General features: G+C 63.7%; 429 protein-coding genes, 3 tRNA genes, 6 pseudogenes and 1 riboswitch (1 of these 439 cut by a window edge). Of the genes and pseudogenes, 205 read left to right on the top strand and 233 right to left on the bottom strand.

Going from position 1 to position 456,502, the window contains the following annotated elements; all coding sequences use genetic code 11:
• Positions 1–435, top strand: partial view of a LacI family DNA-binding transcriptional regulator gene (locus FJ543_RS16105; RefSeq protein ID WP_181173985.1) — the 3' portion only. 690 nt of this gene lie to the left of the window's left edge; 435 of the gene's 1,125 nt are visible here — the last part of the coding sequence; the start codon falls outside the window, past its left edge; its stop codon occupies positions 433–435.
• Between the two features lie 109 nt (positions 436–544).
• Complete coding sequence (locus tag FJ543_RS16100; RefSeq protein ID WP_140875891.1) at positions 545–1,345, top strand: class I SAM-dependent methyltransferase; 801 nt, start codon at positions 545–547, stop codon at positions 1,343–1,345.
• 33 nt (positions 1,346–1,378) lie between these two features.
• On the opposite strand, the gene FJ543_RS16095 is transcribed toward FJ543_RS16100, so the two are convergent.
• The 6 genes from FJ543_RS16095 to FJ543_RS16070 form a co-directional block, all read right to left on the bottom strand.
• Positions 1,379–1,864: an SRPBCC family protein gene (locus FJ543_RS16095; RefSeq protein ID WP_140875889.1), complete on the bottom strand. Its 486-nt coding sequence runs from the start codon at positions 1,862–1,864 to the stop codon at positions 1,379–1,381.
• A gap of 2 nt (positions 1,865–1,866) precedes the next feature.
• Positions 1,867–2,178 carry a metalloregulator ArsR/SmtB family transcription factor gene (locus FJ543_RS16090; RefSeq protein ID WP_015314540.1) on the bottom strand — a complete coding sequence of 104 codons (312 nt, stop codon included), beginning with the start codon at positions 2,176–2,178 and terminating at the stop codon, positions 1,867–1,869.
• Between the two features lie 161 nt (positions 2,179–2,339).
• Positions 2,340–3,098 (bottom strand): SDR family NAD(P)-dependent oxidoreductase, encoded by a 759-nt coding sequence (locus tag FJ543_RS16085; RefSeq protein WP_140615345.1) that lies wholly within the window; start codon positions 3,096–3,098, stop codon positions 2,340–2,342.
• 92 nt (positions 3,099–3,190) lie between these two features.
• A tRNA-Arg gene (locus FJ543_RS16080) sits at positions 3,191–3,267 on the bottom strand.
• 230 nt (positions 3,268–3,497) lie between these two features.
• Complete coding sequence (locus FJ543_RS16075; protein WP_015314520.1) at positions 3,498–4,421, bottom strand: DUF1003 domain-containing protein; 924 nt, start codon at positions 4,419–4,421, stop codon at positions 3,498–3,500.
• A gap of 254 nt (positions 4,422–4,675) precedes the next feature.
• Positions 4,676–5,569 carry a D-alanyl-D-alanine carboxypeptidase family protein gene (locus tag FJ543_RS16070; protein ID WP_041163258.1) on the bottom strand — a complete coding sequence of 298 codons (894 nt, stop codon included), beginning with the start codon at positions 5,567–5,569 and terminating at the stop codon, positions 4,676–4,678.
• Positions 5,570–5,828: 259 nt separating this feature from the next.
• Here FJ543_RS16070 and FJ543_RS16065 point away from each other — a divergent pair, with 259 nt between their 5' ends.
• The 4 genes from FJ543_RS16065 to FJ543_RS16050 all read left to right on the top strand — a co-directional run bounded on the left by FJ543_RS16065 (position 5,829) and on the right by FJ543_RS16050 (position 10,049).
• Positions 5,829–7,640, top strand: coding sequence for a hypothetical protein (locus FJ543_RS16065; protein WP_015314518.1), 1,812 nt, complete (start codon positions 5,829–5,831; stop codon positions 7,638–7,640).
• 117 nt (positions 7,641–7,757) lie between these two features.
• Positions 7,758–8,852, top strand: a complete 1,095-nt coding sequence (locus tag FJ543_RS16060; RefSeq protein WP_140875887.1) for a hypothetical protein — start codon at positions 7,758–7,760, stop codon at positions 8,850–8,852.
• 137 nt (positions 8,853–8,989) lie between these two features.
• Entirely contained in the window at positions 8,990–9,610 is a 621-nt protein-coding gene (locus FJ543_RS16055; RefSeq protein WP_140615341.1) for a nucleoside triphosphate hydrolase, read from the top strand.
• Between the two features lie 85 nt (positions 9,611–9,695).
• Entirely contained in the window at positions 9,696–10,049 is a 354-nt protein-coding gene (locus FJ543_RS16050; protein WP_140875885.1) for a hypothetical protein, read from the top strand.
• A gap of 26 nt (positions 10,050–10,075) precedes the next feature.
• Here FJ543_RS16050 and FJ543_RS16045 read toward each other — a convergent pair whose 3' ends face one another.
• The 3 genes from FJ543_RS16045 to FJ543_RS16035 form a co-directional block, all read right to left on the bottom strand.
• On the bottom strand, positions 10,076–10,780 hold the full coding sequence (locus FJ543_RS16045) for a glutathione S-transferase N-terminal domain-containing protein (protein WP_140615337.1): 705 nt from the start codon (positions 10,778–10,780) through the stop codon (positions 10,076–10,078).
• A 200-nt stretch (positions 10,781–10,980) separates the two neighbouring features.
• Positions 10,981–12,189 carry a beta-ketoacyl-[acyl-carrier-protein] synthase family protein gene (locus tag FJ543_RS16040; RefSeq protein WP_015314513.1) on the bottom strand — a complete coding sequence of 403 codons (1,209 nt, stop codon included), beginning with the start codon at positions 12,187–12,189 and terminating at the stop codon, positions 10,981–10,983.
• A gap of 4 nt (positions 12,190–12,193) precedes the next feature.
• Complete coding sequence (locus tag FJ543_RS16035; protein ID WP_015314512.1) at positions 12,194–12,448, bottom strand: acyl carrier protein; 255 nt, start codon at positions 12,446–12,448, stop codon at positions 12,194–12,196.
• A 202-nt stretch (positions 12,449–12,650) separates the two neighbouring features.
• On the opposite strand from FJ543_RS16035, the gene FJ543_RS16030 reads away from it, so the two are divergent.
• From FJ543_RS16030 to FJ543_RS16010, 5 genes are read left to right on the top strand one after another with little or no spacing between them, the layout of a single operon-like run.
• The gene (locus FJ543_RS16030) at positions 12,651–13,493 is read left to right on the top strand and encodes an urease accessory protein UreD (RefSeq protein WP_140875883.1); all 843 of its coding nucleotides are present in this window, start codon (positions 12,651–12,653) and stop codon (positions 13,491–13,493) included.
• A gap of 28 nt (positions 13,494–13,521) precedes the next feature.
• Positions 13,522–13,824 carry an urease subunit gamma gene (locus FJ543_RS16025; protein ID WP_140875881.1) on the top strand — a complete coding sequence of 101 codons (303 nt, stop codon included), beginning with the start codon at positions 13,522–13,524 and terminating at the stop codon, positions 13,822–13,824.
• 10 nt (positions 13,825–13,834) lie between these two features.
• Positions 13,835–14,089, top strand: a complete 255-nt coding sequence (locus FJ543_RS16020; protein ID WP_023781864.1) for a DUF1272 domain-containing protein — start codon at positions 13,835–13,837, stop codon at positions 14,087–14,089.
• Between the two features lie 25 nt (positions 14,090–14,114).
• Entirely contained in the window at positions 14,115–14,702 is a 588-nt protein-coding gene (locus FJ543_RS16015) for a HupE/UreJ family protein (RefSeq protein ID WP_140875879.1), read from the top strand.
• 6 nt (positions 14,703–14,708) lie between these two features.
• Positions 14,709–15,014, top strand: coding sequence for an urease subunit beta (locus FJ543_RS16010; protein ID WP_015314507.1), 306 nt, complete (start codon positions 14,709–14,711; stop codon positions 15,012–15,014).
• 53 nt (positions 15,015–15,067) lie between these two features.
• Here the strand turns inward: FJ543_RS16010 and FJ543_RS16005 are convergent, their stop codons facing one another.
• The gene (locus tag FJ543_RS16005) at positions 15,068–15,574 is read right to left on the bottom strand and encodes a hypothetical protein (RefSeq protein WP_140660195.1); all 507 of its coding nucleotides are present in this window, start codon (positions 15,572–15,574) and stop codon (positions 15,068–15,070) included.
• Between the two features lie 114 nt (positions 15,575–15,688).
• Positions 15,689–16,066 carry a hypothetical protein gene (locus FJ543_RS16000; protein WP_140711788.1) on the bottom strand — a complete coding sequence of 126 codons (378 nt, stop codon included), beginning with the start codon at positions 16,064–16,066 and terminating at the stop codon, positions 15,689–15,691.
• Positions 16,067–16,230: 164 nt separating this feature from the next.
• On the opposite strand from FJ543_RS16000, the gene ureC reads away from it, so the two are divergent.
• From ureC to FJ543_RS15955, 9 genes are all read left to right on the top strand, one after another.
• Positions 16,231–17,946 carry an urease subunit alpha gene (gene ureC, locus FJ543_RS15995; RefSeq protein WP_181172871.1) on the top strand — a complete coding sequence of 572 codons (1,716 nt, stop codon included), beginning with the start codon at positions 16,231–16,233 and terminating at the stop codon, positions 17,944–17,946.
• 158 nt (positions 17,947–18,104) lie between these two features.
• Positions 18,105–18,593: a DUF29 domain-containing protein gene (locus FJ543_RS15990; protein WP_140660193.1), complete on the top strand. Its 489-nt coding sequence runs from the start codon at positions 18,105–18,107 to the stop codon at positions 18,591–18,593.
• Positions 18,594–18,648: 55 nt separating this feature from the next.
• Positions 18,649–19,242 carry a hypothetical protein gene (locus FJ543_RS15985; RefSeq protein ID WP_140660192.1) on the top strand — a complete coding sequence of 198 codons (594 nt, stop codon included), beginning with the start codon at positions 18,649–18,651 and terminating at the stop codon, positions 19,240–19,242.
• 45 nt (positions 19,243–19,287) lie between these two features.
• The gene (locus FJ543_RS15980) at positions 19,288–19,923 is read left to right on the top strand and encodes a glutathione S-transferase family protein (RefSeq protein WP_140615321.1); all 636 of its coding nucleotides are present in this window, start codon (positions 19,288–19,290) and stop codon (positions 19,921–19,923) included.
• Between the two features lie 70 nt (positions 19,924–19,993).
• A complete protein-coding gene (ureE, locus tag FJ543_RS15975; RefSeq protein ID WP_140660191.1) occupies positions 19,994–20,554 on the top strand; it encodes an urease accessory protein UreE in 561 nt (186 codons plus the stop codon).
• Positions 20,547–21,218, top strand: coding sequence for an urease accessory protein UreF (locus tag FJ543_RS15970; protein WP_015314499.1), 672 nt, complete (start codon positions 20,547–20,549; stop codon positions 21,216–21,218). The genes ureE and FJ543_RS15970 overlap by 8 nt, the downstream gene beginning before the upstream one ends.
• Complete coding sequence (locus FJ543_RS15965; RefSeq protein ID WP_140615316.1) at positions 21,215–21,655, top strand: DUF3995 domain-containing protein; 441 nt, start codon at positions 21,215–21,217, stop codon at positions 21,653–21,655. The genes FJ543_RS15970 and FJ543_RS15965 overlap by 4 nt, the downstream gene beginning before the upstream one ends.
• Complete coding sequence (gene ureG / locus FJ543_RS15960; protein ID WP_015314497.1) at positions 21,652–22,293, top strand: urease accessory protein UreG; 642 nt, start codon at positions 21,652–21,654, stop codon at positions 22,291–22,293. Before FJ543_RS15965 ends, ureG begins: the two co-directional genes overlap by 4 nt.
• Before the next feature lie 80 nt (positions 22,294–22,373).
• Positions 22,374–23,141: a class II aldolase and adducin N-terminal domain-containing protein gene (locus tag FJ543_RS15955; RefSeq protein ID WP_015314496.1), complete on the top strand. Its 768-nt coding sequence runs from the start codon at positions 22,374–22,376 to the stop codon at positions 23,139–23,141.
• Between the two features lie 3 nt (positions 23,142–23,144).
• Here FJ543_RS15955 and FJ543_RS15950 read toward each other — a convergent pair whose 3' ends face one another.
• Positions 23,145–23,777: an HAD family phosphatase gene (locus FJ543_RS15950; protein WP_015314495.1), complete on the bottom strand. Its 633-nt coding sequence runs from the start codon at positions 23,775–23,777 to the stop codon at positions 23,145–23,147.
• A 242-nt stretch (positions 23,778–24,019) separates the two neighbouring features.
• Between FJ543_RS15950 and FJ543_RS15945 the strand changes: the two genes are divergently transcribed.
• Complete coding sequence (locus FJ543_RS15945) at positions 24,020–24,979, top strand: sugar-binding transcriptional regulator (protein ID WP_140615310.1); 960 nt, start codon at positions 24,020–24,022, stop codon at positions 24,977–24,979.
• A gap of 25 nt (positions 24,980–25,004) precedes the next feature.
• On the opposite strand, the gene FJ543_RS15940 is transcribed toward FJ543_RS15945, so the two are convergent.
• Complete coding sequence (locus FJ543_RS15940; RefSeq protein WP_015314493.1) at positions 25,005–25,190, bottom strand: hypothetical protein; 186 nt, start codon at positions 25,188–25,190, stop codon at positions 25,005–25,007.
• A gap of 110 nt (positions 25,191–25,300) precedes the next feature.
• Here FJ543_RS15940 and gcvA (FJ543_RS15935) point away from each other — a divergent pair, with 110 nt between their 5' ends.
• From gcvA (FJ543_RS15935) to FJ543_RS15895, 9 genes are all read left to right on the top strand, one after another.
• Positions 25,301–26,206: a transcriptional regulator GcvA gene (gene gcvA, locus FJ543_RS15935; RefSeq protein ID WP_015314492.1), complete on the top strand. Its 906-nt coding sequence runs from the start codon at positions 25,301–25,303 to the stop codon at positions 26,204–26,206.
• 236 nt (positions 26,207–26,442) lie between these two features.
• A complete protein-coding gene (locus FJ543_RS15930) occupies positions 26,443–27,753 on the top strand; it encodes a sugar ABC transporter substrate-binding protein (RefSeq protein WP_015314491.1) in 1,311 nt (436 codons plus the stop codon).
• Between the two features lie 124 nt (positions 27,754–27,877).
• The gene (locus tag FJ543_RS15925; protein WP_015314490.1) at positions 27,878–28,750 is read left to right on the top strand and encodes a sugar ABC transporter permease; all 873 of its coding nucleotides are present in this window, start codon (positions 27,878–27,880) and stop codon (positions 28,748–28,750) included.
• Between the two features lie 11 nt (positions 28,751–28,761).
• Positions 28,762–29,586 carry a carbohydrate ABC transporter permease gene (locus FJ543_RS15920; protein ID WP_015314489.1) on the top strand — a complete coding sequence of 275 codons (825 nt, stop codon included), beginning with the start codon at positions 28,762–28,764 and terminating at the stop codon, positions 29,584–29,586.
• A gap of 50 nt (positions 29,587–29,636) precedes the next feature.
• A complete protein-coding gene (locus FJ543_RS15915; RefSeq protein WP_140875877.1) occupies positions 29,637–30,641 on the top strand; it encodes an ABC transporter ATP-binding protein in 1,005 nt (334 codons plus the stop codon).
• A gap of 38 nt (positions 30,642–30,679) precedes the next feature.
• On the top strand, positions 30,680–31,450 hold the full coding sequence (locus FJ543_RS15910; protein WP_140875875.1) for an L-iditol 2-dehydrogenase: 771 nt from the start codon (positions 30,680–30,682) through the stop codon (positions 31,448–31,450).
• 164 nt (positions 31,451–31,614) lie between these two features.
• Positions 31,615–33,093, top strand: coding sequence for a mannitol dehydrogenase family protein (locus FJ543_RS15905; protein ID WP_140875873.1), 1,479 nt, complete (start codon positions 31,615–31,617; stop codon positions 33,091–33,093).
• 15 nt (positions 33,094–33,108) lie between these two features.
• Positions 33,109–33,792 (top strand): HAD-IA family hydrolase, encoded by a 684-nt coding sequence (locus FJ543_RS15900; protein WP_015314485.1) that lies wholly within the window; start codon positions 33,109–33,111, stop codon positions 33,790–33,792.
• Positions 33,789–35,375 (top strand): FGGY-family carbohydrate kinase, encoded by a 1,587-nt coding sequence (locus FJ543_RS15895; protein WP_015314484.1) that lies wholly within the window; start codon positions 33,789–33,791, stop codon positions 35,373–35,375. Before FJ543_RS15900 ends, FJ543_RS15895 begins: the two co-directional genes overlap by 4 nt.
• Positions 35,376–35,386: 11 nt before the next feature.
• On the opposite strand, the gene ugpC (FJ543_RS15890) is transcribed toward FJ543_RS15895, so the two are convergent.
• The 6 genes from ugpC (FJ543_RS15890) to FJ543_RS15865 all read right to left on the bottom strand — a co-directional run bounded on the left by ugpC (FJ543_RS15890) (position 35,387) and on the right by FJ543_RS15865 (position 41,762).
• Positions 35,387–36,472, bottom strand: a complete 1,086-nt coding sequence (ugpC, locus tag FJ543_RS15890) for a sn-glycerol-3-phosphate ABC transporter ATP-binding protein UgpC (RefSeq protein ID WP_140875871.1) — start codon at positions 36,470–36,472, stop codon at positions 35,387–35,389.
• Positions 36,473–36,474: 2 nt separating this feature from the next.
• Complete coding sequence (locus tag FJ543_RS15885; RefSeq protein ID WP_015314482.1) at positions 36,475–37,521, bottom strand: NAD(P)-dependent alcohol dehydrogenase; 1,047 nt, start codon at positions 37,519–37,521, stop codon at positions 36,475–36,477.
• Positions 37,522–37,536: 15 nt separating this feature from the next.
• Entirely contained in the window at positions 37,537–38,349 is an 813-nt protein-coding gene (locus FJ543_RS15880; protein ID WP_015314481.1) for a carbohydrate ABC transporter permease, read from the bottom strand.
• The gene (locus FJ543_RS15875; protein ID WP_015314480.1) at positions 38,346–39,212 is read right to left on the bottom strand and encodes a sugar ABC transporter permease; all 867 of its coding nucleotides are present in this window, start codon (positions 39,210–39,212) and stop codon (positions 38,346–38,348) included. The genes FJ543_RS15880 and FJ543_RS15875 overlap by 4 nt, the downstream gene beginning before the upstream one ends.
• A gap of 118 nt (positions 39,213–39,330) precedes the next feature.
• Positions 39,331–40,602: an extracellular solute-binding protein gene (locus tag FJ543_RS15870; protein WP_140875869.1), complete on the bottom strand. Its 1,272-nt coding sequence runs from the start codon at positions 40,600–40,602 to the stop codon at positions 39,331–39,333.
• A gap of 242 nt (positions 40,603–40,844) precedes the next feature.
• A complete protein-coding gene (locus FJ543_RS15865; protein WP_140875867.1) occupies positions 40,845–41,762 on the bottom strand; it encodes an AraC family transcriptional regulator in 918 nt (305 codons plus the stop codon).
• 241 nt (positions 41,763–42,003) lie between these two features.
• Here FJ543_RS15865 and FJ543_RS15860 point away from each other — a divergent pair, with 241 nt between their 5' ends.
• A complete protein-coding gene (locus tag FJ543_RS15860; RefSeq protein WP_015314477.1) occupies positions 42,004–43,407 on the top strand; it encodes an MATE family efflux transporter in 1,404 nt (467 codons plus the stop codon).
• Positions 43,408–43,581: 174 nt separating this feature from the next.
• Positions 43,582–44,499: an NADP-dependent oxidoreductase gene (locus FJ543_RS15855; RefSeq protein ID WP_015314476.1), complete on the top strand. Its 918-nt coding sequence runs from the start codon at positions 43,582–43,584 to the stop codon at positions 44,497–44,499.
• A gap of 148 nt (positions 44,500–44,647) precedes the next feature.
• Here the strand turns inward: FJ543_RS15855 and FJ543_RS15850 are convergent, their stop codons facing one another.
• From FJ543_RS15850 to speB, 4 genes are all read right to left on the bottom strand, one after another.
• Positions 44,648–45,295, bottom strand: coding sequence for an amino acid ABC transporter permease (locus tag FJ543_RS15850; RefSeq protein WP_015314475.1), 648 nt, complete (start codon positions 45,293–45,295; stop codon positions 44,648–44,650).
• The gene (locus FJ543_RS15845) at positions 45,292–45,948 is read right to left on the bottom strand and encodes an amino acid ABC transporter permease (RefSeq protein ID WP_015314474.1); all 657 of its coding nucleotides are present in this window, start codon (positions 45,946–45,948) and stop codon (positions 45,292–45,294) included. Before FJ543_RS15845 ends, FJ543_RS15850 begins: the two co-directional genes overlap by 4 nt.
• 6 nt (positions 45,949–45,954) lie before the next feature.
• Positions 45,955–46,752: a transporter substrate-binding domain-containing protein gene (locus FJ543_RS15840; protein ID WP_140875865.1), complete on the bottom strand. Its 798-nt coding sequence runs from the start codon at positions 46,750–46,752 to the stop codon at positions 45,955–45,957.
• 74 nt (positions 46,753–46,826) lie between these two features.
• The gene (gene speB / locus FJ543_RS15835; RefSeq protein WP_140711757.1) at positions 46,827–47,888 is read right to left on the bottom strand and encodes an agmatinase; all 1,062 of its coding nucleotides are present in this window, start codon (positions 47,886–47,888) and stop codon (positions 46,827–46,829) included.
• Positions 47,889–48,098: 210 nt separating this feature from the next.
• On the opposite strand from speB, the gene gcvA (FJ543_RS15830) reads away from it, so the two are divergent.
• From gcvA (FJ543_RS15830) to FJ543_RS15790, 8 genes are all read left to right on the top strand, one after another.
• A complete protein-coding gene (gene gcvA / locus FJ543_RS15830) occupies positions 48,099–49,070 on the top strand; it encodes a transcriptional regulator GcvA (protein ID WP_140875863.1) in 972 nt (323 codons plus the stop codon).
• A gap of 118 nt (positions 49,071–49,188) precedes the next feature.
• A complete protein-coding gene (gene pncB, locus FJ543_RS15825) occupies positions 49,189–50,493 on the top strand; it encodes a nicotinate phosphoribosyltransferase (protein ID WP_015314470.1) in 1,305 nt (434 codons plus the stop codon).
• 14 nt (positions 50,494–50,507) lie between these two features.
• Positions 50,508–51,941, top strand: coding sequence for a hypothetical protein (locus FJ543_RS15820; protein WP_140875861.1), 1,434 nt, complete (start codon positions 50,508–50,510; stop codon positions 51,939–51,941).
• A gap of 158 nt (positions 51,942–52,099) precedes the next feature.
• The gene (locus FJ543_RS15815; RefSeq protein WP_140615274.1) at positions 52,100–53,404 is read left to right on the top strand and encodes an ABC transporter substrate-binding protein; all 1,305 of its coding nucleotides are present in this window, start codon (positions 52,100–52,102) and stop codon (positions 53,402–53,404) included.
• Positions 53,405–53,621: 217 nt separating this feature from the next.
• A complete protein-coding gene (locus FJ543_RS15805) occupies positions 53,622–54,503 on the top strand; it encodes a branched-chain amino acid ABC transporter permease (RefSeq protein ID WP_140615272.1) in 882 nt (293 codons plus the stop codon).
• On the top strand, positions 54,500–55,462 hold the full coding sequence (locus FJ543_RS15800) for a branched-chain amino acid ABC transporter permease (protein ID WP_140711747.1): 963 nt from the start codon (positions 54,500–54,502) through the stop codon (positions 55,460–55,462). The genes FJ543_RS15805 and FJ543_RS15800 overlap by 4 nt, the downstream gene beginning before the upstream one ends.
• Positions 55,459–56,184: an ABC transporter ATP-binding protein gene (locus FJ543_RS15795; protein WP_140875860.1), complete on the top strand. Its 726-nt coding sequence runs from the start codon at positions 55,459–55,461 to the stop codon at positions 56,182–56,184. Before FJ543_RS15800 ends, FJ543_RS15795 begins: the two co-directional genes overlap by 4 nt.
• The gene (locus tag FJ543_RS15790) at positions 56,181–56,903 is read left to right on the top strand and encodes an ABC transporter ATP-binding protein (protein ID WP_140875858.1); all 723 of its coding nucleotides are present in this window, start codon (positions 56,181–56,183) and stop codon (positions 56,901–56,903) included. Before FJ543_RS15795 ends, FJ543_RS15790 begins: the two co-directional genes overlap by 4 nt.
• On the opposite strand, the gene FJ543_RS15785 is transcribed toward FJ543_RS15790, so the two are convergent.
• Both FJ543_RS15785 and pncA read right to left on the bottom strand, forming a co-directional pair.
• The gene (locus tag FJ543_RS15785; protein ID WP_181173997.1) at positions 56,904–58,286 is read right to left on the bottom strand and encodes a sodium:proton antiporter; all 1,383 of its coding nucleotides are present in this window, start codon (positions 58,284–58,286) and stop codon (positions 56,904–56,906) included.
• A 66-nt stretch (positions 58,287–58,352) separates the two neighbouring features.
• A complete protein-coding gene (pncA, locus tag FJ543_RS15780) occupies positions 58,353–58,967 on the bottom strand; it encodes a bifunctional nicotinamidase/pyrazinamidase (protein WP_140824212.1) in 615 nt (204 codons plus the stop codon).
• Positions 58,968–59,292: 325 nt separating this feature from the next.
• Here pncA and FJ543_RS15775 point away from each other — a divergent pair, with 325 nt between their 5' ends.
• From FJ543_RS15775 to FJ543_RS15750, 6 genes are read left to right on the top strand one after another with little or no spacing between them, the layout of a single operon-like run.
• On the top strand, positions 59,293–60,147 hold the full coding sequence (locus tag FJ543_RS15775) for a xanthine dehydrogenase family protein subunit M (protein WP_140876190.1): 855 nt from the start codon (positions 59,293–59,295) through the stop codon (positions 60,145–60,147).
• A complete protein-coding gene (locus FJ543_RS15770; RefSeq protein WP_140875854.1) occupies positions 60,144–62,897 on the top strand; it encodes a molybdopterin-dependent oxidoreductase in 2,754 nt (917 codons plus the stop codon). The genes FJ543_RS15775 and FJ543_RS15770 overlap by 4 nt, the downstream gene beginning before the upstream one ends.
• Positions 62,894–64,435: a 6-hydroxynicotinate reductase gene (locus tag FJ543_RS15765; protein ID WP_140875852.1), complete on the top strand. Its 1,542-nt coding sequence runs from the start codon at positions 62,894–62,896 to the stop codon at positions 64,433–64,435. The genes FJ543_RS15770 and FJ543_RS15765 overlap by 4 nt, the downstream gene beginning before the upstream one ends.
• Complete coding sequence (locus FJ543_RS15760; protein ID WP_140875850.1) at positions 64,435–65,319, top strand: UPF0280 family protein; 885 nt, start codon at positions 64,435–64,437, stop codon at positions 65,317–65,319. The genes FJ543_RS15765 and FJ543_RS15760 overlap by 1 nt, the downstream gene beginning before the upstream one ends.
• The gene (locus FJ543_RS15755; protein ID WP_140875848.1) at positions 65,312–65,896 is read left to right on the top strand and encodes an amino acid synthesis family protein; all 585 of its coding nucleotides are present in this window, start codon (positions 65,312–65,314) and stop codon (positions 65,894–65,896) included. Before FJ543_RS15760 ends, FJ543_RS15755 begins: the two co-directional genes overlap by 8 nt.
• Positions 65,893–66,354, top strand: coding sequence for a MarR family transcriptional regulator (locus FJ543_RS15750; protein ID WP_140875846.1), 462 nt, complete (start codon positions 65,893–65,895; stop codon positions 66,352–66,354). The genes FJ543_RS15755 and FJ543_RS15750 overlap by 4 nt, the downstream gene beginning before the upstream one ends.
• A 116-nt stretch (positions 66,355–66,470) precedes the next feature.
• Here FJ543_RS15750 and FJ543_RS15745 read toward each other — a convergent pair whose 3' ends face one another.
• The 3 genes from FJ543_RS15745 to FJ543_RS15735 are packed head-to-tail and all read right to left on the bottom strand — an operon-like array spanning position 66,471 to position 70,332.
• Positions 66,471–67,439 (bottom strand): substrate-binding domain-containing protein, encoded by a 969-nt coding sequence (locus FJ543_RS15745; protein WP_015314453.1) that lies wholly within the window; start codon positions 67,437–67,439, stop codon positions 66,471–66,473.
• Positions 67,436–68,749, bottom strand: a complete 1,314-nt coding sequence (locus FJ543_RS15740) for an ABC transporter permease (RefSeq protein WP_140660159.1) — start codon at positions 68,747–68,749, stop codon at positions 67,436–67,438. The genes FJ543_RS15745 and FJ543_RS15740 overlap by 4 nt, the downstream gene beginning before the upstream one ends.
• Complete coding sequence (locus FJ543_RS15735; RefSeq protein WP_140875844.1) at positions 68,746–70,332, bottom strand: sugar ABC transporter ATP-binding protein; 1,587 nt, start codon at positions 70,330–70,332, stop codon at positions 68,746–68,748. The genes FJ543_RS15740 and FJ543_RS15735 overlap by 4 nt, the downstream gene beginning before the upstream one ends.
• 221 nt (positions 70,333–70,553) lie before the next feature.
• Here FJ543_RS15735 and FJ543_RS15730 point away from each other — a divergent pair, with 221 nt between their 5' ends.
• Positions 70,554–71,573, top strand: a complete 1,020-nt coding sequence (locus tag FJ543_RS15730) for a LacI family DNA-binding transcriptional regulator (RefSeq protein WP_140875842.1) — start codon at positions 70,554–70,556, stop codon at positions 71,571–71,573.
• Between the two features lie 47 nt (positions 71,574–71,620).
• On the opposite strand, the gene FJ543_RS15725 is transcribed toward FJ543_RS15730, so the two are convergent.
• The 5 genes from FJ543_RS15725 to FJ543_RS15700 form a co-directional block, all read right to left on the bottom strand.
• Positions 71,621–72,415 (bottom strand): inositol monophosphatase family protein, encoded by a 795-nt coding sequence (locus FJ543_RS15725; protein ID WP_140875840.1) that lies wholly within the window; start codon positions 72,413–72,415, stop codon positions 71,621–71,623.
• A gap of 77 nt (positions 72,416–72,492) precedes the next feature.
• Positions 72,493–73,494 (bottom strand): LLM class flavin-dependent oxidoreductase, encoded by a 1,002-nt coding sequence (locus FJ543_RS15720; protein ID WP_140719225.1) that lies wholly within the window; start codon positions 73,492–73,494, stop codon positions 72,493–72,495.
• A complete protein-coding gene (locus tag FJ543_RS15715) occupies positions 73,491–74,324 on the bottom strand; it encodes an arylamine N-acetyltransferase (protein WP_140719223.1) in 834 nt (277 codons plus the stop codon). Before FJ543_RS15715 ends, FJ543_RS15720 begins: the two co-directional genes overlap by 4 nt.
• Before the next feature lie 70 nt (positions 74,325–74,394).
• Positions 74,395–75,564, bottom strand: a complete 1,170-nt coding sequence (locus tag FJ543_RS15710; RefSeq protein ID WP_015314446.1) for an AI-2E family transporter — start codon at positions 75,562–75,564, stop codon at positions 74,395–74,397.
• Between the two features lie 395 nt (positions 75,565–75,959).
• The gene (locus FJ543_RS15700; RefSeq protein ID WP_015314445.1) at positions 75,960–77,021 is read right to left on the bottom strand and encodes an LLM class flavin-dependent oxidoreductase; all 1,062 of its coding nucleotides are present in this window, start codon (positions 77,019–77,021) and stop codon (positions 75,960–75,962) included.
• Positions 77,022–77,360: 339 nt separating this feature from the next.
• Between FJ543_RS15700 and FJ543_RS15695 the strand changes: the two genes are divergently transcribed.
• Complete coding sequence (locus tag FJ543_RS15695; protein WP_015314444.1) at positions 77,361–77,789, top strand: DUF6481 family protein; 429 nt, start codon at positions 77,361–77,363, stop codon at positions 77,787–77,789.
• Between the two features lie 156 nt (positions 77,790–77,945).
• On the opposite strand, the gene sugE is transcribed toward FJ543_RS15695, so the two are convergent.
• Both sugE and FJ543_RS32195 read right to left on the bottom strand, forming a co-directional pair.
• Positions 77,946–78,260, bottom strand: a complete 315-nt coding sequence (sugE, locus tag FJ543_RS15690) for a quaternary ammonium compound efflux SMR transporter SugE (protein ID WP_140789954.1) — start codon at positions 78,258–78,260, stop codon at positions 77,946–77,948.
• A gap of 198 nt (positions 78,261–78,458) precedes the next feature.
• The gene (locus FJ543_RS32195; protein ID WP_015314442.1) at positions 78,459–78,584 is read right to left on the bottom strand and encodes a hypothetical protein; all 126 of its coding nucleotides are present in this window, start codon (positions 78,582–78,584) and stop codon (positions 78,459–78,461) included.
• Positions 78,585–78,795: 211 nt separating this feature from the next.
• Here FJ543_RS32195 and FJ543_RS15680 point away from each other — a divergent pair, with 211 nt between their 5' ends.
• The 3 genes from FJ543_RS15680 to FJ543_RS15670 all read left to right on the top strand — a co-directional run bounded on the left by FJ543_RS15680 (position 78,796) and on the right by FJ543_RS15670 (position 81,209).
• Positions 78,796–79,605: a transglutaminase family protein gene (locus FJ543_RS15680; protein ID WP_015314441.1), complete on the top strand. Its 810-nt coding sequence runs from the start codon at positions 78,796–78,798 to the stop codon at positions 79,603–79,605.
• Positions 79,606–79,723: 118 nt separating this feature from the next.
• A complete protein-coding gene (locus tag FJ543_RS15675; protein WP_140875838.1) occupies positions 79,724–80,677 on the top strand; it encodes a cation diffusion facilitator family transporter in 954 nt (317 codons plus the stop codon).
• 127 nt (positions 80,678–80,804) lie between these two features.
• Positions 80,805–81,209, top strand: a complete 405-nt coding sequence (locus FJ543_RS15670) for a GFA family protein (protein WP_140875836.1) — start codon at positions 80,805–80,807, stop codon at positions 81,207–81,209.
• Positions 81,210–81,212: 3 nt separating this feature from the next.
• On the opposite strand, the gene FJ543_RS15665 is transcribed toward FJ543_RS15670, so the two are convergent.
• A complete protein-coding gene (locus tag FJ543_RS15665; RefSeq protein WP_140789946.1) occupies positions 81,213–82,469 on the bottom strand; it encodes a DNA recombination protein RmuC in 1,257 nt (418 codons plus the stop codon).
• A gap of 103 nt (positions 82,470–82,572) precedes the next feature.
• On the opposite strand from FJ543_RS15665, the gene def reads away from it, so the two are divergent.
• From def to truA, 4 genes are read left to right on the top strand one after another with little or no spacing between them, the layout of a single operon-like run.
• The gene (gene def / locus FJ543_RS15660) at positions 82,573–83,103 is read left to right on the top strand and encodes a peptide deformylase (RefSeq protein ID WP_140711713.1); all 531 of its coding nucleotides are present in this window, start codon (positions 82,573–82,575) and stop codon (positions 83,101–83,103) included.
• Positions 83,104–83,107: 4 nt separating this feature from the next.
• Complete coding sequence (fmt, locus tag FJ543_RS15655; RefSeq protein WP_140875834.1) at positions 83,108–84,061, top strand: methionyl-tRNA formyltransferase; 954 nt, start codon at positions 83,108–83,110, stop codon at positions 84,059–84,061.
• Complete coding sequence (locus tag FJ543_RS15650) at positions 84,058–84,564, top strand: N-acetyltransferase (protein WP_140875832.1); 507 nt, start codon at positions 84,058–84,060, stop codon at positions 84,562–84,564. Before fmt ends, FJ543_RS15650 begins: the two co-directional genes overlap by 4 nt.
• A 23-nt stretch (positions 84,565–84,587) precedes the next feature.
• Complete coding sequence (truA, locus tag FJ543_RS15645; protein ID WP_140875830.1) at positions 84,588–85,340, top strand: tRNA pseudouridine(38-40) synthase TruA; 753 nt, start codon at positions 84,588–84,590, stop codon at positions 85,338–85,340.
• Between the two features lie 31 nt (positions 85,341–85,371).
• Here truA and FJ543_RS15640 read toward each other — a convergent pair whose 3' ends face one another.
• Together FJ543_RS15640 and dapE are read right to left on the bottom strand one after the other, a co-directional pair.
• Positions 85,372–86,004, bottom strand: a complete 633-nt coding sequence (locus FJ543_RS15640) for a transporter (protein WP_140875828.1) — start codon at positions 86,002–86,004, stop codon at positions 85,372–85,374.
• A gap of 5 nt (positions 86,005–86,009) precedes the next feature.
• Positions 86,010–87,203, bottom strand: a complete 1,194-nt coding sequence (gene dapE, locus FJ543_RS15635; RefSeq protein ID WP_140875826.1) for a succinyl-diaminopimelate desuccinylase — start codon at positions 87,201–87,203, stop codon at positions 86,010–86,012.
• A gap of 125 nt (positions 87,204–87,328) precedes the next feature.
• On the opposite strand from dapE, the gene FJ543_RS15630 reads away from it, so the two are divergent.
• Positions 87,329–88,372 carry a 2-dehydropantoate 2-reductase gene (locus tag FJ543_RS15630; protein ID WP_140875824.1) on the top strand — a complete coding sequence of 348 codons (1,044 nt, stop codon included), beginning with the start codon at positions 87,329–87,331 and terminating at the stop codon, positions 88,370–88,372.
• Here FJ543_RS15630 and FJ543_RS15625 read toward each other — a convergent pair.
• The 4 genes from FJ543_RS15625 to dapD all read right to left on the bottom strand — a co-directional run bounded on the left by FJ543_RS15625 (position 88,272) and on the right by dapD (position 90,782).
• On the bottom strand, positions 88,272–89,048 hold the full coding sequence (locus tag FJ543_RS15625) for a hypothetical protein (RefSeq protein ID WP_140875822.1): 777 nt from the start codon (positions 89,046–89,048) through the stop codon (positions 88,272–88,274). The two genes, FJ543_RS15630 and FJ543_RS15625, sit on opposite strands and share 101 nt — an antisense overlap.
• Positions 89,049–89,117: 69 nt before the next feature.
• Positions 89,118–89,501: a DUF805 domain-containing protein gene (locus FJ543_RS15620; protein WP_027143826.1), complete on the bottom strand. Its 384-nt coding sequence runs from the start codon at positions 89,499–89,501 to the stop codon at positions 89,118–89,120.
• Positions 89,494–89,856: a DUF805 domain-containing protein gene (locus FJ543_RS15615; protein ID WP_140789931.1), complete on the bottom strand. Its 363-nt coding sequence runs from the start codon at positions 89,854–89,856 to the stop codon at positions 89,494–89,496. The genes FJ543_RS15620 and FJ543_RS15615 overlap by 8 nt, the downstream gene beginning before the upstream one ends.
• A 71-nt stretch (positions 89,857–89,927) precedes the next feature.
• Positions 89,928–90,782, bottom strand: coding sequence for a 2,3,4,5-tetrahydropyridine-2,6-dicarboxylate N-succinyltransferase (gene dapD / locus FJ543_RS15610; protein WP_015314427.1), 855 nt, complete (start codon positions 90,780–90,782; stop codon positions 89,928–89,930).
• Positions 90,783–90,924: 142 nt separating this feature from the next.
• On the opposite strand from dapD, the gene FJ543_RS15605 reads away from it, so the two are divergent.
• Complete coding sequence (locus tag FJ543_RS15605; protein ID WP_015314426.1) at positions 90,925–91,773, top strand: LOG family protein; 849 nt, start codon at positions 90,925–90,927, stop codon at positions 91,771–91,773.
• Between the two features lie 91 nt (positions 91,774–91,864).
• On the opposite strand, the gene FJ543_RS15600 is transcribed toward FJ543_RS15605, so the two are convergent.
• Positions 91,865–92,569 carry a pyrimidine 5'-nucleotidase gene (locus tag FJ543_RS15600; RefSeq protein WP_015314425.1) on the bottom strand — a complete coding sequence of 235 codons (705 nt, stop codon included), beginning with the start codon at positions 92,567–92,569 and terminating at the stop codon, positions 91,865–91,867.
• A gap of 163 nt (positions 92,570–92,732) precedes the next feature.
• Between FJ543_RS15600 and FJ543_RS15595 the strand changes: the two genes are divergently transcribed.
• The 3 genes from FJ543_RS15595 to FJ543_RS15585 all read left to right on the top strand — a co-directional run bounded on the left by FJ543_RS15595 (position 92,733) and on the right by FJ543_RS15585 (position 95,299).
• Entirely contained in the window at positions 92,733–93,494 is a 762-nt protein-coding gene (locus FJ543_RS15595) for a GGDEF domain-containing protein (protein WP_140876188.1), read from the top strand.
• 183 nt (positions 93,495–93,677) lie between these two features.
• Positions 93,678–93,863, top strand: a complete 186-nt coding sequence (locus FJ543_RS15590; RefSeq protein ID WP_140789929.1) for a hypothetical protein — start codon at positions 93,678–93,680, stop codon at positions 93,861–93,863.
• Positions 93,860–95,299, top strand: a complete 1,440-nt coding sequence (locus FJ543_RS15585; protein WP_140875820.1) for a GMC family oxidoreductase — start codon at positions 93,860–93,862, stop codon at positions 95,297–95,299. Before FJ543_RS15590 ends, FJ543_RS15585 begins: the two co-directional genes overlap by 4 nt.
• Before the next feature lie 227 nt (positions 95,300–95,526).
• Here FJ543_RS15585 and FJ543_RS15575 read toward each other — a convergent pair whose 3' ends face one another.
• From FJ543_RS15575 to FJ543_RS15565, 3 genes are all read right to left on the bottom strand, one after another.
• The gene (locus tag FJ543_RS15575; RefSeq protein ID WP_015314419.1) at positions 95,527–96,495 is read right to left on the bottom strand and encodes an amino acid ABC transporter permease; all 969 of its coding nucleotides are present in this window, start codon (positions 96,493–96,495) and stop codon (positions 95,527–95,529) included.
• A complete protein-coding gene (locus FJ543_RS15570) occupies positions 96,492–97,796 on the bottom strand; it encodes an FAD-binding oxidoreductase (protein WP_140875818.1) in 1,305 nt (434 codons plus the stop codon). Before FJ543_RS15570 ends, FJ543_RS15575 begins: the two co-directional genes overlap by 4 nt.
• 79 nt (positions 97,797–97,875) lie before the next feature.
• On the bottom strand, positions 97,876–98,640 hold the full coding sequence (locus tag FJ543_RS15565; RefSeq protein WP_083883137.1) for a transporter substrate-binding domain-containing protein: 765 nt from the start codon (positions 98,638–98,640) through the stop codon (positions 97,876–97,878).
• A 422-nt stretch (positions 98,641–99,062) separates the two neighbouring features.
• On the opposite strand from FJ543_RS15565, the gene FJ543_RS15560 reads away from it, so the two are divergent.
• The gene (locus tag FJ543_RS15560; RefSeq protein ID WP_224525312.1) at positions 99,063–99,509 is read left to right on the top strand and encodes an Lrp/AsnC family transcriptional regulator; all 447 of its coding nucleotides are present in this window, start codon (positions 99,063–99,065) and stop codon (positions 99,507–99,509) included.
• A 135-nt stretch (positions 99,510–99,644) separates the two neighbouring features.
• Here the strand turns inward: FJ543_RS15560 and FJ543_RS15555 are convergent, their stop codons facing one another.
• Positions 99,645–100,277, bottom strand: a complete 633-nt coding sequence (locus FJ543_RS15555; RefSeq protein WP_140875816.1) for a TetR/AcrR family transcriptional regulator — start codon at positions 100,275–100,277, stop codon at positions 99,645–99,647.
• Between the two features lie 104 nt (positions 100,278–100,381).
• Between FJ543_RS15555 and FJ543_RS15550 the strand changes: the two genes are divergently transcribed.
• Positions 100,382–100,786 (top strand): VOC family protein, encoded by a 405-nt coding sequence (locus tag FJ543_RS15550; protein ID WP_015314414.1) that lies wholly within the window; start codon positions 100,382–100,384, stop codon positions 100,784–100,786.
• A gap of 66 nt (positions 100,787–100,852) precedes the next feature.
• On the opposite strand, the gene phhA is transcribed toward FJ543_RS15550, so the two are convergent.
• Complete coding sequence (gene phhA / locus FJ543_RS15545; protein ID WP_140615206.1) at positions 100,853–101,689, bottom strand: phenylalanine 4-monooxygenase; 837 nt, start codon at positions 101,687–101,689, stop codon at positions 100,853–100,855.
• Positions 101,690–101,823: 134 nt separating this feature from the next.
• On the opposite strand from phhA, the gene FJ543_RS15540 reads away from it, so the two are divergent.
• Both FJ543_RS15540 and bchE read left to right on the top strand, forming a co-directional pair.
• Positions 101,824–102,300 (top strand): Lrp/AsnC family transcriptional regulator, encoded by a 477-nt coding sequence (locus tag FJ543_RS15540; RefSeq protein ID WP_015314412.1) that lies wholly within the window; start codon positions 101,824–101,826, stop codon positions 102,298–102,300.
• Positions 102,301–102,410: 110 nt separating this feature from the next.
• Positions 102,411–103,976 carry a magnesium-protoporphyrin IX monomethyl ester anaerobic oxidative cyclase gene (bchE, locus tag FJ543_RS15535; protein ID WP_140875814.1) on the top strand — a complete coding sequence of 522 codons (1,566 nt, stop codon included), beginning with the start codon at positions 102,411–102,413 and terminating at the stop codon, positions 103,974–103,976.
• An 8-nt stretch (positions 103,977–103,984) separates the two neighbouring features.
• On the opposite strand, the gene argB is transcribed toward bchE, so the two are convergent.
• The 3 genes from argB to FJ543_RS15520 form a co-directional block, all read right to left on the bottom strand.
• Positions 103,985–104,878 (bottom strand): acetylglutamate kinase, encoded by an 894-nt coding sequence (gene argB / locus FJ543_RS15530; protein ID WP_023772298.1) that lies wholly within the window; start codon positions 104,876–104,878, stop codon positions 103,985–103,987.
• A 155-nt stretch (positions 104,879–105,033) separates the two neighbouring features.
• Entirely contained in the window at positions 105,034–106,533 is a 1,500-nt protein-coding gene (locus tag FJ543_RS15525; protein ID WP_140789911.1) for an amidase, read from the bottom strand.
• A 100-nt stretch (positions 106,534–106,633) separates the two neighbouring features.
• Positions 106,634–107,065: an SgcJ/EcaC family oxidoreductase gene (locus FJ543_RS15520; RefSeq protein WP_015314408.1), complete on the bottom strand. Its 432-nt coding sequence runs from the start codon at positions 107,063–107,065 to the stop codon at positions 106,634–106,636.
• A 181-nt stretch (positions 107,066–107,246) separates the two neighbouring features.
• Here FJ543_RS15520 and FJ543_RS15515 point away from each other — a divergent pair, with 181 nt between their 5' ends.
• The 4 genes from FJ543_RS15515 (at position 107,247) to msrB (ending at position 110,013) form a co-directional block, all read left to right on the top strand.
• Positions 107,247–107,786, top strand: coding sequence for a sigma-70 family RNA polymerase sigma factor (locus tag FJ543_RS15515; protein ID WP_140615195.1), 540 nt, complete (start codon positions 107,247–107,249; stop codon positions 107,784–107,786).
• On the top strand, positions 107,783–108,505 hold the full coding sequence (locus FJ543_RS15510) for an anti-sigma factor (RefSeq protein WP_140876186.1): 723 nt from the start codon (positions 107,783–107,785) through the stop codon (positions 108,503–108,505). Before FJ543_RS15515 ends, FJ543_RS15510 begins: the two co-directional genes overlap by 4 nt.
• A 221-nt stretch (positions 108,506–108,726) precedes the next feature.
• The gene (locus FJ543_RS15505; RefSeq protein ID WP_140719176.1) at positions 108,727–109,284 is read left to right on the top strand and encodes a fasciclin domain-containing protein; all 558 of its coding nucleotides are present in this window, start codon (positions 108,727–108,729) and stop codon (positions 109,282–109,284) included.
• Between the two features lie 225 nt (positions 109,285–109,509).
• On the top strand, positions 109,510–110,013 hold the full coding sequence (msrB, locus tag FJ543_RS15500) for a peptide-methionine (R)-S-oxide reductase MsrB (protein ID WP_015314404.1): 504 nt from the start codon (positions 109,510–109,512) through the stop codon (positions 110,011–110,013).
• Positions 110,014–110,131: 118 nt separating this feature from the next.
• Here msrB and FJ543_RS15495 read toward each other — a convergent pair whose 3' ends face one another.
• The gene (locus tag FJ543_RS15495; RefSeq protein WP_246678833.1) at positions 110,132–111,688 is read right to left on the bottom strand and encodes a DHA2 family efflux MFS transporter permease subunit; all 1,557 of its coding nucleotides are present in this window, start codon (positions 111,686–111,688) and stop codon (positions 110,132–110,134) included.
• 124 nt (positions 111,689–111,812) lie between these two features.
• Positions 111,813–113,000, bottom strand: coding sequence for an HlyD family secretion protein (locus FJ543_RS15490; RefSeq protein WP_015314402.1), 1,188 nt, complete (start codon positions 112,998–113,000; stop codon positions 111,813–111,815).
• 127 nt (positions 113,001–113,127) lie between these two features.
• Here FJ543_RS15490 and FJ543_RS15485 point away from each other — a divergent pair, with 127 nt between their 5' ends.
• Positions 113,128–113,862 (top strand): TetR/AcrR family transcriptional regulator, encoded by a 735-nt coding sequence (locus tag FJ543_RS15485; protein ID WP_140615188.1) that lies wholly within the window; start codon positions 113,128–113,130, stop codon positions 113,860–113,862.
• 95 nt (positions 113,863–113,957) lie between these two features.
• On the opposite strand, the gene yihA is transcribed toward FJ543_RS15485, so the two are convergent.
• From yihA to FJ543_RS15470, 3 genes are all read right to left on the bottom strand, one after another.
• Positions 113,958–114,617: a ribosome biogenesis GTP-binding protein YihA/YsxC gene (gene yihA / locus FJ543_RS15480; RefSeq protein WP_015314400.1), complete on the bottom strand. Its 660-nt coding sequence runs from the start codon at positions 114,615–114,617 to the stop codon at positions 113,958–113,960.
• Positions 114,614–115,252: a CatB-related O-acetyltransferase gene (locus FJ543_RS15475; RefSeq protein WP_181173996.1), complete on the bottom strand. Its 639-nt coding sequence runs from the start codon at positions 115,250–115,252 to the stop codon at positions 114,614–114,616. The genes yihA and FJ543_RS15475 overlap by 4 nt, the downstream gene beginning before the upstream one ends.
• 122 nt (positions 115,253–115,374) lie before the next feature.
• Positions 115,375–115,749, bottom strand: a complete 375-nt coding sequence (locus FJ543_RS15470; RefSeq protein ID WP_246678828.1) for a hypothetical protein — start codon at positions 115,747–115,749, stop codon at positions 115,375–115,377.
• A gap of 116 nt (positions 115,750–115,865) precedes the next feature.
• Between FJ543_RS15470 and FJ543_RS15465 the strand changes: the two genes are divergently transcribed.
• The 3 genes from FJ543_RS15465 to FJ543_RS15455 are packed head-to-tail and all read left to right on the top strand — an operon-like array spanning position 115,866 to position 119,159.
• Positions 115,866–116,330, top strand: a complete 465-nt coding sequence (locus FJ543_RS15465; RefSeq protein WP_140660130.1) for a MarR family transcriptional regulator — start codon at positions 115,866–115,868, stop codon at positions 116,328–116,330.
• The gene (locus FJ543_RS15460; protein WP_140875810.1) at positions 116,323–117,615 is read left to right on the top strand and encodes an HlyD family secretion protein; all 1,293 of its coding nucleotides are present in this window, start codon (positions 116,323–116,325) and stop codon (positions 117,613–117,615) included. Before FJ543_RS15465 ends, FJ543_RS15460 begins: the two co-directional genes overlap by 8 nt.
• On the top strand, positions 117,612–119,159 hold the full coding sequence (locus FJ543_RS15455) for a DHA2 family efflux MFS transporter permease subunit (RefSeq protein WP_140660128.1): 1,548 nt from the start codon (positions 117,612–117,614) through the stop codon (positions 119,157–119,159). The genes FJ543_RS15460 and FJ543_RS15455 overlap by 4 nt, the downstream gene beginning before the upstream one ends.
• 207 nt (positions 119,160–119,366) lie before the next feature.
• Here FJ543_RS15455 and FJ543_RS15450 read toward each other — a convergent pair whose 3' ends face one another.
• The 6 genes from FJ543_RS15450 to rpmH form a co-directional block, all read right to left on the bottom strand.
• Entirely contained in the window at positions 119,367–119,927 is a 561-nt protein-coding gene (locus tag FJ543_RS15450; protein ID WP_140875808.1) for a fasciclin domain-containing protein, read from the bottom strand.
• Between the two features lie 212 nt (positions 119,928–120,139).
• On the bottom strand, positions 120,140–122,110 hold the full coding sequence (locus tag FJ543_RS15445) for a protein-L-isoaspartate(D-aspartate) O-methyltransferase (protein ID WP_140875806.1): 1,971 nt from the start codon (positions 122,108–122,110) through the stop codon (positions 120,140–120,142).
• Between the two features lie 139 nt (positions 122,111–122,249).
• Positions 122,250–122,468 (bottom strand): hypothetical protein, encoded by a 219-nt coding sequence (locus tag FJ543_RS15440; protein WP_015314392.1) that lies wholly within the window; start codon positions 122,466–122,468, stop codon positions 122,250–122,252.
• 373 nt (positions 122,469–122,841) lie between these two features.
• Complete coding sequence (gene yidC, locus FJ543_RS15435; RefSeq protein ID WP_015314391.1) at positions 122,842–124,662, bottom strand: membrane protein insertase YidC; 1,821 nt, start codon at positions 124,660–124,662, stop codon at positions 122,842–122,844.
• 14 nt (positions 124,663–124,676) lie between these two features.
• Positions 124,677–125,030 carry a ribonuclease P protein component gene (rnpA, locus tag FJ543_RS15430; RefSeq protein ID WP_015314390.1) on the bottom strand — a complete coding sequence of 118 codons (354 nt, stop codon included), beginning with the start codon at positions 125,028–125,030 and terminating at the stop codon, positions 124,677–124,679.
• A 14-nt stretch (positions 125,031–125,044) separates the two neighbouring features.
• Entirely contained in the window at positions 125,045–125,179 is a 135-nt protein-coding gene (gene rpmH / locus FJ543_RS15425) for a 50S ribosomal protein L34 (protein WP_008833937.1), read from the bottom strand.
• A gap of 277 nt (positions 125,180–125,456) precedes the next feature.
• Between rpmH and FJ543_RS15420 the strand changes: the two genes are divergently transcribed.
• Positions 125,457–126,944, top strand: coding sequence for a HAMP domain-containing sensor histidine kinase (locus FJ543_RS15420; protein WP_140875804.1), 1,488 nt, complete (start codon positions 125,457–125,459; stop codon positions 126,942–126,944).
• 258 nt (positions 126,945–127,202) lie between these two features.
• Positions 127,203–127,279: transfer RNA gene (locus FJ543_RS15415), tRNA-Arg, on the top strand.
• A gap of 77 nt (positions 127,280–127,356) precedes the next feature.
• Here the strand turns inward: FJ543_RS15415 and FJ543_RS15410 are convergent.
• From FJ543_RS15410 to FJ543_RS15390, 5 genes are all read right to left on the bottom strand, one after another.
• Positions 127,357–129,015 (bottom strand): FAD-binding dehydrogenase, encoded by a 1,659-nt coding sequence (locus FJ543_RS15410; RefSeq protein WP_140824183.1) that lies wholly within the window; start codon positions 129,013–129,015, stop codon positions 127,357–127,359.
• 39 nt (positions 129,016–129,054) lie between these two features.
• Complete coding sequence (locus FJ543_RS15405; protein ID WP_140875802.1) at positions 129,055–130,041, bottom strand: Gfo/Idh/MocA family oxidoreductase; 987 nt, start codon at positions 130,039–130,041, stop codon at positions 129,055–129,057.
• Between the two features lie 124 nt (positions 130,042–130,165).
• Positions 130,166–130,741, bottom strand: coding sequence for a YceI family protein (locus FJ543_RS15400; protein ID WP_140615166.1), 576 nt, complete (start codon positions 130,739–130,741; stop codon positions 130,166–130,168).
• A gap of 69 nt (positions 130,742–130,810) precedes the next feature.
• The gene (locus tag FJ543_RS15395) at positions 130,811–131,383 is read right to left on the bottom strand and encodes a cytochrome b (RefSeq protein ID WP_140615164.1); all 573 of its coding nucleotides are present in this window, start codon (positions 131,381–131,383) and stop codon (positions 130,811–130,813) included.
• A 59-nt stretch (positions 131,384–131,442) separates the two neighbouring features.
• The gene (locus FJ543_RS15390) at positions 131,443–132,333 is read right to left on the bottom strand and encodes a LysR family transcriptional regulator (protein WP_140615162.1); all 891 of its coding nucleotides are present in this window, start codon (positions 132,331–132,333) and stop codon (positions 131,443–131,445) included.
• A gap of 96 nt (positions 132,334–132,429) precedes the next feature.
• Here FJ543_RS15390 and FJ543_RS15385 point away from each other — a divergent pair, with 96 nt between their 5' ends.
• A complete protein-coding gene (locus FJ543_RS15385; protein WP_140875800.1) occupies positions 132,430–133,425 on the top strand; it encodes an aldo/keto reductase in 996 nt (331 codons plus the stop codon).
• A gap of 252 nt (positions 133,426–133,677) precedes the next feature.
• On the opposite strand, the gene FJ543_RS15380 is transcribed toward FJ543_RS15385, so the two are convergent.
• The 7 genes from FJ543_RS15380 to infC form a co-directional block, all read right to left on the bottom strand.
• Positions 133,678–134,280 carry a nucleotidyltransferase family protein gene (locus FJ543_RS15380; protein WP_140875798.1) on the bottom strand — a complete coding sequence of 201 codons (603 nt, stop codon included), beginning with the start codon at positions 134,278–134,280 and terminating at the stop codon, positions 133,678–133,680.
• 38 nt (positions 134,281–134,318) lie between these two features.
• Positions 134,319–136,727, bottom strand: a complete 2,409-nt coding sequence (gene pheT / locus FJ543_RS15375; RefSeq protein ID WP_140875796.1) for a phenylalanine--tRNA ligase subunit beta — start codon at positions 136,725–136,727, stop codon at positions 134,319–134,321.
• Positions 136,728–136,770: 43 nt separating this feature from the next.
• Positions 136,771–137,823 carry a phenylalanine--tRNA ligase subunit alpha gene (pheS, locus tag FJ543_RS15370; RefSeq protein ID WP_224525363.1) on the bottom strand — a complete coding sequence of 351 codons (1,053 nt, stop codon included), beginning with the start codon at positions 137,821–137,823 and terminating at the stop codon, positions 136,771–136,773.
• 299 nt (positions 137,824–138,122) lie between these two features.
• Positions 138,123–138,524 carry a 50S ribosomal protein L20 gene (rplT, locus tag FJ543_RS15365; protein ID WP_006201247.1) on the bottom strand — a complete coding sequence of 134 codons (402 nt, stop codon included), beginning with the start codon at positions 138,522–138,524 and terminating at the stop codon, positions 138,123–138,125.
• 87 nt (positions 138,525–138,611) lie between these two features.
• Entirely contained in the window at positions 138,612–138,815 is a 204-nt protein-coding gene (gene rpmI, locus FJ543_RS15360) for a 50S ribosomal protein L35 (RefSeq protein ID WP_006201248.1), read from the bottom strand.
• Positions 138,816–139,000: 185 nt separating this feature from the next.
• Positions 139,001–139,648, bottom strand: coding sequence for an isoprenylcysteine carboxylmethyltransferase family protein (locus FJ543_RS15355; RefSeq protein WP_140875794.1), 648 nt, complete (start codon positions 139,646–139,648; stop codon positions 139,001–139,003).
• A gap of 162 nt (positions 139,649–139,810) precedes the next feature.
• Positions 139,811–140,347 (bottom strand): translation initiation factor IF-3, encoded by a 537-nt coding sequence (infC, locus tag FJ543_RS15350; RefSeq protein ID WP_023772325.1) that lies wholly within the window; start codon positions 140,345–140,347, stop codon positions 139,811–139,813.
• Between the two features lie 222 nt (positions 140,348–140,569).
• Here infC and FJ543_RS15345 point away from each other — a divergent pair, with 222 nt between their 5' ends.
• The 4 genes from FJ543_RS15345 to FJ543_RS15330 all read left to right on the top strand — a co-directional run bounded on the left by FJ543_RS15345 (position 140,570) and on the right by FJ543_RS15330 (position 143,958).
• On the top strand, positions 140,570–141,355 hold the full coding sequence (locus FJ543_RS15345; RefSeq protein WP_140719148.1) for an alpha/beta hydrolase: 786 nt from the start codon (positions 140,570–140,572) through the stop codon (positions 141,353–141,355).
• Between the two features lie 2 nt (positions 141,356–141,357).
• The gene (locus tag FJ543_RS15340) at positions 141,358–142,500 is read left to right on the top strand and encodes a benzoate/H(+) symporter BenE family transporter (RefSeq protein ID WP_140876183.1); all 1,143 of its coding nucleotides are present in this window, start codon (positions 141,358–141,360) and stop codon (positions 142,498–142,500) included.
• A gap of 117 nt (positions 142,501–142,617) precedes the next feature.
• Positions 142,618–143,100 (top strand): DUF2852 domain-containing protein, encoded by a 483-nt coding sequence (locus tag FJ543_RS15335; RefSeq protein WP_127873324.1) that lies wholly within the window; start codon positions 142,618–142,620, stop codon positions 143,098–143,100.
• Between the two features lie 99 nt (positions 143,101–143,199).
• Positions 143,200–143,958, top strand: a complete 759-nt coding sequence (locus tag FJ543_RS15330) for a M48 family metallopeptidase (protein ID WP_140711652.1) — start codon at positions 143,200–143,202, stop codon at positions 143,956–143,958.
• A 6-nt stretch (positions 143,959–143,964) separates the two neighbouring features.
• Here the strand turns inward: FJ543_RS15330 and FJ543_RS15325 are convergent, their stop codons facing one another.
• Positions 143,965–144,183 (bottom strand): hypothetical protein, encoded by a 219-nt coding sequence (locus tag FJ543_RS15325; protein ID WP_041163587.1) that lies wholly within the window; start codon positions 144,181–144,183, stop codon positions 143,965–143,967.
• A 111-nt stretch (positions 144,184–144,294) separates the two neighbouring features.
• Between FJ543_RS15325 and FJ543_RS15320 the strand changes: the two genes are divergently transcribed.
• The 5 genes from FJ543_RS15320 (at position 144,295) to FJ543_RS15300 (ending at position 149,660) form a co-directional block, all read left to right on the top strand.
• Positions 144,295–144,954 (top strand): phosphoribosylanthranilate isomerase, encoded by a 660-nt coding sequence (locus FJ543_RS15320; RefSeq protein WP_140876182.1) that lies wholly within the window; start codon positions 144,295–144,297, stop codon positions 144,952–144,954.
• An 89-nt stretch (positions 144,955–145,043) separates the two neighbouring features.
• Complete coding sequence (trpB, locus tag FJ543_RS15315; RefSeq protein WP_015314371.1) at positions 145,044–146,294, top strand: tryptophan synthase subunit beta; 1,251 nt, start codon at positions 145,044–145,046, stop codon at positions 146,292–146,294.
• Between the two features lie 60 nt (positions 146,295–146,354).
• A complete protein-coding gene (trpA, locus tag FJ543_RS15310) occupies positions 146,355–147,194 on the top strand; it encodes a tryptophan synthase subunit alpha (RefSeq protein WP_140875792.1) in 840 nt (279 codons plus the stop codon).
• A 48-nt stretch (positions 147,195–147,242) separates the two neighbouring features.
• A complete protein-coding gene (gene accD, locus FJ543_RS15305) occupies positions 147,243–148,169 on the top strand; it encodes an acetyl-CoA carboxylase, carboxyltransferase subunit beta (RefSeq protein WP_015314369.1) in 927 nt (308 codons plus the stop codon).
• A 165-nt stretch (positions 148,170–148,334) separates the two neighbouring features.
• Positions 148,335–149,660, top strand: a complete 1,326-nt coding sequence (locus FJ543_RS15300) for a folylpolyglutamate synthase/dihydrofolate synthase family protein (RefSeq protein WP_140875790.1) — start codon at positions 148,335–148,337, stop codon at positions 149,658–149,660.
• Positions 149,661–149,852: 192 nt separating this feature from the next.
• On the opposite strand, the gene FJ543_RS15295 is transcribed toward FJ543_RS15300, so the two are convergent.
• The 13 genes from FJ543_RS15295 to FJ543_RS15230 all read right to left on the bottom strand — a co-directional run bounded on the left by FJ543_RS15295 (position 149,853) and on the right by FJ543_RS15230 (position 167,764).
• Entirely contained in the window at positions 149,853–150,134 is a 282-nt protein-coding gene (locus FJ543_RS15295; RefSeq protein ID WP_015314367.1) for a cupin domain-containing protein, read from the bottom strand.
• Between the two features lie 132 nt (positions 150,135–150,266).
• Positions 150,267–150,590, bottom strand: a complete 324-nt coding sequence (gene trxA / locus FJ543_RS15290) for a thioredoxin (RefSeq protein ID WP_015314366.1) — start codon at positions 150,588–150,590, stop codon at positions 150,267–150,269.
• Between the two features lie 74 nt (positions 150,591–150,664).
• Positions 150,665–154,171, bottom strand: coding sequence for a double-strand break repair helicase AddA (gene addA / locus FJ543_RS15285; RefSeq protein WP_140875788.1), 3,507 nt, complete (start codon positions 154,169–154,171; stop codon positions 150,665–150,667).
• A complete protein-coding gene (gene addB, locus FJ543_RS15280; RefSeq protein ID WP_140875786.1) occupies positions 154,168–157,302 on the bottom strand; it encodes a double-strand break repair protein AddB in 3,135 nt (1,044 codons plus the stop codon). The genes addA and addB overlap by 4 nt, the downstream gene beginning before the upstream one ends.
• On the bottom strand, positions 157,299–158,027 hold the full coding sequence (locus FJ543_RS15275; RefSeq protein WP_015314363.1) for a nucleotidyltransferase family protein: 729 nt from the start codon (positions 158,025–158,027) through the stop codon (positions 157,299–157,301). The genes addB and FJ543_RS15275 overlap by 4 nt, the downstream gene beginning before the upstream one ends.
• Complete coding sequence (gene tsaE / locus FJ543_RS15270; RefSeq protein ID WP_140875784.1) at positions 158,024–159,535, bottom strand: tRNA (adenosine(37)-N6)-threonylcarbamoyltransferase complex ATPase subunit type 1 TsaE; 1,512 nt, start codon at positions 159,533–159,535, stop codon at positions 158,024–158,026. The genes FJ543_RS15275 and tsaE overlap by 4 nt, the downstream gene beginning before the upstream one ends.
• 8 nt (positions 159,536–159,543) lie before the next feature.
• Positions 159,544–162,084, bottom strand: coding sequence for an ATP-binding protein (locus FJ543_RS15265; RefSeq protein WP_140875782.1), 2,541 nt, complete (start codon positions 162,082–162,084; stop codon positions 159,544–159,546).
• 188 nt (positions 162,085–162,272) lie between these two features.
• Positions 162,273–163,673, bottom strand: a complete 1,401-nt coding sequence (ahcY, locus tag FJ543_RS15260; RefSeq protein ID WP_140875780.1) for an adenosylhomocysteinase — start codon at positions 163,671–163,673, stop codon at positions 162,273–162,275.
• 191 nt (positions 163,674–163,864) lie between these two features.
• Entirely contained in the window at positions 163,865–164,161 is a 297-nt protein-coding gene (locus FJ543_RS15255; protein ID WP_015314359.1) for an HPr family phosphocarrier protein, read from the bottom strand.
• Positions 164,158–164,559, bottom strand: a complete 402-nt coding sequence (locus FJ543_RS15250) for a PTS sugar transporter subunit IIA (RefSeq protein ID WP_010912939.1) — start codon at positions 164,557–164,559, stop codon at positions 164,158–164,160. The genes FJ543_RS15255 and FJ543_RS15250 overlap by 4 nt, the downstream gene beginning before the upstream one ends.
• A 164-nt stretch (positions 164,560–164,723) precedes the next feature.
• Positions 164,724–165,170 (bottom strand): HPr kinase/phosphorylase, encoded by a 447-nt coding sequence (locus tag FJ543_RS15240; protein ID WP_140875778.1) that lies wholly within the window; start codon positions 165,168–165,170, stop codon positions 164,724–164,726.
• A 24-nt stretch (positions 165,171–165,194) separates the two neighbouring features.
• Positions 165,195–166,979, bottom strand: a complete 1,785-nt coding sequence (locus FJ543_RS15235; protein WP_140875776.1) for a sensor histidine kinase — start codon at positions 166,977–166,979, stop codon at positions 165,195–165,197.
• An 83-nt stretch (positions 166,980–167,062) separates the two neighbouring features.
• Complete coding sequence (locus FJ543_RS15230) at positions 167,063–167,764, bottom strand: response regulator transcription factor (protein ID WP_010912942.1); 702 nt, start codon at positions 167,762–167,764, stop codon at positions 167,063–167,065.
• A gap of 344 nt (positions 167,765–168,108) precedes the next feature.
• On the opposite strand from FJ543_RS15230, the gene FJ543_RS15225 reads away from it, so the two are divergent.
• The gene (locus FJ543_RS15225; protein WP_140875774.1) at positions 168,109–169,719 is read left to right on the top strand and encodes a phosphoenolpyruvate carboxykinase; all 1,611 of its coding nucleotides are present in this window, start codon (positions 168,109–168,111) and stop codon (positions 169,717–169,719) included.
• A 22-nt stretch (positions 169,720–169,741) separates the two neighbouring features.
• Here the strand turns inward: FJ543_RS15225 and FJ543_RS15220 are convergent, their stop codons facing one another.
• Positions 169,742–170,569 (bottom strand): oxidoreductase, encoded by an 828-nt coding sequence (locus FJ543_RS15220; protein WP_140875773.1) that lies wholly within the window; start codon positions 170,567–170,569, stop codon positions 169,742–169,744.
• Between the two features lie 80 nt (positions 170,570–170,649).
• On the opposite strand from FJ543_RS15220, the gene FJ543_RS15215 reads away from it, so the two are divergent.
• From FJ543_RS15215 to lysM, 3 genes are all read left to right on the top strand, one after another.
• Positions 170,650–171,576, top strand: a complete 927-nt coding sequence (locus FJ543_RS15215) for an AraC family transcriptional regulator (RefSeq protein ID WP_140875771.1) — start codon at positions 170,650–170,652, stop codon at positions 171,574–171,576.
• An 81-nt stretch (positions 171,577–171,657) separates the two neighbouring features.
• On the top strand, positions 171,658–172,095 hold the full coding sequence (gene arfB / locus FJ543_RS15210; protein ID WP_140615117.1) for an alternative ribosome rescue aminoacyl-tRNA hydrolase ArfB: 438 nt from the start codon (positions 171,658–171,660) through the stop codon (positions 172,093–172,095).
• Between the two features lie 91 nt (positions 172,096–172,186).
• Positions 172,187–172,657: a peptidoglycan-binding protein LysM gene (gene lysM, locus FJ543_RS15205; protein WP_140875769.1), complete on the top strand. Its 471-nt coding sequence runs from the start codon at positions 172,187–172,189 to the stop codon at positions 172,655–172,657.
• Positions 172,658–172,727: 70 nt separating this feature from the next.
• On the opposite strand, the gene FJ543_RS15200 is transcribed toward lysM, so the two are convergent.
• Entirely contained in the window at positions 172,728–174,926 is a 2,199-nt protein-coding gene (locus tag FJ543_RS15200) for a TonB-dependent siderophore receptor (RefSeq protein ID WP_140875767.1), read from the bottom strand.
• Between the two features lie 237 nt (positions 174,927–175,163).
• Here FJ543_RS15200 and FJ543_RS15195 point away from each other — a divergent pair, with 237 nt between their 5' ends.
• Complete coding sequence (locus FJ543_RS15195) at positions 175,164–175,793, top strand: alpha-ketoglutarate-dependent dioxygenase AlkB (protein WP_015314350.1); 630 nt, start codon at positions 175,164–175,166, stop codon at positions 175,791–175,793.
• A 59-nt stretch (positions 175,794–175,852) separates the two neighbouring features.
• Here the strand turns inward: FJ543_RS15195 and FJ543_RS15190 are convergent, their stop codons facing one another.
• The 7 genes from FJ543_RS15190 to FJ543_RS15160 form a co-directional block, all read right to left on the bottom strand.
• The gene (locus tag FJ543_RS15190; RefSeq protein ID WP_140875766.1) at positions 175,853–177,337 is read right to left on the bottom strand and encodes a nucleotidyltransferase family protein; all 1,485 of its coding nucleotides are present in this window, start codon (positions 177,335–177,337) and stop codon (positions 175,853–175,855) included.
• Entirely contained in the window at positions 177,337–178,014 is a 678-nt protein-coding gene (locus tag FJ543_RS15185; RefSeq protein WP_140615109.1) for a glycosyltransferase family A protein, read from the bottom strand. Before FJ543_RS15185 ends, FJ543_RS15190 begins: the two co-directional genes overlap by 1 nt.
• 1 nt (position 178,015) lies before the next feature.
• Entirely contained in the window at positions 178,016–178,768 is a 753-nt protein-coding gene (locus FJ543_RS15180) for a glycosyltransferase family A protein (protein ID WP_140615108.1), read from the bottom strand.
• Positions 178,765–179,814, bottom strand: coding sequence for a serine kinase (locus FJ543_RS15175; RefSeq protein WP_140615106.1), 1,050 nt, complete (start codon positions 179,812–179,814; stop codon positions 178,765–178,767). The genes FJ543_RS15180 and FJ543_RS15175 overlap by 4 nt, the downstream gene beginning before the upstream one ends.
• A 32-nt stretch (positions 179,815–179,846) precedes the next feature.
• Entirely contained in the window at positions 179,847–180,278 is a 432-nt protein-coding gene (locus tag FJ543_RS15170; protein WP_140615104.1) for a PqqD family peptide modification chaperone, read from the bottom strand.
• A gap of 141 nt (positions 180,279–180,419) precedes the next feature.
• Complete coding sequence (locus tag FJ543_RS15165) at positions 180,420–181,520, bottom strand: hybrid-cluster NAD(P)-dependent oxidoreductase (RefSeq protein ID WP_140615102.1); 1,101 nt, start codon at positions 181,518–181,520, stop codon at positions 180,420–180,422.
• Between the two features lie 77 nt (positions 181,521–181,597).
• Positions 181,598–182,845, bottom strand: coding sequence for an aromatic ring-hydroxylating dioxygenase subunit alpha (locus FJ543_RS15160; protein ID WP_140615100.1), 1,248 nt, complete (start codon positions 182,843–182,845; stop codon positions 181,598–181,600).
• Positions 182,846–182,956: 111 nt separating this feature from the next.
• Positions 182,957–183,159: riboswitch (cobalamin riboswitch) on the bottom strand.
• 492 nt (positions 183,160–183,651) lie between these two features.
• On the opposite strand from FJ543_RS15160, the gene FJ543_RS15155 reads away from it, so the two are divergent.
• The 3 genes from FJ543_RS15155 to FJ543_RS15145 all read left to right on the top strand — a co-directional run bounded on the left by FJ543_RS15155 (position 183,652) and on the right by FJ543_RS15145 (position 184,447).
• Positions 183,652–183,852 carry a DUF680 domain-containing protein gene (locus FJ543_RS15155; protein ID WP_015314343.1) on the top strand — a complete coding sequence of 67 codons (201 nt, stop codon included), beginning with the start codon at positions 183,652–183,654 and terminating at the stop codon, positions 183,850–183,852.
• 69 nt (positions 183,853–183,921) lie between these two features.
• Positions 183,922–184,128 (top strand): DUF680 domain-containing protein, encoded by a 207-nt coding sequence (locus FJ543_RS15150; protein ID WP_015314342.1) that lies wholly within the window; start codon positions 183,922–183,924, stop codon positions 184,126–184,128.
• 70 nt (positions 184,129–184,198) lie between these two features.
• Positions 184,199–184,447: a DUF680 domain-containing protein gene (locus FJ543_RS15145; protein WP_015314341.1), complete on the top strand. Its 249-nt coding sequence runs from the start codon at positions 184,199–184,201 to the stop codon at positions 184,445–184,447.
• A gap of 73 nt (positions 184,448–184,520) precedes the next feature.
• Here the strand turns inward: FJ543_RS15145 and ugpC (FJ543_RS15140) are convergent, their stop codons facing one another.
• The 5 genes from ugpC (FJ543_RS15140) to FJ543_RS15120 form a co-directional block, all read right to left on the bottom strand.
• A complete protein-coding gene (gene ugpC / locus FJ543_RS15140; protein WP_140615098.1) occupies positions 184,521–185,633 on the bottom strand; it encodes a sn-glycerol-3-phosphate ABC transporter ATP-binding protein UgpC in 1,113 nt (370 codons plus the stop codon).
• 29 nt (positions 185,634–185,662) lie between these two features.
• Positions 185,663–187,327, bottom strand: a complete 1,665-nt coding sequence (locus tag FJ543_RS15135; RefSeq protein WP_140615096.1) for an alpha-glucosidase — start codon at positions 187,325–187,327, stop codon at positions 185,663–185,665.
• A gap of 4 nt (positions 187,328–187,331) precedes the next feature.
• Positions 187,332–188,486 carry a carbohydrate ABC transporter permease gene (locus tag FJ543_RS15130; protein ID WP_140615094.1) on the bottom strand — a complete coding sequence of 385 codons (1,155 nt, stop codon included), beginning with the start codon at positions 188,484–188,486 and terminating at the stop codon, positions 187,332–187,334.
• A gap of 1 nt (position 188,487) precedes the next feature.
• A complete protein-coding gene (locus tag FJ543_RS15125; RefSeq protein WP_140615092.1) occupies positions 188,488–189,501 on the bottom strand; it encodes a sugar ABC transporter permease in 1,014 nt (337 codons plus the stop codon).
• A 173-nt stretch (positions 189,502–189,674) separates the two neighbouring features.
• Positions 189,675–191,030, bottom strand: coding sequence for an ABC transporter substrate-binding protein (locus FJ543_RS15120; protein WP_140615090.1), 1,356 nt, complete (start codon positions 191,028–191,030; stop codon positions 189,675–189,677).
• 363 nt (positions 191,031–191,393) lie between these two features.
• Here FJ543_RS15120 and FJ543_RS15115 point away from each other — a divergent pair, with 363 nt between their 5' ends.
• The gene (locus tag FJ543_RS15115; RefSeq protein WP_140788564.1) at positions 191,394–192,416 is read left to right on the top strand and encodes a substrate-binding domain-containing protein; all 1,023 of its coding nucleotides are present in this window, start codon (positions 191,394–191,396) and stop codon (positions 192,414–192,416) included.
• Positions 192,417–192,474: 58 nt separating this feature from the next.
• Here the strand turns inward: FJ543_RS15115 and FJ543_RS15110 are convergent, their stop codons facing one another.
• Positions 192,475–193,383, bottom strand: a complete 909-nt coding sequence (locus FJ543_RS15110; RefSeq protein WP_140875765.1) for a LysR family transcriptional regulator — start codon at positions 193,381–193,383, stop codon at positions 192,475–192,477.
• Positions 193,384–193,482: 99 nt separating this feature from the next.
• Here FJ543_RS15110 and FJ543_RS15105 point away from each other — a divergent pair, with 99 nt between their 5' ends.
• Positions 193,483–194,016: a hypothetical protein gene (locus FJ543_RS15105; RefSeq protein ID WP_140875764.1), complete on the top strand. Its 534-nt coding sequence runs from the start codon at positions 193,483–193,485 to the stop codon at positions 194,014–194,016.
• Here the strand turns inward: FJ543_RS15105 and FJ543_RS15100 are convergent.
• From FJ543_RS15100 to puuE, 16 genes and pseudogenes are all read right to left on the bottom strand, one after another.
• Entirely contained in the window at positions 193,988–195,427 is a 1,440-nt protein-coding gene (locus FJ543_RS15100; protein ID WP_140875763.1) for a S8 family serine peptidase, read from the bottom strand. The genes FJ543_RS15105 and FJ543_RS15100 overlap by 29 nt on opposite strands.
• The gene (locus FJ543_RS15095; RefSeq protein WP_140875762.1) at positions 195,417–196,085 is read right to left on the bottom strand and encodes an anti-sigma factor; all 669 of its coding nucleotides are present in this window, start codon (positions 196,083–196,085) and stop codon (positions 195,417–195,419) included. The genes FJ543_RS15100 and FJ543_RS15095 overlap by 11 nt, the downstream gene beginning before the upstream one ends.
• Positions 196,082–196,648 carry a sigma-70 family RNA polymerase sigma factor gene (locus FJ543_RS15090; protein ID WP_023772366.1) on the bottom strand — a complete coding sequence of 189 codons (567 nt, stop codon included), beginning with the start codon at positions 196,646–196,648 and terminating at the stop codon, positions 196,082–196,084. Before FJ543_RS15090 ends, FJ543_RS15095 begins: the two co-directional genes overlap by 4 nt.
• A 180-nt stretch (positions 196,649–196,828) precedes the next feature.
• Positions 196,829–197,668, bottom strand: coding sequence for an alkaline phosphatase family protein (locus FJ543_RS15085; RefSeq protein ID WP_140875761.1), 840 nt, complete (start codon positions 197,666–197,668; stop codon positions 196,829–196,831).
• 83 nt (positions 197,669–197,751) lie between these two features.
• A complete protein-coding gene (locus FJ543_RS15080) occupies positions 197,752–199,338 on the bottom strand; it encodes an ABC transporter substrate-binding protein (RefSeq protein WP_140875760.1) in 1,587 nt (528 codons plus the stop codon).
• Positions 199,339–199,559: 221 nt separating this feature from the next.
• Complete coding sequence (locus FJ543_RS15075; protein WP_140615074.1) at positions 199,560–201,218, bottom strand: ABC transporter ATP-binding protein; 1,659 nt, start codon at positions 201,216–201,218, stop codon at positions 199,560–199,562.
• Positions 201,215–202,039: an ABC transporter permease gene (locus FJ543_RS15070; RefSeq protein ID WP_140821691.1), complete on the bottom strand. Its 825-nt coding sequence runs from the start codon at positions 202,037–202,039 to the stop codon at positions 201,215–201,217. The genes FJ543_RS15075 and FJ543_RS15070 overlap by 4 nt, the downstream gene beginning before the upstream one ends.
• Before the next feature lie 10 nt (positions 202,040–202,049).
• The gene (locus FJ543_RS15065; protein ID WP_140875759.1) at positions 202,050–203,009 is read right to left on the bottom strand and encodes an ABC transporter permease; all 960 of its coding nucleotides are present in this window, start codon (positions 203,007–203,009) and stop codon (positions 202,050–202,052) included.
• A 16-nt stretch (positions 203,010–203,025) separates the two neighbouring features.
• Positions 203,026–204,612, bottom strand: coding sequence for an ABC transporter substrate-binding protein (locus FJ543_RS15060; protein WP_140875758.1), 1,587 nt, complete (start codon positions 204,610–204,612; stop codon positions 203,026–203,028).
• 154 nt (positions 204,613–204,766) lie between these two features.
• Positions 204,767–206,752: a CocE/NonD family hydrolase gene (locus FJ543_RS15055; RefSeq protein ID WP_140875757.1), complete on the bottom strand. Its 1,986-nt coding sequence runs from the start codon at positions 206,750–206,752 to the stop codon at positions 204,767–204,769.
• Between the two features lie 81 nt (positions 206,753–206,833).
• Positions 206,834–207,190 (bottom strand): type II toxin-antitoxin system MqsA family antitoxin, encoded by a 357-nt coding sequence (locus FJ543_RS15050; protein WP_246677675.1) that lies wholly within the window; start codon positions 207,188–207,190, stop codon positions 206,834–206,836.
• 65 nt (positions 207,191–207,255) lie between these two features.
• Positions 207,256–207,537: pseudogene (locus FJ543_RS15045) on the bottom strand (type II toxin-antitoxin system MqsR family toxin); the annotation flags it as partial.
• A 79-nt stretch (positions 207,538–207,616) separates the two neighbouring features.
• Positions 207,617–208,210, bottom strand: a complete 594-nt coding sequence (locus FJ543_RS15040; protein ID WP_140875754.1) for a nucleoside deaminase — start codon at positions 208,208–208,210, stop codon at positions 207,617–207,619.
• Complete coding sequence (locus FJ543_RS15035) at positions 208,210–208,713, bottom strand: ureidoglycolate lyase (RefSeq protein ID WP_140723432.1); 504 nt, start codon at positions 208,711–208,713, stop codon at positions 208,210–208,212. Before FJ543_RS15035 ends, FJ543_RS15040 begins: the two co-directional genes overlap by 1 nt.
• Positions 208,710–209,573, bottom strand: a complete 864-nt coding sequence (locus FJ543_RS15030; protein WP_140875753.1) for a bifunctional allantoicase/(S)-ureidoglycine aminohydrolase — start codon at positions 209,571–209,573, stop codon at positions 208,710–208,712. Before FJ543_RS15030 ends, FJ543_RS15035 begins: the two co-directional genes overlap by 4 nt.
• A gap of 10 nt (positions 209,574–209,583) precedes the next feature.
• Positions 209,584–211,002 (bottom strand): allantoinase PuuE, encoded by a 1,419-nt coding sequence (gene puuE, locus FJ543_RS15025; RefSeq protein ID WP_140875752.1) that lies wholly within the window; start codon positions 211,000–211,002, stop codon positions 209,584–209,586.
• A gap of 204 nt (positions 211,003–211,206) precedes the next feature.
• Between puuE and uraH the strand changes: the two genes are divergently transcribed.
• The 4 genes from uraH (at position 211,207) to xdhC (ending at position 216,497) form a co-directional block, all read left to right on the top strand.
• On the top strand, positions 211,207–211,581 hold the full coding sequence (gene uraH / locus FJ543_RS15020) for a hydroxyisourate hydrolase (protein ID WP_015314318.1): 375 nt from the start codon (positions 211,207–211,209) through the stop codon (positions 211,579–211,581).
• Positions 211,582–211,584: 3 nt separating this feature from the next.
• Complete coding sequence (xdhA, locus tag FJ543_RS15015) at positions 211,585–213,066, top strand: xanthine dehydrogenase small subunit (protein WP_015314317.1); 1,482 nt, start codon at positions 211,585–211,587, stop codon at positions 213,064–213,066.
• Complete coding sequence (gene xdhB, locus FJ543_RS15010; protein ID WP_015314316.1) at positions 213,066–215,429, top strand: xanthine dehydrogenase molybdopterin binding subunit; 2,364 nt, start codon at positions 213,066–213,068, stop codon at positions 215,427–215,429. Before xdhA ends, xdhB begins: the two co-directional genes overlap by 1 nt.
• A 63-nt stretch (positions 215,430–215,492) precedes the next feature.
• A complete protein-coding gene (xdhC, locus tag FJ543_RS15005) occupies positions 215,493–216,497 on the top strand; it encodes a xanthine dehydrogenase accessory protein XdhC (RefSeq protein WP_140875750.1) in 1,005 nt (334 codons plus the stop codon).
• Positions 216,498–216,550: 53 nt separating this feature from the next.
• Here xdhC and FJ543_RS31835 read toward each other — a convergent pair.
• Positions 216,551–216,790: pseudogene (locus tag FJ543_RS31835) on the bottom strand (nitrilotriacetate monooxygenase); the annotation flags it as partial.
• Between the two features lie 156 nt (positions 216,791–216,946).
• Positions 216,947–217,867 (bottom strand): LysR family transcriptional regulator, encoded by a 921-nt coding sequence (locus tag FJ543_RS14995; RefSeq protein WP_140615052.1) that lies wholly within the window; start codon positions 217,865–217,867, stop codon positions 216,947–216,949.
• A gap of 132 nt (positions 217,868–217,999) precedes the next feature.
• On the opposite strand from FJ543_RS14995, the gene FJ543_RS14990 reads away from it, so the two are divergent.
• From FJ543_RS14990 to FJ543_RS14970, 4 genes are all read left to right on the top strand, one after another.
• Positions 218,000–219,217: a urate hydroxylase PuuD gene (locus tag FJ543_RS14990; protein ID WP_015314311.1), complete on the top strand. Its 1,218-nt coding sequence runs from the start codon at positions 218,000–218,002 to the stop codon at positions 219,215–219,217.
• A 2-nt stretch (positions 219,218–219,219) separates the two neighbouring features.
• Positions 219,220–220,533 carry a guanine deaminase gene (guaD, locus tag FJ543_RS14985; RefSeq protein WP_015314310.1) on the top strand — a complete coding sequence of 438 codons (1,314 nt, stop codon included), beginning with the start codon at positions 219,220–219,222 and terminating at the stop codon, positions 220,531–220,533.
• A 76-nt stretch (positions 220,534–220,609) separates the two neighbouring features.
• Entirely contained in the window at positions 220,610–221,116 is a 507-nt protein-coding gene (locus FJ543_RS14980) for a heme-degrading domain-containing protein (RefSeq protein ID WP_015314309.1), read from the top strand.
• Between the two features lie 181 nt (positions 221,117–221,297).
• On the top strand, positions 221,298–222,563 hold the full coding sequence (locus FJ543_RS14970) for a glycerate kinase (RefSeq protein WP_140875746.1): 1,266 nt from the start codon (positions 221,298–221,300) through the stop codon (positions 222,561–222,563).
• A 9-nt stretch (positions 222,564–222,572) separates the two neighbouring features.
• Here FJ543_RS14970 and FJ543_RS14965 read toward each other — a convergent pair whose 3' ends face one another.
• The 4 genes from FJ543_RS14965 to FJ543_RS14950 form a co-directional block, all read right to left on the bottom strand.
• Entirely contained in the window at positions 222,573–224,042 is a 1,470-nt protein-coding gene (locus FJ543_RS14965) for a UdgX family uracil-DNA binding protein (protein WP_140875744.1), read from the bottom strand.
• A 2-nt stretch (positions 224,043–224,044) separates the two neighbouring features.
• Positions 224,045–225,280: a putative DNA modification/repair radical SAM protein gene (locus tag FJ543_RS14960; RefSeq protein WP_140875742.1), complete on the bottom strand. Its 1,236-nt coding sequence runs from the start codon at positions 225,278–225,280 to the stop codon at positions 224,045–224,047.
• An 84-nt stretch (positions 225,281–225,364) separates the two neighbouring features.
• On the bottom strand, positions 225,365–226,750 hold the full coding sequence (locus FJ543_RS14955; RefSeq protein ID WP_140615036.1) for a glutamine synthetase family protein: 1,386 nt from the start codon (positions 226,748–226,750) through the stop codon (positions 225,365–225,367).
• Between the two features lie 32 nt (positions 226,751–226,782).
• Positions 226,783–228,162, bottom strand: coding sequence for an aspartate aminotransferase family protein (locus tag FJ543_RS14950; protein WP_140875740.1), 1,380 nt, complete (start codon positions 228,160–228,162; stop codon positions 226,783–226,785).
• Between the two features lie 157 nt (positions 228,163–228,319).
• Here FJ543_RS14950 and FJ543_RS14945 point away from each other — a divergent pair, with 157 nt between their 5' ends.
• Complete coding sequence (locus tag FJ543_RS14945) at positions 228,320–228,772, top strand: hypothetical protein (protein ID WP_015314303.1); 453 nt, start codon at positions 228,320–228,322, stop codon at positions 228,770–228,772.
• A gap of 13 nt (positions 228,773–228,785) precedes the next feature.
• On the opposite strand, the gene FJ543_RS14940 is transcribed toward FJ543_RS14945, so the two are convergent.
• The 4 genes from FJ543_RS14940 to FJ543_RS14925 form a co-directional block, all read right to left on the bottom strand.
• Positions 228,786–229,760, bottom strand: a complete 975-nt coding sequence (locus tag FJ543_RS14940) for a WD40 repeat domain-containing protein (RefSeq protein ID WP_015314302.1) — start codon at positions 229,758–229,760, stop codon at positions 228,786–228,788.
• Positions 229,761–229,861: 101 nt separating this feature from the next.
• Positions 229,862–230,389: a hypothetical protein gene (locus FJ543_RS14935; RefSeq protein WP_015314301.1), complete on the bottom strand. Its 528-nt coding sequence runs from the start codon at positions 230,387–230,389 to the stop codon at positions 229,862–229,864.
• The gene (locus tag FJ543_RS14930; protein WP_015314300.1) at positions 230,386–230,664 is read right to left on the bottom strand and encodes a DUF1778 domain-containing protein; all 279 of its coding nucleotides are present in this window, start codon (positions 230,662–230,664) and stop codon (positions 230,386–230,388) included. The genes FJ543_RS14935 and FJ543_RS14930 overlap by 4 nt, the downstream gene beginning before the upstream one ends.
• Before the next feature lie 78 nt (positions 230,665–230,742).
• Positions 230,743–231,801, bottom strand: a complete 1,059-nt coding sequence (locus FJ543_RS14925; protein ID WP_140723405.1) for a GTP-binding protein — start codon at positions 231,799–231,801, stop codon at positions 230,743–230,745.
• Between the two features lie 135 nt (positions 231,802–231,936).
• Between FJ543_RS14925 and FJ543_RS14920 the strand changes: the two genes are divergently transcribed.
• Positions 231,937–232,221 carry a hypothetical protein gene (locus FJ543_RS14920; RefSeq protein ID WP_140615028.1) on the top strand — a complete coding sequence of 95 codons (285 nt, stop codon included), beginning with the start codon at positions 231,937–231,939 and terminating at the stop codon, positions 232,219–232,221.
• A gap of 2 nt (positions 232,222–232,223) precedes the next feature.
• Positions 232,224–232,694: a MarR family transcriptional regulator gene (locus tag FJ543_RS14915; RefSeq protein WP_015314298.1), complete on the top strand. Its 471-nt coding sequence runs from the start codon at positions 232,224–232,226 to the stop codon at positions 232,692–232,694.
• 12 nt (positions 232,695–232,706) lie between these two features.
• Here FJ543_RS14915 and FJ543_RS14910 read toward each other — a convergent pair.
• A pseudogene (locus FJ543_RS14910) lies at positions 232,707–233,574 on the bottom strand (AraC family transcriptional regulator).
• A 53-nt stretch (positions 233,575–233,627) separates the two neighbouring features.
• On the opposite strand from FJ543_RS14910, the gene FJ543_RS14905 reads away from it, so the two are divergent.
• The 5 genes from FJ543_RS14905 (at position 233,628) to FJ543_RS14885 (ending at position 237,667) form a co-directional block, all read left to right on the top strand.
• Positions 233,628–234,035, top strand: coding sequence for a DUF2000 family protein (locus FJ543_RS14905; RefSeq protein WP_140788603.1), 408 nt, complete (start codon positions 233,628–233,630; stop codon positions 234,033–234,035).
• Positions 234,036–234,172: 137 nt separating this feature from the next.
• Complete coding sequence (locus FJ543_RS14900; protein ID WP_140875739.1) at positions 234,173–235,114, top strand: DMT family transporter; 942 nt, start codon at positions 234,173–234,175, stop codon at positions 235,112–235,114.
• Positions 235,115–235,180: 66 nt separating this feature from the next.
• Positions 235,181–236,203, top strand: coding sequence for a LacI family DNA-binding transcriptional regulator (locus FJ543_RS14895; RefSeq protein ID WP_140788605.1), 1,023 nt, complete (start codon positions 235,181–235,183; stop codon positions 236,201–236,203).
• A complete protein-coding gene (locus tag FJ543_RS14890; RefSeq protein WP_140875737.1) occupies positions 236,200–237,183 on the top strand; it encodes a 2-hydroxyacid dehydrogenase in 984 nt (327 codons plus the stop codon). The genes FJ543_RS14895 and FJ543_RS14890 overlap by 4 nt, the downstream gene beginning before the upstream one ends.
• Before the next feature lie 79 nt (positions 237,184–237,262).
• On the top strand, positions 237,263–237,667 hold the full coding sequence (locus FJ543_RS14885) for a hypothetical protein (protein WP_181173983.1): 405 nt from the start codon (positions 237,263–237,265) through the stop codon (positions 237,665–237,667).
• Here FJ543_RS14885 and FJ543_RS14880 read toward each other — a convergent pair whose 3' ends face one another.
• Positions 237,668–238,459, bottom strand: a complete 792-nt coding sequence (locus FJ543_RS14880; RefSeq protein ID WP_224622904.1) for a gamma-glutamyl-gamma-aminobutyrate hydrolase family protein — start codon at positions 238,457–238,459, stop codon at positions 237,668–237,670.
• A gap of 245 nt (positions 238,460–238,704) precedes the next feature.
• Here FJ543_RS14880 and FJ543_RS14875 point away from each other — a divergent pair, with 245 nt between their 5' ends.
• Positions 238,705–239,814: a TRAP transporter substrate-binding protein gene (locus FJ543_RS14875; RefSeq protein ID WP_027142806.1), complete on the top strand. Its 1,110-nt coding sequence runs from the start codon at positions 238,705–238,707 to the stop codon at positions 239,812–239,814.
• A 104-nt stretch (positions 239,815–239,918) separates the two neighbouring features.
• Here the strand turns inward: FJ543_RS14875 and FJ543_RS14870 are convergent, their stop codons facing one another.
• From FJ543_RS14870 to FJ543_RS14855, 4 genes are all read right to left on the bottom strand, one after another.
• On the bottom strand, positions 239,919–240,947 hold the full coding sequence (locus FJ543_RS14870; protein WP_140788613.1) for a zinc-dependent alcohol dehydrogenase family protein: 1,029 nt from the start codon (positions 240,945–240,947) through the stop codon (positions 239,919–239,921).
• A gap of 13 nt (positions 240,948–240,960) precedes the next feature.
• Positions 240,961–242,748, bottom strand: coding sequence for a TRAP transporter large permease subunit (locus FJ543_RS14865; RefSeq protein WP_140876180.1), 1,788 nt, complete (start codon positions 242,746–242,748; stop codon positions 240,961–240,963).
• The gene (locus FJ543_RS14860) at positions 242,748–243,332 is read right to left on the bottom strand and encodes a TRAP transporter small permease subunit (RefSeq protein WP_015314287.1); all 585 of its coding nucleotides are present in this window, start codon (positions 243,330–243,332) and stop codon (positions 242,748–242,750) included. Before FJ543_RS14860 ends, FJ543_RS14865 begins: the two co-directional genes overlap by 1 nt.
• 181 nt (positions 243,333–243,513) lie before the next feature.
• On the bottom strand, positions 243,514–244,419 hold the full coding sequence (locus tag FJ543_RS14855) for a branched-chain amino acid ABC transporter permease (RefSeq protein ID WP_140660062.1): 906 nt from the start codon (positions 244,417–244,419) through the stop codon (positions 243,514–243,516).
• 142 nt (positions 244,420–244,561) lie between these two features.
• On the opposite strand from FJ543_RS14855, the gene FJ543_RS14850 reads away from it, so the two are divergent.
• The 10 genes from FJ543_RS14850 (at position 244,562) to FJ543_RS14805 (ending at position 256,883) form a co-directional block, all read left to right on the top strand.
• Positions 244,562–245,170: a CGNR zinc finger domain-containing protein gene (locus tag FJ543_RS14850; RefSeq protein WP_140660061.1), complete on the top strand. Its 609-nt coding sequence runs from the start codon at positions 244,562–244,564 to the stop codon at positions 245,168–245,170.
• A complete protein-coding gene (locus FJ543_RS14845; RefSeq protein WP_224682979.1) occupies positions 245,163–245,696 on the top strand; it encodes a hypothetical protein in 534 nt (177 codons plus the stop codon). Before FJ543_RS14850 ends, FJ543_RS14845 begins: the two co-directional genes overlap by 8 nt.
• Positions 245,697–245,913: 217 nt before the next feature.
• The gene (locus FJ543_RS14840) at positions 245,914–249,408 is read left to right on the top strand and encodes an indolepyruvate ferredoxin oxidoreductase family protein (RefSeq protein ID WP_140714342.1); all 3,495 of its coding nucleotides are present in this window, start codon (positions 245,914–245,916) and stop codon (positions 249,406–249,408) included.
• Between the two features lie 138 nt (positions 249,409–249,546).
• Complete coding sequence (locus FJ543_RS14835; RefSeq protein ID WP_015314282.1) at positions 249,547–251,862, top strand: EAL domain-containing protein; 2,316 nt, start codon at positions 249,547–249,549, stop codon at positions 251,860–251,862.
• 393 nt (positions 251,863–252,255) lie between these two features.
• On the top strand, positions 252,256–253,017 hold the full coding sequence (locus tag FJ543_RS14830; protein WP_140660059.1) for an acyl-homoserine-lactone synthase: 762 nt from the start codon (positions 252,256–252,258) through the stop codon (positions 253,015–253,017).
• 143 nt (positions 253,018–253,160) lie between these two features.
• Positions 253,161–253,310: a DUF3096 domain-containing protein gene (locus FJ543_RS14825; RefSeq protein WP_015314280.1), complete on the top strand. Its 150-nt coding sequence runs from the start codon at positions 253,161–253,163 to the stop codon at positions 253,308–253,310.
• Positions 253,311–253,472: 162 nt separating this feature from the next.
• Positions 253,473–253,697 carry an aa3-type cytochrome c oxidase subunit IV gene (locus tag FJ543_RS14820; RefSeq protein WP_015314279.1) on the top strand — a complete coding sequence of 75 codons (225 nt, stop codon included), beginning with the start codon at positions 253,473–253,475 and terminating at the stop codon, positions 253,695–253,697.
• Positions 253,698–253,784: 87 nt separating this feature from the next.
• A complete protein-coding gene (locus FJ543_RS14815; protein ID WP_140714340.1) occupies positions 253,785–255,059 on the top strand; it encodes a Re/Si-specific NAD(P)(+) transhydrogenase subunit alpha in 1,275 nt (424 codons plus the stop codon).
• Positions 255,056–255,484 carry a proton-translocating transhydrogenase family protein gene (locus tag FJ543_RS14810; protein WP_174361964.1) on the top strand — a complete coding sequence of 143 codons (429 nt, stop codon included), beginning with the start codon at positions 255,056–255,058 and terminating at the stop codon, positions 255,482–255,484. The genes FJ543_RS14815 and FJ543_RS14810 overlap by 4 nt, the downstream gene beginning before the upstream one ends.
• Before the next feature lies 1 nt (position 255,485).
• Complete coding sequence (locus FJ543_RS14805) at positions 255,486–256,883, top strand: NAD(P)(+) transhydrogenase (Re/Si-specific) subunit beta (protein ID WP_140714339.1); 1,398 nt, start codon at positions 255,486–255,488, stop codon at positions 256,881–256,883.
• 74 nt (positions 256,884–256,957) lie between these two features.
• On the opposite strand, the gene FJ543_RS14800 is transcribed toward FJ543_RS14805, so the two are convergent.
• From FJ543_RS14800 to FJ543_RS14785, 3 genes are all read right to left on the bottom strand, one after another.
• A complete protein-coding gene (locus FJ543_RS14800; protein WP_015314275.1) occupies positions 256,958–257,875 on the bottom strand; it encodes a membrane protein in 918 nt (305 codons plus the stop codon).
• A gap of 216 nt (positions 257,876–258,091) precedes the next feature.
• Positions 258,092–260,563 (bottom strand): DNA topoisomerase (ATP-hydrolyzing) subunit B, encoded by a 2,472-nt coding sequence (gene gyrB / locus FJ543_RS14795; protein ID WP_140875733.1) that lies wholly within the window; start codon positions 260,561–260,563, stop codon positions 258,092–258,094.
• A 498-nt stretch (positions 260,564–261,061) separates the two neighbouring features.
• Positions 261,062–261,631: an NADPH-dependent FMN reductase gene (locus FJ543_RS14785; RefSeq protein ID WP_140875731.1), complete on the bottom strand. Its 570-nt coding sequence runs from the start codon at positions 261,629–261,631 to the stop codon at positions 261,062–261,064.
• Between the two features lie 212 nt (positions 261,632–261,843).
• Between FJ543_RS14785 and FJ543_RS14780 the strand changes: the two genes are divergently transcribed.
• The gene (locus FJ543_RS14780; RefSeq protein ID WP_140875729.1) at positions 261,844–263,217 is read left to right on the top strand and encodes a cytochrome P450; all 1,374 of its coding nucleotides are present in this window, start codon (positions 261,844–261,846) and stop codon (positions 263,215–263,217) included.
• Positions 263,218–263,230: 13 nt separating this feature from the next.
• Here FJ543_RS14780 and FJ543_RS14775 read toward each other — a convergent pair whose 3' ends face one another.
• Positions 263,231–264,208: a complex I NDUFA9 subunit family protein gene (locus tag FJ543_RS14775; RefSeq protein WP_140875727.1), complete on the bottom strand. Its 978-nt coding sequence runs from the start codon at positions 264,206–264,208 to the stop codon at positions 263,231–263,233.
• A 268-nt stretch (positions 264,209–264,476) separates the two neighbouring features.
• Positions 264,477–264,758 carry a hypothetical protein gene (locus FJ543_RS14770; RefSeq protein ID WP_015314270.1) on the bottom strand — a complete coding sequence of 94 codons (282 nt, stop codon included), beginning with the start codon at positions 264,756–264,758 and terminating at the stop codon, positions 264,477–264,479.
• On the opposite strand from FJ543_RS14770, the gene FJ543_RS14765 reads away from it, so the two are divergent.
• Entirely contained in the window at positions 264,757–264,978 is a 222-nt protein-coding gene (locus FJ543_RS14765; RefSeq protein ID WP_140875725.1) for a hypothetical protein, read from the top strand. The genes FJ543_RS14770 and FJ543_RS14765 overlap by 2 nt on opposite strands.
• 22 nt (positions 264,979–265,000) lie before the next feature.
• Here FJ543_RS14765 and FJ543_RS14760 read toward each other — a convergent pair whose 3' ends face one another.
• The 5 genes from FJ543_RS14760 to FJ543_RS14740 form a co-directional block, all read right to left on the bottom strand.
• Positions 265,001–266,002 (bottom strand): Ldh family oxidoreductase, encoded by a 1,002-nt coding sequence (locus FJ543_RS14760; RefSeq protein ID WP_140875723.1) that lies wholly within the window; start codon positions 266,000–266,002, stop codon positions 265,001–265,003.
• A gap of 106 nt (positions 266,003–266,108) precedes the next feature.
• A complete protein-coding gene (locus tag FJ543_RS14755; protein ID WP_140723354.1) occupies positions 266,109–266,918 on the bottom strand; it encodes an ABC transporter permease in 810 nt (269 codons plus the stop codon).
• Positions 266,918–267,583 (bottom strand): ABC transporter permease, encoded by a 666-nt coding sequence (locus FJ543_RS14750; RefSeq protein WP_041163582.1) that lies wholly within the window; start codon positions 267,581–267,583, stop codon positions 266,918–266,920. The genes FJ543_RS14755 and FJ543_RS14750 overlap by 1 nt, the downstream gene beginning before the upstream one ends.
• A 204-nt stretch (positions 267,584–267,787) precedes the next feature.
• A complete protein-coding gene (locus FJ543_RS14745; RefSeq protein ID WP_135883722.1) occupies positions 267,788–268,585 on the bottom strand; it encodes a transporter substrate-binding domain-containing protein in 798 nt (265 codons plus the stop codon).
• 55 nt (positions 268,586–268,640) lie between these two features.
• Positions 268,641–269,456 (bottom strand): ABC transporter ATP-binding protein, encoded by an 816-nt coding sequence (locus FJ543_RS14740; protein WP_015314265.1) that lies wholly within the window; start codon positions 269,454–269,456, stop codon positions 268,641–268,643.
• A gap of 214 nt (positions 269,457–269,670) precedes the next feature.
• On the opposite strand from FJ543_RS14740, the gene FJ543_RS14735 reads away from it, so the two are divergent.
• From FJ543_RS14735 to FJ543_RS14715, 4 genes are all read left to right on the top strand, one after another.
• A complete protein-coding gene (locus FJ543_RS14735) occupies positions 269,671–270,543 on the top strand; it encodes a dimethylarginine dimethylaminohydrolase family protein (RefSeq protein WP_140875721.1) in 873 nt (290 codons plus the stop codon).
• A complete protein-coding gene (locus FJ543_RS14730; protein ID WP_140875719.1) occupies positions 270,513–271,184 on the top strand; it encodes a TetR family transcriptional regulator C-terminal domain-containing protein in 672 nt (223 codons plus the stop codon). Before FJ543_RS14735 ends, FJ543_RS14730 begins: the two co-directional genes overlap by 31 nt.
• Positions 271,185–271,263: 79 nt before the next feature.
• Entirely contained in the window at positions 271,264–272,844 is a 1,581-nt protein-coding gene (locus tag FJ543_RS14720; protein ID WP_140875715.1) for a 5-guanidino-2-oxopentanoate decarboxylase, read from the top strand.
• Between the two features lie 232 nt (positions 272,845–273,076).
• Complete coding sequence (locus FJ543_RS14715) at positions 273,077–273,784, top strand: SDR family NAD(P)-dependent oxidoreductase (RefSeq protein WP_140614983.1); 708 nt, start codon at positions 273,077–273,079, stop codon at positions 273,782–273,784.
• Here the strand turns inward: FJ543_RS14715 and FJ543_RS14710 are convergent.
• From FJ543_RS14710 to aroA, 4 genes are all read right to left on the bottom strand, one after another.
• Entirely contained in the window at positions 273,769–275,637 is a 1,869-nt protein-coding gene (locus FJ543_RS14710) for a hypothetical protein (protein ID WP_140875713.1), read from the bottom strand. The two genes, FJ543_RS14715 and FJ543_RS14710, sit on opposite strands and share 16 nt — an antisense overlap.
• 130 nt (positions 275,638–275,767) lie before the next feature.
• Complete coding sequence (rpsA, locus tag FJ543_RS14705) at positions 275,768–277,465, bottom strand: 30S ribosomal protein S1 (protein ID WP_015314259.1); 1,698 nt, start codon at positions 277,463–277,465, stop codon at positions 275,768–275,770.
• A gap of 206 nt (positions 277,466–277,671) precedes the next feature.
• Complete coding sequence (cmk, locus tag FJ543_RS14700; protein WP_140614979.1) at positions 277,672–278,322, bottom strand: (d)CMP kinase; 651 nt, start codon at positions 278,320–278,322, stop codon at positions 277,672–277,674.
• A 146-nt stretch (positions 278,323–278,468) separates the two neighbouring features.
• Positions 278,469–279,830 carry a 3-phosphoshikimate 1-carboxyvinyltransferase gene (gene aroA / locus FJ543_RS14695; protein WP_140821633.1) on the bottom strand — a complete coding sequence of 454 codons (1,362 nt, stop codon included), beginning with the start codon at positions 279,828–279,830 and terminating at the stop codon, positions 278,469–278,471.
• 206 nt (positions 279,831–280,036) lie between these two features.
• On the opposite strand from aroA, the gene FJ543_RS14690 reads away from it, so the two are divergent.
• The gene (locus FJ543_RS14690; RefSeq protein ID WP_015314256.1) at positions 280,037–280,426 is read left to right on the top strand and encodes a TIGR02300 family protein; all 390 of its coding nucleotides are present in this window, start codon (positions 280,037–280,039) and stop codon (positions 280,424–280,426) included.
• Positions 280,427–280,599: 173 nt separating this feature from the next.
• Positions 280,600–280,675, top strand: a tRNA-Ala gene (locus FJ543_RS14685).
• Between the two features lie 84 nt (positions 280,676–280,759).
• Here FJ543_RS14685 and FJ543_RS14680 read toward each other — a convergent pair.
• The 4 genes from FJ543_RS14680 to FJ543_RS14665 form a co-directional block, all read right to left on the bottom strand.
• Positions 280,760–280,987 (bottom strand): hypothetical protein, encoded by a 228-nt coding sequence (locus tag FJ543_RS14680; RefSeq protein ID WP_015314255.1) that lies wholly within the window; start codon positions 280,985–280,987, stop codon positions 280,760–280,762.
• 9 nt (positions 280,988–280,996) lie between these two features.
• Positions 280,997–281,242, bottom strand: coding sequence for a hypothetical protein (locus tag FJ543_RS14675; protein ID WP_015314254.1), 246 nt, complete (start codon positions 281,240–281,242; stop codon positions 280,997–280,999).
• Between the two features lie 83 nt (positions 281,243–281,325).
• The gene (locus tag FJ543_RS14670; protein ID WP_140723333.1) at positions 281,326–282,027 is read right to left on the bottom strand and encodes a Crp/Fnr family transcriptional regulator; all 702 of its coding nucleotides are present in this window, start codon (positions 282,025–282,027) and stop codon (positions 281,326–281,328) included.
• 191 nt (positions 282,028–282,218) lie between these two features.
• The gene (locus FJ543_RS14665) at positions 282,219–282,893 is read right to left on the bottom strand and encodes a GntR family transcriptional regulator (protein ID WP_140875712.1); all 675 of its coding nucleotides are present in this window, start codon (positions 282,891–282,893) and stop codon (positions 282,219–282,221) included.
• A gap of 393 nt (positions 282,894–283,286) precedes the next feature.
• Between FJ543_RS14665 and ssuD the strand changes: the two genes are divergently transcribed.
• From ssuD to FJ543_RS14615, 10 genes are all read left to right on the top strand, one after another.
• On the top strand, positions 283,287–284,459 hold the full coding sequence (gene ssuD, locus FJ543_RS14660; protein ID WP_140875710.1) for an FMNH2-dependent alkanesulfonate monooxygenase: 1,173 nt from the start codon (positions 283,287–283,289) through the stop codon (positions 284,457–284,459).
• Positions 284,456–285,913, top strand: coding sequence for an FAD/NAD(P)-binding protein (locus tag FJ543_RS14655; RefSeq protein WP_140875708.1), 1,458 nt, complete (start codon positions 284,456–284,458; stop codon positions 285,911–285,913). The genes ssuD and FJ543_RS14655 overlap by 4 nt, the downstream gene beginning before the upstream one ends.
• 160 nt (positions 285,914–286,073) lie before the next feature.
• A complete protein-coding gene (gene sfnG, locus FJ543_RS14650) occupies positions 286,074–287,177 on the top strand; it encodes a dimethylsulfone monooxygenase SfnG (RefSeq protein ID WP_140875706.1) in 1,104 nt (367 codons plus the stop codon).
• Between the two features lie 124 nt (positions 287,178–287,301).
• The gene (locus tag FJ543_RS14645; RefSeq protein ID WP_140875704.1) at positions 287,302–288,228 is read left to right on the top strand and encodes an ABC transporter ATP-binding protein; all 927 of its coding nucleotides are present in this window, start codon (positions 287,302–287,304) and stop codon (positions 288,226–288,228) included.
• Entirely contained in the window at positions 288,225–289,124 is a 900-nt protein-coding gene (locus tag FJ543_RS14640) for a branched-chain amino acid ABC transporter permease (RefSeq protein WP_015314248.1), read from the top strand. Before FJ543_RS14645 ends, FJ543_RS14640 begins: the two co-directional genes overlap by 4 nt.
• Before the next feature lie 3 nt (positions 289,125–289,127).
• A complete protein-coding gene (locus FJ543_RS14635) occupies positions 289,128–290,168 on the top strand; it encodes a branched-chain amino acid ABC transporter permease (RefSeq protein WP_140875702.1) in 1,041 nt (346 codons plus the stop codon).
• A gap of 78 nt (positions 290,169–290,246) precedes the next feature.
• Positions 290,247–291,584 (top strand): ABC transporter substrate-binding protein, encoded by a 1,338-nt coding sequence (locus tag FJ543_RS14630; RefSeq protein WP_140875700.1) that lies wholly within the window; start codon positions 290,247–290,249, stop codon positions 291,582–291,584.
• 67 nt (positions 291,585–291,651) lie between these two features.
• Complete coding sequence (locus FJ543_RS14625; protein ID WP_140875698.1) at positions 291,652–292,443, top strand: ABC transporter ATP-binding protein; 792 nt, start codon at positions 291,652–291,654, stop codon at positions 292,441–292,443.
• Between the two features lie 24 nt (positions 292,444–292,467).
• Positions 292,468–293,715: an SfnB family sulfur acquisition oxidoreductase gene (locus FJ543_RS14620; RefSeq protein ID WP_140875696.1), complete on the top strand. Its 1,248-nt coding sequence runs from the start codon at positions 292,468–292,470 to the stop codon at positions 293,713–293,715.
• Positions 293,716–293,882: 167 nt separating this feature from the next.
• The gene (locus FJ543_RS14615) at positions 293,883–294,368 is read left to right on the top strand and encodes a hypothetical protein (RefSeq protein WP_015314243.1); all 486 of its coding nucleotides are present in this window, start codon (positions 293,883–293,885) and stop codon (positions 294,366–294,368) included.
• A gap of 81 nt (positions 294,369–294,449) precedes the next feature.
• Here the strand turns inward: FJ543_RS14615 and FJ543_RS14610 are convergent, their stop codons facing one another.
• Positions 294,450–295,109, bottom strand: a complete 660-nt coding sequence (locus FJ543_RS14610) for a TetR/AcrR family transcriptional regulator (protein ID WP_181173982.1) — start codon at positions 295,107–295,109, stop codon at positions 294,450–294,452.
• Positions 295,110–295,383: 274 nt separating this feature from the next.
• Between FJ543_RS14610 and FJ543_RS14605 the strand changes: the two genes are divergently transcribed.
• Positions 295,384–296,823: an aldehyde dehydrogenase family protein gene (locus FJ543_RS14605; RefSeq protein ID WP_140660037.1), complete on the top strand. Its 1,440-nt coding sequence runs from the start codon at positions 295,384–295,386 to the stop codon at positions 296,821–296,823.
• A 64-nt stretch (positions 296,824–296,887) separates the two neighbouring features.
• The gene (locus FJ543_RS14600; protein ID WP_140875692.1) at positions 296,888–297,463 is read left to right on the top strand and encodes a DUF1349 domain-containing protein; all 576 of its coding nucleotides are present in this window, start codon (positions 296,888–296,890) and stop codon (positions 297,461–297,463) included.
• A gap of 153 nt (positions 297,464–297,616) precedes the next feature.
• Here the strand turns inward: FJ543_RS14600 and FJ543_RS14595 are convergent, their stop codons facing one another.
• The 5 genes from FJ543_RS14595 to FJ543_RS14575 all read right to left on the bottom strand — a co-directional run bounded on the left by FJ543_RS14595 (position 297,617) and on the right by FJ543_RS14575 (position 304,229).
• Positions 297,617–298,876 (bottom strand): glycosyltransferase family 4 protein, encoded by a 1,260-nt coding sequence (locus tag FJ543_RS14595; protein ID WP_224622927.1) that lies wholly within the window; start codon positions 298,874–298,876, stop codon positions 297,617–297,619.
• Positions 298,877–299,081: 205 nt separating this feature from the next.
• Positions 299,082–300,611: a mercuric reductase gene (locus FJ543_RS14590; RefSeq protein ID WP_140875690.1), complete on the bottom strand. Its 1,530-nt coding sequence runs from the start codon at positions 300,609–300,611 to the stop codon at positions 299,082–299,084.
• Positions 300,601–301,941 (bottom strand): glucoamylase family protein, encoded by a 1,341-nt coding sequence (locus FJ543_RS14585; RefSeq protein ID WP_140875688.1) that lies wholly within the window; start codon positions 301,939–301,941, stop codon positions 300,601–300,603. Before FJ543_RS14585 ends, FJ543_RS14590 begins: the two co-directional genes overlap by 11 nt.
• Positions 301,934–303,373: a glycosyl hydrolase gene (locus FJ543_RS14580; protein WP_224622929.1), complete on the bottom strand. Its 1,440-nt coding sequence runs from the start codon at positions 303,371–303,373 to the stop codon at positions 301,934–301,936. The genes FJ543_RS14585 and FJ543_RS14580 overlap by 8 nt, the downstream gene beginning before the upstream one ends.
• A 103-nt stretch (positions 303,374–303,476) precedes the next feature.
• On the bottom strand, positions 303,477–304,229 hold the full coding sequence (locus tag FJ543_RS14575) for an SDR family NAD(P)-dependent oxidoreductase (RefSeq protein WP_140660034.1): 753 nt from the start codon (positions 304,227–304,229) through the stop codon (positions 303,477–303,479).
• Between the two features lie 462 nt (positions 304,230–304,691).
• Here FJ543_RS14575 and FJ543_RS14570 point away from each other — a divergent pair, with 462 nt between their 5' ends.
• On the top strand, positions 304,692–305,990 hold the full coding sequence (locus FJ543_RS14570; protein WP_140875684.1) for an O-antigen ligase: 1,299 nt from the start codon (positions 304,692–304,694) through the stop codon (positions 305,988–305,990).
• Positions 305,991–306,178: 188 nt separating this feature from the next.
• Here FJ543_RS14570 and FJ543_RS14565 read toward each other — a convergent pair whose 3' ends face one another.
• On the bottom strand, positions 306,179–307,435 hold the full coding sequence (locus FJ543_RS14565; RefSeq protein ID WP_181173994.1) for a polysaccharide biosynthesis/export family protein: 1,257 nt from the start codon (positions 307,433–307,435) through the stop codon (positions 306,179–306,181).
• A gap of 85 nt (positions 307,436–307,520) precedes the next feature.
• The gene (locus tag FJ543_RS14560; protein ID WP_015314232.1) at positions 307,521–308,198 is read right to left on the bottom strand and encodes a sugar transferase; all 678 of its coding nucleotides are present in this window, start codon (positions 308,196–308,198) and stop codon (positions 307,521–307,523) included.
• A 599-nt stretch (positions 308,199–308,797) separates the two neighbouring features.
• On the opposite strand from FJ543_RS14560, the gene FJ543_RS14555 reads away from it, so the two are divergent.
• On the top strand, positions 308,798–309,073 hold the full coding sequence (locus FJ543_RS14555) for a hypothetical protein (protein ID WP_015314231.1): 276 nt from the start codon (positions 308,798–308,800) through the stop codon (positions 309,071–309,073).
• 21 nt (positions 309,074–309,094) lie between these two features.
• Here FJ543_RS14555 and FJ543_RS14550 read toward each other — a convergent pair whose 3' ends face one another.
• The 6 genes from FJ543_RS14550 to FJ543_RS14525 all read right to left on the bottom strand — a co-directional run bounded on the left by FJ543_RS14550 (position 309,095) and on the right by FJ543_RS14525 (position 314,914).
• Positions 309,095–310,939: an ABC transporter ATP-binding protein gene (locus tag FJ543_RS14550; RefSeq protein WP_140875680.1), complete on the bottom strand. Its 1,845-nt coding sequence runs from the start codon at positions 310,937–310,939 to the stop codon at positions 309,095–309,097.
• Positions 310,932–311,909, bottom strand: a complete 978-nt coding sequence (locus FJ543_RS14545; RefSeq protein ID WP_140875678.1) for a serine kinase — start codon at positions 311,907–311,909, stop codon at positions 310,932–310,934. The genes FJ543_RS14550 and FJ543_RS14545 overlap by 8 nt, the downstream gene beginning before the upstream one ends.
• Positions 311,906–313,828: a lasso peptide isopeptide bond-forming cyclase gene (locus FJ543_RS14540; RefSeq protein WP_140875677.1), complete on the bottom strand. Its 1,923-nt coding sequence runs from the start codon at positions 313,826–313,828 to the stop codon at positions 311,906–311,908. The genes FJ543_RS14545 and FJ543_RS14540 overlap by 4 nt, the downstream gene beginning before the upstream one ends.
• On the bottom strand, positions 313,825–314,217 hold the full coding sequence (locus FJ543_RS14535) for a lasso peptide biosynthesis B2 protein (protein ID WP_224584338.1): 393 nt from the start codon (positions 314,215–314,217) through the stop codon (positions 313,825–313,827). Before FJ543_RS14535 ends, FJ543_RS14540 begins: the two co-directional genes overlap by 4 nt.
• Before the next feature lie 109 nt (positions 314,218–314,326).
• Positions 314,327–314,626: a PqqD family protein gene (locus FJ543_RS14530; RefSeq protein ID WP_015314226.1), complete on the bottom strand. Its 300-nt coding sequence runs from the start codon at positions 314,624–314,626 to the stop codon at positions 314,327–314,329.
• 135 nt (positions 314,627–314,761) lie between these two features.
• Positions 314,762–314,914 (bottom strand): lasso peptide, encoded by a 153-nt coding sequence (locus FJ543_RS14525; protein WP_015314225.1) that lies wholly within the window; start codon positions 314,912–314,914, stop codon positions 314,762–314,764.
• Between the two features lie 506 nt (positions 314,915–315,420).
• On the opposite strand from FJ543_RS14525, the gene FJ543_RS14520 reads away from it, so the two are divergent.
• The 8 genes from FJ543_RS14520 to FJ543_RS14485 all read left to right on the top strand — a co-directional run bounded on the left by FJ543_RS14520 (position 315,421) and on the right by FJ543_RS14485 (position 323,851).
• Positions 315,421–316,551 carry a nucleotidyltransferase family protein gene (locus FJ543_RS14520; protein WP_140614938.1) on the top strand — a complete coding sequence of 377 codons (1,131 nt, stop codon included), beginning with the start codon at positions 315,421–315,423 and terminating at the stop codon, positions 316,549–316,551.
• A gap of 64 nt (positions 316,552–316,615) precedes the next feature.
• Positions 316,616–317,638 (top strand): glycosyltransferase family 2 protein, encoded by a 1,023-nt coding sequence (locus FJ543_RS14515; RefSeq protein WP_015314223.1) that lies wholly within the window; start codon positions 316,616–316,618, stop codon positions 317,636–317,638.
• A gap of 291 nt (positions 317,639–317,929) precedes the next feature.
• Entirely contained in the window at positions 317,930–318,331 is a 402-nt protein-coding gene (locus tag FJ543_RS14510; RefSeq protein WP_015314222.1) for a hypothetical protein, read from the top strand.
• A gap of 144 nt (positions 318,332–318,475) precedes the next feature.
• Positions 318,476–319,342 carry a family 16 glycosylhydrolase gene (locus FJ543_RS14505; RefSeq protein WP_140875674.1) on the top strand — a complete coding sequence of 289 codons (867 nt, stop codon included), beginning with the start codon at positions 318,476–318,478 and terminating at the stop codon, positions 319,340–319,342.
• A gap of 50 nt (positions 319,343–319,392) precedes the next feature.
• Positions 319,393–320,724, top strand: coding sequence for a UDP-glucose/GDP-mannose dehydrogenase family protein (locus tag FJ543_RS14500; protein WP_015314220.1), 1,332 nt, complete (start codon positions 319,393–319,395; stop codon positions 320,722–320,724).
• Between the two features lie 65 nt (positions 320,725–320,789).
• Entirely contained in the window at positions 320,790–322,232 is a 1,443-nt protein-coding gene (locus tag FJ543_RS14495; protein WP_140723282.1) for a GMC family oxidoreductase, read from the top strand.
• 22 nt (positions 322,233–322,254) lie between these two features.
• Positions 322,255–322,704 carry a hypothetical protein gene (locus FJ543_RS14490; protein WP_015314218.1) on the top strand — a complete coding sequence of 150 codons (450 nt, stop codon included), beginning with the start codon at positions 322,255–322,257 and terminating at the stop codon, positions 322,702–322,704.
• A gap of 67 nt (positions 322,705–322,771) precedes the next feature.
• Positions 322,772–323,851, top strand: a complete 1,080-nt coding sequence (locus FJ543_RS14485; RefSeq protein ID WP_140821600.1) for a glycosyltransferase — start codon at positions 322,772–322,774, stop codon at positions 323,849–323,851.
• 27 nt (positions 323,852–323,878) lie between these two features.
• Here FJ543_RS14485 and FJ543_RS14480 read toward each other — a convergent pair whose 3' ends face one another.
• Positions 323,879–324,901, bottom strand: a complete 1,023-nt coding sequence (locus FJ543_RS14480) for a phosphoribosyltransferase family protein (RefSeq protein ID WP_015314216.1) — start codon at positions 324,899–324,901, stop codon at positions 323,879–323,881.
• 54 nt (positions 324,902–324,955) lie between these two features.
• Positions 324,956–326,452 carry a lipopolysaccharide biosynthesis protein gene (locus tag FJ543_RS14475; RefSeq protein ID WP_140614933.1) on the bottom strand — a complete coding sequence of 499 codons (1,497 nt, stop codon included), beginning with the start codon at positions 326,450–326,452 and terminating at the stop codon, positions 324,956–324,958.
• A gap of 185 nt (positions 326,453–326,637) precedes the next feature.
• On the opposite strand from FJ543_RS14475, the gene FJ543_RS14470 reads away from it, so the two are divergent.
• The 6 genes from FJ543_RS14470 to FJ543_RS14445 all read left to right on the top strand — a co-directional run bounded on the left by FJ543_RS14470 (position 326,638) and on the right by FJ543_RS14445 (position 334,227).
• On the top strand, positions 326,638–327,810 hold the full coding sequence (locus tag FJ543_RS14470; protein WP_140791611.1) for a glycosyltransferase family 4 protein: 1,173 nt from the start codon (positions 326,638–326,640) through the stop codon (positions 327,808–327,810).
• Between the two features lie 15 nt (positions 327,811–327,825).
• Positions 327,826–328,815 carry a glycosyltransferase family 2 protein gene (locus tag FJ543_RS14465; protein ID WP_140791613.1) on the top strand — a complete coding sequence of 330 codons (990 nt, stop codon included), beginning with the start codon at positions 327,826–327,828 and terminating at the stop codon, positions 328,813–328,815.
• Positions 328,815–329,765: a glycosyltransferase family 2 protein gene (locus tag FJ543_RS14460; RefSeq protein ID WP_140875672.1), complete on the top strand. Its 951-nt coding sequence runs from the start codon at positions 328,815–328,817 to the stop codon at positions 329,763–329,765. Before FJ543_RS14465 ends, FJ543_RS14460 begins: the two co-directional genes overlap by 1 nt.
• On the top strand, positions 329,755–330,723 hold the full coding sequence (locus tag FJ543_RS14455) for a glycosyltransferase family 2 protein (RefSeq protein WP_140875670.1): 969 nt from the start codon (positions 329,755–329,757) through the stop codon (positions 330,721–330,723). Before FJ543_RS14460 ends, FJ543_RS14455 begins: the two co-directional genes overlap by 11 nt.
• Positions 330,724–330,797: 74 nt before the next feature.
• A complete protein-coding gene (locus tag FJ543_RS14450) occupies positions 330,798–331,694 on the top strand; it encodes a UTP--glucose-1-phosphate uridylyltransferase (RefSeq protein ID WP_023772481.1) in 897 nt (298 codons plus the stop codon).
• 148 nt (positions 331,695–331,842) lie between these two features.
• Positions 331,843–334,227 (top strand): polysaccharide biosynthesis tyrosine autokinase, encoded by a 2,385-nt coding sequence (locus tag FJ543_RS14445; RefSeq protein WP_140614928.1) that lies wholly within the window; start codon positions 331,843–331,845, stop codon positions 334,225–334,227.
• A gap of 129 nt (positions 334,228–334,356) precedes the next feature.
• Here FJ543_RS14445 and FJ543_RS14440 read toward each other — a convergent pair whose 3' ends face one another.
• Both FJ543_RS14440 and FJ543_RS14435 read right to left on the bottom strand, forming a co-directional pair.
• Positions 334,357–335,439, bottom strand: coding sequence for an acyltransferase (locus tag FJ543_RS14440; protein WP_140875668.1), 1,083 nt, complete (start codon positions 335,437–335,439; stop codon positions 334,357–334,359).
• 145 nt (positions 335,440–335,584) lie between these two features.
• A complete protein-coding gene (locus FJ543_RS14435) occupies positions 335,585–337,492 on the bottom strand; it encodes a propionyl-CoA synthetase (RefSeq protein WP_140875666.1) in 1,908 nt (635 codons plus the stop codon).
• A gap of 761 nt (positions 337,493–338,253) precedes the next feature.
• Between FJ543_RS14435 and FJ543_RS14430 the strand changes: the two genes are divergently transcribed.
• Genes FJ543_RS14430 through FJ543_RS14420 form a run of 3 tightly spaced genes read left to right on the top strand, consistent with a single transcriptional unit; the run spans position 338,254 to position 339,976 of the window.
• Complete coding sequence (locus tag FJ543_RS14430) at positions 338,254–338,556, top strand: PqqD family protein (protein ID WP_140660516.1); 303 nt, start codon at positions 338,254–338,256, stop codon at positions 338,554–338,556.
• Positions 338,556–338,993 carry a lasso peptide biosynthesis B2 protein gene (locus FJ543_RS14425; RefSeq protein WP_140614927.1) on the top strand — a complete coding sequence of 146 codons (438 nt, stop codon included), beginning with the start codon at positions 338,556–338,558 and terminating at the stop codon, positions 338,991–338,993. The genes FJ543_RS14430 and FJ543_RS14425 overlap by 1 nt, the downstream gene beginning before the upstream one ends.
• On the top strand, positions 338,990–339,976 hold the full coding sequence (locus FJ543_RS14420) for a serine kinase (RefSeq protein WP_140875664.1): 987 nt from the start codon (positions 338,990–338,992) through the stop codon (positions 339,974–339,976). Before FJ543_RS14425 ends, FJ543_RS14420 begins: the two co-directional genes overlap by 4 nt.
• 8 nt (positions 339,977–339,984) lie before the next feature.
• Here FJ543_RS14420 and FJ543_RS14415 read toward each other — a convergent pair whose 3' ends face one another.
• The 15 genes from FJ543_RS14415 to FJ543_RS14345 form a co-directional block, all read right to left on the bottom strand.
• Positions 339,985–341,007, bottom strand: coding sequence for a nucleotidyltransferase family protein (locus tag FJ543_RS14415; RefSeq protein ID WP_181173981.1), 1,023 nt, complete (start codon positions 341,005–341,007; stop codon positions 339,985–339,987).
• Between the two features lie 70 nt (positions 341,008–341,077).
• The gene (gene dhaK / locus FJ543_RS14410) at positions 341,078–342,064 is read right to left on the bottom strand and encodes a dihydroxyacetone kinase subunit DhaK (RefSeq protein WP_140875663.1); all 987 of its coding nucleotides are present in this window, start codon (positions 342,062–342,064) and stop codon (positions 341,078–341,080) included.
• A 38-nt stretch (positions 342,065–342,102) separates the two neighbouring features.
• Complete coding sequence (locus tag FJ543_RS14405; protein ID WP_140660519.1) at positions 342,103–342,525, bottom strand: hypothetical protein; 423 nt, start codon at positions 342,523–342,525, stop codon at positions 342,103–342,105.
• 2 nt (positions 342,526–342,527) lie between these two features.
• Positions 342,528–344,102 (bottom strand): phosphoenolpyruvate--protein phosphotransferase, encoded by a 1,575-nt coding sequence (gene ptsP, locus FJ543_RS14400; RefSeq protein WP_140875661.1) that lies wholly within the window; start codon positions 344,100–344,102, stop codon positions 342,528–342,530.
• 41 nt (positions 344,103–344,143) lie between these two features.
• Positions 344,144–344,446 (bottom strand): HPr family phosphocarrier protein, encoded by a 303-nt coding sequence (locus FJ543_RS14395; protein ID WP_015314199.1) that lies wholly within the window; start codon positions 344,444–344,446, stop codon positions 344,144–344,146.
• 21 nt (positions 344,447–344,467) lie between these two features.
• The gene (gene dhaM / locus FJ543_RS14390; RefSeq protein WP_015314198.1) at positions 344,468–344,857 is read right to left on the bottom strand and encodes a dihydroxyacetone kinase phosphoryl donor subunit DhaM; all 390 of its coding nucleotides are present in this window, start codon (positions 344,855–344,857) and stop codon (positions 344,468–344,470) included.
• Entirely contained in the window at positions 344,854–345,456 is a 603-nt protein-coding gene (gene dhaL / locus FJ543_RS14385) for a dihydroxyacetone kinase subunit DhaL (RefSeq protein ID WP_041163578.1), read from the bottom strand. Before dhaL ends, dhaM begins: the two co-directional genes overlap by 4 nt.
• A 72-nt stretch (positions 345,457–345,528) precedes the next feature.
• A complete protein-coding gene (locus FJ543_RS14380; protein WP_140875660.1) occupies positions 345,529–347,172 on the bottom strand; it encodes a dihydroxyacetone kinase subunit DhaK in 1,644 nt (547 codons plus the stop codon).
• A gap of 70 nt (positions 347,173–347,242) precedes the next feature.
• Positions 347,243–348,256: an ABC transporter ATP-binding protein gene (locus FJ543_RS14375; RefSeq protein ID WP_140723247.1), complete on the bottom strand. Its 1,014-nt coding sequence runs from the start codon at positions 348,254–348,256 to the stop codon at positions 347,243–347,245.
• Positions 348,249–349,361: an ABC transporter ATP-binding protein gene (locus FJ543_RS14370; RefSeq protein ID WP_140875658.1), complete on the bottom strand. Its 1,113-nt coding sequence runs from the start codon at positions 349,359–349,361 to the stop codon at positions 348,249–348,251. Before FJ543_RS14370 ends, FJ543_RS14375 begins: the two co-directional genes overlap by 8 nt.
• A 2-nt stretch (positions 349,362–349,363) precedes the next feature.
• Complete coding sequence (locus FJ543_RS14365) at positions 349,364–349,567, bottom strand: hypothetical protein (RefSeq protein ID WP_140660525.1); 204 nt, start codon at positions 349,565–349,567, stop codon at positions 349,364–349,366.
• A gap of 217 nt (positions 349,568–349,784) precedes the next feature.
• Positions 349,785–350,735, bottom strand: a complete 951-nt coding sequence (locus FJ543_RS14360) for a carbohydrate ABC transporter permease (RefSeq protein ID WP_140660526.1) — start codon at positions 350,733–350,735, stop codon at positions 349,785–349,787.
• The gene (locus tag FJ543_RS14355; RefSeq protein ID WP_041163577.1) at positions 350,732–351,679 is read right to left on the bottom strand and encodes a sugar ABC transporter permease; all 948 of its coding nucleotides are present in this window, start codon (positions 351,677–351,679) and stop codon (positions 350,732–350,734) included. The genes FJ543_RS14360 and FJ543_RS14355 overlap by 4 nt, the downstream gene beginning before the upstream one ends.
• A gap of 123 nt (positions 351,680–351,802) precedes the next feature.
• Entirely contained in the window at positions 351,803–353,134 is a 1,332-nt protein-coding gene (locus FJ543_RS14350; protein ID WP_023772503.1) for an ABC transporter substrate-binding protein, read from the bottom strand.
• A gap of 261 nt (positions 353,135–353,395) precedes the next feature.
• Positions 353,396–354,085: a PIG-L deacetylase family protein gene (locus tag FJ543_RS14345; RefSeq protein WP_140875656.1), complete on the bottom strand. Its 690-nt coding sequence runs from the start codon at positions 354,083–354,085 to the stop codon at positions 353,396–353,398.
• 24 nt (positions 354,086–354,109) lie between these two features.
• Between FJ543_RS14345 and FJ543_RS14340 the strand changes: the two genes are divergently transcribed.
• The 5 genes from FJ543_RS14340 to nhaA all read left to right on the top strand — a co-directional run bounded on the left by FJ543_RS14340 (position 354,110) and on the right by nhaA (position 360,929).
• Positions 354,110–355,000 carry a DMT family transporter gene (locus FJ543_RS14340; protein WP_140875654.1) on the top strand — a complete coding sequence of 297 codons (891 nt, stop codon included), beginning with the start codon at positions 354,110–354,112 and terminating at the stop codon, positions 354,998–355,000.
• Positions 355,001–355,056: 56 nt separating this feature from the next.
• Positions 355,057–357,519, top strand: a complete 2,463-nt coding sequence (gene hrpB, locus FJ543_RS14335; RefSeq protein ID WP_140875653.1) for an ATP-dependent helicase HrpB — start codon at positions 355,057–355,059, stop codon at positions 357,517–357,519.
• 26 nt (positions 357,520–357,545) lie between these two features.
• On the top strand, positions 357,546–358,877 hold the full coding sequence (locus FJ543_RS14330; RefSeq protein ID WP_015314186.1) for an ActS/PrrB/RegB family redox-sensitive histidine kinase: 1,332 nt from the start codon (positions 357,546–357,548) through the stop codon (positions 358,875–358,877).
• Positions 358,878–358,941: 64 nt separating this feature from the next.
• The gene (locus FJ543_RS14325) at positions 358,942–359,505 is read left to right on the top strand and encodes an ActR/PrrA/RegA family redox response regulator transcription factor (protein WP_015314185.1); all 564 of its coding nucleotides are present in this window, start codon (positions 358,942–358,944) and stop codon (positions 359,503–359,505) included.
• Positions 359,506–359,735: 230 nt separating this feature from the next.
• Positions 359,736–360,929, top strand: a complete 1,194-nt coding sequence (nhaA, locus tag FJ543_RS14320) for a Na+/H+ antiporter NhaA (protein ID WP_140821574.1) — start codon at positions 359,736–359,738, stop codon at positions 360,927–360,929.
• A gap of 47 nt (positions 360,930–360,976) precedes the next feature.
• On the opposite strand, the gene FJ543_RS14315 is transcribed toward nhaA, so the two are convergent.
• The 3 genes from FJ543_RS14315 to cueR form a co-directional block, all read right to left on the bottom strand.
• The gene (locus FJ543_RS14315; RefSeq protein ID WP_015314183.1) at positions 360,977–361,477 is read right to left on the bottom strand and encodes an MmcB family DNA repair protein; all 501 of its coding nucleotides are present in this window, start codon (positions 361,475–361,477) and stop codon (positions 360,977–360,979) included.
• Positions 361,478–361,812: 335 nt separating this feature from the next.
• Entirely contained in the window at positions 361,813–362,283 is a 471-nt protein-coding gene (locus FJ543_RS14310; RefSeq protein ID WP_140723228.1) for a nucleoside deaminase, read from the bottom strand.
• A gap of 108 nt (positions 362,284–362,391) precedes the next feature.
• Entirely contained in the window at positions 362,392–362,877 is a 486-nt protein-coding gene (gene cueR, locus FJ543_RS14305) for a Cu(I)-responsive transcriptional regulator (protein ID WP_015314177.1), read from the bottom strand.
• 225 nt (positions 362,878–363,102) lie between these two features.
• Between cueR and FJ543_RS14300 the strand changes: the two genes are divergently transcribed.
• Positions 363,103–363,720, top strand: coding sequence for a L,D-transpeptidase (locus FJ543_RS14300; RefSeq protein WP_140614905.1), 618 nt, complete (start codon positions 363,103–363,105; stop codon positions 363,718–363,720).
• Positions 363,721–363,879: 159 nt separating this feature from the next.
• Here the strand turns inward: FJ543_RS14300 and FJ543_RS14295 are convergent, their stop codons facing one another.
• The 7 genes from FJ543_RS14295 to FJ543_RS14265 all read right to left on the bottom strand — a co-directional run bounded on the left by FJ543_RS14295 (position 363,880) and on the right by FJ543_RS14265 (position 373,032).
• Positions 363,880–364,449, bottom strand: coding sequence for a NifU family protein (locus FJ543_RS14295; RefSeq protein WP_015314175.1), 570 nt, complete (start codon positions 364,447–364,449; stop codon positions 363,880–363,882).
• 276 nt (positions 364,450–364,725) lie between these two features.
• Positions 364,726–365,217: a universal stress protein gene (locus FJ543_RS14290; protein WP_010913128.1), complete on the bottom strand. Its 492-nt coding sequence runs from the start codon at positions 365,215–365,217 to the stop codon at positions 364,726–364,728.
• A gap of 92 nt (positions 365,218–365,309) precedes the next feature.
• Entirely contained in the window at positions 365,310–366,377 is a 1,068-nt protein-coding gene (gene trpS / locus FJ543_RS14285) for a tryptophan--tRNA ligase (RefSeq protein WP_015314174.1), read from the bottom strand.
• Between the two features lie 172 nt (positions 366,378–366,549).
• On the bottom strand, positions 366,550–368,157 hold the full coding sequence (gene murJ, locus FJ543_RS14280; RefSeq protein WP_140875651.1) for a murein biosynthesis integral membrane protein MurJ: 1,608 nt from the start codon (positions 368,155–368,157) through the stop codon (positions 366,550–366,552).
• Positions 368,158–368,203: 46 nt separating this feature from the next.
• Positions 368,204–371,005 (bottom strand): [protein-PII] uridylyltransferase, encoded by a 2,802-nt coding sequence (locus FJ543_RS14275; protein ID WP_140821556.1) that lies wholly within the window; start codon positions 371,003–371,005, stop codon positions 368,204–368,206.
• Between the two features lie 89 nt (positions 371,006–371,094).
• Entirely contained in the window at positions 371,095–371,898 is an 804-nt protein-coding gene (locus FJ543_RS14270; protein ID WP_140875650.1) for a glycosyltransferase family 25 protein, read from the bottom strand.
• Between the two features lie 321 nt (positions 371,899–372,219).
• On the bottom strand, positions 372,220–373,032 hold the full coding sequence (locus FJ543_RS14265) for a glycosyltransferase family 25 protein (RefSeq protein WP_140875648.1): 813 nt from the start codon (positions 373,030–373,032) through the stop codon (positions 372,220–372,222).
• 201 nt (positions 373,033–373,233) lie between these two features.
• Between FJ543_RS14265 and FJ543_RS14260 the strand changes: the two genes are divergently transcribed.
• From FJ543_RS14260 to FJ543_RS14250, 3 genes are all read left to right on the top strand, one after another.
• A complete protein-coding gene (locus FJ543_RS14260) occupies positions 373,234–375,747 on the top strand; it encodes a heavy metal translocating P-type ATPase (RefSeq protein WP_140875646.1) in 2,514 nt (837 codons plus the stop codon).
• A gap of 43 nt (positions 375,748–375,790) precedes the next feature.
• Positions 375,791–376,183 carry a DUF305 domain-containing protein gene (locus FJ543_RS14255; RefSeq protein ID WP_140614900.1) on the top strand — a complete coding sequence of 131 codons (393 nt, stop codon included), beginning with the start codon at positions 375,791–375,793 and terminating at the stop codon, positions 376,181–376,183.
• A gap of 97 nt (positions 376,184–376,280) precedes the next feature.
• The gene (locus tag FJ543_RS14250) at positions 376,281–377,126 is read left to right on the top strand and encodes an aldo/keto reductase (protein ID WP_140875644.1); all 846 of its coding nucleotides are present in this window, start codon (positions 376,281–376,283) and stop codon (positions 377,124–377,126) included.
• On the opposite strand, the gene mutS is transcribed toward FJ543_RS14250, so the two are convergent.
• Complete coding sequence (gene mutS, locus FJ543_RS14245; RefSeq protein ID WP_015314166.1) at positions 377,127–379,859, bottom strand: DNA mismatch repair protein MutS; 2,733 nt, start codon at positions 379,857–379,859, stop codon at positions 377,127–377,129.
• 160 nt (positions 379,860–380,019) lie between these two features.
• Between mutS and FJ543_RS14240 the strand changes: the two genes are divergently transcribed.
• Positions 380,020–381,213, top strand: a complete 1,194-nt coding sequence (locus FJ543_RS14240) for a glycosyltransferase (RefSeq protein ID WP_140875642.1) — start codon at positions 380,020–380,022, stop codon at positions 381,211–381,213.
• A gap of 132 nt (positions 381,214–381,345) precedes the next feature.
• The gene (locus tag FJ543_RS14235) at positions 381,346–383,625 is read left to right on the top strand and encodes an NADP-dependent malic enzyme (RefSeq protein WP_140875640.1); all 2,280 of its coding nucleotides are present in this window, start codon (positions 381,346–381,348) and stop codon (positions 383,623–383,625) included.
• Here FJ543_RS14235 and FJ543_RS14230 read toward each other — a convergent pair.
• On the bottom strand, positions 383,607–383,867 hold the full coding sequence (locus FJ543_RS14230) for a hypothetical protein (RefSeq protein ID WP_224622938.1): 261 nt from the start codon (positions 383,865–383,867) through the stop codon (positions 383,607–383,609). The genes FJ543_RS14235 and FJ543_RS14230 overlap by 19 nt on opposite strands.
• 32 nt (positions 383,868–383,899) lie before the next feature.
• Here FJ543_RS14230 and FJ543_RS31830 point away from each other — a divergent pair.
• Positions 383,900–384,087: pseudogene (locus FJ543_RS31830) on the top strand (arginase family protein); the annotation flags it as partial.
• Between the two features lie 13 nt (positions 384,088–384,100).
• On the opposite strand, the gene FJ543_RS14220 reads toward FJ543_RS31830, so the two are convergent.
• Positions 384,101–384,829, bottom strand: coding sequence for an antitoxin Xre/MbcA/ParS toxin-binding domain-containing protein (locus FJ543_RS14220; protein ID WP_140875637.1), 729 nt, complete (start codon positions 384,827–384,829; stop codon positions 384,101–384,103).
• 271 nt (positions 384,830–385,100) lie between these two features.
• Positions 385,101–386,093: an adenosine kinase gene (locus tag FJ543_RS14215; RefSeq protein WP_140660544.1), complete on the bottom strand. Its 993-nt coding sequence runs from the start codon at positions 386,091–386,093 to the stop codon at positions 385,101–385,103.
• A gap of 199 nt (positions 386,094–386,292) precedes the next feature.
• Between FJ543_RS14215 and FJ543_RS14210 the strand changes: the two genes are divergently transcribed.
• Together FJ543_RS14210 and FJ543_RS14205 are read left to right on the top strand one after the other, a co-directional pair.
• Positions 386,293–387,195 carry an EamA family transporter gene (locus FJ543_RS14210; protein ID WP_140614894.1) on the top strand — a complete coding sequence of 301 codons (903 nt, stop codon included), beginning with the start codon at positions 386,293–386,295 and terminating at the stop codon, positions 387,193–387,195.
• A gap of 120 nt (positions 387,196–387,315) precedes the next feature.
• Entirely contained in the window at positions 387,316–388,026 is a 711-nt protein-coding gene (locus FJ543_RS14205) for a sulfate transporter family protein (protein ID WP_140875635.1), read from the top strand.
• A 6-nt stretch (positions 388,027–388,032) separates the two neighbouring features.
• Here the strand turns inward: FJ543_RS14205 and FJ543_RS14200 are convergent, their stop codons facing one another.
• From FJ543_RS14200 to FJ543_RS14180, 5 genes are all read right to left on the bottom strand, one after another.
• A complete protein-coding gene (locus tag FJ543_RS14200) occupies positions 388,033–389,031 on the bottom strand; it encodes a proline racemase family protein (protein WP_140875633.1) in 999 nt (332 codons plus the stop codon).
• Positions 389,032–389,046: 15 nt separating this feature from the next.
• The gene (locus FJ543_RS14195; protein ID WP_140614891.1) at positions 389,047–389,850 is read right to left on the bottom strand and encodes an oxaloacetate decarboxylase; all 804 of its coding nucleotides are present in this window, start codon (positions 389,848–389,850) and stop codon (positions 389,047–389,049) included.
• 339 nt (positions 389,851–390,189) lie between these two features.
• Positions 390,190–390,861 carry an HAD family phosphatase gene (locus FJ543_RS14190; RefSeq protein WP_140875631.1) on the bottom strand — a complete coding sequence of 224 codons (672 nt, stop codon included), beginning with the start codon at positions 390,859–390,861 and terminating at the stop codon, positions 390,190–390,192.
• 54 nt (positions 390,862–390,915) lie between these two features.
• A complete protein-coding gene (gene dut, locus FJ543_RS14185; RefSeq protein WP_140723192.1) occupies positions 390,916–391,401 on the bottom strand; it encodes a dUTP diphosphatase in 486 nt (161 codons plus the stop codon).
• Positions 391,402–391,486: 85 nt separating this feature from the next.
• Entirely contained in the window at positions 391,487–391,957 is a 471-nt protein-coding gene (locus tag FJ543_RS14180; RefSeq protein WP_023772539.1) for an Lrp/AsnC family transcriptional regulator, read from the bottom strand.
• 115 nt (positions 391,958–392,072) lie between these two features.
• Between FJ543_RS14180 and FJ543_RS14175 the strand changes: the two genes are divergently transcribed.
• From FJ543_RS14175 to FJ543_RS31450, 3 genes are all read left to right on the top strand, one after another.
• Positions 392,073–392,321 carry a DUF6356 family protein gene (locus FJ543_RS14175; RefSeq protein ID WP_015314154.1) on the top strand — a complete coding sequence of 83 codons (249 nt, stop codon included), beginning with the start codon at positions 392,073–392,075 and terminating at the stop codon, positions 392,319–392,321.
• Positions 392,322–392,336: 15 nt separating this feature from the next.
• Complete coding sequence (locus tag FJ543_RS14170) at positions 392,337–393,137, top strand: class II glutamine amidotransferase (protein ID WP_140875629.1); 801 nt, start codon at positions 392,337–392,339, stop codon at positions 393,135–393,137.
• 198 nt (positions 393,138–393,335) lie between these two features.
• On the top strand, positions 393,336–393,476 hold the full coding sequence (locus FJ543_RS31450; protein WP_157163613.1) for a hypothetical protein: 141 nt from the start codon (positions 393,336–393,338) through the stop codon (positions 393,474–393,476).
• Here FJ543_RS31450 and FJ543_RS14165 read toward each other — a convergent pair.
• Positions 393,470–394,543: an FAD-binding oxidoreductase gene (locus FJ543_RS14165; protein WP_140875627.1), complete on the bottom strand. Its 1,074-nt coding sequence runs from the start codon at positions 394,541–394,543 to the stop codon at positions 393,470–393,472. The genes FJ543_RS31450 and FJ543_RS14165 overlap by 7 nt on opposite strands.
• Positions 394,544–394,642: 99 nt before the next feature.
• On the opposite strand from FJ543_RS14165, the pseudogene FJ543_RS14160 reads away from it, so the two are divergent.
• Positions 394,643–394,765: pseudogene (locus tag FJ543_RS14160) on the top strand (alpha/beta fold hydrolase); the annotation flags it as partial.
• Positions 394,766–394,925: 160 nt separating this feature from the next.
• Positions 394,926–396,518: a peptide chain release factor 3 gene (locus FJ543_RS14155; RefSeq protein WP_140614886.1), complete on the top strand. Its 1,593-nt coding sequence runs from the start codon at positions 394,926–394,928 to the stop codon at positions 396,516–396,518.
• A 102-nt stretch (positions 396,519–396,620) separates the two neighbouring features.
• On the opposite strand, the gene FJ543_RS14150 is transcribed toward FJ543_RS14155, so the two are convergent.
• Positions 396,621–397,091, bottom strand: coding sequence for a VOC family protein (locus FJ543_RS14150; RefSeq protein ID WP_015314150.1), 471 nt, complete (start codon positions 397,089–397,091; stop codon positions 396,621–396,623).
• Between the two features lie 267 nt (positions 397,092–397,358).
• On the opposite strand from FJ543_RS14150, the gene ilvD reads away from it, so the two are divergent.
• Positions 397,359–399,203: a dihydroxy-acid dehydratase gene (gene ilvD / locus FJ543_RS14145; RefSeq protein ID WP_140875625.1), complete on the top strand. Its 1,845-nt coding sequence runs from the start codon at positions 397,359–397,361 to the stop codon at positions 399,201–399,203.
• Between the two features lie 75 nt (positions 399,204–399,278).
• On the opposite strand, the gene FJ543_RS14140 is transcribed toward ilvD, so the two are convergent.
• Positions 399,279–401,033: an ABC transporter ATP-binding protein gene (locus FJ543_RS14140; protein WP_140714208.1), complete on the bottom strand. Its 1,755-nt coding sequence runs from the start codon at positions 401,031–401,033 to the stop codon at positions 399,279–399,281.
• A gap of 151 nt (positions 401,034–401,184) precedes the next feature.
• On the opposite strand from FJ543_RS14140, the gene FJ543_RS14135 reads away from it, so the two are divergent.
• Positions 401,185–402,465, top strand: a complete 1,281-nt coding sequence (locus FJ543_RS14135) for an amidohydrolase family protein (RefSeq protein ID WP_140875623.1) — start codon at positions 401,185–401,187, stop codon at positions 402,463–402,465.
• Between the two features lie 108 nt (positions 402,466–402,573).
• On the top strand, positions 402,574–403,497 hold the full coding sequence (locus FJ543_RS14130; protein ID WP_140875621.1) for a DMT family transporter: 924 nt from the start codon (positions 402,574–402,576) through the stop codon (positions 403,495–403,497).
• A gap of 17 nt (positions 403,498–403,514) precedes the next feature.
• Here the strand turns inward: FJ543_RS14130 and FJ543_RS14125 are convergent, their stop codons facing one another.
• Positions 403,515–404,417: a phosphotransferase family protein gene (locus FJ543_RS14125; RefSeq protein WP_140875619.1), complete on the bottom strand. Its 903-nt coding sequence runs from the start codon at positions 404,415–404,417 to the stop codon at positions 403,515–403,517.
• A gap of 92 nt (positions 404,418–404,509) precedes the next feature.
• Here FJ543_RS14125 and FJ543_RS14120 point away from each other — a divergent pair, with 92 nt between their 5' ends.
• The gene (locus FJ543_RS14120; RefSeq protein WP_140614880.1) at positions 404,510–405,142 is read left to right on the top strand and encodes a class I SAM-dependent methyltransferase; all 633 of its coding nucleotides are present in this window, start codon (positions 404,510–404,512) and stop codon (positions 405,140–405,142) included.
• On the opposite strand, the gene FJ543_RS14115 is transcribed toward FJ543_RS14120, so the two are convergent.
• Positions 405,139–407,592 (bottom strand): FAD-dependent oxidoreductase, encoded by a 2,454-nt coding sequence (locus tag FJ543_RS14115; RefSeq protein WP_140875617.1) that lies wholly within the window; start codon positions 407,590–407,592, stop codon positions 405,139–405,141. The two genes, FJ543_RS14120 and FJ543_RS14115, sit on opposite strands and share 4 nt — an antisense overlap.
• The gene (locus FJ543_RS14110) at positions 407,589–408,476 is read right to left on the bottom strand and encodes a phosphotransferase family protein (protein ID WP_140614878.1); all 888 of its coding nucleotides are present in this window, start codon (positions 408,474–408,476) and stop codon (positions 407,589–407,591) included. The genes FJ543_RS14115 and FJ543_RS14110 overlap by 4 nt, the downstream gene beginning before the upstream one ends.
• 414 nt (positions 408,477–408,890) lie before the next feature.
• Here FJ543_RS14110 and FJ543_RS14105 point away from each other — a divergent pair, with 414 nt between their 5' ends.
• Positions 408,891–409,658: a DeoR/GlpR family DNA-binding transcription regulator gene (locus FJ543_RS14105; protein ID WP_015314141.1), complete on the top strand. Its 768-nt coding sequence runs from the start codon at positions 408,891–408,893 to the stop codon at positions 409,656–409,658.
• On the opposite strand, the gene FJ543_RS14100 is transcribed toward FJ543_RS14105, so the two are convergent.
• From FJ543_RS14100 to FJ543_RS14085, 4 genes are all read right to left on the bottom strand, one after another.
• Complete coding sequence (locus FJ543_RS14100) at positions 409,655–410,554, bottom strand: NAD(P)/FAD-dependent oxidoreductase (RefSeq protein ID WP_140723157.1); 900 nt, start codon at positions 410,552–410,554, stop codon at positions 409,655–409,657. The two genes, FJ543_RS14105 and FJ543_RS14100, sit on opposite strands and share 4 nt — an antisense overlap.
• Positions 410,544–410,993 (bottom strand): Rrf2 family transcriptional regulator, encoded by a 450-nt coding sequence (locus FJ543_RS14095; RefSeq protein ID WP_140660563.1) that lies wholly within the window; start codon positions 410,991–410,993, stop codon positions 410,544–410,546. The genes FJ543_RS14100 and FJ543_RS14095 overlap by 11 nt, the downstream gene beginning before the upstream one ends.
• A 69-nt stretch (positions 410,994–411,062) precedes the next feature.
• Positions 411,063–412,424 carry a HAMP domain-containing sensor histidine kinase gene (locus tag FJ543_RS14090; protein WP_140875615.1) on the bottom strand — a complete coding sequence of 454 codons (1,362 nt, stop codon included), beginning with the start codon at positions 412,422–412,424 and terminating at the stop codon, positions 411,063–411,065.
• A 10-nt stretch (positions 412,425–412,434) separates the two neighbouring features.
• Positions 412,435–413,109 (bottom strand): response regulator transcription factor, encoded by a 675-nt coding sequence (locus FJ543_RS14085; RefSeq protein WP_140660565.1) that lies wholly within the window; start codon positions 413,107–413,109, stop codon positions 412,435–412,437.
• 298 nt (positions 413,110–413,407) lie between these two features.
• On the opposite strand from FJ543_RS14085, the gene FJ543_RS14080 reads away from it, so the two are divergent.
• The 3 genes from FJ543_RS14080 to FJ543_RS14070 all read left to right on the top strand — a co-directional run bounded on the left by FJ543_RS14080 (position 413,408) and on the right by FJ543_RS14070 (position 415,606).
• The gene (locus FJ543_RS14080; RefSeq protein WP_140875613.1) at positions 413,408–414,007 is read left to right on the top strand and encodes an rRNA adenine N-6-methyltransferase family protein; all 600 of its coding nucleotides are present in this window, start codon (positions 413,408–413,410) and stop codon (positions 414,005–414,007) included.
• A complete protein-coding gene (locus FJ543_RS14075) occupies positions 414,004–414,621 on the top strand; it encodes a DedA family protein (RefSeq protein ID WP_140875611.1) in 618 nt (205 codons plus the stop codon). Before FJ543_RS14080 ends, FJ543_RS14075 begins: the two co-directional genes overlap by 4 nt.
• 79 nt (positions 414,622–414,700) lie before the next feature.
• Positions 414,701–415,606 carry a LysR substrate-binding domain-containing protein gene (locus tag FJ543_RS14070; RefSeq protein ID WP_015314134.1) on the top strand — a complete coding sequence of 302 codons (906 nt, stop codon included), beginning with the start codon at positions 414,701–414,703 and terminating at the stop codon, positions 415,604–415,606.
• On the opposite strand, the gene FJ543_RS14065 is transcribed toward FJ543_RS14070, so the two are convergent.
• Positions 415,603–416,094, bottom strand: a complete 492-nt coding sequence (locus FJ543_RS14065; RefSeq protein WP_140875609.1) for a helix-turn-helix domain-containing protein — start codon at positions 416,092–416,094, stop codon at positions 415,603–415,605. The genes FJ543_RS14070 and FJ543_RS14065 overlap by 4 nt on opposite strands.
• A 76-nt stretch (positions 416,095–416,170) precedes the next feature.
• On the opposite strand from FJ543_RS14065, the gene FJ543_RS14060 reads away from it, so the two are divergent.
• The 6 genes from FJ543_RS14060 to FJ543_RS14035 all read left to right on the top strand — a co-directional run bounded on the left by FJ543_RS14060 (position 416,171) and on the right by FJ543_RS14035 (position 422,869).
• Positions 416,171–417,016, top strand: coding sequence for a class I SAM-dependent methyltransferase (locus tag FJ543_RS14060; RefSeq protein WP_140875607.1), 846 nt, complete (start codon positions 416,171–416,173; stop codon positions 417,014–417,016).
• 207 nt (positions 417,017–417,223) lie between these two features.
• Positions 417,224–418,378: an ABC transporter substrate-binding protein gene (locus FJ543_RS14055; RefSeq protein WP_015314131.1), complete on the top strand. Its 1,155-nt coding sequence runs from the start codon at positions 417,224–417,226 to the stop codon at positions 418,376–418,378.
• Positions 418,379–418,569: 191 nt separating this feature from the next.
• On the top strand, positions 418,570–419,568 hold the full coding sequence (locus tag FJ543_RS14050) for an ABC transporter ATP-binding protein (RefSeq protein WP_140875605.1): 999 nt from the start codon (positions 418,570–418,572) through the stop codon (positions 419,566–419,568).
• 14 nt (positions 419,569–419,582) lie between these two features.
• Positions 419,583–420,533: an ABC transporter permease gene (locus tag FJ543_RS14045; RefSeq protein WP_181172927.1), complete on the top strand. Its 951-nt coding sequence runs from the start codon at positions 419,583–419,585 to the stop codon at positions 420,531–420,533.
• A complete protein-coding gene (locus FJ543_RS14040; protein ID WP_140723137.1) occupies positions 420,523–421,338 on the top strand; it encodes an ABC transporter permease in 816 nt (271 codons plus the stop codon). The genes FJ543_RS14045 and FJ543_RS14040 overlap by 11 nt, the downstream gene beginning before the upstream one ends.
• 103 nt (positions 421,339–421,441) lie before the next feature.
• On the top strand, positions 421,442–422,869 hold the full coding sequence (locus FJ543_RS14035; protein ID WP_140875603.1) for a gamma-aminobutyraldehyde dehydrogenase: 1,428 nt from the start codon (positions 421,442–421,444) through the stop codon (positions 422,867–422,869).
• 179 nt (positions 422,870–423,048) lie between these two features.
• Here the strand turns inward: FJ543_RS14035 and FJ543_RS14030 are convergent, their stop codons facing one another.
• The 11 genes from FJ543_RS14030 to FJ543_RS13980 all read right to left on the bottom strand — a co-directional run bounded on the left by FJ543_RS14030 (position 423,049) and on the right by FJ543_RS13980 (position 433,731).
• Positions 423,049–423,363, bottom strand: a complete 315-nt coding sequence (locus tag FJ543_RS14030) for a hypothetical protein (protein ID WP_015314126.1) — start codon at positions 423,361–423,363, stop codon at positions 423,049–423,051.
• 43 nt (positions 423,364–423,406) lie between these two features.
• Positions 423,407–423,769, bottom strand: a complete 363-nt coding sequence (locus tag FJ543_RS14025; protein WP_015314125.1) for a nuclear transport factor 2 family protein — start codon at positions 423,767–423,769, stop codon at positions 423,407–423,409.
• An 82-nt stretch (positions 423,770–423,851) separates the two neighbouring features.
• Positions 423,852–424,331 (bottom strand): carboxymuconolactone decarboxylase family protein, encoded by a 480-nt coding sequence (locus FJ543_RS14020; RefSeq protein WP_140660571.1) that lies wholly within the window; start codon positions 424,329–424,331, stop codon positions 423,852–423,854.
• 109 nt (positions 424,332–424,440) lie between these two features.
• Positions 424,441–425,994 carry an alpha/beta fold hydrolase gene (locus FJ543_RS14015; RefSeq protein ID WP_140875601.1) on the bottom strand — a complete coding sequence of 518 codons (1,554 nt, stop codon included), beginning with the start codon at positions 425,992–425,994 and terminating at the stop codon, positions 424,441–424,443.
• Between the two features lie 110 nt (positions 425,995–426,104).
• Entirely contained in the window at positions 426,105–426,416 is a 312-nt protein-coding gene (locus FJ543_RS14010) for a formate dehydrogenase subunit delta (protein WP_015314122.1), read from the bottom strand.
• On the bottom strand, positions 426,406–427,236 hold the full coding sequence (gene fdhD / locus FJ543_RS14005; protein ID WP_140875599.1) for a formate dehydrogenase accessory sulfurtransferase FdhD: 831 nt from the start codon (positions 427,234–427,236) through the stop codon (positions 426,406–426,408). Before fdhD ends, FJ543_RS14010 begins: the two co-directional genes overlap by 11 nt.
• A gap of 2 nt (positions 427,237–427,238) precedes the next feature.
• Positions 427,239–430,151, bottom strand: coding sequence for a formate dehydrogenase subunit alpha (gene fdhF, locus FJ543_RS14000; protein ID WP_015314120.1), 2,913 nt, complete (start codon positions 430,149–430,151; stop codon positions 427,239–427,241).
• Positions 430,152–430,161: 10 nt separating this feature from the next.
• A complete protein-coding gene (locus FJ543_RS13995) occupies positions 430,162–431,718 on the bottom strand; it encodes an NADH-quinone oxidoreductase subunit NuoF (RefSeq protein ID WP_140875597.1) in 1,557 nt (518 codons plus the stop codon).
• Positions 431,715–432,194, bottom strand: coding sequence for a formate dehydrogenase subunit gamma (locus FJ543_RS13990; protein WP_140660574.1), 480 nt, complete (start codon positions 432,192–432,194; stop codon positions 431,715–431,717). The genes FJ543_RS13995 and FJ543_RS13990 overlap by 4 nt, the downstream gene beginning before the upstream one ends.
• 134 nt (positions 432,195–432,328) lie before the next feature.
• Positions 432,329–433,228, bottom strand: coding sequence for a LysR family transcriptional regulator (locus tag FJ543_RS13985; protein ID WP_140875595.1), 900 nt, complete (start codon positions 433,226–433,228; stop codon positions 432,329–432,331).
• A 146-nt stretch (positions 433,229–433,374) separates the two neighbouring features.
• Positions 433,375–433,731 carry a VOC family protein gene (locus FJ543_RS13980; RefSeq protein WP_140875593.1) on the bottom strand — a complete coding sequence of 119 codons (357 nt, stop codon included), beginning with the start codon at positions 433,729–433,731 and terminating at the stop codon, positions 433,375–433,377.
• 146 nt (positions 433,732–433,877) lie between these two features.
• Between FJ543_RS13980 and FJ543_RS13975 the strand changes: the two genes are divergently transcribed.
• Positions 433,878–435,056, top strand: coding sequence for an Mrp/NBP35 family ATP-binding protein (locus tag FJ543_RS13975; protein WP_140875591.1), 1,179 nt, complete (start codon positions 433,878–433,880; stop codon positions 435,054–435,056).
• A gap of 18 nt (positions 435,057–435,074) precedes the next feature.
• On the opposite strand, the gene FJ543_RS13970 is transcribed toward FJ543_RS13975, so the two are convergent.
• A complete protein-coding gene (locus FJ543_RS13970) occupies positions 435,075–435,524 on the bottom strand; it encodes a carbon monoxide dehydrogenase subunit G (protein ID WP_015314114.1) in 450 nt (149 codons plus the stop codon).
• Between the two features lie 151 nt (positions 435,525–435,675).
• On the opposite strand from FJ543_RS13970, the gene FJ543_RS13965 reads away from it, so the two are divergent.
• The 4 genes from FJ543_RS13965 (at position 435,676) to FJ543_RS13950 (ending at position 440,482) form a co-directional block, all read left to right on the top strand.
• Complete coding sequence (locus FJ543_RS13965) at positions 435,676–437,481, top strand: IlvD/Edd family dehydratase (RefSeq protein WP_140875590.1); 1,806 nt, start codon at positions 435,676–435,678, stop codon at positions 437,479–437,481.
• 228 nt (positions 437,482–437,709) lie between these two features.
• Entirely contained in the window at positions 437,710–438,528 is an 819-nt protein-coding gene (locus FJ543_RS13960) for a chromate resistance protein ChrB domain-containing protein (RefSeq protein ID WP_140875588.1), read from the top strand.
• Positions 438,525–439,916 carry a chromate efflux transporter gene (gene chrA / locus FJ543_RS13955; RefSeq protein ID WP_140875586.1) on the top strand — a complete coding sequence of 464 codons (1,392 nt, stop codon included), beginning with the start codon at positions 438,525–438,527 and terminating at the stop codon, positions 439,914–439,916. Before FJ543_RS13960 ends, chrA begins: the two co-directional genes overlap by 4 nt.
• A 167-nt stretch (positions 439,917–440,083) precedes the next feature.
• Positions 440,084–440,482, top strand: a complete 399-nt coding sequence (locus tag FJ543_RS13950) for a hypothetical protein (protein ID WP_015314110.1) — start codon at positions 440,084–440,086, stop codon at positions 440,480–440,482.
• Positions 440,483–440,520: 38 nt separating this feature from the next.
• Here FJ543_RS13950 and FJ543_RS13945 read toward each other — a convergent pair whose 3' ends face one another.
• The 3 genes from FJ543_RS13945 to FJ543_RS13935 form a co-directional block, all read right to left on the bottom strand.
• Positions 440,521–441,750 carry an aromatic ring-hydroxylating dioxygenase subunit alpha gene (locus tag FJ543_RS13945; RefSeq protein WP_140875584.1) on the bottom strand — a complete coding sequence of 410 codons (1,230 nt, stop codon included), beginning with the start codon at positions 441,748–441,750 and terminating at the stop codon, positions 440,521–440,523.
• A gap of 57 nt (positions 441,751–441,807) precedes the next feature.
• Entirely contained in the window at positions 441,808–443,391 is a 1,584-nt protein-coding gene (locus tag FJ543_RS13940; RefSeq protein WP_140875582.1) for a trimethylamine methyltransferase family protein, read from the bottom strand.
• Between the two features lie 191 nt (positions 443,392–443,582).
• Complete coding sequence (locus tag FJ543_RS13935) at positions 443,583–445,076, bottom strand: PLP-dependent aminotransferase family protein (RefSeq protein ID WP_015314107.1); 1,494 nt, start codon at positions 445,074–445,076, stop codon at positions 443,583–443,585.
• Positions 445,077–445,380: 304 nt separating this feature from the next.
• Between FJ543_RS13935 and pgi the strand changes: the two genes are divergently transcribed.
• Together pgi and FJ543_RS13925 are read left to right on the top strand one after the other, a co-directional pair.
• A complete protein-coding gene (gene pgi, locus FJ543_RS13930; protein WP_181173980.1) occupies positions 445,381–447,057 on the top strand; it encodes a glucose-6-phosphate isomerase in 1,677 nt (558 codons plus the stop codon).
• A gap of 5 nt (positions 447,058–447,062) precedes the next feature.
• Entirely contained in the window at positions 447,063–447,785 is a 723-nt protein-coding gene (locus tag FJ543_RS13925) for an HAD family hydrolase (protein ID WP_015314105.1), read from the top strand.
• On the opposite strand, the pseudogene FJ543_RS13920 reads toward FJ543_RS13925, so the two are convergent.
• A pseudogene (locus tag FJ543_RS13920) lies at positions 447,769–448,420 on the bottom strand (methyltransferase). The gene FJ543_RS13925 and the pseudogene FJ543_RS13920 overlap by 17 nt on opposite strands.
• Before the next feature lie 71 nt (positions 448,421–448,491).
• A complete protein-coding gene (locus tag FJ543_RS13915) occupies positions 448,492–450,516 on the bottom strand; it encodes a long-chain fatty acid--CoA ligase (RefSeq protein ID WP_015314103.1) in 2,025 nt (674 codons plus the stop codon).
• 466 nt (positions 450,517–450,982) lie between these two features.
• Between FJ543_RS13915 and FJ543_RS13910 the strand changes: the two genes are divergently transcribed.
• The 5 genes from FJ543_RS13910 to FJ543_RS13890 all read left to right on the top strand — a co-directional run bounded on the left by FJ543_RS13910 (position 450,983) and on the right by FJ543_RS13890 (position 456,245).
• Entirely contained in the window at positions 450,983–452,575 is a 1,593-nt protein-coding gene (locus tag FJ543_RS13910) for an ABC transporter substrate-binding protein (RefSeq protein WP_015314102.1), read from the top strand.
• A 50-nt stretch (positions 452,576–452,625) separates the two neighbouring features.
• Positions 452,626–453,633, top strand: coding sequence for an ABC transporter permease subunit (locus tag FJ543_RS13905; protein ID WP_015314101.1), 1,008 nt, complete (start codon positions 452,626–452,628; stop codon positions 453,631–453,633).
• A 70-nt stretch (positions 453,634–453,703) separates the two neighbouring features.
• Positions 453,704–454,558, top strand: coding sequence for an ABC transporter permease subunit (locus tag FJ543_RS13900; protein ID WP_174361976.1), 855 nt, complete (start codon positions 453,704–453,706; stop codon positions 454,556–454,558).
• Between the two features lie 2 nt (positions 454,559–454,560).
• Positions 454,561–455,415: an ABC transporter ATP-binding protein gene (locus FJ543_RS13895; protein ID WP_140875580.1), complete on the top strand. Its 855-nt coding sequence runs from the start codon at positions 454,561–454,563 to the stop codon at positions 455,413–455,415.
• Positions 455,415–456,245 (top strand): dipeptide ABC transporter ATP-binding protein, encoded by an 831-nt coding sequence (locus FJ543_RS13890; protein WP_140714153.1) that lies wholly within the window; start codon positions 455,415–455,417, stop codon positions 456,243–456,245. Before FJ543_RS13895 ends, FJ543_RS13890 begins: the two co-directional genes overlap by 1 nt.
• Positions 456,246–456,502: the final 257 nt, after the last annotated feature.

Here is a 456,502-nt window from a genome sequence, read left to right as displayed (position 1 = left end):
GACCGGCTGAAAGGCTACCGCCGCGCACTCGCCACCGCCGACATCCCCTTCGACCCCGAACTGGTGGTCGAGGGCGACTGGTCGGCCAGCGCCGGCTACGCCGCGACAGTGAAGCTCTTGGCCCTGAAGGACCGCCCGACCGCGATCTTCTGCCAGAACGACCGCACCGCGATCGGCTGCTACGAAGCCCTGAAGGAAGCCGGCCTGCACATTCCCGCCGACATCTCGGTCGTTGGCTATGACGACGAGGAAATCGCCCGGCATTTGTTCCCGCCGCTGACGACGTCGATCCTTCCGCACATGGCCATGGGCCAATGGGCGATCGAGCAGCTGGAAGCGCCTGCGATAGTGGGGCGGGGGCGATATCCAATCACCAAGCTGGAATGCCCGCTGGTGGAGCGCGAGAGCGTGGCGGCATTCAAGGGTGTCGCATAAGAGCCGGACTTTTCCTCCCGCACTCGGAGGCAGGCGTCCGCCGTGCTCCCCTGCCTTGGCTTCATCCTGATAGAGGTCTAGCCTGCGCCCGCAGCCAAGGGAGGGGCATATGACGTCGAGTTTCACCGTTCATGACGCGTCCGGCTATGAGCAACTGATGGGCCGCTGGAGCCGAAAGCTCGCGCCCAGCTTCATCGGCTTCGCCGGGCTCGCCCCCAGCGAAAAGATCCTCGACGTCGGCTGCGGCACCGGCAGCCTGGCGTTCGAACTGGCGAAATCCGCCGACCTCGCGGCGATCGCGGCCATCGACTTTTCGCCTGTTTTGGTCGAGGCCGCAAAGCGACGCAACACCGATCCGCGCATCGAGATATCGCAGGCCGACGCCACCGCCTTGCCGTTCGCCGACAATGCGTTCGACCGCGCGTTGGCGCTGCTGGTGCTTCACTTCGTGCCGGAAGCCGGCAAGGCGGTTGCCGAAATGCGCCGGGTGACGCGGCCGGGCGGCGTGGTCGCGGCCGTGGTGTGGGACCATCTCGGCGGCATGGCGGGCATGCGCATGATGATCGACACGGTCGCCGCGCTCAGCGAGAGCGGGCGCCAGCTGCGCGGCCGCTATTGCTTCCAGCCGATGATGCAGCCCGGCGAAATGAAGCGGACCTTCATCGAGCAGGGGCTGGCCGACGTGACCGAAACCGAGCTGATGATCCGCATGGATTACCAGGACTTCGCCGATTACTGGGCGCCGATTTCAGCCGGCGAGGGCCCGCTCGGCAAATACGTGACCACGCTGGAGGCAGCCGAGCGCGAGCGCACCGAGGCTGCCGTCCGCGATGCCTATCAGGCCGGGCGACCGGACGGCCCGAGGTCGTTCGCCAATGTCGCCTGGGCGTGCAGGGGCGTGGCGCCCTGACCACCCAGGCGGCGAAGCGCCTTTGAACCGCGATCAGGCCTGCCGAGCAACCAGATCGGCATAGCGCTGCAGGTAAAGCGGCCAGCCCTGATCGCCGGCGACGCTGTCGCGCACACCTTCCCAGCCCTGGCCATGGCGCTCCAGGTTGCGGTGCTCGATCTCGACGCGGGTACGCCCAGCCGTTTCGGCGGTGAACCGCACTTCCCACTCGCTGGTCTTGGCCGGATCGGTCTCGATGCGCCATTGCGGGCTGATGTCCCAGCTCAGGAGCACGCGGTTGGGGGGCTCATAGGCCAGCACGCGCGCCCAGCGGCACTTGCTGCCGTCGACGCCGCGGTCATAGACGTGGCCGCCGACGCGAGGCTCGAACACCGTCTCGGCGATCTGGGCTGCAAGCAGGTTATGCTCGGGCGGTTTGAAACTGCCGAAATCCTCGGTGAAGACCTTGAAGGCGCGCTCGATCGGCGCTTCGACGACGACGGATTGTTTCACGGAGGCGATGGGGATCTGGGTGTTCATGGTCACTCCTCTGGTGGGGTCTCGACGGCCAGCTTGTAGGCCGCGAGCGTCTTGCTCCAGAACCGGTCGAGCCAGGCGCGCATCTGGCCCAGCCCGTGCGGATCGATGTGGTAGACGTTGCTGGCGCCCTTCGGCTCCGCGCGCACCAGCCGCGAGTCGCGAAGCACCTTGAGATGCTGCGACACCGCGGACTGCGACACGCTGACCTGCCGCGTGACCTCCGCCACCGAGCGCGGACGCTCCGCGATCAGCTCGAAAATCTGCCTTCGGGTCGGATCGCCCAGGGCGGCAAGCTGTGCGCTATCAACAGTCATGACTTATGATTAGTGCAGGCTGATGGTTGAGTCAAGTGACGGTGCCAGCGGCCAGGTGGCGGCGGGGAAATTTCTAACGAGAATAGAGGTTACACTTCATTACGGTGGAAGGAGTTGCGCCAAGGTGGAAATCCGCCAAGGCATGAGACTGGCCGCGCCGTCTATCCCTTGCGTTCTTCAAGGCTGTTGCCGCCATCGACCACCAGCAAGGCGCCGTTGATATAGCTGGCGCTCTCGGAAGCCAGGAACACGACCGCCGCCGCGACCTCGTCGGGCCGGCCGGCGCGGCCCGGCGGCGCATGCAGGGCCGCCATCCGCTCCGCCTCGCTCGACGCGCCGGTTTCGATCCAGCCGGGCGCGACGGCATTGGCGGTGACCCCGTGGCGCGCCGCTTCCAGCGCCAATGTCCGGGTCAGGCCGACCATGCCGGCCTTCGCCGCGGAATAGGCGGCGGTGCCCTGGTAGGATACCAGCGGCCCGGTCACCGACGCGACGTTGACGATGCGCCCATACCCCGTTTCGACCATCGCCGGCAGAAACGCCCTGGTGACGAGAAACGCGGTCTTCAGGCTGGTCTCGATGCCCCGGTCCCACTCGGCCTCGCTCATCGCCAGGAACGTCTTGTCCACGGACGGCGACGCCAGCGATCCCATGCCGGCATTGTTGACCAGGATATCGACAGCGCCGACCTCGGCCCGCAGCCGCTCCACCTCCGTCGCGATGGTAAGATCGGCGACTGCAGCCGTGGCATCGACGCCATCGCCGCGAAGCTCGCCAGCGCGCTCCAGCACCCGCGCGCTGGCGCCGGTCAGGAAAACCGCATGCCCGGCCCGGCCAAACTGCCGCGCAATGGCAAAGCCGATGCCGTCGGCAGCGCCGGCGCCGGTGATCAGGACACGCCTGGTGGTGGTTGTGGCCAAGTCTGGCTCCAAAACCCGTTCGGGTCAGAAGTGTTACCCATGTCTCCGGTATAAACCGTAACCTATGTGTCCGGAACGGACCCTTGGAAGCATGGCGCACCCGACAGGATTCGAACCTGTGACCTCTGCCTTCGGAGGGCAGCGCTCTATCCAGCTGAGCTACGGGTGCTTTCAAGGCGAAGAGCCCGGAAAACGAACCAGCCGGCCGAACCGGCAAGTCACGGCTTCTTAGCGGAAGCGCGCGCGGGCTTCAACGGGCAATTGGCGGCGTTGCGAACTTGGCTTGATGCGTCTGGGCCTCGCGTACGGCATCCTGCTCTTCGCAGGCTCAGGGCGTTCGAAGCTCGAAAGGCCAAGCAGTTGGCTTTTCGTCCGCTACACGGACCACTCCTCACCCCTTCACTGCTCTACCGGGCTCTTCACCGGCCGCCGCCCGCGCACCGCCCGCTTTGCCTTCTTGGCGCTCGCCAGCTCATGCATGGCATCGAGCTGCATCTGCTGCATCTCGGCCAGCCGCGTCCATTGCCGCGAGATGAGGTAGTCGAGCTTTTCGTGCAGGTGGCGGACTTCCAGTTCGGCCTTGAGGTTGACGCGGTAGTCGTTGAAGGAGCGCAGCCGATCCTTGGCCTCCGTCCGTCTCTGGCTCATCATGATGATCGGCGCCTGGACGGCGGCGATGCAGGAGAGCAGCAGGTTGAGCAGGATGAAGGGGTAGGGGTCGAAGGCGCCCGCCATGCCCGCGATCAGGTTGATGCCGATCCACACCAGGAGCACACTGGCGAACGAGATCAGGAACCACCAGCTGCCGCCGAATGCGGCCATGTTGTCGGAAACGCGGTCGGCGAAGGAGCGGTGCTCCTCGAATTCTTCTTCACTGTTCTCCGAGATCGTGTCCTGCCGGGCGATCGATTCCACCACCTGGCGGTCGAGCTCGGAGAATTCGCCGTGCTCCTGCTGTAAGAGCTCCTCCATGTAGCGCATGCGGTAGCGGCCGAGCTCCTCGCGGCTGATGCGCGCGCCCTTGGGCAGGTCGGGGTGGTCCGAATGAATGCGGTCGGCGAGGCTCGGGCGCAGCGTGTCGATGCGCACAAGGTCGCGCTTGCGGAATTTGCGGCCCGAGATCGCCGATGGCTTTTTCTTCGGCTTCAGCCGTGATGCGCCGGGGCCTGACGGTTCGGAGTCCGGCACTTCGGGCGTGTCGAAATGCTCGTCGGAAACCTCGTGCAAATCCTCTTGCGTGGTCGGCGCCTCGAAATACTCGCCGCCGCTGTCGTTCTCATTGTCGGCCGACTTCTGCTCGGATGCCTTGGGAACGGTGCTCATGATGGGCTCCTGCGCTGTAAGTTAGGATACGCTGAGGCGACGGCGCTTATCCACTGTCGGATTTCGCAGCCTATGCCACGTCTTCCGCACGATTGCGTGACAGTCGCAAGATGGTAGCCGGCTGTGAGGTTTTTACAGTGACCAAGGCACGACTTGGGTCGGCGTCCGCCCAAGGGCGGACCGTGTCTTCACCGTTCATCGTTCAAAAAGCCAGGCAAGTGGCTTTTTGTCCGCTGCGCGGATCACGCCTCACTTCACTGCTGTTCGGCGAACATCAGCCTGGTCTTGGTGTCGGCCATGGTGGGCGACAGGCTGCGCTGGATCAGCGCTTCGACATGGTCGTTGCGCTGGCGGGCACTGTCGGCGCCCATCACCACCACGATCAGCTGGCGGCCGTCGGCATCGTAGGAGGTGACGATGTTGAAGCCGGAAGCCCTGATATAGCCTGTCTTGATGCCGTTCACGCCGCGCACGCGGCCGAGCATGTCATTATGTCCGCGCACCAGCCGGCCGCGAAACATGAAGTCGCTTTCGGAGAAATAATGGAAGTGCTGCGGGAAGCGCCGCTGCAGCGACATGCCGAGCACCGCCATGTCGTGGGCGGTCGTCATCTGGCCGTCGTCGGGCAGGCCCGATGCGTTGCGGAAGGTGGTGCTGCTCATGCCGAGCTGGCGCGCCTTGGATGTCATCATGGCGGCGAACTGGTCTTCAGAGCCGCCGAGATATTCGCCCACCGCCACCGCCACGTCATTGGCCGATTTGACGACGATGGCGCGGATGGCGGAATCGACATCGATCGTCTCCCCGCGCCGGAAACGCATCTTGGTTGGCGGCTGCGAGGCGGCGTGGTCGGAAACCGGGATCTGCGTTTCCTTGGTGACGCGGCCGGTCTCCATCGCCTCGAACAGCAGATAGAGCGTCATCATCTTGGTCAGCGAGGCCGGATAACGCTGCGCCGTCGAATTGACCTCGAACAGCTGCTTGCCGCTCTTTCCGTCGACGACGATGGCCGCGTATTTCTGCGGCGGCGCCGGCACGGCCAGAACGCTGTCGGGCGGGGCCGTGGTCGAGCAGCCGGCCGTCAGGGCCGCCAGGGCCAGGACAGCCAGGATTTTCTGGAAGAGCGGAAAGAGACGCGGCAAGGACAAGGGCTGGACTGTTCTGGCGATGCTGTTGCTGAGATAAGGCGAAGCTAACGTAACGCGGCGGGTGCGTCCATTTGGTTAATGCCGGTTAGCCCCGGGAATGTCGAGTGCCGGCGCGACCTGTTTCCCCACCCGCCAGAGGCCAGGGAGAGGAACCAAGCCTTGCCACCGCCCCGAAATCGCCCGTTTCCTGTCTTTCCTTGCCAAAGCCGCGTTTCCCGTGGGAAGGAGCGTGGCATCTGGCGGCAGGGGGGCTCGCAAAATGGCTGACATTGGGGCTGGCGCCGCGCCGTCATTGATCAGGGCGTCGCTCAGCCGCACCGGCAAATGGGCCGGCAGCATCGCCTTCATCGGCGGCGCCGTTTCCGACATCCTCAACCCGCTGGCGCCGTTCGCCGCCTATATCGCGCTGGCTGCCTCGATCGCGGCCGTCATCATCGCCATTGCCATCGTGCTCAGGCTCGTGCTGGCGGCCAAGGCGCTGCCGGCGCTGGTGTTCGCCACCAGTGCGGCGGCGGTTGCCGGCGGCGTCTACGCCGTGCAGAAGGAGACCAATTCGCAGAACGGCATCATCGCCAGCCTGGTGCCGGCGATCGCCCAACTGCAGCAGTCGATTGGCATCGTCGCCGAAAAGGTGGCCAGGATCGAGCAGACGGTCACGCAAACCCAGAAGACCGTCGAAGAGGTCAAGAAATCGACCGACACGGTTGCCCAGAAAACCGATCAGATCGCCTCCGCCCAGCAGCAGCAAGCGGCCCAAGGCGCCGCGACGCAAAGGACCGTCGAAGCGGTCAAGCAAACCACCGAGACACTCGTGGGCGGCCAGCAGCAGCAAGTGGCCCAGGCCGAAAAGCTTCAGGCGACGACTGAGCAGATCGCCGCCTCGATCGACACGATAGCCAAGGGGTTTGCCACCTTGGCCGCGCAAGGCGGCGCCATCGCCGAGCCGAAGCGGCCGGACGAGTTCTACCACAATGCCCGCGTCTACGAGCTCTCGGGCGACATGCTCAACGCGCGGCGCTCCTACCTCGCCTTTGCCGGCTTCGATGTCGACGCCATCGACCCCTATACGCGCTTTGCCACACTTCTGCGGGTCCAGGATGGCAAGGCCGGCGCCCGCGAGGTGTTCGGCCAGCTCGCGGAGAAAGCCAAGGCGCCATCGATCAAGCTCGTCCACCTGCTGCAGTTCGACGATACGCAGCGGCTCGACAAGCTCAACGCCTTCATCGCCGCCAATCCGGACTATGCGCCCGCCTATTTCCTGTTGGCGCAGGAGTTCTCGGAGGATCGGCTCGGCAGCCAGACGCTGGCCGATAAGCGCAGCGAAGCCCAGGCGCTGACCAAGTTCGTCTCTTACGAGAAGGATGGCGGGCTGCTCGGATATTTCGTCGACCAGACCCAGCTTGCCGACTGGCTGGACCGCGGCCGCAGCCGGCTGGCGGCCCTTGGCGACGTGCTCGACCCCGCCCGCTTCGCGCCGTCGCTGACGCCGATGCGTTCCAACCAGGGCTGGTCGATGACCATTTCGCTGCCCGAGCCGGCGACCGCGATATCCTGGCGTCTTGGCGGCACCGGCCCCTTCACCGACACCGGCTTGCTGGCGCTCAACGACCAGCGAACCGGCAAGCCGATGCCCAATCCGAGCTTCGAATTGCCCGACAGCACGGCGCAGACCACGATCGCGATCAAATACCTCGACATCAGGGGGCGCGAGACCGGCCCGTTCGACATAGACTTCGACCCGGATGCCGCCCTGCAACAGGGCAACAAGCAGATCCTCGACCAGTTCTGGACGTCATGGATCGCCTTCGACGCCAGCGGCAATCATGGGCTGGTCTATTTCACGCAGATGCTGTCCTACCGCTGCGCCATCAAGGAAGTGCATTACAGCCTGAATGGTGCCGCGCTCGACAAGACCCTTCCCATGCCGCCCTGCAATGCCAGGGATCCCTACGCCATCCCCGATGATTTCCAGCCCTATTTCAAGGTCGTCGAAAGCGTGACCTCGATGTCGGTGCAGGTGACCTATACCGACGGGACGAAATCGCCGGTGCGGGACTACAAGCGGCAATAGAGCTCGCATTTTCCGACGACGGCGAGCGCAAAACCGATGCAAAATACGCGCCCGCGCGCTTGCGCGGTGCGCCGAACGGGTTCTTCTTGGCACCCTTCGGATTCGGGTGAGAGAGCCATGGATACAGTCACGATCAACGCCAAGGGCATTTCGGTTTCGCTCGACCTCACAGTCGGCCACATCGCCGACATGATCATCGAGAGCGGCGCGCGCCGGTTGAAGCCGCTGCACCGCGCACCCTGGATCGACGCGGGCGAGACGCTGCCTCCGGACCTGCCGCGAGGCACCGTCAGGCTCTCCGGCGACTTTCTGTGCGCGCCGTTTTCGCGCAGCGATGTCGAGGAGGCGCCGCTGCATGGCTGGCCGGCCAACAGCGCCTGGGATGTGGTCGACAGCGGCGCCACGGATGGTGGCTGGCGCGCGGTCTTCCGGCTGCGCCACAAGGTGATGGGCGCCAGCGTCGACAAGATTTTCACGCTGCGCGACGACCATCCTTTTCTCTACCAGGAACATGTGTTTTCCGGCGGGTCCGGCGCGATCTCGGTTGCCCATCACCCGATGACGGTAATGAAAGGCGGCGGCAGGCTGGCTTTCTCGCCGAAGCGGTTTGCCGCCACGCCAGCCGATCCGCTGGAGCCGGACCCCGTGCGCGGTCGCTTCATGCTGGCCTACCCCGGTCGGTCGTCGGACCTCGGGCATTTCCCTGCTGCCGGCGGCGGCACGCTCGATCTGACGGATTACCGCATGGATGACCGGCGCGAGGATTTCCTCACCCTGGTCGAGGCCGACCATGGCGGGCCGGGCTGGACCGCGCTGGCGCGCCAGGCCGAGGACGATTTGGTGCTGGTGCTGAAGAACCCGGCCGAACTGCCTGTTACCATGCTTTGGTTCAGCAATGGCGGGCGCGACTACGCGCCGTGGAGCGGCCGCCATCTCGGCGTGCTCGGCATCGAGGATGGGCGCACCGCGGTCGGCCACGCCGCCTCGCTGGGCGACAACTGGCTGAAGCGCGAGGGCGTGGCGACCGCGTTCGCGCTCGGCCAGGATCGCGTCTCGTTCCGCCATGTCATCGGTGCGTTGCCTCTGTCGGGTGGCGGGCCTCCGCGCGCGATCACCACGGCGGGTGGCCGCCTGCGGTTGGCTGGCGCCGCGGTATCGGAGGTCCCGTTCGATAGCGAATTTCTGCGTATCGGCCAGCCAGCGGCATGCTGAAGACAAAGCCGTAACGGACTAATCGCAGTCGCCACTGCTGACTCCACAACCGGTCGCTCTAAATCGTGCAAATCGCGGTTTGAAATTTCAAGCGACCGCCGACAAGATGCGTCCAAATCCGCGGAAGGAGCCGAAAAATGTCCGAAATCGCCCACCTCGCCGCCACCATCTTCAAGCGCGCCGGCAAGGCAAATCGCTTCATCGTCGCCATTGCCGGGCCGCCGGGCGCCGGCAAGTCGACACTGTCGGCAAGCCTGCATGACCTTTTGCCGGAAGGCGCGGTGGAGGTCGTGCCCATGGACGGCTTCCACTATGACGACATCGTGCTCGAGCGGCGCGGTCTGCGGGCGCGAAAGGGCGCGCCCGACACGTTCGACTTTGGCGGCTTCGAGACGCTTTTGAAGCGCATCCGCGCCGGCGAGGCCGAGATTGCCATTCCGGTGTTTGACCGCGGCATGGAATTGTCGCGCGCCGCCGCGGCGATTGTCGGCGCCGAGACCAAGTTCATCCTGGTGGAAGGCAATTACCTGCTGCTCGACGAGGAGCCGTGGTCGCGCCTGGCGCCGCTGTTCGATTTCTCGATCTTCGTCGACGTGCCGCGCAACGAGCTCGAACGCCGCCTGATGGAACGCTGGCACGAGCATGGACGTTCCGAGGCGGATGCGCGCGCCTGGATCGCCTCCAACGACATGCCCAACATCGAACGCGTGCTTGCGCGGCGCCGGGCGGCCGACCTGGTCTTTGGTCAACCCGGTTAATTTTCAGTATTTTTCGGCGGGAACCTTAAGACTTACAACGCGTTATCCCGATCAGGCAATCATGCCAGAAGAGGGATTCCGTCCGATGGCAGCAAACACAAAAAAGCCCGCCAGGGGCAAGTCAGCACAACCGAGGGCGCAGTCGACGGCCGGGGCTGGCCCGGCGATCGCCCAGCGCTCCAAGGATGCGAAGGCCTTCGGCAAGGCGGCGCCGAAAAAAGTCGTGCCAGGGTCGAAAGCGACCACGCCGAAAGCGGCCGCCAAGCCCGCCCAGGCGAAGAAGCCGGCCCCAGCCGGCGGCTCGAAAGCAGGCGGCGGCTCGAAGGTTCGCGCCGCGGCCAATGTCGCCGCTGGCGCGGTCGTGGCCACGGCGCGTGGCGTGGCATCCCTTGCCGCCTCCGTGGTCGGCAGGGGCGGACCCAAGGCGAAAGCAAAGTAGGCCGCTCTTCCCGTGGGCTGACGGGTTCAGCCTCGCGCCGGAATGGTCAGGCCTTTCTGCACCGCCGGCCGCGCCAGGCCTCGCTCCAGCCAGGCTGCCAGATTGGCGAAATCGTCGAAGCCGACCAGATCGCGGGCTTCGTAGAAGCCGATCAGGTTGCGCACCCAGCCGAGCAGCGAGATGTCGGCGATGGTGTAGTCATTGTCCATGATCCACTTGCGGCCCTTCAGCCTGACGTCGAGAACGCCGAGCAGGCGGCGCGATTCGTCGCGGTAGCGCTCCAGCGGCCGCTTGTCGGCGATCTCGCGGCCGGCGAATTTGTGGAAGAACCCGACCTGGCCGAACATCGGCCCAATCGCCGCCATCTGGAAGAAGACCCACTGGATCGTCTCGTAGCGCCGCGCCGCGTCGACAGGCATGAGCAGGCCGGTCTTTTCCGCCAGGTAGAGCAGGATCGCGCCGGATTCGAACAGGCCGATCGGCGCACCGTCCGGTCCGTCGGGATCGATGATCGCCGGGATCTTGCCGTTGGGATTGAGCGACAGGAATTCCGGGGTCCAGCTCTCGTTCTTGCCGATGTTGATCAGGTGCGGCTCATAGGGCAGGCCGATTTCCTCCAGCGCGATCGAGATCTTCACGCCGTTCGGCGTCGTTGCCGAATAGAGCTGGATCTGGTCCGGATGCTTAGCCGGCCAGCGGCTTGCGATCGGAAAGGCGGACAGGTCGGCCATCGGGAACTCCTGAGCGGGGGGATGCGCACCAAGCGGCGCGATATTGGCGGGTCGGCCAAGAATTAGGGCTGCGGCGAGGCCGGATCAATATGGCGGCGCCGCTTTCACCACGCACGGACAGTCACCCAATTCGGATCGCGCGAACGGTGGTGACCGCGCGGCCAGGTGGTGACCGCCCGGCCGGTGGTAACCGCCCGGGGTCAGATTGCCTTGAAGGCCAGCACGGCATTGGTGCCGCCAAAGGCAAAGCCATTGCTGATGGCGGCGCGCACCTTGCGCTCGCGCGCGACATTCGGCGTGACGTCGAGATCGCAGTCGGGATCGGCCTCGCGGTAATTCGCCGTTGGCGGCACGACGCCTTCGCGGATCGCCATGACGCAGGCGATCATCTCCAGCCCGCCCGAAGCGCCGAGGCAATGCGCGTGCATCGACTTGGTCGAGGAGACGGATAGCGCGCGCGCATGGTCGCCGAAGACGCGCTTGATCGCGAGGGTTTCGATCTGGTCGTTGGCCTTGGTGCCGGTGCCGTGCGCGTTTAGGTAGTCGATATCCTCTGGATTGAGCCCGGCATCCGCCAGGCAGAAGCGCATCGCCGCTTCCGGCCCCTCGACGGTCGGCGCGACGATATCGGAGGCATCGGCTGAAAGGCCGGCGCCGGCGATTTCAGCCAAAATGGTGGCGCCGCGTGCCATCGCATGGTCGTAGCTTTCCAGAACCGCCATGCCGGCGCCTTCGCCCAGCACCAGCCCCTGGCGGTCGGCCGAGAACGGCCTGCATGTGTCGGGCGAAAGCACACGCAGCGCCTCCCAGCCCTTCAGCACGCCCCACACGAGCGGCGCATCGGTGCCCCCGGCCACCATCACGTCGGCGCGCCCGAGCCTGATCTGGTCGACCGCCGATGCGATGGCATGATTGGCCGACGAACAGGCCGAAGTGACGCCGAACACCGGTCCGCGCAAACCCAGATGCATGCTGACCTGACCGGCGGCGGCGCCCGGCATCACTCTTGGAACGGTGAAGATACCGGCGCGATTCTTGCCCTCGAGCAGGATGGCGCGATAATTCTCCTCGACGGTCTCGAAGCCGCAGACGCCAACACCGACAATGGTTCCCATCCGATAGGTGTTGTCCGCATGCGGGACCAATCCGGACTGCCGCATGGCTTCTTTCGCCGCGAGCACCGCCAGCAGGCTGAAGCGATCCATCGACACCAGTTGCTTGCGCTCGATGCCGTGATCCGGCAGGGCTTTGATCTCGCAGCCGGTCTTGACCTTCAGGTCGTGCAGGAAGGGGTTGTCGATCGGGCCAATCGCCGACCGGCCGGCCCGCATCTCGGCCCAGATTGCCTGCGCATCGGTGCCCAATCCGCACAGTCCACCGATGCCGGTAATGACGACGCGCTTCAGCATTCGGTCAGGCTTTTTTCGCGATCAGCGCGCGAACGGCCTCGACCATGTCGCCGACGTTCTTCAGGTTGCTCCAGGCATCGACCGTGTTCATCTCGATCTCGATGCCATATTGCTCCTCGAGGTCGAAGATGATCTCGGTCAGCTCCAGCGAATGGATGCCGAGCGCCGTCAATTCGGTTGTGGTGGTGATTTCCTCGCCGCCCGGCTCGGCATGGGCCTTGATCTTCTCGATGATGTCCGCTGCCAGCTGGTCAGCCATTCGGTTTCTTCCCCACTGTGTCGTTTCCCGACGCCAACTGAACGGCGCCTTCTTGTCCTCGATATCAGGCCGCGATCTTCGCCTTATCCCTCCGCCAAGCGTCGCCTGACCGTACCAAGGTGGTTCCCTCTATAGAAACGGAAACGCCATCAAGCAACAAGCTATATGTCGACAAAAGCGCCACAGTGCTTAACCTGACGGCGTGGATACGATCGAAAATACCAGGTTTTCAGGTCAGCTGGCCCAGCGCGCGGCGGGCAAGGCGCGGCTAGGTTGCGCCAGCATTGACGGCCGCACGCGGCTGCGGCGCCTCTATCAGGACGGCTCCGCCAAGATAAGGCTGCCGTATGTTTCGGCCGGCCCGCTGGAGGCCGTCCTGATCAACACCGCCGGCGGGCTGACCGGCGGCGACCGCCTCGGCTGGGATGTCGATGTCGGCCCGCATGCCAGCGCGGGGATAACGACCCAGGCCTGCGAAAAAGTCTATCGCGCCGCATCGGACCATGCCGAAGTCCGGGTCAGGCTGACCGTCGGAGAGAACGGCAGCATCGCCTGGCTGCCGCAGGAAACCATCGTCTTCGATCGCGCCGCGTTTGTCCGTACGTTGGACGTCGAGCTTGCCGCGGGGGCCGAGGCGCTGGTGCTGGAAGCGGCCGTCTTCGGCCGCCTGGCCATGGGCGAACGTGCCACACAGGGCACTTTTCGCGACCGCTGGCGTATCCGCAGGGAAGGAACCCTCATCCACGCCGAGGATTTCCGCATCGGACCTGATATCGCCGAAATCATGGCCCGTCCGGCGATAGCAAATGACGCGATCGCCGTGGCTACGCTGCTGCTGGTGTCGCCGCGCGCGGAAGCCCTGCTCGATCAGGCCAGGGAGATCATTGGCGACCGGGGCGGCGCCAGCGTCTGGACCGTGAAGACATCTGGCAAGCTTCTTGCGAGGCTTTACGCCGGGGACGGCTACCAGCTGCGCCAGCGGCTGGTCCCGCTCGTCGGATTGCTCAACGGAAAAGCGGGGCTGCCCAAATTATGGTCACTGTGACTGTGTCCGCATCATTTCAGGAAGACGCATGAACCTGACGCCAAGGGAAAAGGACAAGCTGCTGGTCGCCATGGCGGCGATCGTGGCGCGCAAGCGGCTGGAGCGCGGCGTCAAGCTCAATCATCCGGAAGCGATCGCGCTGATCACCGATTTCGTCGTCGAGGGCGCCCGCGATGGCCGCCCGGTGGCCGAGCTGATGGAGGCCGGCGCCCATGTGGTCAGCCGCGCTCAGGTGATGGAAGGCATCGCCGAGATGATCCATGACGTACAGGTGGAAGCGACCTTTCCCGACGGCACCAAGCTGGTGACCGTGCACGAACCGATCCGGTGAGGAGACAGACATGCTTGAACTGCGCCCGAACTGTGAATGCTGTGACAAGGATCTGCCGCCGGAAGCGACGGATGCGCGGATCTGCACCTTCGAGTGCACCTTCTGCGCCGGCTGCGTCGAAAACGTGCTTGGCGGCGTCTGCCCGAACTGCGGCGGCAATTTTACGGCCCGGCCGATCCGCCCCGCCGCTATGCTGAAGAAATATCCGGCTTCGACCAAACGCGTGCTCAAGGCCGAGGGCTGCGGCCCCCGCAAGGCCGCCTGACACCGCAAAACGAAAGGCAAGTTAAATGATCCCTGTCAAACGCCTGTGCCTCTCGGCGATCCTGCTCGTGGCGGCGGCGATGCCTGCCTACGCCCATGTCGGCACCGGCACGACCTCCTCCGCCATGGCCGGCTTCACGCATCCGCTGTCGGGCCTCGACCACATGACGGCGATGCTCGCCGTCGGTCTGTGGGCGGCCCTCAAGGGCGGCAAGGCGATCTGGGTCTGGCCGGCGGCGTTCGTCGGCGTCATGCTGGGTGGCGCGGCCCTGGGCATGGCCCATGTGCCGCTGCCCTTCGTCGAGCCGGGTATACTGGCCTCCGTTGTGGCGCTCGGCCTGCTGGTGGCGCTGGCGGTCGATCTGCCTGTTTCGGCCGGTGTCGCCATCATCGGCCTGTTCGCGCTGTTGCACGGCCATGCCCATGGCACGGAAGTGCCGGAAAATGCCGGCGGCCTCGACTATATGGCCGGTTTTGCCGTAGCCACCGTGCTGCTCCATGCCATCGGCATCGCCGTCGGGCTTGGCCTCGGTATGAGGTCCCGCGGCGTGGCTCGCATCACGGGCGCCGCCTGCGCGGCGATCGGCATCGGCCTCGCCTTCGGCGTCGTGTGAGGACCCATGATCCCAGGCGAAATCATCCCCGTTCAAGGCGACATCGAGCTCAACAAGGGTCTGCCGACCGTCATCCTGAAAGTGGCCAACAGTGGGGACCGACCGGTCCAGGTCGGCAGCCACTATCATTTCTACGAAACCAATGAGGCGCTGAAATTCGATCGTGAACGGGCGCGCGGCATGCGCCTCGACATCGCCGCCGGCACCGCAACGCGCTTCGAGCCGGGGCAGGAACGGGACGTCACGCTGGTGCCGCTTGGCGGCAAGCGTGAAATCCATGGCTTCCAGCAGAAGGTGATGGGCAAGCTGTGAGGGCTTCTTATGCGTGGCCGGCAAGGCCAGCGCGCGCAAGCGCTGCGTGGGGCTCAGCCCGAGGGCTTGGCGGCCGCATAGATGACGATCTTTCCCGGATCGTCGAACTCCACGGCGAGAACGTCCTGTGCAAGGACGCGCCGCGAATCGAGGGCATTGAAAAGCAGGGCGTTGGCCTCGATCTCCTTGCGCAGCTCAGTGACATCGTCCTGATGCTGCCGAACCTTGTTCTCGATGGCTGGCGGCGGGCCGCCTTCGCTGCGCGCCGCGTCGGTGAGGAACACGATATCGACCTTGTCGAGCTTGGACGTCTTGCGCACCGTGCTGATGTTTTCGCGCGTGCGGTCGATCGCCGAACTGACTTTTCCGATTTCAGCGGTCGTCTTGGCCTCTTCCTGGTTAACTTGCGATCCGACGATGCGGTCGACGGTCTCGGGACTTTCCAGGCCCTGCGCGTTGAGCGCCGCCCGCGGGACACTCGCCGCCAGAAACGCAGCCGCGGCAATGACATGCAACCATCGCGCATGGCATCGGGGATCGGGCAGGGTGGTGAGGGTCATCGTTCGCTTTCGCAGTTTGCTTCAAGGCCTTTGAAACGAAACGTCCCCAGCCCTGTCACGGTTCCCTCTCCGGTTCGGTGGGCGGACCGGATACCGGCCCGCCGCGCCGGTTCGTCAGCTGGCTTTCTTGGTGATCAGGGTCAGCGCGCCGTTCGGCTCCATGCTGGCCGCGACCACCTGGGCCGACGTCATGCCCTTGGCCTGGAGGGCGGATTTCACCTTGGGGGTGGCATCGATCGAACTGCGCAATTTCTGCAGGCCGGCATCGCCACGCTGGGCAATGACCTGGTTGACCTGCGTCTGGGTGTCCTTCGGCAACTCGCTGATGTCGATCACGTTGACGCTCTGGATCGCCGGCGCGGCCTGCTGACCGCTGGGCGCGGCTGGAGCCGGCGTAGTCGGGGCGGGCTGTTGCGCGGGCTGCTGCTGGGCGCTGGCGGCACCCGCCAGCATCAGGCTGGCGGCGGCTGCAAGAATTGTCGTTTTGCGCATGGATTTTCCTTCCATCGATTTGGCAAACGGTCGTTTTGGGGTGACCCTTCAACCTCAACCGCCAAATGGGTCCGGAAGGTGTCGCCCAGCGGGTCATTGCGTGACCATTGGAGGGCGGCAATGTGCAGCCCGGCTTCACCAACACCGCATTTCGGGAGCAACCGCTGATGGCCAGACTAACGCGTGCCGCCTACGCCCAGATGTATGGCCCGACGGTCGGCGACAAGGTGCGGCTTGCCGACACCGGACTCTTCATCGAGGTCGAGAAGGATTTCACCATCCATGGCGAGGAGGTGAAATTCGGCGGCGGCAAGGTCATTCGTGACGGCATGGGTCAGGGCCAGGTTTCCCGTGCCCAAGGTGCGGTCGACACCGTCATCACCAATGCGCTGGTGATCGATGCCAGCGCCGGCATCTTCAAGGCCGATATAGGTTTGAGGGATGGCCGCATCGCGGCCGTCGGCAAGGCCGGCAATCCGGATACGCAGGACGGCGTCACCATCATCATCGGCCCCGGCACGGAAATTATCGCCGGCGAGGGCAAGATCCTGACCCCGGGCGGCTTCGACGCGCATATCCACTTCATCTGCCCGCAGCAGATCGAGGAAGCGCTGATGTCGGGCATCACCACCATGCTCGGCGGCGGGACCGGTCCGGCGCATGGCACGCTGGCCACGACCTGCACACCGGGGCCGTGGCACATGGCACGCATGATCCAGTCCTTCGACGCCTTCCCGATGAATATCGGCCTGTCGGGCAAGGGCAATGCCTCGCTGCCGGCCGCGCTCGAGGAGATGGTGCTGGGCGGCGCCTGCTCGCTCAAGCTGCACGAGGACTGGGGCACGACGCCGGCGGCGATCGACTGCTGCCTGTCGGTGGCCGACGATTACGATGTCCAGGTGATGATCCACACCGACACGCTCAACGAGAGCGGCTTTGTCGAGAACACGGTGGCGGCGATCAAGGGCCGCACCATCCATGCCTTCCACACCGAGGGCGCCGGTGGCGGCCATGCGCCCGATATCATCAAGGTCTGCGGCCTGCCCAACGTCATCCCGTCCTCGACAAACCCGACGCGGCCTTACACGGTCAACACGCTCGCCGAGCATCTCGACATGCTGATGGTCTGCCACCATCTGTCGCCGTCGATCCCCGAGGACATCGCCTTTGCCGAAAGCCGCATCCGCAAGGAGACCATCGCGGCCGAGGACATCCTGCACGACATCGGCGCCTTCTCGATCATCTCGTCGGACAGCCAGGCCATGGGCCGCGTCGGCGAGGTGGCGATCCGCACGTGGCAGACGGCCGACAAGATGAAGCGCCAGCGCGGGTCATTGCCGCAGGAGACGGGCGACAACGACAATTTCCGCGTCCGCCGCTACATCGCCAAATACACCATCAATCCGGCCATCGCGCATGGCCTGTCGAAGGACATCGGCTCGATCGCGGTCGGCAAACGCGCCGATCTGGTGCTGTGGAACCCGGCCTTCTTCGGCGTCAAGCCAGACATGGTGCTGATCGGCGGCATGATCGCGGCCGCCCCGATGGGTGACCCCAACGCCTCGATCCCGACGCCGCAGCCGATGCACTACCGGCCGATGTTCGGCGCCTATGGCAAAGCCCGGACCAATTCGTCGGTGACCTTCGTTTCGAAGGCCGCGCTCGAGTCCGGTTTGCACGGCCGGCTCGGCGTCGACAAGCAGTTCGTCGCCGTCGAAAACACGCGCGGCGGCATCGGCAAGCACTCGATGGTGCTCAACGACGCCACGCCGCATATCGAGGTCGATCCGGAAACCTACGAAGTTCGCGCCGATGGCGAACTCTTGACCTGCGAGCCAGCGACCGTGCTGCCGATGGCGCAAAGGTACTTTCTGTTTTGAGACGTTCCGCTGAAATTCATGAATGGGCAATGAACTGCCATGAAAGCGCATGCGCTTCGTCAACTGCGGCAGCGGAATGTTGCGCCGAAGGGTTCGGATAAGGGTCTACCTTTTCCATCTGGCTTGGAAATTACGTGCTTTGAGAGCAATATCACTAAATGAACAAGATTTTTCGAAAACAGCAATTGACGCCCTATGAGGCCGATTATGCTCAGTGGTGCGCCGAGCAAGGCGCGCTGTTGCGCGAAGGTCGCCTCTCAGACCTCGATCGCGATAACCTGGCGGAGGAGATCGAGAGCTTGGGGCGGAGCGACAAAAGAGAAATTGCGAGTAGACTTGGCACCTTGCTCCTGCATTTGCTCAAATGGGAATTTCAGGCCGAAAGGCGCAAAGCTGGATGGTTGCTGACCATCCGCGAGCAGCGATTTCAGATCGAAGATCTGCTCGATGAAAGCCCTAGCTTGAAAGCCTATCCGGGACGGCGGCTCGGACGAGAATTCAAAATAGCGAGATTGAAGGCGGCGGACGAGACCGGCCTGAGGGAGGGCAATTTCCCCGCGGACTGTCCGTATTCGATCAGGGAAATTCTCGACCATGACTATTTTCCCGGCACGCCGTGGTCATCGGATCAGCTTATTCGCGAATAGCACCACGTGGTCCGCTAGAGCTTTTTCATAGCATCGAGAGCATTATTAGCTATCTATGGACCAGCAAATAGCCTCCGCCCACGACATTTTCCCGCATATTCGCATCGTCATGGGCATGGTGATCGGGCTTGGCGTCGCGCGCCTGCTGTCGGGGGTGGCGCGCATTGTCCAGCATCCCGGCCAATACCGGCTCTACACGGTGCATCTGGCCTGGGTCGCCTCGGTGCTGTTGATGCTGGTGCATTTCTGGTGGTGGGAGTTCGGCCTCTACACCATCGAAACATGGACCTTCGGCAAGTACCTGTTCATCATTTTCTACGCGATCACCCTGTTCCTGCTCTGCGCGCTGCTGTTTCCGGATTCGATGCTGGACTACACCAGCTACGAGGATTTCTTCTATTCGCGCCGCGCCTGGTTCTTCGGCCTGCTGGCGGCGACCTACCTGCTCGACGTGGTCGACACTTTGCTGAAGGGGCCTGAGCATTTCGCCCGCTTCGGCAGCGAGTATCTGTTCCGCACGCCGGTCTTCGTCGTGCTGTGCGTCGTCGCGATCCTGGTGCGCGACCGCCGGTTCCACATCGCCTTCGTCGCGGCGGCGCTGATCTACCAGATATCGTTCATCCTGCGGCTCTTCGACACGATCGTATGACGGCCGCGGATGCACTAGGCTGCTCGGGAAAGGCAGGGTTCAACGATGTACAAGGCCGTCGGATCGCGCGGATCCCGGGTCAGTCGCGTCCTCTGGATGCTGGAGGAACTCGGCCAGCCCTATGAGTTCGTCGAGGTCAAGCTGCGCTCGCCCGAAGCCTATGCGCTCAATCCGTCGGGCAAGGTGCCGATCCTCATAGACGGTGAATTGACGGTGACGGATTCGGCGGCGATCTGCGTCTATCTCGCCGACAAGCACGCCGATAAAGGTATGGGCGCCAATCCCGGTCTCGCTGGCCGCGCCGAAATGGATTCCTGGATGCATTTTGCCCAGAGCGAGTTCGAGGCGCCGCTGTGGAACAAATTGCGCCACCGTTTCCTCCTGCCCAGGGAGGTGCGGGTCGATGTCGGTCCTGCCGCGGCCTTTGACTTCGCCACGGAGGTCAAGGCGCTGGAGCGCCGGCTCGGCGACAAGCCGTTCGCGCTCGGCGACCGGTTTTCCGCCGTCGACGTGCTGCTCGGCGACATGGGCGGCTGGGCGCGTGCCGGCCGTTTCCCGATCGACTCCGAGCGCGTCAATAGCTATTTCGATCGCCTTCTGGCGCGGCCGGCCCGGACCCGGGCGCAAGCCAATGCATCGGCCCGAAAATCGGAATCGATTTTCGGAAAGCACGATGCATAGGTTCAAACGTGTTAGAGCGTCCTTTGCACGTCTAAGGGGACGCGCGGCGCTCTGATGGAGGTTCCATGAAATGAAGCTCAACCTCAACACCGACTTCACCAAATTCCCGCGCGCCGTCTCCGTATTGCCCGCCGGCACGGCCGCAACCACCGCGCCGTCCGGCCGTGCCGTTCTCGCCCATGACGAGCGGCATCTGCGCCGCCGCGCCATCGAACTTGCCGACGGCAGCAAGGTGCTGGTCGACCTGCCCGAGCCTGTCGCTCTGAACGATGGCGACCGGCTGGTGCTGGAGGATGGCGGCCATATCGAGATCATCGCGGCGCCCGAAGAGGTCTATGACATCCGCGCCCGCGACGCCGTGCATCTCGCCGAACTCGCCTGGCATATCGGCAACCGCCATCTCGCCGCCGGCATCGAGGCGCACCGTATCCTCATCCTGCGCGACCACGTCATCAAGGCGATGCTGGAGGGGCTAGGCGCCACGGTGCGCGACGTCTCCCAGCCGTTCAAGCCGGTGCGCGGCGCCTATTCCGGCGGGCATGATCACGGCCATGCGCATGCGCACAGCCATAGCGAAGCGCATGCGCACAGCCACGCGCATTCGCACGATCACCACCATGATCATGACTGACCAGCCGTCCGGCATCGCCCTGCTACGGCTGATGGCGTGGCTGTCGCCGGCCTTTCCGGTCGGCGGCTTTGCCTACAGCCATGGCCTCGAGCGCGCGGTGCAAGATGGGCTGGTGACCAATGCCGCCGGCCTTGCCGGCTGGCTGGAGGCGCTGGTCGAGATGGGCTCGGGCTGGAACGATGCCGTGCTGTTCGCCGAAAGCTGGCGCCGCGCCCGTGAAGGTGGCGATCTGGCCGAGGTTGTCGCACTGGCCGAGGCACTGGCCGGCTCGCGCGAACGCCACGCCGAGACCATGCTGCAAGGCGCGGCCTTCCTCAAAGCAGCCGCCGCCTGGCCCACTGCCGTGCTGGAGCGCTTGCCGGCCGATTGCGCCTATTGCGTGGCCGTCGGAGCCGTGGCCGGCGGCAATGGCATCGCGCTTGAGGACGCGCTGTGCGCCTTCGCGCAAGCCTTCTTCTCCAACCTCGTCCAGGCCGCGATCCGGCTCGGCATGATCGGCCAGAACGAGGCGACGACGCTGCTCGCGGGTTTCGAGCCGCTGGCGCTCTCGACCGCTGCCCGCGCGTCCCGCTCGACATTGGACGACCTCGGCGGCTGCGCCTTCGTCTCCGACGTCATGGCCATGAAGCACGAAACCCAGTATTCGCGATTGTTCCGCTCATGATCCTCCTCGCCTTCGTCCTCTCCTTCGTCCTGCTGCTGATCACGGCACTGCATGTCTATTGGGGCATAGGCGGCGTCTGGCCGGGCAGGGACGCGGCGTCCTGCGCCCACGCTGTCGTCGGCTTTCGCGGCGTCAACGAAATGCCGACGCCGTTCGCCAGTTTCGCCGTTGCCGCCTGCCTCGGCCTGGCAACGCTGTGGCCGCTGGCGCTCATCGGTTTCTTTGCCTCGCCGTTTCCCAAGCAGGGCCTCGCGGCTACCGCGATGCTGATCGGACTGGTGTTCCTGGGGCGCGGCATTGCCGGTTTCACGCCCTGGTGGCGCCGGCTGGCGCCGCAACAGCCTTTCGCTCGGCTCGATTCCAGTTTCTATTCGCCGCTCTGCCTGTTGATCGGGCTCGGCTTCGCAGTCCTTGCCATCACGGAGTTTCCGACATGACACAACCCAACGGCCCCCTTCGTATCGGCATTGGCGGCCCCGTGGGTTCCGGCAAGACGACGCTCACCGAAAAACTCTGCAAGGCGCTGCGCGACGAGTTCTCCATCGCCGTCGTCACCAACGACATCTACACCAGAGAGGACGCCATGATGCTGGCCCGGCTGCAGGCGCTGCCGGAGGACCGCATCGTCGGCGTCGAGACCGGCGGCTGCCCGCACACCGCCATCCGTGAGGATGCCTCGATCAATCTGCAGGCGATCGCCGAGCTCAACCGCAAATTTCCCGACCTCGACATCATCTTCATCGAATCCGGTGGCGACAACCTTGCCGCCACTTTCTCGCCGGACCTTGCGGATCTCACGCTCTACGTTATCTCGGTGTGCCAGGGCGAAGAAATTCCGCGCAAAGGCGGCCCGGCGATCACGCGGTCCGATTTCCTGGTCATCAACAAAAGCGATCTTGCGCCCTATGTGAACGTCAATCTCGACGTCATGGAGAGCGACGCCGGCCGCATGCGCGGCAAGCGGCCGTTCGGCTTCACCGATCTTTCGCGCGGCAAGGGCCTGCGGGAGGTAATCGATTTCATCATCGAGCACGGCGGACTGCGAACCGTTGGCGCCGCAAGCACCGCGGCATAACTGGCCTTCTGCACCAAGCGAAAGCGGTTGCGGGCACCAGCGGCGCGCGGCATTCTGGGCCAAACCGGAGGATATTTTCGATGAGCATCGCCCGCCTGCAGAAGGAAACGCTCACCAACCTGCCCTTCTACGAAGAGCGCGTCGATCTCGCCTGCGCCTTCCGCTGGACGGCGCGGCTCAACATGCATGAGGCGGTGGCCAACCATTTCTCGCTGGCGGTCAACGACGACGGCACCAGGTTCCTGATGAACCCGAACCAGGTGCATTTCTCGCGCATCAAGGCCAGCGACCTGATCGAGATCGACGCCAACGACCCCGAGACGCTTTCCGGGCCGAATGCACCCGACCCCACGGCATGGGGCCTGCACGGCGCCGTCCATCGCAACGTGCCGCACGCGCGCTGCGTCATGCACGTCCATTCGATCCACGCCACCGTGCTGGCCTCGCTTGCCGACTCGACGCTGCCGCCGATCGACCAGAATTCGGCGATGTTCTTCAACCGTCACGTCGTCGACGCCCATTATGGCGGACTGGCCTTCGAGGAAGAGGGCGAGCGCTGCTCGCAGCTTCTCGCCGACCCCAAGGTCAAGGTGATGGTGATGGGCAACCATGGCGTGCTGGTCATCGGCGACACCGTCGCCGACGCCTTCAACCGCATGTTCTATTTCGAGCGTGCCGCCGAGACCTACATCAAGGCCCTGTGGACGGGCCGGCCGCTGCGCACCCTGTCCGACGCGATCGCCGAGAAGGCGGCGAGCGAGATGGACAACTATCCCGGCCAGGCCGAACGTCATCTCGCCGAGTTGAAGGCGATCCTCGACGAGCAGGAGCCGGTGTACCGGAACTGAACGCTACAGTCCGAGCTGAGCCCGCAATTCCCCGGCGCTGTTGATGACAATGGCGCCGGGCGGTCCTTCCATCGGCTTTTCAGGCCAGAAGATCGTCTTCATTCCCGCCGCCAGGCCCGCCATGGCGCCCGGCCAGCTGTCGTCGACCGCGACGGCGTGCGCGGGATCGACGTCTGCCAGATAGGCGGCGCGAAGGAAAGGCTCCGCGTGCGGCTTGCCTTCCCGCACATCGTTGCGGCTGATCGTCTTCATGCCGGGGTAGGTCAGCCCGACCATATGCAGATTGGCGTCGACGATCATCCGATCCGAGTTTGAGACCACCGCCTGCTGCACGCCGAGCGCGCGCAACTCCTTGAAGATCTCGATGGCGCCTGGGCGCGGCTTCAGCCCCTCGACCAGCGGCAGGTAATGCTCATATTTGTGAACGATCCATTCGTCGAAGGGCAGTTGCAGCCCGAACTCGTCGCGCATCATTTCGTAGACCGGCCACGCGGCGACGCCGAGCACGCGTTCGTGCAGATCGGCCGGAGGCGTGAGGCCGGCATTGCGCATCGCTGCGATGAGGGCTGCCTCATGCAGCGGTTCGCTGTCGACCAGCGTCCCGTCCATGTCCCAGAAAACCGCCTTCGGTGTCATGCAGCGCTCCTTTTTTCGATCCCTTAAAGGGTTTGCGCCGCGAGATAAACCTTTGGCGGCCATTGAACATGCCTTCAGACGGAGAAACGGAGCTGTGGCGCTTTCTCCGATAGGATGTCGGCGGAGAAATCACCGCTGCTTCGGCGCAAGCATTTGCTCTTGAGATTGACAATTGCGCAGGCGGTCATTCCCTGCGAAAATGATACGACCGCCTGATGATCGGCGGTTTGGGGAGGCAGGACGTGAATACCCGGCAGGATGGCGGCAGCAACAGGCTGGACGACGCGGCGCGCGCCGGCTGGCTCTATTATGTTGCCGGCAACACACAGGACCAGATCGCCGCCACGCTCGGCATATCGAGGCAGACGGCGCAGCGTCTGGTGTCGCTGGCGGTGTCGGAAGGCCTGATCAAGGTCCGCGTCGATCATCCGATCGCCAACTGCCTGGATCTCGCCGCGCGGCTGAAATCGCGCTTTGCGCTCGACCTGGTCGAGGTGGTGCCGAGCGATCCCAATTCATCTTCCACGACCATCGGCATCGCCGAAGCGGCGGCCGCTGAGATCGAGCGGCGGCTGCGGTCGCCGACGCCGATCGTCATGGGCATCGGCACCGGACGGACGCTGAAGGCGGCGATCGAACAATTGCCGCCGATGGAATGCCCGCAGCACAAGGTGGTGTCCTTGACCGGCAACATCTCGCCGGACGGGTCCGCTGCCTTCTACAACGTCATCTTCACCATGGCCGACAGGGTCAAGGCGCGGTCCTTCCCGATGCCGCTGCCGGTCATCGCCTCTTCGCCGCAGGAGCGCGAGATGCTGCTCAACCAGCCGATGATCCAGCCGACACTGGTGCTTGCGGCGGAGGCCGACGTCACCTTCATCGGTATCGGCGACCTCGGCCCGAAGGCGCCGCTCTACGAGGATGGCTTCATTTCCGAAAGCGAACTGAAAGCCTTGCAGAAGGCCGGCGGCGTCGCTGAAATCGTTGGCTGGGTGTTCGACCGCGAGGGCCGCATGATCGACGGCATCACCAATGACCGGGTGTCGTCGGCGGCGCTGCCGTCGCGCGAGAAGTCGCTGGTGATCGCGCTCGCCATGGGGGAGCGCAAGCTGCCCGGCATCCTGGCGGCGGTCAACCGACGGCTGGTCAACGGGCTCATCACCGACGAGCGGACGGCGGCCGCCCTGCTAGCCAGTATCTGACGGCTTCGCGATAAAGCCAGCAAGGCTATTGGTGCCGGCCGAAAGGGTCGTTGCCATCGAGGAAACCGAGGTCGCGCTGCAGATGCGGCGACAGGTCCCTGACGTCGAGATGCGCCCTTTTTCGGGTCGCGAACCAGCCGAATCCGTCCGCAAGCCACGAAATCCAGCGATGATCGGGGGCGGGAGTGCATTTTTGCTGCGCCATGGTCATGATCGTCAACCTTCGTTATCCTGAACCCGAATGACGGGTTGAGGATGAATGTCGGCCTTGCCGGCCGCTTTTGCCAATCGAACGTCGATAACGATCCATAAGGAGGCTTTATGCCTGATCTCAGCGCGCCGCAGGTTTCGCAGCTGCCGCCGTTACAGGCGATCCGGGTGTTCGAGGCGGTGGCGCGGCATCTTTCCTTCACCAAGGCCGCCGGCGAACTCGCCATGACGCAAGCGGCGGTCAGCTATCAAATCAAGGTGCTGGAGGAGCGCGTCGGCGCTCCGCTGTTCCTGCGCCGGCCGCGGCAGATCGAACTGACCGAAGCCGGCCAGCGCCTGGCGCCGGCGGTCAGCGAGGCCTTTGCCATTCTTAGCCAGGCCTATGCCGCCGCGCGTGGCGGGGCGGACGGGTTGTTGTGCGTCACCACGGTGCTGACCTTTGCCTCGAACTGGCTGGCGCACCATCTGGGCGCATTCCAGATCGCGCATCCCTCCCTTGCCGTGCGGCTCGATACGTCGAGCCGGCTGACGGATTTCGCGCGCGAGGATGTCGACCTCGCCATCCGTTCGGGCGGCGGCAAATGGCCGGGGCTGGAAGCCCACAAGCTGCTCGATGCCGATTTCACGCCCATGCTGAGCCCGAAGCTCGCTGCGAGCATCGGCGGCATCAACGAACCGGCCGACCTGCTCAAGCTGCCGATCCTCGATCCCAGCGATATCTGGTGGACGCAATGGTTCGAGGCCGCCGGCGTGCACAGCCACGACCTTGCCAGGCGGCCCGGCAGCAGCATGGGCGCGCAGGCCTATGAAGCCAACGCGGCCATATCGGGCCATGGCGTGGCGATCCTGACCCGGGCGCTGTTCAAGGCCGAACTCGCCGACGGCCGGCTGATCCAGCCATTCGACCTGGTCGGCGACGACGGGCACGCCTACTGGCTGGTCTACCCCGAGGCGCGCCGCAACGTGCCCAAGATCCGCGCCTTCCGCGACTGGCTGCTGGCCGAGATCGCCTGCTGACCGGCACATAAGCCGACGTCAGACCGGGGCAACAAACCACATCCCGTTCGAGAGGCTTTGGCCCCGCCGCCTGGACTCCAGACGGCGGCAATCCGAGCCCTGTCGCCGAACCTCCGTCCCATTCGCCGGTCGTGTGCTGCGCTGCAGCATCGAATCCGGCTTGACATAATTAAGACTAAGTGAGTAATTGCTCACAACCAAGGCAAATGCTCAACTTGGTTTATGGGAGGAATTTGATGAAACTTCGCACGCTCACCCTGGGCTTGTTGTCGGCCAGCACGCTTGCGTTCGCCGCACACGCCGAATCCATCACCATCGCCACCGTCAACAATGGCGATATGGTCCGCATGCAGAAGCTGACCGACGACTTCACCAAGGCTAACCCCGACATCCAGCTCAACTGGGTCACGCTCGAAGAGAACGTGCTGCGCGAGCGCGTCACCACCGACATCGCCACCAAGGGTGGCCAATATGACGTGATGACCATCGGCACCTACGAGGTTCCGATCTGGGCCAAGCAGAGCTGGCTCCTGCCGCTCGACAAGCTCGGCGACGACTATGACGCCAAGGACATCATCCCGGCCATCGCCGGCGGCCTTTCGGTCGATGGCAAGCTCTATGCCGCGCCCTTCTACGGCGAGAGCTCCTTCGTCATGTACCGCAAGGACCTGATGGAAAAGGCTGGGCTGAAAATGCCCGACGCCCCGACCTGGGATTTCATCAAGCAGGCGGCCGACAAGATGACCGACCGCGCCAATGGCGTGAACGGCGTCTGCCTGCGCGGCAAGGCCGGCTGGGGCGAGAACATGGCTTTCCTGACCGCCATGTCGAACTCCTTCGGCGCCCGCTGGTTCGACGAGAACTGGAAGCCGCAGTTCGACCAGCCGGAATGGAAGAAGACGCTGCAGTTCTATGTCGACCTGATGAAGGCCGACGGTCCCGAGGGCGCCTCGTCCAACGGCTTCAACGAGAACCTGGCGCTCTTCCAGCAGGGCAAGTGCGGCATGTGGATCGACGCCACCGTCGCCGCCTCCTTCGTCTCCGACCCGAAGAACTCCACCGTCGCCGACAAGGTCGGCTATGCCCTCGCGCCGGATAATGGCTTGGGCAAGCGCGGCAACTGGCTATGGGCGTGGTCGCTGGCCATTCCGGCCGGCACGCAGAAGGCCGACGCCGCCGAGAAGTTCGTCTCCTGGGCGACCAGCAAGCACTATGCCGAGCTCGTCGCGTCGAAGGAAGGCTGGGCAAACGTGCCTCCGGGCACGCGTTCCTCGCTCTACGCCAACCCCGAGTACCAGAAGGCGGCTCCGTTCGCCAAGATGACGCTGGACTCCATCAATGCCGCCGACCCGACGCATCCGACCGTCAAGCCGGTGCCTTATGTCGGCGTGCAGTTCGTCGCCATCCCTGAATTCCAGGGGCTTGGCACCACCGTCGGCCAGCTCTTCTCGGCGGCTCTTGCCGGCCAGTCGAGCGTCGACGATGCGCTGAAGCAGGCCCAGGACGCCTCCACCGCGGCGATGACCGAGGGCGGCTACATCAAGTAAGGCTCCTCCCGGTGCCGAACGCCGGTCACCTCCTCGACCGGCACCGGCCGCCCGAAACCCAGTTCGGGCGGCCGCCTTTCCAGAGCCTGTGAAAATTCAGCCTGATCCTTGAAGGGTGACCGTCATGGCTACTCAGCAGACCCGTTCGCTTGCCCGATTCATGATGGCGCCTTCCGTGGTGCTGCTGTTCGTCTGGATGATCGTGCCGCTGGTCATCACGATCTGGTTCTCCTTCCAGCAGTACAATCCGCTCAACCCGATGCGCGACGGGTTCGTCGGCTTATCCAATTACGCGCTGTTCTATTCCAATCCGGCCTTCCTGCAGTCGATCCTCAACACGCTTGTCCTGGTGGTCAGCGTGCTGCTGATCACGGTGATCGGCGGCATCCTGCTGGCGCTGCTCATCGATCAGCCGATGTGGGGACAAGGGATCGTGCGCATCCTCGTCATTTCGCCGTTCTTCGTCATGCCGCCGGTGGCCGCATTGGTGTGGAAGAACATGATCATGCACCCGCAATATGGCGTGTTCGCCGACATAGCGCGCTTCTTCGGGGCACAGCCGATCGACTGGTTCGGCCAGCATCCGATGACGGCGATCATCATCATCGTTGCCTGGCAGTGGCTGCCGTTCGCGACATTGATCCTCCTGACCGCGCTGCAGTCGCTCGACGGCGAGCAGAAGGAAGCCGCCGAGATGGACGGGGCTGGCTTCATCAGCCGCTTCATCTATCTGACGCTGCCGCACATGTCGCGCGCGATCACCGTCGTCATCCTGATCCAGACGATCTTCCTGCTCTCGGTCTATGCCGAGATCCTGGTCACCACCAATGGCGGCCCTGGATACGCCTCCACCAACCTGCCCTTCCTCGTCTACCAGAAGGCGTTGCTGGAATTCAAAATCGGCCAGGCATCCGCGGGCGGTGTGATCGCCGTCATTCTCGCCAACATCGTCGCCTTCTTCGCCATGCGCGCCGTCGGCAAGAACCTGGACAAGTAAGGGAGGTCAAGATGGCACGCTCAGTCACCACCCAGCACAAGACAATCGCGACAATTGCCGCCTGGACCGTCGCGCTGCTGATCTTCTTTCCGATCCTCTATACGATCATCACCTCGTTCAAGTCGGAACAGGAGGCAATCCAGGGCTTCAACCTGATCCCATCCGGGACTTTCGAGAGCTATGCCGAGGTTCAGGCGCAGAGCGGCTACTTCAAGTTCTTCCTGAACTCGGTGCTGCTGTCCGTCGGCTCGACCATCCTGGCGCTGTTGGTCGCCATTCCGGCGGCTTGGTCGATGGCGTTTTCGCCGACCAAGCGGACCAAGGACATATTGATGTGGATGCTGTCCACCAAGATGATGCCGGCGGTCGCCGTGCTGTTCCCGATCTACCTGATCTTCCGCAATCTCGGCCTGCTCGACTCGCGCATCGGCCTGATGATCATGCTGATGCTGATCAACCTGCCGATCGTGGTGTGGATGCTCTACACCTACTTCCGCGAAATCCCGGGCGAAATCCTGGAAGCCTCGCGTATGGACGGCGCATCCTTGTGGGGTGAAATCTGGTACGTGCTGACGCCGATGGCGGTGCCGGGCATTGCCTCGACCATGCTGCTCAACATCATCCTGGCCTGGAACGAGGCGTTCTGGACGATCCGGCTGACCACCACCGAAGCCGCCCCGCTCACCGCCTTCATCAGCTCCTTCTCCAGCCCGCAAGGCCTGTTCTGGGCCAAGCTTTCGGCCGCCTCGACCCTCGCCATCGCGCCGATCCTGATCATGGGCTGGTTCAGCCAGAAGCAGCTGGTGCGCGGCCTGACATTTGGCGCGGTGAAGTGACGGAAATTGCCTGAAGCAATCGGCGAAAAACAGCCCTCGGGGAGGAAACCATGGGAAACATCACGCTCAAGAACGTCTCCAAGTCCTTTGGTTCGACGTCCATCATCCCCGGCCTCGACCTGGTGATCGAAAACGGCGAGTTCGTCGTCTTCGTCGGCCCGTCGGGTTGCGGCAAGTCCACGCTGCTCAGGCTGATCGCTGGCCTTGAGGACACCAGCGGCGGCATCATCAACATCGATGGCCGCGACGTCACCGGCGAGGCGCCGGCCAAGCGCAAGCTTGCCATGGTGTTCCAGTCCTACGCGCTCTACCCGCATATGACGGTGGCCAAGAACATCGCTTTCCCGCTGAAGATGGCGGGCGAGGACCAGGCGACCATCGACAGGAAGGTGAAGGACGCGGCGCGCGTGCTCAACCTTACCAACTACCTCGAACGCCGCCCCGGCCAGCTCTCCGGCGGCCAGCGCCAGCGCGTCGCCATCGGCCGCGCCATTGTGCGCCAGCCCTCGGCCTTCCTGTTCGACGAACCGCTGTCCAACCTCGACGCGGCACTGCGCGGCACCATGCGGCTGGAGATCAGCGAACTGCACCATCAGCTGAAAACCACGATGATCTACGTCACCCACGATCAGGTCGAGGCGATGACCATGGCTGACAAGATCGTCGTGCTCAACGCCGGCAATATCGAGCAGGTTGGCTCGCCGATGGAACTCTACAAGACGCCGAAGAACCTGTTCGTCGCCGGCTTCATCGGCTCGCCCAAGATGAACCTGATCGAAGGCGCGCCGGCTGGCAAATACACCGCCAAGACCATCGGCATCCGGCCCGAACATATGCAGATATCGACCACGGCGGGCGACTGGAAGGCGACGGTCGGCGTGGCCGAGCATCTGGGCTCCGACACGTTCCTGCACGTTCAAGCCGACGGCGTCGGGCCGCTGACGGTGCGCGCCGACGGCGAACTGGCGGTCCGCCATGGCGACACGATCTATCTCACCCCTGACAAGGCCAAGCTGCATCGCTTCGGCGCTGACGGCAAGGCGATGGCCCAGTGAGGGTGGGCCAGTGAGGATGGGCCGGTGAGGATGGGACAGTGAGGCTGCAAGGCAAATCGGCGCTGGTCACGGGATCGGCGCGAGGCATCGGCAGGGTTTTCGCCGAAGCCTATGTGCGCGAGGGCGCCACTGTCGCGATCGCCGATATCAACCTTGAAGCAGCGCAGAAGACGGCCGCCGCGATCGGCGACAACGCCTATGCCGTGAAACTCGACGTCACCGACCAGGCATCCATCGATGCGGCGGTGAAGGCGGTGGAGGACAAGGCGGGCGGTCTCGACATCCTGATCAACAACGCCGCTTTGTTCGACCTGGCCCCGATCGTGGAGATATCTCGGGCGAGCTATGAAAAGCTTTTCTCCGTCAATGTCGCGGGCACGCTGTTCATGCTGCAGGCAGCCGCCCGGTCGATGATCGCGCGGGGCAAGGGCGGCAGGATCATCAACATGGCAAGCCAGGCCGGGCGTCGCGGCGAGCCGCTGGTCGCGGTCTATTGCGCCACCAAGGCCGCGGTCATCTCGCTGACCCAGTCGGCCGGGCTCGATCTGATCAAGCACCGCATCAACGTCAACGGCATCGCGCCCGGCGTCGTCGACAGCGACATGTGGGACGAGGTCGATGCCTTGTTCGCCAAATACGAGAACCGGCCGAAGGGCGAGAAAAAGCGGCTGGTCGGCGAAGGCGTGCCTTACGGCCGCATGGGCAAGCCGGAAGACCTCGCCGGCATGGCCGTGTTCCTCGCCAGTGACGAGGCCGAATACATCGTCGCCCAGACCTACAATGTCGATGGCGGCCAATGGATGAGTTGAAAAGAACGATTTGAGGGGGACGGCGCCTCTTTCTTTCCTCCGGAGAAGGTGCCGCGGGGGCGGGTGAGGGGCCGCATGCTGGAACACCAGGTGCGGCCCCTCATCCTCGCCCTCCCGAAGGAGGCGAAACAGTCGGGCGGCAAATCGGCCAAAGGGTAAAGCAGATGACCGTGAAACTTTCTTCCTCGAGCCTCGTCAGGCTTCCGCCCAAGGTCGCAGGTCCGAACTATGACCGCTCGGCGCTGAAAGCCGGCATCGTGCATTTTGGTGTCGGCAATTTTCACCGCTCGCACCAGGCCGTCTATCTCGACGACCTGTTCGGTCAGGGCATCGGTCATGATTGGGCGCTTGTCGGCGCCGGCGTGTTCGATGGCGAGAAGATCGGCCGCGGCAAGCTTGAAGAGCAGGATTGGCTGACCACAGTGGTCGAGCAGGACGAGGGCCATATGAGCGCCCGCGTCACCGGTGCGATGATCGATTTCCTGATGCCGGGCGATGCCGCCGCCATCATCGATCGGCTGGCCGATCCGGCGATCAGGATCGTTTCGCTGACCATCACCGAAGGCGGCTATTTCATCGACCCGGCCTCCGGCGTCTTCAACCCGACCCATCCCGACATCGTCGCCGACGCGCAGCCGGGCGCCACACCGAAGACTGTGTTCGGCATTATCCTGGCCGGGCTGGTGCGACGCCGCGAGGATGGTATCGTGCCGTTCACCGTGATGTCCTGCGACAACATTCCCCACAACGGCCATGTCACGTCGGATGGTGTTATCGGCCTTGCCCGCCTGATCGACGAGGATCTGGCGAGCTGGGTCAGCGAGACGGTCGCCTTCCCGAACGCCATGGTCGACCGCATCACGCCGGCCACCAGCGACCGCGAGCGCAAGATCCTCGCCGACGATTTTGGCATCGAGGACAACTGGCCGGTGTTCTGCGAGCCGTTCCGGCAATGGGTGCTGGAAGACCATTTCACCGATGGCCGCCCGGCGCTGGAAAAGGTCGGCGTGCAGTTCGTCAAGGACGTCGCCCCTTATGAACTGATGAAGATCCGCATCCTCAATGGCGGCCACGCCACCATCGCCTATCCGGCCGGGCTGATGGACATCCACTTCGTGCATGAAGCGATGCAGGAGCCGCTGGTGCGCGGATTCCTCGACAAGCTCGAGCACGACGAGATCATCCCGACGGTGCCGCCGGTGCCGGACACGGTGCTGGAAGACTATTACCAGCTCATCGAGAAGCGCTTCTCCAATCCCAAGATCGGCGACACGGTGCGCCGGCTCTGCCTCGACGGGTCCAATCGCCAGCCGAAATTCATCATCCCGACCATCGCCGACCGGCTGAAGACCGGCAAAGGCGTTGCTGGACTGGCGCTGGAATCGGCCCTTTGGTGCCGCTACTGCTTCGGCGCGACGGACAGCGGCGCCGTCATCGAGCCCAACGACCCGAGCTGGGACCGGCTGAAGGCAACGGCAAAGGCGGCAAAGGACGCGCCCGCCGCGTGGCTTGCGATGGACGATATCTATGGCGACGTCGGCCGCGCCGCCGCCTTCGTCGAGGCCTTCGCCCACGCGCTCAACGTGCTCTGGGCCAATGGCACGCGCGCCACGCTGACGCGCTACCTCGCCGGCAAGCTCTGAGAGCCAGCCGGCATCATGACGCCTGAACTGGTCATCTTCGACTGCGACGGCGTGCTGGTCGATAGCGAGGCGCTCTCCGTCTCGGCGCTGCTCGGCATGATCGAACTTGCCGGCGGCAGTCTTGGCGAGGACGCTGCCTACGAGCATTTCCTCGGCAAGAGCATGAAAAGCGTGCGCGAGATCCTCAGCCGCGACTTCGGCCTGGAGATCACCGACCAGCATCTCACCGCCATGCGCGTCGACCTCATGCGAAAGTTCCGCGAGGAGCTGATGCCGATCCCCGGCGTCAAGGAGATGCTGCCGAAGCTCGGCCTGCCGTACTGCGTCGCCTCTTCCGGCACGCTAGAACGCATTCGTTACGCGCTCGACGTCACCGGTCTGCTGACGCTGATGGAGCCGCATCTGTTCAGCGCGGCCATGGTTGCCAAGGGAAAGCCGGCGCCCGACCTTTTCCTCCACGCCGCCGCCACCATGCGAGCCCATCCGCGCAGGTGTCTCGTCATCGAGGACAGCCCGGCCGGTGTCGCCGCCGCACGCGCGGCAGGCATGCGCGTCCTTGCCTTTACCGGCGGCGCGCACGCTGGCAATCCGGCATTGAAAGCGCGGCTTGCGTCGACCGAACCGGACTTTATATTCGCTGACATGCTGCAATTGCCCGATCTGATTGCAGGCCTGGGAGCGAGAGTTAGAGCATCTTGACGAAACAGTTTGTCTGCGCGGTCGATGTCGGCACCGGGAGCGCTCGCGCGGGCATTCTCGACGCCAGTGGCACCTTGCTCGGCCGTGCCGAGCGGCCGATCGCCATGAACCAGCCGAAGCCGGATCATGCCGAGCACGATTCGCGCGATATCTGGTCCGCCGTCTGCACCGCCGTGCGTGCCGCGCGGGAAAAGGCCGGCGTCGCCGCCGGGGATATCGCCGGCATCTCCTTCGATGCCACCTGTTCTCTGGTCGTGCGGGACAGGCAAGGCGGCCAGCTCAGTGTGTCGACCACCGGCGACAAGCGCTGGGACACCATTGTCTGGCTCGATCACCGCGCCATCGCCGAAGCCGACGAATGCACGGCGAGCGGCCACGAGGTGCTGAATTATATCGGCGGCGTCATGTCGCCCGAGATGGCGACGCCGAAGCTGATGTGGCTGAAGCGTAATCTACCGAAGACATGGAATGAAGCCGGCTACCTGTTCGACCTGGCCGATTTCCTGACCTGGCAGGCAACGGGCTCGCTGGCCCGCTCGCAATGCACACTGACAGCGAAATGGACTTATCTGGCGCACCAGGACAGCGCATGGCAGCGCGATTTCTTCGAACTCGTCGGCCTCGACGATCTTTTTGACCATGGCAATCTGCCCGAAAAGGCAAGCCCGGTTGGCGCCGATATCGGTCCGTTGACGGCGCAGGCAGCGGCGGAACTCGGCTTGACCGAAAACTGCCGCGTCGGCGCAGGCGTCATCGATGCCTATGCCGGGGCGCTTGGCGTGCTCGGCGGTTTTGCCGGCGACGACCAGAATATCGGCCGCCATCTGGCGCTGATCGCCGGCACGTCCTCCTGCGTCATGGCGATGTCGCCCGACCCGCAGCCTTTCGCCGGCGTCTGGGGCCCTTACTACGGCGCCGCGCTGCCGAAGCTGTGGCTATCGGAAGGCGGCCAGTCGGCGACCGGGGCGCTGCTCGACCACATCATCCGCTGGCACGGCGCCGGCGGCGAGCCGAACGCGGCCATGCATGCCAGGATTGCCGGGCGCGTCGCCGAACTGCGCGCCGCCGAGGGCGAGAACCTTGCCGCGCGGCTGCATGTGCTGCCGGATTTCCACGGCAACCGCTCGCCGCTGGCCGACCCGCACGCCGTCGGCGTCGTCAGCGGTTTGACGCTGGATTCGTCGTTCGACAGCCTGTGCAAGCTCTACTGGCGCACCGCCGTCGGCATCGCGCTCGGCGTGCGCCATGTGCTGGAGGCGCTGAATGAGAACGGCTACCTGATCGACACGCTGCACGTCACCGGCGGCCACACCAAGAACCCGCTCTTGATGGAGCTCTATGCCGACGCCACCGGCTGTACGGTGGTCGAGCCGCTGGCCGACGAGGCGGTTCTGCTCGGCACCGGCATGGTGGCGGCGACCGCTGCCGGGCTGTTCCCCGATCTCAACGCCGCCTGCCTTGCCATGCAGCAGGGCGGCAAGGCACGCGCCGCCAACCCGGCGGCCGGCGCCCGCTTCGATCGCGACTACCGCATTTTCCTGGAAATGCACCGGCAGCGGCAGGTGCTCGACGCCATCCGGTAGGTTTTGTCGCTCTACTGCTTGCGCAGGGACGCGCCCGATGTCGCGTCGAACAGGTGGATCGCTTCCTCCTCGAACGTATAGCGGACGGGCGCATGCAGCACCGGGCATTCGCGTGCCGGAACCAGTGCGCTGAGCTCCTTGCCGCCGGAGCCGAAGGTCACCAGCGCGTCATTGCCATGGAATTCGATGAGATCGGCGGTGCCTTGCAATATGCCGGCGGCGCCGGCGCCGGCCGTCTTCAGGTCCGGCGGGCGGATGCCCAGCACGGCGCGATCGCCCGGCTGGACATGAAAACCCGCCCCGTCCATCGAAAGCACCGTTCCGGCGCCGGTCAGCGTCCAGCCGTTGCCGGCTCGGGCGACCGTCACATCGACAAAATTCATGTTCGGCGTGCCGATGAAGCCGGCCACGAAAATATTGCCCGGCCGCCGGTAGATTTCCGCCGGCGAGCCGATCTGCTCGATGACGCCGTCCTTGAGCAGCACGATTCGGTCGGCGAGCGTCATCGCCTCCAGCTGGTCATGGGTGACATAGACGGTGGTGGTCTTCAACGACTGGTGCAGCCGCGCGATCTCGACGCGCATATGGTTGCGCAATTTGGCGTCGAGATTGGACAACGGCTCGTCGAACAGGAACACCTTGGGCGTCTTGATCATGGCCCGGGCGATCGCCACGCGCTGCTGCTGGCCGCCGGAAAGTTCGGCCGGTTTGCGGCCGAGATAGGGGTCGAGCCCCAGCGTCCCCGACACCGCTTCGACCCGCTTGCGGATCTCGGCCGCCGGCACCTTCTGGCGCCGCAGCCCGAAGGCGATGTTGTCGAAGATCGTCATGTGCGGATAGAGCGCGTAGTTCTGGAACACCATGGCGATGCCGCGATCCCCCGGATCGAGGTCGTTGACCACCTTGCCGCCGATCGAGACCTCGCCGCCGCTGATGTCCTCCAACCCCGCCAGCATCCTGAGCAAGGTCGACTTGCCGCAGCCGGACGGGCCTAGGAACACGACGAATTCGTGCTCTTCAATGCTGAGGTTGAGATCGCGGATGACCGTGGTGGAGCCATAGGCCTTGTCGACGTGGGAGCAAACGATCGCGGACATGGTCAGCCCTTTTCGCCTGTAAGCAGGATCTGCAGCTTGACGTCCTGCGGGTTGCCTTCGGCGGCCCGTTCGAACGCCTTGATGCTGTCGGCGAAATCATAGGTGCCGGTGATCAGCGGCTTGAGGTCGACCTTGCCGGAGGCGATGAGCTGCAGGGCGCGGTCGAAAATGTTGGCATAGCGGAACACCGTCTCGATGCGCACTTCCTTCGAGATCGCCGCCGGTACGTTGAGGGCCACCGGCTCCACCGGCAGCCCGACCAACACCGCCGCGCCACCTGGCCGCACGACATCGAACAGGTCGGCGAAGGCCTTGGGGCTGCCGCTCGCCTCGAAGACGATGTCGGCGCCCCAATTGTCGGTGGCCGCCGCGACGACGTCGACCAGCGACTGTTCGCCGATATTGACCGGCACGATGCCGGCATATTGCGCGGCGATCGTCAGCTTGGGCGCGGAAAAATCGGAAATCAGCACTTTCGAACAGCCGCCGGCAAGGGCAGCAAGCGCGATCATGATGCCGATCGGGCCGCAGCCGACGACGACGGCGACATCGCCTGGAACGATGCGGGCACGACTAGCCGCCTGCATGCCGATGGCGAAGGGCTCGACCATGGCGCCCTCGGCGAAGGAGACATTGTCGGGCAGCCTGTAGGTGAAAGCCGCCGGGTGCACGGCATAGGGAGCAAGGATGCCATGCACCGGCGGCGTCGCCCAGAAAGTGACGTCCGGGTCGACATTGTAGATGCCGAGTTTTGTCGCGCGCGACGACAGGTTCGGCACGCCGGGCTCCATGCAGACGCGGTCGCCGACTTTCAAACTCCTGACATTGACGCCGACCTCGACGATTGTGCCGGCGGCCTCGTGGCCGAGCACCATCGGCGCCCGCACGACATAGCTGCCGATGGCGCCATGGGTGTAATAGTGCACGTCGCTGCCGCAGACGCCGACCGTGTGGATGGCGATCCTGACGTCGTCGGGTCCGACATCGAGCGGCAACGCGATCTCGCGCAGCGACAGTTCGCCTTTTTTTTCAAGTACCAAAGCCCGCATCGGGTCGTCCTCACTTCAAGTCTTTTTTTGCCGGAAAACGGAATTCAGGAAACCGCTGAGCACGCCGAGGAAAAGCAGCGGCGGCAGCGACAGGAGCACGACCGAGGCGTTCAAAATCCCCCACGGCACATTCATGCCTTGCTGAGAGAGTTCGGAGGCGACGATCGGCAAGGTCTTGGCATTGGAACTCGACAGCATCAGCGCGATCAGGAACTCGTTCCAGACCAGCACGAAGCTGAAGGCAATCGCGCCGATCAGCGAACGGGCAGCCACGGGCAGCGCGATCCGCCAGAACACCGCGTAAGCGCCGTAACCGTCAACGAAGGCGGCTTCCTCGACTTCCTTCGGCACGGCCTGGAAGGCTGGAATGGCCAGCCACATGATCACCGAGATGGTCAGCAGGGAGTAGGTGACGATCAAAGCCGGCAAAGTGTCGTAGAGGCCGAGTTGCAACCAGATCACCATCAGCGGGATCGCCACCGCCACCGGCGGCAGGAAACGCAGCGACAGCACGAAGAACTGGATGTCGCCGGCCCAGCGGTTGGGATAGCGCGCCACCGCGTAGGCCGCGGGCAGGCCAAGCACGACGCCGATCAGCACGGCCGAGCCGCAGGCGATGACCGAATTGTAGAGGCCGGTGATGACGCTGTCGCGGCCAAGGATATAGCTGATATTGGCAAGCGTCGGCGTGAACACGAGGCGGGGAACGCGGGTGATGATGTCGACGCTGTTCTTCAGCGAATTGAGCGCCGTCCACAGCAGCGGGAATACCGCGAGGAAGCCGGCGAAGGCCAGGACGGCCTTGGCGATGATGCGGCCGGGCCTCATGCCTGCACCCGCTTCCACAGCATCGTGAAGGTGATGACGGTGGCGATCATCATCAGCACGGCCATCGCCGAGGCGTAGGAGACCTTGCCGGACTCGATGAAGCCTTGCGAGAAGGCGTACATGTCGAGCGTTTCGGTTGCCACGCCCGGCCCGCCGCGGGTCATCACATAGATCAGGTCGAAGGAGCGCAGCGACTCGATCATCTTGACGAACATCAGGCTGATCAGCGGCGCCTTCAGCATCGGCAAGGTGACGTAGGCGTGGATCTGCCAGCGCCGGGCGTGGTCGAGTCGGGCCGCCTCGATCGGCTGCGGCGGCAACGTCTCCAGCAGCTTGAGCACGATGACGGCGAAGAATAGGCCCCACTGCCAGACATCGACCGAGGCGACGGCGAACAGCGCCGTCGAAGGCTTGGACAGCGGATCAAAGATCAGCCCGCCGGTGAGCAGCCGGTAGGGGTAGGTGGCGATGCCGTAGAGTGGATGATAGGCGAACTTCCAGACGAAGGCCGCCGAGACGCGCGGCAGCAGCACCGGGATGATGAACAGCAGGCAGTAGAGATTGCGCAGGCGCGGCGAGGCGGCCTCGAACATCAGCACGCCGAGCCCGATCGCCACCACCATCGTTGCCACGACGGTGACCACCTCCCACTTCACTGACACCCAGACGGCGTTGAGGAAGCGGCGGTCGGAGAATAGATCCAAAAAGTTCGAGAACCAGACCCAGGAATAGGCCGTCGAGCTCAGCTCGCGGTTCTGCAGGGCGATGATGATCGCGTAAAGCGTCGGCACCATCGACAGGATCAGCAGAATGACCAGCGTCGGCACGACAAAGGTGACCGGCAGGGATGAACGTCGAGGCATTGGTCTCAGGCCTTGCTGTGTCTCTGATATCTGGACATGACGGGCAGGCCCTCCTGCGACGCACAGGTTCCGGCGGTCCCGAGACTGCCGCGAACCGCGCGCCGCAAGAGGGAGGGACCTACTTCTTCACCAGCTCATTGGCATAGGCCTCGAGCTCGTTGAGGCTGCCCTTGACGTCGGTGCGCGTGCCGGCAATCAATTCCTCGAGGATGATGCCCCAGCGGTCGCCGAGATCCGGCCAGCGTGGATCCTGCCAGAAGTTCACCGCCGTCACCTTGCCTGTTTCGGCAAGCGCCTGGCCGAGATCGGCGCCGTAGATGTCGGCGAACTCCTTGCTGGCCAGGATGCTGGTGCGGTTCAGCTCACCGAACTGGTGGGCGTCGAGCCGGCGCTTCTCGTTTTCCTTCGACGTTGCCCAGGCGATGAACAGGCCGGCGCATTTCTTCGAAGCGTCGTCGGCATTGGCCTTCGCCGCGATGGCGAGGCCATGGCCGTAACCGCCGCCGGGAAGTGGCGAGGGCGGCGGCAGGAAGCCGATCTTGCCGACCACTTGCGAGGTTTTCGGATCGACCGCCATGCCCGAAAGCGGCGTCGATTCGACCAGGATCGCGACCTGGCCCGACAGGAAGGCGCCGGTCGATTCGTCCCAGCTGCCGGTCTGCGTGCCGGGTGCCGAATCCTTGAACAGCTTCAGATAGGTCTCGGTTGCCTTGACCGCGGCCTCCGAATTGAAGGCCGGCTTGTCGCCGTCGAACCACTTGCCGCCATAGGCCTTGAAGAACGGCATCCAGCGCCAGACATTTGCGCCCGACCCGCGGGCGCCGCGCAACGCGATGCCATACATGCCCTTGTCGGCATTGGTCAGCTTCGGCACGTCGGCGATCAGCTCGTCCAGCGTCTTGGGCGGCTGGATGCCGGCGGCCTCCAGCACGTCCTTGCGGTAGACCATCAGGTCGCCGCCGCCGGTCAGCGGCGCGAACCAGACCTTGCCGTCATAGGTCGCGACCTTCTGGCGGCCTGGGTCGAAGTCGGCATAGTCGTAGTCGGCCGGATAAAAATCGGTCAGCGGCACGATCCACTTCGACGAGGCGAAAAGCGCCACATTCGCTTCATCGACATAGTAGACGTTGTAGTTGCCGACGGTGGACGCGTCCGCGCGCGACTTGGCGCGGCGATCGTTCTCGTTGAGATAATCGATCTTGAAGCTCGCGCCGGAGAGCTTCTCGAACTCGGCCTTTGAGTCCTCCAGAAGCGTCACGCCGTCGCGTGGCTGCGCCAGCACCTTGACCGGTGCCGAACAGACCGGCGCCTGCGCCAGGGCTAGGGTTGAAACGGTAGCGGAAAGCACGAAAACTGCGCCAAGGCTGGCAGCGAGCCGAACTGGTCTCATGATCTTTTTCTCCTCCAGGAATACGTCGCAGGAAACGCAGGTCCTCGGGTTGCGCGATCCTCACCATCGCCCGAACGACATGCCACCCATCGCCAAAATGCGCAGTTGTGAGGGGTCAAGCTAGAAGCCCCGTTGCAGCAGACCTGTACTTTTATGCATTGTGCAGCGCAAAAAACGGCACCCACATAGGGGACGCGTCACACGAGTATCGATCTGGTCCAAAATGGTGATTCAGGATGCGCTTATGCGCGCATCGCCAGACGCTGCCGCGACAGCTTGCGATAGGATGACGGCGTCATCTTGTGCTTGCGCAGGAACGCGCGGTTGAAGTTGGATATGTTCATGTAGCCGACCTGGAAACAGATGTCGGTGATCGGCACATCGGTATCAGCCAGGAGCTTGCACGCCTGCCACAGCCTGAGCTTGGCAAGATGGTCGCTGAAGGAATTGCCGGTGTTCTTCTGGAAGAACCGCGAGAAGGTGCTTTCGCTCATGCCGGCCAGCTCGGCCACGTCAGGCAGCTTCAGATCCTCCGCGAAATGCTGGAACAGATAGGTCAGCGTGCGCTGGATGATGTCGAGCGAGGCGGCATCGAGAACCGGCTGGAAGTTCGGTGATGACAACAGCTCATACTCATCGGTCCGGGCCAGCAGGTCGACCAGTTCGAGGAACAGGCAGAACCGGGCCAGCCCATGCACCGTACCCATCCGCTCCATCAGCGCGGCGCCTTCAAGCGCGGTCCCGCCGTGGAAGACCATGCCGCGCAGCGACCGTTCCAGGAACGGCTCCAGTTCGCGCAATTCCGGCAGCATGTCAGCCGATCCTCGCAGCCGCTCGGCATCGAATTGCAGCACGATGTCGCGACCCTCGATCAACTCGCCTGGCTGCTCCGCGGTGACCCAGTCATGCGGCAGGCCACCACCGACGATGGTGAGGTAGCCCGGCCCGAACTCGCCAATATGGTCGCCGACCAGGACCACGCCGGAGGATTTCCGCAGCAGGTGGATCTCGTATTCCGGATGGAAGTTCCAGACGTTGCGCTCCCAGGGATAGTCGTCCAGCCGCCACAGGAAACTGTCGCTCGCCTCGGTGACGATATGCTCGAAGGAAGGCGCCGTGCGCGGGATCGCCGCCGTGTTCTTTCTGCGTCTGAACGCCATCCTGCCTCCCATATTCGCCCGCCGCCGACGTTTTAATCCGGAGCAGTCCGGGCCGGCAAGGGAACGAGGCGACGCCTCCCGGCAATGGCGCTGGCTCAATCTGTTCTCGCGCCCCTCCCTTGCCTTCATGTCGCATTTCGTTCAAGAGACGGCGCAAACGCCGCGAAACCGAAGGTTTTGCCGTTTGCAATGCGGCTTCCGGCTCTTTGCCGACGCGCCGCAACCTTGAAAGAGCAGGACAATGTCCGCGATCGAAGCCGGCGCTCGCGCGCCGGAAAATCTTTGGCGTCAGGAAATCAGGGCGACGCTGGCGCTGGCCTGGCCGATGGTGCTGACCAATCTCGGCCAGACGGCGATGACCGCCACCGACGTCATGATGATGGGCCGCCTCGGCGCGGACACGCTGGCCAGCGGCGCGCTCGGCGCCAACCTGTATTTCATGCCGCTGATCTTCGGCCTCGGCCTGATGCTGGCGACCTCGCCGATGATCGCGACCGAGCTTGGCCGCCGCCGCTATTCCGTACGTGACCTGCGCCGCACCGTGCGCCAGGGCCTGTGGTTGGCGATCCTGATCTCGGTCCCGATCTGGCTCGTGCTGTGGCACGGCGAGGCCATCCTGCTGGCCATGGGCCAAGAGCCGGCGCTGGCGCGCCAGGCCGGCATTTACCTGCGCTGGCTGGAGTGGGCGGTGCTGCCCTTCTACGGCTACATCGTGCTGCGCTCGTTCATCTCGGCGCTGGAGCGGCCGGGCTGGGCGCTGGTCATCGTCTTCGTCGCCGTGGCCTTCAACGTGTTCGCCAACTGGGTGTTCATGTTCGGCAATCTCGGTGTTCCGGCCATGGGCATCGCCGGCTCGGGCCTTGCGACCTCGCTGTCCTCAACGCTGATGTTCGCCGGCATGGCTGTCGTGGTGATGTGGGAGAAAAAATTCCGGCGCTATCACCTGTTCGGCCGCTTCTGGCGATCCGACTGGCCGCGCTTCAAGGGCCTGCTGCGGCTCGGTCTGCCGATCGCCGGCATCCTTGCCTTCGAGGTGACGATCTTCAATGCCGCCGCCCTGCTGATGGGCCTGATCGACGCGGATTCGCTGGCCGCGCACGCCATCGCCATCCAGATCGCCTCGATTTCCTTCATGGTGCCGCTCGGCCTCAACCAAGCGGTGACGGTGCGGGTCGGGCTTGCCCATGGCGCCGGCAATCCCGAAGGTGTGTCGCGTGCCGGCTGGACCGCCTTCGTCATCGGCGTTTCCTTCATGGCGCTGATGGGGCTGGTGATGGTGCTTTGGCCGCATCTCCTGATCAGCGCCTTCATCGACCTTGGCAATCCCGCCAATGCCAGGGTGATCGCGCTAGCCGGTTCGTTCCTGGTTTTCGCTGCCCTGTTCCAGGTCTTCGACGGCGCGCAGGCGGTTGCCGCCGGCATGCTGCGCGGCCTGCACGACACCAAGGTCCCGATGATCTATGCCGCGATCGGCTATTGGGGTGTCGGCCTGCCGCTCGGCGTGCTGCTCGCCTTCCATTTCGCCTTCCACGGCGTCGGCATCTGGATCGGCCTGTCTTCGGGGCTGGCCGTGGTAGCAGCGCTGCTTCTGGCCCGCTGGCTGCGCCGCGACCGCATCGTGCCGTCAGGCGCGTTCGGACATTGAACCCGGTGGCCGGTTGCCAGCCTTCCGGCATGTCCTAACATTGCCGCCCATTAAAACGACGCCTTCAGACCGGACCACGGACGCCCGCTAAGAGAAGGCCCTGGCATAAGATATTGAACGGTTCCCAAGCGGCAAACGTTTCCACCAAGAGACAAATGACCGAGGAGAATTATCATGAAGGCAATTGTGGTGACGGACCAGGCTGCGGGAACGGCCGGGATGAAGCTGGTGGAGCGGCCTGAGCCGCAGCCAGCGATAAACGATGTCGTCGTTCAGGTTCATGCTTCGGGATTCGTCCCGACCGAGCTGGCATGGCCCTCGACCTGGACCGACCGCCGCGGCCTTGACCGAACACCGTCGATCCTTGGGCACGAGCTGGCCGGAGTTGTCATCGCACTCGGGTACGGCACAACGGGACTGTCGGTAGGTCAGAGAGTATTCGGCCTCGCCGACTGGCATCGCGACGGCACGCTCGCGGAGTATGTAGCCATGGAAGCACGCAACCTCGCGCCGCTGCCGGGCGACGTCGACTTCACGGTGGGCGCAAGCCTGCCGATCTCGGGTCTCACCGCGTGGCAGGGACTCTTCCAGCATGGCCGCCTTCAGGCGGGGCAGAGCGTCCTCGCGCACGGTGCGGCCGGCGCGGTCGGGTCGATGGTGACGCAACTTGCACGAGAGGCGGGCGCCTACGTCATCGGCACCGGACGCGCCGCCGACCGTCAGACGGTGCTCGACTTTGGCGCGAATGAGTTCGTCGACCTCGAAAACGACGCCCTCGAAGACGTGGGCGAAGTCGCTCTCGTGTTCGATGTGATCGGCGGGGAAATCGGGAAGCGGTCCGCCGGCCTGATTCGAGCCGGAGGAACACTGGTGTCCGTCGTCGGATCGACAGAGGCGCGGCCTGCCGACGGCCTGGCGGTTGACTTCGTTGTCGAGTCCGATCGTGCCCAGCTGAGCGAGATCGTCCAGCGGGTGCGGGACGGACGACTGCGGACGAACATCGGCAACGTTTCGACCCTCAACGATGCCGTCGCCGCCTTCAACCCTACCGGGCGACGCACTGGGAAGACGATCATCCGCGTTCGTCCGTGAGGATTTGGAAACGGCGAGGGGCAAGGGTCCTCTTCGGTCGAAAGCTGAGCATCCAACAGATCAAATGACCTTCAAGAGGCGTTCGAACGCCAGGCACCGGGAGTTTGCGGCCGCCGTCGATGTTGGCCAGCGCAACACGCCGTCGGACTCAGCGCACCGGAGCCCGCTTCTCGAGCCGTCGCGCATACTGCGTCAGCGGGAAGCATAGGGCGAAGAAGATCAGCGCCACCAGCCCATAGACCTTGAACGGCTCGAAGGTGGCGTTGTTGATGGCGTTGGAGGTTCGCACCAGCTCCTCGAAGCCGATGATCGAGGTCAGCGCGGTTGACTTGATCAGCTGCACCAGGAAACCGACCGTCGGCGCGCGGGTGATCGCAAACGCCTGCGGCAGGATGATCAGCCTGAGCTCCTGCAGATAGTGAAGGCCGAGGCTGGCGCCGGCATCCCATTGGCCTAATGGCAGCGCATCGACGCCGGAGCGCCAGATTTCGGCCAGATAGGCGCTGGCGAAGAAGGTGAGGCCGAGCACCGCCGCCGTCCACGGCTCGATGCGCAGGCCAAGCATCGGCAGGCCGAAGAACATCAGGAACAGCTGCATCAAGAGCGGCGTCCCCTGGAACAAGGCGATGTAGCCGGAGGCAACGCGCCGGCTCCACTTGTTTTTGGCGATCCTCAGGAACAGCACCGCCATTCCGACCACCGCGCCGCCGACGAACGCGGCCAGCGACAAAAGCACCGTCCAGCGCGCGGCAAGCAGAAGGTTGCGCACAATGTCCCAGAGGGTGAATTCGATCATGACACGCCAGCTCCGAGCGCGCGGCGGCCGCCTGCAACCAGCAGCCGCCGCAAGGCCATCGACATCAAGAGATAGACCAGCGTGACGACGAAATACGTCTCGAAAGAACGGAAAGTGCGCGCCTGCAGCATGTCGGCCTCATAGGTCAGCTCGCGCACCGCGATCTGCGACACCACGGCTGATTCCAGCATCATGATGACGATCTGGCTGGTCAGCGCGGGATAGATGATCTTGAGCGCCTGCGGCAGCACGATCTTGATGAACACCTGGCGCGGCCTCAGCCCAAGCGCCAGGGCCGCTTCTGTCTGCCCGTGCGGCACCGCGTCAAGGCCGGCGCCGACGATCTCGATCGTGTAGGCGGCCATGTTGAGCGTCATCGCCAGCATGGCGGCCAGGATCGGATCGAGCCTGATGCCGAGGCTAGGCAGGCCGAAGAAGATGAAGAACAGCTGCACCAGGAACGGCGTGTTGCGCATCACCTCGACATACCAGCCGATGGCCCGGCGCAGCAGCGCGGGGCCGCTTCGCCGCCCGGCGGCACCGAGGATGCTGAGCAGCGTGCCCGCAAGCGTGGTGACGGCGATCAAAAGGATCGTCGTCGCCGCGCCGTGCGCGATGTCGGCCACGGCACCTGGAAGCCAGCCGAAGGCCACGGCAACTCAATCCTTGAGGTTGTCGGGATTGAGCGGCGTCTTCAGCCAGGCCTTCGAGCTTTCGTCAAGCTTGCCGTCGGCCAGCATCTTGGCAATGGCGTCGTTGACCGCCTTCTTGAGGGCATCCTCATGCTTGTTGAGGCCGATATGCGAAGGCGAGGTCAGAAGCTGAAACTTCTGCTCCGGCTTCAGCGCATCCTGCTTGGCCAGCACCTGCGCGCCGACATCGTTGCCGACGACCATCAATTGGGTCTGGCCTGAGATGAAGGCCTGGATCACTGAATTGTAGTTGTCGAAACGCTTGATGTCCGCCGAGGCCGGTGCTGCTTCGGTGAGCGAGGTGTCTTCCAGCGTGCCGCGATTGACGGCGATCGACTTGCCGCCGAGATCTTCCTTGCCTTTGACTGGCATTGCCGCCGGACCGATCACCGCGATGTAATAGGGCGCGTAGGCAGCGGCGAAGTCGATGACCTGCTCGCGCTCTTTCGAGTAGCCGACGCTCATCAGGATGTCGACGCGATGGTCGTTCAAATAGGGGATGCGGTTCTGGCCGGTGACGGCAACGGTGTTGAGCTTCACCTTGAGCGTGTCGGCGATGTACTGCGCCACATCCATGTCATAGCCCTTGAGGCTCATGTCGGCGCTGGCCGAGGAGAAAGGCGGGAAGTCGGCGAAGACGCCGACATTGATGGTGCCGGCCTTGGTGATGTCGGCCAGCGCGTCGGCATTGGCGGCTTGCGTGGCGAAGCCGGCTAACCCCACGAGCAGAACGGCGGCGATGGATGTTTTGCGGTGGATTGTCATTGTCATTCCCCTTCTGGAAGCTTTTGATTGTTTGGGTCGGCCGCCGGCTCCAGTGCGGCGGCCGCCTTTCTCTGTCAGGCCCCCTTGCCTGATACTGCCGGGCTGAACACCATCAGGCTCAGGATCTCGAACAGCACCTGCGCGCCGGCGTGCGCCGTGTTGGTGGTGGCGTCATATTGCGGCGCCACCTCGACGACATCTCCACCGACAATGTTGAGACCCTTGAGGCCGCGCAGCAGTTCGAGCACTTCGCGCGTCGTCAGCCCGCCGACTTCCGGCGTGCCGGTGCCCGGTGCGAAGGCGGGATCGACGCTGTCGATGTCGAAGGACACATAGGTCGGGCCGTCACCGACTATTCTGCGCGCCTTCTCGATGATGGCGGGAATGCCGAGACCGGTCACTTCCTCGGCATGGACCACGGTCATCCCGGACTCGTAGGTGAATTCCCACAGATATTCGGCCGAGCCGCGGATGCCGATCTGGATGGTGCGCGTCGGATCGAGCACGCCGTCCAGCACCGCGTTGCGGAACGGACCCCCATGGTGGAATTTGGTCAGGTCGAACAGGCCGCTGGTGTCGCAATGGGCGTCGATGTGGATCAGGCCGACCGGCGCCTTCTTGCCGACCGCCTTCAGGATCGGGTGGGTGATCGAATGGTCGCCGCCGACCGACAACGGGATGACCCCGGCGTCGACGATCTGGTTGATGCGCCGCTCGATATCCTCGTGGCTGGTCTCCAGCCGGTAGCGGCTCTGGAACGGAACGTCGCCGATGTCGGCGACCCTGAGTTCATGCGTCGGCGCGCATTCCAGCACATGATTGTAGGGGCCGATGCGCTCGATCGCCCGCAAGGCGCGCGGCCCGAAGCGCGAGCCCGGCCGGTTGGTGACGCCGAGATCCATCGGCACGCCTGTTATCGCCACCTGCAGGTCGCCGAAGTCCGGATTGTCCGCTGCGATTTCGCGGTAGGGCGCGGCAAGGAAGGTCGGGATGCCGGAATAGGGCGCCAGCCGCGTGCCGCTCTTGGAAAAGATCTTGTCGGCGACCTTGCGGAATTTCGGGTCGAACATCTCGCCGCCATGGCTCTCGCCATATTTGCGACGCAGCGCATCGAGCTTGCCGCGATCATATCCCATATCCGCTCCTCCTCGGCTGATGCAGTGGTGCCGGCGGTGACCTCGGGCGAACCGACCGTCATCCGGCCGGGCCGTTGTCCGGCTGGCAGTCTGCAGATTTCACGTCTTGATGTTGTTCCGGATCAAAGTGTCCGGCAGCCGCTTTGAAAAAGCAATTGATATTGTTAGGGTGTTTCCTGTGAGAAAATCTCACAATAAAGCCGAGCATCCATGGCCAAGCGCCTGCCACCTCTCAACCCGCTGCGCGCCTTCGAGGCCACGGCCCGCCATGCCTCGCTGACCAAGGCGGCGAGCGAACTGAATGTCACGCACGGCGCCGTCAGCCACCAGATCAAGGCGCTGGAGCAATCGCTTGGCGTCAAGCTGTTCGAGCGCGTCGGCCAGCGGGTCAAGCTGACCCCGCATGGCGCCGAACTTTTGCCGGCGGTATCGGTCGCCTTCGACGGCATCGCCGCCGCCACCCAACGGCTGACGCGGCCGGCAAGCAGCGGCGCGCTGTCGGTGTCCTGCGTGCCTGCGTTGCTGCTCTTGTGGATGACGCCGAGGCTGGGCAGCTTCACCGCGCAATATCCCGACATCCAGCTGAAGCTCATTCCCTCCAACGATCCCAGGGATATCCGGGCGCCGCATATCGATGTCTGCGTGCATTATGGCGATGGCAGCTGGGCCGATTGCTGGATGCGCAAATGGTCGGGCCTGGAGCTGTTCCCGGTGGTCAGCCCGACGCTGATCAACAACCGGCCGATCCGCAATGTTCGCGACCTCGCCGACCATGTCTTGCTGCATGGCGACGATGGCCGCGAGTGGCACACCTGGCTGGCCGCCGCCGACGCGCTGGACCTGGAGCGCGGCCGGCGCCATCATCTCGGCGATGCACGCATGACGGCGGAAGCCGCCGTCCATGGCCACGGCGTGGCGCTGGGCGACTCGGTGACGGCAAGCGCCCTGCTGGCCAGGGGCATGCTGGTCGCGCCGTTCAGCCTGTCGGTGCCGGCGGTCGACGATTTCTATGTCGTTTGCCGCAATGAAATGCGGGCGACGCCGATCGTGCAGGTGTTCATCGACTGGCTGTTTGCCGAGAAGGCCGGGGATGACGGCCGCGCCGACGCCCCGGTTGCGGGCCGCCTCGTCACCCGCCGCAAACGTCCCGCGCTCAAGGTGATGGGCGGCAAACCCACATAGCCGCATGCAGGGCTTTCTTTTTGTCGGGCCAGCCTGAAAGCGGGCAGCGTTTTTGCCAATTCGATGCTATGAGGCCTGTCGCGATTGTGGGTGGCAGGCAGCGAAGGCGGCAGCAAGCATGGCAAAGACCGATATTGCGCGGCGTGTCTATAACCACACCTGGAAGCTCGACCCGATCGTGCGCAGCCTGCTCGATACGGATTTCTACAAGCTTTTGATGCTGCAGATGATCTGGGGCATGTACCCCAAGGTCGACACCACCTTCTCGCTGATCAATCGGACGACTTCGGTCCGCCTCGCCGACGAGATCGATGAAGGCGAGCTGCGCGAACAACTCGACCATGCCCGCACCTTGCGCTTCTCCAAGAAGGAAATGATCTGGCTGGCCGGCAACAATTTCTACGGCCGCAAGCAGATTTTCGAGCCGGAATTCCTCGCCTGGCTGGAAGGCTTCCGGCTGCCCGACTATGAGCTTTCCAAGCGTGACGGCCAGTACGAGCTCTCTTTCTCCGGCCCCTGGATGTACACCACGCTTTGGGAGATCCCCGCGCTCGCCATCATCAATGAATTGCGTTCGCGTGCCGCTTTGCGATCGTTCGGGCCTTTTACGCTCGACGTGCTCTATGCCCGCGCCAAGGCCAAGATGTGGGCCAAGACCGAACGGCTGAAGGCGCTGCCCGGCATCCGCATCTCGGATTTCGGTACCCGCCGGCGCCATTCCTTCCTGTGGCAGCGCTGGTGCGTCGAGGCGCTCAAGGAAGGCATCGGCGAGGCTTTCACCGGCACCTCCAACGTGCTGCTGGCCATGGACAATGATCTCGAAGCGCTGGGCACCAACGCGCATGAACTGCCGATGGTGTTTGCCGCCCTTGCCAATTCGGAAAAAGAGCTGAAGCAGTCGCCCTACAAGGTGTTGCAGGACTGGCAGCGCTACTATGGCGGCAATCTCTTGATCGTGCTGCCCGATGCTTTCGGTACCGCCTCGTTCCTGCGCGACGCGCCGGACTGGGTCGCCGACTGGACCGGCTTCCGCCCCGACAGCGCGCCGCCGATCGAAGGTGGCGAAAAAATCATCGACTGGTGGCGCGAGAAGGGCAAGGACCCCAGGCAGAAGCTGCTGATCTTCTCCGACGGGCTCGAGGTCGAGACCATCGAGGAGACGTACCGCCACTTCAAGGGCAAGGTGCGCATGTCCTTCGGCTGGGGCACCAACCTGACCAACGACTTCGAAGGCTGCGCGCCGACGCAAACCAACAGCCTCGACGCCATATCGCTGGTCTGCAAGGTCACCGAGGCCAATGGAAGGCCGGCGGTCAAGCTCTCCGACAACCCGGCCAAGGCGACCGGCGATCTCAAGGAGATCGAGCGGTATCTGAGGATTTTTGGGCAGAAGGATCGCGTGGAGCAACTGGTCAAGGTTTGAGGGTGGTCGGGCTCTTGAACAGTTCGAGTTCCGCCGTAGAACGCCTCGGTCTGCCGTTTGCCTTGTGGTTCTCGGCCTTGTGGCTCGTCTCCCCCACTCTCGCCTTCGCCCACGCCTCCGACCGCGGCCACGTCCTGCTCCTTCCTACCGGCTATTATCTCGCCGGCGGCGCTTTCGCCGTGGCCGCCAGTTTCCTTGTCTTGGCATTGCTGCCGTCCGACACCCTCGACCGTTTCTGGCGCCGACGCCTGCCGCTATTCGCCTTCGGCGACAGCGTCCGCGCCGCCATCAGCTTGATCTCCTTTGCCGGCTTTGCAATTCTCCTCGCCGCCGGCTTCATAGGCAGCCGCGACCCGCTCTCCAACCCGCTGCCACTGGTGGTGTGGACGCTGCTATGGGCCGGCCTGACACTGCTGCAAGGCGTGTTCGGCGATATCTGGTCGTGGCTCAACCCCTGGTACGGCCCGTGGCGGCTACTGTCGCGGCTGACCGGCGGAAGCGATGACGGGTTCAGGCAACTTCCGCAATGGCTCGGCTGCTGGCCGGCTGTCATGCTGTTTTTTGCCTTCGCCTGGTTCGAACTCGTCTATCCCGCTCCCGACGATCCGGCGCGGCTGGCCTTTGCCGCCGGCCTCTACTGGCTGTTCACCCTGCTGGCCATGCTGGTGTTCGGTTACGAAAAATGGAGCCGCAGCGGTGAATTCCTCGGCATCTTCTTTTCGGTGGTGGCGCGCTTCGCGCCGATCAAGCGCGGCGACAAAGGCCGTCTTGCGCTGTGCTGGCCGGGCGCCAAACTGCTCCGGGCCCAGCCGCTGCCCGCCAGCGGCATCGCCTTCCTGCTGCTCGCTTTGTCCTCGGTCTCCTTCGACGGCCTGTCGAAGACCTTCTCCTGGCTCGGCCTGTTCGGCATCAATCCGCTCGAGTTTCCGGGCCGCACGGCCGTGATCGGCAGCGGCACGCTTGGGCTCGTTATGACATTCGTGCTGCTCGCGGCGGTGTTCCTGCTTGCCGTCGTCCTCGGCCAGCGTCTTGCCCGCGGCGGCCAGCCTTTCGCCCAGGCAGCCGGCATGCTGGTGTGGTCGATCGTGCCGATCGCGCTCGCCTACCATGTCGCGCATTATCTGACGGCGCTGCTGGTCGACGGCCAATATGCGCTGGCCTCCCTGTCCGATCCCTTCGCGCTTGGCTGGAACCTGTTCGGCACCACCGACATGCAGGTCGAGGCCGGCATCGTCGCCGGCGCGGCGTCGGCATGGTGGCTGTGGAATGTCCAGGCGGGCGCCATCATCGTTGGCCATGTGCTCGCTGTCCTCGTCGCGCACGGCTTTGCCTGGCGCCTGCATCCCCAGCCTGCCCGCGCCGCGCTCAGTCAGTTTCCGCTCACCGTATTGATGATCGCCTACACCATTTTCGGTCTCTGGCTGCTTGCCACGCCGACAGTCGGATGAGACAAGCCATCTCCTGTGAGCCATGCCCCGACGGAAAGCTTGCTTGCCAGGCCAAGCCTTTGGTGATTTAGTTTGTACACATGCAATTTTGCATCCTCTTGCCGAGGATGTTCGAGCCGCCTTATCGTTGGTCAAAACACAAAAACAGGGGAACGAACGTGACTGACAAGAACGGATTTTTCGATCTCTCCAAAACCGCACTCACCCGCCGTACCACGCTGAAGGGCCTCGCCGCCGGCGCTGGCCTCGCCATGGCGCCCGGCTTCGTCCGCTACTCCCAGGCACAGAGTTCGGCGCCGATCAAGATCGGCTTCCAGTCGCACCGCACCGGCATTGGCGCCGCCTATGGCCGCTGGTACGAGAAGACGACCGCCGCCGCGATCAAGGCGATCAATGCCGCCGGCGGCATCAATGGCCGCCAGGTCGAGGTGATCATCGAGGATGACGGCACCGATCCCGGCCGCGGCGCCGAAGTGGTCGGCAAGTTCGCCACCCAGCACAAGACCGACATCGTCTTCGGTACGCTGTTCTCGCATGTCGTCATCGGATCGGCGCCTGCCGCCGGCGAAAACAAGATGCCCTACTTCGTCGTCAGCGAAGGTCACCACGTCGCCTCGACCAAGCTCAACCGCTACGTCTTCCAGCCCGGCATCACCGACGTGAAGAGCCAGATCCAGTCGATGGCGCCATGGATCGCGGCCAATGCCGGCAAGAAGGTGACGCAGATATTCCCCGATTTCGCCTTCGGCTACGACCATCGCGACTACCTGCCGCCCGCGCTGAAGGCGCAAGGCGCCGAGGTGATCGCGCAGATCGCCATTCCGCCGACGGAATCGTCCTTCACCAAGTACTTCCCGCAGATCCCGCCCGAGACCGAGGTGATCTACCACGTCATGGTCGGCCCGGCGGTGCTCACCTTCGTCAAGGAACTCGGCGAGTTCTACGGTTCCAACCGGCCGCAACTCTTCGGCTTCATCGATTCGCTGGAAGCCGTGGACATCAACAGTCCCGGCCTCGAATTCCTCGACGGCAGCCATTTCTGGGAAGGCTCGCCGCGCTACGCCCAGCCCGACGACACCGAAGCGCAGAAGGCCTATCGGGCCGCTGTCGGCATCGACGACAATGGCGCCGCCGTCGGCGACGCCAAGGATGTCTCCACCGCCGCGCACATGTTCGGCTGCTGGGAAACGCTCTACGTCGTCAAGAAGGCGATGGAAGACGCCGGCTACAAAGGGCCGGAAGACCGCGCCAAGCTGGTCGAGGCGACCGAGGCGCTGAAGGAATTCGCCGAAGGCCCGGAGCATCCGCAGGGGCCAAAAACCTTCAATGGCAAGATCCACCAGTGCTTTGGCATCCAGAACATCTCCAAGGTCGAGGGCGGCAAGCTGAAGGTCGTGCACAAGACCAAGATCGAGGACGGGCTTTACGAGGCCGAAGGGGATTACACGACGCAGGCGCTGTGAGCTCATTCCAGCAGCCAACGTGAGCGCCAAGGCACCCCCCTCTGGCCTGCCGGCCATCTCCCCCGCAAGGGGGGAGATCGGCAGTTCGTATGGCAGCGCCCATCTGCCCGCGTTGATGATTGGCGAAACCAGCGAGGACATCCAATCTCCCCCCTTGCGGGGGAGATGCCCGGCAGGGCAGAGGGGGGTGCCTCGCGCATCCGTTGGTGCATAACAAATGCACTTTGGACCCCACCTTCTCCTCGCAACCCTTGAAGGCCTCGTCACCTCGGCCGTGCTGGCGTTGACGGCGCTGGGCTTGTCGCTGGTGTTCGGCGTCATGCGTGTCGTCAACGTCGCCCATGGCGAGTTCTTCATGCTGGGCGCCGTGCTTGCCTGGGCGATCACATCGGCAATTGGCGGCCATCCGGCTCTTGGCTTCCTGGCGGCGCTGGTGATCGCGCCGCTGATCGTCGGCGCCATCGCGCTGGTCGCCGAACGGCTGGTGCTGAGCCGGCTCAACTACAATCCGGAAGCCACCATCGTCGCCACCATCGGCATGCTCTACATCATCCAGCAGCTGGCGCTGACCTTCTATGGCCCCGAAGCGCGGCCCGTGGAGCCGCCGTTCAGCTATCGCATCCTTCTGCCGTGGTTCGGCTATTCCGGCTACAAGCTGTCTATCATCGCCGCATCCGCTCTTCTGCTTATCGCGACATGGCTGGTGCTGACGCGCACCAGGATCGGCCTCATCATGCGTGCCACGCAGTATGACAGCGAGACGGCGCAGGCCTTCGGCATCCCGGTCGGCCGCGTCTATGGCGGCGTCTTCGCGCTCGGCGCCATGCTGGCGGCGATCGCCGCGGTGCTGATCGTGCCCATCAGCCAGGCGCACTACCTGATGGGTCAGGATCCGCTGCTCTTGTCCTTCATCGTCGTCATCATCGGCGGCCTCGGCTCGTTGCGCGGCACGGTCGTCGCCGCCGTGCTGATCGGCCTCTCCGATGGCATCATCTCGATGTTCTTCTCGCCGACGCTGGCCAAGATCATCGCCACGCTGCTGGTCGCCATGGTGCTGGTGTTCCGGCCGCAAGGCCTGTTCGGGACGGCATCGCGATGAGCGAAGCTTCGCCGGCAAAGGCCTATGCGCTGCATCTCGGCGTGATTGCCCTGCTCTTCATGCTGAGCTTCCTCTTGCCGGACTATTACCACGGCCTGCTCGCCCGCATCATGGTGCTGGCGGTCTTCGCCATGGGCTACAACATGCTGTTCGGCTATGTCGGCCTGCTCAGCCTTGGCCATGCGATGTTCTTCGGCGCCGGGCTTTACGGCGCCGGCCTTGCCGTCATCCAGCTCGGCTGGAGCGTGCCTCTGGCGTTCCTCGCCGGCATTGCCTGCGGCGCGGCGTTGGCGCTGGTGATCGGCCTCCTGGCGCTGCGCACCACGGGCGTGGCCTTCATGATCGTCACCATGATGTTCGCGCAGGTGTTTTATCTGGCCATCCTCTATTTCGCGGCCTGGACCGGCGGCGATCAGGGTCAGGTCGTGCCGCAGCCGGCGCGTGTCCTCAATCTCGGCGCCACCTCGCTCGATCTCACCAACCCGACCGTACGCTACATGACGGCGCTCGGCTTGTTTTCGCTCGTGCTGCTGATCACGCTTGCCGTCGTCCGGTCCAGATACGGTCGCGTGCTGATCGCGATCCGGGAGAATGAGGAACGCACGAAGATGCTGGGCTACGACACCTTCTCCAACAAGCTTGCCGCCATTATCGTCTCCGGCACGATCTGCGCGGCGTCCGGCGCCGCCTACGCGCTGCTGTTCGGCTATGTCGGGTCGAGTTTCGCCTCGGTACAGTATTCGATCCTGCCGCTGCTGTGGGTGCTGCTCGGCGGTGCGGCCACAACGCTTGGACCACTGATCGGCACGCTGTTCATGTACTATGTCATCGACGTCACCAGCGGCTACACGTCGGCCTACCTGCTGATCGTCGGCATGGCACTCATTCTGCTGGTGCTGTTTTTCCCGAAAGGCATTCTCGGCACCATCCGCCGGCGCTGGCTTGGATGGCTGCCATGACGCCGCTGCTGACCACCAAGGGCCTGTCGCGCAGCTTCGGCGGCCTGCGTGCGGTCGACAATGTCGACTTCACCCTGATGCCGGGCGAGATCCGCGCCGTCATCGGTCCGAACGGCGCCGGCAAGACAACCTTCGTCAGTCTGATCAGCGGCCGCATCCAGCCGTCTTCGGGAGCGATCGTCTTCGACGGTGCCGACATCACCGGCCTGCCGACCTATGCCAGGGTCCGCCGGGGCATCGCCTACACCTTCCAGATCACCAGCGTCTTTGCCAATCTCAGCGTCTATGACAATGTCGCGCTGCCGGTGCAGCTCACGCTCAGCGATCGCCGCTCGAAGGCTGAGCTGCGTGCCGGCGTCATCTCTGCGCTTGAACGTACAGGGCTGGCCGACCGCACCCATATGCCGGCCGGGCAATTGTCCTACGGCCATCAACGATTGCTCGAGGTGGCGATGGGCCTGGCGCTGAAACCGCGCCTGCTGATCCTCGACGAGCCGACGCAAGGTCTGGCCGACAGCCAGATCGACAATTTCATCGAACTCGTGCGCGACATCGCCAAGAACGCCACCGTGCTGCTGATCGAGCACAACATGCCGGTCGTGATGCAGCTTGCCGATCGCATCACCGTCTTCAACGCCGGCAGGATCCTGGCCGAGGGCACGCCCGAGGCGATCCGCGAGAACGCTGCGGTTCAGGAAGCCTATCTGGGAACGGCGCCATGACGGAGGCGAGCACGGTCGAAGCGCTGACGATTTCCGGGCTCGATTGCTTCTATGGCGAGGTCCAGGTGCTCTATGGGCTCGACCTGGTGCTGAACAAGGGCGAGGTGCTGTGCCTGTTCGGCCGCAACGGCGCCGGCAAGACGACGACGCTGAAGGCGATCATGGGCCTGGTTCCCGCGCGTGCCGGCTCGATCAGGCTCGCAGGGCAGGAATTGACCGGCCTGCCGGCGCATGAAGTGCCGAAGGCCGGTGTCGCCTACGTGCCGCAGGGCAGGCGGCTGTTCGCCGAGATGACGGTGGCCGAAAACATCGAGATCGGGCTGATGGCGCGCGGCAAGGGCAAGGCGACGCGCGAGAACGTTCTCGACCTCTTCCCGCTGCTGCGTCAGCGGCTGCGGCAGCGCTCGGGCACCTTGTCCGGCGGCGAGCAGCAGATGCTGGCCATGGCGCGCGCGCTTTGCCTTGAGCCGCAGGTGCTTTTGCTCGACGAACCGACCGAAGGGTTGATGCCGTCGATGATCGCCAGGATTCGCGAGACGGTGTCGAAGCTGCGCGAGATGGATGTCTCCACCATCCTGGTCGAACAGCGGGTCGATGCCGTGCTGTCGGTCGCCGATCGTGTCTGCTTCATCGAAAACGGCCGCAACCGCGAGACGGTCGATGTCGAGGCCCTGCGCGTCGACCCCTCGGCGGTCCGGCGCTATGTCGGCGTGGGTTGATCAACCGAAAAACAGAAAACCCGCGACCAAGAAGGTCGGGACCAGCACCAGCCCGGACCACAGCATATACCCAAAGAAGCCCGGCATCTTGACGCCGCGATGTCTGGCAATCGCATAGACCATGAAGTTGGGTGCGTTGCCGATATAGGTGTTGGCGCCCATGAACACGGCGCCGGCCGAGATCGCGGCAAGCGTCGAGGCGAACTCCGTCATCAGGTGGCGGGGATCGCCGCCCGCCAGCTCAAAAAACACCAGATAGGTCGGTGCATTGTCGAGGAAGGACGACAATGCACCGGTCAGCCAGAAATAGGCGAGGTCGTTGGGCGTGCCTTGCGCCGAGGTGACGAGCGCGACCAGCGGCGCCAGCGCACCGTTGTGGCCGGCCCTCAAAATGGCGACGACCGGGACGATGCAGATGAAGATGCCGGCGAACAGTTTGGCCACTTCCGCGATCGGACCCCAGTTGAAGCCGTTCGCTTCTCGGTGGCTCTTGTAGGAGAGCGGAAGCGATAGCAGGGCCAGCGCGAGGATGATCGCGTCGCGGACCAGGTTCTGCAGTTCGAGACCGACGCCGAACACGGAAAAACTCACGCCCGGCTTCCACGCCGCCGACAGCAGGATGGCCCCGATCACGCCGGCCAGCAGCGGGAGGTTGGCCAGGCCGCGCAGGCGCACCGTCGTATCGGGTGTCGGATCCTTGATCTTCGGTGCGCCGGCCTCGCGCCGGTGCAGGATGAGGTCGATCGCCAGGAACGCCGCCAGCACGACGACGCCAACGAACAGCGTCTCCCGGTAGAGGTTGGTGGTCGTCCAGAAGAAATCGACGCCGCGCAGGAAGCCGACGAACAGCGGGGGGTCGCCGAGCGGCGTCAGCGAACCGCCAATGTTGGACACCAGGAAAATGAAGAAGATGACGACATGGGCATTGAAAGGCCTGTTGTCGTTGGCGCGCAGGATCGGCCTGATCAGGATCATCGAGGCGCCCGTCGTTCCGATCACAGAGGCCAGCAGCGCCCCGACGATCAGCAGCCCGGCATTGACCAGCGGTGTGCCGTGGATGTTGCCGGCAAGCAGGATGCCGCCTGAAATCGTATAGAGCGCAAACAGCAGGACAATGAACGACATGTATTCGGTGAGCAGCGCGTGCAGCACTGCCTCGGTTGCCGCGGGAGCACCGAAGGCAGTCGCGAGCGGCACGATCACCAGCGCCGCCCACAAGGCCGTGATCTTGCCGTAGTGGTGTTCCCAGACATGGTGGAACAGCAGCGGACCGGTCGCGATCGACAACAGCAGCCCGGCAAACGGCAAGGCCCACCACAGCGACATCGCGCCGCCAGGCAGGCCGTGCTCTTCGGCCGCGAAGGCCTGGGCTGGCAACAGCATCGCGACGATGAGCGCGCCGCCCGCCCCGGTCGCTATCGGCAAGTATCCCCTTCTACCCCCCACGAGTCAGCCCGAAGTGTGATCTTCGAGCGTCACGCCGGCATCGCGCATCTTCGCCAGCATTGTCTCGAGCGATCCGTTGAGATCGATGCCACGGCAGGCATCGAGCCTGACCGTGGTTCTAAACCCTTGTTTGACCGCATCCAGCGCCGAGAAGGCGACGCAGAAATCGGTCGCCAGGCCGACCAGGGTCAGTGTGTCGATGCCGCGCTCCCGCAGATAGGCGGCGAGCCCCGTGGGCGTCGCGTGATCATTCTCGAAGAAGGCGGAATAGCTGTCGATGGCGGAGCGAAAGCCTTTGCGGATGACGAGTTCGGCCTTGGTCCAGGCAAGTCCGGAATGGAAATCCGAGCCGAGACTGCCCTGGATGCAATGGTCCGGCCACAGCGTCTGCGGACCATAGGGCATCTCGATCGTCGAATAGGACTGCGATCCCGGATGGCTGGAGGCGAAGCTGGAATGGCCGGCGGGGTGCCAGTCCTGTGTCAGCACGACATGGTCTGTTCGCCGGATCATGTCATTGACCAGCGGCACGATCTCGTCGCCGCCGGCAACGGCCAGCGCGCCGCCCGGGCAAAAGTCGTTCTGCAGGTCGATGACAACGAGCGCTTCGTCGGCCATGGGCTTCCTTCCTGTCAGGCTGGGGTCGGGCTCCGAACGAGGCACCCGGCGAAAGAAAAAGCCGCTGGCGCGACTGGAGGAGAAACTTGACCAGATGGCGGTCCGCGTCAACCTCCAGCGGCATAACAAATGCGTGGCGATGCCAGCCGGACGTATGCCGGCGCAAACTCTGGCTTTGACAATTTCCGCCGTCTTGATATCATTTGCATACGAATGAATTTACCGGTCGAGGCCGGTAAAGACTTCCTTGGGCAAGCGCCTCGGGAGGGCCAGTTCGGGCAAAGCCCATTTTATTGGGAAGGCCCACCTTATTGGGAAGGAAAGCGTGATCCGTTACGCGAAACCCACCACGGTCGACGAAGCGCTCGCGCTGCTTGGCGGGGGCGTCTGGCGTATCCTTGCGGGCGGTACGGATTTCTATCCGGTGCAGGGCAGCAAACCATTTCGTGACAATGTCCTCGACATCAATGGCCTGACAGCGCTGCGCGGCATCGCCGAGACCGGCAGCCACTGGATCATCGGCGCGCGCACGACATGGACCGACATCATCCGCCATCCCTTGCCACCGGCCTTCGAGGCGCTGAAACAGGCCGCGCGGGAAGTGGGTTCACCACAAATCCAGAACGTCGCCTCGGTCGCCGGCAATCTCTGCAACGCCTCGCCGGCCGCCGACGGTGTGCCGGGGCTGCTGGTCCTTGATGCCGAGGTCGAGCTGCGCTCGGCGGCGGCGACGCGCCGTCTGCCCTTGTCGGCGTTCATCCTCGGCAATCGCCGTACGGCCTTGCGGCCTGGCGAGATGCTGACGGCCATCCACGTGCCGAAGCCCGCCGGCACATCGGCCTTCGTCAAGCTCGGGGCGCGGCGCTATCTCGTTATTTCCATTGCCATGGTGGCGGTGCGTCTGGTTGCCGAGAATGGCACCGTCGCGCAGGCGGCCGTCGCCGTCGGCTCGTGTTCCGCCGTGGCGAGGCGGCTTGCCGGTGTCGAGGCGGCGCTGCTCGGGCTTCCCCTGGACGCCGGGCTTGTTGCTGCGGTCCGGTCTGCGCCGATGGCTGAGCTGCAGCCGATCGCCGACGTGCGCGGCAGCGCCGAATACAGGCTCGACGCGGTGCGCGAGATCGTTGCGCGCGCCGCGCTTGAGGCCGCGGGCAGGCCCACGGACGACAAGGTGGCCGCATGAGCATGGAACGCGCCGATATCGCCTTCGCGGTCAATGGCGCCGCCGTCTCGGTCAACGTGCCGCCGCTGCGCCGGCTGTCCTCGGTGCTGCGTGACGAATTGCGGCTGACCGGCACAAAGGTCGGCTGCGACGCCGGCGACTGCGGCGCCTGCACGGTGCTGGTCGACGGCGACCCCGTCTGCGCCTGCCTGATGTCGGCGGCCTCCGCTTCCGGCACTATGGTGACGACGGTCGAGGGCCTCGCCAATGGGCGCCTGTCGGCGCTGCAAGCCTCGTTCCTGGCGCATGGCGCCGCGCAATGCGGCATCTGCACGCCGGCGCTGCTGGTCGCGGCGTCAGCGCTGCTGGACACGAAACCCAGGCCGACCGAGACCGAGGTGCAGGATGCGTTGGGCGGCATCCTCTGCCGCTGCACCGGCTACCGCAAGATCATCACCGCGGTGATGGAGGCTTCCCTCCAGGCCGCGAGCCTGGACTTCCGTCTGCCTCGGTCCGGCCAAGCCATCGGCGCGTCACCGGTCAGGCTCGACGGTGTGCCAAAGGTGACCGGTGCCGAGAAATTCGGCGGCGATTCCTTTCCGGCCGAAGCGCTTGCGGTGCTGGTAATCCGCTCGCCGCATCATCATGCCGGCTTCGCCTTCGGCGACATCGATGGCTGGGCAAGCAGCCATTCCGGTATCACGGGCGTTTTCACGGCAGCCGATATCCCGGGAAAAAACTGCTTCGGCGTTATCGGCCCGTTCGCCGACCAGCCGGCGTTGGCCGAGGGCTTTGCCCGGCTTCGCGGCGAGGCTGTCGCGCTGGTCGCCGGCGAGCGCGAGGCGATCCTAGATCTCGACCTGTCGGATTTCCCCGTCCGCTGGACCGAACTGCCGCATGTTCTCCAGCCCGGCGATGCGCAGGCCGAAGGTGCGGCGCTGATCCATGAAAACCGCCCGGCCAATTTGCTGACCAAGGGCTTCGTCGAACGTGGTGATCCCGAGTCGGCACTTGCCGATGCGGCGTTCATCGCGAGCGATACGATCGACACCTCCTATGTCGAGCACGCCTATATCGAGCCGGAAGCCGGCTATGCATATCTCGACGGCGACACGCTCGTCGTCGTCGCCTGTACGCAGGCGCCTTACATGGATCGTGACGACACGGCGAAAGTGCTCGGCCTTGCCGTCGACAAGGTGCGCATCGTGCCGACCGCGACCGGCGGTGGCTTTGGCTCCAAGCTCGACGTTTCCCTGCAGCCGCTGATCGGCCTTGTCGCGCTGAAGACCGGGCGGCCCGCGGCCCTTGCCTACACCCGCAACGAATCCATGATGTCGACCACCAAGCGCCATCCGGCGCGGATGAAGGCCACCGTCGGCGCGGATGCCGAGGGCCATGTCACAGGCATGATCTTCGAAGGCGATTTCAACACCGGCGCCTATGCGAGCTGGGGGCCGACGGTCGCCAACCGCGTGCCGGTGCATGCCTCCGGTCCTTATTTCACGCCGAATTACCGCGCCGAGGGCCGCGCCATCCACACAAATGGGCCGATTGCCGGCGCCTTCCGTGGCTTCGGTGTGCCTCAGGCGACGATCATGCAAGAGACGCTCTATGACGAGCTCGCCGGCAAACTCGGTATCGATCGGCTCGATTTCCGGCTGAAGAACTGCCTTCGGAACGGATCCGAAACGGTTACCGGGCAGCTCCTGGAGTCCGGCGTCGGCATCGCCGAATGCCTCGAAGCGTTGCGGCCGCATTGGGCGCGGGCGACGGCCGATGCCGACGCTTTCAACAGCGCCAACCTGGACAGGAAACGCGGCGTCGGTGTCGCTTCGTGCTGGTATGGCTGCGGCAACACCTCGCTGCCCAATCCGTCGACCATCCGGGTCGGCATCGCGGCTGACGGCGCGGTCATCCTGCATCAGGGCGCGGTCGATATCGGCCAAGGGTCCAACACCGTCATCACGCAGATCTGCGCCGACGCGCTCGGCCTGCCGCTGGAAAAATTCCGGCTGAAGAGCGCCGATACGGCGATCAGTCCCGATGCTGGGAAGACCTCGGCCTCGCGCCAGACCTTCGTCACCGGCAAGGCGGCCGAGAAGGCAGGACGCGCCCTGCGCGAGAAGATCCTGCGCTTTGCCAATGTCTCGGACAAGGCTTCGCTTGAACTGGATGGCCCGGCGATCGTCATCCGCGAAGGCGAGGCGACACGAAGCATCGATCTTGCCGCGCTCGGCGTGGATACGGACGGCTTCGTCTTCCGTGCCGAGGAGACCTACGACCCGCCAACGCTGCCGCTCGATGCTAAGGGCCAGGGCAAACCCTATGCGGTCTATGGCTATGGCGCGCAGATCGCCGAACTTGAGGTCGACCTCAGGCTCGGCACGGTCACGCTGATCAGGATCATCGCCGCGCACGATGTCGGCAAGGCGATCAACCCGCTGCTGGTCGAGGGCCAGATCGAGGGCGGTATCGCGCAAGGCATCGGCATGGCACTGATGGAAGAATACATCCCCGGCCGCACCGAGAATTTGCATGACTATCTCATCCCGACCATCGGCGACGTGCCGCCGATCGAGACCATCCTTGTCGAGGTGCCCGATCCCGAAGGGCCGTTCGGCGCCAAGGGCCTGGGCGAGCACGTGCTGATCCCGACGGCGCCGGCGATCCTCAATGCCATTCGTCACGCCACCGGCGTGCTGGTCACCAAGGTGCCGGCAACGCCAAGCCGCATCCTGGCGGCCATCCGCGAGAAGGAGGCACGCGCATGAGCGAGCTTGCCGAGCGTTTCGAAACCCATGATCCCGGCGAGAAGCTGGTGGCGGAAAAGATCCGCTGCGATGCCTGTCCCGTCATGTGCTACATCGCTGACGGACGCACCGGAGCCTGCGACCGCTATGGCAATATCGCGGGCCGCATCGTGCGCATGGACCCGCTGACCATCCTCGACCATGCGGCCGAGACCGGGGCCGCCATTGTCCCCTTTGTCGCCGAGGGCGAGCAGTGGGATGGCGAACTCATCAACACCGGCCGCCGCTTCGTCACCGCAATCGGCGCCGGCACAACCTATCCCGACTACAAGCCCGCTCCCTTCATCGTCAGCCAGAAAGTGGAAGGCGTCGATCTCGTCACCGTGGTGACCGAAGGCATCTTCTCCTATTGCGGCGTCAAGGTGAAGATAGATACCGACCGTCATATCGGACCCGAAACAGCTGTTGTGCGGGCTGAGGGCGAAGCCATCGGCCATGTCACGACGGGAGAATATGGCTCGCAGATGCTGTCGCTGGGCGGCGTGCATCATCTGACCGGCGGCTCCAAGGCGGAAGGCCGCGCCACCTGCGATGCGCTGCTCAACCTGTGCAACCGCAAACCGGTGGAACTCACCATCGACGGCGGCGCCACGGTCATTGTCGAAGCCGGCAAACCACCCGTCATCGACGGCAAGCAGGAACATCGCATGCGCGTCGGCTGCGGCTCGGCCACCATCGGCATGTTCGCCACGCAATGGCGCGGGCTGGTCGACGAGGTGGTGGTGGTCGACGACCACATTACCGGCGTCGTTTCCGAACACCAGGCCGGCAAGGTGCTGGGCTGGCAGGATACCGGTATCAAGATCGTCGGCCGCCGCTCGACGCCGGGCCGCTATTTCAAGGTCTCCGAGCCCGGCCTCGGCTGGGGTGGCACCAGCATTTCAGATCCGCTGTCGATCCTCGGCGAATGGAACGCCAAGAAGGGCGCGCGGCCGGGCCTGTCGCTGCTGATGGTTTCGACCACCGGCGAGCAGTTCGCCTATTACGAGCTCGACGACGACTTGAAACCGGTCGAAAAACCGTTTCCGGAGCGGCTGCAAAAATCGGTCAACCTGATCGAGGACAATTGCGAGCCGGCTTTGTGCACCGTGCTGTTCATCGGCGGCGCCGGCGGCTCACTGCGTGCCGGCGTCACCGAAAACCCGGTCAATCTCACCCGTTCCGTGCAAGGCCTGAAAACCTACGTCACGGTCGGCGGCGCGCCGGTCTATGTCTGGCCGGGCGGCGGCATCACGCTGATGGTCGATGTCACCAGGGTTCCGCCAGGCGCCTTCGGCTACGTGCCGACGCCAGCGCTGGTGGCGCCGATCGAGTTCACGCTGCGTCGCGACGACTATGTCAGGCTTGGCGGCTACGAGGCTGAAATCCGCAGCGTCGCGGATATTGTCGCCAAGGGCGGCGAGTACCTCAATCCCCGACGCGGCACGGGTGCCCCGGCCAGCAATCCATGGCCGCCGCTGGTGCAGTTGCGCCGCGCGGGCTCGGATGGGGCCGGCTGATGGAAGGCCCGCAAGCGCATTGGCTGCAGGATGGCAAGCGGCTGCATCTCAGCCATGGGCCGATCGACCTGATCGTCGAGGCCTTTGGCGAGGCTGACGAGTGTCGCGCCGCCTATGCCCAAGCCGTCGCGCGCTTCCAGACGATCCTGATCGAGTTGGTCGAGGAGCTTCCCGAACTGCGCCTCCCGGCATTTTTCTTGGCGCCGCGAACCTTCACCGGCCCGACGGCGCGCCGCATGGAAGCAGCCGTCATGCCCCTGGCGGAATGCTTCATAACGCCGATGGCCGCCGTCGCCGGATCGGTAGCCGACGAAATGCTTGCCGCGCTGCTTGCCGGCCGCAAGCTCGACCGCGCCTATGTCAACAATGGCGGCGACAGCGCCCTCCATCTCGACAAGGCCACGTCGATTGGCTTGGCGGTCGCCGGGACCGGCAACGGCATGGCCGACCGGATCACGATCCGCGCGCAAGATGGGGTGCGTGGTGTCGCAACCAGCGGCTGGCGTGGCCGCTCCTTCTCGCTTGGCATTGCCGATGCCGTCACCGTGCTCGCGCGCACCGGCGCCGAGGCAGATGCGGCGGCGACGCTTATCGCCAACGCCGTCGACCTGCCCGGCAATCCCGCCATCAGGCGCACTCCCGCAAGCGACCTGTCGCCCGACAGCGATCTTGGCGCACGGCTGGTGACACAAGGCGTCGGCACGCTTGCCTCTGGCGAGGTGGCGCGGGCGCTGGACAATGGCCTCGCCGTCGCCGAAGATTTTCGGCGGCGCGGCCTGATTGCCGCATCGGCGCTGTTTCTTGGTGGGGAGGCCCGTATCAGCGGCTCCGTTGCACTCGGCCCGCCCAACAAGCATGAACCGGAGGAAGTTGCCCATGCCTGAGTTTCCGATCCGCAAGATCGCGGTGCTGAGCGAAGAGATTTTTCACGACGGCGGACCGGTCGCGGCGGTGCCGCGCCGGCGTGCCGCCGCCATGGCGGTGGTCAAGAACCCTTTCGCCGGGCGCTATGTCGAGGAGCTGCAGAGCGCCATGGACGATCTGAAGCCGCTCGGCCTGCTGCTTGCCGACCGGCTGATCGCGGCGCTCGGCGGCGACGTGAAACAGATCGACGGCTACGGCAAGGGCGCCATTGTCGGCAGCGCAGGCGAGCTGGAACACGGCGCGCTGTGGCATGTACCCGGCGGTTACGCGATGCGCGAGCGGCTGGGCGATGCCAAGGCGATCGTGCCCTCGGCCAAGAAGGTCGGCGCCTTCGGATCAAAGCTCGACGTACCGCTCGGCCACATCAACGCCGCCTATGTGCGCAGCCATTTCGACGCCATGGAGGTCGGCATCAGCGACGGCCCGCGTCCTGACGAGATCCTGTTCTGCCTTGCCATGACCTGCGGCCCGCGCGTCCACAACCGCATGGGTGGCCTCGCTGCGGATGACATAAAAGCCTGGGACGGGCTGCGGTGAGCGGCGAGGACAACCTGCTCAAGCTGGTCGAGACCGAAGAGGCCGACGATCACGACTACCTCCTGCAGGAACAGGTCGGCTTCATCCTGCGCAGGGCGCACCAGCGCCATGTCTCGATCTTCGCCGCTCGTATCGCCGATCTGACGCCGCCGCAATTCGCCGCACTGGCCAAGCTGCGCGATGTCGGCGAGACCTCGCAGAACCAGCTTGGCACGTTGATCGCCATGGATGCCGCGACGGTGAAGGGCGTCATCGACCGGCTGAAGGCGCGTGGCCTGGTCGAGCTGTCCCGGCATGAGGTCGACAAAAGGCGGCTGCTGGTCAATCTGACGGCCGAGGGTCGCGACGCGATCGAGCGGCTGATCCCGCTTGCCCGGGAAATCACACAGGAAACGCTGGCGCCGCTCACGAACAAGGAAATCGCCACCTTCATGAAGCTGCTGGCGAAGCTGGCGTAGAGCGGCGGCGGCGAGGTCCTTTCCTCTCCCCCGATCGACGGGGGAGAGGAAGGTGCCAAGCTGTCCCTCGGACGAAGAACCTGGACCTTGGGCCGGCGCTTATCTCCGGCGAAAACTCACAGGCCGTTGTCTTTCAGCACCTGGGCGGCGTTTTCCTTGGTGATCTTCTGCGTCGGCAAGGTGATGGTCTTTTCCACCTTCTCGCCGTTGAGGAACTTGATCGCCTGGCGCAAGCCTTCCGCGCCTGGGGTCACATAGGTGAAGGTCGCCGTCAGCTCGCCCTTGTTCACCATCTGCACGCCTTCGTTGGGCAGGCCGTCGATGCCGATGAACTTGATGTCCTTCTCGCGGCCGACGTCCTTGGCGGCCAGATAGGCACCGTAGGCCATCGGGTCGTTGTGGCCGTAGACGAGATCGATCTTCTCGTTGGTCTTCAGCGCGTTGGCCATCAGATTGTAGGCTTGGTCCTGCTTCCAGTCGCCCGACTGCTGGTCGAGCAAATATTTGATGCCCGGTTCCTTGTCGGTGAATTCATGGAAGCCGTCATGGCGGTCATGCGCCGGCTGGGTGCCCATGCCGCCCCAGATCTCGACGACATTGCCCGCTGCCTTGCCCTTGCCGCCGAGCAGTTCGACGGCGTATTCGCCGGCCGCGCGGCCGATCAGCTTGTTGTCGCCGCCGACGAACTGCGTGTAGTCCTTGGTGTCGACATTGCGGTCGAGCACGAAGACCGGGATCTTGGCGTCGATCGCCTGCTGCACGACGCCGGTCAGGCCGGCGGATTCTTTCGGCGAGACCAGCAGCGCGTCGACTTCCTGGCGGATCAGGTTCTCGACGTCGGCGACCTGTTTCTCCGTCTTGTCCTCGCCGTCGGTGATGATCAGCTCGACCTCCGGATGCTTGGCGGCCTCGGCAATGATGTCCTTGTTGAACTGGGCGCGCCAGGGCTCGATGGTGGTCACCTGCGAAAAGCCGATCTTCCACTTCTTGTCCTGGGCGAAGGCATGGCCGGTGGACAGCAGTGCCGTGGTGGTCAGCAGTGCCGCGCCGAGTGCGGCAAGCTTCAGCATGTCACGTCGTTTCATTTCTTGTTTCCTCCGAGATTGAGAGACGGTGTCTCTTGCGACGGCCGTTTTGCGGCGGCCGTTTCCTTGTGCGCCGCCCCGGGCAGGCGCAGATAGGCCATGAGATCGCCGGCATTGCGCTCCTGCACGAGCACGGTGCCGATGATGATCATCCCCTTCAGCACCAGCTGAAGGTTCGAATTGATGTTGTGGAGCTGCAATATGTTGGACAGCAGCCCGAAGATCAGCACGCCGCAGAAGGTGCCTGTCAGGCTGCCGCGTCCGCCCATCAGGCTGGTGCCTCCGATGACCACGGCCGCGATGGCGTCGAGTTCCAGCCCGGCGCCGGCATCCGGCTTGCCTTGCCGGTACTGCGCCACGTAGAGCACCGCGGCGATTCCGGCGAGCAGGCCTGATATGGCATAGGTGGCGATCTTGACGCGGCCGGCGGCGATGCCGGAGAGCCTGGCCGCCTCCTCGTTGCCGCCGATCGCATAGACATAGCGGCCGAAGGGCGTGAAGCGCAGCACCGCGCCATAGATGACGATGGCGCCGAGGAAGAACAGGCCGGGCATCGGGATGACGCCGAACACCAGCGAGCGCAGCAGCTCGAAATCGGCGGTTGCGTTGGAACCGGTATAGACCGGCAGCACGGCATTGTTCTGGCCGGCGGTGAGCCGGGCGATGCCGAGCGCCGTCACCATCATCGCCAGCGTGACGATGAACGGCTGCAGCCGCCCGCCAACGATGATGAAACCGTTGATGGCGCCGAACAGCAGGCCGACGCAGGGCGCCACCAGCAGCACGCCGAGAACGCCGAATTTGGGCTCGATCTGCGGCAACAGGTACCACAGCGAAAGACAGCACAGGACGACGCCGACGGTTGCCGGCGTGACCAGCCCGCGAACGGTGTCCAGCCTGACATCGCGAACGGCGGCATCCGCGCCGGCGCGCGACTTCTCCACATTGAGGAAGATGAAGCGCGTGACGACGAAGCCGAGGCACAGCGCGACCAGCGCGACGGTCGGCACGCCCAGCACGACGCCGGGCGTCACGCCCGGAACCGTCAGCAGCATGGCGCACACCACCGAGCAGATGGCCATCAGCGACCCGACGGAAAGGTCGATGCCGCCGGTGATGATGACAGCCGTCATGCCGGTGGCGATCAGCCCGGTGGTCGACACCTGGCGCAGCACGTCGAGCAGATTGCCGTAGGAGAGGAAGATGTTGTTGCCCTTGGAACTCACCGGCGAACCCAGCACGCCGATCAGGAAGATGGCGATCAGGCCCCAGTAGAGCTTGGTGCGGGACAGGAGTTTCAGTGCGGTCATGCGGCGGGTCTCGATAGGGTCCGGCGCGGTGCCGCGAGGCGCATGATGGCCTCCTCGCTCGCCGCGTCGCGCGAAAGGATGCCTGTCTGGCGGCCGTCGGCCATCACCAGGATGCGGTCGGAAAGATGCAGCAATTCCGGCAGCTCGGAGCTGATGACGGCGATGGCCAGGCCATCGCGCGCCAGCCGGAAGATGAGGTCGTAGATTTCGCGCTTGGCGCCGACATCGATGCCGCGCGTCGGCTCGTCGAGCAACAGCACCCTCGGCCTGGTCGCCAGCCACTTGCCGATGACGACCTTCTGCTGGTTGCCGCCCGACAGCGTGCCGGCGGGCTGGTCGATGTCGCGGCAGCGTATGCCGAGCGCCTTGACCGCCTGCCGCGCCAGCCCCTGCTCGCCGGCGAGCGAGCGGATGCCGAAGCGCGCCAGCGCGCCGACCAGTGGCAGCGCCACATTGTCCGATATCGAGGCCTGCAGGTGCAAGCCTTGCGTCTTGCGGTCCTCGGTCACCAGCGCGATGCCGAGGCGTCTTGCATCGCGCGGCGAACGGATATCCACCGGCTGGCCGTCGAGCCGGATCTCGCCGCCGGCGCGGCCATCGCTCGAGCCGAAGATAGCTTCCATGATCTCGGTGCGGCCTGAGCCCAGCAACCCGCCAATGCCGAGGATTTCTCCGGCGGCCAGATCGAAGCTGACGCCGCCGATCACCTGCCGCCAGCCCTGGCGGTCGGGCTTCGACAGCGACAGGTCGCTGACCGAAAGCACGGTCCTGCCGCCGGGATCCCGCTCACCTTGGGAGGATGCGAGCAGGTCCCGTCCGACCATCGCCGAAATGATGGCGTTTTCGTCGAGTTCGGCCATCGGCCGCGTCAGCACATGGCGTCCGTCGCGGAAGACGGTGACGCGACCGGCCAAATGCATCACCTCGTCGATGCGGTGCGAAATGTAGACGATGGTGACGCCGCTATCGGCAAGCTGGCCGATAATGCGGAACAGCCGCTGGCATTCGGCCGGCGACAAGGCCGAGGTCGGCTCGTCCATGATCAGGATGCGCGCCGACATCGACAGCGCCTTGGCGATCTCGACCAGTTGCTGTTCGCCGACGCGCAAGGCACCGACGCGAGCGTCCGGATCGAGTTCGATGCCGAGCCGCTGCAGGAGGGCGCTTGCCGCGCGGCTGCTCGCCTTGCGGTCGACGATCAGCCCGGCGATCAGCTTTTCACGGCCGAGAAAGATGTTGTCGGCGACGCTGAGCTCCGGCACCAGGTTGAGTTCCTGGTGGATGATGGCGATGCCGGCATCCTCGGCGTCGCGCACGCCGGCGAAGCCGACCGGCCGGCCATCGACGCTGACCGTGCCTTCATAGCCGGTATAGACGCCGGAGAGAATCTTCATCAGCGTCGATTTGCCAGCGCCGTTCTCGCCCATCAGGGCATGGACCTCGCCGCGTCGCAGTTCGAAGCCGACATCGACGAGCGCGGCGATGCCGCCAAAGCTCTTGGAAATGCGCTCGGCGCTCAGAACGATGTCCGGCCGATCCGATGCCGCATTGCGCGTCGAAGAAGGGGAACTGCTCTCTTGCATGACAATGGCGGCCTCCCTTCCGTCGTCGTCAACTCCAGGCAAACGCTAATCTAAACGTTTCGATAGTGTCAAGCCGATATCAGGTGCCAGAAGTTTGATGCATTTCGATTCTTGCTTAAAAAGACAGGATTCCGTACGTATTGGCGGCAGAGGGGGGACGAAACGTTTCGAAAATGACAGCGTCAGGGCGAAAAAAACAGCGCAAATCCACCGCGCCCACCATGTTTCACGTGGCGGAGGCCGCGCGTGTCTCGGTCGCCACCGTGTCGGCGCTGATCAACGGCACGGCGACCGTCAGCCCGGAACTCAGCCAGCGTATCGAACAGGCAATCCGCGATATCGGCTACAAGCGCAACGCCATCGCCCGCAGCCTGAAGATGGGCACCACCCGCACCATCGGCCTGACCGTCCCGCACATCACCAACCCATTCTTCACCGCCGTCGTTTCGGTGATCCAGCAGGCCTTCGACCGCGCCGGCTATGCCGTCATGCTGTGCTGCACCGACGAGGATTTGAACACCCAGGACGACCAGATCAGGCTGCTGCTCGACCGCATGGTCGACGGGCTTATCGTGGCGCGCGTCGGTGACGGCGCGATCCTCGAGCGGATCGTCGTCGACGCCAATGTGCCGGTCGTGTTGCTGGACCGTCTGTGCGAGGGCGTGGACACCGACGCCGTGGTTCTCGACAACGAGCGCGCGGTGTTCGACGCCATCAGCTATCTGATCAATCTCGGCCATCGGCGGATCGGCTACATTACCGGCACCTCGGATATTTCACCCATGCATGACCGGATGACCGGATATTGCGAGGCGCTCCAGGCCGCCGGCTTGCCGGTGGCCGAGGAACTGGTTCGTTCCGGTAATTTCCATGAGATCGACGGCTACAACGCAACCATGCAGCTGCTGTCGCTGCATGACCGGCCAAGCGCCATCTTCTCGGCCAACAACCCGATGGTGATCGGCACGATGAAGGCGATCCGCGACATCGGCCTGTCCTGTCCGGAGGACATTTCGGTAGCATGCTTCGACGATTTTCCCTGGTCCGACGTGTTCCAGCCGCAACTGACGACGGTGGCGCAGCCGGTGCAGGCGATCGGCGAACAGGCGGCGAATCTGCTGCTCGACCGTCTCGCCGGCAACAGGGACGCGCCGCCACGCAAGCTCGTCCTCAAGGGCCGTTTGATGATCCGCAATTCATGCCGCCCGCTGGGGACAGTGGTGCAGAGCGTGAGCGCCTGAGCATGCCGAAAGTGTGAAGCGGTTTTCGGGCAATTCCCGGGATTTGATCAGGGCGTGAAGACACCGGAACACAGTTCCTGCAGCTTCGAAAAGACGCCTTTGCCGCCGGTGATAATCTGTGTCCCTTTCTGCAGCACTGTCTTCGGATCCGCCTTCAGCACAGTGCCGCCGGCCTCCTCGATCAGCAGCATGCCGGCGAGGCAGTCCCAAGGGTTCATGTGTTCCTCCACATAGCCAAGCAGCCGGCCCGAGGCGACATAGGCAAGCATCAGCGCGCCTGACGCGTTGCGGAAGAAGACGCCGCCCTCGGCCAGGATCTTCTTGATCAGCACGGCGATGTTCTCGGCTTCGGCCCGGTTTGAGAAGCCGGTGCCCACCGAGCCCTCTTGCAGGCTGGTGGCCGCGCTCGTTTTGATCGGCTTGCCGTTGACGAAGGCGCCGCCGCCCAGCCTTCCGTGGAAGGTCTCGCCGGTCGACGGCTCGTGGATGACGCCGACGATCGTCTCGCCATTCCTTGCGCAAGCGATCACCACGCACCAGGCCGGAATGCCGCGTACGAAATTGGCGGTGCCGTCGATGGGGTCTATGACCCAGGCATGGCCGGTCGAGCCGGCGACCGAGGCGTGCTCTTCGCCGATAATGCCGTCTTGCGGATAGTCGGCGGCGATTGCAGCGCGGATGAACAGCTCGACCTCGCGGTCGGCCTGCGAGACCAGGTCCTGATGGCCCTTGCTCTCGATGGTCAGGCTGTCGAGATCGCGGAAATATCTCAGGCCGAGTTCGCCGCCGCGCCGCGCCAGGTCGATGGCAAACTGCTCGCGTATATCGAGATCATGGGGCAAGGCAGGGCTCGCTGTTGCGAAGGATACCCCGCACTTAGCAGAGCATCGACGTCGGCAAAAGCTCCAGGCCGCCTGTTTCAGGCCGCTTGCGACAACGATCTGTGCGCCTCGGCCAAAATCTCGAAGGAGCGCACGCGGGCGGCGTGGTCCGATATCTGCGCCGTGACCATCAGCTCGTCGGCGCCGGTGCGTCGCACGAACGCATCGATGCCTTGCCGGACTGTTTCCGGTGAGCCGACGACGGCGCAGGACAGCGCCTGGCTGAGCATGGACTTGGCCATCGGGTCGAGATCCCGGTCATAGTTCTCGACCGGGGGGGGCAATTTTCCGGGCCTGCCGGTGCGCAGATTGACGAAGGCCTGCTGCAGCGAGGTAAACAGCAGCCGCGCCTCTGCGTCGGTGGGTGCCGCGAAGACGTTGAGGCCGAGCATGACATGCGGCTTTTCGAGCTGCTCCGACGGCTGGAAGCGCGAGCGGTAGATGTCCAGCGCATGATCGAGTTCCGCCGGCGCGAAATGCGAGGCGAAGGCGTAGGGCAGGCCGAGCATGGCGGCGAGCTGCGCGCCGTAGAGGCTCGACCCGAGAATCCAGATCGGCACCGTCTGGCCCTCGCCGGGCACGGCACGCAGACGCTGGCCTTCCTCGGCCGGCAGGAAATAGCCCATCAGTTCGACGACATCCTGCGGGAAATTGTCGGCGCCGGCCTCGAGATTGCGCCGCAGCGCGCGCGCCGTGTTCATGTCGGTGCCGGGAGCGCGACCGAGGCCAAGGTCGATGCGGCCAGGAAACAGGGCGGCGAGCGTGCCGAATTGCTCGGCGATCACCAGCGGCGCATGGTTGGGCAGCATGATGCCGCCGGCGCCGACACGAATGGTTTTGGTGCCGCCGGCGACATGGGCGATGACGACCGATGTGGCCGCACTGGCGATCCCCGGCATATTGTGATGTTCGGCCAGCCAGTAGCGCTTGTAGCCCAGCCGCTCGGCGTGGCGGGCGAGATCGAGCGAATTGGCGAGCGATTGCGAGGCATCGCTGCCTTCGACGATCGGCGACAGGTCGAGAACGGACAGTTCGGTCATATACTGGTCTCCACGATCTTCTTCTCGCGCACCTGGGCCTCGAAGGCCTCGCGGTCGGGAATGGTGATGCCGAGTTGGCCTTCCAGCGTGTCGGCAAGTTCGGCGGCGGTGGCGATCTGCTTCTGCTCGGTGCGGCCATCGACGTGATGGATCGATAGGCGATCGCCGCGCAGCGCATAGCGCCGGTCGGGTGCGGCGCGGGCCGCTATGACGGAAGTGAGGAAATGCGATGCCGGGTTGTTCGACAGGAAGTAATTGGCGACGGAATAGTCGACCTCATAGTGCGGCTGCAGGTCGAAGCGATATAGCGAGCGCCAGTCGCCGCCGATCAAGGCCTGCAGGCGGAAATGATCGCCGGCCTCGACGATGCGAAATGTCTCGTGCGGCGTTTTTTGTTCCCGGCCGGGCTTCAGCAGCAGCGGCGCCGTAAGCGTCAGGCCGCCGAATCCGACGTCGGCGATATAGGTGTGGCCGTCAAGTTCGACGCGCAAAAGCATGTGGCTACGCGCCGTGATGGCGTCCTCGCTCTGACCCCAAAGCACACGCGCGGCAAGGCCGCCGACCTTGAAGCCGAGCGCCTTCAGCGCGTGCATGAAGACGAGATTGTGCTCGAAGCAATAGCCGCCACGCCCACCAAGGACGATCTTGCCCTGCAGCGAGGCGACATCCAATCGGACCGGGCGTCCCAGAAACGGATCCATATTCTCGAACGGGATCGCCTGCGGATGCAGGAAATGAAGCGTCTTCAGCGTGTCGAGCGAAGCGTGCCCGGAACCGGCATGGCCGATCCGGGCGAAATAGGCGTCGAGGTCGAAGGGAACGTCGTTCATCGGGAAGGGCACCGGGCACTGATCGGCCGGATATAGGCATTCGATCCCGCCGTCGCAAACCGTGCGCCGGTTATCCGGCTGCCGCGGCGTCCTGCTCGTCGGCTTCGTCCTCAACGACCGCGGTGTGTTGGGCGGCGAGAAAGTTGCCGACATGGCTGAGGCTCTCGAAATGATCGCAGAACACCTTGACGACGACCAGCAGCGGCACCGCCATCAGCGCGCCGACGAAGCCCCACAGCCATGACCAGAATGCGATGGCGATGAAGATCGCCACGGCGTTGATCTCGAGCCGCCGCCCGACCACCATCGGCGTCACGAACTGGCCTTCGATGATGTCGCACAAAACCAGGAAAGCAGGCGCCAACAGCGCATAGGCGATCGTGTCGAAGGTGATGAGCGCGATGACGGTGACCAGGACAAGCGTGATCATGGCCCCGACATAGGGCAGGAAATTGAGCAGGGCGGCCGCCGCGCCCCAGACCAACGGATTGGGCATGCCGAGCGCCCACAGGCCGAGGCCGATGACCGTGCCGAGGCCGGTGTTGATGATGGTGACGGTGAGCAGATAGTGCGAGATTTCCCGCTCGACGTCGTAGACGACGCGCAGTGCCCGCTTCTTTTCGGTGAGGCTGGCGAAGGACTGGATGATCTTTTCGTAGAACATCGTGCCCGAGGCGAGCAGGAACAGCGACAGCACGAAGATGATGGTCAGGCTTGTTCCAGCCGACAGGATGTTGCTCGCCGCCGACGAGAAGAAGCCGGACTGCGCTACCGCGACCTTTTGCACACCCGGTTCCTGCGATGTCTCGGTCAGCCCCTCGATCTGGTGCGCGATGTCCATGATCCTCTCGAGCGGCCGTCGCAACTGCGCCAATCGCTCGGTCAGCTGCTGGCCGATGGACGATGTGTTGTTGATGAGATCGATGACAGGCCCACTGAGCACATAGCCTGCACTTGCGAAGACGAAGATGGACACAAGCACCAGAAGCGTCGCCGAAACCACTTCGGGAATGCCGCGCTTGCGCAGCAGCCGCACGATCGGGGTCAGCGTCAGCGCCAGCAGGAAGGCCAGGATGACCGGCATGAAAAAAGCGCGCGCGAAATAGAGCGCATAGACGGTCATGAACAGGAAGATACCGATGAGCAACGAGCGCATGAGACGCGTATCTGCACGCGCCGCCACTCGCGATTCTTCGGCTTCGGCAACGCCTGCGCCCAAAGCGGTGGGTTCGGCCTTCATCGCGATCCCCTCGGCGGGCACATCACAACTGATGCAATCCGCAGACGGAAACGCCAGCGCGGCTTCAAGGTTCCGTTAGCCGGCGCTGACGGCGTGGCCGCCTTCGAGCGGCGGCGCCGTCAATACAGCTCAAACCGACGGCTCGGCTGCAAGCGTTCCACGATTACATGCCGTGTAATTGAGTCCGGGCAGGTGGCAGGCCTAGTACGGGAGCAGGCCAGTCGGCACTCCCCAAACCGTCGCCGCCCAGGAACTGCGCATCGAGTGCCTGTTCCCAGCCGACGAGGCGACCGAAATCCATCATGCCGCGATGATGGATGCGGCCCTACACCGGGCAACGCGATAAGCATCCTCATCCAGGGCTCATGGAATGAGGCTCGCGGGCCTCCTTAAGTTCACGCGACAGGCGCCGCCACGGTCGGCGCGGATTTCGCGGTTTCCTTGCGTACGATCGGCGCCACCTTGGTGCCGTAGAGCTCGATCGCCTTCATGATCTTGGCGTGCGGCATGGTGCCGATCGCCATCTGCAGCAGGAAGCGGTCATTACCGAACACCCTGTGCTGGGTCACGATCTTTTCCGCCACCTGCTCCGGATTGCCGACGAACAGCGCGCCGTCGGGACCACGCGACTGGTCGAAATGCGCACGCGATGTCGGACCCCAGCCGCGCTCACGGCCGATGCGGTTCATCACCTCGGCCTGGGGGCCGTAGAAGTCGTCCGCCGCCTGCTCGGTCGTGTCGGCGATGAAGCCATGCACGTTGATGCTGGTCGCCAACCCCGTCGGATCGCCGCCAGCGCGCTTGGCGGCCTCACGGTAGAGGTCGAACAGCGGCGCGAAGCGCGCCGGTTCGCCGCCGATGATGGCAAGCGCCAGCGGCAGGCCGAGCGCGCCCGCCCGAGCGGCCGATTGCGGCGTTCCGCCAATGGCGATCCAGACCGGCAGCCTGTCCTGGAAGGGCCTGGGATAGACGCCGCGATCGTTGATCGGCGCGCGCAGCCTACCCGACCAGGTAACTTTCACCTGATCGCGGATGGCCAGCAGCAGGTCGAGCTTTTCGGCGAACAGCTCGTCATAGTCTTCGAGGTTGTAGCCGAATAGCGGGAAGGATTCGATGAACGAACCTCGCCCAGCCATGATCTCGGCGCGGCCGCCCGACAGAAGGTCGAGCGTGGAAAACTGCTGGAAAACGCGCACCGGATCGTCGGAGGACAATACCGTCACCGCACTGGTCAGCTTGATGCGCTTCGAACGCTCCGCCGCCGCGGCCAAAGCCACGACCGGTGCCGAGGCGGCATAGTCCGGCCGGTGGTGTTCGCCGAGGCCGAAGACGTCGAGCCCGACCTGGTCGGCGAGTTCGATCTCCTCGATCAGGTTGCGCAGCCGCTCATGCGGACCGATGGCGCCGGGACCCGGCACAGGGCTCACATCGGCAAAAGTGTAGAGACCGAGTTCCATTTGGATGTCATCCCAGTGTGTTGATTGTTGCGCTAGGGTCGGATGATTTTAGCTCTGTTCGACCTGAAATCTGAATCCGACCCTAAATCGAAGAGATAGATAGAGCATGATATCGTCCGAAAACCGCTTCCCCCTTTTCGGCATCATGCTCCAGAGGTAGCGACGCGTCCGTCGCGCCGCCAGAGGCTGGCTGGTGAACAGTGCATGTCGATTTCGGCGGAAAATGCGTCTCCCGGGTGCAACATCCCGGAATTTCATGGCTGGCATGCCGTTTTGGCGCTTGAACTCCCGGTTTTCGCGCGTATGTAAGCGTCGCGAATAGACTTCAAGGAAGTGGACTTGGCTATCTACAGGGAAAAAGACATTTTCGAGCGGCGCAATGCCGCGACCGAGGCAAAGAAGGCGCTTCTGGAGCGCTTCAAGTCAAAGCCGGCAGCAGACGATCCCGCGGTGCTGGCACGACAGGCAGAACGCAAGGCGATCCTTGCGGCTCGTGAGATCCGCGAGGCCGAGAAGGCCAAGCTGAAGCAGGAAAAGCTGGCACGCGAGGCGATTGAGAAAGCCGAGCGTGAGGCAGCAGCCGAAGCTGCGCGCATCGCCGCCGAAGAGGCAGCGCAAGCGGATGCCAAGCTTCGGGAAGCTGAAGAGAACGAGCGTATCGCTCGTTTGCTTGCCGATGAAGCCGAGCGCAAGGCAAAGCGCGACGCACGCTATGCGGCACGCAAGCAGCGCACCGGCAGGACACCGCCCGGCTTTACGGGTCGCTAAGAGCGCACTCGCCTCGATGGATGATGAATGAGGGACGCGCAAGGCGCGGCCCTTTTTCGCGTTTGTCGCTGTTGCCCACGGGAAGCCTCCCTGCATTCAGGGATGTCGATTCATGGATGTCAGCTCGGTCGATAGCGTCAGCGGTGGACAGGCCATTCAGGCCGCGAATTTCAGCCCCATGATACCGCTGACGATCAACGCGATGCAGCCGAGCCTGATCGCCGTCGCGGGCTCGCCCAGCAGCCAGACGCCGAGCAGCGCCGTGCCGACGGTGCCGATACCGGTCCACACCGCATAGGCTGTGCCGACAGGCAGGGTCTTCAGCGCCAGGCCAAGCAAGGTCAAACTGACGATCATCGACGCGACCGTGAGCACGGTCGGAACAAGCCTGGTGAAGCCGTCGGTGTATTTGAGCCCGATCGCCCAGCCGATTTCGAACAGGCCGGCGAAGAACAGAAGAATCCATGGCATCGGAACGCTCCATCCAGAACATCCGGCCGAAAGGTCTTCGGATGCTCAATCAAACAATGGGCGGGCCGTCCCAACCGGATTTCGGGAAATGCGAGGTCGTCCCCGCATCGTCGATATAGGGTGTCTGAACGCCCAATCAACAATTCGCCGGCGGCATGTCGGACGCCGCCGGTGAAATCCATGCACGCTGTGCGATATCTATTTTTCCTTGATCCTCGTCGCCTTGACCGGCGGCGCCTTCAGGGCCGGAGCGGCTACAGGCTTCTTGGCGTCTTTCTTTGGTTTGCGGGCTTCCTTGCCTGCCTTCATCGCACCTTTAGCCATGATTCGTTCCTCCAGTTGCGGGAAACGGAGTGAAACAAGACAAACGCCAGACTGCAAGAGGCGAGTGCCTGCTGCCAGCGCCGGCAGGCCGCTTTCAACCGGTTTCTAATTTGCTCGTAAACCCCGGCAGTCCATGCCATGCTTGTCTTCGCACTGCAGCATCGACCCGTGCACCGCCGGGTGATCGTCAGGCAGGCCCGTCAGGACGACAATGCGGATCCATATCGGCTGCGAGATGAGCTTCGACTTTCCGCAGGAAACGCCGCTCATCTCAATGCTCAATGTCCACTATTCCCGCGCCTCCGATCTTGAGCGCCCGGATTTCCTGACCTCTAACCCGCCAGTGCCGATTGAGAGTTATCGCGACAGTTTCGGCAACTGGTGCAACCGGCTCGTCGCCCCGCCCGGGCGTTTCACTTTCGGTACGGATGCGGTGATCCGCGACTCCGGCACGTTCGAGATGGGCGAGTTGATGGCGTGGCAGCATGAGGTGCGCGACCTGCCGGCTGAAACGCTGCTGTTCCTGCTGCCCAGCCGGTTTTGCGAAAGCGACCTCTTGGCAAGCGAGGCATGGCGGCTGTTCGGCCATATGCCATCAGGCATCCCGCGCGTGCAGGCGGTGTGCGATTTCGTCCACAACCACATCGTCTTCGACTACGGCAACGCACGGGTGACGCGCACCGCCGCGGAAGCCTGGCGCGAACGGAGCGGCGTGTGCCGCGATTTCGCGCATCTTGCCGTCACGTTTTGCCGGGCACTCAATATCCCGACGCGCTACTGCACAGGCTACATCAGCGACATCGGCATGCCGAAGCCTTGGGCGAGCATGGATTTCTGCGCCTGGATGGAGGTTTATCTCGGCGGCCGCTGGCACGCTTTCGATCCGCGCAACAACGCGCCACGCATCGGCCGCATCCTGATCGCCTCCGGCCGCGACGCGGCGGATGTGCCGCTAACCCATATCTTCGGGCCAGGGTTGCTTGCGGGCTTCAAAGTGTGGACCGACGAGATCCAGGAATAGCTGGCCTTCCCGCCAGCAGGTTTCGAACACATTGAACGACCCGACGATTGGCGCGTTGTGATGGCTGTGCAACTCCGCGGCAGAGCCGCTACACCGTCTCGAAGAGGATAAAACCTGCATGGCTGGGCACGGCGGCTCCAGAACGGTCATCTACGCGGCGCTCGCCGGCAATCTCGCCATAGCGTTGACCAAATTCGCCGCCGCCTTTTTCACCGGCAGTTCGGCCATGCTGTCGGAAGGCGTGCATTCGCTGGTCGATACAGGCAATGGCGGCCTGCTGCTCTACGGCATGCACCGGGCGGCACGCCCCGCGGACAGCTCGCACCCGCTCGGCCATGGCCGTGAACTCTATTTCTGGAGCTTCATCGTCGCCCTTCTGGTCTTCGCGCTGGGCGCCGGCGTGTCGTTCTACGAGGGCATCATCCACATCATGGCGCCGGAGCCGGTCGCCAACGCTAGGGTGAACTACATCGTTCTCGCCCTGTCCTTCCTGTTCGAAGGCAGCTCCTGGCTGGTGGCGCTGAAGGAGTTCCGCAAGCAGAAGGGCAAGCAGGGCTGGCTGCAAGCCGTGCAATCGAGCAAGGACCCGAGCGTCTATACGGTGCTGTTCGAAGACAGTGCAGCCCTTCTCGGCCTGGCCGTCGCCTTTGCCGGCATATTGGCTGCGGAGATTTTCAAGATGCCCGAACTCGACGGCGCCGCCTCGATCGGCATCTCACTCATCCTCGGCACGACCGCAATCTTCCTGGCGCGTGAAAGCAAGGGCCTGCTCATCGGCGAGCCGGCCTCACCCGAGGTGCAGAGGAAGGTGCTGGCGATCGTCCAGCAGGATCCGGCGGTGCAGCGGGCGAACGGTGTGCTGACGGTGCATATGGGCCCGGAAGAAATCGTTGCCGGCCTGAGCATCGAATTCGAGGACCATTTGTCGGCGCCGGAGATCGAGGCCTGTGTCGAGCGCATCGAGGCGCGGTTGAAGAAGGAGATGCCTGAGATCACGCGGCTGTTCGTCAAGCCGCAGACATCAGGCACCTGGGAAAAGCGGCGCAAGCTGATCGAATCCGCGTCCGGATAGATTCGAGTACGAACTTTTGCGACACCGCGGTCCACTTTTCGGGATTCTGGCCTCTGGACCAGCGCCCCGCCGTTGCCTCGTGTCTCCATGCCGCTAAAATCGGCCGATCGAAGTTGGAGGAATGACGATGAAGATCGACGGCGGCTGCCATTGTGGCGTCATCACCTACGAGGCGGAGGTCGACCCGGAGAAGACCTCGATCTGCCATTGTACCGATTGTCAGCAACTGACCGGTACGGCATTTCGCGTTACCGTTCCTGCGACGGAGGACCACTACCGGATCACCAGCGGCGAACCGAAGATCTACATCAAGACCGTGGCGAGCGGCGCCAAGCGAACGCAGGCTTTTTGTGCCGACTGCGGCTCGCATCTCTATGCGACATCGGTCGGCGACGGTCCGAAGGTCTATGGGATCAGGGTCGGGACCTCGCGGCAGCGCCAGAACCTGGTCCCGAGACACCAGAAATGGCACCGGTCGGCGCTGCACTGGCTTCCGGAATTCGAGGGTATGACGACGATCGAAGAGCAGTAGCGTTCAGTCGTCGCCTTCGACGACCCTCAATCTCAGCTGCCCGGTCTTTGAATCGGCAGCGCGCGGTGCGGCCTCCACCTTGGCAGGGGCGCCGCCGCGCGGGGCGTCGGGCTCGCCTTCTCCGAATTCCAGCGCCTCGATCTTCTGGCCACGCTTGGTCACTTTCGAGGTCGAGACGAGTATGTCTTCGATGTCCTTGGCCGACTGGCCGAAATGGCCCTGCAATTTGCGCACCCGCTCGTCGACACGCTGGACGTCTTCCATCAGCCTGATGACTTCGCCCTGGATCAGATGCGCCTGCTCGCGCATGCGCGCATCCTTGAGGATCGCCTGGATGACCTGGATCGACAGCATCAAGAGCGAAGGCGAGACGATGATGACGCGGGCACGGTGCGCCTTCTGGACAACCGCTTCGAAATTCTCGTGGATTTCGGCGAACACCGATTCCGACGGCACGAACATGAAGGCGGTGTCCTGCGTTTCGCCCTGCAGCAGGTATTTTTCCGAAATGTCGCGGACATGGACCTCGATATCGCGGCGGAAGGCCTGGGCCGCGACCTTCTGCAGGTCGGCGTTATCGGCGGCCCGGATGGCATTCCACGCTTCCAGGGGAAATTTGGCATCGATGGCAAGCGACGGCGCGCCGTTCGGCATTTTCACCAGGCAGTCCGGCCGGCTGCCGTTCGACAGCGTCGCCTGGAATTCGTAGGCGCCGTGCGGCAGGCCGTCGGCGACGATCGCCTCCATGCGCGACTGGCCGAAGGCGCCGCGCGTCTGCTTGTTGGAGAGGATCGCCTGCAGCTGCACGACCTGGCCGGCCAGCGACTGGATGTTGCCTTGCGCGGTGTCGATGACCGCCAGCCGCTCCTGCAGTTTCGCCAGGCTCTCATGCGTGGACTTGGTCTGCTCGGTCATGGTCTGGCCGATGCGGCCGGTCATGGCGTCGAGTCGCTGGCCGATCGACTGCGTCAATTCGGCTTGGCGGGCGCCGAACACTTCGGCGATGGCGCCCATGCGGCCCTGCATCTCGGCCTGGGATTGCAGAATGCCGGCCATCCGCGCCTCGGCGTCGCGGGCATGGTCGGCGGCTTCCGCTGCGGCGACCGCGCGCGCCTTGGCCGAGCGCCACAGCGCGATGACGAGCGCCACGAACAAGCCGAGAAACAGCAATGTGGCGACGGCCAAGACGTGGCCGAGCGTGATAGTCGAGGCGCCGAGCCGTGCGGCGGGCTCCGAAAGGATGGTGCTCAGATCATTCATGTGGACAGCATAGCCGATTCGGCGGTCCGGCACAGATCAAAACGTGAACGAGGCGCAGGCGCACCGGTTGACGCCTTTCTATTGAGGTCTTAGGTGAAACGCCATGCCGATCAAGCCGCTCATCATTCTTCCCGATCCCATCCTGCGCCAGGTCTCCAAGCCGGTGGAGCGCGTCGACGCGCCGGTGCGCAAACTTGCCGACGATATGCTGGCGACCATGTATGACGCACCCGGCATCGGGTTGGCGGCAATCCAGGTCGGCGAGCCCCTGCGCATGCTGGTGATCGATCTCGCCAAGGAAGACGAAGCCCCGGCGCCACATGTCTTCATCAATCCGGAAATTCTCGAAAGCGCCGACGCGCGGTCCGTCTACGAGGAAGGCTGTCTGTCGATCCCTGATTACTATGCCGAGGTCGAGCGCCCGGCTTCGGTGAGGGTCAAATATCTGGACCGTGACGGCAAGCTGCAGGAGATCGAGGCCGAGGGGCTGATGGCAACCTGTCTGCAGCACGAGATCGACCACCTCAACGGCGTGCTGTTCATCGACCACATCTCGAAGCTGAAGCGCGACATGGTGGTGAAGAAGTTCAAGAAGCTCGCCAGGGACAAGGCGCCAGGCAAGCTGGTGGGATAGGGCAATGCCCCTTCGCGTCATCTTCATGGGCACGCCGGAGTTTTCGGTGCCGACGCTGCGCGCCATCGCCGAGGCTGGCCACGAGATTTCAGCCGTCTACACGCAGCCGCCGCGCGCCGCCGGCCGGCGCGGGCTGGAACTGACGCCGTCACCGGTGCAGCGCGAGGCCGGGCGGCTTGGCATCGAGGCGCGAACGCCGGCATCGTTGAAAAGCGAGGCCGAGCAGGCCGCTTTTGCCGACCTGGGCGCCGATATCGCCGTGGTCGTCGCTTATGGATTGCTGTTGCCCAAGGCAGTTCTGGAGGCACCCCGGCTTGGCTGCGTCAACGGCCATGCGTCGCTTTTGCCGCGCTGGCGCGGCGCCGCGCCCATCCAGCGCGCCATCATGGCTGGAGACACCGAGACCGGCATGATGGTGATGCGCATGGAGGCGGGGCTGGATACCGGCCCGGTGGGACTGGTTGAAAAATGCGCCATCGGCCCCGATATGACAGCCGGCGATCTGCACGATCGGTTGATGAGTGTCGGCGCTGCCCTGATGGTGGAAGCGTTGGCGCGGCTGGAACAGAACACCCTGGCATTTACCGCGCAGGCGGCCGAAGGGGTGACTTACGCCAGGAAAATCGATAAATCCGAGACGCGCGTGGAGTGGACACGGCCCGCGGCCGAGGTTCACAATCACATTCGTGGCCTGTCGCCGTTTCCCGGCGCCTGGTCCGAGATTGAAATTGGCGGCCGTATGGAACGGCTGAAACTGCTTCGCTCGACGCTATCCGAAGGCGTGTCGCCTCCGGAAGATTTGGGCGAGTCGGGAGGAATTCTCGATGACCGGCTGACAGTCGCCTGCGGAAAAGGCGCGGTCAGGCTGGTCGAAGTTCAACGTGCGGGCGGAAAGCCCGCCGCCGCGTCGGAATTCCTGCGCGGAGCCAAGATCGAAAAAGGACTGAAATTCTCATGAGCATGATGTCGATACGCGCGGCGACGCCGCGGGACCGCGAGGCCATTCGCCTCGTCGAGGAACACGCTTTCGGCCAGCAGGCGGAGGCCGGACTGGTCGATGCGTTGGTGACCGGCGGTGACGCCGTCGTCGAACTGGTGGCGGAAGAGGACGGCCAGGCCGTCGGCCATATCCTGTTTTCGCGGCTGTTCGTGCAGAACGGTGGCAAGAGCTTTGCCGCCGTGGCGCTTGCCCCGCTGGCGGTGGAGCCGTCCTTTCACGGCTCCGGCATCGGCGGCGCGTTGATCCGCGAGGCCCATATCCGGCTCAAGGACGCCGGCGAGACACTCGCCGTCGTGCTGGGCGATCCGGCCTATTACGGCCGTTTCGGCTATAGCCACGCGCGCGCCGAAAAGTTCGAGAGCGAATACCAGGGCGAGGCGCTGCAGGCGCTGGCCTGGGGCGAAGCTCCCGAATCCGGCAGGCTGGTCTACGCCTCCGCCTTCACCGCTCTCGCCGCCTAGGCGGGGGCGTATAGCCGACCGGCATGCCGCGTTTTCGCCTCGATATCGAATATGACGGCAGCCTGTTTGCCGGCTGGCAGCATCAGGCCGACCAGCCTTCGGTGCAGCAGGCGATCGAGCAGGCGATCGAGAAATTCTGCGGCGAGGCGGTCCGGCTGCGCGCCGCCGGCCGCACCGATGCCGGCGTGCACGCGACCGCGCAGGTGGCGCATGTCGACCTTGCCAAGGCGTGGCCCGACGACAAGGTGCGCGATGCCGTCAATGCACACCTGCAGGCGGCCGGCGCGCGCATCGTCATCCTGAAGGCCATGATCGTCCCGGACGATTTCGATGCCCGTTTCTCCGCCATCGGCCGGCACTATCTCTACCGCATCCTCAACCGGCGGGCGCCCTCGGCGCTGGACAAGGGTAAGGTGTGGTGGGTGCCGAAGCGGCTCGATGCCGCCGCCATGCACGAGGCGGCGAAGCTCCTGCTCGGCCGGCACGACTTCACCACCTTCCGCTCGACGCAGTGCCAGGCCAACAGCCCGATCAGGACATTGGAGCGGCTCGATGTGAGCCGGGCGGGCGATGATCTGATCGAGGTGAGGGCATCGGCACGATCCTTCCTGCACAACCAGGTGCGCTCGATGGTCGGCTCGCTGAAGCGGGTCGGCGACGGCGGCTGGACATCGGGCGACCTCAAGGCGGCGCTCGAGGCGCGAAACCGCGCCGCCTGCGGCCAGGTGGCGCCGCCCGACGGGCTTTTTCTCATTGGCGTCGATTATCCCGGGTAGAACCCTGGTTCTCCCGGGTAGAACCCTGGTTCTATCCGGGATAAAGCCCGGAAAGGCTCTGGGCTCCGACATCGTCCGGCACGGAGATGCCAAGCAGCATCTGCAGCCCGAACAGCACCAGCAGCGAAGCGACGAACATGCCGACGAAAACGGCGGTGCCGAAGGCAGCGCCCCTGCCGATCGTCGCGTTGGTCATGCGCCAGGTCAGCACCATCGACAGGGAAAATAACAGCAGCGACACAAGGCTCGAGACCTGGCTTGCCGAGGACAGGAAAAGCCTGATCAGCGCCGAAGGCAGCATCAGCCAGGCAGTGATCGCCGAGGCCCAGTTGCTGGCCACGACATAGTGGACGAAGCGCCCGCCGATGCCGGCGCGCCGCGCCACCAAGGCGAGCGCCACCAGCGGCAGTACCCATGAGCCAATATCGACCGTCGCCAGTCGCACCAGCAGGCTGAAGCGGCCGGCGAAGGCATCGGGATCGCCGATCTCGTTGGCGATGCCGACCCAGCCGACGATCAGCGCCGGTGCCGCGACGATGATGGCGAAGAACGAATTCCAGAAGCCGTCGGCCGTGAGGTCGAGCAGGCGCAGGCCGTCGGCCTTGCCGAGCATCAGCCGCCAGGCGCCGGTCAGCGAAGCTTGGGTTTCGTCCGCCGAAAGCATGCTGATCAGCCCTGTCCGAACCAGTCGTCGATGAAGCGCTGGTAGATCCGCGTCAGCGTTTCCAGATCGGCGATGGCCACGCGCTCGTCGACCATGTGCATGGTCTTGCCGACCAGGCCGAATTCGACCACCGGGCAATAATCCTTGATGAAACGCGCATCCGATGTGCCGCCGGAGGTGGATAGCGCCGGCTTTTTGCCGACCACCGCCTTGACGGAGCCGCTCAGCGTCTCGACCAGCCTGTCGTCGCGGGTCAGGAAGACATGGCTCGGCCGGTCGCGCCAGACCAGCTCATAGTCGACTGGCGTCTTCTTGCCCGGCCGGTATTTCTTGCGCCCAGCCGCCTGATCGAGGCGGTTGTGGATTTCCGCCTGGACCGTCTCGGCCGTCCAGCTGTCGTTGAAGCGGATGTTGAAGGTGGCGGTTGCCTTGGCGGGAATGACGTTGGTGGCCGGGTTGCCGACATCGATGGAGGTCACCTCGAGGTTGGTCGGCTGGAAATCCCTAGTTCCTTTGTCGAAGACGGGATGCAGCAAGGCGTCCACCAGGCTCATGAGGCCGCGCACCGGGTTATCGGCAAGCTGCGGATAAGCGGCATGGCCCTGGCGGCCATTGACGGTGATGCTCCCCGACATCGAGCCGCGCCTGCCGATCTTGATCATGTCGCCGAGCGTGTCCGGATTGGTCGGCTCGCCGACGATCGACGCGTCCCATTTCTCGCCTTTGGACGCGGCCCATTCGAGCAGCTTGACCGTGCCGTTGATGGCAGGCCCTTCCTCGTCGCCGGTGATCAGCAGCGAGACCGAGCCCTTCGGGCCACCATTCGCCTCGACGTGGCGCGCCACCGCGGCGATGAAGCAGGCAATGCCGCCCTTCATGTCGACCGCGCCGCGGCCATACATTTCGCCATTGGCGATATCGGCGGCGAAAGGCGGATGCGTCCAGGCGGCTTCGTCGCCGACCGGCACCACGTCGGTATGACCCGCGAACATCAGATGCGGGCCATTGCCGGAGCGCCGTGCATAGAGGTTCTCGATGTCGGGCGTGCCGTCTTCGGAGAACACCGGCCGATCGACCAGGAAGCCGAGCGGCTTCAGCATCGCCTCCAGCGCGCTCAGCGCGCCGCCTTCGGCTGGTGTCACCGAGGCACAGCGGATGAGAGAGGCAAGGTTTGCGGCGGGGTCAGTCGGCAGCGTCATGGCAAAAGCGATAGTCGAAAGCGAATGGCCTGTCACGGCCAGACATAGGGCCAAGCCAATGGCCGACGATACCGCCGACATTATGGTTTTCATGTCGTATAGTTCTGGCTGATGCGGAGTAAGAGATGGCAAACGGCGAAAAGAGAATCGTCATCGCCGGCGCCGGCAGCATTGGCCGTTATGCCGGCGGCTGCCTGGCGCTCGCCGGGCGGCGGGTTGTCCTGCTTGCCAGGCCGCGCATCGAGGCAGTGCTGCGGCAGGGCGGATTGCGCGTCAGCGACCTCGAGGGCCGCGATCGCCTGATCAAGCCGGCAGAGCTTGCCGTCACCGCCGATCCGGCCGCGTCCTTGCCGGCGGCCGATGTGATCCTGGTCACCGTCAAGAGCGGCGCGACGCGGGAAATGGCGGCACTCATCAAGGCCCATGCCCGTCCCGATGCCGTGGTGGTGAGCCTGCAGAACGGCGTCGACAACGCCGACAGGCTGCGCGCGGTGCTTGGCCCGCGAACGGTGCTGGCTGGCATGGTGCCGTTCAATGTCGTGCAATCAGCCGATGGAGAGCTGCCGTTGCGCGTCCACCGCGCCAGCGACGGCAAGGTGATGGTCGAAGAAGGCAATGCCGGCCTTGCCGATCTTCTCGACACCGAAGGCCTGGCTGTCGAAACGCGTGGCGATATGAAGGCCGTGCTGTGGGGGAAGCTTCTGATGAACCTGAACAATGCGCTGGTGGCGCTGTCAGGCCTGCCGCTGGTAGCCGAACTTGCCGACCGGCGCTGGCGGCTGATCCTGGCCAGCCAGATCGACGAGGCCTTGCTGGCGATGAAGGCCTCCGGCACCGAGCCGGCGCGGATCGCCGGCCTGCGCCCGACGCTGCTGCCGAAGGTGCTCAGGTTGCCCGACTGGCTGTTCAAGCTCCTGGCGCGGCGCATGCTGGCGATCGATCCCGAGGCGCGCTCATCGATGTGGGACGATCTGCAGCGTGGCCGGTCGACCGAGATCGACGACTTGCAGGGCGCTGTTTTGCGGCTCGCTGAAAAAGCCGGTACGCCGGCGCCGACGGTCCAGCTTATCAGCGCGCTGGTGCGCGCGGCGGAAGCCGAGCGGCTTGGCTCGCCAGGCCTGGTACCGGGGAAGGTTGCGGCGCCGCCGGCCGGCCGTCGATCAACGTGATCTTCTGCCAGATCTTGCGCGACAGGTTGGACGCCAGGTTCTCGATGTCGTTGACGCCGTCGATGACGACGGCGTCATTGACGGATTGGGCGAACAGCGCCGCGATCTTGCCGGTGATCGACAGCATTTCGGAGCAATAGTCGAGATAGCGCGCGAGATCCGCGGCATTGGTGAGACGGGCCGGCGAATGCGCCGTCGGCTTGAAGCTGGCCGACAGCGCCGCCGGATCCTTGGTCAACTGGTGCATGTCGATGACATGGATCAGCGATCTGAGGCCGTGCAACTGGCGAAACACCTGCTTGCGCTTGATGCGCTCCTCCGTGCGGATCAGGGCCAGGAAGCCGAGCACGGCGAGGATGATCATGTTGATCGTGGCTTCGATGCCCTGCACCGACTGCACCGCATCGTCGGCTTGCGAGATGTGAATGAGCGGCAGGATGGTTCCGACGAACAGGAAGATCAGCGCGCCCGCGATGACGGCGGCGACGATGATGCCGCGCAGCCACCAGATCGGCGCTTCCAGGGTCTTCGCGGCCTTGGCCAGATCGCGCGACAGCGACACAAGTTCGGCGGCAACGCCGCGCAACCCGGCCTCCGGGAAACGGTCGGCCACACGCCCTTCCAGCCGCTCGGCGGTTTCGATGATCAGTTTCGGATCAAGCGTGCGGTAGCGCATGGCGATCCGATCAGCCCCTTAGAGCATGATGCCGAAAAGTGTGAAGCGGTTTTCCGACGACGTCATGCTCTATTTCTTTGATTCTGCCGGCTCGTTGGTGCGCCGGCCATAACGGTTGGGTCCAGGCTGCCCTGGAAACAGGCACAACACAAGGAAGGCGACGATCGAGACAACCGGCACGAACAGGATCAGCGCGGCAATGCCCGGCTTGTCGAGGTCGTGCAGCCGCTTCACCGCCAGCGCGATGTTCGACCACAGCGAGGCGATGAAGGCGATGAAGAAGATGAACGACCACATGTTGCTCTCGGCCGAACCCTCCGGCACCAGCGTGAAGCGGTACAGCGGAAACGCCTGGATGATGGCGACGAGCAACCCGCCAAGAAAATAGGCCGCGCGGCTGACGCGGCCCGAGGTCTTGAAGAAAAGCCAGTTGAGATCCGATCTTTCAGGCAAGCGGGTCCGATCCATATTGATTGGCACCCCTGGTGCCTTCGAGAATGCCGAGTTCGACCAGCAGCCAGATGCCGCCGATGACGGGTACGAAGCCTATCAGCGTCCACCAGCCCGACTTGTTGCGGTCGTGCCAGCGTTTGGCATAGAGGGCAATCGCGAAATAGATCGATGCCAGCGCGAAGAGGATGCCGATGATGCCGATCTGGGCACCGCTGGCCGTGGTGACACGCGTGCCGAGGATCGCATCTAGAATGAAAGCAATAACGCCGATAACGATAAATACGCCGATGCCAGCCCAGAACTTGCCCCGGTTGATACGGCCATCAAAGCTTGTGAGCAGATATTTCCAGTCCATGTCACCCCTCCAGTTGAACCAGCGCGGCCGATTGTCGCGCCGGCGGAAGGTGCGCCTCCCCGGCGGAAAGATCAATCGCGCAGCAATTCGTTGATCGAGGTCTTGGACCGGGTCTTGGCGTCGACCCGCTTGACGATGACGGCGCAGTAGAGACCTGGGCCCGGCTCGTTGTTTGGAAATGCCTTGCCCGGTAGCGAGCCGGCGACGACCACGGAATTCGGCGGCACCTCGCCATAGAAGATCTCGCCGGTGGCGCGGTCGACGATCTTGGTCGACTGGCCGATGAAGACGCCCATGCCCAGAACGGAGCCTTCGCGCACGATGCAGCCCTCGACCACTTCGGAACGCGCCCCGATGAAGCAATTGTCCTCGATGATGGTGGGGCCGGCCTGCATCGGCTCCAGCACGCCGCCGATGCCGACGCCGCCCGAAAGGTGGACGTTCTTGCCGATCTGGGCGCAGGAGCCGACCGAGGCCCAGGTATCGACCATGGTGCCGCTATCGACATAGGCGCCGACATTGACGAAGGACGGCATCAAAACCGCGCCCGGCGCGACATAGGCCGAACGGCGCACGATCGACGACGGCACGGCGCGGAAGCCCGCCTTCTCGAAATCGACGGCGCCCCAGCCGTCGAACTTGGACGCCACCTTGTCCCACCACACGGCCTCGCCGGGGCCGCCCTTGATGATCTCCATCGGATTGAGCCGGAAGGAGAGCAGCACCGCCTTCTTCAGCCACTGGTTGACATGCCACTTGCCGTCGGCCTGCCGCTCGGCTACGCGGGCGGTGCCGCGGTCGAGCAGGTCGAGTGCCGACTGGATGGCGTCGCGTACCTCGCCGCGGGTCGCGGTCGAAATGGCGTCGCGTTCCTCGAAGGCCCTGTCGATGGTCTTTTCGAGGCTCGCCAGATCGGGCTTCGACATGAATTTGCTCCATTACCAAGCTGTTAAGGGCTGCGCCTTAACCTGTTTAAAAGTCGCGCGGACCCTATGTTAAGGTGGAATGGGGGTCAATCGCGCCAGCGTCATGGGACGGCGCAAGTAAAGGAATGGACGGGTGGATTCGATGACTCCCATGGAAAAGGCGGGATGGACGCCGCTGCCGCACTCGGATGAGGATCTGGAGCGGTCGAAAAGCGTGCCGGACACGCCGCAAACGCGGGCCGAGACCTACCGCCTGGCCTGGAACGATCCCGACTTCATGACCCGGCGCGAGCTGCGCGCCGTCAGGCTGCAACTGGAACTGCTGAAGCCGGAAATGATCCTCGCCGAGCGCGGCATTCGTTCGACCGTGATCCTGTTCGGCGGCGCGCGCCTGCCGGAGCCCGGCGGCGAGGCCTGGGCGGCCAAGAACGAGATGCAGAAGAAGAACCTTGAGGAAAACAGCAAATATTACGAGGAGGCGCGCAAATTCGCCCGCCTCTGCTCGCAGCAGTCGGCCACGTCATATTATCGCGAATATGTGGTGGTGACCGGTGGCGGTCCGGGCGTCATGGAAGCGGGAAACCGCGGCGCCGATGATGTCGGCGCGCCGTCGATCGGGCTCAACATCGTGCTGCCGCACGAGCAGGCGCCGAACCCCTATGTGACGCCGGAGCTCTGTTTCAACTTCCACTATTTCGCCATCCGCAAGATGCACTTCGTCATGCGCGCCAAGGCCGTGGCGGTGTTTCCCGGCGGCTTCGGCACGATGGACGAGTTCTTCGAGACGCTGACGCTGATCCAGACCGGACGCATGGAGCGCGTGCCGGTGATCCTGTTCGGCAAGTCCTTCTGGAAGCGGGCGATCGACCTCGACTTCCTCGCCGAGCAGGGCACGATCAGCCCGGGCGACCAGGACATCATCGATTTCGTCGACACAGCCGACGAAGCCTGGGGCATCATCAGCCGCTTCTACAAGCTAGGGAGTGAGTGAGTGAGTAGGCAATGGGAATTAGTGAGTAGGGATTAGTCAGTAGTGAGCGAGCGAAAGGTGTGCTCCTCCACTACTCACTACTCACTACTCACTACTCACTACTCACTATTCCCGTCAAAAATTCCGCGAGATCGTCGGTGACGTAGTCGACGTCGTCTTCCTGCGCCGGGTCGCGTTCCCAGATTTCCGAGAAGGTCGGCTCGAAATTGCGCGGCACCACGAGAACCGTGGTCATGCCCAGCGACTTCGGCACGGCCAGGTTGCGGGCGAGGTCCTCGAACATCACCGCATTGTGGCCGGTGACGGCGTGCAGTTCGGCGAACTTCTCGTAGGTCTGGCGCGCCGGCTTGGGATTGAGGCCGGCAGCGACGATATCGAAAATGTCGTCGAAATGGTCGAGGATGCCAAGTTGGCGCGCGGTGCGCTCGGCATGCCTGCGGTCGCCATTGGTGAAGATGAACTTGCGGCCGGGAAGCTGGCGGATGGCGGTGCCGAGAACAGGATCGGGCACCAGCCACGAATAGTCGATGTCATGGACCTTCTCCAGAAAGTCGTCGGGATCGATGCCGTGGCGCGTCATCAGCCCGTTCAGCGTCGTGCCGTATTCGCGATAGAGCTCCTTCTGCAGCTTGCGCGCCTCCTCGCGCGGCAGCGCCAGCAGTTCCCCGACATAGGCGGTCATCTTGACGTCGATCTGCGAGAACAAATTCGAGTGATGCGGGTAGAGCGTGTTGTCGAGGTCGAACACCCAGTCGGTGACATGGGCGAAGCGGGCGGGATCGGGAAGCGTGGTCATGCGCTCCTTATGGCATGAAACAGGGATTCTGAAAGGGACTTTATCCACAACTTATGCGCGTCGAGAGTGGCGGAAATGGCCTCACGATTCAAATTTTAGCCATCCCGGAAAGGTGGCCTTCAGGGCTTGCTGGCACAGAGACAAGTCCTGTGGGGAGCCCGCGATGAACAGCATTATTCTCAAATCCGCCGCCATCGCCTTCGCCTCCGTCGCTGCCTCGCTCCTGCTGACATTGATCGTCGTCCCAGCGATGGGATTCCCGGTCACGCGCACGATCTGGCTGACGTCGACGGTCTGTCCGCTGGTCCTTGCCTGGACGGCATGCGCCGGCACGTTTTGGCAGAGCGACAGGTTGAAAAATGCCCATCGCGAATTGGCCCGTGCCCATGCCCAACTCGCCGCGGCGCACCGCCGCCTGGCGGAAAAGGCGAGCCGCGACGACATGACCGGCATGCTCAACCGGGAAAGCTTCTTTGCCGCGTTGGACGGCTCCCGGCGCAAGTCCGACCGCGGCGCGCTGCTGATCATCGACGCCGATCATTTCAAGAAGATCAATGACAATTTCGGTCACCTGACCGGGGACGACGCGCTGCTATTGATCGCCAGCGCCATCGAGCGCGGCGTGCGCAGCGGCGACGTGCTCGGCCGGATCGGCGGCGAGGAGTTCGGCGCGTTTCTGACCGGAGCCACGGAACAGGAGGCCAAGCGCGTTGCCGAACGGATCCGTCGCGAGGTCGAGCTGATCCGCTTCCGACCCGTCGATGAGCGAACCATTCCGTTGACCGTTAGCATCGGCGGCACCGTGTGCGGCGAGAATGTCAACGTATCGGACCTGATGCGCGCCGCGGACCGGCGCCTCTACCAGGCCAAGCATGCGGGCCGCAACCTGACGATCCTCGATACCGACATTTCCGAAGCCGCATGAGCGGGTTGGCCAGCACACCCGGCCGGTTAAGAAATCTCTAACCCTGTTTGCATCCGGTTGTCCGCTTGTCAGGCTTTTTACCGCCGTGAGGCCATGCTTGGCACGATACTGGCTTCCGTGACGATGCGTGTGCCGTTCGGGGAATGTCATGCGCGCATCGAAGCCCCAGCCGAGAGGCCTGTCATGAGTTTCTTGATCAAAAAAATGTCGCGCCGCACGCTCGTGCAGGCGCTGATCGCCCTGCCTGCGCTGTCCTTGTTCCGCAAGCTGCCTGATACGGCCGCCACCCATGCCGGTTCATCCCGGGCCAATCCCGACGAGATCGTCGAGGTCAATGGCTGGATCCTGAAGCGGAGCGACCTGGCATGATCTTCGACAGCTACGACGCGTATCGCGCCGCCAATTTCGCGCCAAAGGTCTGTGTACTTGGTTCCGGCCCCGCCGGCACCACGATCGCCAGGAAACTTGGCGCGGCCGGCATCCCGGTCGTGGTGCTGGAAGCCGGCTCGCGGGAATTCAGCGACGAGTCGCAGGATTTCTACCGCGGCACCACGGTCGGCGATTCCTACTTCGATCTCGATATCACGCGGTTGCGGTTCATGGGCGGCAGTTCCAATCACTGGGCCGGTTGGTGTCGCGTGCTCGACAAACAGGATTTCGAGCCGAAAGCCTGGGCACCCGACACCGGCTGGCCTATCCGGCGCGCCGACATCGAACCCTATCTTGCGGAAGTGCGCGATATCCTCGACCTTCCAGATTTCCGGCCAGATGTGCCGATCTCGGATGACATTCGCTGGGTGCAGCTGATCAAGAGCCCGGCGGTCCGGTTTGCAGAAAAGTTCGGCGACCAACTCGACCAGAGCAAAAACATCGCCGTCGTGCTCAACACCTACGCCACCGAGCTTGCCGGAGATGGCAAACGCGTGACTGGCGCCAGATTATGGTCCAACGGGCAGGACGCCGGCTCGTTCAGCGCCGACTATTTCATCGTCTGCACCGGCGGACTGGAGAATTCCCGGCTGCTTTTGTGGTCCAACCGGCGCTCCAACGGCGGCGTCGTGCCGAACGCGACGGCGCTTGGCCGCTACTGGATGGAGCATCCGACCTTCGAGGGCGGCAATGCCATCCTGGCCGACGACGGCGCGTTCGAGGTCGATGCCGTCAAGGAGGCCTTCTTCTCGCCGATGGCTGCCGCGATGGAACGGCTCAGGATCATGAATTTCGGCATCAGGCTGATCGAGACTCCCTATCCGGGCGTCAAGAGCCTGATCGCTGATCTTGCCTGTACGGCGCCGCACATGGCGGAATGGGTGTCGGGCAAGCTCGACCAGAACCTGCGTTGCGCCGCTCAGCTTTATGTCGCCTGGGAACAGGCGCCGCTGGCTTCGAACCAGATCGAGCTGTCGAAGACCGAGGTCGACCATGCCGGCGTGCCGCGCATCGAACTGCACTGGAAGAAATCGGAACTGGAACGCCGCACCCTTCTCGAAGGCTTGAGGCTGTTCGGCACGACGCTTGCCCAGAAGAACCTGGGCCGGGTGCGCATTGCCGACTGGATCTCGAAGGGCGATGATTATCCGACCAACGAAGAGACGGCGGGCCACCATCATATGGGCGGCACGCGCATGGGCACCGACGTCACCAGGAGCGTGGTGGACGCCAACTGCAAGGTGCATGGCATGGACAATCTCTATGTCGGCGGCTCTTCGGTCTTTTGCGCGTCGGGACAAGCCAACCCAACGACGACAATCACCGCGCTCGCCTGCCGGCTGGGTGAGCATCTGAGCAAGGTGATCACGGTCTGAGCGCAGTCGTCGTCCTGCTCGGATCACCACCTGTTCTGCCGACGCCAAGGATGGCGCCGGGAGAGGCTCAAAAGCCATAGAGGGCGATGCGCACCAGCACGGCGGCGACGCCGAGCTTGCCACCATTCGGCGCTTCGTCACCGCCGCGCTCGACCTGCAGCGCGACCAGCTTGTGCGGCTGAAGGCCGAGGCATCGCAGCCGCGCTGATTTTAGGCGTCAAACCTACCTAGCGGTCCGATCGGCCGAAGCGCCGTTCGAGATAGGCCTGGCCGAATTCCAGCGCGATCGACAGGATCCAGTAGATCATCGAGGCGGTGATCAGCATCTCGATATGGCGGAACTCCGTCTGGCCCATCGTGCGGGCGAGATACATGATCTCCCAGACGCCGACGACCGACACCAGCGAGGAATCCTTCAGCATGGCGATGAACTGGTTGCCGGTCGGCGGGATGATGACGCGCATGGCCTGCGGCAGGATGACCAGCGCCATGGTCTGGCCGGGGCTCAGGCCGAGCGCCGTGGCGCCTTCGCTTTGGCCGCGCGGGATGCTTTCGATGCCGGCGCGGAAGATCTCGGTCATGTAGGCGCCATAACACAGCGACAACGCAACGATGCCGGCCGGCACCGCGCCGATCACATAGCCGACCTGCGGCAGGCCGAGATAGATGATGTAGATCTGCATCAGCAACGGCAGGCCGCGAAACAGCGACGTGTAGAAGGTGGCCAGCCCGTAGACGATGCCGTTGCCGGTCAGTTTGGCGATGGCCCCGATAAGCGCGATGGTCGTTGCGATGAGAATCGAGATCGCCGAAATGTAAAGCGTCGTGGTGACGCCCTGGGTGATCAGGAAGCCAACCTTCCTGGCAATGAAGGCAAAGGAGAGGTCGAAGGAATAGAAGAACAGCATCAGCAGCGCGAACAGCTCGATCCAGACGCCGGCGATCTGCTGGCGTCGGGGCATGAGCAGCAGCAGCTTGCAGTTCACCAGAACCAGGAGCGCGATCAACACGGCCGAGAGGGCGCGCGACAAGGCTGGATTGGCCTGCAACCAGTCGGATGCAAGCGGCATCACCGAGCCGATCCAGCTCGACTTGATGCCCATGGCGTAGAGGGCCGCGGCCAGCAGCGCGGGAAAAAGCGCGGCCGCCGCGTGGCGGGCAAGCCCTGGATGGGAGAGCATCAGCCTGCCGATCATGCCGTCACCTTGTCCTTGGTGGTGGCGCGGCGTTCCCGCCACCAGTCCTGCGCCTGCAATTTCCAGTAGGTGAGCTGCGCGGCGGCCAGGCCACCGGCGCCGCCGGCCCAGCTCAGTCCGAATGGCGCGAACTGCCGATACCGGTCCGAAGCGCCCAGAATGCCCTCGGCGACTACTTTTCCGGCAATCGCCGTGGTGTTGAGGCCATGGCCACCAAAAGCGGTGCAGTACCAGACGCCCGATTGCAGCTCCCCGATCTGGGGCATCAGATGCCGGGCATAGGACATCAGCCCCGACCAGGCCAATTCGGTCTTGAGGCCGGCGAGCTGCGGGTAGGTGCCGACCATTTCACGGCGCAATTCTCGCGCCAGCGCGTCGGCGGAAGCGGCACGCGTGGTGATGCGCCCGCCCCACAAAAGGCGATTGCCGCTCTCTACCAGACGATAATAGTCGCCGGCCCGCCTGTTGTCGCCGACGGCATCGGTGGTGGCGACGGCTTGCGCGATGAGGCGGGGAGCCGCCTCGGAAACCATCACATAGGTCGCGATGGGCAGAAAGGCGCGGTAGAGCTGGCCGAACACCGGGCCGGTATAGCCGCCGGTCGCGAGCACGATCTGGGGCGCCCGAAGCGTGCCCTGGCTCGTGCGCAGCATCTTTTGCGGTCCCGACAGGTCGCATTGCACGACCTCGGAACTCTCATGGATCTTGCCGCCCAGCCGCTCGATCTCGTCGGCCAGGCAACGCAGATAGTTGAGCGGATGGATGTGAAAGGCGTTCGGGTCGCGCAGGCCTTGGTGGTAGCGAGCAGACTTCAGCACCGCGCGCACGTCTTCGCCGCGCAGATATTGAAGCTCGTAACCGTGGTCGCGTGCCATCTGGTCGGCATAGGCCTTCAGCGCATCGCCGCCGTCGTAGCGCAAGACGCTGAGCAGGCCGGCACGCGGCTGGGCGGCCGATATTCCGAGCGCTTCGATGGTGTCGCGCACGAATTCCATGCCTTCGATCGACAGCCGGTGCAGATCGCGCGCTGCCTCCCCGCCGACACGTGCGGCGATAGTGTCGCCGCCGGTGGCGAAGCCGGGCGTGACGAAGCCGCCATTGCGTCCCGAAGCGCCGAAACCGGCGACCTGGGCTTCCAGCACGACGACGTGCAATCCGGCGCGCGCCAGCTGCAGCGCTGTCGTCAGCCCGGCCAATCCGGCGCCGACGACGGCCACGTCACATCGCGTCTCGCCTTTGAGCGGGGGCCGCGTCTTCCGGTCGGTCAGGGTGCGGGCGTAATAGGTGTCCGGATAGGCCATCGACGACTTTGCAGTGAGGGGCATTCATGAGGTGGGGTGACGCCCGCCGGCTGCCGAGGAGGCAGCCGGCGGAATGACATTACTTGGCGCTGTAGTCCTTGCCGTACCACTTCGTGGTCAGCGCGGCGAGCGTGCCGTCCGTCTTCATCTCGGTGATGATGCCGCCGACCTTCGCGGTCCACTCGGGATCCTTCTTCTCGGCGATGACGACGAGCGGCTCGCGGAAGGCGTACTCGCCTTCCAGGATCTTTACGGGATAGCCGTTCTTGATGGCATTCTGCGCCGTCTGTTCCGGCGCGATCACGGCATTCAGGCGCACGCCGTCGCCAAGCCGCAGGTCATCGAAGGGAAGCATGGAATCCGCGTAGGTGCGGATCTCGCCCGGCTCGAGCTTGTATTCGATGGGAGCCAGGCCAGGCGCGTCGATTTCGAGCTTGCGGCGGATGAAATCCTCCGAGGTGGTGGCAGTCTCGACGCCGATGATCTTGCCGTTGAGATCGGCGACCGACTTCGCGCCGCTGTCCTTGTGCAGGACATAGACGTAGGGGCTGTAATAATAGATGCCGACAAAGTCGATCACCTTGGAGCGGGCTTTTGTCGGCGTGACCGATCCGACGCCAAGGTCGTAGCGTCCCTGCCAGCGCCCGCCGGTCAGCGTCGCCCAGTCGGGCGTTTCGAACGAGACCTCGACGCCAAGCCGCTTGCCGATCTCGCGCGAGACATCGATGTCGAAACCGGCGAGTTCGTTGCTGTCGTTGAGAAAGCTCTGTGGCGGCCAGGCCGCGTTGGTGGCGATGACCATCGCCTTTTTCGACGTGACGCGGTCCAGGGTTTCACCGGCCATGGCTGCCGTCGTGATGGCGAATGTCGCGGCGGCAAGAACGGCTAAATTGAGCAGTTTTTTCAAAGTTATCCCTCCCTTGTGGTTGAACTGACAGGTTGAGTGGCCGACGTCGAACCTCAGCGCTTCAGCTGCAGGTTCAACCGGATCGGTTTCGGACTTTGCCCATCACAGCCGAAGCTGATTCCCCCTGACGGACCGGCGTTCGTGACCCCAGACAGTCAGGTCGCAAAAAGAAGGGTTCCACCCGGCGAAATGCGGGATATTGGCGATCGCGCAGTCATTGCGTCCCTTGGGATGACAAAGTGCCGGATAGTTGGCCTTGTTCCGTTCGCCGCTGCCAGTATTGCGGATTGTCGCGGGGGCTGTTCAGCCGATAGGATCGCGCGGTGGTTACTAAGCGGATCGAGCGAGAGGTTTTGTTTGTGGAATTGACCGAGAAGGATCGTCAGTTGCTCGCGCTGATGCAGAAGAACGCGCGGGAGCCAGTCGCGTCACTGGCACGACAGCTCGGCGTGTCGCGGACAGCGCTGCAGGAGCGGATCCAGAAGCTGGAGGCCGGCGGCATCATCGAAGGCTATACCGTGCGGCTGGCCAAGACGGTGGCCCAGAACGCCGTCCACTGTTTCACCCTCGCCTCCCTGAACAACAAGAGTTATCCGGACGTCTCCAGAAGGATCAAGGCGATGCCCTCGATCCAGGCGGTCTATGCCATAACCGGTGAATGGGATCTGATCATCCACCTTGCCGCCGAGACGCTCGAGAAGCTGAACCGGGAGGTGAATGCCCTGAATGAAATCAGCGGCGTCGTCAAAACCGCTTCCCACGTGGTGATGGAGACGAAGTTCAACCGGACCATCTACGCTCTGTAGGAATGGCGGAATGTCCCGGCGGCCGGCCGTTCCACTGGAACTTGTCGATCTGGTAGCCGGTGCGCATCACTGTTTGCGGGTCGAAAGGCACATGGTGGTGTCCTCGACCCCTGCAAACGTGGGCAGGGGACGCGACTAGTTCGGCTGGACTCCGTAGACGGCCAGAAATGCCTCCACCGAGGCATCCGCGTGGCGTTCCAGTTCGGCCTTGGAGCGCCGGTTGCCTCCCGTGAACATGGCTTCATTCATGGGGATCCAAAGAAGCATTCCAAAAAGATGGCTGGCTGCCAGATAGGGATCACTTGCTTGTATCAGTCCTCGACTGGTGAGTTTTTGAAAGCAGGACGCCGTCGAGGCAAGCATGCGCTCAAACCCCTTTTCGTACCAAGCGCGGCCAAGCTGCGGCATTCGATCCGCGTTGGCGATGATCAAGCGCCGCAGCTTCAACAACTCTTCATCCATGAGAACCGCTATCAGGCGTCGGGCAAGCTGCTGCAGGCCGCCTTCCATGAATTTCGCCTCGGAAAGCAGCGTCGTCACTGACTCGATGATGTCATTGACCTGGGTAGCGGTTGACAGAACGACTTCGCCAAACAGCGTCTCCTTGTCGGTGAAATGCTTGTAGACGGTCTGCTTGGAGGCCCCCGCCTTGGTGGCGATTTCCTCCATGCTGGTCCCGTCATATCCCTTGCTGGTGAACGCCGCCGTGGCCGCCTGGATGATCTCACGATCCTTGCGAGCCGATCTGGTCTCACCGTCGATTTTCATGGCGCCCTCTTAACCAGTACTAGACGGTACCGTTCTCTTGTGGTAGCCCCATGAAACGGTACTGGACTGACTAGTACCTGTCAACGAAGGCAAGGCTTAGACCGATGACTAAGATGATCTTCATAAATCTGCCGGTGCGGGATCTGCAGGCAGCGACCAATTTCTATCTCGCGATCGGGGGCACGCTCAATCCGCAGTTCTCGAACGACCAGGCCAGTTCGGTCATGTTTTCCGACGCGATCGGGGTGATGTTGCTGACGCACCAGCATTACGGCCAGTTCACAACCCGCCAGATCGGCGACGCCAGGCGTGACAGCCAGATGCTGATCGCACTCACCGCGAGCAGCAAGGACGAGGTCAATGCCACGATCGAGAAGGGCGTCGCGGCCGGCGGCCGCGCCGATCCCAACCCCGCTCAGGATCTCGGCTTCATGTTCAACCGCCACATCGAAGACCCTGACGGCAACGTCTGGGAGCTCCTGTGGATGAACCCCGCTGCCATGCAATAGCCCAGCGCGATCAAAGCGTCCAAAGCGCGTCGCGTTGAGACAGATTCATGCGACGCGCTTTATGTTTTAGACCGTCGCCGGGTCGAGCGCCGGCTGGCTCTTGCGGCGCGCGACGATCGCTTCGAAATCCGCCGTCTGGAAGGCATCGCGCAAGGCGTCGAAGGACGGCAACACGAAATAGGCGCGCTGGAACTTGTCGATCTCGTAGCCGGTGCGCATCACCGTTTCCAGGTCGAACGGTACATGGTGGGCGTCCTTGCTCTCGACAGCGAACTGCAACTCGGTGAACGACGACATCAGACCGGCGCCAAACGCCTTCAGCTTCTGGCCGTTCTCCTGCATCAGGCCATATTCGGCCGTGTACCAGTAGAGCCGGGTGATCATCTCGTCGCCGCCCAGCGCAATGATGTCGCCGGCCTTCTTGCCATACATCTGCATGAAATCGGCAAACACCGGCTGCGAGAGAACCGGCACATGGCCGAAGAAGTCATGGAACATGTCCGGCTCGACGACGTAGTCGAGTTCCTGCTTGGTCCGCAGCCAGTTGGTGACCGGGAAGCGGCGGTTGGCGAGGTGGTCGAAGAACGGTGCGGCCGGGATGAGGCCCGGCACGGCGACGATTTCCCAGCCGGTCAGCTTGCGCAGTTTGGTGCTGACGTCCTCGAAATCGGGGATGCAGTCGAGCAGGCCGAGCTTCTCGACGCCGTCGAGATAGGAGTGATGGGCGAGCTTTTGCGTCAGCTTGGTCTGGCGGTCGCACAGCGTGCGCCACACCGCCTGCTCCTCGGTCGAATAGTCATAAGCCTGCGCCACGGTGAAATCCGCGCGGCACACCGAATAGTCCCCGCGCAACCCTTGCGCCGCGCAGTCGCGGGCGTATTCGGCAACGCTCATCGTCGTCATGGGTTTTCTCCTCGCATCAATGGTTGACGTGCCGCAAGGCTAACCCGATCTGCCGAGGCAATTCGGTTTTGATGGTGGCTCCTCCGCCACATTCGAGATATCATTCACTCACAATTCGCATCGGATGAGTGAAAATGCCTCAATTCGACGATTTCGAGATCAAGATGCTGGATGTCCTGCAACGCAACGGTCGCAAACCCGTTTCCGAGCTGGCGCAGGAGGTCGGCCTCTCCACCACGCCCTGCGCCCGGCGCTTCGAGGCGCTGCAGGAAGCCGGCATCATCAAGGGCTTTGCCGCGGTGATCAGCCGCCGCGCCGTCGGCCTGATGGTCGAGGTATTCATCCAGGTGCGCCTCGTCAGCCACAGCGACGGCTCGCCCGAGAGCTTCATTGCCGCCGTTCAGCGCATGGACGAGGTTTCGTCGTGCTGGACCATGACCGGCGACCACGACTTTTTGCTGCATGTCATGGTGCCATCGGTCGACGAGCTCAACGCCTTCGTCATGCATAGGCTGATGCGGCTCGACGGCGTGCGCGACGTCCACACGCAACTGGTGCTGCAGAACATCAAGGGACCCGGCCACGTGCCGCTCGCCCATCTCAGGCGGTGATGCGCATCCGCGTTTCTGCGGAAAAGCTGCAAGCAAACTGCTGAGCTCGGCCCTTTCGGTGGCCAGCTCTACAACCAGCATGCACGGACCATTCCTCCCGGAGGTCCGCCATGAAAATCGTCCTGATCAATCCGCCGCACACCGCCATCGGCAGCCGCGTGCCCGACGATCACTTGCCGCCGCTTGGCCTGCTGGCGATCGGCGGCCCGCTGCTCGATGCCGGTCATCAGGTGCGGCTCGTCGATGCCGAGTTCGGGCCGATGCCGCTCGCCTCGGTTGTCGCGGAAGCCCTGAAGGACTGTCCCGACTTCGTTCTGATCGGCCATTCCGGCTCGACCTCGGCACATCCGACCGCCTTGTTGATCGCCGGGATGGTCAAGGCGCGCGCGCCGGCGACGATCATCCTCTATGGCGGCGTCTTCCCCACCTATCACTGGCGCGACATCCTGGCGTCAACCGACGCCTTCGACTTCATCGTGCGCGGCGAGGGCGAGGCGACCGTGGTGGCGCTGGTCGAGGCGCTGGAGATGCGCCAGCCGCCGGCAAGCGTTGCCGGCATCGCCTGCCGCGACGATCTTGACCGTCCCTTCGCTACGCAAGCGGCGATGACCATCGCCGACCTCGACGCCTACCGCGTCGGCTGGGAGCTGATCGACCACCGCGGATACAGCTACTGGGGAGGCAAGCGTGCGGTGGTCATGCAGTTTTCGCGCGGCTGCCCGCATCTGTGCAATTATTGCGGCCAGCGTGGCTTCTGGACCCGCTGGCGGCATCGCGACCCAGTCAAGTTCGCCAAGGAGATCGCCTGGCTGCACCGCGAGCATGGCGTCGAACTGATCAACCTGGCGGATGAAAATCCGACGGTTTCTAAAAAGGCCTGGCGCGCCTTTCTCGAAGCCTTGATTGCCGAGAACGTGGCGGTGCTGATCGTCGGCTCGACCCGCGCCGACGATATCGTGCGCGATGCCGATATGCTGCACCTCTACCGCCAGGCCGGTGTCATCCGCTGGCTGCTCGGCATGGAAAACACCGACGAGCAGACGCTGCAATTGATCCGCAAGGGCGGCAGTACCTCGTCCGATCGTGAAGCGATACGGCTGCTGCGGAAGCACGGCATCCTGTCCATGGCAACCTGGGTCGCCGGCTTCGAGGATGAGGGATTTCGCGATCTGTGGCGCGGCTTTCGCCAGCTCCTCGCCTATGACCCCGACCAGATCCAGGCGCTCTATGTGACGCCGCATCGCTGGACGCCGTTTTTCCGCATCGCGCGGGATCGCAAGGTCATCCAGAGGGATGCCCGCCTGTGGGATTACAAGCACCAGGTGCTGCAGATGACCCGGCTGAAGCCGTGGATGCTGTTCTTCTCGGTCAAGCTGATTGAGCTCGCCGTGCAGTCGAGGCCGAAGGCGCTGGCGCGCATCCTGTTCCACCCCGATCCCGAGCAGCGGCATTCGATGCGCTGGTACACGCAGATGGGCCGCCGCGTCTGGTTCCGCGAGATCTGGAGTTTTCTGGTGACCGACCGCCGGGTGAAAGGCGGCCCGACGCTCGCCGAATTCTGGGGCGCACCGCAGGACACCGAGGAGGAATCGATGGTTGTCCGGCGGCCAGGTACAAAGCCGGAGCTTCCCGCAGCCGTAAATCGCGGCCCGTCAGGCAGAAGATTAGCCGGCTGACAAGAGCATTATGGCACGATCAGTGTGCCGGCGCCGTGTTCGGTGAACAGTTCGAGCAGCACCGAATGCGGCGTCTTGCCGTTGAGGATGACGACGCCTTCGACGCCACGCTCGATCGCCTCGATGCAGGTCTCGACCTTGGGGATCATGCCGCCGGAAACCGTGCCGTCCTTGATCAGCGCCTTGGCCTCGGCGACCGTCAACTCGTCGATCAGCTTCTTGTCCTTGTCGAGCACGCCAGGCACGTCGGTGAGGAACAGCAGGCGCGAGGCCTTGCATGCGCCGGCGATGGCGCCGGCGAAAGTGTCGGCGTTGATGTTGTAGGTATGGCCATCGCGGCCGGGCGCGACCGGCGCCAGCACGGGGATCATTTCGGAGCGCGCCAGAAGGTCGAGCAGCGTGCGGTCGACCTCGACCGGCTCGCCGACGAAGCCGAGATCGAGCACGCGCTCGATGTTGGAATCGGGGTCGATCATCGTCTTGCGCGCCTTTTCGGCGAACACCATATTGCCGTCCTTGCCGCACAGGCCGATCGCCCATTCGCCCTCGGCGTTGATCAGCGCGACGATCTCCTTGTTGATCGACCCGGCCAGCACCATCTCGACGATCTCGACCGTCTTCTGGTCGGTGACGCGCAAGCCGCCCTCGAACTTGGATTCGATGCCCATCTTGGCCAGCATGGCGCCGATCTGCGGTCCGCCGCCATGGACGACGATTGGGTTGACGCCGGACTGCTTGAGCAGCGCGATGTCGCGGGCGAAGGCCTTGCCGAGTTCGAGATCGCCCATGGCATGGCCGCCATATTTCACCACGACCGTCTTGTGCTCGTAGCGCTGCATGTAGGGCAGCGCGCGCGACAAGAGGGCGGCCTGCATTTCGGCGGTGGCGGCGACGTCCGTCATCAGCGTGGTTCCCTGGTATTTGGTTTTATGCATGTCGTTGTCCCAAACCGCTGGGCACATTTGGGCGACATGCATCAGGTAAGGACGGCGGCGTCTTAGCCGGAATTGACGCGAGCCGCAAATGGCATTGCTGTCATAGTCGGTTCACGGTGTCGTCATTGTGACGGCACCATCAGCGGCGCCCGCCGCGTCAGCCAGCCCGAGATTTTCTCCATCTGCGCGGCCAGCGACAAAAGCGTTTCCTCGTCGCCCGGCCGGCCGGCGGCCTGGATCCCGAGCGGCAGGCCGGCGTCCGTGACATGGACGGGGAGCGCGATCGACGGCTGGCCACTGACATTGTGGATCGCCGGCCAATGCGTGAACCAAAGACTCTTGTCCATCAATTGGCCGAACAGCGGTTTGATCCTGAGCAGCGCGGTGAGGTGAAGCTTGTCGAGCAGGTTTTCGATCAGTTCGTCGGCGCCTTTCGGATCCATGGCGCCGCAGGCGAGCGGCGGGTGCGCGATAACAGGCATCAGTACCGCATCATAGCGCGCGGTCTCCGTGATCAGTTGCCGCGAGGTGGCATGTAGGCGCTGCAGGCCGGCATAGGTTTCGCCGGCCGAGATCATCTCGCCCAACCGGCCGAGCACGCGCGTGGCGCGCTCGATATCGCCCGTCACCGAGCGGCCGACGCGCAGCGCTTCACCCCGCAACGAGCCGGCGACGGCGGAGGCGACCGTCGTGCAGAAATCGGCGAAGAAATCGCGGCCGATAAAAGGCAGATCGATGTCCTCGACCGAATGGCCGCCCTCGCGGGCGAGTGCCACGGCAATGTCGAGCGCCTTCAGCGTCTCGGCCGAAATTGGCAAGCCCAGCGGCGACTTGCGGTACACCGCCAGCGTGAGCTTGCCGGGATCCCGCGCGGCAGCAGCGGCGAACGAGCTTTTTGGCGGGCGCGCGGCATAAGGCGCGAGCGTATCGGGACCATGGGTGAGGTCGAGCAGCAGCGCGCAGTCGCGCACCGAGCGAGTGACGGCGTGATCGACGACCATGCCGTACCAGCTTTCGCTCACCAGTGGGGACAACGGGACACGGCCGCGCGAGGTCTTGAGGCCGACAAGGCCGCTGCAGGCCGAAGGCACGCGGATCGAGCCGCCGCCATCCGACGCATGCGCCACCGGCACGACGCCGGCGGCGACCAGGGCTGCCGAACCGCCCGACGAGCCGCCGGTGGTGTGGCCGGTATTCCAGGGATTGCGGGTGACGCCAAAGGCCTTGGATTCCGTCATCAGCCGCAGCCCGTGCTCGGGTGACGTCGAGGTGACGATCGGAATCAGCCCGGCGGCGAGATAGCGTTCGGTCATCACCGAGTTGAAATCGGGCACCCAGGCCGGAATGCGGCTGCCGCCATGCGAGGGCACGCCCTTGATGGCGATGCCGAGATCCTTGATGGCGAAGGGGACCCCAGCCAGCGGCAGCGAACGGTCGATGCTCTTTGCCCGGGTCCGTGCCGCCTCGTAGAGCGGCTCGGCCGTGGCATTGATTTCGGGGCGGGTGGCCTCGGCACGGGCGATCGCCGCTTCGGTCAACTCGATCGCCGATAGTTCGCCCCTGCGCACCAGACCGGCAAGACCGGTTGCGTCTTCTTCCCAAAGGATTCGTTCGACCGACATGTGCGCTCCCCCATTGCTGCCAAGCTAGTCAGCGGCAATTCCCTTGGCAATCCAGGCTGATAGTGTCTCAGTTTGGAGTTTGGCGGCGACTTTTAAACGGCTATCTCCCGGCGTTGGAAGGGGGCGCAATCGCCCCCGGAACAATGTCGGTGTTTTGGGCAACCTTTATCCGCCAGCCCGACTGTTCTTCCTTCAAAACCAGAAGCAGAATGCCTTCTCGTTTTCCGGCGGATGAGCCGTCCGGAGCGGATGCGCCGGTCAGGATCCATGAATAATGCACCGATGCAATGCCGGAAGACAATTCAACAACTGACGAGACAACACCCTTCAATCGGCTGTCACGAAACATGGTTTCATGAGTTGCGCGGTGCGCCCTTTCGATCTCGGTGCGGTTCTTCCACCACATGCCCACGACATTGACGAAATTGGCGTCGTCGGCGAACAACGCCGCGAAGTCGTTCATATCGTGTCTATTCCAGGCATCGGCAAAGGCAGTGGCGACATCCTCAGGTTTGGCGAGCACCAATCCCATGACAAATCTCCCTTGCTTCGGCTGAAGCGTAGCATGTCGGGGGAAGCGCCTCAAACGCGATTGCCAGCTTTTGACTTCAAACCGGGACACTGTCTCGGGGCAGGTGTGCGGACGCCGAACTTTAGGTGCACAGCATATTTCCGGCGTTGCAAATACAGCGCAATTGCCTAATTTGGCGCGCATGACGCCGCAGGACATTACCAAGCTGATCGTCCGGACTTCGATGAAAGATCGGGCAGCGTTCGATCTGCTTTACCGGCACACCAGTGCGAAACTTTTCGGCGTATGCCTTCGTGTATTGAACGACCGGGGAGATGCTGAAGAAGCGCTGCAGGAAGTCTTCGTCAAGATCTGGACGAAGGCGGATCGCTTTGCTGTCTCCGATCTGAGCCCGATCTCCTGGCTGGTGGCAATCGCGCGCAATCATGCGATCGATCGCATCCGAGCGCGGCGCAAGCCCGCCGCCGATATCGATGCCGCGCTCGACGTGGCCGATCCGGCGCCGGGACCTGAAGCGATGGTGGTGGCGGGCGACGAGACCGAACGGATCCATCATTGTCTCGATGAATTGGAGAAAGACCGGGCGGCGGCCGTCCGGGGCGCTTATCTCAAGGGCGAAAGCTATGCCGAACTGGCGGAACGCCACGGCGTGCCGTTGAACACGATGCGCACCTGGCTGCGCCGCAGCCTGATGAAACTCAGGGAATGTCTGGAAAGATGACGCTGGCAGAGGACAACGGACCGGAACGTGGAGGCGACGAGCTGTTCGCCGCCGAATACGTTCTTGGCGTGCTGCCGGTCGAAGAGCGGCAGATAGCCTCCAGGCGCATCGACGCCGAGACCGATTTCGCGCGGCTGGTCGACGGCTGGGAAGTTCGCCTGTCGCCGCTGGGCGCGGCCTATCTTGAAATCGAGCCGCCGGCTTCGGTGAAGCCGGCGATCGACCGCCGGTTGTTTTCATCCGCCGCCACCACGCCTGCCGAGCCGCGCGCAAGCCTGTGGTCCAGCCTCGCCTTCTGGCGCGGCCTTGCGGTGGCGGCTGTTGCCGCGCTGGCGCTTTACGTCGCCGTCCCCTATGTCAACCGGCCGGCTGAACAGCCGCAGGCGCGACTCGTCGCTTCGCTGGCCGCCGACGGCAGTGACGTCAAATATCTCGCCGTCTATGATTCCGAACGGCATGAAGTCAGCCTTTCGCATGTTTCCGGCGCGCTCGCCGCCGGCAAGGACTTCGAACTCTGGATGATCGAGGGCAAGAACGCGCCGATCTCGATGGGCGTCATCCCGGTTGGTGCGACGGCGCATATTGGCGTCTCGCCCACCACGCAGCGGAAACTCGCGCAGGGCGCCGTGCTGGCCGTCAGCCTCGAACCCACCGGCGGTTCGCCGACCGGGCAGCCCACCGGGCCGGTGGTTGCCGCGGGCGATTTGAAGGGCATCTGATCGAGCCTTCGCACTGGCGGCGCCTGGATAGAACAGGCTCAGTCTATCTCCGTTCCATATGTCTAAATGGACCGGTAGCCGGCGAATTGCCAAGGCAGAAAATACATCCACAGTGAAAATAAATCAAAAATCCGCGAAATATTCTGAAACTCACGCATCTGTGTTCCGTATCTCCTTGCGTCCCCAAAATGGGAAGAGAAAACCCGAGGAGTTTTGATACAATGCGTAGATTCGCCACCCTTTTGCTCGCCGGCACGATCGCTGTCTCCGCGCTTGCCACGGCTGCTTATGCTGAAAACCCGATGGTCGGCGGCGCCGCCATGTTTGCCAACAAGACCATCGTCGACAATGCCGTCAATTCGAAGGATCACACGACGCTGGTCGCCGCCGTCAAGGCGGCCGGTCTTGTCGAGACCTTGCAGGGCGCCGGCCCGTTCACCGTCTTCGCGCCGACCAATGAAGCCTTCGCCGCCCTGCCGGTCGGCACGGTCGAGACGCTGCTCAAGCCCGAGAACAAGGACAAGCTCGTCAAGATCCTGACCTGCCATGTGATTGGCGCCAAGGCGATGGCGGCGGATGTGGTGTCCATGGCCAAGGCCGATGGCGGCACGCACAAGGTCAAGACGGTCGGCGGCTGCGAGCTGTCGCTGAAGGCCGACGGTGGCAAGGTCACCGTCACCGACGAGAACGGCAATGTCGCCAATGTGACCATCGCCGATGTCGAACAGTCCAACGGCGTCATCCACGTCATCGACAAGGTTCTGCTCCCGAAGATGTGATCGGGCCGAAGATGTAACGAGGCGCTTGTCGCGGACGAACCTGCTGCAAGAGCTCTCCGTCGATCGCGCCGTCTCGCTCCCGTGATCCGCAATCGACACGCGTGCTCCGCGCCGCCCACGATCGAAAGTGGACGGCGCGGAGTGTCGTTTGGGGCAACCGTCACCGGCTTTTGACTTTCGGGCGGCGGCATAGTTTGGCAAAACAGACGACAGGAGGAACTGGTCATGAACCGTCGCGACTTTCTTTTGAGCGGTGCCGCCGCTATCGGCGTCATCGGAACCGCGGCAGCAATGCTGCGCATGGGCAGCCCGCAGGCCGCGCAGGCCGCCGAAAAATTCGAGGTCGCCAAGACCGAGGACGAGTGGAAAGCCATCCTGTCGCCGGCCGCCTTTAACGTCCTGCGCAAGGAAGGCACCGAATATCCAGGCACCAGCCCGCTGCTCAACGAACACCGCAAGGGCATCTTCGCCTGCGCCGGCTGCGACCTGCCGGTCTATCCCTCGGAGACGAAATTCGATTCCGGCACCGGCTGGCCGAGTTTCTGGCAAGAGATCGCCAATGGCATCGGCAAGACCGAGGACCGGTCGCTGGGCATGACCCGCACCGAAGTGCATTGCCGCCGCTGCGGAGGCCATCTCGGCCATGTCTTCGATGACGGTCCGGCGCCGACCGGCCTGCGCCACTGCATCAATGGGGTGGCGCTGACCTTCAAGCCCGCCGCCGCCTGAGGACCCAAAGGCAATAAAAAAACTCCGGGCTTTGCGGCCCGGAGTTTTTTGCGTGGGTCGGAGCTTTCGGGCGTGGACTGGAGGAGCTTCCCGAAAACCGCTGCCACGATTCCTTGCTTCAGTGCCCGCCGCCTCCGCCGCCACCGGGCGCGGCCGGCTTCCTGATCAGCATGGTGAAGAACCCCAGCGTCCCGAACAGCACCGTCAGCAGATAGAACACATCCATGAAGGACAGCAGCGCCGCCTGCTGGTGGACCATGCCCGACAGCTTGGAGATCGCGGCACTGGTGGCGTCGAGGCCGGTGGTCTGCTCGAAATTGAGCGTCATGTTCTGCAGCTTGGCCTGCGCGGCGGCACTGCCCCACTGCACATGCTCGGAGAGCCGGGCATAGTGGAAGGCATTGCGGTCGATCAGCACGGTGTTGATGAGGGCGAGGCCGACGGCGCCGCCGAGGTTGCGGGTCAGATTGAACAGTCCCGACGCATTCTTCAACCGGTCCGGCGGCAAGGTGCCGAGCGCGATGTTGTTGATAGGCACCATGCACAGCATCATCGAACAGCCGCGCAGGATCTGCGGGATGAGCAGCTCGTAGAAATCCCAGTCGGCGGTCAGGTGCGTCATCCACCAGGTACCGGTGGCGAAGCCGAACAGGCCGATCATCATCATCAGCCGCAGGTCCATCTTGCTCGACAGGATGCCGGATATGGGCGCGGTGACGAACATGGCCAGGCCGCTGACGAACAGCGCTTCGCCGATCATCATCGAATCGTAGCCGCGGATGCGTCCGAGGAAGACCGGATAGAGATAGGTCAGGCCATAGAGACCGATGCCGATGACGAAGGAAAACAGCGAGCCGAAGGCGAAGTTGATGTTGCTGAACGCCTTGAGGTCGACGATCGGCTCCTCGGCGGTGAAGACACGCCAGAAGAAGATCACCGCGCCGATGGTCATGACGATGGCGCAGATGAAGACGCCCTGGTCCTGCAGCCAGTCATTGTTCGGGCCTTCTTCAAGCACGTATTCCATACAGCCGAGGAAGGCCGCCATGCCGGCCAGGCCCCACCAGTCGAACTTCGAGAACAGCTTGAGATTGGGCTTGTCGAAATCGATCAGCGACCAGGCAGCGGTCGCCACGAGGATGCCCGGCACGACATTGACCAGGAACAGCCAGTGCCAGGAAAAAGCGTGGCTGATATAGCCGCCGACGGTCGGGCCGATGGTCGGCGCCAGTGTCGCCACTAGGCCGATCATCGGCGAGACGATGGCACGGCGCGAGGGCGGGAAGATGGTGAAGGCCGCGGCGAAAACGCTCGGGATCATGCCGCCGCCGATGAAGCCCTGCACGGCGCGGTAGACGATCATCTGGTCGATGTTGGTGGCGGTCGCGGCAAGGGCGCTCGCCGCGGTGAAGCCCGCCGCCGCGACGGTGAACAGCACGCGTGTCGACAGCATGCGGCTGAGGAAGCCCGACAGCGGGATCATGACCACCTCGGCGATCAGGTAGGCTGTCTGCACCCACGGGATCTCGTCGGAGCTGGCGCTGAGGCCGGCCTGGATCTCGGCCAGCGAGGCCGAAACGATCTGGATGTCGAGGATCGCCATGAACATGCCGAACACCATCGCCAGGAAAGCGATGACGCGGCGCGTCGAAATCGTGTCGGGGGCAGCCGGCATTGCCGGCGGCGATCCTGCGGTGATGGTTGCGGTTGCCATTTCCTGGCCCTCCTTGGGGCCCCGTTGAGGCAGGCCGGGCGGCTCGGTGCTTCAATCAGCCACCAAGCCGCCCTCCGAAAAGCGATCAGTTACTGGTGGCGGCAGGCGCGGTACGGCTGTCGACGGCGACGACGACGCTCAGGCCCGCGCGCAGCTTGCCGGTCTTCAGCGCATCGGCCGGTACGTCGATGCGGACCGGAACGCGTTGCACCACCTTGGTGAAGTTGCCGGTGGCGTTTTCAGGCGGCAACAGCGAGAACACCGCGCCCGAGGCCGGCGCCAGCGAGGAGACGGTTCCCTGGATGGGCTGGCCGTCGATGGCGTCGACCGAGATGTTGACCTTTTCGCCGGGCACGAGCCTGGCAAGCTGCGTCTCCTTGAAGTTGGCGACGATGTAAAGCTTGTCCATAGGCACGACCACGGCGAGCTTTTGGCCGGGGCTGACCAGATCGCCCTGTTCGACGGAGCGGTTGCCGACGACGCCGTCATAAGGCGCCTTGAGCACCGTGAAGGAGAGGTCGCGCGCGGCCTTGTCGCGGCCGAGCTGCAGGGATGCCAGCGTGCTGGCGGATTCCGCGCGCTGTGCCTCGAGCACACCGATATTGGCCTGCGCGGCGGCGATCTGTGCGTCGGCGCCGACGAGCGCGGCATTGGCCTGGTCGAGCGCGGTCTGGGCGTCGTCCAGCTGTGCCTGCGTGCCGACATGGGTCTTGACCAGTTGCGCGGCGCGCTGCTGGGCCCGGCCGGCATTGTCGGCGGCGGCCCGATCGGCGACCTTCTGCGCCTGCGCCTGCTGAAGCGAGGCTTGCGCGGCCTTGGTCTGCGCGTCGATGCGGTCGAGCGTCTTGGCCAGCGTGGCGATCTGCGCCTCGGCCTGGGCGACGGCGATCTTGTAGTCGCCGGCGTCGATCGTCAGCAATGGATCGCCGGCCTTGACCTGCTGGTTCTCGCTGACGAGGACCTGGTCGACATAGCCCGAAATTTTTGGCGAGACGAACGCCATGTCGGCCTGGACATAGGCGTCGTCGGTGGAGATCATGAAGCGGCCCGTGGTCCAGTAGTCATAGCCATACCAGGCGCCGCCGCTCAGAAGGGCAAGGCCGATGATCGGCAGCAGGAAGGAGCGCACCGAGCGCTTTTTCTTGGCCGGCGCTTCCGCCGGCGGCGGTGCGACGACCGGCTGGAGGGGAATTTCCGGAGCTTCCGTCGCCGGCGCGACCTTGGCGTTGGGGAAAGGGCGGACTTCGGCTGATGTTGACGCGGTCGAGGACATGACATCTCTCTAAAGTTATAATACTGAACCGTTCGGTTCGATCAGGCCGTTGACATAGCGCGTAAAGAAGACCATATCAAGAGGCAATCGAACCGATTGGTTCGAATTATTTCGAGGTCCGACTTTTATGGTTGAGATTGTACGCAACAGCGAAACCGATCCGTGCGAAGACCTGCTGGACGGTCTGCGCCGCGGCCGCCCGGCCGCTGGACAGGACCCGGTCAAGCGCAGCCAGATCATCGATGGCGCCCGTCGTGTCTTCATCGAAAAGGGCTTCGAGGCCGCCTCGATGAACGACATCACCCGCGAGGCCGGGGTCTCGAAGGGCACCATCTACGTCTACTTCGCCAACAAGGAAGAGCTGTTCGAAGCGCTGATCGAGGAAGAGCGCGGCACCATCTTCAAGAACATGTACGACATGCTCGACCGCGCCGACGACTTGCGCCAGACGCTGGTGAAGTTCGGCAAGGTTCTGTCGATGAAGATCACCTCGGCCAGGGTCATCCAGGCGCAACGCACGGTGATCGGCGCCTCCGACAGAATACCCGATATGGGCGCTCGCTTTTACGAACGCGGACCCAAGCGCGGCCATGACAAGGTGGTGACGTTCCTCAACGCCGCCATCGAGCGCGGCCTGCTGGAGATCGACGATGTCGACCTCGCCGCCTATCAGTTCACCGAACTGTGCCTGGCCGGTCTTTTCCGGCAGTGCATCTTCGCCTATCGCACCAAGGCCCCGACCCAGGACGAGATCGACCACATCGTCAGGTCGGGCGTCAACATGTTCCTGAAGGCCTACGGCACCGAAAGGCTGGCAGAGGAAGAAAGCCACGAGATGATTGCAATCGAGGCGAAACCTTAGAAGCAATCCAGGAAATTGCGTGCAGGTTTCCGTCCGAATGCGAGAAAACAGGGAGATAGAGCTGCCCGTTCTGATGGCCGACCTATCCCAGCTTTTTACCCGCCATTGGCGGCGAGCACGATCGCGGCCTGCAATTCCTCCAGGCCTTCGCCTTTTTCCGATGACGTCGCCAGCACGAACGGGAACGCCGCGGGACGCTTCTTGATCTTGGCCAGCGTCTCCTCGATCAGCCGCGGCACGCCGGCGGCCTTGATCTTGTCGGTCTTGGTCAGCACGATCTGGTAGGACACCGCCGCCTTATCGAGCAGCGACAGCACTTCGTCGTCCTTGGCCTTGATGCCGTGGCGGGCATCGATCAGCACATAGACCCGCTTCAGCGTGACCCGGCCCTTGAGATAGTCGAAGACCAGCTTGGTCCACTCGTCCACCTTCTCCTTGGGCGCGGTGGCATAGCCGTAGCCCGGCATGTCGACCAGCGCCATTGGCGGCAGGTCGGTGCCCTCGCCCGAAAATCCATCCGGCACGAAATAGTTGAGCTCCTGCGTGCGCCCCGGCGTGTTGGAGGTGCGCGCCAGGCCCTTCTGGTTGACCAGCGCATTGATCAGCGACGACTTGCCGACATTGGAGCGGCCGGCGAAGGCGATCTCAGGCGGCCCTTCCGGCGGCAGGAACTTCATGGCCGGCACGCCGCGGATGAAGATCCACCCGCGCGTGAACAGGTCGGTGCCGATCGCGGTGCTGTTGGGAACGTTCAAGCTGCTGCCTCCAGAAGAGAAATATCGGCGCCCCTGATGGCGTCGAGGTTGCGGCCGATCTTGTCCACCGGCCAATCCCACCATGCCACCGCCAGCAGCCGCCGGACCGTCCTGTCGTCGAAACGCATCTTGACCACTTTCGCGGCGTTGCCGGCGACGATCGCATAGGGCGGCACATCGTGCGTCACCACCGATTTGGCGGCGACGATGGCGCCATGCCCGATTTCCACGCCGGGCAGGATCACAGCCTCCATGCCGATCCAGACATCGCTGCCGACCATTGTGTCGCCGCGCACTTCCTTCGACCACGTGGCTGGGTCAAAACCGTTTTCCCAGCCATGACCGAAGATGTTGAACGGATAGGTTGAAAAGCCGGACATCGCGTGGTTGGCGCCATTCATGATGAAGCGCGCGCCTTCGGCTATGGCGCAGAACTTGCCGATGATGAGCTTGTCGCCGATGAAGGGATAGTGATGCAGCACGCATTTTTCGGCGAACTTGTCCGGCCCGTCGGGGTCGTCATAATAGGTGAAGTCGCCGATCTCGATATTCGGCACTGTCACCAGAGGCTTCAGGAAGCCGACGCGTGTGTGCATCGGGATCGGGTGCTTGATGCCGGGGTTGGGTCCGTCCATGTCGAAGTCCGTCCAGGAATTGATAGCCACGCCGATCCGCAATCCGCGCGCCTGGTCAAAATAACGTGATCCGCCCTATAGCACCAATCGGCTGACGAGCGAGCCTTCCTTGCTCGCCATGCTCATTTGTCGCCGGGGCAGATCACGATCGGATTGGACAGCGCGCTGTCGAACCCACTGCCCTGATACACCTGCACGTTCGACGCTCCGGGCGGCAGCATGAAGCTGCCTTCGACGACTTTTTGATCGCCCGCCATCGTGTGTAGATCCCAGCTAAACGTGCAGAACTGCGGCGGCGCCTTGGATTCGACGTGGCTGCAATTGAGCTGTGCGCCGCCCAGCATGGCGGCGCCGCCACAACTGACCGCATCCTTGGCAGCCGCGGCGCCGGGGCACCCAATGAGAGCCGTGACGGCCGCGATCCCAATCCAATTCATCGCCAAATCCTTGCCGGCAAATCCACATCGCCAGGCGGCCTTTGCGGTGCCGTGGACCATGCGTTTTTTCCTGCCCGAGGCTTAATCGGTCTTGCGCGGCGCGTCCAGCGGGATTATGTGCATGATGATAATAAGCATGCTCACGAAAAATTGTCCATCGATCCCGATCTCCTGCCATGCCCTCTTCCCCCAATATCAGCTTCGTGCTGCACGACGTTGCGCGCCTGCTTCGCAAGCGGTTCGAGCAGCGGTCGCGCGCTTCGGGACTGACCCGCGCCCAGTGGCAGGTGCTGGCGTACCTTTCGCTGCATGAAGGCATCCACCAGAACAAGCTCGCCGACCTTATCGAGATCGTGCCGATCACGCTCGCCCGGCTGCTCGACAAGATGGAGGCCCGCGGCTTCATCGAGCGCCGGCCCGATCCCGCCGACCGCAGGGCCTGGCTGCTTTACCTGAAGCCGCAGGCCCGTCCGCTGCTCGAGATCATGCGCGGCAACGGCCAGAAAACTCGAGACGAGGCCTTCGCCGGCCTTTCGCCTGAGACACAGCAGCGTCTGCTGCAAACCCTAAGCTTGATCAAATCCAATCTGCTCGCGGCTTGCACCCAGCCGGCCGTCGACCGGGAGAAAATACATGGCTGAATCAACATATCCCAAAAAGCCCGCTGGAGACGAGACGCCATCGGGTCGAAGCGACCAGATCATCCAGCTCGACAATGAGCGGGAGCAGCGGCGGGCCAACGTCGTCATCGACAATGACGAGCTGGAAACGCCGGCCGCCCTGGAGCCTGCGGCACTCGAGGCTCCGGCCAAGGAGCCGCAGCCACGGCAGGCCCCCGCCGCCGTCGCCCCTCCTGTTCCGGCCAAACCGAAGCGCAGCCTGACACGGCCGGTCCTTTTTGCCCTGCTTCCGGTCGCGCTCGTCGTCGGTGGCTATTACTACGTCACCGGCGGCCAGATCATGACGACCGACAATGCCTATATCCAGGCCCAGTCGCTCGGCGTCTCCACTGACGTCTCCGGCACGGTGCAGGAGATCGACGTGCATGAGAACCAGGCCGTGAAGAAGGGCGACGCGCTGTTTCGCCTGCGGCCGGCCTCCTTCGAGACCGCTCTCGCCGCCGCCCAGGCCCAGCTCGGCACCGTGCGCAACCAGGTGCTGACCCTGGAGGCGAGCTACCAGCAGTCGCTGTCGCAGATCGAGCAGGCGCAGGCCGACATCCCCTATTATGAGGCCGCCTTCCAGCGGCAGCAGGATCTGCTCAAGACCTCCACCGCCTCGAAGGCGTCTTTCGACAGCGCCCAGCACGACCTCGTCACCGCGCGCCAGAAAGTGTCCGTCGCCAAGGCGCAGGCGCAGGCCACGCTCGCCCAGCTCGGCGGCGACGCCAAACAGCCGGTGGAGAAGAACCCCTTCTACCTGCAGGCCAAGTCGGGCGTCGACGATGCGCAGCGCAACCTCGCCGATTCCGTGGTCAAGGCGCCGTTCGACGGCATCGTCACCAATGTCGACGCGCTGCAGGTCGGCAAGTACCTGCCGGCTTCGCAGCCGGCGTTCAGCCTGGTCTCGTCGACTGACCTGTGGATCGCGGCCGAGCCGAAGGAAACCGAGCTGACCTATGTCAGGCCGGGACAGACGGCGACGATCAGCGTCGACACCTATCCGGGCGCCGTGTGGCACGGCACCGTTGCCTCGATCAGCCCCGCCTCCTCGTCGAGCTTCTCGCTGCTGCCGGCGCAGAACACCACCGGCAACTGGGTCAAGGTCGTGCAGCGCATCCCGATGCGCGTGACGATCGATGGTATCGACGGCAAGCCGCCGCTGCGCGGCGGCATGAGCGCGGTGGTCGACGTCGAGACGGGCCATGCACGCGGCCTGCCCGACTTCGTCACCAATCTCGTCGGCCTGTTCGGACAAAAGTCATGACCAGCGCGTCCGCGACAGCTGCCACGCCGGTGGTCGCCAATCGCGGCGCCATCACTGCCTGCGTGATCCTGGCCGTCATCATGCAGGCGCTGGACACCACCATCGCCAATGTCGCGCTGCCTTACATCCAGGGCAGCGTCTCGGCCAGCGCCGACCAGATCAACTGGGTTTTGACCTCCTACATCGTGGCGGCGGCGGTGATGACGCCGCCTTCGGGCTACCTCGCCAACCGCTTCGGCCGCAAGCGCATCCTCCTGACCTCGATCACCGGCTTCGTCGTTGCCTCGGTGCTGTGCGGCTTCGCGCAATCGCTGCCGCAAATCGTCGGCTTTCGCCTGCTGCAGGGCCTGTTCGGCGCGGCCCTGGTGCCGCTCTCGCAGAGCATCCTGCTCGATATCTACAGTGTGGAAGAGCGCGGCTCCGCCATGGCGCTGTTCGGCATTTCGGTGATGGTCGGGCCGGTGCTGGGCCCTGTCATCGGCGGCTGGCTGACCGAAAATGTCAGCTGGCGCTGGGTGTTCTACATCAACGTGCCGATCGGCGCCTTGGCCTTCGCCGGCGTGTCGCTGTACGTCCTGGAAACCAAGCTGGACTTCAAGGCGAGGCTGGATTGGCTGGGTTTCGGCATGCTCAGCATCACCATCGCCGCCTTGCAGATGTTTCTCGATCGCGGCGAGCAGCTCAACTGGTTCTCGTCATCCGAGATCATCGTCGAGGCGGTGATCTGCGCATCGGCCTTCTACATCTTCCTCGTCCACACCTTCACCGCCCGCAACACCTTCGTCAATCCGAGGCTGTTCCTGGACCGGAATTTCGCCGTCGGCATGATCTTCATCTTCATCATCGGCATCACCTACTTGGCCTCGCTGGCGCTGATGACGCCCTATCTGCAGACGCTGATGGGCTACCCCGTGGTGACGGCCGGCATCGTCATGGGGCCGCGCGGGCTTGGCACGATGGCCTGCATGTTCCTGGTCGGCCGGCTGATCGGCAAGGTCGACACGCGCTGGCTGCTGCTCATCGGCCTGCTGATCACCGCCTGGGCGATGTACGACATGACCGGCTGGACGCCCGACGTTTCGCAATGGACCATCATCTCCACCGGGTTCATCCAGGGGGCGGGGCTCGGCTTCCTGTTCGTGCCGCTGACCACCATAACCTTCGCCACGCTGGCGCCGGAGCGGCGCGCGGAAGGCACCGGCCTCTACAATCTGTCGCGCAACATCGGCTCCAGCGTCGGCATATCGGTGGTCACCGCGCTCCTGACGCAGAATGTGCAGATCAACCACGCCAGCATCGCCACCTATGTGACGCCCTTCAACCAGGCGTTCAACGATCCGGCGATCTTCCAGGCGATGAACCCCTACACCGCCGCCGGCCGCGCCGCGCTCGACGGCGTGGTAACGCTGCAGGCGACCGTTATCAGCTACATGAACGACTTCAAGCTGATGATGCTCCTGTCGCTGGCCGCCATCCCGCTGGTGCTCCTGCTGCGCAAACCGGGAACGCCGGCCAAGATCGACCACAGCGCTGTCATGGAATGAGGCGGTGGAAGCGGTCGGAAGTTGAGCGCCGCTGACGCCCATTCGCCCTCACAGGACGCAAAAAGAAACCGGGGTCCTGTGAGGGACGACAGGACCCCGGCCTCGCCGATACGGCTTCCCAAGAAACATGGCACCTCGTCACGAGGCGGGGATGGCGGACCGAGAAAGCCCCAACGGCCTGCCAACGCCCCCTTTCGCCGGAAGCCGTTACTTCGGCAACAGCACCTTGTTGACGACGTGAATGACGCCGTTCGACTGGTTGACGTCGGCGATCGTCACCTTCGCCTCGCCGCCGGACTCGTCCATGATGTAGAGCTTGCCCTTCTTGATCTCGGCCGTGAGCGTGTCGCCCGAGACGGCCTTCATCTCGTATTTGCCGCCCATCGCCTTGGCCTTCTTCATCATCTCGGCACCTGAAATCTTGCCAGCCACGACATGCGCGGTCAGCACCTTGGTGAGCTTGTCCTTGTTCTCGGGCTTGAGCAGCGTATCGACGGTGCCGGCCGGCAGTGCGGCGAAAGCCTCGTTGGTCGGAGCAAACACGGTGAACGGACCCGCGCTTTGCAACGTGTCGACCAGGCCGGCGGCCTTGACGGCGGCGACCAGCGTCGTGTGATCCTTCGACTTGACCGCGTTCTGCACGATGTTCTTGGTGGCGTACATCGGCGCGCCGCCGACATTCGGGTTCTTGGCGTGGGCTGGGGCGGCAATCGCCATGCCGGCGACAAGGGCTGATACGGCGATGGTCCTGAATGTGGGCAAGCGCATGTGGTCTTCCTCCGGGTGAGGGCTGATCGGAATTGATAGCCTTTGGAAACGCACAGGCAGTCACGCCGCGCGAGTGCTCGCAGTTTCGCCGATCACGGGAACGTGAACGGAGCCCTGCTCAAAGAAATACCTGGACGAACCGGGCTTTTTCGACAGGCCGCGCGATTGCGGACAGGCCGACCCGTCAGGCACTGGAAGTAAGTCCCGGACATTCAGATGCCGAAGGGAAATGTATCCGGTACCTTGCCGATGCTGTCGGTCGGCTTGCTGAGCGGCGTGACCGCGGACGTTCGATCGAACCAGACAAGGGCATCGAACTGGCGGGAGACGGACGAGTCCATGTAATGGCTGAGCCGTTCAGTCTCAGGCCTGTAGATAACGCCGATATAGCGTTCCGGCCTCGGCGCCGCCAGATCGGCGCCGAGCTGGCCATGGCGCTCAAAATCCAGCAGGAACGACGGTTTGCCGCTCTCGTGACACAGCCGCTCGAAGCTGCCCGGCAGCGACGGATTTACGTCCTTTACCTCCATCTCACGGTCCCAATCCGAGGCACAGGCGACAGTACCGGTATCCGTCCCGAAGCCGATCAGCGCCGCCTGGGCACCGAAGCGCTCCCGGCAGAGCTGGCCGATGTTCAACTCGTCACGGACAGTGCCCATGTCGGTATGCCGCGCGTCCCCGATATGCGAGTTATGCGCCCACACCACGGCCTTCGACTTCGGCCCATGCGCTTCGAGAAGTTGATCGAGCGTTTCAAACATGTGCCGATCGCGGAGGTTCCAGGTCTCGGCGCCACCATAATACATCACGCGGTAGTAGCGCTCGGCCGATGCGACCAGACGTGCACTCTGCTTGGCGTCGAGGAGATCGCCGTCGTCCTCCATCATGGATCGCTCGAACAGATCCATGCACTGTCGCACAACGGCCTCTTCGCAGGTTCTGTAGCCCGGCCGCAGCGCCGCGCGTCCGTAGGTGCTGGGCTCGTTCTGCCAGGGCATCAGACAGCCATAGCGCTCGCGTGCGACGGCGGCCGCTTCGGGATCGACCTTGTCCAGATAGGCAAGCACCGTGGCGATCGAGCCGCTCATATTGTAGAGATCGAGCCCATAGAAGCCTGCTTTCCGCGCATGACCGGGCACATCCCGGTTGTATTCATGCAGCCAGCCGATGAATTCGGACACCTCGGCGTTGCGCCACATCCAGGTCGGGAAGCGCTGGAAGAGCGGCTGCGCATCCGACCGCCGCTCCCCTCCGCGAACATACCGGTTGATCTGCGCCGCATCCGGCCAATCCGCCTCGACGGCCACGATGGTGAAGCCGTGTCGCTGGAGGAGGCGTCGGGTGACAGCCGCACGGGCACGATAAAATTCCGAAGTGCCGTGGCTCGCCTCCCCGAGCAGGACGACGCGCCGGCTGCCGAACCGATCGAACATCGCGCCGAAGGCCGGATCGTCGATCTGCGGCAAATCTTCGGCCGCCCTTGCAATTTGCTGCGGCAATGGAGGAGCGCGCGCCTCGCGCACCGATGCGTTTTCGTCGTGCCAGCCATGCTCGCCGATCAGCGGCACGAACATGACACCACCGAGGTCCTCCTCCTCGAACTTGTTTGCAGCGATCCGCGTGACGCGAACGAGCCGCTGGGAGTAGAGGTCTTCACCGACCGGGATGATCAGCCTGCCGCCGATCTCCAACTGCTCCTGCAAGCCGAGGGGGATGGACGTTCCGGCGGCCGCGACGACGATGGCGTCAAAGGGTGCCTTTTCCTGCCAGCCCTTCGTGCCGTCGCCGACCCTGACCTCGATATTTTGATAACCGGCGGCATTGAGCCGCCGCTCCGCCTGCTGCGCGAGCGATCGATGCCGCTCTATGGTGAAGACGTGTTCAGCAAGTTCGGCCAGCACGGCCGCCGCGTAGCCCGAGCCGGTGCCGATTTCCAGCACGCGATCGGTCGCCTCGATCTCGGCGATCTCCGCCATTTTCGCCACGATGAAGGGTTGCGAGATCGTCTGTCCGCTGCCGATCGGCAGCGGGCTGTCCTCATAGGCGAATTCCTCTAAACCCTCGTCGACGAATTGCTCTCGCGCAACCCGGCGTACCGCATTCAGAACCCGCCTGTCATGCACTCCACGGCGCGCGATGTGCGCCTCCACCATCCGATGCCTGGCGTGCTCGAAATCCAGCATGAGAGCCTCCAATCAGGCGATTCATCGGATCGACGTGATGTCATCTGAAGAGCGAAGGCGTTTCGGTGGCATTCGCTCTCCCGGCTCCCGGGCTCGGACCATCCGGTCTTCCTCGGCAGCCCACGCCGATCGCGCAGGCTTATTGGTTGGTTCGCCCGGTCTGCCGGGGATTGACGCCGCCTTGCGGCGTGGTGTCGTTATCGACATCTCCCTTGAAAGTGTTCTCGCCGTCCAGTTCCTCGTCCTCGTCGAGAAGATTGCCTCCCTTGATCGTGCCCCTGGAGGCGCCGATTCCGGGATTCTGCTTCAAATCCTTGTTGGTGGGCTTGGCCGTCTTTGGGTGAATGTTGCTGCTCATCGGAATGCCTCTCTGCAAGTTGCATGTGATGAGGTCGATCCGCTGCACTGCCTTGAATTTGGATGGGCGCGCCGACCTGATCCTCTCACGCGGGAGCTTACGAAGCCTTTTGCGCGAACTCTTGAACGCAGGATAAGTTCCATGCGGAACAATCCGGCAGCGGCGAGGGCCGGCTGATTTGCCGGCAATGACGGAGACCAGGAATTGCCGACTCGGTACCTGTTTTATAGCGTGCCGGACCACCGCATCGCTGAAACTAAAAGGCTGGGCCCCGTAGAACACAGGACCCAGCCGTCAAATCTGTTGCTTGCCGAGACCGTCCAACTTTATGGCTCAGTCGCTGGGGCGGGCTCTCTTGCCAAAGAGGCGCCGGCTATTCCGCCGGTGACGGTTTCTTGCGGAACAGCGCCACCAGATTGTCCCACAGCTCGATCTTGGCGCCCTGGCGCTTCATGATCACGCCCTGCTGCAGGATCGACAGCGTGTTGTTCCAGGCCCAGTAGATGACGAGACCGGCCGGAAAGCCCGCCATCATGAAGGTGAAGATGACCGGCATCCAGGTGAAGATCGCGGCTTGCGTCGGGTCCGGCGGCGTCGGGTTCATGCGCATCTGCAGGAACATGGTGACGCCCATGATCAGCGGCCACACACCGATCATCAGCATGTGCGGCAGCGTGACCGGCACCAGCCCGAACAGGTTGAAGATCGAGGTCGGATCGGGCGCGGCCAGATCCTGGATCCAGCCAAAGAACGGCGCGTGCCGCATCTCGATGGTGATGTAGAGCACCTTGTAGAGGGAGAAGAAGACCGGGATCTGCAGCGCCACCGGCCAGCAGCCGGCGAGCGGATTGATCTTCTCGGTCTTGTACAGCTCCATCATCGCCTGCTGCTGCTTCATCTTGTCGTCCGCGTATTTCTCGCGGATCTCGAGCATCTTGGGCTGCACCTTCTTCATGTTCGCCATCGACGCGTAGGACTTGTTGGCGAGCGGGAAGAAAATGGCCTTCACGATGACGGTGGTGGCCAGGATCGCCAGGCCGAAATTGCCGAGGAACTTGTAGAGCGTGTCGATCAGCCAGAACATCGGCTTGGTGATGAAGTGGAACCAGCCCCAGTCGATCAAAAGGTCGAACCGCTTGATATGGCGCTCTTCGGCATAGGCGTTGATCTTGCCGACTTCCTTGGCGCCGGCGAAGATTTCGGTCTCGACGGTCGCCGACTGGCCGGCCTCGACATTGATCGGGTCGGTCAGGAAGTCGGACTGGTAACGGTGGCGGCCATCCTCGAAATACGCATAGCGCGGCTGGAACGGCTGCTTCTCGGTCGGCACCAGCGTGACGGCCCAATATTTGTCGGTGATGCCGAGCCAGCCGTCGGTCGACTTGCCAGGCTGGTACTGCTTGTCCTTCTCGACCGAGGCGTATTTGTGTTCCTGCAGGCCTTCCGTGCCGGTGAAGCCGATGAGGCCTTCATGCAGCACATAGGTGCTGGCGACGGCCGGCTTGTCGTAGCGCGTGACACGGCCATAGTTGAACAGCGAAACCGCGCTCGAGCCTGAATTCTGCACCGTGTCCGACACGGTGAACATGTAGTTTGCGTCGACGGAGAAGGTGCGCTTGAAGGTCAGGCCCTTGTCATTGGTGTAGGTGAGCGTCACCGGCGTCGACGGGGTCAGCGTCGGATTGCCGTCCACGCTCCACACCGTCTCCGCACCCGGCACCGCGCCGGTCTTGTCGTTGCCGACAAAGCCGATCTCGGCGAAATAGCCGGTGGGCAGCGCCTGCGGGTTGAGCAGCTCGATCTCGGGCGAATTCTTGTCGACCGTCTCGGTGTAGTGCTTGAGCTTGAGGTCGTCGAGCCGCGCGCCGGTCAAATTGATCGAGCCCTCGAGGCTCGGCGTGTCGATCTTGACGCGCTTGGATGCCGCCAGCGCCTGATCGCGGCCGGCCACGGTGACCACGTCACCACCGGGCGCGTTGGGAATGGCGCCCGGGGTGGTCGCGCCTGGGGCCGGTGTCGATGCGCCCGGATTGGCCGCATCGGCCGCCTTCTTCTGTTCCTCGACGCGCTGCTGCTCGATCTTGGCGGCCTCGCGCTGCGCCTCGCTGCGCGGCAGCACGTAGAAGTACTGCCATACCGCCAGGATCAGCACCGACAGGGCGATGGTGATGAAGAAGTTCCGGTTGTTTTCCATCGAGAGCCCTTGGCCTATCGTGTTCCGCGAAGTCGGCGGGAGAGTTCGGCCTTCAACTGGCCGAAAGGGGCGCGCAGCGCATCATCGCGCCCGACGATGACATAATCATTGCCGGGCACCATGTCATCTGCGGCATGGACGCGGACGGCTTCTTTCAGCCGGCGCCTGACGCGGTTGCGCACAACGGCGTTGCCGACCTTCTTGGTGACGGTGTAGCCGACGCGCGGCACCCCGCCATCGCCGCGGTCGAGGACCTCGACGAGGAAAAACCGTCCGCGTCGCTTTTCACCACGACGGACGGCCAGGAATTCCGCGCGTTTCAGAAGCCGCTCGGGATTTTGCCCCACTGGCTTGCCGGTTGCGGGCAACGATCTCGTCTCGCTTAGGCGCTGAGCCGCTTGCGGCCGCGGTTGCGGCGAGCTGCGACGACGCCACGGCCACCCTTGGTGGCCATGCGGGCACGGAAGCCGTGCCGGCGTTTGCGGACGAGTTTGGACGGTTGGTAGGTACGCTTCATTTGTTTTAATACCGCGGGGTGCGGCCCTTCTTGATTCTGTCACTTTGTAACAGGAGCTTTGCCGGGCCGGTTTTGGCGCGATCGAAACCGCGCCGGGACGAATGGCCCGAGCGTGAGCGGGCTTATAGAAAGAAGGGTTTTGGAAGTCAATCCGGCGTCGGCGCCCTAAAGACGCACCTGTTTTGGAGCATCTATTTTTCCGACCAAGGGAGAAATTGGCAAAAAAGCCGTAATCGCCTAATCTTGGCTGATCAAGTGATTGTGAAGATCGAGTCGCATGAGCGAAGCCAGCCAAGCAGGGGAAGGGACCGGACCGGCGTCAGCCGCTGTCCGCACGGTACCGCTGTCGCGTGGTCTGTCGACGAAGCTGCTGCTGCTCACCATCGTTTTCGTGCTGCTGGCCGAAGTGCTCATCTTCCTGCCCTGGATCGCCAGTTACCGGCTGAGCTGGCTCAAGGAGAGGCTGAGCACGGCCGCAGCCGTGTCGATCGTGCTGGTGCAGGGCGAGTCGACCTCGCTGTCGCGTACGGCCCAGAATGACGTGCTGATGGCGATCGGCGCCAAGGCGATCGCGGTGCGCGACGGCGGCGTGTCGCGGCTTCTGGTGGTGGCCGACATGCCGCCGCAGGTCGACGAACACATCGATCTCGCCAGCGTCGGCATGATCAAGGGCATGACTGGCGCGCTGGATACGCTGTTTTTCGGCGGCGACAGGATGCTGCGCGTCTTCGGACCGGTCGGCGACAGCGACAAGGAGTTCGAGCTGATCATGCCGGACTACTCGCTCCGCAAAGCCATGCTCATCTATTCGCGCAACGTCGCTTTCGTGTCGCTATTGATCTCGCTGTTCACGGCCATGCTGGTCTATGCGGCGATCGACCTGATCATGATCGGGCCGATCCGCACCATGACGCGCTCGATGCTCTCCTTCTCGGAAGCTCCCGACGACCCTGGACGGATCATCCGCCCCGCTGCTCGTTCCGACGAGATCGGAGTGGCCGAGCGCGAACTGTCGCAGATGCAGGAGCGGCTGCAAAAGATGCTGGCCGAGCAGAAGCATCTGGCCGACCTCGGTCTCGCCGTGTCGAAGATCAACCACGACATGCGCAACATCCTGGCCTCCGCCCAGCTGATGTCGGACCGCCTGCGCCTGGTCAAGGATCCGACCGTGCAGGCCTTTGCGCCGAAGCTTCTGCGCGCGCTCGACCGCGCCGTCTCCTATTCGGAGGGCGTGCTTCATTACGGCCGCACGCAGGAGCCGCCGCCGTCGCGCCGCAGGGTGAGGCTGCGCCAACTGGTCGAGGACGTGCACGGCCTGCTCGACATCGAGCAGGGCATCGAGTTCATCAACGCGGTCGAGATGGCTTTCGAGGTGGATGCCGATTCCGACCAGCTCTTCCGGGTGCTCACCAATCTTTGCCGCAACTCGGTGCAGGCGATGGCGGCCGATACCGAAAGCGCCGTGGTGCGGCGGCTGGCGGTCTCGGCCGAGCGCATGGGCAGCGTAAGCCGCATCGCCGTCACCGACACCGGCCCTGGCCTGCCGCCCAAGGCGCGCGAAAACCTGTTCGCGGCCTTCCGCGGCTCGGCGCGCAGCGGCGGCACCGGCCTTGGCCTGGCGATCGCGCATGAACTGATCAGGGCGCATGGCGGCACGGTGGAATTGGTCGAATCGATCGGCGGGCGCACCACATTCGCCGTCACCATCCCCGACCAGCCGGTGCGGCTCGACCAGGCCCGTGGCAGCCTGCGCCGCCCAGCCTGACGGCTTCCGTCCCGTTTCCCGAGGTTACCACCTTGCGGACCCGTCGCTCTCTCCAACAGTTCCCGATCGCCAGGATCAGGCCGGTCACAGCGGCTCGAAGTGCCGGGATGGGCGTCGGCATCGCCGCATGACAGGCTTGCGACAAAACTTTTGCCGGATCGGCTTGCTTTTCGCAAATTCAGTCGTTAGGGAACTGCACACATTCGCGGCCGGTCTTTCGGACCGGATCGCGGGGCCGTCGAAAACATGGCCTGATGCGCGCCCGTAGCTCAGCTGGATAGAGCACCAGACTACGAATCTGGGGGTCAGGAGTTCGAATCTCTTCGGGCGCGCCAAATCTCCTAAGCCGCGGTTTATTGGGTGCACGGTCGATGGCAGCGGCTCAGCCAAGTGCCGGCAACACGCCGCTGTCTCACCCCACCGAACGTGCCGCCGCCCGGCCGGCGCTGCGGCCCGAGAAGATACAGCCCCCCAGGAACGTGCCCTCGAGCGCCGCGTAGCCATGCACGCCGCCCCCGCCGAAGCCCGCCACTTCACCGACCGCATAGAGGCCCGGCACCGGCTGGCCGCCGGCATCGAGCACGCGGCTGTCGAGATCGGTCTGCAGGCCGCCCAGCGTCTTGCGGGTCAGGATGTTGAGGCGCACCGCGATCAGCGGTCCGTTCGCCGGGTCGAGCATCTTGTGTGGCTTTGCCGTGCGGATCAGGCGGTCGCCGAGATAGGCGCGCGCGCCGCGCAGCGCGGTGACCTGCATGTCCTTGGAGAACGGATTGTCGAGTTGCATGTCGCGGGCGCGGATCTCGCGTTCGACCGTTGCGGCGTCAAGCAGCGGTTCGCCGCCGGCCAGCGCGTTCATGCGCGCGACCAGTTTCGAAAGATCGGCCTCGACGATGAAGTCCTCGCCCTTTTCCATGAACGCCTTGACCGGGCCGGGGATGCCGCTCGTGGCGCGGCCGAGCACCTGGCGCCAGCTTTTTCCCGTCAGGTCCGGGTTCTGCTCCGAGCCCGACAGCGCGAATTCCTTCTGGATGATCTTTTTCGTCAGGATGAACCAGGAATAATCGAAGCCGGTGCTCATGATGTGGCTGAGCGTGCCCAGCGTGTCGAAGCCGGGATAGAGTGGCACCGGCAGGCGTTTTCCCCGGGCATCGAGCCACAGCGAGGATGGGCCGGGCAGGATGCGGATCGCATGGTCTGTCCAGATCGGCGCCCAGTTCTTGATGCCCTCGACATAGTGCCACATGCGGTCGCGGTTGATGACCCTGCCGCCGGCCTGTTCCGATATGGCCAGCATGCGGCCGTCGACGTGGTCCGGCACGCCGGTGATCATGCGCTGCGGCGCGTTGCCCAGCCGCGTGGGCCAGTTTTCCCGCACCAGCCGATGGTTGGCGCCAATGCCGCCGGAGGCGACGATCACCGCCTGCGCTTGCAATGCGAAATCGCCTGATACCTCGCGCGGGCTCTTGTGGCCGCGCTCGACAGGACTCGGTTGCAGGATGTCGCCCTGTACGCCGGTCACGGCTGCACCCGTCCGCGTCAGGGCATTGACCCGGTGACGAAACCTGAAGTCGATCAATCCCCGCTTTTGCGCCTCGCGCACGCGCAGCACGAAAGGCTCGAGCACGCCGGGACCGGTGCCCCAGGTGATGTGGAAGCGCGGTACCGAATTGCCATGGCCGATGGCGTTGCCGCCGCCGCGCTCGGCCCAGCCGACGACAGGAAAGAATTTCAGGCCGCGCTCGATCAGCCAGGAGCGTTTCTCGCCGGCGGCGAAGCCGACATAGGCCTCGGCCCATTTGCGTGGCCAGTGGTCTTCCGGCCGGTCGAAGGCGGCGGTGCCCATCCAGTCCTCGAGCGCCAAGTCATGGGAGTCGCGGATGCGCATGCGCCGCTGCTCCTGTGAATCGACGAGGAAAAGCCCACCGAACGACCAGAACGCCTGGCCGCCCAGCGATTGCTCCGGCTCCTGGTCGACGATGATGATTTTCTTGCCCGCTTCCGCAAGCTCGGCGGCGGCAACCAGTCCGGCAAGGCCGGCGCCGACAATGATCACATCCGCGTCGTCAGCCATTTTTCCTCCCCAGAATTAGCCGGCTATGTAATGCGGGTTTCAGACGGTCTCCCAGCCGCCTGTGTCGCCGGCGCGGAAGATGGCGTCGATGACTTTCTGGTTGAGCACGGATTCTTCCAGCGTGAAGACGCGCTCCTTGCCGCCAAGAGCTGCCCGCGCGAAGGTCTCGACCTCGAGCCTGTATTGCTGCGTGCCGGGAAAGCGGAACACCTGCGCCTCGGTGTGGTTCTGGTTGTGCAGTTCGACGCGGTGATGGTCGTAGAGCCCGGCATTGAAGGGCGAGAACAGTTCGATGAAACCCTTCTCGCCGTGGAAGACCATCACCTGCCGCGCCGCCATCTGCGTCGACAGGTAGAAGGACAGTTCGAAATCGCCGAAATCGGCGCGGATCGACGAATAGATGTCGGTGCCGAATGTCTTGTCGCGCTCGATCGTCGCCTGTACGCGCAGCGGCTCCTTGCCCGTCGAGAAGCGTGTCGACACGGTCGGGTAGACGCCGATGTCGGGCAGCGCGCCGCCGCCGAGATCGAGCTTGTTGCGCATGTTGTTGGGATCGACATTGTAGTAGGAAAACGCGCCCTGCACATGGCGCAGCCGTCCGATGGCCCCGCTGGCGATGAGATCGCGCACCTTGATCCACTGCGGGTGGTAGATGACCATGAAGGCTTCGCAGACCAGCACCTTCTTCTCGTCGCGCAGCTTGATCAACGGCGCGATGTCATTGGCATCGAGTGCCAGCGGCTTTTCGACCAGCACATGCTTGCCCGCTTCGATGGCTTTTGCAGTCCATTCGACATGCTGCGAGGTCGGCAACGGGATGTAGACGCCATCGACCTCGTTGGAAGCGAGCAACTCCTCATAGGAGCCGAAGGCATGGCGCGCGCCAAAGCGGTCGCCCAATGCCTTGGCCTTCGACAGGTCGCGGCTGGCGATCGCCGACAGCACGCCGTTCTCCGCTTCGACGATTGCCGGCAACAGCTGCTCGCGGCCGATCTTGGCCGTCGACAACACACCCCATCGGAACATCACGCTTCTCCCTATAGATTACAGGCAAGGAGGTTTGCCTGAAATCGCTGGAAAAGCCAATGCAGGTCGCTCGGTTCCTCGCCCCACGAAAGCGGGCAAGGAACCCAGGTACCTCAGCCGCGCGCTAGCCCCTTTTCCCGGTCAGCGTCATGTCGAAATCGACGACGTTGGAATAGAGCGGCGTGCCGACATCCATGCCGTAGCGCGAGCGCAGCACCTTGCCGGTGACATGGAATTTGATCGTCCCGCCCTTCAACCCGTCGAGCTCGGCGGTGAATTTTTCCGGAAACGTCTTGCCGCGCGCCGTCAGCCTGCCGGTGACAAGGGCCGACGTGTCGCCGGTGCGGGTCACGCTGGTCGAGCGGAACTGGATTTCGGGACTGTTGGTCGCGTCGAACACCGCGTCGGAGCGCAGGAACGCATCGATGCGGCCTTGGCCGGTGCCGACGCTTTCGGGATAGATGGTCAGGTCGACTTTCGAGCGGCCGACATCATTGTTGTCGATGCGGATCATGCCCTTGAAACGGGCAAAGGCGCCGTCGAACCCGCCGCCGCCGGCCTTGCCGATGGTGAAGCGGATCGCGGAGCCAGTTTGGCTGATCGTATAGCTGCCGGCGGCATCGCCGAGCACGACCGCCGCATAAACAGGCATGGCAAGGCAGGCGGCGATAGCCGCCAATCCGAGGATTCGCGCACGCATTGGGTTGTTCCTTGTTAGGAGGAAGCGCTCTCTGGCGTCCTCACCCCACAAACGAGACCAAGGCGCCTTCTATTCCCCGGCTGACGAAGGCGTGATCATACGCGCGAGCACCCCGTCGCGGAGCAGGAAACGGTGGCGCAGGGCAGCCGCGACATGCAGGGCGACAAGCGCCGCGCCGGCATAGGCGAGATACCAGTGTGCCGACGTCCAAAAGCTTTCGGCGGCATCGGATTCGGCGAGCGGCAGGTTCGGCATGACGAACAGGTTGAACGGCATGCTGGGAATCTCCAGCGTCGAGACCGACACCAGCGCCCAGCCTGACAGGGGCAGGGCGATCTGGAAGGCATAGAGCGCCAGATGCGCCAGCGGCGCCGAGCGGCGCTCCAGGGCGCCGACAGAAGGCGGCAAGGGCGGTGCCGCATTGCCGAGCCGCCAGGCTATACGCAGGATGATGAGCCCCAGCAGCAGGAAGCCCAGGGATTTGTGCAGCTGGATCAATTCGAAGGCCGTGCGTTGGCTCGGGGTCCTGACCATGACGAAGCCGAGCATGAACTGGCCGATGAAGATAATCCCGATCAGCCAGTGGAGGACGATGGTTGCCCATCCATAGCGGGTCGCGGTGTTGGTGATTGAAGCCTGCATGCGAGGCGAACGTTGGCGCGGCCAGCTTTCTTCCCCTTGCCGACGAGGAGGAGAGTTGCCTACCCACCCACCTTGAAGAAATCGACGAAAGCCCTCAGCGCCGGCCGCATCTGGCGGCGGCTCGGGTAATAGACGAAGAATCCCTGGAAGGGTGGGCACCAGTCCTCCAGCACGCGGATCAGCCGTCCATCGGCGAGCGGCGCGCGGACATAATCCTCGAAAACGAAGGCGAGCCCGGCGCCGTCGATCGCGGCCTGGGCGATCAGATGGTCCTCGTCGAGGATCAGCGGCCCTTGCACAGCCATTTCGACCTCCTCGCCGTCCTTTTCGAATTCCCAGCGGTAGAGGATGCCGCTGGAGAAGCGGAAGCGGATGCAGCGATGCTCGGCAAGATCGCGCGGGTGGCGGGGCCGGGGCCTGCTCTCGAAATAGGATGGCGCGCCCACCACCGCGCCACGAATGTCCGGCCCGATGCGCACCGCGATCATGTCGCGCTGCAGGCTCTCGCCGAGCCTGACACCAGCATCGAAACCGCCTGCCACCACGTCGGTGAAGCGATCCTCGATGATGATCTCCAGCACGATGTCGGGATAGGCTGATGCAAAGGCGCTGAGCCGTGGCGTCAGCACCAGATGCGCTGACGTGCGCGGCACGCTGAGCCGTAAGTTCCCGGCGGGCCGGTCGCGCGCCTCGACGGCCGTCTCCAGCGCCAGGTCGATCTCGGAAAGCGCCGGCCGCAATCGCTCCAGCAATTGTGCGCCTTCCTCGGTCGGAGCGACACTGCGCGTGCTGCGCGCCAAAAGGCGCACGCCAAGCCGCGCCTCCAGGCTGGAGACCGCGTGGCTCACCGCGGAGGGAGCTATCGCCAGTTCCCTGGCCGCGCCGCGAAAACTGCCGCATTGGGCAACGGTTGCCAGCACCGCGAGCTGTGAGAGATGTGCTCGATTCATTGATCTATTTCATGGAACGACCCGTACGAAGAAGAGCCGATTATCGAACGTGCTGCAAGGCGTTATTTCCTAGGCATCACAACAAGGAGATACGTGATGAAAACCCGCAAGCTAGGAACTGAACTCGAAGTCTATCCGGTCGGCCTCGGTTGCATGGGCATGAGCTTTGCCTATGGCGGCCAGCCGGAAGCCGAGGCGATCGCCACCTTGCACCGCGCCGTCGAGATCGGGGTCAACTTCTTCGACACGGCCGAGGTCTACGGCCCCTACGAGAACGAGATCCTGCTGGGCAAGGCGCTGAAATCGGTTCGCGATAAGGTGACGATCGCGACCAAATTCGGCTTCAAGATCCTGGAGGAAGGCACTGGCATGGATCGCATGGCCGGTGTCGACAGCCGTCCCGAGCACGTCAAGGCCGTCGCCGAGGCGTCCCTAAAGCGGCTCGGCACCGATGTCATCGACCTCTACTACCAGCACCGCGTCGACCCGGACGTGCCGATCGAGGATACGGTCGGCGCCATGGCCGAGTTGGTGTGCGAGGGCAAGGTGCGGGCGCTTGGCCTGTCGGAGGCAAGTGCCGCCACCATCCGCCGGGCACACGCAGTGCACCCGATATCAGCAGTGCAGAGCGAATACTCGCTGTGGAGCCGCGACCCGGAAGACGAGACATTCGCCGTCTGCCGCGAGTTGGGCATTGGCTTCGTGCCCTACAGCCCGCTCGGCCGCGGCCTGCTCACCGGCACCATCGCGAGGCCGGAGACCCTGAGCGACGACGATTGGCGCCGCACCTTGCCGCGCTTCCAGGCCGACGCCATGGAAGCCAATGGCAAGGTGATCGCCACGCTGGAAAGGATGGCGATGGAGAAGGGCGTCACCTCGGCGCAGCTGGCGCTGGCCTGGGTGCTGCACCAGGGCGACTTCATCGTGCCGATCCCGGGTGCGCGAAAAATCCGCCATTTGGAGCAGAATACGGCGGCGGCTGACATCGTGCTCAGCGCGGCAGAGGTCGCGGCGATCGGCGATGCGCTGTCGCCCGACAAGGTTATGGGCAAGCGCTATACGGAGGAGTTGCTGGCGCTGGTGAATGGGTGAGCTCGTCGCCATGAGGCAAGAGAAGGGACGCTTCGGCGCCCCTTTCTCGTTAGATGTTAGCGCCAGGCACCCCCCTCTGTCCTGCCGGACATCTCCCCCGCAAGGGGGGAGATCAGATGTCAATTCGGCTTTCGCCAGTCTTCCACGCTGCAGGAAGGGCGTAGCGAGTGAAACTGCCAATCTCCCCCTTGAGGGGGAGATGTCCGGCAGGACAGAGGGGGGTGCCTCGCGCCGACCTGAAACTCTATTCGCTCACCACGGCACCACCTCAAGCTCCGGCCAGTTCTCCTTCGCTCGCGCTCCCTTAGTCTCATGTGTCCGCTGATTATCCATCACTCGGTTCGGCGTGATCCGAAACGAGAAGACATCGTAGAGCCCGAACGGCGCCACCAACTCCAGATTTCCGTCCCCGTCGAACCGCACCCCCACCGCATGCGTCTTCGAAGCGAAATAGCTGACGGACTCGCTGGCGCTGACGTAACGCGGGCACGGCTGCCCGAACTTTTGCGGATACCACAGATGCACGCGCGCCTGGTTGCGCACTTCCACCGGCAGCGGCAGTCCTTCGAAATGCCTGGCCGCCCGTTGGATCACCGCGTCTTCGGCCTCGTAGGACAGGTCGGAACCGTCGAAATAAAACAGGTCGACATCCTTGATGCCGTAGCCCGGCGGCTTGCCGGTCAGGTGGTTCCAGACGCTGTTGTAAAGCGCGCCGGAAACCACCAGCCAATCCGGCAGCGCAAGCGCGCGCGCCCTCGCCAGCATTTCGGCAAGCAGCGGGTCAGCCGCGACGATGTCGAGAAAAGCCGTACGCTGTTTCTCGAAGGAGAGCCCAGAATAGCGCAGATGGTCCATCGCCCTTTGGAGAGCGATTCGCCATCCGCTCGCAAGTCTCAGCCGCGCAGCACGCCGCCCGTCTGCTTGCCGACATTCTCGACGATGCGCTTGGCCAGCGCCTCGAAATCCTCGTCGGTCAACGTCTTCTCGACCGGCTGGATCGAGACTTCGATGGCGATCGACTTCTTGCCTTCGCCCAGCGACGCACCTTCGAACACGTCGAAGACCGAGACAGCCGTGATCAGCTTCTTGTCGGCGGCAAGCGCGGCACGTACCAGCGTGCCGGCCTCGACCGCTTTGTCGGCGACGAAGGCGAAGTCGCGCTTCACCGCCTGGAAAGCGGACAGGTCCAGCCTGGGCTTGGTCTTGGTCGGCTTGGCCTTCGGTTCGGGCACGGCGTCGACGAACACCTCGAAGCCGCAGAGCGGCCCCGAGACATCGAGCCCTTCCAGCGTCTTCGGATGGAACTCGCCGAACGTGCCGAGCACGGTCTTCGGGCCGAGCTTGATCGTTCCGGAACGGCCGGGATGGTACCAGGCGGGTCCGCCGGCCTCGATCTGCAGCCGGTCGACCGGCGCGCCACAGGCTTCAAGCGCGGCGATCGCGTCCGCCTTGGCGTCGAACACGCCGACCGGGCCCGAATTGCCGGCCCAGTTGCGGCCGGAGCCGTCGAGCTTGGCCGTGCCGCGGCGCACGCCGGCGGCGACGCGCCGCTGCTGGTCGGCGCCGTCGCCCTCATAGGTGCCCGAGACCTCGAACAGCGCCACGTCGCCGATGCCCTTGTCGGCGTTGCGCTGCGCGGCCGAAATCAGCCCCGGCAGCAGCGAGGGCCGCATGTCGGACATGTCGGCGGCGATTGGGTTGGCAAGCTTCAGCGCCGTCTGGCCGCCGCCGAACAGTTCGGCGTGTTTGGCCGGGATGAACGACCAGGTAACGGCCTCCATCATGCCGCGCACCGCAAGCGAACGCTTCGCGGCACGGGTGCGGATCTGCAGCGTGGTCAGGATCTTGCCGTTGACCACGTCATGCGCGCCGAGCGGCTGCGGCGCGATATTGTCGACGCCATGGATTCGCATGACCTCCTCGACCAGATCGGCCTTGCCGTCGACATCGGGCCGCCAGGACGGCACGGTCACGTCGACGACGTCGCCCGATCCCTGCGCGTGGAAGCCGAGACGCGACAGGATGTCGAGGCTCTCCGCCTTTGGCACCTCGATACCGGTCAGCCGTTTCACTTCCGACAGCGGAAGCGACACGATCTTCGGCTGATGCCCGGCATAGCCGGCCACCTCGGCCTCGGTCGGCGTGCCGCCGCAGAAATCGATCACCAGCTTGGTCGCCAGTTCGATGCCCGGCACCATGAATTCAGGGTCGACACCGCGCTCGAAACGGTAGCGCGCGTCGGTGATGATGCCGAGCGTGCGGCCGGTGCGGGCCGTGGTGATCGGGTCCCAAAGAGCGGATTCGATCAGCACGTCCGTCGTGTTCTCGTCACAGCCGGAGTGTTCGCCACCCATGATGCCGGCAATGGACTCGACACCATTGTCGTCCGCGATCACGCACATCTCCGGCGTCAGCGTGTATTCGCGCCCGTCGAGCGCCTGCACCTTTTCGCCATTCTTGGCGCGGCGCACCACGAGGTTGCCGGCGACCTTGGCGGCATCGAAGACATGCAGCGGCCGTCCGCGATCGAAGGTGACGTAATTGGTGATGTCGACCAGCGCGCTGATCGGCCTCAGCCCAATGGCGATCAGCCGCTGCTGCAGCCATTTCGGCGAGGGCCCGTTCTTGACATCCTTGACCAGCCTGAGTGCGAAGCCGGGGCAAAGCTCCGGCGCTTCGATCGTCACCTTCACCGGGCACATGCCGTTGCCGACATGCGGCATGATCGCCCCGCCGACAAGGCGGCCAAGCCCGCTCGCCGCCAGATCCCGGGCGATGCCGTAGACGCTGGTGGCGTCGGGCCGGTTCGGCGTCAGATTGATCTCGATGACCGGATCGTCGAGATGCGCATAGGACGCAAAGCTGGTGCCGACCGGCGCATCCTCGGGCAGGTCGATGATGCCATTATGCTCGTCGGACAGTTCCAGTTCGCGCTCCGAACACATCATGCCATGGCTTTCGACGCCACGGATCTTGCCGACCGTCAGCGTCACGTCGATGCCGGGGACATAGGTGCCGGGCGCGGCGAAGGCGCCGATCAGGCCGGCGCGGGCGTTGGGCGCGCCGCAGACGACCTGCACCGGCGGCTTGCCGTCGCCGGTATCGACGGTCAGCACCCGCAGCCGGTCGGCGTCGGGATGCTGCACCGCCGTCAGCACCTTGGCGATGACGAAGGGCTTCAGCCCCGCCTTGTCGTCGACATGCTCGACCTCGAGGCCGATCGAGGTCAGCCGCTCGACGATTTCGGCCAGCGTGGCGTCGGTTTCAAGGTGATCCTTGAGCCAGGAGAGGGTGAATTTCATTGGGCTGTTCCGTAATAGCTGGCAGCAGGAGTCTTCAGGACCATCACGCGCTTAGGCCTCCGAACAGCGTCGGCATGTCGAGCGGCCGGAAGCCGTAATGCGACAGCCAGCGCACATCGGCGTCGAAGAAGGCGCGCAGGTCGGGCATGCCGTATTTCAGCATGGCGATGCGATCGATGCCCATGCCCCAGGCAAAGCCTTGGTACTCGTCGGGATCGAGCCCGCCGGCCCTGAGCACATTGGGGTGCACCATGCCGCAGCCCAGGATCTCCATCCAGTCGGAGCCTTCGCCGAAGCGCACTTCGCCGGGCCTGGAGCGGTCGCACTGGATATCGACCTCGAGGCTTGGCTCGGTGAACGGGAAGAAGGACGGGCGAAAGCGCATCTTGACCTGCGGCACCTCGAAGAAGGCCTTGCAGAACTCTTCCAGCACCCACTTCATGTTGGCGACGTTGGCCGATTTATCGATCACCAGCCCTTCGACCTGATGGAACATCGGCGAGTGGGTGGCGTCGGAATCCTGGCGATAGGTCTTGCCCGGAATGACAATGCGGATCGGCGGCTTTTGCTTCTCCATGGTGCGGATCTGCACCGGCGAGGTATGAGTGCGCAAAAGCTTGCGCTCGCCCTTCTCGTCCGGCTGGAAGAAGAAGGTGTCGTGCATCTCGCGTGCCGGGTGGCCCTCCGGAAAATTCAGCGCGGTGAAATTATAGTAGTCGGTCTCGATATCGGGACCTTCGGCGATGGCGAAGCCGAGATCGCCGAAGATCGCGGCGATTTCGTCGATGACCTGGCTGATCGGATGGATGCGGCCGCGCTCGGCCGGCGACTGTCGCACCGGCAGCGTCACGTCGACCTTCTCAGCCGCCAGACGGGCGGCGATCGCCACATCCCTCAGTTCAGCCTTGCGGGCCGTCAGCGCCTCGGTGACACGGTTCTTGAGGCCGTTGATGGCCGGGCCCTTCACCTGCCGGTCCTCGGCGCTCATCGCGCCAAGCGTCTTCAGCATTTCCGAGATTGAGCCCTTCTTGCCAAGCGCCGAAACGCGCACCGCCTCGATCGACGTCTCGTCGGCGGCCGAGGCGATGTCAGCCATCAGGGTATTTTCGAGTGCATCAAGGCCAATGGTTGCGTCGTTCACGATCAAACTCGCTGCGTTGGAAGTCGGCTTAAGTGAAAGTCACTTTAAAAGTGAAATTTCAGGCAGAGACAAAAGAACCCGCGCCAGCCGTGCCAGCGCGGGTTCCCAAATCAGAATTTCGAATGCTTGGGAAGCGCTGGGCTCGGAGCCCGATCCCGAAAAGTTGCAGACTTTTCGGAAAAGATCGCGCTCCCCGCTAATTTCCCTGGAGCATGATGTTGTCCAAAAAGTCAGAAACTTTTTGGCATCATGCTCTAGGCGACAGCGCTTTCAAAAGCATTCGGAGTGGTGTTCTTGAGGTACTCAAGAGCAACCTTGGCCTTGGCCACCAGGGCGGCGAAAGCCTGCGGCTCGTGGATGGCCATGTCGGACAGGATCTTGCGATCGATCTCGATGCCGGCCTTGTTCAAACCGTCGATGAAGCGGCCATAGGTCAGGCCATGCTCGTGCGTCGCGGCGTTGATGCGCTGGATCCACAGCGCGCGGAACGAGCGCTTGCGGTTCTTGCGGTCGCGGTAAGCGTACTGCAGCGACTTTTCCACCGCCTGCTTGGCGATGCGGATGGTGTTCTTGCGGCGGCCGTAGAAGCCTTTCGCGGCTTTCAGAACCTTCTTGTGCTTGGCGTGCGAGGTGACGCCTCTCTTTACGCGTGCCATGTCATGATCTCCTTAAAGCAATTCCAGGTGCCTGGCGGCGTTCCGTTCGAAATTGCGTAAAACTGATGCGTGTCCGGACCGAATGCCTTAGAGGCCGTTCGGCAGAAAATTCTTGATGACCTTCTTGCCATCCGGTTCAGCCAGAACCATCGTGCCGCGGGCATTTCGAATGAACTTGTTGGAACGCTTGATCATGCCGTGACGCTTGCCGGCCGCAGCCGACAGGACTTTACCCGTACCTGTGATCTTGAACCGCTTCTTGGCGGCCGATTTGGTCTTCATCTTGGGCATTTTGCTACTCCGTATTGTTGGCGCACGATCGCGCTTCTTGTTCGCTCCGGGCCGACCAAAGCCCGAAAAGCAAATGAAACCGCCACGGCATGCCCTGCCGGGCGGTTTTCTTGGAACGGCGGTGCTATAGATCAAAGATGGCGCGGGCGCAACACCCTCAGCACCGTGCGACGCACTGTCCCCGGTCAGGGCAGCCTAAACCAGACCGGCAGCATGCCCGACAACTGCGCGCCGTCGATCAGTTCGAAAGCCGGCAGCGCGATCAGGAACACCAGCCCGTCGAGCAGTGTGGTCAAAAGCAGGCTCGGCCTGAAGCTGCCGGTGTCGCCTTCCTGGTAGAGCGAAAGCTTGGGGAAGAAGCGCGGCACGCGTGCCAGATAGTCGGCATAGGGTGCACCGAGCGCCTCCTTGAGGAACTTCTCCTCGCGCAGGATGACGATATGGAAGGCACCGGCGCACAGAACCGCGAAAAGAATGATGCCGGAGAACGAGCCGATCTGCGCGCCGACGCCGGCGGCGGCCACGGTCGAGAACACGTAGAGGGGGTTGCGGGTGATCGAGTAGGGGCCGCCGGTCACCACCTCGGAGGATTTGCGCCCGCCTATATAGAGCGTCGCCCAGAGGCGCCCGACGATGCCGAGGAAAATCAAGAGCACGCCGAACATCTCGATCGTTTCGTGCATCGGCGTGTCCGGCGGGAAGGTCGACTGGCCGAACAGCAGCGCCAGAAACAGCACCACCACGAGCACGGCAAGCACCAGCCGGCGCATCTGCTGGTAGTTGCCCAGCCCGTGTTTGACGTCCTTGACGTCCGAAACCTTGTCGTTGGCCATGCGGGAATCCGATCGTCGAAGAGCTTTGCCGGCGATCGCAGCTTTGAGCTAAGAAATAAGGCGTCCCGCCGATCGCCGGGACGCCCTGTAGCACAATTCAGGCGGATTAGAGCGCGATGTCCGGGCCTGACGTCATCGTGATCCAAGTGCGTTCCGCAAACCTTAGCGCGGCGCCAGCACCATCATCATCTGGCGGCCTTCGAGCTTCGGCTCGGCTTCCACCTTGGCGATGGTCGCCACCTCCTCGCGCACCTTGTTCAGAAGCTGCATGCCGAGTTCCATATGCGCCATCTCGCGGCCGCGGAAGCGCAGCGTCAGCTTGACCTTGTCGCCTTCCTCGAAGAAGCGGCGCACCGCCTTCATCTTGGTTTCGTAGTCATGGCTGTCGATGTTCGGGCGCATCTTGATCTCCTTGATCTCGATGACCTTCTGGTTCTTGCGCGCCTCGGCCGCCTTCTTCTGGTTGGCGTATTTCAACTTGCCGAGATCGAGGATTTTTACGACGGGGGGGACCGCGTTGGGCGATATTTCGACGAGATCGAGCCCGGCCTCTTCGGCGAGCAGCAATGCGTCGTTGATGGAAATATCGCCGCGATTCTGGCCGTCGGCGTCGATAAGCTGGACCCGGGGAACCCGGATGTCACGATTGGAGCGCGGCCCATCCTTGGTCGGCGCCGCTGCTTTGAAAGGTCTGCGAATGGTCGTGGTCTCCTTGGCCGTTTCGTTCGGGATTTGTCGGTCTTGATACGTGGACGCGCCAATGTGGTGAGCGCGCGGGCGGAGTCAATAGCACAGCATTGACAGAAAATCACCCTGATCGCTGGCCTGCACCAAACAAAGAAACAGCGCGAGTACTTTTCGCCACGCCTCCGGCTGTGCCACAAGGACCGCGTGCCAAAAGACGGGCCTGAGGAAAAAACCATGATCGCCACGCCCCCATCCTCTCTGGCTCCAACTTTTCTGGATGTCGACGGATCTGATATCGCGGTGCGCCATTCAGCCGGCTCGACGCCCGGCATCGTCTGGCTCGGCGGCTACAAGTCGGACATGCTGGGCACGAAGGCCGAGACGCTGTCGGACTGGGCGGCACGGGAAGGCCGGGCCTTCCTGCGGCACGACTATTCCGGCCATGGCGAATCCGGTGGCGCCTTCGCCGACGGCACGATCTCGAAATGGCTTGCGCAAAGCCTTGCCGTCTTCCGGCATTTCGCCAAAGGCGATCAGATCCTGGTCGGTTCGTCGATGGGCGCCTGGATCGCGCTGCGCATGGTGCAGGAATTGCGCAAGGCGGGCGACGCAAACGTCGTCGGCCTGGTGCTGCTGGCCCCGGCGCCGGATTTTACCAGCGACCTGATCGAGCCGGTGCTGACCAAGCCACAGAAGCGCGATCTCGCCGAAAAGGGCTTCTTCGCGGAACCCTCGGATTATTCCCCCGAGCCTTACGTCTACACCCGCGCCCTGATCGAGGATGGGCGCGATAACCGGGTGATGACCGGGCCGATCGACACGCATTGCCCGGTTCACATCCTGCAGGGACTGGCCGACGCCGACGTGCCGTCGAGCCATGCCTTGAGGCTGGTCAGCCTGCTGCCGGCCGACGATGTCACGCTGTCGCTGATCCCTGACGGCGACCACCGCCTGTCGCGGCCGCAGGATCTCGACATGCTGGTGCGGGCGGTCGGCGATATGGCCAGGCGAGGCCAGTGACGATGCGCCTGTCCATCCCGATCTCCGCCTTCGTCGCGGCCATCGTCGGTTTCGGCGGCACGCTGGCCATCGTCATTGCCGCCGCCAAGGCGGTCGGCGCGACGCAGGTCGAGACGGCAAGCGGTGTGACGGCGATCTGCCTGGCCATGACCGTCGAGTGCCTGTGGCTGTCATGGCGCACGAAAATGCCTGTCATCACCGCCTGGTCGACGCCAGGCCTTGCACTGGTCGCCGCCTCGAGCGGCTTCTCGATGGGCGAGGCCGTCGGCGCCTATATCGTCACGGGCGTGCTGCTGGTCGCTACCGGCCTGTTTGGGCCGCTGACCCGGCTGATATCGAGAATACCGGCTTCGGTCGCCTCCGGCATGCTGGCCGGCATCGTCGTCACCTTCGCCATCAATGCCATGAAGGCCATCCCGGCGGACCCTTGGCTCATCCTGCCGCTGATCGCGGCATTCTTCGTCATCCGGCTGTTCAATCCGGCGCTGTCGGTGCTGGCGGTGCTGGTTGGCGGTGGCCTTGCCGCCTTCCTTACGGGCCGTGTCGGCGGCCTGCCCGCGCCCGAACTGTCGACACTGACGTTTATCGCTCCCCATTTCACCGCCAAGGCGATCATCGGCCTGGCGCTGCCGCTCTACCTCGTCACCATGGCTTCGCAGAACCTGTCGGGGCTGGCGGTACTGCGGGCGGCCGGCTACCACCCTGAACCTGGCCCACTGATCGGCGTCACCGGCCTGTTTTCGCTCCTGTCGGCACCATTCGGTGCCGGAACCACCAATCTGGCCGCGATCTCGGCGGCCATCTGCACCGGCCCTGACGTCCATCCCGATCCCGCCGAGCGCTGGAAGACCGGGCCGTTCTACGCGCTTGCCTATCTCGTCTTCGCAATTTTCGGCGCTTCGCTGGTGGCGATCTTCGCCGTCCTGCCGCAGACCCTGATCGTGCTGGTGGCGGGACTTGCGCTGATGGGGTCGCTCGCCAACGCGCTGGCGATCGCGCTGAAGGACGAGAGCGAGCGCATGGCCGCAACCGTCACCTTCGTCGTGACCGCCTCCGGGCTGACGCTGTTCGGTGTCGGCGCCGCATTCTGGGGCCTGATCGCCGGGTTGGTCGTGCTTTTCCTCGATATGCTCAAAAAGCGATAATCATTTCAGGCCCTTGTTCGGTTTTGGCGGACATTGTCTTGAATCGCCGTTTTCGCCTTCCCATTTCGATTCCACGCAGCCGGTTCTGGCTGTCTCCAACCGAAGGAATGGGAGAAAATGAACACATCTGCATTGATCCGCCCGGCCTGGACGCCGGCGACCATCGCGTTGATGGTGATCGGTTTCATGGTGTTCTGGCCGCTCGGCTTCGCCATGCTCGCCTACATCATCTGGGGCGACCGGCTCGAGGGCTTCAAGCGTGACGTCAACCGCGCGACCGACGGCATCTTCGCCGGCTGCCGCCGTGGCTCCGACAAGGCCGCGCGCTGGGGCAACGGCTCCGCCCGCACCGGCAACGTCGCTTTCGACGACTGGCGCGAAAAGGAGCTTGAGCGTCTGAACGAAGAGCGCCGCAAGCTCGACGAGATGCTGACGCAGTTCGACGAGTATGCCCGCGAATTGCGCCGCGCCAAGGATCAGGACGAGTTCGACCGGTTCATGGCCAACCGCAACAAGTCGACCGCGCCGGCCAAGACCGATCCGAGCACCGGAACGACCCCCACCAAGCGTGGCAAAGGCTCGAACCTGCTCGACGACTGAAGCCCGGCCGCAGGGCCAAGGTATGATGACGGCGTCGCGCGAGCGGCGCCGTTTCTTTTTTGTTCTATTCGTTCTCCTCGAATCGCGTATCGTCCCGCCATGACCATCGGGTTCTTCCGCAATCTGACGAAGCCCAAACCCACGCCTGTGGTGGAGCGGGAATATTGCGTCGCCGGCCGCACGCTGCCGCTCAAGATCGTCGAGAGCGCCAGGGCAAAGCGTCTGACGCTGCGCATCGATTCCGGCGGACAGGGCCTGCGCATAACCGTGCCGCCGGGCCTGCGCCGCGGCGAAGTGGACAGGTTCCTCGACCGCCACCAGGACTGGCTGGAACAGCGGCTGGCCAAGGTGCCGACGCGGCCGCAGGTGCGTCCGGGCATAAAGATTCCGGTGCGCGGCGTGGCCCACCGTATCGTGCATGAGCCGTCAAAGCGCGGCACTGTCACCATATCGCGCGACGACCGTGGCCCGCTGCTGATCGTGCATGGCGACCGCATCCATCTGCCGCGCCGCATCGCCGATTTTTTGAAGCGCGAGGCCAAGAAGGAAATCGAAAAGCTGGTCGTCAAGCATACGGAGGCGCTTGGCAAACGCGCCAAGGCGATCCGCTACAAGGACACCTCCAGCCGCTGGGGCTCCTGCACTTCGGAAGGCAATCTGTCCTTTTCCTGGCGCATCATGATGGCGCCGCAGCCTGTCATAAACTACCTCGTCGCGCATGAGGTGGCGCATCTCAAGGAGATGAACCACGGGCCGAAATTCTGGAAACTATGCGAAAAGCTCTGCCCCGACACCGAGCGCTGCAAGGATTGGCTGAAGCGCAATGGCGGCGCCCTGCAGGCGATTGTGTTCGAGTAGGGCGCCTCAATCATCATTCGCCGCATTGAGCTCATCCGGCCGCAACCCTTCGTCGCCATGGTGCGGCCAGGGTAGAAAGTTCCGATCGAAAGCCTCGCCGCCGAAATAATCCAGCGCCCGATGCGCCTCGGCGCCGTTGAAGGCGGCCCTGTCCATGAGGTGCGCTATGACCTCGCGCGCCTGCGCGATCTTCTGCTTCAGTTCGGCAACGGTCTGGTCGGCCATGGCTGTGCTCCCGCCTTGCATGCTGTCCATCCATAGGTAGCGCCTTTGGCCTTGCCGGCAAACAGCATGCTTTTTCTCGACTCTTGGCGCTTTTCGTGCCAATTCCGCGCCATGGCGCTCGACATCAAGATCTGCGGCTTGAAGACCGACCAGGCAATGGCCGCGGCCCTGGCCGGCGGCGCCAGCCATGTCGGGTTCATTTTCTTTCCAAAAAGCCCGCGTTATGTTGAGCCGGCCGAAGCCGGCCGTCTGCGCGAAGCGGCTCGTGGCAAGGCCTTGGCGATTGCCGTCACCGTCGATGCCAGAGAGGCCTTCCTCGACGAAATCGTCGAAAAGCTGCAGCCCGACATGCTGCAACTGCACGGCTCCGAAACCCCCGAGCGAGTGGCTGAACTGAAAGCCCGCCATGGGCTGCCGGTGATGAAGGCGTTGCCGCTCAGCGAGGCCGCCGATCTCGAACGGATAAAGCCGTTTGTCGGCATCGCCGACCGGTTCCTGTTCGACGCCAAGCCGCCAAAGGGCTCGGAGCTGCCGGGCGGCAATGGCGTCGCCTTCGACTGGCGCATTCTCGCCGGCCTTGACGCCGGGATCGATTACATGCTTTCCGGTGGGCTCAACGCCGCCAACATCGGCGATGCCCTTAGGCTTGCCAATCCGCCCGCGATCGACATTTCGTCAGGCGTGGAAAGCGCCTCGGGCGTCAAGGATCCGGCGCTGATCGAACAGTTTTTCCGGGCCGTCAGGGCCGCGCGGGACGACCGCGCTGCCTGAACAAAATTTCGAACCCTGAGCATGTCCCGGAAAAGTGGGAACCGGTTTTCCGACAGGACATGCTCAAAGTACAGATCAGGAGATCGGCGATGAACAAGCCGGCGACACCCAATTCCTTCCGCACCGGACCCGACGAACAGGGCATGTTCGGCATTTTCGGCGGTCGTTTCGTTGCCGAAACGCTGATGCCGCTGATCCTCGACCTGGAGAAAAACTGGAACGAGGTCAAGAACGATCCGGATTTCAGGGCCGAATTGACCGGTCTTTCGACCCACTATGCCGGACGGCCGTCGAAGCTCTACTTCGCCGAGGGCCTGACCAGGCATCTTCGTGAGGTTTCCTCGGCGAAGGGTCTCGGGGGCGGCGCGAAAGTCTATTTCAAGCGCGAGGATTTGAACCATACCGGTTCGCACAAGATCAACAACTGCCTGGGCCAGATCCTGTTGGCCAAGCGGATGGGCAAGAAGCGCATCATCGCGGAGACCGGTGCTGGCCAGCATGGCGTGGCGTCGGCGACCGTCGCGGCCCGCTTCGGTTTTCCCTGCGTCGTCTATATGGGCGCGACCGACGTTGCCCGGCAGAGCCCCAACGTCTTCCGCATGAAGCTGCTCGGCGCCGAAGTGCGGCCCGTCACCGCCGGCCACGGCACGCTGAAGGACGCCATGAACGAAGCCCTTCGTGATTGGGTGACCAATGTCGAGGACACCTATTATTTGATCGGCACCGCGGCTGGCCCGCACCCCTATCCGGAACTGGTGCGCGATTTCCAGTCGGTGATCGGAACCGAGGCGCGCGCGCAGATCCTCGAACAGGAGGGGCGGCTGCCCGACACCATCATCGCTGCCGTCGGCGGCGGGTCCAATGCCATCGGCATGTTCCATCCCTTCCTCGATGACAAGGAAGTTCGTATCATCGGCATCGAAGCCGGCGGGCGCGGCCTCGACGGCATCGAGCATTGCGCCTCGATGAATGCCGGCTCCCCCGGTGTGCTGCACGGCAACCGCACCTATCTCCTGCAGAATGCCGACGGCCAGATCATGGACGGCCATTCGATCTCGGCCGGCCTCGATTATCCCGGCGTCGGCCCGGAGCATTCGTGGCTGCGCGACTCCGGCCGTGTCGACTATGTGCCGATCCTTGACGACGAGGCGCTCGAGGCCTTCAAGCTGACGACCCGCGTCGAAGGCATCATCCCGGCGCTGGAATCCGCGCACGCCATCGCCCATGCGGTCAAGATCGTGCCCGCCATGGACAAGGACCAGATCGTCATCGTCAACCTGTCCGGCCGTGGCGACAAGGACGTGCACACGGTGGCCTCGATGCTGGGCATGGAGATCTAGTCCCTTGGACCGTTCGACCTGGGAGTTGATTATGAGCAAAATTCGTCCAAAGGGCCTGACATGACAACCCGCATCGACCGCCGCATGGCGAAGCTGAAGGCCGAAGGCCGCCCGGCCCTCGTCACCTATTTCATGGGTGGCGACCCAGACTATGCAACCTCGCTGTCGATCATGAAGGCGCTGCCCGGCGCCGGCTCCGACGTCATCGAGCTCGGCATGCCGTTTTCCGACCCGATGGCCGACGGCCCGGCGATCCAGGCGGCGGGCCTCAGGGCGCTCAAAGGCGGCCAGACGCTGGTCAAGACGCTGAAGATGGCGTCGGACTTCCGCGCCAGCGACGATGAAACGCCGATCGTGCTGATGGGCTACTACAACCCGATCTACATCTATGGCGTCGACCGCTTCCTGAAGGACGCGATCGCCAGCGGCATCGACGGGCTGATCGTCGTCGACCTGCCGCCGGAGATGGATGAGGAACTCTGCATCCCGGCGCTGAAGGCTGGCATCAATTTCATCCGGCTGGCGACGCCGACCACCGACGACAAGCGCCTGCCCAAGGTGCTGCAGAACACATCCGGCTTCGTCTACTACGTGTCCATGACCGGCATCACCGGCTCGGCGCTTGCCGACACCGGCAAGGTCGCCACAGCGGTCCAGCGCATCAAGGGTCACACCAACCTGCCGGTCTGCGTCGGGTTCGGCGTCAAGACCGCCGAACAGGCGCGCGTGATCGGGGCCAACGCCGACGGCGTGGTCGTCGGCACGGCGATCGTCAACGCGGTCGCGAACGTGCTGGGGCCGAAGGGTGAAAAGACCGCCGATCCGGCCGAGGCAGTCGCCACGCTGGTCAGCGGCCTTGCGCAAGGCGTGCGTTCGGCCCGCCTTGCTGCCGCCGAATAGTTTCCCTACGTCTTTACCCAACTCTTCGTCAGGACAGGAGCCGAAGCGATGAACTGGATCACCAACTACGTTCGCCCGAAGATCAATTCGATGCTCGGCCGGCGCACCGACATGCCCGAGAATCTCTGGATCAAGGATCCCGAGACCGGCGAGATGGTGTTCCACAAGGACCTGGAATCCAACCAGTTCGTCATCCCGTCTTCCGGCCATCACATGAAGATCTCGGCCAAGGAGCGGCTGAAATTCTTCTTCGATGACGGCAAGTACGAGACCCTGGACAATCCCAAGGTCATGCAGGATCCGCTGAAGTTCCGTGACGAGAAACGCTATGTCGACCGGCTGAAGGACGCCAAGGCCAAGACCGGCCTGGAAGACGCCATCATCAATGCGCTGGGGACCGTCGAGGGCTTGCCGGTGGTGGTGACGGTGCAGGATTTCGCTTTCATGGGCGGTTCGCTCGGCATGGCTGCGGGTGATGCCATCGTGCATGGCTTCGAGGTCGCCTTGCAGCGCAAGCGGCCGTTGATCCTGTTCGCCGCCTCCGGCGGCGCGCGCATGCAGGAAGGTATTTTGTCCCTCATGCAATTGCCGCGCACCACGGTTGGTGTCGATAGGCTGAAGGAAGCCGGCCTGCCCTACATCGTCGTGCTGACCAACCCGACCACCGGCGGCGTCACCGCCTCCTATGCCATGCTGGGCGACGTGCACATCGCCGAGCCCGGCGCGCTGATCGGTTTTGCCGGGCCGCGTGTCATCGAACAGACCATCCGCGAGAAGTTGCCGGACGGCTTCCAGCGCTCCGAATATCTGATGGAGCATGGCATGGTCGACATGGTGGTGTCGCGGCTGGAGCTGCGCGAGACCATCGCCCGCCTGTTGAAGATGCTGCTCAAGATGCCGGAAGAGCAGAAGCCTCTGGAACCAGAAATCTTGCCGCCGGCCGTGGTTGCCGCCGAAGTCCGGCCGCAAGCTTGACGCTACATCGACATGACGCGAGACTGGCCTGACGTGAGACTGGCCTGACGCGACATTGGCCGCCGCGAACAGCGATTGCGCGGCATCCGTTGCGCGCTGTAGCCTTTCGATAGCCATGGTCTTTGCGGGAGCGCTTCTGGCTCCAGGCCATGCACGGGATTTGCCATGACGACGCTTGCCGCGGACCGCGAAATCGAAGCCCTGATGGCGCTTCACCCGAAGGGCTTCGACCTTTCGCTCGACCGCATCACGCGGCTGTTGGAACGGTTGGGCAATCCGCAGGACCTGCTGCCGCCGGTCATCCACATCGCTGGCACCAACGGCAAGGGTTCCTGCGCCGCCTTCTCGCGGGCGCTGCTGGAAGCCTCCGGCCGGCTCGTCCATGTCCACACCTCGCCACATCTGGTCAGCTGGCACGAGCGCTACAGGCTGGCCGCCGAAGGCGGCGGCAGGCTGGTCGACGACGATATCTTCGCGGAGGCCATTGCCCGCGTTGCCAAGGCCAATGCAGGCCAGAAGATCACCGTCTTCGAAATTCTCACCGCCGTCACCTTCATCCTGTTTTCGGAACATCCGGCCGATGTCGCGATCATCGAGGTCGGTCTTGGCGGCCGTTTCGACGCCACCAATGTCGTCGCGCGGCCGGCCGTGTCGGTGATCATGCCGGTGTCGATGGACCATGAGGCCTATCTCGGCGATCGCGTCGAACTGATCGCCGCCGAAAAGGCCGGGATCATGAAGCGTGGCTGCCCGGTGGTCATCGGCGCGCAGGAAAGCGAGACGGCGCTGCAGGTGCTGATCGACGCCGCCGAGCGGTTGGAATGCCCGACCCTGGTCTACGGGCAGGATTTTCTCGCCTTCGAGGAAAACGGCCGCATGGTCTACCAGGACGATGATGGGTTGATGGATCTGCCGCCGCCGCGGCTGCCCGGTCGCCACCAGTTCGCCAATGCGGCCGCCGCGATCGCCGCGGTCAAGGCGGCCGGCTTCGAGATCAGCCACCGCGCCGCCGAGAAGGCAATGACCAACGTCGCCTGGCCGGGCCGCATGCAGAAGCTGGCGCAGGGCCGGCTGGCGGAACTGGCGCCTAGGGGCGCCGATATCTGGCTCGACGGCGGCCATAATCCTGGCGCCGGCGTCGTCGTCGCCGAAGCGCTGGCCGAGCAGGAAGAAAAGAACCCGCGTCCGCTCTTCCTCATTTCGGGCATGATCAACACCAAGGACCAGGCCGGCTATTTCCGCGCCTTCAAGGGCCTCGTCCGGCATGTCTACACCGTGCCGGTGAGCATGAGCGATGCCGGTGTGCCGAATGACGAACTGGCGATCCGTGCCACGGAAGCCGGGCTGACGGCCGAGCCGGTAAGCTCCGTCGCCAGCGCCCTGATGCTGCTGCGCGACACCTGGGACGGCCCGACGCCGCGCATCCTGATCGGCGGGTCACTTTACCTGGCCGGCGCGGTTCTCGCCGAGAACGGCACGCCCCCAACCTGAGGCCGCCTATTGCCTCGTTATCCCAGGGCGTAGCGAGGAGCGAAGCGAAGCAGCGGTGCGGAATTTCCTTCAGCTGCATTCGTCGAGGGCCGTCACGGCATGGATACCAAGGTCTTCGCGACGGAGCTTCGCTCCTGCTTCGCCCTGGTATGACGAAGTGAAGGAGGCTTCGGTCAACGTCAGGATTGCCGCTTACTTCAGCTCAATCTCGATAAAAGCGTACTCGCCCTCATTGGCGCTGACGACGTCGTGTTCCACTCCCTCCTTGCGGAAATACGGCGCGCCTTTCTTCATCTCGGCGAAGGTTTCGCCGTCCTTGGTCACCAGCTTCAGCTTGCCGTCCATCAGTGGCACCACGACATAGTCGTGGCCGTGGCGATGCCAGCCGGTGTTGTCGCCCGGCTGGAAGCGGTACTCGGTGACGATGACGCGTTCGTTGTCGATGAAGACGGTGGCCTTGGCGGATCCGGTCATTTCTCTCTCCCTGCTTCTGCTGCCAACAGAGGACATGGAGTGGCCCGATGTGAGGGCCAGAGCGGCGCACCGATGACGCCAACAAAAAGCCCGGCGCGATGGCCGGGCTCAATGCTTCGAATTCAGATGGCATCAGGCGAGATTGCCGTTGACCCAGTGCGACAGTGCGGTCTTGGGCGCGGCGCCAACCTTGATGTCGGCCACTTCGCCGCCCTTGAAGATCATCAGCGTCGGGATCGAGCGCACGCCAAACTGGGCGGCAAGCTCGGGATTTTCGTCGATGTTCAGCTTGGCGATCTTTACCTTGGCGCCGAGCTCAGTGGCGATGTCTTCGAGCGCCGGTGCGATCATCTTGCAAGGGCCACACCATTCCGCCCAGAAATCAACCACAACCGGCACCTGGGCATTAAGCACGTCAGCCTGGAAATTGTTCTTGTCGACCTTGACGGTGGTCATGCGGAAATCCTTTCGAAATTTTTCGTCCCACCAAATGTGGTGGTTGTCGCGCCCTTCTTCAAGCAGTTCTTGTGTCACGCTCCCGTGAGTCGGGCAAGGGCGTCGTCCATGGCCCGGGACGGCAGTTCGATCAGCCTTGGCGCTTCGGTGAACAGCAGGACTGCCTTGACCTCCCGTCCGGGATAAAGCGGCTGCAGCAGGGCGCGATAGAGCGCGAGCTGAAGCAGATAGGCCGGCGGGACTTCCGCCAGGGAGGCGGGTGCGGGCCGGTTGGTCTTGTAGTCGACGATCGAGACCGCATTCGGGGTCACCGCCAGCCGATCGATCTTGCCCGAAATGGAGCGGATTTTGCCCTTGACCTCCAGGCTGCCCATGATCGCGACCTCGGCGCGCGAGGAGGGCGCGAACAGCTGACCGAGGCCGGGGTCGGCAAGGATGGCGATGACCGATGCCAGGGCCTTTTCACGCTCGGCCTCAGGCCACGCCGCACCCGTTCGGGAGAGATAACGCTTCGCAGCGTCCACCCGTGCGTCCTCGGCGATGCCGGGCAGCATCTGCAGCAGTTTGTGCAGGGCGAGCCCGCGCAGCACGGCAAAACCCGGCTCGGCAGCGGCGTCCAGCACCGGCGACGCCTTGTCGACCACCGCTTCCTTGCCTTCCTCGATCAGCGCCGAGGCGCCCGACGGCGACAGGGGACGCGGCAGGTCCTCGAAAGGCGGCAAGGGCCTGAACAGGGTCGTCGGCAAGGGTCCGAAAGCATCGGCCTGCCGTGCCTGTTCGCCCGGACTTGGCGCAACCGGCGGCAGTTTGGTGATGTGGAAACGGTAGACAGGCTCCCCGCCGGCAGGATGCGGACGCTGTTCGCTTTCGGGCGCGCCGCTCAGCGCGCGGCTGACGATCGAATGCCATGTGCCGGCGTTCGGCGCCCGCTTGCCGTGATAGCCGCAGACGATAAGCCGGTCCTCGGCGCGCGTCATGCCGACGTAGAGCAGCCGGCGGTACTCGTCGTCGGCGAGTTCGCGGGCGCGAGCGGCGGCCGTCTTCGAGAAGCCGTTGGCGACGTCGCTGGCCGAACGCCAGAGATAGCCCCTGCCATCCCAATGTCGGCCAGAGCCGTCGAAAGGCATCAGGCGCGGTAAATGCTGGTCGCTGAACGGGGCGGAACCGCCGTCGACCAGGAACACCACGGGCGCCTCAAGGCCCTTGGCCGCGTGCACGGTCATGACCCGGACCTCGTCACGGGTCTGATCCATCTCGCGCTTGATCTCGGGGCCGGCGTTTTCCAGTGTCGACAGGAAGGCTTCCAGCCCGGGCAGGCCGGTCCGCTCTTCGGCAAGGCAGAAGCTCAGGAACTCATCGAGAATATCGCCGGCTTCCGGCCCGAGCCGCGCAATCATCTTGCGGCGTACGCCATCGCGCGCCAGCAGGGCGGCATAGAATTCGAACACCGGCTTGAAGGCGGCCTCGTCAGCCCAGCCGTCGAGTTGCGCGACCACCGCCGCGAGCGTTTCGCTTCCGCCGGCATGCTGGCGTAGCGATGCCGCCAGCGACACGCCGGACGGCCGTTGCGCGGCGAGCGTGAACAGTGTCTCTTCCGGCAGGTCGAAGACCGGACTGCGCAGCAGAGCGGCGAGCGACAAATCGTCCTGCGGCTGGATCAAAAGGTGGCCGAGCGCGATCAGGTCCTTGACGGCAATATGGCCCGACAGGCTCAGCCGGTCGGCGCCGGCAACCGGGATGTCGCGGCGCTTGAGCGCGCGGGTCAGCGCGTGGACGAAGCTGTCGCGCTTGCGCACCAGCACCAGCACGTCGCCCGGCCGCAGCCGCTTGCCACGCCCCTCGATGATTTCCCCCTTGCCGATCCAGCCGGCAATGGTGGCCGCGACATTCTCGGCGACGCGCACCGCCGGCGCATGGGCATGATCGATCGCTTGCGCCCAGTCGTCGGGCTCGTCGACGGCCTCGGCACCGACCGACGGCCAGACCTCGACATAGCCTGGCGCATCGGTGCGGATGGCCTTGTGGTTCAGCGGATCGGGATCGTGGCTGATGCCGCGCCGCACGATGGGATCGGCAAAGACCCGGTCGACGGCGGCCAGCACATCGTCCGTGGAGCGGAACGACCAGGTCAGCTTGAGGTCGGCGAAGGACGCTTCGGCATCGCGCACACGCCCGGCGAACAACAACCGGCTGTCGGCGAAGGAGTCGGGTGCCGCACCCTGGAAGGAGTAGATCGACTGCTTCTCGTCGCCGACGGCAAAGACCGTGCGGTGGACCCGCTCGCGGGCGCCGAAGCCGGCAAAGAATTCTTCCGCCAGCCGCTTCACCACCTCCCATTGATCCGGGCTGGTGTCCTGCGCCTCGTCGAGCAGGATGTGATCTATGCCCTGGTCGAGCTTGTATTGCACCCATGGGCCGGCATCGGGCCGCGCCAAAAGGTTCACCGTGCGGGTGATCAGGTCGTTGAAATCGAGAAAGCCGCGGCCGCGCTTCAGCACTTCGTATCGTGCGATCAGCCAGTCGGCGATGGTCAGGGCCGCGCGTGTGCCCTCCAGCATCCGGAATAGCGCCAGCCGGTCGACAGTCTCCATGATGGCGCTGGCGGCCGACACATAGCGCTCGGCCAGCTCAGGCAGCCGGTCGGTGAGCGCCTTTTTGAACGCCTTTGCCGGATCATAAGGATCGCCGTCGGTCTTGAGGAAGGCTCTTGCAAGCAACGGCAGCCGGCGGAGAGGGTCGCTCTCGGCGAAGGCCTGGCGCGCATAGGGCAGGATGTTGTTCAACACCGACCTGGCGTCGGTGGCTTCGGCTGCCTGGGCAAAGCCGGCAAAATAGTCCGGCAGGAAACCAGGCAGCGGCCATACAGATGCCGCTATGCCTTCGGCGGTCTGGCCGGGCTGGAAATGGAATTCATCGAACAGCGGCTGGAAGCCGTCACGCCCGACAGCATCGAGGAAATGGCGCAACCCGTCACGCTTGCGCACGATCTCGCCAAGCAAGGCGTCGAGACCGGCTTCACCGCCGCGTTCCAGGACAGTGGCGAAGGCCTCCGCCAAAGTCCTGTCGCCGGCGGCGGAGATCATCTCGCGGCGCGCAGCGGCAAAAAGCGAGGCCTCCATCTGGCTGTCGAGCATTTCGAAATGGGCGGGGATGTTGGCTTCCAGGGGGAACTGATGCAGGACGGATTCGCAGAAGGCGTGGATGGTCTGGATTTTCAACCCGCCAGGCGTCTCCAGCGCCTCGGCGAACAGGCGGCGGGCGCGGCGCATGGTGTCGCGATCGGCCCGGCGCCCTTCCAGCGCCTCTATTTTGGCGGCCAGCTCCAGGTCACCCAGCGATGTCCATTCCGACAGCGTGGAGAAAACCCGGTTCGACATGTTGGCGGCCGCTGCGCGCGTATAGGTCAGGCACAATATCTTCGAGGGATCGGTGCCGTTGAGCAGCAGCCGGATGACGCGCTGGGCCAGCACGTGCGTCTTGCCCGATCCCGCATTGGCCGACACCCAGGCCGAATTGCCGGGATCGGCGGCCCGAGCCTGGCTCGAAGCCGTATCGCTCGGGATCGGATAGGCCTTCTTCATGCCTCCCCTCCCTCATCCCCGGCGTCGCCGCCGGCGGACCATTCGAGCACGCGGGCGAGGTGGTCGTAATCGCCATCGGTTTCGCCTTCGCGAAACGGCAGCGCGCGCGACAGATAGCCGGTCGCCGGGTCGGCATAATGGATCAGCAGTTTTTCCAGCCGCGCCCAGGCCTCTTCGGCAAGATCGGCGGCGGTGCGTGGTTGGCGGTTGTGTTCGAGTATGGACTCCTCGAACACCTCGCCATTCGGCTTCAACCTGATGAAGGCCAGTTGCGACGGTTCGCGCGTGCCCAAATCCTTGAATGCGCCACGTCTGAGCAGCGCCCCTTCCAACGCCAGTTGCGGCGCCAATAGCGTATGGGCCTGTGCCTTGGAAGGCGATGAGCCCGTCTTGTAGTCCAGAATGTCCGCCATGCCGCCGGCCAGCAGATCGACACGGTCGGCATAGCCGGACAGCGTTACGCCGGACTGTCCGACCACAGTCTTGCCGGCGCGCTCCTCGGCATGCCGCTGGATGACCGCGTCGGCGCGCGTTCGCTCCCATTCGATGATGTTGGCGGCGAGCTTTTCGAACCGCGGCCACCACACCGCCTCGACATCGGCCGGAAGCGCCGCCTCGGCAAAACAGGCGCGGCCGGCGGCGATGAGCCCGGCCAATGCGTCCAGCGCGCGCGGGTCGGCCACCTCGGACGAAAAGAGATGCAGGATGGCGTGAAACAGCGTGCCGCGCTCCGCCGCACCCGGATCGCGGACGAGCGGATCGAGCGGCGTCAGGCCAAGGATCCTCCGGGCATAGACAGCGTAGGGGTCGCGGCGCAGCGTCTCGATCTCGGTGACGGAGAAATGCGTCGGGCGAACCGAAAGCGGCGGCTTCGGCTGCGGTCGTGGCGCGAAATCCCGCTTCGGTCCCGTGTCGAGCGCGCGCGCCCAGGCAAGCAGCTCATCGCCGCGCCGGCGCAGTGCCGCCGCCTGATCGTTGCCGATGAAGGTGAGCAGCCGCTGCAACCAGCGCGACGGCACGGCAGGTGCGTCGCCGGCACGCGCCGAGCGGGCCAGCACCACATGTCTCGCGCCCATGGCCATCTGGAAATCATGCGCGGCAAGCCCGATGCGCCGCTCCGGCGGTTCCAGGTCGATGCCGGTCTTCATCAGCCGCGACATGAAGCGGTCGCTCTCCGGCTTGCGCGGCCAGACCCCTTCGTTGAGCCCGCCGATGACCAGCGTGTCGACATCCTGCAGCCGCGCCTCCAGCGCACCCCAGATGGCGATGTTCCTGTCGGTGCCTTGCGCTGGCTTGACGGTCTCGGGCGCGATCAGCGCCTCCATCACATCGGGCCATTCGATTGCCGCGAACGACAGCGGCGCCGAAGCCGCGACCAGCCCGCGCAGCAGTTCGGCGAGCTTTTCGCCGGCATCGCCGGCGTAGAGTTCGCCAAGACCACCGTCGGCGGAACGGCCGAGATTTTCCAGGGCAGCGACGCTGGCTTCGACCAGCGCGGCAAGGCCGGCCTCCGCCTGGCCGCGAAAGATCGAAAGCGGCGCCAGCGCGTCAGCCAGGCGTGCGAGAAGGGTCCGCGCAACCTCAATGGAGCGCACGGTCAGGCGGGCAAACCAGAACGGCGGCCGGCTGCCGTCGCCTAGCCCGGTGAGGCGGGCCTCGAAAAGATCCGGCAGCGAAGCGATGTCAGGGCGGCCGGTGCCGCCGCGCAGCGCCACCAGTTCGACCAATTCCGCCGCGTGGCGCACGTTGACCCGTTCCAGACCCAGGCCAAGCAGGGGATGCTTGAGCAGCGACAACAGGCCGACCGGATCGCCCGGCCGGAACACCGCTTCGAGCGCCAGCCTGAGCAGGCTGGCCGCCGGCGTGTTGGACAGCGGCGTGCCGCCGGAATCGTCGGCAACGACACCGAAGCGCTTGAGCTCGACCGAGACGCGGCGTGCCAGCGCGCGGTCGCCGGTCACGAGAGCGGCCCTTTGGCCGGGTTCTTCCACTGCCTGCTTGAGCGCGACGGCGATCGCGACGGCTTCGTCGCGCTCGCTTGCCGCCTCCAGCAGCGTCACGTCGGCGAAAGCGCCGGCGATATCGGACACTGAAAACCCGTTTCGTGTTTCCGCCCATAATTCCGTGGTCTCGGCCGGCCGCAGCGCCTCGCCGACAAGGGCGGCGCGGCGCGCGAGCTTCGGCTCGGCCGCATCGATCTCCTCGACATCGCCGCGCAGCACGCCGATCTTGCCGATCAGCTTTGCCAGGCCGTATTGCGGATGGCCCAGCACGGCTGGACGCGCGCCGGGAGCGACGAGAGCCTGGAAGGAGGCTTCGTCGAGCATCTGGTCCAGGCCGGGCAGCACGATGGCACCGCCGGACAGGCCGGCGATGGTCGCAAGCAGTTCCGCCGTGGCGGGTATGGAGCCGGTGGACCCCGCGGCTATGACCGGCCCGGCGGGTGGATTGCGCCGCAGCCGCGCGGCCTCGGCACGGATCAAGGCGCTGCGATGCGCGGCTGGGTTGGAGCGGTCGCTCTCTGCGAGGAATTTCGGCCAGGCATCGGTGACGATGCCGAGGAATTCGAGCGTGACCTGCCACCATCCGGCAAGGTTGCCGCTGACGAGGCCGGCAAGTTTGGCCCAATCGGTGCCTTCCGTCTCGATCTCGTCCATCAGTCCGGCCAGATCGCGCGCCAGCCAGATCGCGTCGGCGGTGGAGGCCGGGACGACGATCTCCTCGGCGAAGAGGGCCGCGACATGGGCGGGCAACCGGCGTTTCCACGCCCGCACCAGCGGCGTCAGTAGCAACAGTCTCTCGGTGGCGGGGATCGCGGGCGCGAGATCGATTGCCGCCGTTGGATCGGTCTCGAATGCGGCCTCATCCTCGTCGAATTCGCCGAGCGGCCGGATCACCGGCAGGATCGCCGAACCGCCGCCGCCACGCGCCTTCAGGCTGTCGACGAAGACGCCGCGCAAGGCACGAGCGGCCCGGCGCGTCGGCACATAGATGGTAACATCGGCCAAAGCGAGGGGGTCACCGTCGAACCGAAAGCCGGGGATAAGGCGGCCGTCAAGCAGCGCCTCGGCCAGCGTCGGCAGAAACGGCGCTCCGGAGGGAATGGAGAAAACGCGGCTTGAGCCGCTCATTGCGATCCGATGAGTGCGCCGGCCACTGCGTCTTCGGCGAGCGGAATGGCATCGGGCGTGCCGACGGTTATCCAGTGGCCATGCATCGGCATGCCGAACAGGCGGCCGCCGGCAATCGCCTTGTCGAAATAGGCATTGAGCGAATGCGGTTCGGCGGGTGCGTTTTTGAACAGGCGCGGATGGATGATCGCCGCGCCGGCATAGATCAGGCCAGCGGGATCGCCTTTCGAACGCCGCAGGGCGCCATCCGGCGCCACCAGGAAATCGGTGCTGCCACAGTGCCCTGTCGCCTGATGGAGATCCGCCAGCATCAGCAGAATATCCATTTTCGCGGCGTCCCATGCAAGGGCAAGCCGCCCGAGATTGAGCGGGCCGTGGTCGATCCAGAATGTATCGGCGTTGAGGATGTAGAACGGCTCCTGGCCGAGCTCCGGCAGCGCCTTGACGATGCCGCCGGCGGAATCGAGCAGCCGGTCGCTCTCATCGGAAATGACGACGCGCGGGGCGCGGCGCGCGGCCACATGAGCGACAATCTGTTCGGGAAGGTAATGGACATTGACCACCGCCTTGCCGACGCCGGCCGCCGCCAGGCTGTCGAGGCCCCAGTCGAGCAGCGTCTTGCCGGCGATCCTGACCAGCGGCTTGGGCATAGCGTCGGTTATCGGCCGCATGCGCTTGCCGAGCCCGGCGGCAAGAACGATGGCGGTGTCCGGTTTCGTTGTCACAGCGCTCGTTCCTCCAGCAGCCCGTGCGCGCTGTAGAAATCCCGCAGGTCGGCGAGCGCGGGATGCGACAGCGCCCGCCTGAGATAGTCACGGATGCGCGGCAGGTGCCTGAGATAATAGGGTTTGCCGTCACGTTTTTCGAGGCGCACGAAAATACCCAGAATCTTGGAATTGCGCTGCGCGGCCATGATTGCATAGGCTTCGAGGAAGCTTTCTTCGTCGAAGCCGCCTGCTGCATGACGCGCGGCGACATAGGCGTCGAGCGTCCGCTTCTCGATCTCGGGCGCCATGGTGACGCGGGCGTCCATGGCGAGCGAGGCGACGTCATAGGCGCAAGGCCCGATCAGCGCGTCCTGGACGTCGACGATGCCGAGCCGGTCGAGGCCGGATCGCTCGCCGCGCCAGATGATGTTAGGCGAGTGGAAGTCGCGCAGCATCAGCGTGTATTCGCTGCCTTGCAGCCGGTCGAGAAGCGCATTCCATGTCTTGTGGTAGCCGGAACGCAGCGCCTCGCTTGCCGGCTCGCCCGATATCGCCGGCACGTACCAGTCGATCAGCAGGTCGGCCTCGATCAGCATGGCGTCGCGATCGAAGGGCGGCACGTCATGAACGACGCCGGGAGCCGCCTCCATGCGGTGAGGCCAAGCCTTGCCGTGCATCATGGCAAGCAGTTCGGCCGCCGCCTCGTACCGTTCGGCGACCGGCTCGCCATTGCCGTCGAGGAAACCTTCCGAGCCCAGATGCTCGAGCAGCAGGAAACCCTGGTCGAGATCCTGCGCGTCGATCCTGGGCACCGCGACCCCGGCGGCCAGCAGCGCACGGTCGATTGCGACGAAGGCGGACACCGACTGCGCCGTATGGGCAATCACGGCATAGGGTTTGCCGTCGCGCACGGGCGGGCCGAGCACCAGCCGCGGCGAGTTCATCAGCACGCGCGGCGCCTCGCCGGCAAGCGTTACGATCTCGTAGGAGCGGGCCGAGGCATCGCCGATGAAGTGCCGGCGCCGCGCTTGCCCCCAGCCGGTGCTCTCCAGAAAGCCGCGCATGGCCAGCGAGCGCGCCATACGGTCGAAGGTAGCGCCTTGCCCCGACAATTGGGCCAGCCGGCCCTCGCCATGCTGGACGAGTTCGATCAGCACCGTCGCCTTGGGCAGGTAGCCGTCAGCCCGTTCAGGCCATTCGATCAGGGCGGCACCTTGCGCCAGCGACTCCTCGAAGCCGAGTTCGTCGAGCTCGGTCGCCGAGGACAGGCGGTAGAGATCGAAATGGTGAACCGGCACGCGGGTATCGTAGCTCTGTACCAGCGTGAAGGTCGGGCTCGGCACTTCGAGACCGGCATCGTCGGCCAGCGCCCGGATCAGTGCCCTTGCCAGCGTCGACTTGCCGGCGCCGAGATCGCCCTTGAGCGCCAGCACGTCGCCCACGCGCAGCGCCAACGCCAGATCCTCGCCCAGCCGGGCTGTCTGGGTCTCGTCGGCGAGCAAACGCTCCAGCACCGGTTCCGTCATCGAGCGCGCTACTCGGCCGCTGCGCGGATACCCGGCATGTCGGGAAAGGTGCAGATGACTGTCGTGCCCTTGTCCTTGCCGGTTTCGATGCGAACGGCGCCGCCATGCAGTTCGACAAAGCTCTTGACGATCGACAGGCCGAGGCCGGCGCCGCGCCGGCGGCCGCCATTGGCGCGCGGCTCGAAGCGGCGGAACACCGAATCGAGAACATCGGGCGGCATGCCGGGTCCGTCGTCGTGAACCGAGAACTCGACCCCGTCCGCCAACTGACGGCAGGCCAGCCGGATGGTGCTGGCCTCCGGCGCGTAGTTGGCGGCGTTGCTGAGCAGATTGTAGAGGATCTGGCGGATGCGCGTTTCGTCGCCATGGAACGTCTTCGGCGCCGCGGCGGCATCGACCGCGAGCCGGATCGAATGCTCCTCCAGCCGGTCGGCGACAAGCTCGGCGGCAGCCGCGATGGTGCGGTCCACATGCACCTCGGAAATGTCGAGCTGCATGATGCCGGCATCGACGGTCGCCAGGTCGAGTATGTCGTTGACGATGGTCAGCAGCACCGAGGAGGACGAGCCGACATGTTCGACATATTCGCGCTGCTTCTGCGTCAACGGGCCAGTCGCCGGCAGCGACAGCAGCTCGGTGAAACCGATGATGTTGGTCAGCGGCGAACGCAGTTCGTAGGACACATGCTGGACGAAGTCGTTCTTGAGCTGGTCCGATTTCTCCAGCGCCTCGTTCCTGTCCTTGAGCGCGCGTTCGACATGAACGCTGTCCGTGACATCGACGAAGGTCATCATCACTTGCCCGTTGGGCAGCGGAATCACGGCGTAGCGCAGCACGGTGCCGTTGTTGAGCTCGGTCTGGCCGTGGCGCTCGCGGCGCTCGTCGTCGAAGCCGGTGATGGCGGCGACAAAGCCGGGCCAGGGGCTCTCGACCGCCTGCCGATCTGAGAGCTCGCGTATGGTCGATACGTGCACATTGGGCTTGGCGACTTCCGTGCCCAACCCCCACAGCGTGGCAAAGGCCGGGTTCGACAGCCGCAGCCGGCCGTCGGGGCCGAACACCGCCACGCCTTCGGCCAGATTGTCGAGCGTTTCGCCCTGGACCCGGACCGCGGTGCGGTAGCGGCTTTCGAGATCCATCTTCTCGGTCAGGTTCTCGAACACCCAGGTGACGCCGCCCTTGGGTTGCGGGTTGGCGACGACGCGGATGGTCTTGCCGTCCGGCAGGTGCCACCAGTGTTCCTGCGATTCGACCGCACGATAAGCGCCGAGCAGGCCTTCCTTCCAGCGGCGCCATTCCGGCTGTTCGGCGATCTTGCCCTCGCTGCGCAGCCGGTCGAGCAAAAGGGCGTTGTCGGGCGCGCTGTGCAGGAAGCCGCTGTCGAGCCCCCACAGTTTCTGGAAAGCCTGGTTGAAGAAGCGCAGCTTCTCGTTCGTGTCGAAGATGGCGACTGCCGTGTTGAGTTGGTCGAGCGTATCGGCATGGCTGCGCACGGTCCGCTCATATTCGCCGCGGATGGCCTCGATGGCGCTGGTGTCGCAGGCAAGGCCGGCCGAACCGTCGGCGCCGGCAAAGTCGGTCACGGCAAACACGCGGCGGTCGCCTTCGATCACCGTCGAAAGCGATTGCTCGAACACCGGATGCGATTTGTGCTGGGCGGCGATGGCCTCGCGCGCCTGGCCGCCGAGGAACTCCTGGGCGTCACGCACGGCGGCTTCAGCGTTCTCGGCTTCGACCGCGTCGGCATAGGCCCGGTTGACCCATTTCAGCCGGCCATGCTCGTCACGCAGCCATGCCGGCATCTTCAGCGCCTCGAGCAGGCCGATCATCGTGTCATGGTCGGCGGCCAGCCGCTGGTTTTCGATCTTGAGCCGGGCCTGGCTGCGCTGTGTCTCGGACAGCGAGACAAACCGCACCAGCACATGGGCCGCGCTCTTTCGGCCATGCACTTCCAACGGAGCGCCGGCCTGCGATTCCACCACCAGGTCGAACGCCCTGCCTTTTTCCCGCAAACCCGTCACGGCATGTTCGAGTGCCGCCGCCGAGCGCGGCATCAGCCAGCGCCCAAAGGCGAGGAATGCGGCCCGTTCCTCCGGCGCTCCGCTTTCGGTCGGCAATGTGCCGATGAGCTCGGGTTTCTTGTTTTCCGAGGCCCAGACGACCACACGCTGGTCGCGCAGATTGAGCAGCGCTTCCGAACGTCGCAACGCCGCACTGATATCGGCGACGCGGCTTCTCAGCTCGACATTTTCCGCCGAGGTGCGCGCGCGTTCGCGAATGAGAACGATGGCCGAAAGGAATGCCGCTCCCATCACTCCGGCAAAGACGGCTAGCTGCATGACCTCGATCGTGCTGACCGAAAGGCCGGCCGCCACTTCGGCGCCCTGGGCGCATGCAACCCCGCCAAGCAGCGGGCCGGCAAGTGTGGAGCCGGCAAGCAACAGCCCCGCGCGGCCACGCCACGAAAGGCGCCGCGAGCCAGTGGTCTCCGAATCCTGATGGCCGCCGGAAACGGCCTGTCCCGCGTGAAGCGGGTTTTCCCCCGGCATGTCTTGGTCCTCTTCGCCGCCTGAATGCAAGACCGCCCTGACGCGTGCGCCGGTCCTCGCCCCTGGACCCGCGAATCACAACAATAGCGCCTGCTGGAATCGGCGTGAAGAATCATTCGGCGCAAAAATAATGCCGGGCGAAAAGTCAATCGCCCGGCATCAATATCTTGTGGCAAATTCGGCTTTGGTTAATAGCGGTAGTGTTCCGGCTTGAACGGCCCCTGCGGCGTGACGCCAATATAGGCGGCCTGCTCGCTCGACAGCTCGGTCAGGCGGGCGCCGAGCTTGTCGAGATGCAGGCGTGCGACCTTCTCGTCGAGATGCTTGGGCAGCACATAGACCTGGTTCTGATACTGCTCGCCCTTGGTGAACAACTCGATCTGCGCCAGCACCTGGTTGGTGAAGGAGGCCGACATGACGAAGCTCGGGTGGCCGGTGGCGTTGCCGAGATTGAGCAGGCGGCCTTCCGACAAGAGGATCATGCGCTTGCCGTCCGGGAAGGTGATCATGTCGACCTGCGGCTTGACGTTGGTCCATTTCAGATTGCGCAGCGACGCAACCTGGATCTCGTTGTCGAAATGGCCGATGTTGCCGACGATCACCATGTCCTTCATCGAGCGCATGTGGTCGAGGGTAACCACATCCTTGTTGCCGGTGGTGGTGATGACGATGTCGGCGGTCGGTGCCGCATCTTCCAGCGTGACCACTTCAAAGCCGTCCATCGCCGCCTGCAGTGCGCAGATCGGATCGACCTCGGTGACCTTGACGCGGGCGCCCGCGCCCTTGAGCGAGGCCGACGAGCCCTTGCCGACGTCGCCATAACCGCAGACGACCGCGACCTTGCCGGCCATCATCGTGTCGGTGCCGCGGCGGATACCGTCGACCAGCGATTCCTTGCAGCCATATTTGTTGTCGAATTTCGACTTGGTGACCGAATCGTTGACGTTGATGGCCGGGAAGGGCAGCAGGCCCTTCTTCTGCAACTGGTAGAGCCGGTTGACGCCGGTCGTCGTCTCTTCGGTGACGCCGCGGATCGCTTCCTTCTGCTTGGTGAAGAAGCCCGGCGAAGCCTTCAGGCGCTTCTTGACCTGGGCGTAGAAATATTCCTCTTCCTCGCTCTGCGGATTGGACAGCACGTCCTCGCCGGCTTCGGCACGGGCGCCGATCAGGATGTACATGGTGGCGTCGCCGCCGTCATCGAGGATCATGTTGGAGAGGCCGCCATCGGCCCACTGGAAGATCCTGTCGGTGTAGTCCCAGTACTGTTCGAGGCTCTCGCCCTTGACGGCGAAGACCGGAATGCCGGTCTCGGCGATGGCCGCGGCGGCGTGGTCCTGGGTCGAGAAGATGTTGCAGGAAGCCCAGCGGATGTCGGCGCCGAGCACCTTCAGCGTCTCGATCAGCACCGCCGTCTGGATCGTCATGTGCAGCGAGCCGGTAATGCGCGCGCCCTTGAGCGGCTTCTTGGCCCCGAATTCCTCGCGGCAGGCCATCAGGCCCGGCATTTCGGTTTCGGCGATATCGAGTTCCTTGCGGCCCCAGCCGGCAAGAGAGATGTCGGCGACCACATAGTCCTTGCTACCCGTCATGGCAGTGCTCCGATGCGAATTGTCTTGCTGTGAATTGATCGTTGGCTTGCGAATTGGTTGCGGATGCGCCCGCGCCGGTCGGCGCGTCGAAGGGCGCGAATTGCCGGCCTGACTAGCAGATCGGGCTTCGCACGACAATGGGATATAAAGAAATCTTTATTCGTGCATGTCTCGGATGGCTGACTTCCGGGTCAGCACTCCTCGCCGAAACGGGAGGCGACGAGCTGCTCCAGCGCGTCCATGACCTCGAGCGCCTCCGGGCCGCTGGCGGTGACGCGGATCGAGTATCCAGGGCTGGCCGCCAGCATCATCAGGCCCATGATCGAGGTGCCGCCGACCTTGACGCCGTCCTTCTCGACATGGACCGAAGCGTTGAAACCGCTGGCAAGCTGGACGAATTTCGCCGAGGCGCGCGCATGCAGGCCGCGCTGGTTGACGATCGGAAACTCCCTGACGATCTGGTCCTTGTCAGGCGACAGCGTACTCATTTGCTGCTCAAAAGCTGGCTGGCGACGTTGATATATTTGCGCCCCGCGGCTTGCGCTTCATCGAGCGCGGCCGCCATGTTGTCGCCCTTGCGGATCGACGACAGCTTGATCAGCATCGGCAGGTTCATGCCGGCGATCACCTCGGTGCGGCCGGACTCCATTACCGAGATGGCAAGGTTGGACGGCGTGCCGCCGAACATGTCGGTCAGCACGATCACACCCGCCCCTGTATCGACACGGGCGACGGCGTCGACGATGTCGCGGCGACGCTGTTCCATATCGTCGTCGGCACCGATCGCCACGGTTTCGAAATTGTCTTGTGGCCCGACGACATGTTCGACGGCATGTCTGAACTCGGTGGCCAGTTGACCGTGCGTTACAAGCACGAGTCCGATCATTCTTTGGTGGCTCCCGTCATCGCCGCTTCACAGGCGCATTTTATGCTCGCCAGCCAATCCAGGCGGCGGGAGCGCTATCTTGTCGACGCGCGGCCCGTTGACAAGCCCAAAATTGCGCCGGCCCACGCCATTTTGACGCATTGCAGCAAAAAACCCAGCGCGGATCATAGAAAAGGCAGGATCGACAGCCGTGCCATCACGGCGAGCAAGGCGGCCGCGACATTGCGCTCGGCCAGATCGGTGCGCGCCACCGCACAGCCGGCGATGTCGTCGCTTACATCCTCCTGGAAGCGTGCGATTTCGCCGGCCGGCAACAGGCGCACATGCAGATCGACGACGCAGGCCGGTTCGAACGGCAGGGACCGTGGCCCATGTCCCGGCACCTCGGCAAGGCCTTCGATGGTGGCAGGCGCACGGCACACCAGCCGCCCGGCATGGGCTTCGACGAAGAGCTGATCGTCGCCGACGAGCCGTGAGAACAATCCGCGTTGCAGGCAATGGCTGATCAGCGTCAGAGCCAGCGTTGTCTTGCCCGACCCGGATGAGCCGCTGATGAGAATGCCGCTCTCGCCGATCAGCAGCGCCGTGGCGTGTATGTTGTCAGGCCGCACGTCGCGATTCCTGGCGATTGGCGGTCATCCCTCGGCCGGGAGCGTCACGACGAAGCGTGCGCCCTTGATCTCGCCGGGCTTGGTGCCTGGTATGTTTTCGGCGGTCAACGTACCGCCATGGGCCTCGACGATCTGCCTGGAGATGGACAGGCCAAGGCCGGAATTCTGGCCGAACGCCTCGCCGGCGGGCCGGTCGGTGTAAAAACGTTCGAAGATGCGGTCGATGGCGTCGGCGCGGATGCCGGGACCGTTGTCGTCGACGGTCAGGATGTTGAACTTGCCGGCGCGCGCCAGCGACAGGCTGATGTGGCCATGGTCCTCGGGGACGAAGGAACGGGCGTTCTCGATCAGATTGGTGATGACCTGGCCGATGCGCAGATCGTGACCGACGACGATATAGCCCTTGGCGCCCTGCGGCAGCTTGGCGACCTTGAGCTCGATCTCGACCGCCTTCTTGTTGCGCGTGGTTTCACGCGAAACAGCGACGAGGTCGGTGACGAATTTCTTCAGGTCGACGGTGCCGGCATCTTCGCGCGCCAATTCCGCATCAAGGCGCGAGGCGTCGGAAATGTCGGTGATGAGGCGGTCCAGCCGTTTCACGTCATGCTGGATGATCTCCATCAGGCGCGCACGGGAGGTGTCATTCTTCGCCAGCGGCAATGTTTCGACAGCACTGCGCAACGACGTCAGCGGGTTCTTCAACTCATGCGAGACATCGGCCGCGAAGCTTTCGATCGCCTCGATGCGCGCATAGAGTGCGTTGGTCATGTCGCGCACGGCAATCGACAGATTGCCGATCTCGTCCTGGCGGTCGGAAAAGTCTGGGATTTCCTCGCGGCTCTTGACGCCGCGACGCACCCGTACGGCCGCCGCCGACAGCCGGCGCAGCGGGTTGGCGATGGTGGACGCCAAAAGCATCGACAGGATGGCTGTGACGAGCGCCGCGATGCCGAAGACGCGCAGGATCGCCTTGCGTTCGGCGGCGACGATCTTGTCGATATCACCGCCTTCGGTCGACAGCATCAGCACGCCGAGCACGGCGCGAAAACGCTGGATCGGCACCGCCACCGAGACGATCTGCTCGCCCTGTTCCGAGACGCGCACGATGGTCGACGGACTGCCCGTCAATGCCTTGACCACTTCCGGGAAGGCGGCGCCGTTGCCGCCGGGCTGTTCGTGATAGACCGGCAGGTCGGTGTTGCGGAAGAAGTCGAAGATGAATTTCTGGACGCGCTCGACAAGGTCGGGCTCCTCCTCCTCGACCGGCGGCAGGTCGTAGCGCAGGATCTGACCGCGCGAATAGAGATGGCGCGAATCGAGCAGCAAATTGGCGTCGCGGTCATAGATGCGGGCTCGGGTGCGGGTCGGCGAGATCAGCCGCCGCAGGACCGGCGCCACGCGCTCGGGATTGATCGGAAAATCCAGATTGTCGAGTTGGTCCGAGCCAGGCCCCAGGCTTTCGCCGGCCTGCAGCTCAAGCAGTTTTTCCGGGTCGATGCTGATCGAATCCGTCTCGACCGTCGCCGACGCCGCAATCGCGCCGGCGATGATTTCGCCCTGCGTCATCAGGCTTTCGACGCGCGCGTCGATCAGCCCGTCGCGGAAGGTGTTGAGATAGAGGATGCCGGTGACGAGCACCGCCAGCCCGGCGAGATTGAGGAAAAGAATACGCCGCGTCAGGCTGGAAAAGATATGGTGGCCGAGGAAGCGGCGCATCGGCACCGTGATTTTCGACACGAAGGAAGGCATGATGCGCGACGGCCGCCTGGCGGCGCCCGCCGGTCTTGTTCGCTGTGCTTCCACTGCCATCGAACAGCAGCTCCCGCTAGTCCCAGGTTTGATGTATGTCGCAGCCCCACACTGGGGACCGCTTTTGCTCGACATACATCAAATTACGCTTCGCGGAACCGATATCCGACTCCGTAAAGGGTTTCGATCATCTCGAAGTCGTCGTCGACAGCCTTGAACTTCTTGCGCAGCCGCTTGATGTGGCTGTCGATCGTGCGGTCATCGACATAGACCTGCTCATCATAGGCCGAATCCATCAGCGCATCACGGCTTTTTACCACGCCGGGACGCTGCGCCAGCGAATGCAGGATCAGGAACTCCGTGACGGTAAGCGTCACCGGCTCACCCTTCCAGGTGCAGGTATGGCGTTCCTGGTCCATGACGAGCTGGCCACGTTCGAGCGAGCGGGCCTGCTGACTCGGCGCTTTTGCCGCGGCCTCGCGGGCACTGGCACGGCGCAGCACGGCGCGCACCCGCTCCACCAGCAGGCGCTGCGAGAACGGTTTGCGGATAAAGTCGTCGGCGCCCATCTTGAGACCGAACAATTCATCGATCTCGTCGTCCTTGGAGGTCAGGAAGATCACCGGCAGGTCGGATTTCTGGCGCATCCGGCGCAGCAGCTCCATGCCGTCCATGCGCGGCATCTTGATGTCGAGGATGGCGAGATTAGGCGGCCTGGCCGCCAGGCCTTCCAGCGCGGACGCACCATCCGTGTAGGTCTCGACACGATATCCCTCGGATTCGAGGGCGATCGACACCGACGTCAGAATGTTGCGGTCGTCATCGACAAGCGCGATTGTTGCCATTTCAAGCGGCTCCCTCATGAGCTGTCCCTTCTGTCGTAGAGAAGGGGCTTTTGCAGGACAAATTAGGTACAAAATGTGGCATAGGCCTTAACCGCTGTCACGCGCGGGGTGCCGCCGGCCACAATCCGACCTCGACATGGATTGGACGAACGAACCTCGCCAATCCTTTGGGCAACCGTAAAACTTTTCGCATATATAAACGATTTAAACAACTTTCAAAATATTTAAATCGATTAATGATTTGATATCATTTGGCTTTTCTGGTTCTGACCATCCTAGCCTGCTTAGTGGGTGTGCCGGAAATGCGCCGGCAAAGATGCGGCAAGTCTTGAAAAGGGTCACCAATGTCGGAAGTCGGCAAACGCAATCCTGCCTGCGCGATCGATCGTATCGGTCTGAAAACCTCCGGCACGGTGCGCTACAATTTCGGTGCGGCCGCGCTCTACGAGGAAGCGATCCGGCGCGGTGAAGCCCGGCTGACCGCGCATGGCGCGCTGCTCGCCGAGACCGGCCAGCACACCGGTCGCTCGCCCAAGGACAAGTTCATCGTTCGCGACGCCGCCACCGAGCCGCAAGTCTGGTGGGACAACAACAAGGCGATCTCGCCGGCACAGTTCGACGCCTTGCTCGCCGATTTCCAGGCCCATGCCGGGGACAAGGACCTTTATGTGCAGGATCTGGTCGGCGGTGCCGACGCGGAGCTAAAGCTGCCCACCAGGGTAATCACCGAACTTGCCTGGCACTCGTTGTTCATCCGTAACCTGCTCATCCGTCCCGAGGCGGCCGAACTCGAACACTTCGTGCCCGGGATGACGATCATCGACCTGCCGTCCTTCCGCGCCGATCCCGGCCGCCACGGCAGCCGCACCGAAACGGTGATCGCCGTCGACCTGACGCGCAAGATCGTGCTGATCGGTGGCACCTCCTATGCCGGCGAGATGAAGAAGTCGGTGTTCACCATGCTCAACTACCTCCTGCCGGAGAAAGGCGTGATGCCTATGCACTGCTCGGCCAATGAGGGACCGGCCGGCGATGCCGCTATTTTCTTCGGCCTGTCGGGAACCGGCAAGACCACGCTGTCGGCCGATCCGTCGCGCACCTTGATCGGCGACGACGAGCACGGCTGGGGTCCGCACGGCATCTTCAATTTCGAAGGCGGCTGCTACGCCAAGACGATCAAGCTGTCGGCGGAAGCCGAGCCGGAGATCTTCGCCACCACGCAGCGCTTCGGCACCGTGCTGGAAAACGTCGTACTCGACGCCGATGGCATGCCGGATTTCAATGACGGCAGGCTCACCGAAAACACACGCTGCGCTTATCCGCTCGACTTCATCCCCAATGCCTCGAAAACCGGGCGCGCCAGTCACCCGAAGAACATCATCATGCTGACCGCCGACGCTTTCGGCGTGATGCCGCCGATCGCCCGGCTGACGCCGGCGCAGGCGATGTATCATTTCCTTTCCGGCTACACGGCCAAGGTGGCCGGAACGGAAAGGGGCGTGACCGAGCCGGAAGCGACTTTCTCGACCTGTTTCGGCGCGCCGTTCATGCCGCGCCATCCGTCGGAATACGGCAATCTTCTGCGCGAGCTCATCGCTCGCCACGGCGCCGATTGCTGGCTGGTCAACACCGGCTGGACCGGCGGTGCCCATGGCACCGGCAAGCGCATGCCGATCAAGGCGACGCGCGCCTTGCTCGCCGCCGCCCTCGACGGCTCGCTGAAGGCAGGCGTTTTCCGCACCGACGCCAATTTCGGCTTCGAGGTGCCGGTGGCGGTCCCGGGCGTCGACGGCGCCATCCTCGACCCGCGATCGACCTGGGCCGACAAATCGGCCTATGACCGGCAAGCGGCAAGGCTGGTCGGCATGTTCGCCGTCAATTTCGAGAAGTTCGAAAGCCATGTCGACGCCTCCGTCCTCGGCGCGGCGCCGCACATGCAGGAAGCGGCGGAATAGGCGCAGCAGGACGTCGGTGCCGTCAGCCGTCGGTCGAGACAGTGACAGACTTCCACACCTCGATTTCCTTCCGGAGACGTTCGATTCTGTCCGACACGAGCTTGAGAGCATCGCTGCCAAGCAGAAGCTGCGGCGGCGGATCACTGGACTCGACCAGGCCTAAAACGGCGGCCGCCAGTTTATCGGGATCACCGAGCTGCTTGCCGCTCTTTACCTGTCGCGCCTCACGTATCGGATCAAAAAGCGCGTCGTAGTCAGTGATTGATCTCTCTGTGCGGACCATTGATCGTCCAGCCCAATCCGTCCGGAACGAGCCGGGGCAGACCGCGGTCACGCGGACACCGAACGGGGCCATTTCCGAGCGCATCACCTCCGATATGCCCTGGAGCGCAAACTTGCTGCCGCAATAGTAAGCAATGCCGGGCATGGTGATCATGCCGCCCATCGACGTAACATTGACGATGAATCCACGACGTCGCTCGCGGAACCGGGGAAGAAAAGCCTTAGCGACGGCGACAGCGCCGAAGACATTCACGTCGAACTGACGCCGCATCTCTTCGATCGGCGACTCTTCAAGCACTCCCTCGTGGCCGTAGCCGGCATTGTTGATCAGCACGTCAACCGGTCCATGTTCGTTCTCCGCCTGCCTGACGACGTCGGGTATGGCGTCGAATTCCGTTACGTCGCACAGTACCGGTCGAACTGCGGGAAGAACGTCAGCGAGCGCTGCGCGTGATGTCTCCGAGCGAACGGCGCCAATCACCTTATGGCCGATCTGGATAGCCGCGGAAGCTATGGCCAAGCCGAAGCCGGAATTCGCGCCGGTGATAAAGAAGGTCTTCTGTGACATGATCGCAAGCTTTCCTTGATTGGTGATGAGTTGACAAATATTATGAGGAACCGAGCGTTTCGATCGCGGATTCTCTGAATTTGTTGCCAAATCCTATTCCTCCCAAACACGGACGATCCAAGCTGGTCGAGTTGGCCGGAGCTCTCGCCCCTCGTTGCGGCTACAATCCGACCGCGTTCAACCGCGTCCGCATACTCCGGACGGAAGCCGTGCTTCACGACATCCCGGTCCTCTATAAGCCAGGCGCGGTGTTCGTATTACAGGGAAGCAAGCAGGGTATCCTCGAAAGGGAGATCTACCTCTACGACGAGGAGCACTATCTGGCGGTTTCGGTGCCCGTTCCATTCCGCATGAAATCGATGGCCAGTTCGGAGCGACCATTGCTTGCGGTCTATGTTGAGTTCGATATGCAGATGGCAGCCGAACTCGCCATGCAAGCGCAGATGCATGCCGAACCGGCGAGCGGCAAGCCGCGAGGTCTCGTGTCAAGCAGGATGGCCCCCGAAATAGAGGATGTCCTGCTGCGCCTCCTTGTGGCACTTCGCAGCCCTGTTGAAGCTCTCGTCCTTGGTGACGGCATTCTGCGCGAACTGCATTACCGGGTGCTGGTCGGCCCGCAGGGCGGTGCAATGCTCGCGGCGCTGCAGCAGAAGGGCACGTCTGGAAGGATTGTCCAGAGCCTGGCTTGGTTGCGAGAGAACTACGGTTCTGAAATTTCGATCGGCGATCTGGCAAAAGACGTGGGCATGAGCGTTCCTTCCTACCATGTCCATTTCAAGAGCCTGACCGGCAACAGTCCAATGCAGTACGTGAAGGCGATACGGCTCCACGAAGCACGATTGATGATAGCACGCCAGAACAGCACGATCGCAGAGGTCGCTGCTTTGGTAGGCTACGCGAGCCCGTCCCAATTCAGCCGCGACTTCAAACGGCATTTCGGGCGCACGGCATCGGAAGAGACGAAATGGCTCCGTCGCCATCTTGGCGAACTCGCCTGGGCGTCGTGATCAGGATCGTCACATGTCGGTTAGGGGCTGCGCTTTCGATCGGGCCTTTTCTTTTTCGGTCCGCCGCGCCATGACTGCGGCATGCCGATCGACGACGACATCATCATATCGGGCGAAGCCGTGATTCACCCGGGCGACCTGCACGAGGATTTCATCCGCTCGTCCGGTCCCGGCGGCCAGAACGTCAACAAGGTGGCGACGGCGGTGCAGCTTCGCTTCGATGCGCGGAACGCCGAGGGCCTGTCGGACCGCGTACGCGAGCGGACCATAAAACTTGCCGGCCAGCGCGCCACCAAGGATGGTGTCATCGTCATCGAGGCCGGACGCTTTCGCACACAGGAGCAAAACCGCGCCGACGCACGGACCAGGCTGGCGGCACTGGTGGCCAAGGCCGCAGAACCGCCGCCGCCGCCGCGCAAGAAGACACGGCCGTCGAAAGGCGCGGTCGAGCGTCGGCTGAAGAGCAAGGCCGGGCGCGGTACGATCAAGAAGCTGCGCGGTCGCGTGGAGAGCGATTAAGCAACACGCAAATCGTGCCCGCAAAACCACTTTCAATTTTGCGTTGCGGATGCGAGGTTTCCCTTATTGCCACAGCAAGGGAGACCTAGAGATGGGTATGTTCGATTTCGTCAAGAACGTCGGCAAGAAGCTCGGCATCGGCGGCGACGAGGAAGCCGCACCCACCGCCGACACGCTCAAGAAAGAGCTCGATTCACACAAGCTCGGTACCGATGGCGTGCAGGTCGTTGTCCAGGGCGAAACGGCGGTGCTGAAGGGTGTCGTCAAGGACCAGTCGATCTTCGAAAAGGCGGTCATCGCCGTCGGCAACACGCTGGGCGTCTCCAAGGTGCAGGCCGACGAGTTGCAGGTCGCGCCGGCTTCCGGCACGGCGACCGCGGCCAAGGAGCCGACCTTCTATACGGTCCAGAAGGGCGACAATCTCTGGAAGATCGCCGAAAAGAGCTATGGCAAGGGCCAGGGCGCCAAGAACACGGTCATCTTCGAGGCGAACAAGCCGATGCTGACCCATCCCGACAAGATCTATCCGGGCCAGGTTCTGCGTATTCCAGAACTTGGCTAATCGCCGGGCATGGTTGTATCAAAACGCTGAATCAGTGCGCCGCGCGTCCGAAAGGCGCGCGGCGTTGCCTTTACCAGCGGCGCTTCAGCGAAGCCGTGATGTTGCGGCCCTGGCCCATGTAGCAATAACCGGAATTGCACACCGTCGCGCGGTCATCGGCAATGTTGCGGACGGCGAAAGCGGCCGAGACACCTTCATACCTCTTGTCGATGGCGCCGAAATCGTAGGACGCCGAGGCATCGAGATAGACGGCGGCATCGTTCTTGGCGGTGTTTGACGTGTCGGTATAGGTCGCGCTCTGCAGCCGCACGCCGGCTCCCACCGAAAGGCCGGGTGCCGCACTGCCCTCGTCGAATTTGTAGTTCGCCCAGAGGCTCGCGACATGTTCGGGGGTGACGGCGGGGACCTTGTCCAACTCCGTCGAGTCAGGGCCGGCGCCCGTGATCTCGGCATGGTTGTAGTTATAGGCCGCGATCACGTCGAGCCCGTCCATGACGGCCGCGCGGGCTTCCAGTTCAAAACCATTGCTGGTGACCTCGCCCAGTGAACGATAGGTGCCCGCATTGGGATCGACGACTACCGGCTTGTTCTTCTCGACCAGATGGTAGGCGACCGCGGACAGCAGGATATCCGTTCCCGGTGGCTGGTACTTGACCCCCACTTCGAACTGTTCGCCCTTCGTAGGCTGAAGAATGCCGCCGCCATCGGCCGAGCGGTTCGAGATCGGTTCGAATGACGTCGCGTAGCTGGCGAAGGGCGCGACGCCGCTATCGAACAGATAGAGGGCGCCGGCCTGCATGCTGAAGGCGTTCTTGTTCACCGCTTCGGAACCGCCCCCAAAATAGTCGCGCGTCTGCTCGACCCAGGTCTGGCGGCCACCGAACGTGAAACGCCATTTGTCCAGTTCGACCTGATCCAGCGCATAGACGCCGGTCTGGCTCAGATCCGCGTCGGATGCAGAGAACGTGGTGTCCGGGGTCGGGCCGGAGAAACCGTAGGTCGGGTTGGCAATGTCGAAATCGTAGGCCGGATCGGTCGGATCGAACCCATAGCCGAAGGAAGAGGTCAGGTTCGTGTAGTCGAGGCCGAGAAGCAACGTGTGGGCGAGCGCCCCGGTGTCGAACCTGGCCTCGACCTGGTTGTCGGCCTGGAAGACGTTCATTTCGTCGCGAATTGCGGTCGCATAACGATGCGCGACCGTACCTGTCCAACCGGAGACCGCGAGATAGCGCGACCTCAGGTCGAGATGGGAGTATCGTACATTCTGGCGCACCGTGATGCCGCCGCCGAAATCGTGCTCGAACTTGTAGCCGACCTGCTGCTGCCGGATCTTCTGATGGTCATAGTCGGGGTCGCTCTCGCGCAGGGTGTGGACCTTTCCCGACGGATCGGTGATCACGCCGACATTGGAATCGGTCTCGTCCGCCTGCACCAGCCCATAGATGGTGAAGGACGTCGCGGCGTCCGGATTCCAGGTGAACGACGGCTGCAGCAAATAGCGGTCGTCGGCGATGTCGAAATTGGTGTCGCCGTTTCGCGCCAGGCCGACGATCCTGTAGAGGAAATCGTCACTGCCCTTGGTGACCGGACCGCCGAAATCGAAGGCGGCCTGCGCCCTGTCCTTCGTGCCATAAAGCAGTTCGACTTCCCTGATCCTGTCCTCGGTCGGCAGCTTGGGCACCTTGTTGACGATGCCTGCCGGCGTTCCCGCGCCGTAAAGCACCGATACCGGTCCCTTGATCACCTCGACGCGTTCGAGCGAATAGGGGTCGGTGCGGAACGTGCCGTAGTTGATATAGGGCTGGCGCAGGCCGTCCTTGTAGTCGCCGAGCGTGGTTGCGTCGTAGCCCCTGATATAGATCTGGTCGAATCGCGGGTCGAATCCATAAGCGCCGGTGCTGACGCCTGAGGAATAGCGCACCGCCTCGATAATGTCCTGCGCGCCGCGCTCCTCGAGTTCCTTGCGTGTCACCACCGAGACGGAGCGGGGCGTTTCGATGAGGGGCGTGTCCGTCTTGGTCGCACCGGAGCTGCGCTTGGCAGCCACCGTCCTGTCGTCCTCGGGGGACGTGTCGCCGCCGGCCTCGCCGCTGACCGTAATGGGCTCGAGCACGGTGGCGCCGCCCGATGCCTGGGTGCCTGCCTGCTGGGCGGAGGCTTGGTAGGCACCAGCCAGCGTCGCCAGGCATGTCGTGGCAAGCAGTCCTCGCCGCGACCAGATGCAGCCCCGTACGATCGCGTTGAAGCCTTGAAGAAATGTCACTTCCATGTCCCTCGCTCTCGTTGGCTGCCCGCGGCTTCGCTGGACGCGGAAGCTGAAAATTCTTGTGTCACCGGTCCGGTTTCTAAATCTTGACTATGTTAGTCATCTTTGTTCGTCAACCGCCATTTGGCCAAGACGAATTCGCTGCGGCGATCGCTCGTAAGAACCACGACCGCTTTCGGGTCGCCGTTTTCGTCTGGCGGTGGCATGCTGAGGCTCCGAACCATTCACATGAGCCAACCCATGCTCGTTCTGCCCAAAGGCATCCGTCACATGCCGGCCCATCTGTCCCGCGCCGTCCAGGAGACGCTGGTCGAGGAGGTGAGAAGCATTGTCCAGCAGGCGCCGCTGTTCGTGCCGGCCATGCCTCGGACCGGCAAGGAGATGAGCGTGCGCATGACCAATTGCGGTCCTCTCGGCTGGGTCACCGACAAGGAACGCGGCTATCGCTACCAGCCGACGCATCCGCTGACCGGAGAGCCGTGGCCGCCCATCCCCGACAGTCTGCTCGATCTATGGCGTCAGGTGTCGGGCTATCCCAATCCACCGCAGGCCTGCCTGATCAATTTCTACACGCCGGAAGCGAAGATGGGCCTGCATCAGGATCGCGACGAGGCCGATTTCTCGGCACCCGTCGTCTCCGTCTCGCTGGGTGACGATTGCCTGTTCAGGGTCGGCCAGACAACCCGCGATGGCGCCACCAAATCGTTCAGGCTCAAAAGCGGCGATGTCGTCGTGCTTGGCGGCGAGGGCCGTCTTGCCTTCCATGGCGTCGACCGCATCTACCCTTCGACCTCGGCGCTGCTCAAGAACGGCGGCAGGATCAATCTGACGTTGCGGCGGGTGACGAAGCCCGACGAGGGCGCCGTATAGGCGAGGGTTCGCGCCCCGCACGGCGCCGCCGACCTTTGGGCGACCAGCGATAGTTCAGTTCAGCGCAGCGGTGAAAAAATCGCCGAGACCAGATGGAAAGGCAAAGCGCCGTAGGCGGCGACCGTCGCCTGATCGTCCCATTGGCGGAACTGCCGGGACGGCCGCGCCTCCAGCGTCAGCGCATGCTGTCGGCCATCGAATGTCACCTTGCCGCGAAAGCGCAGCACCCGCTCTCCACCAGACCGGCTGATGGCCATCGCACGCAGACGCGCGACGTGGTCGTCGCCCACATTGATCTCCATTTCGATGCGGCGCCGGACCGGCGGGACGCTGATCCTGATCGTGATGTCCAGCATCATCTCCCCCGCCGTCGCAGGGCACGGTATGGTCTGCGAGAAGGCCAGGGGCGACTGTCCTTCCAGCGGCTCGCGAGGTGCCTGCCTGCCGCGCCATGCTCTGCCGCGCCATGCCCTGGCGGGCGGCTCCTGCCGCAGCCGACCGCTCTTGCGTCTCAGCCGCAACTGCTTGGCGAAGCCGCGCGACAGCCAGGTCAGCCTGCCGAAGTCGGTTCGCGGCTTGGCCTGCAGCACCGCCGACCAGCGTGCAAGGCCGGTGCGGTCGGCCATGTCCAGCACGCGCGCCAGCACCTTGTCAGGCACCGTCACGCCAACATCGAGCGCAAGGTAGGAAAGCGCCACCGCCGCGGAAACGGCAAGGCCACGCCTGGCGACGACATCGAGGAACACGTCCCAGTCGACGCCGCCGGTGCGAATGGCCACCGCGCAATCGACCAGCCAATCGCTGTGGGTGTGGGCATCGAGCCCGCCATGCGCGATGGCGAGCGCGATGCGATCCGCGGGCGACGGCACCAGCACGCCGACACCGCTGAATTCGGCCGTCGCCGCGCGCTGCCAGATCGCCTGGTCATCCTCGTCGCTTTGCTGCGAGCCGTCATAGGCAAGCTGGTGCAGATCGATATCGCCATAACTGCCCTTGAAAAAATTCATCGAGCGCAGCGACGCCAGCCTTGTCCTCAGATATTGGGGACTCACCCCGGTGGCGATCTGCCAGTCGCCGTCGCGCAGCACGCCGAACGCCGCCGGCATGTCCTGCGGCCGCACCAATATGTCGATGTCGTGCGCCACCCGGCCACGCTGCGCCGAGGCGTTCAAGGCAATGCGGCTGGCACCCTTGATCAGCATCACCAGGCAGCCGGAATCCGTCATCGCCTGCAGCGCCGGTTCGGCCTCGCGCATCGCCATGCGCGACTTGGTCCACAGCATCTTTTGCAGGCCGACAAGGCGCGGATAGGCGGATTGGCCGGCCAATTTCCGGCCGAACCGATCGCAGATCGCGGCCAGCAGCCGGTGTTCCCTGAAGGAGACAAGGTCGATGTCGTTCGCGCTTAGCCACTGCATGGCGCAACCGGCGGCCGCGTCCTCATCGGCAAGAAGGGCAGCCTTGAGCAGTTGGTCGAGCCCGCCCGTCGGCCAGGACCAGCCATAGTCCGGGAAACGTCGGCTGATGCGGCGAATGCCCGCCATCAGCCCGCGCCGGCCTTGTTCCGGGACCGTCGCAGCATGGCGAGCCGCGCCACTTCGAGATAGCCGCGGTCGCGCGCCGCATCGCGGCCATAGGACAGGCTGCCGGGCCTGATGCGGCGCAGCGCCAGCACCTCTTCCACCATGTCGAGGGCAAGGCCCGCCTCGCGTACCCGCGCGATCCAGTCGATCATTTCGCCGCGGCCGCCCGGCGGATCGACGACTGCTCCAACGGTCTCGGCGACCTCGCGCCGGATCAGCATCGTGGTCCGCGACCAACCGGGTACGATCGCGTCCTCGGGTGCATCGGGCCGGTCATTGCGGAAGTTTCGCAAATGGCAAAAAACGCCCGACGTTGCGGGATGCCTTTCGAGATGCGCGAGCTGTGTTTCGGCCTTGCTCGGCAGCCACAGATCGTCGGCATCGAGCGTCGCAATGAGCGGCGTCGGCAAGGCGGCGATGCCCCTTGTCGTGGCGCTCCCAGGTCCGGCATTTGCCTGGCGCAGCAATTGCAGCGGCAGGTCCGTTCCGCCGATCGCCGCCGCGAGATCGTCGCTGGATCCATCGTCGACGATCACCACCAGCTCAGGCCGCACTGTCTGCGCCGCGACCGATCGCAGCGTCTCGGCGATGGTGCCGCTGGCGTTGAAGGCAGGTATGACGACGCCATAGCTCCGCATGCTACATGAAGCGCCAGTTGGCGAGTTCTTTGACATCGAAGATGCCTTCGATCCCGCGCAGTGAAGGGTCGGCCTTGCGCCGTTTCATCGATTTGTGGATGGCCCGCAAGAATTCCCGAAGGGACGTGTCGACCTGCTTCGTCATGTTGCCGGGATGACGTCGGTAGTAAAGCGACACGGTATCCGGCAGGACGAATCTGGGGCCGCTTTCAAAGGTGCGCAGCAGGTAGTCTGTGTCTTCGGCCTGGCCGAAGGCCTCATCGAAGCCGCCGATCCGTTCGATGAGCTTACGCGAGAAAATGCCTGACGACAGATGAATTCCCCGCACGGTCATGAAATGGCTGCCGGGGCAGGGTTCCAGCAGATCGTCGTCGATGTGTTCGACCATCATCATCAGGGAATAGGTAAGCTCCAGAGCGGGGTCGGCGTCAAAGCATGCGATATCGGCCTTGAATCGTCCCGCAGGCGAGACATCATCCGAATCGAGGAACGACACGAGCTCCGTTTCCGGCGTGAGCAGTCTGAGACCAGCGTTGCGGGCCCGGGTCACGCCCATGTTCTCTTGCCGGAAAAGGCGAATGCAGGGGTTCAGGGCCATCATCGAACGCACGGCCTCCGCCGACCCGTCGGTCGAGCCGTCGTCGATCACGATGATGTCGAGATCGGCGGCATCGTGCTGCCGCACGAGCGAGCGCAAGGCCGAGACGACATAGCGCTCGCGATTGTACACAGGCATGATCACGCTGAGCTTCACCGGGCGCCTCGTGTCAGGAAATCCTCGATCGTGCCGGCGATCTCTGCCGGGTCGGTGCCGAGGGACAAACGGAAGCACGGCAGGTGGCGCGTCAATTCGCTGAAGAAGCGAAAGCCGCTTTCGCGCTCGCCCGGCATCTGGGCGATGCCGGACGGCGCCAAGGCAATCATGGCATCCCTGCGCGACACCGGCATAATCGAACTTGCTCCGCCTCCGCTGATATGTGGCACCACCAGCGCGACGATGTCCAGCATGGCGGGCACCGGCCGAGGCGCGATATCGTGAATATGGAACGTGTGCTTGCCTTGCCAGTTGAGCGGGCCTTGCGCCGTTAGCCGCTGCCGCAGGCCCAGCCGGGCGAAACCTTTCGTGTCCTGCTTCAACGTCGAAAAAAGCGGGCGCGCGGTCACGCCGTCGGTGAGATCGATCAGCACATAGTCGTCGCCGACACTGTCGAGCCCGTTGAGGAGGCCGGCGGCGACGGTCCCCGATTTCCCGGCCCCGCCCGAGCCGGCAAGCAGAATACCCTTGCCGTCGATGCTGAGCGTGCCGGCATGGGTCAGCCGCATGCCGCGCGCCGCATATTCCCAGTGCAGGAAGGCGCGCAGCGGTGCTCCCGGCTCCCAGGGCGGAAAGGCATCGGCCGAGGCCATCAGCTGCACGCCGACGCGGCGGTGCGGATCGTAGACCTGCCAGAAATCGAGGTCGTGGAAATGGTGCCCGCGCAAACCGGCTTCGGCGAGCTGTTTGGCAAAACCGTGCTCGGTGAAATGGGCATCGCCCCAGTGCGCCGGCTCCGGGATGCCGTCAATGCCGGGATGCGCGATGAAGATGCGACCCGTGGACGGTGCCGGCTGGTCATGCCCGGGCTCGACAAAAGCATGGCCCAATGCATCGGCAAGCACGCCGTGACCGAGATGCACGGTCAGTTCAAGCCAGGGCAGGCGAACCTTTCGCATGGTCGGATAGCGCGCGGCCGCGCCTTCAGCGGCGGCGATGAGATACCTGGCGTAATCCGGCAAGGTTTCGAGCGTGACGCGCGGCATCAATCGCCTTCCATCACGCTGCGGCCGCCCCGTCAGGAAGCCTGCTTGACCGCCGGCCAGCCGAGAGGTTCCTCGACCTCGTGGATGGGATCAACGACGATCAGGTCGGCGAGGTCGTCGTGAATGCTCACATTGAGCGGCTCGTTCGTGGCGGCAAGCTCGGCAGGCAAATCGCCCGGCAAAGGCTGCGCCGCCGCGTCCAAGCGCACCAGCAAACCCAATTCGAGCAATTGCGATATGAAGCGTTCGAGTTCGGCCTGGCCTATTGTCGAGCCGCCGGCGCTCAGCCCGACCAGAGCCTGGGCGTCCGCGCCGGATGAAAGCGCCTGCCATACCTTGCTGCCGGAATCGGAAAAGCCGAAATATTTGCCATTGGCAAGATTGAGCACCACGGCCTCGCCATCGAAAGATTCGAAAACGATATCCCGGCTCGCTACCGCATAGGCGTGGGAGTCATGCGTCATTGTTGCCCCGTCCTGCATTTCCTGCCCGCCAGCAGGACCGCTTCCACCAACAACGCCTGTAAACTTTCAGGTCTTCCTTGGCAAGGTAACCTTTGCCGGCAACGCGGGACCATTTCCGGGTTCAGTCGAAAGCCGGGCGGATCAAGCCTCGATTTCAAGCGGCGACAATGGCTTGGAACAACAGGCCAGGATGAAGCCATCATCGATCTCATGATCGAGGATGCCGCCATTGTGGCTCATCTCGACGCTGCCGGAGACTTTCTTCACTTTGCAAGTTCCGCACAGGCCGAATTCGCAGGCGGCCGGTATTCGCACGCCCGAGGCGCGCGCCGTCTGCAGCACGGTCTGGCCGGCGACACAGTCGGCGTCGACATCCGAAAGCGCGAAGCGGATCGGCGTCGCGGCTTCGACGCAAATCGCCGCGCCGTCTTCAGCCGGCGAGGCAAACGGCGCTGGGATTTCCTCCATCGCCGGCGCGGCAAAGCTCTCTTGATGGTATTTTGCCATGTCGAACCCGGCGGCCTCCAGCATGCCGCGCACGGCGCGCATGAAAGGGTCGGGGCCGCAGCAGAAGATTTCGCGTTCGCGGAAATCGGGCGCCAGGAGCGGCAGCCGGATGGCGTCGATGCGGCCCATATGGCCGTACCAGCCCTCGCGGCTCGACCGCTCCTCGATCATGAAGCCGAGCGACAGCCCCGGCATATGGCCGCCGAGCAGTTCGAGTTCCTTGCGAAAGATGATCTCTTCCGGGCGCCGCGCGCAATTGACGAAGCCGACATCGGTCCATGGCGCGCAGTCGTTCAGCCAGCGCAGCATCGACATCATCGGCGTCACGCCCGAACCGGCCGAGATGAACAGGTATTTCGCCGCCGGGTGGCTGTGCAGCGAAAAGTCGCCGCCCGGTCCATAGGCCTTGACGTGCGAGCCGGGCGTCAGGTGATCGAACATCCAGCGTGTGCCGACGCTGCCCGCCTGCGCCTTCACCGTCACCGCGATCGAGAATGGCCGTGACGGCGATGATGACAGCGTGTAGGTGCGCATCAGCGGGCCGTCCGGTGTCGGCAATTCCAGCGTCACGAACTGGCCCGGCTTGTAGCGGAACCAGGTCTGGTTGTCGGAGCGGAAGGTGAAGGTCTTGACGTCGGGCGCCTCGTCGCTGACGCCGGTTACTTCCAGCACCTGCAGCCTGTCGTTCCACGGCGCCATCTGGTCGAGGTGGCGATAGAGGCCAAGATCAGTCATGGCGTTCATCCCTGCATACCTTTCATTTTGGGCGTGTCGTGATCCCAAAGCCGCTGCACAGTTTTGGCCGACATGCGCTAGGCGACACTGCGCAGAGCAGGCCGGCCGTCTTCGGAAAGCCGTGGGCCGATAAAGCGCGCGTACCAGTCGACGAACTGGATGACGCCGCCCTCGTGCAGCTCCGAATAGGGACCGGGCTCGTAGGCCGGCGACAGGATGCCGAAGGCATTTTCCTCGACGATGCGGCGGTCCTGGTCGTTGGTCTCGGTCCAGACATGGGTGAGTTCGGCGAGATCGTAGTCGACGCCTTCCACGGCATCCTTGTGGACCAGCCATTTGGTCGTAACCGCTGTTTCCGTGGCGCTGACCGGCAGCACGCGGAACGTCACCGCATGATCCACGAGGATATGGTTCCAGGTTGTCGGGTAGTGATAGTGCATCAGCGTGCCGATCCGGTCGGCCGAGACGCTGTCGGACAGGTTCTTCTTCACCGCCCGCTTGCCGGTCATCGTGTAGCTCTGGGCATCGCGCAGCAGCGGCGCGCGGGTGGCGCGGTATTGTCCGGCCGGGTCGATGCGAAACTTGCTGGGCAGGCCAACAGCTTCGCACTTCGCCCAGTGGGCCAGCATCTCCGGATCGCTGTCGGCGCCTTGCACGCCGGTCACGGTCGGCGCTTCCGGGAAGGTCTTGCACAGCTCAGGATGGTTGCCCGCGCAATGGTAGCATTCGCGGTTGTTTTCCCAGACCAGCTTCCAGTTGCCCTTCTCGATGATCGTGCTCTCGAAGGCGATCTTGGCCTCGCTCAGCCGGTGCGGCTGGAGATAGGGCTCGATCATCGCCTGCATCGGCGCGAAGTCGGCGGGCTCCTTGGCCAGGCAGATGAAGACATAGCCGGCGACGCTTTCGCAGGCGACCGGCTTGAGCCCGAACTGGCTCTTGTCGAACCCATCGGCCATCTGGCGGGCGAACAGCAGCCGGCCGTCGAGTTCGTAGGTCCACTGGTGATAGGGACACACCAGTTTGGCGGCCATGCCCTTGTCGGTGTTGCAGACGCGGCTGCCGCGATGGCGGCAGGAATTGTGGAAAGCGTTGATCTTGCCCTGCTGATCGCGCACCAGCACGACCGGATAGTCGCCGATCTGCACGGTGATGAAGCTGCCCGGCTTGGGCAACTCGCAATCATGGCCGATGAACAGCCAGTCGCGATACCAGATCAGTTCCATGTCAAGCTTGAAGTAGTCCGGGTCGGTATAGAAGGGCTGTTCCAGCGAAAGGCCCTGTCTGCGGCCGTTCAAAAGCCTCAGCATGTCGTTGCGCGCGTCCATGTCCTGTCCTCATTTTCAAGGACTGAACTGGTGGTGATGGAGGAAGGACTGGGCGCAAGCCGGCGAAGCCGGACAACACCATCCGCCCCTTGACCGCCCACCGCGATCAGTCGAGTTCTAGCGATCTCGGGCTGGTTTCCGGGCTCTGGAGTTGTCCTGGCGGACCATCGCGACACCTTCCCAGGCTTTCGCCCAGTGGTCTCCCGTTGCGACTTGAACTCCACCACCGTTGCGGGGGCAGCGCCGGAATCTGACCGGCTTCCCAATTCTCCGCTCCGTCGTCACGCAGCGGCACCTGAGATCGCTCGATCTAATCACGACAGGGTTTGCGACATCGGCACGAAAGCGACATCGCATCCATGCGGCGCGACACGTACGCGGGATCGTCCCGGCGCGGTTGCAGCGGGGGAATCGCCTCTTCTCGCCAGGCGCGCGGGCACAGTTTTCGACCCTCAGCCGGGCCGGAAAAGGGTTAATGGTTTCGAAAAGTGACTATTAGCAGAGTCTAAAATCGAACCGAACGGTTCGTTTCTGTTGACGGTGCGTGCAGGACGGTGTGAACGCCCAGCCTTCCGACACAGTTGGTGATCGGGTTATGATCTCAGACAACTATTTGATATCAAACGGAAAAATAAGACATGTAGAAGGCGTTGGTACAATTTCAAGTGGTGGAGTCATGGTCCACGCTGAACAACTTCGTGATTGGAAACGGCAAGGGGGCTCTCCCACATCGGGGCTGTCCGAACGACGCGATTTAATCCCAAGACACGCCGCTAGACGGACGGGAAAAATACTGGAGTACAAAAATGAAAAAGATCATTCTCACTGCCGCCGCCCTTCTGGCTATTTCCGGCAGCGCCTTCGCTAGCAGCGACCATTATGGTTCGAACGCCGCGACCCCCACGGCTACTGTCGACAGCTCCTACACCGCTTCGACTAAGAAGTCGGAGCCGGCTGCCCAGACGCCTGTGACGGGCGCCGACCACAACCTCTTCGGCAACAATTAATAGCGATCCCCGGCACGCGGCGGGTGACCCTGCCGCGCTGGTGGACCCTACAAATTCAGGAGTATTAAAATGAACAAGATCCTCATTGCTGCCGCTGCCGTTCTGGCTCTCTCCGGCAGCGCTTTCGCCGGCAGCGACAACTATGGCTCCAACGGCGCCAACCAGGCTGCTGCCGCTTCGACCGACAATTCGAACACCGCGTCGATCGGCAAGTCGGCTCCGGCCACCTCGGCGCCTGTCCAGCAGGGCAGCGACCGCAACCTCTTCGGCCATTAACGGCCATCCCACGGCCGGTGGGCTCTGGCCCGCCGGTCCGCGGGACTTCCAAAATTCAGGAGTACCTAAAATGAACAAGATCCTCATTGCCGCCGCCGCCGTTCTGGCCGTCTCCGGCAGCGCCTTCGCCGGCAGCGACAATTATGGCTCCAACGGCGTCAACCAGCCCACTGCTTCGTCGACTGTCAATGTCGATACGTCGCATACAGGTGCGATCCGCAACAGCGATTCGCCTGTCTACAAGCTGCTCAACTCGTCCGGCGACGTGCAGAAGCCGGCCCATCAGGGTGCCGATCGCAATCTCTTCGGCAACAACTAACCAGCCTGTGCAGACAAGAACAGCGGCGGGCCAGGCCCGCCGCTCTTGTTCTTTCATTACCGGACGGCCGTCTTCAGGCCGCCTTTGCTTCCGCTTCGTGGAGGGCAAAGGAGCGACCATCGGCATCGAAGATATGGAGATCGCCGGCATTGGCGGTCAGCCGCAGCGTCGAGCCGCGCTTGACCTCGACATTGCCCGGCAGCTTGGTCACCAGCGGCAGGTCGGCCCGGCCGATATCGACATAGACCAGCTGGACCTCGCCAAGCTGTTCGAGATAATCGACGGTCCCCTCGAACAGATAATCCGCACCGCTGGCGATCGCGAGATCTTCCGGCCGTACGCCGAAGCTGACCGCCGCTCCCTTTGCCGAAGCAGGTGTCGCGATCGGCACCGTCGCCTTGCGGCCGCCGACATGGCTGACGATGGTCGGATTGCCCGTCTTGTCGACCGTCGCCGGCAGGATGTTCATGGCCGGCGAGCCGATGAACTGGGCGACGAAGAGGTTGCCGGGGTTCTTGTAGAGTTCCATGGGCGTGCCGACCTGCTCGATGTGCCCGTCCTTCAGCACGACGATGCGGTCGGCCAGCGTCATCGCCTCGACCTGGTCGTGCGTGACGTAGATCATGGTCGTGTTGGGCATCGATTCCTTGAGCTTGGCGATCTCGATGCGCGTCGCAACGCGCAATGCGGCGTCAAGGTTCGACAGCGGTTCGTCGAACAGGAACACCTTCGGATTGCGCACGATGGCGCGGCCGATGGCGACGCGCTGCCGCTGGCCGCCCGACATCGCCTTGGGCAGACGGTCGAGATATTTGGTCAGCTGCAGGATCTCGGCGGCTTGCCGAACCCTTTTGTCGATCTCGGCCTTGCTTTCCCCACCGATCTTCATCGAGAAGGCCATGTTGTCGTAGACGGTCATGTGGGGGTAGAGGGCATAGGACTGGAACACCATGGCGATGCCGCGCTTCGAGGGTGGCACGTCGTTGACCACCTGGCCGTCGATCTTGAGTTCACCCGACGTGATTTCCTCGAGCCCGGCGATCGAGCGCAGCAAGGTCGACTTGCCGCAGCCCGACGGGCCGACGAAGACTATGAACTCGCCCGATTTGATGTCGAGGTCAATGCCGTGGAGAATGTTAAGATTGCCATAGGACTTCTTCACTTGTCTCAAATTGACATCGGCCATTGGTTTCCTCCAGTGATTCCTCGGATGTTTCAGCCTATGCGTCCGAACCAGGCGCCATAGCCGCCGAGCTCGACCGACCCGGTGCTCGCCTGCCCGGAGAGCCCGTGTCCCGGCAAAGGTTGCAGGGTTCGGTTGCCGAGGTCAACCTTCGCCGGCCTTGCGCCCAGATTGAAGACGCAGACGATCTCCTCATTGCCCGACCGGCGGGTGAAGGCGACGGTGTCGCCCTGGCTTTCGATGAAGGCGATGTCCCCCTTGGCCAGCGCCGGATGGGCGCGGCGGAAAGAAAGAAAGCGCCGGTAATGCTCAAGCAGGGAGGTTTCGTCGCCTTGCTGCACGTTGACCGCCTGCGGCAGATGCTCGGCCGGTACCGGCAACCAGGGTTTTGCCTGGGAGAAGCCGCCATTCCTTGCATTGCCATCCCACACCATGGGCGTGCGGCAGCCGTCGCGGCCCTTGAATTCAGGCCAGAAACGGATGCCGTAGGGATCCTGCAGATCCTCGAAGCGCAGGTCGGCCTCGCCGAGGCCGAGTTCTTCGCCCTGGTAGATGCAGACCGAACCGCGCAGCGACATCAGCAATGCCGAGATGACCTTGAGATAGGCCGACGGGTCCGCCTCGTCGGCGGCCCAGCGCGAGGCCGGTCGCATCACGTCATGGTTGGAAAACGCCCAGCACGACCAGCCGTCGCTGGCCACCCGGCCAAAAGCTTCCAGCACCGAGCGGACCTTGGCGGCGCTGATCTTTTCCGGCGCCAGGAAGTCGAAGGAATAGCACATATGCACGCGCTTGCCGCCGGCGGTATAGGCGGCGACCACGTCCAGCCCGCGTTGCGAATCGCCGACTTCGCCGACCGCGGCGGTCGCCGGGTACTCGTCGAGCAGCGCCCGGAAGCGCTCGAGGAAGGCGAGGTTCTCCGGTCGGCTTTTGTCGTAGATATGGTCCTGGTAGTTGTAGGGATTGACCGCCGGCGCGGTCTGGTCGTTGCGCTGTTCCGGCGGCAGCGGCGGGTTGTTTTCCAGCCCCTGGCTGTGGAAGTAAAAATTGATGGTGTCGAGGCGAAAGCCGTCGACGCCGCGTTCCAGCCAGAAGCGGGTGACGTCGAGCAGCGCGTCCTGGACTTCGCGGTTGTGGAAATTGAGGTCGGGCTGCTCGGCCAGGAAATTGTGCAGGTAGTATTGCTGGCGGCTGGTGTCCCATTGCCAGGCCGAGCCGCCAAAGATCGACAGCCAGTTGTTGGGCGGCGTGCCATCGGGTCTTGCATCCGCCCAGACATACCAGTCGGCCTTGGGATTGGTGCGGCTCGAGCGGCTTTCCTTGAACCAGGGGTGGATGTCGGCGGTATGCGACAGCACCTCGTCGATCATCACCTTGAGGCCCAGTCGGTGCGCCTCCGCCGTCAGCGCATCGAAATCCGCCAGCGTACCGAACATCGGGTCGACGTCACAATAATCCGAGACGTCATAGCCGAAATCCTTCATTGGCGATTTGAAGAAAGGCGAGATCCAGATGGCGTCCGCGCCAAGGGCGGCAATGTAGGGCAGCCTGCCGATGATGCCCTTGAGGTCGCCGATGCCGTCGCCATTGGAATCCTGATAGCTGCGCGGATAGATCTGGTAGATCACCGCGCCCCGCCACCAGTCGCGGTCGATGGCGGGGTCTGGTTTCGAAGTCGCCTTCAAAGCCGATTGCATGGTCTCAACCTCCTTTCACCGAGCCGGCCAGCAGCCCGCGGACGAAATAACGCTGCAGCGAGAAGAAGACGATCAGCGGCACGATGATGGTGATGAAGGCCGATGTCGTCAGGATCTCCCAGTTACCGCCACGCGAGCCAAGCAGAGCATTGAGCTTGGCCGTCAGCACGATCTGATCGGGCGCCGTTCCGAGGAAAACCATTGCCACCAGGAGATCGTTCCATACCCACAGGAATTGGAAGATGGCGAAGGAGGCAAGCACCGGGAAGGACAGCGGCAGCACGATCTTGACGAAGATCTCGAAATCGCTGGCGCCGTCGATGCGCGCCGATTCCATGATCTCGCGCGGCAGGCCGGCAATATAGCTTCGCAAGAGGTAGATGGCGAAGGGCAGTCCGAAGCCGGTATGCGCCAGCCAGATGCCGAGGTAGGTCTTGGACGGCACGCCGAAGAACGTGCCGACGCCATTGTAGAGCTTCAGCAGTGGAATGAGCGACATCTGCAGCGGCACCACCAGCAAGCCGATGACGACGGCGATCAGGAGCGCGCGGCCTGGAAAGCGCATCCAGGCCAGTGCGTAAGCCGCAAAGGCCGCGATCAGGATCGGGATGACGGTCGCCGGGATGGTGACCGTTAGCGAATTCATGAACGAGCGGCCGATGCCTTCGGAAAACAGCACGGTCTGATAATTGTCGGTGGTGAATTTCGGCGGCGCCGACGAAGCGTAGTAGACGCGCTGGCCCCTGTCGCCCTCGAACGCCTTTGGCGAGGCCATGACGAAGCTGCCGTCGGCCTTGATCTGGAGGGTCACGCCGTCACCGAGATCGGCTGATGTGCCGGCAGGATACTGCGTCGGTGCCGCCGCCTTGACGCCGAAGGCGCTTATCGCGCGCTTGGCCCCGTCGCCGAAGATGTTGCCCTGGAGAACGAACTTGCCGTCCTTTTCTACCTGTGTGGAGGCGGCCGGCAGTCGCCCGGCTTCCGTCTGGCTGGAACTGGCGAAGGAATTCCACCAACCCGAGGCGATGATCTGGTCCTTGTCGCGCAGCGACGAAACGAGGATGCCGAGCGTCGGGATGGTCCAGATCACCACGAAGACGAGCACCGCGATATGGACGCCGAAACGGCTGGCGAAGGAATTTCCGGTCGCGACGGCCATCTCAGTGCCCTCCCGTCTCTTTGTTGGCCTGGCGGATGTTCCAGACCATGATCGGAATGACGGCAATCATGATGATGATGGCTATGGTCGCGCCGCGGCCGAAATCGCCGCCGCCGCGGAACATCCAGTCGAACATCAGATTGGCCAGCACCTGGCTGTTCCATTGACCGTTGGTCATGGTCAGAACGATGTCGAACACTTTCAGCACCAGGATGGTGATGGTGGTCCATACCACCGCGATGGTGCCCCAGATCTGCGGCACCATGATCTTCCAGAAGATCTGGAACGGGTTGGCGCCGTCTATGACTGCGGCTTCCAGTGTTTCTTCGGGGATGCCGCGCAGCGCCGAGGACAGGATGACCATGGCAAAGCCGGTCTGGATCCAGATCAGGATGACCATCAGGAAGAAGTTGTTCCAGAACGGCAGCGATATCCAGACCTGCGGCTGGCCGCCGAAATACTGGATGATGGCGTTGAGCAGGCCGATCTGGATCTGGCCCTGGCCACGATATTCGTAGATGAACTTCCAGATCACGCTGGCGCCGACGAAGGAGATGGCCAGCGGCAGGAAGATCAGGCTTTTGGCAATCGTTCCCCACCATATCTTGTCGGTGAGCACGGCGATGATCAGGCCGAGGAAGGTGCAGGCCGCCGGCACCACCGCCAGCCACAATATGTTGTTGCGGATGGCGTTTCGCAGATCCGGATCGCGCAGCGCCCATTCATAGTTGGCGAACCCCACGAAACTCGTGCCGCCGCGATCGAAGAAGGACAGCCACAGTGTCGCGATCACCGGATAGACCAGGTAGATGGTCAGGATGATCAGCGCCGGACCCACGAACAACCAGGGCCGCACCAATCCCTGCCGGCGCAGATTGTTGACGGCGGCCGCTCCGGACACTCCGCGCGCGGGGAAGATCAGGTCAAGCAGTTTGTTGGCGCCCCAGAAATAGGCGACGCAGCCGCCGACGCCGATAATGATGACGAATATTGCCGAGAAAATCTGAGCCGCCATGGGTCCCTCTCCCTGCGCGTGACCGGCCAGCGGTGCTGGCGACCGATGCGCCGACTTTCAGTTATTCGGAACAATCGAAATGCGAAGCTTCCGGCGTGTCCCGCCGGTCGGATCCGGGCCGTAGCCCGAATCCAGTAGCAAGATGAGGAAAGATCAGGTCGCGCCGGAGCGGCCTATTTGATGGCGTCCCAGCTCTTCTGGATGTCGGTGGCGACGTCCTGGGCGGACTTGCCGCCGACCAGGTCGATCATGCCAGTCCAGAACGAGCCGGCGCCGACCTTGCCGGGCATCAGGTCGGAGCCGTCGAAGCGCACCGTCGTGGCGCCGACCAGGATCTCGCCCTGCTTCTTCAGCGCATCGCTGCCATAGGCGTCCTTGTTGGCCCCCTTGAAGGGTGTGACGAAGCTCTTCTGTGCCATCCACAATTCATGCGCGAGCGGCATTTGCAGGAACTTGATGAATTCGCGCGATGCCTTGGAATCCTTGGTGATCATCACCAGCGTTCCGGCGACTTCCAGCGGCGTCCCGAGCTCCGGCTTGGAGCCGTAGGGCGGGTAGGGGAAGAAGTCCGCATCCTGGCCAAGCTTCACGCCTTCCGGGAAGAAGGAGGGGATGAACGATGCCTGATGGTGCATGTAGCACTTCGGCGGTACGGTGAAGAGGCCCTTCGGGCTGTCGCGGAAGTCGGTCGCCGCGACCGCCTTGGCGCCGCCGTCGACCATCTTGTCGTCGGTGGCGATCTTGCCGAAGATGTCGATAGCGTTGACCACGGCCGGGTCGTTGAACGGAATCTCGTTCTTCACCCACTTGTCGTAGACTTCGGGAGTCTGCGTGCGCAGCATGATGTCCTCGACCCAGTCGGTCGCCGGCCAGCCCGTCGCGCCGCCCGAACCAAGCCCGATACACCACGGCTTGCCGCCATCGGCGATGATCTTCTTCTCGAGTTCGGCAAGTTCTTCCTGCGTCTTCGGCACCTTGTAGCCAGCTTCCTCGAAATTGTCGGGCGAGTACCAGACCAGCCCCTTCACGTCGATCTTGTAGGGAAAGGCATAGAAGCCCGGCTTGCCGTCCTTGCCGTTGTAAGTTCCGAGCTTGGCCCAGGAGTCGCCGGCGGCGTAATTCTCCTTGACCCAGGCTGCGACGTCGTCGCCGAGCGGGGTCAGCACGCCCTTGGAAGCGAGGTCCTGGATGAGGCCCGGCTGCGGCAGGACGGCGATGTTGGGCGGGCTGCCGGCCTGGGTGTCGATGACGATCTGCTGCTCGTAGTTCTCGGACGAGGAATATTTGACCTCTGCGCCGGTGGCTTCGGAGAAATAATCAAGTACCGACCGGACAAGCGTCTCGTCCTCGCCACGCCACGGTCCGAAGATGGTCAGGGTCTCGCCCTTGAGGTCGACTTTCTTGAGGTCCTCGTAATTCGCCCAGTTGAAGCGCTTGTCCTCGCCCGGCTTGAACTTCAGTTCGGCATGCGCGGGCGCGCTCAGGGCGAATGCGGCAGACGCAACACCCAGCAAAAGCATTTTCTTCATCGGTATTCCTCCCAGTGGGTCATACACACCGGACGGAACCTCCATTCCGCCCGCCGACGCCGCAGGACTGTGACTCAGTCGCAAGGGAACCGCAACCTTTCGAACAGTCTTCCAAAGCGCTTTGGCTTTGTTGATCTCGCCACTGAATCGGACGGGTGTCAAGGGGGAGCAGGAACTAATCGATTTAGTCGCCGTCTGCCAGGGTCCAAAAATTTGCACCGCAACATGCTTTTTCGGCACTGCAGCAGCAATTTTCGTTTCAAACCGGGCCCCGGCACGCTTATGGTCCATGTGGAGTGGCCACGCCCTTGTGGCGTTTGGGTCGATTCAATTTAAAAGCGCTTTGAGGCAGGGAGGCCTCTCGTGAACCTCAAGCAACTCGCGCATATGCTGGCGCTTTCCCAGACCACGGTAAGCCGGGCGCTGAACGGCTATCCCGAAGTCAACGAGGAAACCCGCAGGCGTGTCATGGACGCAGCCAAGCGCCACGGCTATCGCCCCAATCCGAGTGCGCGCCGGCTGGCCACGGGTAAGTCCGGAATGATCGGCTATGTCCTGCCGACGGGTGCAGCCGTCGACATCGATCCCCATTTCGTCGAATTCCTGTCCGGTCTTGGCGACTATGCCCGCTCGCACGAGCTCGACCTTGTCCTGTCACCGACCGATGCCGATGACCAGGAAACGACCTACCGCCGCATCGTCGCCAACCGGCAGGTCGATGCCGTCTACATCTCTTCGCCGAGGCCGCAGGACAGGCGCGTGGCGCTGGTCAACACGCTCGGCATTCCTTTCATCGTCCATGGCCGCAGCGAGGGCCTGAATTTCGACTATCCCTTTCTCGACATCGACAATGAAGGCGCCTTCCACGAAGCCGCGCGGCTGCTCGTCCAACTCGGCCACCGGCGGCTGGCGCTGATCAATGGCGACGACCGCGAGACCTTTGCCATCCACCGCGAGCGCGGCCTGCGCCGGGCGCTGGCCGCCAGTGGCCTGGCATTGGACGATCGCCATGTCTGCTCGCTCGTCATGACCGAGGAGAACGGCTATCGCGCCGCCCGGCGCCTGCTCGAACAGGAAGGCGCGCCGACGGCAATCGCCTGTTCCAGCCTGATCATGGCGCTCGGCGTCGTGCGCGCGGTGCGCGACCTTGGCCTCAGCATTCCCGGCGACGTCTCGCTGATTGCCCATGACGACGTTTTTCCCTGGCTGAAGCCGGAGAATTTTTCGGTGCCGCTGTCCACGACGCGCTCGTCGATCCGGCTGGCCGGCGCACGCATCGCCGAGCGGCTGGCGGCGCGGATATCGGGACTGGAGGAGGGCGCGCGCGGCGAGGTCTGGCCGGTCGACCTGGTGGTCAGGGGATCGGTCGCCGGCGCGCCGGCTTGACCACTCGCCAGCAGGGTCAATTGCTGGAACGACTTCTGCGCTGCCTCTGCCCGTTGTCTCAGCCCGCGGATTTAAGATGATCGATGAAGGCGCGCAGCTTCGGCAGGACCTGACGCTTGCCTGGATGATAGAGGAAGACGCCCGGGGTCGCGCCGGCAAAGTCCTCCAGCACCGGTTTGAGTTTCCCCTGTTCTATTGCGCCGTCGGCGACAGGCCGAGGCGTCTGCGCCAGGCCGACGCCTTGGATCGCGGCCCCCAGCAAGGTTGGATAGTCATGCGCAATCAGCGGGCCCGAGACGATCGCCTCGATCGCCCCGTTGCCGTCGGTGAAGGACCAGGGTGCGACGGCGCCGTTCGCGCGGCGCAGGCGCAGGCAGGCGTGGCGGCCCAGATCGGTGATCTGTTCGGGCTGGCCGTGGCGCTCGAGATAGTCCGGGCTGCCGACGACCACGAAGGAGAAGGGCGGCGTCAGCCGCACCGCGATCATGTCGGGCGCTATGAACTGGCCCAGCCGGATGCCGGCATCGAATCCGCCGGCGGCGAGATCGACCATCTCGTCGCTGGCGGCGATCTCCAGTTCGATCTCGGGATAGGCCCGGCAGAACGACGCGATCATAGGCTCCAGGATCAGCGGCACGACCGCGCGGGGCACGGACAGTCGCAAAAGCCCGGTCGGCCGCTGGCCGACATCGCGGGCGACCTCGCCTGCGGCCATGATCTCCTCGAAGGCAGGTCCGGCGCGGTCGAGGAACCGCTGGCCAGCCTCGGTCAGGCCGACGCTTCGGGTCGTGCGGGCAAACAGGGCCGCACCGATGCGGACTTCCAGCGCGCGCACCGCCTGGCTTACCGCGGACGGCGTTACCGCCAGTTCGGCCGCGGCACGGCGGAAGTTACGATGCCGCGCGACGGCCAGGAACACCTCGACCCCGTCCAACGCACCGTGCCGGATTGTGTATCTCTGCTTCATAGGCTGTTCTGATTACAGCGGATGGCCGAACTATGAAAGCAGTCTTAGCTAACGGCCGAAGTGCGCGGGACCGCATGACCACCTGTTGCGAGGAAACCGATGTCAACGCCGATGCTGTTCCAGATCCAACTCGTCCTGGGCTATGTCGCATGGCTGCTTTGCTTCGGTGCATATGGCCTGCCATGGCTGGACTCGATGGATCGGATGGCGGCGCAACGCGCCATTGCCACGCTGCACAGTTTCCGCTTCTTCGGTCTCGTGTTCCTGCTTCCGGGCGTCGTCGGCCCCAATCTGCCTGCCGGCTTCGCCATGTTCGCTGCCTATGGCGACTTCGCCACCGGGGTGCTGGCCATGCTGGCATTGCTGACGGTCAGAGTTCGCTTGCTCTTCTGGTCGTTCGTCGTCGCCTTTAATCTCGTCGGAATGGCCGACCTCGTCGTCGACTATTACCACGCGGTTCAGGAAGGCCTTCCCGAGCACGCGGAGCAGTTGGGAGCCACCTACGCGATCCCCATCATCTACGTGCCGCTGCTGATGATCACGCACATCGCCGCGTTCTGGTTCCTGCTTCGTCCCGGCAAAGCGCCGCGTGAGCCGTCGCTGGCTATTCCTTCGCAGTCCCTGCAGCCTTGATGTCCAGCAGGCCGTAGCCGAAATCATTGTCGCGCCCCTTAAGCCCGAGATCCTTCGCGGTCGCCGCAAGCGCCTTCTCGATGTCGTCGGCCGAGCGGTCGGGCGTGGCATGGATGAGGTTGGCGATGGCGCCGCTGACGATCGCGGCCGCGAACGACGTGCCGGTAACGACATCCGAGCCGGCGCCGCTCGGCGCCACCATCTCGACGCCGGGCGCGGAAATGAACACATAGGCGCCGCGATTGGCCTGCGGCATCAGCGCATCCTTGGCGTCGGTGGCCGTCACGGCGATGACGCCGTCAAAGGCGGCCGGATAGCCGTAGGGCGCCTTCGGCCCGTTATTGCCGGCCGCCGCCACCAGCACCATGCCAAGCGCCCGTGCATTGCGGCAGGCGGTGCCGAGCAGGTCGTTTTTCGGTCCGACGAAGCTCATATTGATGATGCTGACATTCTGGTCCGCCGCCCAGTCGAGCGCCGACAGAATGACGTCCATGGTCGACTTGCCGCCCTCGAAGGCGCGCGCATGGTAGATCCTGGCGCCCGGCGCCATGCCTTCCAGCGGGCCGACGCCGGCAATCAGACCGTCGATCGAAGTGCCGTGGTCGCGCTTTTCGATCGGCACGTCGGGCATGGCGTCGAACTGCGCGGCGATGACGCCGGCAAGCGCCGGATTGCTGTCGTCGATGCCGGTATCGATGACGGCGACGCGCACGTTCTCGCCGCTGGCCTGTTTGGCGTCGAGCGCGATGCGGTCGAAGGCATAGTTGACGATGCCGGCCGCCTGCTGCAGCGAGTAGATGTGGTTGGGCTCGCGGCGCCGCGTGCGGCCGTCGGCGGCAAGCTGCGCCAGCACCACGCCGACAGGGCGGCCATCGGGAATGCCGAAACGCACCAAAGTGGCGCCAAGCAGCCGGGACTGGCGCTGCGAGCGCACTTCTAGGCCGAAGGAAGCGGCGATCTGCTGCACGGCGCCGGCATCGCCATCGACCGTCACCAGCACCTCGTCCGGCACGAAGTCCCCGGTCACGGCGCGCCGCGACTGGACGGCGATGAGATCGGTCGGCGAGACGATCGGTCCACTGGCTGGTGGGCCGGCCTGGTTGCCCCCGGGGGAAGTCGCGGGCTCCGGCCGTGGTGTCGGCACCGGTGCAGGAGGGGCGGCCGGATTGGGGAAAAGGTCGACGATCAAGGCGGGCAGAAAAACGGCGCTGGCCTGGGCCGCACCCGACCCGTTTTTGGTGGCGCCGCCGTCCTTGACGCAGTCGGCCGCCATTGCATTGGCCTCGTTGCTGCAATCGATTTTGGCCCGCTCGGGATTAGCCTCGTTGGTCTGCGCCGACGCAGGCACGGCGGCGATTGTCATCGCCGCCGCAAGGACAGCCGCAAATCGAATGACCGCCTCAGCCGCCATCAACAGGTTTCCTTCCCTCGATCACGGTCTCGGCGAAAGGCTGCGCGGCAACAAGGCTGCGCGCCTTCTCGTAGTCGGCAGCTGTCGTCGCCGGAATGGCGAGCCTGAAGACGCCATCGGCGGTCGGTCCGCCGATGATCTTGAGCTTGTTGGCGTCGAGGAAGACGGCAATGTCGGCCATCCTGGCGTCCGGCTTGAACTTGACCAGCGCAAACGGCAATTTGGCCAGATCGTCTTGTGCGCCGGCGATCTCGAAATTGCCGCCCCTGCCGCCGGGCTGCACCAGCGACTGCACCGCGATCAAGGCCAGCAGAACCGCGGCCGCCGCCCAGGCGACGCCGACCGGCACCGCCATGAAACGGCCCCACGCCTGCGCCAGCCAGGACGATCCTGCCGGCCTGCGTGCAGGCCCGGCCTCCGCGTCCAGCGCCTTGGCGAAGCGGCTGAGCGCATCGGCCGGCGGGCGGATCGCCTCATTGGCCGCCGCCGTGCCGGAGAACTCGGCTTCCGCCTCGCCAAGCGCGGCAAGTGCCGAGGGATCGTTGGCCAGCCATTCCTCGACGGCTTCCAGATCCGAACCTTCGAGCGAGCCGTTCAGGTAGAACGGCAGCAGCGTTTCCATTTCGTCGCGGCGCGACATCTTTTCAGCGGCGCTCATGGCCACCCCCTGTCGTAACCGGCGGCTTTCAGGGCTTCGCCGAGTTTCTTGCGGGCGTAGAACATACGGGTTTTGACGGTCGCGACCGGAATGTCGAGCACCTCGGCGATCTCGGTCACCGACTGGCCCTGATAATAGGCGAGGTCGATCACCGTGCGGTGCTCCTCGGGCAGGGCGTCAATCAGGCGGCGCAAGGCGGCGGCCTTATCCTCCTTCATGGTGACGACCTCGGGCGTGTCGGCGCTGTCGGGCACCGCGGCGGCGGCCTCGTCGTCGATCCAGTCTTCCTTCTTCTTGCGCAGCAGCGACAGCGCCTTGAAGCGGGCGATGCCGAGCAGCCATGTCGAGACTTCGGAGCGCCCTTCGAAACCCGGCGCCTGGCGCCACAGTTCGAGAAACACCTCGTTGGCGATATCGTCAGCCATCATTTCCGATCCCGTCTGGCGCGCCACGAAGCGGTAGACCCGCGCGTGGTGACGCATGAACAGGAGCCGCACGGCGGCCCGGTCGCCCTTCGCGACCCGGTCGACCAGCGCGCGATCGGTTTCCGTCGCCGCTGTCATGGCCGGTCGAGCCGCCTGGCTCCTGTTTGCTCTGTCGCCGATCGGTCCAAAAAGGTTCATCCTCCGCCAAGGAATTTTGGGAGGCTAACCGAAGAGCGGGGCGGTTGCCAGAGCACCCCTTCGCGCCGTTTAGGGGGAGAAGGTGCCGGCAGGCGGATGCGGGAGGCGCCAGCCGCCCGATCAGGTGAGAAAAGCCTTCGCCTTCATCGTCGCCGGCACCGGCACGCCCAGCCGGCTCAACACCGTTGGCGCCAGTTGCAACTGGTCGAGCAGCGTGTCGGCTTCCGGCCCTTTGCCTTGTCCGAAATAATACAGTGCGAAATCCTGCATCTCGTCGTCATGGCCGCCATGGTGACCGCGGTCGGTCTGGCCATGGTCGGCGGTGACCATGACCTCATAGCCGGCTTCGATCCAGCCCGGCAGGAAGGCCGCCAGCATGCCGTCCATGGCGTAGCAGGCATGGTCCATCTCGTGGCAGTCGTGACCGAAGCGATGGCCCATCGAGTCCAGCGTGCAGGTGTGCAGGATGCCGTAGTCAATGCCGTGGCGCCGGGTGAGCATGGTCAGCGTCGCGAACAGGTCGACATCGCTCGGCGTCATCTGGTTCTTGAGATTATAGCCGGTCATGGTGTGGAAGCGGCCATGCGTGATCGGTCCGCCGGGCTCGTCATATTCCATGTCCTCGACGAGGTCGAAGGGATAGGAACGGAAGAATTCAGACCAGTAGGAATGGGTAACCGCGCCGGTCCTGCCGCCGGCCTTGCTGACTTCCGAGAAGATATCGGGCTGTCCGACGCGAAACCGGTTTTCGTTGGACAGGATCCCGTGCACCTGCGGCGAAACGCCGGTGTGGACCGAGGCATAGCAGCAGGCCGAGGTCGACGGCAGCACCGAGCGCATCTTCCACACCCGCGCCTCGCCCGATTGCACCCAACCCTCGAGATTGCCCATCAGCCGGCGCCAGTTGCGGTAGGGAACGCCATCGAGGATGATCAGCAGAAGCTTGGATTGGATCGCCACCGGTTGCTCCACGCGATTGTCTGTTGAAACGAGCGCGCCGCGTGTCGTTCGGACACGCGGCGCTTTTCAATATGAGACAGATGTCAGGCGTTCAGCCAGCATTCTCCCAGCGCGTACCCATCCATCATTTCGCCGATCGGGTTCTTGACCCATCCGCTGATCTTGTTGGTGGCGGCCGCGTCGATGAACTGGTTGAAGAAGGGCACGATCAGGCCCCCTTCGTCGCGCATCATGACCGCCATGTCGTGGTAGATCGCCTTGCGCTTGTCCTGGTCGAGCTCGCCGCGCGCGGTGAACAGCATCTTGTCGAATCCCGGCCGCTTGAAGCGCGTGTCGTTCCAGTCGGCTGTCGAGACGTAACCGGTGGAATACATCTGGTCCTGCGTGGCGCGGCCGCCCCAATAGGAGAGCGAGAAGGGCTTCTTGTTCCACACCTCGGACCAGTAGCCATCGCCGGGCTCGCGCTTGATCTCGATCTTGATCCCGGCTTTGGCCGCACTCTGCTGATAGAGCTGGGCGGCGTCGACGGCGCCGGGGAAGGCGACATCGGAGGTACGCAGCAGGACCGAGCCGCTATGGCCCGACTTCTTGTAGAGGGCGGCGGCTTTTTCCGGATCGAATTTGCGCTGCTCGATGGCGGTAAACAGCGGGTAGGCTTCGTTGATCGGGAAGTCGTTGCCCACCGAGCCGTAGCCGCGCAGGATCTTCTCCAGCATTTCCTCGCGGTCCATGGCGAGCTTGAGCGCCATACGCAGATCGTTGCTGTCGAAGGGTGCGGTGTCGCAGAACATGTTGAACGGGTAGTAGCCCTTGCCAGACACGTTCTCGATACTTACGCCGGCAATGCGCTTGACCAGATCGACAACCTTCGGCTCGACGCGGTTGATCATGTGGACCTGACCACCCTGGAGGGCAGCGAGACGCGCCGTCGCGTCATTGATGACGACGATCTCGACCTGGTCGGCATGGCCGGCCTTGTCGCCCTGCCAGTAGTTGGCAAAGCGTTCGCCGCCATGGCGCACGCCCGGCTGGTTGACGGTGACCTTGTAGGGACCGGCGCTGATGCCGGCATTCGGGTTGTCCTTGCCGCCATTCGGCTGGATGACGAGATGGTAGTCGGCCATCAGATAGGGGAAGTCGGCGTCTGCATCGCCGAGCGTGACGATCACTTCCTTGCCGCTCGCCTTGACGCCCTTGATGTTCTTGAGGATACCGAGCGCGCCCGACTTCGACTTCTCGTCGGCATGGCGCTCGATGGTGGCGGCAACGTCTTCGGCGTTTACCGTCTTGCCATTGTGGAATTCGATGCCGTCACGGACCTTGATCGTCCACGTCTTGGCGTCCTTGGAAGCGCCGATGTCTTCGGCGATCAGGTTTACCAGCTTGTTGTCTGGGCTTAGCCGGGCAAGATACTCGCCCCACTGCTTGCTGAAACTGTAGGTGACCTGGCTGAGGTTCAGGGCAGGGTCGAGGCTGTTGGTCGATTCACCGCCCTGCAGGCCGGCCTTGATGATGCCGCCCTTGACCGGACTCTGTGCGAAGGCCCTCCCGGCCAGCGTCGTTGCCAGCGCGGCGGACACGCCGAGCGCCGCGGTGCGGCCAAGAAAGTCGCGACGCGATATACGGCCCTGGCCAGCGAGATCGGCGAGATGATCGAGTTCAGTCTTCATGTCCTACCCCTTGTTGAAACAACGCCGCACCAGTGGCGCCCGTCCAAAGGACGTGTGGCGCCCTAGTGTTGCATGCGGATGACGGCCGCCATCCCCCCTGGTTGGCGGATCGCTGGGTGCCTAGAGCAATTCCAGGAAAAGTGTGAACGGTTTTCCATCCGGAATTGCATAAAAACAAAGAGATAGAGCAGTTCACCGTTCCCGTGAAACCGTGAACTGCGCTAGTTCCCGGCGCTGGCCATGCGCCGCCCCTTGATCGCCTTTTCCAGCCAGCCGATCTCCATCTCCGGGACCGATGACAAGAGAAGGTCGGTGTAGTCATCGAAGGGGGGCGTCAGCACCTTGCTTTTCGAACCATAGCGCACCACCTCGCCGCGATACATCACAGCGATCGAATCGGCGATCGACTTCACCGTCGCCAGATCGTGGGTGATGAACAGATAGGCGACGTTCTCCTCCTTCTGCAGTTCAAGCAGAAGCTTCAGGATGCCGTGCGCCACCAAGGGGTCAAGCGCCGAGGTCACCTCGTCACAAATGATCAGCTTGGGTTTTGCCGCGAGCGAGCGGGCGATGCAAACACGCTGTTTCTGGCCGCCGGAAAGCTCGGCCGGGTAACGGTCGACAAAGCCCTTGCCCATTTCGATCTTGTCGAGCAGTTCGGCGACGCGGGCATCGCGCTGTTTGCCGCGCATGCCGAAATAGAATTCGAGCGGCCGGCCGATGATGGTGCCGACGGTCTGGCGCGGGTTCATCGCCACGTCGGCCATCTGATAGATCATCTGCAGCTGGCGCAAATCCTCCTTCGGCCGGTCGGCAAGCCGGTTGGCCAACGGGCGTCCGTCGAACGTGACGGTGCCCTGCTCGGGTGGCAAAAGTCCGGTTATGGCGCGCGCCAGCGTCGATTTTCCGGAGCCGGATTCGCCAACCACGGCCAATGTCTGGCCGGGGTAGATATCGACCGAGACGTTCTTCAGCACCTTGACCTGGCCGCCGCCATAGGCAGCGGTGACGTTCTTGACAGACAGGAACGGCGTGGTGCCGGGGTTCTGCTCGGCATGTTCGATCTCGTGCACCGAAACCAGGGCGTTGGTGTATTCCTGGCGCGGTTCCTTGATGATCTGGCGGGTGCCGCCCCATTCGACCAGCCGGCCGTGGCGCAGCACCATGATCTCGTCCGAGACTTGGGCAACGACGGCCAAATCGTGCGTGATATAGAGCGCCGCCACATGGGTGTCGCGGATGGCGTCCTTGATCGCCGCCAGCACGTCGATCTGCGTCGTCACGTCGAGTGCCGTCGTCGGTTCGTCGAAGACGATCAGGTCAGGCTCCGAGCACAGCGCCATAGCCGTCATGACGCGCTGCAGCTGGCCGCCTGACACCTGGTGCGGAAAGCGTTCGCCGATGGCTTCCGGGTTCGGCAGGCTGAGCTTCTTGAACAGCGCGATCGCGCGTTTCTCGGCCTCCGCCCGTGTCGCCGTCCCGTGCAGCAGCGTGGCTTCCACCACCTGGTCCATCAGCCTGTGCGCCGGGTTGAAAGCGGCCGCCGCCGACTGCGCGACATAGCAGACCTCGCGGCCACGCAGCTTGCGGAAACCTTCCTTGCCGCCCTTCAGGATGTCGCGGCCGTTGAGCAGCACCTCGCCGCCGGTGATGCGCACGCCGCCACGGCCATAGCCCATGGACGACAGGCCGATGGTCGACTTGCCGGCTCCGGATTCGCCGATCAGGCCGAGCACCTTGCCCTTCTCCAGCGTCAGCGAGACGTCGTGCACGAGCACGATATTCTTCGGCGCCTCACCTGGCGGATAGACCGTCGCCTCGATGCGCAAATTGCGGATATCGAGCAGAGGGGTGGACTTTGCCTTCACGTCGGCCGTCATCCGCGTCCTCCCTTCAGGCTTGTCGTGCGGTTCAGCACCCAGTCGGCCACAAGATTGACCGAGATCGCCAGTGCTGCGATCGCGGCCGCGGGAATGAGCGCGGCGCCTATGCCGAACACGATCCCGTCCTTGTTCTCCTTCACCATGCCGCCCCAGTCGGCGTCCGGCGGCTGCACGCCGAGGCCGAGAAAGGACAACGTCGACAGGAACAGCACCGCATAGATGAAGCGCAGGCCGAGCTCGGAGATCAGCGGCGACAGCGCATTGGGCAGGATTTCGCGGAAAATGATCCAGGCGCTGCCTTCGCCGCGCAGCTTGGCGGCCTCGACATAGTCCATAACGTTGATGTCGACGGCGACCGCGCGCGACAGGCGATAGACGCGCGTCGAGTCGAGAATGCCCATCACCAGGATCAGCGTCACCAGGTTGGTTGGCAGCACTGAGAGCACCACCAGGCCCATGATCAGTGTCGGGATCGACATCAGGAGATCGACGAGGCGCGACAGGATCGTATCGAACCAGCCGCCGAACACGGCCGCCGAAAAGCCAAGTATGGCGCCGAGCGAGAACGACAGCGCGGTGGCCAGCACGGCGATAAACAAGGTGATGCGGGCGCCATAGATCATCCGGGACAGCAAATCGCGGCCGAGATTGTCGGTGCCCAGCCAATGCGCCGCCGATATCGGCTCCCAGACATCGCCGACAATTTCGGCATTGTCATGCGGTGAGATCCAGGGCGCGAAGATCGCCGCCAGCACGAACAGTGCCGTCAGGACAATGCCGATCAGCGCGGGGACGGGGATGCGTTTGATATCGAGCATATCAGCCCCCCTATTTCGGATGGCGGAGACGCGGATTGGCGACGATCGCCGCTATGTCCGCGATGATGTTGAGACTGATGTAGACGGCGGCGAAGATCAGGCCGACGGCCTGTACCACCGGCACGTCACGCTTGGTGACGTGATCGACGAGATATTGCCCCATGCCGGGATAGACGAAAATCACCTCGACCACGACGACGCCGACGATGAGATAGGCGAGGTTGAGCATGACGACGTTGATGATCGGCGCGATGGCATTGGGGAAGGCGTGCTTGCGGATGACGTTGAACGCCGACAGCCCTTTCAGTTCCGCCGTCTCGACATAGGCCGACTGCATGACATTGAGGATCGCCGCTCGCGTCATGCGCATCATGTGGGCGAGCACCACCAGCGTCAGCGCCGTCGCCGGCAGCGCGATCGCCTGCATCCGCTCACCGAAGGGCATGCCTTCGTAGACAGTCGAGATGCCGGGAAAGATCTGCCACTTCACGGCGAAGAAATAGACCAGCACATAGCCGATGAAGAATTCGGGGAAGGAGGTCGAGGCCAGTGCCAGCCCGGAGATCAGCTTGTCGACCCAGCCATTGCGGTAGCGCACCGCGATCAGGCCCAGGATGATGGCCAGCGGTACGGCCACGATCGCCGCCCAGAAGGCGAGGAACAGTGTGTTCCACAGGCGCGACTTGATCGAGGTTGCGATAACCTGCCCGCTCGACATCGCCGTGCCGAGGTCGCCGGTCAAGACGCCGCCGAGCCAGTGGAAATACCTGACATAGGCCGGGTCGTTCAGCCCGAGCTGCTCACGCAGATTGGCGAGCGATTCCGGCGTCGCGGATTGTCCCAGAATGGCTTGCGCGACATCGCCTGGCAGAATCTGCGTGCCGGCGAAGATCAGGACCGAGATGGCCAACAGAAGGAGGATGCCCAGCGCAATGCGCTGGGCAATGAGTTTCAGGATGGGTGAAGACATCTCTGCAAAGCCGGACTCAGGCCTGCAGCCAGCACTTCGCCAGGGCGTAGCCGTTCATCAGTTCCTGGTGCGGATCATCCACCCAGCCATCGACCTTGGCGCCGGTGGCGTCGATGAACTGGTTGAACATCGGCAGGATCAGGCCGCCGTCGTCGCGGACCATGACAGCCATGTCATGGTACATCTGCTTGCGCTTGGCCTCGTCGAGTTCGGCGCGCGCCGCCAGCACCATCTTGTCGAAATCCGGGCGCTTGAAACGCGTGTCGTTCCAGTCTGCCGTCGACAGATAGGCGGTCGAATACATCTGGTCCTGCGTCGAGCGGCCGCCCCAGTAGGAGGCGCAGAAGGGCTGCTTGTTCCAGACCTCGTTCCAGTAGCCGTCGCCGGGCTCTCGCTTGAGCTCGATCTTGATGCCGGCCTTGGCCGCGCTCTGCTGGAACAACTGGGACGCATCGACGGCGCCGGGGAAAGCCACGTCCGAGGTCCTGAGCAGCACGGTGCCGTCATGGCCTGACTTCTTGTAGTGGAACTTGGCCTTGTCGGGATCGTACTTGCGCTGCTCGATCTCGCTGAACAGCGGATAGGACGCGTTGATCGGGAAGTCGTTGCCGAGCGAGCCGTAGCCGCGCAGCACCTTGGTCAGCATCTCCTCGCGGTCGATCGCCAGCTTCAGCGCCATCCTGAGGTCGTTGTTGTCGAACGGCGCCGTGTTGCAATGCATGATGAACACGTAGTGGCCGGGACCGGCGTGGTTGCGGATGGTCACGCCCGGGACGCGCTTGATCAGGTCGACGATCTTCGGCTCGACGCGGTTGATCATGTTGACCTGGCCGCCCTGCAGTGCTGCCGTGCGGGCGGTCGCGTCATTGATGACGATGACCTCGATCTGGTCGGCATGGCCCATCTTGTCGCCCTGCCAGTAATTGGCGAAGCGCTCGCCGCCATGGCGCACGCCAGGCTCGTTGGTCTTGACCACGTATGGCCCTGCCGAGATGCCGGCATCGGGCTTGTCCTTGCCGCCATTGGGCTGGACGATCAGGTGATAGTCGCTGAGCAAATAGGGAAGGTCGGCATTGGCCTCCTTCAGCGTCAGCACCACTTCCTTGCCGCTGGCCTTGATGGTGTCGATGCCCTTCATGTAGCCGAGCGCGCCGGATTTCGACTTCTCGTCCGAATGGCGCTCCAGCGTGGCGGCCACGTCCTCCGCGGTCACGGTCTTGCCGTTGTGGAATTCGACGCCGTCGCGGATCTTCAGCGTCCAGGTCTTGGCGTCCTTGGACGAGCCGATGTCTTCAGCGATGCGGTTCTCGAGCTTGCCTTCCGGCGACAGCTCGACGATCATTTCGCCCCAGCACTTGCCGAAGGCGAACGGCACCTGCGTCATCATCAGCGCCGGGTCGAGGCTGTTGGTGGATTCACCGCCGACCAGGCCGGCCTTCAGCGTACCGCCCTTGACCGGACCCGCTGCGCGTGCCGCGCTGGAAAGCAGCGCGTTGGCGAAGGGTGCGGCGATGCCGAGCGCTGCCGCCCGGCCGAGAAAATCACGACGGCTCAGTTTGCCGGACGCAACGCGCCAGCTAAGGAATTCCAGTTCGTTTGACATTTGAGTTCCTCACTCTGTTGGTTCGACTCTGCGGTCGATTTTCTTGCTTCTTGTTAAAGGGAATAATGGCCGCAAGGGAAAGCGGTAAGCAAGACCGAATGCGACATGCCATGGCGTAAATCGCACGTCGCATTTGGATCAATGATTTCAGCGCTCAAACAAGCGCACGCGGGACCTTTTCGTCGAAATCGCGCTCGAAGACGAGTTTTTCGCCCTCATAGGCTTCGATTCGGGCGCTGACGATGAAGTTTTGCGCGTCCGACCGCATCTGCGCCCATGTCTCGGTACGGACCGACCATCCATTTCGCGACAGGGTCTGCGTCCAGTGTGTTTTTCCCGAGGCCGACAGGGGATCGTCAGGTTGGATGGTCCAGGTTTCGCGGGCGATGCTGCCGTTGACCAGTCCGTGGTCGAGATCGCGCACTTCGCCGAAGTCGTCGGTTATCGACAGCGTGACAATCCCGGTCTTTTCGTCGCGATCGACATGGCGTTCGGAATTGGCGGGCCGAACCGTCTCGGTCGCCCACGGCGTGGCACCTTCCGGCTCGGCGAAAACGGCTTCATCGCCTGTTGCCAGCAGGCGCAACGGCACCGTTAGCGTGGCCGCCGACACGGTCAGCCGTACCGGCTCGGGCGAGGGCCAGATAGCGGGCCAGTAGGCGGTCGAAACGGCGACGCGCAGACGATGGCCGGCCGGCACGCGGTAGGCGCATTGATCGAGTACGACACGGACCGAAACCGTCTCGCCGGGGACCAGCGCCTCGGGGAATTCATGCGAGTTGCGGTGCGTCAGATTGAGCACGCCATAGGAGATCAGTTCCGAGGCGCCATCGGGATGCACGTCGCAGAGCCGGACAGCGATGTTGGCCTGGGGCCGATCCGAGGCAAGCTGGACCTCAAGCTCCGGCGCGCCGACGATCTCGATCGGCTTGGTGAGCTCAGGCTGGTCGAAACAGGCCGACAGCCCGTCATCAGGACGCTGATCGCCCGGCAGTTCCGGTCCGAAGGTGAACGGAAAGTATTCGCCGCCGGCAAGCCCACAGGTTTGCGGCGAAGCGACGGCTGAAGGCCCTGCACCCGGGGCCATGAGCTCGAGCGCTTCAGTCGTTATGTTGGACGATGGCCACTCCTGCTCGGCTATCCAGCGGCCGGGCCGCTCCGGATGCCAGCGCGCGGGACGCACGCTGTCCATGACATACGCACGGTAGTCGGGATCGGCCTCGACGCCGGTCTCGGCGCCCTTCAGCCAGCGGTCCCACCAGCGCAGCGCCTCCTGGAGGAAGCCGATGGCTGGCTTGGGGCCGGCATAGTGCGGGTATTTGTGGATCCACGGCCCGACGATGCCCTTGACCGGTGCCTCGATGTTGGTGATCAGGTGCGAGATCGTGTTGCGGTAGCCGTCGTGCCAACCGCCAATCGACAGCACAGCCGCCTTGACGGCCGAAAAATCCTCGCAAATCGAACCGCGCTTCCAATAGGCGTCGCGATGCTGGTGGCTGAGCCACAGGGGCAAGAGGAACGACTGGTTCTCCAGCCGTCTCAGCCACAGATCGCGCCATTTGCTGTCGCCGGCAATCAGCGGATCCGGCGGCCGCGACGAGTAGGACAGCATGGTCGAGGCCCAGCCGAAATTCTCGTTCAAAAGGCAGCCGCCCTTGTAGTGGATGTCGTCGGCATAGCGGTCGACGGTCGAGCACAGGCTGATCACCGCCTTGAGCGCCGGCGGCTGTTTGGCCGCCACCTGCAGGCAGTTGAAGCCGCCCCAGGAAATACCCATCATGCCGACATTGCCGTTGCACCAGGGCTGCGCCGCCGCCCAAGCGATGACATCACAGGCGTCCTGCAGTTCCTGCTCGGAATATTCGTCGTCCATCAGCCCTTCGGAATCGCCATTGCCGCGCATGTCGACGCGGATCGAGGCATAGCCGTGGCCGGCGAAATAGGGATGGGTAAGCTGATCGCGAAAGATCGTGCCGTCGCGCTTGCGGTAGGGCAGGTGCTCGAGGATGGCAGGCACCGGATCGTCGCCCGCATCCTCCGGCATCCACACCCGAGCCGACAGCCGGCAGCCATCGGGCATGACGATGCCCATATCGGGAAATTCGACGACCTTGCGGGGAAATTCGGTGATGGTTTTCATATGGCAGGCATAACGCTCCGCGGCACGAGAACTTTCAATCGCCATTCGCGACTGGAGCAGCGAAATATGCGACCTGTGCCGCTATCGCAATTCGTCGAGCAGTTCGGGATGTTTCTCCAGCAATGTCATCAATTGAATGGTCGGGCCACTCGGTTCGATCAAGCCTCTTTCATACTTGTCGAAGGCGTTCTCGCCGACCTTGAACAAGGATCCGGCCTCGCGCTGCGACAGCTTGAGCTTCGTGCGCATGCGGCGGATGGTTGACGGGGCCGGCACGCCGTCGATCTTCTCTTTGAGCGCGCGCAACCCGGCATCAACGGCGGCCATATCGTCGCCGACATGCACACCCTCGCCATCCGATGGCGGATAGTAGCCGGGCAGGTCGACGATCATGCTCTCGCCCTTATAGGTCACGGTGAATGGACGGACTCCGCGCATCAACGTTTTTCCGGTTTCGGGGGAGACCATCCTATTCGTTTCACTGCTCTCCCTTGTCGCCATGGTCATTTCTCCTTGAATGACATGACCGTGAATTCGGTCACGACATCCGCCTGGAATTTCACATAGAGAAGCATGTCACGCGCTGGCACGTGATAGACATCCTGCCACACTCGATGATCCGCGAAAGTCGTCATCGACTTTACAAACATCTTCCGCGTCATGCTGTCGATCACCTCGATCAAACCGGCGCGATGGAAGCCCAGCCCAACAGCATCCCGCAGTGCGGACGTTGTGATCGCCAGCGTGTCGACAGACCCAAATGTCGTCTTGATTGCATCAAGATCGTAAGTGGGTCTGCGTTATCCATAATCAGTATGCCCCCATAAAGGGGGTAACTCAAGCGGCGATTGTTGAGACGGAAGCTCAATTCAGCGGAATGTCGTTCTCAGCCTTGCTCGCCTGGTAGTCACCCGACAATTCGTCGTAGCGCGCCGAGATTTTCCCGATCCGCTCCTCCAGCCGTTGGCGTTCGGCCCGGGGTAGCGCCCTAACCAACCTGCGGATCGAAAAACTTTTCCAATAGGCGTTCTCGGCATTGTAGCCGCCGGGGTCGAGGGTGAAGACCTCTTTCAGAATTTTGAGATCATGCGGGATGGCAAAACTGTCACGCGAATCCTCGTGGCTGAACAAATAGTAGAAGTTGTCAAAGCCGGCCCAGGTGATCGCCGACAGGCAGAGCGAGCAGGGCTCGTGTGTGGCGAGAAAGATGGCGTCCTTGGTGTCGACGCGCTCGGCCCTGGGCATCTCGTAAAAGCGCTTCAGGCAATGCACCTCGCCATGCCAGAGCGGATTTTCCATCTCGTTGTTGGTCTCGGCCAGCACCAGCGAATGGTCGTCCTTGCGCAGGATCGCCGCGCCGAACAGCTTGTTGCCGTGGGCGACGCCTTCTGCCGTCTTCGGCACGATCTCGTGCTCGATGACGTCGAGCAGGCGGTCGATCAGCGAAATGTCGGTCATCACAAGCTCTCGTCAGGGAGGTGGATTTCGTAGGCGTGCGAGAAGTGGAATTCCTCGAGGTTGGAGCCGTCGCCACCACGGTCGACGATCAAAAAGTCCTGAGGCTCTCCGAGCGGCGTCAGCACGCCGTGCCAGAGATTGCGGAAGTAGTTGATGCCTTGCCCCGGTGCGGTGACGAAGGCATGAGGCTCGCCAGGCCCGTCCTTGCCGTCAGGGCAGACGACGACCAGGAACGGACGCGGCGACAGCGGTATGAAGGCCTGGCTGCCCAAGGGGTGGCGCTCCACCATGGTCAGCTTCAGCGGCATGTCATAGGGCGTGCCGCGCACCATCGAGATCAGCACGCGCGCATTCGGCCCCGTGGCTTGCGCGGTGGCGAGGTCATGGTAGCGCTCGGCCTTGCCGCCATTGATCGGATAGTGGTTGTCGCCGCCCATGTCGATGACATCGCCGAATTCGGCAAAGGCCTCACGGGTCAGCGGCCGCGCGACAATGCGGCTCATGACGTCCGCTTCGCGATGCCGGCCCCGCCGAGCTTGGCGTGCCGGTTGACGTCCTTGTAGAGCAGATAGCGGAATTTGCCGGGGCCGCCGGCATAGCAGGCCTGCGGGCAGAAGGCGCGCAGCCACATATAGTCGCCGGCCTCGACCTCGACCCAGTCCTGGTTGAGCCGATAGACAGCCTTGCCTTCGAGCACATAGAGCCCGTGTTCCATGACATGCGTCTCGGCGAAGGGAATGACCGCGCCGGGCTCGAGCGTGACGATGGTCATGTGCATGTCATGGCGCAGATCGGCGGGATCGACGAACCGCGTCGTTGCCCAGCGGCCCTCGGTGCCGGGCATCGGCGTCGGCGCGATCTCCTGTTCGTTGGTGAAGAAGGCTTGCGGAATCTCGAGGCCATCGACGACTTCATAAGCCTTGCGTATCCAGTGGAAGCGGACAGCCGCCTTGCCTTCGTTGCGGACTGTCCAGCCGCTGGCCGGCGGCAGGAAGGCAAAACCGCCGGGGCGCAACACATGTTTCATGCCGTCGAGCAGAACCGTCAGCTCGCCCTCGACCACGAACAGGGCGCCTTCGGCGCCGGCATCGGGCTCCGGCCGCTCGCTGCCGCCGCCTGGCGCGACCTCGACGATGTATTGCGAAAACGTCTCGGCGAAACCGGACAGCGGCCGTGACAGGATCCAGACACGGGTCTTGTCCCAGAACGGCAGGACGCTGGTAACGATGTCCTGCATCACGCCCTTGGGGATGACCGCATAGGCTTCGGTGAAGACGGCGCGGCCGGTCAGAAGTTCGCTCTGGCCAGAATGGCCGCCCTTTGGGGCATAATAGGTTCGCTCGGGCATCCTGATCGTATCCATGGGTTCAAACCTATTGTGGAAGCATGTCCTTGAGGCGCAGCAGCGCGATGCGCTCGACCTGTTTGCAGGCGGTTTCGAATTCGACGCCGCGGCTGTTGCCGATGCGGGCTTCGAATTCGGCGAGGATTTCCTCCTTTGTCTTGCCTTTCACCGCGATGATGAAGGGAAAGCCGAAGGTGGTGACGTAGGCGGCGTTGAGCTTGGAGAACAGTTCGCGTTCCTTGTCTGTCAGCGCGTCGAGACCGGCGGAAGCCTGTTCCCTGGTCGATTCCGCCGTCAGTCGCCTGGCCTTGGCCAGCTTGCCGGCGAGGTCGGGATGGGCGTTGAGCACGCCGAGCCGTTCGGTCTCACTGGCGGAACGGAAGATGCGGCAAAGCGCATTGTGGAGGCCGCCCGCCGTGTCGTGCGCCGGGCCGAGCTCCAGCTCGTAGGCCCGCTCGGCGATCCAGGGCGAATGTTCGAAAACGCCGCCGAAGCTGTGAACGAACGTCTCGAATTCCATCTTCGAGGGGCGTAGCGCGGCCGGCTGATAGGTGTGGTTTTCCTGCCAGTGCTTGGCGATGTCGATACGCCGCGCCAGCCAGACCTTGTCGTGCGATTTGACATAATCGACGAAGCGTTTCAGCGCCGCCACCCGGCCCGGCCGCCCGACCAGGCGGCAATGCAGGCCGATGTTCATCATGCGCGGCCGGCCGGCCTTGCCCTCGGCATAGAGCGTATCGAAACTGTCCTTCAAATACGCAAAGAACTGGTCGCCCGAGTTGAAGCCTTGCGGTGTGGCAAAGCGCATGTCGTTGGCGTCGAGCGTATAGGGGATGATAAGCTGCGTGCCGTCCTCATGCTCGAACCAGTAGGGCAGCTCGTCGTCATAGGTGTCCGAGACGTAGTCGAAGCCGCCTTCCTCCGCCACCAGCCGCACCGTGTTGATCGATGTGCGGCCCGTATACCAGCCGGTCGGGCGCTGGCCGGTCACCTCGTAGTGCAGCTTGATCGCCGCTTCGAGGTCGCGGCGCTCGTCCTCGGCGTCGTGGTCGCGGTAGTCGATCCATCTCAACCCGTGCGAGGCGATTTCCCAGCCGGCTTCCTGCATCGCCGTGACCTGGTCGGGTGAGCGCGCGAGCGCCGTGGCGACGCCATAGCAGGTGACAGGCACTTGCTCTTCGCTGAACAGGCGCAGCAGCCGCCAGAAGCCGGCCCGCGCCCCATACTCGTAGATCGATTCCATGTTCCAGTGGCGCTGGCCCACCCAGGGCGCCGCGCCGACGATCTCGGACAGGAAGGCTTCAGAAGCTTTGTCACCGTGGAGCACGCAGTTCTCGCCGCCCTCTTCGTAGTTGACGACGAACTGCACGGCGACATGCGCGCCGCCAGGCCATTTCGGATCCGGCGGATTGGCTCCGTAGCCACGCATGTCCCTGCTGTAACGCATCGTCCCTCCGCGCCCGGCATCACCGGAAGTATGATCAGGATATCGAAAGGGTGCTTCTCGCATTCCCCTCAAAATTTTTGAAAGTGTTTTTGTCGCACTCCGCTCGACCGGGACTTATGCATCGCCTTTAATTGGCGCACAATTCATCAGTAGTGCTCGATTGTACCGGCCAATTTGTTCGTATTGGAAAATGGGAGGCGGCCAATGGCAGAGACATCGAAAGCCGATGGCGGGCGTCTGACGACCCATGTCCTGGATACCGCGACCGGCAGGCCGGCGGCTGGATTGTCCATCGCGCTCTACCGTCTCGAGGGTTTGGCCCGCACGCTTCTGAAGACGGTCGTCACCAATGCCGACGGCCGCTGCGATGCGCCGCTGCTGGCCGGTGCCGACTTCCGCATCGGCGAATACGAACTGGTGTTCGCGGCCGGCGACTATCTGCGCGGCCAAGGAACGAAGCTGCCCGAGCCTGCCTTCCTCGATAGCGTGCCGATCCGCTTCGGCATGGCGCAGGCGCTGCACTATCATGTACCATTGCTGATCTCGCCATACGGCTATTCCACCTACAGGGGGAGCTGAGGCATGGCCAAGGGCAATATCCGCAACGAAATCCGCTTCATTCTGAATGGCAGGGATGTCGCGCTGTCATCCGTGACGCCTGACGCGACCCTGCTCGACTGGCTGCGGCTCGACCGTTCGCTGCGCGGCACCAAGGAAGGCTGCGCCGAGGGCGATTGCGGCGCCTGCACGGTGCTGATCGGCAGACTTTCGGCCACCGGACTGGTCTATGAAAGCATCAATGCCTGCATTCGCTTTCTGGGCTCGCTCGACGGCACCCATGTCGTGACGGTCGAGCACCTGCGCGGCGAAGCTGGCCAGTTGCATCCGGTCCAGCAGGCTATGGTCGATTTCCATGGCTCGCAATGCGGCTTCTGCACGCCGGGTTTCGTCATGTCGCTCTACGGCTTGTGGATGAAGTCACCGGACCCTTCGGGCGCGGCCATCGAAAAAGCCTTGCAAGGCAATCTCTGCCGCTGCACCGGCTATGAGGCGATCATGCGCGCCGCGCACGCCATATCGAGCTACGGCAAGGTGGCGAAGGACCCCTTGGCGGCGGAGCGCCGGGACATCACCACACGGCTGCAGGCGTTGCACGATGGCGCCAGGGTCGAGATCGGCGCCGGCGGGACGCGGCTGGTTGTGCCGGCCGATGCCGACGATTTCGCAGCTGTCTTCGAAAAAGAGCCGACCGCCACCGTCGTAGCCGGTTCGACCGACGTTGGTCTGTGGGTGACCAAGCAGATGCGCGACATCTCGCCGGCGATCTTCATCGGCAATCTGCCGGGGCTTTGCACCGTCACGGAAGACAATGGTGTCATATCGATTGGCGCCGGCGTCACCTACACCGAAGCCTTTTCGACGCTGTCGAAACGCATCCCGGCATTGGGGCCGTTGTTCGACCGCATCGGCGGCGAACAGGTCCGCAACATGGGCACGATCGGTGGCAACGTCGCCAACGGCTCGCCGATAGGTGACACGCCGCCACCGTTGATTGCGCTCGGTGCACGGCTGACATTGCGCAGGGGCAAGACACGGCGCACGATCCCGTTGCAGGATTTCTTCATCGCCTATGGCAAGCAGGACCGCCAGCCAGGCGAGTTCGTCGAGGCCGTGCATGTGCCGGTGCCGGTAAAGGGGACAAAGTTCGCCGTCTACAAGGTCACCAAACGCCGCGACGAGGACATCAGCGCGACCCTTGGCGCCTTTTATCTGGCCTTGGCCAAGGACGGCACGGTAGCCGATATCCGCATCGCCTATGGCGGCATGGCGGCAACGCCGAAGCGGGCGTCCTCTGTCGAAAAGGCGCTGCTCGGCAAGGCCTGGACCGAAGTGACGGTGGAAGCGGCTATGGCCTGCTATGCCAGCGATTTCACCCCGCTGACCGATATGCGCGCAACCGCCGAATACCGAGCTTTGGCGGCGAAGAACCTTCTGTTGCGCTTTTACGTGGAAACCACCGGCACCAAGGCGCCGTTCCAGGTATCACGCAGCGAGGCGGCCTGATGAACAAGCACGCACCATCAAACCTCAAGGCCGAGAAGATCGTCGGCGGCGTCGCCACCGACCAGCGGCACGATTCCGCCCACAAGCATGTCAGCGGCGGCGCCGTCTATATCGACGACATGCCGGAGCCGGCCGGCACGCTGCATGTCGGTCTTGGCCTGTCCAAGGTGGCCCATGGCGTTCTGAAGAGCGTCGATCTCTCGGCGGTGCGCGCGGCCCCTGGCGTCGTCGACGTGCTGACCTATGCCGACGTGCCGGGCGAGAACGATGTCTCGCCCAGCAACATGCATGACGATCCGGTGCTGGCGGAAGGCAAGGTGCAGTTCTTCGGGCAACCGATCTTCGCGGTCATTGCCGAGACGCGCGAGGCGGCGCGTCGCGCCGTGCGCCTGGCTGGGATCGAGTATGACGAGCTCCCTGCCCTCATCGACATATGGGACCTTGATCCGACCAGGGACAAGCAGGTCACGACGCCGCTGATCCTGAAGCGTGGCGATGCGGCCGCCGCAATCCAGGCAGCCCCCCGCCGCATCAAGAACCGCATGTGGCTTGGCGGCCAGGACCATTTCTATCTCGAAGGCCAGGTGTCGCTCGCCATCCCCGGCGAGGACGACGAGGTGACCGTCTACTGTTCGACGCAAGGGCCGAGCGAGACGCAGCATCTGGTCGCCCACACGCTCGGCGTGCCGAGCAACGCGGTGACGGTGGAGGTGCGCCGCATGGGCGGCGGCTTCGGCGGCAAGGAAACGCAGGCCAACCAGTGCGCCGCGATCGCCGCCATCGCCGCCAAGAAGCTGAAGCGGGCGGTCAAGGTCCGGCTCGACCGCGACGAGGACATGACCGCCACCGGCAAGCGGCACGATTTCGCCATCGACTACGAGGTCGGCTTCGACGACGAGGGCAACATCCTCGGCGTCGATTTCACCTATGCCTTGCGCTGCGGCTTTTCCGCCGACCTGTCCGGCCCGGTCGGCGACCGCGCGCTGTTCCACTGCGACAACGCGTATTTCTATCCCGCGGTGTTGGCCAAGTCGGCGCCGCTCTACACCAACACCGTCTCCAACACCGCCTTCCGCGGCTTCGGCGGCCCGCAAGGCATGATCGGCGCCGAGCGGGTCATCGACGAGGTCGCCTTCGCGGTCGGCAAGGATTCGCTCGAAATCCGCAAGCTGAATTTCTATGACTCGATGGAGGCGATCGGCGCGCGCTGCGTCACGCCCTATCACCAGAAGGTCGAGGACTGCATCATCCAGCGCATCGTGGCGGAACTGGAAGAGAGCGCCAGCTATGCGCGCCGCCGCCGCGAGATTTCCGCGTTCAACGCCAACAGCCGCTTCGTCAAGCGCGGCCTGGCGCTGACGCCGGTCAAGTTTGGCATCTCCTTCACCAAGACCGAGTCCAACCAGGCCGGGGCGCTGGTCCATGTCTATGCCGATGGTTCGGTGCACATGAACCATGGCGGCACCGAAATGGGGCAGGGCCTGCACCTCAAGGTGGCGCAGGTCGTGGCCGAGGAGTTCCAGATCGACCTCGACCGCGTGAAGATCACCGCCACCACAACCGCCAAGGTGCCCAACACCGCGCCGACGGCGGCGTCCTCGGGCGCCGACCTCAACGGCATGGCGGCGCAGAACGCGGCGCGCCAGATCCGCCAGCGGCTGACCGACTTCGCCGCCGAGAGATATCAGATACCTGTCGACCAGGTGGTGTTCCTGCCCAACCGGGTGCGCGTCGGCAACCAGGAAGTCAGCTTCAACGATTTGGTCAAGCAGGCCTACATCGCGCGTGTGCAGCTCTCGGCCGCCGGCTTCTACAAGACGCCGAAGATTCACTGGGACCGCGGCAAGGGCCAGGGCCACGCCTTCTACTACTATGCCTATGGCGCGGCCTGCGCCGAAGTGTCGGTCGACACGCTGACCGGCGAGTATGTCGTCGAGCGCGCCGATATCCTGCACGACTGTGGCCGTTCGCTGAATCGGGCCATCGACCTCGGCCAGGTCGAGGGCGGCTTCATCCAGGGCATGGGCTGGCTGACCACCGAGGAACTGTGGTGGGACGACAAGGGCCGGCTGCGCACCCATGCGCCCTCGACTTACAAGATCCCGCTGGCCTCGGACCGGCCGAAGATCTTCAACGTCGCGCTGACCGACTGGTCGCAGGCCTATGAGCCGACCATCCATCGCTCCAAGGCGGTCGGCGAGCCACCGCTGCCGCATGGCATGGCAGTGCTGCATGCGCTGTCGGATGCCGTGGCCAGCGTCGCCGACCACAAGATCTGCCCGCGCCTCGACGCGCCGGCGACCCCCGAACGCGTGCTGATGGCGATCGAGCGGTTGAAGAAAGAGGTCAAGGCTGGCGCCTGAAGGCCGGCAAACGTGCAATCCCAGCCGAAAAAGCCTATATTTTGCATTCGGGAACCGTGAACCATGAACTCGAACGTGCAAAGCTTGAAAACCTTTCTCGGCAGCGCCGCGCGACTTGCCCTGGTCGAAGTGGCCGGTACCAAGGGCTCGACGCCGCGTGAGAAGGGCGCTTTCATGCTTGTTTCGCCTGCGGCGATCTTTGGCACGATCGGCGGTGGTCAGCTCGAATACATGGCCATCGACAAGGCGCGGCAGATGCTCATCTCCCCCCTCGAGGGGGAGATGGCCGCGAAGCGGCCAGAGGGGGTCCTCGCAGGAGGCACCGCAAGGGGGTCGAGCACTGCCGCAACGACCCCACCCGGCGGCTTCGCCGCCACCCTCCCCTCGAGGGGGAGGGGAACCCGCATCGAGGCCGACGAAATCTGCGCCTCGCTTGACGTCCCGCTCGGCCCCGAAATTGGCCAGTGTTGTGGCGGACGGGTCGAGGTGCTGATTCGGCTGGTCGATGCAGCGCTGGCCGCCGAGCTGGTTGCGGCGGCGGAAGCCGAGGAGGCGCAGCTGCCGCATGTCTATATCTTCGGCGGCGGCCATGTCGGCCAGGCGCTCGCGTCTACGGTAGCGCTTCTTCCCGTGCACGGTGTCGTCATCGAGACGCGGGCCGAGGCGCTGGAAGGCATGCCGGAAACCATCGAGACGCGGCTGACGCCGATGCCGGAAGCCGAGGTGCGCAACGCCCCGGCCGGCACCGCCTTCGCCATCCTCACCCATGACCACGCGCTCGATTTCCTGATCGTCGCCGAAGCACTGAAACGCGGCGACGCTGCCTATGTCGGCATGATCGGCTCGAAGACCAAGAAGGCGACATTCAGAAACTGGTTCCTAAAATCGGCGGACGGCGCGGAGACTGAATTTGCCCGGCTCGTCTCGCCGATCGGCGGCGACGCCGTCAAGGACAAGCGCCCGCAGGTGATCGCCGCACTGGCGGCCGCCGAGATCATGACGGCTCTAGTCGTGCACGGGGCGGCCTCAAGTTCCGACCGTCCCCATGACAGGGTGATGGCGAGTTAGACTTGCGCCGCGGCTAAGCCGGCCGTTTCAAGCCGAGATGTTCAGGCAGCGTGACCGCCGCTCTTGTCGAACAGTAGAGCATCCGCGTCCTGCCACAGGCCCTGCACGATGCCTGTGAATTCCTCCGCGCAGCGTCGAAAACCGTGTCCGAAAATCCTTCGGGCCTGCTGAAGTTGGTGGCCTCGCGCGGGTAGGGTCAGCGATGCGTTCCAGCCGGCACGGCCGTGGCTGATGACGTTGAGGGGACGCGAAGCGACGCGCTAGATTATAGGCTGATGCGCGAGGGTCGAGGCGCCTCGGAATCGGCAACGATGACCCATCGGCTTTGCTCGTACCTCGACCAAGGTGCGGATTGCCCGGTCAAAACCGCGCAGGACGAAACTAAGTTCGTCCTGCAGCAAGACAAGCCCGGCGAATGGAAGCAGCCGGCGGTCACTTGCCGGCCTGTTCTACCGCCCGGCCAGGATGTCCTTGATCAGCCGCTGGCAGCGCTCCGCCATGAAGTCGAGCAGCAGGCGCACCTTGGGATCCTGCAGCTTCTTGTGCGGATATACGGCAGCGAACTGCACCGGCGTAGGCGGGGTGCTGGCGAGAATGACCTTCAGCCGCCGGTCGCGGATGAACGGCTCGACCTCGAAGCGCGGCTTGTTGATGATACCGCGTCCCGACAGAGCCCAACCGGTCAGCACGTCGCCGTCATCGGTGTCGTAGGGCCCGTGCACTTCGAATTTTTGCTGGCCGGCCGGCGTTTGCAAGGTCCAGACATATTCGCGTGCGCCGGAATAGCGCAGCATCAGGCAGTCATGTCTCCTGCCGATCAATTCCTGCGGATCCATGGGCTCGCCGCGTGCCTCAAGATATTTGGGTGCGGCGACCAACACACGTTCGCATTCCATGATGCCGCGCATCCGAAGGCTGGAGTCCTCGATGATGCCGAGCCGGAAGGCGACATCGATGCCCTCTTTCATGATGTCGACATTGTGGTCCGAGAGCCTGAGCCGCACCTCGATATCAGGGTATTTGTCGTGAAAATCGGGAATGCCCGAGGCCACCAGCCGCCGGCCGAGCCCAAGCGGCGCCGTCACCTTGATGGTGCCGCGCGGCTGGCCGGACAGTGCCGAGACGGCCGCCTCCGCTTCAGTGATCGCCTCCAGAACCTGCTTCGCGCCCGAGTAGAACACGGTGCCGTGCTCGGTCGGCATCAACTGCCGTGTCGTGCGGTTGAACAGCCGGACGCCGAGATGCTTCTCCAGTTCCTTGATACGGTTCGAGGCGACCGCCGGCGAAATGCGCATGTCGCGCCCGGCCGCCGACAGATTGCCGAGCTCGACGACGCGGACGAAGACGGCGATGTTGTCGAGATAGGCCATGCGGAGCACCTTCGCCGGTTTGCAGGGATCAACCTAGTATTTTCCAATTTTTTTTGAAAGTCATCGCACACCTCGCCTCTTTCCGTTTACGCGCCACACCTTAAAGTCGCGTCATCGGCAGGGACGACTTCAATGATGGATTTCGCGATTTTCTGGGACTGGCTGAGCTTCGCCGTGCGCTGGCTGCACGTCGTCACCGGCATCGCCTGGATCGGCTCGTCCTTCTATTTCGTCGCGCTCGATCTGGGCCTGCGCCAGCGACCAGGCATGCCCGTCGGCGCCTTCGGCGAGGAATGGCAGGTGCATGGCGGTGGCTTCTACCACATCCAGAAATATCTGGTGGCGCCGGCCGAGATGCCCGAGCATCTGACCTGGTTCAAGTGGGAATCCTACGCCACCTGGCTGTCCGGTTTCGCCATGCTGTGCGTGGTTTATTACGCCGGAGCGGACCTGTTCCTGATCGATCCCAATGTGCTGCCGATGTCGGTGCCAATAGGCATCCTGCTGTCGATGGCGACGATCGGCGTCGGCTGGGTGGTCTATGATCTCCTGTGCCGCTCGCCGCTCGGCAAAAGCGACACCGGCCTGATGCTGGTTCTCTATTGCGTGCTGGTGTTCATCGCCTGGGGACTGACGCATCTGTTCACCGGCCGCGCCGCCTTCCTGCATCTTGGCGCCATCACCGCGACGATCATGTCGGCCAATGTCTTCATGGTCATCATTCCGAACCAGAAGATCGTCGTCGCCGACCTCATCGCAGGACGCAAGCCGGATCCGAAGTACGGCAAGATCGCCAAGCAGCGTTCGCTCCACAACAACTATCTGACGCTCCCCGTGCTGTTCCTGATGCTGTCGAACCACTATCCGCTGGCGTTCGGGACGCAGTTCAACTGGGTCATCGCCTCGCTGGTGTTCATCATCGGTGTCTTGATCCGCCACTATTTCAACAGCGTGCACAAACGTGCCGGCAACCCGCACTGGACCTGGCTGGGCGCCCTTGTCCTGTTCCTCATCATCATCTGGCTGTCGACCGTGCCGAAGGTGCTGACCGGTGAACCCAAGGTTTCCGCCTCGGCGCAAGTCTATATCGCTTCGGCGCATTTCCCGGCGGTGCGCGACACCGTGCTTGGCCGCTGCTCGATGTGCCATGCCGCGGAGCCGGTCTACGAGGGCATCTACCACGCGCCCAAGGGGGTGATGCTGGATACGGACGCGGGCATTGCTGATCATGCCCGCGAGATTTACCTGCAGGCAGGCCGCAGCCACGCCATGCCGCCCGCCAATGTCACAGAGATCACCGACAAGGAGCGGGCGCTGCTGGTCGCCTGGTTCGAAGGCGCGGGGAAATAAGCATGACCTCGACACTTCTGCGCGGCCGCACGCTGTCCTTCGTGCGCTGGCCGCTAGCCATCGACGACCACTCCGCCTGGCGCTACGAGGAAGATGGTGGCCTGCTGATAAGCGGCGGCAGGATCGTTGCATCGGGCGCCTACGCCGATGTCGAGAAACAGGCGGGCGAGGGGACAAAAAAAATCGATCACCGGCCGCATCTGTTGCTGCCGGGCTTCATCGATGCCCATGTGCATTTCCCGCAGATGCAGATCATCGCTTCCTATGGCGCCGAACTGCTCGACTGGCTGAACACCTACACCTTTCCAGAGGAAACAAAATTCGCCAACGCGCAGCATGGCCGCCGCATCGCGCGCCTGTTCCTTGATGAGACGGTGCGCCATGGCACGACGACGGTCGCCGCTTACTGTTCGGTGCACAAGGCGTCGGCGGAAGCCTTCTTCGCCGAGTCGCACGCGCGCGACATGCTCAACATCGCCGGCAAGGTGATGATGGACCGCAACGCGCCCGAAGGCGTGCTCGACACACCGCAATCCGGCTATGACGACACCAAGGCGCTGATCGCCGAGTGGCACGGCAAGGGCCGCCAGCTTTATGCCATCACGCCACGCTTCGCCATCACCTCCTCACCGGAGCAGATGGAGATGGCCGGCGCGCTGTGCCGCGAACATCCCGACCTGCACATGCAGACGCATCTGTCGGAAAACCACGCCGAGATCGCCTTCACGCAACAGCTCTACCCCTGGTCGCGCGACTACACCGATGTGTACGAACATTACGGGCTGCTTGGCAAAAAGAGCCTGTTCGGTCATTGCATTCATTTGTCGGAGCGTGAGGCGGACGCGCTGTCGGACAGCGGTTCGGTGGCGGTATTCTGCCCGACCTCCAACCTGTTCCTCGGCTCCGGCCTGTTCGACTATCAGCGCTTTCGCTGCCGCGACAAGCCATTGCGCATCGCGACCGCCACCGATGTCGGCGGCGGCACCAACTATTCGATGCTGCGTACCATGGAAGAGGGCTACAAGGTAATCGCGCTCAATGGTGAGAAGCTCAACCCGTTCCAGTCATTCTGGCAGATCACGCGTGGCAACGCCGAGGCGCTGTCGGTGGCGGACAGGATCGGCACGCTGGAGGATGGCACCGACGCCGATATCGTCGTGCTCGATGCCAGGGCGACGCCGGCGATGCGGCTCAGGATGGAAACGGTCGAGACGCTGGCGCAGGAACTGTTCCTGCTGCAGACGCTGGGAGACGACCGCGCGGTGCGCGAGGTCTATGTCGCGGGGCGGCCTGCCAAGAGCGACATCGCAATTTAGCACTGCGGCGTGTTCCCCGCTTGACCCGGCGGCAGCCATCGGTCAAAGCGTGCGGCGAAGTTGACAGGGGAACGACATGGCCGTTGCTGACGACATCGCTCTGATCAAGAGACAGGAAGAGACGCTTGTCTTCACGGCCTTCGACGAGGCTGTCGCCTTCGAGATCGGTTCGGCCATCCGCGACCGGGCGCTCCGGGAAGACTTGCCCATCATCGTCGACATCAGGACCTTCGACCGGCCGCTGTTCTATGCCGCGATGCCGGGCTCGAACGCTTCCAATCCCGACTGGGCGCGGCGCAAAATCAATGTCGTGAAGCGCTATCTCAGAAGCACTTACCGGCTGGTGCTGGAGCAGCAGCGCCCCGACCGCACCTTCAAGATCGGCGAGGGGCTCGATATTGCTGACTATGTGTTGGCCGGCGGCGGCTTTCCGGTTGCGGTCAAGGGCGTCGGTGTCATCGGCGTGATCGCGGTCTCTGGCCTGCCTGAGCGCCAGGATCATGGCGTGGTGGTCGATGCGCTGTGCGATTACCTGGCCATCGATGCAGGCCAGCTTGCTCTGCCGCCGGAAGAAAAATCGTGACGTCAGCGCTGCCCCTCCCCCTCACCCTCACCCTCTCCCCGTATAGAGACGGGGAGAGGGGCGTACCAACGCTGGAGCGCTTCCCTTCTCCCCGTCACTATACGGGGAGAAGGTGCCGGCAGGCGGATGAGGGGCGGGGCCAGCCTTGCGGCTATTCGCAAATCGCCGATGGCAGCCAAGGATGACCGTGCTCGATCCCGAATCCTTCCTCATCTCCATCTTCGACGCCGCCGTCGCGGCCGCCGATCCGGAAAAGACCATTCGCGATCATTTGCCGGCAAAGCCGAAGGGCCGCACCATCGTCATCGGTGCCGGCAAGGGCTCGGCGCAGATGGCGGCGGCCTTCGAGAAGGTCTGGGATGAGACGATCGAAGGCCTGGTCGTTACCCGCTACGGCTATGGCGCCAAATGCGAGCGCATCGAGATCATCGAGGCCGCACACCCGGTGCCGGACGCTGCCGGGCTCGAGGCCTCGCGGCGCCTGCTGGAGAAGGTGCAAGGGCTGACAGCGGACGATCTGGTCGTGGCGCTGATTTCCGGCGGCGGTTCGGCGCTGCTGCCGTCTCCGGCCGCCGGCCTGACGCTGGCCGACGAGATCGCCGTCAACGAGGCGCTGCTTGCCTCCGGCGCGCCGATCGCGGCGATGAATACCATCCGCAAACACCTCTCCACCATCAAAGGCGGCCGGCTGGCTGCCGCGGCCTGGCCGGCCAAGGTGGTGTCGCTGGTGGTCTCCGACATCCCCGGCGACAATCCGGCCCTTGTCGCCTCCGGCCCAACCGTTCCCGATGTCGGCAGCCGTGAGAATGCCCTGGCTTCTATATCAGCCTATGGCATGAAACTGCCGGACGCGGTCATGGCGCATATCCAGTCGCCGGCGGCCGACGCCCCAGATCCCGGCGATCAGCGCTTTGCGCGCAACGAGGTGCATCTGATCGCATCGGCCGGCGTGTCGCTGGAAGCGGCAGCGGTGGAAGCGAGGCGGCAAGGCATCGAAGCCGTCATCCTCTCCGATGCCATCGAAGGCGAAGCACGCGAGGTCGGCGGCGTCCACGCGGCCATCGCCCGCGAAGTGGCGACGCGCAACCGGCCCTTCCAAAAGCCGGTTCTGATCCTGTCGGGCGGGGAGACCACCGTCACGTTGCGGGCCAAAGGCAAGGGTGGCCGCAACTCGGAATTCCTGCTTGCCTTCGCCATCGGCATCAATGGCATCGAAGGCATTCACGCTCTTGCCGCAGATACCGACGGCATCGACGGCTCGGAAGACAATGCCGGCGCCTTCGCCGACGGCTCGACCGTTTCGCGGATGCGCGCGGCGGGTGTGGATGCCAAGGCGATGCTGGCCGGAAACAATGCCTGGACGGCCTTCAATGCCGTTGGCGATCTCTTCGTGCCCGGCCCGACCGGCACGAACGTGAATGATCTCAGGGCAATTCTCGTTCGCTAAACCGGCAGATCAAGCTGCCATCAGCTTCTTCACCTGCCTCATATCCTGCAAAAACCGCTCGCGTTCGGCTTCTTTGTCGGCGTGATCCCGAATGCGCAGGATGAAAGACGGATGGATGGTGAGGAAGACACGCAAGCCATCCTCGCGTTCGATCACCTGGCCCCGCATCTTGGTCACCGGGACCGCCTTGCCAAGCAGGGATAGCGCCGCCGTGGCGCCGAGCGCCACGGCGAGATTCGGCTTGATCAGGTCAAACTCGTGGTCTAGCCACCAGCGGCAGGCTTGAACCTCGCCGACATTCGGCTTGGAGTGGATGCGGCGTTTTCCGCGCGGTTCGAATTTGAAGTGCTTGACCGCGTTGGTGACGTAGACCTTCAGCCGGTCGACCCCGGCATCGTCCAATATGGCATCGAAAACCTTGCCCGCCGGGCCGACGAACGGCTGGCCGGCGAGGTCTTCCTGGTCGCCCGGCTGTTCGCCGACGAAAATCACCTTGGCGTTGTCAGGCCCCTCGCCGAATACGGTCTGCGTCGCATCGCGCCAAAGCGGACAGCGGCGGCATCCCTTGGCGGCCTCGCGCAATTCGGAAACCGTGTGCGCGTCGGGGTCATCAGGCGCTTCGGTAGGCTCATGCTTAGGCCAGTGCCTCGCCTGCACCTTGGCGTGGTGCGGCGCGGGCGTTGTCGGCATCTTCGCAATCATATCCCTAGCGGCCTCGTCCGCTCCTGCGATCAAGTCAGGAATGAGCGAGGCCTCGGGAAGGTTCCGCCAATATTTCTTCGGCATCTCCTTTTGCATGGCCTTCACCTTGAGGCGTGCCGGATTGAAGATGTGCTCGAAATAAGTCCTCCACAGCGTCTCGGTGTCGTCCTTGTCTGGCGCATCGCCCTTGGCCGCGCCCGGCCCGATCGCCAGCCTCTCGCCATCCCAATCGGCGGACGCGTAAGGCGTCAGGATCGTCCAGCGCATGCCGGTAAAACGCCTGATGAAGAAATCCGCATTGCGCTCGACGATGAAATGGTCGGGTTCGAACCAGGCGACATAGTGTTCATCCTCGCCGTCACCGATCTTCCGGAAGCGGACGAAGGCGTGCATCTTGTGGCTGTCGCGCCGCACCGCCTTTTCCATGGTTTCAAGCCGTTTGGTGTCGGGATCCGATGCGATCGCCAGCAATTTGGGCTCGGTGCGCAGCCGCCACAGCAGCCTGTAGAGAAAGGCGAAACGTCCGGGATCGGAATGGCAGAAGGCGGTCTCGGCGTGGCCGATGAAATCGCGTGGCACATTGAGCTCAGCGCCCTGCGGCACGTCAGGCAATTCGCTTGGCGGCCGGTCGAGACCGGCTACGACATGCCAGCTGATGTCCCCGGGGCTGACCTCATTCAACGCCAGCCGCCGAGCCGCGTCGCGCCAGCCGGCGAAATCGGTCTGGCTTTCAAGCCAAACGGTGTGGCGGGTGAGGTCGAGCTCGGCTGGCGGCATCGTCAAAACAGCGCCAGTTGTTCGCAGGATTGCACGATCTTGCCGCGCAGTCCGGCCTCGTCTGTGAGCGCGCCTGGCGACCAGCCTTCGGCGATGATGAAGGGCCTGAGCTTGGCGATCGAATGGCAGAGCCGGCCGACATCCTCGAGCCGCAGTCGCCGGTAGCGGCGGGTTTCGAGGATTTTCGCGACAACCTTGGTTCCCAGGCCAGGCACGCGCAGCAGCGCTTCGCGGTCGGCGCGGTTGACGTCGACGGGGAAGCGTCCCCGGTTGCGCAGCGCCCAGGCAAGTTTCGGATCGATGGCGAGATCGAGCATGCCATCGCTGCTGCCGGCCAGGATTTCAGGCTGCGAAAATCCGTAGAAGCGCATCAGCCAGTCGGCCTGGTAGAGCCGGTGTTCGCGCATCAGCGGCGGCTTCCGGAGCGGGAGCGATGACGAGGAATCGGGGATCGGACTGAAGGCCGAGTAATAGACGCGCCGCAAATGGTAGCTGCCATACAGCCGGGCGCTGGCGTGCAGGATGCCGTCGTCGGAGGTGTTGTCCGCGCCAATGATCATCTGCGTCGACTGGCCACCCGGGGCGAAGCGTTCGCGTTTTTTGGTCCGCAACGTCGGCTCGGCTTTTTCCTCCATCTTCCGGCGCAAATTGGCCATGGAAAGCCGGATTGTCTCCGGCCTCTTTTCCGGCGCCAGCTTCTTCACGCCCTCGTCGGTGGGCAATTCGACATTGATCGACAGGCGGTCGGCATAGAGCCCGGCCTTCTCGATCAGGTCCGCCGAACTCTCGGGGATGGTTTTGAGATGGATATAGCCGGAGAATTTTTCCTCCAGCCGCAGCCGCCGCGCCACCTCGACCATCTCGCCCATGGTCTCGTCAGGCGAACGGATGACGCCCGAGGACAGGAAAAGCCCTTCGACATAATTGCGCCGGTAGAAATCCATGGTCAGCTTCACCACCTCGTCGATGCCGAAGCGGGCGCGCCGCACATTCGAGGACGAGCGGTTGATGCAATAGCTGCAGTCGTAGATGCAGAAATTGGTCAGCAGGATTTTCAGCAGCGAGATGCAGCGGCCGTCCGGTGCGTAGGAATGGCAGATGCCCATGCCTTCGGTGGAGCCGATGCCGCCGGATTTCAAAGAATCCTTCTTCGCCGCGCCCGATGAGGCGCAGGAGGCGTCGTATTTGGCGGCGTCGGACAGGATTGCCAGTTTCTCACGAACAGGGAGTGCGCTCATTTGTTCATGATATGTTCTAATAGGCCAATGCGCCATCTCATTTGATGGTGACGGCGAAAAAGTGATCGCCGCCGGTCTCCCGCATCAGACTTCGTGCAGATAGAGATGATAGTCCAGCTCGCTTACCGTGCGCGCCACGCGCAGGTACTCGGACTGCTTGATCGCCACAAAGGTGCGGTGCAGGTCCTCACCGAGCGCGCCCTTCAGGAAGCTGGACGCCTTGGCCGCTTCGATGGCGGCCCGCCAATCGGCCGGCATCGTCGTGCGGGTGATTGCCGCTTCATAGCCATTGCCGGTCGTTTCGGGGCCGGGATCGAGCCCTTCGTCGAGGCCCTTGACGATGCCGGCAAGCACCGTCGCGGCAATCAGATACGGATTGGCGTCGACGCCTGATGGACGATGCTCGATGCGCCGGTTCTTTGCATCGCCGGCCGGCACGCGCAACGCTACCGAGCGGTTGTTGACGCCCCAGCTCGGCGCCACCGGCGCATAGGATTGCGAGACGAAGCGCCGCCAGGAATTGGCATGCGGCGCAAACACCAGCATTGATTCCGCCATGGTCTGGATCAGCCCGCCGAGGCCACGCAGCAGCGGCAGCGACCAGCTCTCGCCGGCGGCTTCCGCAAAGACGTTTCGGCCGTCCTTGTCCTGCAGCGAGACATGGAAATGCATACCGGAGCCGGCATATTTCTCGATCGGCTTGGCCATGAAGCAGGCGGTGACACCATGGCGGCGCGCCTGCGCCCGCACCAGCCGCTTCAGCATGACCAGATCGTCGGCCGCCCGCATCACGTCCTTGCGGTAATTCAGCGTCAGTTCGTACTGGCCGGGCGCATATTCGGAAATCACCGTCTCGGCCGGAATGCCTTGCGCCTTGGCGGCGGCGTAGATGTCGGAGAACAACGGCTCCATGCCGTGCAGATGGTCGACTGAATAAACTTCGGTCTTGCCCGAGACGCGGCCATCGAGCACCGCGCGCGCCGGCTGCACCTTGCCGTCGGCGTCGCGCTCATTGGCCAGCAGAAAAAACTCGAGCTCGAAGGCACCGGCGGGATAGAGTCCCTTGGCCGCCAATATGCCGACCTGCCGGGCAAGCGCCAGCCGCGGATCCGACGACATTGGCTGGCCGTCGAGATGATACATCGCCATCAGCAGTTGGCCGCGCGGTGGCTTCGTGCCGTAAAGCGGCACCAGCGTGCCCGGAATCGGCCAGGCCCTCAGATCTCCGTCGCCGCTGTCCCAGATCAGCCCGGTTTCGTGCACATCCTCGCCGGTGATGTCGAGGCCGAGAATGGAGATCGGCATATGCCGGCCGCCCTCGAAAATGCTTTTCAGCTCATGCCTGCGCACGATCTTGCCGCGCCCCACACCATTGGCGTCGGTCAGCACGATATCGAAGGCCTCGATCTCGGGATGGGCGTCGAGGAAGGCTTGCGCCTCGGTGGGCGTCGAGCCCGAAGGTGAGGTCATGATCGCACTCAAATTTGGCTTGGGCGCTTGTCTCACGCCGAAAGCTTTGCCGCAACCGCGCCGAACGCGGCGATCAGCCGGTTGACCTGGGTGCCTGACGTTGCCGGCGAGATCAGCATCATGTTGTGGAACGGTGCGATCAGCACGCCGCGATTGACCAATGCGACATGGATGGCAGCCTCCAGTTCCGGCGCATGCGCAATTTCCGCCTCGGCACCATTGCGCAGCGGGCCGGGCGCGCAGATGAACTCGACGCGTGCCCCGACGCGGGAGACATGCCAGGGCAGATTGTAACGATCGATCACGCCGTTCAGCCCGGCATCGAGCCGCCGCGCCAGATGATCCATGCGGTCGTAATTCTCTTGCGTCATCACCTCCTCGAGCGTGGCGCGCATAGCGGCGAACTGCAGCGGGTTGGCCGACAGCGTCGTGCCCATGCCGGAATATCCCGGCTCTTTCGTCCTGTTATAGTCGGCATAGCGCGAGGCGACCTCCTCGCTCATGCCCCAGACGCTCGCCGGCACGCCGCCGGCAATCGGCTTGCCGAGCACGAACAAGTCGGGCTCCAGCCCATATTTACTGGTGTAACCACCAGGACCGGTCGAGATCGTATGCGTCTCGTCGATCAAGAGCAGGGTGCCGGCTTCACGCGTCAATTTTCGCAGCGCATCATGGTAGCCAGGGTCGGCAAGTACCATGCAGGAATTGGTCAGCACCGGCTCGGCGATGACGCAGGCAACGTCCCTGTCCTTGAGCGCGGCTTCCAGTGCGGCAACGTCGTTGAACTCGATGACGTTGGCCGTGCGGGTCAGGTCGCGGAATTCGCCCGCCAGTCCCGGCCGGTTGACGGGCTTGCCGTCGATCAGCCGCACCATCGTCTCGTCCACCGAGCCGTGATAGCAGCCGTTGAAGACCAGGATCTTCTCCCTGGAGGTGACGGCGCGGGCGACGCGCAGCGCAAAGCGATTGGCGTCGGTCGCCGTGGTCGCGATCTGCCAGAACGGCAGGCCGAAGCGCTGCTGCAGCAGCGGCCCGATGGCCAGCGCATCCTCGGAAGGCAGCATATAGGTCAGGCCGCGCCCGGCCTGGCGGCGAATGGCGCGCGCCACCGGTGGAGGCGAATGGCCAAACATCGAACCGGTGTCGCCGAGGCAGAAATCGTCGAGCTTGTTGCCGTCCATGTCGGTGATCGTGGCGCCTCGGGCGCTGTCGACCAGGATCGGAAACGGTGTCGGCCAATCGTTCATCCAGTGCATCGGCACGCCGCCGAAGAAGCCGGGCAGGCCGTTGCCGACCTTGGTTTGTGATCTCGGCCGCGCCTCGCGAAAGGCTGCCCCCTCCGTCTCGCGCAATTGCGCGATGCGGTCGCGGCTGATCCCGCCGATGGTCTTTGAACTATCGCTGCCGTGCATGAAAATCCCTCTGGCTCATTCCTACTTACCCAATCCACCTCCGCAACGGCAATTGGCCGTGCGTCCGTTCTGCATTGGCTCAGTCGCCTGCGGCGGGCGCTTGACCCCACTTGCGAAGTCGGCGCCAATGCTGTCGGCAACGACAAGCGGGGAAAGAATGCGGACGATCATCTGCGTGACCATGCTCTTCCTGTCGGCCGGTACGGCGTTCGCGACCGGCGGTATCTGGTGCACCGTCGATGATCCACAGGTCAAATTCCAGGTTGATGCCGGCGTCACCACGGGCATGGGCGGCCCGACTTTCAATTTCCGCGGCGACCTCGAAATCAAGGCAAGGCCCACGGGTGATCCATTGCGCAAGACGGTGTTCGAGGATGCGAACCTCACCCAGTATTGGCTCGACGACAAGGAACTGCGGCTAAACATCTACCACGAGCAGCAGGTCGCCAAGATCTACAGTTCGGTCGAATTGACGATCCTGACCAGGGCCAGCGACGAGGGCGTCTATGACGGGCATTACAAGCTCGCTGTCTATGACAGCACCGCCGACAAGGAAAGCGACGGCAAGCCCGTCGATCTGACCGGCAAGATCTCCTGCGGGGCCGAGTGATCGGCCATCCCGGCTAGGCCGTGATGTCGATGACGCCACAGTCGCCGGCGGCGCTGCCGAAGGCGACGCGGCGTTCTTCCCTGTCCCACATCATCGTGGTGATGGCGCCCTTGCCCGGTCGCCGCAAAAGCACTTCTTTGGCGTCGGAAAAGCGCACGGCCATCACCATGCCGTCGTCGTAACCGACTGCGACGACGTCCTGGCTCGGATGGCAGGCGACCGCCGTCACCATGGCATTGCCGCGCGTGCCGAGTTCCAGCGGCGCCTTGCCCATCGGGCCGTCCTTGCCCGAAAACGGCCAGACGATCGCCGCCGGCGCGCCGGAACTGGCCAGCCACTTGCCTTTCACGCTCCATGACAGGCTTTTGACCTTGCCGGGATAGCCGCTCATGCGCATGTGCTTGCCGTCGGCCAGCTTCCAGCCATGCAGGGCGTTTTCCTGCATGGTGGTGACCAGAAAGGCGCCGTCCGGCGAGAAGGTGATGCCGGTGTGCGCGCCCGCCCATTCCAGTTCCACCGGCTTGCCCTCGGCGGCGGGGAAATGCAGCGTCGCGCCATTGTAGCGGGCGACGCCGAAGCGCATGCCCTTGGGCGAGAAGGCCAGCCCCTCGACCGAGCGCGGATGGGCAAATTCCCGGGTCTTGCCATCGGCGAAGCGCACGAAGGCGGTCTTGCCCGTGGCATAGGCGATGGCTCCTTGCGGCCCGGCGGCAACGCTGGTGATCCATTTTTTTCCCGCGTTCGCCACCTCCTGGGTCTCGCCGCCGGCTTTCACGGCAAAAACCTTGCCGTCCTCGCCGCCGGTGATCAGCCGGTCGTTGGCCGCGTCATGGAAGGCGGCAAGCAGCCCGTCATTGGCCTGCACCGTCTTGTGGCCATTGTCGAGCCGATGGACAGCACCATCGGCCAGCGCGAAATGCGGCACGTCGCCGAGGAAGACGGCGGCGACGCAATGGCCTTCGAGATCAAGCGGGGCAACTGTGGGCATGGGTTATCTTTGTTCGACTGGATTAGAATTGTAGAGGCGGCTTACTCGACGTTTGCGGTTCCGACAACCATCGGGATTGGCAAGTGATGAAGGGGCAGGCGTCAAAGCAGCCCCTTGGCTCGTAGATCCGCAGCGAATGCTGCCAACGGCATTACCAGAGTCAAATCCGATCCTGTGAGACGCTCGGCGCCGTAGCTTGCATACCACTTTGCCGCCCGCTCGCTCTTGGCGTCGATGATGAGCAGAATGCCGCCCCCTTCTCCCGCAAGCCGCAGGCAGCGCAATGCCGCCGCGGCAAGCAACTGACCTCCGAGGCCTTGCCCGGCGACGGTGCGATCGGTGGCAAGACGGCCAAGCTTGAAGCCGGAAACTTCGTGTCGTGCCAAGCCTCTCGTCAGGGCTGCGGGAACGGCTTCATGAGCGACGGCGGACGGCGCGATCGTATAAAAACCGAGTACACGTTCCGAAGCTGTATCGCCGATCGCGCAGAAGGTCTTGGCCGCATTCTGATCATGACTCTGTCGCGCGAACCGCTGCAGAAATTCGTTCATCTGCAGGTCGCCACAATCGAAGGACGCTCGATCGTGGCGTTTTGCTATTGGCTCCTCGTGCCAGGACGGAAGAGTCACAAAGTGTCCGGCAAGGCCGCAATCGCCGCCTTGAGCCTGGCGTTGGGTTTTGGCGGGTGTTCCAGCAGGTCCAGGATGCGCTTAAAGTCGCGGTCGGACACCTTCGTCACTTCAGCCGCATCAATCACCGCCTGCGCCGCAGGCACGATCTTATCGAGGATGAAGTCTGCCATGTCTTTGTGCGAGAGCGCAGCGGCGCGCGCGATCATCGCCTTCTCCGAAGGGGGAATGCGGATTTGGTAGCGCTCGGTCTTGTTGTCCGCAGGTCTAGGCATGGTCATTCCTCATCGCGATACGTACACATGATATGTGTACGTATCGCACAATTCAAGCTTTGAATCGTGTGGCTGAACCTAGGCCTGGCAGGCGTCAAAGCTCTTCTTCAGCCGTTCAGCGTCGAGTTCGCGTCCGATGAACACCAGCCGGCTTTCGTGCTTTTCGCCGTCCTTCCAGGCGCGCTGGTGGTCGCCCTCGATGATCATGTGCACGCCTTGGATGACATAGCGCTCGTCATCGCCCTTGAGCGCGATGATGCCTTTCAGCCGCAGGATGTTAGGGCCTTCCATCTGGGTGACCTTCTCGATCCACGGGAAGAATTTCTTCGGGTCCATCTCGCCGCCGCGCAGCGACACCGACTGCACCGTCACGTCATGGATGTCGGACGGATGAGCGTGATGGTGGTGGTCGTGCCCATCGTGGTGATGATGATCATGGTCGTGATGATCATGATCGTGGTCATGGTGATCATGTTCATCATGCGCTTCGAGGAAATGCGGATCGTTCTCCAGCGCCCTGGACAGGTCGAAGGCGCCGCGGTCGAGCACTTCCGACAGGGCGACGCCGGCGCGCGTCGTGCGGTGAATTTTGGCGGCAGGGTTGATGGCGCGGATCGTCGCCTCGACCATGGCAAGTTCTTCCGGGGTGACGAGGTCGGTCTTGTTGAGCACGACGACGTCGGCGAAGGCGATCTGGTCCTCGGCTTCCTTGGAATCCTTGAGCCTGAGCGGCAGGTGCTTGGCGTCGACCAGGGCCACCACGGCATCGAGCTTGGTCTTGGAGCGCACGTCGTCGTCCATGAAGAAGGTCTGCGCCACCGGCACAGGATCGGCGAGACCCGTGGTCTCGACGACGATGGCGTCGAAGCGGCCGGGCCGCCGCATCAGGCCCTCGACGACACGGATCAGGTCGCCGCGCACCGTGCAGCAGACGCAGCCATTGTTCATCTCGTAGATCTCCTCGTCTGATTCCACGATCAGGTCGTTGTCGATGCCGATCTCGCCGAATTCGTTGACGATGACGGCGTAGCGCCTGCCGTGGTTTTCCGACAGGATGCGGTTGAGCAGCGTCGTCTTGCCGGCGCCGAGATAGCCGGTGAGGACGGTTACGGGGATCTGTGTCTGCGCTTCGCTCATGGCTTGCCTCGAAATGACTGGGCCCTGAAATTCAGGCCGCGAAAAGGGATTGTCGGTTCCATATAGGATGTGCGCCGGGCTTTTGCACGGGGCAAACCATGGGCCAAAGCTGCCGACCGGGATTGTCCCGGCATCATGGCCGCGGAAGCGGCCGCCGTCCCCGGCGACGGAATGATCAACGGGCCTCTTGCCAGGGCTGTCCGGTCGTCGGATCGCATTCACGCAGTGGTCGCTCCGAATTCCCTTCACCCGAAACTCGTTTGTCATCTAACTGAAATAAACATCTGGCATCACCACGGCGGACACCGCGAATGCTTGCCGGCAAAGCTGTTTCGGATGCCGGAATCTTTTTCGATCGTCGATTGCCAACCGGCCGGCTGCGTCTATGCTGTGCGCACCGGTACGGCCGAAGAGGGATGACCATGGCCAAGGCGGACAAGACTGCAACGATGAGCCGGCTGCATTCAGCGGCAAGGCTGGCAAGGACCGCGCTGGCCGCGCGGCTCCTGGCGCATGGCTTTTACGCCGGCCAGGACCAGATCATGCTGGCGCTGGACCGTGAGGACGGCCAGACGCCGGGCAATCTCGCCGGGCGTCTTGGCGTGCGTCCGCCGACCATCACCAAGACCATCAACCGGCTGCAGGCACAGGGTTTTCTGGAGAAACGCGCGTCGGACTCCGATGCCCGCCAGGCCCATATCTTCCTCACCGATACCGGCCGTGAAACCATCCGCGCCATTGAGAAATCGGTGAAGAAGACCGAAAAGCAGGCGCTTAAGGGCCTCGACAAGAAGGACCAGAAGGCGCTGTTCAAGCTGCTCGCCCGCATCGAGGCCAACCTCTCCAACGAGGAACTGGTGCTGATCGATGACGACGCCGAGTCGGATGACTGATCTCTCCGGCCGTCAGGCTGCCGCGGTATTTCCGTGGATCAAGGACGACCAACGGCCCGGCGTCATGCCGAACGCTTTCTTGAATTGCCTGTTGAAGTGGCTCTGGTCGCTGAAGCCGGCCTCGATCGCGATCTGTGCCAAGGGCACGCCGGCGGCGATCATCCTGCGCGCGCTGAAGCCGGCGCATTACCAGGAAACGATGCGGGCTGGTCGAGAAGGCCGCGCGGAAATGTCTCGACAGGGCATAGCGGTCGAGACCCGTGACGGCTTCCAACTCACCCGAATGCACGGGCCGGTCGAGGTTTTCCGTGAGATACTCACCCGCCAGTGTCGCCGCCCGCCACGCCGTCCCGGCTATTGGCTTTGCCGGCTTGCCGGCATGCCGGTTCAGACTTTGCATCAGTCGCGCCAGGAAGTCGTCGACGAACAACTCGTCGAGTTCCTGCTCCAACGGCCCGAGCGCCGACAGCAGGGTCGCGCAGAAGGCCTCGTCCGCCACCACGCCGTCCCTGACGAAGGGCAGCGCCGTGCCGCCGAGACAGTCGAACATCAGTGACGGCTCAAGATAGAGCATCCTGTAGCGCAGGCCTTCTTCCGTGCCGGCGCCGCCATCGTGCAACTCGTCCGGATGCAGCACGATGACCTGGCCGGGCAGGCTCAGCCGTGCCGCGCCGCGATAGCGGAAGGTCTGCACGCCGCGCAGCGTCACCCCGATCGCGTAGGTGTCGTGGCGATGCGGATCGAAGGCGCTGCCGTGAAACCGCGCCTCGATGCGCTCCATCCCCGCGGGGTCGCGAGCGGAGATGATGCAGTTTTCAGCGGCATCGGCGCACAAACGTCCAAGACCCTCGAAGGCCTGGCGGTCTAGATCGAACGACATCGTCTACTTCAGTCTCGTTACACGGGGCCTAACCTTGAATGGCTTGTTTTCTCATGTTCGATACGAAATTTGCAATCGTACTGCGGCAAGACCTGGCCGTCTGGCAGAAACTCAACGTCACCGCCTTCCTGACCAGCGGCATTGTCGCCCAATTCCCCGACATCATCGGCGAGCCCTATCGCGACCGCGCCGGCAATCTCTACAATCCCCTGTCGATCCAGCCGGTCATCGTGCTCTCGACCGACCAGGCAACGATGAGTGCGATCCATCGGCGTGCGCTGGAACGCGGCGTCACCACCTCGCTCTATGTCGAGGAGATGTTCTCGACCGGCTTCGATGCCGCCAACCGCGCCGTCTTTGCCGAGTTCGCGCCCGAAGATGCCAAGGTGGTCGGCATAGCGCTGCGTGCCGAGAAGAAGGTGGTCGACAAGATAACCAAGGGCGCCCGCATGCACGCGTAGCGCCCGAAGGCTAAGCCTGACGCCGACTGTTGTTGTACCAGCGAGCTTAGGCGCGGCTGCGGGCGACAATTGGCTTGCCGGCAAGCCGCAATTCCCGCAAAGGTGGGGTTCCAGCCCAGCTTTTCCCCGGCCTGCACGTGAATCCTTCCCAAAGACATGTCGAAAGCGCGACGCCGCCGGTGGCGATCCTGTGCATGCTGAACACCTATGTCTTCTTCACCTTCCTCGACACCAGCAGCAAATATCTCGTCCTGGCCGGCGTCTCCGTCCTGATCGTCGCCTGGGTGCGCTTTGCCGTGCATGTCGTGCTGGTTGGAGCGCTGCTGCGTGGCTGGCGCGAACCGAGGCGATTTCGGCCGGTCAACCTGCCGGCGCATGTGATGCGCGGCGCGTTCCTGTTCGGCTCGACCATGTTCAATGTCCTGGCGCTGCGCTCCCTGCAACTGGCCGAGACGACGTCGATCTATTTCTTCGGGCCGATGGTGATCACCGCCCTTGCCGGGCCGCTGCTCGGCGAATGGGCCGGATGGCGGCGCTGGCTGGCTATCCTGGCCGCTTTCGCCGGGGTCCTGATCATCACGCGGCCCGGTGTCGGCGTTTTCGGCATCGGACATCTCTTCGCGCTCGGCTCGATGCTGTCGAACTGCTTCTATGTCATCATGACGCGCCGCATGTCGGCGACCGAGACTCCGGAGAGCCTGATCTTGTTCTCGGCGTTGGCGCCGACGGTCCTGCTGCTGCCCTTGCTGCCGTTTTCATTTTCCCTGCCGCATGATGGCTGGCACTGGTCCGTGCTGCTCATGCTTGGCGTGTTCGGCGGTGTCGGCCACTGGTTGCTGGTCCAGGCCTATCGGCTGGCGACGACCACAGCGCTCGCGCCATATCCCTATTCGCAAATGGTGTGGATGATCATTTCGGGCTGGCTTGTCTTCAAGCAGTTCCCCGACCGCTGGACGCTGGTCGGCGCTGCCATCATCGTCGCCAGCGGCCTCTACATCGTCCATCGCGAACATCGGCTCAGGCTGCGCAGCCGTGCGGCCTCGGATGTCGAGGCCGAGGCGCTGGCAAAAAAACTTTGATTTGGCCCGGATCGATGGCATAAGGCCGCCCTTAAACAGTTTAAAAAAACGACGGGGAGCGAAAGGCTGGCACAGAAGATCAAGCTGTCGACGATCGCGGATGCGCTCGGCGTGTCCACGGCCACCGTATCCTTGGCACTGCGCGACAGCCCGCTGGTTGCCGGCTCAACGCGCGACCGCATTAAGGAACATGCGCGCGCCATCGGCTATATCTACAACCGCCGCGCCGCCAGCCTGCGCACCTCGCGCTCGGGCATTGTCGGTGTCGTCGTCCACGACATCATGAACCCGTTCTTCGCCGAGATTCTGCGCTCGATCGAGAGTGAGCTCGACCGCAGCCGACAGACCTTCATCCTGTCCAATCACTACGATCAGCTCGAAAAACAGCGCACCTTCATCGATACATTGCTGCAGCTCGGCGCCGATGGCGTCATCATGTCGCCGGCTATCGGCACGCCGGCGTCCGATATCGTCATGGCCGAGGAGAATGGGCTGCCGGCGGTGCTGATCGCACGCACCGTCGAGGGCGCCGACGTGCCGGTGTTTCGCGGCGACGATGCCTATGGCACGGGCCTCGCCACCAACCATCTGATCTCGCTCGGCCACAAGCGCATCGCCATGATCGGCGGCACCGACCAGACCTCGACCGGCCGCGATCGCTACCAGGGCTATGTGAACGCCATGGAGGCAGCCGGACTCGACGTCAGGCCGTCCTGGCGCATATCAGGCCCGCGCACCAAGCAGGCCGGTTTCGAGGCCGCCGGGCAGTTTCTGGCGCTGAAGGACAGGCCGACCGCGGCCTGCTGCTGGAACGACCTCGTCGCCATCGGCCTGATGAACGGCATTGCGCGTGCCGGCCTTGTGCCGGGCGTCGACATCTCCGTCACCGGCTATGATGACCTCGAAGAGGCGGCGATAGCCACGCCGGCGCTGACCACCGTCTGGAACGGCCAGCGCGAGGTCGGCCGCCGCGCCGCCAGTGCGCTGCTCGACAAGCTCAACGGGCAGACGGTGCGGCCCTCGCAGGAATTGATCAAGCCGGAACTGCATGTGCGCCAGTCGACCGGCAAGCCGGTGGAGCGTGCATGACCAAGGCCGAACAATTGGGAGCCGTTGCCATTCTGGTGCCGGCCGATTTCAGCGACCACGCCGTCGCGCGTATCGACCAGACGTTCAATCGCATCGGCATCGAGCGCGCCGATCCCGCGCTGGTCACCGACGAGATGCGCCGCACGGTGCGCGGCATCGCATCCTTTGCCGGCATCAGTGCGGCGATGATGGACGCGTTGCCGAAGCTCGAACTCATCGCCTCGTTCGGCGTCGGCTATGATTCGGTCGATGTCGGCCATGCGGCGGCGAAAAACATCATGGTCACCAACACGCCCGACGTGCTGACCGAAGAGGTCGCCGACACCGCGATCGGGCTGCTGATCAACACGGTGCGCGACCTGCCGCGTGCCGAAACCTGGCTGCGTGACGGCAGCTGGGCGAAGAAGGGCAACTATCCGCTGAGCCGGCTGACCTTGCGCGCGCGCCGCGTCGGTATTTTCGGCATGGGCCGCATCGGACAAGCCATTGCACGGCGGCTGGAGGCCTTCAGCCTGCCGATCGCCTATCACAACCGACGCCGGGTCGAAGGCCTGTCCTATCAATACCACGACACGCTGAAGGGCTTGGCCGAGGCAGTCGACACGCTGATTTCGGTGGCGCCCGGCGGTGCTTCGACACAGAAAGCGGTCAATGCCGAGATCCTGTCGGCGCTCGGCGCGAACGGCGTCTTCGTCAACATCGGCCGCGGCAGCACCGTCGACGAGGCGGCGCTTGCGGCCGCTCTCGCCGACGGCACCATCGCCGCCGCCGGGCTCGATGTCTTCGCCGACGAGCCGAATGTCCCCAAGGCGTTGCTCGACTTACCAAACGCCTCTCTGTTGCCGCATGTCGGCTCGGCCTCGGAGCATACACGCCGCGCCATGGCCGATCTGTGCGTCGACAATCTGGTGTCGTGGTTCAGCGACCGCAGGCCGCTGACACCAGTGCCCGAGACGGCGCATGTGAAGGCTCGCCCTTGAGCGGTGGCACTGCCACACTTATTAACGTCCGCTTAACCCTTTGAAATCATTCTTCATCCTGTGTGCTGGATGAGGAATGATGAAAACGCTTTTCGCATTGATCGGTGCAGCCGCGCTGTTTGGCGGCGTTCAGCTGTTTCATGACGGCAGCGGGGAAAGCATTGCCAATGAGGCCACGCCTTCCAATGCCTACAGACTGATTGCCAATGGCGACGAAGGCGCATGCGCGGTCACGCGCGGCGCCTCGGTCTCGGATGGCCTGTCGCTGCTGACGGTGGCGCCGAATTGCCGACGGCTCCTGCCGGGCCTCGAGCGGGCTAAATTCTGGCGCGAGCAAAACGACGGAACCGTTGCCTTCAACGCCAACGGCATCGATCCGATCGTCACCTTTGCCGTGGCTGATGGCGATGGCTACGAATCCTACGCGCCGGCCCTGCCGTTGCTGTCGCTGGCATCAGACGGTGGCCTGAAACCTGGAAACTGACTACTCCGCCGCCGCCCGCGCGCCGGCTTTCGCGGCGGCATGCAGGCGCACCGCATCGCCGAAAGCGCGAAAAATCTTGGCGGAATTGCTGTCCGACTTGACCCAGTATTCGGGATGCCACTGGACGCCGACGGCGAAGGCGCGGGCACCCTTGACCGAAACCGCTTCGACCGTGCCGTCGGTGGCGACAGCCTCGATCTCGAGCTTCGATCCCAGCCGGTCAATCGCCTGGCGATGCAAGGAATTGACCTTGATGTCGCCGGCGCCGAACACGCCGGCCAGGCAACTGCCTGCCTTGATCGAAATGGTCTGGTGAATAGCGAAGCGCTCATCCTGTTTGTCGCTCACCGCCGCACGGTGGTCCAGCGACCCCTCGCGCTCCTGGATCTCGGTGCCCAGTGTGCCGCCGAGCGCCACGTTCAATTCCTGGATGCCGCGGCAGATGGCAAGCAGCGGCACGCCGCGCTCGATCGCCTTGCGGATCAGCGGCAGCGTCGTGGCGTCGCGCGCGGTGTCATAGGGGCCGTTCGCTTCGCTGGCATCGCCGCCATAGAGCGAGGGGTCGACGTTGGATTTCGAGCCCGTCAGCATGACGCCGTCGACCGACGACAGAAGTTCGTCGAAGTCCAGCCGGTCGCCGAACGATGGCACGAGCAGTGGGAAAACGCCGGCACCTACGATTGCTGCTTCCAGATATTGTTGAGGGGCGGCATGCCAGGTGTAGTTGTCGAACTGACGGACGTCGGTCGATATGGCGACGAGCGGCTGCTGCATTTTGGGTCTGTCTTCCATCTGGCAAGGGATATCCTGCCTTTAAAATAAGCGATCCCCGGCCATTTTTCCAGCCAAGTCTCAGCGTGTCGCATGGGCCACGAAACCGCCTGTTAGACTATAGTTGCAGGGTCGCATGGCTTCGCCATCAAATCCGGCCGGCGTGCTGGACTCGACTCCTTGCCCGTGTATTGTTTCGAGCGAACCGATGCGGGAGCCGAGGATTTCCCGAACGTCGGTTTGTTGGTCCAAAAGGGAGGAACTGCATGGATCGTCGTTCATTTATCCGCAAGGCCGGCGTCACCGGCGTCGGCGCAGCCGCGGCGGCGGCCACGCTCGCCGCACCGGCAATCGCCCAGTCCAACCCCAAGGTGACATGGCGATTGGCGTCGTCCTTCCCGAAGTCGCTCGACACCATCTATGGCGGGGCCGAAGTGTTCTCCAAGATGCTGTCGGAAGCCACCGACGGCAATTTCCAGATCCAGGTCTTTGCCGCCGGCGAGCTTGTTCCCGGCCTGCAGGCCGCCGATGCCACCACGGCCGGCACGGTCGAGGCCTGCCACACGGTGGCATATTATTACTGGGGCAAGGACCCGACATGGGCGCTGGGTGCGGCGGTGCCCTTTTCGCTCAACGCGCGCGGCATGAATGCATGGCACTACCATGGCGGCGGCATCGACCTGTTCAATGAGTTTCTCGCCACGCAAGGTCTGTTCGGCCTGCCGGGCGGCAACACCGGCGTGCAGATGGGCGGCTGGTTCCGCAAGGAGATCAACACCGTCGCCGACCTCTCCGGCCTCAAGATGCGCATTGGCGGCTTTGCCGGCAAAGTGGTGCAGAAGCTCGGCGTGGTGCCGCAGCAGATCGCCGGCGGCGACATCTACCCGGCGCTGGAAAAAGGCACCATCGACGCCGCCGAATGGGTCGGCCCCTATGACGACGAGAAGCTCGGCTTCTACAAGGTCGCGCCCTATTATTACTATCCCGGCTGGTGGGAAGGCGGCCCGACCGTCCACCTGATGTTCAACAAGGCGAAATACGACGAGCTTTCGCCGACCTACAAGTCGCTGCTGCGCACGTGCGCCCAGGCCGCGGACGCCAACATGCTGCAGAAATATGACTATGTGAACCCCCCGGCGGTGAAGCGGCTGGTGGCCGGCGGCGCCAAACTGCGCCCATTCAGCCAGGAGATCATGGCCGCCTGCTTCGAGAAGGCCAACGAGGTCTACGCCGAAATGGAAGCCTCGAACGCGCCGTTCAAGAAGATCTGGGAATCGATCAAGGGCTTCCGCAAGGAGCACTATCTCTGGGCGCAGGTGGCCGAATACAATTACGACACCTTCATGATGGTCCAGCAGCGCAACGGCAAGCTGTAGGCGATCGTACTTTGCTTTTCGAAAGCCTCGGGGCATTTTTGTTCCCCGGGGCTTTTCTTTGCTCGACGGCGACGGCAATCGCCAAATGCCGCGAAGCCTGAACCTCAGCCCATCGCTGGTACCACCAGCACCTTCACTTCACCCGGAGCCGGCGGATTGGCGATCACCCCTGGCGCCTCTTCGAGCGTGACTTGCCTAGATATCAACCGATCGATCTCGATCACGCCCGACGCGATAAGCTCGGCGGCGCGGCGATGCGTGTAGGGATTGAGGAATGAGCCCACTACCTTGAGTTCGCGGAACAACAGGTCGAAGGGCTCGAATTCCACCTTCATGCCTTGCGGCGTCACGCCGACGATAACGACGGTGCCGCCCGCCCTTGCCAGCCGCATCGACTGCTCGACGGTCTCGCACACACCGGCGCATTCGAACACCACGTCGGCACCACCAGGCATCAGTCCGGCCGGACCGGCGATGGCCTCGATCACATCGGTGGCGGCGGGATCGACCGTCGCCGTCGCACCGAGTTCGCTGGCAAGCGCTCGCCGCGAGGCTTGCCGTGTCGACAGGATGATAGTGGTGGCCCCGGCCAGCCGTGCCAGTTGCACGGTGAGCAGGCCGATGACGCCGCCGCCGAGCACCACCACCGAGCTGCCTGGCTTGATCTCGGCAAGGTCGACGCCGTGCAGGCAGCAGCCGAGCGGTTCGCAGAAAGCACCATGTGTCGGCTTCAGATTCGCGGGAAGGACAAAGGCCTGTTTCTGCGGCATCACCACATAGTCGGCAAAGCCGCCGTCGCGGTGGATGCCGATGGCGGTGAGATTGCCGCACAAATTGACGCGGCCGGCATGGCAATGGCCGCAGCGCCCGCAGGCGATGTTGGGGTCGCCGGTGACGCGGTCGCCGACGGCAAAGCCGGAGACGGCGGTGCCGATTGCCTCGACGATGCCGGAGAATTCGTGCCCGGGTGTCACTGGCGGCCTGCAGGGGAACTCGCCGCGGAAAAGATGCCGGTCGGTGCCGCAGACACCGCAGGCTTCGATCCGCACCAGGAGGTCGTCCGAGCCCGGGACCGGTTTGGCGATCTCGCGCAACGAGATGCTGCCCACTGCCTCCAACCGCACGGCTTTCATGGCATCGTTTCCATCAATTGAAGCTCGGCGGTTGCGACAGGTCCGGCGCGGGTGCAGCCCGCTTGGCCGGCGGCGCATCGCCGAAATTCGGGGGCTGCGACAGATCGGGCGTGCCGGGCGCCGTCGGTGCGGCGCCGCCATTGGCAGGCACGCCGCCACCGTCCGGCGCGCCGAGCGGCGACAGGCTGGGCACCCCGGGCACCGTGTAGTCGATCGTGCCGGAATCGACGGCCGTGCCCTTGTAGCGCATCACCATTTGCGGGAAGGCGATGGTCAGGCCGATCATGATCACCTGGATGCAGACGAATGGCACCGCGCCCCAATAGATCTGGCCCGTTGTCACCGGCGCGATCTGCTTGCCGGTCAGGCGATCGAGATAGGGCACGCGGGCAGCGACCGAGCGCAGGTAGAACAGCGCGAAGCCGAATGGTGGATGCATGAAGCTGGTCTGCATGTTGACGCCCAGGAGCACGCCGAACCAGATCAGGTCGATGCCGAGCTTGTCGGCCGCCGGCGCCAGCAGCGGCACGATGATGAAGGCCAGTTCGAAGAAATCGAGGAAGAAGGCGAGGAAGAAGACGAGCATGTTGACGCCGATCAGGAAGCCGACTTCGCCGCCCGGCAGCGAGGTCAAGAGATGCTCGACCCAGATCTGGCCGTTGACGCCGTAGAAGGTCAGCGAAAACACCCGCGCGCCGATCAGGATGAACAGCACGAAGGACGACAGCCGCGTCGTCGAGGCCAGCGCCTGCTTGATCACGTCCATCGACAGCCGGCCCTTCATTGCCGCCATCGCCAGCGCACCGACCGCGCCCATCGCGCCGCCCTCGGTTGGGGTGGCGATGCCGAGAAAGATGGTGCCCAGCACCAGGAAGATCAGCGCCAGCGGCGGGATCAGCACGATCACGACCTGCTGCGCCAGCCGCGACATCATGTTGATGTTCAGGCTGCGGTCGAGGATCGCGACGATGTAGATGAAGATGACGCCGACCGTCGCGCCGAGAATATCGGCGTTGTCGCCATGAGCGGGCACCAGGTAACGGTAGGCCGCATAGGCGATCGCAATGGCCGCTATCAACGCGATCAGCAACGACACCACGCCATGGCCGAGCGTCCGCGCCTCAAGCGGCAGGGCAGGCATCGACTTTGGCCGGACGATCGACATGATCACGATGTAGAGCGTGTATAGGCCGGTCAGCACCAGGCCGGGGATCAGGGCGCCGGCATACATGTCGCCGACAGAGCGGCCGAGCTGGTCGGCGAGAACGATCAGCACCAGCGACGGCGGAATGATCTGAGCGAGGGTGCCCGAGGCAGCGATGACACCGGATGCCACCCGGCGGTCATAACCATAGCGCAGCATGATCGGCAGCGAGATCAGTCCCATGGCGATAACGGACGCCGCCACCACGCCTGTGGTCGCCGCCAGCAGTGCGCCAACGAAGATCACCGCGTAGGCGAGGCCGCCTCGGACGGGCCCGAACAACTGGCCGATCGTGTCGAGCAGGTCTTCGGCCATGCCCGATCGTTCGAGCACGATGCCCATGAAGGTGAAGAACGGGATCGCGAGCAGCGTGTCGTTCGACATCACCCGGCTGCCGTAGAAATTGTCCGGCAGCGCATAGAGCAGCGGCCATGCGAGATTGATCGCGCCGCCCGAATAGGGCGTCAGAAGCACGCCGATGAAGAAGAACATCAAGCCGTTGGCGGCGAGCGAAAAGGCGACGGGATAGCCGATCAGCATGAACAGGATCAGCGAGGCGAACATGATCGGCGCCATGTTCTGGGCGATGAACTCCATCACGAACGCACCTCTTCGGCGAGCGCCTTGGCTTCGAGTTCAGCCTGTTCGTGCACGGAAATGAATGGGTTGGGATCCTCAATGACGCCGCGCATGATGGCGATCTTCTTGATGATCTCGGAAATGCCCTGCAGCGCGAGCAGGAAAAAGCCGACCAGCAGGATCGCCTTGGCCGGCCACACGATCAGGCCGCCGGCGTTGGTCGACATCTCGCCGCTGTGAAACGACAGCGACACGTAGGGCACGAAATAGAACACCATCAGCGTCACGAACGGCATCAGGAAAAAGACGTGGCCGAAGAGGTCGATCCAGTGCTGCACGCGGCGTGAAAACAGGCCGTAGACGATATCGATGCGGATATGCTCGTTCTGTTTCAGCGTGTAGGCGGCGGCCAGCATGAAGGCGGCGCCGAACAGGTACCATTGCAGCTCCAGCCAGGCGTTGGACGAGGTGTCGAACACCTTGCGGATGACCGCGTTGGCCGCACTCACCAGGATCGCCAGCAGGATCAGCCAGGATACCGATTTGCCGATGAACTCGTTCATACGATCGATCGTTCTGGATAGAGCGAGAAGCCCTGCCATGTATTCCTCCCTGATGCGGTGACGCGCGATCGCCCTTTTCGTCGCGCCGCCTGGCCCAACCGTATGCAGTGCGTGGTCCGGTTGGTCAACACGGGGACGAAGGATGCAGGCCAATCGGCGCTCGCGGCACGGTGGAAAACCGCGGCCTGAAGAGACGTCATGCAACCAAAGTCTGGCGGGATCAGACGACCTTGCCGGTGTCGCGGCCGGCGCCGATCAGGATCAGCATGGCAACCAGGAACAGATACATCCAGGCATCGCGCCATTCGGCCGGGAAATAGCCGGCCCACAGTGATTCGGCCATGCCGAAAGCGGCCGCGCCCAGCGCTGCCCTTGGCGGTGAGAGATAACCGCCGACCGCCGTCACGAACAGGATCTTCAGGCCGTAGACAAGGCCGGAACCGAAGCTGACATTGCCGTAGTAGAGGCTGGCCATGACCCCGGCCAGCGCGGCGCAGAAGCCGCCGAACAGCACGGCACGCCGGAACACGCCGCGCACGTCGACGCCGCATAGGGCGGCGGCCCTGGGGTCGTCGGAGACGGCGCGCCAGCACCGGCCGAAGTTTGAGCGGGCAAATGCCCAGGTGGCGAGGGCGACCGCCGCCACGACCACGGCGCAGTCGAGCACCTGGATCAGCGTCAGCGTCGCCTTGAATCCGGAGGCTTCGGCGAAAACGACGGGCTCGGCCAGCATCGGCGGCAGCCACAGATCATGTGTGTCGGCGGCGATGCGGCTTGCTTCCGACAGGACGAGCAGGATGCCGAGCGTCGTCACCACGATGGCGTTGGGCGAGCGGTCGGCCAACGGCTCGAAGACGCTGCGCGACAGGACATGGCTGATGAGCGCCGCATAGAGGAACGCCGCGAGGACGCCGAACAGCACCGAAGCCAGCAGCGTCAGCCACAGCACTTGGTAGCCGAAGGCGACGCTCAGGATCATTGCCTGGCCGCAAAAGGCAAACAGCGCCCCATAGGCGAGGTTGGTGCGGTGCAGAATGCCGTTGGTCAGCACATAGCCGAAGGCGAGCAACGCATAGAGCGCACCCGAATGCAGCCCGTTCAGCACCTGCTGGAAGAAGTAAAGCATGCTCGACAACACCAGAAGCATCCCGCCCAAGAGGGAATAGGACAAGCGCGGAGCGGACAAAGGCGACGATACCCTGCGCATCCGAGGTTTGCATCGCCGAATCTAACTTGTCAAACGCGATTTATCGGTTAGATTTCCGGAAATGACAGTTGCCTGGACTCCTCACCGCTTCACCGGCGGCCTGCTCGCGCTCGACACGGCGAACACCGTCGTGCTGCGCGGCGATCCGGAGCGCACATTCGACCGCTTCGACGATCCGGCCGAAATCGCCCGCTTCGCCGACGCGGCTAGCGGCTTTCGCGCCGCCGAGCTTGGCGACAGGCGGCTGGCGGTGTCCTCGCCGGCGGCAATCGCGCCCGTCGTGCTGTCGATCCGCGAGACGACCGATAGGCTGTTTCGAGGCGCTGTGTTGAAAGGCGCGGTCGCCACCGCCGATCTGCCCGAATTCCTGCGGTCCTGCGCCGACGGCCTGGCCGCCGGCGGGACCGAGATCGGGGCGCAGGGACGGCCGTTCGGCGATCCGGCGACGCCGATCGCCTTCGAGGCGGCACTGGCGGTTTCGGCGCTTTCCCTGCTGCGTGACGACACCGTCGCGAGGCTCAGGATCTGTCCCAATTGCACCTGGCTGTTCGTCGACAGAAGCCGCAATTCCAGCCGCCTTTGGTGCGACATGGCGGTGTGCGGCAACAGGCAGAAGGCAAGCCGTCACTATCGCCGCCGCATGGCGGCCAATGAGGTCAGGAATGCCTAGAATTCTTTCCCGCTCGACGGTTGCTGGCGCGGCGCTGATCGCGGCGATGACGCTTGGCGCTTGCCGGGATACCGGCGGTGAAGGCAAGCTGTTTGAAGTTTCCGGCAAGATATTCGTCTTCAACTACCGCCTCGCCAGGGCGACCTATGTCGTGACGCTGAGACCCTTGCGGCCGATGGGCGAGGGTCAGGTGGCGGTTGCCAGTTTCCAGAACCCCGCCGGTGGCGATCCCTTCGTGGTCGAGCAGAAGATCTGGCCGAAGCTCGACAAGGTGAGCCTGGAAAGCCCGGCGCTGACCTGCGTTGTCAGGAACAAGCCCTATGCCATCGCCATCAGCATCAAGGGCGCCGATGGCGCGGTCCTGCAGGAGATCGACACCACGCTGATGTCGACGGAAGACCAGTCCATCCTGCCCGATCGGCCGCTGGTCATCGACCAGCTCTACACGGCCAATCCCGACCTCGTCGGTCATCCCGACGGCAAGCTGCCGGGCGAGCCGAAGCCGGACTGCTCGAAAGCCGGCTGACACCTTCCGACGGCCTCGATTTCCGCTGAATTTTCGTGTGCCATCGCGCTTGGTGACGCACCGTTTGATGCGTGATCCAGCGCCCGCCGAACTGCTTGTCGCGCGTTGGCCGGTCCTTTCGATTTTGTTTGACCTGCCTTGCAAGGGGAGAAAGGATGCGTCATCCGATCCCGACGTTGGCTGCTGCCCCGCGCGGCCTTCGCAGAGGAAATGCCTGATGACGCTGCACGATGTCGCGCTCGACGACAAGTTTGATCTTGGAAAGGAGCGCATCTTCCTGTCCGGCGCGCAGGCGGTCATCCGCATGCTCCTGATGCAGCGCGAGCGCGACCGCCGCGCCGGCCTGAACACGGCTGGCTTCGTCTCCGGCTATCGCGGCTCGCCGCTCGGTGGCCTCGACATGCAGCTGTGGAAGGCGAAAAAGCAGCTCGCCGGGGCCGACATCGTTTTCCAGCCCGGCCTCAACGAAGAGCTGGCCGCCACCGCCTGCTGGGGCTCGCAGCAGACGGAACTGCTGGGCGAGGGCACCCATGATGGCGTTTTTTCGGTCTGGTACGGCAAGGGGCCGGGCGTCGATCGTTCGGGCGACGTGTTCCGCCACGCCAATCTCGCCGGCTCGTCCAGACATGGCGGCGTCCTTGCGCTCATGGGCGACGACCACATGGCCGAATCTTCGACCAATGCGCACGCCACGGAATTCCTCTTCGTCGACACCATGGTGCCGATCCTCAACCCGGCCGGTGTCCAGGAGATCATCGACTATGGCCTGTACGGCTTTGCCATGTCGCGCTTCGCCGGCACCTGGGCGGCGATCAAATGCGTCAAGGACAACATCGAATCGACGGCTTCGGTCGACGCCTCGCTCGAACGGTTGAACATCGTCGTCCCGGATTTCGACATGCCGCCGGGCGGCCTCAACATCCGCCACGAGATCGACATGCTCGGCCAGGAAGAACGGCTGCATGAACACAAGCGTGCCGCGGCCTCCGCCTTCATCCATGCCAATGGGCTGAACAGGCTCGTCTATTCGGGCGGCAGCAATCCGAAACTCGGCATCATCACGCTGGGCAAGAGCTATCTCGATGTCCGCCAGGCGCTGGAGGATATCGGCATCGACGAGGCGGCCGCCAACCGCATCGGCGTGCGGCTGTTCAAGGTCGGCTGCCCCTGGCCGCTCGACCTGCAGCACATCGCCGACTTCGCGCGCGGTCTCGACACCATCGTCGTCGTCGAGGAGAAACGCTCGCTGATCGAGGTGCAACTGCGCGAAAGCCTTTACGGCACGGCCTCGCAGCCGGTCATCGTCGGCAAGAAGGACGAGCGCGGCGACTGGCTGTTTCCGGCCAAGGGGGCGCTCGACCCCAACGAGATCGCCATTGCGCTCGGCGAGAGAATCCTCAAGACCATCGGCCCATCCGAAGAGATTTCGGCCAGGGTAGCCAAGCTACGCCAGTTCCAGGCGATGCTGGCCGATGCCACCGACATCGGCTCGCGCACACCCTTCTTCTGTTCGGGCTGTCCGCACAATTCCTCGACCAAGGTGCCTGACGGCTCGATCGCCGCTGCTGGCATCGGCTGTCACTTCATGGCGCTGTGGATGGATCGCAACACAGTTGGCTTTACCGCCATGGGCGGCGAGGGGGCGCAATGGGTCGGCCAGGCGCCGTTCTCCAGGCGCGACCACATCTTCCAGAACCTCGGCGACGGCACCTACAACCATTCCGGCACGCTGGCGATCCGCTTCGCCCTCTCGAGCGAGGCCAACATCACCTACAAAATCCTCTACAACGACGCCGTCGCCATGACTGGGGGCCAGCCGCATGAGGGCGGGCTGACGGTAGACATGATCGCCAGGCAGGTGCGGGCAGAGGGCGTCGACCGCATTGCCATCGTCACCGACGAACCCGACAAATATGCCGGGAAGGCCGAATTCCCGGCCGGCGCCACTATCCACCACCGCGAGGACCTCGACCTCGTCCAGCGCGAGCTGCGCGACGTCAAGGGCGTATCGATCCTGCTATACGACCAGACCTGCGCCGCCGAAAAGCGCCGTCGTCGCAAGCGCGGCACCTTTCCCGATCCCGACAAGCGCGTCTTCATCAACGAACTGGTCTGCGAAGGCTGCGGCGATTGCGGCGTGCAATCGAACTGCGTCTCGATCCAGCCGGTCGAAACCGAATTCGGCCGCAAGCGCAAGATCGACCAGTCGAGCTGCAACAAGGATTTCTCCTGCGTCAACGGTTTCTGCCCGTCCTTCGTCACCGTGCACGGTGCCAAGATCCGCAAGGCCGAGGGCCTGGCCGGCGGGACCGACCCGCTTGAAGGCGTGCCCATGCCAGCCGAATTCCCGCTCGGCGTCGAGGGCTGGGCGGCGATCATCGACGGCGTCGGCGGCACCGGCGTCGTCACCGTCGGTGCCGTGCTCGGCATGGCGGCGCATCTGGAGGACAAGGGTTGCGGCATGATCGACATGGCCGGCCTCGCCCAGAAGGGTGGCTCGGTGTTCACCCATGTCCGCATCGCCCGCACACCGGAAGACATCAATGCCATCCGCGTTTCGGCGGGGAAGGCCGACCTCGTGCTCGGCTGCGATCTCGTCGTGTCGGGCGCCAAGAAAGTGCTGACGGCGGTGCGCGAGGGGCATACGATCTTCCTCGCCAACACCGCCGAGATCATGCCGGGCGAATTTGCTCGATCAGCCGATTTCTCGCTGCCGATCGAGCGCCTGAAGAAGGCGATCCGCTCAGCGGCCGGTGACGGCAAGGCGCATTTCTTCGACGCCACCCGCACCGCCACAGCCCTGTTCGGCAATTCGCTGGGCGCCAACATGTTCATGCTCGGCTTTGCCTTCCAGTTCGGCGGTCTGCCGCTCTCGGCCGAAGCCGTCGAAAAGGCCATTGAATTGAATGGCGAAGCGGTGGCGATGAACATCGCTGCTTTCCGCTGGGGCCGCCGCGCCGCGCATCAGCCGGATTTCGTGCGCGGCCTCATCGCCCAGCCGTCCGCAACCCTCGGCGACAAGGCCGGACAGGCCGGTCCGGTCGCTGAGACACTGGACGATATCATCGCCCGCCGTGTTGCCTTCCTCACGGCCTATCAGAACGCTGCTTACGGCAAGCGCTACGCCGATAGGATATCGACGCTGCGAGGGTCAGAAACGAAGGCCGTGCCGGGTTCGACCGCCGTGACCGAGGCCGCCGCCAAAAGCCTGTTCAAGCTGATGGCGATCAAGGACGAATACGAGGTTGCGCGGCTTTATACCGACGGCTCCTTCGCCGCCGCGCTTGGCAAGCAGTTCCAGAGCTACGAGAAACTTGAATTCCATCTCGCCCCGCCGATCATGGGACGTCGCGGCAATGACGGCAAACCCAGGAAATCGAGCTTCGGCCCTTGGATGATGAAAGGCTTTCGCCTGCTGGCCGCGATGAAGGGCCTGCGCGGCACGGCCTTCGACCTGTTCGGCTACACCGCCGAGCGGCGCATGGAGCGGCAATTGCTGGCGCAGTACGAGGCCGATCTGCAGCTCGTGGCCAGTTCGCTGGCGCCGGGCAAGATCGAGGCCGCGGTAGCCCTGGTCTCGGTCCCGGCGCTGATCCGCGGCTATGGCCATGTCCGGCAGGCAAGCGCCGAAAAGGCGGCGGGCGAGCGCTCCAGACTGCTCCAGCGACTGACCCAAACCATGCCGGTACCGGTTCTCAGTGCCGCTGAGTGACTTCTCCACCCATGCCCGAAGCCTGCTGCAAGGTCCTCTTGCCGAGGCGGGCCGACCGAAGCCGTAGCTTAAGCCCCTCTGTCTAAGCCTTTCTTAAGGCGGTTGTGGCATGACAAGGCTTAGCGTTGGGCCGATCATATGGGCAAAACAAAGACCGAAAGCATCCCCGCGGATGTCTATATCCAATTTGTGCGGTCGTTGTTCGACAACGCGCACATGTTGGTGATCGGTGGCGCGTGCTACTGGATCCTCGGATTCATGATTTATCTGCGCACGCAAAATCCGTTGTTTCTGGCCTTTTCTTTTATTCTACTGCCGATCAGCCTTCTGCGTTATTTCGGTATTCGCAGCTTCCTGAAGACCGGGGGCGTGATTGCCGACGTCGAACACGCACACCGATTGGAGCGCAGTTACATCCTCAAGGGCTGCTTGCAGGGCCTCGGATTGGGTGCGCTGTGCTTCGTGTCGATCTATGTGTATCCCGACCCATTCGCCGAACTGGCGGCAATGTCGCTGACCCTGGCGACCCTGGTCACGGTTGTCGCCCGTAATTACGGGTCTCCGCGCATGGTGCGGATTTTTTCTGTAACCTTCATCGGTCCGGCGGCTCTTGCGCTCCTGCTGCGTCTGGATGCCCCGTCCGTCGTCCTCGGTCTGATGATCTTCCCGATGACGTTCATTACCATCAACAGCGCCGACCATGTTCGCAATGTGCTGTTTTCGGCGGTCATCGGCCACAAGCAGGCGAAAAGCATAACGCGCAAGTTCGACCGCGCGCTCAACACCATGTCGCACGGCCTGGTCATGCTCGGCCCTGACGGACGCGTCGCGGTCGCCAATGCCGAGGCCGCTCACCTGATGTCGCTGAAATCGGCCGACGCACTGCTCGGGCGCTCCATCCACGGGCTTCTGATGCGCGGCGTTGCCGGCGGCATGCTGGCGCCGAAGGACTGCCGCTACGTCGAGGCGCAGCTGACGCGCGCGCTGCGCGAGGGCAGGGACCGCAAGGTGCTTGTTTCGCTCGCCAACGGCCAGCATTACGAATTCTCCGCGCGTGAAGGCAGCCAGGAACTCGGCGTGATCACCTTCGAGGATGTCACGGCGCGCGTCGAAGCGGAGGAAAAGATCCGCTTCATGGCGCGCTACGACAATCTCACCGGCCTTCCCAACCGCGCCTATTTCCACGAACTGGTCGGCGAGCTGATGGCCTCCGGCGACCGGGATCGCCTGTGCGGCCTCGCCGTGATCGACCTCGACGATTTCAAGAGCGTCAACGACACGCTCGGCCATCCCGTCGGCGACGGGCTGATCTACGCCGTGGCCGACCGGCTGGCGGCCATCGCCGGGCAAGGCCTTACCGTCAGCCGCTTCGGTGGCGACGAGTTCATGCTGTTCTTCGACCGCATCGATGACGAGAGCCATCTGGAGAGCCTGCTCGACCAGATTTTCGCCGAGCTGCAGGGAGAGGTCGACGTGGCGGGCCACGGGTTGCGGATCCAGGCCAGCGCCGGCGCGGTACTGTCCAAGGTCGGCGGAACCGATGTCGACGCCATGATCGTCAAGGCGGACCTGGCGCTCTACAAGGCCAAGGAACTCGGCAAGAACGGGTGGCGGCTGTTCGAGGCGGCAATGGATGCCGCATTCCGCAATCGCCAGCTGATGAAGGCGGATCTGCGCAGTGCCGTGGAAGGCAGGGAACTGCGGGTCGTCTACCAGCCCATCGTGGCGATGAACACCATGCGCATCGCCAGCTGCGAGGCGCTCTGCCGTTGGGACCATCCCGATCTCGGACCGATTTCGCCCGGCATCTTCATTCCCCTGGCCGAGGAGATGGGCATCATTTCCGAGATCAGCACCTTTGTGCTGCATGCAGCTTGCACCGAATGCGCCAAATGGCCTGACCAGACCAGCGTCTCGGTCAATCTCTCGGCGAGGGATTTCCGCAGCCGCGACGTCATCCAAAAGGTGCGCGATGCGTTGGCTAACTCCGGCCTCGATGCTAGCCGCCTGGAGATCGAAGTCACGGAAACCGCGCTGCTCGACGACAAATCCCTGACCCGCCAGTATATCGAGGAACTGAAGCAGCTTGGCGTCCGCATCGCTCTCGACGATTTCGGCACCGGCTATTCAAGCCTGAGCTATCTGCACAAGCTTCCGCTCGACAAGATCAAGATCGACCGGTCGTTCGTGATGGACGTCACCCACAATCCGCGCTCGCTCGAGCTGTTGAAGGGCGTCGTCGACCTGACCCGTGTCCTGGGGCTCACCGTCACCATCGAAGGCGTGGAAACATTCGAGCAGCTTAAGGTCCTCATGCATTCGGTGAAGCCGGATCTTGTCCAGGGCTTCCTGTTCGGCGCGGCGCTCAGCGCGTCGGGCATCGAGACGATGTCGAACGTCACCTGGCCGTTTGCCGCGGATCTGCGTCTCGCCGCAAAGCGCACAGTCGGCTAGCTTTCGTCGCAAATTCTGCCAATCGAAGTTGATAAAGCGCGTGCTTGGGTCGTGCGGTTGGTGCGAACCAGAATATTTTTATCGGCGGCGAACAAATCCAACCAAGACGTGCAGTAGTTTTGGCCGATTTTGAAGAAGCGAAAAGGTTTGACCGGATCGGCGCATCTGTCAAAGCGGAACGCTCCAGTGCTTTTCGCGCCCGAGTTTGCAGCGCCTTTCATAGGAATGAAGGCTTGGATTAGAGCGTCCAGGCTGCCCCTTCGGCAACCACTCCGCAGCCATAGATCTCCAGCTGTTAAGGTTAACAAGTGGTAAACCAGTGGGATCCAATTTTCGGCTTGTGTCTCATTTCAACTCGAATAGCCTGTTCACGGCGGATACGAGGACTTGAGAATGGATGCTGCGAGAAACGATGCGCGGGCTGGCGCCAGCTCCAATGCTGGGTCGGCGCTGAACCAGTCGATCATGCAATTGCTGGAGCATGTCGACTACCGTCTCATCACTGGAGGCGAGGATCTGGAGGCGATCTACCGCCTTCGCTATCAATCCTACCTGCAATCGGGCATGTGCGGCCCGATCGCCAGCGGGATGTTCGAGGATCGCTGGGACAATCTGCCGAATTCCTATCGGTTCGGCGTCTATTTCGATGGACACCTGGTCAGCACGTTACGGCTTCACTACATTTCCAGAGAGCACCCTCATTCGCCGTCCGTTGATGCCTATCCCGAAATATTGGCCGAGCGGCTTGCCCGCGGAGAGACGTTCATCGACGGGACTCGTTTCGCAACCGATGCCGACAGTGCGCCCGCGCCCGGAGTTCTGCCTTTTCTGACGCTCAGGCTTGGCATGGTGGCCGCTTCTTACTTTGGGCTTACCGCAGTGCTAACGCCGGTCAAGATCGAGCACTCCGCTTACTATGCTCGTATCTTTCATGCCGTTCAGAGGACAGAGGGCAAGGTGTTCCCGGGAGTCCTTGCGCCGATCGCTCTGTTCGAAATCCCGTGCGGCGAAAACTTGCGCCAGACACTCGAACGGTTCCCGTTCTTTAAGTCGACAGCCGTGGAACAGCGGATGATGTTCGCCAATCCGGCCATCAACCGGCTGACGCCGCTGTCCATAGTGCCGACGGCGAAATACTACCGCGATGCTGCCTGAACGGGCGTCGTCCTTGCATCTGAACCTTCCCGCGGCTTCGCCGTTATAGGTAGCGGCATCGCCATCAAGTGTCGCCGCGATCCTGCCCAACGGGCATTTCGCCCCGGGCTCCTGTCGCATTGTTCGTGGGAAGGAATACGGCCATGACCATCCACTCGCTCGCGCTCACACCGCTTATCTCGCTGATCGCCGGCGTGCTGATCCTGATCATGCCGCGGCTCCTGAACTACATCGTCGCGCTCTATCTGATTGTCGTTGGGCTGCTCGGGCTTTTTCCTCACCTTGCTGGCTGAGACGCTAGGCAGGGGCTCGCTCAAAAGCCATCCCGCGGGCATCGGCCGCCAGTTTCAATTTTCCCTTGAGGGAGTTGTCGGCTGCGATGCGGCAATAGCGCCATTGCCCTGCGCCCAGCTTTTCGGTATGTGCCTGAAAGATGTCTTCGAAGGGGTATTCCTATGGCTGAGCACACGCCGAGCGGTCCTGTAGAACTGGGCGCGAAGATGGACTATGCCGAGCATGACCGCACCTATGCGGGCTTCCTGGCGCTGGCCAAATATGGCTCGCTCTTCTGCGGCGCGCTTCTCCTGGCGATGGCTTTCGGCTTCTTCGCGGGCGGCTTCTTCTCCGCGCTGATCCTGTTCGTGCTTATTCTGGCAGTCGGCGCCTTCATTCTGCGATAGACCTTCCAAAACGCTCTTGCGGTTGACGTCGCCGGATATCCCGGTCGACACTTCGCGCAGACAGGTTCCGGCCGAAAGGATCATGCGGTGGGACAGACGGTTTTCATCCCTCGTGAGCTCGACGCGAACGAGCCGCGTGTCGCGGCTTCGCCCGATACGGTGAAGCGGCTGACGGCCCTGGGTTTCGACGTGGTCGTCGAAGCCGGTGCCGGCACCCGCTCGCGTATCCCCGACGAAGAGTTTGCCAAGACAGGTGCTGTCATCGGCAAGGCCTCGGATGTCGCCAAGGCCGATGTCGTGCTGAAGGTTCGCCGGCCAACGGATGCCGAGCTGAAGAGTTACAAATCCGGCGCCGCGGTGATCGCCATCATGGATCCCTACGGCAACGATGCGGCTGTCGCGGCCTTGGCCAAAGCCGGCGTCACCGCCTTCTCGATGGAGTTCATGCCGCGCATCACCCGCGCGCAATCGATGGACGTCCTGTCCAGCCAGGCCAATCTTGCTGGCTACCAGGCGGTGATCGACGGAGCCGCCGAATACGACCGGGCGCTGCCGATGATGATGACGGCGGCTGGCACGGTGCCGGCTGCCAAGGTCTTCATCATGGGCGTCGGCGTTGCCGGCCTGCAGGCGATCGCCACCGCGCGCCGTCTCGGTGCCGTCGTCACCGCCACCGACGTTCGGCCCGCCGCCAAGGAACAAGTCGCCTCGCTCGGCGCGAAGTTCCTCGCCGTCGAGGACGAGGAGTTCAAGGCGGCCGAGACCGCCGGCGGCTATGCCAAGGAAATGTCGAAGGAGTACCAGGCCAAGCAGGCGGCGCTGACCGCCGAACACATCGCCAAGCAGGACATCGTCATCACCACGGCGCTGATCCCCGGCCGGCCTGCGCCGAAGCTGGTGTCGGCGGCGATGGTCGCCTCGATGAAGCCGGGCTCGGTGATCATCGACCTCGCCGTCGAGCGTGGCGGCAATGTCGAGGGCGCCGAGGCCGGCAAGATCGTCACCACGGTCAACAATGTAAAGATCGTCGGTCATCTCAACGTGCCAGGTCGCATCGCGGCATCCGCCTCGCTGCTTTATGCCAGGAACCTGTTCGCCTTCGTCGAGACGCTCGTCGACAAGACGACCAAGACGCTTGCCATTAATCGCGACGACGATCTGGTCAAGGCAACCATGCTGACCGACGGCGGCAAGGTCGTTCATCCGGCCTTCGCCAAGGCCGACCAGCAGCCTTATGTCGAGCCGGCCGCGATCCCGGCCACGACCATGGTCGCCGATGCCACGGCCGCGCCCAGGAAGGCCGCGCCCGGGAAGACCGCCGCATCCAAGTCACCCTCGCCGAAGCCGAAAGGGACCGCGTGATGGACCAGACCTTGCAGAAAGCCTTGGATCAGCTCGACCAGGCAAGCGCTGCCGTTCGGCTCGCGGTGCAGAACCTGGCCAATGCCCCAGGCGGTGCAGAGGCGGCCGGTGATGCCGCGCATGCGCTCTCGGGCGGGGCCATCGATCCCTTCGTCTTCCGTTTCGCCATCTTCATCCTGGCGATCTTCGTCGGCTATTACGTCGTCTGGTCGGTGACCCCGGCACTGCACACGCCGCTGATGGCCGTCACCAACGCCATCTCGTCCGTCATTGTCGTCGGTGCGCTGCTCGCCGTCGGCATCGCGGCCTCCGGCGTCGCCGCCGGCTTCGGTTTCGTCGCGCTGATGCTGGTCTCGGTCAACATCTTCGGCGGCTTCCTCGTCACCCAGCGCATGCTGGCCATGTACAAGAAGAAGGACAAGTGACGTGACCGTCAATCTCGCCTCCTTCCTCTATCTGGTATCCGGCGTCCTGTTCATCATGGCGTTGCGCGGCCTCTCGCATCCGACCACCAGCCGGCAGGGCAATCTCTACGGCATGGTCGGCATGGGCATCGCCATTGCCACCACGCTGGCGCTGGCAACCCCGTCCGCCGGCCGCTTCGGCCTGATCGTGCTTGGTCTCGCCATCGGCGGTGGCGTCGGCGCCGTCACGGCCAGGCGCATTGCCATGACCTCGATGCCGCAGCTGGTCGCCGCCTTCCATTCGTTGGTCGGCCTTGCCGCCGTCATGGTGGCGGCCGCGGCCATCTATGCGCCGGAAAGCTTCGGCATCGGCGCGGCGGGTGACATCCATGCCCAGGCGCTGGTTGAGATGAGCCTTGGCGTCGCCATCGGTGCCATCACCTTCACCGGCTCAGTCATTGCCTTCCTGAAGCTCGACGGCCGCATGTCGGGCAAGCCGATCATGATCGGCGGCCGTCACGTCATCAACGCTGCCCTTGGCGTGGCCCTGATCGTGCTGATCGTGCTGCTGGTCACCACGGAATCGAAACTGGTGTTCTGGCTGATCGTTGCCGCCTCGCTGGTGCTCGGCGTGCTCCTGATCATCCCGATCGGTGGCGCCGACATGCCGGTGGTCGTATCGATGCTGAATTCCTATTCCGGCTGGGCGGCCGCCGCCCTTGGCTTCACGCTCGGCAATCTGGCGCTGATCATCACCGGCGCGCTGGTCGGCTCGTCGGGCGCGATCCTGTCCTACATCATGTGCAAGGGCATGAACCGAAGCTTCATCTCGGTCATCCTCGGCGGCTTCGGCGGCGAGACCGCCGCTGCGGCCGATGACGGCATCGAGCGCACCGTCAAGCAGGGTTCGGCCGACGATGCCGCCTACCTCATGATGAACGCGCAGAAGGTCATCATCGTGCCGGGTTACGGCATGGCGGTCGCCCAGGCGCAGCATGCGCTGCGTGAAATGGCCGACAAGCTCAAGGCCAACGGCGTCGACGTCAAATATGCCATCCACCCCGTCGCCGGCCGCATGCCCGGCCACATGAATGTGCTGCTCGCCGAAGCCAACGTGCCGTACGACGAAGTATTCGAGCTCGAGGACATCAACTCGGAGTTTGCCCAGGCCGACGTCGCCTACGTCATCGGCGCCAACGACGTCACCAACCCGTCCGCGCGCGACGACAAGTCGTCGCCCATCTACGGCATGCCGATCCTCGACGTCGACAAGGCCCGCACCTGCCTGTTCGTCAAGCGCTCGCTCGGGTCCGGCTATGCCGGCATCGACAACACGCTGTTCTACAAGGACGGCACCATGATGCTGCTCGGCGACGCCAAGAAGATGACCGAGGAAATCGTCAAGGCGATGGATCACTGACCGGTCGGTCTTGATCGTCGAATAGAAAGAGCCCGGTCGATGCCGGGCTCTGTAATTTTGGCGTGATGCTGCCTTCAGCCGTTGGTCAGGAACACCGCTTCCTCTTCATCGCGCTGCCTGCCGCCGAGCGCTGCGGCCGCACTGGCGATGAAGGCGCCGATGACCAGCGACAAGGCGCCGAGAAGCGCGAAAGTGGCGCTTGCTTTCCTTGCCGTGTCGGCCGCCTGCTTCGCCTTGACCTTTGCGTCCTGCGCCTTCGCCAGCACCGTGTCGACACGCGTCTTGGCATCAGCCTCGGAAAGGCCGGTGCGCGCGGCGACCAATTGCGCAAGATAGGTCTTGTCTTCCGCCGAAACCTCGCCGGCGACGGCGCCGGCAATCAGGATCCGCGAGGCCTGCCCGGCCGCGGCGGCTTCGTCGGCAGGATTGGCGGTGGCGAGCTTGGCCGGATCGGCAGGGCGGAACAGCGAATCCACCAGATAGGAGGTCGCATTGTCGGTCGATGCACCGCTGGCATTCGCCGAGGCGCCGGCCGACGCACCCATGGCGGCTCCCGAGGCCACGGTGGACGCGGCCTGCACACCTGAACCAATCGCGGCGGAAAGTGCCGAGCCAAGCACGCCGGCGACCAGCAAGGTGGCCAGCGCCCAGGCGAGAAAGCCGTGCGCGGTGTCACGGAAATAGACTTCGTCGGTGTGGATGCCGACCCATTTGGTCCGCAACCGGCCCGCAAGGTAGCCGCCTACACCGGCGGACAGCCACTGCACGATCACCAGCCAGACGGCGGTGGAAACCGCGAAGGTGGTGATTGACGCGCCAGAGCCCGACCATGGTGAAACCATGCTGAGCCCAAGGCCTGAGCCGAGCAGCATGAGGATGAACGTCAACGTCGAGGCCGCGAAAGCGCCGGCGATGATCGGTCCCCAGCTGACGGCGGTGGAGGACGATTCCGTGGAAGCGGATACGTCGACAGCCGATAGGGTGGACTGCATCGACGCCCCCTACCGTACGAACAGCATGATGAGGATGATGATCGGAATCGGAATGCCGAGCAACCAGAGTAGAATGCCGCGTCCCATGAAAAGCCTCCTGCAAGAAATTGTGATGGACACTGTCACAATGTCTTCGAAGGCCTTCTGTTCCGGCGCATCCTCATTATTGGCGCGGGCACGAGCTATGCCAATCTGTCAAAAAGGCTGTGCGAAACCTCAAATATCCAGGTTGGCGACCGACAGTGCGTTGTCCTGGATGAACTCGCGCCGAGGCTCCACCTCGTCACCCATCAGCCGCGAGAACAGGCTGTCGGCATCGGTCGCATCGTTGACCTTGACCTGCAGCAGCGAACGCACGTTCGGGTCAAGCGTGGTTTCCCAGAGCTGCTCGGCATTCATTTCGCCGAGACCCTTGTAGCGCTGCATGGTCAGCCCCTTGCGGCCGGTCGCAAAGACCGCGTTGAGCAGCGCCAGCGGTCCCGAGACTGTTTCGGACACCTCCTTGCGGCGCAGCACCGGCGGCGCCCCGTAGACTTCGCTGAGGCGCTGCGCGTAGCGATCGAGCTGGCGTGCGTCGGCGGAATTGATCAACGCCATGTCGAGATGGGCGTATTCCTTGACGCTGCGCACGGTGCGTTCGAAGACATAGCCGCCGATGCCCTCGTTCGAGGTCGACATGCGGCCGGTCCAGCCGCGCTCGGTGTCCTCGGCAATGATGTCAAGGCGTTGCGCGATCCGCTCCGCCATCGCGTTGGCGCGGCCAAGATCGGCGAAGATTTCGGGATTGAGCCCGCCGGCGATCGCCGCCTGCTCGACGACGTCGCGGTTATAGCGCGTGTGCAAGCCGTTGATGAGCTGGCGCACGGCAAGCGCATCGGCGACGGCGCCGTGCAGATCCTGTCCGGTCCGCACTTCCCCTGAGCCGAGCGTAAGGGACGCTTCCTCCAACCCCGAATCGATCAGGAATTCTTCGAAGGCGCTCTCATTCTTGATGTATTGCGAGCTCTTGCCGCGCGTCACCTTGTAGAGCGGCGGCTGGGCGATGTAGAGGTGGCCGCGCTCGATCAGCTCCGGCATCTGCCGGAAGAAGAAAGTGAGCAGCAAGGTCCTGATATGGGCGCCGTCGACGTCCGCGTCGGTCATCAGGATGATCTTGTGGTAGCGCAGCTTGTCGGCGTTGAATTCGTCCTTGCCGATCGAGGTGCCGAGCGCGGTGATCAGCGTGCCGATCATGTCGGACGAGAGCATGCGGTCGAAGCGGGCCCGCTCGACATTGAGGATCTTGCCGCGCAGGGGAAGGATTGCCTGGTTTTGGCGCGAACGGCCGCCCTTCGCGGAGCCGCCGGCCGAGTCACCCTCGACGATGAAGATTTCGGACTTCGCCGGATCGCGTTCCTGGCAATCGGCCAGCTTGCCGGGCAGCGAGGTGACGCCGAGCGAGGTCTTGCGGGTGATGTCACGAGCCTTGCGCGCCGCTTCACGCGCCGCCGCGGCCTGGATCACCTTGTCGACGACCACCTTGCCCTCGGTCGGATGCTCTTCGAGCCACGTGCCGAGCGCTTCGTTGACCAGTCCCTCGACCACGGGACGAACCTCCGACGAGACCAGCTTGTCCTTGGTCTGCGACGAGAATTTCGGATCGGGAACCTTAACCGACAGCACCGCCGTCAGGCCCTCGCGGCAATCGTCGCCGATCAGCGAGACCTTTTCCTTCTTGGTCAGCCCCGAAGATTCGCCATAGCCGGTGATCTGGCGGGTCAGTGCGCCGCGAAAACCGGCCAGATGGGTGCCGCCATCGCGCTGCGGGATGTTATTGGTGAAGGCCAGCACATTCTCGTGGTAACTGTCGTTCCACCACATCGCCAGTTCCACGGTGATGCCGTCACGCTCGGCCCTGATGGAGATGGGCTTTCCGATCAGCGGTTTCTTGACCCGGTCGAGATATTTGACGAACTCTTCCAGGCCGCCATCATAGTGCAGTTCATGCTTCACGACGTCGGCATGACGGGCGTCTGTCAGAACGATGCGCACGCCGGAGTTCAGGAAGGCGAGTTCGCGCAGCCGGTGCTCCAGCGTGCCGAAATCGAATTCGACCATGGTAAAGGTCTCGGACGACGGAAAGAAGGTGACCTCGGTGCCGCTGCGGCCCTCATTGGTGCCTGGGCGCTTGTCCTGCTCGTAGCTGCCGATCGCCTTCAGTGGCGCATCGGCATTGCCGTGGGTAAAGCTCATCTCGAAGACCTGGCCGTTGCGGCGGATCTTGAGCTTCAGCCAGGCCGACAGCGCGTTGACCACCGAGACGCCGACGCCATGCAGACCGCCAGACACCTTGTAGGAGTTCTGGTCAAACTTTCCGCCGGCATGCAGCTGCGTCATGATCACTTCGGCCGCCGAAATGCCTTCGCTGGGGTGAATGTCGGTTGGAATGCCACGGCCATTGTCGATAACCGTCACCGAACCGTCGGGATTGAGCGTCACCGAAACCAGGTCGGCATGGCCGGCCAGCGCCTCGTCGATGGCGTTGTCGACCACTTCGTAGACCATGTGATGCAGGCCCGAGCCGTCATCGGTATCGCCGATATACATGCCCGGCCGCTTGCGGACGGCGTCCAACCCCTTCAAAACCTTGATGGAATCGGCGCCGTATTCGGCTTCAGCGCCGTTTGTGTTCTCGGTCTGGTCGCTCATGAAAACCTGTTGTCTAGATGCCGCTTTTACAGCGCGAAAAATCGGCCCCGAATCGCGCTTCTGATATGGGGTAGATATAGGCGCTAAAGGCGGTTTTTCCAAGGTTTGCAGGCATGTCCGGCGCGAATGCCGAGCCGGCAGCCGGCTATTTTTTTCGGGCGTTGAATTTAGCCAGGAGGCCGCGCAAATATTTGACCGTGGATTTGTCCCTGGGCGCCAGCCGGCCCGTCTGGTCGAGCTCCAGCGAAACCAAGTTTCCTCAGCGCCGCTTCCATCGCTTCGCCGCCTTGGGCGGGGTTGGCAATTGGCCGGACCAGCCGGTAGTCGTCATTGGCCATGACCAATGGCCACGTGCCGCTCGGCCGCCGCGATAGCGGTGGTCGCAAGCATCAGCAGCATGGCAAACAGCAAACGCAGTCGAACCGCCCCCGGCTCAGTCGTTTGCCGACCATTCCACCTCTTTATGGCGCAAGCAAAGCCGCGCTGAGGGCGGCTCTCTCAGGCAGCGCGCATCGGTTTCAACGCCTCGCTCCAGCGCAACAGTTCGTCCAGCATGGTCTTGGTCCCGCCCCGCACTTGCTCGCTGGCATCGAAGGCGCCGTTCTCGTCGAGCAGTTTCTGGTACAGCGGCAGCGCGACACCTTCCGGGATAGGCATGATCCCGACCGAGGTCAGCAGCGGCTTCAGCGCCTGCGCCGCGCGCAGGCCGCCGGAGACACCGCCATAGCTGAAGATCGCAGCGGGCTTGTATTTCCATTCGCGGGCGAGATAGTCGATCGCGTTGATGATCGCGGGTGCGGCGAAGTAATTGTATTCCGGCGCCACGAACACGAAGGCGTCAGCGGCATCCATCGCCTTCGACCAGGCCTTGGTGTGGTCGTTCTGATAATTGCCGAGCCTTGGATGATGCGGTTCGTCCAGGACCGGCAGGTTGAACGCGGCTATGTCGGTCAGCACTGGCTCGAATTTTCCGTGTTCGCGTACGAACGTCTCCAGCCATTCGGCGAAAACCGGGCCAGCGCGGCCGGGCCGCGTGCTGCCGATGATGATGTTCAACTGGTGCTTCAAGGCAGGCTCCTTTGTCAGGCAGTATCTGTTGGTGACTGCCACTACGGCAGAGCGTTCCAGCAGGCAAGGTTGGATCCCTGAAGGAACGGTCACGATCGGATGAACAGACCGTCCGCCCTGGCGTTCCCGCCGTCATCGGTCCGGTTTGCCGTTCGGTCACATGGACGCCGGAGGTGGCAGCCACTACATTGATGGGAACAGCGGAGCACTTCATGGACACGCAGCCCGCCCCATTCGTTCCTCCCGCCCCGAAGCCGCGCACGTCGCCGCCTTCGACGCTGGAAATGATCCGCATCGTCTATCGCAACCCGCTCGAACTCTGGGGCGAGCCGACCTACAACGAACCCTGGATTTCTGCCAAGGGCGCTGGTGGGCCGCTGGTCATCGCCAATGATCCGGGCCTAATCCGCCATGTGCTGGTCGACAACGCCAAGAACTACAAGATGGCGACGGTGCGCCAGAAGATACTGAGGCCGATCCTGCGCGACGGCCTGCTGACGGCCGAGGGCGAGGTGTGGAAGCGGTCGCGCAAGGCAATGGCGCCGGTGTTCACGCCACGCCACATTTTCGGCTTCGCCCAGCCGATGCTGAAACGGACGCTGGAGTTCGTCACCCGTTACGAGGCCGGCGGCACGTCCGATATCGCCCATGACATGACGCTGCTCACCTATGACATCCTGGCCGAGACGCTGTTTTCCGGCGAGATCGCGGGCGAGCCCGGCAGTTTCGCCAACGAGATCGACCGCCTGTTCGAAACCATGGGCCGCGTGGATCCGCTCGACCTGCTGCGCGCGCCCGACTGGCTGCCGCGGCTGACCCGTATCCGCGGCCGCAAGACCATGGCCTATTTCCGCAAGATCGTGACCGACACGGTCAAGATGCGCGAAGAGAAGTTCAGGCGCGACCCCGATGCCGTGCCGCAGGATTTCCTGACGCTGCTGCTCAAGGCCGAAGGCCCCGACGGACTGACGCGCCCGGAAGTCGAGGACAACATCATCACCTTCATCGGCGCCGGCCACGAGACCACGGCGCGCGCGCTCGGCTGGACGCTCTATTGCCTGGCCGAATCGCCCTGGGAGCGCGACCGGGTCGAACAGGAGATCGACCGGGTGCTGGCGCGCGAGCCCGATCCGGCGAAGTGGCTCGACGCCATGCCGCTGACACGCGCCGCTTTCGACGAGGCGCTTCGGCTCTACCCGCCGGCGCCATCGATCAATCGCGAGCCGATCGTTCCGGAAATGTGGAAGGATCTTTATATCCCCAAGCACGCCGCCGTGCTGGTGATGCCATGGGTCGTTCACCGCCACAGGAAGCTGTGGGACCGGCCCGACGCCTTCCTGCCCGAACGCTTCCATCCGGGAAACCGTGAAAAGATCGACCGCTTCCAATATCTGCCCTTCGGCGCCGGCCCGCGCGTCTGCATCGGCGCCAGCTTCGCCATGCAGGAGGCGATCATCGCGCTCGCCATCCTCTTGTCACGCTTCCGCTTCGACGCGACCGCTGAAACAAAACCCTGGCCGGTGCAGAAATTGACCACGCAGCCGCAAGGCGGTCTGCCGATGGGGGTCACGCCTCGCCCTCGCTGAGGGCCGACGCTTCTTATACCGCGGGCTTACGCTGCTGGAACTGGCCGGCGGCGCGGAAGCGCCAGAGGTAGCTCGGCAGGATCGTCGCGATTGATTGCGGCTGGATGCCGACCCCCGCCAGTGTCCGGTTGGCCTTGGCGGCTTCGTCCGAAACGATGTTGTGCTCGCGCAACTGCATCACCTGGTCCTTGGTCAGCAGCGGATTGGGCAACAGGCCGAGGATCGAGGCCTGGATGTTTGCCATCCACCACGGCACCGGCACCAGCAGGCGCTTGCGCTCGATAACCGTGAGCAGTTCCTGCATGCACTCCTTGAAGGTGAGCACGTTGGGGCCGCCGAGCTCGTAAACCTGGCCGCCATCGATCTTGCCGTCGACCGAACGCGCGACAGCCTCCGCCACGTCACCGACATAGACCGGCTGGAACTTGGTCTGGCCGCCGCCGATCAGCGGCAGCACCGGCGAATAACGCGCCATATTCGCGAACCGGTTGAAGAAGCTGTCCTCCGGCCCGAAATTGATCGACGGCCGCAAGATCACGGCATCGGCGATCGTCTCCAGCACGGCCTTTTCACCGAGCGCCTTGGTGCGCGCATAATCCGATTCGGAATCCGGATCGGCGCCGAGCGCCGAAATATGGGTGAGCCCGGCGCCGACGGAGCGCGCCGCCTCGGCGATGGCGCGAGCACCGAATTCGTGCACGGCGGAGAATTTCTGCCGGCCGCTCTCATGCAGGATGGCGACGAGATTGACGACATGGTCGGCACCTTGCACGGCGCGGTCGACCGACCAGCGCACGCGCACATTGGCCTGCACCGGCTGGATCTGGCCGACATTGCCGAGCGGCTGCAAATGGCCGGCAAGGTCGGGCCGCCGGCAGGCGACCCTGATGCGATAGCCGCGCTTGGCTAGCGCCCGCACGACATGACGGCCGACAAAGCCTGATCCGCCAAAGACGACGACGAGCTTTGGGGTCTGCAGGATTTCGGTCATGGCGGGCTCCGGCGCGCGTTCCAGATGGCTTGGCTGAGCCGTTTCATAGTCCGTTTTGCGCCAAAGGCAAAGGGTGACGCGTCGTCGCGTCATCCTTGTTTTTTGCGCGATTCCAAGAAAAAGCAAGGCCCGGTATTCCTGCGACAAGCGCATCGATCATGTCTTGGCCCTGCGAGCGACAGAAGCAGGAAACCCCGCCGAAACGGGGTTTCCCGGATGACATCCATGAGGTGTCAGGGGCCGACGAGCGGCCTGACCTGAGACGGTATCAGGAGGGCGTGAAGCAAGTACGCCCACCCCAGCCCTGAACATCCGACATGGTGCCACCAACCTTCTTGCATGCGGCGACGAAATCGGCGCTGCAGTTGGCGAATTTCGCATGGCCGTTCTTGCAGTAGTGGTCCTCGGTGGCGCCGCCACCCGGCGCGGTAATGACGCCCGGGTTGGCCGGCTTGACCGGTGCGGCCTTCAAATTGGCAGCCTGCGTGGCGCCCATGAAGGAACCGAGCAGGAGGACGGCGGTCAGCATGGTGGTCTTGGTGTTGGTCATGATGATTTCCTTTGATTTGAGGTTGGGTTTCCGGGACGCGAAGGGCGATGCCTTTCACGCGAAGCAGACTTTCGATTTCGATTTTGCTGTTCCCCGGTCTGGATCGGGCAAGCTCACCTTGCCCTGGACAAACGTTGGTCGCCCGGGCGCTCAAAAAGGTTCAGGACGCGCGGGAAAAAAAACGCGCACTACCGCGCTTCAGGCGGGGGCGGCCAATTAACTGTCTGAAAAGAAATGAAGAATCAGGCCGAATAGCGTTCGGCGAATTCGGAGATGCGCTGGATCACTGCCTTGGGCGCGGTGATGCCGCGCGCCTGCGCCTTTTCGGCCGCTTCGGCGCGGGCGCGGCCGGGCACATGAACGCCGAAGCGCCGCCGCAGCCGGTCGAGCTGGTCTTTCATGCGCTGTTCGAAACCCGGGTCGAGCAGCTTGGGCTCGACGGCAAGCACGAACAGGCCCGTCCCGGGGCTGTCCGGGCCGCCGCTGAACCATGGCGCGTCGAGTGACCAGTTAGCGCCCGACAGGCCGGCCGCCAGCACTTCGACCATCAGCGCGATGTTGGCGCCGCGCTGGCCGCCGAAGGCGAGCATGGCGCCCTTCATGGCCGCCGCCGGATCGGTGGTCGGGTTGCCGCTGGCGTCCAGTGCCCAGCCTTCGGGGATCTTCTTGCCTTCCTCGGCGGCCTTGCGGATGTTGACGAAGGCGGTGGCGCTCGACGACTGGTCGATGACCAGCGGCGCGCCGTCGGCGGCGGGGGCGGCGAAAGACATCGGGTTGGTGCAATAGACCGGCTTGACCGAGCCTGAGCCGGCCAGGACGGCCGGACCATTGGTGGCCGCGAAGGACACCAGCCCCTGCGCGGCCAGCCGGCCGGTGAAGTAGCCGAGCGCCCCGCAGGTGTAGGCGTTCTTCTGCGAGAAGATGGCGACGCCGAACAGTCTTGCCGCCTTGGCGAGGTCGTCGATGGTGCGGTCGAAGCCGGTATGCGCCAGCCCGCCGCGTGCGTCCGAGAGATAGACGGCCAGCGCCGGCCGGGTGATCACAGGATCGGCATTGCCGTCGATCCGTCCGGCCTCGAGTGCTTCGAGGTAGTCGATGAAATGTGTGAGCCCGACGGCTGCAAGTCCCTCTGCCTCGGCTGCGATGATCGAGGCGGTGAGCGATTGCGCTGCTTCCTCGTTGGCGCCGGCGCCAAGTGCCGCCATCCGGCACAGCCCTTTTGCCTGGTCGAGACTGAGTTGCATGGCGATTGCCCTTAGTGAGTAGTGAGTAGGGGTTGTTGAGTGGTGAGTTGTGGAGTGCGCGGCAGCCACTTCCTACTTACCAATCCCTACCACCACTCACTTGAACCTAACCGATCTTGACCGGGATTCGTGCCTCGATCCGGCTGAAGGCGAAGACCAGAATGCCGGTGATCGCCATATAGATCAACGCCAGGAGCAGCAAGGGCTCGTAGGTGAGATAGGTGTCCTGCCGCACCTTGGACGAGACGGCGAAGATGTCGATCACGCTGATGGTTGCCACCAGCGGCGTCGATTTCAGCTGCAGCACGGTCTCGCCGGTCAGCGTAGGCAGCGCCCGGTAGAAGGCTTGCGGCAGCCAGATGCGGCGGAAGATCTTCCAGCGGCTCATGCCGAAGGCGCGAGCGGCTTCCAGCTGCCCCTTGGGCACGCCGGCAAAGGCGCCGCGCATCACTTCGCCCTCGTAGCCGGCGAAGGACAAGGTCAGCGCCAGCACGCCGTACGGCCAGGCCTGCCTGAGATAGGGCCACATCCAGGATTCGCGGATCCATGGATATTGCGGGAAAAGCGAGCCCAGCCCGTAATAGAGCAGCCATAGCTGCAGAAGCAGCGGCGTGCCGCGGATGATGGTGCAGAAGACTTTCGCGGGTGCCGCGACCCAGATCGAGCCGGCCGCCTGCGCCAGCCCCACGGGCACGGCGATCATGAAGCCGAGCGTACAGGTGACGGCCAGGATCCACAGGGCACGCCAGATCCCCATCAGGCCCATTTCCCAATATTGCGGCAGCCAGTCCCAGCGCATGAAGAGGGCGGCTGACGCCACCAGCCCCAGCGCGACCAGGATCAGCACGATGCGATGCGGCTGCAGCCAGAGCGAAGCGCGCGCCGCCGTGTCGATGATGACCGTTTCGCTGGTCATCAGCGTGCCTCCTTGATCGAAGGCATGCCGCGCCGCGCCCATTTCTCGGCGCGGCCAAGCAGGAGGTTCGAAACCAGCGTCACGCAGAGATAGAGCACGCCGGCGGCGAGGAAGAAAACCAGATATGCCTTGGTGACGCCCGCCGCCTGTCGTGTCGCCAGTGTCAGTTCGAAGAAGCCGACGACGGCCAGCAGCGCGGTGTCCTTGGTGGCGATCAACCACAGATTGGCGAGGCCCGGAATGGCGAAAGGCAGCATCGCCGGCAGCGTGATGCGCCGCAACAGAAGGCCGGGAGACATGCCGAAGGCGCGGGCGGCTTCGATCTGGCCCTGCGGGATAGCGAGGATCGCGCCGCGGATGACTTCCGTCGAATAGGCGCCCTGGACGAAGCCGAGCACGGCGATGCCGGCCACCAGCCCGCTGATGTCGACACGCTGGTAACCCATCGCCGTCAGCACCTGGTTTATCAGGTCGGTGCCGGCATAGTAGAGCAGCAGGATCAGCACCAGTTCCGGCACGGCGCGCACCACGGTGGTGTAGACCGCGAACAGGTCGCGCACCACGGGTCCGCCGTAAAGCTTGCCATAGGCACCGCAGGTTCCAATCAGCAGGCCGACGATGGTCGCGCCGACGGCGATCTCTAGCGAATGCAGGAGCCCGAGCAAGAGCGTCCCGCCCCAGCCGACGGGAGCCGGCGAGAGCAGTTCGACGATGCCGGCCGCGGAGGCCGGAAGAAAGGATTCGATCAGCTTCGCCCCCGGATTGCTGGCTCTGTCCGCCGGCACCAGCAGCCGGCGGCAAGCATGCGTGGACAGGCCGGCTGGAGGACGAGGGCGTCAGCGCCCTGTCCTCCAGCCGATGCGAGGGCCTCAGTTCGACTGCGTGGCGCCGCCGTAAATGTCGAAATCGAAATATTTCTTCGAGATCTCGTCATATTTGCCGTTGGCGCGGATCGCCTTGATGCCGGCGTTGATCTTCTCTTTCAGATCGGTGTCTTCCTTGCGCACGCCGGCGCCGACGCCCGGTCCGAGCACCTCGTCGTCAGGGGCCACCATGCCCTTGAGATCGCAGCAGGCCTTGCCCTGGTCGGTCTTGAGGAACTCCTTGAGCGCGATGGAATCGGCCTGCACCGCGTCGAGGCGGCCCGCGGCGAGGTCGTTGTTGGCTTCGTCCTGCGTCTGGTATTCCTTGATCTCGGATGCGGTGGGGCCGAAATGCTTCTTGGCGTATACGGCATGCACCGTCGACACCTGGACGCCGAGGACCTTGCCCTTGAGATCGTCGGGCGTGGCGCCGAATTTCTGGTCCTTCGGACCGATGATGGCGGTCGGGGTGTTATAGTACTTGTCGGAGAAGTCGATGGTCTTCTTGCGTTCATCGGTGATCGACATCGACGAGACGATGAGGTCGATCTTCTTGGTGGTCAGTGCCGGGATGATGCCGTCCCAGGCGACAGGGGTGATGACGCAGTCGAGCTTCTCCTCGGCGCAGACGGCGTCGATGAAGTCGATCTCCCAGCCGACCCATTTGCCCGAAGCATCGGGCGAGGTGAAGGGCGCGTAGGGTTCGGCGGCGACGCCGATCTTGACCGGATCGGCCTTGGCCACGCCCATGGCGGCGACGCCGAGCAGCAGCGCCGCGGCGAATGTCTTCAGAACAGTCTTCATTTCAGAACTCCCAGTTTGTTGTTGGTTCCCGGTTTTCTTCCGTCCCGGCCTGTCCCTAGCCGATGTTGCGGATGAACTGCTTTAGCCTTTCGGACTTGGGCGCGCCGAAGATCTGCTCCGGCGGGCCTTCCTCCTCGACCAACCCGTTGTAGAGGTAGACGACGTGGGTCGCGACCTCGCGGGCGAATTTCATTTCGTGGGTGACCAGCACCATGGTGCGGCCTTCACGGGCCAGATCGCCAATCACCTTCAGCACTTCGCCGACCAGTTCGGGATCGAGCGCCGAGGTCGGTTCGTCGAACAGCATGACGCGCGGATTGATGGCCAAGGCGCGAGCGATCGCGGCGCGCTGCTGCTGGCCGCCGGAGAGATAGGCCGGATAGACATCGCGCTTCTCGGCCAGACCGACGCGCACCAGCAGCTTTTCGGCCTGGGCGACAGCCTGGTCGCGCTTGACGCCCAGCACATGAACGGGAACCTCGATGACGTTTTCGATCAGCGTCATATGGCTCCACAGGTTGAAGTTCTGGAACACCATGCCGAGCTTGGAGCGGATGCGTTCGATCTGCCTGCGGTCGGCCGGAATGGTATGGCCATGGCTGTCCGCCTTGAGCTTGATCTCCTCGCCATTGACCCGGATGATGCCGCTGGTCGGGTTTTCCAGGCAGTTGATGCAGCGCAGCAGCGTCGATTTGCCTGAGCCCGAGCCGCCGATGATGGCGATGACCTCGCCGTCGCGCGCCGACAGCGATACGCCCTTCAGCACATGCAGTTGACCGAATTTCTTGTGCAGGTTCTCGACATGGATGGCTTCTGCGGCGCCGTCCTGCGCCTCGCCGGATGGGACTTTGGCAGCTGCCACAGCGCTCACCAAATGACCTCCATATCGCCGCCGGCGGTTCGTCGAACGTCTATCCGGCTAATCAACATACGCTGTACTGCCTCGCTCCAGACCTCAAGCATGGACCCAACAGAGCGAGCCCGTCAATCCCGCTCATTACGGCACTTGCGGCCTTGTTGTGCAAGTGTATAAATAACCTCTCATGAAATTTTCTCGGTTTTTTTCAGCTTAAAAAAGGGCATCGATGAGCGCTTTCGGATCTCAGTCCATGGCGGCGCCGCTACGGCGCGTGCTGATGCGGTCGGCGGCCAACGCCATGCGCGACGCCGACCGGGCTGCCTGGCACTATGGTCCGGGATTCAACGCGGCGAAAGCGGCCTCGCAGCACGCAGCCCTGGCTGAACTGGTGGCGGCTTCCGGCGCCGAGATCGAATGGATCGAGGACAAGGCCGACGGACTTTCGGATTCGGTGTTCACGCACGACCCTTCGCTGATGACCGACCGCGGTGCGCTGATCCTGTCCATGGGCAAGCCGCTGCGCGCCAGGGAGCCTTCGTTGCATGAAGAAACCTACAGAAGGCTGGGCATTCCGATCCTTGGTCGCGTCGAGGCTCCTGGCCAGGTCGAAGGTGGCGACTGTGTATGGGTGGATGCCCGCACGCTGGCGATCGGGCGCGGTGTCCGTTCCAACCAGGAAGGCATCCAGCAGGTTTCCAACCTGCTGTCGCCGCTGGGGATTTCCGTCTACGGCTTTGATCTGCCGCTGTGGCAGGGCGAAGAGGCGTGCCTGCATCTGATGTCGGTTATCAGCCCGCTGGCCGACGACCTGGCGCTGGTCTATTCACCGCTTTTACCGGCCCCTTTCTATCAGACGCTGAAGGCACGCGGCATCCGGCTGGTCGAAGGCGACGCCGAGGAGTTCGCGGCTTCCAACGGCCTCAGTCTTAACGTACTGCCGACCAGCCCGCTCAAGGTTATTGCCGTTGCGGGCTTTCCCAGGACCAAGGCCGCCATGGAAGCCGCCGGATGCACGGTTGAGATCTTCGAGGCGGACGCGCTCTGCATCGCCTGCGAAGGCGGGCCGACATGCCTGACGCGACCGATCCTGCGCCAATGAATGGGCGCCGTAAGTTCCGTCGCGAGGGCGAGGAGCGGCGGCGGCAGGATCTGATCGAGGCGACTCTGGACAGCGTGGCGGAATATGGCCTTCAAGGCGCCAGCCTGCGCACCATCGCATTGCGTGCCGGCGTCACCGCCGGGCTGATCCGGCATTATTTCCCGGGCAAGGAAGAATTGCTGCAGGAAGCCTATACGGCGCTGGTCGATCGCATGACCGAGCAGGCGAAGGCGGCATTGGTCATGGATGATGCCTCGCCGCGCCAGCGTCTTGCGGCTTTCATCACCGCCAATCTCAATGCGCCGATCATCGACGCGCGGGTGTTTTCGCTCTGGGCAACCTTCATCGGCCGCGCCAGTGCGGATCCCGCCCTGGCCCGTGCCCACCGCGAAGGCTACCTTGGCTTTCGCAACGAGGTGGAAGCAGTTGTGGCCGACGTGCTCGCCGCCGAACAGCACAAGCCGGACGCAACCCAGTTGCGCCACCATGCCATCGCGATCAATGCGATCATCGACGGGCTCTGGATCGAAGGCTGCCTGGCCGGCGAGATGTTTTCGCCCGGTGAATTGGCGGCCATAGGAATCAAGGCCGTGGAGACCGAGCTCGGCCTCGCGCCGCTGGAGCAATTCCTGGAAAAGTGAGAAGCGGGTTTCCCGGGAAAAGCGCGCAGCGCTTCCCCTTGGGAATTGCGTAGAAACAAAGAGATAGGGGAGAAAACCAATGACCACTGTGGGCGAAGCGCTCATTTCGCTGCTCGAGGCGCATGGCGTCGACACCGTGTTCGGCATTCCCGGCGTCCACACGGTCGAACTCTATCGCGGTCTTGCGCGCTCGAAGATTCGCCACATCACGCCGCGACACGAACAGGGCGCCGGCTTCATGGCCGACGGCTATGCGCGCGCCGGCGGCAAGCCGGGCGTCGCCTTCGTCATCACCGGGCCGGGGCTGACCAACACCATCACCGCCATAGGCCAGGCGCGCGCCGATTCGGTGCCGATGCTGGTGATCTCCGGCGTCAACGCCACCGACACGCTCGGCAAGGGGCTCGGCTTCCTGCACGAATTGCCCGATCAGCGCGGCATGATGGAGAAGGTAGCGCTGTTGTCGCTACGCGTGACCGGGGCCAGCGAATTGCCCGGTGCGCTGGCGCGGGCTTTCGCCCTGTTTTCCTCGTCTCGGCCCGGCCCTGTGCATATAGAGATCCCGACCGATATCATGGTCAAGCCGGCGGACGGATTCTCGGCAGCCTTGAGCAATGCCGGGCCGCCGGCGCCAGAGCGTGCCGCCATTGCCAGGGCTGCCGAACTCATCGCCACCGCACGCCGCCCGCTCATCCTTGCAGGCGGCGGCGCCAAGAAAGCCGATGCGGCGCTGCGGCGCCTTGCCGAAAGGCTGGGCGCGCCGGCTGTCGAGACCACCAACGCGCGCGGTCTCATGCATGGCCATCCGCTTTGCGTGCCGGCAAGCCCAAGCCTCAAGGCGGTTCGCGCGCTGATGGCCGGGGCCGATCTGGTGATCGCCGCCGGTACCGAATTCGGCCCGACCGACTATGACGGCTATGGCGACGGCGGCTTCGTACTGCCTTCGAACCTGATCCGTATCGACATCGGCGCCGACCAGCTTGCGCGGCGTCCGGTGACGGTCGCCATCCAGGCCGATTGCGCCGAGGCGTTCGAGGCGCTGCTTGCGGCGATCGATCCCGCCCACAGCGCTGGCGAAGATGGCCATGGCCGCGCCGCGGCGGCGCGAAAGGCCGCTTTTGCCGAGTTGAGCCCGGCCTATGCAGCGCAGGTGTGTGCCGTGGAAATGATCCGCGACGCTTTGCCCGGTGCCATCATCGTTGGCGACTCGACCCAGCCGATTTACGCCGCCAACCTCTATTACGACCACGACCGGCCCGGCGGCTGGTTCAATGCCGCGACCGGCTTTGGCGCGCTTGGCTACGGTCCGCCGGCGGCGATCGGTGCGGCACTTGCCGTGCCCGATGCGCCGGTTGTCTGCCTGACCGGCGACGGGGGCTTCCAGTTCACCTTGCCGGAGATAGCGGTGGCGCTCGATTCTGGAGCGCCCGTCATCTTCGTGGTCTGGAACAACAGAGGCTATCGCGAGATCGAGACCTCGATGCTCGATGTCGGCGTGGAACCTGTCGGCGTGTCGCCGGCGCCGCCGGATTTCTGCAAGCTTGCCGAAGCCTATGGCATTGGTGCCGAAAGGCTGGCCGACATCGACGCCTTGCCACAGGCGCTCAGGCAGGCCCGGGCAACGGGGCTGCCGCGCGTCATCGAAGTCACGGTCGTCTGAAACATCCGGGCCGTCCTTGCCGACAGGAAGCGGACCATTTGCCGGCTTGGTTTTTGCAAGACCTGATCCGCTTCCGGGCGGCTTCGTTATTCGGCGATGCCCTGACGCATGCAAAGACGTGACGGCTGCCATGTCGAGATATCGGTTGAGTGATCGACTGAAAGGGGCGACGCTTCGCGTCGGCGCGGCAAACCAACGACAAAAGTCATAAAAATGACAGGAGCGGTCCAGGATGACGGAAACACTTGAAGGCAGGCACATCGTTGTGACCGGTGGAACCGGCGCGCTCGGTGGGGCGGTGGTCGGCAGACTGCTGGAACAGGGCGCGATCTGCCACGTGCCGAACGCGCATGCCGCGGCACCTCAGCACTTCCCCTTCACCACGCACGACAATGTCAAACTGGCGCACAATGTCGATCTCTCGGACCCCGCCAAGGTCGAGGCGTTCTACAGCCAGGTTCCTGCCTTGTGGGGATCGATCCATCTGGCCGGCGGCTTTGCCATGGCGCCGGTGGAGAAGATCGAATCGGCGTCGTTTGCCGAGATGATGGACACCAACGCCCGCACCGCCTTCCTGTGCAGCCGCGCCGCCATCCGCTCGATGCTGGCGTCGGATACTGCCGGTCGCATCGTCAATGTCACGGCACGCGCCGGGCTCGACCCGCGCCGCGGCGCCGGCATGGTCGCCTATACGGCCAGCAAGGCGGCGGTCGCGGCCATGACGGTCGCGATGGCGGAAGAATTGAAGGCCCAGGGCATCCTGGTCAACGCGGTGGCCCCATCGACGCTCGACACGCCGGCCAACCGCGCCGACATGCCGGATGCCGATTTCACCAAATGGGTCAGCCTCGAAGCAGCGGCCGAGGCAATCGCCTATCTCGCCTCGCCGGCCAATCAGGCAATGAGCGGAACGCTGGTGCCGCTCTACGGCAGGGCCTGAGCGGAGAGCGTCGAAGCCGGGCAGCCGGCGTCGGATCCATCGGCGTTGCGGTAGCTGTAGATACGCAGCGGCGATGAAGCGTCCGTGGGACACTCCCTCAACCAAGCCGGCGGCTTGCCTTCCATCAGGGCCGCCGCGAAAGGGTAGGCGGCTTCGAGACCTGGCGACGGCGCGCCTCGCCAGGCACAGATCGCGACATGTGTCGCCTTCGACGCGTCGAGAATCGCACGCGGCTCGGCGGTCATGGGGTCGAGAAAGCGGTAGCTCCGTTCGATGCCCTTGGCCGAAGGGTGGTTTGGGATCGTCACCACCTTGGGGCCGTCGGCCAGCGCGACGAAATGCGATCCGATGAGCGGTGGCGAAAAGACGATGGCGCCCGACGGCCAACCCCGTTGCGCTCCGAAATGATCGAGGTCGCAACTGTCGGCGAATTCGGCGGCGGGTATCGCCGCTTGGGAGGGTCTGACCGCCAGATGGTACAGCGCCATGGCCCCGGACAAAACCAGACCGGGCAGGATCAATGCGTATTTGCGCGATGGCGCCGGCACGGGAGATTTCAAGTAGCGCCGCAGCCCCGAACCTTGCGGCAGCAGGCTCTCCAGCACGAAGATCAGGCCGATGCCGGAGAAAATCGGGAGATAGCGGAAGTAGCGGAGATAGTCGATCGCCAGCACCAATCCGAGCAGCGAAAACAGGGCCAGTATGACCAGAGGCCGGCTGCGGCCATGCGACCCGGTGCAGATGACGACCGGCGCGAGCGCGCCGACGAACAGCAGCAACATGCTGGGAAAGCCTGACGACAGGACGAAATCGGAACGCCGGAATAGACTCAGCTCCTGAAGAATTCTGTTGAGCATGTTGTCGCGGACATAGGCGTCCATCGACGCGTAAGGGCCGTCCAGGCATTGCGGAAACAGTTTCACCAGCGCCACCAGGCTGATGGCGGCGAACACCAGCAGAAGCGCGGCCCGCATTGCCCAGCCGCCACGCGTGCCGACAAGCCGAGGTACGACGGCGAATGAGAGCCCGGCGGCGGTCAGCGCCAGCACATGCGGCGCGGAATAGGTATCGCATTTGACCGCGGCATAGGCCGAGGGCGCGACGGTAGCGGCGAACAGGCCGATCGCGCCGATCGCCAAGGCCACTCCAAAGCCGGTGATCCCTGTCGCACTCTCGTCGCGGCCGGCGATCCAGTCGAAGGCGTAGACGGCCATCACCAGGGCGAAGAACGGTGCGAACTCGGCGCTGATCGCGATTGCCAGGGCTGTCAGCAAGCCGTTGACGAAGGGCGAAAGGCGATTCCGCGACAGCAACAGGACCAGGGCGGCAAGCAGAAGCAATATCTGCAGATTGTGATAGTCGATCCGCCCCGGCGCGTATTCGAAGAAGGTGCGCGCGGCGAAGATCAAGGCCAACGGCAATGCAATGGCCGGATAGGCAAAGCCCATCGCGACAATCAGCCGGTTGTAGAAGTAGAGCGCGGGTACAAACAGGAGCAGCGGCACGACAAAGCTTGCTGCCATCAGCGCCGGCTCGAAGCCGGCGAACGGCGCGAGCAGCCACGCAAAAGCGGCATAGGGCAGGTCCACGATCCATGGCCAGTGCGAGATGTAGGGCTCGGGCTGGGCAATGCCGGGCATTGTCCGGTCGAAGATATTCCCGGTCTCGAGCAAGGTGCGGATCTCGTGTATTTTGAGAAGGTCGTCCGCATCGGCATTGAGCCGGAAGCCCAGGGACCAGAGGACGATCATCACCGTCACCATGCCGCAGAAGCAGAAAAGGGCCGGTGCGCTCATATAAAGACGCGGCAGCCACGAAGATTGCGCTGCGGCCCTGTCGTCGTCATTGCACATGGAAGGCTTCCCGGGACGACTGCCAAATACGCGAGGAAGTTTATCTTGCCGTAAAGAAAGACCCCGCCGGAGCGATCCGGCGGGGTCTTTGTTCAAGCCGCACGAAAATCGTGCGGCAAGCGGTTAATCCTTAGTTGCCCTGCTTCTTCAGCGCGGCACCCAGGATGTCGCCCAGCGAAGCGCCGGAGTCGGTCGAGCCGTACTGTGCGACGGCTTCCTTCTCTTCGGCGATTTCCAGCGCCTTGATCGAGACCTGCAGCTTGCGGGTCTTCTTGTCGAAGGCGATGACGCGGGCGTCGACCTTCTGGCCGACGGTGAAGCGCTCGGGGCGCTGCTCGTCGCGATCGCGGCTGAGGTCGGAGCGCTTGATGAAGGTCTCGATGCCGCTGTCGACCAGCCGCACTTCCAGACCGCCATCCTTGACGCCGATGACTTCGCAGGTAACGACGGCGTTCTTGCGCAGTTCGCCTGACGTCGCGGCTTCGCCGACCGTGTCCTTGGCCAGCTGCTTGATGCCGAGCGAGATGCGCTCCTTGTCGATGTCGACGTCGAGCACCTGCGCCTTGACCATGTCGCCGCGATTGTACTCTTCGATGACCTGCTCGCCCGGACGGGTCCAGTCGAGGTCGGACAGGTGCACCATGCCGTCCACGTCGCCTTCGAGGCCGATGAACAGGCCGAACTCGGTCTTGTTCTTGACCTCGCCCTCGACCTGGCTGCCGACCGGATGGCTCGAGGCGAAAGCCTGCCACGGATTCTCGAGCGTCTGCTTGAGGCCGAGCGAGATGCGGCGCTTGGCCGGATCGACTTCGAGCACCACCACGTCGACTTCCTGCGTCGTCGACAGGATCTTGCCGGGATGCACGTTCTTCTTGGTCCACGACATTTCCGAAACGTGGATAAGGCCCTCGATGCCCGGCTCCAGCTCGACGAACGCGCCGTAGTCGGTGATGTTGGTGACGGTGCCCTTGATCTTCTTGCCGATCGGGAACTTGGTGCCGATCTCGGACCACGGATCGCTCTCGAGCTGCTTCATGCCGAGCGAGATGCGGTGGGTTTCCTGGTTGATGCGGATGATCTGCACCTTGACCGTCTGACCGATGTTGAGGATTTCGGTCGGATGGTTGACGCGGCGCCATGCCATGTCGGTGACATGCAGCAGGCCGTCGATGCCGCCGAGGTCGACGAACGCACCGTAATCGGTGATGTTCTTGACGACGCCTTCGACAACCTGGCCTTCCTCGAGGTTCTGCACGATTTCCGAACGCTGTTCGGCGCGGCTCTCCTCAAGCACGGTACGGCGCGACACGACGATGTTGCCGCGGCGGCGATCCATCTTGAGGATCTCGAAGGGCTGCGGGTTGTGCATCAGCGGGGAGACGTCGCGGATCGGGCGAATATCGACCTGGCTGCGCGGCAGGAAGGCCACGGCGCCGTCGAGGTCGACGGTGAAGCCGCCCTTGACCTGGTTGAAGATGACGCCTTCGACGCGCTCGCCCTTGGTGAACTTCTCTTCGAGCTTGACCCAGCTCTCCTCGCGGCGCGCCTTGTCGCGCGACAGCACGGCCTCGCCCAGCGCATTTTCGATGCGCTCGACCATGACTTCGACCGTATCGCCGACCTTGAGCGTCGAATCCTTGCCCTTGACGCCGAATTCCTTCAGCGGCACACGGCCTTCGACCTTGAGGCCGACATCGATGATGGCCATGTCTTTTTCGATCGCCAGAATCGTGCCCTTGACGACTTGGCCTTCGCCGGAATGACCGGTGGTAAATGATTCTTCGAGCAGGCTCGCGAAATCATCGCGAGTGGGATTTGCAGCAGACATTGTTTCTCCTGGAGTACCCCGCATTTTTCGCGGGGCGGGCGCCGTGGGTTAGCGTTGCGTTGGCCTGCCGGCGTTCCGGGCTGCAAAAGCCCTGGGCCGCTTTTCAAGCGGCAATTCCGGCGCATGAAGAATGCAGGCAGGCTGGTTCGTGCCCGATATGGGTATTTTCTTCGCCTCCGGCAACCGGAAGCAGCATGAAACCCGGATCAGGCCTTGTTTCTCTTGGCCAGCACGTCGTCGATGACGGACATGGCCGCGAGAAACGCGGCTTCTATAGCCATTTCGCTGGTATCAAGCAAGTGCGCGTCGGCCGCCGGCTTCAGCGGCGAGTCCGCCCGGCCCATGTCGCGCTCGTCGCGACGCTGGATATCGGCAAGGATTTCGGCGAAATCGGCGGTGCCGCCGATGCTTTCGATCTCAGCCAGCCGGCGCTTGGCGCGCACCTCGGCACTTGCCGTCACATAGAGTTTTATGTCGGCGTCGGGGCACACGACCGTGCCGATGTCGCGCCCGTCCAGCACCGCGCCCGGCGGCGTCCTTGCGAAGTCGCGCTGCTTTTCGACCAGGATGCGCCGCACCGTAGGGAAAACCGCGACCTTCGAGGCGGCCTCGCCAACCGCATGCGCCGACAGCACCGCGCGGTCGAGCTTTGCCAGATCGACCTGGCGGGCGGCGGTTTCTGCCGCCGAGACATTGTCGAGCGGTAGGCCCAGCCGCAGCAGCGCATGGGCGACGGCGCGATAGGTCAGGCCGGTGTCGAGCAGGTTGAGGCGGTAGTGATCGGCGAGACGGCGGGCGAGCGTGCCTTTGCCCGCGCCGGCCGGTCCGTCGATGGCGATGGTGAAGGGGTGGGTCATTGGCGGGCAGACGCCTTACGCATGGAAATAGGCCCCCGCGACTTCGTCATCCTGGGATCTGCGCCGCGTCGCTGCGCTCCTTGCTTCGCCCCAGAATGACGAAGCACGGGATGTCGCCAGCCAATCCCCAAGGTTTGCGATTGCCACTATCGCTCGATCTCCGCGCCCAGCCCCTTCATCAAGTCCATGAACTCCGGAAAGCTCGTCGCGATCATGGCCGCGTCGTCAATGGTTACAGGCTTTTCAGTCGCCAGGCCCATCACCAGAAAGCTCATGGCGATGCGGTGGTCGAGATGGGTCTGCACCGTCGTATCCCGGTCGTTGGGGTGGCCGCCCAATCCCCTGCCGCCTGGTTTGCCGCGCACGGCAAGCGAAGCTTCGCCCTCGGTGCAGTCGACGCCGTTGAGCTTCAGCCCGTTGGCGACCGCCGACAGCCGGTCGGATTCCTTCACCCGAAGTTCCTCCAGCCCCTGCATCAGCGTCTCGCCCTCGGCGAAGCTGGCGGCAACGGCCAGCACCGGGTATTCGTCGATCATCGACGGCGCCCGCTCGGGCGGCACGGCGACGCCTTTCAGCTCGGAGTAACGAACGCGCAGGTCCGCGACATCCTCGCCGCCGGCATTGCGCGGGTTCAAGATGTCGATCTGGCCGCCCATTTCCTGCAGCGTGAGAAGCAACCCGGTGCGGGTCGGGTTCATCAGCACGTTTTCGATGACAATGTCGGAACCCGGCACGATCAGCGCCGCCACCAGCGGGAAGCCGGCCGAGGACGGGTCACCCGGCACGGCGATGGTCTGGCCGGTCAGCTTGCCCTGGCCTTCGATGAAGATGTGGCGCACGCCGCGTTCGTCGGTCTCGACCGACAGGTTGGCGCCAAAGCCCTTGAGCATCTTTTCCGTGTGGTCGCGCGTCATGACAGGTTCGATGACGGTGGTGATGCCGGGCGTGTTCAACCCGGCCAGCAGCACCGCCGACTTCACCTGCGCCGAGGCCATCGGCACGCGGTAGGTGATCGGGGCCGCGTGCTTCGGCCCATGCAACGTGATCGGCATGCGGTCGCCGGGCGTGGCTTTGAGCACCTGCACGCCCATCTGGCGCAGCGGTTCGAGCACGCGACCCATCGGCCGGCCCGACAGCGAAGCATCGCCGATAAAAGTCGTCTCCATGTCGTAGGTGCCGACAAGGCCCATGGTCAGCCGCGAGCCGGTGCCGGCATTGCCGAAATCGAGCGGACCTTCCGGCTGCAGCAGCGCGCCGTTGCCGGTGCCGCGGATCACCCACTCGGCGCCGCGTTTCTCGATATGCGCGCCCATCGCCTTCATGGCCGCGCCCGTGCGCATCACATCCTCGCCCTCGAGCAGGCCGGTGATGCGGGTTTCGCCGGAGGCGAGTCCGCCGAACATGAACGAGCGGTGCGAGATCGACTTGTCGCCCGGCACGCGGGCCGTGCCGGAAAGGGCTGGTGACTTGCGGGCAGTGGCCGGCTTGGCAGCGGCGGCGTGAGACATGGAATTTCCCTGGACGGATTGCCGGCGTGCCGGCGCTTTTCATTTGTTGCGGCGGTCTCGTATCACGGCGGGGCGAAATGGTCATCCCCATGCTTGTCACTTGGCGCGAGGCCTTTCAGTGCTTGGTTTTGTGACGCCGGCTTTTCGCTTTGACAGCGCTGCAAACTGTGGTTAAGGGGACCACTCTTTTATCGACGAGGCTTGCCGTGGCAAAAACCGAACTTGGCACAAAACGCATCGACCCGGAAACGGGCCGGAAATTCTACGACCTGAACAAGGACCCGATCGTCTCGCCCTATACGGGCAAGACCTATCCGCGCTCCTATTTCGAGGAAGGCAAGATCGCCGCCGTCGAGGAGGAAGAGGAAGTGGCCGAGAAGGAAGTGGACGCCGAGGAGGAAGAGGGTGTCGAGGTCGTCTCGCTCGAAGAGGCGGAAGACGACGCCAAGAGCGACGATCTTCCCGATCTCGGTGACGACGAGGATGACGTCGACCTCGGCGACGACGAGGATGACACCTTCCTTGCCGACGAAGAGGAAGAAGACGACGACGTTTCCGACATGATCGGCGTCGGCGACGACGACGACGAAGTCTGACAAAGGCTTCGAACGTAAGCGTTTGCCGGCTTTCACGCCCTGTGAAGAAAAAGCCGCCGATGAAGGCTTGATATCTGGGAATGGCGGGGTTAGAAGCCGCCTGCACTAACGGCGCGGTCTTCCAACCCGCGCCGATCTCTCGCCGGAAACGGCGCCGGCTGACTGCCGGGAGTGGGGCCATAGCTCAGTTGGGAGAGCGCTTGAATGGCATTCAAGAGGTCGTCGGTTCGATCCCGATTGGCTCCACCAGTTACCTTCCAGGGCAAGGAAACGCTTTGTTTCGGCGGGACATCTCCGCCCTGTTCAACCATTGGCGATCCCTGATTTGCGCGATCACGGAACGTCAGCGCCGAACTCGACGGCAAATCCCGCGTCGATCGCGCTTCGCGCAATGAGATCGCCAAGTTCCCAATCCGTGAGTTCGCAAAGCGGGAACATTCTCCTCACCTCGTGGCTCACCTCGGATATCGAAATGCACGGCCTGTCGACGGTGTCGATCAGGCAGCGGACAATCGCTTGGCGAACGTCCGACAGGGTAGGCGTCTGCGCGAGCGCAGGCATCTCCGCCCCCTACGAATGGAGTTGCGGCGCTACGCCATCGGCCGAGTTTGTGTCGAACGCCACGGGTACGCCGTGAACGAGGGATGCGGTCGCCAGCAACTCCTCCAACTCGCCGTCGGTAGCCCTGCATGCGGGTATGAGTGTTCGGATGGCGCGTATTGCCTGCGCAATGGAGAGAAAGCGTGCCTTGCCCCTGGAAAGAACATAGGCTTCGGCGGCTCTTTCAACCGTGATGGAGTGAAAAGAGTTGGTCATCGAGAATTCCTCCCTGAACCCTGACCAACATGGTTTACGGCAGGACTTCGGTGGTCTTCAAGCCTATGTCCGGTTCCAGACAATCAGCCAGCCCCTGCGCTGAAGTGCTGTTGCTCCTCCTCGCCATAGGCACCATCCGTGAGTTTTATCATTCCGGTACGGTCGACGATCGTGATCTCGCCGCGCTTGGCATGAACCAGCCCCCGATATTCGAGCATTTGGAGGGCGGTGGTAACGCCCGGGCGCCTGGAGCCAAGCATGGTCGCCAGAAATTCATGCGTCAGGTAGATGATATCTCCTTCAGCGCGATCGTTGACCATCAGCAACCAGCGGGCGAGCCGTTCCTCGATTTTCGAATGGCCATTGACCAGCGCCGTTCGCGACGACTGGACCAGGAATGCGTGGGCGTAGCGAAGCAGCGACGGGCGAAGGGTCTGGCTCTCGGCAATCGCAATGCGCAGACGTTCAACCGGCAGACACCAGCCGTTGCTGGCGACTTGAATATAGGTTTCATTGGGAGATCGGTCCTGGCCGAGAACGACCGCTACCCCGGTCATGCCGTCGCGGCCGATGATGCCGACTTCGCTTTGCCGCCCTCCGGTCATGGCGGCGACCACCGACGCGATACCGGTTTCGGGAAAATAGACATGCTCGATCGGCTGATGCGCGATCTCCAGCCGGGCTTTGATGGCCAGTTCGACGTGATGCATCGACGGCCGTAAAAGCCCGAAATCCTCAGGCGTGAGGGTTTTCAGAACATGGTTGCGAAAGGTGGATTGAGGCATGGCTCTTCTCCCTATCGGGCAAGAGCATGTACCCTCTTACTGTCGGCTGCATCCGGACAAACGGCGGCCGATGGCTGATCTTACGCTTCATGCGCGGGCTTGGCAAACGACTGCGCCTGCGTGGAAAGCTAAGAGCATTGACCGTCAAGCATCTCCGGGAGCAGCAGCGCTGCTAGACGCCGAAGAAGGCTTCAGCCGAGAAGGTCCGCGGCGACTTCGAGCGTGTTGCGGAACGACGTCTCGAGGTGGTGTTCCATCGCTTGTGCGGCGCCCTCGGCATCGTGCCGCTTCAAGGCATCGAGAATGGTTTCGTGCTGCTCGATCGTCTGTTCGCCATAGCCGGGCTTTGGAATGGCGAGATAGCGGCCGCGGTCCATCTGCGCCTTGGAGATGTCGACCGCTCGCCAGATCATCGGCAGGCCGCAGATTTCGGCGATGGTGCGATGAAAGACATCGTCGAGTTGGATCGCGGGGGCATATCGGCCGCGCGCGATGGCGAGCTTGTGCGCCGCCATATTGTCCTCCAGCAATTCGGCGGATGCCGGCGTGAGCTTGACGGCCGCGCGCCTGGCGCTCTCCATCTCCAGCGCCCGTCGGATGACGTAGGCCTCCTCGAGGTCGGCGCGGCTGATCGGCGCGACATAGGTGCCGGTCTGCGCCAGGATATGGACCAGGCCTTCGTCGCTGATGCGCTTCACCGCTTCCCGCACCGGGGTGCGCGAAACGCCGAGCGCTTCGGCGATGGCCACCTCGTTGATCACCTCCCCTGGCTTCATCTGTCCGACGACAATCAGGTTGCGGATCTTCTGATAGATCTGATCGCGCAACGGCAAAGCCCGATTGAGGGTCGAAGGGTCAAGGTCCATGGCAAATCCGTAGCGTTCGTTCACCAGAATTGATCGGAGTATATTGGAACGTAAATTGGAATGCACCCAATGCGGAGGCGTCCCTGTCGACAATTGGGGGGTGGCCAATTCACTCGACGCCTGGAAGGAGGCCGCCAACCCTTTCCAAGGCGGCGCAAGGACAACGTCAACGCGGTCGAGCCGGTCCTCTCCGCTTCCAGGCGGCGGGCATGAGGAAGAATTTCCAATTGCGTGCGCGGAATTAGAATAAACTAGCTCTACAGAATTTATAGAATAATCAATCTGCATGGGCGATCTGTTTCCTGCACAGGACCACGCCATGCCAGCATTTTTGCGTCTACTCTCAACCGTGCCGGAGCCGGGCCGCTACCGTCGAACCACAGGAGGCAAGGCATGACCCAAGATGTCCCCGACCGCATCAAGGTTCTCTGGTTCCTGCCGACGCATGGCGACAGCCGTTATCTCGGCACGACCGAGGGCGGCAGGGCCGTCGATCTGCCCTATCTGTCGCAAGTGGCGAAAGCGGCCGACACGCTTGGCTATTACGGCGTGCTGTTGCCGACCGGCCGGGCCTGCGAGGATTCCTGGGTGATTGCGTCGGCGCTGGCGCCACTGACAGAGCGGCTGCGTTTCCTCGTCGCCGTGCGGCCCGGCTTGCAGTCGCCGACGCTTGCCGCGCGCATGACAGCCACGCTCGACCGCATCTCCAACGGCCGCCTGCTGATCAATGTCGTCACCGGCGGCGATCCGCTGGAAAACAAGGGCGATGGGATCTTTCTCTCGCATGCCGAGCGCTATGAGGTGACGCAGGAATTCCTCCGGATCTACAAACGGGTGCTGAGCGGTGAGACGGTCGAGCACCAGGGCAAGCATTTCCGCATCGAGGACGGAAGGTTGCTGTTCCCGCCGGTGCAGGCGCCCTATCCGCCGCTCTATTTCGGTGGCTCATCGGATGCTGGATCGGCAGTCGCGGCGCAGGAAGTCGACAAATATCTGACCTGGGGCGAACCCCCGGCCGACGTCGGACGCAAGCTCGATGCCGTGCGCGGACTGGCCGACAAGGCCGGCCGCAAACTCTCCTTCGGCATTCGTCTGCATGTCATCACCCGTGAAACCACTGAACGGGCCTGGGCCGCCGCCGACAGCCTGATCAGTCGGCTCGACGACGCGACGATCGCTTCGGCGCAGAAAGTGTTCGGCCGCATGGATTCGGTCGGCCAAGCGCGCATGAGCGCGCTGCATGGCGGCAACCGTGACAAGCTCGAGATCGCGCCCAATCTATGGGCCGGCGTCGGCCTGGTGCGCGGCGGTGCGGGAACGGCACTGGTCGGCGACCCGGATACGATTGCCGAGCGCATCGATGAATACCGTCGCCTCGGCATCGACACCTTCATCCTGTCCGGCTATCCGCATCTGGAGGAAGCCTATCGCTTCGGCGAACTGGTGCTGCCGAAACTGCCGACCGATCATCCGGTCAAGTCGGCCGGGTCGTCGGTCAATACCGGGCCGTTCGGCGAGACCATTGCCGGTGACCATCGGCCGAAGTCGCTCGCCAGCGCCTCGTGAACGCGCTGCCTCCGGTCCGCCGATCGCGCGTCGCCATAATCGGCGGTGGTTTTTCCGGCGCGGCGGTCGCTTGGCACCTTGCGCGGGCGCATGGGCCGGAGCGCCTGTCGATCTCGGTGATCGAACCGCGTTCCGCGCTCGGCGGCGGTCTTGCCTATTCCAGCGATGAGCCGTCGCACCGCGTCAACGTCCCGGCCGTCCGGATGAGCATGGTTCCCGAAGACCAGCAGCATTTTGCGCGCTGGCTGGCCGGCAGTGGCGAAATCGAGCGGGACCCGGATGCGCTGTGGAAGAACGGCGACGTATTTCCGCGCCGGCGGGTGTTCGGTCGCTATGTCGCCGAGCAGCTCGCACTTTGGCTCGACTCGGGCGCTATCCGTCATGTCGAAGCTCAGGCCACCCGGGTAGTTCGAGCCAACGGCGCGGGCTGGACCGTACAGACCTTAGCCGGACCTGTCGCGACCGACATCGTCGTGCTCGCCGCGACTCATCCTCTGCCGGCCATCCCGGCAGCACTTGCCCTGTTGGCTGAAGCACCTGGCTTCATCGCCGATCCCTACGCGCCGTCGGCACTCGCCGGGATCGGGCCGGAGGCGTCGGTCCTGATCGTCGGCTCCGGACTGAGCTCGGCCGACATGGTGGCCGAGCTTGACCGCCGGGGTCATCGCGGCCGCATCCTGGCGCTGTCGCGCCGCGGACTGCGTTCGCGCGGCCACCCGGATATCAGACATGAGCCCTTCGGCGACTTTGCGTCGGTGCCGGCCACATCCGCACTTGGCCTGCTGAAGAACATTCGCGCCACGCTGGCCGCGGCGCGAGCCGCCAACCTCAACTGGCAGTCGGTTTTTGACCAATTGCGCATGCAAGGGCCGGTGCTGTGGTCCGCCCTCGCTCCGCCAGAGCGGGCAAGGCTGGTCCGCCAGCTGCGCGTGTTCTGGGACGTGCATCGCTTCAGGATCGCACCGCAGGTGGCTTCCGTCCTCGACCGCCGCCAGACCGCCGGCACATTCGACACCATTGCCGCCCGGCTTGTCGCGTCGAACGACGAGGGCGACAGCCTCGCGGTCAGCTTCCAACGGCGCGGACAGACGCACATCGAGACGGCAAGCTTCGATGCCGTCATCAACACGACAGGGCCGGCCCATGGGCAGGCGCTCCAGTCAAATCCGGCGCTGCGTTCCCTGACTGAGGCCAGTCTGATCAGGGCGGACGCATACGGGCTCGGTATCGAGACGAGCCTCGATAGTCGCGCCGTCGGTGGCGATGACAAGGCGGTTGCCGGGCTTTTCGTCGCCGGTCCGCTGGCGCGAGGCACCTTTGGCGAACTCATGGGCCTGCCGGAGGTTGCTCGCCATGCCCAAAGGGTCTCGGCCGAGATCGCGGGGCTGCTCGACACATCTTCTTCAGGCGGAGCGGTTGGCCCCAATGCCGGGGGCGTTGCGGTCGCGGGCTGACAACCGCAAGCCGGCATGGCCGGGCAAAATTGGTATTTCCGTCCCGCAAGTGCGCCAAAAACGGAAAATCCTCCTTTGTATATAAATTCCATAAACATAATAAATATAGAGACATCCGGCTGCGGCTGGACCGATCAACAGCCTGACTGGGAGACAATTCATGGCACATACAGGAACCGACGCGGTCAAATTCGCCTACTGGGTGCCCAATGTTTCGGGCGGCCTGGTGATCTCCGACATCGAGCAGCGCACCAGCCATTCAGCCGAGTACAACCGCAAGCTGGCACAGATCGCCGAAAAGGCCGGTTTCGACTACGCGCTGAGCCAGATCCGTTTCACCGCCGGCTACGGCGCCGACGAGCAGCATGAATCGGTGGCATTCAGCCATGACCTGCTGGCCGCCACCACGACGCTGAAGGTGATCGCCGCGATCCTGCCCGGCCCTTGGAATCCCGCGCTGGCGGCCAAGCAGATTGCCACCATCAGCTACCTGACCAACGGCCGTGTCGCCATCAATCTCGTCTCCGGCTGGTTCCGTGGCGAGTTCCACGCCATCGGTGAGCATTGGCTTGACCATGATGAGCGCTACCGTCGCTCCGAGGAATTCATCCGTGCGCTGCGCGGCATATGGACTGAAGACAGCTTCACCTTCCGAGGCGACTTCTACCGCTTCAACGAATACTCGCTGAAACCGAAGCCGCCGCGGCCGCTGCCCGAGATCTTCCAGGGCGGCTCGTCGCGCGCGGCACGCGACATGGCATCACGCGTCTCCGACTGGTATTTCACCAACGGCAACACGCCGGCCGAAATCGCCAAACAGGTCGATGATCTCAAGACCAAGGCAAAGGCCAGCAATCATTCCGTCAAGGTCGGCGTCAACGCCTTCGCCATTGTCCGCGAGACCGAGCACGAGGCCAAGGCGGTGCTTGCAGAGATCATCGCCAGGGCCAATCCGGAAGCGGTCAACGCCTTCGGCCACGAGGTCAAGAACGCCGGCAAGGCCTCGCCGGAAGGCGAGGGCAATTGGGCGAAGTCCTCCTTCGACGACCTCGTCCAGTACAATGACGGTTTTCGCTCCAACCTGATCGGCACACCGAGACAGGTTGCCGAGCGCATCGTCGATTTGAAGAGCGCCGGCGCCGATCTCATCCTGCTCGGCTTCCTGCATTTCCAGGAAGAGGTCGAGTATTTCGGCAAGCATGTCATCCCGCTCGTTCGCGAGCTGGAGGATGCCGGGCAGGCGGCTTCGCTGGCAGCGGAATAGTCATCTCTCCAAGGCTGGCCGGGTAATCCGGCCAGCACCCGAATGAAGGTTTTCAAGCGCGCTCGATCTTTTCGGGCGGCATCGAGGATTCGTGCGCCTGCGGGCGAAATCGAGGACGATTGGAATGCCGTTGCCCAGCTATGCCATAGGCGTGATGGAAGCCTCGGTCTATGCGCCGGAAGTTTTCGCGCGCGGCCTGCCCTCGGCGCTGCAGCCGTCCGAAGGTCATACCGCACCGGTAACAGGCACTGCGGTGGCCACATCTCCGATGCTTTCACTCCAGGCCATCGGCCTGTCGTTCGGCGGCGTCGTCGCGCTGGCCGACATCGATCTGTCTGTTCGATCAGGTGAAATCCGCGCCATTATCGGCCCGAACGGCGCCGGCAAGAGCTCGCTGATCAATGTCATCAGCGGTGTCTACCGGCCGGATCGCGGCCAGGTCCAGCTTGCCGGAATCGACTATGCGCAGGTGCCGACGCAGCGGCTGGCGCATCTCGGCGTCGCCCGGACTTTCCAGAACCTTGCTTTGTTCAAGGGACTGAGCGTCCTCGACAATGTCGCCACCGGCCTTGCCTACAAGGTCCGTTCCAACTTCGCCGGCCAGGTGCTCGGCATCGGACGATCGCGCGGCGAGCGACGTGAGACACGCAGCCGCGCCGATCAGATTCTCGAATTTCTCGACCTCACCGCCGTGCGCGATCGTCTTGCCGGCACGCTGCCCTACGGGCTGCGGAAGCGGGTCGAACTCGCCCGGGCGCTGGTCGTGGAGCCGCGCCTGCTGCTGCTCGACGAACCGATGGCCGGCATGACATCAGGTGAGAAAAGCGAAATGGCTGCTTTCGTGCGCGCCGCGCGTGACCGCTTTGCCACCACCATCGTCCTGATCGAACACGATGTCGGCGTCGTCATGGGCCTGTCCGACCGTGTCGCCGTTCTCGACCATGGCCGCAAGATCGCCGACGGCACACCCGACGAGGTCCGCAACGACCAGCACGTCATCGATGCCTATCTGGGCGTCGCCTCAGACAATGAGGACGGGGCGGGCATATGATCGCCGACTTCGACTATCAGTTCTTCATCGAGGTGCTCGTCGGCGGGCTGCTCTCCGGCGTCATGTATTCGCTGGTCGCGATCGGCTTCGTGCTGATCTACAAGACCTCGGGCGTGCTCAACTTCGCCCAAGGCGCGATGCTGCTGTTCGCCGCCCTTACCTTCGTCAGCCTTGTCGAACGCGGTGTTCCGTTTGCACTGGCGTTGGTGGCAACGTTCGCCATCATGGTGGCGATCGGCATCGCCATCGAGCGCACGGTGCTGAGGCCGCTAACCAACAAGCCACCGATCACCCTGTTCATGGCGACGCTTGGACTGTCCTACATCATCGAGGGCGCCGCCCAACTGATCTGGGGCACGCAGGTCCATGGTCTTGACCTCGGCATCGAGGATGTGCCGCTGGAAGTCGGCGGCGTGCTGATCAGCCAGTTCGATATTTTTGCGGCGGTGGTCGCGGCCGGCATGGTTCTCCTGCTGTCGCTGTTCTTCCGCTACACCCGCATCGGCCTCGCCTTCCGCGCCGTCGCGGACGACCAGTTCGCCGCACTCGCGGTTGGCCTGCGTCTGCCACTGATCTGGGCCACCGTCTGGGCGGCGGCCGGCCTGGTCGCGCTGGTCGCCGGGCTGCTCTGGGGCGCTCGCTTAGGGGTGCAGTTCTCGCTGTCGCTGGTGGTGCTCAAGGCGCTGCCGGTGCTGGTGCTTGGCGGCTTCGATTCCATTCTTGGCGCCATTGTCGGCGGGCTCCTGATCGGCGCCAGCGAGAAGCTCGCCGAGGTCTATATCGGCGATTATTTCGGCGGCGGCATCGAGAGCTGGTTCGCCTATGTCGTCGCGCTTGTCTTCCTCCTGATCCGTCCTTCCGGCCTGTTCGGCCAAAAGCTCGTCGAAAGGGTCTGAGCCATGGCCGCGATTGCAAGCGACTTTTCCGCCGTGACGGTGCTGCCGAAATGGGCGGTGCCCGTACTCCTGCTCGCCTTCGCCTATGGGGTCTTGCCGCTGATCGGCTCGAGCTACCTGTTCGAGGCCATCCTGCTGCCGTTCCTGGCGCTCAGCCTCGCCGGTATCGGCCTCAACATCCTGACCGGCTATGCAGGCCAGGTTTCGCTGGGCAGCGCCGCTTTCATGGCGGCAGGCGTCTTTGCCGCCTATAATTTCAACCTGCGCGTCGAAGGCCTGCCACTGATCGGCAGCATTTTCCTCGCCGGCATCGTGGCCGCCGCGATCGGCATCGTCTTCGGCTTGCCGAGCCTGCGGCTGAAAGGGTTTTACCTCGCGGTTTCGACGCTTGCCGCGCAGTTCTTCGTGCAATGGGCGCTGACCAAGTTCAGCTGGTTTTCCAACAACTCTGCATCCGGCGTCATCGACGCGCCGAGGCTTTCGATTTCGGGCTTCACACTCGATGGCCCCGTCGGCCGCTATTTCTTTGCGCTGACCATCGTCGTCATCCTGACCTTCTTCGCCTATCGGCTAGTGTCGTCGCAGACGGGACGAAACTTCATCGCCATCCGCGACAACGAGACCGCCGCCCGCATCATCGGCATCCCGGTCTTGAAGACCAAGCTTCTGGCCTTTGCCATCTCGTCCTTCGTCATCGGCGTCGCCGGTGTCATCTGGGCGTTCGCTTATCTCAGGACCGTAGAGCCGGATGGCTTCGATCTCGACCGCTCGTTCCAGATAATGTTCATCATCATCATCGGCGGCCTTGCCTCGATCCGCGGCGCATTCTTCGGCGCCGCCCTGATCGTGGTCTTTCCGCTCGCACTGTCGCGCCTCGGCGGCTTCCTGCTTGGCGATGTCTTCGACTCGGGCGTGCTCGACATGAGCCAGCGCATCGTGCTCGGCGTCCTCATCATCCTGTTTCTGATCCTCGAACCCGACGGGCTGGTGGCCCTGTGGGACAGGATCCGAAGACGGCTCCTGTTCGCTTGGCAATCGACCTGAGCCCTCGCAGTCCAGAATCCTATTCGAAGATGAACCAGAGGCCGGACCAAAGACGGCCCATACCGGGAGTACCTAGCCATGACCTTCCTCAGCACCATCAAGGCGGCGGCTTTGTCCGCGGCGATGATCGTGTCGGTGGCCTTGCCATCAGCTCATGCCGACGAACAATATTTCCCGCTGCAGAGCTATCGCGTCGGACCCTACGCGGCCGGCGGCACCGGCTTCTTCGGCGGCTTCATCGATTATCTCAACCTCATCAACATCCGCGACGGCGGCGTCAACGGCGTCAAGCTGACCTGGGACGAGTGTGAGACCCAGTATGAGGTCGAGCGCGGCGTCGAATGCTACGAGCGGCAGAAGAGCCATGCGGGTGCCGCTGCCTGGAACCCGCTCTCAGTGGGCATCGCCTATGCGATGATCGACCGTATCACCGCCGACAAAGTGCCGCTGATCACGGTCAACCATGGCCGCACCGACTCCACGGACGGGCGCGTCTTCCCTTACGTCTTCCCGCTGCTGCTCAACCCCTACAGCGAGACGTCAGGGATCGTGAACTATATCGCCGCCAAGGAAGGCGGCATCGACAAGCTCAAGGGCAAGAAGATCGTCGTGCTCTATCACGGCTCGCCCTACGGCAAGGAGACCATCCCGATATATGATTTGCTGGCGCAGAAATATGGCTTCACCGTGCAGCAGATCGAGGTCCCGCATCCCGGCAACGAACAGCAGTCGCAATGGCTGACCATCCGCCGCGCCAAGCCTGATTTCGTCGTCCTGCGCGGCTGGGGCGTGATGAACCCGGTGGCGCTGAAGACGGCGGTCAAGGTCGGCTATCCCGTCGACCACATCGTCGGCAATGTCTGGTCGAATTCGGAAGAGGACGTCATCCCCGCCGGCGATTCCGCCAAGGGCTACACCGCCATCACCACCCAGGCCTCGGGCAACACCTATCCGGTGGTGCAGGAGATCGTGAAGACCGTCTACGGCGCCGGCAAGGGCAATCTCGAAGACAAGTCGCGCATCGGCTCTGTCTACCACAATCTCGGCATCGTCAACGGCATCCTGAATGTCGAGGCGATCCGCGTCGCGCAGGAGAAGTTCGGCCATCGCACGCTGACCGGCGACGAAGTCCGCTGGGGCTTCGAACACCTCAAGCTTGACCCGGCCAAGGTCGAGACGCTCGGCGCCAAGGACCTGTTCCACTCGATCAATGTCAGCTGGGATAACCACGAGGGCGAGGGCTACGTGACCTTCCAGCAGTGGGACGGCAAGAAGTGGAACGTCGTTTCCGACTGGATCGCGCCGGATTGGGCGCTGCTGCGGCCGATCATCGAGAAGTCGGCCGAGGCCTATGCCGCCGAGAAGGGCATCAAGCTGCGCACCGCCGACGATGCCAACGCCGTGACCACCAACTGATCTCCGGGCCGGGTGCCGTGGACACCATCCGCGGCGCCCGGCCCATCCGCAAAGCACGGAAACAGCCATGCCGAACGACGACATCATCCTGGCCGTGGACGCGGTCCACGCCACCTATATCAACGCCATCACGGCGCTGCATGGCGTCAGCTTCGAGATCAGGCGGGGTGGGATTCTGGCGCTGCTCGGTGCCAACGGCGCCGGCAAGACCACGACGTTGAAGGCCGTCTCCAACCTGCTGCCGGCAGAGCGCGGCCAGGTCAACGCCGGCTCCATCCGCTATGATGGCTCGGATGTCTCGCGCCGCAAGCCGGGCGATCTCGTACGCGCCGGGCTGGTCCAGGTGCTGGAGGGCCGTCACTGTTTCAAGAGCCTCACCGTCGAGGAAAACCTGGTCGCCGGCGGCATCGGCCGCAGCGGCCGCCGAGCCGAAATCAACGCGGATCTCGAACGGGTTTATTCCTATTTTCCGCGTCTCAGGGAAAAGCGCCGGACATTGTCCGGCCTCACCTCCGGTGGCGAACAGCAGATGACTGGCATCGGCCGCGCGCTGATGTCGCGGCCGCGCCTGCTGGTTCTCGACGAGCCCTCGATGGGGCTTGCCCCGCTCATCGTGCAAGACATCTTTCAGACGCTGAAAAAACTCAACCGCGAGATCGGTCTGTCGATCCTGGTCGCCGAGCAGAACTCGGCGGTCGCGCTTCGCTATGCCGACCACGCCACTGTGCTCGAAAACGGCGTCTCGGTCCTGTCCGGCGCGGCCGCCGATCTTCGCCAGCGCGAGGATATCAGGGCGCTCTATCTCGGCCAGCAGCCGTCGCCCGCCGCCAAGCCATCCCGTCTCCACGCCGTTGCCTGAACCGAAATTTGAAGGAGCAATGAAATGACCGTCTCGACCGTCAAGACAGACCATGCTTCCGCCGCCGTACCGCCGGTCGCAAGGCCCTCGGCACCAGCACACATCATCAGGGACGATGCGGAGGCGATCGCCATCGCCCATGCGCTCGCCGCCGAATTCGTCAAGGGGGCGTCCAGGCGCGACCGCGAGCGTATCTGGCCGGTTGCCGAGCTCGACGCCTTCTCCCAAAGCGGCCTGTGGTCGATCAATGTGCCGAAGGAATTCGGCGGGCCGGAACTGTCCTATGCGACGCTGGTCAAGGTGATCGAGATCATCTCGGCGGCCGATTCCTCAATCGGCCAGGTCGCGCAGAACCATCTCGGCGTCATCGCGGCCATCCGCACCGTGTCGGATGTGGGACAGCAGAAGCTGCTGTTCACCGAGGCGCTGAAGGGCACCCGGTTCGGCAACGCCTTTTCCGAGTTCGGTTCGAAGCGCGCCGCCGATTTCGAGACCCGCTTCACCGACGCCGGCGACCATGTCGTCGTCAACGGCCGCAAATTCTATTCGTCCGGCGCGCTGCTTGCCCATCTGGTGCCGATCGTGGCGCTCGATGACGAAGGTCGCGCCTGGTATGCCATCGCCGACCGTGGCGCGCCCGGCCTGACCGTTATCGACGACTGGTCGAGCTTCGGCCAGCGCACGACGCTCTCCGGCACCGTCATCATCGACAACGTCAAGGTGCCGAAGACGTATCTGGTGCCGGGCTACAAGGGCTACGACAAGCCGACCGCCGACGGCGCCATCTTCCAGATAATCCAGGTGGCGGTGGACACCGGGATCGCCCAGGCGGCGATCGACGAGACGGTTCACTTTGTCAGGACCAGGAGCCGCGCCTGGATCGACAGCGGCTTCGACAATGCCTGGGACGATCCCTATACCATCCAGGCTGTCGGCGACCTCACGCTGCGCCTGCACGCGGCGCAGGCGCTGCTCGAAAAGGCCGGCCATGCCATCGACAAGGCGGTGGCCGAGCCTACAGCCGAAACGGTCGCGCATGCCCAGATCGTTACCGCGGAAGCAAAAATCCTGTCGACCGAAATCGCCATCGCCGCAACGAACAAGCTGTTCGAACTGGCCGGCACGCGCTCGACGCTGGCCGAGCACAATCTCGATCGCCATTGGCGCAACGCCCGCACGCACACGCTGCACGATCCGGTGCGCTGGAAATATTCGATCCTTGGCAAATATTTCCTCAACGGCGAGAATCCGCCGCTGCACGCCTGGAGCTGATCTGCCGGAGGCGGACGGCGCGCGCTGCGGTCGACCTGGTCGTCGCCGAGTGGCTTTGCCCTGACGGTTATCCCCTTCGGGATGCCGGCGGCGGGTGAAAGCTTACGCGCAATTTACGACCATCGGTTACACCGGTTCCTGTCTGATTCGTTCGGGACAGGAACCCCATGAGCAAAGCCCTCACGACCTTCGCACTCGTCTCCGTCTTGACCGCCTTGCTCATGGCGCTGAGCCTTGCGGTGGCCCGTCACGGCTATCCCTATGGGGCGATCGGCGTCAAGCGTCTCGACGGCATCGCCGACGCCGGAACGTTCATTCCGCTTGCGGCAATTTTCTTCTTCAGCGCGCTGTTGATGATGATCCTGCCGATCCGCGCGGCCAGTATCGTCCTCCTCCATGCCGCCGATGCGATCTTCTGGACTGTCATTGTGCTGTTCGCCACCATCGTCGGCGGCCTGCTCGCCCGATGGGCCTTCGGTCAGGGCAGCGCTCTTCTGGCGTTGTTGAACTGGCGGTTCCTGTTTGCCGTGGCGGTCGTCGGTTGCCACTTCGTCATGAACGAGTTACGCCGCAACGTGCTGCTGCGCAGCCTGTTCTTCGTGATCTTTGCCGCCGCCACGCTGGCCTGCCTGTTCTGGTCGTTTACGCTTTAGCCGGAACCTACCATCCTATCGCCGCCGGTTCTTCGTTCCATGGCGAAGCGCTATTGGGATCACGAGTTCGGAGTCTTCGGGCTACCGGCCGCCGGAGACCGCTTTCGCGACGTAGCACGAAAAATCCTCGACATCCGCAGCCGAAGGCTCCTGGCCGGTGAAGCTGCGCAGATACGCGGCAACATGCGGCAGGCGACTGCTCATCGGCTCGTTGAGTTCGAGCGAATAGTAGCCGATCTGCATGAAATAGAGCACGCGAGCGCGAACGAACGCGTCTTCCTCCTCATAGCCATGACGCAAGAACATGCCGCGGATGGCAGTGACGCGTTCTTCGTCGGCCTCGTCGAGCGCACGCCGGATGGTGGGAGAGCGGCGAGCCCATGCCCGGATGGCGAAATCCAGCCGGGGATCGAACAGCTTTTCGTCCACCCAGCATTCGAAAATGCTCATCACCCCGCGAATGACAGTCGTGGAAGGGCGTGCGGCACGCTCGACGATGAATCGGGTATTGGTCTGCCGCCAGTGGTCCAGCAATTGGTCGAGCAGATCCTGCCGGCTCTTGAAATACCAGTAGAAGCTCGAGCGCGAGACATCGAGTTGCTGGCCAAGCGTCAGCACACGGACGCGTTCGACGCCGTCCGAGATCAGGGTTTCAAGCGCCAGCTTCAGCCAGTCTTCGCGGGTAGCCTTGACGTTGCCGGTGGCGCCGGCGCGCTGGATCGTCGTTTCGATTGCTGCCATCGTGACGACGCATGACACGCCACACCAGGCAAATCAAGATTGTGGACATGCCTGTACAGGCGATCCGGCCTTGACCCGGAGCGCTGCCCGCCCATGTTAGCCGGATTGCTTGGCGACGCGGCTCCGTCGCCGCTGCCGCGAAGGCGTGGGTGCAGCCCGGGGACTTTTGTCGCGGTCTCCAGGCCCAGTGCGTGCTTTCCCGCAAGGCAATTGTCTGGCAAATACCACTTCAGACAGATGCCGCCGCGCGGCCAACAGCCAGGAAGGCAAGGACATGACAGCGTTTCGAAAAAACCTCATCGATGGTGAATGGGTCGGCGATGCCGGCTCCCGCAACATCAACCCCTCGGATACCGGCGACGTCGTCGGCGAATATGCTTCGGCGGGGGTCGAACAGGCGGGCCAGGCGATAGCGGCGGCCAAGGCGGCGTTTCCAGCGTGGTCCCGTTCCGGTCCGCTGGCGCGCCATGCGGTGCTGAAAAAGGCGGCCGACGAGATCATGGCGCGCAAGGATGAACTCGGCCGCAATCTGGCGCGTGAGGAAGGCAAGACGCTGGCCGAGGGCATTGGCGAGACCATCCGCGCCGCCCAGATATTCGATTTCTTTGCCGGCGAAACATTGCGCCTGTCGGGAGAGGTGGTGCCAAGCGTGCGGCCGGGCGTCGGCGTCGAGATCACGCGCGAAGCGGTCGGCGTGGTCGGCATCATCACACCGTGGAATTTCCCTATTGCCATTCCCGCCTGGAAGATCGCTCCGGCGCTGGCCCACGGCAACACCATCGTCTTCAAACCGGCCGAGCTCGTTCCCGAAAGCGCCTGGTCCATCGTCGACATCTTGCATCGCGCCGGCCTGCCCAAGGGCGTGCTCAACCTCGTCATGGGCAAGGGCTCGGTGGTCGGCCAGGCGATGCTCGACAGCCCCGACGTCAACGCCATCTCCTTCACAGGCTCGGTGGGAACCGGCAAGCGCGTCGCGGCGGCAAGCGTCGAGCACATGCGCAAGTTCCAGCTTGAAATGGGCGGCAAGAATCCGCTGGTCGTGCTCGACGATGCCGATCTCGCGGTGGCTGTCGATTGCGCGCTGAACGGCGCCTTCTTCTCGACCGGCCAGCGCTGCACGGCCTCGTCGCGTTTGATCGTCACCAAAGGCATCCACGACCGTTTCGTCGACGCGCTCAAGGAGCGCATGGAGAAGCTGGTGATCGGCGACGCGCTCGACGCGCAGACACAGATCGGCCCGGTCGTCGACGCCACCCAGCTCAAGCAGGACGAGGACTATATCGCCATCGGCGTCCGTGAAGGCGCCACGCTCGCTTTCGGCGGCGAACGGCTCGACCGCAAGACGCCGGGCTTCTATCTCAAGCCGGCGCTGCTGACCGAGGCCACCAACGCCATGCGCAGTTCGCGCGAGGAGATTTTCGGCCCCGTCGCCAGTGTCATCCGCGTCCAGGATTATGACGAGGCGCTTGCCGTTGCCAACGACACGCCGTTCGGCCTGACCTCGGGCATCTGCACCACGAGCCTCAAGCACGCCACGCATTTCAAGCGCAACTCCGAAGCCGGCATGGTGATGGTCAACCTGCCGACGGCGGGCGTCGATTTCCACGTTCCTTTCGGTGGTCGCAAGGGTTCGAGCTTCGGTCCGCGCGAACAGGGCCGCTATGCCATGGAGTTCTACACCACGGTAAAGACCGCCTATACGTTCGCGGGATAACCTGGCGCGCCGGCCGACCGCCGGCGGACCGTCGCCTCCTCTGGAAACGGACCGGTGCAAAGGGATGACATTGCAGGACCTGACCTGGCTCAACCCGCCGCCGCATCATGCCATCGAAGGTGATGGCGTGCGCGTGCGCACCGGCAAGGAGACCGATTTCTGGCGTGAGACCTTCTATGGCTTCTGGCGCGACAACGGCCACTTCCTGTATCGGCGGGTCGAGGGCGATTTCACTGCCGAAGTGACCGTCAAGGGCGACTACGAGGTGCTTTACGACCAGGCCGGGCTGATGGTCCGGCTGAGCGAAAGGCACTGGATCAAGGCCGGCATCGAATACACCGATGGCCTTGCCTATTTCTCCGTCGTCGTCACCAACGACACCTCGGACTGGTCGTTGGTGGCCATTGCCGCCGGCCCTGACGGCGTCAGGATCCGCCTGACCCGCCACGGCGAGGCGGTCCGCGTCCAGTATTTGGACGCTTCCGACGGCCATTGGAAGCCGGTGCGGCTCGCCTATTTCCCGACCTCGAAGATGGTCGATGTCGGGTTGATGTGCTGTTCGCCGCAGCGTGAAGGTTTCGAAGTCACGTTCTCCGGATTTTCGGTCGGTCCGCCGATTGCGCGGGATCTGCACGACTGACCCTGGCAACCGGGCTCCGCGTGGCGTGTGCGAACGGACCGGTAGGACATTGCGGCCCCAAAGCCCTTCCATCTCTCGGCATAGGCCTGGAAGCGTTCGGGAACGCTATCCGTCTTCCACGCCCGGTGCAGGATCGGCGGGATAATCGGCGGCTCATGGGGTGATCCGAGACGGCTGGTCGTCATCGCCGTCATTATCCAGGGCAAGCCCGGCACGGACGGCATCGCGGATCGCCTGCGGGCCAAACCTTGCCCATACGGCCTGGTGGGCGCGCACGCGCTGCCTTGCCCGGCGCCCGGCGTCGCGTGAAAGTTGGACGGCCATGGCGGCCAGGCCTTCGTCGCTGGCCGACAGCAGCACCTCGTCGTTCTCGACCAGGCCCAGGCCCTCGGCCGCGAGCGGTGTCGCGATCACCGGCACCCCCCAAGCCATCGCCTCCAGAATCTTGATGCGCGTGCCCCCGCCCGCCCTGAGCGGGATGATGCTGAGATGCGCGCTGGACAGGAGCGGCCCCACGCTTTCGGGATCTTCGACGAGCTCGACATCGGGCAACCCGCGCAGGGCCAGCACGGCCGGTTCCGGGCCGCGTCCGGCGAGAACCAGCTTCGCGTCGGGCAAGGCCTGGCGGATGCGGGGCAATATGGTCCGGGCCAATCGCACGGCGGCGTCGACGTTTGGAGGATAGCCGAGATGACCGATGAAAAGGATCACCGGAAAGCCGCTATTGGCCGACGGTTCCGGGGGCAGCACATCGGGAATCGCCTCGACGTTAGGAATCCCATTGGGAACGACATGGATGGGCATCGTGCGCCCGCCAAAGCGCATCAGCTTCTCGCGATCCTCGTTCGAGCAGACCCAGACCCTGTCGACAAGGGCGAGCGCCTTTCTTTCGAGATGCCTGATGCCAGGCACCGATGCGGCAACGGAAAGGCGCGATGCGGTTGCTTCGGCGCGTTTCACCTGCGCGGACAAGTCGGACTCGACATTGTGCATGTCGAGGATGAGCTGCTTTGCCAGCGATCGCAAAGGCCGCAGCAGCTTGAACAGGCCGATGCTCTCGACCACCACGGTGTCAGGGCGGAATTCGAGGATCAGTGCTTCCAGCCGCGCCAGGGCCGCGCGCGAAATGCGATGCTCCTCCCTTATACGCCACCATCCGATGGAAGCCGTCCGGGGCTCTCCCTCGATCGACAGCGCCTCGGTGCGGATCAGCGGATTGGGCGCGGTCATGGCGATGGCCCTGGGCCGCACCGAGGCCAGGCAGACCGGTCCGAACGCGGCCGCCGCCACGGCATTGCGATAGTTGCGCAGATCCGCGCCGGAAGTCGGCGGAAACGCCGGCTCATGGCACACGATCAGCACGCGTCGCCCGCTGCCGCGCGCCGGCATGTCGGCATCGGGCCGCGCGCTCAAGGCGGACGCCCGACGCTTCGCGCCAGGAGTTGCGCAAGCTCTTTCTCGGACGACATTAACGAGGCCCCCGCAGCCACAGAAATCAGCTTCGACTTGTTTAGCCGAACCGTGCTTTCGTCAAGCGCTGGATCACAGTCTGATGCCCGGCGCGCTTGCCTTGCGGATCGGTCGCAATGCGGATCCGGCTGGGACCGAGCGCAAAGGCTTATCGCCTGGACCAGGCCAGCCAGCGGGCCGCCAGGCGCCTGCGCAATGAAGTGAACCGTGTCCGTCGGTAGGCGTCGCCCGCCATCTTGATGCCTTGCGCCTGTGTCGGGAAGGGATGGATGACATCGGCCAACGCATGCAATCCCATGCCCGAACGGATAGCGAGGGTCACGGCATTGATCATCTCGCCGGCATGGCTGGCGACGACCGTCGCCCCCAGGATGCGGTCGGATCCCTCCCTGACGTGGATCTTGACGAACCCTTCCTCTTCGCCGTCCATCACGGCGCGGGCGACATCGTGCATCAGGACCGTATAGGTCTTGACCGGAATGCCGTTGCGCCGCGCCTCCAGGGGATAGAGACCGACATGGGCGATCTCCGGATCGGTATAGGTGCACCAGGGGATAACGAGTTCGCTGAGCCTTTCGCGGCCGCGAAACAGGGCATTGCGCACGACGATGCGCGCTGTTGCCTCGGCGGTGTGGGTGAACTTGTATTCGAGGCAGACGTCGCCCGCCGCGTAGACATTTGGGTTGGTGGATCGCAGATAATCGTCGACCTTGATGCCGCTGGCGTCATAGGCCACGCCGGCTTCATCGAGGCCCAGGCCATCGACGTTGGGTGAACGGCCGACGCCAGTGATGATCTCATCGACCGTAATCGTCGTCGTGTCGCCATCCCGCATCAGGTCGGCGGCCTTCTTCTCGCCCTCCATCCGCACCGCCACCACTTCGGTGTTCAGCCGCACCTCGATCCCCTCGCGCGCCAGCGCATCCGAAAGGATCTGCGCGGCGTCGCGCTCCTCGCCGGGCAGGAACATCGGATCGCTCTGCGCCAGGATGACCTTGGCGCCGAGCAGGCAGAAAGCCTGCGCCGTCTCGCAGCCGAGCGGCCCGCCGCCGATGACGAGGAGCCGCGGCGGGCATTGCGTAAGGTCGTACATGGTCTCGTTGTCGAGATAACCGGCCTCGGCAAGCCCCGGAATCGCGGGCCCGCTCGCATGCGCGCCCGTCGCGACCAATGCCTTCTTGAAATGCAGGGTCCTGTCCGCGACCACGACGGTGTCCGGTCCGGCGAAGCGCGCTTCGCCGAAATAGAGGTCGATGCCCTCGGCTGCGACGGAAACGGCCGAATTGGCACGGCTGATCCGCTGCCGTATCTGCCGCATCCGTGTCATCGCCCGTTGAAAGTCGACACGAAGGTGGTCTGGCGGGTCGCCGCCAAAGCTCTCGGCATCGCGCATATCGGCATAGAGCCTGGCCGTGCGGATGATCGACTTCGACGGGATGCCGCCGACATTGACACAGGCACCACCGATCAGCCCGCGTTCGATCAGCGCGACCTTCGCGCCAAGGCTCGCGGCGTCACGCGCGGCGGTCAGCCCTGCCGGCCCGGCGCCGATGACAACGAGATTGTAGGGGCCGTTCGCGGTCGGGTTCTTCCAGTGCGCGGGATGCGCGCGCCTGATCAGTTCGACGTCGTTGCTGTCGACGGGGAAGATGGCGGCTCTCGTCGGTTCACGCGACATCGAGCCCTCCGGATACCGGCCGCGACAGCCATCCGCCGGTGAAACCCGCCTTGCCCAGGCCGCGACGGATATGGGGATTGGAACGCATCAGCTTCCAGATCAGTCCGGAACGGTGGTTTTCGATCATCATCACCGCGATGCCCTGGTCGAGCCCGTAATGGCCTTCCGACACCCAGCCGTTGCGGCCGAATTTGCGCCGGTTGGCCAATGTCGGATTGAAACCGCTCGGCAGCCGGAAATTCTCGAGCACCTCCGGGTAACGATCGACGAGGTGACGCAGCGCCGCCAGGCAAATGTCCGGCGCGAAAGGCAGCGACGCCGGATAGGACCATGGCGCGATTGTCCCGTCATCCGGTCCGAAAGGCGCGCCGCGCGCGGCATAGCCGGAAAACCGGTGGGGCCGCCGCTCCACGCTGGCGCGGAAGCCGCCCGGTCCGTCTCCGGCCGAAAGGCCCCACAAATTCTCGCCATAGCCGTCAAATCCGTAAGGGTTGTGCCGGGCGTAGTCGCGGTGGAGGTATGTCGAGCGGCGGCTGTTTTCGAAATAGTCCGAATTCTTCTCCCGCATGAAAGCGTCGCGGATGCCGGCGAAATCGATCCAGGCATGCGAGAACTGGTGCATGAACAGCGGCCCGCCATAGAGCACGTCGTGGCCGTAGATGTTTTCCCATTGATAGGTCGCCGTCCAGGCCTCGTAGCTGTCGTCCGAGGTCGGGCGGTCCGGAGAGGCCATCGACAGCACATAGAGGATCGTCGCCTCGTTATAGCCTTCCCAGCCATAATGCAGAAAGCCGCTCCTCGGCTTCCAGCCCTGGCGGAGCGTTGGGCTGCTGCCTTGCGCCCATCGCCAGTCGACGCGCCTGTAGAGCGCCTCGGCCAGGAGGCGGATTTCGGCTTCGTCGTCGTTGTCGCGGGAAAAATAGGCGCTCGCCACCAGCATGCCGGCGATCAGCAGGGCGGTATCCACCATCGACAGTTCGCAGCGCCAAACGCGCAAGCCGCTCCTCAAGTCGAGAAAGTGGTAGTAAAAACCCTTGTGGCCGGTGACGTCGTGGCCGCTGCCTTGCGTGCTGGTCTGGAAAAAGCGTAGCGCCGCAAGGGTCAGGCAGGCAGCCGCATCACGCGTTATCCAGCCACGTTCGACGCCGATCGGATAGCAGGACAGGGCAAAACCGACGACGGCGATGCTGCACGGCGAATTGGGCCGCGACGTGTCGGCGACCAGCCCGTTGTCGGGGTTCACGTTCTCCAGGAAATAGCCGAACGCGGCGCGTTGACAGCGGTCCAGCAGTTCGTCATCGGCCAGCGCGGCGGGATCTGCTCTAAGCAATCGATAAAAACTCCAGCCTGATGGCAGCAACGCCCTGCGCAGGTACGGTGACATCGAACAGAAGGGTATGATCGCTGAAGGCGATCGCTTGCGGCTGTTTCGGCATCGCCGAGGCCGCATGCAAATGCTCTACCATTGCTCGGCTCAGGTAATCGGGACTTCCCATCGTCGCCCATAGCGCCTTGGGGTTGGCATTTGCCGCATCGACGCGTCGGATGGTTACCATGTCGGGCCGCCGTGCATTCTCAAGTTGAATCTGCACGGTCTCGTTCGCGATCGGATGCCGCGGCAAGGCGAAGTTGGAAATCAGCACGGTCAACGAATTTCCGTCGCGCACACACCAACTGTCGACGGTGGGATGATTGCCTTGAGTCGACAGGATTTCGGTTCCAAGGCCATGCAGCATTTCGAAGGCACGGTAAGCCGGTTTGGCTACGCCGTGAAGGTTCATCAGGCCGAAACCACCATGAAAGGGTAGGGATGGAAAATAATTCTCTTCGAAAATATCCGAAAAGGTCCAGTAGCTGTAGCCCTGAACCAGCCCTCTCGCCTCCATGACCGTCTTGACGATGAAGGCGGCGGCATAGGGCTCGTCGTGCATGGGATCGCGCGGGTTCGACGATGTGCACCATTCGGTGTAGTAGAGCGGACGGTCGCCTGCCTGCCGTCGCGCGGTGCACGCTTCCTCGCGCAGGACGCTTCGCGTGCTTTTCGAGAGCTGGGCTTCGGTGTCGTCGCCAGGCTGGCCGAAGGCATCGGTCGGATAATGGTGCGTGCTGACGAAGTCCGCGGGAAGGCCGTTCTGGCCACAGTAAGCGATGAACTCATCGATCCAGGCATTGTCGGCTGTGGCTGGTCCGCCAACCTTCAAATGCGTGTCAACGGATTTGATTGCTCTTGCCGTGTAGGCATACAGCTTGAAATAATCCTCCTGTTTGCCGCTGCCGAACGCCTCGAGATTGGGTTCATTCCAGACCTCGAAGAACCATTGCCGCACCTCGTCGAGGCCGTAGCGATCAACCCAGTGAGCGACGAGTTTCGAAATCAGCGTCGACCACTGGTCGTAGTCCTTCGGCGCGCTGACATTGGCGCGATAACGGAAGACGATCTTTCCGGACGACGACAGCATCGTCGGCGTGAAACTCAGCTCGACGAAGGGGCGCATGCCGATCGACAGCAGGAAATCGAAGATCTGATCGGCATTGAAGAACGAATAGAGCGGCTTGTCGTCCTGGTCGATGAGCGTGCCCATGTCGTCATCGAGCAGCCCGTGAAAACGGACATGGCGAAAGCCGAGTTCGTCATGCGCCCGGCGCATCTGTGCCTGCCAGTCCGCGCGCAGGGCGAGCGTCGCGTGGCCGCTGCCGACCGTATGTTCCCAGAAGTGGGGGAATTCCTCTCCCTGAACGCCGAGATCGCAGCGAAAGGTCACACCCGTGGAACTGTCTGAAATATTTGCCGTTTCTACACCTTCCATCACCGACTATACGTCGGCGATGGCATATCGTTGCCTGCTCACGCGGATTTGTAGTGCATCAGTAGGTGGCGCGGCCGCCCGAGACGTCGAACACAGCGGCCGTGGTGAACGAGCATTCCTCCGAGGCGATCCATGAGATCAGCGCCGCCACTTCCTCGACCTCGCCGAACCGCGCCATCGGTATCTTGGAGAGCATGAAATCGATGTGCTCCTGCTTCATCTGCTTGAAGATCGCGGTGCGCACGGCGGCTGGCGTCACGCAATTGACCGTCACCTTGGTTTTGGCGAGTTCCTTGCCGAGCGACTTGGTCAGGCCGATCACCGCCGCCTTCGAGGTGCTGTAGGCGGAAGCGTTGGGATTGCCTTCCTTGCCGGCGATCGAGGCAATGTTGACGATGCGGCCATAGTTGCGCTCGAGCATGTGTGGCACCAGCGCCTTGTTGCAGTAGAAGACGCCGTTGATGTTGATGTCGATGACTCCACGCCAGTCCTCGACCGAATAGGACCAGGTGGTCATGTTGGGGCCGGTGATGGCCGCACTGGTGACCAGTATGTCGACCGCGCCGAAGGCGTCGATCGTCGATCGTGCGGCGACCTCCACACTTGCCGCATCCGCAACGTCCAACGTCACTCCACGCAGGCCGGGAACAATGGCTTTCGCCTGTTCGATCTGTGCGGGATCGCGATCCCAGACGCAGACGCGCCCGCCTTCGTCGACGATCCTCTGCGCGACCGCCAGGCCGATGCCCGAGGCGCCGCCGGTGATGACCGCCGACCGGTCGGCGAAGCGTCCCGCGAAATTCATTGGCATGTGTTCCCCCCTGTTCATGTTGGCTGAAGCCGCCCCGCGTGCTGGCCCGTCCTGGGACTGTGAGGTGACCGCCGACCGAGTTCAAGCCGGCATGCGGCCGGATCGTCTGGGCCAATCGGCCGGATTATGGCGCGGCTCCTTCGAGCTGGTCGCGCAGCGCTTCCACCATACCCACCACGGCGGGGCCGATCTAGGCGTGCGCATGGACTAAGGAACCTCAAGGGAAGCGTCTCGTTCTGATGGGCAGCCGGAGCGCATGACCGATTGGCCCGTCCACGGCCGACATCTCTCGGCGATCGCCGCGCTGTAAGACAAGGTGACCGGATTTGCCATTGAGCACGGGGTGCGATAGGTTATATTGCACTGCACAATGGAGACGCCGTTTCTTGTACGACCCTGTTCGCGGATATGCCGGCTGGTTTGCGGCCTGCCGGTCCTGGGTCGCGTCGACGGGACCGTGAGATGAAAATTCCCAAATCCCTGCTCGTCGATCCCGAGAAGAATTCGGTCTATGGCAGCTTTGCCGTTGCCGTTTCGATCTGGGCGTTCTCCTATTCCGTCATTTTCGGCCAGGTGCTGATCCTGGCCTATTATGCCGTCTGGCTTCCGCTTATTCTGGTCGACTACCGGCGTTTCCTGCGGCAACTGTCCAGCGCCTGGCTGCCGCTGCTCTTCGCGGCCTATGTCTGCTTTTCCGTATTCTGGTCGCAGGCGCCCGGCGTCACCGCCAGAACGGCGGTCCAGTACTTGTCCCATATCGCCTGCGCCTATGTCGCCGCACGCACCGTCAGCGTCCGCACCCTGACGATAGGCGCCCTGGTCGGCATATTCTTCGTCCTGCTCTATTCGCTGAAGGTTGGCGCCTATTCCGAGGACGTCCTCGACGGCACCTATAATTTCGTCGGCGCCTTCGCCTCCAAGAACCAGATCGGCTTCGTCGGCTCGCTCGGCATCTATTTCTCGGTCGTGTTCCTTGCTTTCCTTCGGCGTGGCCGGCTGAGTTTCATGCTGACCGTGCCGGTCGTGCTGTTGTCGGCCTATGTGCTGGTCGTCTCGCATTCCGCCACCTCGATGGCCTCGATACCGGCGGTTCTGGCGCTGGTGGCGCTTCTTGCGATGAGCAAGCTTTTGTCGCGACGCTACCGCCGGGTGATCTTCCTGGTCGGCGCCGGCATGATCGTCGTGGTGGCCATCGTCGCCCTCAATCTCGGGCTCATGGACTTCGTGCTTGGCATCTTCGGCAAGGATTCGACGCTCACCGGGCGGACTTATCTGTGGGAGCAGGGCTGGAACGCCGCGATGCGATCGCCGATCCTTGGCGTCGGCTATGCCGCCTATTGGGTGCAGGGCTTTGCCGAGGCGGAGCGGCTGTGGAACGAATTCTACATCAGCACCCGCACCGGCTTCCATTTCCACAACACCTATGTCGAAGCCCTTGTCGAACTCGGCTTCACCGGGGCGGTGCTGATATCGCTGATCATGCTGCGCACGCTCCTCGGCCACATCGCCGCGGTGGTCTTCAAGACATGGCAGGCCGAATCGGTGGTTCTGATCGGCGTGATGGTGCTGCTGCTCATCCGCTCCTTCGTCGAGGTCGAGATACTCAACCCCTACATCATGGGTTCATTCCTGATGTATTTCAGCTTCTTCAAGCTGGCGAAGCTGCCGGTCACCCGCACGCGATGGTCACCGGCTTTCGAGCCGGCGGATGCCAAGGCCGGACAGGCAGCCTGGCCTCACCGTCCCGCGGCAGCCGAGTAATGATGAGAGTCCGCTAAAGCCATCGCAGGAAAACCGCGTAGCGGTTCCGTTCGGGATTGCGTCAACAGCCATTCTGATTTTCCGGTGCTGAAAATCTATCAGCAAAAACCTCCGCCAAGCAGGCTTGGCTGAGGCTCAAAGTCTTGCGCTATGGATAGAACGCGGCGAGCCCGCGATCTTCCGCGTTTCTACTGGCTGGCCAGCGGCGCCAGCTTGATCTTGATCACATCGCCAGGCAGTACCGGTGTGTCTTCCTTGGCGGCGATTTCGCTGGTCTTGCCGTCGACATTGCGCACCAGCGAATAGAGCAAGGTAGGTTGCTGGTCGTTGGTGATGGCGGCCGTCGTCGCTGGATCCGTGGCCTGGGCTATCAGGCCTTTTTGCATATTCACCTTCAGCGCGGCCTCGTTCAGGTCGGCTTCGGTCTGCTGGCGATCGGCGGCGAGGCTCGAACTCAAGGTGTTCTGGGCGTCGATGGCGTCCTGCGTCGCCTTGCTGATCGCCTGCTTGGCGGTCAGGATGGCTGTCTCGTAGTCCAGGATCTTGCCCTGCAGGTCGGTGACGGACTGCTGCGAATCCAGAAGCCGGGCATTGGCCACCAGGCCCTTCTGGGCCAGTGGACCGATGCTGGCCAGCTGTTGCTGCGCCAGGTCGACCTGCTTCTGCTGGTTGACGATCTTCTTCTGCAGCGATTCGATCTCGGCCTGCAGCACACCCTTGAGATCGTCGAGCGCCTCGAGCTTGAGCTTCAGCGCCTTCTGGTCGGCGGTAAGGATTGTCATCTCGTCGGCGACGATGGTCGGCAGTCGCGGATCGCCTTCGACCTCCTTGGGTGCCTCAAAACTCGTCTTGCCGGCCATATCGGCGTCGATGCGGGCGCGCTTGACGATCAGCCGAACGCGCTGGTCGTCGGAGATATCGAAATTGCCCTTGGCGGTGACCAGGTCCTTGCCGAGCTGGGGACCGTAGTCGGCGTTGCGCCTGATGCCTCCGGCGACGCTGATCGCTTTCAGCACCGTAAGATCGGGCACAAACGGAAATTGCCCGGGATTCTGCACCTCGCCCGAAATGTAGAAGGGGCGGAACTGTGCCATTTCGACCGAGGCTTCGGGCTTGTCCGACAAAGCGAGCTTGTGCTGCAGCGCCTCGGAGATCGCCGCAGCGACCTCCGCCGTGGTCTTGCCGGCCGCCGGCAATTCGCCGACGAAAGGCACCGACAGCGTGCCTGCCGGGCCGATCGTATATTGGCCATTGACCGACGACCAGTCGCGGAACGTGCTTTCGACGGTCTGCCATTCGGCGATGCGGATGGTGAGCTTGTCCTGGGAGCCCAGACGGTAATCGTCGGCGGCGGCCATCTGGGGAAAAGCAAGCGACATCGCAAGGCAGGTCGCCACGAGCCGCGAGCGGCCGGAAAACGGGCCGCTGCCAAAGGCTTCGAAAATGTCTATCTTCAACTGAGCGTTCCGATCCGTTTTAGCCCCATCGCCCGATGAGCTTGCCGCCGGATGCCTTGATCCTGCCGGCCGATCAGTAAGAGCCGCGCGACATCCAGACGGCCGGCACTGTTCTGATGATGATGCGAACGTCCTCGAACAGCGACCAGTTCTCGACATAGTGGCGGTCGAACGCGACGCGGCTGTCATAGGAAACGTCGTTGCGGCCGCTGACCTGCCATAGGCCGGTCAGGCCGGGCCGGGACTTCAGATAATAGACAGCCGCGCTGCCATAGATTTCCAGTTCGTCCCGGACCACCGGGCGAGGCCCGACAAGGCTCATGTCGCCCTGGAGGATGTTGATGATCTGCGGCAATTCATCGAGGCTCAGCTTGCGCAGCACCGTTCCGACGCGGGTGACGCGTGGATCGTTCTTCAGCTTGCGGGTCGCTATCCATTCCGCATTGGCCTCTGGATTGGTCGCGAGATAGGCTGCCAGCACCTTGTCGCCGTCCGGAACCATGGTGCGGAACTTGAGGCAGGAGAAGAGCCGTCCGCCGCGCCCGATTCGACGGTGACCATAGAAAACCGATCCGCCATCGGAGAATTTGACGAGCAGCGCTATCATGATGAACAGCGGGCTGAGCGCGATCAGTCCAGCCAGCGAACCGACGATGTCGAAACTCCGCTTGATGAGGCCGCCGATCGGCGGCGGAAAGTCGGTGTCGGCCTGCGAAAACCCCGCCGTGGCCGACTTGGCAATATCCCTCATACGGAAACTCCATGCGTTGAACGAATGGTTTACCGCACGATACCAAAAAAATGCTGCAGCGCAACACACAATTTCCCGCGCCGCTGAAATAGTCGCGTCATGAATTGACTAAATAATAAGCTCGCGCTGCACAAATTTCGAAATGTTTAGCACATTTGTGACAATAAATGGGCAAGCATAAAAAAATCCGGGCGTTTTTGGGGCGTTTTGTGGGCGGCTCGTTCCCAGTGTCGGGATCCGTAGCATACGAGTCCTTACTGACGATGCTATATTCTGGACTATTCACCTAAAATACCATCTAATATTATGGGTTGTACTCCAGATCTACAATGGCTGCAGGTTGAGTGAAATGCGGCCGGGTGCGTTGCAGCATGGCAGAGTCGAACGCGTAAGCGCAATCAAAAATATGTGCGGTTGCCCTTGCCGCCTTCTGCTCGCCTTAATAGAATTGCAAATTATACCTGTCACGGTGGCGACAGGTTGAAAGGCCGGAAGCAACCGGTCGAGAGCGGGTGGTTTAACAAGCCCGCATCACAAGGGACGGCGCTCGGGTGGGGCTATCGTTGGATATACCCGAGCCGGTTTATGGGCTGTTGGGTATGTCGCTTCCAAAATTCATCGTTGGGATGCTGTTCGCGCTCGCGATCGTCGTCGCCTGGTCCTGGCTGGGTGGAGCTTCGCTTGGCACGACACTGCTGCGTGTCATCATCTGCGCGGTGGTCATCCAGGCCGGTTATTTCGCGGTCGTCTATGCCATGATCGCCAGGAGCGCGCCAACGCCGGCCGACAGGCTGCGCGAAGCCGAGAGAAAGCAGAACTCCACCGAAGTGCCCGAGGGCGAGAAGCTGGGCAGCGTCCGGCGGGGGCTGCATTAGATCCACGGGACATCATCGTCCTCAGGCCACATCGGCGGGTTCGGTTTCCGACTGTTCTCCCGACAGCATCCGGGACAACCGGCTCCCCGGCTTCGCCTTCAACCGCTGATATTGCCCGACCTCCACCACACGACCATCCTCCATCGCCACCACCCAGTCGGCGAAGGCGATCATCGACGGCCGGTGCGCGATGGTCAGGATCGTCATTGCGCCGCGCAGGCCGTCGATCGACCGGGCGATAAGCGACTGGTTCTGCCAGTCGAGCGCGCTTGTCGCCTCGTCCAGGATGAGCAGTGACGGCTTGCGCAGCAACGCGCGTGCCAGCGCGATGCGCTGGCGCTCGCCACCCGAGAGGCGCACGCCGCGGTCGCCGACCACGGTATTCAGCCTCAGGTCCAGTCGGTCCACGAAGTCGCCGGCGTGAGCGGCGCGCAGTGCCTTCCACAAGTCGTCCTCGCTGGCCTGGGGCGCGGCAAGGCGCAGGTTCGCTGCGATCGTGTCATGCAGCAGGAACACGTCCTGCGGCACATAGGCCACCTGATCGCGCCAGCGGCGGCGATTGCCGGCATCGAGCTCGACGCCGTCGACGAGGATCTTGCCGGTGGTCGGCTCGAGCAGCCCGAGCAGCATGTCGGCGATCGTGCTCTTGCCTGACCCGGACGGGCCGATGAGCGCCGTGACCTTGCCGGCCGGAAGGCCGAAGGTGATGTCGCTCACCACTGCCTTGCCGGCGCCGTCGTCATAGACAAAGGAGACGTCGCGAATGTGCAGCCCCGTATCGAGGGTCAGCTTGCGGGCATCCGTGGATTCGACGTGGCCAGGCTCCCGTTCGGCGTCGAAACGCGCCTGCAGGTTGCGCATTGCCGTATAGGCGGGCAGGTTGATCAGCACCTGCTGGGCCTGCGTCTGCATGTCCATGAAGCGCGGCGCGATGCGCATGAAGACCAGGAGCAGCACGACGATCTCGGCCAGCGACAGGTGGAAGCGGACCAACGCCACATAGATGAAGACGCTCAAGCCTACGACGCTCGCCACCTGGAATACGGCGGTGCCGATCGAAGAGTTGCGGACATAGGCGATATTGTCGGCCTTCATCTTTTCGAGCGTGACCTGCAGCTGCGCGAAATAGCTGGCCTCGACGTTCAGGCTCTTGGCCACCTTGATGCCGCCGAGAAATTCCGAGACCGTGCGGTACTGGTCCTGGCGATTGGTCGTCAGGATCCGGCCGAAGGCGGTGGCTCGCGAGCGAAATGGCTGCAGCGCTATGAACATGACGATGCCGATGACGACGGCAAACGCCGTCATGACCGGCGAAATGAACATGGAAATCACCAGATAGCCCGCCAGCAGCACGGCGATCTGCACCAGCATCAGCAGGGCAAAAGCCGCCCCCTGGACGCGGTCTATGTCGCCGGTCAGGGCATGGTCGAGATCGGAGCCGCGCATGCGCGTGAACACGCCCCAGCGCGCCTTGCCGATGCTCTCGAACAGGTTCATGCGCAAGCGGTTGATGAAATCGAAGAGCAGCCTTGCCATGTACACCGACTTGAAGCGGTTGAAGGCTGCCTGCACGGCAACAAGCCCGACCAGCGCGCAAAGCACCGTCGTCAGCTGCAGCGTTCCGCCGGGCACCAGCCAGCGCACAAACTCGATATTGGGCAGCCTTACCGCGAAATCCTGGTCGGCACGGCCGACCAGGTGCAGCAGCGGCACCAGCAGCAGGATGGAAACGCCTTCCGTCAGGCTGCCGAGGATCAGGAACAGCAGCGCCGTCCAGGTTCGTCGTCCACCGATCCGGGCAATGACCGCGCCGAATGCCGCGACATCGCGAAACAGCGACAGGCTGAAGACCGATGACCTAGGCATCTCCAGCCAATTCCTTTTCGATCAGCGCCACAGCCTCGCCGATCCTGTCGATGCCCGTCGGAACGTCCAGCCGGCACACGCCGACATGGTTAGCGATCGCTGAACAATGGCGAAGATGCATCGCCGCGAAATCGCCGGAGAGCGCCGCGCGGCCAAACCGCGTCACGTAGGAGAATTTGATGATGGCTGGCAAGGCGGCGATTTGAGGCAGGAGGGTGATCCCGGCCCTTGCGCCGCGCTCGAGGATGTAAATCCTGGCCGCCGGCACCTTGTTGCCGGAGAAGGCGCCGTGCAGGCGATGCTGCATCTTCTCGATTGCCGGATGCACTTGCGGTCGCACTTGCGCTTGCCCAAGCGAGATCGCCGCCGCGGCGTCGGCGGCAAGCTTGATCTGCGGAAATCCCGGAACGATCATCGGTTCGTCCGGGTTGGTGAGATCGAGCGCCACGACGTCGTCGGTGAGCAGGTCGTGTCCGGCCCGGATCAGGGCGCTTGCCGTCGTCGACTTGCCGGCGCCCTTGTCGCCCATGAAGATGGCGCCCCTGCCGGCCACCGCGATGGCGCTGGCATGCAGCACCAGCAGGCCGCGCTGATGCAGCAGCAGCGCCAGCACTGGCCCCAGCAACGGGAAGGCAAGCAAGGCGTCGTCGACGCCGGGCGCCGGCTGGACATCGATGCGGCGGGCGTCGCTGATCAGGAATGCGCCGACGGCCTCCCAGGCCAGATACTGCCGGCCAGGCTCGAAACGGAAGACGGTCGCTGCCTTCGCCGAAGGCTTGGGCATATCGATCGGGCCGATGACGATCTCGATGTCGGCCGTTGCCGGGTCCGCCGGCTCCAGTTCGGGCAGCCACACGTCGGACGCGATGAGCAGGCCGTAGGCGCGGTAGTAACTTCGTTCTCCCGCTGTCCTGTCGCGGTTGGGAAGACGGTCGAGATCGCCGGCGAACGGCTCATGGCGAGACATCATGCGGGGCTCCCGCCATGCTGGACCTGCCGCAGCCACAGCGACAGCGACGCCGAGCGCCAGACATACTGGACATCGAGCGGTGCCGCCTGGTCCGGCTGGCGCAGCAGCCGCGCATAGGCGGCGTTTACTTCCGGCAGGTTGACATAGGGTGCGATGCGACCCGCATCGCCGACCAGCAACTGCTCCAGCAGGTCGCGATGGTTGCGCACCATGCCGTTGACCAGATTGGCGGTGAAATCGATCTTGTCGCGCCGCCACTGTACCGCCGCCGGCAGGATGCCTTCCATGGCCCGGCGCAGCACGTAGCGGCCAAACCCATGACGGAGCTTCTCCTCGCCCGGCAGCCCCAGGCAGAATTCCACCAGCGGCTTGTCCCAGAAGGGATACCGCGGCTCGACGCCGAAATTGGCGGCGGCCTTGTCCAAAACTTCGAAAGAGTGCGGAACATAGCCGTTGGACAGGATCCAGCGGTGGCTGAGCGCGTCGCTGGCTTGGACGCCGGGCGGCATGTAGCCAGCCCGATGGAACCGGTCGATGAGCTCGGTTCGCCTGGCAAGGTCCGGATTGATCAGGTCGCGCCAGCTGCGGCCACGCTTCGATCGGGCAGGCCTGCGCATCCTGTTCAGGGCTCGGTTCCCCAGCTGTCTCAGCCTGGCGATCCGCCAGGCCGGCCCGTAGATGGTCAGGAACTGGAAATACAGGCCGAGCGTGCTGTCGCCATAGGTGTTGGAGGCGCTTCGGACCTCGCGCCAAAGGTCCAGCCACCTGCCGCCATTGGCAAGCTCGTGCAGATGGCCATGTCCCTGTGAAACAACCTCGTCGCCGCCATGGCCGTCGAGGAGCACCTTGATGCCCTTGGCGCCAGCCGTCCGATAGATACCGCGGGTCAGCGTCAGGCCCGGCGCCAAGAATGTGCCTTCCTGTTCCTCCAGCACCCGTTCGAACTCAGCGAAGGGTGCATAATTGCCAACTGGGATGAACGTGGGATCGGCCTTCTGCTGATCGAGCACGGCATCGATGAACGGGCGCTCGTCCATCGACGAACCCTTTTCGAACACGAGCGAGAAGGTCGGTAGCCTCGGCTTGCGCTCGGCCGCATTTTGCACTCCCGCCACGCAGGTGATCGAGGATGAATCGAGGCCGCCGCTCAGCATCGCGCCGATCGACGGACTTCCTCGCATGCGGTTGCGGACCGATTGCGCGAACAGATGGGCGAATTCCTCCGCGGCATCAGGCCGCGGTGCTCGCTGCGATGGTTCGATCTGCCAGTACCGGCGCAGCACCAGACGTTGCGCGGTGACGGTGAGGCTGTGACGCGCCGGCAGGGCGAAGATGTCGCTGTAGGGCGTGGACTGCGGGTCATCGGGCAGCCCGGCCAGGAATCCCGAAATCCGGTGCTCGCTGAGTCGAGCACCGACCCCGTCGAGGCCGAGCATTGGCCCGATCTCGGAGGCAAAGGCAAAGCGGCGTTCCGCTGCGTGGTAATAGAAAGGCTTGACCCCGAAATGGTCTCGCGCGCAAAACAAAAGCTGCCGCTCGGCATCCCAGATGGCAAAGGCGAAGTCGCCTTGCAGATGCACGGGGCACGTTTCACCCCAGCGCAGATAGGCCCGCATCAGCAACGCCGCATCGGCGAGTGAGTTGTCCCTGATGCCGAGCCTTGCGAGCAGCTCGTCGCGGTTATCGAGCCGGCAATCGGCGGTGATGGCCAGCTTGCCGCCGGCCATGGTCAGCGGGCCGGGGCCGGCTTCGTCGGTGGTGTTGAGCCAGGCATGGCCAAGCGCGACGCCGCTGTCCTGCCACCACGAGGTTCCGTCGGGACCACGATGGCGTATGCGCGCCAGCATCTGCTGGATGTCGCTCGCCGCTTCAGCCGGCGCGGGGCCTTGTCGCAGCAGGATTCCGGCTACGCCGCTCATCGGCTGCCGTGGTCGATCAGGTGGGCGAAACCATCGACGGATCCGCCAAGCACGATGTGGTCATCGCTGACCAGCCAGGCATGCGCCTTCAATTGCTCGCCAGTGCCGCGCTCGATGCCGATGCGGATGTTCGACGCATTGCCCTGGCGCGCGAGGAGGTATTGGCCCGACAGCGCCTGGGTCAGGCAGGTGGCGCCCGGAACGAACCGTGCTGCGGCGGCAACCCCCCAGGCGACGAGCCGCAACTCGCCCATGCTGGCACACTGGTGCGCGTTGAGCCGCGTCACCATCCCACGCACCCGGTTGTAGGAGAACAATGTCAGCCCGAGCCGGACGGTCGTGACCACCAGCAGGCAGCGGCACAGGAAAAGCGCTTCCGAGCCGCTCAAGGACAAGATCCTGGCCAGGCTGCGCCTGCCAGGCCGCTGCTTCATCGGCCGGGGATTTCTCTGCGTCACAACTCTTTGCCGCACAGCCATGGCCTTCTGCGACGCCTGCCTAGACGAGTGCCTCATGCTCAAGCCTCGCAAGCCCGTTTTCCGCCAGGCCTTTCAGCAATGCGTCGACGTCGGCCTTGCAGCGTTCGGCGTCGACATTGTAGCGAGCGAGGACGGCGCTGCGGATGTCCGCGATCGGCTTGGGTTCCTGGATCAATTCCCAGATGAAGGCGCCGACACCGTTGAGGCTGTAATAGATATTGGACTTCAGGTTGAGAAGCGCGAGGCCATCGCCGAATTCGCAAGCAACGGCGTCCTTGGTGGCCTTTACGCAATCGTGCTCGGATGGGTTCCAGTTCATCCTAAAACCTCGTTTGCAACACACGGTCTACGCGTCATCAGGTTCAATGGAAAGTCGGGGATTTTCATCCCCGGCTCCATTTCATTGTCTTCGATCCCGGAGGCCCAACGTCATTCCTCCAGAATCAGGCTGGTCTCAGGAGAACGTCAGGTCGCCAATCGGGGTGTGCGCGGGAAACGACGCGTCGATTGCCGTGCTGCCACCACCGCCTTGGGTAATGGTTTCGATTGAACCATGTACTGTCAGGTTTGGCGTTTCGTACTCATGCTTTTCAACATTCTGTTCCATTTTACTCTCCATAAGGACTGGAAACGGCCTGTCGATTGCCGTCAGCACTTTCATGCTGCATCGCAATAGCTGCACAGCAACATTTATGAGTCAAGCCTGATTTACCGGTCGTTAATCAATTATGGGTTGCGGACGTCACCCCGCGTGTAAGAAATCCACCTCTTTCGAGATGAAGCCGGGTGTGATTGCCCCTCGTCACAGGAGATTCCGTAAACCATTGATTTTACATAAACAATAGGAAGCCATGCTTGGCCATTGCCATTGGACAACGCCGAAAGATACTCAATTTTCAGCTGATCCCATCGATGGCCCGGCCGAAGCGCTGCGCTAGGGTAGGAATTCGTCCATACATCTCATCCCCTTCCGCGAAGCCGGCAAACGCTATGGTTGTAAAATTTCGCACTGCGAAAGGAAAGGCTTTACGGCGCCGCCGTTTTTGACGATGCTTTGCTTAGCAGCTGCAGCATACGCTTCGCGCAAACCGCTTTTTGGAGACTGTGCGCTCAATGGCCTTGCCGGAAAGCTCCTATGAAAGACTGCGCGCCACCGACTGCGCCGACGAGATCGCTTATGTGCGGGCCTGCTTACGGTTGTATTTCGCGGGGCCGGCCGCCTCGGCCGGTGAAACGTGGACGCCGGGCCTTTCCGACGCTGTCGTCACTGATATCGCCAGGTTGAACAAGGTCGGTACCTTCGTCTTGAAGGCGCTGTCGCGTACGCCGGCGCATGAGAGGCCGGCCGAACTGTTCCAGTGGCTCGAAACCTATCGCAGGAGGACGGTGTCGATGAACGCCGCCTGCCTAATGGATTCGATCGCCATTCACGAGGCGCTGCTCGACAGGCGGATTGATTTCGTGTTCCTGAAAGGGCCGTTCCAGCAGCATCTGCTTTACGACGATCATTTCATGAAACCCTCGGGCGATATCGATATTCTGGTTTCGCCTGCCGGGTTCTTGAAGGCACGCGAAGCGTTACGCTCGATCGGCTACGAAGTATCGGGCAAGTCGCGTTCGGTCTGGTGGGTCCGCTTCCTCGGCGAACAGCACATGATCCGTGGCAATGGGTCGAAATCATCCACTGTCGACCTTCATTACCGGCTTCAGCAGCCCGGCTCGCCCAGTCCGCGCGATGCTGACGGGTTCCTGCGGCGAAAGCGGCTGGTCGAGATCACCGGCGCCGAAGTCCCGTTCACGTCGGCTGCCGACACGCTGATGCTGGCCTGCATCAGCGTCGCCAAGGCACTGTTCAACCGGGAGCCTTGCGCCGGCTACGTCTGCGATATCAGGGCCAGCGCCAGCCGTCTCGGCCACGCCGATCAGCAGCGTGTGCTCGATGCGGCGGTGAGCCAGGGGCTGGAGGACACGCTGCTGCTCGGCCTGCGTTCCGCCGATGTGCTGCTCGGCGGCACCGGTACGCTTCTGTCGGAGCGGGCCAAGCCGATCCTGTCGCGCATCGGCAATGAAGACCTGCTCAACATGGTCATCGCGCCATGGCTGTCGTCGCTGCGCTGGCCGCAGCGACGCACGGTGTTGTGGGAATTGTGCGGCCGGGCTCCGGTCCGTTACCTTTCCGAGGCCGGTTGGGCGGCGTCGGCGGACATCAGCCGCCGCATCTTCGAACGGCCGGCCGGCCCGTGAAGGCGGCGAATATCGAACGCGTACAGGGCGAGGGCAGATCGGAACCTGTGCAAGAGGCAATTCCATGTCGATGACGAAATCCCAAGTCTGCGTGATCATCGCGGCCAAAAACGCGGCGCGAACGATCGCCGTCGCCATCGCGTCCGCGTTGCGCGAACCGGAAGTCGGGGAGGTCGTCGTCGTCGACGATGGCTCCACGGACAATACGGCCGAGGTCGCACGCTCCGCCGACGATGGCAGCGGCCGGCTTGCGGTGATGCGCCTCGACGTCAATCGCGGCCCTTCTTTTGCCCGCAATGCGGCGATCGCCGGTTCACGAGCCCCGTTCATCAGCATTCTGGACGCCGACGATTTCTTCCTCGAGGGCCGGTTTCGCAACCTGTTTGTCGGCGCCGATTGGGATTTCGCCGCCGACAACATCATGCTCATCAGGGATGACGCGGCTGGCGATGCAACCAAAATCGTCGCCCCGGATTTTGCCGCCGATCCGGAATTCCTCGATTTCGAAGGATTCGTGGAAGGCAACATCTCCAGGCGCCGCGTCCAAAGAGGCGAACTCGGCTTCTTGAAGCCGGTGATCAGCCGTGCCTTTCTCGACCGCCACGGGTTGCGCTACGACGAGAGCCTGCGGCTAGGCGAGGACTACGAGCTTTACGCGCGAGCGGTCGCCCACGGGGCACGGTTCAAGGTCATCCGTTCCTGCGGCTACGGCGCCATCGTCCGCGCCGATTCACTCAGCGGCCGCCACAAGACGCAGGATCTGAAGCGGCTGGCCGATGCCGATCTGGCGCTGCTGGCGATCGACAGCCTGCCGGAAGGGTCGAAAGCAGTGCTACGGCGGCACGAGCGGCATGTGCGCGACAAATACCGGCTGCGCAATTTCCTCGACGTGAAGGCCGAGCGGGGCCTGGCTTCTGCCGCGGCCTACGCCTTCGCAAGCCAATCCAACCTCGTCCCCATCGTCCAGGGCGTGGCGTCCGACAAGATCGAGGCGCTGTTTCGCAGTGTTGGCCTGGTCTCCAGGAACAAGCACGTGCCGCCGCTCCGTTTCCTGATGGCTGGAACCAGTACCGGCAAAGGACGGTAAAGCGTGGTGTTACCTGCCGACCGCGAGGCCGCCACGCAACCATTTCCATCGGATTTATGAGTTTACGAATTGGGTGGTTGCCTCGCGGCTCTGGGGATGGCAGTCTATGTTGCGGTGCAACAAATTAAACGACCAGCCGAACTGGCCCCCGATCGGACTGGTGCGAAGTCTCTCTTCGTCAGAGGAGTTGGGCGACGCGGTTACGAGTTTTCAGCCCCGGTTGCGGGGATCGGCCAGTGGCCTGGCCTGAAAGCCGGTCCAGGAAGCCGGCGATGACGGGAATTTAAGTTCATGGCCTCGATATTCGGCTTCAGATCAAGGGATCCGGCCCGCGACAGGCAGACCGACGTTGCGCGCCTGGACCGGCTGGCGAAGCTGTTCGAGCAGATCGCCGCCGAGATCGAGGCGGAGAAAACCGGCTTGGAGAGCCGCTACCGCAAGGAGGCGACCAACGCGGCCTTTCTGGTCGAAGCCATGGAAAACGGCTCCGCCTCCGATCGCCGCTCGTCCGAAGTCAGCGCGTTGACGCAGTCGATCCTGAACAGCGAGCGCCGCATCGCTGCGCTGTCGCGCCAGGGCGGCAGGATGCGCGAGCTCCGTCATTCGCTGGACGTGGTCTTCGACGAGAATACGACCACCGATCCGGCGGCGACGGTCGAACCGGTCAGGCAGGCGGGAGCCGGCCGAAATTGAAGGCGGCGGCGGGGGACCGTTACGGCGAAGGTGATGCAAGGCTGGACGTCGGGAGGGTGATTGAAAAGGTCAAAGGTTGGCCCGTTTGGAAGCGGTTCGAACGTCGACTTTGGGTTGGGGACACAGCGCAAAGGTGAGTTAGTCATGAATTCGGATGCAAAGACCATGTCCACGACAGCAATCGACGCCCCTTCAGCCCTGCTTTCCTGGCGGCGGTCTGGTCTGGCTGTCGCTTTGCTGCTGGTCGCTCTTGGCAGCCTGCCGGCAACCCCGTCTCATGCGCAGGATATCCAGTCCGCGCCCTCTTTCGTCGACGATTTCAAGAATTTCGACCGCGAGCGCTGGTACGTTTCAGACGGCTGGACGAACGGCAGCCATCAGAATTGCACCTGGTCGAAAGGCTTGGTCAAGCTTTCCGATGGCGTTCTTTCGCTCGGATTCGCGAAGCAGAAGACCAAGGATCGCGAGTTCGCCTGCGGCGAGATCCAGACCAAGCAGCGTTTCGGCTATGGTACCTATGAGGCGCGGATGAAGACCGACACCGGCCCCGGCCTCAACGCGGCTTTCTTCTCCTATATCGGCCCATCCGACAAACAGCCCTGGGACGAGATCGACTTCGAGATCCTGACCAAGGACACCTCCAAGGTGCAGGTCAACGCCTATATCGCCGGCAAGGGCAAGAACGAGAAGCTGGTCGACGTGCCGGGCGGCACCGACAGTGCCTTCAACGACTATGCCTTCGTCTGGGAGAAAGATAGCCTGCGCTGGTATCTCAACGGCCAGCTGGTGAACACCATCACCGATCCCGCGAAGCTGCCCAGCCATGCGCAGAAGATCTTCTTCAGCCTTTGGGGTAGCGACACCATGAAGGGCTGGATGGGAGCGTTTGCGGACCCGGGCCGCAAGCTTTCGCTGCAGGTCGAGCGGGTCGCGTTCACCGCGCTGGGTCAGCCCTGCCAATTTCCGGAATCGCTGGTGTGTAGTGTAAAAGAGCTGGGAAAGACGAATTGAACCGGCAGGGCCGAGAAGCGGTCCGCTGCCCTGGATGGGAATGAAACCGAATGAACTTGACGGTGTTTGGAATTGGCTATGTCGGCTTGGTGCAGGCGGCGGTGCTTGCCGAGGTTGGCCACCAGGTTGTTTGCGTCGATATCGACGCAAACAAGGTGGAGCGGCTCAATCAGGGCCTCGTTCCGATCTTCGAGCCGGGTCTTGAAACCATCGTCAGGGAGAATCACGCCGCCGGCCGCATCAAGTTCACCACCGATGCGGCGGCAGCCGTCAGGCACGGCGAAATCCAGATGATCGCGGTCGGCACGCCGCCCGGCGAAGATGGTTCGGCCGACCTCAAATATGTGCTGGCGGTCGCCGAGACCATCGGCCGCGAGATGGATACCGCCAAGATCGTCGTCGGCAAGTCGACCGTGCCGGTCGGCACCTGCGAAAAGGTGAAGGCCAGGATCGCCGAGACGCTGAAGAAGCGGGGCCGCGAGGATCTGAGCTTCGACGTCGCCTCCAATCCCGAATTCCTCAAGGAGGGCTCCGCGGTCGCCGACTGCATGAAGCCCGACCGCATCATCGTCGGCACGTCGAGCGAGGAAACCGAGGCGGTGATGCGCGAACTCTACGCGCCCTTCAACCGCAACCACGAGAAGATGATCGTGATGGACGTGCGCAGCGCCGAATTCACGAAATACGCCGCCAATTGCATGCTGGCGACCAAGATCAGCTTCATGAACGAGATGGCCAACCTCGCCGAGCAACTCGGCGCCGACATCGAGGAAGTGCGCCAGGGCATCGGCAGCGACCCGCGCATCGGCTATCACTTCATCTATCCGGGTCTCGGCTATGGCGGCTCGTGCTTTCCCAAGGACGTCCGTGCCCTGATCAAGACCGCCGAGGGCGTCAAGTACGACGCCAAGCTGCTGCGCGCCGTCGAGGAGCGCAACAATGACCAGAAATCCGTTCTGTTCGACAAGGTGCACCGCTATTTCAAGGGTAACCTCAAGGGCAAGACCTTCGCGCTGTGGGGCCTGGCCTTCAAGCCCAACACCGACGACATGCGCGAGGCGCCCGCGCGCGTGCTGATGGAGGCGCTCTGGAACGCCGGCGCGGCCGTGCAGGCCTATGATCCCGAGGCCATGCAGGAATGCCAGGCCATCTACGGGCTGCGCGACGACCTGCTGTTGTGCGGCACCAAGGAGGCGGCTCTGCGCGGCGCCGATGCGCTGCTGATCGCCACCGAATGGAAGAGTTTTCGCGCACCGTCCTTCGATGCGCTGAAGGATGCGCTGACCACGCCGGTCATCTTCGATGGCCGCAACCTTTACGATCCCAAGGTCGTGGCGCGCCACGGCATCGAATATCACTCGATCGGCAGAATGGCGGCATGAGATCGGGCGCGGAGAGCCGAAAGCAGGATCGGGCCAAACGCCCGGCGTAGAAGGAATTGTAGCTGATGGTGCTGGACGTAAAGCCCGAGCAAGTCACCAAAGATCATTTCGATGTTGTCGCGATCGGTTCCGGCTTCGGTTCGGCTTTCTTCCTGCATGAATTCGCCAGGCGGCGTAAGGCGCGCATCCTGGTTCTGGAGTGGGGTCGCCACAACACGCATGAATGGCAGCTTGACCAGAACGTCAACACCGACATAGACGACGAGACGACCTACAGCACCAATTCCGACAAGCCGTGGAATTACACGATCGGGCTGGGTGGCGGGACCAATTGCTGGTTCGCGCAGACGCCAAGATTCCACCCCAATGATTTCAGGCTGAAAAGCACCTACGGCGTCGGCAATGACTGGCCGATCAGCTACGACGATGTCGAGCCGTTCTATTGCGACGCCGAAGACATCATGTCGATCTCCGGCGATCCCGACATGGCGGCGATGCTGCCGCGCTCGAAGCCCTTTCCGCAGCCACCGCATCGCATGTCGACGCCGGACAGGATGATGAAGGCGGCCCAGCCCGACCAGCATTTCGTCATGCCGACCGCACGGGCGCGCGTGCCGACCGCGCAACGCAGCTCCTGCTGCGCCAATCTGCGCTGCTGGCTGTGCCCGGTCGATGCCAAGTTCACCGCCAATAACGGCCTTATGCATGTCTTCGAGCATCCCGACGTTTCGGTCTGCCTCGGCTCCGAAGTGCGGCGGCTCGACCATGTCGGCGGCACGGTCCGTTCGGTCGCCTTCGTGCATGAGGGCAGGGAATATCAGGTCAGCGGCGACCTCTTCGTTCTCGGCGCCAATGCCATCCAGAGCGCGGCGATCATGCTGCGCTCGGGCCTGGGCGATGAATTCGTCGGGCGCGGCCTGCATGAATCCTATGGCTGGAATTTCGAGGTCTATCTCGACGGCGTCGACAATTTCGACGGCAGCACCATCACCACCGGCCTGAATTTCGGCCTCTATGACGGTCCGCACCGGTCCGAGCACGCGGCGGCCCTCGTCTATTTCGAGAACCGCTGGCAGCACGGGATGCGCGCAGAGAAGGGCCGGCTGCGCCAGGCGCTGCCGCTGGTCGTGGTCACCGAGAACCTGCTCGATCACGAGAATTTCGTCACCCTCGACGAGGATGACAACGCCTTCGTCTCCTTCAAGGCGCCGTCGGACTATGCCGTCAAAGGCATGGCCCGGGCGCTGGACAAATTGCCCGGACTGCTTGCCCCGTTGCCTGTCGAACGGCTCTTCGACCGCGGCATCCGGCCAACGGAATCGCACGTCCAGGGCACATTGCGGATGGGCACCGGCCCGGCTGATTCGGTGATCGACAGCAACATGATCCATCACCGGTTGAGAAACTTGGTCGTCGTCGGCACCAGCACCTATCCAAGCTGCTCCTGCGCCAACCCGAGCCTGACCGCGGCAGCTTTGTCCCTGCGCGCGGCGAGCCGGATGGCGTGACGGGAAGGGAAGGAGGTAACCGATGATGGAAATCTCACGGCGCTCGGTCTTGGCCATCATGGCTGGTGGAGTTGCATCGACTGGCGTGGCCTTCGCGGCGGTGTCTTCGTTTTCGGACGAGGACCTGGTTCGCGTCACGCTCGAAAAATACCTCGGCGGGTTGAACATGCGCATCGAGCACCTGCAGCAGTTCGTGCTGGAGTTCCGCAACCGCAATCCGTGGCTGTTTCCCAGCGAAAAACTGGGCGACGCCGTCACTTTGCTCGAGACGGCGAAGCTCGGCCAGGCACGCAAGTTGTTGCCAAAGCGGAAGCAGCGCGACCTCCGGCATTTCGACCGCTGGGTCGTGGCCGAATTTCACATGTTGACGGACTACGCCTCGCGCAGTTCGCCTAGTGATCCCATCCGGTTCACCGGATGGCAGCCATGCACAAATCCGTTCGCGACGCTTGATCCGCCAAAGACTGCGTGAGGCTGCACTTGACGCTGCCGTTCATCGGCCGTGGGCATTGAAACGCGATAGACGAGGAGCCAGGACCATGAAAGTTCTCTTTGCAGGCGGCAATGGCTACCCACCGGAGTTCAGCGGCGGCGTCCAGTCGAGCACTCATCATCTGGCCGAGCAGTTGATCGAGCATGGGCATGAGGCCGCGGTGCTCGCCGCGCTGTTTGGCGATGGTGTCTTCGGCTTCAAGGCGCGTGCCAAGATGAAGCTTTTGCGCCAGCCGGCGGTCGTCGACAGTTTTCCCGGCTACCCAGTGATTCGGGCGTGGTTTCCGTGGGAGGCGGCGGCCTTCGCCGTCAACAGGGTCAAGCCGGATGTGGCGGTGGTTCAGTGTCACAAGTCGGTTCCACTCGGCAAGGCGTTGCAGGCCAAGGGCGTGCCGCTGGTCGTCTACCTCCGCAACGTCGAGTTTCACGAGCTTGGGGGCGACCTGCGCGACCTGCATTCGGCGCTTTATATCGCCAATTCCGAATTCACCGCGCGTACCTACGCCAGGGAGTTCGGCATCGAGGCGGCGGTGATCCCTCCGACCATCAATCCGGCCCACTACAGCACGCCGACTTCAGGCCAGTTCGTCACCCTGATCAACCCTTATGAGGAAAAGGGCTTCGAGCTTGCGGTGCGGATCGCCGCCGCGTGCCCCGAAATCCCGTTCCTGTTCGTCGAAAGCTGGAAGCTGGCGGACGATCACCGGGCACGCATCGAACAGACGATCACGCCGCTCGGCAATGTCACGCTGGAGAACCGCACCAGTGACATGAAGACGGTCTATGGCCGCACCCGGATCCTGCTGGCGCCCAGCAAATGGGAGGAGGCCTGGGGGCGGGTTGCCTCGGAAGCCCATTGCAGCGGCATTCCGGTCGTCGGTTCGCGCCGCGGTGGCTTGCCGGAAGCGGTCGGCCCTGGCGGCACGGTGCTCGACTATGATGCCCCGCTCGCCGAATGGGTCGCGGCCGTCAGGCTCTTGTGGAACGACAACAAGGAATATCAGCGGGTCTCGGCCCTCGCGCGCGGCTTCGCCGGCCGGCCGGAACTCGACCCCGACCGTCAGTTCGTCACCTTCTTCTCGATACTGGACAGAGCGGTGCAGCAGCGCGCACGCCAGGCCGCGTAGCCAAGCAGCGACCCGATCGGTTCTGCATCAGGCTGGGCGCTTGACCCTGTTCTTCAGCGTTTCATAGCCGCGTGCACCGAGCAGGGCGCGGGCAATGGTCTTGGCGGCGCTCTTGCGGCCCTCCTGCGAGTTGACCTGGCGCAGCCTCGCCGGCAGGTTTCGCGCGGCCTGGCCAAGTGCTGGCAGCGACAGCGCATCGGGAAAACTGACCATGTGCGTCTCGACGCACAGGACCGGTTTCCCCGACAGTTTGGCAATCCTCAGCGCCTGGGCATGTTCGCTTTCGATGAACAGGATGGCGTCGGATTTGCGATAGAAATCGGCCTTGAAACTGCCATGCGCGCCAAGCCGCTGGCGCTCCGCCTTGCTCGGCAGATCGAGCATGATCAGCTTGTCGTACTTGATCTCGTGCTTGGCGAGCCACGCCTCCGTCAATGCACGGTATTTCTCGAGCCGGCTGGTGACCAGCCAGCCGATCTTGTGGGTCACGGCATGAAGCGGCCGCGCCTCGCTGAGGAATTTTTCATAGGCAGGCCCGTCGTCGTTCTCGGCCTCGGTCGGATCGAGACACAGCACCCCGTCAATGTCGACACAGCATTGCGCCAGGAATTTGTGATGCATGAAGTTCCACTGGAACATGCGCGGATGCGGCACGACCTCGAACACCAGATCGGTCTCCTGATGCTCCGGCTCCAGGCCGAAGACGGCGGCAAAGGTGTAGTCAGCCTCGATACCGCCGCTCTTGATGCGGGCACGGGCGTCGCGCATCGCATTACCGCCGGCGATGCTGTCGTCGATCACCAGCACCTTGCGCATGTCCGAAACCTTGCGGTCCAGGGCCGCGCGGCGCTTGGTGATGCCTGACGTGTAGACCCTGCCTTCGAGGAAGGAGTCCAGGTCAGTCATCGGAATGTTGGCCGCAAGGCTGACCAGCGTCGCCGCCAGCACGCCGCTTCTGGGAACGCCGACCACCAGGTCGATGTCGCGTGGCAGCCGATGAAGGTTGCTCACGATGGCGTCGTTCATGTCGGAGATCGATCGGTAGTGCATGGATCAGGCCTGATGCTCGGGTGGGATATGGGATAGACGACAAAGGCGCCGAAATTATTGCGCCTCGCGCGGCGTCGCCGCCGGCGCCCTTGCCGGCAGCATTTTCAAGGCCTCCCGCAAGGCTTCGCGCCCGGCGGCGAAGGTCAGCGCGACGACGATGGTGATCGCGTAGGCCAGGATGACGCCGCTTGCCAAGGCGACGACATGCTGCTGCGGCAGCATCGGCTTGACCAGCCAGACCGCCCCAAGCGCCAGATGCGCGCCAAGCACGAACGGCGCTGCCGTGCGCAGCACATGGCTGGCTTGCAGCGGTCCGCTCTTGCCGACATAGAGCCATAGGAAGGGCGTGCGCAGATACTCGCTGACCGCATAGGCGACCGCCACGCCGAGCGCGCCGTAGGGCAGGCCGAGCGCGAAGGCAAGCACCGAGGTCACCGCCGTGATGATGCCCCAGCGCATGAAGTCGCCGGAGCGGCCCTGGCTGACGAAAAGCCAACCAGCCGGATTGTTGAGCGGCTGCAGCAGGCCGGCAAAGCCGAGCGCCAGGAAGATCGAGGCGCTGGCGCGCCACTGCTCGCCGAGCACGAAGGGGATCAGCACATCCGACATCGCGGTGGCGAAAGCGACGCCGGGCAGCGCCACCAGAAGGATCAGCGGCATGACGCGCAAATAGGCGCTGCGATAGCGGTCCGGCTCGTCCTTCAGTCGCGACAGCGCCGGCACCATCACCTTCGACAGCGGATTGGTGATCTGGCTGAGCGGGAACAGGAGCAGCTTGTAGGCGCGGTCGTAGAGTCCGAGCTGGGCCTCGCCCCAGTATTTGCCGATCAACACGTTGTCGAGATTGCGGGCGAAGAAATTGGCGAAATTGAAACCGGTGATCCCGGCACCGAAATTGATCAGCTCGCTGATCCCGACGACCTTGCGCGGCATGCCTGGGCGCCAGCGCGAGCTGGCCCAGTAGCACAGCGTCGGCAGCACCGCGCCGGTCAGCGTGCCGGCAAACAGCGCCCAGTAGGAACGGTCGATGAAAGTCCAGGCGATCGAGACGGCCAGCCCCGCGACGGCCCCGGCGACGTCGATGATCGCCAGGCGACCGAACTGCATGCGACGCGTCAGCAGAGCCAGATGCTGGGCGCCTAGGCCATAAGCCAGGATCTGCAATCCCAGTGCCGCCACCAGACCGGCGACGCGCGGCTCGCCATAGAACGCGGCGACCAGGGGTGCCGCGCCCGCGAGCACGCAGGCGAGGACCGCGCTGACGGCGACATTGATCCAGAAGAGGTAGTTCACCTCCTCATGCCGGATGCCCGATTTCTGGATGGTCGCCTGGGTCAGGCCGAAATCCTGGAACAGGGCGATGAAGGCGAGCACAGGAGCGCACATGGCCACGACGCCGAAATCCTGCGGCGACAGGAGTCGCGACAGCACGATGACGGAAATGATCTGCGTAGCGACCCGCACCGATTGCGCCATTGCGGTCACGACGGCACCGCGGCCGACCGATTTGCGCAGTGAGCCTTCCGGCGGATCGAATGGATTGGCTTCCAAATTCAGGATTCCTGATCTTTGCGCGGATTTCGGAGCCCCGAAATCCACAACCGCCGCCGACCACAAACTACGGCAATAATTTTGCAGTGCAACAGAAAACGTGGAACGGTGCGCCAAAAATGTTGCGATGCAGCAAGAGCTGTACTAGGCTTCCCCTGGGTGGGTCAAACAGCGGTCGAGTTTTCATGCTGCATGTCTTGTACCTGGTACATGATGTTTCCGACCCGGCGGTTCGCCGGCGGATCACGATGCTCAGGACAGGTGGCGCCCGGGTTACCCTGGCGGGCTTCCGCCGCGCCGCCACTCCGATTGCCGACATCGAAGGCTTGCGGCCAATCGACCTTGGCGCGACGCGCGACGGGCGATTCGCCCAGCGCCTGGCGGCGGTGGCAAAAACAGCGGTTTCGATAGGTTCGAAGCTCAGGGACGTGCCGAAGCCCGACATCATCATCGCGCGTAACCTGGAGATGCTGGCGCTGGCCCGCCGCGCCCGGTCGGCTTTCGGCGCCGCTGTCCCGATCGTCTACGAATGTCTCGACATTCACCGCCTGGTGCTTCGCGACGATGTCCTGGGCAAGGCGCTGCGCGCCACCGAGCGTCATCTGGCGCGGGATGTGCGGCTGCTGGTGACCAGTTCGCCCGCCTTCATCGCCAACTATTTCAAGCCTTTCCGCCAGGTCGCGGCGCCGGTGGAACTGGTCGAGAACAAGTATTTCGAGGCGGCGGCGATTCTGCCCGCCGAGCGCGAGGCGGTGGAAGGACCTCTCGCTCCGCCGTGGCGGATCGGCTGGTTCGGGGCGCTCCGGTGCCGCCGCTCGCTCGAACTGCTGGCCGGTTTCACGCGTCACATGGAAGGCCGGTTCGAAATCGTGCTGCGCGGCCGCCCGGCACTTTCCGAGTTCCCGGATTTCCATGCCTTCGTCGATGCCGAACCTTACATGTCGTTTCGCGGGCCGTACCGCAACCCGGAGGACATGGCGGCGATCTATCACGACGTCCATTTCTCCTGGGCGATCGATTTCTTCGAGGAGGGACAGAACTCCGAATGGCTGCTGCCCAACCGCCTTTATGAAGGCTGCCGCTTCGGCGCGGTGCCGATCTCGATGGACAACACCGAGACCGGACGGTTCCTGCGGCAGCGCGAGATCGGCGTTTTGCTGCCGCAGGCCACGCCCGAAGCGCTCGAAACCGCGCTTGGCGGGATGGAACAGCACCGCTTCGGCAGGCTGAAGGCGCGCGTGCTGGCCCACAATCCGAGGATGTGGAGCTACGATCGCAGCGACTGCGGCGCGCTAGTCGAAAAACTGCGCGGCCTGACCACTGTGCGCGGGCCGCTCGCGACCGAGGCCCTGGCATAGGATGGACATCGCCCGATGACGCAAGCGCTTGCCTCCACCCTGATCGTGATCCCGTGTCTCGACGAGGCGACTCATATCGGTGCGCTGCTCGACCAGCTTTGCCCGGCGGCGGAACGGCTTGGCGCGCGGATCGTCGTTGCTGATGGTGGCAGCACCGACGGCACGCTGGCCATTGTCGGCGAGCGCCAGAGGAACGACCCTCGCATCATCCTGCTTCACAACGAAAAGCGCATCCAGAGCGCCGCGATCAACCTGGCGGTGGCCAAATTCGGCGAGGGTGCGCACTATCTGATCCGCATCGACGCCCATGGCGGCTATCCCGACGACTATTGCGACCGACTGGTCGAGGAGGCGTTGGCGACCGGGGCGGATTCGGTCGTGGTGTCGATGCTGACCAGCGGCAGCGGCACGGTGCAGAAAGCGGCGGCGGCGGCGCAGAACTCCAAGCTCGGCACCGGCGGCTCCAAGCATCGCCATCTCTCCGCCGGGGAGTGGGTCGACCACGGCCATCACGCACTGATGCGGATATCGGCCTTCCAGGCCGTCGGCGGCTATGACGAGACGTTCAGCCACAATGAGGATGCAGAACTCGACTATCGGCTGAGGCGGGCAGGCTACAGGATCTGGATGAGCGGCAGGACGCAGATGGTCTATTATCCGCGGACCTCGCTGCGCGGCCTCTATGTCCAGTATCTCGGCTATGGCCGCGGCCGCGCCAAGAATGTGCTGAAACATCGTGTGATCCCGAAGGTTAGGCAGATGGTGCCGCTGGCGGTCTTCCCGGTGGTTCTGCTGGCGGCCTTCTCCTTCCTGCACTGGATCGCGGCGCTGCCTCTGGTGCTGTGGGTGGCGGTTTGCCTGGGCTACGGCCTGGTGGCGGCCATCAGCCAGCGCAATGCCGATATCGCGCTTGCCGGCGTCTCGGCGATGGTCATGCATTTCGGCTGGTCCGTCGGCTTCTGGCTGCAGCTTCTCGGCCTCGGCACGCGGCGGAGGGCGGCGTGATGGCGGTTGAGGTCAAGCATCGCAGCATCGACATCGGCGTGTGCACATTCCGGCGGCCGGAACTGGCCGACACGCTGCGCTCGCTTGCCGCCCTGGCCATGCCTGACGGCTTCGAGGTCGGCGTCATCGTCGCCGACAATGACGACACGCCGAGCGCCAGGGACCTGGTGACGGTGCTGTCGCAGGAATTGAAGTTGCCGGTCCGCTACCGGCATTGCCCGGCCCGCAACATCTCGATCGCTCGCAACGCTTGTCTCGAGGCCAGCGAGGCCGATTTCCTGGCCTTCATCGACGACGATGAGACCGCTACGGCCCACTGGCTCGCCGAACTGGTGGCAACGGCCGAAAAAAGCGGCGCCGCCGCGGTTCTCGGCCCGGTGCGCGCGCTCTATCGTCCGGATGCGCCGGAATGGATGCGCCGCGGCGATTTCCATTCCACCTTGCCGGTCCGCGTGCACGGCGAAATCCGCACCGGCTACACCTGCAACGTCCTGCTGCGCATGGCATCCGACAGCTTGCGCGGCCGCCGCTTCAGCCTGGCGCGCGGCCAGACCGGCGGCGAGGACACCGAATTCTTCGACCAGATGCACAAGGCAGGCGGCCGGATCGCCTTTGCGCCGGAGGCATGGGTGGACGAGGCGGTGCCGAGGGCCAGGGCCGCATTCGACTGGCTCAGCCGCCGCCGCTTCCGGGTTGGCCAGACTCACGGTCATCTCCTGGGCCGCGGCGCCAGCGGCATCGCGCGAGTAAAGCAGGCCGGCCTTGCCGCGGCAAAGGCCGCTTTTTGCTTCGCCGCGGCACTTCCGGTTGCAGCCAGTCCGGTCCGCAGGAACCGCAGCGTGTTGCGCGGCATCATGCATGTCGGCGTTGTCAGCGGTCTTGTCGGTGTCCGCGAACTGCGCCTCTATGGCCAGCCTTCACCAGGGGAAGGAGGCAAGCGTGCAGCCTGACGTTTCGTCCGTACCCGATGTTTCTTTTGTGATCGCCGCCTACAATGCCGAGGCAACACTTGATAGGGCGGTCGCCAGCGCCATCGCCCAGAAGGGCGTCAGCCTTGAGATCATCGTCGTCGACGACAAGTCGCGTGACGCCACGCTCGATGTGGCGAGGGCCTATCCCGAGCATGTCGTGCGCGTCGTGGCGCTGGAAAAGAACAGGGGCCCCGGAGGGGCCAGGAATGCCGGGCTCGACGCCGCCCGCGGCAGGTGGATAGCGGTTCTCGATGCCGACGACGCCGTCTTTCCCGGACGCGTCGCCGCCATGATCGGCCGCGCCGAAAAAGCGGGCGCCGAGATCGCCGTCGACAATCTCCAGGTCGTCCGTGAGGACGGCGTGGTCCAGGACGCGATGTTCCCGCGCCGGTATCTGGAAGGCCTGCGCGAGATTTCGCTGGCGACCTACATCGCCGGCAACGTCGTCTTCGAATCGAAGTTCAATCTCGGCTATCTCAAGCCGATCTTCCTGCGCCGGTTCCTTGACGAAAACCGGCTTCGCTATGACGAGAAGCTGAGGATCGGCGAGGACTACATCCTGTTTGCCGAAGCCCTGGCCATGGGCGGCAGATGCGTGGTGGAGCCTGAAATCGGCTATGCCTATCATATCCGCAGCGGCTCCATCTCGCGCGTGCTCGAGCCTCATCATGTCGAGGCGATGCGCAAGGCCGACGAGATTTTCGCTCAAACCCATTCGATGGACGTGGCCGCGCAGGCGGCATTCGCCCGGCGCGGCCGCAGCCTGCGCAAGGCGGCCTCGTTCCTGGCGATGGTCCAGCACATCAAGGCGCGGTCCCCGCTCAAGGCGATCCGGACGGCGCTCAGCGACCCGGCGGCGGTCAGGCATATGGGCATGCCGATCGCCGTGCGGTTGCGAAGAGTAGCGGCACAGTTTGCCGTCGGGGCGGGGAGGTGAAGATGCAGGCACATGGAGGGATTTTTCGTGGCCTGTGAATGGACTGTAGTCGATCTCCTCAGAAGGAATTTGCGATGAAGAAAATCAGGAAGGCCGTGATACCGGTGGCGGGGCTTGGAACACGGTTCCTGCCGGCGACCAAGTCGATGCCGAAGGAAATGCTTCCCGTCGTCGACAGGCCCGTCGTGCAATATGCGGTGGACGAGGCCTTCGAGGCCGGCATCGAGCACATCGTCTTCGTCACCGGCCGCAACAAGGCGGTCATAGAGGACTATTTCGACCTGCATCCGGAATTGATCGGAACCCTGGAGCAAACTGGCAAGAAGACTCAGCTGGAGACGCTCGAAAGCATGCTGCCGGTGGCCGGCGCCACCTCCTTCATCCGCCAGCAGTCGCCGCAAGGCCTCGGCCATGCCGTCTGGTGCGCCCGCGAGGTCATCGGCAACGAGCCCTTTGCCCTGCTTTTGCCTGACATGGTTTCCTTCGGCGGGCGCGGATGCCTGGCCGAGATCACCGACCTCTATGCGCAGACCGGCGGCAACGTCATCGCCGTCGAGCGTTGCGATCCCACCGAGACCAACAAATATGGCATTGTCGGCCGTGGCGCCGACATTGGCGGCGGTTTCGAGGTGACGGCCATGGTCGAAAAGCCGGCGCCGGCCAATGCGCCGTCGAACTTCTACATCAACGGCCGTTATATCCTGCAGCCCGAAATTTTCCAGCTTCTGGGCAACCAGCAGCGCGGCGCCGGCAACGAGATCCAGCTGACCGACGCCATGGTTCGCCTGTCGCAGGAGCAGCCATTCTTTGCCCAGCCTTTCAAGGGGCGCATGTTCGACTGCGGGTCCAAGGAAGGGTTCATCCAGGCCAATATCGCCTTCGCGCTGGCGCGCGACGACATGAAGGGCCCGGTTTTCGAGATGCTCCGGGAGTTCGTCCGGACGCATGAACGCCAGGAAGAAGCCGCATAATGCCCATCTTTCGGGAGTATTGTCGGGTGGCTGACGGCGCAGGGGCCGGCCGGCTCCGCGCTGTCCGGCACCAAGCGTGTGTCGCGCCTGCCAATGCTCCCGATCTCTCCGGGGCCTGCGAGCGAGACAAGCCAGAATTGGACCGAAGATGAACTATGCCAATTTTCCTCTCGACAAGAGGATGCCATTGCCGAATTCGGAAGCAGGAGACGGCGACGACTTCATCGACATCGAGCGGCTGCTTGGCATGGCCGCACGGCAGGCCAAGGTGGTTGGCGTGTGCGCCGTCATCGGCCTTTTCCTGGGCATGCTCTATCTGCAGACCACGCCGCCAAAATTCGTGTCGGTTTCCAGCGTGCTGATCGATGAAGGTCTGAACAAGATCGTCGACGACATCTCGGCGGCATCGACGACCATGCAGACCGATTCCGCGATTCTGAGCCAGATCGAGATCCTGACCTCGACGCGGCTTGCCGCCGTGGTCGTCGACAAGCTCAAGCTCGACCAGAACGACACGTTCATGAACCCGCCCCAGTCGGCCCTTGCCCAGGGCGTTGGCCTGGTCCGCGGTCTGATCCAGTATGTTCGTCCGAGCAGCCCGGTCATGCCGGGTGTCGGCGACATCACCAAGCTCGACCCCGCCGCGCGCGATGCGCTGATCGCCACGTCGCGCCGCGACTACGCGATCCTCAAACTGCAGAACGAGATCCGGGCGGATCGCGTCGGGCGAAGCTACGTTATCGCGCTTGGCTACCAGGCGACGGATCCGGCATTGGCGAAGGCCATTACCAAGGCCTATGCCGACGCCTATCTCGCCGACCAGCTCGACGCCAGCTTCGACGCCACCGAGCGCGCGGCGGTCTGGCTGCAGGGCCGGTTGACGGAGCTGCGCGAGAGCTCACAGCAGGCATCGCTGGCGGTCGAGAAATTCAGGGCCGAACACGGCCTGTCCGCCAACAGCGACGGCCAGCTGATGAGCGACAAGCAGCTCGCCGACCTGAACGCCCAGCTCATCGTCGCGCAGGCCGACACCGCGCGTGCCAGCGCCCGTTACCAGCAATACAAGTCGATCGTCGACAGCGGCTCGGACAACGCTTTCAAGGATGCCGCCATATCCAGCGACCAGCCAGCCAGCTCGGTCATTGCGGCGTTGAAGACCCGCTACCTCACGGTCGCCAAACGGCAGCAGGATGTCGAGGCGAATTTCGGCCCGCAGCATCCGCAGGCGGTGGCGCTCGCCAAGGAGAAGGCCGATATCTCGACGCAGATCTTCGGCGAACTGAAGCAGCTCACCGAAAGCTACCGCAACGAGTATGAGGTGGCGTTGGCGCGCGAGACCGCGCTCAGGGCCAATGTCGCCGCCGCGCAGGGCAAGAGTTCGATCGACAACCAGTCGCAGGTCCAATTGCGTGATCTCGATCAGAAGGCGACGGCACTCTCCACGCTCTACCAGACGTTCCTCGGACGCTACGAGGAAGCCGCGCAGCAGCAATCCTTCCCGGTCGGCAAGATCCGCATCATCTCGGATGCGTCGACGCCGCTTGCCGCCTCGAGCCCGCGCACCGTCATCGTCCTCGGCCTTTCGCTGGTGCTCGGGGTTCTGATGGGCGCCGGCTTCGGCGGCCTCAACGAGTTCAACGAGCGGTTCTTCAGGACCGGCGAGGAGGTCCGCGACCGCGTCGGCCTCAAATTCCTCGGTTACCTGCCGACCATCGGCAGCAAACCGAGCAAGGAAGACAAGCCAGCCGAACCCGATCTCAAGGTCGCCAGATCGCCGGCCGCCATCGAAAGGCGCGCACGGATGCGGGTGAGCATCGACGCTCCGGCATCGATGTTCTCCGAAACGCTGCGCAGCGCCAAGATCGCCTTCGATGTGGTGATGGAAGGGCAAGGCAGCCGCGTCATCGGCGTGATCTCGGTCCTGCCCGGCGAAGGCAAGTCGACGGTCGCGGCCAATCTCGCCGGGCTGCTCGCCGCCAATGGCTCCAGGACGCTGCTCATCGACGGCGATCTGCGCAATCCGGGCCTTAGCCGCAGCCTCGGCATGGAAGCCGAGCAAGGCTTGATGGAAGCGGTGGTGAGCGGCCAGACCTGGCAGTCCGTCGGCAAGATCGACAGGCAGACCAAGCTGGCGATCATTCCGGCTGTGCTGCGCGGACATTTCTCGCACACCAGCGAGCTTCTCTCCTCGGCCGGCATGCGTCGTTTCATCGAAAACGCCAAGGAGACCTTCGAATACATCGTCGTCGATCTGCCGCCGCTTGGCCCGGTGGTAGACGCCAAGGCCTTCGCGCCGCTGGTCGACGGCTTCGTGCTCGTCACCGAATGGGGCCGCACGCCGCGCGCCATGGTGCGCTCGATGCTGGAATCCGAGCCCTATGTCGCCAACAAGATCGTCGGCGCGGTGCTGAACAAGGTCGACCTGAAGAAGCTCGCCAAATACGGATCGTTCGGCGCGTCGGAGAAATTCTTCGACAAGTACTCGAGCTATTATCTCGACAAGTCGGAAGTGCGTTCGAAGGCGGCGGTCTGAGATAAGGCCGTTGCCCGTCATGTCTTGGGCCTGCGCTGCGGTTCTCATTCCGAATCGCGCAAAGTTTCGGCGCCGTCCGACCGCCGTTGATGCGGCCGGACATGAAGCGGAGCGGCGTATAGCTCGAGGCTATGCCGCCTTCAGCCGGTAACGGAAAAGCGTGTGGTCGAGCAGCAGCCGGATGCGCGGTTCGGCCTCGGTTGCCACCAGCCAGCTTGCCGCGATCATGGTCGCGCCGACCATTGCCATCGACAGGAGATAAGGCAGCCCGGAGCGCACCATGGCGCCGAGCATCGCCGCGCCGATGACGTCGTGGATCAGATAGAGCGGATAGGTCATCAGGCCGATCCGGCGCCAGCCGCTCCATCTGAGATCAAGCGTGAGCGACCACGCCATCAGCGCGATGGCCGCGAGGAAGATCAAGATTGGCGGCCCGTACGGCATCACGGCTCCGACTTTGATGCTATGGACGTCGACGGAGCTGGCGATCTGCAGCACCCCACCGCCGAGGAACAGCAGGCAGAAGCCAAGGCGAGACGCTGTCACCGCCTTGAACCGCATCAGCCAGATGAGCACGCCGACCGCGAAGAATGAGCCATGATGCACCAGCACGAGCTGCAGCCACCGCGTCTCGGCGAAGGCGGACCAGCCGAGCGGATAATAAAGGCACCAGAACAGCGTGCTGATCATGCCGATGACGATCGCAACCCTTTCCATCAGATGGAAACGGCCGAGCCGCAGCAGGATCCAGACGATGGCGTAGAAGGCGATTTCGATGCCGAGCGTCCAGTAGACGCTGTCCACCCAGGGACCATAAGGCGCGAACAGGCCGGTGCGCACGAGCCGAACCACCGCATCGGTCGGCCAGCTCAAGCCGATCAGCAGCAACAGCGCCGTGGTGATCGGGGCACAAATCCAGGCCGCCGGCGCCAGCCTTTTGACCCTTGCCTCGAAAAACCGCAGCGGCGTCGAATTCTCGGCGCTGAAGGCAATGACGAAACCGCTGATGACGAAGAAGATCTCGACGCCGACCCAGCCGGACCCGACCCAGGCGCCGATCCCAGGCTGCGCCGGAACGCCACCAGTCGCTTGCGCCGAGATGCCGTCGGGATAGGCCCACACCCAGAAGCCGTAGTGATAGACCATGACCAGCACGGCGGCGAGAAACCGCAGGATGTCGATACCGCCAAAAGTTATTTTTTGCTGAGCCATGCGATCCAATCGAATGGCCCCCCGCAGGAACTGTAGGGCGGAATGTTGCATCGCACAATCTACGATTGCGCCCAGCGGTCATCACAAAGTTCGCCGCGTCGCAACATCGCGCAACGGTAGCTCCAGTCAGGTCCGGCAGTGCTCCTTAGACGCCGATTCCGCGCTCCGTCAGGGCAGCGGTGATCTCATCGAGGATGGCGGGGTCGTCGATGGTTGCAGGCATCGTCCACGCTTCCTTGTCGGCGATCTTCTGCATGGTGCCGCGCAGGATCTTGCCCGAGCGCGTCTTGGGTAGGCGCTTGATCGTCACCACGGTCTTGAAGGCGGCCACCGGGCCGATGCGCTCGCGCACCAGCGCGACGACCTCCTTCTCGATGGCGGCGCCGTCGCGCGCGACACCGGCGTTCAGCACCACGAAGCCGAGCGGAATCTGGCCCTTCATCGCATCGGCGATGCCGACGACGGCGCATTCGGCGACATCGGGATGGGCGGCCAGCACCTCTTCCATGGCGCCCGTCGACAATCGGTGGCCGGCAACGTTGATGATATCGTCGGTGCGGGCCATCACGTAGAGATACCCGTCCTCGTCGATCATGCCGGCATCGGCCGTCTTGTAGAAGCCGGGGAACTCATCGAGATAGGCCTGGCGGAAGCGGGCATCGGCGTTCCACAGGGTCGGCAGGCAGCCCGCCGGCAGCGGCAGCTTGACCACGACATTGCCAAGCGTGCCGCGCGGCACCTCATGGCCGGCATCGTCGAGCACGCGGATGTCGTAGCCGGGCATCGGTACCCCGGGCGAGCCGTACTTCACCGGCAGCAGGCCGAGCCCGGCGGGGTTGATGGTCATCGGCGATCCGGTCTCGGTCTGCCACCAATGATCGACCACCGGCACGTTCAGCTTCTGCTCCGCCCATTTGATGGTTTCGGGGTCGGCGCGTTCGCCGGCCAGAAACAGGGTGCGGAATTTCGACAGATCATATTTCGGCACGAACTCGCCTTTGGGATCCTGCCCCTTGATGGCGCGGAAGGCAGTCGGCGCGGTGAACAACGCAACCACGCCATGTTCCGCGATAACGCGCCAGTAGGTGCCGGCGTCGGGCGTGCCGATCGGCTTGCCTTCGAACAGGATGCTGGTGCAGCCATGCAGCAGCGGGCCGTAGACGATGTAGGAATGGCCGACCACCCAACCGACATCGGACGCCGCCCAGAACACTTCCCCGGGCTTCACGCCGAACTCGTTTTCCATCGTCCATTTCAGCGCCACCATGTGGCCGCCATTGTCGCGAACGATGCCCTTGGGCTGGCCGGTCGTGCCTGATGTGTAGATGATGTAGAGTGGATCGGTGGCAAGCACCGGAACGCAGTCGACATTGGCGCCGGCCGCCCGCTCCCGCGCGACCGCGTCCGCATAGTCGATGTCGTAGTTTTCCCTGAGCTCGCAGCGCAACTGGTCGCGCTGCAGGATCAGGCAGGCGTCCGGCTTGTGGCGGGATATCTCTATCGCCTTGTCGAGCAGCGGCTTGTAGGCGACGACGCGGCCGGGTTCCAGGCCGCAGGACGCCGAGATGATCAGCTTCGGCCTGGCGTCGTCGATGCGGGTGGCGAGCTCATGCGAGGCAAAACCACCGAAGACGACCGAATGCACGGCGCCGATGCGGGCGCAGGCGAGCATGGCGATGGCCGCTTCCGCCACCATCGGCATGTAGATGATGACGCGGTCACCCTTGCCGACGCCGCGGTTCTTTAACACCGAGGTCAGCGCCACCACCTCGCGCTTCAGTTCGGCATAGGTGAACTTTTTCACCGTGCCGGTGATGGCGCTGTCGTATATCAGCGCGATCTGGTCGGCCCGCCCGCCGGCGACATGCCGGTCAAGGGCATTGTAGCAGGTGTTGCAGGTCGCGCCGGTGAACCAGCGGCCGTAGACGCCGGCGGTGGCATCGAACACCCTGTTCCAGGGCGAATACCAGTCGATGGCGCCGGCCGCGTCGGCCCAGAATTTTTCCGGGTCGCGTTTCCAGCCGTCATAGATCTCGTGATAGCGTGAAGCCATCCGTACCCTCCCGGAAACCATTTGCCGTCTTTGCAAACAGCCTATGCTGTTTTTTCCGGCGCTGTCTTCCCTGATTTTCGTTTGAACCGGTCTTGTCCTGACCGGGATGCCCGCTGTCCGACGATATCGAGCGAGAGGATGTGAGCGCATGCGCCATCAATGGTCGATCGAGGCCAGGCTCGAGGAACCGTCCGACCTCCTACAGCCTGTCGGATCCTGTGAACACCGGCCGGCAAGCCGGCGGTGATCGTCGTGCTGGTGCAGCGCTTCAGCCAGGGCTTTTTTAAGGGTGCGATCGCCGCTTCATAGCGGTGACCGAACAACCCGCTGAACAATTCGTCGATTGCCGTCTAACAAGCCGGATTCGTTGGGCGAATGTCGACGGCGCTAGATCGGCAAGGCCACCAGCATGAGACCGACGCCGCCGAAGATCAAAATGGCTGTCGCCAGAGCTTTTCGATGACGTTCGAAAGTCGGAGCTCGCTCCCAATTGTAACGCATACGCTATCTCCCCAAGACCCGGGGAGTTCTTACCTTATCTCAGGGAAGAAAAGCAACGGTGCCGCCGGTCAGCATGCTTGCCTGGCGCGCCTTTCCGGCGACTATTTCTGGGACGATTTTCGACTCTGGATGGATGTTGCGGCCTCACGAGAGTATGTCCGCAAAATAAAGCCACGCGAGCCATCCCGGCCGACCAATAGACAGCGCCCCACCACCGCGCTATCTCATTTCCGGGTTTTGCATGGCTTTTGGGGTTCGTTATGGAAATTGCCTCTGGAACGGTTCTGCGACTGGCGGACGATGCCTCGGTTCAGCATGTCGGCGACGGCGCGGTGGTGCTTTTGGCGCGCAGCGGCCAGCTTTATACCTGCAACGGGACGACCGAAGCCTTTCTCGACAAGGTGGATGGCGTGCGCAGCCTCGGCCAGATCGTCGGCCTGCTTTGCGAGGAGTTCGAAATCGACAAGGGCACGCTTGACGAGGACATGGCGGCGCTGGCCAGCGATCTGGTCTCGGAAGGCATTCTCGCTGCTCCAGGCTTGATGGCTGAAGGCACCGCTTGATGGTGGACGGTCCTCTCCTGCGCGCCTTGTTCCGCTGTCATCTCTGGGCAAGCGCGCGGCTGATGCCAATTCTCATTGCCAATCGCAGCTTCGAGGACGTGCTGAAATGGGCGCCGCTCGCCTCGCCGGCGCCCTATCGCGGCCTGCCTGCCCCCTACATTGTCGCCCGCGTCAACCGTGCCGTGCGTCATCCCTGGCTGATGCGTGACCGCAGATGCTTGCGGGAGGGCTTGCTCGGCCATCGCTTCCTGCGCCTTGCCGGTTTCGATCCGCAGCTGCGTTTCGGCGTCGATCCGAAGTCGCTGCAAGCGTCGCGGCTGGCGGCGCATTGCTGGGTGTGCCTGGACGGCAAGCCGGTGGTCAGTGACAGCCTTCCCGGCATGGTCGAGATCTACCGTCACCCCGCCACCGCCGCCACGAAGGTGCGCTCCGCTTGACCAGACCTTCAGTATTCTATGACCTCAATGGCCAGATCCTCGGCATATCGGCCGAGCGGCCCGGCCTGTGGCAGGATTTCGACGGGATGCTGGGCACCTTGCGTGTCACAGGTCCCGTCGAGCCGGATTTTCGTCTCGAGATCACAGAGGCGGACGTTCTGGACGAAGCGCCCGGCGGATCGCTCGTCTTCGAGGGCGAGATACCGGAGGACGGCTACTGCCGGATGATCGCGGATGGCGGCACGGTCCATCTCGTCTTTCCCGAACGCCAAGCCGTTGTCGTCAATGACGAGGAGGGTTGGGCCGAACTCCGGGTTCGCCCCGGTGCGAAGGCCGCCTGGACGCCATCGATGCTGGTGTTGGACGCAGCACTCGACGCAGGCGGCCAGCATATGCTGCACACGGCCGGGCTGACGCTGCCGGGCCGCGACGCCGTCGTGCTGGTCCATGCCCCGAGCGGCACCGGCAAGACCACCACATCGCTGGCCTTGGCAACGCAAGGATTCGGCCTGTGCTCCGACGACGCCATGATCCTGAATCTCGCTTCCCCCACGCCTGCCGCCTGGGGTTTGCCGCGCCATGTCAAGATCCATGAGAAGACCGCGCGGATGATCCCGCTTATGGCGCCATGCCTCGGTCTGTCATGGGACCGCAATGGCGAACAGGCTGTTTCGCTGGAAAAGCTGAGTGGGATCGTAAAAATCGAAAGTCCGACCGCCCGTCCGGTCGCAGCGCTCCTGCATCTTGCGCGATCCGGCGACGAAGAGACCCGGCTCGCGCCCATGGCCCGGACCGACGCGATGGTGGCGCTGGCGATGGACAATGTCCGCACCGGCGCGACCGGTCTGCTGCCGCTGCAGAAGCGCAGGTTGGCGGCGATCCGTGGACTGGTGTCGTCGGTGCCGACCTTTACCCTGGAAGTAGGCGTGCGTCCGGCCGATGCGGCGGCGCTGATAAGCGCTACGTTGGCATCACTGGACTGACGGTCCGCTCAAGCGGCGTATGGCCTGGCCTTGGCCAGCCGCTGGATCCAGCGAAAGGCATCGCGGCGTAGCCGCGAGCCGATCTTCTCCCGGGAATTGACCCTGAGCAGCGTGTTGGTCGTGATCAGCTTCTTGGCCAGTCGGATCGACAGGTCGGGCTTTATTCGCCCGGCGAGTGCCAGCGCATGCGGTTCGTCGAACAGCCGCCCGGTTACGTTGAGCACGATCGCAAGTTCGAGTTCGATGCCGGTCATGCGCGCGGCGTCAAGCAGGCGGGTTTCCGAAACCGGGGATTGCAGCGCCCTCACACCTTGCAGCACGTCGACGCAAAGCTGCAGACGGTGGAATTTGTGGCCGCCGGCGGCATGCACGATGGCGATCGTCAGAAGGGCGGCCGGCGTATCCGTCGCGCCGCCATCGATGATGCCAAGCTCGCGAAAACCCAGCGACAGGCGCCGCCGCATGCCGGTGTCGTGCACAAGGTCGCCATGCAACTCGACCAGCAGGCTGGAATTCTCCTTTTCCAGCCATTTGAATTCCTGCAGCCGGTAAGATTCGGCCTCGTTGCTGGCAAGCTCGAAGCCGCATGCCGCAATCACCCGGTTTGCCCGCGCAAGGTCGGCGGGCTCGACCAGGATGTCGATGTCGGTGAAAGGCCGGTCGGATACATTGCGGTAGAGTTTTCGTGCGAAGACCGGCCCCTTGACGATCCGCGCCGGAATGCCTTCCGCCGCCATTCCCTTCATGATGCGGTCGCCATGGTACTGAAGCAGCATCGACTGGCCGGTGGCGATCGTCGCCCTCTGGCGCAGGTCGTCGAGTTTGTCTCGCAAACCAGTATCCGACGGCAGGTGCGCATCGCCACGCTCCCCGAGCTTGCGCAGCATGATCGGGAGGACGCCGTGGAATTCGACATTGTCGAGCAGGGCAGACAGGGCCTTCGCCGATAAATTCTCCCCGACCGCCACAGCCTCCGGATCGGCGAAGCGCAGCAGCAGTTTTTCTTCAGCTGGAGTAAGAGACGGCAGCATCGATCCGGACAAATCCATCGTTATGTGGATTGTCCGGAATGGTCGCAGAAAAGCACGGCTGAAGCCAGCCTTACACGCCCCAGCGCAGCGCGGCGGTGTGGACAGGTGCGTCCCACCATTCCGTCAGTTCGTCGTCGAGCAGGCTCAGCGTGATCGAGCAGCCGGCCATGTCGAGCGAGGTGACATAGGTGCCGACCAGCGACCGGGTAACCGTCACGCCATGTTGCTCGAAAATCCGGCGGGCGCTGTTGTACATCAGATAGAGCTCCATCAGCGGCGTGCCGCCGAAGCCGTTGACGAACAGCAGCGCGGGTCCTTTCGCCCTGTCGTCGAGATCGCCCAGGATCGCAGCGCAGATTTCTTCGACAATTGCATCGGCGCTTTTCAGCCTGTCGCGCCGGCGGCCGGGCTCGCCATGGATGCCGACGCCGAATTCCATCTCGCCTTCGCCGATGTCGAAGGTCGGTTTGCCGGCAGCCGGCACGGTGCCGCTGGTCAATGCCACGCCCATCGAGCGGGTGGCGTCGTTGACGCGGTCACCCAGCGTCTTCAACGCAGGCAACGCCACCCCGTGCTCGGCGGCGGCGCCAACGATCTTTTCCACCACCAGCGTGCCCGCCACGCCGCGCCGCCCGGTTGTGTAGGACGAATTCTCGACGGCGACGTCGTCATTGGTGACGACCTGCAGCACGCCATCGGACATCTCCGCAGCCATCTCGAAGTTCATCACGTCGCCTTCGTAGTTCTTGACGATGAACAGGCAGCCGGCGCCGGTGTCGACGGCTTGCGCGGCCGCCAGCATCTGATCCGGTGTCGGCGAGGTGAACACCTGGCCAGGACAGGCGGCGTCCAGCATGCCACGGCCGACAAAGCCGCCATGCAGCGGCTCGTGGCCGGAGCCGCCGCCGGAGATCAGCGCCACCTTGCCCGGCTTGAGCATCTTGCGGCGGATGAATTTGTGCTCCTCGCCAAGCACAAGGATGTCGGCATGGGCGGCCGCGAAACCGTCGAGGCTCTCGGTCAGTACCGTGTCCACCGAGTTCATGAATTTCTTCACGGCCGTCTCCTCCCGAAATAGCCTGCATCAAGGGTCGTTCAGCCGCTCTTGCCGGTGATGCTGGTGACCTTCTGGATGAATTCGTTGATCGCTCGGTCGAGCGCCGCATTCTGCTTGTCGTCGCCGAAATCCGGCACGATGAGCGAAACGTGCCTTGTCTTGCGCGCGCCCGAGGCGACCGAGATCTTCCCGGGATGTGCCTGGTGATAGGCGGCAAGAAACTGGTCCCGCTCGGCCTGGCTGAAATGGCAGACGGAAAAGATGGCCGGCAGATGTTTCGACGGAATGGGAATCGAGTAGCTCGGGCTCGAAATCTGCGTGACGAAGCTGCGGTGCTTGCCAAGCGCATCGGCGAGCCGCTGGCGCATGCCGGACGGCCGCTGGTCGATAACCTGCGACAGGATCGTCTTGTAGGCGCGGATCGCTTCTTCGGAACCGGGTTCGGGTTTGATGTCGGCCATGCCTAGACCGGAACGTCGGCTATGGCCGCCTTGGCCATGGCGAGTTGCGCCGGCGCCACGGAAAGATCGCGCAGACCGGCTTCCAGCAGAGAGGGAATCGAGGCGGGGTCGCCGCCGGCATCGCCGCACAGGCTGACGGCGATCCCGGTCTCCCGTCCAAAGGCCGCGACCGAGGCGATCAGCCTCAACACCGCAGGATGGCGGACTGAATTCAGGTGTGCCACAGCGGCATTGTCGCGGGCGGCCGCCATCACATATTGCGTCAGATCGTTGGAACCGATCGACAGGAAGGCGACGCCGGTAAACGCCTCCGGCGCGATGGCCACCGAAGGCACTTCGACCATGATGCCGAGCGGCGGCATCTTGTGCGCGATGCCGCGCGCGGCAAGGGCTACCCGCTCCTCGGCGAACAGGGCGGCGGCGCTCTCATACTCTGCTGATGTGGCGATCATCGGAAACATGATTTTGAGATTGCCGTGTGGCGCGGCGCGCAGCAATGCCCTGATTTGAATCCGGAATATATCGGGCCTGGCCAGCGACAGCCTGATGCCGCGCAGGCCAAGGAATGGATTGCCTTCCTCGACGGTGAAGCCTGGCACCGGCTTGTCGCCGCCGGCATCGACGGTACGGATCGTCACCGGCTTTTCGCCGGCCCATTCCAGCACCTTGCGATAGGCACGATACTGCGTCTCCTCATCCGGCAGCGTTTTGCCGAACAGGAATTCGGTGCGCATCAGGCCGACGCCGTCGCAGGTCGCGATGTCGATGGCATCGACATCCCTAGGATCGGCGATGTTGACCCGTACGCGCACCGCCGTGCCGGTTTTTGTCAGGGCCGGCCGCGCCAGAAAAGTCCGTGCCTTACCCTGGCCGGCGGTGAAGGAAGAGGATGACTGCCGGAACGAGCCGATCTCGGCCGGCGAGGGCGCCAGGACGATATTGCCGTGCTCCGCGTCGAGCAGTGCCATGTCGGCAACGGCGGTGAGCGGCTCGCGCAGGCCCACGACCATCGGCACGCCACGCGAGCGCGCCAGCATGGCGACATGGCTGGCGGTGCTGCCTGCCTTCAGAGCGATGCCGCCGCCATGGCTCCAGTCGGTTTCGAGAAAGCGCGTCGGCGCGATGTCCTCGCCGTAGAGGATGGCGCCGGACGGCGCGGCTTGGTCACTGTCCTCGGTCAGGGCACGCAGAACCTGGTCCCTGATATCCCGAAGGTCCGTGGCGCGGGCGCGGAAATAATCCTGGTCCGAAGCCTCGTAGCCGGCGATCTCGGCATCGAGTGCCTGCCGCCAGGCCGTGTCGGCGGGTGTTCCGGAAGCGATCGATGCGAAGGCCGGCCCGCTCAGCGCGTCGTCTTCCAGCATGGCGATGTGGAATTCGAGTATGTCGGCCGCATCTTTCTCGGCGGTTCCGACCATGGCCACGAGCCGGTTCACCGCCTTGCCGATCGCGGCCTGCAGGGACGTCCTCTCCTCGACGGAGCTTGCCTTGCTAACGTAAATGCCCGCGGGCTGGCCGAGGTCGAACAGAGGTCCCTCGGCATAGCCGGCCGAGGCAGGAACACCCTCAATACGCATGGCACGCGTTCCCAGCGGGTGAGCGCAGGCGCGGATCGGCCTCAAGCCGAGCGGACATGGCCGGCGTCCTCGTCGAAATCGCGCTGCACCAGTTCGACCAGCGCCCGGATAGCATCATCGGCGCCATCGCCGTTGGCCCTGATGTGCAGCACCGTGCCCTTCGGCGCCTTGGCCGCCATCACTTTGACGATGCTTTTTGCATCGAACCATGGGCCGTTGGCGGCGAGTGCAATCTCCACCTCGGCGGCAAAGCTCTTGGCCAGCTTGGTGAACTTCACCGAAGGACGCGCATGCAGGCCCACATCGTGGGTGATCAGGACGGTCGCTTCGGCGGTTGCGGACATATCTTCAAAAATCCCGTTCGCTCACGATGGCGACAATTCGTGCGCCGTCGCCACCACTTCCCGGAGCGAGGCGCCGCCGGATGCTTCGGTCGCCGCCATCACCGCGCCCTCGACGATCGGCGCGTTGCAGACGATGATTTTGTGCGCACGCGGCTCGCCGATCAATTCCACCGCCATTTCCGAATTGGTCTCGGCGCCGCCGAGATCGACAAGAATGGCGACGCCGGCGTCCGACCAGGCCTTGTCGATGGCGCCCATGATCGCCTCGACATTGGTGCCGAGCCCGCCATGGCCGTTTCCGCCGCACCACGCAAGCGGCACCTCGTCGCCGACCATTTGGCGTACCATGTCGGCCGTGCCCTCGGCGACTAGCGGCGAATGCGATACGATCACGATCCCGACATTGCTCATGCCTTGCCCCCGATGATTTGCGCCAGCGTGCGCACCAGCAGCGCGGTCGAGCGCGCGCCGGCATCCATATGGCCGATCGAGCGGTCTCCGAGGAACGAGGCGCGGCCGCGCAGTGCCTTCATCGGCACGGTGGCTTCGGCCGCGGCGTCGGCGACGTTGGCTATTTCAGCCGCCGTCCTTCCCCCGGCCAAGGCATCATGCACCGGCCGCAGCACATCGAGCATGGTTTTTTGTCCTACCTGCGACTTGCCGCGCGCGGCCACCGCTTCGATCGCCTTGCCGAAGGCAACCGACAGATTGGCGCGGTCGGGTTCCGCCGAAATCTCCTTGCCGAGCGCCATGAACAGCGTGCCGAACAGCGGGCCGGAAGCGCCGCCCACCGTCATCACCAGCTTGGTGCCAATTGCCTTCAGGGCGTCCGGCAGCGGCTTCGCGGCGAACACGTCGGCCTCGGCCCGTACGGCGTCGAAGCCGCGCTTCATGTTCAGCCCGTGGTCGCCGTCGCCGATCGCCTGGTCGAGCGCGGTCAATTCCTCGGCGTGCGCGGCAATCGCATCCGCGGCGGCCGTGATAAGCCTCGAAAGGTCCAGCGCCGTCATGTCGCCCGAATTCCCGGTTTGCACCTTGCCGGCAGTAGCGAAAGAACGGTCGTTCGACAACTGGTGCATGCGTCAGGCCGTGACAAGCAGTGTGGCGGCGGCCGCGAACACCTCTGCCACGGCATGAGCACCCGGATCGACCACGCCCTGCAATCCGGCACCGACATAGGCGGACCGCCCGGCTTTTGCCTTCTCCATGGCCGCGGTGGCCTCCGCACCGCGCCGGGCTGCTGTCGCCGCGTCGCCAAGGCCGTTGCCGTCGAGGGCCTTCAAGGCCGGCTCCAGCGCATCGACCATGGTGCGATCGCCGGGTTTGGCGCCACCGTAGAAGGTCATGCGTTCAAGCCCGGCGAGCAGGGCCTTGGGCACACTGGCGCCAGCGTCCAGGGCCCGTCCGGCCGCCGTGAAAAAGATCGACAGCAGCACCCCGCTGGAGCCGCCCATCGATGCGCTCAATATGTCGCCCACTGCACCTAGGGTCGCCGCGGGGTCGGCAAGCGGCAGCGTGTCGAGCCGATCAAGAACGCTTCGTGCGCCGGTCGCCACCGTCGAGCCGGTGTCGCCGTCGCCCGCCTTGGCGTCCAGTCCGTTCAATGCCGCTTCGAGCGAAATCAGCTTCTCGCAGACCGTGACGATCAGGCGCCTGGTGCCGGCATCCCGGCTGGCCCTGTGTGCCACGCTTTGTCCGGCTGCTTTCGCCATCGGTACGACAGCGGGCGCAACGAGCGGCTTGGCGGGCATCCAGGCGTGCGGGCCGACCGGCGCCAGCAAGGCGGCCTCGCGTGCCGCATCGAGCCGGATCAGCGACAGCGAGAACCCGTTCATGTTGAGTGCCGTCATCAACGATCCGGGACCGATTGTGAACTTCACTGTCTTTGCCAGCGGTGAGGCAAGCACCGCATTGGCAACCAGCGACATTTCGAGCGGCGGCACGGAGCCGAGATTGTTGATCAGCAAGGCATGATCGGCCTTCGTGTCGAGCCGCCCCGCGAGGCGCTCCGCCATGACAGCCACCAGCTTGTCGGCACTCTGCACCGCGATGCGCTCGACGCCCGGCTCACCGTGGATGCCGAGGCCGAGCTCGCCATCGTTTTCGCCAAACCTGTCCTCGTGCGGCTGGCCGGGAATGGAGCAGGACGACAACGACATTCCGAGCGAGATGATATCCTTTGCCGCCGCACGCGCGGCCGCCGCGACGGATACCAGGTCCTTGCCGGCTTCCGACAGGTGGCCTGATATCTTGTGCACGAATAATGTGCCGGCAACGCCGCGCGGCTGGGTGATGTCGGGCAGCGCGATGTCGTCGGCGACGATCACCATCTCGACGGCAAAACCTTCGGCGCGCGCCTTCTCGGCAGCGAGGCCGAAATTGAGCCGGTCGCCGGTGTAGTTCTTGACGATCAGCAGGCAACCGGCCGGTCCGGTGACCGCGCGAATGGCCGCCAGCACCGCTTCGACGCTCGGCGAGGCGAAGATCTCGCCCGAAACCGCCGCCGTCAGCATGCCCTTGCCGACGAAGCCGGCATGCGACGGCTCGTGCCCGGCCCCGCCGCCGGAGACGACGGCAACCTTGGACTTGTCCCAATCGGCGCGCAGCACGACCTTGATCTCGGGATACCCGTCGAGGCGCGCGAGGTCGCCTGAGCCAATGGTGCGCAACAGGCCGTCCAGGGCCTCGGTGACGATCGTTTCCCTGCGGTTGAAAAAGTTCTTCATCGAATTCGTCCCGTATTCGCAATCTTCAATCAGAAGCCGGCGTCGCCTTGGCGGGGGGCGCCGAAACCGCTCACATCAGTCGTTGTCCGTCGGCGCCGAAATAGAGCGGCGAGCGGTAGCGGATCACCACCTTGTCGCCTTGCGCCAGATCGGTGTCGGGATCGGTCAGCGTCACCAGCTTCTTCGGCCCCACCGTCACGTGCAGATGGTTCTGGTCGCCGAGATGCTCGACCCAGTCGACGACGCCATCAGCATGGCCATTCACGGCCTTCTCGATCGCCAGGTGCTCGGTGCGCGCGCCGATTGTCCTGGTGCCGGCCGGCGCGCCGCCATCGGGAAGCAGCCCAGTCGGCAAAAGATTGATCGCCGGCTGGCCGAGCCTTGCAGCGACATGCAGATTTGCCGGTTCCGAATAAATGGTTCGTGGTGAACCGATCTGCACCAGCACGCCGTCGGCGAGGATGCCGATCCGATCGGCCATGGTCATCGCCTCGATCTGGTCGTGCGTGACGTAGAGCATGGTGGCACCGAGCTCGGACTGGATGCGCTTCAATTCGAGCCTGAGATCCGCGCGCAGCTTGGCGTCGAGCGACGACAGCGGCTCGTCCATCAGGTAGATGGAAGGCTTGCGCACCAGCGCGCGGCCGATGGCGACACGCTGCATTTCGCCACCCGACAATTTGGTCGAACGGTTGGCAAGCTTGTGATGGATGCGCACCATCTTCGCGACCTCCTCGACCCGGCGGCGGATTTGGTCTTCCGGTATTTTCCGCGCCGGCGAGCGCAGTGGGAAGGCGAGGTTGTCGAACACCGACAGATGCGGATAGAGCGAATATTGCTGGAAGACGAAGGCGGTGTCGCGCTCGGCCGGTGACAGGGTCGTGGCATTGTGGCCGCCGATCTCGATCGTGCCTGCATCCGGCCGTTCCAGCCCTGCAATCAGCCGCAGTGTGGTCGTCTTGCCGGCGCCGGTCGGCCCCAAGAGCACGACGAATTCGCCGTCCGATATATGCAGGTCGAGCCCGCTGACGGCGACATGGTCGCCGAAGCTTTTGGTCACGCCTTTGATGTGCACGTCAGCCATGCTGCGCTCTCCCCAACGACGCTGTGTCGTGGATCGCCGTTCTCACCGCGCGCCCGGAGCCTTGTTCGAACAGCGACAGCCGCGCGCCGTTCAGAGTCAGGCCGACATGGTCGCCAGCATTGAGCCGGATTTCGGCCGGCACCCGCGCCTTGATGATGCCGTCCGCCGTTTCCACCGCGACGATCTGGGTGGTGCCGAGATATTCGGTGCCGTATATGGCGCCGCGCAGCTTGGATGCATCGTCGAAGCGGATATGTTCGGGGCGAATGCCGAGAGCCATGTCGGCAGGCGCTACGTCCTCGCGCACCTCTGGCACTGCCACTGTCGCCCCCTGGACGACCACCTCCTTCGCGCCTTTTGTGAGTCCGCCGCCAAACTTCAAAAAATTCATCGGCGGCGAGCCGATGAAGTCGGCCACGAACATGGTAGCGGGGCGGTCGTAGATTTCGCGGGGGCTGCCGAACTGCTCGATGACGCCATGGTTCATCACTGCGATCTTGTCGGCCATCGACATGGCTTCCATTTGGTCATGCGTGACGTACACGGTCGTCGCGTGGATGCGGTTGTGCAGTTCGCGCAGCTCATGGACCATTAGGTCACGGAATTCAGTGTCGAGCGTGCCGAGTGGCTCGTCCATCAGGAAGCATTTCGGCCGCCTCACGATGGCGCGGCCGAGCGCGACGCGCTGGCGGTCGCCGCCGGCAAGACCGGATACGGATTTGTTGAGCAGATGGTCGATGCGCAGAAGCTTCGCCGTCTCCTCGACGCGGGTGCGGATCTCGGCCGAGGGCATGCCTTGCGCCAAGAGCGGAAAACCGATGTTCTTGCGCACATTCATGTGCGGATAGAGCGCGAACAGCTGGAAGACGAATGCGATGTCGCGCTCGCGGGCCCTGAGCATGGTGACGTCGTCGCCGCCGAGCAGGATCTGGCCGCCGGTCGGCAGTTCGAGCCCGGCGATCATTCTCAGTGTCGTCGTCTTGCCGCAGCCCGATGGCCCCAGCATGACGAAGAACTCGCCGTCCTCGACGACGAAGTTGGAACCCTGGACGGCGACGAAATCGCCGAAGGCCTTTCTCAGATGTTGGACGCGAATTTCGGCCATGATTATTCCGGGAACTTCGAGACGATGATGAACATCACCGTGCCGGCGAGCATGGTGATGAAGGAATAGGTATAGAGCGACAGCGCGAAGGGCTGGAACAGCATCAGGAAGCCGATGGCGATCAGCGCCGTGGCAATGTTTTCCATCAACCCGCGCCTGGCCCAGCGGGGCCAGCGCGATTTCCTGGAGATGGCGGGGCGCCTCATGCGTAGCTTCCTCCCTTTTCCCCGTTCAAAGGGAGAGATGGTTGCCAGGTGGTTCCCCCACTCCGTCGCTGCTCCGCAGCGCCACCTCTCGCCCCTCCGGGGGGAGAGGAAGGGAGCCTGGCTGAATCAAGTTCGCGCCCTTCCTCTACCCCGTCGATCGGGGGAGAGGTGTCGAGCGAAGCTCGACGGAGTGGGGGGCGACTTATTCCCACACTAATCATTTGCGCACCGCACCGAAGGTGATGCCGCGCAGCAATTGCTTGCGGAGCAGGATGGTGAAGACCAGGATTGGAACCAGGAAGATCGTCGTGCCGGCCGCCACGGCCGGCCAGTCCTGGCCGCCTTCGCCTATGATGGTCGGGATGAAGGGCGGCGCTGTTTGTGCCGTGCCGGAAGTCAGCAGTGCGGCGAAGGCATATTCGTTCCAGGCGAAGATCAGGCAGAAAATGGCCGTCGCGGCAATGCCGGTGGTCGCCTGCGGCAGCACGGTGCGCCAGAAGGCCTGCAGCCGCGTGTAGCCGTCGATCATCGCCGCCTCCTCATATTCGCGCGGAATCTCGTCGATGAAGCCCTTGAGCAGCCACACCGCGAGCGACACGTTGACCGCCGTGTAGAGCAGGATCATGCCGAGGGCGGTGTCCGACAGGCCAAGCTCGCGGTACATCAGGTAGATGGGAATGGCGACCGCGATCGGCGGCATGAAGCGTGTCGACAGGATGAAGAACAGAAGGTCGTCGGCGAGCGGCACCTTGAAGCGCGAGAAGCCGTAGGCCGACAATGTGCCGAGAAAGACGGCGCAGAAGGTCGAGCCGAAGGCGATGATCAGCGAATTGACGAAGCGCGGCAGGAAGTTGGATGGTCCGGCGATCACCATGTTGCGCTTGCGCACGGTCTCGTCGCAGAAGCCCGTCGCCGGTCCGAGCGAGTTGATATATTCAGGCGTCTGCCTGGTGCGCGTCGTGAACAGGTTGCAGTAGCCCTCGATGCTCGGCTGGAACACGATCTTGGGCGGATAGGCGATCGAATCCGGCGGCGTCTTGAAGCTGGTGGCGAAGATCCACAAGAGCGGCACGATCGAGATCAGCGCGTAGGCGATGATGATGGCGCCGGCGATGCGCTTCGAATTCGACGAGGGCGCGACGACCGAATGGGCTGTGGTCAGGCTCATCTCTGCTTCACCTTGTTGAGCGCCTTGACGTAGATGTTGGCGAGACCGAACACCGCGACGAACAGGATGATGGCGAAGGCAGAGGAATAGCCGGTACGCCAGCTCTCGAATGCCTGCCGTTTCAGCGTGATCGAGGCGACTTCGGTGGTCGAGCCCGGCCCGCCGCCGGTGAGCAGGTTGACCATGTCGAACATCTTGAAGTTCTCGATGCCGCGAAACAGCACCGCCAGCATGATGAAGGGCAGCGCCATCGGCAGCGTGATCGACCAGAACTGCCGCCAGTTGGAGGCGCGGTCGACCTCGGCCGCTTCATAAATATATTCGGGGATCGAGCGCAGGCCCGCGAGGCAGATCAGCATCACGTAGGGCGTCCACATCCAGGTATCGACGATGATGATCGACCACGGCGCCAGCGAGACGTTGGAAAGCATCTGGATGCTTGTCGGCGGAATGCCCGACACGAACGAGATGACATAGGAAAACAGGCCGATCTGCGGCTCGTAGAGGAAGCGCCAGAAATTACCGACCACCGCCGGCGACAGCATCATCGGCACCAGGATCAGCGTCGTCCAGAAAGCGTGGCCGCGAAACTTGCGGTCGATCAGCCAGGCCAGCGTGAAGCCGATCAGCGTCTGCAACAGGATGGTCCAGAACACGAAATGCGCCGTCGTCTGCATGGCGATCCAGATGTCCTGGTCGCCAAGGATGCGCTGGTAATTGGCGAAGCCGAGGTTCTTCACCACCTCGTTTGGCCGGTTCGCGCGAAAATTGGTGAACGACAGGTAGATCGCCCAGAACAGCGGGAAGATGTTGATGGCGAGCAGCAACAGGATCGTCGGCGAGATGAACAGCCAGGCGAGGCCCTTGTCGCTGATGCCCCGGACCTTGCGGGCCAAAGGTTCCGGGGTCGCCCGGGCAACGGTCTCCGCGGTCCGATTGAGCATGGTCAGTCCTGCTTCGGTCACTTCGTTCGTCTCTGTCATGGAATTTATCTGAACCGCGTCCCGTGCCAAGGGCGGCACGGGACGCGGCGTCATGGCTCGGGAGGAGCCTTGCGGTTGTCGCGGCTACATCTTGCCGTCGTCCTGGAAGACCTGCGTCCAGTCCTTGACCAGGCCGTCGAGAGCATCCTTGGCCGAACCCTGGCCGGCGACGACATAGTCATGGAAGCGCTTCTGCGAGGCTTGCAGCAGTGGTGCGTAGCTCGGCTCGGCCCAGAAGTCCTTCACGATCGCCATCGAGTCGAGGAAGGTTTGCGCATAGGGCTGGCTGGCCGGGAATTTCGGGTCCTTGACCACCGCGTTGAGGCAGGAATAACCGCCGAGCGACCACCATTTGGCCTGGACGTCCTTGTTGGCGAACCACTTGATGTATTTCAGCGCCGATTCCTGCTTGTCGGAATAGGAGACCACCGAAATACCCTGGCCGCCGAGCTGGGCGAACTGGGCGCCGCCGGGACCCTTGGGATTGACGAAATAGCCGATCTTGTCGCCGCCGACATTCTCGTCCTTCTGCAGGCCCGGCCATGTGAAGGCGAAGTTCATGTGCATCGCCACCTGGCCGGATTTGAAGGCATCGACGCCTTCGCCCATGTAGCTGTTCGAGGCGCCCGGAGGGGTGCAGCAATCGTAGAGCGCCTTGTAGAATTCCAGGCCTTTGACGGCGTCTGGCGAATTGACGAAGCCTTCCATCTCGTAGGGCTTCTTCGGGTTCTCGTATTGGAAGCCGTAGCTGTAGAGCACGTCCATGGCGCCCATGGTGATGCCTTCCGAGCCGCGCTCGGTGTAGATCGAGGCGCCATAGACCGTCTTGCCGTCGACCTGCCGCTTCTGGAAGAATTCGGCGATCTGCTTCAGCTGGTCGAAAGTGGCCGGCGGACCGAGGTCCCAGCCATACTTTTCCTTGAATTCCTTCTGCAGTTCGGGTTTGGAGAACCAGTCCTTGCGGTAGGTCCAGCCGACGACGTCGCCCATGGCCGGCAGCGCCCAGTAGTTGGGCGTGTTCTTCGGCCATTCCGAATAGCCGACGACGGTCGCCGGCACGAAGTCGTCCATGCTGATCTTCTCCTTGTCGAAGAAGTCGTTCAGCTTGACGTAATGGCCGTTCTCGGCCGCGCCGCCGATCCATTGGCTGTCGCCGATGATCAGGTCGCAGAGCTTGCCATGCGAGTTCAGCTCATTGAGGAAACGGTCGGCGTAGTTGGTCCACGGCACGAACTCGAATTTCATGCCGATGCCGGTTTCCTTGGTGAAATCCTTGGACAGTTCGACCAGCGCGTTGGCCGGGTCCCAGGCGGCCCAGCACAGCGTCAGGTCTTCAGCGTGCGCGGCGTTCGAGACGGCTGTCGACGCTGCGATCGCCGAGGTCAGTCCCAACGCCAGTTTCAAGCTCGATTTCATGCCTTCCTCCCATTTGCGAAACACGTCCGGATGACGGTCTCAAGATCCCTCAACCTCTCTCCTCAGAGGCCCAAACATGGCGGCGTCGTCGCGCCGCGGATGTTTAGTAATTTGTTTAGTGATGCAATTTTTACTAAACAAGGCAAGCGAATTCGTTGCTGCGCCGCAACATGCTGAAGCCGGTCTCTGAAAAGTTGAGAAAAACGCCGCATCAAGCGGACGAGCGCGGAATGCGATACCCCTGGCCGATCGTCCGCGGGTTCAGTCGACCCGTTTGGTGCTCACCATCACCGTCCGGATCGGTGGCGCCGGCGGCAGCAGCGCGCGGATGTCGCCGAAGGGAAATGTCGGCTCGAAGCGGAAGGCTTCGGCCAGCGAACCTTGCGCGCCGTTGCATTGGCCCGAGCGAAAAAGGTTTTGCGTCAGTGCAATGTCAACGAAGCGGTCCGGGTCCTGCGACTGGTGCATGCGGATCGCCTTGGCCTTGATGTCGGCATGGGCGGAAATATCGACATAGTGCGTCGGCGAGAATCCGGTGCCGCCCATCGTATCGGCATGCAGCACCGGAACCCCGAACGAAGCAGCGATGCGCACGCCGTCCGACAGCGCGCGGTGGTCGGCATGATAGTCGTTGGGCGCGTGCGTGATCGCCAGGTCCGGCCCGATCTCGCTGATCAGTGTTTTCAGTGCATCGATCAGCGCGGCGTCGGCCACCAGCCCGCCATCGGGAAAGTCGAGGAAGCGGGCTGCCGCCCCGAGCAGCGCGGCCGCGGCCATTGCCTCCTCGCGCCGGACACGAGCCAGCACAGCGGGATCGCTGTTGCCGCCCCTGGCACCATCGGTAGCCACGGCAAAAGTGAGTTCTGCACCTTGCGCGGCATAGGCGGCCATCGTACCGAACATGAAGATCTCGATGTCGTCTGGATGGGCACCGAGCGCCAGTATTTTCAACTTTCTCTCCCGGAAATGAAAAACGTGCCGAACGGAATCCTGCTCGCCCTGATCGCCTATGCAAGCTATTCGGGCAGCGATGCCGTTATCAAGAGCCTGGGCGGCCAATTCACGGTGTTCGAGATCGGCTTCTTCTCGACATTGTTTGCCGGCTGCTTCCTCTTCTTCAGCCGGCCGGCCAACGAGCGCTGGCGTGATTTCTGGCGTGCCAAACGTCCCTGGGCGGTGCAGGCGCGGGCCTGGGCCGGCATCGCGTCGGGCGTGCTCAGCGTCTATGCTTTCACCACCATTCCGCTGGCCGAGACCTATGCGCTCATCTTTCTGGCGCCGCTCTGCGTCACCATTCTGTCCACCGTGATCCTCAAGGAAAAGGTCGGGCCCTGGCGCTGGCTGGCGGTGGTCGCCGGCTTTGCCGGCGTCATGCTGGTTGTCAGGCCGGGCTTTCGCGAGCTGCACCTTGGTCACATTGCCGCATTCACCATCGCTTTCCTCGCCGCCACCAACGTCATCCTGATGCGGTCGCTGGCGCAGCAGGAAAAACGCACGACCATGCTCGGCGTGCTGATCGGCTATGGACTGCTGTTCAACGGCATCGGCGCCGCCGCGACCTCCTTCACCGTCCCGGATGGAAAACAGCTGGCATGGCTGGTGATGGCGGGCGCCTTCACCGCCTGTGGACAATTGCTGCAGTTGCTGGCCGCCAAATACGCTCCGGCCAACCGGATTGCGCCGACGCATTATTCGCAGATCGTCTGGGCGGTCATCCTCGGCGCGCTGTTCTTCCAGGAATATCCGGACTGGCTGTCGCTTGTCGGCCTCGCCGTCGTCGGCGGATCGGGCCTGCTGACCATGGTGCGCGAGGAAGTGCGGCTGGGCACGGTGCGCTGGAATCCGTTTTCCCGCGCACGGCTCTAACCAGGCCTGGTGCGATAAAGTTGCACGGCGCCCGCGACCGCTGATATGCGGGCGTAATGACGACCAAACCCTTGCCGGAACTTCCGGTATCCGCCGTGCTGCCGGCGCTGAGCGAGGCGCTCGGCTCTGGCAACAGCGCCGTGCTGGTGGCGCCACCCGGTGCCGGCAAGACCACGCTGGTGCCGTTGGCGCTGCTCGATGCGCCCTGGCTGGGCACGAGCAAGATCGTCTTGCTCGAACCGCGACGGCTCGCCGCCCGCGCCGCCGCGCGCCGCATGGCCGAGTTGCTGGGGGAAGAGCCCGGCGCCACCATCGGCTACGCCATGCGCATGGAAAACCGCACCTCGGCGCGGACGAAAATCCTGGTCGTCACCGAGGGCGTGCTGGCGCGCATGATTCTCGACGACCCTGAACTGCCCGGCGTTTCGGCGGTCATCTTCGACGAATTCCACGAGCGCTCGCTCGACGGCGATTTCGGTCTCGCTCTTGCCCTCGATGTGCAAGGCGCGCTGCGGCCGGATCTGCGTCTGCTGGTGATGTCGGCAACGCTCGACGGCGCACGGGTCGCGAAACTCCTGTCGGGCGCGCCGGTGATCGAAAGCGAGGGCCGCGCCTTCCCCGTCGATGTCAGATACGACGAGCGGCCGGCCGGTGTGCCGATCGAGGACGCCATGGCCAAGGCGATCCGCGCCGCCCTTGCCGACGAGAGCGGCAGCGTGCTTGCTTTCCTGCCCGGCCAGCGCGAGATCGAGCGCACCGCCGAGCGGCTGGCCGGCAAGGTCGGCGCCGACACCGATATCGTGCCGCTCTATGGCCAGCTCGACGGCAAGGCGCAGGACGCGGCGATCAAGCCGGCGCCGCCAGGCCGCCGCAAGGTGGTGCTGGCGACCTCCATCGCCGAGACCTCCATCACCATCGACGGCGTGCGCGTCGTCATCGATTCCGGCCTGTCGCGGCTGCCGCGCTATGAGCCGGCCAGCGGACTGACCAGATTGGAAACCGTGCGCGTCAGCAAGGCCTCCGCCGATCAGCGCGCCGGCCGCGCCGGCCGCACGCAGGCGGGCGTCGCTATCCGGCTATGGCGTGCCGAGCAGACGGCCGCACTTCCCGCCTTCACACCCCCGGAAATCCTCGAGGCGGACCTGTCGGGTCTGCTGCTCGACTGCGCCGCCTTCGGTGTCGCTGATCCAGTCAGTCTTGCTTTCCTCGATCCGCCGCCGGCTCCCGCGCTCAATGAAGCACGGGCGCTGTTGCGGGCGCTTGGGGCCATCGATGAAGCAGGGCGGCTGACGGACGCCGGCGCTGCGATGCGCAAGCTCGCTCTGCCGGTCCGGCTGGCGCATATGGTCGCCGAAGCGGCCAGCAGCGGTCATGGTGGTGAGGCGGCCATGCTTGCCGTGCTGCTGACCGAGCGTGGCCTTGGCGGTGACGGTGCCGACCTCGAACGGCGACTGATGCGCTTTCGCACGGAAAGATCGCCGCGTGCCACGTCGGCGCGCCAGCTTGCCGAGCGCCTGGCCAGGCATGTAGGCGGTGCGAAGACCAGCGGAGCTGTTCCAGCCGGAACCCTGCTCATCCACGCCTGGCCGGATCGCGTCGCCAAGGCGCGCGGCGAGCGCGGCCGTTTCGTGCTGGCCAACGGTTCCGGCGCCATGCTCGACGCCGGCGACCCGCTGGCGGGCGAGCCGTTTCTGGTCGTCGCGGACCTGCAGGGCAAGGCGCAGAATGCCCGCATTACGGCGGCTGCGGCAAGCAGTGAGGAGGACATCCGGGCAGCACTTGGCGGCAGGATCGAAACGCGCCGGCAGACGAGTTTCGATCGCGACAGGCGCGCCGTGCGGGTGCGCGAAACCGTGCGCCTTGGCGCCATCACGCTCGCCGAACGCATGTTGCCGCCGCCGGCCGGCGCCGATGCCGACCGCGCCATCATCGAGGCCCTGCGCGAGCATGGGCTTTCCCTTCTGACCTGGAGCAAGGAGGCGCAGACGCTGCGCCACCGGCTGTCCTGGCTGCACAAGGGCTTGGGCGAGCCCTGGCCCGACATGTCGGATGAAGCGCTCATCGCGCGCCTCGACGACTGGCTGCTGCCTTTTCTGTCCGGTGCGGCCTCCCTGGCCGCCATCGATCCCGGAACCGTCGCGGCCGGGCTGGCGTCGCTCGTGCCGCATGACCTGCAACGCAAGATCGAAGCACTGGCGCCGACTCATTTCGATGCCCCGTCGGGCAGCCATGTGCCGATCCGCTATGACGGCGAATGGCCGGTTCTGGCGGTGCGCGTGCAAGAATTGTTCGGCCTCGACCGCCATCCGTCGATCGCCAACGGCACCGTCCCCTTGACGCTTGAACTGTTGTCGCCGGCGCACCGGCCGATCCAGACGACCCGAGACCTGCCTGGCTTCTGGCGCGGCTCCTGGACCGATGTGCGCGCCGACATGCGCGGCCGCTATCCCAAGCATGTCTGGCCGGAAAACCCATTGCTCGCCGCCGCCACCGCCCGCGCCAAGCCGCGCGGGACCTAGCCTTTGCTGGTTTGCGGCTGTAATCCATGGCCATGATCAACATCCTGAACACGCCCGACTTCCAGCAAAGCCAGCGACTGCGCCTCAACACGCTGATCCGGCTGCGCTGGCTGGCCATTGTCGGCCAGAGCGTGACGGTGCTCGTCGTCGCCTACGGCCTGAAATTCCCGCTGCCGGTCAGTCTATGTTTTGCCCTTATCGCCTGTTCGGCCTGGATGAACCTGTTTCTGGCCTTTCGCTTTCCGGCCGCGCACCGGCTCACGCCGTTCGCTGCCTTCGGCATCCTGATCTTCGACAGCCTGCAGCTTGCCGGCCTGCTCTACATGACCGGCGGCCTGACCAATCCGTTCTCGCTGCTGATGACCGTGCCCGTCGTCATTTCGGCGACGTCGCTGCCCCTTCGCCTCACCGCCATCCTCGGCGGGCTGGTCATGATCGCGGCGACCTTGCTGGTCTTTCGCCATCTGCCGCTGCCCTGGTACGAAGGCGCGCCCCTGGTGATGCCCTTCATCTATGTCGCCGGCATGTGGATGGCGGTGCTGTCCTCCATTGCCTTCACCGCCATGTACGCCTTCCGGGTGGCCGCCGAAGCCCGGCTATTGGCCAACGCGCTCGCCGCCACGGAACTGGTGCTGCAGCGCGAGCAGCACCTTTCCGCGCTCGACGGGCTGGCGGCGGCGGCGGCGCACGAACTCGGCACCCCGCTCGCCACGATCACGCTCGTCGCCAAGGAGATGGAAAAGGCGCTCGGCAGCGATCCGAAATACGGGGAAGACGTGAAGCTGCTGCGCTCTCAGAGCGAGCGTTGCCGTGAAATCCTCAAGCGCCTGACCAGCCTGTCGTCGGAGGGCGAGGCACATCTGTCCCGCCTGCCACTGACCTCGCTGGTCGAGGAGGTGACGGCGCCGCATCGCGACTTCGGCATCTCGATCAAGCTTCGCCCTGGCGAGCGGACCGGGCCGGAGCCGGTCGGGCGCCGCAATCCCGGCGTCATCTATGGTCTCGGCAATCTGGTCGAGAACGCGGTCGATTTCGCCCGCAAGAGCGTCACCGTGCGCTGGAGCTGGGACGAGGCGACGGTCTCCTTCTCGATCACCGATGACGGCCCGGGTTTCCCGCCCGAGATCATCGACCGCATCGGTGAACCCTACATGTCGACACGCCAGGGCACGGAAGCCGGAGGCGGCCTCGGGCTCGGCCTGTTTATCGCCAAGACATTGCTCGAACGTTCGGGCGCCACGCTCGACTTTCGCAATTCGAGCGGCCTCGGCGAAGGGGCCGTGGTGCGGATTTCGTGGCCGAGAAGCGTCTTCCTGAACCCGGAATCGGCCCCAGCCACCATGTTTGACACTGCGTAAATTGGACAATGGCCCCGCAAAACTATATCTGCGTAAAAATAAGGCAGCAGGAATTTTCGAGACGATGACAGGCGATGAGAACAGTGGGCCTATGGTTGAAGGCGAGGACACCTCGCTTCTGATCGTCGATGACGACAAGCCGTTCCTGACCCGTCTGGCCCGTGCCATGGAAACCAGGGGTTTCGTGGTCGAGACGGCGGAGAGCGTCGAGGAGGCCGTGGGCAAGGCGCGCGCCAATCCGCCCGCCTATGCGGTGGTCGACATGCGGCTGGGCGACGGCAACGGCCTCGATGTCGTCGCCGCCATCCGCGAGAAGCGTGAGGACTCCCGCACCATCATCCTGACCGGTTACGGCAACATAGCCACCGCGGTGACGGCGGTGAAGCTCGGCGCCGTCGACTATCTGTCGAAACCCGCCGACGCCGACGATGTCTTTGCGGCATTGACCCGCACCACCGGCGAGCGCGCCGCGCCGCCGGAAAACCCGATGTCGGCCGACCGCGTGCGCTGGGAGCATATCCAGCGCGTCTACGAAATGTGCGAGCGCAACGTTTCAGAGACCGCACGCCGGCTCAACATGCATCGCCGCACGCTGCAGCGGATCCTGGCCAAGCGCGCGCCGCGCTGAGAGACTGTTTGGAAATTCTGCTCTGGCGGCCATCTGGCGGCGTTTTCTGCGCTTCCCTTGCTCACGGACGAATGTCCGCTGCGCTGCGGTTCTCAACCACCATATGACCAGTCAGAGCGAATTCGAAACAGTCTCCGAGGCGCTGAAAAGGGTCCCATGCTTGCCCGGCGGCCGGACTTTGCGCATCATTGCAAATGACGCACGCCGGCAGGCGGCATGACGGAGGCGACATGCAGGATTTGAAGCGACGGCCGGTTTCCGTCTTCCGCGAGTTCCTCGACAGCGAGGCGGCCGGCGGCATCATCCTGATGGTGGCCGCCGCCCTTGCCCTGATCGTCGCCAATTCGCCGCTCGCCGGGACCTACTTCTCGGTTCTCCACGCCTATCTCGGCCCGCTCAGCGTCTCGCACTGGGTCAATGACGGGCTGATGGCGGTGTTCTTCCTGCTCGTCGGGCTGGAGATCAAGCGCGAGATGCTGGACGGCCAGCTCTCGACCTGGCCACGCCGGGTGCTGCCCGGCATCGCGGCGGCCGGCGGCATGGTGGTGCCGGCGCTGGTCTATGTCGCCGTCAACAGCAACAATTCGGCCGCACTGTCCGGCTGGGCGATCCCGACCGCCACCGACATCGCCTTCGCGCTCGGCGTCCTGTCGCTGCTCGGCAGCCGCGTGCCGGCCTCGCTGAAGGTCTTCCTGACCGCGCTTGCCATCATCGACGACCTCGGCGCCGTCATCATCATCGCCATATTCTACACCAGCGGCCTGTCGCTAGCCTATCTCGGCGCGGCCTTCGCCGTGATTGCCGTGCTCGTCCTGCTCAACCGTATGCGGGTGATGAACCTTGTGCCCTATCTCGTGCTTGGCGCCATCCTGTGGGTACTGGTGCTGAAGTCCGGCGTCCATGCCACGCTGGCCGGCGTGGCACTTGCGCTGACCATTCCGCTCGAACGCTCGGCCGGCATCGGCCACGACCTTGACCATTCGCCGCTGCACCGGCTCGAGCACGGCCTGCACAAGCTGGTGGCGTTTATCGTCATCCCTATCTTCGGCTTTGCCAATGCCGGCGTTTCGCTCACCGGCCTGAGTTTTAGCGCCCTGATCGAGCCGCTCACGCTGGGCGTCGCAGCCGGTCTCGTCGTCGGCAAGCTGGTCGGCGTCTTCGGCTCCTCCGCGCTCGCCATCCGCTTCGGCCTCGCCGACCTGCCGGCCAACGCCGGCTGGCCGCACATGATCGGCATTTCGCTCCTGTGCGGCATCGGCTTCACCATGAGCCTGTTCATCGGCCTGCTCGCCTTCGCCAACGACGTGGCGCTGCAGGACGCGGTCAAGGTCGGCATCCTTGCCGGTTCCTTCATCGCCGCGCTGCTTGGTGCCGCGGTGCTGCTGATGGCCCCGGCTGTGGGTGGCGAGGAAGAGACGGAGTAGCCGTTCCGGGCTGGAGCATCTGGCGGGCGTCAATTTCAGGGCTGCGATTACTCGCTCTCCCCCTCCAGCACCGGCACCGCGACACCCGCCAGTTCCGCCGCCAGCAGCCGCGCCGCGCCGGCGCGCGCGATGCGCAGCATCAGCGCCTTGCGCGTCGCCGCCGCCATGCGGTGCTCGGGCGCATCACGCAAGATCTCGGCGCCATAGCCGTCGGAGAGAATGAAGCCGCATTCCTCGGGAAAGATTTCGGCCGGCACGCCGGGATGTGTGGCGAAAAAAAAGCGGTCGGAATGCAGCCGGTAATCGGGCCATTTGCGGTCGACGCGAAAATCCTCGATCGAGGATTTGATCTCGATAATCCAGATATCGCCCTGCCGCGTCAGCGCCACGAGATCGGCGCGCCGGCCGGTGGCCAACGACAACTCGGGCAGCACATGCGCGCCCATCTGCATCAGCAACCGCTGCACGCCCCGCCGCACCAGCATGGCGCGCTCGGACTGGCGACCGTCGATCAGAGGGTTCAGGAGAATCGGGGAGATGATTGGCATGGCAGGCACCATGCCAGACTTTGTTCACGGTTTGAACCCGGTTTTTAACGGCGATTATGTATTTGACAGACCTGGAGGGAGTTTGCCGGCTGACCGGGGCGGCTCGGCGGTTTGGGGGGACATCAATACGGGCAAAACCGCCGAGCCTGACTGGCGGCGGCAAATTTGGGGATTTGGGAGTTCGCCGTCAGCTTTGACCAGGATATCGCAGGGTTGACCGGTTGGCGTCATTCGAACGAAGGGCGGCGTTTCCGCTCGAGTCCATGTAGCAGTGGTCCACATTGCGCCTATGTTCGGTCCGCTCTTTCTGACCTTTCGCGGGACGTGGGGAGCCACTACCGCTGCCAGAAGCCACGGTGCACCGATACAAGTTCATCCTCAATTTCGGGGAAGGGGCCGTGGACCTCGATCTTCTTCTGCCCAGAGCCGAGCACAATTCGCGCGGACAGACTCATCGTCGGATTTTCGGGATGGTCGCCTGTCAGCGCGAGAAGCTCGGTCTCCTCGAAGCCATAGACCAGCTGGCCGATATTCGCCCAGTAGAGCGTTCCGGTGCACATCGCGCAGGGCTCGCCCGTCGAGACCAGCGTGCATGTCCAGAGAAACTCCGGCGGATAGGCTGCCGCCGCGCGCCGCGCAAGTTCGGTCTCGGCGTGATGCAGGGTGTCGATATTGCCTTGGCGCATGAGGATTGCGTCGTCGGGGCCGACCAGCACCGCGCCGAACGGATGGTGGCCGTGCGCGGCAGCCTCGCGGGCGACCGCATCGGCGGCGCGAAGGTGGGCGAGCATCTGGTCGCGGGTCATGCGCTCTCTCCGGTCATTGGGGTCACCGGCCGGCGACCAGCGGCAGTACTTTTACCCTACGCTGATATCAGAGCGCGCAATATACCACACGAACCCATGCTGGCGGCTTCACGAGCGCGTGGCAAGGCGGCTAACTCCGCCTTCGCCCAGGCCACCCTCTTCAACAGGTGGTCTATCGCTTCCGCGGTTGGGTTTGCCGCCGGCCAACGCCGCCCCCGCCATGTCATCCAAAATCGGGCAGTCCGGCCGCTCGTCGCCATGGCAGGCGTGAACGAGCTTCTGCAGCGTCGAGCGCATCGATTGCAGTTCGCGCACCTTCTCCTCGATGGCGGTGACGTGGGCGGCGGCGATTGCGCGCACGTCGTGGCTGGCGCGGCCGCGATCCTTGTAGAGCGCCATCAGCTGGCGACAATCGTCTATCGAAAAGCCGAGATTGCGCGCGCGGCGCAGGAAGGCCAGCCGGTGGATATCGTCGCCCGAATAATCGCGATAGCCATTGGCGGCGCGCGCGGGCGCGATCAGGCCGATCTCCTCATAGTAGCGGATGGTCTTGGCCGGCAGGCCTGAGCGGTGAGCGGCGTCGCCGACATTCATGACGGATCCTCGAGTTTCGCGGGCCTGCGATTCAGGCCCATTGAATTTCCTTCACAATCCGGTGAAGTATGTTGCCGAAATGCCATAGTGATACGCATACCAGCACGTAAGTCCCCGCATATAGGCATCGTGTGCTTGGCAAGCAAAGCAAATGCCAGCATGAATGATGGCGAGAAAGCGGCCGACTCGTGCCGCTCTAGTTTGGGCGGGGCACCGGATCACCACATGCGCATGAAGTCGCTTGCAATAATCGCCGCATTGGCGCTGTCCACTGCTATTGCCGGTTGCAGCACCATCGGCGGGCAGATGTTCTCCAACGACTATGGCGCGGTGACCGATGCCGGTTACCAGCTGCCACGTATCCCGATCGAGAAGGTCCCCTCGAAGTACCATCGCCAGGAAGTGAGTTACGACTCCAAGGAAAAGCCCGGCACCATCATCGTCGATACGCAGAACAAGTTCCTGTACTTCGTCGAGGGCGATGGCCGGGCAATCCGCTACGGTATCGGCGTCGGCCGCGAGGGCTTCGAATGGCACGGCACCGCCCATATCGCCATCAAGCGCGAATGGCCGACCTGGACGCCGCCTTCGCAGATGATCAAGCGCCAGCCCGAACTCGCCAAGTTCGCCGGCGGCATGGAGCCGGGCCTGAAGAACCCGCTCGGCGCGCGCGCCATGTACCTGTTCAACAAGGGCGGTGACATGGGCTACCGCCTTCACGGCAGCCCGGAATGGAACTCGATCGGCAAGGCCATGTCGTCGGGTTGCATCCGGCTGATGAACCAGGACGTCATCGACCTCTACAATCGCGCCGAGGTCGGCGCCAAGGTCATCGTTCTTTAGACCATGATCCCGGAAAGCCTGTCCGCTTTTCCGGCAGATCGTGGTTAAACTGGAAGTCGCCTTTCATACGCGGACCGTCTAGGCAACAACGGACGTCCCAAACAGAAAACCGGGCAATTCGGCCCGGTTTTTTGTTGTCCGTGGGTAGGAAATTGCCGTCTAAGAGACCTGCTCGACCTGCTGCACTTCCGGCACGAAATGGCGAAGCAGGTTCTGGATGCCGTGCTTCAGCGTCGCCGTCGAAGACGGGCAACCGGCGCAGGCGCCTTTCATGTGCAGGAACACGGTGCCGTTCTCGAAGCCACGGAAGGTGATGTCGCCGCCGTCCTGCGCCACCGCTGGGCGCACCCGCGTGTCGAGCAGCTCCTTGATGGTGATGACGAGTTCCTCGTCGGCCTTGTCATAGAATTCACCGGTCTGGCTGGTCTCGGCGGCGGGGCCGGCCTTGGCCATGACAGGCGCACCGGACATGAAATGCTCCATGATCGCACCGAGGATCGCCGGCTTCAGGTGCTGCCAGTCCGGGCCGTCCTTGGACACGGTGATGAAATCGTAGCCGAAGAACACGCCGGTGACGCCGGGAATTTCGAACAGCCGCCCAGCCAGCGGCGAGGCAATGGCCGCACTGTCGGCATCGCGGAAATCGGCGGTGCCTTCTAGGAGCACTTCCTTGCCGGGCAGGAATTTCAGCGTCGCCGGATTGGGCGTCGACTCGGTCTGGATGAACATGGCCGTCTCCATGCCCGTTTTGGGCAACTAGTTTGGAATAGTTCTAAATAGGCTCTATCGGCTGGACATTCAAGCGAAACGCATCGCAGGAACGGCTGGCTGGCGGAATGTTTTGCGACTCATGCCAAGCACTGTGAAGTGTGTCGAGATTCGGGTCAGGCCGAATCGAAAATGATGGTTTCCGAGAACCGGAGCGGAGCGTAGTTAAGCACTTGAGCACCGGAAGCGCAGGAAGCCGCCATTTGCAGGCCGGCATCACCCGTATGTCGATACACTTCAGGCGAGGCTGTCGATCTCCTCATCCGACAAATTCTGTGGCACCACGGTCACCGGGATCGGAAAGGCAGCACCTTTGCCTGCCACGGCACCGACCAGCGGTCCAGGACCTTCCTTGCCGGCGCCGGCCGCGAGCACGAGGATGGCGATGTCCTGGTCTTCCTCGATCAGCTTGTGGATCTCTTCCGTCGGCTTGCCTTCGCGCACCACCATCTCCGGTTCGATGCCGAGCTTCTGCCGCACCTTGTTGGCGTAGCCGTCCAGCGCCGCGCGCGCCGTGGCGTTCGCCTCCTCGCGCATGATCTTCTCGACCCCCAGCCAGTGCTGGAAGTCGTCCGGTACGATGACATAGAGCAGCACCAGCGTGCCGCTGGTGCTCTGCGCCCGCTTGGAGGCGTAGGCGACGGCGCGCTCGCATTCCGGCGTGTCGTCGATGATCGTCAGGAATTTCCTGCGGTGACCGGCTTCGCGGCTGAGGCGTTTGGAGACCATGTCTATCTACTCGGTGTCTTTTCGGCCGCAATCTGCCACCGCCGCTGACCGGCGGCAAGCCGCCGGCCTTGTGCCAGTGTTGTGCGCCGCGTTCAGCCCTGCAGCAGCCCGATAATGTCGCGCACCGTCTTCATCGTCGTTTCGGCGAGCACGCCGGCGCGTTCGCCGCCATCCCGCAGCACGGCGTCGACATAGGCGCGGTCGCCCTGGATACGGCGCATCTCGGTGGCGATCGGCGCCAGCCTCTCCACCGCGAGATCGGCCAGCGCCGGCTTGAACACAGAGAACTGCTGGCCGCCGAATTCCTTAAGCACATCGGCCTTCGACATCTCGGCGAGACCGGCATAGATGCCGACCAGGTTCTCCGCCTCGGGCCGGCTTTCCAGCCCGTCGACCTCGCTCGGCAAGGCCTCCGGGTCGGTCTTGGCCTTGCGGATCTTCTTCGAGATGGCGTCGGCATCGTCGGTCAGGTTGATGCGCGACAGGTCCGACGGGTCCGACTTCGACATCTTCTTGGAGCCGTCACGCAGCGACATGATGCGCGCTGCCGGCCCGCCGATGACCGGCTCGGTCAGCGGGAAATAGCCGTTCACCGTCTCCTCGCCTATCCTCATCTCGACGCCGACGCCAAGACCGGCGATGCGGTCGGAGAAATCGTTGTTGAATTTCTGCGCGATGTCGCGTGTCAGTTCCAGGTGCTGCTTCTGGTCCTCGCCCACCGGCACATGGGTGGCGCGATAAAGCAGGATGTCGGCCGCCATCAGCGAGGGATAGGCAAGCAGGCCCAGCGAGGCGTTCTCGCGGTCCTTGCCGGCCTTGTCCTTGAACTGCGTCATCTTGTTCATCCAGCCTATGCGCGCCACGCAATTGAAGATCCAGGCGAGCTCCGCGTGCTGCATCACCCGCGACTGGTTGAAGACGATGTGCTTCTTCGGGTCGATGCCGGAGGCGAGGAACGCCGCGGTGATCGACCGCGTCTGGTCGGCAAGGTCGTCATGGACAAGCTGGGCGGTCAGCGAATGCAGGTCGACAACGCAATAGATGCAGTCGGACGTATCCTGCAGGGCGACGAATTTCTTGATAGCGCCGAGATAGTTGCCGAGATGCAGATTGCCGGTCGGCTGAACACCGGAGAAGACGAGTGGCTTGAAGGCGGACATGGTTTTCCTCATGGCTTGTGGAGGGCCGTATAAGCGTGATTCCGAAAAGTTGCGGACTTTTCGGAGCCAATCATGCGGCTGGAAACCGCGCGCGGCGAAAGTCTGCGACGGCGCGCTTATGGACGAGAGCGCGGGCGGGATCAAGACCGGCCAGGCGGGATGCTCGGCCGATCTATTCGTCGAGTTCTGATTTTGCCACGGACGGGCCGGCTTCTGTCCTCCGGCGCCCCACATTGCGCCGGATCATGCCGAAATCGGCGCCGCCGGTGGCGAAAGCGGTGACGAAATAGAGCAGCGCCCCGCCGGCCACCAGTGCCAGCACCGTCGTCGCCTTGACGACCAGCGGCGAGCCGGGGCCGATCCTTGTGGCCAACCAACGTTCGGCGAAATAGAGGGCGACACCCATGACCACCGCCGACAGCACCAGCCGTGGGATGCGCCTCAACAGCGGCACGTCGCGGCCCCAATGGCCGCGCCGGATCAGCACGGCAAGCAGCATCAGCGCGTTGACCCAGCCGGCAACGGCGGAGGCCACGGCGATGCCGGGTGCACCCATCCTCGGGAACAGCGTCAGCGCGGTGGCGACGTTCACCGCCACGGAGATTGCGGCGAAGATCATCGGCGTGCGCGTATCCTCGCGGGCGAAATAGCCTGGGGTGAAGGCCTTGATCAGCACGAAGGCCGGCAGACCGAGACCGAAGATCGCCAGGATCGCCGCCACGACAGGTGTCGAATGGTTGGCGGCGAACGCGCCGCGCTCATAGACCAGCCGCACGATCGGTTCCGCCATCACCCAGAGCGCCGCCGCCGCCGGCAAGGTCATGAACAGGGTGAATTCGACGGAACGGTTCTGCAGATTGGCTGCCTCGATCAGATTGCCTGACTTCAGCGCCCGCGACAGTTCGGGCAACAGCACGATCGCCACCGCTACACCGACGACACCGAGCGGCAACTGGTAGACGCGGTCGGCATAAGCCAGCGAGGACACGGCACTGTCCTGCGCGGAGGCGATGGCCGTTCCGATCAGCTGGTTGATCTGGGTGATGCCACCGGTGATCGCCGCCGGCAGCGCCAGGATCAGGAGCCGCTTCACGTTCGGCGTCATCCTAGGCCGGCGGAAGCCGATCGAGATGCCCGCATTGCGCACCGCCACCCAGACGATGGCGAGTTGCACGACGCCGGCCGCCAGCACGCCCCAGGACAGGCCGAAGCCGACAGCGTGTGCATCCAGTCCGTGATACCAGGCATAGCCAAGCACGCTGATGAGGATGATGTTGAGGAAAGCCGGCGCGATTGCCGCGGCGAAATAGCGCCGCAAGGAGTTCAGCATGCCCGCCATCATGGCGGCGAGCGACATGCAGATGAGATAAGGGAACATGATCGTCGCAAGCGTGACGGTCGTCTCGAACTTGCCCGGCGTGTCGGCAAAGCCCGGCGCCACCAGGTAGCGCACGATCAGCGGCATGGCCAGTTCCATGGCGATGGTCAGCGCCAGGAGCGCGGTGAACAGCACCCCGAACACCTCTTCGGAAAAACGCCTGGCGCCATCGGTGCCGTGTGTCTCGATCTCCTTGGCGAACAGCGGCACGAAGGCGGCATTGAACGCGCCCTCGGCGAACAGCCGGCGAAAGGTGTTGGGGAACTGGAAGGCGGCATTGAAGGCGTCCGCGACCGGTCCGGTGCCGAGTGCGGCCGCCATCAGCATCTCGCGGCCGAAACCGAGCGCACGGCTCATCAGCGTGCCGGACGCGACGGTAGCGAATTTCTTGACGAGACTCATGCGTTCGCAAACTGCCTGTGGGATTGGAAGAAGGGGATGATGGCCGTCACTCGGCGGCTGCCTTGGCCTTGCCGCCGCGTTCGAGCGCTACACCTTCGAGCGTCGCTATCAGCCGGTTGCGGATGGTGGCGATGCGGGCCGGGTTGTCGATCTTCTGACCGGTCAGGTCGGTGACATAGAAGGTGTCGATGACCTTCTCGCCGAAGGTGGTGATATGCGCCGATGCGATGTCGAGCGACAGGTCGGATAGTGTTCCGGTGATTTCCGACAGCAGGCCGGGGCGGTCGAGCCCCTCGACCTCGATCACCGAAAACCGGTTCGACAATGCGTTGCGGATTTCGGCGCGTGGCGGAATCTTGAAGACCTTGGATCCGCGCCTTGGCTTGGTGCGTTTCTCGATCATCTCCGGCAGCCAGCTCTTGCCCGACAGCACGTCCTCGATCAGCCGGCCGACACGCTCGGCGCGCCGGCGTTCGTCCTCGTCGCGGTCGAATTCCCTCGAGATCAGGATCGTGTCCAGCGCGCGGCCGTCCGACGTGGTGAAGATCTGCGCGTCGACGATGTTGCCGCCGGCGCCGGCGCATGCCCCGGCAATCACCGAGAGAAGACGGGGATGGTCCTGCGCCAACACGGTGATTTCGGTAACCGCCTCGAACTGGTGGGTCTTGACCATGGTGGCGAGCTTGTTGCCCGCCGCGTCCGCCTCGCGGATGAATTCGGCGTGGCGAAGCTGGTCCGGCAGGTCCACCGTCAGGAGGTAGTTTTCATAATGCAGCCCGACATAGCGCTTGCGCGCCTTGTCGGGCCAGTCGGCGAGCGCCTCGGCCAGGCGTTCGCGCGCCGCCGCCGTGCGTTGGGCGCGCGAGACCTCCGAAAAGCCGCCGGTCAGCAGCAGTTCGGTCTCGTAGTAGAGCGTACGCAGCAACTGGCCCTTCCAGCCGTTCCACACGCCCGGTCCGACGCCCCTGATGTCGCAGACGGTGAGGATCAACAGCATCTTCAGCCGCTCGACCGATTGCACGATCGAGGCGAAGTCCTCGATCGTCTTGCGGTCGTTGAGGTCGCGGGTCTGCGCCGTCATAGACATGACGAGGTGGTTCTCGACCAGCCAGGCGACAGTTTCCGTATCGGCCGGCGAAAGCCCCATATGCGGGCAGATCCGCCTTGCGATCCTGGCGCCGGCCTCGGAATGGTCCTCTGGTCTGCCCTTGGCGATGTCGTGCAGCAGGACGGCGACATAGAGCGCCTCGCGGCTTTTCTTCAGCCCGGGCATCAGCGCATGCGACAGCGGATGCACCTTCTCGCCGTCGCCGCGCTCGATCTCGGCCAGCACGCCGATGCAGCGGATCAGGTGCTCGTCGACGGTGTAGTGGTGGTACATCGAGAACTGCATCATGGCGACGATCTTGCCGAAATCCGGGATCAGCCGGCCCAGCAATCCCGCCTCGTTCATCCGCCGCAGGTTGAGCTCGGCGTTGCGGTCCGAGGTCAATATGTCGAGGAACAGCCGGTTGGCTTCCTCGTCGCGCCTGAGCGACTTGTTGACCAGGCCGAGCGAACGGGTGAGCAGTTTCAGCGCATCGGGATGGAATTCCAGCCCGTGCTTGTCGGCAAACCAGAACAGCCTGAGAAGATTGACCGGGTCGCGCTCGAAGACGCCGTCGTCGGCGATGTTGATGCGATGGTTGTCGACGATGAAGTCCGACGTGCCGGCAAGCTTGCGCTTGCGGCGCTGGAAGGTGAGGAAGATGCGGTTGAAGCCGGGAACATGCTTGGCCTGCTCCTCCTCCAGCGCGGCGCAGAAGATGCGAGTCAGGTCGCCGACATCCTTGGCGACGAGGAAATAGTGCTTCATGAAGCGTTCGACCGCCGACAGGCCGGGATGGGTCGTATAGCCGAGCCGTTCGGCGATCTCGCGCTGAATGTCGAAATGCAGCCGCTCCTCGGCCTTGCCGGTGAGGAAGTGCATGTGGCAGCGCACCGCCCACAGGAAATCCTCGGCCTTCTGGAACTCGCGGTACTCGGCTTCGGTGAAGACGCCTTTTTCGACCAGTTCCTCGCCGGTGCGCACCCGGTAAAAATACTTGCCGATCCAGAACAGCGTCTGCAGGTCGCGCAGGCCGCCCTTGCCGTCCTTGACGTTGGGCTCGACCAGATAGCGGCTTTCGCCGGCCTTGGCATGGCGCTCGTCGCGTTCGGCAAGCTTGGCCTGCACATATTCCGGGCCGGTCGTGCGCACCACCTCATGGTCGAAGCGCAGCATCAACTCGTCATAGAGCTTGCGTTCGCCCCACAGGAAACGGGCTTCCAGGATCGAGGTGCGGATGGTGATGTCGGTGCGCGACAGCCTGAGGCACTCATCGATGTTGCGGGTGGCATGGCCGACCTTCAGCCCCATGTCCCACAGCATGTAGAGCATATATTCGACCGTCTGTTCGCCCCATGGCGTCTGCTTGTAAGGCAGCAGGAACAGAAGGTCGATGTCGGATCCCGGCGCCAGCGTGCCGCGGCCATAGCCGCCGACGGCAACGACCGCCATGCGTTCGGCCGAGGATCGGTTCTTCACCCGGTAGACATGGGTTGCGGCAAAATCGTAGAGCGAGCGGATCAGTTCGTCCATCAGGTGCGACAGCCGTTCGGCGCAGGCATTGCCGCCGCCATCTTGCCTCAGCATGGCCTCGGCTGTCTTGCGGCCCTCGGCGAGACGCCCCTTGAGAAGCTGAAGGACGGCCGTGCGGATGGCCTTGCTGGAACCGTCGCCGGCGCTGGCCGTGGTCAGCGCGGTCATCTCGCGGCGCAAGGCTTCGCCGTCGATCAGTTCATCGAGCTTCAGGGAGATTTTTGCCATAGATACCGGTCGGCCTTGCCTTTTGGGCGGCGTCTATAGCGTGTTTTCGCGGCGCTGGGTATGGGCCTGCTGTCAATCCCGCAAACGCTCTAGTCGTTTGCCTCGACTGGAGCGAGCGGGACGACAATCTGCCGCCGTAGCCTGCACAGATCGGTGATCTGCCGCGCTGCCCGGCTGGCCTCCCTGCGGATACGCGCGAGTGCCCGTATCCTGTGTCCATTGGCGAGCCCGCTTGCGACCCACTCGGCCTCCCTACCCTGTTCGAGCAGGCTCGGCAACCTGTTGCCCACGAACTGGTCCTGCGCACAGAGCGCCGGAACAAGCTGGTAGATCGTCTTGCCGGTCGAGATCGCGAATGTGGGATCGAAGATGAGATTGTCCACCGCCACATTGACATCGGCGGTTGTCTCGAGAAGGGCGCGTGCCGTCTGCCGGGAGAGCAGGTATCCGCCCGTCCCTATATGGTTCTTGCGGAGCCTGAACAGGGAAAACCCGCCGCCGACGGGAAACCTCTCCCGCTGGATCACGGTTGTGTGGAAGAATGTCTCGAGCTTGACGACATCTGCGTCGGCGGGGATCCAGCTCGCATCGGCAAGCAGCCTATCGGCTTTCGCGGAAAACACCATGTCGTCCTCGAAGACGGCGCCGTACGGCGCGTCGTCTTGCGCGATGATGGCCCAGCAGGCGCGATGGCTGTGCAAGCATGCGATCTCGCTGCCGGACAGACGTCGCACCGCATATCGTGCATGCTGGCGCTGCAGCGCGAGGTCTGGCCGGTCCCTTGCATCGATTGCGGCAACCCGCTCGAATCCGAGGCCGATGCGCGCAAACTCCGCCGTCATATGGGCAAGCCGGTCGGGGGATCTATCGAGGTTGATGACCAGACACTTCATTTCTTCAACAAAACTTTTTTCTTATGGCGCTCTAAGCACATGCGGAACCAGAGTCTTTTATTTATGAGAAGGACTTGGTTTTTGTAAATAAACAGGGAAACACGGATGTTTACCATCGCCTGGCTGGAATCACTATCGATATTTTGGATAGAGCAGGATTCAATTTCTGTGTCCGCTCGCCACTGGCAAGGTGGAAGCAACGCGGAGCTCTATATTTGTCTTGGCAGGCTTTGGAGCTTCCTGCCATAGATGTCGGTCGGGCTTGCCTTCCGGCGGAGCTCAAGCGCATTCCTGCGGCGCCGGATATGGACTTGCCGGCCGTCAGGCAAGATTAGTCGGCTTCCCAGTCGTCTCGAAGGGGACAACGATGTGTCGCCGACCTCTGCAGAAGCCGAGAACCCACCGCGCTGTCCGTCCGCCTTCCCTCATTATTCTTTCAGCCGTCGGGCTTCTGCGTTTCGCGGCAAGCTCATTACCGGTTCTTGCGGCATCCCGCTCTTGGCCAAGCAGGCTTGGCAGTCGGTCGCTGACGAACTGGTCCTGCACACACAGCGCAGGGACGAGCTGGTAGATCGTCTTGCTGGATGAGACCCCGAACGCCGGGGTGAAAAGTAGATCGTCGGCGGTGATATTGATCGTTTCAGTCGCTTCGAGGAGATCGCGCGCGGCCTGTCTGGAGATAATGTAACCCCCGGTCCCCGGATGGTTCTTGTAAAGCCTGAACGCGGAAAAACCATGACCGGCGGCGATCCTTCGCCGGTGGATGAGGGTCTTCTTGAAGTACGTTTCCAATTTGACAATGTCGGCATCGGGCGGAATCCATCCGTCGTCAGCGAGCAACGGACTGGCCTTTGCTGAAAAAACCACGTCATCCTCGAAAACGGCGCCGTAGCGAGCCTCGTCCTGCGCCAGCATCGTCCAGCAGACGCGGTGGCTGTGCAGGCAGGCGACCTCGCTGGCCAACAAACGCCGGGACGCATAATTCGGATGTTGCGGTTGCTGCCCGAGTTCAGGGTGGCTGCGTGCATCGACCGCCGCAACGCGTTGGAACGCGACGCCGATCCGGGCGAACTCTGCACTTATGTGTGCAAGTCGGTCCGGGGACCGATCTAGGTTTATGACCAGGCACTTCATTGTCGACAAAGGTCCAGCGGGATGGGCGGCGAACGATATATTAGAAGCGGCGCGCTTTTTAGTGTGGGCGCGCGGTTGTGTACAGTTTTCGCCATTTGGTCAATCCGCTGGGTTCGGAGAACCGAATTCAAAACAGCCCTTGACCTTCCAGTTACTGGAAGCACTACCTCTGCTTCGAAGCAGTGCATCGAGGCATTAGAAATGACGCATTCAGATCACGATCATCACACGCATGGCGCTCATGGCGGCTGCTGCGCGGCAAAGGGCACGGGCGGAGATTCGGATGCGGTTCTGCGCGATCCGGTCTGCGGCATGACGGTGGAGTCGGCCGCCGGCAAGCCGACATCCGAGCATGGCGGCCGCCTCTATCATTTCTGCAGCGAGCGATGCCGTTCGAGGTTCCAGGCCGAGCCGGAAAGCTATCTGACCGCCGTCGACCCTGTCTGCGGCATGATCGTCGACCGCGCCGACGCCAGGTATTTCGTCCGCCATGAAGGCCAGGGCTTCTATTTCTGTTCGGCCGGCTGCAAGGCGAAGTTCGAGGCGGCGCCGCAAACTTATCTCGGCGACAGGCCGGCGCCGGCGCCGATGCCCAAGGGCACGCAATACACTTGCCCCATGCATCCGCAGATTCTCCGCGACAAGCCCGGCTCCTGCCCGATCTGCGGCATGGCGCTCGAGCCCATGGGCGTGCCGACGGGCGATGAAGGGCCAAATCCCGAACTGGTCGACTTCACCAGACGCCTCTGGGTGAGCGCGGTGCTGTCGGTCCCGCTGCTGATCGTAGCCATGGCGCCGATGGTAGGCCTGCCGCTTGAGGGCCTGGTCGAGGATCGCGCGAAGGTCTGGATCGAACTGGTGCTGGCGAGCCCGGTGGTGCTGTGGGCCGCTTTCCCGTTTTTCCATCGCGGCTGGGACTCGATGCTCAACCGCAGCCCCAACATGTGGACGCTGATTTCGCTGGGTGTCGGCGCCGCCTATCTCTACAGCGTCGTCGCCACGCTCTTCCCGGACATCTTTCCGCATCAGTTTCGCGGCCATGGCGGTGCGGTGCCGGTTTATTTCGAGGCGGCTGCCGTCATCGTCGCGCTGGTCTTCCTCGGCCAGGTGCTGGAACTGCGCGCCCGCGAGAAGACCGGATCGGCGATCCGAGCTTTGCTCGACCTCGCGCCGAAGACCGCGCGGCGGGTCGCCGAGGACGGCGCCGAGATCGATGTCGGGCTGGACGAGGTCAAGACCGGCGATCGCCTGCGCATCCGTCCCGGCGATGCCGTCCCGGTCGACGGCACGGTGCTCGAAGGCCGCTCCTCCATCGATGAATCGATGATCACGGGCGAGCCCTTGCCAGTCGAGAAGGCCGAAGGCGACGCCTTGACCGGCGGCACGCTCAACAAGAATGGCTCGCTGATCATGCGCGCCGAACGGATCGGCGCCGAGACGACGCTGTCGCGCATCGTCGAACTCGTCGCCAAGGCACAGCGCTCGCGCGCCCCGATCCAAGGCCTGGCCGACCGCGTTTCCTTCTACTTTGTCCCGACCGTCGTCCTGGTCGCGATCGCCGCATTCGTCGCCTGGGCGATCTTCGGCCCCGAGCCCAGCCTGATCTTCGCCATCGTCTCGGCGGTTTCGGTGCTGATCATCGCCTGTCCCTGTGCGCTGGGTCTCGCCACACCGATGTCCATCATGACCGCCACCGGGCGCGGCGCGCATGCCGGCGTGCTGATCAAGGAAGCCGCCGCGCTCGAGCGCTTCGCCTCCGTCGACACGCTGATCGTCGACAAGACCGGCACGCTGACCGAGGGCCGGCCGAAATTGACCGATGTCGTGGCTGTCAGCGGCTTTTCCGAGGACGAATTGCTGAGATGCGCCGCGACCCTGGAAAAAGGGTCGGAGCATCCGCTGGCCGAGGCCATCGTCGACGGAGCCGGCCAGCGCGGCGTGAAGATCGCCGAGGCCGGCAGCTTCGAGGCGGTTACCGGCAAAGGCGTTTCCGGCACGGTGTCGGACAAGAAGGTCGCGCTCGGCAATACCGCGATGATGGCCGATCTCGCCATCGACGTTTCCGGGGTCCTGGCCAGCGTGGAAGCCTTGCAGGGCGATGGCAAGACGGTGATGTTCGTCGCTGTCGACGGCAAGCTGGCCGGCATCGTCGCCGTCGCCGATCCGGTCAAGGCGACCACGGCCGAGGCGATCAAGGCGCTGCATGGCAGCGGGCTGCGGATCATCATGGCGACCGGCGACAATGAGCGCACGGCCAGGGCGATCGCTGGACATCTCGGCATAGACGAGGTTCGGGCAGGTCTGTTGCCGGAACAGAAGGCAGCGCTGGTCGAGGAACTGCGCGGCAAGGGTGCCGCCGTCGCCATGGCCGGCGACGGCGTCAACGATGCGCCCGCGCTTGCCGCCGCCGATGTCGGCATCGCCATGGGAACGGGCGCCGATGTCGCGGTCGAAAGCGCCGGCATCACCTTGGTCAAGGGCGACCTCAACGGCATCGTCCGCGCCCGAACCCTGGCCCAGGCGACCATCGGTAATATCCGGCAGAACCTGTTCTTCGCCTTCCTCTACAATGTGCTTGGTGTGCCGGTCGCGGCCGGCGTGCTTTATCCGCTCACCGGCACGCTACTGTCGCCGATGCTGGCGGCGGCGGCGATGAGCCTGTCCTCGGTCTCGGTGATCGCAAACGCATTGCGCCTGAGAACGTTGAAACTCTGAGATTAACCCCCAGATACGAAACCCAACCGACAGGAGACCATGAATGACCTTGGCTAAAAAACTCGTGCTGCTGCTGATGGCCGCCGGAATGCTGCTTGCCGTTTTCCTCGAAAGCGTGCCGGCGCAGAGCGAGGAGATGAAGCACGACATGGGTGCCATGGCCATGGGGGCGGAAAGCCCTTCCACGGCGGGCTACAAGGCGGCGATGGACAAGATGCATACCGACATGATGGCCTCCCAATATACCGGCAACGCCGATGTCGATTTCGTCCGCGGCATGATCCCGCATCATCAGGGGGCGATCGACATGGCCAAGGTGGAGCTTGCCAACGGCAAGGATCCGGAAATCCGCAAACTCGCCGAAAACGTCATCGCCGCGCAGGAAGCCGAAATCAAGCAGATGCAGGACTGGCTCGCCGCCCATCCGGTGAAGTAAGGCATCAACGGCGGCGACCGGAGAACCCGAGCTCCATCCTGGATTTCTCCGTATGCTTGTGATGCCATGCGCCTCGATCGCTTACCCAGGAGCCCCCATGCCCACGACGACAAGAACCACCAAGCTGCCTTCGGGCGAAGCCGTCCAGGTGCTGGGACAGGGCACCTGGAAAATGGGCGAGGATGCCCGCCGTCGAGCCGGGGAGGTCAATGCCTTGAAGCTTGGGCTGGACCTCGGCATGACGCTGATCGACACCGCCGAAATGTATGCCAGCGGCGGCGCCGAGGAGGTGGTGGCCGAAGCCATCGCCGGCCGGCGCGAAGAACTCTTTCTCGTCTCCAAGGTGCTGCCGTCCAATGCTTCGCGCACCGGCGTGCCGGCGGCTTGCGAGAAAAGCCTGAAGCGGCTGCGCACCGACCGCATCGATCTCTATCTCCTGCACTGGCCGGGCAGCGTGCCTTTGGGCGAGACGGTCGAGGCCTTCGAGGCGTTGAAGAAGGCCGGCAAGATCCGCCACTGGGGCGTCAGCAATTTCGATACCGACGAAATGGAAGAGCTCACCGGTTTGCGCTCGGGCGGCAATGTCCAGACCAATCAGGTGCTCTACAATCTGATCCGGCGCGGCCCCGAATTCGACCTTGCACCATGGAGCCGCCAGCGCGGCATTCCGCTGATGGCCTATTCGCCGGTGGAGCAGGGTGCTTTGGCGCGCAACAGCAGGCTTGACGCCATCGCCGCCCGTCACAATGCGACCCCTGCGCAAATCGCCTTGGCCTGGGTGATGCATCAGGACGGCGTTATCGCCATTCCCAAGGCCGGCAGCCAGGAGCACGTCCGCCAGAATTTTGCCGCGCTGGACATAAAGCTTACCGCCGATGACCTCGCCGATCTCGACCGTGCATTCCCCCCACCGACGCGCAAGCGCGGACTGGAAATGATCTGACTATTTCCCCGCCAGCCCCTTCAGCCGGTAAAGCGCCTCCAGCGCTTCCTTGGGGGTCATCTCGTCGGGATTGATCTCACCGAGTGCCGCGCCCAGCGCGTCGCTCTTCACCGGCTTTGGCGCTTCCCGTTTCATCGCCACCGAAAACAGCGGCAGGTCGTCGACCAGCCGGTTGGCCTTGCCGGAAACCTCGCCTTCCTCAAGCTGATGCAGAACTTCCTTCGCGCGGCCCACCACCGCTTCCGGCAAGCCGGCAAGGCGGGCTACCTGGACGCCGTAGGAGCGGTCGGCGGCACCCTTGCCGACCTCGTGCAGGAAAACGACGTCGCCTTCCCACTCCTTGACCCGCATGGTGACGTTGGAAAGCCGCGCCAGCTTGCCGGCGAGCGACGTCATTTCGTGGAAGTGGGTGGCGAAGATCGCCCGGCAGCGGTTCTTCTCGTGCAGATACTCCACCGCCGCCCAGGCAATCGACAGCCCGTCGAAGGTGGCGGTGCCGCGGCCGATCTCGTCGAGGATCACCAGCGCCCGTTCGCCGGCCTGGTTGAGGATCGCCGCCGTCTCCACCATCTCGACCATGAAGGTCGAGCGGCCGCGCGCCAGGTCGTCCGACGCGCCGACGCGTGAGAACAGCCGGTCGACAACGCCGATATGGGCCGATGTCGCCGGCACGAAGGAGCCGGTCTGGGCCAGGATGGCGATCAGCGCGTTCTGCCGCAGGAACGTCGACTTGCCACCCATGTTGGGGCCGGTCAGCAGCCAGATCGCGCCGTTCTTGGCATTGCCCTCCGGCGAGAGGTCGCAATCGTTGGCGACGAATGGGCCTTCGCCCGAACGGCGCAGCGCCTGTTCGACCACCGGATGCCGCCCGCCTGAAATCTCGAAGGCAAGGCTGGAATCCACCACCGGCCGGCACCAGGCCTCGCTTTCCGACAGAAGCGCAAGCGCTGCCGACACGTCGAGCACGGCGAGCGCGTCGGCGCCGGCGCGGATCGCCTCGGCCGCGTCGACCGCTTCCGCCGTCAGCGCATCGAAGGCGGCCAGTTCGATGCTCAGTGCCCGGTCGGCGGCATTGGCGATCTTGGTCTCGAGCTCGGCGAGTTCGGTCGTGGTGAAACGCATGGCGTTGGCCATGGTCTGGCGGTGAATAAAGCGCGCCTTGGCGCCATCGCTGCCAGTCATGACGGCGTGATGATTGGCCGTCACCTCGATGTAGTAACCCAGCACATTGTTGTGCCGGATCTTCAGGGAGCGGATGCCGGTTTCCTCGATCAGCGAGCGCTCCAGTCCGGCAATCACTTTTCGCGACTCGTCGCGCAACGCCCGCATCTCGTCGAGGTCCGGGTGGTAGCCGCCGCGAACGAAGCCGCCGTCGCGTTTGAGCAGCGGCAGTTCCTCGCCGAGCGCCTGGGTGAGATGCTGGGCAAGCGCCTTGGGCAGCGCCTTGATCGCGGCCATCGCGCCGGCCAACTCCTGGGGCAGGGCGATCGCGGCAAAGGTTTCGGCGATGGCACCGGCCGCCTCGAAACCAGCGCGGAGCGCGCCGAGATCGCGTGGCCCGCCCCGGTTGAGCGCCAGCCTGGACAGGGCGCGAGGCATGTCGGCGACGCTCTTCAGGCTCATCCGCACCGCCTGGCAAAGCCTGACCTCGGAGCGGAAGAACGAGACGGAGTCCAGCCGCGCGCCGATGGCCGCCGGGTCGGTCAGCGGCGCCATCAGCCGGTCGGCGAGCAACCTCGCGCCGCCACCGGTCACCGTGCGGTCGATTGCCTTGAACAGCGAACCCTCGCGGCTGCCGGACAGCGTACGCAACAGTTCGAGATTGCCGCGCGTCGCCGGATCGATGAACAGGGTCGAGCCCTGCTCCTCGCGCTCGGGCCGCGACAGCGGCGGCCGCTCGGCCTTTTGCGTTTTCTCGACATAGGCGATGGCGCCTGAGATCGCCGACAATTCGGCGCGCGAAAACGTGCCGAAACTGTCCGGTGTCGCCACCTCGAAAAAACGCGCGATCCGCCCCGTGGCCGAGGCCGAATCGAACAGGCTCGGGGGCTGTGGGCTGGCGACACGGCCGAGCACGTCGAACACCGGCTTCAGGTCGGGATCATGAAACACCGGCTCGGCGACGATGAGTTCGCGCGGATCGACACGGAAGATGTCGGCCAGCAGCCGGTCGGCGGTGGTCTCGGCGACGCGGAAAGCACCAGTCGAGATGTCGATCCAGGCAATTGCAAAGCTGTGCTCGCTGCCGCCCTTCACCCGACCCAACGCCATCAGATAACTCGATTCCGACGGCGCCAGCAGTTTGTCCTCGGTGATGGTTCCCGGCGTCACCAGCCGCACCACGTCGCGGCGCACGACCGATTTGGAGCCGCGCTTCTTGGCCTCGGCCGGATCCTCGATCTGCTCGCAGACGGCAACGCGGAAGCCCTGGCCGATCAGCTTCTGCAAATAGTCGTCGGCCGCATGCACCGGCACGCCGCACATTGGAATGTCGTGGCCCTGATGCTTGCCGCGTTTGGTGAGCACGATGCCCAGCGCCCGGCTCGCCTTCTCGGCATCGTCGAAGAACAGCTCGTAGAAATCGCCCATGCGGTAGAACAGCAACGAATCCGGGTTGGCCGCCTTGATCTCGATGAACTGCTCCATCATCGGCGTGACGGCGGCAACGCCGGGCTGCGGCGGCGTCATCGCCTCGGGGGCGGCGTCGGGCTCGTTCGGGCTGTGCATGTTCATGGCGCGGCACGCTAGCAGATGTGATGGCGGGGTTTAATGCCGGACCATCGAAAAGCAGGGGAAGACCGCGAGCCATCTTCATGGAACGGCTGTTCAGCTGCATTGCCCGACGCGGCGATCGCGAATATCTGTCACCTTGGGCAATAATGGCGGGGGCGTCATGGACAAAGACGGGCACGAAACGTTCGAGGAGATGGTGGGACCTATCGACTCGGCGCTCGAACGCTTCTGGCTCAATGCTGCTCGCCAGGCCGGCCAAAGTGTAGGCAATCTGAAGCAGCTGGCGGCCAATCGGCTTCCTTTCATCCTTCCGACTACCGGCCCTTTCTCCGGTCTCGACGGAAGCATCCGGGTAGCTGTCCATGTCCTCAGTTATGATCCGCTGGTGATCTACACGCCGATCGGCGGGGCACGGCCGCTCAGCTCGATCGTGGCGATCGCCCGGCGCTTCGCTTCGCGTCGCGCCGCCTTTCTGATGATGCCTAACTGGACACTCGAGCGGCCGCGTCTCATCCCAAAGCTCGCGAGGGACCTCGCCTGGCACCGCGAGCGGTTTCCAGCTCATGAGTTGATTTTTCTCTGCAACACCGAGGAAGAGCGCCGTCTGGTCACCACCGTCGGAGGAACCGCGATCTTCTCCAACCACAATCTGATGGTCAGCGAGGACATCTTTCGGCCCTTGCCGGATGTCCCCGTCGAGTTCGACGCGGTCTATAATGCTCGCATCTCGCACACCAAGCGCCACCACCTCGCCTTCGATATCGAAAGGCTCGCCCACATTACCTTTTCGATCGGCGAGTTGCCGCGGGTCGGCAACCGTGCCTTCATCCGCCGCTTGCATGCGCAATCGCCGCTGCATCATATCGCCAACCCGATCGTCAATGGCCTGACTGGCCGGCTGACAGCCCAGGAGGTCAATCGCGTCTACAACCAGGCCGCGGTTGGTCTCTGTCTGTCGGCGGCGGAAGGAGCGATGCGCTCCAGCATGGAATATCTGATGGCGGGGTTGCCGGTGGTGAGCACGCCCAGTCTCGGCGGCCGGGACGTCTTTTTCGATCCGGACTATTGCATCATCGCCGAGCCCGATCCGGCGGCGATCCGGCGCGCGGTCGAGACGTTGCGCGACCGCGCCATTCCCCGCGATGAGATTCGCAACCGCACGCTGGCCAAGGTGCGGGCTCAACGGCAGGAACTCACAGTGTCCCTGTCCGACCTGTTGAAGAGGATGGGAAGCAGCCAACCGCCGCTGTCGCAATGGCCGTTTCCCGAAATTGGGCTGCTGCGGCGCTGGGCGGCGGTGCGCCGGCACGCGAATGAAATCACGGCATTAAGAAGGCGGCCAAACGGCTTCTGACCGGCCGTCTCCGCTTTGAAGCAGCTTTGCCCAGCTTCGTGGTTTACACGCGGCGGCCCGTGGTCTTAATTCGCAAGCACACAGGTACCCGCTTCAAGGAGGTGCCGCACCGGCGAGGAAATCAAAAGCACCATGGCCAGGAAAACCGAGAACAACGGTCCGTCCGTCAGCGCGCAGGAAGCGCTCGAATTCCACGCCATGGGCCGGCCCGGCAAGCTGGAGATCGTCGCCACCAAGCCGATGACGACGCAGCGCGATCTCAGCCTCGCCTATTCGCCTGGCGTGGCAGTGCCCGTGCGGGCCATCGCCGAGGATCCATCCAAAGCCTTCGACTACACGACGCGCGGCAACATGGTCGCCGTCATCTCAAACGGCACCGCCATACTTGGCCTAGGCAATCTCGGCGCGCTGGCCTCGAAGCCGGTGATGGAAGGCAAGGCGGTGCTGTTCAAGCGCTTCGCCGATGTCGATTCCATCGACCTCGAGGTCGACACCGAGGATGCCGACGAGTTCATCAATTGCGTGCGCTTCCTCGGTCCTTCCTTCGGCGGCATCAACCTGGAGGACATCAAGGCGCCGGAGTGCTTCATCATCGAACAGCGCCTGCGCGAACTGATGGACATTCCGGTCTTCCATGACGACCAGCACGGCACCGCCATCATCTCGGCCGCCGGTCTGATCAACGCGCTGGAAATAACCGGCCGCGACATGAAGACCACGAAGCTGGTCTGCAACGGTGCGGGCGCGGCCGGCATCGCCTGTATCGAGCTGATGAAGGCGATGGGTTTTTCGCCAGAAAACATCATCCTGTGCGACACCAAGGGGGTTGTCTTCCAGGGCCGCACCGAGGGCATGAACCAGTGGAAATCGGCGCATGCGGTCAAGACGGAGGCGCGTTCCCTGGCCGAAGCGCTGGACGGCGCCGACGTCTTCCTCGGGCTTTCGGCCAAGGGGGCGCTGACCACCACCATGGTGCAGTCGATGGCCAAGAACCCGATCATCTTCGCCATGGCCAACCCCGATCCCGAGATCACCCCGGAGGAAGTTGCCGAGATCCGCACCGACGCCATCATGGCCACCGGGCGGTCGGATTACGCCAACCAGGTCAACAACGTGCTCGGCTTTCCCTACATCTTCCGCGGCGCGCTGGATGTCAGGGCCACCACCATCAATGACGACATGAAGATCGCCGCCGCCCGCGCGCTGGCCGAACTGGCGCGCCAGGACGTGCCCGACGACGTCGCCGCGGCCTATCAGGGCAACCGGCCGAAATTCGGCCCCAACTACATCATCCCGGTGCCGTTCGACCCACGCCTGATCTCGGCCATCCCGATCGCCGTGGCCAAGGCTGCAATGGATTCGGGCGTCGCCCGCAAGCCGATCCTCGATCTCGACCGTTACGCGCAGGAGCTTTCCGCCCGCCGCGACCCGATCGCCTCGACGCTGCAGCGCATCTACGACCGCGTGCGCCGCCAGCCCAAGCGCATCGTCTTCGCCGAGGGCGAGGAGGAGCAGGTGATGCGCGCCGCCGTCTCCTACGTGAACCAGCGGCTCGGCACCGCCATCCTGCTCGGTCGCGACGACGTCATCAAGGAGAACGCCAGGCACGCTGGCATCGACCTGAACAAGCAAGGCATCGAGATCATCAATGCGCGCCTGTCGCGCCGCAATTCGATCTACACCGACTATCTCTACGAGCGCATGCAGCGCAAAGGCTTCCTGTTCCGCGACTGCCAGCGGCTGATCAACAATGACCGCAACCATTTCGCCGCCTGCATGGTGGCGCTGGGCGACGCCGACGGCATCGTCACCGGCGTGACCCGCAACTATTCGACCGCGCTCGACGACATCAGGCGCGTCATCGACGCCAAGCCCGGCCACCGCGTCATCGGCGTCTCGATCGTGCTCGCGCGCGGCAAGACGGTGCTCGTCGCCGACACCGCCGTACACGACATGCCCAACGCCGAGCAGATCGCCGACATTGCCGAGGAAGCGGCAGGCTTCGCCCGCCGCATGGGCTACGAGCCAAGGCTCGCCATGCTTGCCTATTCCACCTTCGGCCATCCACAGGGCGAACGTTCCGAGCGCGTCCAGGAAGCCGTGCGCATCCTCGACAAGCGCCGCGTCGACTTCGAATATGACGGCGAGATGGCCGCCGACGTCGCGCTCAACGCCCGCGCCATGGCGCAATACCCGTTCATAAGGCTGACCGGTCCGGCCAACGTCCTGGTCATGCCGGCTTTCCACTCGGCCTCCATCTCGACCAAGATGCTGCAGGAACTGGGCGGCTCGACCGTCATCGGCCCGCTGCTGGTCGGCCTGAACAAGCCGGTGCAGATCGTGTCGCTGAATGCCAAGGACAGCGATATCGTGAACATGGCGGCGATCGCGGCCTATTCGGCAGGGAACTGAGGGGCTTCCCCGGTGTTGGACGCTCGCGCCAGCCGCATCACCTGCTTGTGGCTGGCGATCTCCGACAGCAGCCAATCCCGGAACAGCCTGACCCTGATTGAAATGCGGTTGCCCGGCTTCTGCCACAGGCAGTAGCTCTGTGGAATTGCGTGGCGGATCGTGAAGGGCGCGACCAGCTGGCCGCTGGCCAGCAGGTCCTCGACCATGATGTTGTCGGCCAGCGCCACGCCGCCGCCATTCACGGCCTCACGGACGGCAAGCGCCGGGTCGTGGAAGATCGGGCTCGCGTCTGACCTTCGACATCGATTGCCTCGACCCGGCCTATCTCCCGGCACGGGCACTCATTGTCGGCGCCGACGTTGTGGAGGTGGCGCCCGCCATGACCACGCCGATGTCACGTCGCTTGCCGGGGCGGCGGTGCTGCAGCACTATCTCGGCCTGCTCGCGGAACGAAACGGCTGACAGCGCGCCGACTTCACCCCGGCGCGAACGCCCGCGCCGCCTCCACGACTTCCTCCGCCTGGTCCTGCCGCAGCAGGTCGATGGGAATACGCCCATCAAGGTGCGCCGCTGGACGGGTCAGCCACAGCCATGCGAGTCTCGGATTGCCGATCAGCTCCAGCACGTCGCTTATGCCCGCGACCGGCCTGCCATCGACGAACTGCGCCAGCGGGAAGACGTGCTTGCGGCCACCCTTGCGCAGAGCGATGACGTCGCCGCGCCTCTGCCAGCGGTGCAAGGTGGAGCGGGCGATGCGCAGGTTCTCTTCCAGATAGGTCGAGCCGGCGACGCGTCCGGCCCAGTCCTCGATCAGCATCGATTCGAGGTCGTCGGACTGGGGGAGCGGGAGCGGGGTTTCGGCGTCGGCCAAAAGGGCCGAGGACAGGTTGTCCGCGCCAGCGGTGCCGGCTTCGCCGCGGCGGGCGGCTTCCGCCGCCAGCGCCCGCACGAATTTCTGGGCCAGGCCCGGAAGGTCGGCATGGATGGCGTCGATGGCGCGCTGGTGCTTGGGCGAAAGCAAGGTGACGGCGGACGCTATCGAACCGGCGATCTTGCCGACCGAGACCATTGTGGGGCCGTTGATGGCTTCGTCATAGTGGGCAAGCGCACGCTCGACCCTTTCCGCCACCATGTCGGCGAAATCGTCCTGCGTGATGCCGGTCGTCTTGGTCTGAAATGTCGTCTTGGTCTGAAATCTTGTCATGCATCTGTTTTCTGGGCCGCGCGCTCTCCTCCCTCGACCGCGGCCTGTTGTTGAACGGTTACGGCGGAAAGCGGAAAGTGCGACGGCAACGGATGCAGCGACCCGACAGGTTGCTGTCCTGCATTGCTTCACACCCCGATTAGCATGTCGAAATGTCAGTCACGGCACGCTCGCATTTGCGTGTAGGAGCGGTATGTGACAACTGCGCGACGATGAGAAGCTGTCCGCGCTTGCCTCCTTTCCCCAACAGCGGGCGAAGAGAAAGGCGTTGTTACAGCAACCCCGCCTGCTCGGCCTCTTTGCGCAGGTTCTGCCTTGGCCTGGGGCCGATCTGCTGGATCACCAATCCGGCCGCCAGTGAGCCAAGATCGCCGCAGGTCTGGAGGTCGCGTCCTTGTGTGTAGCCATGCAGGAAACCGGCGGCGTAGAGATCGCCGGCGCCCGTCGTGTCGACCAGTTCCTTGATGGCGGTCGCCTGGATGATCACGGTCTCGTCGCCACGCACGATAACCGAGCCCTTTTCGGAGCGGGTAACCGCCGCGAGCTTGCAATCCTTGCGGATCCGCGCCAGCGCTTCCTCGAACGATGACGTCTGGTAAAGCGACTTGATCTCGTGGCTGTTGGCAAAAACGATATCGACCGTGCCCGAACGCATCAGGTCTAGGAACTCGTCGCGGTAACGGTCGACGCAGAACGAATCCGACAAGGTCATCGATACTTCGCGGCCGGCCGCGTGCGCCAGTTTCGCCGTCTGCCGGATGGCTTCCTTGGCGCGCGGCGGGTCCCACAGATAACCCTCGAAATAGGTCACCTTGGCGCCGGACGCCTTGTCGGCTTCGACATCTTCCGGCCCGAGTTCGACGCAGGCGCCGAGATAGGTGTTCATCGAACGCTCGCCATCGGGCGTGACGAAGATCATCGAGCGCGCCGTCGGCGGCTCGCCCTCGAGCGGCTTGGTGTCGAAGGCGACACCCTGCGCGTGGATGTCGTGCGCGTAGATTTCGCCCAGCGCATCGCTGGAGACCTTGCCGAAGAAGGCGGCGCGTCCGCCGAACGAGGCAACACCGGCCGCCGTGTTGCCGGCGCTGCCGCCGGAGGCCTCGATCGCCGGGCCCATGCGGCTATAGAGCAATTCGGCGCGCTGCGTGTCGATGAGATTCATCGCGCCCTTGATGATGCCGTTGGTCTCGAGGAATTCCTCCTCGCACTGGGCGATGATGTCGACAATCGCATTGCCGATGCAAAGCACGTCATAATCCGGCATCAATGTCTCCGCCAAAAACCCGGGCCGGCTTCTTGCCATGCCCGCGCGGGTCTACAGCATGACCCTGAAAACTGGCAACCGATTTTCTGTCCTTGCCGCGCCAGCCAGGCGCTACGACAATTCGACCGTGGCCGAAACATCTCGTCGCGATGTCGCCTACATCTGCGCCTGTTCAATCACGGTCCGAAGGCGCGAGCCCATGCCTGCCAAAAGCAACACGACCATCGACCTGGCATTGCTCGGTGTGCTGGCGGTGCTTTGGGGAGCCTCCTATACCTTCATCAAGATCGGCGTAGAGACCATCCCGCCCATCACCTTCATCGCGGCCCGCACCCTGATCGCCGGCGCCATCCTGTTCGCCATTATCCGCTGGCGCGGGCTTGCCATGCCGGGCGATGCGGCAAGCTGGCGCCGCTTCGCCTTCCAGGCCTGCCTCAACAGCGTCGTCCCGTTCACGCTGATCGCCGCGGCCGAGCGTTCGGTCGACGCCGGCCTTGCCACCATCCTCAACGCCACCTCGCCGATCTTCACCTTCCTGCTGACGGCGCTTATCACCCGTCATGAGCCGGTGACCGTGCGCAAGCTGGTCGGCGTTGGCGCCGGCATCGCCGGCATCTGCCTCATCGTCGGCACGCAGGCGCTTGGCGGCATCGGCCACCAGCTCTGGGCACAGATCGCCATCGTCGCGGCAACCGTGTGCTATGCGGGCGCCGCCATTTTCGGCCGAGGCTTCAAGGGCCTCGATCCGATGCTTCCCGCCGCCGGTTCGATGCTGTGCGGCGCTGTCATGCTGGGACCGCTCAGCCTGGCGGTCGACCAGCCATGGACGCTGGCGCCTTCGACGGCTTCCATCCTTGCCCTGCTCGGCCTGTCCGTGTTTTCGACGGCACTGGCTTTCGTCATCTATTTCCGCCTGATCCACACGCTGGGTTCGGTCGGCACCACGTCTCAGGCCTATCTGCGGGTGCCGATCGGCGTCGGCATCGGCGCCGTCTTCCTCGGCGAAAGCCTGGGGCCCACGGCCTGGCTCGGCATGGGGTTTGTCGTCGCCGGCGTGGCGGCCATGACCATACCGGTTCGTAAGCCGGGCTTAGCCCGATAGGCAGATCTGGGGAACATACGAAGGCAAGCAACGGCCCGCGCTTGTGCTCGCGGGCCGCACCGCCTATCTCGGAGGCGTCCTGCCTTGTGGCTGTGTCCGCTGACCTGGGGGTGAAGCACGGTGATTTTCGACGCTGCCCGCACCGCGGCCCTTGAGCTGCTCTCGCCTCCGTTTCGCGCCGTGTTCATCAAGACGCTCGGCCTGACCCTGCTGGCGTTGGTCGCCCTGTGGTTCGGCTTGACCAGCCTTGTCGAATGGCTTGCCCTGCCGTGGCTGCAAACATTGTTGCCCGGCATGCCGTCCTGGGCCGGCTGGTTGGGCGGCATCGTCGCGGGCATCGCGCTGGCGTTCGGCATGGCGCTTCTGATCGCACCGGTCACGGCGGTGATCGCCGGCCTGTTCCTCGACGATGTCGCCGAAGTGGTCGAGCGCACCGATTATCCCGGCGACCCAGCCGGACGCGCCATGCCGGTATTGCGCTCGCTGGTGCTGGCGATAAAATTCTTCGGCATCGTCATCCTGGGCAACATCGTCGCCTTGCTGCTTCTGCTGGTGCCAGGTATCAACATCGCCGCCTTCTTCATCGTCAACGGCTATTTGCTCGGACGCGAATTCTTCGAATTCGCCGCCATGCGCTTTCGCGGGGAAGAAGAGGCCCGGGCCCTGCGCAGGCGGTATGCCGGTACGGTGTTTCTCTCCGGGCTGGTTGTCGCGGCCTTCCTCGCCGTGCCGCTGCTCAACCTGCTGACGCCGCTCTTCGCCGCCGCCATGATGGTGCATCTGCACAAGGCGATCTCGGCGCGGGAAGTCGCACGCGCGTCGCGGCGCTAAATCTCTTCAGCGTAGCAGAAATCCCCGCCCCAACTCGTCGTCCGGCTCGACAATGAATTCGGCTCGTCCGGAATAATAGGCACGGCCGCCGACACGGGCGACGATCGCTTCATGCGGGCCGGCTCGCGCTGCTCGCGCCACCGCCCCGGAAAAGCGCGAGCCGGCGATGCTCTCGAACGTTCGCGTCTGCCCGACGGCGATCTCGCCCTTGGCATGCATGGCCGCCAGCCGGGCGGTGACGCCGGAACCGGTCGGCGAGCGGTCGACCTCCGCCTCGGCGAAGACGCAGACATTCCTGGTGGCCTCTCCGGAAAAGGCGTCCTTTCCATCGGTCAGGATGGTGCCATAGAGGAAGGCGAGGTCATCATGATCGGGATGCGACAGCGGAAACTCGGCCTTCAGCCGGTTCGTCAGCGTGGTTGCCGCGTCGACGAAATCGCGCACGCGGTCGCGGCCGAACTCCAAGCCGAATTGATGACAGTCGGCCAGCGCGTAAAAGGCGCCGCCATAGGCGATATCGAAACCGACCTTGCCATAGCCTGTCAGCTCGATCTGTCGATCGCCAGCGAACAGGAACGCCGGCACGCTCTCGAACGACACCGCGCCGGCCTTGCCATCGCTGACCGCGACCGAGGCGACGACCATGCCGCACGGCGCCTCGATGTTCACGGTGGTGAACGGCTCCTGCTTCGCCACCAGCCCCTGATCGACGGCGTAGCGGCCGAGCGCGACGATGGCGTGGCCGCACATGGTCGAATAGCCCTCATTGTGCATGAACAGCACCGCGAGGTCGGCGCCGGGCAAATCGGGCTCGACCAGCAAAGCGCCATACATGTCATAGTGGCCGCGCGGCTCGAAGATCAGCAACTTGCGCAAATGGTCGAGATGGTCCCGCACATAGGCGCGCTTCTCCAGGATGGTGCCCTTGGGGATAGCGGGATAACCGCCCGTGACGATCCGTAGCGGCTCGCCACCCGTATGCATGTCGACAACGGTAAGGTTCATGCGGCCGAACTCATTCTAGCCCTGGGATTTGCCGAACAGCGCCTGCAGCTTGCCGAACGGCATGGCGGCGCGGGTGAAGCCGAACGTGCCGTCCTGCTGGATCTCGCGCGCCGCCGTCTCCAGCATGCCGTAGGCGAAATTGGTCAGCCATGGCCCAAGCGAAATCCGCTTGGCACCGGCCATGGCGAGGTCGGCGATGGTGAAGCCGGGCCTCGCCATGACATTGACCGGCTTGCCGACCGACGAACACAAGGTCCGCACCATCTCGACATCGCCGATACCAGGTGCATAGAGCACGTCGGCGCCGGCTTTTTCGAACGCCTGCAGCCGCTTGATCGTGTCGTCGAGATCGGACTTGCCCCAGAGGAAATTCTCGGCCCGCGCCGTGAAGACAAAGTCGCGCTTCAGCGCCCGCGCCGCCTCCACCGCTGCGGCGACGCGCTCCACCGCGTGCGAAAACTCGTAGATGGGCTTTTCAGGATCGCCGGTGTGATCCTCGATCGAGCAGCCGGCAAGCCCGGCCGCTTCCGCCGCGAAAATGGTTTCGGCGGCCTGCTCGGCGCTGTCCCCCTTGCCCTTCTCGAGATCGGCCGAGACCGGCAGGTCGGTCGCGCCCGTCACCTCGCGGCAATGATGGATCATCTGGTCGAAGGTCACTGCCCCATCCGGCAGGCCGCGCGAAAAGGCAAAGCCGGCGCTGGTGGTGGCCAGTGCCTTGAAGCCGAAGGATCCGAGCAGCTTCGTCGTGCCCGGATCCCAAGGATTGGGCATGACGAAGGTCGAGGCATGCAGGTCGCGAAAAATCTTGCCCTTGTCCATGAATGCTCCCCCATAACGAGTATTGGGGCGGATGCTACCGCGCTGTTTGCGGCCGGGCAAACGAATGCGGTTGGTTCAGAAGCGTTTCTCGTTCTCTGCTGCCAATTTCTCGAAAGCGTCGATGTGGCGCATCTCGACAGGCACGGAGGTGGCATCCTTGTGACGGGCAGCGCGCTGCCGAGGTCAGGGAAACTGACGGCTTGTGAAGAGGCCGCCATCCCCAAAAGCCGCAGCAGCACCCCAGGTGGATGAAGCGAAGCAGGTACGTTGGCATGGCGGCGCCCCATTGTCGGGCGCGCGGAAGATAGCACAGCGCTTCGTGGCGTCCAGTGCAGCGGATCAGTGGATCGGCACCAGCCCGGCGAGTTCGCGCATGTCGTCGAACAGGATGCCGCCGGCCTGGATCAAGCCGTCGCGGTCGGAATAGGGGTCGCCATGATAGGAGAACACGCGCATGCCAGCGGCGATGCCAGCCTGCGTGCCGGCGACGCTGTCTTCGATGACGATGCAGTCGGCGGGCGGGAAGCCCATCGTTTTGGCCGCATGCAGGAACAGGTCGGGGAACGGCTTGCCGCGCGACACCATGGTGGCGCTGAACATGGCATGTTCGAACAGCGGCAACAGACCGGTCTGGCCAAGCGTTATGTGCATCTTGGAGATCCTGGCCGAGGTGGCGACGCAATAAGCGATGCCGGCCGCGCGGACCGCCTCGATGAACTCCCGGACATAAGGGATCGCCTCGACACCGTGAGCGAACAGATCCGGCAGGCCGGCATTCCAGCGCTCGACGAAATCGGCGCCGAGCCTGACGCTGGTCGTCTCTTCGATCTCCTTCTGCACCGAGACCATGCTGCGGCCGGAGAAGTTCTTGCGGCAATATTCGAAGGTCGTTGGAAAACCGGCGTCGCTCAGCCATTCGGCCAGGCGCCGGTTGGCGAGGTTCTCGGTATCGACCAGGATCCCGTCGCAGTCGAAGATGACGAGCTTTGGCAGGGGGCGTGTTCCAGTCATGTTGGATCAGTCTACCCGGCAAAACGGTTCACTGTGCCGAAACACAGCCAGGCATCAGGCGGTGCCGGTCGATCCGAATCCGCCCGAGCCACGCGCCGTGCCGCCGGCCAGCGAACGCTCTTCAACCGCCACCTGCGTCACCGCGGCGAAAACGATCTGGGCAATGCGCATCCCGCGCGTCACCGCGAAATCCTCGTCGCCGAGATTGACCAGCAGCACCTTCACCTCGCCGCGATAATCGCTGTCGACCGTGCCCGGTGAATTGAGGACGGTAAGGCCGTGTTTGAAGGCAAGGCCCGAGCGGGGCCGCACCTGGCCTTCCATGCCTTCGGGAATTTCCAGGATCAGCCCCGTCGCTACCAAGGCGCGCTTGCCCGGCAGGATCAGAAGCGGCCGGTCTTCAGGCACCGCCGCGCGCAAATCCATGCCGGCGGCGCCGGCGCTTTCATAGGCGGGAAGCGGAAGTCCCTCGCCATGCGGCAACCTGACGAAGCCGACGGTGGGACCGATGACGGAAGGTGTTTGAAGGGCTGCGCGCATAAAATCGATCCTATCGGCGCGAATGTCGATTCGGTCAACTCGACCGCGGCGCTATCAACGGCTTTCTTTCAGGCATCACTGTGGCCTAGCGGAGTTCCATAGGAACCACCGTCGTCTCCTTGATCTCCTCCATCACGAAGGAGGCGGAGACATCGGATAAAGCCACCTTGGCGATGAGCCGCTGGTAGAGCCGGTCATAGGCTTTCACGTCGGCGACGCGGGCGCGCAGCACATAGTCGAGATCACCGGACATCCGGTAGACCCCGATGATCTCGGAAAGACCGGTCACCGCCGCCCGGAATTTCTGCAGCCAGTCGGGGTCGTGATTGGATGTGCGGATCAGGATGAACACCGAAAGGCCCAGCCCGAGCTTCTCGGCATCGACCAGCGCCACGCGGCCGGTGATGACGCCATCTTCCTCCAGCCGCTTGACGCGACGCCAGCAGGCATTGCGCGACAAGGCCACGCGCTCCGACAGCTGGTCGACCGACAGCGTGCCGTCACGTTGCAATTCGGCGAGCAGTTTTCGATCAATTTCGTCGATGTCAAAGCTCATATTGGGATATTTGTCCCATGGAATAGCAAAATACAAGGATATTTTGGGACCAATGAACCGGTGAGGCGTGCCAGGATACTCATATCGAAACGAAAAGCGCTGAAGGGGAAACAGCATGTCGGTCGCAAGGATTTTCACCTCTCATCCGGCCAAGGTCGGCGAAACCTATTTCAGCCATATGGCCTTCGCCGCCTGGTTTTCCTCGCGCCTGCTGATGGCGGCGGGAGCAGCTTTTGTTCACGCTTTCTTGCCATTTCTCTTCGAGACTACCGCCAGCCGAATCATTCGCGAGCTCTACGAGCGGACGCACAACAGAGGCACGCACGCGATCAACGAGCCCGCTGCTCTTCCGGATCGCGCCTAGAGGAAGACAGAAGCGATGTGCCGGTGGGCGGCCTATCTCGGTGAAGCGGTCTTTCTCGAAGACATCCTCACGGCGCCCTGTCACTCGCTGATCGCCCAGAGCCATTGCGCCCAGGAAGCGAAGTCGCCCACCAATGGCGACGGCTTCGGCCTTGCCTGGTATGGCGAGAGGCCAGAACCCGGCCTCTACCGCGATATCCTGCCGGCCTGGTCCGATCCCAATCTGAAAAGCCTGTGCCGGCAGATCAAGTCCAGCCTGTTCCTCGCCCATGTCAGGGCCTCGACCGGCAGCGCCACCAGCCGCATGAACTGCCATCCGTTCATCTCAGAAGGCTGGTCGTTCATGCACAACGGCCAGATCGGCGGTTTCGAAAAAATCCGCCGCGCGCTGGAGAACTCGCTGTCCGACGCCGTTTTCGACCAGCGCGAAGGCACCACCGATTCCGAACTCTTTTTTCTGCTCATGATCGACGAGGGTCTTTCGGCCGACCCGCAAGGCGCCGTCTCGCGCGCCACCAGCCGGGTGCTGGAAGCCTCGCGTCGTGCCGGTCTCGAGCCGGCGCTGAAACTGACCGCCGCCTTCTGCGACGGACAGGCATTGTATGCGGTGCGCTATGCCACCGATGGCCAGGCTCCGACGCTTTACACGTCCATTTTCCGCAAAGGGGCCGGCCGCTGCATCGTCTCCGAACCCTTCGATCGCGAGGGCGGCGACTGGCAGGCGATTCCGCCATCGAGCTTCGTCACCATGACCAGGGATGGCATCGACATACATCCATTCGCTCCGGTCGCGGCAAAACTGGCGCTGGTTGGATAGGCTTTCGCCGCATTGAGTAACGTCGCGGGACAGCGCCCCCCTCTGTCCTGCCGGACATCTCCCCGACAAGGGGGGAGATCGGATGCCTCAATGGCTTTCGCCAATCCCCAGCGTTGCAGGACAGAGCGAAGCGCCGAAAACTGCCAATCTCCCCACCCGTGGGGGAGATGTCCGGCAGGACAAAGGGGGCGCCGTAGAGTGACGACCTCAATCATGGCGTGCAGCGTGATGATCGGCTTGCAATTGGTCGGCAAACGCTGGTCGGAGGCGCGGCTGCTCGGCATCGCCAGGGCGATGATGCCCTTGACCAGCGGCTTTCGCCGTCCGCCCGGCTATTGAGCGAAGCGATCCAATCCGTAGGGCGCCAGCAGCGTGTCGCGCTTGCCATCAAGAATTTCGCGCGTGGCGAACAGGCCGATGGCTGGCGCCAGAGTGATGCCGGAATGCATGACCGCGATATAGACACCCTCCTTGCCTTTGGCGCGGCCGATGATCGGAAAGCCGTCGATCGGTGTCGGCCGGTAGCCAACGGTGTGGAAATCCAGCTCCAGCCCGTCGCTGTCGCGCAGCATGGCCTTCATGGCCGCGAACAATTCACGCGCCGTGGCTTCGGCGTCCATGCCGGGATCGGCGCCGCCGAAATCCGAGCCGGCGATGATTCGACCCTCGGCGGTCTGACGCATGTGCAGGCGCTCGGCCAGCACCAGCCCGTTGAGCAGTTTCTTGTAAGGCCGCGAGTGGACGATCAACCCGGGCGGTGTCTCGATCGGCAGGTTGATGCCGGCGGTCGCGGCAATGTCTGGCGAACCCACGCCGGCCGCGATCACCACCTCGTCGGCGGCAAACAGTCCATGCGATGTGTCCACGCCGGTGACCTTGCCGACGCTTTGGACAAGCGCCGTCACCGTGCTGAAGAGGATTCGCGCGCCGCGCCGTTCGGCATCGGCCAGCAGTGCCTTGGTGGCCGCGACAGGCTCGGCGACACCCTCTTCTGCGACATGCAGGGCGAAATCGGGAAGCTCGGTGAGATTGGGTTCGATGAGCGCCACCTCGCCGCGGTCGACGCGCTCGATTCCGTAGCCCCACTCAGAATGCTCCGCTGCATAGGTCTCCATGTCGGCCGCCGGCAGATCCCAGCACAGGCCGCCGCACCAATTGAGCGGCAGGCCGGGCAGGTCCCGCGCTAGGCGAGCCCACTCAGCCATGGCGCGGGTGCGCAGCCGGAAATACGGCTCCGGGTTACCCCAGCTTGCATTGATCCAGGCAAACGAGTTCGGCGTTGCGACACCACCGATTTTGCTGTCGGCAATCACCGTCACCCGCGCCCCGGCCTTGGTCAGATGCCATGCGATGGAGGCACCGATGATGCCGGCGCCGATGACGATCACTTGTTTCGCCTCGGTCATGGTCGCTCCTTTGCCTCGTGATCGGGGGACGGTTCATCCCAGTGCCATTCCGGCGGCCCGTTGCCAACATTGGCAGCGCAAAATTATGCATCTTGACATCATCGCTTCTTCGACCATGTGCGCTATCTCGAGGCCTTCCTCGACGCGCTCGGCATCCAGGACATGGTGCTGGTCGCCCAGGATTGGGGCACGGCCCTTGCCTTTCATCTCGCGGCGCGGCAGTGCCATGCCGGATGGCTTCCGGGGGTCGTTCAGGCAGGCCGCTTGAACGAGCCAGCCTGAAGCAAGCCCCGCAACCGGCGGTGTTCACGCCGCCGGACCGGTCGACAGCCCGGCGCTGCGCTGCTAGAAGCCCGGCCTGTCACACGGAAATCCCAAGAGAATGCCCGAAACTATCCCAGAGGAAGTGGCGCGCCGCCGCACTTTCGCGATCATCGCCCACCCCGACGCCGGCAAGACGACGCTGACCGAAAAGCTGCTTTTGTTCGGCGGCGCCATCCAGCTTGCCGGCGAGGTGAAGGCCAAGAAGGACCGTATCCAGACCCGGTCCGACTGGATGAAGATCGAGCGCGAGCGCGGCATTTCGGTCGTCACCTCGGTGATGACCTTCGAATATGAGGACAACGTCTTCAACCTGCTCGACACGCCGGGCCACGAGGATTTCGCCGACGATACCTATCGCACGCTGTCGGCGGTCGACTCGGCCGTCATGGTCATCGACGCCGCCAAGGGCATCGAGCCGCGCACGCTGAAATTGTTCGAGGTCTGCCGGCTGCGCGACATCCCGATCATCACCTTCGTCAACAAGATGGACCGTGAAAGCCGCGATCCGTTCGAGATTTTGGACGAGATCGAGCAGAAGCTGGCGCTGGACACCGCGCCCATCACCTGGCCGATCGGCCGTGGCAAGACCTTCTCCGGTACCTATCACCTGGCGCTGAACGCCGTGCGCAAGGGCGATGACGAGAAGGAACGCACCCCCGTCAACGGTCCCGATTCCAACCGCGTTGCCGGCCTTCTGCCGGAAAACGAGCGCGAGGCCTTCATCGAGGAACTCGAGCTCGCGCGAGAAGCCTGCCGTCCGCTCGACATCGAGGCCTTTCGCGAGGGCCATCTGACGCCGGTCTATTTCGGCTCGGCGCTGCGCAATTATGGCGTGCGCGACCTGATCGAGGCGCTTGGCGCCTTTGGCCCGCCGCCGCGCGCGCAGGAGGCCGATACCCGCACTATCGAGGCGACGGAGGAGAAAATGACTTCCTTCGTCTTCAAGATCCAGGCCAACATGGATCCCAATCACCGCGACCGCATCGCCTTCGTGCGCGTCTGCTCGGGCAAGCTCGAGCGCGGCATGAAGGCCAAGCTGGTGCGCACCGGCAAGCCGATGTCACTCTCGGCGCCGCAATTCTTTTTTGCCCGCACCCGCGTCACCGCCGACGAGGCGTTTGCCGGCGATGTCGTCGGCATTCCGAACCACGGCACGCTGCGCATCGGCGACACGTTGACCGAAGGCGAGGAAATTCTGTTTCGCGGCGTGCCCAACTTCGCCCCGGAAATCCTGCGTCGCGTCCGTCTCGGCGACGCGATGAAGGCGAAAAAGCTCAAGGAAGCGCTGCACCAGATGGCAGAGGAGGGCGTCGTCCAGCTGTTCTCGCCGGAAGACGGCTCGCCGGCCATCGTCGGTGTCGTCGGCGCGCTGCAGCTCGATGTGCTCAAAGAGCGGCTGAACTTCGAATATACGCTGCCGGTCGAATTCGAGATGTCGCGCTTTTCCATCTGCCGCTGGATATCGGCCGACGACAAGGGCGAGGTGCTTCGCTTCATCGAGGCGCATCGCGGCGACATCGCCCGCGACCTCGACAACGACCCGGTCTTCCTCGCCCAGCATGCCTTCTCGCTGAACTACGAAGCCGAACGCTGGAAGGCGATCCGCTTCGCCACGATCAAGGATTATCAGGTGCGAGACAAGGCGGCGTGATTCTAGTGAGTAGTGAGTAGTGAGTAGTGAGTAGTGAGTAGGTGCGCCTCGTTCTCCCGTCGCACTACTCACTAGCAACTACTCACTACTCTACTCTTATGATCACCCCTTGGCCGCCGCTTCGATCTCAGCGATATCGATCTTGCTCATCTGCATCATTGCCGACATCACCCGGCCGGCCTTGGCCCTGTCCGGATCCAGAAGCAGGCGCGGCAGCTGCTCCGGCACGACCTGCCAAGACACACCGAATTTGTCCTTTAGCCAGCTGCATTGCGAAGGTTCGCCGCCACCTTCGATAAGCTTCTCCCAGAAGTAATCGACCTCTTCCTGCGTCTTGCAGTCGATCGACTGTGACATCGCCTCGTTAAACTTGAATTGCGGTCCGCCATTAAGCGCCTGGAACGGCACGCCGTCGAGCTCGAACGTGGTCATCAGCACTTTGCCCGCATCTGCGTGACCCTCGGGCCAACGCAGAACGCTCGTAACCTTCGAATTCTTGAAGATGGAGACGTAGAAATTCATCGCCTCTTCTGCCCGGCCGTCGAACCACAGGCAGGTGGTGATCTTTTGCATGTCGTGCTCCTAGGTTGCTTCCTGCTGTTACAATGAAACGGCTGACTCCGAGAATGGTGCCATTTCTTGCCGTCTGCCCAAGGACGGCCTTGATACGCCCGACCCGACATAGACATCGAATTTTTCTGAGACGCTCGTTTTTTCAGGAGAACCTGGCGCATTGCAAAAATGTGGCCAGACCATACTTGGCGGTCTATAAACCCTGCGATCAAAATTCAGCGCCGCCACGCTCCGCATCGAGCGCAGCCAGACAGCCAAGGAAAATTCATGCCCGCCTATCGCTCCCGCACCACCACCCATGGCCGCAACATGGCCGGCGCCCGCGGCCTGTGGCGCGCTACTGGCATGAAGGACAGCGATTTCGGCAAGCCGATCATTGCGGTGGTCAACTCCTTCACCCAGTTCGTGCCGGGCCATGTCCATCTGAAGGACCTCGGCCAACTGGTAGCGCGCGAGATCGAGAAGGCCGGCGGTGTCGCCAAGGAATTCAACACCATCGCCGTCGACGACGGCATCGCCATGGGCCATGACGGCATGCTCTATTCGCTGCCGTCGCGCGAGCTGATCGCCGATTCCGTTGAATACATGGTCAATGCGCACTGTGCCGACGCCATGGTCTGCATTTCCAATTGCGACAAGATCACGCCCGGCATGCTGATGGCCTCATTGCGCCTCAACATCCCGACCGTCTTCGTCTCCGGCGGCCCGATGGAAGCCGGCAAGGTTGTGCTGGCCGGCAAGACGCAGGCGCTCGACCTCGTCGATGCCATGGTTGCGGCCGCCGACGACAAGATCTCCAACGAGGACGTCAAGGTCATCGAGCGCTCGGCCTGCCCGACCTGCGGTTCCTGTTCGGGCATGTTCACCGCCAATTCCATGAACTGCCTGACCGAGGCGCTGGGCCTGTCGCTGCCCGGCAACGGCTCGACGCTGGCTACGCATGCAGACCGCAAGCGCCTGTTCGTCGAGGCCGGCCATCTCATCGTCGATCTCGCCCAGCGCTACTACGAGCAGGATGACGAGAGTGCATTGCCGCGCAGCATTGCCTCGAAGGGCGCCTTCGAGAATGCCATGACGCTCGATATCGCCATGGGCGGCTCCACCAACACCGTGCTGCACATTCTGGCCGCCGCGCATGAGGGCGAGGTCGATTTCACCATGGAAGACATCGACCGGCTGTCGCGGCGGGTGCCGGTGCTATGCAAGGTGGCGCCGGCCAAGTCCGACGTCCACATGGAAGACGTCCACCGCGCTGGCGGCATCATGGCCATCCTTGGCCAGCTCGACAATGCCGGGTTGCTCAACCGCGACCTGCCAACCGTGCATACGGCGAGCCTCGGCGAGGCGCTCGACCATTGGGATATTTCGCGCACCTCGAGCCAGAATGTGCGCGACTTCTTTCTCGCCGCGCCCGGCGGCGTGCCCACGCAGGTCGCCTTCAGCCAGGACCGTCGCTGGGACGAGCTCGACATGAACCGCGAGACAGGCGTCATCCGCTCGGCCAATACGCCTTTCTCGAAAGACGGCGGCCTTGCCGTCCTGAAAGGCAATCTGGCGCTCGACGGCTGTATCGTGAAGACAGCCGGCGTCGACGAATCGATCCTGAAATTCACCGGACCGGCTCGCGTCTTCGAAAGCCAGGATGCTTCGGTCAAGGCGATCCTTGCCAATGAGATCAAGGCTGGTGACGTCGTCGTCATCCGCTATGAGGGTCCGCGCGGCGGCCCCGGGATGCAGGAGATGCTCTATCCCACCAGTTATCTGAAGTCGAAAGGCCTCGGCAAGGCCTGCGCGCTGGTCACCGATGGGCGCTTCTCCGGCGGCACCTCGGGCCTGTCCATCGGCCATGCTTCGCCGGAAGCGGCGGAAGGCGGGCTGATCGGACTGGTGCAGGAGGGCGATACGATCGAGATCGATATCCCGAACCGCACCATTCGCCTTGCCGTCGATGACGCGGAACTCGATGCGCGCCGAGCGGCGATGGAGGCCAGGGGCGCGGACGCCTGGAAGCCGCGGGAAAAGCGCAAGCGCAAGGTGACGACGGCGCTGCGCGCCTACGCCGCCTTCGCCACCAGCGCCGACAAGGGGGCGGTGAGGCACGTGCCGGAGTAAAGTTCGAATCTCGTCAGGCAGGCGCTGCGGCACAAACTCCGCAGGACTACCTGTCTCGACTTGCGCCGCTCCACATTAAGGCATCAGCTGATATTCATACAGCTTCTGGTAAAGCCCGCCTTGCCCGAGCAGCATCTTGTGCGGCCCGCTTTCCACCACCTTGCCGGCTTCCAGCACCACGATCGTGTCGGCCTGGTGCACGGTCGAGAGGCGGTGTGCGATGACGATTGTGGTGCGCCCTTCCGTCAGCTGTTGCAGCGCGTCGCGGAACAGCGCTTCCGACTCGGCGTCGAGCGCACTCGTTGCCTCGTCCAGCAGCAGGATTTCGGCATTGCGCAGCATGGCGCGCGCGATCGAGATGCGCTGGCGCTGGCCGCCCGACAAGAGGCCGCCATTCTCACCGACATCCGTCTCGTAGCCTTTCGCCTGCGCGACGATGAAGTCATGCGCGTTGGCGGCCCTGGCCGCGGCGATCACCTCGTCGTCGGTCGCATCCTCGCGCCCAAGCCGGATGTTGTGCATGATCGTGCCGGCAAACAGGAACGTATCCTGGCTGACATAGGCGATCTTTTCCCGCAGTGAGGCGAGCGTGGCATGGGAAATGTCCTGGCCGTCAAGCAGCACCCTGCCGCTCTTCGGGTCATACATGCGCATGATCAGGTTCAGGATCGTCGACTTGCCGCCGCCGGAGGGGCCGACCAGCGCCGTCATCTTGCCGGGCGCCAGGGTCAGGTCGAACCGGTCCAACACCGGCGGACCGTTCTGATAGGCGAAGCTGACGGCATCGAACCGGATCTCGCCCGGTCCGGCCCGAAGCGGCTTCGCATCCGGCTTCTCGGCTAATGTCAGCGGCTGGTCGGCGAGCTCGAACATCATGCGCACGCCGACAATGCCGCTTTCCAGAGATATGCGCACCCGCGCCAGGCGCTTTGCCGGCTCATAGGCAAGCAGCAGCGCGGCGATGAAGGCCATGATGTTGCCAGGCATCTGGCCGCCCTGCAGGACCAGCAAGCCGCTGACCATGACGGCGCCGGCGATCGCCAGGCCGGCCAGCGTTTCCATCACCGGATTGGTCACCGCTTCCAGCGCGGCGATGTTGTTGGCCCGATCCTCGACGTCCGCCACCGCCCTGTACATGCGTTTGCGCATCAGGCCTTCGAGGTTGAAGGATTTGACCACGCGCACGCCGATCGCGGTTTCCTGCATCACCTGCACGATCTGGCCGACCGACCGGAACTCCATGGCGGCGAACTTGCGCACGCGCTTCAGGATGCGGTTGACGCCATAGATGGCCAACGGACCGACGACGAAGCAGATCAGCGACAGCGCCGGCTGCTGCCAGACCATGACCCCAATCAGGGCAGCCAGCGTCACCAGATCGCGCACGTAGGAAGTGACGATGAGGTCGAGCACGTTGCGCGCCGCCTGGGCATTGTTGGTCATGCGGGTGATCAGGTCGGACGACGAGGTCGAATGGTAGAATTCGATGCCTTGCGCCAGGATGCGGTCATAGATCTTGCGCTGCCGTTCGGCGATGATGGCGTTGCCGACGCGGCTCATGAAATAGGCCTGGACGAAATTGGCGATGCCCTTGACGATGAAGATCCCGGCGACCGCCACGGCGATCATATTGACGCGGTCGACCCGTTTATCGATGACGAATTCATTGGTGATTTCACGCAGGATCCAGGCACTGGCGGCCGTCATGCCGGCCACCACGAGCATCGACAGGATGGCGGCGGCGTAGCCGGCCCTGTGTTGCCGGAACGATTCCCGGAGCAGCCTTGCGACGAGGCGCTGGTTCTCCGTCGAGCGGAAGAAGCGAAACAACGGCTGATCCTTGATGCCGGGATGACGAAGGCGGCTTATAGAGGGAGATGCCGCCGGAGGGAACCTTTCGCCGCCATGGAAAGAAACCGCTGCGGCGGGGTGTCTTTTGAGACACGATGCGGCAGTGATTCTTCAAGCAGGATGATGACAGATGGATTTCGATCTTATTGTGCGCGGCGGCACGCTTCCGGATGGCGGCATCGCCGACATCGGCATCAGCGGCGAGACGATCGCCGCGATCGAGCCGAAGCTCGACGGTTCCGCGCGGACCGAGGTCGACGCCCATGGCAATCTGGTGTCACCGCCCTTCGTCGATCCGCATTTCCACATGGACGCGACGCTCTCCTACGGCCTTCCGCGTATCAACGCGTCGGGCACGCTGCTCGAAGGCATAGCGCTATGGGGCGAACTGAAGCCGCTCCTGACGCACGAGGCCGTGCGTGACCGGGCGCTCGCCTATTGCGACTGGGCGGTGTCGATGGGGCTGCTCGCCATCCGCACCCATGTCGACGTCTGCGACGACCGGCTGCTGGCCGTCGAGGCGCTGCTGGAGGTCAAGAAAATCGTCGCCCCCTATATCGATCTGCAATTGGTTGCCTTCCCTCAGGACGGCTTCTATCGCTCGCCGACCGCGCGAAAAAACACCATTCGCGCGCTGGACATTGGCGTCGACATCGTCGGCGGCATTCCGCATTTCGAGCGCACCATGGCCGACGGCACACGCTCGGTTACCGAACTGTGCGAGATCGCGGCAAAACGCGGGCTCATGGTCGACCTGCATTGCGACGAGACCGACGACCCGCTGTCGCGCCACATCGAACAGCTCGCCTATGAAGCGCAGCGCCTCGGCCTGCAGGGCAGGGTGGCCGGTTCGCACCTCACCTCGATGCATTCGATGGACAATTACTACGTCTCGAAGCTTCTGCCGCTGATCGCCGAAGCCGGCGTTTCCGCGATCCCCAATCCGCTGATCAACATCATGCTGCAGGGCCGCCACGACACATTCCCGAAGCGGCGTGGCATGACGCGGGTCAAGGAGATGCTGGCGCTGGGCATCCGTGTCGGCTGGGGTCAGGATTGCGTGCTCGATCCCTGGTATTCGCTGGGCACCGCCGACATGCTCGACGTCGCCTTCATGGGCCTGCATGTAGCCCAGATGTCGAGCCCCGCCGACATGGCGCGCTGCTTCGATATGGTCACCAACGTCAATGCCGCGATCATGGGCCTCGACCATCTCGGCCTCGGCGTCGGCAAGCGCGCCAGCCTGGTGATCCTCGATGCCGGCAATCCGATCGAGGCTCTGCGCCTGCGCGCCGAGCGCATCTGCGTCATTGCCAGGGGCAAGGTGGTGGCGAAGCGGACGAGGCAGGATACCAGGCTTTCCATCTCCGGCAGGCCGTCGCAGGTGAATCGCAGGCACATATCCACCTAGATACAGCCGATTCCCGACGCTGGTCTTACCTATTTCCCGATTTCTCCTCGTCAAAGCCGGCGCTTCCGTCTACGACGCGGCTCGGGCGAGGGAGGAATCGGGGCCGGCATGACGCAACCCGTGGCGCGGAATTCCACAATCAAGAATGTCCTCCTGGCCGGCATCCTGCTGATGCTGGCCGGCGACTTCCTGTTTGCGCTCAATGATGCGATGGGCAAGTGGCTGGTCGCCAGCTTCTCCGTCGGCCAGGTGGTGCTGATCCGCTCGATCGGCGCTTTCTTCGTGCTGGGTCCGATGATCGCCAACCAGGGCGCCGGCAGACTGTTCCAGCTGGAGCGGCCAGGGTTGCAGATCCTGCGCGTGGTGGCGACGACACTGGACACCGCCTTGTTCTACGCCGCCGTCGTCTACCTGCCGCTTGCCGATGTGATGAGCTTCTACATGGCCGGGCCGATCTATGTGGCGGCGCTGTCGCATTTCCTGCTTGGCGAAAAGGTCGGCTGGCGCCGCTGGGTGGCGATCCTGCTTGGCTTCTGCGGTGTGGTCATCATGCTGAAACCCTCCTCTGCCGCGTTTTCGCTGTCATCGAGTTTCGCACTTGTCGGCAGCCTTGCCTTCGCCTTCGCCATCATCCTTAACCGGCGCCTGCGCGGCACCAGCGACACCAATCTGGTGACATGGCAGACGATCGGCACGCTGGCGGTTGGCGGCGCCCTCACCATCGGCGCCTGGAAGACGCCGTCTGCGCTTGATTTCGGCGCCATGCTGCTGCTCGGCATCGTTTCCTGCGGGGCGCATCTGATGATCACCAGGGCACTGAAATTGGCGCCGGCCTCGACGCTGGCGCCGCTGCACTACACGCTGCTCTTGTGGGCGGTGGTGTTCGGGCTGGTGTTCTTCGGCGACGTTCCCGGCCCGCGCATCCTGATCGGCTCGGGCATCATCGTCCTGGCCGGCATGTTCATCTTCCACCGCCAGAAGGTGGTCGACACCACGGTGCCGCCGGAGAACGTGCCGAAAGGCGTGAACTAAGGCTGGATTTCTGGTGCCTAGCCCTTGCGTACCGCCGCCAGGTGCCGCGAAAACTCCTCTGTCTCCATCAGCGCCTTGCAGCGGGCGAAGCGGCCGTCGGCATAGGCGCGGAAATCGTCGACGGGATTTTCGTTGGCAAGCTGGATCAGCCCCCACAGCGTCCAGAGCAGATCGCACATCGCCTTGTAGATGACGATGCGGCCGCGCTCCGCCGGCCTCGCCTCGCCGCCGAAATAGGCGCGCATCAGCTCCTCGTCCTGGGCGGCGTCGAACTTGCCTTCCACGCTGAGGTCGCCGAGGTCCCAGAGCGGGTCGTTCATCCCCGAATATTCCCAGTCGACGATCCACATCCGCTCGCCCGTATCGAGGAAGTTCTCGCACAGCGGATCGCAATGGCAGGCGACGAGGGGCAAGGGGCGGACGGCCAAGGCCGAACGTACGCTCTCGGCCTCGCGCACCACGTCATGATAGCCGGCGGGCAGGGCGACATCCCTGGTCGACAGCACCTTGAGATAGTCGTCGATCATCGAAAACAGTTCGAAGCGGAAGGGGAACACCGCGCCGGACGCGTGCAGCTTGCGGAAGGCCTCGGCCGCTCGGGCCGGGCTGCCCTGCCGCTCCCTGAATTTCTCCGGCGACATCGTCTCGGCGCCGGCGATATAGCGCGTCACCATGAGGCCGCTGGCAGCGTCGGCATGCAGCACTTCGGGGCTGACCCCGGCTATTGCCGCCTCACGCGCGGCAATCGCCTCGTTGGCGCGGTTGATGTATTCCTCGGTGCCTTTGCCTGGAATACGCAGGCAGTAATCGCCGGCCTTGAAGACGAGGTTGGTCAAGCCGCCGAGCCGTTCCAGCCGCCCAGTATAGCCGGCCAGTACCGGAATGACGGCAAGTTTTGCCCGCGCCTCGTCTGTCCCCATGCCTGCGTCCCCACGCGTTATTTCTCGGCTGCACGGTTCCACAATTTTCGCCGTTTGGCTATCATCGCGGCGAGACGAGGAATGGTGGGCACGTGGCGGACAGCAAACATCAAGGCGCGCTCGGCGAGGTCTACGCGGCCAAGCGCCCGGAAGAGGTGGCGGCACTGTACGACCGCTGGTCGCAAACCTACGACGCCGACATGTCGGCAGCCGGCTACCGCCACCCGACCATCTGCCTTGCTTTGCTCGCCCGCCATCTGCCGCGCGGGTCAGCCCCGCTGCTCGACGCCGGGGCCGGCACCGGGCTGATCGGCGAGTGGCTTGATATTGCCGGCTATCCCCAGGTCGAGGCGCTGGATATCTCGCAAGGCATGCTGGATCAGGCCGCGCGCAAGGGCGTCTATTCGGCGCTGCATTGCCTGGCGCTCGGCGGCGCCTTGCCATTTGCCGACAGCACCTATGCCGGCATCATCTCGGCCGGCGTCTTTACCTCCGGCCATGTCGGCGCCGAGGGACTGGACGAACTGATCCGCATCTGCCGGCCGGGTGGGGTGATCGTGCTGACGGTCAAGAACACGTTGTGGGATCACGGTTTTGCCGCGCGCATCGCCGAACTTGAGGCACAAGGCCTGGTCACGCGGGTCGAGGAAACACGACCATATGTCTCAATGCCAGGCGAGGCCGATACCGTCCCCAGCCGTGGCCTCGCCTTGCGCGTGAGTTAAGCCTTCACGCGCTCCATTGCCGGGTCGTATAGCGGCTCAAGATGGATTTGAGCCGGCGTCCGCTCCATCGCCACCACAAGTTCATAGCTGCCCGAGGCGAGAAAATCATCGCTTACTCCGTCAGCGTTGCGCACATAACCGTAGCCGATGTTCTTTCCCACCGTGTAGCCATAGCCGCCGCTGGTGAGATAGCCGACCGGCTGGCTATCGCGCAGGATGGTCTCGCGTCCGACGAGCACGATCTCCGGATCATAGACCGTGAAACCGGCAAAGCACTTCTTCAGCGAGGCGCCGCCAACCTTCTCGAGTGCGCGCCGTCCGACGAAGTCGGTGTTCTTGCGCAGCTTGACCGCCCAGCCGAGCCCAGCCTCCAGCGGTGTGTCGTTGGGCGTGATGTCGGAGCCCCAGGCGCGATAACCCTTTTCCAGCCGCAGCGATTCCAGCGCGCGGTAACCGACCGGCCGGATGTCGTGCTTCCCGCCGGCCGCCATCAGCACGTCGAAGACTTCGCCGGTGGCGGCGATCGGCACATGCAGTTCCCAGCCCAGTTCGCCGACATAGGTGACGCGCAGCGCCCGGACCGTGTGACCGGCTATTGTGATCTCGCGCACATGGCCGAACGGGAAGCCGGCATTCGACACATCCGCATCGGTCACCGCCGAAAGTACGTCGCGGGCGCGCGGTCCCATCAGCGACAGCGTGCCGAAGTCCTCGGTGACATCGGCGAGCTGTGCATCGAGGCCGTGGCCAATATGGTCGCTGATCCACGAGGCATCATGGGTGCGGAAACCGGTGCCGGTGACGATATAGAATTTTTCCTCGGCCAGCCGCGACACGGTTAGGTCGGCCTCGATGCCGCCGCGCGTGTTGAGGAGTTGCGTGTAGGTCAGCCGGCCGACCGGCTTGCCGACATCGTTGGCGCAGATCCAGTCCAGGGCCCTCGCCGCGTCGGGCCCGCTCAGCTCGTACTTGGCGAAGGACGACTGGTCGAAGATACCGACATGCTCGCGCACGTGCCGATGTTCGTCGCCGACGGCGGCGAACCAGTTCTGCCGGCCCATCGAATAGATGTCCTTCGGCTCGACGCCCTCCGGCGCGAACCAGTTCGGCCGTTCCCAGCCGAGCTTGGAGCCGAACACGGCGCGATGGTCTTTCAGTCTGTCGTAGAGCGGGGAGACGATGCGCGGCCGGCCGCTGGTGTATTCCTCATGCGGGAAGCCGATCGCGTAATGTTTGCCATAGGCTTCCAGCGTACGTTCGCTCACCCATTGCCGGTCGCGGTGCAGGTTGGAAAAACGCCTGATGTCGACCACCCAAAGGTCGAGCGGCGCCTCGCCGTCGACCACCCATTGCGCCAGCACCCAGCCGGCGCCGCCGCCCGAGGCGATGCCGAAGGCGTTGAAGCCGGCGCCGACGAACATGTTGGCGCATTCGGGCGCCACACCGAGGATGAAATTGCCGTCCGGCGTGAAGCTTTCCGATCCGTTGATCATCTGCTTGACACCGACCGTCTCCAGCGCCGGCACCCGCGCGATCGCCTGCGCCATGTGCTGCTCGAAATGATCGTAGTCGTCGTCGAACAGCCGGAACTCCCAATCATTGGGCACGTCGCCCCCGGGAAGATTGGTCGTCCAGGCTTGCGGGTTCGGCTCATAGCCGCCCATCACCAGCCCGCCGACCTCCTCCTTGAAATAGGTGCGCCGATCGGGGTCGCGCAGCGTCGGCGCGTCGGTTGCCAGCCCCGCGATTTTCTCGGTGATGATATACTGGTGCTTGACCGGCTGCAGCGGCACGTTGATGCCGGCCATCGCGCCGACCTGCCGCGCCCATTGCCCGGCGCAGTTCACCACCTTGTCGCAAGCGATGTCGCCTTGATTGGTCTTCACCGCCGTGATGCGGTCGCCCTTCATCTCGAAACCCGTGACGCGCACGTCCTCGTAGAGATTGGCGCCGTGCATGCGCGCGCCCTTGGCCAGCGACTGCGTGATGTCGGAAGGGCTCGCCTGGCCGTCGGTCGGCAGCCAGGAGGCGCCGACGAGATCGCCGGTCTCCATCAAGGGCCACATCGCCTTGACCTCCGCCGGAGACAGCAGCTGCATGTCCATGCCGAAGCTTTTCGCCGTGGTCGCCAGCCGTTTGTATTCGGTCCAGCGGTCGGCATTGGTGGCGAGCCTGAGGCACCCCGTCATCTTCCAGCCGGTGGCAAGACCGGTTTCGGCTTCCAGCCCCTTGTAGAGGTCGACCGAGTATTTCAGTACCCGCGTGATCGAGGCCGACGAGCGCAACTGGCCGACCAGGCCGGCGGCATGCCAGGTCGAGCCCGAGGTCAGCTTGCCCTGTTCGAGCAGTACCACGTCGGCCTTGTGGTCACGCGCCAGATGATAGGCCGTCGAACAGCCGATGATGCCGCCGCCGATGACGACGATCTCGGCCTGGCTAGGCAAGGTCATGATTTCAGGATCCCGTATTTTATCCGGTAGTTTTCCAGCGCCGCGTCGAGCCGCGCCAGGTTTTCCTCGGTGTAGGCGACGTAGTCGATGCCCGGGGCGTCGAGATAGAGCTCCGACACCATGCTCCACATCGCCTCGCGTAGCAGCGAGGCACATTGCATGGCGGCGTGCGAGCGGCGGATCGCCTCGTCCGGTTCCTTCATGAAATAGGCGGTCAGGAAGGCGAAGGATTCCTCGTCGCTCATGCCCGCGTTCGAGGCGACGCCGGCAAGGTCGAACATCGCCGTATTGAAGCCGGCATATTCGAAATCGATCAGCCAAAGCCTGCCGCCGTCGTCGAGAATATTAGCCGGCAAAAGATCATTGTGGCCAAAGACGATCGGCAGCAATTTCTGGGCGCGCTCCAGTTCGTCGGCCAACGCCAGAAAGCGCGGCAGGTCACCGCGCTTGCGGCTGTTGCCCTCGTCGAGCGTGCGCGCATAGTCGCGGATGACGTGGAACACCCAGAACATGAAGCCGGCGCCGGAGATATGGTTGGGCATCTCGCGGTGAAAGCCGCGCATCAGCGTCGCGACGCGGCGGAGATTGGCGCGCACGTCCTCGGCCAGATAGGTTCTGGCGCCAAGAAACGCCGTCACCATGATCCCCGGTTCGGCATAACGGACCGCCGGTGCGAAGCCCGCCGCGTGAGCCGCCCGCGCGGTCATCACCTCCCGTTCGCGGAAGACATGGTGGAACGGATAATCCTGGCCGAAACGCACCACATGTTTGCCGGCCGCATCGGTGACCACATAATTGGCGTTGCTCAGGCCGCCGGGCAGCGGCGCGATCTCGATGGCGCCCGTCCAGCACGGCAGGGCGTGGATGCGGTCTTCGGCAATCACGGGATCATCCCTGGTTGGCAGGCCTGGTTTGCTGGGCTTCGATATGGCGCCATGGGCCGCGCAACGGCGGCGTGGTGAAACGCAAACAATCTCGTCGGTGCGGGATGCCAGGATCGGTATCCCGCACCGCACCGACGAGCCCCTTGGCCAGGTTTTTGAGCCCGGCATCCGCCCCCGCGGATCTGAAAATTCCTTGCGCCAGACACGTTACAGGCTGCCTGGGGTCAGTGAATTGCGGCTCTGCCAATTACCATCCCGCTGCAGTTCCGAACCCGTTGAAGATGGATTTCACGCCGGGGTTGCTCTTCTGTCAACGAAAAGATGTGACTTTTTTTGGGTGTTTCGCCCGAAAGCATGGGCAGCTCCTTTAAAAGCGCTAAGAATGCCTTAGAAACGGTCATTTGGGACGCCCATATGAACCACTCGAAACGGCATGGCGAGATCCTGCGGCTGCTGCAGGAAGAGGGAACCGTCACTATCGCCAGCCTGGCCGACCGGTTGGGCGTTTCGCTCGAGACCGTGCGCCGCGACGTCAAGCCGCTCACCGGCGACGGCTCGGTTCTGAAGATGCATGGCGCCATCGGCCTGCCGTCGATGGTCGGCGAAGCGCCGTTCGAACGGCGCATGCGCGAGCATGCCGACGCCAAGCGAAGCATTGCCCGCGCGGTCGCGGCCACTATCCGCGACGGCGAATCGATCATGCTCGACACCGGCACCACGACCTCGTTCCTGGCGCGCGAACTGCTCGGCCACCGGCGCCTGACGGTCGTCACCAACTCGTCCGACATCGCCCGCACCCTGGCCACCATCAACGGCAACAAGGTCTATATGGCCGGCGGCGAGCTGCGCAGCGATTCAGGCGCCGCGTTCGGGACGTCGGCCATCGAGTTCGTCAGCCGCTTCTCGGTCAGCCACGCCATCATCTCCACCGGCGCCGTGGATGCGGTGACGGGTGTCATGGACTTTGATCTGGACGAGGCGGAATTCGCCCGCATGGTGCTGTCGCGGGGCCAGCGCTCGCTGGTCGTCACTGACCACACGAAGTTCGGCCGCCATGGCCTGGTCCAGGTCTGCGGCTTCGACGGCTTTTCCGAACTCGCCACCGACCGCGCGCCGCCGCACGACATTGCCGCGGCACTGGCGCAAGCCGGGGCGCGCCTCAGCGTGGCCGGCGGAATTTAGCCGAAGACCAGCGACTGGTGGGCGCACACGCCCGCGAAGGTGCCGCCCGACACGGCGAAGGCGATGTTGTGCATCGCACGTGCCGCGTCACCGGCGGCATAGACGCCGGGAACCGTCGTTTGCTGCCGGTCATCGACTGATATCATCGGGCCGAGCAGGCCGTCCTTGAGGCCGCAGCCGAGTTGTTCGGCCAGCGGGCTCGCCATCGTGTTGCGTGGCGCGGTGAATATCGCCTTGACGCCAGCCTGCCGGCCATCGACGAGATGGACAACCAAGCCGCCGGAGCCATCATCGCTCAGTTCGTTGACCGTCGCGGGCTCGAACCTTACATTCCTGCTCTCAAGCGCATGCATCTCGTCGGCATCGGGCTTGATCAGTCCGTTGCCGAACAGCGTGATGTCGCCCCAATCGGAAATCAGTTGCGCCTGATGCATGGACATCGGGCCGGTCGCGAGCACGCCGAGCGGCCCGGTGGAAACCTCGTAGCCGTGGCAATAGGGGCAATGCAGCACGGTTCTGCCCCATTGCTCGGCAAGCCCCGGAACCTCCGGCAGGATGTCGCGCACGCCGGTTGCCAGCACCAGTCGTGCGGCGCCGAACGTCTCGCCGCCATCGGTGGTGATTTCGAAATCGCTGCTGCTGTTGGCAATGGCTTTGTCCGCCCGTGCGGTCACAAGCCTGGCCGTCGGGTAGGCAAGCAATTGCCGCCTTGCATCGTCCAGGATCGCTCCAGGCGTGCGTCCGTCCTGGCCGAGAAAGCCGTGCGAATGCGCGGCAAAGCGGTTGCGCGGCTGGCCGGCGTCGATCACCAGCACGGTGCGCCGCGCCCGCGCCGCCTGCATGGCGGCGGACAGGCCGGCGAAGCTGCCGCCGATAACGGCAAGATCATACTGCATGGCTGGAAACTCCAACGAGGTCGAAACGACGGTGAAAATCGGCTGTCAGGTCGGCCAGCGTGATGCGGCTGAGCTTCTCCGCCAGCAGCTTCTCGGCCGCGATGCGAAAATCGTCGAGCACGGCGATCACCGCTTGCTCGACGAGACAGCCCGGGCTTTCCGGTTCGGTGCTGAACGGCAGCAGCGTCTCGCCAAGGGCAAGGCTGATCTCGGCCAGTGAAATGTTCTCGGGCGCGCGCCCGAGCAGCCAGCCGCCGCCATGTCCGCGTGACGAGGTGACGATGCCGGCGTCACGCAAGCCTGCGATGGTCCGGCGCACCACCACCGGATTGGTATGGATGAAGGTGGCAAGCTGCTCGGAGGTCAGAGCCTGCTCGGGCTTCTCGGCCATGTGAACGAGGATGTGCAGAGTGGAGGACAGTCGGCTATTACGCTTCATGTAACTTAGTTAGTTACGATTTGTCGCAATGTCAAACGCACCAGCGGCCTTGCGAGGTTGGCGGCAAGGCTAAACGGGTAAAGCGCGAAAACTCATCCTGAAGCAGGCGCCGCTGGGCTTGCCATCGAGGATATCGATGCGGCCGCCATGGAGATACATGATTTCCTGCACGAGATTGAGGCCGAGGCCGGCGCCATGATCCTGCGGGCGCAGCCGATAGAAGGGCTCGAAGATGCGCTCCCGCTCGCCCGGCGGGACGCCGTCGCCTTCGTCCCGGACCTCGATGATGGCGGGCGTTGTGACGCCGACGGTGATCTTGCCAGCGCGACCGCCATGCTCGATGGCGTTCTGGACGATGTTGGTCACCGCGCGCTCGATGGCGGTGCGGTCTCCGGTGGCGAAAATCGTGTCCCGTTCCGGCTCGAACGACATTTCGTAACCGGCAGAAAACGCCATCGGCGCGAGGTCCACGATAACGCCGCGCGCGGTCGCCACGAGATCGACCGCTTCGAACGGCGACGTCTGCCGGTCGAGGCGCTGCAGGTCGAGCAACTGGTCGGTCAGCGTCGAAAGCCTGGCCGCGTCCTGCAGCAGCCGTGCCCGCTCCGGTGTCGCCGGCAGCGAGGCGAGGCGCGTGTTGAGGATGGCTACCGGTGTCCTGAGCTCATGGGCGGCGTCGGTGAGGAAGCGCTTGTGGCGCTCATAGCCCTTGTCGAGGCGCGCAAGGGCGGCATTCACGGCCTTGACCAGCGGCGTCACTTCCGTCGGCACGTCCTTCAGCGGCAGCTGCACGCCGCGCTGGTCGATGTCGATGCGCTCAGCCTCGGCCGCCGCATGGCCAAGTCCCGACAAAGCGCCACGCACCACCCATGGCGTCGCGAACAGCGTGGCCAGCGCCATCAGCCCGGCGAGCGGCAATATGCCCTGCAGGAAGAATTGCGGCGCCTGGCCGAGCAGACGCAGCAGCGAAAGCCCGCCCTTGGTGCCGCTGAAAATCTGGACGTTGCCGGCCATCGTGTCGGTCCAGCGGATCTTTCCCTCCGGCGGCGCGGCTTGTCCGATTGCATGGTCGATACGGGCGTCGCTGATCGTGTCCAGCAGTCCGGTGAAAGGCTGGAAGGTGGGCGGCACGGTCCCCTCCTGCAGCCTTTGCCCCTGCTTGTCTCGAATGATGAACCAGAGGTCGGGAACACCCGACCGCAGCTTCGTCAGGTCCGAGGTCTCGCGCAGAACCAACTTGCCGCCGGCATCGCGTGTCACCGCATCCGCCAGCACGTCCATCGTGCCGTCCTCGTAATCGTGCGGGATAAGGCCGGTGGCCAGCATGGCGCCGAGAATGCCGACGATGATCAGGGTCAGCATGGCGCATTGCAGCAAGGCGATGCGCAGCACCAAGCTCCATTTCAGCGAATGCGGGCGCTTGAGGCTCATCGCTTGGCGCTCATGTCGTCTCGCGCAGGAGATAGCCGACGCCGCGAATGCCGTTGATCGTCACCCCGGCATTGGCATCGGCGAGCTTGCGGCGCAGGCGCGAGACGTGCGTGTCGAGCGCGTTGGACTGGATCTCGTCGTCGAGACCGAACACCGCCTCCATCAGCGCCTCGCGCTGCACCATGCGGCCGGTGCGGCGCATCAGAGCCTCCAGCACAAGGAGTTCGCGGCGCGGCAGGCTGAGCGGTTCGGCGCGGATAGAGGCTTCGCGATGTCCGACGTCGAGCACCAGATCGCCGGCGCGGATGAACTGCGACTGCAGCGGCGCCGGGCGCCTGAGCAGCGCGCGCAACCGGGCAAGCAGTTCCTCGAACGCGAATGGCTTTGCCAGATAATCGTCCGCGCCCATGTCCAGCCCATCGACCTTGTCCGACGTGTCGCCTCTCGCCGTCAGCACCAGCACGGGCGAGGTGTTCCTGGCCGAACGCAGTCTCGGCACCAGCGACAGCCCGTCGCCATCCGGCAACTGGCGGTCGAGCAGGATGGCGTCATAGCTGTCGACGGCAACGAACCCCTCCGCCTCCAGCAATGTGCCGGCGTGATCGACCACCATATCGTGGCGCTTCAGCGCGGCACGCAGGGCCGAAACCATCTCGGGTTCGTCTTCGACCAGCAAGATACGCATCGACAATCCCTCAGAAAACCGCGCCGGGCGCTACCGCGCCAACATTGCGTAAACATGGCAAAGCCGAAGGACTGCGGTCGACAGGCACTTTCTTGGCCTCAGCGAAATTGCGCAATGTCTATGCAACCCAATCGCGGCAAACAACCCGGGTCGGCACGAATCGCTCGCGCCGACGTGAAGGCGTCAGGCCCGAATATGCAACAGGTCGGGCCTGACGCTCGAAACCAATGGCGCTGAAACGAAACCACGTGGCCACACCAAACTGGTTGGCGTGATGTTGTCCGGGATCGAGGTTACCATGCCCGCAAATGATGCTCTGTCCTTTCTCATGGCGTGGACGGTCGCGCCGTTCAGGGTCGGCTCCGTCACGCCGTCCAGTTCCAGCCTGGCGGCATTGATGACCTGTGACATTGGACCCGAGACCGGGCCCGTGCTGGAACTCGGCCCAGGAACCGGGCCGTTCACGAGGGCGCTGCTGTCGCGCGGGGTGAAGGAGGAAGATTTGACGCTGATCGAATCCGATCCGGATTTCGCCGCACTGCTCATGCGTCGTTTTCCTGCCGCCCGGATTTTCGAAATGGACGCCGTCGGTCTGCGCCATCTCTCGCTCTTCCAACGGCCTGCGATTGGCGCCGCCGTCAGCGGCTTGCCTTTCCGGCTGATTTCGCCGCGCAGGACATTTGCGATTCTCGAAGGTGTTTTCGCCAACGTTCGCCCCGGCGCAGCGCTCTACCAGTTCACGCTCGGACGGCGCTGTCCATTCGACCAGTCGCTGCTCGACAGGCTCGATCTCGGGGTTACGCGGGTTGGCCATACCTTTCGCAACTTCCCGCCGGCGACGGTCTATCGCATCACCAGGCTCAACACGTCAGGAACCTACGACTGGCGCTTCGCATGACGGGACCATTGTCGGCCATTCTCGGCTTCGGCCTGTTCGGCGTCTTCTGCCTCGCCTTTACCGAGAAGATTCTGCCGATCCCGCCCTCGCATCTGCTGCTGCTGTTCCTCGGCATGACGGCGGTGCCTGACGATGCGACGCTGGCAATTCTGCTTGGCGTGACCACGCTGGCCTCAATGACAGGCTGTCTCGTCTGGTACACTGTCGGCCGCCGGATCGGAATCGATCGCGCCGACAGGCTGGTCGAGCGGTTCGGCAGATATGTCTTCTTGCGCCCCGAAACCTACCGCAAGCTTGGCCAGGCCTATCGCCGCAACCATGTCAGGGTTTCCCTGCTGGCGCAGTTTATTCCGACGGTGCGCAACTATTTGCCGATCGCGGCCGGCGCGCTCTGCCTGCCAGCCTTACCCTTCGTGGTCGCGACGCTAGCCGGAGCCACGCTCTGGAATGCCGGCTTTCTGCTTACGGGCTATGCGCTGCACGGCAGCGGCCAAAGCCCGCTCGCCGTCGGCTTTCGCATCGTCGCTATTGTCCTGGCGCTGGAAACGGCATTCATGCTTGCCTTGCGCTATGGCCCGGCATGCTGGCGGCGCATCCGACCGATGCCGGGCTGAGCCAGGGCCAGGCATCCAGCCATGGGATAAGCTTCGCCATCGGCTTTTCTTCGCGGCTGCGTCGGTGTTTAGTCCGGCAATGGCCTTCACCATCCGGCAGTTGCAGTTCTTCATCGCCGTCGCCGAGCAAGGCACGGTATCGCGCGCGGCGCAAAACCTCTCCATCTCGCAATCGTCGGTCACCGAGGCGATCAAGGAACTTGAAAGCGATCTTGGCGTCGAACTGTTCGAGCGCCATCCGCGCGGCCTCAACATCACCCACAAGGGCCACCAGTTCCTGCGCCACGCGACAAAGATTCTCGCCGACGTGTCCGACGCCCGCCGCTCTTTTTCCGGCGAGCAGGCGGTGGCGGGCGGGCGGCTGCAACTGGGCGTCACCTCGCTGGTCGCCGGCTATGTGCTGTCGGATCTGCTCTCACGCTACCGCCGCGCCTATCCCGGCGTCGAGGTCTCGGCCATCGAGGACAATGGCGACTACCTCGAACATCTCCTGATCGGCGGCAAGCTGGACATTGCCGTCATGGTCACCTCCAATTTGCGCGACCGCACTGCACTGCAATCGGAAATCCTCGAAGTCTCGGCTTACCGGCTGTGGCTGCCGCTCGGCCATCCCCTGGCTGGCGCCGACATTATCGGCATCGGCGATATCGCCTCCGAACCGCTGATCATGCTGACCGTTGACGAGATCGAGGAAAACACCGGCAAGCTGCTGACGGCGATCGGCGCCAGGCCGCATGTCGCCTTCCGCACCCGTTCCGTGGAGGCCGTTCGCAGCCTCGTCGCCACCGGGGCCGGCGTGGCGCTGCTGCCTGACCTCGTCTACCGACCCTGGTCGCTGGAGGGCGACCGCATCGAATCGCGCGACATTTCCGGTTCCTTGCCGGTGGTGCAGGTTGGCATGGTCTGGCGGCGGGGATCTGGCTTGGCCGCCGCGGCGCGCGATTTTGTGGGTCTTGCCCAGTCGCAGCGGACGGTGCGCCGCTAGTGTGGTCTGCTCCCGGCGACGCCGCCAGTCTTGCGCTTGCGCTTTGTGGCGAGAACCGGCTCCGCTTTGAAAGGCCCGAGCGGAGCAACCTCGAAGCGGCCGGCGCCGGCAAGCCTGACGGCGCGGCGAAACGTCGGACACTCCATCGGCCGAGCGGCGGGGCATCGGGCGGCGTGACGCAAAGCCTCCCGGATCGCGGTCAGGCGCTGGATGGTGTGGTCCAGTTCGTTGGCCTTCGCATCCAGGCGCGCCCGATCCATTTTCGGCAGGCCGTCGGGCGTCAGCATCGCGGAAATCTCGTCCAGTGCGAATCCGCCGGCGCGTCCAAGCCCAATCAAGGCGAGCCGTTCCAGGACAGCCGGATCGAACAAGCGGCGCAGGCCGCGACGGCCGATCGAAGCAATTAGGCCCTTCTCCTCGTAGTAACGAAGTGTCGATGCGGGTACGCCGGTGCGGCGCGACACTTCGGCAATGTCCATATCTTTCATGCTTGACCTCAAGTCGGCTTGAACTCGTAAAGTGATGGCGACGATTGGTGAGAGCAACAGAAAAGTGAGGTCCGTTATGTCGCGATCCGCACAGCCAAACACACGGCAAGCCGCGCTCTGGAACGACGCCAGCGGAAAGGCCTGGGTCGAAATGCAGCCGATCCTTGACGAGATTCTGGCGCCGTTCGAGCGGCTGGTAGTCGATGCCGGCTATCCCGGGGAAGGGGGCAACGTCCTGGACATCGGCTGCGGCGCCGGCGCGACAACTCTGGCGATGGCGCGCCGCGTCGGCAACAACGGACGTTGTGTTGGGCTGGACATTTCGCAGCCGCTTGTCGCTCTGGCGACAGAACGCACGCAGGCGGAAGAGGTGGCAAACGCAAGTTTTGAAGTGGGCGATGCCCAGACGTATGCGTTCGAACCAGGTCGCTTCGACGCTGTTGTCTCGCGCTTTGGTATCATGTTCTTCGATGATCCCGTGGCCGCGTTCTCCAACATAAGACAGGCAGCGAGGCGCGGTGGCAAACTCGCCTTTGTTGCCTGGCGCAGTCCGGCGGAGAATGATTTCATGACGACCGCCGCGCGAGCGGCTGCGCCTTTCCTGCCGACCGCACCCGCGCCAGACCCCGATGCGCCGGGGCAGTTTGCCTTTGCCGACGGCGCCAAGGTGAAGCGGATACTTGAAGCGAGCGGCTGGTCGTCAATCGACGTCAGACAGGCGAACTTACCATGTAAGATCGCCGAAGGGGATCTGATGATGTATGCCACCCGGCTAGGGCCGCTCGCCGCCGCGCTGCGCGAGGTCGACCAGGCGACGGCCGAAAAAATTATCACGGTGTTGCCTGCTGCCTTCGCCCCTTTCGTAAAGGATGGTCAGGCTCGTTTCAACGCCGCCTGCTGGCTGGTGACGGCGCTGGCCTGAGGGAGTATATCGGAAAAACCGATATCGGCCTTCTGATAAATGAATTTGCGAAACCGGGATTTTCAAAGCACCTTCCGTTGGAAGGACCAAAGCTGCCATCAGAGTGGCGTCAAGTCCAACGGACGAGCTGACAAGTTTTTCAGTCCGCGCGTGATCTGGCGACAACCGGAGCGGTTTCAGGATCACGTGCCAAAATGGGAGATCGATATGCATTCATTCCTGAAGTCGTGCACTGCCTTGACGGTCGCGCTGACCTTCTCCGGTCAGGCCATCGCCCAGGTGAAGGAACTCGGCAAGGGCGAAGGTCAGGTCAACATCGTCGCCTGGCCGGGCTACATCGAGCGCGGCGAGACCGACAAGGGCTATGACTGGGTGAGCGCCTTCGAGAAGGAGAGCGGTTGCAAGGTCAACGTCAAGACCGCCAACACCTCGGATGAAATGGTCTCGCTGATGAACGAGGGCGGCTTCGACCTCGTCACAGCTTCGGGCGATGCCTCGCTGCGGCTCGTCGCCGGCAAGCGCGTGCAGCCGATCAACACCGATCTCATCCCGAGTTGGAAGACGGTGGACGACCGGCTGAAGGACGCGCCCTGGTTCACCGTCGACAAGGTGCATTACGGCGTCCCCTATCAGTGGGGTCCCAACATCCTGATGTACAACACCGAGGTCTTCAAGGAAGCACCGAAGAGCTGGAACGTCGTCTTCGAGGAGATGAAGCTGCCGGATGGCAAGTCCAACAAAGGCCGCGTCCAGGCCTATGACGGACCGATCCATATAGCGGACGCCGCCAATTATTTGATGTTCCACAAGCCGGAACTCGGCATCAAGGATCCCTACGAATTGAACGAGGACCAGTACAAGGCGGCGCTCGAATTGCTGCGCGTCCAGCGCACGCTGGTTGGCCGCTACTGGCACGACGCCGCCATCCAGGTCGACGATTTCCAGAACGAAGGCGTCGTTGCATCAGGCTCGTGGCCGTACCAGGTCAACACGCTGGTCGCCGCCAAGAAGCCGGTCGCCTCGACCGTGCCGGAAGAAGGCGTCACCGGCTGGGCCGACACCACCATGATGGAAGCCGACGCCGCTCACCCGAACTGCGCCTATATGTGGCTCGAGCATTCGCTGGCGCCGAAGGTGCAGGGCGATGTCTCCGCCTGGTTCGGCTCGCTGCCGGTCGTGCCGGCCGCCTGCAAGGGCAACGAGCTGCTCGGCGAGGAAGGCTGCAAGACCAACGGCTACGACAATTTCGACAAGATCAAGTTCTGGAAGACGCCGGTTTCCAAATGCGCCACCCAGAACGACCAGTGCGTGCCCTATTATCGCTGGGTCTCGGATTACATCGGCGTCATAGGCGGCCGGTGAGTTCGCTTCGCTAGAGAGGTAGGCGCTGCCTCTCACCCCTGCCTCTCCCCGTGAAGAACAGGGAGAGGCAGTTGCCAGCGTTGGAGCTTGTCCCTTCTCCTCGTCGCTATACGGGGAGAAGGTGCCGGCAGGCGAATGAGGGGCGGCGCGATCGCCTGAAATTTGATGAGCCTGAAAGATCAGGACACCCCATGACATCAGCCGTTTCCTTTCAAAAAGCCTCGCGCCATTTCGGCAGCGTTCGCGCTGTCGACGCTGTCGATCTCGACATCGCGCCGGGCGAATTCTTCGCCATGCTCGGGCCGTCCGGTTCGGGCAAGACCACGTGCCTGCGTCTCATCGCCGGCTTCGAGCAGCCGACGGCGGGTTCGATCTCGATCTTCGGCGAGCGGGCCGAGGGCGTGCCGCCCTACCGCCGCAACGTCAACACCGTGTTCCAGGACTACGCGCTGTTCCCGCATCTCAACGTGCTCGACAACGTCGCCTACGGGCTGATGGTCAAGCGTGTCGGCAAGGCCGAGCGGCACAAGGCGGCGGAAGAAGCGCTGTCGCTGGTGCGGCTGCCTGGCTATGGCGCGCGCCGGCCCGGCCAGCTTTCCGGGGGTCAGCGCCAGCGTGTCGCGCTCGCCCGTGCCCTGGTCAACCAGCCCAAGGTGCTGCTGCTCGACGAGCCGCTCGGCGCGCTCGACCTCAAGCTGCGCGAAAACATGCAGGAAGAGCTGAAATCGCTGCAGAAGGCGCTCGGCATCACCTTCGTCTTCGTCACTCACGATCAGGGCGAGGCGCTGTCGATGGCCGATCGCGTCGCCGTCTTCAACGATGGCAGGATCATGCAGATCGGCACGCCCGAGGATATTTATCAGCGGCCGAGCACGCGTTTCGTCGCCGATTTCGTCGGCTCCTCCAACGTGCTGCCGCCGAATTTCGTCCAGCGTTATTCCGGCCAGCACCGCTGGGGCAGCCTGCGCCCTGAATCCATTCGTGTCGGCCGCGCGGCGAGCGGCGAAGGCGTCGCCGCGCGCCTCGTCTCGACCAACTATCTCGGCGCCACGACAAGGCTGGCGCTCGATGCCGACGGGTTGAAACTGCACGCCGTGGTGCCTGCGGGAACGCCCCTGCCGGCGGAAGGTGAGGCGGTCATGCTCACCTTCAACCGCGAGCATCTGCACCTGATGGACGAGCCGGTATGAGCCTCGACGCTACCATGCCGCGTGCCACGGCGCCCGCCATCCTGCCCGGCAGCGGCGGCATGCGCGGGGCGCTGTCCGATCTCTTCTGGCGCCGACCCCAACTGTTGCTGCTGTTGATGCTCCTGCCGCCGGTGCTGTGGCTCGGCATCGTCTATATCGGCTCGTTGTTCGCGCTGCTGGCCCAGAGTTTTTTCTCGATCGACGAATTCTCGGGCCTCATCAATCGCCAATTCACGCTGAAGACCTATGGCGACCTGCTCCAGGCGGCCAATCTCGACATCATCCTGCGCACGGTGACGATGGCCGCATTGGTCACGCTTGCCTCCGCCATAATCGCTTTCCCGATCGCCTACTATGCGGCGCGCTATGCGCGCGGCCGCTGGAAGGCGCTGTTCTATCTCGGCGTCATGCTGCCGCTGTGGTCGAGCTACCTGGTCAAGATCTATGCCTGGAAGCTGATCCTGGCCAAGGAAGGTATTTTAACCTGGCTGCTCGCCAAGCTGCATTTGTTGTGGCTGCTCGACGCCTGGCTGTCACTGCCGGTCGTCGGCGGCAATTCGCTGTCGGTGTCGTTCACCGGCACTTTCATCGTGTTCGTCTATGTCTGGCTGCCGTTCATGATCCTCCCCGTTCAGGCAGCCCTCGAGCGGGTGCCTGGCAATCTGGTCGAGGCCTCGTCCGATCTCGGTGCTTCGCCGGGGCAGACATTCCGCAACGTCTTATTCCCGCTGGCGCTGCCCGGCATCGTCGCCGGTTCTATCTTCACCTTTTCGCTGACATTGGGCGACTACATCATCCCGCAGATCATCGGCACCTCGCGCCTCTTCATCGGCCAGGCCGTCTACTCGCAGCAAGGCACCGCCGGCAACATACCGCTCGCCGCCGCCTTCACCGTGGTGCCCATCGTCATCATGGGCTTCTATCTCTGGGGCGCCAAGCGAATGGGGGCTTTCGATGCGCTCTGACCGTGGTCAATCCGCTCCCCTCGGCCTGAAGATCGCCGCCGCCAGCGGCCTGCTCTTCCTGCATCTGCCGATCCTGCTGATCTTCGTCTATGCTTTCACGACGGAAGAGAAGAGCTTCGTCTGGCCACCGCCGGGGCTGACCACGCAATGGTTCGCCGTCACCTGGAACCGGCCCGATGTCTGGGAAGCGCTGTCGCTGTCGGTGCGCGTCGCCGCCATCTCGACCGCGATCGCGCTGCTGCTCGGCACGCTCTGCGCCGCAGCTGTGTCACGGACGAAATTCTTCGGCCGCGAGACCATCTCGCTGCTGGTCATCCTGCCCATCGCGCTGCCCGGGATCATCACCGGCATCGCGCTGCGCTCGGCCTTTTCGCTGGCCGAAATCCCGTTCTCGTTCTGGACGATCGTGCTCGGCCACGCCACTTTCTGCGTGGTCGTCGTCTACAACAACGCGGTCGCCCGTTTCCGCCGCACCTCCGGTTCGATGATCGAGGCCTCGATGGATCTCGGCGCCGATGGCTTCCAGACCTTTCGCCATGTCGTGCTGCCCAACATCGCCACCGCACTGCTCGCAGGCGGCATGCTGGCCTTCGCCCTCTCGTTCGATGAGGTCATCGTCACCACCTTCACCGCCGGCCAGCAGCAGACCGTGCCGATCTGGATGCTGGAGGAACTGATCCGCCCGCGCCAGCGCCCGGTCACCAATGTCGTGGCCATGGTGGTTGTGCTGGTGACGCTGCTGCCGATCCTGGTTGCCTATTACTTGACCCGCGACGGCGACCAGATCGCCGGTTCGGGCAAATGAAAGTAGTGAGTAGTGAGTAGTGAGTAGTGAGTAGATTTGGTCCGCTCTTTAACTACTCACTACTCACTAATTACCCCATTCGCTTCTGCCCAAGGAGACACCAATGGACACCCAGATGCTGATCGGCTCGAAATTCGAGAAGGGCACCGAGACCGAGGAGCCGATCCTCAATCCGAAGACCGGGGCGACCATCCTCAATCTGCCCGAGGCCAGCCAGGCACAGATCGAGGCGGCGGTGAGCGCCGCCGAAAAGGCGTTCGCCTTGTGGTCGCGCACCACGCCGGCACAGCGCTCCGGCTACCTCCTGAAGATCGCCGACCGCATCGAGACCGAGGCGCAGGAGTTCGCGACGCTGGAGGCGGTGAATTGCGGCAAGCCGATCAATGCGGTGCTCAATGACGAAATCCCGGCCATCGTCGACTGCTACCGCTTCTTCGCCGGGGCGGTGCGCTCTATGCCAGGTGTGGTCGCGGGCGAATACCTGCCCGGCCACACTTCGATGGTCCGGCGCGACCCGATCGGCATCGTCGCCTCGATCGCGCCCTGGAACTATCCGCTGATGATGATGGCCTGGAAGCTGGCGCCGGCAATCGCCGGCGGCAACACGGTGGTTTTCAAGCCGTCGGAGCAGACGCCGTTGACGGCGCTGAAGCTGGCGACGATCCTGGCCGATGTCCTGCCCGAGGGCGTCGTCAATGTCGTGCTTGGCCGCGGCGACAGCGTCGGCAACACGCTGATCAACCACCCCAAGGTCAACATGATCTCGATCACCGGCGACGTCGCCACAGGCAAGAAGGTGCTGCAGGCCGCCGCCAAATCGGTCAAGCGCACGCATCTGGAACTCGGCGGCAAAGCGCCGGTCATCGTTTTCGACGACGCCGACCTTGGCGCCGTCGTCAAAGGCCTGCGCGCCTTCGGCTACTACAATGCCGGCCAGGACTGCACCGCCGCCTGCCGCATCTATGCCGGCAAGAAGATCTACGACAAGCTTGTCGCCGATCTCTCCACCGCCGTCTCGACCATCAAATACAATCTATCAGACGACGCCGAGAACGAAATCGGGCCGCTGATCTCGCGGCGCCAGCGCGACCGCGTCTCGAGCTTCGTGGAACGTGCTTCGGAGCTGAAGCACATCGAGATCACCACCGGCGGCAAGCCGGGCGAGGGCACCGGCTTCTACTACCAGCCGACTGTCGTCGCCGGCGCGCTGCAGGAGGATGAGATCGTGCGCCGCGAAGTGTTCGGCCCCGTCGTTTCGATAACCCGCTTCACGGAAGTGGACGAGGCGGTGGCCTGGGCCAACGACAGCGATTACGGCCTGGCGTCATCCGTGTGGACCAAGGATGTTTCGCGCGCCATGGCGACCGCCGCGCGGCTGCAATATGGCTGCACCTGGATCAACACCCATTTCATGCTGACCAACGAGATGCCGCATGGCGGCCTGAAACAATCCGGCTACGGCAAGGACATGTCGCTCTATGCGCTGGAGGATTATACCGCCGTGCGCCATGTGATGGTTGCGCATGGGTGAGGAGCGGTCGCCGCTGGCGATCAATCGACAACGATTTGTCGATCGAAGCGACGAACGCCCGGAGCCATAGCGAAGGGCCGGGCGCCGGATCAGGGGCAGCGCAAGCTTCTACGATGCCGGCGCTGCCCCTCATTTGCCTGCGGCATCTCCTCCCGTGAACGGGAGAAGAACTCCAGCCGCTACTCCACGATGCGATAGATGTTCCACAGGCTGGTGCCCGACACGACATAGGGCTCCATCTCCTTGCCCCATTTGGCGTGCGCGTCGATCTTGCCGATCTTGGCGAACATCGCCTCCAACTGGGCCAGGCTTTCGACCTGGTGATGCGACTCGACCGTCGCTTCACGGGCGCCGATCGATCCGGTCATGATCTGGAATTTGAGCTCGGTGAGGCCGACCTGCGAGCCGATCTCGCGTTCCCATTTCCGCATCAGCTCGAGCACCGTCTGCTTGTGCCCGAACTTGGCATCGATCTGCCATCTGGCGCTGAACATGTTGGTTCTCCTCCATCACTTGCGGCTCAGGCCGCGGGTTGATCTACTCGTCCCAGGCCTGCACGACGGTTTGGCGCGCGATCAGGCCGTTCTTCAGCTCCAGCATTGCCGCGCAGAACACCTTGGTGCCGTCCGGGTAGGCGCATGCCTGGGTGAATGCCAGGCTGTCGCCGTGGGCGATGGTGGTGTCGACCTTGTGGGTCATCGCCCGGCTGCAGATGTCGTCCCAGAACGTCGTGATCGCCGCGCGCCCGCGGATTTCGCGCGGCTTGCTCGGCGGATTGTTGCGGTCGATCACCCGCACCAGCGCATCATCGGCATAGAAGCTCGACAGCATCTTGCCGTCACGGCCTTCGATCGCTTTCTTGATCGCCGCGCCATCCACGGCTTGGGTCTTGGTCAGCATTTTATCCTCCCTATGCCCGTCTTCAAGATCGGGCGTTTGACGTTTGAGGTGTCGCCCGGCGCTCGCCGACGGGCGGTGTCTTTCACTGTGACTTGGCCTTAACTGCCGCAAACACGCCGTCGGTCTGCTTCTTGAAGGTGGCCAGATCGACCTGGCTGCCGTTGAGGATCGTCGACCAGTGGCGCACGATCGCGGCCATCGCGATCGTCTCCTTGATCTCTTCGTCCGATGCGCCGTTGAGCTTGGCCGCCTCGGTGTGGAAATAGATGCAATACTGGCACGGGATCTGCGACGCGACCGCCAGCCCCATCAGCTCCTTGGTCTTGCCGTCGAGCGCGGTCTTGGGATTGAGCTGGACGCCCTTGATCTCGGCCCAGGCGCCGGCGATGGCGACGTCAGGCAGTGTCTTGAACATATCCGGCACCGAGCCGAGCGTCGCCTCGATGTCCTTGTAGGCTGTCGCCGCCGACGCATCCTCGGCTTTCGCCGGAGTGATCGTGAACAGCGCGCCAATGCCCGCCGCGATCACGAGTGACCTGACATTCAGTTTTGACTTGGGCATTTCATCCTCCGTTCGCAGCGCCTTTCCGGCGATATCCGCCTTGGCCTGCATGGGGGAATTGATAGCGCCTATGGCAGTGTGCCTGCTTCGCCCGAAAGCGCCATGGCTCTCATGGCCCGTCCGGGCCAGTCTGCCTGGCGGAAAATGCCGCCGCGGCCGCTCGCGACGGCAGGTCGAGCTTCAGCAGTATGTTGGCGACGTGGCGCTTGACCGTGTGCTCGCTCAGCCTGAGTTCGGCGGCGATTGCCGCATTGCTCTTGCCGTCGGCGATCAAATTCACGACTTCGCTCTCGCGCGCGGTCAGGCAAGCCGGTTCGGCCGCTTTGGTCTTGGGCCGGCAGGCCGGCTCCAGGTGCTGTTCGGACATCGCAAGCACAAACGCCAGCGGCTCGTCCAGCTCGTCGATGCCCACACGCCCGCGATCGACGAAATGAAGACCCGAGCCGACGGCCAGATCGGCGACCAGCCTCGACGCCAATATCTCGCCGCGCCCGGCGTGAGCGGCGAGTTGTATCGTCACGCGGCCCGTCAATCCTGCAGGAGGGCCGCGCGACTCGATCTCGCCGACATGCGCCCCTTGCGCGCTTGCCACCCCGATTTGCTGCGCCGCGTCCCGCAACGCCGCCGCGCAACGCAAGGCACGTCCAGGGCCGTCGAAGCGCGAAATCATCATCTCGGAGTGCATGTCCGCGCAGCGCCCGCCATGGCGCGTCACAAGGGTCCGCCATGTCTCATGGAAATGCTGGCTGCGTTCGCTCCACATCCGGTCTCCGAGGCGGGCCGTGTCGTAGATCCGAGTCACGAGAAGCGCAGCCAGAACGCGTTCGGCTTCCACCACGGCGCGCTCGCCGGTCAGGAACTCCTCGATCAGGTCGGCGACCCGGTCGACATCACCGGTCCAGATCGGGTGGTCGCGCCCCGGGATTTCGACCAGCCGCGCGTTGGGGATCTTCCTGGCCAGAAAGCGGCTGGCGTCGGGGTCGACCCGCACATCGTTGCGACGATGGATCAGCAGCGTCGGCGCGCCGATTGCCGCCAGGACGCCGCGTACATCGATCCCCGCGTTCATCCGCGCCAGCGTCGCCGCCGCGGTAGGGCTTGCCGACAGCCGCTCGAAGCGCGCCCACCAGGTTGAAAAGCGGGTATCGTCGACCCTGCCCGGTGCGAAATTGGGCAAGGTGGCGCCTGTGCCCCAGGCCGTCTCGGCCGTCGCGATGAAGGCTTCCAGACGCTCCGGCGGCATCACCCATTTGTGGAAATGCGCGTAGCCACCATAGAGCGCCAGTGCCCGCGTCCGCTCTGGATAGGTGGCGGCGAACAGCATCGCCAGCGGCGCGCCTTCCGAAGCGCCAAGGATCGACGCGCGGCCGCTGCCGACCGCATCCATCACCGCGCGCACATCATCCATGCGGGTCTCGAGGCTGGGCAGGTGATGGACATCGACGCGGTCGGAAAGACCCGTGCCGCGCTTGTCGAACAGGATCAGCCGTGAGAAGGCCGAAAGCCGCCTCAGGAGCCTGGTATAGCCCTCGTCTTCCCAGTGCAGGTCGAGGTTGGAGATGAAGCCGGGGACGAAGACGAGGTCGAACGACCCCTGGCCGACCACCTGATAGGCGATCCGCACCTCGCCGCTAAGGGCGTATCGGGTCTCGATCGGCCTCACGAGGGTGTCCGCCCGGCCTGACGATTTCTGATCACCAACCATAGCAGAGCCGCGCCGGTTGCGGCAGCTTATATTTTAGCGGAAATGAATGTAGCCGGCGGCCGACGCGGTTACTTTTGCGACGCGGCGACGTCGCCAGGCGAGGCCGCGAGGCCGAGCTTGAGATCGGCCTCCGCCGGCGTGATCGGCCGTTTGATCCTGGCCGAAGCGACCACGACCAGTTCGTCGAAGCCTTCACCGCCGCTGTCCAGCATCTCGAAGAACTGGCGCCGCATTCTCGGCTCCCAGAACTTGTTGATATGCTCGGCGACGCCGGCAACGCCTTCCTCGCGTGGCCTGGAGTGGAAAAAGGCGGCGATCTGGTTGGCCATGCGCACCAGCTTTTCCCCCGTGCTCATGATGTGCTCTTCGTCATGCGACATGCTGGGCAACTCCCGAAATCACCCGGTCGGGGTGGGTAAAAACATCGAAATCGTCGCCACGCACCAGCGCCACCAGCGTCATGCCGGCCTCTTCCGCGGTGCGGATGGCAAGGGCCGTCGGCGCCGAGACGGCGATGATGAAGGCTGAACCGATCGCCGCCGTCTTCTGCACCATCTCGACCGAAACACGGCTGGTCACCACGACGGCGCCCGATGCGCCATCGATATTGGCCTTGGCCAGCGCGCCGGCCAGCTTGTCCAGCGCATTGTGTCGGCCGACATCCTCGCGCGCCATGACGACGCCCTTGCCAGGGACATAGAAGCCGGCGGCGTGCACGGCGCCAGTCTCGGTATGCAGCGGCTGCACCTTCGACAGCAGCTTGACCGAGCGGATGATATCGTCGGCCTCAAGCGTAAGTTTCGACGCACCGACCGGATCGACCGAGCGCATCGCCTCCTCGATGGATTCGATGCCGCAGAGCCCGCAGCCCACCGGCCCGGCAAGCCGCCGCCGGCGAGCCTCGAAGCGCGTATTGGCCTGGTCCTTCAGCCGGATCTGGATGTCGATGCCGGCGCCATGATCTTCGACCTCGATGGCTTCGATCTCATCAGGCGCAGCGATGATGCCTTCGGTGAGCGAGAAGCCGAGCGCGAAATCCTCGAAATCGGCGGGGCTCGCCATCATCACCGCATGCGTGGTGCCGGCGAAGGAGAACGCCACTGGCGTCTCCTCCGGCACCATGCGGTTGGCCGCAGCCGTGCCGCTGGCGCGGTGCGCCAGTCGCGATATCTGCGTCGTCGCTTTGCGGCGCGCGGCCAAGACTACTCCGCCGCCTGCAGCGGTGCGATGCGACGGCTCTGCTTGGCCTGCTCGTCATAGTCGCGCTGCCATTCCGACGGGCCGTTGGAAGCGCCGACCTGCACTGCCGTCACCTTGTATTCCGGGCAGTTGGTCGCCCAGTCGGAGAAGTCGGTGGTAATGACGTTGGCCTGCGTGTCGGGATGGTGGAAGGTGGTGTAGACCACGCCCGGCGATACCCGGTCGGTGATCAGCGCGCGCAGCGTCGTCTCGCCCGAACGGCTGGTCAGCCGGACCCAGTCGCCATCGCGCAAGCCGCGGTTTTCTGCGTCGTGCGGATGGATTTCCAGCCTGTCCTCGGAGTGCCACATGACATTTTCGGTGCGCCGCGTCTGCGCGCCGACATTGTACTGCGACAGGATACGGCCGGTGGTCAGCAGCAGCGGGAAGCGCGGTCCGGTTCTTTCGTCCGTCGCCACATATTCGGTGCGGATGAACTTGCCCTTGCCGCGCACGAAGCCGTCGACATGCATGATCGGCGTGCCAAGCGGCGCCTTGTCGTTGCAGGGCCATTGCACGGAGCCGACCCGGTCGAGCAGGTCGAAGGAGACGTTGGCGAAGCTTGGCGTCGTCTTGGCGATCTCGTCCATGATTTCGGACGGATGGGTATAGTTCCAGTCGAGGCCGATCGCACGGGCGAGTTCCTGCGTCGCCTCCCAATCGGCGTAGCGCGCCTTCGGTTCCAGCACCTTGCGCACCATATTGATGCGGCGTTCGGCATTGGTGAAGGTGCCGTCCTTCTCGAGGAAGGTCGAGCCCGGCAGGAAGACATGCGCGTAGTTCGCCGTCTCGTTGAGGAAGAGGTCGTGCACCACCACGCATTCCATCGCGGCCAAGCCGGCGGCGACATGCTTGGTGTCGGGATCGGACTGCAGGATGTCCTCGCCCTGGATGTAGATGCCCTTGAACGAGCCGTCGACGGCGGCATCCAGCATGTTGGGAATGCGCAGGCCGGGTTCGTCGTCGAGCTTCACGCCCCAGAGGCTTTCGTAGATGTCGCGCACCGCGTCACCCGAAATGTGCCGGTAGCCCGGCAACTCATGCGGGAACGAGCCCATGTCGCAGGAGCCCTGCACATTGTTCTGGCCGCGCAGCGGATTCACGCCGACGCCAGGCCGGCCGATATTGCCGGTGGCCATGGCGAGGTTGGCGATCGCCATCACCGTGGTCGAGCCCTGGCTGTGCTCGGTGACGCCGAGGCCGTAATAGATCGCGCCATTGCCGCCCTTGGCGTAGAGACGGGCGGCACCGCGGATCAACTCCGGATCGACGCCGGACAGCTTGCCGACGATTTCGGGGCTGTTTTCCGGCAGGGCGACGAAGGACGCCCAGTCCTGGAATTCCGCCCAGTCGCAGCGCTCGCGGATGAAGGCTTCGTCGAAAAGGCCCTCGGTGACGATGACGTGCGCCAGCGAGGTCAGCACGGCGACATTGGTGCCGGGCTTCAGCGGCAAATGGTAGTCGGCTTCGACGTGGGCCGACTTGACCATTTCGGTGCGGCGCGGATCGAGCACGATCAGCTTGGCGCCCTGGCGCAGCCGCTTCTTCAGCCGCGAGGCGAACACCGGGTGCGCGGAAGCCGGATTGGCGCCGATGATAACCGCGACGTCGGTGAATTCGACGGAATCGAAGTCCTGCGTGCCGGCCGAGGTGCCGTAGGTCTGGCCGAGCCCATAGCCGGTCGGCGAATGGCAGACACGTGCGCAGGTGTCGACATTATTGTTGCGGAAGCCTTGGCGAACCAGCTTCTGGACGAGGTAGGTCTCCTCATTCGTGCAGCGCGAGGAGGTGATGCCGCCGATCGCGGTGCGGCCGTACTGGTACTGGATGCGGCGGAATTCCTTGGCCGTATGGGCGATCGCCTCTTCCCAGCTCACTTCGCGCCACGGATCGCTGACCTTTTCGCGGATCATCGGCGACAGGATGCGGTCCTTGTGGGTGGCATAACCGTAAGCGAAGCGGCCCTTCACGCAGGAATGGCCATGGTTGGCCATGCCCTCCTTGTAGGGCATCATGCGGATGACCTCGTCGCCCTTCACTTCGGCCTTGAACGAGCAGCCGACGCCGCAATAGGCGCAGGTGGTGACGGCCGAGCGCTCCGGCAGGCCCTTTTCGAGCACGGTCTTCTCGCGCAGCGCATCGGTCGGGCAGGCCTGCACGCAGGCGCCGCAGGACACGCATTCGGAGGCAATGAAGTCCTCGTGCATGCCGGCGACCATGCGCGATTCGAAGCCGCGGCCCTCGATGGTCAGCGCGAAAGTGCCTTGCACCTCCTCGCAGGCGCGCACGCAGCGCGAGCAGACGATGCACTGCGCCGGATCATAGGTGAAATAGGGGTTGGACTCATCACGGGCGATGTAGTCGACCGCGAGCGAGCCATGGCCCGGCGCGACGCCATTTTCTTCCTTGACGTGGTTGCGGCCCTCAACGCCGTAGCGATTTTCGGTCAGGCCGACGGACTTCGCCACCACATCGAACTCGCTGGCGCCAGTTCCGGCCTTCTCGTGCCAGCCGGTCGGATGGTCGGAGACGTAGAGTTCCATGACGCCCCGGCGGATGGCGTCGAGCCTGTCCGACTGCGTGCGCACCACCATGCCTTCGCCGACAGGCGTCGTGCAGGAAGCCGGCGTACCGCCGCGCCCGTCGATCTCGACGAGGCAGACGCGGCAGGAACCGAACGAGTCCAGCATGTCTGTGGCGCAGAGTTTGGGGATCTCCACCCCGCCTTCCATCGCCGCCCGCATGATCGAGGTGCCTTCCGGCACGCTGATGCTGCGGCCATCGACGGTCAGCGTGACCTGTTTTTGCGCCTTCGACTCCGGAGTTCCGTAGTCAATCTCTTCGATCAGTATTGGGAAGTCGGCCTTGATGTTCATCTGCCAGCTCCTATTCAGCAGCCACGCGCGCTGGCGCGGGCTTGAAATCCTCGGGGAAATGGGTGATCGAGCTCATCACCGGGTAGGGCGTGAAGCCGCCCAGCGCGCAGAGCGAACCGAACTTCATCGTGTTGCAGAGGTCGGTGACCAGAGCGAGGTTCTTCTCCGGTTCGATACCGGCGGCGAGCCTGTCGATGGTTTCCACGCCCCGCGTCGAGCCGATGCGGCAAGGCGTGCACTTGCCGCAGCTTTCGATGGCGCAGAATTCCATGGCGAAGCGTGCCTGCTTCAGCATGTCGGCGGTATCGTCGAAAACCGTGATGCCGGCGTGACCGATCAGTCCATCGCGCTTGGCGAATTCTTCGTAGTCGAACGGCGTGTCGAACAGTGCGCGCGGGAAGTAGGCGCCGAGCGGGCCGCCGACCTGCACCGCCTTCACCGGACGCCCGGTGGACGTGCCGCAACCGATCTCGTCGACGATCTCGCCCAGCGTCAGGCCGAAAGCGGTTTCGAACAGGCCGCCTTGCTTGACGTTGCCGGCGATCTGGATCGGGATCGTGCCGCGCGAGCGGCCCATGCCGAAATCCTTGTAGAAGGTGGCGCCCTTGTCCATGATGATGGGTACGGAAGCGAGCGAAATGACGTTGTTGATCACCGTCGGCTTGCCGAACAAACCCTGTATCGCGGGCAGCGGCGGCTTGGCGCGCACCACGCCGCGCTTGCCTTCCAGGCTGTTCAAGAGCGAGGTTTCCTCGCCGCAGACATAGGCGCCGGCACCGACGCGGATTTCCATGTCGAAGGCGTTAGGCGAACCCAGCACATTGACGCCGAGCACACCGGCTTTGCGGGCGATCTCGACGGCCTTGTTCATGACAGCCACCGCGTGCGGATATTCCGAGCGGATATAGACGAAACCCTTGGTCGCGCCGGTGGCGATGCCGGCGATGGTGATGCCTTCGATGAGCACGAAGGGGTCGCCCTCCATGATCATGCGGTCGGCGAAGGTGGCGCTGTCGCCCTCATCGGCGTTGCAGACGATGTATTTGCGCTCCGATGTCGTATCGAGCACCGTCTTCCATTTGATGCCGGTCGGGAAGCCGGCGCCGCCGCGGCCGCGCAGGCCGGAGTCGGTGACCTGCTTGACGATGTCGGCGGGCGCCATCGCCACCGCGTTCCGCAGGCCGCTCAGTCCGCCGAGCGATTTGTAGGCATCGAGCGACAGCGGGTCGTTGATGCCACAACGTGCAAACGTCAAGCGAGTTTGTTTGGCTAGGAACGGAATCTTGTCCGGTGCGCCGAGCCAGCGCTTGTGATGGCCGCCGGTGAGAAAACCGCTGTCGAACAGGCTCTTCACGTCCGACGGTTTCACCGGCCCGTAGGCGACACGGCCGTTGGCCGTCGCCACTTCGACCATCGGTTCGAGGAAATAGGCGCCGCGCGAGCCGTTGCGCACGATCTTGGCCTCGATGCCGCGCTCCGCAAGTTCCTTGGCGACGGCCTTCGCGACCTTTTCCGCGCCCAGCGCCAGTGCGCCGGAATCGCCGGGAATATAGATACGGGGGGTCATGAGCGCACCTCGGCGACGATCTCGTCGATCTTGTCGTCATCCAACCGACCGATCACCTCGCCATCCAGCATCGCAGATGGCGAGCAGGCGCACAGCCCGAGGCAATAGACCGGCTCCAGCGTAACCGATCCGTCACGCGTGGTCTCATGAAAGTCGATGCCGAGCAACTGCTTGACCTTGGCGGCGACCGCGTCCGAACCCATCGACTGGCAGGCTTCCGCCTGGCAGAGCTTGAGCACGTGCCGTCCGGCCGGGCGCGCACGGAAATCATGATAGAAAGTCACGACACCATGCACCTCGGCCCTGGACAGGTTCAGCCCGTCGGCAATAATGGGCACGGCATCCTGCGGGACGTGGCCGAATTCTTCCTGGATGCCGTGGAGGATCGGCAGCAGCGGACCCTCGAGGTCCTTCAACTCCTGGATAATCGCCGCCGTGCGCGATGCGATCTCGGTACTTGCAGGCTGCATCGTCATGCAGCGCCCTCCCTGGTCGATAGCTTTTATCGCTAAGTCTTTACAAAATCAGAGGAAACCCGCGAAATCAATAAAGCTGTTTCGTTGCTCGATAGAAATCTTCTATCGACGAGCTTCGCTCAGCATTGTCTAGCCTATCGGTGGGCGCGGAAATCGTCTGCCAGCGCCATCGCCTCGTCCAGCAGCGCCTGCACCAGCGGCGTGTGCGGCTCGCGCGGCGCGGCGACCAGCCCGACTGTGTGGCTGGCATCGGGCTCGACGATCGGAATGGCCCGGATCGGTTCGGAAAAACCGAATGTTTCCGCAAGGTTGAGTGGCATGATCGATGACCATTTGCCGGTCCGGATGTGCGAGAACAGCACGATCATCGAATTCGATTCCAGCGTCGGCCGCACCTGCACGCCGGCTTCCGCCAGGTGCTGGTCGATGATGCGGCGGTTCTGCATGTCCGGCGTCAGAAGGCACAGCGGCAACTGGCTGATCTCGGACCATGTCACTTTGTCGCGGTCGGAATAGGGATTGCCGATTGCGGTGATCAATTGGTAGCGCTCGTCATAGAGGGGCACGCTGGTCACCCGTCCCAGCGGTTCGTTGTCGAGATAGGTGATGCCCGCATCGACATCGAAATTGCCGAGCAGCGACAGCACTTCGATCGAGGTCCGCGACAGCACCGAAAAGGTAACGCCTGGGTGCTTGTCTCGAAAGGGCGTCGTTAATCTCGCGACCATCGCCAATGCCGTCGGGATTGCTGCAATCCGGATGCGGCCGGAAAGGCCATGCCGGGCGGCGCGCATCTCCTCGCGCATGGTCCTGGAGTCGCCGACGATGCGGCGCGCCCAGACCAACACTTGCTTGCCCTCCGGGGTCAGCCCCTGGAACCGCGACCCGCGATTGACCAGCATGACGCCGAGCTGGCCCTCGAGCTGCTTGATGCCGGCCGACAGGGTCGGCTGCGTGACCCCGCACGCCTCGGCCGCCCGGCCGAAGTGCTCTTCCTTGGCCAGCGCGATGAAGAATTCCAGCTTGTCGATCATTGGCGGAAGCTATCCGGCGCGGTGGCGTCGCGCCAGATGGTGTCGCGCTCAAACCTCCAATGCATGTCGCCCGAAAGTGACTTCGGTTTTGGGACAACGACATGCATAAAAAAGCGATCGCGCCGCGCTGCCTCGATCGCCGGGATCTACCGATCCACGAGATTGAGGATGTTGCCGTCCGGATCCTTGAACCATGCGACTTTCATGCCGCCGCCGACATGCAGGTCACCCTCCATCGTTAGGCCGGGCATCTCGTAATGCTCGAAGGCGACACCCTTCGACTTGAGGGCGTCGCCGACCCTCCAGGTTACCGCCGTCGCCTTGTTGGTCCCTGCGAATTCGGAACGATAGACATTGATCGTGGTATCGCCGCTTTTGTAGACGATCAATTCGCCGCCCTCATCGTGCACCTGTTCCAGGCCGAGTGTTCTCTCATAGAAGGCCTTGGCCTTTGCCAGATCCTTCACGGCGAGGTTTGCCGATGCGTTGCTGTTTGCAAGCATGATCGTCTCCTTCCCTGGTTGTCATTCCCTCTGGTCATGGAAATAGGTCGCCCAGGCCGCTTGACGACCGCCATCATGCCTGGCGCTTGGAGCGGTCCGCGATCTGCACTATGTGAGCTGCAGCCGAACGCCAGGGAACAACAGCCATGTCCATCACCAAGGAAATCGTCACCGAGCGCCTGAAGACGGTGAACGGGCCGGACTTTACCGGCAACATCGTCGACCTCGGCATGGTTTCGGAGATTTTCATCGCCGATTCGAAAGTGTTCTTCTCGATCACCGTTCCCGCCGCGCGCGCTCAGGAGATGGAGCCGTTGCGCGCCGCCGCCGAGCGGGTGGTGAAGGCCATTCCCGGCGTCGCCGGTGCGGTCGTCGCGCTGACGGCTGAAAAGAAAGGCGGCGGCATGGAGGGGTCGGTTCCGTCGCGCCCCGCACCCAGGCCGGCGCCGACGGCCCCGGTCGCTGCGGCGCCGCGGGCGGCTCCGCATGCTCCTGCTTCGCAGAGCCAGGGCAAGCGCGGCGTGCCCGGCATCGAGGCGATCATAGCGGTTGCTTCCGGCAAGGGTGGCGTCGGCAAGTCGACCACGGCCGTCAACCTGGCACTCGGCCTTGCCGCCAATGGCTTGCGGGTTGGCGTGCTTGATGCCGACATCTATGGCCCGTCGATGCCCAGGCTACTCAACATCCATGGCCGGCCGCAGACGGTCGACGGCAAGATCCTGAAACCGATGGAGAATTACGGCCTCAAGGTGATGTCGATGGGTTTCCTCGTCGATGAGGAGACGCCGATGATCTGGCGCGGGCCGATGGTGATGTCGGCGCTGACGCAGATGCTGCGCGAGGTTGAATGGGGACGGCTCGACGTGCTCGTCGTCGACATGCCGCCCGGCACGGGCGATGCGCAACTGACCATGGCCCAGCAGGTGCCGTTGGCGGGTGCCGTCATCGTCTCGACGCCGCAGGACCTGGCACTGATCGACGCCCGCAAGGGTCTCAATATGTTTAGGAAAGTCGATGTGCCGCTGCTCGGCATCGTCGAGAACATGAGCTACTTCATCGCCCCGGATACCGGCAAGCGTTACGACATCTTCGGCCATGGCGGCGCGCGCCGCGAGGCGGAGAGGCTGGGCGTCACCTTCCTCGGCGAGGTGCCGCTTGAAATGGGCATCCGCGAGAGCTCCGACGCCGGCACGCCCGTGGTCGTCTCGAAGCCGGATGGCGCCGAGGCGAAAATCTATCGCGATATCGCCTCCAAGGTCTGGGACCGGGTCAACGAGGAACGCGGCGCGGCCGAAGCGGCTGTGCCGAGTATCGTTTTTGAGTGAACCCTCACGGGGAGCGTATCAGCCTCCCACTTTCTCGCCGAAAGCCGAGAAGAACTGTCCGGCCAGTTTCTTCGACGTCGATTCGATCAGCCGGCTGCCGAGCTGTGCGATCTTGCCGCCGACTTCTGCCTTGGCCGCATATTTGAGGACCGTCGCGTCCGGCCCGTCGGCGGTGAGCGTGACGTCGGCGCCGCCCTTGGCGAAGCCGGCGATGCCGCCCTTGCCTTCGCCCTGGATGGTGTAGGCATGCGGCGGCTTGAGATTCCTGAGCGTCACTTCGCCGTTGAAGGTGGCCTTGATCGGCCCGATCTTCAGCACCACCGTTGCCGCCATCTCGGTCGCCGATTTCATTTCCAGGCTCTGGCAGCCTGGAATGGCGCCCCTCAGGACGGTTGGGTCGTTCAGCGCTTCCCACACTTTCTGCACGGGTGCGGCGATACGTTCCTCGCCCTCGATCACCAAAGCCATCTAAACCTCCCGCATCGCCTATGTCGGATTGGTCGTAGCGTGCGGCTCGATAGCTGTCTATCGCACCAAAGTCCGGATTCAGATCACGCGTGCCCCTTGCCTGCATCCGCGCGTTGTCATATCGATTTGTCATACAAATACGGAGACCATGATGGCCGGCGCCCCCACGAAAAAGAAAAAGTTCCGCTCGCAGGAGTGGTTCGACAATCCCGACAATCCGGGAATGACGGCGCTCTATCTCGAGCGCTACCTGAATTACGGGCTGACTCGCGCCGAGTTGATGTCGGGCAAACCGCTGATCGGCATCGCGCAGACGGGCTCTGACCTTTCCCCTTGCAACCGGCACCATATCGAACTCGCCAAGCGCGTGCGCGAAGGCATCGTCTCGATGGGCGGCATTCCTTTCGAGTTCCCCTGTCACCCGATCCAGGAGACCGGCAAGAGGCCGACCGCGGCCCTCGACCGCAACCTCGCCTATCTCAGCCTTGTCGAGGTGCTCTACGGCTATCCGCTCGACGGCGTCGTGCTCACCATCGGCTGCGACAAGACCACGCCTGCCTTGCTGATGGCGGCGGCGACCGTCAACATCCCGGCCATCGCGCTGTCGGTCGGCCCGATGCTCAATGGCTGGCATAAGGGCAAGCGTACCGGCTCGGGCACCATCGTCTGGGAATCGCGCCAGCGCCTGTCGGCCGGCGAAATCGGCTATGACGAGTTCATGGACATCGTCGCGTCCTCGGCGCCGTCCACCGGCTACTGCAACACGATGGGCACGGCCACCACTATGAATTCGCTGGCCGAGGCGCTCGGCATGCAACTGCCCGGTTCGGCCGCCATTCCCGCGCCCTACCGCGAGCGCGGCCAGATCGCCTACGAGACGGGCAAGCGCATCGTCGACATGGTGCACGAGGACCTGAAACCGTCCGATATCATGACCCGCGCGGCCTTCGAAAACGCCATCGTCGTCAATTCGGCGATCGGCGGCTCGACCAACGCGCCGATCCATCTCAACGCCATCGCCCGCCATCTCGGCGTGCCGCTCGACAATGACGACTGGCAGACCATCGGCCTCAAAGTGCCGCTCATCGTCAACTTGCAGCCGTCAGGTGAATACCTGGGCGAAGACTATCACCACGCCGGCGGCGTGCCTGCCGTGGTCGCCGAACTGATGAAGGCCGGAATGCTGCCGCATCCCGATGCCTTGACCGTCAATGGCAAGTCGATCGGCGCCAATTGCGAGGGCGTCGCCAACGAGAATACCGACGTCATCCGCACGGTGGCCGAGCCGCTGAAGGCCAATGCCGGCTTTATCAACTTCAAGGGCAACCTATTCGATTCGGCGATCATGAAGATGAGCGGCATTTCGCCGGAATTCCGCGAGCGCTATCTGTCGAACCCGGACGACCCGGAAGCCTTCGAGGGCAACGCCATGGTGTTCGACGGCCCCGAGGATTACCACGCCCGCATTGACGATCCGGCGCAAGGCATCGACGAGCATACCATCCTGTTCATGCGCGGCGCCGGTCCCGTCGGCTATCCCGGCGGCGCCGAGGTCGTCAACATGCAGCCGCCGGCCTACCTCATCAAGAAGGGTATCCACGCGCTGGCCTGCATCGGCGATGGCCGCCAGTCCGGCACGTCGGGCTCACCGTCGATCCTGAACGCCTCGCCGGAAGCCGCGGTCGGCGGCGGCCTGGCGCTGCTCAAGACCGGCGACCGCGTCCGCATCGACCTGCGGAAGGGCACGGCGAACATCCTCGTCAGCGATGACGAGATCACGCGGCGGCGCGCCGAGCTGCAGAAGGATGGCGGCTATCATTATCCCCAGCACCAGACGCCGTGGCAGGAGATCCAGCGCGGCATGGTCGACCAGTTCTCGGCCGGCATGGTGCTGAAGCCGGCGGTGAAATATCAGGATGTCGCCCACACGATGGGGGTGCCTCGCGACAATCATTGATTATCCCCGGGAATAGTCATCGATTATTCCTGGCTGATCAGCGATGATGGATGACGACGACCGGCGGCCTTCGATCAGGCCGCCGTGTCACAGCCACGGGCCGGGAAACGCTCTGTCCTTGACAAGCCAGCCCAACAATTCCACCATCATCGCAAGGGGTGTATCGCGACGACCCCGTGAGGCGTCAGCCCAATGTTCGCGTCCAGGCTTCTTCAGGAGGTGGACGCCATGCCGTCAACAACCGCTATCACCGTACAGCAACTATCCCGTCTGATTGGTCTGCCGGGCGCGCCTGTGATCGTCGATGTCCGTATCGATGAAGACTACGACGCCGACCCGCGCCTGCTGCCGGCCTCTCACCGGCGCAATTTCAAAACGGTCTCGGCTTGGGCAAACGACCTTGCCGGCAGCCAAGTGGCCGTCGTTTGCCAGAAGGGGCAAAAGCTTTCGCAAGGGGTTGCCGCGTGGCTGCGGCATGAAGGCATTGCCGCCGAATCCCTCGAAGGCGGCTTCGAAGCCTGGCGCGATGCCGGCGGGCTTCTGGTCCGCGCCGACAAGATACCTTCCCGCGATGAAAAGGGCCGCACCGTCTGGGTGACGCGGGCTCGCCCCAAGGTCGATCGCATCGCTTGCCCATGGCTGATCCGGCGCTTCATCGATCCCGACGCGGTGTTTCTCTTCGTCGAACCCGCTGAAGTTCCGGCTGTCGCAGACCGCTTTCAGGCCGTGCCTTTCGACATCGACAATGTGTTCTGGAGTCATCGCGGCGAGCGCTGCACCTTCGACACGATGATCGAGGAGTTCGGGCTGGAATCCCAGGCACTCGATCGGCTTGCCACGATCGTGCGCGCGGCCGACACCGCACGCCTGGATCTCGTTCCCCAGGCAGCCGGATTTCTGGCCGCCTCGCTTGGCCTGTCGCGCATGTTCCGCGACGATCTGGAGCAGCTGGACGCCGGCACGATGCTCTATGACGCGTTCTTCCGCTGGTGTCGCGACGCCACTGACGAGACGCACAACTGGCCGGGCGGGGCAAAGCCGTCATGAGCAGCCTCATTTCGGGCAATGATGCAGACCTCGTCGAGGCGCCGGCGGTCCCGAGCTTCCGCGAAGCCACGAAACTCTGGGCGAAGATCGGATTGCTGAGCTTCGGCGGGCCGGCCGGTCAGATCGCGCTCATGCACAAGGAATTGGTCGAGGACCGGCGCTGGATCGGCGAACAGCGTTTCCTGCATGCGCTGAACTACTGCATGCTGCTGCCCGGTCCCGAGGCCCAGCAACTCGCCATCTATATCGGCTGGCTGCTGCACAGGACGATCGGCGGCCTTGTCGCCGGTGTCCTGTTCGTGGTGCCCGGCGCACTGGTCATGCTCACCCTGAGCATTCTCTATGCGCTCTATGGTGATGTCCCGCTGGTCGCGGCGCTGTTCTTCGGGGTCAAGGCCGCCGTGCTCGCGGTCGTGGTCGAGGCGGTGATCCGCATCGGCCGCCGCGCCTTGAAGAACCGGTTGATGGTGGCGATCGCGCTCTGCGCTTTTCTCGGCATCTATGTGCTCGCCATCCCGTTCCCGCTCATCGTCCTGATTGCGGGATCGGTGGGATGGGTGGGAAACCGTGTCGCGCCAGCCCTGTTTTCCGGCGCGGCGCACGGCAAGAACGACGCTCCCGATATCAGGGGCGCGGTCGACCTGATGTTCGAACGCGGCGAACTGGCCCATACCAGACCGACACGATGGCATGCGCCGCGCACCATCGCGATCTGGCTGCCGATCTGGCTCGGGCCGGTTCTGTTGCTCTGGGCGCTCACCGGGACAAACAGCGTGTGGACGCAGATTGGCGGCTTCTTCAGCCTCATGGCGGTGGTCACCTTTGGCGGCGCCTACGCGGTTCTTGCCTATGTCGCGCAGGCAGCCGTGCAGTCCTTCGGCTGGCTCGCCCCTGGTGAAATGGTCGACGGCCTCGGCCTTGCCGAGACCACGCCGGGTCCACTCATCCTGGTGTTGCAATTCGTCGGCTTCATCGCCGCGTTTCGCCACGCCGGCTCGCTGGATCCGCTGCTTGGCGGATCGCTTGGAGCGCTGCTGACGCTGTGGGTTACGCTCACACCCTGCTTCTTCTGGATATTCCTCGGCGCGCCCTACATCGAGGCCCTGCGCGGCAACAAGGCCCTGTCGGCCGCGCTGGGCGCGATCACCGCCGCCGTGGTCGGCGTCGTCATGAACCTTGCTCTGTGGTTCGCCTTGCACGTCGTCTTCCGCGAAGTGCGCATGACGGGCCTTGGCATGAACGTGCCGGTGCTTTTGTCGATCGACTGGCGAGCCGCGCTGCTTTCGGTCGCCGCCATGGTCGCCATCCTGAAGTGGAAAACCGGTGTGCTGCCGACGCTTGCGGGATGCGCTCTTGCCGGCGTGTTGCTGCTCGCCACGGGCGGCTAGTGGATGTCGCCCGGAAGTGTCTTCGGTTCGGGAAAACGACATGCATCGAAACAAGATCTAAGGCGCGTCGCATGAATCCGTTTCGACGCGACGCGCTTTAGATTTTCCGGCTCCTTTGTATTCCGCTTCCGAACCCCCTAACTGGTGGAAAACGGATTGGACCAGCAATGGCGGGACGACGCTCTTCCCTCGGCTTTCTCGGTATGTTCGGCCGCTCGGGTGATTTGCGGCAGCTCGATGCCGCCTTGCGTGGCGCCGACCTGCATCCCGCCCTCGTGCCCGAAGGGGTGAAACTAACCATCGTCAATCTGATGAAGGACCACTGGCCCGAGGAGCCGCCGCCGCAGGCCTATCCGCGGGTAGCGAACCTGTTCAGCTACTGCATCGCCGGACCGGAAACCTTCGAGCGTGCGCAAGGCCCACAGCAGCGGCTCGACGCGGAGCGCCGGATCGAGGCCGCTCTCGAAACCGGCGACGATCTCGATGCCCAGATCGTGCTGATGGCACTGCACGCCAAGCTGATCAACGCCGAGGTGGTTGAGCGCTTCGGGCTGGGCGCCGACTGAGCGCTGGCTGAGTGCTTTCGTGAAACGCTGAAACCGCTCTAAGCCCGGCTTATCTCCTGGAGATACCAGCCGATATAACGCAGCTCGTTGTACTCCATCGGCGCGATCGGTCCGGGCACGAAATAGTGCGAGCGTACGCCGCGCGCCGTATGCTCGATGATCTTCTTGTCCTCGTCCGTGGTGACCTTCCACAGCCAGGTCAGTTTCTCCAGATCGTAGTCCTGGCCTTCGACAGCGTCGCCGCGCACCAGCCAGATCAGTTCCATCTCGCAGGTCTGAGCCGTTTTCGGGATGAATCGGTAGATCATTCCATGGTCGGGGTAGCAGACGAGGAAAGTCGTGCCGCCAAGATGGATGGAGGTGACGCCGCCGTCATAGTCGGTGAAGCGGCCCATCAGTGGCGCGACGGGGGAGCCGTCCCGGCTGCCGCTCGAAACGCCGTCATAGAGCGCATAGCGGAAGGTGTGGATCGCCTCCTGGCCGGCGGCCGAATTCTGCCAGCGATCGCCGCTGCCGATCTCGATGCCGAGAGCGCAGGTCCGCTGTTCCATCGCGGCATTGAGCTGCTCGATCATCTCCGCGGGCTTTTCCAGCGCGTGCGTCTGCGAATATTCGGGATGCGCCGGTCCGCAATGGTAGCATTCGACGTAATTTTCGACGGCGAGCTTCCAGTTCGCGTCGAGCGGATAGCTTTGGCGATAGGCCACCTTGGCACCGCCCCAACCATATTGTCCGCAACTCGTGCGCAAAGATTGCTCGATCGGATCGAAATCGAGTGGCGTCTCGGCGAAGGAGATGAAGACAAGGCCGGTCGCGACGCGGACATGGAGCTTCTTCAGCCCGTGCGCGGTGCGGTCGAAATCCTTCGGCATCAGCCTGGCGGCGCGCAGCGAGCCGTCATTGGAATAGGTCCATGCATGGTACGGGCAGACGAACACTTTCGCGTTGCCCTTCTCTTTGGTGCAGACCTCGGCGCCGCGATGGCGGCAGACATTGAGCATGGCATGCACGGTGCCATCCATGCCACGCGACAGGATGACCGCCTCGTCACCGAGCTTGAACAGTTCGAAGTCGCCGGGGTTGGGAATGACGCTGGCATGCGCCAGGCAGTGCCAATGGCGGCGGAACAGACGTTCCATGTCCCGCTCGAAAATATCCTGGTCGTGGTAGAATGGGCGCGTCAGGCCGTAGCCTGGCCGGTGCGAGGCCACCAGCCGATCGATGGCATCTTCGGTATTTGCGGCTTGCTGGATAGGATAGACGCTCATTTGTCGTTCTGCCAATGGTTGGTTCTGTCGGTGGCTATCTGTATGTCGGTCTTCTGGCTAGCCGCCCATGCTCGCGCGCGGCAGGTGGATCAGGTTGCCGAAGCGGGCGCGCAATCTGTCGTCGACCAGCTTGGGCACGTGCCGCGGAAATCGTTCCGCAAGGATGCGCTTCTTTTCGTCGATCGCCCGGGCCAATATATCAGGGCGGCCTTTTTCGTTCCATTCCTTCGGTGAGGAACGGTCGCCGAAGGCGGGATAAAAACGCTCTGCCCGGGCCGACTTGAGCGTTTGCTCGTTGTCAAGATAATGGCCCGGACCCTTGAGGCAGACATCGGCGATGGTGTCGATCGACAGCGCTTCGTCCGTCACTTCGATGCCGCGTGCGCAGCGCAAGCAATGGCCAAGCATGTCATTGTCGATGATCAGGCTTTCCAGGCAGAAGCCGAGCAGCGAGGCATGCATGCCGGCCGATTCGTAGACGAGGTTGAGGCCCGAGAGGCCGGCCATCACATTGGTGATGCCTTTCTCGTAGCCGGACTGGATATCGGGCAGTTTCGAGTCTGTCATGCCGGCGGCCGAGCCGCCGGGCAGGTCGTAGAATTGCGCCATCTGCGCGCAGGCCGCCGTTACCACCGCCTGTTCGGCCGAGCCCCCGGCCATGGTGTTGGTGCGCAGGTCCGACATGAACGGCCAGGCGCCGAAGATCGCCGGATGTCCCGGCTTGAGTGCGTTGACATACACCAGGCCAGCCAGCACTTCGGCCACTGCCTGCGCGACCGCGCCGGCCATCGCCGCCGGAGCGGTTGTTCCGGACTGGCCGGTGGAGAGGAGCAGGATGGGGATGCCGCCTTCGACACAGGCCTCGAGCACGCCGCAGGCATCCTCGGCGAACTTCATCGGCGGCACGACGAAGGAGTTGGAGTTGGAAACGAATGGCCGGGCGCGGAAATTCTCCTCGCCACCGGCGATGGCATAGAGCATTTCGAGCGCCGGCTTCACATTCTCGCGCACGGTGAAGGACGTGCCGACATGCTTCGATGTCCCCATCACGCAGGCGTAGAGCGTGTTGAAATCCATATCGAGCGGGTCGGCGATGTCGCGCGCCACCATCGGCCGCTGGAAAAAATGGATGTTGCTCAGTCCATCGACGATGCGGGCGGCGTCATAGATGTCCTGCAGCTTGGATTCGCGATACTCGCGCTTTTCGAGATCCACCAGATGCACGGCGATACCCGCCGTGCCGTAATGGACACGCTTGCCTTGGATCACCATGTCGTGCTTGGGGTCCTGGCCATGCAGTGTGAAATGCCGCGCGGCTCGCTTGATGGTGTCGAGTACGAGCGCACGGGGGAAACGGATGCGGCCATCGTCGCCATGGGTGGCGCCCGCCTTGGTCAGGACTTTTATGCAGGACGGGATGGCGTTGGCGAAGCCGACCGTTTCCAGAAGCGTCAGCACGCCCTCATGAATGCGCTCGCAGTCGTTTCCGCGCAATGGCCCGTAACTGCCGCCTTCCATGGCTTGGTGTAGTGGCCCGTTTGGTGGAATGGCTGATTTCACCGCACGTCCCGTTTCGCGGTCGCCGGAGCGTTGTGGACGACGGTTCGCCGGCATGTCCTGCTTTTCGACAGCCACTGGCATGGAAGCACTCCACCTCTACCGGCAGGAGCTCGTGGCGGTTGGTCCACCATCAACCTGCTTCTTCTCTGACGCCGACTATGCCGCCGGCACTGGCCCATCCTATGAGCCAGCTGGCCCAGCTACATGTGCCAGACCTAAAACAAACCGGAGCCGCTGAGAAGCGGCTCCGGTCACGAAATCGGCTTGATGGATCAGGCGGCGGCCGGCCTGCGTCCGGCTGCGGTGGCGAGTTCCCGGATGCCGGGCTCGATGTGCTGCAGAGCGATAGAGGAAATGCCCAACCGCATGAAACGCGAAGGCTTCTCGGTGCGGTCGAAGAAGCGGTCGCCGGGCTCGATGATGACGCTGCGCGAGGCCGCGGCTTCGGCCAAACCGCGGGAATCGGTGCCGCGGGGCCCTTCCAGCCACAGCGACGTGCCGCCGGCCGAGTCGGTCGAGCGCCATTCCGGCAGGAAGGCCGAAATCGCATGGACCAGCCGCTTGCGCCGCTCGTCGAAGGCGCTCGACAGCCGCCGCACCAGCGCTTCGTGATGGCCGAGCGACAGGAAGAGCGCCACGGCGCGCTGATTGTTGGCCGGCGGATGGCGCAGCATGAAGCGGCGCAGCGCCCTGAGTTCGGCGATCAGTCCAGCGGAAGCCACGATGTAGCCAAGCCGCAGCCCCGGGGCCAGCGTCTTCGACATCGAGCCGACATAGACGACGCGGCCGGAACGGTCGAGGCTCTTCAAGGCCTGCTGCGGCGCCTCGTCGAGAAGCTGGCTGTCATAGCCGTCCTCGATGATGATCTGGTTGTGCCGGTTGGCGCGCGCCAGAAGATCCTGCCGCCGCTCCGCCGACAACGGCACCATGGTCGGGCAATGATGACTGGGGGTGACGAAGACGAAGCCGGAATCATTGGGAATAGAAGAGGTTACGATACCGGACTGGTCCACTGGCACCGGCTCGATGTCGGCGCCCGCGAGCCGGAAGATCGAGCGTGCGTCGGGATAGCCTGGATCCTCCATCGCCACTTTCGAGCCCTTGGTCATCAGCAGCGAGGCCAGCATATAGAGCGCGTTCTGGGCGCCCAGCGTGACGATGATCTCGTCGGGATTGGCGAAGATGCCGCGCCGGGGCAGCAGCCGTGCCTGGATTTGCTCGATCAGCAGCGGATCGTCGCGGTCGACCATGTCGGACGCCCAGTTGCGGATCTCCAGCACGGCTAGCGCCATGCGGTTGCACTCGCGCCACTCGGCGGTCGGGAACAGCGCCGGGTCGAACTGGCCGTACACGAAGGGGTAGGAGGACTTGATCCAGTTCTCGTGCTTGGCGGGCGGCGGCATGTCGCTTGCCGCGATCTGCCGGCGCGCCTTCCAGTCGATCTCGTTGGCCTGGTCGGGTGCTTTCTGGTGCGGCTTGGCGGGTGTCGCCAGCACGTCCGGATTGACGAAATGGCCGCGCCGCTCGCGCGCCACCAGGAAACCCTGGTCGACGAGCTGCTGGAATGCCAGCACCACCGTTCCGCGTGCGACGCCGAGTTTTTCGGCCAGGATACGGCAGGAAGGCAGCGGCATCGAAGCGGCGATCTGGCGGTCGAGAATCGCGGCCACGATGGCTTGGCGGATCTGCGCCTGCAGGGTCTGGCCGGATTCAGCCGAAATCCGGAACAGGCCGGACCATATCGCCGTGTCGTTTCTCTGTGGCATGGAAGATGTTCCTCGATGGCCAGCTTTTTTCGCTTGGCTGGACCAGCCGAACGTAACCGTGGCACAAGGGGTTGCGCCAATCAATTTTTCTGATCTTTGGGATTTATGCCAGTGATCCTTCAAGCTCGAAATAAGGCGCGGCCCCTCGCTCTCGACACCACCTCGCTCCTCGATACCCACCTCCTTGCTCGATACATTGTGTCATCGCATCGTGATGTGCTGCGTCATCGCCGCGTATTGACCGGATGGATTTCGGCTCAATAGTTGGGGCGCGACGACACGCGCCGGAAACATCCGGTCTGATATGGTGCGTCGAAAAAGCCAGGAGTCCCCGCCAGTGGATCAGTCAGCCTTCCAGAAACAGCTTGCCGCCCTGCGCGACCATCGCGCCGCGGCCCCGGGCGACATGCGCCAGGCCTTTGCCGCCGATCCACAGCGCTTCAAGACATTCTCCGCCGCTGACGGCGACCTCCTGCTCGACTGGTCGAAATGCGCCGTCGACGCGACGACCATGGATTTCCTTGAGAAGCTCGCCGCCGCAGCCGATCTCGAAGGCCGTCGCGCCGCCATGTTCGCCGGCAAGAAGATCAACATCACCGAAGACCGCGCCGTCCTGCACACGGCGCTGCGCAACCTGAGCGGCAAGGGCGTCACGGTTGACGGCCAGGACGTCAAGGCGGATGTCATATCCGTGCTCGACGCCATGGGCGCCTTCGCCGATGCCATTCGCTCCGGCAAGGCAACAGGCGCCACCGGCAAGAAGATCACCGATATCGTCAACATCGGCATTGGCGGCTCCGACCTTGGTCCGGCCATGGCGACGCTGGCGCTCGCCCCCTATCATGACGGCCCGCGCGCCCACTATGTCTCCAACATTGACGGCGCTCACATCCACGACACGCTGAAGGGGCTGTCCGCCGAAACCACGCTGTTCATCATTGCCTCCAAGACTTTCACCACGGTCGAGACGATGACCAATGCGCAGACGGCGCGCGACTGGGTGCAGAAGGCGCTCGGCAAGGAGGCCGTGGGCAAGCATTTCGCCGCCGTCTCGACCGCGCTCGACCTGGTGGCCAAGTTCGGCATCGAGCCGGATCGCGTCTTCGGCTTCTGGGACTGGGTCGGCGGCCGCTATTCGCTGTGGGGCGCGATCGGCCTGCCGGTCATGATCGCCGTCGGCCCAAGGAATTTTCGCGCTTTCCTCGACGGCGCGCACGAAATGGACGAACACTTCCGCACTGCGCCGCTCCAGAAAAACCTGCCGGCGCTCCTCGGGCTGGTCGGCTGGTGGCACCGCGTGGTCTGCGGCTATCCGGCCCGCGCGGTCATCCCCTACGATCAGCGCCTGTCCAGGCTGCCGGCCTATCTGCAGCAGCTCGACATGGAATCGAACGGCAAGAGCGTTACCCTTGACGGGACGCCGGTGACGACGCCGACCGGGCCGCTGGTCTGGGGCGAGCCAGGCACCAACGGCCAGCACGCCTTCTTCCAGCTGCTGCACCAGGGCACCGATTTGATCCCCGTCGAGTTCCTGGCCGCCGCCGTCGGCCACGAGCCTGATCTCAAGCATCAGCATGACCTGCTGCTCGCCAACTGCCTGGCGCAGTCGGAAGCGCTGATGAAGGGCCGTACGCTGGAAGAGGCGCGCGCGCAGATGCTGGCCAAGGGCATGAAGCCGGCCGATGTCGACCGTATCGCGCCGCATCGTGTCTTCTCCGGCAACCGGCCCTCGGTGACCATTCTCTACCGCAAGCTCGACCCGCGCACCTTCGGCCGGCTGATCACGCTTTACGAGCACCGCGTCTTCGTCGAGGGCACGCTGTTCAACATCAACTCCTTCGACCAGTGGGGCGTCGAACTCGGCAAGGAATTGGCCACCGGCCTCCTGCCTGTCGTGGAAGGCAAGGAAAGCGCCGCAAACCGGGACGCCTCGACTAGGGGCCTTGTGGAACGCATCCACCAATTGCGTGGTTCGGAGTGAAGCGCTTGGCTGACATCAAGGGGATATTGTTCGACAAGGACGGAACGCTTGTCGACTTCAACGCGACCTGGCTCGGCGTCGCCGACTTCATGGCCATGGACGCGGCCGACGGCGACCGCTGGAAAGCCGACAGGCTGCTCGCGGCCGCGGGCTTCGATTTCGCCAACCGGCGCTTCAAGCCCGATTCCATCTTTGCCTCCGGCACCAATCTCGACGTTGTCGAACTGTGGTTCCCGCGCCTGTCCAATGAAGACCAGATGCTGGCCGTTGCCCGTTTCAACGAGATCACCTCGGTGCAGGGCTCGACGATGGCGGTGGCGCTGCCAGGCATCGCCGACACGCTGGCTCTGCTGCACAGGCGATCCTACCGGCTTGGCGTCGCCACCAACGATTCGACCAGCGGCGCGGAAAAGACGCTTGTCACGCTGGGTGTCGCGCAACTGTTCGAAGCCGCCTATGGCTATGACGCGGTGGCCAACCCCAAGCCCGCTCCCGACACCATCCAGGCCTTTTGCGATCTTACGGGGCTCAAGCCGTCTGAGATCGCCATGGTCGGCGACAACAGGCACGATCTCGAAATGGCGCGTGCCGGCGGCTGCGGCCTGGCGGTGGGCGTGCTCTCCGGCACCGGCACGCGCGAATCGCTGGCCGAGATCGCCGATGTCATCCTGGATTCGGTTGCCGATCTGCCGGATTTCCTTTCGACGCGGGTCAAGGAGACGGTCTGATCGGCAGGGCGGCGTACTGTTCGGGCTGGAGGCGAAAGACAGCGCTCGGCTTCAGCGCGGCGTCTTTCGCCTCGCCGAAATCCGGCACCTTGTATTCGGCAAGCAGCCGCAGCCGCGAGCGCGGCAGATAGGCCCGGCCCGGATCGCCGACCAGCACCTCGATGCCGGCGGCGAGGCAGCGGTCGAGGAAAGGCATCATCCCCAAGGCGACACCTTGCCCGTAGAACACGTCGCCGGCGAGCACCAGGTCCACGGCGGGCGGTGGCCCGGTGGTGATGTCGTTCCCCATTATCGTGATCGTGACGCCATTGGCCGCTGCATTCAGCGCCAGCGCGGCAACGCCGTTCCGATCGACCTCGGTGGCCATCACCTCACACGCGCCGGCCTTTCCCGCGGCAATGCCGACAATGCCGGAGCCTGCTCCAAGGTCGAGCACGCGGCGGCCCGCCACGATCTCCGGATGGTCCAGCACATAGCGCGCCAGCACGGCGCCGCCTGCCCACGCATAGGCCCAATAGGGCGGCTGCGGCTCCTGCGAATCGGCGTCATCTCCTTCGACAAGGCGCCTCAGCCCGCTGCTCGGGTGCGGTATAAAGCCGGATTTCGGGAAGCGCCGGCACCGATGTCAGGCGCATGTTCGCCTTGATGAATTCCGCCGGGTCGAGGCGCGGGCGCCGGACCGGCGTATCGTCGTTGGCGAGATCCACTATTCGCGCAGCGCCCGCCGCAGGATCTTGCCGACCGGCGTCTTCGGCAATTCGGTCCTGAACTCGATGTATCTGGGCCGCTTGTAGCCGGTCAGGTTCTCGCGGCAAAAGGCGGTGATGGCCTCGGCGGTCAGGGCCGGGTCTTTCTTGACGATGAACAGTTTCGGCACTTCGCCCGAATGCTCGTCCGGCACGCCGATCGCCGCCACTTCGAGCACGCCGGGATGCGCCGCCACGACTTCCTCGAGTTCGGTCGGATAGACGTTGAAGCCGGAGACGAGGATCATGTCCTTCTTGCGGTCGACGATCTTGGTGAAGCCGCGATCGTCCATGAAGCCCATGTCGCCGGACTTGAAGAAGCCGTCCTTGGTCATCACCCTGGCGGTCTCGTCCGGCCGGTTCCAGTAACCGGCCATCACCTGCGGTCCCCTGATGCAGATCTCACCGACTTCGCCGAGCGGTACGTTGTTGCCGTCGTCGTCGCGAATGGCGATTTCGGTCGAGGGCAGCGGCAGGCCGATAGTGCCGGTGAACTCGCCGGAGCTGAACTTGTTGGCCGTCGCCACCGGCGAGGTCTCCGAAAGACCGTAGCCTTCGCTGATGGGGCAACCGGTCAGCGCCTTCCAGCGCTCGGCGACACCCTTCTGTACCGCCATGCCGCCGCCAAGCGTCAAGAGCAGCGGCTTGAAGTCGAGCTTGCGAAAGTCCTCATTGTTGAGCAGCGCGTTGAACAGCGTGTTGAGGCCCGGAAAGATATGGATCGGATACTTGCCCATTTCCTTGACGAAGCCGGGAATGTCGCGCGGATTGGGGATCAGTATGTTCTGGCCGCCCATCTGCATGCCCATCAGCGCATTCACCGTCAGCGCGAAGATATGGTAGAGCGGCAGTGCGCAGACGAGGTTGAGATGCGCCGGCTTTGGCTTGACGGTGTAGGCGTCCTGCAGCCACAGCGCATTCTGCGCGACATTGGCCAGCACATTGCTGTGCGAGAGGGTCGCGCCTTTCGAGATTCCGGTGGTGCCGCCGGTATATTGCAGAAAGGCGACATCGCTGGCGGCCACCGTGGCCGGCTTGAAAGCCATGCCGCGGCCAGCCTTGAGGGCCGCGTTGAACTTGACATGGCCAGGCAATGACCAGGCCGGCACCATCTTCTTGACGCGGCGCACGACCAGATTGACGATCGAGCCCTTCAGGCCGCCGAGCAGGTCGCCCATGGCCGCGACGACGATGTGCTTGACCGAGGTCCTGGCGACGACCGCCTGCAGGGTGTTGGCGAAGTTTTCGAGGATGACGATGGCCTGCGCCCCGGAATCCTTGAGCTGATGCTCCAGTTCGCGCGGCGTGTAGAGCGGATTGACGTTCACCACCGTAAAGCCGGCGCGGGCGACCGCCATCATCGCTATGGGATACTGCAGCACGTTCGGCATCATCAGGGCGACACGCGCGCCCTTCTGCAATCCTGTGGACTGTAGGTAGGCACCGAAGGCCGCCGAAGACTGTTCGAGCTGCGCGTAGGTGATGGACTTGCCCATGCACGTGAAAGCCGGCTGGCCGGCGAACTGCTTGCAGGCGCCAACGAGGAAGTCGCCGATGGAACCGTAGGGAAGGGCGCCGATCTCGGCCGGCATGTTCTTGGGATAGCTGTTGAGCCATGGCTTTTGCGGCAGGCCGGCGGCGAGTTCGGTGAGCGCCTTCGGCAGCCGTTGGCTGGCCGCTGTCGCTGGCTTGGAGACCGGTGCAGTCTTCGCCGGTGGCGAACTCTTCGTCGTCGCGGTTTTGCCCGTTCCGGCCTTGCCCGATCCGGGCTTGGTCGCGGGTGCCTTTGTCGGCGCGGCCTTCGACGCCGGCTTCGCGGCGGTCCTGGCGGTGGCCACGGTTTTTGCCGCGGGTGCTTTCTTGCCGGCCGCCGCCTTCGCGGTCGCGGCCTTGCCCGCGGCCTTGCCTTGCCCGTCGTCGCCTGCGGCTGGTCTAGGCCTCGCCTTAACGGACGCTTTCACCGGGGCCTTCGATGCTTTTGCCACCCGTTCCTCCTCGACAACCCTGGTCGCCTGTTCTCGCTGGGCCCTACCGCGCCGCCTCCAGATTGATGGAGACGTCCCTCCGCTGCCGCCAGCTGTCTATCTATGTATTGCCTCTATCGGCGGCGGTGCAAGTCTTGCCCTAGCGGCAGGATGCCGAAAGATTTGCCGCCGAAAACCTTTCCCGCCGGCCACGGCTGGAACGGCATCTTTCCGCACCGGCGGCGGATGAATACAGGGCGCGGCACCCTTGTCGCCGGACGTCTGATCAATAAAAAAATGCGGTCGTTAATAATATCGTGAATAGAAAAAAGTGCTAATTTTTTCTGCCATTTAGCGAAATTGCGGATTTTTTTCCTGCTTCCCGCGGGGTAAGCAAACGGGGTGTTCCAAACCCGGAAAAACGGTGCTTATATGCGCGCTTCGCGAGCCTGATAGAGGGGCTTGGAAGAACATCAGGGAGTGCTCAATGAAGAAGAAATTGACTTTTGCAGCCGCGTTGCTGGCTGCAAGCGTCCTGGGCGGCGTGGCCAACGCGAAAACTCTGGTCTATTGCGCTGAAGCGTCGCCGGAGGGTTTCGACCCGGCGCCGTATACCGCGGGCCAGACATTCGACGCGTCCTCGCGCACCGTGTTCAATCGCCTTGTCGAATTCGATCACGGCAAGACCTCGGTTTCGCCCGGCCTGGCGGACAGCTGGACCATTTCCGACGACGGCAAGGAATATACCTTCAAGCTGCGCAAGGGCGTCAAGTTCGCGCCCACCGACTACTTCACCCCGACCCGCGACCTGAACGCCGACGACGTGGTGTTCTCGTTCGAGCGCCAGGTCGACAAGAATGGCCCCTGGTTCCAGTACATACCGGGCATCGCCTACCAGTATTACAATGATCAGTTCGGCGACAACATCACCAAGGTCGAGAAGGTCGACGACCTGACGGTGAAGTTCACCCTCAAGGAACCGGCAATCACCTTCATTCCGACCCTGGGCATGGATTTCGCCTCGATCGTCTCGAAGGAATATGCCGACAAGCTGCAGGCCGACAAGACGCCTGAACTGTTCAACCAGAAGCCGGTCGGCACTGGGCCGTTCATCTTCGTCGACTACCAGACCGATGCCGCCATCCGCTACAAGGCCAACCCGGACTATTGGGGCGGCAAGCAGAAGATCGACGATCTGGTCTTCGCCATCACCACCGATCCGGCGGTGCGCGCGCAGAAGCTGAAGGCCGGCGAATGCAACATCATGTCCTACCCGGCACCGGCCGACATTGCCGGCCTGCAGGCTGATGCGAACCTGACGGTCGCGGAGCAGGAAGGCCTCAACGTCGGCGCGCTGATGTACAACACCCAGCAGAAACCGTTCGACGACGTGCGTGTCCGCAAGGCGCTCAACATGGCCATCAACAAGAAGGCCATCATCGACGCGGTGTTCCAGGGCGCCGGCCAGGTGGCGATCAACCCGATCCCGCCGACCATGTGGTCCTACAACAAGGACGTGAAGGACGACCCGTACGATCCGGACGCGGCCAAGAAGATGCTTGAAGAGGCCGGCGTCAAGGACCTCAAGATGAACGTCTGGGCGATGCCCGTCTCGCGTCCGTACATGCCGAACGCGCGCCGCACCGCCGAACTGATCCAGGCGGACTTCGCAAAGGTCGGCGTCACGGTCAACATCGTCAGCTACGATTGGGGTGAATACCTCAAGCGCGCTTCCGCGGTCGATCACGACGGCGCCGTCATCGTCGGCTGGACCGGCGATAATGGCGATCCGGACAACTTCCTCGGCGTGCTCCTGAGCTGCGCTTCCGTCGGTTCGAACAACCGCGCGGAATGGTGCAACAAGGACTTCGATGCGCTCATCAACAAGGCCAAGACGGTTTCCGACCAGGCCGAGCGCACCAAGCTCTACGAACAGGCACAGGTCATCTTCAAGGAGCAGGCACCGTGGGCGACGCTCGCCCACTCCAAGGTGTTCATGCCGATGCAGAAAACCGTCTCCGGCTTTGCGATGGATCCGCTCGGTATCCATCGCTTTGACGGCGTCGATATCGCCGAATAAGGTTCGCGAAACGGGGCGGCGCCACAAGGCGCCGCCCCACCTCGCCCGCCATGCTGCGTTATATCCTCGGCAAGCTCGCCCTCATCATCCCGACCTTCATCGGGATAACCATCCTTGCTTTCGGCTTCGTACGCATCCTGCCCGGTGATCCGGTGCTGGTGCTTGCGGGCGAACGTGGCCTGTCGCCCGAACGCCATACGGCGCTGATGCACCAGTTCGGGTTCGACCTGCCGATCTGGCAACAGTATCTGACCTATCTGACCAATATCCTCGGCGGCGATTTCGGCACCTCGTTTTCAACCAAGACGCCGGTGCTCAAGGATTTCCTGGTGCGGTTCCCGGCCACGGTCGAACTCGCCATCTTCGCCATGATCTTCGCCGTCATCTTCGGTGTCGCCTTCGGCATTTTCGCCGCCATCCGCCGCGGCTCCTGGTTCGACCAGCTGACCATGGGCACCGCGCTCGCCGGCTATTCCATGCCAATCTTCTGGTGGGGGCTGCTGCTGATCATCGTGTTTTCCGGCACGCTGCACTGGACGCCGGTCTCGGGCCGCATCGACCTTCTCTATTTCTTCAAGCCGGTGACCGGCTTCATGACCATCGATTCCCTCATCTCGGGCCAGAAGGGCGCCTTCCGCTCGGCGGTGTCGCACCTCATCTTGCCCACCATCGTGCTCGGCACCATTCCGCTGGCGGTCATCGCCAGGCAGACCCGCTCGGCCATGCTCGAAGTGCTGGGCGAGGATTATGTGCGCACCGCGCGCGCCAAGGGCCTGGCGCCGCGGCGCGTCATCGGCCTGCATGCCTTCCGCAACGCGCTGATCCCGGTCGTCACCACGATCGGCCTGCAGGTCGGCACGCTGTTGACCGGCGCCATCCTGACCGAGAGCATCTTTTCGTGGCCGGGCATCGGCAAGTGGATGATCGATGCCATTTCCAAGCGCGACTATTTCACCGTGCAGGGCGGGTTGCTTTTGATCGCGCTGATTGTCATGTCGGTGAACCTTATCGTCGACGTGCTCTATGCCGTCATCAACCCGCGCATCCGGGCGAATTGACATGACCAATGAAGGCCCAGCCACCATCGAAGCAGCGACCGTCGTCAAGCCGCAGGATGCGCGGCTGCAGATGTTCGCCGAATTCTGGCACTATTTCTCGATCAACAAGGGCGCGGTGATCGGCCTCTTCGTCTTCGCCCTGCTGATCCTGATCGCCATCTTCGCGCCGTTGCTCGCCCCGCATTCGCCTGATGACCAGTTCCGTGACTTCTTCCTGACGCCGCCGGCCTGGCAGGCGGGCGGCAACGCGCAATTCCTGCTCGGCACCGACGCCGTCGGCCGCGATATGCTTTCGCGCCTGATCTACGGCTCGCGATTCTCGCTCGCCATCGGCTTCGTCGTCGTCACCACGGCACTGATCTCCGGCGTCATCCTCGGCCTGCTCGCCGGCTACTGCCGTGGCTGGGTCGACACGCTGATCATGCGCATCATGGACATCATCCTGGCTTTCCCGTCGCTGCTGCTGGCCCTGGTGCTGGTCGCGGTGCTCGGCCCTGGCCTCGTCAATGCCATGATCGCCATCGCCTTCGTGCTGCAGCCGCACTTCGCCCGGCTCACCCGCGCCGCCGTGATGGCGGAGAAGACCCGCGAATATGTAGTCTCGGCCAAGGTCGCCGGGGCCAGCCATCTCAGGCTGATGCTGGTCACCATCCTGCCCAACTGCATCGCCCCGCTGATCGTGCAGGCGACGCTGTCCTTCTCCAACGCTATCCTCGAGGCGGCCGCCCTCGGCTTCCTCGGCATGGGGGCGCAGCCGCCGACGCCGGAATGGGGCACCATGCTTGCCGAAGCGCGCGAGTTCATCCTGCGCGCCTGGTGGGTGGTGACCTTCCCGGGCCTTGCCATCCTCATCACCGTCTTTGCCATCAACCTGATCGGCGACGGCCTGCGCGACGCGCTCGACCCCAAGTTGAAGAGGTCGTGAGCATGTCCCTGCTCGAGATCAAGAACCTCACCGTTTCCTTCGACACCGCCGCCGGACCGTTCATGGCCGTGCAAGGCATCGACCTTTCGGTCGAGCCGCGCGAGGTGCTGGCGATCGTCGGCGAGTCCGGCTCCGGCAAGTCGGTCTCGATGCTGGCGGTGATGGGGCTGTTGCCCAACACCGCGACGGTCAAGGCCGACCGCATGGCTTTCGATGGCGTCGACCTGTTGAAGCTCAGCCCATCCGAACGCCGCAAGATCGTCGGCAAGGACATCTCGATGATCTTCCAGGAGCCGATCGCCAGCCTCAACCCATGCTTCACCGTCGGCTTCCAGATCGAGGAAGTGCTGCGCTTTCACATGGGCATGGATCGCGCCCAGCGCCGCGCGCGCGCTATCGAACTGATGAAGCTGGTCGGCATCGCCGACCCGGAGGAGCGCTTGAGCTCGTTTCCGCATCAGATGTCGGGCGGCCAGTGCCAGCGCGTCATGATCGCGATCGCCATCGCCTGCAATCCGAAGCTCTTGATCGCCGACGAGCCGACCACCGCGCTCGACGTCACCATCCAGAAGCAGATCCTCGATCTCCTGGTTTCGCTGCAGGCCAAATACGGCATGGGCCTGATCATGATCACCCACAATATGGGCGTGGTGGCCGAGACCGCCGACCGCGTCATCGTCCAGTACAAGGGCCGCAAGATGGAAGAGGCCGACGTTTTGTCGCTGTTCGAGAACCCGAAGAGCAACTACACGCGCGCGCTGCTTTCGGCGCTGCCGGAGAACGCCGTCGGCGACCGGCTGCCGACCGTCTCCGACATGCTGTTCGAGCCGGCACCCTCGGCCGCGGGAGCCGCCTGATGAGCACCACGGTCCTCGAAGGCAAGAACATCGTCCGCGACTACCATATCGGCGGCGGCCTGTTCTCCGGGCCGCGCACAGTGCATGCCGTTAAGGGCGTCTCCTTCACGGTGGACAAGGGCAAGACGCTGGCCATCGTCGGCGAAAGCGGCTGCGGCAAGTCCACGCTCGCCCGCATCATCACCTTGATCGATCCCGCGACGTCGGGCGAGCTGTTCATCGACGGCAACAAGGTCGATATCGCCAAAGGCGGATTGACCAAGGAGATGCGCCGCAAGGTGCAGATCGTCTTCCAGAACCCTTACGGATCGCTCAATCCGCGCCAGAAGATCGGCGATGTGCTGGGCGAGCCGCTGCTGATCAACACCGACAAGCCGGCCGCCGAACGGCGCGACCTCGCCATGAAGATGCTGAAGAAGGTCGGCCTCGGTCACGAGCACTATAACCGCTACCCGCACATGTTCTCGGGCGGCCAGCGCCAGCGCATCGCCATTGCCCGTGCGCTGATGCTCAACCCAAGCCTGCTGGTGCTCGACGAGCCGGTTTCGGCGCTCGATCTCTCGGTGCAGGCGCAGGTGCTCAACCTGCTCGCCGACCTGCAGGACGAATTCCAGCTGACCTATGTCTTCATCAGCCACGATTTGTCGGTCGTTCGCTACATCGCCGACGATGTGATGGTGATGTATTTCGGCGAGGCGGTCGAATACGGCCCGCGCGACGAGGTCTTCGCCGACCCCAAGCACAGCTACACCAGGACGCTGTTCGCCGCGACACCGCGCGCCGACGTGGCGAGCATCAAGGCGAGGCTGGCGAAGAAGAAGGCCGCCTAAGGTCGCAAGCCATGCAAATGGCCGACGTCAGCGCCGCCCCTCATTGTCCTGCCGGACATTTCTCCCCGTATAGTGACCGGGAGAAAAACGCTCTCACGGCCGGTTTCGCCACCACCAAGATTGCGAGCAGGGTGCCGAGGGTGCGGCCCGTGTCCAGCCGATAGATGGGTTACAGAATGAACCGGATACATAGGTAACAGTTCTCCCCCTATGCGTCCGCCGCAGCGCCAAGCGGTTCGGTTGGCGCGGCGCTGTGG

It is taken from the genome of Mesorhizobium sp. B2-5-7 (assembly GCF_006440875.1).
In the GTDB taxonomy this organism is placed as follows: Bacteria; Pseudomonadota; Alphaproteobacteria; order Rhizobiales; family Rhizobiaceae; genus Mesorhizobium; species Mesorhizobium australicum.
This window is presented reverse-complemented; position numbering and strand designations above follow the sequence as displayed.

Coding starts and splice junctions, on each gene's coding strand:
- FJ543_RS16100 (WP_140875891.1), top strand. CDS start 545: ATGACGTCGAGTTTCACCGTTCATGACGCGTCCGGCTATGAGCAACTG.
- FJ543_RS16095 (WP_140875889.1), bottom strand. CDS start 1,864: ATGAACACCCAGATCCCCATCGCCTCCGTGAAACAATCCGTCGTCGTC.
- FJ543_RS16090 (WP_015314540.1), bottom strand. CDS start 2,178: ATGACTGTTGATAGCGCACAGCTTGCCGCCCTGGGCGATCCGACCCGA.
- FJ543_RS16075 (WP_015314520.1), bottom strand. CDS start 4,421: ATGAGCACCGTTCCCAAGGCATCCGAGCAGAAGTCGGCCGACAATGAG.
- FJ543_RS16065 (WP_015314518.1), top strand. CDS start 5,829: ATGGCTGACATTGGGGCTGGCGCCGCGCCGTCATTGATCAGGGCGTCG.
- FJ543_RS16060 (WP_140875887.1), top strand. CDS start 7,758: ATGGATACAGTCACGATCAACGCCAAGGGCATTTCGGTTTCGCTCGAC.
- FJ543_RS16055 (WP_140615341.1), top strand. CDS start 8,990: ATGTCCGAAATCGCCCACCTCGCCGCCACCATCTTCAAGCGCGCCGGC.
- FJ543_RS16050 (WP_140875885.1), top strand. CDS start 9,696: ATGGCAGCAAACACAAAAAAGCCCGCCAGGGGCAAGTCAGCACAACCG.
- FJ543_RS16045 (WP_140615337.1), bottom strand. CDS start 10,780: ATGGCCGACCTGTCCGCCTTTCCGATCGCAAGCCGCTGGCCGGCTAAG.
- FJ543_RS16040 (WP_015314513.1), bottom strand. CDS start 12,189: ATGCTGAAGCGCGTCGTCATTACCGGCATCGGTGGACTGTGCGGATTG.
- FJ543_RS16035 (WP_015314512.1), bottom strand. CDS start 12,448: ATGGCTGACCAGCTGGCAGCGGACATCATCGAGAAGATCAAGGCCCAT.
- FJ543_RS16025 (WP_140875881.1), top strand. CDS start 13,522: ATGAACCTGACGCCAAGGGAAAAGGACAAGCTGCTGGTCGCCATGGCG.
- FJ543_RS16020 (WP_023781864.1), top strand. CDS start 13,835: ATGCTTGAACTGCGCCCGAACTGTGAATGCTGTGACAAGGATCTGCCG.
- FJ543_RS16015 (WP_140875879.1), top strand. CDS start 14,115: ATGATCCCTGTCAAACGCCTGTGCCTCTCGGCGATCCTGCTCGTGGCG.
- FJ543_RS16010 (WP_015314507.1), top strand. CDS start 14,709: ATGATCCCAGGCGAAATCATCCCCGTTCAAGGCGACATCGAGCTCAAC.
- FJ543_RS16005 (WP_140660195.1), bottom strand. CDS start 15,574: ATGACCCTCACCACCCTGCCCGATCCCCGATGCCATGCGCGATGGTTG.
- FJ543_RS16000 (WP_140711788.1), bottom strand. CDS start 16,066: ATGCGCAAAACGACAATTCTTGCAGCCGCCGCCAGCCTGATGCTGGCG.
- FJ543_RS15990 (WP_140660193.1), top strand. CDS start 18,105: ATGAACAAGATTTTTCGAAAACAGCAATTGACGCCCTATGAGGCCGAT.
- FJ543_RS15985 (WP_140660192.1), top strand. CDS start 18,649: ATGGACCAGCAAATAGCCTCCGCCCACGACATTTTCCCGCATATTCGC.
- FJ543_RS15980 (WP_140615321.1), top strand. CDS start 19,288: ATGTACAAGGCCGTCGGATCGCGCGGATCCCGGGTCAGTCGCGTCCTC.
- ureE (WP_140660191.1), top strand. CDS start 19,994: ATGAAGCTCAACCTCAACACCGACTTCACCAAATTCCCGCGCGCCGTC.
- FJ543_RS15970 (WP_015314499.1), top strand. CDS start 20,547: ATGACTGACCAGCCGTCCGGCATCGCCCTGCTACGGCTGATGGCGTGG.
- FJ543_RS15965 (WP_140615316.1), top strand. CDS start 21,215: ATGATCCTCCTCGCCTTCGTCCTCTCCTTCGTCCTGCTGCTGATCACG.
- ureG (WP_015314497.1), top strand. CDS start 21,652: ATGACACAACCCAACGGCCCCCTTCGTATCGGCATTGGCGGCCCCGTG.
- FJ543_RS15955 (WP_015314496.1), top strand. CDS start 22,374: ATGAGCATCGCCCGCCTGCAGAAGGAAACGCTCACCAACCTGCCCTTC.
- FJ543_RS15950 (WP_015314495.1), bottom strand. CDS start 23,777: ATGACACCGAAGGCGGTTTTCTGGGACATGGACGGGACGCTGGTCGAC.
- FJ543_RS15940 (WP_015314493.1), bottom strand. CDS start 25,190: ATGACCATGGCGCAGCAAAAATGCACTCCCGCCCCCGATCATCGCTGG.
- gcvA (WP_015314492.1), top strand. CDS start 25,301: ATGCCTGATCTCAGCGCGCCGCAGGTTTCGCAGCTGCCGCCGTTACAG.
- FJ543_RS15930 (WP_015314491.1), top strand. CDS start 26,443: ATGAAACTTCGCACGCTCACCCTGGGCTTGTTGTCGGCCAGCACGCTT.
- FJ543_RS15925 (WP_015314490.1), top strand. CDS start 27,878: ATGGCTACTCAGCAGACCCGTTCGCTTGCCCGATTCATGATGGCGCCT.
- FJ543_RS15920 (WP_015314489.1), top strand. CDS start 28,762: ATGGCACGCTCAGTCACCACCCAGCACAAGACAATCGCGACAATTGCC.
- FJ543_RS15915 (WP_140875877.1), top strand. CDS start 29,637: ATGGGAAACATCACGCTCAAGAACGTCTCCAAGTCCTTTGGTTCGACG.
- FJ543_RS15905 (WP_140875873.1), top strand. CDS start 31,615: ATGACCGTGAAACTTTCTTCCTCGAGCCTCGTCAGGCTTCCGCCCAAG.
- FJ543_RS15900 (WP_015314485.1), top strand. CDS start 33,109: ATGACGCCTGAACTGGTCATCTTCGACTGCGACGGCGTGCTGGTCGAT.
- ugpC (WP_140875871.1), bottom strand. CDS start 36,472: ATGTCCGCGATCGTTTGCTCCCACGTCGACAAGGCCTATGGCTCCACC.
- FJ543_RS15885 (WP_015314482.1), bottom strand. CDS start 37,521: ATGCGGGCTTTGGTACTTGAAAAAAAAGGCGAACTGTCGCTGCGCGAG.
- FJ543_RS15880 (WP_015314481.1), bottom strand. CDS start 38,349: ATGAGGCCCGGCCGCATCATCGCCAAGGCCGTCCTGGCCTTCGCCGGC.
- FJ543_RS15875 (WP_015314480.1), bottom strand. CDS start 39,212: ATGCCTCGACGTTCATCCCTGCCGGTCACCTTTGTCGTGCCGACGCTG.
- FJ543_RS15870 (WP_140875869.1), bottom strand. CDS start 40,602: ATGAGACCAGTTCGGCTCGCTGCCAGCCTTGGCGCAGTTTTCGTGCTT.
- FJ543_RS15865 (WP_140875867.1), bottom strand. CDS start 41,762: ATGGCGTTCAGACGCAGAAAGAACACGGCGGCGATCCCGCGCACGGCG.
- FJ543_RS15860 (WP_015314477.1), top strand. CDS start 42,004: ATGTCCGCGATCGAAGCCGGCGCTCGCGCGCCGGAAAATCTTTGGCGT.
- FJ543_RS15855 (WP_015314476.1), top strand. CDS start 43,582: ATGAAGGCAATTGTGGTGACGGACCAGGCTGCGGGAACGGCCGGGATG.
- FJ543_RS15850 (WP_015314475.1), bottom strand. CDS start 45,295: ATGATCGAATTCACCCTCTGGGACATTGTGCGCAACCTTCTGCTTGCC.
- FJ543_RS15840 (WP_140875865.1), bottom strand. CDS start 46,752: ATGACAATCCACCGCAAAACATCCATCGCCGCCGTTCTGCTCGTGGGG.
- speB (WP_140711757.1), bottom strand. CDS start 47,888: ATGGGATATGATCGCGGCAAGCTCGATGCGCTGCGTCGCAAATATGGC.
- gcvA (WP_140875863.1), top strand. CDS start 48,099: ATGGCCAAGCGCCTGCCACCTCTCAACCCGCTGCGCGCCTTCGAGGCC.
- pncB (WP_015314470.1), top strand. CDS start 49,189: ATGGCAAAGACCGATATTGCGCGGCGTGTCTATAACCACACCTGGAAG.
- FJ543_RS15805 (WP_140615272.1), top strand. CDS start 53,622: ATGCACTTTGGACCCCACCTTCTCCTCGCAACCCTTGAAGGCCTCGTC.
- FJ543_RS15800 (WP_140711747.1), top strand. CDS start 54,500: ATGAGCGAAGCTTCGCCGGCAAAGGCCTATGCGCTGCATCTCGGCGTG.
- FJ543_RS15795 (WP_140875860.1), top strand. CDS start 55,459: ATGACGCCGCTGCTGACCACCAAGGGCCTGTCGCGCAGCTTCGGCGGC.
- FJ543_RS15790 (WP_140875858.1), top strand. CDS start 56,181: ATGACGGAGGCGAGCACGGTCGAAGCGCTGACGATTTCCGGGCTCGAT.
- FJ543_RS15785 (WP_181173997.1), bottom strand. CDS start 58,286: ATGCTGTTGCCAGCCCAGGCCTTCGCGGCCGAAGAGCACGGCCTGCCT.
- pncA (WP_140824212.1), bottom strand. CDS start 58,967: ATGGCCGACGAAGCGCTCGTTGTCATCGACCTGCAGAACGACTTTTGC.
- FJ543_RS15770 (WP_140875854.1), top strand. CDS start 60,144: ATGAGCATGGAACGCGCCGATATCGCCTTCGCGGTCAATGGCGCCGCC.
- FJ543_RS15765 (WP_140875852.1), top strand. CDS start 62,894: ATGAGCGAGCTTGCCGAGCGTTTCGAAACCCATGATCCCGGCGAGAAG.
- FJ543_RS15760 (WP_140875850.1), top strand. CDS start 64,435: ATGGAAGGCCCGCAAGCGCATTGGCTGCAGGATGGCAAGCGGCTGCAT.
- FJ543_RS15755 (WP_140875848.1), top strand. CDS start 65,312: ATGCCTGAGTTTCCGATCCGCAAGATCGCGGTGCTGAGCGAAGAGATT.
- FJ543_RS15745 (WP_015314453.1), bottom strand. CDS start 67,439: ATGAAACGACGTGACATGCTGAAGCTTGCCGCACTCGGCGCGGCACTG.
- FJ543_RS15740 (WP_140660159.1), bottom strand. CDS start 68,749: ATGACCGCACTGAAACTCCTGTCCCGCACCAAGCTCTACTGGGGCCTG.
- FJ543_RS15735 (WP_140875844.1), bottom strand. CDS start 70,332: ATGCAAGAGAGCAGTTCCCCTTCTTCGACGCGCAATGCGGCATCGGAT.
- FJ543_RS15730 (WP_140875842.1), top strand. CDS start 70,554: ATGTTTCACGTGGCGGAGGCCGCGCGTGTCTCGGTCGCCACCGTGTCG.
- FJ543_RS15720 (WP_140719225.1), bottom strand. CDS start 73,494: ATGACCGAACTGTCCGTTCTCGACCTGTCGCCGATCGTCGAAGGCAGC.
- FJ543_RS15715 (WP_140719223.1), bottom strand. CDS start 74,324: ATGAACGACGTTCCCTTCGACCTCGACGCCTATTTCGCCCGGATCGGC.
- FJ543_RS15710 (WP_015314446.1), bottom strand. CDS start 75,564: ATGAAGGCCGAACCCACCGCTTTGGGCGCAGGCGTTGCCGAAGCCGAA.
- FJ543_RS15700 (WP_015314445.1), bottom strand. CDS start 77,021: ATGGAACTCGGTCTCTACACTTTTGCCGATGTGAGCCCTGTGCCGGGT.
- sugE (WP_140789954.1), bottom strand. CDS start 78,260: ATGCCATGGATTCTTCTGTTCTTCGCCGGCCTGTTCGAAATCGGCTGG.
- FJ543_RS32195 (WP_015314442.1), bottom strand. CDS start 78,584: ATGGCTAAAGGTGCGATGAAGGCAGGCAAGGAAGCCCGCAAACCAAAG.
- FJ543_RS15680 (WP_015314441.1), top strand. CDS start 78,796: ATGCGGATCCATATCGGCTGCGAGATGAGCTTCGACTTTCCGCAGGAA.
- FJ543_RS15675 (WP_140875838.1), top strand. CDS start 79,724: ATGGCTGGGCACGGCGGCTCCAGAACGGTCATCTACGCGGCGCTCGCC.
- FJ543_RS15670 (WP_140875836.1), top strand. CDS start 80,805: ATGAAGATCGACGGCGGCTGCCATTGTGGCGTCATCACCTACGAGGCG.
- FJ543_RS15665 (WP_140789946.1), bottom strand. CDS start 82,469: ATGAATGATCTGAGCACCATCCTTTCGGAGCCCGCCGCACGGCTCGGC.
- def (WP_140711713.1), top strand. CDS start 82,573: ATGCCGATCAAGCCGCTCATCATTCTTCCCGATCCCATCCTGCGCCAG.
- fmt (WP_140875834.1), top strand. CDS start 83,108: ATGCCCCTTCGCGTCATCTTCATGGGCACGCCGGAGTTTTCGGTGCCG.
- FJ543_RS15650 (WP_140875832.1), top strand. CDS start 84,058: ATGAGCATGATGTCGATACGCGCGGCGACGCCGCGGGACCGCGAGGCC.
- truA (WP_140875830.1), top strand. CDS start 84,588: ATGCCGCGTTTTCGCCTCGATATCGAATATGACGGCAGCCTGTTTGCC.
- FJ543_RS15640 (WP_140875828.1), bottom strand. CDS start 86,004: ATGCTTTCGGCGGACGAAACCCAAGCTTCGCTGACCGGCGCCTGGCGG.
- dapE (WP_140875826.1), bottom strand. CDS start 87,203: ATGACGCTGCCGACTGACCCCGCCGCAAACCTTGCCTCTCTCATCCGC.
- FJ543_RS15630 (WP_140875824.1), top strand. CDS start 87,329: ATGGCAAACGGCGAAAAGAGAATCGTCATCGCCGGCGCCGGCAGCATT.
- FJ543_RS15625 (WP_140875822.1), bottom strand. CDS start 89,048: ATGCGCTACCGCACGCTTGATCCGAAACTGATCATCGAAACCGCCGAG.
- FJ543_RS15615 (WP_140789931.1), bottom strand. CDS start 89,856: ATGGACTGGAAATATCTGCTCACAAGCTTTGATGGCCGTATCAACCGG.
- dapD (WP_015314427.1), bottom strand. CDS start 90,782: ATGTCGAAGCCCGATCTGGCGAGCCTCGAAAAGACCATCGACAGGGCC.
- FJ543_RS15605 (WP_015314426.1), top strand. CDS start 90,925: ATGACTCCCATGGAAAAGGCGGGATGGACGCCGCTGCCGCACTCGGAT.
- FJ543_RS15600 (WP_015314425.1), bottom strand. CDS start 92,569: ATGACCACGCTTCCCGATCCCGCCCGCTTCGCCCATGTCACCGACTGG.
- FJ543_RS15595 (WP_140876188.1), top strand. CDS start 92,733: ATGAACAGCATTATTCTCAAATCCGCCGCCATCGCCTTCGCCTCCGTC.
- FJ543_RS15590 (WP_140789929.1), top strand. CDS start 93,678: ATGAGTTTCTTGATCAAAAAAATGTCGCGCCGCACGCTCGTGCAGGCG.
- FJ543_RS15585 (WP_140875820.1), top strand. CDS start 93,860: ATGATCTTCGACAGCTACGACGCGTATCGCGCCGCCAATTTCGCGCCA.
- FJ543_RS15575 (WP_015314419.1), bottom strand. CDS start 96,495: ATGATCGGCAGGCTGATGCTCTCCCATCCAGGGCTTGCCCGCCACGCG.
- FJ543_RS15570 (WP_140875818.1), bottom strand. CDS start 97,796: ATGGCCTATCCGGACACCTATTACGCCCGCACCCTGACCGACCGGAAG.
- FJ543_RS15565 (WP_083883137.1), bottom strand. CDS start 98,640: ATGGCCGGTGAAACCCTGGACCGCGTCACGTCGAAAAAGGCGATGGTC.
- FJ543_RS15555 (WP_140875816.1), bottom strand. CDS start 100,277: ATGAAAATCGACGGTGAGACCAGATCGGCTCGCAAGGATCGTGAGATC.
- FJ543_RS15550 (WP_015314414.1), top strand. CDS start 100,382: ATGACTAAGATGATCTTCATAAATCTGCCGGTGCGGGATCTGCAGGCA.
- phhA (WP_140615206.1), bottom strand. CDS start 101,689: ATGACGACGATGAGCGTTGCCGAATACGCCCGCGACTGCGCGGCGCAA.
- FJ543_RS15540 (WP_015314412.1), top strand. CDS start 101,824: ATGCCTCAATTCGACGATTTCGAGATCAAGATGCTGGATGTCCTGCAA.
- bchE (WP_140875814.1), top strand. CDS start 102,411: ATGAAAATCGTCCTGATCAATCCGCCGCACACCGCCATCGGCAGCCGC.
- argB (WP_023772298.1), bottom strand. CDS start 104,878: ATGACGGACGTCGCCGCCACCGCCGAAATGCAGGCCGCCCTCTTGTCG.
- FJ543_RS15525 (WP_140789911.1), bottom strand. CDS start 106,533: ATGTCGGTCGAACGAATCCTTTGGGAAGAAGACGCAACCGGTCTTGCC.
- FJ543_RS15520 (WP_015314408.1), bottom strand. CDS start 107,065: ATGGGATTGGTGCTCGCCAAACCTGAGGATGTCGCCACTGCCTTTGCC.
- FJ543_RS15515 (WP_140615195.1), top strand. CDS start 107,247: ATGACGCCGCAGGACATTACCAAGCTGATCGTCCGGACTTCGATGAAA.
- FJ543_RS15510 (WP_140876186.1), top strand. CDS start 107,783: ATGACGCTGGCAGAGGACAACGGACCGGAACGTGGAGGCGACGAGCTG.
- FJ543_RS15505 (WP_140719176.1), top strand. CDS start 108,727: ATGCGTAGATTCGCCACCCTTTTGCTCGCCGGCACGATCGCTGTCTCC.
- msrB (WP_015314404.1), top strand. CDS start 109,510: ATGAACCGTCGCGACTTTCTTTTGAGCGGTGCCGCCGCTATCGGCGTC.
- FJ543_RS15495 (WP_246678833.1), bottom strand. CDS start 111,688: ATGCCGGCTGCCCCCGACACGATTTCGACGCGCCGCGTCATCGCTTTC.
- FJ543_RS15490 (WP_015314402.1), bottom strand. CDS start 113,000: ATGTCCTCGACCGCGTCAACATCAGCCGAAGTCCGCCCTTTCCCCAAC.
- FJ543_RS15485 (WP_140615188.1), top strand. CDS start 113,128: ATGGTTGAGATTGTACGCAACAGCGAAACCGATCCGTGCGAAGACCTG.
- FJ543_RS15475 (WP_181173996.1), bottom strand. CDS start 115,252: ATGGACGGACCCAACCCCGGCATCAAGCACCCGATCCCGATGCACACA.
- FJ543_RS15470 (WP_246678828.1), bottom strand. CDS start 115,749: ATGGTCCACGGCACCGCAAAGGCCGCCTGGCGATGTGGATTTGCCGGC.
- FJ543_RS15465 (WP_140660130.1), top strand. CDS start 115,866: ATGCCCTCTTCCCCCAATATCAGCTTCGTGCTGCACGACGTTGCGCGC.
- FJ543_RS15460 (WP_140875810.1), top strand. CDS start 116,323: ATGGCTGAATCAACATATCCCAAAAAGCCCGCTGGAGACGAGACGCCA.
- FJ543_RS15455 (WP_140660128.1), top strand. CDS start 117,612: ATGACCAGCGCGTCCGCGACAGCTGCCACGCCGGTGGTCGCCAATCGC.
- FJ543_RS15450 (WP_140875808.1), bottom strand. CDS start 119,927: ATGCGCTTGCCCACATTCAGGACCATCGCCGTATCAGCCCTTGTCGCC.
- FJ543_RS15445 (WP_140875806.1), bottom strand. CDS start 122,110: ATGCTGGATTTCGAGCACGCCAGGCATCGGATGGTGGAGGCGCACATC.
- FJ543_RS15440 (WP_015314392.1), bottom strand. CDS start 122,468: ATGAGCAGCAACATTCACCCAAAGACGGCCAAGCCCACCAACAAGGAT.
- yidC (WP_015314391.1), bottom strand. CDS start 124,662: ATGGAAAACAACCGGAACTTCTTCATCACCATCGCCCTGTCGGTGCTG.
- rpmH (WP_008833937.1), bottom strand. CDS start 125,179: ATGAAGCGTACCTACCAACCGTCCAAACTCGTCCGCAAACGCCGGCAC.
- FJ543_RS15420 (WP_140875804.1), top strand. CDS start 125,457: ATGAGCGAAGCCAGCCAAGCAGGGGAAGGGACCGGACCGGCGTCAGCC.
- FJ543_RS15410 (WP_140824183.1), bottom strand. CDS start 129,015: ATGGCTGACGACGCGGATGTGATCATTGTCGGCGCCGGCCTTGCCGGA.
- FJ543_RS15405 (WP_140875802.1), bottom strand. CDS start 130,041: ATGTTCCGATGGGGTGTGTTGTCGACGGCCAAGATCGGCCGCGAGCAG.
- FJ543_RS15400 (WP_140615166.1), bottom strand. CDS start 130,741: ATGCGTGCGCGAATCCTCGGATTGGCGGCTATCGCCGCCTGCCTTGCC.
- FJ543_RS15395 (WP_140615164.1), bottom strand. CDS start 131,383: ATGCAGGCTTCAATCACCAACACCGCGACCCGCTATGGATGGGCAACC.
- FJ543_RS15390 (WP_140615162.1), bottom strand. CDS start 132,333: ATGAATCGAGCACATCTCTCACAGCTCGCGGTGCTGGCAACCGTTGCC.
- FJ543_RS15385 (WP_140875800.1), top strand. CDS start 132,430: ATGAAAACCCGCAAGCTAGGAACTGAACTCGAAGTCTATCCGGTCGGC.
- FJ543_RS15380 (WP_140875798.1), bottom strand. CDS start 134,280: ATGGACCATCTGCGCTATTCTGGGCTCTCCTTCGAGAAACAGCGTACG.
- pheT (WP_140875796.1), bottom strand. CDS start 136,727: ATGAAATTCACCCTCTCCTGGCTCAAGGATCACCTTGAAACCGACGCC.
- pheS (WP_224525363.1), bottom strand. CDS start 137,823: ATGGCTGACATCGCCTCGGCCGCCGACGAGACGTCGATCGAGGCGGTG.
- rplT (WP_006201247.1), bottom strand. CDS start 138,524: ATGGCACGCGTAAAGAGAGGCGTCACCTCGCACGCCAAGCACAAGAAG.
- rpmI (WP_006201248.1), bottom strand. CDS start 138,815: ATGCCCAAGATGAAGACCAAATCGGCCGCCAAGAAGCGGTTCAAGATC.
- FJ543_RS15355 (WP_140875794.1), bottom strand. CDS start 139,648: ATGGCCAACGACAAGGTTTCGGACGTCAAGGACGTCAAACACGGGCTG.
- FJ543_RS15345 (WP_140719148.1), top strand. CDS start 140,570: ATGATCGCCACGCCCCCATCCTCTCTGGCTCCAACTTTTCTGGATGTC.
- FJ543_RS15340 (WP_140876183.1), top strand. CDS start 141,358: ATGCGCCTGTCCATCCCGATCTCCGCCTTCGTCGCGGCCATCGTCGGT.
- FJ543_RS15335 (WP_127873324.1), top strand. CDS start 142,618: ATGAACACATCTGCATTGATCCGCCCGGCCTGGACGCCGGCGACCATC.
- FJ543_RS15330 (WP_140711652.1), top strand. CDS start 143,200: ATGACCATCGGGTTCTTCCGCAATCTGACGAAGCCCAAACCCACGCCT.
- FJ543_RS15325 (WP_041163587.1), bottom strand. CDS start 144,183: ATGGCCGACCAGACCGTTGCCGAACTGAAGCAGAAGATCGCGCAGGCG.
- FJ543_RS15320 (WP_140876182.1), top strand. CDS start 144,295: ATGGCGCTCGACATCAAGATCTGCGGCTTGAAGACCGACCAGGCAATG.
- trpB (WP_015314371.1), top strand. CDS start 145,044: ATGAACAAGCCGGCGACACCCAATTCCTTCCGCACCGGACCCGACGAA.
- trpA (WP_140875792.1), top strand. CDS start 146,355: ATGACAACCCGCATCGACCGCCGCATGGCGAAGCTGAAGGCCGAAGGC.
- accD (WP_015314369.1), top strand. CDS start 147,243: ATGAACTGGATCACCAACTACGTTCGCCCGAAGATCAATTCGATGCTC.
- FJ543_RS15300 (WP_140875790.1), top strand. CDS start 148,335: ATGACGACGCTTGCCGCGGACCGCGAAATCGAAGCCCTGATGGCGCTT.
- FJ543_RS15295 (WP_015314367.1), bottom strand. CDS start 150,134: ATGACCGGATCCGCCAAGGCCACCGTCTTCATCGACAACGAACGCGTC.
- trxA (WP_015314366.1), bottom strand. CDS start 150,590: ATGACCACCGTCAAGGTCGACAAGAACAATTTCCAGGCTGACGTGCTT.
- addA (WP_140875788.1), bottom strand. CDS start 154,171: ATGAAGAAGGCCTATCCGATCCCGAGCGATACGGCTTCGAGCCAGGCT.
- addB (WP_140875786.1), bottom strand. CDS start 157,302: ATGAGCGGCTCAAGCCGCGTTTTCTCCATTCCCTCCGGAGCGCCGTTT.
- tsaE (WP_140875784.1), bottom strand. CDS start 159,535: ATGACGGAACCGGTGCTGGAGCGTTTGCTCGCCGACGAGACCCAGACA.
- FJ543_RS15265 (WP_140875782.1), bottom strand. CDS start 162,084: ATGCCGGGGGAAAACCCGCTTCACGCGGGACAGGCCGTTTCCGGCGGC.
- ahcY (WP_140875780.1), bottom strand. CDS start 163,673: ATGACGGGTAGCAAGGACTATGTGGTCGCCGACATCTCTCTTGCCGGC.
- FJ543_RS15255 (WP_015314359.1), bottom strand. CDS start 164,161: ATGAGTACGCTGTCGCCTGACAAGGACCAGATCGTCAGGGAGTTTCCG.
- FJ543_RS15250 (WP_010912939.1), bottom strand. CDS start 164,559: ATGATCGGACTCGTGCTTGTAACGCACGGTCAACTGGCCACCGAGTTC.
- FJ543_RS15235 (WP_140875776.1), bottom strand. CDS start 166,979: ATGGCAGTGGAAGCACAGCGAACAAGACCGGCGGGCGCCGCCAGGCGG.
- FJ543_RS15230 (WP_010912942.1), bottom strand. CDS start 167,764: ATGGCAACAATCGCGCTTGTCGATGACGACCGCAACATTCTGACGTCG.
- FJ543_RS15225 (WP_140875774.1), top strand. CDS start 168,109: ATGTCGGAAGTCGGCAAACGCAATCCTGCCTGCGCGATCGATCGTATC.
- FJ543_RS15220 (WP_140875773.1), bottom strand. CDS start 170,569: ATGTCACAGAAGACCTTCTTTATCACCGGCGCGAATTCCGGCTTCGGC.
- arfB (WP_140615117.1), top strand. CDS start 171,658: ATGCCGATCGACGACGACATCATCATATCGGGCGAAGCCGTGATTCAC.
- lysM (WP_140875769.1), top strand. CDS start 172,187: ATGGGTATGTTCGATTTCGTCAAGAACGTCGGCAAGAAGCTCGGCATC.
- FJ543_RS15200 (WP_140875767.1), bottom strand. CDS start 174,926: ATGGAAGTGACATTTCTTCAAGGCTTCAACGCGATCGTACGGGGCTGC.
- FJ543_RS15195 (WP_015314350.1), top strand. CDS start 175,164: ATGCTCGTTCTGCCCAAAGGCATCCGTCACATGCCGGCCCATCTGTCC.
- FJ543_RS15190 (WP_140875766.1), bottom strand. CDS start 177,337: ATGGCGGGCATTCGCCGCATCAGCCGACGTTTCCCGGACTATGGCTGG.
- FJ543_RS15185 (WP_140615109.1), bottom strand. CDS start 178,014: ATGCGGAGCTATGGCGTCGTCATACCTGCCTTCAACGCCAGCGGCACC.
- FJ543_RS15175 (WP_140615106.1), bottom strand. CDS start 179,814: ATGCCGCGCGTCACGCTCGAAACCTTGCCGGATTACGCCAGGTATCTC.
- FJ543_RS15170 (WP_140615104.1), bottom strand. CDS start 180,278: ATGACGCATGACTCCCACGCCTATGCGGTAGCGAGCCGGGATATCGTT.
- FJ543_RS15165 (WP_140615102.1), bottom strand. CDS start 181,520: ATGACTGATCTTGGCCTCTATCGCCACCTCGACCAGATGGCGCCGTGG.
- FJ543_RS15160 (WP_140615100.1), bottom strand. CDS start 182,845: ATGGACGCGCGCAACGACATGCTGAGGCTTTTGAACGGCCGCAGACAG.
- FJ543_RS15155 (WP_015314343.1), top strand. CDS start 183,652: ATGAAAAAGATCATTCTCACTGCCGCCGCCCTTCTGGCTATTTCCGGC.
- FJ543_RS15150 (WP_015314342.1), top strand. CDS start 183,922: ATGAACAAGATCCTCATTGCTGCCGCTGCCGTTCTGGCTCTCTCCGGC.
- FJ543_RS15145 (WP_015314341.1), top strand. CDS start 184,199: ATGAACAAGATCCTCATTGCCGCCGCCGCCGTTCTGGCCGTCTCCGGC.
- ugpC (WP_140615098.1), bottom strand. CDS start 185,633: ATGGCCGATGTCAATTTGAGACAAGTGAAGAAGTCCTATGGCAATCTT.
- FJ543_RS15135 (WP_140615096.1), bottom strand. CDS start 187,327: ATGCAATCGGCTTTGAAGGCGACTTCGAAACCAGACCCCGCCATCGAC.
- FJ543_RS15130 (WP_140615094.1), bottom strand. CDS start 188,486: ATGGCCGTCGCGACCGGAAATTCCTTCGCCAGCCGTTTCGGCGTCCAT.
- FJ543_RS15125 (WP_140615092.1), bottom strand. CDS start 189,501: ATGGCGGCTCAGATTTTCTCGGCAATATTCGTCATCATTATCGGCGTC.
- FJ543_RS15120 (WP_140615090.1), bottom strand. CDS start 191,030: ATGAAGAAAATGCTTTTGCTGGGTGTTGCGTCTGCCGCATTCGCCCTG.
- FJ543_RS15110 (WP_140875765.1), bottom strand. CDS start 193,383: ATGAAGCAGAGATACACAATCCGGCACGGTGCGTTGGACGGGGTCGAG.
- FJ543_RS15105 (WP_140875764.1), top strand. CDS start 193,483: ATGTCAACGCCGATGCTGTTCCAGATCCAACTCGTCCTGGGCTATGTC.
- FJ543_RS15100 (WP_140875763.1), bottom strand. CDS start 195,427: ATGGCGGCTGAGGCGGTCATTCGATTTGCGGCTGTCCTTGCGGCGGCG.
- FJ543_RS15095 (WP_140875762.1), bottom strand. CDS start 196,085: ATGAGCGCCGCTGAAAAGATGTCGCGCCGCGACGAAATGGAAACGCTG.
- FJ543_RS15090 (WP_023772366.1), bottom strand. CDS start 196,648: ATGACAGCGGCGACGGAAACCGATCGCGCGCTGGTCGACCGGGTCGCG.
- FJ543_RS15080 (WP_140875760.1), bottom strand. CDS start 199,338: ATGAAGACTGAACTCGATCATCTCGCCGATCTCGCTGGCCAGGGCCGT.
- FJ543_RS15075 (WP_140615074.1), bottom strand. CDS start 201,218: ATGACGGCCGACGTGAAGGCAAAGTCCACCCCTCTGCTCGATATCCGC.
- FJ543_RS15070 (WP_140821691.1), bottom strand. CDS start 202,039: ATGCTCGATATCAAACGCATCCCCGTCCCCGCGCTGATCGGCATTGTC.
- FJ543_RS15065 (WP_140875759.1), bottom strand. CDS start 203,009: ATGTCTTCACCCATCCTGAAACTCATTGCCCAGCGCATTGCGCTGGGC.
- FJ543_RS15060 (WP_140875758.1), bottom strand. CDS start 204,612: ATGTCAAACGAACTGGAATTCCTTAGCTGGCGCGTTGCGTCCGGCAAA.
- FJ543_RS15055 (WP_140875757.1), bottom strand. CDS start 206,752: ATGAAAACCATCACCGAATTTCCCCGCAAGGTCGTCGAATTTCCCGAT.
- FJ543_RS15050 (WP_246677675.1), bottom strand. CDS start 207,190: ATGCGCGGAGTCCGTCCATTCACCGTGACCTATAAGGGCGAGAGCATG.
- FJ543_RS15040 (WP_140875754.1), bottom strand. CDS start 208,210: ATGACCGACATTTCGCTGATCGACCGCCTGCTCGACGTCATCGAGCAC.
- FJ543_RS15035 (WP_140723432.1), bottom strand. CDS start 208,713: ATGAGCCGCATTGTCGCGCGGCCGCTGACCCGTGAGGCCTTTGCCGAA.
- FJ543_RS15030 (WP_140875753.1), bottom strand. CDS start 209,573: ATGGATACGATCAGGATGCCCGAGCGAACCTATTATGCCCCAAAGGGC.
- puuE (WP_140875752.1), bottom strand. CDS start 211,002: ATGCGTTACAGCAGGGACATGCGTGGCTACGGAGCCAATCCGCCGGAT.
- uraH (WP_015314318.1), top strand. CDS start 211,207: ATGGCAGAGACATCGAAAGCCGATGGCGGGCGTCTGACGACCCATGTC.
- xdhA (WP_015314317.1), top strand. CDS start 211,585: ATGGCCAAGGGCAATATCCGCAACGAAATCCGCTTCATTCTGAATGGC.
- xdhB (WP_015314316.1), top strand. CDS start 213,066: ATGAACAAGCACGCACCATCAAACCTCAAGGCCGAGAAGATCGTCGGC.
- xdhC (WP_140875750.1), top strand. CDS start 215,493: ATGAACTCGAACGTGCAAAGCTTGAAAACCTTTCTCGGCAGCGCCGCG.
- FJ543_RS14995 (WP_140615052.1), bottom strand. CDS start 217,867: ATGGCCTATCTCGACAACATCGCCGTCTTCGTCCGCGTCGTCGAGCTC.
- FJ543_RS14990 (WP_015314311.1), top strand. CDS start 218,000: ATGATGGATTTCGCGATTTTCTGGGACTGGCTGAGCTTCGCCGTGCGC.
- guaD (WP_015314310.1), top strand. CDS start 219,220: ATGACCTCGACACTTCTGCGCGGCCGCACGCTGTCCTTCGTGCGCTGG.
- FJ543_RS14980 (WP_015314309.1), top strand. CDS start 220,610: ATGGCCGTTGCTGACGACATCGCTCTGATCAAGAGACAGGAAGAGACG.
- FJ543_RS14970 (WP_140875746.1), top strand. CDS start 221,298: ATGACCGTGCTCGATCCCGAATCCTTCCTCATCTCCATCTTCGACGCC.
- FJ543_RS14965 (WP_140875744.1), bottom strand. CDS start 224,042: ATGCCGCCAGCCGAGCTCGACCTCACCCGCCACACCGTTTGGCTTGAA.
- FJ543_RS14960 (WP_140875742.1), bottom strand. CDS start 225,280: ATGAGCGCACTCCCTGTTCGTGAGAAACTGGCAATCCTGTCCGACGCC.
- FJ543_RS14955 (WP_140615036.1), bottom strand. CDS start 226,750: ATGACCTCACCTTCGGGCTCGACGCCCACCGAGGCGCAAGCCTTCCTC.
- FJ543_RS14950 (WP_140875740.1), bottom strand. CDS start 228,162: ATGCACGGCAGCGATAGTTCAAAGACCATCGGCGGGATCAGCCGCGAC.
- FJ543_RS14945 (WP_015314303.1), top strand. CDS start 228,320: ATGCGGACGATCATCTGCGTGACCATGCTCTTCCTGTCGGCCGGTACG.
- FJ543_RS14940 (WP_015314302.1), bottom strand. CDS start 229,760: ATGCCCACAGTTGCCCCGCTTGATCTCGAAGGCCATTGCGTCGCCGCC.
- FJ543_RS14930 (WP_015314300.1), bottom strand. CDS start 230,664: ATGCCTAGACCTGCGGACAACAAGACCGAGCGCTACCAAATCCGCATT.
- FJ543_RS14925 (WP_140723405.1), bottom strand. CDS start 231,801: ATGAGCGAAGCGCAGACACAGATCCCCGTAACCGTCCTCACCGGCTAT.
- FJ543_RS14920 (WP_140615028.1), top strand. CDS start 231,937: ATGGCCGCGGAAGCGGCCGCCGTCCCCGGCGACGGAATGATCAACGGG.
- FJ543_RS14915 (WP_015314298.1), top strand. CDS start 232,224: ATGGCCAAGGCGGACAAGACTGCAACGATGAGCCGGCTGCATTCAGCG.
- FJ543_RS14905 (WP_140788603.1), top strand. CDS start 233,628: ATGTTCGATACGAAATTTGCAATCGTACTGCGGCAAGACCTGGCCGTC.
- FJ543_RS14890 (WP_140875737.1), top strand. CDS start 236,200: ATGACCAAGGCCGAACAATTGGGAGCCGTTGCCATTCTGGTGCCGGCC.
- FJ543_RS14885 (WP_181173983.1), top strand. CDS start 237,263: ATGAAAACGCTTTTCGCATTGATCGGTGCAGCCGCGCTGTTTGGCGGC.
- FJ543_RS14880 (WP_224622904.1), bottom strand. CDS start 238,459: ATGGAAGACAGACCCAAAATGCAGCAGCCGCTCGTCGCCATATCGACC.
- FJ543_RS14875 (WP_027142806.1), top strand. CDS start 238,705: ATGGATCGTCGTTCATTTATCCGCAAGGCCGGCGTCACCGGCGTCGGC.
- FJ543_RS14870 (WP_140788613.1), bottom strand. CDS start 240,947: ATGAAAGCCGTGCGGTTGGAGGCAGTGGGCAGCATCTCGTTGCGCGAG.
- FJ543_RS14865 (WP_140876180.1), bottom strand. CDS start 242,748: ATGGAGTTCATCGCCCAGAACATGGCGCCGATCATGTTCGCCTCGCTG.
- FJ543_RS14860 (WP_015314287.1), bottom strand. CDS start 243,332: ATGGCAGGGCTTCTCGCTCTATCCAGAACGATCGATCGTATGAACGAG.
- FJ543_RS14855 (WP_140660062.1), bottom strand. CDS start 244,419: ATGCTTTACTTCTTCCAGCAGGTGCTGAACGGGCTGCATTCGGGTGCG.
- FJ543_RS14850 (WP_140660061.1), top strand. CDS start 244,562: ATGACAGTTGCCTGGACTCCTCACCGCTTCACCGGCGGCCTGCTCGCG.
- FJ543_RS14845 (WP_224682979.1), top strand. CDS start 245,163: ATGCCTAGAATTCTTTCCCGCTCGACGGTTGCTGGCGCGGCGCTGATC.
- FJ543_RS14840 (WP_140714342.1), top strand. CDS start 245,914: ATGACGCTGCACGATGTCGCGCTCGACGACAAGTTTGATCTTGGAAAG.
- FJ543_RS14835 (WP_015314282.1), top strand. CDS start 249,547: ATGGGCAAAACAAAGACCGAAAGCATCCCCGCGGATGTCTATATCCAA.
- FJ543_RS14830 (WP_140660059.1), top strand. CDS start 252,256: ATGGATGCTGCGAGAAACGATGCGCGGGCTGGCGCCAGCTCCAATGCT.
- FJ543_RS14825 (WP_015314280.1), top strand. CDS start 253,161: ATGACCATCCACTCGCTCGCGCTCACACCGCTTATCTCGCTGATCGCC.
- FJ543_RS14820 (WP_015314279.1), top strand. CDS start 253,473: ATGGCTGAGCACACGCCGAGCGGTCCTGTAGAACTGGGCGCGAAGATG.
- FJ543_RS14800 (WP_015314275.1), bottom strand. CDS start 257,875: ATGCAGTCCACCCTATCGGCTGTCGACGTATCCGCTTCCACGGAATCG.
- gyrB (WP_140875733.1), bottom strand. CDS start 260,563: ATGAGCGACCAGACCGAGAACACAAACGGCGCTGAAGCCGAATACGGC.
- FJ543_RS14780 (WP_140875729.1), top strand. CDS start 261,844: ATGGACACGCAGCCCGCCCCATTCGTTCCTCCCGCCCCGAAGCCGCGC.
- FJ543_RS14775 (WP_140875727.1), bottom strand. CDS start 264,208: ATGACCGAAATCCTGCAGACCCCAAAGCTCGTCGTCGTCTTTGGCGGA.
- FJ543_RS14765 (WP_140875725.1), top strand. CDS start 264,757: ATGATGATTTCCTTTGATTTGAGGTTGGGTTTCCGGGACGCGAAGGGC.
- FJ543_RS14770 (WP_015314270.1), bottom strand. CDS start 264,758: ATGACCAACACCAAGACCACCATGCTGACCGCCGTCCTCCTGCTCGGT.
- FJ543_RS14760 (WP_140875723.1), bottom strand. CDS start 266,002: ATGCAACTCAGTCTCGACCAGGCAAAAGGGCTGTGCCGGATGGCGGCA.
- FJ543_RS14755 (WP_140723354.1), bottom strand. CDS start 266,918: ATGACCAGCGAAACGGTCATCATCGACACGGCGGCGCGCGCTTCGCTC.
- FJ543_RS14745 (WP_135883722.1), bottom strand. CDS start 268,585: ATGAAGACTGTTCTGAAGACATTCGCCGCGGCGCTGCTGCTCGGCGTC.
- FJ543_RS14735 (WP_140875721.1), top strand. CDS start 269,671: ATGAGCGCTTTCGGATCTCAGTCCATGGCGGCGCCGCTACGGCGCGTG.
- FJ543_RS14730 (WP_140875719.1), top strand. CDS start 270,513: ATGCCTGACGCGACCGATCCTGCGCCAATGAATGGGCGCCGTAAGTTC.
- FJ543_RS14720 (WP_140875715.1), top strand. CDS start 271,264: ATGACCACTGTGGGCGAAGCGCTCATTTCGCTGCTCGAGGCGCATGGC.
- FJ543_RS14715 (WP_140614983.1), top strand. CDS start 273,077: ATGACGGAAACACTTGAAGGCAGGCACATCGTTGTGACCGGTGGAACC.
- FJ543_RS14710 (WP_140875713.1), bottom strand. CDS start 275,637: ATGTGCAATGACGACGACAGGGCCGCAGCGCAATCTTCGTGGCTGCCG.
- rpsA (WP_015314259.1), bottom strand. CDS start 277,465: ATGTCTGCTGCAAATCCCACTCGCGATGATTTCGCGAGCCTGCTCGAA.
- cmk (WP_140614979.1), bottom strand. CDS start 278,322: ATGACCCACCCCTTCACCATCGCCATCGACGGACCGGCCGGCGCGGGC.
- aroA (WP_140821633.1), bottom strand. CDS start 279,830: ATGTCTCACGCCGCCGCTGCCAAGCCGGCCACTGCCCGCAAGTCACCA.
- FJ543_RS14680 (WP_015314255.1), bottom strand. CDS start 280,987: ATGCCTGCGCTCGCGCAGACGCCTACCCTGTCGGACGTTCGCCAAGCG.
- FJ543_RS14675 (WP_015314254.1), bottom strand. CDS start 281,242: ATGACCAACTCTTTTCACTCCATCACGGTTGAAAGAGCCGCCGAAGCC.
- FJ543_RS14670 (WP_140723333.1), bottom strand. CDS start 282,027: ATGCCTCAATCCACCTTTCGCAACCATGTTCTGAAAACCCTCACGCCT.
- FJ543_RS14665 (WP_140875712.1), bottom strand. CDS start 282,893: ATGGACCTTGACCCTTCGACCCTCAATCGGGCTTTGCCGTTGCGCGAT.
- ssuD (WP_140875710.1), top strand. CDS start 283,287: ATGACCCAAGATGTCCCCGACCGCATCAAGGTTCTCTGGTTCCTGCCG.
- sfnG (WP_140875706.1), top strand. CDS start 286,074: ATGGCACATACAGGAACCGACGCGGTCAAATTCGCCTACTGGGTGCCC.
- FJ543_RS14645 (WP_140875704.1), top strand. CDS start 287,302: ATGCCGTTGCCCAGCTATGCCATAGGCGTGATGGAAGCCTCGGTCTAT.
- FJ543_RS14640 (WP_015314248.1), top strand. CDS start 288,225: ATGATCGCCGACTTCGACTATCAGTTCTTCATCGAGGTGCTCGTCGGC.
- FJ543_RS14635 (WP_140875702.1), top strand. CDS start 289,128: ATGGCCGCGATTGCAAGCGACTTTTCCGCCGTGACGGTGCTGCCGAAA.
- FJ543_RS14630 (WP_140875700.1), top strand. CDS start 290,247: ATGACCTTCCTCAGCACCATCAAGGCGGCGGCTTTGTCCGCGGCGATG.
- FJ543_RS14625 (WP_140875698.1), top strand. CDS start 291,652: ATGCCGAACGACGACATCATCCTGGCCGTGGACGCGGTCCACGCCACC.
- FJ543_RS14620 (WP_140875696.1), top strand. CDS start 292,468: ATGACCGTCTCGACCGTCAAGACAGACCATGCTTCCGCCGCCGTACCG.
- FJ543_RS14615 (WP_015314243.1), top strand. CDS start 293,883: ATGAGCAAAGCCCTCACGACCTTCGCACTCGTCTCCGTCTTGACCGCC.
- FJ543_RS14610 (WP_181173982.1), bottom strand. CDS start 295,109: ATGGCAGCAATCGAAACGACGATCCAGCGCGCCGGCGCCACCGGCAAC.
- FJ543_RS14605 (WP_140660037.1), top strand. CDS start 295,384: ATGACAGCGTTTCGAAAAAACCTCATCGATGGTGAATGGGTCGGCGAT.
- FJ543_RS14600 (WP_140875692.1), top strand. CDS start 296,888: ATGACATTGCAGGACCTGACCTGGCTCAACCCGCCGCCGCATCATGCC.
- FJ543_RS14590 (WP_140875690.1), bottom strand. CDS start 300,611: ATGTCGCGTGAACCGACGAGAGCCGCCATCTTCCCCGTCGACAGCAAC.
- FJ543_RS14575 (WP_140660034.1), bottom strand. CDS start 304,229: ATGCCAATGAATTTCGCGGGACGCTTCGCCGACCGGTCGGCGGTCATC.
- FJ543_RS14570 (WP_140875684.1), top strand. CDS start 304,692: ATGAAAATTCCCAAATCCCTGCTCGTCGATCCCGAGAAGAATTCGGTC.
- FJ543_RS14560 (WP_015314232.1), bottom strand. CDS start 308,198: ATGAGGGATATTGCCAAGTCGGCCACGGCGGGGTTTTCGCAGGCCGAC.
- FJ543_RS14555 (WP_015314231.1), top strand. CDS start 308,798: ATGTCGCTTCCAAAATTCATCGTTGGGATGCTGTTCGCGCTCGCGATC.
- FJ543_RS14550 (WP_140875680.1), bottom strand. CDS start 310,939: ATGCCTAGGTCATCGGTCTTCAGCCTGTCGCTGTTTCGCGATGTCGCG.
- FJ543_RS14545 (WP_140875678.1), bottom strand. CDS start 311,909: ATGATGTCTCGCCATGAGCCGTTCGCCGGCGATCTCGACCGTCTTCCC.
- FJ543_RS14540 (WP_140875677.1), bottom strand. CDS start 313,828: ATGAGCGGCGTAGCCGGAATCCTGCTGCGACAAGGCCCCGCGCCGGCT.
- FJ543_RS14530 (WP_015314226.1), bottom strand. CDS start 314,626: ATGAACTGGAACCCATCCGAGCACGATTGCGTAAAGGCCACCAAGGAC.
- FJ543_RS14525 (WP_015314225.1), bottom strand. CDS start 314,914: ATGGAACAGAATGTTGAAAAGCATGAGTACGAAACGCCAAACCTGACA.
- FJ543_RS14520 (WP_140614938.1), top strand. CDS start 315,421: ATGGCCTTGCCGGAAAGCTCCTATGAAAGACTGCGCGCCACCGACTGC.
- FJ543_RS14515 (WP_015314223.1), top strand. CDS start 316,616: ATGTCGATGACGAAATCCCAAGTCTGCGTGATCATCGCGGCCAAAAAC.
- FJ543_RS14510 (WP_015314222.1), top strand. CDS start 317,930: ATGGCCTCGATATTCGGCTTCAGATCAAGGGATCCGGCCCGCGACAGG.
- FJ543_RS14505 (WP_140875674.1), top strand. CDS start 318,476: ATGAATTCGGATGCAAAGACCATGTCCACGACAGCAATCGACGCCCCT.
- FJ543_RS14500 (WP_015314220.1), top strand. CDS start 319,393: ATGAACTTGACGGTGTTTGGAATTGGCTATGTCGGCTTGGTGCAGGCG.
- FJ543_RS14495 (WP_140723282.1), top strand. CDS start 320,790: ATGGTGCTGGACGTAAAGCCCGAGCAAGTCACCAAAGATCATTTCGAT.
- FJ543_RS14490 (WP_015314218.1), top strand. CDS start 322,255: ATGATGGAAATCTCACGGCGCTCGGTCTTGGCCATCATGGCTGGTGGA.
- FJ543_RS14485 (WP_140821600.1), top strand. CDS start 322,772: ATGAAAGTTCTCTTTGCAGGCGGCAATGGCTACCCACCGGAGTTCAGC.
- FJ543_RS14480 (WP_015314216.1), bottom strand. CDS start 324,901: ATGCACTACCGATCGATCTCCGACATGAACGACGCCATCGTGAGCAAC.
- FJ543_RS14470 (WP_140791611.1), top strand. CDS start 326,638: ATGCTGCATGTCTTGTACCTGGTACATGATGTTTCCGACCCGGCGGTT.
- FJ543_RS14465 (WP_140791613.1), top strand. CDS start 327,826: ATGACGCAAGCGCTTGCCTCCACCCTGATCGTGATCCCGTGTCTCGAC.
- FJ543_RS14460 (WP_140875672.1), top strand. CDS start 328,815: ATGGCGGTTGAGGTCAAGCATCGCAGCATCGACATCGGCGTGTGCACA.
- FJ543_RS14450 (WP_023772481.1), top strand. CDS start 330,798: ATGAAGAAAATCAGGAAGGCCGTGATACCGGTGGCGGGGCTTGGAACA.
- FJ543_RS14445 (WP_140614928.1), top strand. CDS start 331,843: ATGAACTATGCCAATTTTCCTCTCGACAAGAGGATGCCATTGCCGAAT.
- FJ543_RS14440 (WP_140875668.1), bottom strand. CDS start 335,439: ATGGCTCAGCAAAAAATAACTTTTGGCGGTATCGACATCCTGCGGTTT.
- FJ543_RS14435 (WP_140875666.1), bottom strand. CDS start 337,492: ATGGCTTCACGCTATCACGAGATCTATGACGGCTGGAAACGCGACCCG.
- FJ543_RS14430 (WP_140660516.1), top strand. CDS start 338,254: ATGGAAATTGCCTCTGGAACGGTTCTGCGACTGGCGGACGATGCCTCG.
- FJ543_RS14425 (WP_140614927.1), top strand. CDS start 338,556: ATGGTGGACGGTCCTCTCCTGCGCGCCTTGTTCCGCTGTCATCTCTGG.
- FJ543_RS14415 (WP_181173981.1), bottom strand. CDS start 341,007: ATGCTGCCGTCTCTTACTCCAGCTGAAGAAAAACTGCTGCTGCGCTTC.
- FJ543_RS14405 (WP_140660519.1), bottom strand. CDS start 342,525: ATGGCCGACATCAAACCCGAACCCGGTTCCGAAGAAGCGATCCGCGCC.
- ptsP (WP_140875661.1), bottom strand. CDS start 344,102: ATGCGTATTGAGGGTGTTCCTGCCTCGGCCGGCTATGCCGAGGGACCT.
- FJ543_RS14395 (WP_015314199.1), bottom strand. CDS start 344,446: ATGTCCGCAACCGCCGAAGCGACCGTCCTGATCACCCACGATGTGGGC.
- dhaM (WP_015314198.1), bottom strand. CDS start 344,857: ATGAGCAATGTCGGGATCGTGATCGTATCGCATTCGCCGCTAGTCGCC.
- dhaL (WP_041163578.1), bottom strand. CDS start 345,456: ATGACGGCGCTGGACCTTTCGAGGCTTATCACGGCCGCCGCGGATGCG.
- FJ543_RS14380 (WP_140875660.1), bottom strand. CDS start 347,172: ATGAAGAACTTTTTCAACCGCAGGGAAACGATCGTCACCGAGGCCCTG.
- FJ543_RS14375 (WP_140723247.1), bottom strand. CDS start 348,256: ATGGCTGACGTGCACATCAAAGGCGTGACCAAAAGCTTCGGCGACCAT.
- FJ543_RS14370 (WP_140875658.1), bottom strand. CDS start 349,361: ATGGCCGAAATTCGCGTCCAACATCTGAGAAAGGCCTTCGGCGATTTC.
- FJ543_RS14365 (WP_140660525.1), bottom strand. CDS start 349,567: ATGAGGCGCCCCGCCATCTCCAGGAAATCGCGCTGGCCCCGCTGGGCC.
- FJ543_RS14360 (WP_140660526.1), bottom strand. CDS start 350,735: ATGAGCCTGACCACAGCCCATTCGGTCGTCGCGCCCTCGTCGAATTCG.
- FJ543_RS14355 (WP_041163577.1), bottom strand. CDS start 351,679: ATGCTCAATCGGACCGCGGAGACCGTTGCCCGGGCGACCCCGGAACCT.
- FJ543_RS14350 (WP_023772503.1), bottom strand. CDS start 353,134: ATGAAATCGAGCTTGAAACTGGCGTTGGGACTGACCTCGGCGATCGCA.
- hrpB (WP_140875653.1), top strand. CDS start 355,057: ATGACGACCAAACCCTTGCCGGAACTTCCGGTATCCGCCGTGCTGCCG.
- FJ543_RS14330 (WP_015314186.1), top strand. CDS start 357,546: ATGGCCATGATCAACATCCTGAACACGCCCGACTTCCAGCAAAGCCAG.
- FJ543_RS14325 (WP_015314185.1), top strand. CDS start 358,942: ATGACAGGCGATGAGAACAGTGGGCCTATGGTTGAAGGCGAGGACACC.
- nhaA (WP_140821574.1), top strand. CDS start 359,736: ATGCAGGATTTGAAGCGACGGCCGGTTTCCGTCTTCCGCGAGTTCCTC.
- FJ543_RS14315 (WP_015314183.1), bottom strand. CDS start 361,477: ATGCCAATCATCTCCCCGATTCTCCTGAACCCTCTGATCGACGGTCGC.
- FJ543_RS14310 (WP_140723228.1), bottom strand. CDS start 362,283: ATGACCCGCGACCAGATGCTCGCCCACCTTCGCGCCGCCGATGCGGTC.
- cueR (WP_015314177.1), bottom strand. CDS start 362,877: ATGAATGTCGGCGACGCCGCTCACCGCTCAGGCCTGCCGGCCAAGACC.
- FJ543_RS14300 (WP_140614905.1), top strand. CDS start 363,103: ATGCGCATGAAGTCGCTTGCAATAATCGCCGCATTGGCGCTGTCCACT.
- FJ543_RS14295 (WP_015314175.1), bottom strand. CDS start 364,449: ATGTTCATCCAGACCGAGTCGACGCCCAATCCGGCGACGCTGAAATTC.
- FJ543_RS14290 (WP_010913128.1), bottom strand. CDS start 365,217: ATGGTCTCCAAACGCCTCAGCCGCGAAGCCGGTCACCGCAGGAAATTC.
- trpS (WP_015314174.1), bottom strand. CDS start 366,377: ATGTCCGCCTTCAAGCCACTCGTCTTCTCCGGTGTTCAGCCGACCGGC.
- murJ (WP_140875651.1), bottom strand. CDS start 368,157: ATGAGTCTCGTCAAGAAATTCGCTACCGTCGCGTCCGGCACGCTGATG.
- FJ543_RS14275 (WP_140821556.1), bottom strand. CDS start 371,005: ATGGCAAAAATCTCCCTGAAGCTCGATGAACTGATCGACGGCGAAGCC.
- FJ543_RS14270 (WP_140875650.1), bottom strand. CDS start 371,898: ATGAAGTGTCTGGTCATCAACCTCGATAGATCCCCCGACCGGCTTGCC.
- FJ543_RS14265 (WP_140875648.1), bottom strand. CDS start 373,032: ATGAAGTGCCTGGTCATAAACCTAGATCGGTCCCCGGACCGACTTGCA.
- FJ543_RS14260 (WP_140875646.1), top strand. CDS start 373,234: ATGACGCATTCAGATCACGATCATCACACGCATGGCGCTCATGGCGGC.
- FJ543_RS14255 (WP_140614900.1), top strand. CDS start 375,791: ATGACCTTGGCTAAAAAACTCGTGCTGCTGCTGATGGCCGCCGGAATG.
- FJ543_RS14250 (WP_140875644.1), top strand. CDS start 376,281: ATGCCCACGACGACAAGAACCACCAAGCTGCCTTCGGGCGAAGCCGTC.
- mutS (WP_015314166.1), bottom strand. CDS start 379,859: ATGAACATGCACAGCCCGAACGAGCCCGACGCCGCCCCCGAGGCGATG.
- FJ543_RS14240 (WP_140875642.1), top strand. CDS start 380,020: ATGGACAAAGACGGGCACGAAACGTTCGAGGAGATGGTGGGACCTATC.
- FJ543_RS14235 (WP_140875640.1), top strand. CDS start 381,346: ATGGCCAGGAAAACCGAGAACAACGGTCCGTCCGTCAGCGCGCAGGAA.
- FJ543_RS14220 (WP_140875637.1), bottom strand. CDS start 384,829: ATGACAAGATTTCAGACCAAGACGACATTTCAGACCAAGACGACCGGC.
- FJ543_RS14215 (WP_140660544.1), bottom strand. CDS start 386,093: ATGCCGGATTATGACGTGCTTTGCATCGGCAATGCGATTGTCGACATC.
- FJ543_RS14210 (WP_140614894.1), top strand. CDS start 386,293: ATGCCTGCCAAAAGCAACACGACCATCGACCTGGCATTGCTCGGTGTG.
- FJ543_RS14200 (WP_140875633.1), bottom strand. CDS start 389,031: ATGAACCTTACCGTTGTCGACATGCATACGGGTGGCGAGCCGCTACGG.
- FJ543_RS14195 (WP_140614891.1), bottom strand. CDS start 389,850: ATGGACAAGGGCAAGATTTTTCGCGACCTGCATGCCTCGACCTTCGTC.
- FJ543_RS14190 (WP_140875631.1), bottom strand. CDS start 390,861: ATGACTGGAACACGCCCCCTGCCAAAGCTCGTCATCTTCGACTGCGAC.
- dut (WP_140723192.1), bottom strand. CDS start 391,401: ATGCGCGCAGCCCTTCAAACACCTTCCGTCATCGGTCCCACCGTCGGC.
- FJ543_RS14180 (WP_023772539.1), bottom strand. CDS start 391,957: ATGAGCTTTGACATCGACGAAATTGATCGAAAACTGCTCGCCGAATTG.
- FJ543_RS14175 (WP_015314154.1), top strand. CDS start 392,073: ATGTCGGTCGCAAGGATTTTCACCTCTCATCCGGCCAAGGTCGGCGAA.
- FJ543_RS14170 (WP_140875629.1), top strand. CDS start 392,337: ATGTGCCGGTGGGCGGCCTATCTCGGTGAAGCGGTCTTTCTCGAAGAC.
- FJ543_RS14165 (WP_140875627.1), bottom strand. CDS start 394,543: ATGACCGAGGCGAAACAAGTGATCGTCATCGGCGCCGGCATCATCGGT.
- FJ543_RS14155 (WP_140614886.1), top strand. CDS start 394,926: ATGCCCGAAACTATCCCAGAGGAAGTGGCGCGCCGCCGCACTTTCGCG.
- FJ543_RS14150 (WP_015314150.1), bottom strand. CDS start 397,091: ATGCAAAAGATCACCACCTGCCTGTGGTTCGACGGCCGGGCAGAAGAG.
- ilvD (WP_140875625.1), top strand. CDS start 397,359: ATGCCCGCCTATCGCTCCCGCACCACCACCCATGGCCGCAACATGGCC.
- FJ543_RS14135 (WP_140875623.1), top strand. CDS start 401,185: ATGGATTTCGATCTTATTGTGCGCGGCGGCACGCTTCCGGATGGCGGC.
- FJ543_RS14130 (WP_140875621.1), top strand. CDS start 402,574: ATGACGCAACCCGTGGCGCGGAATTCCACAATCAAGAATGTCCTCCTG.
- FJ543_RS14125 (WP_140875619.1), bottom strand. CDS start 404,417: ATGGGGACAGACGAGGCGCGGGCAAAACTTGCCGTCATTCCGGTACTG.
- FJ543_RS14115 (WP_140875617.1), bottom strand. CDS start 407,592: ATGACCTTGCCTAGCCAGGCCGAGATCGTCGTCATCGGCGGCGGCATC.
- FJ543_RS14105 (WP_015314141.1), top strand. CDS start 408,891: ATGAACCACTCGAAACGGCATGGCGAGATCCTGCGGCTGCTGCAGGAA.
- FJ543_RS14100 (WP_140723157.1), bottom strand. CDS start 410,554: ATGCAGTATGATCTTGCCGTTATCGGCGGCAGCTTCGCCGGCCTGTCC.
- FJ543_RS14095 (WP_140660563.1), bottom strand. CDS start 410,993: ATGAAGCGTAATAGCCGACTGTCCTCCACTCTGCACATCCTCGTTCAC.
- FJ543_RS14090 (WP_140875615.1), bottom strand. CDS start 412,424: ATGAGCCTCAAGCGCCCGCATTCGCTGAAATGGAGCTTGGTGCTGCGC.
- FJ543_RS14085 (WP_140660565.1), bottom strand. CDS start 413,109: ATGCGTATCTTGCTGGTCGAAGACGAACCCGAGATGGTTTCGGCCCTG.
- FJ543_RS14080 (WP_140875613.1), top strand. CDS start 413,408: ATGCCCGCAAATGATGCTCTGTCCTTTCTCATGGCGTGGACGGTCGCG.
- FJ543_RS14075 (WP_140875611.1), top strand. CDS start 414,004: ATGACGGGACCATTGTCGGCCATTCTCGGCTTCGGCCTGTTCGGCGTC.
- FJ543_RS14070 (WP_015314134.1), top strand. CDS start 414,701: ATGGCCTTCACCATCCGGCAGTTGCAGTTCTTCATCGCCGTCGCCGAG.
- FJ543_RS14065 (WP_140875609.1), bottom strand. CDS start 416,094: ATGAAAGATATGGACATTGCCGAAGTGTCGCGCCGCACCGGCGTACCC.
- FJ543_RS14060 (WP_140875607.1), top strand. CDS start 416,171: ATGTCGCGATCCGCACAGCCAAACACACGGCAAGCCGCGCTCTGGAAC.
- FJ543_RS14055 (WP_015314131.1), top strand. CDS start 417,224: ATGCATTCATTCCTGAAGTCGTGCACTGCCTTGACGGTCGCGCTGACC.
- FJ543_RS14050 (WP_140875605.1), top strand. CDS start 418,570: ATGACATCAGCCGTTTCCTTTCAAAAAGCCTCGCGCCATTTCGGCAGC.
- FJ543_RS14045 (WP_181172927.1), top strand. CDS start 419,583: ATGCCGCGTGCCACGGCGCCCGCCATCCTGCCCGGCAGCGGCGGCATG.
- FJ543_RS14040 (WP_140723137.1), top strand. CDS start 420,523: ATGCGCTCTGACCGTGGTCAATCCGCTCCCCTCGGCCTGAAGATCGCC.
- FJ543_RS14035 (WP_140875603.1), top strand. CDS start 421,442: ATGGACACCCAGATGCTGATCGGCTCGAAATTCGAGAAGGGCACCGAG.
- FJ543_RS14030 (WP_015314126.1), bottom strand. CDS start 423,363: ATGTTCAGCGCCAGATGGCAGATCGATGCCAAGTTCGGGCACAAGCAG.
- FJ543_RS14025 (WP_015314125.1), bottom strand. CDS start 423,769: ATGCTGACCAAGACCCAAGCCGTGGATGGCGCGGCGATCAAGAAAGCG.
- FJ543_RS14020 (WP_140660571.1), bottom strand. CDS start 424,331: ATGCCCAAGTCAAAACTGAATGTCAGGTCACTCGTGATCGCGGCGGGC.
- FJ543_RS14010 (WP_015314122.1), bottom strand. CDS start 426,416: ATGTCGCATGACGAAGAGCACATCATGAGCACGGGGGAAAAGCTGGTG.
- fdhF (WP_015314120.1), bottom strand. CDS start 430,151: ATGAACATCAAGGCCGACTTCCCAATACTGATCGAAGAGATTGACTAC.
- FJ543_RS13995 (WP_140875597.1), bottom strand. CDS start 431,718: ATGACCCCCCGTATCTATATTCCCGGCGATTCCGGCGCACTGGCGCTG.
- FJ543_RS13990 (WP_140660574.1), bottom strand. CDS start 432,194: ATGACGATGCAGCCTGCAAGTACCGAGATCGCATCGCGCACGGCGGCG.
- FJ543_RS13985 (WP_140875595.1), bottom strand. CDS start 433,228: ATGATCGACAAGCTGGAATTCTTCATCGCGCTGGCCAAGGAAGAGCAC.
- FJ543_RS13980 (WP_140875593.1), bottom strand. CDS start 433,731: ATGCTTGCAAACAGCAACGCATCGGCAAACCTCGCCGTGAAGGATCTG.
- FJ543_RS13975 (WP_140875591.1), top strand. CDS start 433,878: ATGTCCATCACCAAGGAAATCGTCACCGAGCGCCTGAAGACGGTGAAC.
- FJ543_RS13970 (WP_015314114.1), bottom strand. CDS start 435,524: ATGGCTTTGGTGATCGAGGGCGAGGAACGTATCGCCGCACCCGTGCAG.
- FJ543_RS13965 (WP_140875590.1), top strand. CDS start 435,676: ATGGCCGGCGCCCCCACGAAAAAGAAAAAGTTCCGCTCGCAGGAGTGG.
- FJ543_RS13960 (WP_140875588.1), top strand. CDS start 437,710: ATGCCGTCAACAACCGCTATCACCGTACAGCAACTATCCCGTCTGATT.
- chrA (WP_140875586.1), top strand. CDS start 438,525: ATGAGCAGCCTCATTTCGGGCAATGATGCAGACCTCGTCGAGGCGCCG.
- FJ543_RS13950 (WP_015314110.1), top strand. CDS start 440,084: ATGGCGGGACGACGCTCTTCCCTCGGCTTTCTCGGTATGTTCGGCCGC.
- FJ543_RS13945 (WP_140875584.1), bottom strand. CDS start 441,750: ATGAGCGTCTATCCTATCCAGCAAGCCGCAAATACCGAAGATGCCATC.
- FJ543_RS13940 (WP_140875582.1), bottom strand. CDS start 443,391: ATGCCAGTGGCTGTCGAAAAGCAGGACATGCCGGCGAACCGTCGTCCA.
- FJ543_RS13935 (WP_015314107.1), bottom strand. CDS start 445,076: ATGCCACAGAGAAACGACACGGCGATATGGTCCGGCCTGTTCCGGATT.
- pgi (WP_181173980.1), top strand. CDS start 445,381: ATGGTGCGTCGAAAAAGCCAGGAGTCCCCGCCAGTGGATCAGTCAGCC.
- FJ543_RS13910 (WP_015314102.1), top strand. CDS start 450,983: ATGAAGAAGAAATTGACTTTTGCAGCCGCGTTGCTGGCTGCAAGCGTC.
- FJ543_RS13905 (WP_015314101.1), top strand. CDS start 452,626: ATGCTGCGTTATATCCTCGGCAAGCTCGCCCTCATCATCCCGACCTTC.
- FJ543_RS13900 (WP_174361976.1), top strand. CDS start 453,704: ATGTTCGCCGAATTCTGGCACTATTTCTCGATCAACAAGGGCGCGGTG.
- FJ543_RS13895 (WP_140875580.1), top strand. CDS start 454,561: ATGTCCCTGCTCGAGATCAAGAACCTCACCGTTTCCTTCGACACCGCC.
- FJ543_RS13890 (WP_140714153.1), top strand. CDS start 455,415: ATGAGCACCACGGTCCTCGAAGGCAAGAACATCGTCCGCGACTACCAT.